At 53.1% G+C, this 458,668-nt stretch carries 433 protein-coding genes, 10 pseudogenes and 1 riboswitch (1 of these 444 cut by a window edge); of the genes and pseudogenes, 248 read left to right on the top strand and 195 right to left on the bottom strand.

Annotated features, from left to right (window positions below):
* The 3 genes from ACXI0A_RS23665 to ACXI0A_RS23655 all read left to right on the top strand — a co-directional run.
* Positions 1–859: the 3' portion of an ABC transporter permease subunit gene (locus ACXI0A_RS23665; RefSeq protein ID WP_476146711.1), read on the top strand. The gene continues 8 nt to the left of window position 1, outside the view; the window shows 859 of its 867 coding nt (coding positions 9–867); its start codon lies beyond the left edge, outside the window; its stop codon occupies positions 857–859.
* Positions 856–1,791 (top strand): ROK family protein, encoded by a 936-nt coding sequence (locus tag ACXI0A_RS23660; protein ID WP_476146713.1) that lies wholly within the window; start codon positions 856–858, stop codon positions 1,789–1,791. Before ACXI0A_RS23665 ends, ACXI0A_RS23660 begins: the two co-directional genes overlap by 4 nt.
* Before the next feature lie 251 nt (positions 1,792–2,042).
* Positions 2,043–3,278, top strand: coding sequence for an MFS transporter (locus ACXI0A_RS23655; protein ID WP_224932673.1), 1,236 nt, complete (start codon positions 2,043–2,045; stop codon positions 3,276–3,278).
* 297 nt (positions 3,279–3,575) lie between these two features.
* On the opposite strand, the gene ACXI0A_RS23650 is transcribed toward ACXI0A_RS23655, so the two are convergent.
* Positions 3,576–4,454 (bottom strand): LysR substrate-binding domain-containing protein, encoded by an 879-nt coding sequence (locus tag ACXI0A_RS23650; RefSeq protein WP_476146715.1) that lies wholly within the window; start codon positions 4,452–4,454, stop codon positions 3,576–3,578.
* 123 nt (positions 4,455–4,577) lie between these two features.
* Here ACXI0A_RS23650 and ACXI0A_RS23645 point away from each other — a divergent pair, with 123 nt between their 5' ends.
* Positions 4,578–5,303: a pirin family protein gene (locus tag ACXI0A_RS23645; RefSeq protein ID WP_476146717.1), complete on the top strand. Its 726-nt coding sequence runs from the start codon at positions 4,578–4,580 to the stop codon at positions 5,301–5,303.
* Between the two features lie 201 nt (positions 5,304–5,504).
* Here the strand turns inward: ACXI0A_RS23645 and iolG (ACXI0A_RS23640) are convergent, their stop codons facing one another.
* Positions 5,505–6,503 carry an inositol 2-dehydrogenase gene (iolG, locus tag ACXI0A_RS23640; protein WP_476146719.1) on the bottom strand — a complete coding sequence of 333 codons (999 nt, stop codon included), beginning with the start codon at positions 6,501–6,503 and terminating at the stop codon, positions 5,505–5,507.
* 239 nt (positions 6,504–6,742) lie between these two features.
* Here iolG (ACXI0A_RS23640) and ACXI0A_RS23635 point away from each other — a divergent pair, with 239 nt between their 5' ends.
* The 7 genes from ACXI0A_RS23635 to ACXI0A_RS23605 all read left to right on the top strand — a co-directional run bounded on the left by ACXI0A_RS23635 (position 6,743) and on the right by ACXI0A_RS23605 (position 14,471).
* Positions 6,743–7,765: a substrate-binding domain-containing protein gene (locus ACXI0A_RS23635; protein ID WP_476146721.1), complete on the top strand. Its 1,023-nt coding sequence runs from the start codon at positions 6,743–6,745 to the stop codon at positions 7,763–7,765.
* Between the two features lie 116 nt (positions 7,766–7,881).
* Positions 7,882–8,034 (top strand): hypothetical protein, encoded by a 153-nt coding sequence (locus ACXI0A_RS23630; protein ID WP_476146723.1) that lies wholly within the window; start codon positions 7,882–7,884, stop codon positions 8,032–8,034.
* Positions 8,035–8,300: 266 nt separating this feature from the next.
* A complete protein-coding gene (locus ACXI0A_RS23625; RefSeq protein ID WP_476146725.1) occupies positions 8,301–8,867 on the top strand; it encodes a sugar dehydrogenase complex small subunit in 567 nt (188 codons plus the stop codon).
* 29 nt (positions 8,868–8,896) lie between these two features.
* On the top strand, positions 8,897–10,552 hold the full coding sequence (locus ACXI0A_RS23620; RefSeq protein ID WP_476146727.1) for a GMC oxidoreductase: 1,656 nt from the start codon (positions 8,897–8,899) through the stop codon (positions 10,550–10,552).
* Positions 10,549–11,946: a c-type cytochrome gene (locus ACXI0A_RS23615; RefSeq protein WP_476146729.1), complete on the top strand. Its 1,398-nt coding sequence runs from the start codon at positions 10,549–10,551 to the stop codon at positions 11,944–11,946. Before ACXI0A_RS23620 ends, ACXI0A_RS23615 begins: the two co-directional genes overlap by 4 nt.
* 327 nt (positions 11,947–12,273) lie before the next feature.
* Entirely contained in the window at positions 12,274–13,584 is a 1,311-nt protein-coding gene (locus ACXI0A_RS23610; RefSeq protein WP_476146731.1) for an MFS transporter, read from the top strand.
* A 326-nt stretch (positions 13,585–13,910) separates the two neighbouring features.
* Complete coding sequence (locus tag ACXI0A_RS23605) at positions 13,911–14,471, top strand: hypothetical protein (protein WP_476146733.1); 561 nt, start codon at positions 13,911–13,913, stop codon at positions 14,469–14,471.
* A gap of 226 nt (positions 14,472–14,697) precedes the next feature.
* Here ACXI0A_RS23605 and ACXI0A_RS23600 read toward each other — a convergent pair whose 3' ends face one another.
* Positions 14,698–15,372 carry a GntR family transcriptional regulator gene (locus tag ACXI0A_RS23600; RefSeq protein ID WP_224932663.1) on the bottom strand — a complete coding sequence of 225 codons (675 nt, stop codon included), beginning with the start codon at positions 15,370–15,372 and terminating at the stop codon, positions 14,698–14,700.
* A 114-nt stretch (positions 15,373–15,486) separates the two neighbouring features.
* On the opposite strand from ACXI0A_RS23600, the gene ACXI0A_RS23595 reads away from it, so the two are divergent.
* The 9 genes and pseudogenes from ACXI0A_RS23595 to ACXI0A_RS23555 form a co-directional block, all read left to right on the top strand.
* A complete protein-coding gene (locus tag ACXI0A_RS23595) occupies positions 15,487–16,167 on the top strand; it encodes a DUF2848 family protein (RefSeq protein ID WP_476146735.1) in 681 nt (226 codons plus the stop codon).
* An 11-nt stretch (positions 16,168–16,178) separates the two neighbouring features.
* The gene (locus ACXI0A_RS23590; protein ID WP_476146737.1) at positions 16,179–17,522 is read left to right on the top strand and encodes an amidase; all 1,344 of its coding nucleotides are present in this window, start codon (positions 16,179–16,181) and stop codon (positions 17,520–17,522) included.
* Positions 17,522–18,157 (top strand): hypothetical protein, encoded by a 636-nt coding sequence (locus ACXI0A_RS23585; protein WP_476146739.1) that lies wholly within the window; start codon positions 17,522–17,524, stop codon positions 18,155–18,157. Before ACXI0A_RS23590 ends, ACXI0A_RS23585 begins: the two co-directional genes overlap by 1 nt.
* Positions 18,150–19,463 (top strand): MFS transporter, encoded by a 1,314-nt coding sequence (locus ACXI0A_RS23580; protein ID WP_476146741.1) that lies wholly within the window; start codon positions 18,150–18,152, stop codon positions 19,461–19,463. The genes ACXI0A_RS23585 and ACXI0A_RS23580 overlap by 8 nt, the downstream gene beginning before the upstream one ends.
* A gap of 233 nt (positions 19,464–19,696) precedes the next feature.
* Positions 19,697–20,221, top strand: a pseudogene (locus ACXI0A_RS23575) (malonate decarboxylase subunit alpha); the annotation flags it as partial.
* Positions 20,220–20,324 (top strand): annotated as a pseudogene (locus ACXI0A_RS23570) (malonate decarboxylase subunit alpha); the annotation flags it as partial. The pseudogenes ACXI0A_RS23575 and ACXI0A_RS23570, both read left to right, overlap by 2 nt.
* Positions 20,319–20,714 (top strand): annotated as a pseudogene (locus ACXI0A_RS23565) (triphosphoribosyl-dephospho-CoA synthase); the annotation flags it as partial. The pseudogenes ACXI0A_RS23570 and ACXI0A_RS23565, both read left to right, overlap by 6 nt.
* A gap of 111 nt (positions 20,715–20,825) precedes the next feature.
* Complete coding sequence (locus ACXI0A_RS23560) at positions 20,826–21,947, top strand: RNA-guided endonuclease InsQ/TnpB family protein (protein WP_224932658.1); 1,122 nt, start codon at positions 20,826–20,828, stop codon at positions 21,945–21,947.
* A 105-nt stretch (positions 21,948–22,052) separates the two neighbouring features.
* Positions 22,053–22,189 (top strand): annotated as a pseudogene (locus tag ACXI0A_RS23555) (AEC family transporter); the annotation flags it as partial.
* A 49-nt stretch (positions 22,190–22,238) separates the two neighbouring features.
* On the opposite strand, the gene ACXI0A_RS23550 reads toward ACXI0A_RS23555, so the two are convergent.
* From ACXI0A_RS23550 to ACXI0A_RS23525, 6 genes are all read right to left on the bottom strand, one after another.
* Positions 22,239–23,612 carry a Fic family protein gene (locus tag ACXI0A_RS23550; protein ID WP_476146743.1) on the bottom strand — a complete coding sequence of 458 codons (1,374 nt, stop codon included), beginning with the start codon at positions 23,610–23,612 and terminating at the stop codon, positions 22,239–22,241.
* Between the two features lie 256 nt (positions 23,613–23,868).
* Positions 23,869–24,714 (bottom strand): iron chelate uptake ABC transporter family permease subunit, encoded by an 846-nt coding sequence (locus ACXI0A_RS23545; protein WP_476146745.1) that lies wholly within the window; start codon positions 24,712–24,714, stop codon positions 23,869–23,871.
* Positions 24,707–25,570, bottom strand: a complete 864-nt coding sequence (sitC, locus tag ACXI0A_RS23540; protein WP_476146747.1) for an iron/manganese ABC transporter permease subunit SitC — start codon at positions 25,568–25,570, stop codon at positions 24,707–24,709. The genes ACXI0A_RS23545 and sitC overlap by 8 nt, the downstream gene beginning before the upstream one ends.
* The gene (locus ACXI0A_RS23535) at positions 25,554–26,339 is read right to left on the bottom strand and encodes a manganese/iron ABC transporter ATP-binding protein (protein WP_476146749.1); all 786 of its coding nucleotides are present in this window, start codon (positions 26,337–26,339) and stop codon (positions 25,554–25,556) included. The genes sitC and ACXI0A_RS23535 overlap by 17 nt, the downstream gene beginning before the upstream one ends.
* Positions 26,336–27,205 (bottom strand): metal ABC transporter solute-binding protein, Zn/Mn family, encoded by an 870-nt coding sequence (locus ACXI0A_RS23530; protein ID WP_476147150.1) that lies wholly within the window; start codon positions 27,203–27,205, stop codon positions 26,336–26,338. The genes ACXI0A_RS23535 and ACXI0A_RS23530 overlap by 4 nt, the downstream gene beginning before the upstream one ends.
* A 276-nt stretch (positions 27,206–27,481) precedes the next feature.
* A complete protein-coding gene (locus ACXI0A_RS23525; RefSeq protein ID WP_034830445.1) occupies positions 27,482–27,919 on the bottom strand; it encodes a 6,7-dimethyl-8-ribityllumazine synthase in 438 nt (145 codons plus the stop codon).
* Between the two features lie 177 nt (positions 27,920–28,096).
* Positions 28,097–28,216, top strand: a riboswitch (TPP riboswitch).
* 115 nt (positions 28,217–28,331) lie between these two features.
* On the opposite strand from ACXI0A_RS23525, the gene ACXI0A_RS23520 reads away from it, so the two are divergent.
* The 8 genes from ACXI0A_RS23520 (at position 28,332) to fepB (ending at position 34,802) form a co-directional block, all read left to right on the top strand.
* Positions 28,332–29,276: an FAD-dependent oxidoreductase gene (locus ACXI0A_RS23520; RefSeq protein ID WP_476146751.1), complete on the top strand. Its 945-nt coding sequence runs from the start codon at positions 28,332–28,334 to the stop codon at positions 29,274–29,276.
* The gene (gene thiS / locus ACXI0A_RS23515; RefSeq protein ID WP_476146753.1) at positions 29,260–29,457 is read left to right on the top strand and encodes a sulfur carrier protein ThiS; all 198 of its coding nucleotides are present in this window, start codon (positions 29,260–29,262) and stop codon (positions 29,455–29,457) included. Before ACXI0A_RS23520 ends, thiS begins: the two co-directional genes overlap by 17 nt.
* Before the next feature lie 3 nt (positions 29,458–29,460).
* Positions 29,461–30,219 (top strand): thiazole synthase, encoded by a 759-nt coding sequence (locus tag ACXI0A_RS23510; RefSeq protein WP_100703131.1) that lies wholly within the window; start codon positions 29,461–29,463, stop codon positions 30,217–30,219.
* A gap of 9 nt (positions 30,220–30,228) precedes the next feature.
* A complete protein-coding gene (locus tag ACXI0A_RS23505; RefSeq protein ID WP_476146755.1) occupies positions 30,229–31,194 on the top strand; it encodes a ThiF family adenylyltransferase in 966 nt (321 codons plus the stop codon).
* Complete coding sequence (locus ACXI0A_RS23500) at positions 31,191–31,904, top strand: ATP-binding cassette domain-containing protein (RefSeq protein ID WP_476146757.1); 714 nt, start codon at positions 31,191–31,193, stop codon at positions 31,902–31,904. The genes ACXI0A_RS23505 and ACXI0A_RS23500 overlap by 4 nt, the downstream gene beginning before the upstream one ends.
* Positions 31,888–32,622 carry an ABC transporter permease subunit gene (locus ACXI0A_RS23495; protein ID WP_476146759.1) on the top strand — a complete coding sequence of 245 codons (735 nt, stop codon included), beginning with the start codon at positions 31,888–31,890 and terminating at the stop codon, positions 32,620–32,622. The genes ACXI0A_RS23500 and ACXI0A_RS23495 overlap by 17 nt, the downstream gene beginning before the upstream one ends.
* Positions 32,623–32,631: 9 nt before the next feature.
* A complete protein-coding gene (locus ACXI0A_RS23490; protein WP_476146761.1) occupies positions 32,632–33,567 on the top strand; it encodes an ABC transporter substrate-binding protein in 936 nt (311 codons plus the stop codon).
* Positions 33,568–33,839: 272 nt separating this feature from the next.
* Complete coding sequence (gene fepB, locus ACXI0A_RS23485) at positions 33,840–34,802, top strand: Fe2+-enterobactin ABC transporter substrate-binding protein (protein WP_476146763.1); 963 nt, start codon at positions 33,840–33,842, stop codon at positions 34,800–34,802.
* Between the two features lie 43 nt (positions 34,803–34,845).
* Here the strand turns inward: fepB and entS are convergent, their stop codons facing one another.
* The 4 genes from entS to fes form a co-directional block, all read right to left on the bottom strand.
* Complete coding sequence (gene entS, locus ACXI0A_RS23480; protein ID WP_476146765.1) at positions 34,846–36,102, bottom strand: enterobactin transporter EntS; 1,257 nt, start codon at positions 36,100–36,102, stop codon at positions 34,846–34,848.
* 70 nt (positions 36,103–36,172) lie between these two features.
* Positions 36,173–44,557, bottom strand: coding sequence for an amino acid adenylation domain-containing protein (locus ACXI0A_RS23475; protein WP_476146767.1), 8,385 nt, complete (start codon positions 44,555–44,557; stop codon positions 36,173–36,175).
* A gap of 54 nt (positions 44,558–44,611) precedes the next feature.
* Positions 44,612–44,833: an MbtH family protein gene (locus tag ACXI0A_RS23470; RefSeq protein ID WP_034830344.1), complete on the bottom strand. Its 222-nt coding sequence runs from the start codon at positions 44,831–44,833 to the stop codon at positions 44,612–44,614.
* The gene (gene fes / locus ACXI0A_RS23465; protein ID WP_476146769.1) at positions 44,826–46,181 is read right to left on the bottom strand and encodes an enterochelin esterase; all 1,356 of its coding nucleotides are present in this window, start codon (positions 46,179–46,181) and stop codon (positions 44,826–44,828) included. Before fes ends, ACXI0A_RS23470 begins: the two co-directional genes overlap by 8 nt.
* 276 nt (positions 46,182–46,457) lie before the next feature.
* Here fes and ACXI0A_RS23460 point away from each other — a divergent pair, with 276 nt between their 5' ends.
* Positions 46,458–48,644: a TonB-dependent siderophore receptor gene (locus tag ACXI0A_RS23460; protein WP_476146771.1), complete on the top strand. Its 2,187-nt coding sequence runs from the start codon at positions 46,458–46,460 to the stop codon at positions 48,642–48,644.
* Between the two features lie 186 nt (positions 48,645–48,830).
* On the top strand, positions 48,831–49,289 hold the full coding sequence (locus tag ACXI0A_RS23455) for a hypothetical protein (RefSeq protein WP_224932639.1): 459 nt from the start codon (positions 48,831–48,833) through the stop codon (positions 49,287–49,289).
* 41 nt (positions 49,290–49,330) lie between these two features.
* Here the strand turns inward: ACXI0A_RS23455 and ACXI0A_RS23450 are convergent, their stop codons facing one another.
* Both ACXI0A_RS23450 and ACXI0A_RS23445 read right to left on the bottom strand, forming a co-directional pair.
* Entirely contained in the window at positions 49,331–49,960 is a 630-nt protein-coding gene (locus ACXI0A_RS23450; protein ID WP_476146773.1) for a LysE family transporter, read from the bottom strand.
* Positions 49,961–50,035: 75 nt separating this feature from the next.
* On the bottom strand, positions 50,036–50,785 hold the full coding sequence (locus ACXI0A_RS23445; protein WP_476146775.1) for a DUF1275 family protein: 750 nt from the start codon (positions 50,783–50,785) through the stop codon (positions 50,036–50,038).
* Between the two features lie 218 nt (positions 50,786–51,003).
* On the opposite strand from ACXI0A_RS23445, the gene ACXI0A_RS23440 reads away from it, so the two are divergent.
* The 3 genes and pseudogenes from ACXI0A_RS23440 to ACXI0A_RS23430 all read left to right on the top strand — a co-directional run.
* Positions 51,004–51,906, top strand: a complete 903-nt coding sequence (locus ACXI0A_RS23440) for a lipid kinase (protein ID WP_476146777.1) — start codon at positions 51,004–51,006, stop codon at positions 51,904–51,906.
* 290 nt (positions 51,907–52,196) lie between these two features.
* On the top strand, positions 52,197–54,098 hold the full coding sequence (locus ACXI0A_RS23435) for an SGNH hydrolase domain-containing protein (RefSeq protein ID WP_476146778.1): 1,902 nt from the start codon (positions 52,197–52,199) through the stop codon (positions 54,096–54,098).
* Positions 54,098–54,249 (top strand): annotated as a pseudogene (locus ACXI0A_RS23430) (helix-turn-helix domain-containing protein); the annotation flags it as partial. The gene ACXI0A_RS23435 and the pseudogene ACXI0A_RS23430, both read left to right, overlap by 1 nt.
* On the opposite strand, the gene ACXI0A_RS23425 reads toward ACXI0A_RS23430, so the two are convergent.
* Genes ACXI0A_RS23425 through ACXI0A_RS23415 form a run of 3 tightly spaced genes read right to left on the bottom strand, consistent with a single transcriptional unit; the run spans position 54,246 to position 55,854 of the window.
* Complete coding sequence (locus ACXI0A_RS23425) at positions 54,246–54,863, bottom strand: methyltransferase domain-containing protein (protein ID WP_476146780.1); 618 nt, start codon at positions 54,861–54,863, stop codon at positions 54,246–54,248. The pseudogene ACXI0A_RS23430 and the gene ACXI0A_RS23425 sit on opposite strands and share 4 nt — an antisense overlap.
* Positions 54,864–54,909: 46 nt before the next feature.
* Positions 54,910–55,251 (bottom strand): cupin domain-containing protein, encoded by a 342-nt coding sequence (locus ACXI0A_RS23420; protein WP_476146782.1) that lies wholly within the window; start codon positions 55,249–55,251, stop codon positions 54,910–54,912.
* Positions 55,252–55,263: 12 nt separating this feature from the next.
* Complete coding sequence (locus tag ACXI0A_RS23415; protein ID WP_476146784.1) at positions 55,264–55,854, bottom strand: hypothetical protein; 591 nt, start codon at positions 55,852–55,854, stop codon at positions 55,264–55,266.
* Between the two features lie 245 nt (positions 55,855–56,099).
* On the opposite strand from ACXI0A_RS23415, the gene ACXI0A_RS23410 reads away from it, so the two are divergent.
* A complete protein-coding gene (locus tag ACXI0A_RS23410; RefSeq protein ID WP_224932631.1) occupies positions 56,100–56,288 on the top strand; it encodes a hypothetical protein in 189 nt (62 codons plus the stop codon).
* Positions 56,289–56,355: 67 nt separating this feature from the next.
* On the opposite strand, the gene ACXI0A_RS23405 is transcribed toward ACXI0A_RS23410, so the two are convergent.
* Positions 56,356–57,255, bottom strand: coding sequence for a LysR substrate-binding domain-containing protein (locus ACXI0A_RS23405; protein WP_476146786.1), 900 nt, complete (start codon positions 57,253–57,255; stop codon positions 56,356–56,358).
* Between the two features lie 152 nt (positions 57,256–57,407).
* Between ACXI0A_RS23405 and ACXI0A_RS23400 the strand changes: the two genes are divergently transcribed.
* Positions 57,408–58,727: an LLM class flavin-dependent oxidoreductase gene (locus ACXI0A_RS23400; protein WP_166932654.1), complete on the top strand. Its 1,320-nt coding sequence runs from the start codon at positions 57,408–57,410 to the stop codon at positions 58,725–58,727.
* A gap of 228 nt (positions 58,728–58,955) precedes the next feature.
* Positions 58,956–59,393, top strand: coding sequence for a GNAT family N-acetyltransferase (locus tag ACXI0A_RS23395; RefSeq protein ID WP_476146788.1), 438 nt, complete (start codon positions 58,956–58,958; stop codon positions 59,391–59,393).
* A 250-nt stretch (positions 59,394–59,643) separates the two neighbouring features.
* Here ACXI0A_RS23395 and ACXI0A_RS23390 read toward each other — a convergent pair whose 3' ends face one another.
* From ACXI0A_RS23390 to ACXI0A_RS23360, 7 genes are all read right to left on the bottom strand, one after another.
* Positions 59,644–59,853 (bottom strand): YdgH/BhsA/McbA-like domain containing protein, encoded by a 210-nt coding sequence (locus ACXI0A_RS23390; RefSeq protein ID WP_476146789.1) that lies wholly within the window; start codon positions 59,851–59,853, stop codon positions 59,644–59,646.
* A gap of 245 nt (positions 59,854–60,098) precedes the next feature.
* Positions 60,099–61,553 (bottom strand): YncE family protein, encoded by a 1,455-nt coding sequence (locus tag ACXI0A_RS23385; RefSeq protein ID WP_476146791.1) that lies wholly within the window; start codon positions 61,551–61,553, stop codon positions 60,099–60,101.
* A 51-nt stretch (positions 61,554–61,604) separates the two neighbouring features.
* Positions 61,605–62,012, bottom strand: coding sequence for a DUF305 domain-containing protein (locus ACXI0A_RS23380; RefSeq protein WP_476146793.1), 408 nt, complete (start codon positions 62,010–62,012; stop codon positions 61,605–61,607).
* Positions 62,013–62,119: 107 nt separating this feature from the next.
* Positions 62,120–62,947 (bottom strand): alpha/beta fold hydrolase, encoded by an 828-nt coding sequence (locus tag ACXI0A_RS23375; protein ID WP_476146795.1) that lies wholly within the window; start codon positions 62,945–62,947, stop codon positions 62,120–62,122.
* Between the two features lie 190 nt (positions 62,948–63,137).
* Complete coding sequence (locus ACXI0A_RS23370; protein WP_476146797.1) at positions 63,138–63,887, bottom strand: SDR family oxidoreductase; 750 nt, start codon at positions 63,885–63,887, stop codon at positions 63,138–63,140.
* A gap of 176 nt (positions 63,888–64,063) precedes the next feature.
* Positions 64,064–64,519 (bottom strand): nuclear transport factor 2-like protein, encoded by a 456-nt coding sequence (locus ACXI0A_RS23365; protein WP_436360018.1) that lies wholly within the window; start codon positions 64,517–64,519, stop codon positions 64,064–64,066.
* Between the two features lie 14 nt (positions 64,520–64,533).
* Positions 64,534–65,088: a VOC family protein gene (locus ACXI0A_RS23360; RefSeq protein ID WP_476146799.1), complete on the bottom strand. Its 555-nt coding sequence runs from the start codon at positions 65,086–65,088 to the stop codon at positions 64,534–64,536.
* Positions 65,089–65,217: 129 nt separating this feature from the next.
* On the opposite strand from ACXI0A_RS23360, the gene ACXI0A_RS23355 reads away from it, so the two are divergent.
* The 4 genes from ACXI0A_RS23355 (at position 65,218) to ACXI0A_RS23340 (ending at position 68,757) form a co-directional block, all read left to right on the top strand.
* Positions 65,218–66,135 (top strand): LysR substrate-binding domain-containing protein, encoded by a 918-nt coding sequence (locus tag ACXI0A_RS23355; RefSeq protein WP_476146800.1) that lies wholly within the window; start codon positions 65,218–65,220, stop codon positions 66,133–66,135.
* A 129-nt stretch (positions 66,136–66,264) separates the two neighbouring features.
* Complete coding sequence (locus ACXI0A_RS23350; RefSeq protein WP_476146801.1) at positions 66,265–66,669, top strand: nuclear transport factor 2 family protein; 405 nt, start codon at positions 66,265–66,267, stop codon at positions 66,667–66,669.
* Positions 66,670–66,708: 39 nt separating this feature from the next.
* Positions 66,709–67,101 (top strand): antibiotic biosynthesis monooxygenase, encoded by a 393-nt coding sequence (locus ACXI0A_RS23345; protein WP_476146802.1) that lies wholly within the window; start codon positions 66,709–66,711, stop codon positions 67,099–67,101.
* Positions 67,102–67,314: 213 nt separating this feature from the next.
* Complete coding sequence (locus ACXI0A_RS23340; protein ID WP_476146804.1) at positions 67,315–68,757, top strand: IS1182 family transposase; 1,443 nt, start codon at positions 67,315–67,317, stop codon at positions 68,755–68,757.
* 245 nt (positions 68,758–69,002) lie between these two features.
* Here the strand turns inward: ACXI0A_RS23340 and ACXI0A_RS23335 are convergent, their stop codons facing one another.
* The 5 genes from ACXI0A_RS23335 to ACXI0A_RS23315 form a co-directional block, all read right to left on the bottom strand.
* Entirely contained in the window at positions 69,003–69,389 is a 387-nt protein-coding gene (locus tag ACXI0A_RS23335) for a VOC family protein (protein WP_476146806.1), read from the bottom strand.
* A 153-nt stretch (positions 69,390–69,542) separates the two neighbouring features.
* On the bottom strand, positions 69,543–70,421 hold the full coding sequence (locus ACXI0A_RS23330; protein WP_476146807.1) for an AEC family transporter: 879 nt from the start codon (positions 70,419–70,421) through the stop codon (positions 69,543–69,545).
* Positions 70,422–70,524: 103 nt separating this feature from the next.
* Positions 70,525–70,713, bottom strand: a complete 189-nt coding sequence (locus ACXI0A_RS23325; protein WP_097118832.1) for a YjfB family protein — start codon at positions 70,711–70,713, stop codon at positions 70,525–70,527.
* A gap of 150 nt (positions 70,714–70,863) precedes the next feature.
* Positions 70,864–71,814, bottom strand: coding sequence for an aliphatic sulfonate ABC transporter substrate-binding protein (locus ACXI0A_RS23320; protein ID WP_200574735.1), 951 nt, complete (start codon positions 71,812–71,814; stop codon positions 70,864–70,866).
* A 98-nt stretch (positions 71,815–71,912) separates the two neighbouring features.
* On the bottom strand, positions 71,913–72,818 hold the full coding sequence (locus tag ACXI0A_RS23315; protein ID WP_476146810.1) for a LysR substrate-binding domain-containing protein: 906 nt from the start codon (positions 72,816–72,818) through the stop codon (positions 71,913–71,915).
* A 143-nt stretch (positions 72,819–72,961) separates the two neighbouring features.
* Here ACXI0A_RS23315 and ACXI0A_RS23310 point away from each other — a divergent pair, with 143 nt between their 5' ends.
* Both ACXI0A_RS23310 and nfsB read left to right on the top strand, forming a co-directional pair.
* The gene (locus ACXI0A_RS23310; RefSeq protein ID WP_476146811.1) at positions 72,962–73,963 is read left to right on the top strand and encodes a zinc-binding alcohol dehydrogenase family protein; all 1,002 of its coding nucleotides are present in this window, start codon (positions 72,962–72,964) and stop codon (positions 73,961–73,963) included.
* Positions 73,964–74,050: 87 nt separating this feature from the next.
* Positions 74,051–74,704, top strand: a complete 654-nt coding sequence (gene nfsB, locus ACXI0A_RS23305; protein ID WP_476146813.1) for an oxygen-insensitive NAD(P)H nitroreductase — start codon at positions 74,051–74,053, stop codon at positions 74,702–74,704.
* A 63-nt stretch (positions 74,705–74,767) separates the two neighbouring features.
* Here nfsB and ACXI0A_RS23300 read toward each other — a convergent pair whose 3' ends face one another.
* From ACXI0A_RS23300 to ACXI0A_RS23290, 3 genes are read right to left on the bottom strand one after another with little or no spacing between them, the layout of a single operon-like run.
* Entirely contained in the window at positions 74,768–76,147 is a 1,380-nt protein-coding gene (locus ACXI0A_RS23300; RefSeq protein WP_476146814.1) for a heavy metal sensor histidine kinase, read from the bottom strand.
* Positions 76,144–76,818 (bottom strand): heavy metal response regulator transcription factor, encoded by a 675-nt coding sequence (locus tag ACXI0A_RS23295; RefSeq protein WP_476146815.1) that lies wholly within the window; start codon positions 76,816–76,818, stop codon positions 76,144–76,146. Before ACXI0A_RS23295 ends, ACXI0A_RS23300 begins: the two co-directional genes overlap by 4 nt.
* 26 nt (positions 76,819–76,844) lie before the next feature.
* Positions 76,845–77,606, bottom strand: coding sequence for an alpha/beta fold hydrolase (locus tag ACXI0A_RS23290; RefSeq protein WP_476146817.1), 762 nt, complete (start codon positions 77,604–77,606; stop codon positions 76,845–76,847).
* 251 nt (positions 77,607–77,857) lie between these two features.
* On the opposite strand from ACXI0A_RS23290, the gene ACXI0A_RS23285 reads away from it, so the two are divergent.
* From ACXI0A_RS23285 to ACXI0A_RS23250, 8 genes are all read left to right on the top strand, one after another.
* Positions 77,858–78,838 (top strand): TIM barrel protein, encoded by a 981-nt coding sequence (locus ACXI0A_RS23285; RefSeq protein ID WP_058960295.1) that lies wholly within the window; start codon positions 77,858–77,860, stop codon positions 78,836–78,838.
* Positions 78,839–78,888: 50 nt separating this feature from the next.
* On the top strand, positions 78,889–79,929 hold the full coding sequence (locus ACXI0A_RS23280; RefSeq protein WP_097118840.1) for a sugar ABC transporter substrate-binding protein: 1,041 nt from the start codon (positions 78,889–78,891) through the stop codon (positions 79,927–79,929).
* 16 nt (positions 79,930–79,945) lie between these two features.
* Positions 79,946–81,448 carry an ATP-binding cassette domain-containing protein gene (locus tag ACXI0A_RS23275; RefSeq protein ID WP_476146820.1) on the top strand — a complete coding sequence of 501 codons (1,503 nt, stop codon included), beginning with the start codon at positions 79,946–79,948 and terminating at the stop codon, positions 81,446–81,448.
* 90 nt (positions 81,449–81,538) lie between these two features.
* Entirely contained in the window at positions 81,539–82,510 is a 972-nt protein-coding gene (locus ACXI0A_RS23270; RefSeq protein WP_476146821.1) for an ABC transporter permease subunit, read from the top strand.
* The gene (locus ACXI0A_RS23265) at positions 82,510–83,367 is read left to right on the top strand and encodes a MurR/RpiR family transcriptional regulator (RefSeq protein ID WP_476146823.1); all 858 of its coding nucleotides are present in this window, start codon (positions 82,510–82,512) and stop codon (positions 83,365–83,367) included. Before ACXI0A_RS23270 ends, ACXI0A_RS23265 begins: the two co-directional genes overlap by 1 nt.
* 2 nt (positions 83,368–83,369) lie before the next feature.
* Positions 83,370–84,233, top strand: a complete 864-nt coding sequence (locus ACXI0A_RS23260; protein ID WP_476146825.1) for a PfkB family carbohydrate kinase — start codon at positions 83,370–83,372, stop codon at positions 84,231–84,233.
* 181 nt (positions 84,234–84,414) lie between these two features.
* Entirely contained in the window at positions 84,415–85,185 is a 771-nt protein-coding gene (locus ACXI0A_RS23255; RefSeq protein WP_476146827.1) for a transporter substrate-binding domain-containing protein, read from the top strand.
* A 24-nt stretch (positions 85,186–85,209) separates the two neighbouring features.
* A complete protein-coding gene (locus ACXI0A_RS23250; protein WP_476146829.1) occupies positions 85,210–86,298 on the top strand; it encodes a DUF2817 domain-containing protein in 1,089 nt (362 codons plus the stop codon).
* Here ACXI0A_RS23250 and ACXI0A_RS23245 read toward each other — a convergent pair.
* Complete coding sequence (locus tag ACXI0A_RS23245; protein ID WP_476146831.1) at positions 86,283–87,053, bottom strand: HalD/BesD family halogenase; 771 nt, start codon at positions 87,051–87,053, stop codon at positions 86,283–86,285. The two genes, ACXI0A_RS23250 and ACXI0A_RS23245, sit on opposite strands and share 16 nt — an antisense overlap.
* Before the next feature lie 98 nt (positions 87,054–87,151).
* On the opposite strand from ACXI0A_RS23245, the gene ACXI0A_RS23240 reads away from it, so the two are divergent.
* From ACXI0A_RS23240 to ACXI0A_RS23225, 4 genes are all read left to right on the top strand, one after another.
* Positions 87,152–88,051 (top strand): LysR substrate-binding domain-containing protein, encoded by a 900-nt coding sequence (locus ACXI0A_RS23240; RefSeq protein WP_476146833.1) that lies wholly within the window; start codon positions 87,152–87,154, stop codon positions 88,049–88,051.
* 102 nt (positions 88,052–88,153) lie between these two features.
* Positions 88,154–89,440 carry an SLC13 family permease gene (locus ACXI0A_RS23235; protein ID WP_476147151.1) on the top strand — a complete coding sequence of 429 codons (1,287 nt, stop codon included), beginning with the start codon at positions 88,154–88,156 and terminating at the stop codon, positions 89,438–89,440.
* Between the two features lie 35 nt (positions 89,441–89,475).
* On the top strand, positions 89,476–90,333 hold the full coding sequence (locus tag ACXI0A_RS23230; RefSeq protein ID WP_224932613.1) for an AraC family transcriptional regulator: 858 nt from the start codon (positions 89,476–89,478) through the stop codon (positions 90,331–90,333).
* A gap of 34 nt (positions 90,334–90,367) precedes the next feature.
* The gene (locus ACXI0A_RS23225; RefSeq protein ID WP_200574757.1) at positions 90,368–90,775 is read left to right on the top strand and encodes a DUF2000 family protein; all 408 of its coding nucleotides are present in this window, start codon (positions 90,368–90,370) and stop codon (positions 90,773–90,775) included.
* A 35-nt stretch (positions 90,776–90,810) separates the two neighbouring features.
* On the opposite strand, the gene ACXI0A_RS23220 is transcribed toward ACXI0A_RS23225, so the two are convergent.
* On the bottom strand, positions 90,811–92,145 hold the full coding sequence (locus ACXI0A_RS23220; protein WP_476146836.1) for an amidase family protein: 1,335 nt from the start codon (positions 92,143–92,145) through the stop codon (positions 90,811–90,813).
* A gap of 4 nt (positions 92,146–92,149) precedes the next feature.
* The gene (locus ACXI0A_RS23215) at positions 92,150–92,971 is read right to left on the bottom strand and encodes an MBL fold metallo-hydrolase (RefSeq protein ID WP_476146838.1); all 822 of its coding nucleotides are present in this window, start codon (positions 92,969–92,971) and stop codon (positions 92,150–92,152) included.
* Between the two features lie 102 nt (positions 92,972–93,073).
* Here ACXI0A_RS23215 and ACXI0A_RS23210 point away from each other — a divergent pair, with 102 nt between their 5' ends.
* Complete coding sequence (locus ACXI0A_RS23210) at positions 93,074–93,997, top strand: LysR substrate-binding domain-containing protein (protein WP_476146840.1); 924 nt, start codon at positions 93,074–93,076, stop codon at positions 93,995–93,997.
* 125 nt (positions 93,998–94,122) lie between these two features.
* On the opposite strand, the gene ACXI0A_RS23205 is transcribed toward ACXI0A_RS23210, so the two are convergent.
* On the bottom strand, positions 94,123–94,803 hold the full coding sequence (locus tag ACXI0A_RS23205) for an SDR family NAD(P)-dependent oxidoreductase (protein WP_476147152.1): 681 nt from the start codon (positions 94,801–94,803) through the stop codon (positions 94,123–94,125).
* Between the two features lie 132 nt (positions 94,804–94,935).
* Between ACXI0A_RS23205 and ACXI0A_RS23200 the strand changes: the two genes are divergently transcribed.
* Positions 94,936–95,856 carry a LysR substrate-binding domain-containing protein gene (locus ACXI0A_RS23200; RefSeq protein ID WP_476146842.1) on the top strand — a complete coding sequence of 307 codons (921 nt, stop codon included), beginning with the start codon at positions 94,936–94,938 and terminating at the stop codon, positions 95,854–95,856.
* Here ACXI0A_RS23200 and ACXI0A_RS23195 read toward each other — a convergent pair.
* Together ACXI0A_RS23195 and ACXI0A_RS23190 are read right to left on the bottom strand one after the other, a co-directional pair.
* Positions 95,831–97,114, bottom strand: coding sequence for a histidine-type phosphatase (locus tag ACXI0A_RS23195; protein WP_476146844.1), 1,284 nt, complete (start codon positions 97,112–97,114; stop codon positions 95,831–95,833). The two genes, ACXI0A_RS23200 and ACXI0A_RS23195, sit on opposite strands and share 26 nt — an antisense overlap.
* A 60-nt stretch (positions 97,115–97,174) precedes the next feature.
* Entirely contained in the window at positions 97,175–98,209 is a 1,035-nt protein-coding gene (locus ACXI0A_RS23190; RefSeq protein WP_476146846.1) for a substrate-binding domain-containing protein, read from the bottom strand.
* A gap of 215 nt (positions 98,210–98,424) precedes the next feature.
* Here ACXI0A_RS23190 and ACXI0A_RS23185 point away from each other — a divergent pair, with 215 nt between their 5' ends.
* The 5 genes from ACXI0A_RS23185 (at position 98,425) to ACXI0A_RS23165 (ending at position 104,624) form a co-directional block, all read left to right on the top strand.
* The gene (locus ACXI0A_RS23185) at positions 98,425–99,453 is read left to right on the top strand and encodes an extracellular solute-binding protein (RefSeq protein ID WP_476146847.1); all 1,029 of its coding nucleotides are present in this window, start codon (positions 98,425–98,427) and stop codon (positions 99,451–99,453) included.
* Between the two features lie 118 nt (positions 99,454–99,571).
* Positions 99,572–101,794: an ABC transporter permease subunit gene (locus ACXI0A_RS23180; protein WP_476146849.1), complete on the top strand. Its 2,223-nt coding sequence runs from the start codon at positions 99,572–99,574 to the stop codon at positions 101,792–101,794.
* Entirely contained in the window at positions 101,791–102,852 is a 1,062-nt protein-coding gene (locus tag ACXI0A_RS23175) for an ATP-binding cassette domain-containing protein (protein ID WP_476146850.1), read from the top strand. The genes ACXI0A_RS23180 and ACXI0A_RS23175 overlap by 4 nt, the downstream gene beginning before the upstream one ends.
* 14 nt (positions 102,853–102,866) lie before the next feature.
* Positions 102,867–103,667, top strand: coding sequence for an inositol monophosphatase family protein (locus tag ACXI0A_RS23170; protein ID WP_224932601.1), 801 nt, complete (start codon positions 102,867–102,869; stop codon positions 103,665–103,667).
* Between the two features lie 156 nt (positions 103,668–103,823).
* Positions 103,824–104,624, top strand: a complete 801-nt coding sequence (locus ACXI0A_RS23165) for a helix-turn-helix domain-containing protein (protein WP_476146852.1) — start codon at positions 103,824–103,826, stop codon at positions 104,622–104,624.
* Here ACXI0A_RS23165 and ACXI0A_RS23160 read toward each other — a convergent pair.
* Positions 104,595–105,233, bottom strand: a complete 639-nt coding sequence (locus tag ACXI0A_RS23160) for a LysE family transporter (RefSeq protein ID WP_476146854.1) — start codon at positions 105,231–105,233, stop codon at positions 104,595–104,597. The genes ACXI0A_RS23165 and ACXI0A_RS23160 overlap by 30 nt on opposite strands.
* Before the next feature lie 196 nt (positions 105,234–105,429).
* On the opposite strand from ACXI0A_RS23160, the gene ACXI0A_RS23155 reads away from it, so the two are divergent.
* From ACXI0A_RS23155 to ACXI0A_RS23120, 8 genes are all read left to right on the top strand, one after another.
* Complete coding sequence (locus tag ACXI0A_RS23155) at positions 105,430–106,287, top strand: SIS domain-containing protein (protein WP_476146856.1); 858 nt, start codon at positions 105,430–105,432, stop codon at positions 106,285–106,287.
* A gap of 128 nt (positions 106,288–106,415) precedes the next feature.
* The gene (locus ACXI0A_RS23150; protein ID WP_476146858.1) at positions 106,416–107,744 is read left to right on the top strand and encodes an aspartate aminotransferase family protein; all 1,329 of its coding nucleotides are present in this window, start codon (positions 106,416–106,418) and stop codon (positions 107,742–107,744) included.
* A complete protein-coding gene (locus ACXI0A_RS23145) occupies positions 107,741–108,295 on the top strand; it encodes a carboxymuconolactone decarboxylase family protein (RefSeq protein WP_476146860.1) in 555 nt (184 codons plus the stop codon). The genes ACXI0A_RS23150 and ACXI0A_RS23145 overlap by 4 nt, the downstream gene beginning before the upstream one ends.
* 128 nt (positions 108,296–108,423) lie before the next feature.
* On the top strand, positions 108,424–109,176 hold the full coding sequence (gene glnH / locus ACXI0A_RS23140; protein ID WP_476146861.1) for a glutamine ABC transporter substrate-binding protein GlnH: 753 nt from the start codon (positions 108,424–108,426) through the stop codon (positions 109,174–109,176).
* 51 nt (positions 109,177–109,227) lie between these two features.
* Entirely contained in the window at positions 109,228–109,884 is a 657-nt protein-coding gene (glnP, locus tag ACXI0A_RS23135) for a glutamine ABC transporter permease GlnP (protein ID WP_476146863.1), read from the top strand.
* A gap of 2 nt (positions 109,885–109,886) precedes the next feature.
* The gene (glnQ, locus tag ACXI0A_RS23130) at positions 109,887–110,609 is read left to right on the top strand and encodes a glutamine ABC transporter ATP-binding protein GlnQ (RefSeq protein WP_476147153.1); all 723 of its coding nucleotides are present in this window, start codon (positions 109,887–109,889) and stop codon (positions 110,607–110,609) included.
* A gap of 21 nt (positions 110,610–110,630) precedes the next feature.
* Entirely contained in the window at positions 110,631–111,650 is a 1,020-nt protein-coding gene (locus tag ACXI0A_RS23125) for a C45 family autoproteolytic acyltransferase/hydolase (RefSeq protein ID WP_476146865.1), read from the top strand.
* A gap of 195 nt (positions 111,651–111,845) precedes the next feature.
* Complete coding sequence (locus tag ACXI0A_RS23120; RefSeq protein ID WP_476146867.1) at positions 111,846–112,955, top strand: beta-propeller fold lactonase family protein; 1,110 nt, start codon at positions 111,846–111,848, stop codon at positions 112,953–112,955.
* Positions 112,956–112,996: 41 nt separating this feature from the next.
* Here ACXI0A_RS23120 and ACXI0A_RS23115 read toward each other — a convergent pair whose 3' ends face one another.
* The gene (locus ACXI0A_RS23115; RefSeq protein ID WP_476146869.1) at positions 112,997–113,896 is read right to left on the bottom strand and encodes an alpha/beta hydrolase-fold protein; all 900 of its coding nucleotides are present in this window, start codon (positions 113,894–113,896) and stop codon (positions 112,997–112,999) included.
* 88 nt (positions 113,897–113,984) lie between these two features.
* Positions 113,985–116,276 (bottom strand): FepA family TonB-dependent siderophore receptor, encoded by a 2,292-nt coding sequence (locus tag ACXI0A_RS23110; RefSeq protein WP_476146871.1) that lies wholly within the window; start codon positions 116,274–116,276, stop codon positions 113,985–113,987.
* Positions 116,277–116,544: 268 nt separating this feature from the next.
* On the opposite strand from ACXI0A_RS23110, the gene ACXI0A_RS23105 reads away from it, so the two are divergent.
* The 7 genes from ACXI0A_RS23105 (at position 116,545) to ACXI0A_RS23075 (ending at position 124,632) form a co-directional block, all read left to right on the top strand.
* Positions 116,545–117,966 (top strand): hypothetical protein, encoded by a 1,422-nt coding sequence (locus ACXI0A_RS23105; RefSeq protein ID WP_479485299.1) that lies wholly within the window; start codon positions 116,545–116,547, stop codon positions 117,964–117,966.
* Positions 117,967–118,298: 332 nt separating this feature from the next.
* Positions 118,299–119,504: an SfnB family sulfur acquisition oxidoreductase gene (locus tag ACXI0A_RS23100; RefSeq protein WP_476146873.1), complete on the top strand. Its 1,206-nt coding sequence runs from the start codon at positions 118,299–118,301 to the stop codon at positions 119,502–119,504.
* Positions 119,505–119,513: 9 nt separating this feature from the next.
* Positions 119,514–120,716 carry an SfnB family sulfur acquisition oxidoreductase gene (locus ACXI0A_RS23095; RefSeq protein ID WP_479485298.1) on the top strand — a complete coding sequence of 401 codons (1,203 nt, stop codon included), beginning with the start codon at positions 119,514–119,516 and terminating at the stop codon, positions 120,714–120,716.
* Positions 120,713–122,074, top strand: coding sequence for an NtaA/DmoA family FMN-dependent monooxygenase (locus tag ACXI0A_RS23090; RefSeq protein WP_476146877.1), 1,362 nt, complete (start codon positions 120,713–120,715; stop codon positions 122,072–122,074). The genes ACXI0A_RS23095 and ACXI0A_RS23090 overlap by 4 nt, the downstream gene beginning before the upstream one ends.
* Positions 122,075–122,094: 20 nt before the next feature.
* Positions 122,095–122,895 carry a MetQ/NlpA family ABC transporter substrate-binding protein gene (locus tag ACXI0A_RS23085; RefSeq protein WP_476146879.1) on the top strand — a complete coding sequence of 267 codons (801 nt, stop codon included), beginning with the start codon at positions 122,095–122,097 and terminating at the stop codon, positions 122,893–122,895.
* A gap of 2 nt (positions 122,896–122,897) precedes the next feature.
* Positions 122,898–123,998 carry an ATP-binding cassette domain-containing protein gene (locus ACXI0A_RS23080; protein WP_476146881.1) on the top strand — a complete coding sequence of 367 codons (1,101 nt, stop codon included), beginning with the start codon at positions 122,898–122,900 and terminating at the stop codon, positions 123,996–123,998.
* The gene (locus ACXI0A_RS23075; protein ID WP_476146883.1) at positions 123,982–124,632 is read left to right on the top strand and encodes a methionine ABC transporter permease MetI; all 651 of its coding nucleotides are present in this window, start codon (positions 123,982–123,984) and stop codon (positions 124,630–124,632) included. Before ACXI0A_RS23080 ends, ACXI0A_RS23075 begins: the two co-directional genes overlap by 17 nt.
* 236 nt (positions 124,633–124,868) lie before the next feature.
* On the opposite strand, the gene ACXI0A_RS23070 is transcribed toward ACXI0A_RS23075, so the two are convergent.
* Complete coding sequence (locus ACXI0A_RS23070) at positions 124,869–125,771, bottom strand: LysR substrate-binding domain-containing protein (protein WP_476146885.1); 903 nt, start codon at positions 125,769–125,771, stop codon at positions 124,869–124,871.
* A 100-nt stretch (positions 125,772–125,871) separates the two neighbouring features.
* On the opposite strand from ACXI0A_RS23070, the gene ACXI0A_RS23065 reads away from it, so the two are divergent.
* Entirely contained in the window at positions 125,872–126,939 is a 1,068-nt protein-coding gene (locus ACXI0A_RS23065) for an NAD-dependent epimerase/dehydratase family protein (protein WP_476146887.1), read from the top strand.
* 109 nt (positions 126,940–127,048) lie between these two features.
* Here ACXI0A_RS23065 and ACXI0A_RS23060 read toward each other — a convergent pair whose 3' ends face one another.
* Positions 127,049–127,420 (bottom strand): hypothetical protein, encoded by a 372-nt coding sequence (locus ACXI0A_RS23060; protein ID WP_224932570.1) that lies wholly within the window; start codon positions 127,418–127,420, stop codon positions 127,049–127,051.
* A 138-nt stretch (positions 127,421–127,558) separates the two neighbouring features.
* Between ACXI0A_RS23060 and ACXI0A_RS23055 the strand changes: the two genes are divergently transcribed.
* A complete protein-coding gene (locus tag ACXI0A_RS23055) occupies positions 127,559–127,909 on the top strand; it encodes a TonB family protein (protein ID WP_224932569.1) in 351 nt (116 codons plus the stop codon).
* Positions 127,910–128,035: 126 nt separating this feature from the next.
* On the opposite strand, the gene ACXI0A_RS23050 is transcribed toward ACXI0A_RS23055, so the two are convergent.
* A complete protein-coding gene (locus ACXI0A_RS23050; protein WP_476146890.1) occupies positions 128,036–128,767 on the bottom strand; it encodes an SDR family oxidoreductase in 732 nt (243 codons plus the stop codon).
* Positions 128,768–128,867: 100 nt separating this feature from the next.
* Between ACXI0A_RS23050 and ACXI0A_RS23045 the strand changes: the two genes are divergently transcribed.
* Entirely contained in the window at positions 128,868–129,263 is a 396-nt protein-coding gene (locus tag ACXI0A_RS23045; RefSeq protein WP_476146892.1) for a winged helix-turn-helix transcriptional regulator, read from the top strand.
* 114 nt (positions 129,264–129,377) lie between these two features.
* On the opposite strand, the gene ACXI0A_RS23040 is transcribed toward ACXI0A_RS23045, so the two are convergent.
* Genes ACXI0A_RS23040 through ACXI0A_RS23025 form a run of 4 tightly spaced genes read right to left on the bottom strand, consistent with a single transcriptional unit; the run spans position 129,378 to position 132,386 of the window.
* Entirely contained in the window at positions 129,378–130,007 is a 630-nt protein-coding gene (locus tag ACXI0A_RS23040) for an NrsF family protein (protein WP_476146894.1), read from the bottom strand.
* Positions 130,000–130,551, bottom strand: a complete 552-nt coding sequence (locus tag ACXI0A_RS23035) for a sigma-70 family RNA polymerase sigma factor (protein ID WP_476146896.1) — start codon at positions 130,549–130,551, stop codon at positions 130,000–130,002. Before ACXI0A_RS23035 ends, ACXI0A_RS23040 begins: the two co-directional genes overlap by 8 nt.
* Positions 130,552–130,568: 17 nt before the next feature.
* Positions 130,569–131,798: a protein-disulfide reductase DsbD family protein gene (locus ACXI0A_RS23030; protein WP_224932564.1), complete on the bottom strand. Its 1,230-nt coding sequence runs from the start codon at positions 131,796–131,798 to the stop codon at positions 130,569–130,571.
* Between the two features lie 15 nt (positions 131,799–131,813).
* On the bottom strand, positions 131,814–132,386 hold the full coding sequence (locus ACXI0A_RS23025) for a peroxiredoxin (protein WP_224932563.1): 573 nt from the start codon (positions 132,384–132,386) through the stop codon (positions 131,814–131,816).
* A 144-nt stretch (positions 132,387–132,530) separates the two neighbouring features.
* Between ACXI0A_RS23025 and ACXI0A_RS23020 the strand changes: the two genes are divergently transcribed.
* The 4 genes from ACXI0A_RS23020 to ACXI0A_RS23005 all read left to right on the top strand — a co-directional run bounded on the left by ACXI0A_RS23020 (position 132,531) and on the right by ACXI0A_RS23005 (position 136,499).
* Positions 132,531–133,073 (top strand): chorismate mutase, encoded by a 543-nt coding sequence (locus ACXI0A_RS23020; protein WP_224932562.1) that lies wholly within the window; start codon positions 132,531–132,533, stop codon positions 133,071–133,073.
* A gap of 257 nt (positions 133,074–133,330) precedes the next feature.
* Complete coding sequence (gene accB, locus ACXI0A_RS23015; protein WP_476146899.1) at positions 133,331–133,798, top strand: acetyl-CoA carboxylase biotin carboxyl carrier protein; 468 nt, start codon at positions 133,331–133,333, stop codon at positions 133,796–133,798.
* Between the two features lie 11 nt (positions 133,799–133,809).
* A complete protein-coding gene (accC, locus tag ACXI0A_RS23010) occupies positions 133,810–135,156 on the top strand; it encodes an acetyl-CoA carboxylase biotin carboxylase subunit (protein ID WP_476146901.1) in 1,347 nt (448 codons plus the stop codon).
* Positions 135,157–135,227: 71 nt separating this feature from the next.
* The gene (locus ACXI0A_RS23005) at positions 135,228–136,499 is read left to right on the top strand and encodes a Glu/Leu/Phe/Val dehydrogenase dimerization domain-containing protein (RefSeq protein ID WP_476146903.1); all 1,272 of its coding nucleotides are present in this window, start codon (positions 135,228–135,230) and stop codon (positions 136,497–136,499) included.
* A gap of 159 nt (positions 136,500–136,658) precedes the next feature.
* On the opposite strand, the gene ACXI0A_RS23000 is transcribed toward ACXI0A_RS23005, so the two are convergent.
* Together ACXI0A_RS23000 and ACXI0A_RS22995 are read right to left on the bottom strand one after the other, a co-directional pair.
* Positions 136,659–137,123, bottom strand: coding sequence for an SRPBCC domain-containing protein (locus tag ACXI0A_RS23000; protein ID WP_476147154.1), 465 nt, complete (start codon positions 137,121–137,123; stop codon positions 136,659–136,661).
* Positions 137,124–137,183: 60 nt separating this feature from the next.
* Positions 137,184–137,849, bottom strand: coding sequence for a TetR family transcriptional regulator (locus ACXI0A_RS22995; protein ID WP_476146905.1), 666 nt, complete (start codon positions 137,847–137,849; stop codon positions 137,184–137,186).
* A gap of 79 nt (positions 137,850–137,928) precedes the next feature.
* Between ACXI0A_RS22995 and ACXI0A_RS22990 the strand changes: the two genes are divergently transcribed.
* A complete protein-coding gene (locus ACXI0A_RS22990; RefSeq protein ID WP_476146907.1) occupies positions 137,929–139,446 on the top strand; it encodes a DHA2 family efflux MFS transporter permease subunit in 1,518 nt (505 codons plus the stop codon).
* Between the two features lie 263 nt (positions 139,447–139,709).
* A complete protein-coding gene (locus ACXI0A_RS22985) occupies positions 139,710–140,261 on the top strand; it encodes an NlpC/P60 family protein (protein WP_476146909.1) in 552 nt (183 codons plus the stop codon).
* 40 nt (positions 140,262–140,301) lie between these two features.
* Here ACXI0A_RS22985 and fhuE read toward each other — a convergent pair whose 3' ends face one another.
* On the bottom strand, positions 140,302–142,479 hold the full coding sequence (gene fhuE / locus ACXI0A_RS22980) for a ferric-rhodotorulic acid/ferric-coprogen receptor FhuE (RefSeq protein ID WP_476146911.1): 2,178 nt from the start codon (positions 142,477–142,479) through the stop codon (positions 140,302–140,304).
* Between the two features lie 447 nt (positions 142,480–142,926).
* Between fhuE and ACXI0A_RS22975 the strand changes: the two genes are divergently transcribed.
* The gene (locus ACXI0A_RS22975; RefSeq protein ID WP_224933031.1) at positions 142,927–144,018 is read left to right on the top strand and encodes a YncE family protein; all 1,092 of its coding nucleotides are present in this window, start codon (positions 142,927–142,929) and stop codon (positions 144,016–144,018) included.
* Positions 144,019–144,078: 60 nt separating this feature from the next.
* Here the strand turns inward: ACXI0A_RS22975 and ACXI0A_RS22970 are convergent, their stop codons facing one another.
* A complete protein-coding gene (locus ACXI0A_RS22970; protein WP_476146913.1) occupies positions 144,079–144,948 on the bottom strand; it encodes a helix-turn-helix domain-containing protein in 870 nt (289 codons plus the stop codon).
* A gap of 765 nt (positions 144,949–145,713) precedes the next feature.
* Here ACXI0A_RS22970 and ACXI0A_RS22965 point away from each other — a divergent pair.
* From ACXI0A_RS22965 to ACXI0A_RS22900, 14 genes are all read left to right on the top strand, one after another.
* On the top strand, positions 145,714–147,123 hold the full coding sequence (locus ACXI0A_RS22965) for a sugar porter family MFS transporter (RefSeq protein WP_476146915.1): 1,410 nt from the start codon (positions 145,714–145,716) through the stop codon (positions 147,121–147,123).
* 15 nt (positions 147,124–147,138) lie between these two features.
* Positions 147,139–148,149, top strand: coding sequence for a Gfo/Idh/MocA family oxidoreductase (locus tag ACXI0A_RS22960; protein ID WP_476146917.1), 1,011 nt, complete (start codon positions 147,139–147,141; stop codon positions 148,147–148,149).
* 35 nt (positions 148,150–148,184) lie between these two features.
* Entirely contained in the window at positions 148,185–148,613 is a 429-nt protein-coding gene (locus ACXI0A_RS22955) for a PTS sugar transporter subunit IIA (RefSeq protein WP_476146919.1), read from the top strand.
* 28 nt (positions 148,614–148,641) lie between these two features.
* Complete coding sequence (locus ACXI0A_RS22950; RefSeq protein ID WP_476146921.1) at positions 148,642–149,583, top strand: TIM barrel protein; 942 nt, start codon at positions 148,642–148,644, stop codon at positions 149,581–149,583.
* Between the two features lie 363 nt (positions 149,584–149,946).
* Positions 149,947–150,486, top strand: coding sequence for a sorbitol dehydrogenase family protein (locus tag ACXI0A_RS22945; protein WP_224933037.1), 540 nt, complete (start codon positions 149,947–149,949; stop codon positions 150,484–150,486).
* A 20-nt stretch (positions 150,487–150,506) separates the two neighbouring features.
* Complete coding sequence (locus tag ACXI0A_RS22940; RefSeq protein ID WP_476146923.1) at positions 150,507–152,135, top strand: GMC oxidoreductase; 1,629 nt, start codon at positions 150,507–150,509, stop codon at positions 152,133–152,135.
* Between the two features lie 2 nt (positions 152,136–152,137).
* A complete protein-coding gene (locus ACXI0A_RS22935) occupies positions 152,138–153,517 on the top strand; it encodes a c-type cytochrome (protein ID WP_476146925.1) in 1,380 nt (459 codons plus the stop codon).
* A gap of 56 nt (positions 153,518–153,573) precedes the next feature.
* Positions 153,574–154,074 (top strand): sugar dehydrogenase complex small subunit, encoded by a 501-nt coding sequence (locus ACXI0A_RS22930; RefSeq protein WP_476146927.1) that lies wholly within the window; start codon positions 153,574–153,576, stop codon positions 154,072–154,074.
* 20 nt (positions 154,075–154,094) lie between these two features.
* Entirely contained in the window at positions 154,095–155,699 is a 1,605-nt protein-coding gene (locus ACXI0A_RS22925) for an FAD-dependent oxidoreductase (RefSeq protein ID WP_476146928.1), read from the top strand.
* The gene (locus tag ACXI0A_RS22920; RefSeq protein ID WP_476146930.1) at positions 155,692–157,020 is read left to right on the top strand and encodes a c-type cytochrome; all 1,329 of its coding nucleotides are present in this window, start codon (positions 155,692–155,694) and stop codon (positions 157,018–157,020) included. Before ACXI0A_RS22925 ends, ACXI0A_RS22920 begins: the two co-directional genes overlap by 8 nt.
* Before the next feature lie 70 nt (positions 157,021–157,090).
* Positions 157,091–157,984 carry a dihydrodipicolinate synthase family protein gene (locus ACXI0A_RS22915; protein ID WP_476146932.1) on the top strand — a complete coding sequence of 298 codons (894 nt, stop codon included), beginning with the start codon at positions 157,091–157,093 and terminating at the stop codon, positions 157,982–157,984.
* A gap of 127 nt (positions 157,985–158,111) precedes the next feature.
* A complete protein-coding gene (locus tag ACXI0A_RS22910) occupies positions 158,112–158,327 on the top strand; it encodes a YdgH/BhsA/McbA-like domain containing protein (RefSeq protein WP_160867480.1) in 216 nt (71 codons plus the stop codon).
* A 92-nt stretch (positions 158,328–158,419) separates the two neighbouring features.
* Positions 158,420–158,572, top strand: a complete 153-nt coding sequence (locus ACXI0A_RS22905) for a hypothetical protein (protein ID WP_224933044.1) — start codon at positions 158,420–158,422, stop codon at positions 158,570–158,572.
* Positions 158,573–158,680: 108 nt separating this feature from the next.
* Positions 158,681–158,896 carry a YdgH/BhsA/McbA-like domain containing protein gene (locus ACXI0A_RS22900; protein ID WP_034829897.1) on the top strand — a complete coding sequence of 72 codons (216 nt, stop codon included), beginning with the start codon at positions 158,681–158,683 and terminating at the stop codon, positions 158,894–158,896.
* Between the two features lie 58 nt (positions 158,897–158,954).
* On the opposite strand, the gene ACXI0A_RS22895 is transcribed toward ACXI0A_RS22900, so the two are convergent.
* Positions 158,955–159,704, bottom strand: coding sequence for an IclR family transcriptional regulator domain-containing protein (locus ACXI0A_RS22895; RefSeq protein ID WP_476146935.1), 750 nt, complete (start codon positions 159,702–159,704; stop codon positions 158,955–158,957).
* Between the two features lie 134 nt (positions 159,705–159,838).
* Between ACXI0A_RS22895 and ACXI0A_RS22890 the strand changes: the two genes are divergently transcribed.
* The 3 genes from ACXI0A_RS22890 (at position 159,839) to ACXI0A_RS22880 (ending at position 161,921) form a co-directional block, all read left to right on the top strand.
* Positions 159,839–160,969, top strand: coding sequence for an MFS transporter (locus ACXI0A_RS22890; RefSeq protein WP_476146936.1), 1,131 nt, complete (start codon positions 159,839–159,841; stop codon positions 160,967–160,969).
* Between the two features lie 86 nt (positions 160,970–161,055).
* Positions 161,056–161,367, top strand: coding sequence for a cupin domain-containing protein (locus tag ACXI0A_RS22885; protein ID WP_224933047.1), 312 nt, complete (start codon positions 161,056–161,058; stop codon positions 161,365–161,367).
* A 338-nt stretch (positions 161,368–161,705) separates the two neighbouring features.
* Entirely contained in the window at positions 161,706–161,921 is a 216-nt protein-coding gene (locus ACXI0A_RS22880; protein WP_034829885.1) for a YdgH/BhsA/McbA-like domain containing protein, read from the top strand.
* A gap of 72 nt (positions 161,922–161,993) precedes the next feature.
* Here the strand turns inward: ACXI0A_RS22880 and ACXI0A_RS22875 are convergent, their stop codons facing one another.
* Both ACXI0A_RS22875 and ACXI0A_RS22870 read right to left on the bottom strand, forming a co-directional pair.
* Positions 161,994–162,683 carry an N-acetylmannosamine-6-phosphate 2-epimerase gene (locus ACXI0A_RS22875; protein ID WP_224933048.1) on the bottom strand — a complete coding sequence of 230 codons (690 nt, stop codon included), beginning with the start codon at positions 162,681–162,683 and terminating at the stop codon, positions 161,994–161,996.
* A complete protein-coding gene (locus tag ACXI0A_RS22870; RefSeq protein ID WP_476146938.1) occupies positions 162,680–164,236 on the bottom strand; it encodes a PTS transporter subunit EIIC in 1,557 nt (518 codons plus the stop codon). The genes ACXI0A_RS22875 and ACXI0A_RS22870 overlap by 4 nt, the downstream gene beginning before the upstream one ends.
* A gap of 174 nt (positions 164,237–164,410) precedes the next feature.
* Between ACXI0A_RS22870 and ACXI0A_RS22865 the strand changes: the two genes are divergently transcribed.
* Entirely contained in the window at positions 164,411–165,238 is an 828-nt protein-coding gene (locus ACXI0A_RS22865; RefSeq protein WP_476146940.1) for an SIS domain-containing protein, read from the top strand.
* A 76-nt stretch (positions 165,239–165,314) separates the two neighbouring features.
* On the opposite strand, the gene ACXI0A_RS22860 is transcribed toward ACXI0A_RS22865, so the two are convergent.
* Together ACXI0A_RS22860 and ACXI0A_RS22855 are read right to left on the bottom strand one after the other, a co-directional pair.
* Positions 165,315–167,249 (bottom strand): MacB family efflux pump subunit, encoded by a 1,935-nt coding sequence (locus tag ACXI0A_RS22860; RefSeq protein WP_476146941.1) that lies wholly within the window; start codon positions 167,247–167,249, stop codon positions 165,315–165,317.
* Entirely contained in the window at positions 167,246–168,421 is a 1,176-nt protein-coding gene (locus ACXI0A_RS22855; protein ID WP_476146943.1) for an efflux RND transporter periplasmic adaptor subunit, read from the bottom strand. The genes ACXI0A_RS22860 and ACXI0A_RS22855 overlap by 4 nt, the downstream gene beginning before the upstream one ends.
* 172 nt (positions 168,422–168,593) lie before the next feature.
* Here ACXI0A_RS22855 and ACXI0A_RS22850 point away from each other — a divergent pair, with 172 nt between their 5' ends.
* The 4 genes from ACXI0A_RS22850 (at position 168,594) to ACXI0A_RS22835 (ending at position 171,073) form a co-directional block, all read left to right on the top strand.
* Entirely contained in the window at positions 168,594–169,190 is a 597-nt protein-coding gene (locus ACXI0A_RS22850) for a cytochrome b/b6 domain-containing protein (protein ID WP_476146944.1), read from the top strand.
* A gap of 3 nt (positions 169,191–169,193) precedes the next feature.
* Entirely contained in the window at positions 169,194–169,730 is a 537-nt protein-coding gene (locus ACXI0A_RS22845; RefSeq protein ID WP_476147155.1) for a tetratricopeptide repeat protein, read from the top strand.
* A gap of 75 nt (positions 169,731–169,805) precedes the next feature.
* Positions 169,806–170,273 carry a sigma-70 family RNA polymerase sigma factor gene (locus ACXI0A_RS22840; RefSeq protein ID WP_476147156.1) on the top strand — a complete coding sequence of 156 codons (468 nt, stop codon included), beginning with the start codon at positions 169,806–169,808 and terminating at the stop codon, positions 170,271–170,273.
* Positions 170,270–171,073 carry an anti-sigma factor family protein gene (locus ACXI0A_RS22835; RefSeq protein WP_476146945.1) on the top strand — a complete coding sequence of 268 codons (804 nt, stop codon included), beginning with the start codon at positions 170,270–170,272 and terminating at the stop codon, positions 171,071–171,073. Before ACXI0A_RS22840 ends, ACXI0A_RS22835 begins: the two co-directional genes overlap by 4 nt.
* Before the next feature lie 89 nt (positions 171,074–171,162).
* Here the strand turns inward: ACXI0A_RS22835 and ACXI0A_RS22830 are convergent, their stop codons facing one another.
* From ACXI0A_RS22830 to ACXI0A_RS22815, 4 genes are all read right to left on the bottom strand, one after another.
* Positions 171,163–172,878 carry an ATP-binding cassette domain-containing protein gene (locus ACXI0A_RS22830; protein WP_476146947.1) on the bottom strand — a complete coding sequence of 572 codons (1,716 nt, stop codon included), beginning with the start codon at positions 172,876–172,878 and terminating at the stop codon, positions 171,163–171,165.
* Between the two features lie 431 nt (positions 172,879–173,309).
* Positions 173,310–173,858: a hypothetical protein gene (locus tag ACXI0A_RS22825; RefSeq protein WP_476146949.1), complete on the bottom strand. Its 549-nt coding sequence runs from the start codon at positions 173,856–173,858 to the stop codon at positions 173,310–173,312.
* 452 nt (positions 173,859–174,310) lie between these two features.
* Positions 174,311–174,838: an outer membrane lipoprotein Blc gene (gene blc, locus ACXI0A_RS22820; protein WP_476146950.1), complete on the bottom strand. Its 528-nt coding sequence runs from the start codon at positions 174,836–174,838 to the stop codon at positions 174,311–174,313.
* A 100-nt stretch (positions 174,839–174,938) separates the two neighbouring features.
* Positions 174,939–175,622, bottom strand: a complete 684-nt coding sequence (locus ACXI0A_RS22815; protein ID WP_476146952.1) for a RipA family octameric membrane protein — start codon at positions 175,620–175,622, stop codon at positions 174,939–174,941.
* A gap of 178 nt (positions 175,623–175,800) precedes the next feature.
* Between ACXI0A_RS22815 and ACXI0A_RS22810 the strand changes: the two genes are divergently transcribed.
* On the top strand, positions 175,801–176,154 hold the full coding sequence (locus ACXI0A_RS22810) for a DUF1428 domain-containing protein (protein ID WP_224933061.1): 354 nt from the start codon (positions 175,801–175,803) through the stop codon (positions 176,152–176,154).
* Between the two features lie 46 nt (positions 176,155–176,200).
* Here the strand turns inward: ACXI0A_RS22810 and ACXI0A_RS22805 are convergent, their stop codons facing one another.
* Complete coding sequence (locus ACXI0A_RS22805) at positions 176,201–176,590, bottom strand: VOC family protein (RefSeq protein WP_224933062.1); 390 nt, start codon at positions 176,588–176,590, stop codon at positions 176,201–176,203.
* Positions 176,591–176,734: 144 nt separating this feature from the next.
* Between ACXI0A_RS22805 and ACXI0A_RS22800 the strand changes: the two genes are divergently transcribed.
* Together ACXI0A_RS22800 and ACXI0A_RS22795 are read left to right on the top strand one after the other, a co-directional pair.
* The gene (locus tag ACXI0A_RS22800) at positions 176,735–177,376 is read left to right on the top strand and encodes a LysE family transporter (RefSeq protein ID WP_476146955.1); all 642 of its coding nucleotides are present in this window, start codon (positions 176,735–176,737) and stop codon (positions 177,374–177,376) included.
* Positions 177,377–177,494: 118 nt separating this feature from the next.
* Positions 177,495–178,358 (top strand): substrate-binding domain-containing protein, encoded by an 864-nt coding sequence (locus ACXI0A_RS22795; protein WP_476146957.1) that lies wholly within the window; start codon positions 177,495–177,497, stop codon positions 178,356–178,358.
* 35 nt (positions 178,359–178,393) lie between these two features.
* Here the strand turns inward: ACXI0A_RS22795 and ACXI0A_RS22790 are convergent, their stop codons facing one another.
* Entirely contained in the window at positions 178,394–178,936 is a 543-nt protein-coding gene (locus ACXI0A_RS22790; protein WP_476146959.1) for a YbhB/YbcL family Raf kinase inhibitor-like protein, read from the bottom strand.
* 195 nt (positions 178,937–179,131) lie between these two features.
* On the opposite strand from ACXI0A_RS22790, the gene ACXI0A_RS22785 reads away from it, so the two are divergent.
* A complete protein-coding gene (locus ACXI0A_RS22785) occupies positions 179,132–180,004 on the top strand; it encodes a LysR substrate-binding domain-containing protein (protein WP_476146961.1) in 873 nt (290 codons plus the stop codon).
* On the opposite strand, the gene ACXI0A_RS22780 is transcribed toward ACXI0A_RS22785, so the two are convergent.
* Positions 180,005–180,181 carry a DUF1289 domain-containing protein gene (locus tag ACXI0A_RS22780; protein ID WP_476146963.1) on the bottom strand — a complete coding sequence of 59 codons (177 nt, stop codon included), beginning with the start codon at positions 180,179–180,181 and terminating at the stop codon, positions 180,005–180,007.
* A 12-nt stretch (positions 180,182–180,193) separates the two neighbouring features.
* Positions 180,194–181,192: a nickel/cobalt efflux transporter gene (locus tag ACXI0A_RS22775; protein ID WP_476146965.1), complete on the bottom strand. Its 999-nt coding sequence runs from the start codon at positions 181,190–181,192 to the stop codon at positions 180,194–180,196.
* Positions 181,193–181,307: 115 nt separating this feature from the next.
* Here ACXI0A_RS22775 and ACXI0A_RS22770 point away from each other — a divergent pair, with 115 nt between their 5' ends.
* Both ACXI0A_RS22770 and ACXI0A_RS22765 read left to right on the top strand, forming a co-directional pair.
* Positions 181,308–181,583, top strand: coding sequence for a metal-sensing transcriptional repressor (locus ACXI0A_RS22770; protein ID WP_476146967.1), 276 nt, complete (start codon positions 181,308–181,310; stop codon positions 181,581–181,583).
* 9 nt (positions 181,584–181,592) lie between these two features.
* Positions 181,593–181,943: a DUF3147 family protein gene (locus ACXI0A_RS22765; protein ID WP_476146969.1), complete on the top strand. Its 351-nt coding sequence runs from the start codon at positions 181,593–181,595 to the stop codon at positions 181,941–181,943.
* A gap of 202 nt (positions 181,944–182,145) precedes the next feature.
* On the opposite strand, the gene ACXI0A_RS22760 is transcribed toward ACXI0A_RS22765, so the two are convergent.
* The 3 genes from ACXI0A_RS22760 to ycgZ form a co-directional block, all read right to left on the bottom strand.
* Positions 182,146–182,682, bottom strand: a complete 537-nt coding sequence (locus ACXI0A_RS22760; protein ID WP_476146971.1) for an isochorismatase family protein — start codon at positions 182,680–182,682, stop codon at positions 182,146–182,148.
* A 375-nt stretch (positions 182,683–183,057) separates the two neighbouring features.
* The gene (locus ACXI0A_RS22755) at positions 183,058–183,348 is read right to left on the bottom strand and encodes a hypothetical protein (RefSeq protein ID WP_476146973.1); all 291 of its coding nucleotides are present in this window, start codon (positions 183,346–183,348) and stop codon (positions 183,058–183,060) included.
* Positions 183,349–183,472: 124 nt separating this feature from the next.
* Complete coding sequence (gene ycgZ, locus ACXI0A_RS22750; protein WP_224933074.1) at positions 183,473–183,718, bottom strand: regulatory protein YcgZ; 246 nt, start codon at positions 183,716–183,718, stop codon at positions 183,473–183,475.
* 280 nt (positions 183,719–183,998) lie between these two features.
* Between ycgZ and ACXI0A_RS22745 the strand changes: the two genes are divergently transcribed.
* The gene (locus tag ACXI0A_RS22745; RefSeq protein ID WP_224933075.1) at positions 183,999–184,382 is read left to right on the top strand and encodes a type II toxin-antitoxin system RelE/ParE family toxin; all 384 of its coding nucleotides are present in this window, start codon (positions 183,999–184,001) and stop codon (positions 184,380–184,382) included.
* Positions 184,375–184,701 carry a helix-turn-helix domain-containing protein gene (locus ACXI0A_RS22740; RefSeq protein ID WP_476146976.1) on the top strand — a complete coding sequence of 109 codons (327 nt, stop codon included), beginning with the start codon at positions 184,375–184,377 and terminating at the stop codon, positions 184,699–184,701. The genes ACXI0A_RS22745 and ACXI0A_RS22740 overlap by 8 nt, the downstream gene beginning before the upstream one ends.
* A 91-nt stretch (positions 184,702–184,792) precedes the next feature.
* On the opposite strand, the gene ACXI0A_RS22735 is transcribed toward ACXI0A_RS22740, so the two are convergent.
* Entirely contained in the window at positions 184,793–185,629 is an 837-nt protein-coding gene (locus tag ACXI0A_RS22735) for an oxidoreductase (RefSeq protein WP_476146978.1), read from the bottom strand.
* Between the two features lie 108 nt (positions 185,630–185,737).
* Here ACXI0A_RS22735 and ACXI0A_RS22730 point away from each other — a divergent pair, with 108 nt between their 5' ends.
* Positions 185,738–186,676 carry an AraC family transcriptional regulator gene (locus ACXI0A_RS22730; RefSeq protein WP_479485297.1) on the top strand — a complete coding sequence of 313 codons (939 nt, stop codon included), beginning with the start codon at positions 185,738–185,740 and terminating at the stop codon, positions 186,674–186,676.
* Between the two features lie 3 nt (positions 186,677–186,679).
* On the opposite strand, the gene ACXI0A_RS22725 is transcribed toward ACXI0A_RS22730, so the two are convergent.
* A complete protein-coding gene (locus ACXI0A_RS22725; RefSeq protein WP_476146982.1) occupies positions 186,680–187,261 on the bottom strand; it encodes a helix-turn-helix domain-containing protein in 582 nt (193 codons plus the stop codon).
* A gap of 55 nt (positions 187,262–187,316) precedes the next feature.
* Between ACXI0A_RS22725 and ACXI0A_RS22720 the strand changes: the two genes are divergently transcribed.
* From ACXI0A_RS22720 to ACXI0A_RS22705, 4 genes are all read left to right on the top strand, one after another.
* Complete coding sequence (locus ACXI0A_RS22720; protein WP_476146984.1) at positions 187,317–187,823, top strand: GNAT family N-acetyltransferase; 507 nt, start codon at positions 187,317–187,319, stop codon at positions 187,821–187,823.
* Positions 187,824–187,975: 152 nt separating this feature from the next.
* Positions 187,976–189,172 (top strand): FAD-dependent oxidoreductase, encoded by a 1,197-nt coding sequence (locus ACXI0A_RS22715; protein ID WP_476146985.1) that lies wholly within the window; start codon positions 187,976–187,978, stop codon positions 189,170–189,172.
* 124 nt (positions 189,173–189,296) lie between these two features.
* On the top strand, positions 189,297–190,460 hold the full coding sequence (locus ACXI0A_RS22710; RefSeq protein ID WP_476146987.1) for an MFS transporter: 1,164 nt from the start codon (positions 189,297–189,299) through the stop codon (positions 190,458–190,460).
* Between the two features lie 58 nt (positions 190,461–190,518).
* Positions 190,519–191,403: a LysR substrate-binding domain-containing protein gene (locus ACXI0A_RS22705; RefSeq protein WP_476146989.1), complete on the top strand. Its 885-nt coding sequence runs from the start codon at positions 190,519–190,521 to the stop codon at positions 191,401–191,403.
* Positions 191,404–191,464: 61 nt separating this feature from the next.
* On the opposite strand, the gene ACXI0A_RS22700 is transcribed toward ACXI0A_RS22705, so the two are convergent.
* On the bottom strand, positions 191,465–191,926 hold the full coding sequence (locus ACXI0A_RS22700; protein ID WP_476146991.1) for a YlaC family protein: 462 nt from the start codon (positions 191,924–191,926) through the stop codon (positions 191,465–191,467).
* A gap of 113 nt (positions 191,927–192,039) precedes the next feature.
* Between ACXI0A_RS22700 and ACXI0A_RS22695 the strand changes: the two genes are divergently transcribed.
* Positions 192,040–192,582, top strand: a complete 543-nt coding sequence (locus ACXI0A_RS22695; RefSeq protein ID WP_476146993.1) for a DUF924 family protein — start codon at positions 192,040–192,042, stop codon at positions 192,580–192,582.
* A gap of 222 nt (positions 192,583–192,804) precedes the next feature.
* Here the strand turns inward: ACXI0A_RS22695 and ACXI0A_RS22690 are convergent, their stop codons facing one another.
* From ACXI0A_RS22690 to ACXI0A_RS22675, 4 genes are all read right to left on the bottom strand, one after another.
* On the bottom strand, positions 192,805–193,518 hold the full coding sequence (locus ACXI0A_RS22690) for a metalloregulator ArsR/SmtB family transcription factor (protein ID WP_476146995.1): 714 nt from the start codon (positions 193,516–193,518) through the stop codon (positions 192,805–192,807).
* The gene (locus tag ACXI0A_RS22685; protein WP_224933085.1) at positions 193,494–193,889 is read right to left on the bottom strand and encodes an amino acid-binding protein; all 396 of its coding nucleotides are present in this window, start codon (positions 193,887–193,889) and stop codon (positions 193,494–193,496) included. Before ACXI0A_RS22685 ends, ACXI0A_RS22690 begins: the two co-directional genes overlap by 25 nt.
* Positions 193,882–194,199 (bottom strand): antibiotic biosynthesis monooxygenase, encoded by a 318-nt coding sequence (locus tag ACXI0A_RS22680; protein ID WP_476146998.1) that lies wholly within the window; start codon positions 194,197–194,199, stop codon positions 193,882–193,884. Before ACXI0A_RS22680 ends, ACXI0A_RS22685 begins: the two co-directional genes overlap by 8 nt.
* A 107-nt stretch (positions 194,200–194,306) precedes the next feature.
* Positions 194,307–194,948, bottom strand: a complete 642-nt coding sequence (locus tag ACXI0A_RS22675) for an HD domain-containing protein (RefSeq protein WP_476146999.1) — start codon at positions 194,946–194,948, stop codon at positions 194,307–194,309.
* 74 nt (positions 194,949–195,022) lie between these two features.
* Between ACXI0A_RS22675 and ACXI0A_RS22670 the strand changes: the two genes are divergently transcribed.
* Positions 195,023–196,018 carry a helix-turn-helix domain-containing protein gene (locus tag ACXI0A_RS22670; RefSeq protein WP_476147000.1) on the top strand — a complete coding sequence of 332 codons (996 nt, stop codon included), beginning with the start codon at positions 195,023–195,025 and terminating at the stop codon, positions 196,016–196,018.
* 32 nt (positions 196,019–196,050) lie between these two features.
* On the opposite strand, the gene ACXI0A_RS22665 is transcribed toward ACXI0A_RS22670, so the two are convergent.
* Positions 196,051–197,511, bottom strand: coding sequence for a UbiD family decarboxylase (locus tag ACXI0A_RS22665; protein WP_476147002.1), 1,461 nt, complete (start codon positions 197,509–197,511; stop codon positions 196,051–196,053).
* 10 nt (positions 197,512–197,521) lie between these two features.
* Positions 197,522–198,094, bottom strand: coding sequence for a non-oxidative hydroxyarylic acid decarboxylases subunit B (locus tag ACXI0A_RS22660; RefSeq protein ID WP_160867521.1), 573 nt, complete (start codon positions 198,092–198,094; stop codon positions 197,522–197,524).
* Positions 198,095–198,180: 86 nt separating this feature from the next.
* Between ACXI0A_RS22660 and ACXI0A_RS22655 the strand changes: the two genes are divergently transcribed.
* Positions 198,181–198,645: a MarR family transcriptional regulator gene (locus tag ACXI0A_RS22655; protein WP_476147004.1), complete on the top strand. Its 465-nt coding sequence runs from the start codon at positions 198,181–198,183 to the stop codon at positions 198,643–198,645.
* Between the two features lies 1 nt (position 198,646).
* Positions 198,647–199,675 (top strand): helix-turn-helix domain-containing protein, encoded by a 1,029-nt coding sequence (locus ACXI0A_RS22650; RefSeq protein ID WP_476147006.1) that lies wholly within the window; start codon positions 198,647–198,649, stop codon positions 199,673–199,675.
* Between the two features lie 23 nt (positions 199,676–199,698).
* Here ACXI0A_RS22650 and ACXI0A_RS22645 read toward each other — a convergent pair whose 3' ends face one another.
* Together ACXI0A_RS22645 and yddG are read right to left on the bottom strand one after the other, a co-directional pair.
* Positions 199,699–201,075 carry an MFS transporter gene (locus ACXI0A_RS22645; RefSeq protein ID WP_476147008.1) on the bottom strand — a complete coding sequence of 459 codons (1,377 nt, stop codon included), beginning with the start codon at positions 201,073–201,075 and terminating at the stop codon, positions 199,699–199,701.
* Between the two features lie 294 nt (positions 201,076–201,369).
* The gene (gene yddG, locus ACXI0A_RS22640; RefSeq protein ID WP_476147010.1) at positions 201,370–202,284 is read right to left on the bottom strand and encodes an aromatic amino acid DMT transporter YddG; all 915 of its coding nucleotides are present in this window, start codon (positions 202,282–202,284) and stop codon (positions 201,370–201,372) included.
* A gap of 383 nt (positions 202,285–202,667) precedes the next feature.
* Here yddG and ACXI0A_RS22635 point away from each other — a divergent pair, with 383 nt between their 5' ends.
* From ACXI0A_RS22635 to ACXI0A_RS22625, 3 genes are all read left to right on the top strand, one after another.
* Positions 202,668–203,567 carry a dihydrodipicolinate synthase family protein gene (locus tag ACXI0A_RS22635; protein WP_476147157.1) on the top strand — a complete coding sequence of 300 codons (900 nt, stop codon included), beginning with the start codon at positions 202,668–202,670 and terminating at the stop codon, positions 203,565–203,567.
* A 9-nt stretch (positions 203,568–203,576) separates the two neighbouring features.
* Positions 203,577–205,073, top strand: a complete 1,497-nt coding sequence (locus tag ACXI0A_RS22630) for an aldehyde dehydrogenase family protein (RefSeq protein ID WP_476147012.1) — start codon at positions 203,577–203,579, stop codon at positions 205,071–205,073.
* A 203-nt stretch (positions 205,074–205,276) separates the two neighbouring features.
* Positions 205,277–205,999: an FCD domain-containing protein gene (locus ACXI0A_RS22625; protein ID WP_476147014.1), complete on the top strand. Its 723-nt coding sequence runs from the start codon at positions 205,277–205,279 to the stop codon at positions 205,997–205,999.
* An 80-nt stretch (positions 206,000–206,079) separates the two neighbouring features.
* Here the strand turns inward: ACXI0A_RS22625 and ACXI0A_RS22620 are convergent, their stop codons facing one another.
* Both ACXI0A_RS22620 and ACXI0A_RS22615 read right to left on the bottom strand, forming a co-directional pair.
* Complete coding sequence (locus tag ACXI0A_RS22620; RefSeq protein ID WP_476147016.1) at positions 206,080–206,325, bottom strand: DUF2543 family protein; 246 nt, start codon at positions 206,323–206,325, stop codon at positions 206,080–206,082.
* 14 nt (positions 206,326–206,339) lie between these two features.
* The gene (locus ACXI0A_RS22615; RefSeq protein ID WP_476147018.1) at positions 206,340–206,822 is read right to left on the bottom strand and encodes a cold shock domain-containing protein; all 483 of its coding nucleotides are present in this window, start codon (positions 206,820–206,822) and stop codon (positions 206,340–206,342) included.
* A 202-nt stretch (positions 206,823–207,024) separates the two neighbouring features.
* Between ACXI0A_RS22615 and ACXI0A_RS22610 the strand changes: the two genes are divergently transcribed.
* On the top strand, positions 207,025–207,723 hold the full coding sequence (locus tag ACXI0A_RS22610) for a pseudouridine synthase (protein WP_476147020.1): 699 nt from the start codon (positions 207,025–207,027) through the stop codon (positions 207,721–207,723).
* 15 nt (positions 207,724–207,738) lie between these two features.
* Here the strand turns inward: ACXI0A_RS22610 and ACXI0A_RS22605 are convergent, their stop codons facing one another.
* The 5 genes and pseudogenes from ACXI0A_RS22605 to ACXI0A_RS22585 form a co-directional block, all read right to left on the bottom strand.
* Positions 207,739–208,278, bottom strand: coding sequence for a DUF2058 family protein (locus ACXI0A_RS22605; RefSeq protein ID WP_476147022.1), 540 nt, complete (start codon positions 208,276–208,278; stop codon positions 207,739–207,741).
* Positions 208,279–208,372: 94 nt separating this feature from the next.
* Positions 208,373–208,723, bottom strand: a complete 351-nt coding sequence (locus ACXI0A_RS22600; RefSeq protein ID WP_224933100.1) for a DUF1304 domain-containing protein — start codon at positions 208,721–208,723, stop codon at positions 208,373–208,375.
* A gap of 59 nt (positions 208,724–208,782) precedes the next feature.
* Positions 208,783–209,052 carry a hypothetical protein gene (locus ACXI0A_RS22595; protein WP_476147024.1) on the bottom strand — a complete coding sequence of 90 codons (270 nt, stop codon included), beginning with the start codon at positions 209,050–209,052 and terminating at the stop codon, positions 208,783–208,785.
* 64 nt (positions 209,053–209,116) lie between these two features.
* A pseudogene (locus ACXI0A_RS22590) lies at positions 209,117–209,543 on the bottom strand (GNAT family N-acetyltransferase).
* A 122-nt stretch (positions 209,544–209,665) separates the two neighbouring features.
* Entirely contained in the window at positions 209,666–210,877 is a 1,212-nt protein-coding gene (locus ACXI0A_RS22585; RefSeq protein WP_476147028.1) for an MFS transporter, read from the bottom strand.
* Positions 210,878–210,969: 92 nt separating this feature from the next.
* Between ACXI0A_RS22585 and ACXI0A_RS22580 the strand changes: the two genes are divergently transcribed.
* Together ACXI0A_RS22580 and yajD are read left to right on the top strand one after the other, a co-directional pair.
* Positions 210,970–211,863 (top strand): LysR substrate-binding domain-containing protein, encoded by an 894-nt coding sequence (locus tag ACXI0A_RS22580; RefSeq protein ID WP_476147029.1) that lies wholly within the window; start codon positions 210,970–210,972, stop codon positions 211,861–211,863.
* Positions 211,864–211,960: 97 nt separating this feature from the next.
* Positions 211,961–212,308 (top strand): HNH nuclease YajD, encoded by a 348-nt coding sequence (gene yajD / locus ACXI0A_RS22575; RefSeq protein ID WP_034824111.1) that lies wholly within the window; start codon positions 211,961–211,963, stop codon positions 212,306–212,308.
* Positions 212,309–212,371: 63 nt separating this feature from the next.
* Here the strand turns inward: yajD and ACXI0A_RS22570 are convergent, their stop codons facing one another.
* Positions 212,372–213,043: a DUF3313 family protein gene (locus ACXI0A_RS22570; protein ID WP_476147032.1), complete on the bottom strand. Its 672-nt coding sequence runs from the start codon at positions 213,041–213,043 to the stop codon at positions 212,372–212,374.
* A 172-nt stretch (positions 213,044–213,215) separates the two neighbouring features.
* On the opposite strand from ACXI0A_RS22570, the gene ACXI0A_RS22565 reads away from it, so the two are divergent.
* Entirely contained in the window at positions 213,216–213,437 is a 222-nt protein-coding gene (locus ACXI0A_RS22565; RefSeq protein WP_476147034.1) for a hypothetical protein, read from the top strand.
* Here the strand turns inward: ACXI0A_RS22565 and ACXI0A_RS22560 are convergent.
* The gene (locus tag ACXI0A_RS22560; protein WP_476147036.1) at positions 213,425–214,045 is read right to left on the bottom strand and encodes a TetR family transcriptional regulator; all 621 of its coding nucleotides are present in this window, start codon (positions 214,043–214,045) and stop codon (positions 213,425–213,427) included. The genes ACXI0A_RS22565 and ACXI0A_RS22560 overlap by 13 nt on opposite strands.
* Before the next feature lie 463 nt (positions 214,046–214,508).
* On the opposite strand from ACXI0A_RS22560, the gene ACXI0A_RS22555 reads away from it, so the two are divergent.
* On the top strand, positions 214,509–215,828 hold the full coding sequence (locus ACXI0A_RS22555) for an FAD-dependent oxidoreductase (protein ID WP_476147038.1): 1,320 nt from the start codon (positions 214,509–214,511) through the stop codon (positions 215,826–215,828).
* Positions 215,829–215,875: 47 nt separating this feature from the next.
* Here the strand turns inward: ACXI0A_RS22555 and ACXI0A_RS22550 are convergent, their stop codons facing one another.
* A complete protein-coding gene (locus tag ACXI0A_RS22550; RefSeq protein ID WP_476147040.1) occupies positions 215,876–216,727 on the bottom strand; it encodes a Vmh family MBL fold metallo-hydrolase in 852 nt (283 codons plus the stop codon).
* Between the two features lie 120 nt (positions 216,728–216,847).
* On the opposite strand from ACXI0A_RS22550, the pseudogene ACXI0A_RS22545 reads away from it, so the two are divergent.
* A pseudogene (locus ACXI0A_RS22545) lies at positions 216,848–217,725 on the top strand (LysR family transcriptional regulator).
* 108 nt (positions 217,726–217,833) lie between these two features.
* Positions 217,834–218,985 (top strand): CocE/NonD family hydrolase, encoded by a 1,152-nt coding sequence (locus ACXI0A_RS22540; protein ID WP_476147042.1) that lies wholly within the window; start codon positions 217,834–217,836, stop codon positions 218,983–218,985.
* Positions 218,986–218,989: 4 nt separating this feature from the next.
* On the opposite strand, the gene ACXI0A_RS22535 is transcribed toward ACXI0A_RS22540, so the two are convergent.
* Positions 218,990–219,964, bottom strand: a complete 975-nt coding sequence (locus ACXI0A_RS22535; protein ID WP_476147044.1) for an AEC family transporter — start codon at positions 219,962–219,964, stop codon at positions 218,990–218,992.
* A gap of 91 nt (positions 219,965–220,055) precedes the next feature.
* Here ACXI0A_RS22535 and ACXI0A_RS22530 point away from each other — a divergent pair, with 91 nt between their 5' ends.
* Positions 220,056–220,943, top strand: coding sequence for a LysR substrate-binding domain-containing protein (locus ACXI0A_RS22530; RefSeq protein ID WP_224933114.1), 888 nt, complete (start codon positions 220,056–220,058; stop codon positions 220,941–220,943).
* Positions 220,944–221,259: 316 nt separating this feature from the next.
* A complete protein-coding gene (locus ACXI0A_RS22525; RefSeq protein WP_476147046.1) occupies positions 221,260–222,597 on the top strand; it encodes a hypothetical protein in 1,338 nt (445 codons plus the stop codon).
* Between the two features lie 17 nt (positions 222,598–222,614).
* Here the strand turns inward: ACXI0A_RS22525 and ACXI0A_RS22520 are convergent, their stop codons facing one another.
* Complete coding sequence (locus ACXI0A_RS22520) at positions 222,615–223,328, bottom strand: substrate-binding domain-containing protein (RefSeq protein ID WP_476147047.1); 714 nt, start codon at positions 223,326–223,328, stop codon at positions 222,615–222,617.
* The gene (locus ACXI0A_RS22515; protein ID WP_476147048.1) at positions 223,297–224,367 is read right to left on the bottom strand and encodes an ABC transporter substrate-binding protein; all 1,071 of its coding nucleotides are present in this window, start codon (positions 224,365–224,367) and stop codon (positions 223,297–223,299) included. The genes ACXI0A_RS22520 and ACXI0A_RS22515 overlap by 32 nt, the downstream gene beginning before the upstream one ends.
* A gap of 221 nt (positions 224,368–224,588) precedes the next feature.
* On the opposite strand from ACXI0A_RS22515, the gene leuE reads away from it, so the two are divergent.
* A complete protein-coding gene (leuE, locus tag ACXI0A_RS22510) occupies positions 224,589–225,227 on the top strand; it encodes a leucine efflux protein LeuE (protein WP_476147049.1) in 639 nt (212 codons plus the stop codon).
* Between the two features lie 84 nt (positions 225,228–225,311).
* Here the strand turns inward: leuE and ACXI0A_RS22505 are convergent, their stop codons facing one another.
* A complete protein-coding gene (locus tag ACXI0A_RS22505) occupies positions 225,312–226,148 on the bottom strand; it encodes an undecaprenyl-diphosphate phosphatase (RefSeq protein ID WP_476147050.1) in 837 nt (278 codons plus the stop codon).
* 439 nt (positions 226,149–226,587) lie between these two features.
* Between ACXI0A_RS22505 and ACXI0A_RS22500 the strand changes: the two genes are divergently transcribed.
* The 3 genes from ACXI0A_RS22500 to biuH are packed head-to-tail and all read left to right on the top strand — an operon-like array spanning position 226,588 to position 230,039.
* Positions 226,588–228,036: an amidase family protein gene (locus ACXI0A_RS22500; protein ID WP_476147051.1), complete on the top strand. Its 1,449-nt coding sequence runs from the start codon at positions 226,588–226,590 to the stop codon at positions 228,034–228,036.
* Entirely contained in the window at positions 228,029–229,339 is a 1,311-nt protein-coding gene (locus tag ACXI0A_RS22495; RefSeq protein WP_476147052.1) for a cytosine permease, read from the top strand. Before ACXI0A_RS22500 ends, ACXI0A_RS22495 begins: the two co-directional genes overlap by 8 nt.
* Positions 229,332–230,039, top strand: coding sequence for a biuret amidohydrolase (gene biuH, locus ACXI0A_RS22490; protein ID WP_476147053.1), 708 nt, complete (start codon positions 229,332–229,334; stop codon positions 230,037–230,039). The genes ACXI0A_RS22495 and biuH overlap by 8 nt, the downstream gene beginning before the upstream one ends.
* Here biuH and ACXI0A_RS22485 read toward each other — a convergent pair.
* Positions 230,028–230,930, bottom strand: a complete 903-nt coding sequence (locus ACXI0A_RS22485; protein ID WP_476147054.1) for a prolyl oligopeptidase family serine peptidase — start codon at positions 230,928–230,930, stop codon at positions 230,028–230,030. The two genes, biuH and ACXI0A_RS22485, sit on opposite strands and share 12 nt — an antisense overlap.
* A 99-nt stretch (positions 230,931–231,029) precedes the next feature.
* Positions 231,030–232,361, bottom strand: coding sequence for an omega-aminotransferase AptA (aptA, locus tag ACXI0A_RS22480; RefSeq protein WP_476147055.1), 1,332 nt, complete (start codon positions 232,359–232,361; stop codon positions 231,030–231,032).
* 98 nt (positions 232,362–232,459) lie between these two features.
* On the opposite strand from aptA, the gene ACXI0A_RS22475 reads away from it, so the two are divergent.
* Complete coding sequence (locus ACXI0A_RS22475; RefSeq protein ID WP_476147056.1) at positions 232,460–233,359, top strand: LysR substrate-binding domain-containing protein; 900 nt, start codon at positions 232,460–232,462, stop codon at positions 233,357–233,359.
* Positions 233,360–233,560: 201 nt separating this feature from the next.
* On the opposite strand, the gene ACXI0A_RS22470 is transcribed toward ACXI0A_RS22475, so the two are convergent.
* Entirely contained in the window at positions 233,561–234,589 is a 1,029-nt protein-coding gene (locus tag ACXI0A_RS22470) for a zinc-binding dehydrogenase (protein WP_476147057.1), read from the bottom strand.
* A 56-nt stretch (positions 234,590–234,645) separates the two neighbouring features.
* Between ACXI0A_RS22470 and ACXI0A_RS22465 the strand changes: the two genes are divergently transcribed.
* The gene (locus tag ACXI0A_RS22465; protein WP_476147058.1) at positions 234,646–235,254 is read left to right on the top strand and encodes a TetR family transcriptional regulator; all 609 of its coding nucleotides are present in this window, start codon (positions 234,646–234,648) and stop codon (positions 235,252–235,254) included.
* Positions 235,255–235,299: 45 nt separating this feature from the next.
* Here the strand turns inward: ACXI0A_RS22465 and betA are convergent, their stop codons facing one another.
* From betA to betI, 3 genes are read right to left on the bottom strand one after another with little or no spacing between them, the layout of a single operon-like run.
* On the bottom strand, positions 235,300–236,979 hold the full coding sequence (gene betA, locus ACXI0A_RS22460) for a choline dehydrogenase (protein WP_224933134.1): 1,680 nt from the start codon (positions 236,977–236,979) through the stop codon (positions 235,300–235,302).
* Positions 236,980–237,005: 26 nt separating this feature from the next.
* On the bottom strand, positions 237,006–238,478 hold the full coding sequence (gene betB, locus ACXI0A_RS22455; protein ID WP_476147059.1) for a betaine-aldehyde dehydrogenase: 1,473 nt from the start codon (positions 238,476–238,478) through the stop codon (positions 237,006–237,008).
* A gap of 13 nt (positions 238,479–238,491) precedes the next feature.
* Positions 238,492–239,088, bottom strand: a complete 597-nt coding sequence (gene betI, locus ACXI0A_RS22450) for a transcriptional regulator BetI (protein WP_476147060.1) — start codon at positions 239,086–239,088, stop codon at positions 238,492–238,494.
* A gap of 255 nt (positions 239,089–239,343) precedes the next feature.
* Here betI and ACXI0A_RS22445 point away from each other — a divergent pair, with 255 nt between their 5' ends.
* Positions 239,344–241,374: a choline BCCT transporter BetT gene (locus ACXI0A_RS22445; RefSeq protein WP_476147061.1), complete on the top strand. Its 2,031-nt coding sequence runs from the start codon at positions 239,344–239,346 to the stop codon at positions 241,372–241,374.
* Between the two features lie 87 nt (positions 241,375–241,461).
* Positions 241,462–242,436 carry a UV DNA damage repair endonuclease UvsE gene (uvsE, locus tag ACXI0A_RS22440; RefSeq protein WP_476147062.1) on the top strand — a complete coding sequence of 325 codons (975 nt, stop codon included), beginning with the start codon at positions 241,462–241,464 and terminating at the stop codon, positions 242,434–242,436.
* Here uvsE and yfiB read toward each other — a convergent pair.
* The 5 genes from yfiB to ascF all read right to left on the bottom strand — a co-directional run bounded on the left by yfiB (position 242,423) and on the right by ascF (position 247,778).
* Entirely contained in the window at positions 242,423–242,896 is a 474-nt protein-coding gene (yfiB, locus tag ACXI0A_RS22435; protein ID WP_476147063.1) for an outer membrane lipoprotein YfiB, read from the bottom strand. The two genes, uvsE and yfiB, sit on opposite strands and share 14 nt — an antisense overlap.
* A complete protein-coding gene (gene dgcN / locus ACXI0A_RS22430) occupies positions 242,893–244,107 on the bottom strand; it encodes a diguanylate cyclase DgcN/YfiN (protein WP_224933140.1) in 1,215 nt (404 codons plus the stop codon). The genes yfiB and dgcN overlap by 4 nt, the downstream gene beginning before the upstream one ends.
* Position 244,108: 1 nt before the next feature.
* On the bottom strand, positions 244,109–244,693 hold the full coding sequence (gene yfiR, locus ACXI0A_RS22425) for a regulatory sequestration protein YfiR (protein WP_476147064.1): 585 nt from the start codon (positions 244,691–244,693) through the stop codon (positions 244,109–244,111).
* A gap of 195 nt (positions 244,694–244,888) precedes the next feature.
* Positions 244,889–246,322: a 6-phospho-beta-glucosidase gene (locus ACXI0A_RS22420; protein ID WP_476147065.1), complete on the bottom strand. Its 1,434-nt coding sequence runs from the start codon at positions 246,320–246,322 to the stop codon at positions 244,889–244,891.
* Positions 246,323–246,338: 16 nt separating this feature from the next.
* Positions 246,339–247,778, bottom strand: a complete 1,440-nt coding sequence (gene ascF / locus ACXI0A_RS22415) for a PTS cellobiose/arbutin/salicin transporter subunit IIBC (protein WP_476147066.1) — start codon at positions 247,776–247,778, stop codon at positions 246,339–246,341.
* 255 nt (positions 247,779–248,033) lie between these two features.
* On the opposite strand from ascF, the gene ACXI0A_RS22410 reads away from it, so the two are divergent.
* From ACXI0A_RS22410 to ACXI0A_RS22395, 4 genes are all read left to right on the top strand, one after another.
* The gene (locus tag ACXI0A_RS22410; RefSeq protein WP_224933144.1) at positions 248,034–249,047 is read left to right on the top strand and encodes a LacI family DNA-binding transcriptional regulator; all 1,014 of its coding nucleotides are present in this window, start codon (positions 248,034–248,036) and stop codon (positions 249,045–249,047) included.
* A 129-nt stretch (positions 249,048–249,176) separates the two neighbouring features.
* On the top strand, positions 249,177–251,291 hold the full coding sequence (locus ACXI0A_RS22405; RefSeq protein WP_476147067.1) for a TonB-dependent siderophore receptor: 2,115 nt from the start codon (positions 249,177–249,179) through the stop codon (positions 251,289–251,291).
* Between the two features lie 11 nt (positions 251,292–251,302).
* Entirely contained in the window at positions 251,303–252,310 is a 1,008-nt protein-coding gene (locus ACXI0A_RS22400) for an ABC transporter substrate-binding protein (RefSeq protein ID WP_476147068.1), read from the top strand.
* A gap of 334 nt (positions 252,311–252,644) precedes the next feature.
* Positions 252,645–253,703, top strand: a complete 1,059-nt coding sequence (locus ACXI0A_RS22395) for an acyltransferase family protein (RefSeq protein ID WP_476147069.1) — start codon at positions 252,645–252,647, stop codon at positions 253,701–253,703.
* Between the two features lie 41 nt (positions 253,704–253,744).
* On the opposite strand, the gene ACXI0A_RS22390 is transcribed toward ACXI0A_RS22395, so the two are convergent.
* The gene (locus tag ACXI0A_RS22390; RefSeq protein ID WP_476147070.1) at positions 253,745–254,068 is read right to left on the bottom strand and encodes an AzlD domain-containing protein; all 324 of its coding nucleotides are present in this window, start codon (positions 254,066–254,068) and stop codon (positions 253,745–253,747) included.
* 1 nt (position 254,069) lies between these two features.
* On the bottom strand, positions 254,070–254,810 hold the full coding sequence (locus tag ACXI0A_RS22385; protein ID WP_476147071.1) for an AzlC family ABC transporter permease: 741 nt from the start codon (positions 254,808–254,810) through the stop codon (positions 254,070–254,072).
* Positions 254,811–254,914: 104 nt separating this feature from the next.
* Between ACXI0A_RS22385 and ACXI0A_RS22380 the strand changes: the two genes are divergently transcribed.
* The 23 genes from ACXI0A_RS22380 to ACXI0A_RS22270 all read left to right on the top strand — a co-directional run bounded on the left by ACXI0A_RS22380 (position 254,915) and on the right by ACXI0A_RS22270 (position 279,122).
* On the top strand, positions 254,915–255,748 hold the full coding sequence (locus tag ACXI0A_RS22380) for a helix-turn-helix transcriptional regulator (protein ID WP_224933149.1): 834 nt from the start codon (positions 254,915–254,917) through the stop codon (positions 255,746–255,748).
* Positions 255,749–255,766: 18 nt separating this feature from the next.
* Positions 255,767–256,819: a helix-turn-helix domain-containing protein gene (locus tag ACXI0A_RS22375; protein ID WP_476147072.1), complete on the top strand. Its 1,053-nt coding sequence runs from the start codon at positions 255,767–255,769 to the stop codon at positions 256,817–256,819.
* 296 nt (positions 256,820–257,115) lie between these two features.
* Entirely contained in the window at positions 257,116–258,417 is a 1,302-nt protein-coding gene (gene glyA / locus ACXI0A_RS22370; protein WP_476147073.1) for a serine hydroxymethyltransferase, read from the top strand.
* Between the two features lie 41 nt (positions 258,418–258,458).
* The gene (locus tag ACXI0A_RS22365; RefSeq protein ID WP_224933151.1) at positions 258,459–259,709 is read left to right on the top strand and encodes a sarcosine oxidase subunit beta family protein; all 1,251 of its coding nucleotides are present in this window, start codon (positions 258,459–258,461) and stop codon (positions 259,707–259,709) included.
* A gap of 23 nt (positions 259,710–259,732) precedes the next feature.
* Positions 259,733–260,101: a sarcosine oxidase subunit delta family protein gene (locus ACXI0A_RS22360; protein ID WP_476147074.1), complete on the top strand. Its 369-nt coding sequence runs from the start codon at positions 259,733–259,735 to the stop codon at positions 260,099–260,101.
* A complete protein-coding gene (locus ACXI0A_RS22355; protein ID WP_476147075.1) occupies positions 260,098–263,136 on the top strand; it encodes a sarcosine oxidase subunit alpha family protein in 3,039 nt (1,012 codons plus the stop codon). Before ACXI0A_RS22360 ends, ACXI0A_RS22355 begins: the two co-directional genes overlap by 4 nt.
* Complete coding sequence (locus ACXI0A_RS22350; protein WP_476147076.1) at positions 263,129–263,767, top strand: sarcosine oxidase subunit gamma family protein; 639 nt, start codon at positions 263,129–263,131, stop codon at positions 263,765–263,767. The genes ACXI0A_RS22355 and ACXI0A_RS22350 overlap by 8 nt, the downstream gene beginning before the upstream one ends.
* An 81-nt stretch (positions 263,768–263,848) precedes the next feature.
* Positions 263,849–264,715, top strand: a complete 867-nt coding sequence (gene purU, locus ACXI0A_RS22345) for a formyltetrahydrofolate deformylase (protein ID WP_476147077.1) — start codon at positions 263,849–263,851, stop codon at positions 264,713–264,715.
* Between the two features lie 12 nt (positions 264,716–264,727).
* Positions 264,728–265,762, top strand: a complete 1,035-nt coding sequence (locus ACXI0A_RS22340; protein ID WP_476147078.1) for a helix-turn-helix domain-containing protein — start codon at positions 264,728–264,730, stop codon at positions 265,760–265,762.
* 336 nt (positions 265,763–266,098) lie between these two features.
* On the top strand, positions 266,099–266,341 hold the full coding sequence (locus tag ACXI0A_RS22335; RefSeq protein WP_476147079.1) for a hypothetical protein: 243 nt from the start codon (positions 266,099–266,101) through the stop codon (positions 266,339–266,341).
* Between the two features lie 188 nt (positions 266,342–266,529).
* On the top strand, positions 266,530–267,576 hold the full coding sequence (locus ACXI0A_RS22330) for a nitronate monooxygenase (protein WP_476147080.1): 1,047 nt from the start codon (positions 266,530–266,532) through the stop codon (positions 267,574–267,576).
* 389 nt (positions 267,577–267,965) lie between these two features.
* A complete protein-coding gene (locus tag ACXI0A_RS22325) occupies positions 267,966–269,483 on the top strand; it encodes a PRD domain-containing protein (RefSeq protein ID WP_476147081.1) in 1,518 nt (505 codons plus the stop codon).
* Entirely contained in the window at positions 269,467–269,946 is a 480-nt protein-coding gene (locus ACXI0A_RS22320; RefSeq protein ID WP_476147082.1) for a fructose PTS transporter subunit IIA, read from the top strand. The genes ACXI0A_RS22325 and ACXI0A_RS22320 overlap by 17 nt, the downstream gene beginning before the upstream one ends.
* A gap of 23 nt (positions 269,947–269,969) precedes the next feature.
* Positions 269,970–271,424 carry a fructose-specific PTS transporter subunit EIIC gene (locus ACXI0A_RS22315; protein WP_476147083.1) on the top strand — a complete coding sequence of 485 codons (1,455 nt, stop codon included), beginning with the start codon at positions 269,970–269,972 and terminating at the stop codon, positions 271,422–271,424.
* Entirely contained in the window at positions 271,387–272,247 is an 861-nt protein-coding gene (locus tag ACXI0A_RS22310) for a ketose-bisphosphate aldolase (RefSeq protein WP_058961368.1), read from the top strand. Before ACXI0A_RS22315 ends, ACXI0A_RS22310 begins: the two co-directional genes overlap by 38 nt.
* Positions 272,248–272,469: 222 nt before the next feature.
* Positions 272,470–272,904: a Rid family hydrolase gene (locus ACXI0A_RS22305; protein ID WP_476147084.1), complete on the top strand. Its 435-nt coding sequence runs from the start codon at positions 272,470–272,472 to the stop codon at positions 272,902–272,904.
* Between the two features lie 2 nt (positions 272,905–272,906).
* Positions 272,907–273,581, top strand: coding sequence for a DUF1028 domain-containing protein (locus tag ACXI0A_RS22300; RefSeq protein ID WP_476147085.1), 675 nt, complete (start codon positions 272,907–272,909; stop codon positions 273,579–273,581).
* Positions 273,582–273,595: 14 nt separating this feature from the next.
* The gene (gene argE / locus ACXI0A_RS22295) at positions 273,596–274,747 is read left to right on the top strand and encodes an acetylornithine deacetylase (protein ID WP_476147086.1); all 1,152 of its coding nucleotides are present in this window, start codon (positions 273,596–273,598) and stop codon (positions 274,745–274,747) included.
* 228 nt (positions 274,748–274,975) lie between these two features.
* A complete protein-coding gene (locus ACXI0A_RS22290; protein WP_476147087.1) occupies positions 274,976–276,124 on the top strand; it encodes a polyamine ABC transporter ATP-binding protein in 1,149 nt (382 codons plus the stop codon).
* Between the two features lie 3 nt (positions 276,125–276,127).
* On the top strand, positions 276,128–277,123 hold the full coding sequence (locus tag ACXI0A_RS22285; RefSeq protein ID WP_476147088.1) for a zinc-binding dehydrogenase: 996 nt from the start codon (positions 276,128–276,130) through the stop codon (positions 277,121–277,123).
* Positions 277,120–277,734: a glutathione S-transferase N-terminal domain-containing protein gene (locus tag ACXI0A_RS22280; RefSeq protein WP_476147089.1), complete on the top strand. Its 615-nt coding sequence runs from the start codon at positions 277,120–277,122 to the stop codon at positions 277,732–277,734. Before ACXI0A_RS22285 ends, ACXI0A_RS22280 begins: the two co-directional genes overlap by 4 nt.
* A 12-nt stretch (positions 277,735–277,746) precedes the next feature.
* Complete coding sequence (locus ACXI0A_RS22275; protein ID WP_476147090.1) at positions 277,747–278,196, top strand: type II 3-dehydroquinate dehydratase; 450 nt, start codon at positions 277,747–277,749, stop codon at positions 278,194–278,196.
* Positions 278,193–279,122 carry an NAD(P)-dependent oxidoreductase gene (locus ACXI0A_RS22270; RefSeq protein ID WP_476147091.1) on the top strand — a complete coding sequence of 310 codons (930 nt, stop codon included), beginning with the start codon at positions 278,193–278,195 and terminating at the stop codon, positions 279,120–279,122. The genes ACXI0A_RS22275 and ACXI0A_RS22270 overlap by 4 nt, the downstream gene beginning before the upstream one ends.
* 5 nt (positions 279,123–279,127) lie before the next feature.
* On the opposite strand, the gene ACXI0A_RS22265 is transcribed toward ACXI0A_RS22270, so the two are convergent.
* Positions 279,128–280,090 carry a LysR substrate-binding domain-containing protein gene (locus ACXI0A_RS22265; protein ID WP_476147092.1) on the bottom strand — a complete coding sequence of 321 codons (963 nt, stop codon included), beginning with the start codon at positions 280,088–280,090 and terminating at the stop codon, positions 279,128–279,130.
* A 344-nt stretch (positions 280,091–280,434) separates the two neighbouring features.
* On the opposite strand from ACXI0A_RS22265, the gene ACXI0A_RS22260 reads away from it, so the two are divergent.
* The 5 genes from ACXI0A_RS22260 (at position 280,435) to ACXI0A_RS22240 (ending at position 285,797) form a co-directional block, all read left to right on the top strand.
* Positions 280,435–281,466 carry an extracellular solute-binding protein gene (locus ACXI0A_RS22260; protein ID WP_476147093.1) on the top strand — a complete coding sequence of 344 codons (1,032 nt, stop codon included), beginning with the start codon at positions 280,435–280,437 and terminating at the stop codon, positions 281,464–281,466.
* Between the two features lie 64 nt (positions 281,467–281,530).
* A complete protein-coding gene (locus ACXI0A_RS22255; protein WP_476147094.1) occupies positions 281,531–282,385 on the top strand; it encodes an ABC transporter permease subunit in 855 nt (284 codons plus the stop codon).
* Position 282,386: 1 nt separating this feature from the next.
* Positions 282,387–283,205 (top strand): ABC transporter permease, encoded by an 819-nt coding sequence (locus tag ACXI0A_RS22250; RefSeq protein ID WP_479485296.1) that lies wholly within the window; start codon positions 282,387–282,389, stop codon positions 283,203–283,205.
* Positions 283,206–283,328: 123 nt separating this feature from the next.
* Entirely contained in the window at positions 283,329–284,579 is a 1,251-nt protein-coding gene (locus ACXI0A_RS22245; protein WP_476147096.1) for an NAD(P)-binding domain-containing protein, read from the top strand.
* 78 nt (positions 284,580–284,657) lie between these two features.
* Positions 284,658–285,797: an L-lactate dehydrogenase gene (locus ACXI0A_RS22240; protein ID WP_476147097.1), complete on the top strand. Its 1,140-nt coding sequence runs from the start codon at positions 284,658–284,660 to the stop codon at positions 285,795–285,797.
* Between the two features lie 45 nt (positions 285,798–285,842).
* On the opposite strand, the gene ACXI0A_RS22235 is transcribed toward ACXI0A_RS22240, so the two are convergent.
* The 7 genes from ACXI0A_RS22235 to ACXI0A_RS22205 form a co-directional block, all read right to left on the bottom strand.
* Positions 285,843–286,562 carry a dienelactone hydrolase family protein gene (locus ACXI0A_RS22235; RefSeq protein ID WP_476147098.1) on the bottom strand — a complete coding sequence of 240 codons (720 nt, stop codon included), beginning with the start codon at positions 286,560–286,562 and terminating at the stop codon, positions 285,843–285,845.
* 128 nt (positions 286,563–286,690) lie between these two features.
* Positions 286,691–287,905, bottom strand: a complete 1,215-nt coding sequence (locus tag ACXI0A_RS22230) for a Bcr/CflA family efflux MFS transporter (RefSeq protein ID WP_476147099.1) — start codon at positions 287,903–287,905, stop codon at positions 286,691–286,693.
* A gap of 217 nt (positions 287,906–288,122) precedes the next feature.
* On the bottom strand, positions 288,123–288,812 hold the full coding sequence (locus tag ACXI0A_RS22225) for a DJ-1/PfpI family protein (RefSeq protein ID WP_476147100.1): 690 nt from the start codon (positions 288,810–288,812) through the stop codon (positions 288,123–288,125).
* On the bottom strand, positions 288,809–289,102 hold the full coding sequence (locus ACXI0A_RS22220; RefSeq protein WP_224933165.1) for a hypothetical protein: 294 nt from the start codon (positions 289,100–289,102) through the stop codon (positions 288,809–288,811). Before ACXI0A_RS22220 ends, ACXI0A_RS22225 begins: the two co-directional genes overlap by 4 nt.
* Before the next feature lie 130 nt (positions 289,103–289,232).
* Entirely contained in the window at positions 289,233–290,879 is a 1,647-nt protein-coding gene (gene mqo / locus ACXI0A_RS22215) for a malate dehydrogenase (quinone) (RefSeq protein WP_224933166.1), read from the bottom strand.
* Positions 290,880–291,185: 306 nt separating this feature from the next.
* Positions 291,186–292,574: an APC family permease gene (locus ACXI0A_RS22210; RefSeq protein ID WP_476147101.1), complete on the bottom strand. Its 1,389-nt coding sequence runs from the start codon at positions 292,572–292,574 to the stop codon at positions 291,186–291,188.
* 149 nt (positions 292,575–292,723) lie between these two features.
* Entirely contained in the window at positions 292,724–293,554 is an 831-nt protein-coding gene (locus ACXI0A_RS22205) for a helix-turn-helix domain-containing protein (protein ID WP_476147102.1), read from the bottom strand.
* 231 nt (positions 293,555–293,785) lie between these two features.
* Between ACXI0A_RS22205 and ACXI0A_RS22200 the strand changes: the two genes are divergently transcribed.
* The 7 genes from ACXI0A_RS22200 to ACXI0A_RS22170 all read left to right on the top strand — a co-directional run bounded on the left by ACXI0A_RS22200 (position 293,786) and on the right by ACXI0A_RS22170 (position 300,783).
* The gene (locus ACXI0A_RS22200) at positions 293,786–294,925 is read left to right on the top strand and encodes a tyramine oxidase subunit B (protein WP_476147103.1); all 1,140 of its coding nucleotides are present in this window, start codon (positions 293,786–293,788) and stop codon (positions 294,923–294,925) included.
* Between the two features lie 25 nt (positions 294,926–294,950).
* Positions 294,951–295,373 (top strand): RidA family protein, encoded by a 423-nt coding sequence (locus tag ACXI0A_RS22195; protein ID WP_224933170.1) that lies wholly within the window; start codon positions 294,951–294,953, stop codon positions 295,371–295,373.
* Positions 295,374–295,389: 16 nt separating this feature from the next.
* A complete protein-coding gene (locus tag ACXI0A_RS22190) occupies positions 295,390–296,685 on the top strand; it encodes an FAD-dependent oxidoreductase (RefSeq protein ID WP_476147104.1) in 1,296 nt (431 codons plus the stop codon).
* A gap of 147 nt (positions 296,686–296,832) precedes the next feature.
* Complete coding sequence (gene leuC, locus ACXI0A_RS22185; protein WP_476147105.1) at positions 296,833–298,254, top strand: 3-isopropylmalate dehydratase large subunit; 1,422 nt, start codon at positions 296,833–296,835, stop codon at positions 298,252–298,254.
* Position 298,255: 1 nt separating this feature from the next.
* A complete protein-coding gene (gene leuD, locus ACXI0A_RS22180; RefSeq protein WP_224933173.1) occupies positions 298,256–298,882 on the top strand; it encodes a 3-isopropylmalate dehydratase small subunit in 627 nt (208 codons plus the stop codon).
* On the top strand, positions 298,879–299,793 hold the full coding sequence (locus ACXI0A_RS22175; RefSeq protein WP_476147106.1) for an alpha/beta fold hydrolase: 915 nt from the start codon (positions 298,879–298,881) through the stop codon (positions 299,791–299,793). Before leuD ends, ACXI0A_RS22175 begins: the two co-directional genes overlap by 4 nt.
* A 30-nt stretch (positions 299,794–299,823) precedes the next feature.
* Positions 299,824–300,783: a LysR substrate-binding domain-containing protein gene (locus ACXI0A_RS22170; RefSeq protein WP_476147107.1), complete on the top strand. Its 960-nt coding sequence runs from the start codon at positions 299,824–299,826 to the stop codon at positions 300,781–300,783.
* A gap of 26 nt (positions 300,784–300,809) precedes the next feature.
* Here ACXI0A_RS22170 and ACXI0A_RS22165 read toward each other — a convergent pair whose 3' ends face one another.
* Positions 300,810–301,115, bottom strand: coding sequence for a YdgH/BhsA/McbA family protein (locus ACXI0A_RS22165; protein ID WP_034823979.1), 306 nt, complete (start codon positions 301,113–301,115; stop codon positions 300,810–300,812).
* A gap of 278 nt (positions 301,116–301,393) precedes the next feature.
* Positions 301,394–303,262 (bottom strand): low affinity potassium transporter Kup, encoded by a 1,869-nt coding sequence (gene kup, locus ACXI0A_RS22160; protein ID WP_476147108.1) that lies wholly within the window; start codon positions 303,260–303,262, stop codon positions 301,394–301,396.
* Positions 303,263–303,616: 354 nt separating this feature from the next.
* Between kup and ACXI0A_RS22155 the strand changes: the two genes are divergently transcribed.
* Complete coding sequence (locus ACXI0A_RS22155) at positions 303,617–304,726, top strand: SDR family oxidoreductase (RefSeq protein ID WP_476147109.1); 1,110 nt, start codon at positions 303,617–303,619, stop codon at positions 304,724–304,726.
* Between the two features lie 46 nt (positions 304,727–304,772).
* Here ACXI0A_RS22155 and ACXI0A_RS22150 read toward each other — a convergent pair whose 3' ends face one another.
* Positions 304,773–305,573: a MetQ/NlpA family ABC transporter substrate-binding protein gene (locus ACXI0A_RS22150; RefSeq protein ID WP_160833866.1), complete on the bottom strand. Its 801-nt coding sequence runs from the start codon at positions 305,571–305,573 to the stop codon at positions 304,773–304,775.
* 403 nt (positions 305,574–305,976) lie between these two features.
* Here ACXI0A_RS22150 and ACXI0A_RS22145 point away from each other — a divergent pair, with 403 nt between their 5' ends.
* A complete protein-coding gene (locus tag ACXI0A_RS22145) occupies positions 305,977–306,183 on the top strand; it encodes a hypothetical protein (RefSeq protein WP_476147110.1) in 207 nt (68 codons plus the stop codon).
* A gap of 19 nt (positions 306,184–306,202) precedes the next feature.
* Here the strand turns inward: ACXI0A_RS22145 and ACXI0A_RS22140 are convergent, their stop codons facing one another.
* Positions 306,203–306,775, bottom strand: coding sequence for a TetR/AcrR family transcriptional regulator (locus ACXI0A_RS22140; RefSeq protein WP_224933179.1), 573 nt, complete (start codon positions 306,773–306,775; stop codon positions 306,203–306,205).
* Between the two features lie 90 nt (positions 306,776–306,865).
* On the opposite strand from ACXI0A_RS22140, the gene ACXI0A_RS22135 reads away from it, so the two are divergent.
* Positions 306,866–307,762: an ABC transporter six-transmembrane domain-containing protein gene (locus ACXI0A_RS22135; protein ID WP_476147111.1), complete on the top strand. Its 897-nt coding sequence runs from the start codon at positions 306,866–306,868 to the stop codon at positions 307,760–307,762.
* On the opposite strand, the gene ACXI0A_RS22130 is transcribed toward ACXI0A_RS22135, so the two are convergent.
* Positions 307,763–308,551 (bottom strand): MBL fold metallo-hydrolase, encoded by a 789-nt coding sequence (locus ACXI0A_RS22130; RefSeq protein ID WP_476147112.1) that lies wholly within the window; start codon positions 308,549–308,551, stop codon positions 307,763–307,765.
* A gap of 170 nt (positions 308,552–308,721) precedes the next feature.
* The gene (locus ACXI0A_RS22125) at positions 308,722–309,054 is read right to left on the bottom strand and encodes a gamma-glutamylcyclotransferase (RefSeq protein ID WP_476147113.1); all 333 of its coding nucleotides are present in this window, start codon (positions 309,052–309,054) and stop codon (positions 308,722–308,724) included.
* A gap of 157 nt (positions 309,055–309,211) precedes the next feature.
* Between ACXI0A_RS22125 and ACXI0A_RS22120 the strand changes: the two genes are divergently transcribed.
* On the top strand, positions 309,212–310,231 hold the full coding sequence (locus tag ACXI0A_RS22120) for an MBL fold metallo-hydrolase (protein ID WP_476147114.1): 1,020 nt from the start codon (positions 309,212–309,214) through the stop codon (positions 310,229–310,231).
* Positions 310,232–310,310: 79 nt separating this feature from the next.
* Here ACXI0A_RS22120 and ACXI0A_RS22115 read toward each other — a convergent pair whose 3' ends face one another.
* From ACXI0A_RS22115 to ACXI0A_RS22065, 11 genes are all read right to left on the bottom strand, one after another.
* Positions 310,311–310,859, bottom strand: coding sequence for a sigma-70 family RNA polymerase sigma factor (locus ACXI0A_RS22115; RefSeq protein ID WP_476147115.1), 549 nt, complete (start codon positions 310,857–310,859; stop codon positions 310,311–310,313).
* Between the two features lie 5 nt (positions 310,860–310,864).
* Positions 310,865–311,299 carry a hypothetical protein gene (locus ACXI0A_RS22110; protein WP_476147116.1) on the bottom strand — a complete coding sequence of 145 codons (435 nt, stop codon included), beginning with the start codon at positions 311,297–311,299 and terminating at the stop codon, positions 310,865–310,867.
* Between the two features lie 240 nt (positions 311,300–311,539).
* Positions 311,540–312,826 carry an MmgE/PrpD family protein gene (locus tag ACXI0A_RS22105; protein ID WP_476147117.1) on the bottom strand — a complete coding sequence of 429 codons (1,287 nt, stop codon included), beginning with the start codon at positions 312,824–312,826 and terminating at the stop codon, positions 311,540–311,542.
* 2 nt (positions 312,827–312,828) lie between these two features.
* Positions 312,829–313,746, bottom strand: a complete 918-nt coding sequence (locus ACXI0A_RS22100; RefSeq protein ID WP_476147118.1) for a serine hydrolase — start codon at positions 313,744–313,746, stop codon at positions 312,829–312,831.
* A 35-nt stretch (positions 313,747–313,781) separates the two neighbouring features.
* Entirely contained in the window at positions 313,782–314,546 is a 765-nt protein-coding gene (locus ACXI0A_RS22095) for an ABC transporter ATP-binding protein (RefSeq protein ID WP_224933188.1), read from the bottom strand.
* Positions 314,543–315,406 carry an ATP-binding cassette domain-containing protein gene (locus tag ACXI0A_RS22090; RefSeq protein ID WP_476147119.1) on the bottom strand — a complete coding sequence of 288 codons (864 nt, stop codon included), beginning with the start codon at positions 315,404–315,406 and terminating at the stop codon, positions 314,543–314,545. The genes ACXI0A_RS22095 and ACXI0A_RS22090 overlap by 4 nt, the downstream gene beginning before the upstream one ends.
* Entirely contained in the window at positions 315,399–316,334 is a 936-nt protein-coding gene (locus ACXI0A_RS22085) for an ABC transporter permease (RefSeq protein WP_224933190.1), read from the bottom strand. Before ACXI0A_RS22085 ends, ACXI0A_RS22090 begins: the two co-directional genes overlap by 8 nt.
* Positions 316,331–317,401, bottom strand: coding sequence for an ABC transporter permease subunit (locus ACXI0A_RS22080; protein ID WP_476147120.1), 1,071 nt, complete (start codon positions 317,399–317,401; stop codon positions 316,331–316,333). The genes ACXI0A_RS22085 and ACXI0A_RS22080 overlap by 4 nt, the downstream gene beginning before the upstream one ends.
* A 12-nt stretch (positions 317,402–317,413) precedes the next feature.
* The gene (locus ACXI0A_RS22075; RefSeq protein ID WP_476147121.1) at positions 317,414–319,006 is read right to left on the bottom strand and encodes an ABC transporter substrate-binding protein; all 1,593 of its coding nucleotides are present in this window, start codon (positions 319,004–319,006) and stop codon (positions 317,414–317,416) included.
* Positions 319,007–319,023: 17 nt separating this feature from the next.
* Positions 319,024–320,451, bottom strand: coding sequence for an amidohydrolase (locus ACXI0A_RS22070; RefSeq protein WP_476147122.1), 1,428 nt, complete (start codon positions 320,449–320,451; stop codon positions 319,024–319,026).
* Between the two features lie 120 nt (positions 320,452–320,571).
* Complete coding sequence (locus ACXI0A_RS22065; protein WP_224933194.1) at positions 320,572–321,486, bottom strand: LysR family transcriptional regulator; 915 nt, start codon at positions 321,484–321,486, stop codon at positions 320,572–320,574.
* A gap of 269 nt (positions 321,487–321,755) precedes the next feature.
* On the opposite strand from ACXI0A_RS22065, the gene ACXI0A_RS22060 reads away from it, so the two are divergent.
* Positions 321,756–322,328, top strand: coding sequence for a flavin reductase (locus tag ACXI0A_RS22060; RefSeq protein WP_476147123.1), 573 nt, complete (start codon positions 321,756–321,758; stop codon positions 322,326–322,328).
* A gap of 15 nt (positions 322,329–322,343) precedes the next feature.
* Here ACXI0A_RS22060 and ACXI0A_RS22055 read toward each other — a convergent pair whose 3' ends face one another.
* Both ACXI0A_RS22055 and ACXI0A_RS22050 read right to left on the bottom strand, forming a co-directional pair.
* Entirely contained in the window at positions 322,344–322,787 is a 444-nt protein-coding gene (locus ACXI0A_RS22055) for a DUF4174 domain-containing protein (RefSeq protein ID WP_224933196.1), read from the bottom strand.
* Between the two features lie 229 nt (positions 322,788–323,016).
* A pseudogene (locus tag ACXI0A_RS22050) lies at positions 323,017–323,316 on the bottom strand (helix-turn-helix domain-containing protein); the annotation flags it as partial.
* A 112-nt stretch (positions 323,317–323,428) separates the two neighbouring features.
* Between ACXI0A_RS22050 and ACXI0A_RS22045 the strand changes: the two are divergent.
* Positions 323,429–324,961 (top strand): IS3 family transposase, encoded by a 1,533-nt coding sequence (locus ACXI0A_RS22045; protein WP_346303632.1) that lies wholly within the window; start codon positions 323,429–323,431, stop codon positions 324,959–324,961.
* A gap of 272 nt (positions 324,962–325,233) precedes the next feature.
* On the opposite strand, the pseudogene ACXI0A_RS22040 reads toward ACXI0A_RS22045, so the two are convergent.
* Positions 325,234–325,494: pseudogene (locus ACXI0A_RS22040) on the bottom strand (helix-turn-helix domain-containing protein); the annotation flags it as partial.
* A gap of 459 nt (positions 325,495–325,953) precedes the next feature.
* Here ACXI0A_RS22040 and ACXI0A_RS22035 point away from each other — a divergent pair.
* Positions 325,954–327,438, top strand: a complete 1,485-nt coding sequence (locus ACXI0A_RS22035; RefSeq protein ID WP_476145849.1) for a diguanylate cyclase domain-containing protein — start codon at positions 325,954–325,956, stop codon at positions 327,436–327,438.
* A gap of 20 nt (positions 327,439–327,458) precedes the next feature.
* Here ACXI0A_RS22035 and ACXI0A_RS22030 read toward each other — a convergent pair whose 3' ends face one another.
* A complete protein-coding gene (locus ACXI0A_RS22030) occupies positions 327,459–328,853 on the bottom strand; it encodes a M24 family metallopeptidase (RefSeq protein WP_476145851.1) in 1,395 nt (464 codons plus the stop codon).
* Positions 328,854–329,159: 306 nt separating this feature from the next.
* Here ACXI0A_RS22030 and ACXI0A_RS22025 point away from each other — a divergent pair, with 306 nt between their 5' ends.
* The 10 genes from ACXI0A_RS22025 to fecE all read left to right on the top strand — a co-directional run bounded on the left by ACXI0A_RS22025 (position 329,160) and on the right by fecE (position 340,335).
* On the top strand, positions 329,160–330,152 hold the full coding sequence (locus tag ACXI0A_RS22025; RefSeq protein ID WP_476145853.1) for a TIM barrel protein: 993 nt from the start codon (positions 329,160–329,162) through the stop codon (positions 330,150–330,152).
* A 415-nt stretch (positions 330,153–330,567) separates the two neighbouring features.
* On the top strand, positions 330,568–331,215 hold the full coding sequence (locus ACXI0A_RS22020; RefSeq protein WP_224933206.1) for an N-acyl amino acid synthase FeeM domain-containing protein: 648 nt from the start codon (positions 330,568–330,570) through the stop codon (positions 331,213–331,215).
* A 378-nt stretch (positions 331,216–331,593) separates the two neighbouring features.
* The gene (locus tag ACXI0A_RS22015; RefSeq protein ID WP_476145856.1) at positions 331,594–332,517 is read left to right on the top strand and encodes a substrate-binding domain-containing protein; all 924 of its coding nucleotides are present in this window, start codon (positions 331,594–331,596) and stop codon (positions 332,515–332,517) included.
* A gap of 221 nt (positions 332,518–332,738) precedes the next feature.
* Positions 332,739–333,260 (top strand): ferric citrate uptake sigma factor FecI, encoded by a 522-nt coding sequence (gene fecI, locus ACXI0A_RS22010; RefSeq protein ID WP_476147124.1) that lies wholly within the window; start codon positions 332,739–332,741, stop codon positions 333,258–333,260.
* Positions 333,261–333,263: 3 nt separating this feature from the next.
* Complete coding sequence (fecR, locus tag ACXI0A_RS22005) at positions 333,264–334,211, top strand: ferric citrate uptake sigma factor regulator FecR (protein ID WP_476145858.1); 948 nt, start codon at positions 333,264–333,266, stop codon at positions 334,209–334,211.
* Between the two features lie 98 nt (positions 334,212–334,309).
* On the top strand, positions 334,310–336,670 hold the full coding sequence (gene fecA / locus ACXI0A_RS22000) for a TonB-dependent Fe(3+) dicitrate receptor FecA (RefSeq protein WP_476145860.1): 2,361 nt from the start codon (positions 334,310–334,312) through the stop codon (positions 336,668–336,670).
* Between the two features lie 64 nt (positions 336,671–336,734).
* Positions 336,735–337,622, top strand: a complete 888-nt coding sequence (locus tag ACXI0A_RS21995; RefSeq protein ID WP_476145862.1) for a Fe(3+) dicitrate ABC transporter substrate-binding protein — start codon at positions 336,735–336,737, stop codon at positions 337,620–337,622.
* On the top strand, positions 337,619–338,608 hold the full coding sequence (gene fecC, locus ACXI0A_RS21990; protein WP_476145864.1) for an iron-dicitrate ABC transporter permease FecC: 990 nt from the start codon (positions 337,619–337,621) through the stop codon (positions 338,606–338,608). The genes ACXI0A_RS21995 and fecC overlap by 4 nt, the downstream gene beginning before the upstream one ends.
* Positions 338,605–339,561, top strand: a complete 957-nt coding sequence (gene fecD / locus ACXI0A_RS21985; RefSeq protein ID WP_476147125.1) for a Fe(3+) dicitrate ABC transporter permease subunit FecD — start codon at positions 338,605–338,607, stop codon at positions 339,559–339,561. The genes fecC and fecD overlap by 4 nt, the downstream gene beginning before the upstream one ends.
* Positions 339,562–340,335 (top strand): Fe(3+) dicitrate ABC transporter ATP-binding protein FecE, encoded by a 774-nt coding sequence (fecE, locus tag ACXI0A_RS21980; protein ID WP_476145865.1) that lies wholly within the window; start codon positions 339,562–339,564, stop codon positions 340,333–340,335.
* Position 340,336: 1 nt separating this feature from the next.
* Here the strand turns inward: fecE and ACXI0A_RS21975 are convergent, their stop codons facing one another.
* The 3 genes from ACXI0A_RS21975 to ACXI0A_RS21965 all read right to left on the bottom strand — a co-directional run bounded on the left by ACXI0A_RS21975 (position 340,337) and on the right by ACXI0A_RS21965 (position 342,679).
* Complete coding sequence (locus ACXI0A_RS21975) at positions 340,337–341,575, bottom strand: aromatic amino acid transporter (protein WP_476145867.1); 1,239 nt, start codon at positions 341,573–341,575, stop codon at positions 340,337–340,339.
* A 273-nt stretch (positions 341,576–341,848) separates the two neighbouring features.
* Positions 341,849–342,475: a hypothetical protein gene (locus ACXI0A_RS21970; protein WP_476145869.1), complete on the bottom strand. Its 627-nt coding sequence runs from the start codon at positions 342,473–342,475 to the stop codon at positions 341,849–341,851.
* Between the two features lie 9 nt (positions 342,476–342,484).
* Positions 342,485–342,679 carry a hypothetical protein gene (locus ACXI0A_RS21965; RefSeq protein ID WP_034830156.1) on the bottom strand — a complete coding sequence of 65 codons (195 nt, stop codon included), beginning with the start codon at positions 342,677–342,679 and terminating at the stop codon, positions 342,485–342,487.
* Positions 342,680–342,750: 71 nt separating this feature from the next.
* Here ACXI0A_RS21965 and ACXI0A_RS21960 point away from each other — a divergent pair, with 71 nt between their 5' ends.
* The gene (locus ACXI0A_RS21960) at positions 342,751–342,978 is read left to right on the top strand and encodes a hypothetical protein (RefSeq protein ID WP_476145871.1); all 228 of its coding nucleotides are present in this window, start codon (positions 342,751–342,753) and stop codon (positions 342,976–342,978) included.
* Here ACXI0A_RS21960 and iolG (ACXI0A_RS21955) read toward each other — a convergent pair.
* From iolG (ACXI0A_RS21955) to ACXI0A_RS21940, 4 genes are all read right to left on the bottom strand, one after another.
* Positions 342,972–343,982 carry a bifunctional inositol 2-dehydrogenase/D-chiro-inositol 1-dehydrogenase gene (gene iolG / locus ACXI0A_RS21955; protein ID WP_476145873.1) on the bottom strand — a complete coding sequence of 337 codons (1,011 nt, stop codon included), beginning with the start codon at positions 343,980–343,982 and terminating at the stop codon, positions 342,972–342,974. The two genes, ACXI0A_RS21960 and iolG (ACXI0A_RS21955), sit on opposite strands and share 7 nt — an antisense overlap.
* A gap of 33 nt (positions 343,983–344,015) precedes the next feature.
* Positions 344,016–344,837 carry a TIM barrel protein gene (locus ACXI0A_RS21950; RefSeq protein WP_476145875.1) on the bottom strand — a complete coding sequence of 274 codons (822 nt, stop codon included), beginning with the start codon at positions 344,835–344,837 and terminating at the stop codon, positions 344,016–344,018.
* A 146-nt stretch (positions 344,838–344,983) separates the two neighbouring features.
* Positions 344,984–346,429, bottom strand: a complete 1,446-nt coding sequence (locus tag ACXI0A_RS21945; protein WP_224933216.1) for a sugar porter family MFS transporter — start codon at positions 346,427–346,429, stop codon at positions 344,984–344,986.
* Between the two features lie 321 nt (positions 346,430–346,750).
* Complete coding sequence (locus ACXI0A_RS21940; protein ID WP_476145877.1) at positions 346,751–352,300, bottom strand: autotransporter outer membrane beta-barrel domain-containing protein; 5,550 nt, start codon at positions 352,298–352,300, stop codon at positions 346,751–346,753.
* 576 nt (positions 352,301–352,876) lie between these two features.
* Here ACXI0A_RS21940 and ACXI0A_RS21935 point away from each other — a divergent pair.
* Complete coding sequence (locus ACXI0A_RS21935; protein ID WP_224933218.1) at positions 352,877–354,220, top strand: MFS transporter; 1,344 nt, start codon at positions 352,877–352,879, stop codon at positions 354,218–354,220.
* A 136-nt stretch (positions 354,221–354,356) separates the two neighbouring features.
* Positions 354,357–355,514: an alpha-hydroxy-acid oxidizing protein gene (locus ACXI0A_RS21930; RefSeq protein WP_476145880.1), complete on the top strand. Its 1,158-nt coding sequence runs from the start codon at positions 354,357–354,359 to the stop codon at positions 355,512–355,514.
* Between the two features lie 218 nt (positions 355,515–355,732).
* On the opposite strand, the gene arnF is transcribed toward ACXI0A_RS21930, so the two are convergent.
* From arnF to arnB, 7 genes are read right to left on the bottom strand one after another with little or no spacing between them, the layout of a single operon-like run.
* Positions 355,733–356,101 (bottom strand): 4-amino-4-deoxy-L-arabinose-phosphoundecaprenol flippase subunit ArnF, encoded by a 369-nt coding sequence (gene arnF, locus ACXI0A_RS21925; protein WP_224933220.1) that lies wholly within the window; start codon positions 356,099–356,101, stop codon positions 355,733–355,735.
* The gene (gene arnE / locus ACXI0A_RS21920; RefSeq protein ID WP_224933221.1) at positions 356,098–356,430 is read right to left on the bottom strand and encodes a 4-amino-4-deoxy-L-arabinose-phosphoundecaprenol flippase subunit ArnE; all 333 of its coding nucleotides are present in this window, start codon (positions 356,428–356,430) and stop codon (positions 356,098–356,100) included. The genes arnF and arnE overlap by 4 nt, the downstream gene beginning before the upstream one ends.
* A complete protein-coding gene (arnT, locus tag ACXI0A_RS21915; RefSeq protein WP_476145882.1) occupies positions 356,427–358,088 on the bottom strand; it encodes a lipid IV(A) 4-amino-4-deoxy-L-arabinosyltransferase in 1,662 nt (553 codons plus the stop codon). The genes arnE and arnT overlap by 4 nt, the downstream gene beginning before the upstream one ends.
* A 31-nt stretch (positions 358,089–358,119) precedes the next feature.
* Positions 358,120–359,004, bottom strand: coding sequence for a 4-deoxy-4-formamido-L-arabinose-phosphoundecaprenol deformylase (gene arnD, locus ACXI0A_RS21910; RefSeq protein ID WP_224933223.1), 885 nt, complete (start codon positions 359,002–359,004; stop codon positions 358,120–358,122).
* Positions 359,001–360,980, bottom strand: coding sequence for a bifunctional UDP-4-amino-4-deoxy-L-arabinose formyltransferase/UDP-glucuronic acid oxidase ArnA (gene arnA, locus ACXI0A_RS21905; protein ID WP_476145885.1), 1,980 nt, complete (start codon positions 360,978–360,980; stop codon positions 359,001–359,003). The genes arnD and arnA overlap by 4 nt, the downstream gene beginning before the upstream one ends.
* A complete protein-coding gene (gene arnC / locus ACXI0A_RS21900) occupies positions 360,977–361,963 on the bottom strand; it encodes an undecaprenyl-phosphate 4-deoxy-4-formamido-L-arabinose transferase (RefSeq protein WP_476145887.1) in 987 nt (328 codons plus the stop codon). Before arnC ends, arnA begins: the two co-directional genes overlap by 4 nt.
* Positions 361,964–361,968: 5 nt before the next feature.
* Positions 361,969–363,105, bottom strand: a complete 1,137-nt coding sequence (arnB, locus tag ACXI0A_RS21895; protein WP_476145889.1) for a UDP-4-amino-4-deoxy-L-arabinose aminotransferase — start codon at positions 363,103–363,105, stop codon at positions 361,969–361,971.
* A 516-nt stretch (positions 363,106–363,621) separates the two neighbouring features.
* On the opposite strand from arnB, the gene ACXI0A_RS21890 reads away from it, so the two are divergent.
* Positions 363,622–363,837 carry a hypothetical protein gene (locus ACXI0A_RS21890; protein WP_476145891.1) on the top strand — a complete coding sequence of 72 codons (216 nt, stop codon included), beginning with the start codon at positions 363,622–363,624 and terminating at the stop codon, positions 363,835–363,837.
* Between the two features lie 16 nt (positions 363,838–363,853).
* Here the strand turns inward: ACXI0A_RS21890 and ACXI0A_RS21885 are convergent, their stop codons facing one another.
* Positions 363,854–364,999 carry a phytanoyl-CoA dioxygenase family protein gene (locus tag ACXI0A_RS21885; RefSeq protein WP_476145893.1) on the bottom strand — a complete coding sequence of 382 codons (1,146 nt, stop codon included), beginning with the start codon at positions 364,997–364,999 and terminating at the stop codon, positions 363,854–363,856.
* A 151-nt stretch (positions 365,000–365,150) separates the two neighbouring features.
* Here ACXI0A_RS21885 and ACXI0A_RS21880 point away from each other — a divergent pair, with 151 nt between their 5' ends.
* The 4 genes from ACXI0A_RS21880 (at position 365,151) to ACXI0A_RS21865 (ending at position 370,130) form a co-directional block, all read left to right on the top strand.
* Positions 365,151–366,167: a substrate-binding domain-containing protein gene (locus ACXI0A_RS21880; RefSeq protein WP_476145895.1), complete on the top strand. Its 1,017-nt coding sequence runs from the start codon at positions 365,151–365,153 to the stop codon at positions 366,165–366,167.
* Between the two features lie 121 nt (positions 366,168–366,288).
* A complete protein-coding gene (locus ACXI0A_RS21875) occupies positions 366,289–367,053 on the top strand; it encodes a prepilin peptidase (protein ID WP_479485295.1) in 765 nt (254 codons plus the stop codon).
* Between the two features lie 215 nt (positions 367,054–367,268).
* Entirely contained in the window at positions 367,269–368,651 is a 1,383-nt protein-coding gene (locus tag ACXI0A_RS21870; RefSeq protein ID WP_476147126.1) for a diaminobutyrate--2-oxoglutarate transaminase, read from the top strand.
* A gap of 12 nt (positions 368,652–368,663) precedes the next feature.
* On the top strand, positions 368,664–370,130 hold the full coding sequence (locus tag ACXI0A_RS21865; protein ID WP_476145899.1) for a pyridoxal-dependent decarboxylase: 1,467 nt from the start codon (positions 368,664–368,666) through the stop codon (positions 370,128–370,130).
* 126 nt (positions 370,131–370,256) lie between these two features.
* Here the strand turns inward: ACXI0A_RS21865 and ACXI0A_RS21860 are convergent, their stop codons facing one another.
* Positions 370,257–370,649, bottom strand: coding sequence for a RidA family protein (locus tag ACXI0A_RS21860; RefSeq protein WP_224933232.1), 393 nt, complete (start codon positions 370,647–370,649; stop codon positions 370,257–370,259).
* A 130-nt stretch (positions 370,650–370,779) separates the two neighbouring features.
* Between ACXI0A_RS21860 and ACXI0A_RS21855 the strand changes: the two genes are divergently transcribed.
* Complete coding sequence (locus ACXI0A_RS21855) at positions 370,780–371,388, top strand: TetR family transcriptional regulator (RefSeq protein ID WP_476145901.1); 609 nt, start codon at positions 370,780–370,782, stop codon at positions 371,386–371,388.
* Here the strand turns inward: ACXI0A_RS21855 and ACXI0A_RS21850 are convergent.
* Positions 371,363–372,280 (bottom strand): LysR substrate-binding domain-containing protein, encoded by a 918-nt coding sequence (locus tag ACXI0A_RS21850; protein WP_476145903.1) that lies wholly within the window; start codon positions 372,278–372,280, stop codon positions 371,363–371,365. The two genes, ACXI0A_RS21855 and ACXI0A_RS21850, sit on opposite strands and share 26 nt — an antisense overlap.
* Before the next feature lie 97 nt (positions 372,281–372,377).
* On the opposite strand from ACXI0A_RS21850, the gene ACXI0A_RS21845 reads away from it, so the two are divergent.
* The gene (locus ACXI0A_RS21845) at positions 372,378–373,235 is read left to right on the top strand and encodes an oxidoreductase (protein ID WP_476145905.1); all 858 of its coding nucleotides are present in this window, start codon (positions 372,378–372,380) and stop codon (positions 373,233–373,235) included.
* A 55-nt stretch (positions 373,236–373,290) separates the two neighbouring features.
* On the opposite strand, the gene pdxR is transcribed toward ACXI0A_RS21845, so the two are convergent.
* The gene (pdxR, locus tag ACXI0A_RS21840; protein WP_476145907.1) at positions 373,291–374,784 is read right to left on the bottom strand and encodes a MocR-like pyridoxine biosynthesis transcription factor PdxR; all 1,494 of its coding nucleotides are present in this window, start codon (positions 374,782–374,784) and stop codon (positions 373,291–373,293) included.
* Between the two features lie 109 nt (positions 374,785–374,893).
* Between pdxR and gabT the strand changes: the two genes are divergently transcribed.
* The gene (gene gabT / locus ACXI0A_RS21835) at positions 374,894–376,156 is read left to right on the top strand and encodes a 4-aminobutyrate--2-oxoglutarate transaminase (RefSeq protein ID WP_476145909.1); all 1,263 of its coding nucleotides are present in this window, start codon (positions 374,894–374,896) and stop codon (positions 376,154–376,156) included.
* A gap of 96 nt (positions 376,157–376,252) precedes the next feature.
* Entirely contained in the window at positions 376,253–377,647 is a 1,395-nt protein-coding gene (gabP, locus tag ACXI0A_RS21830) for a GABA permease (RefSeq protein WP_224933238.1), read from the top strand.
* 35 nt (positions 377,648–377,682) lie between these two features.
* On the opposite strand, the gene ACXI0A_RS21825 is transcribed toward gabP, so the two are convergent.
* Positions 377,683–378,009, bottom strand: coding sequence for a hypothetical protein (locus ACXI0A_RS21825; protein WP_224933239.1), 327 nt, complete (start codon positions 378,007–378,009; stop codon positions 377,683–377,685).
* 138 nt (positions 378,010–378,147) lie between these two features.
* Between ACXI0A_RS21825 and ACXI0A_RS21820 the strand changes: the two genes are divergently transcribed.
* A complete protein-coding gene (locus tag ACXI0A_RS21820) occupies positions 378,148–379,488 on the top strand; it encodes a family 10 glycosylhydrolase (RefSeq protein ID WP_476145912.1) in 1,341 nt (446 codons plus the stop codon).
* A gap of 126 nt (positions 379,489–379,614) precedes the next feature.
* Here ACXI0A_RS21820 and ACXI0A_RS21815 read toward each other — a convergent pair whose 3' ends face one another.
* Complete coding sequence (locus ACXI0A_RS21815; RefSeq protein ID WP_476145914.1) at positions 379,615–381,477, bottom strand: hypothetical protein; 1,863 nt, start codon at positions 381,475–381,477, stop codon at positions 379,615–379,617.
* Between the two features lie 342 nt (positions 381,478–381,819).
* Positions 381,820–383,790 (bottom strand): autotransporter domain-containing protein, encoded by a 1,971-nt coding sequence (locus ACXI0A_RS21810; RefSeq protein ID WP_476147127.1) that lies wholly within the window; start codon positions 383,788–383,790, stop codon positions 381,820–381,822.
* Between the two features lie 451 nt (positions 383,791–384,241).
* Here ACXI0A_RS21810 and ACXI0A_RS21805 point away from each other — a divergent pair, with 451 nt between their 5' ends.
* Both ACXI0A_RS21805 and ACXI0A_RS21800 read left to right on the top strand, forming a co-directional pair.
* Positions 384,242–385,555, top strand: coding sequence for an MFS transporter (locus tag ACXI0A_RS21805; RefSeq protein ID WP_476145916.1), 1,314 nt, complete (start codon positions 384,242–384,244; stop codon positions 385,553–385,555).
* Between the two features lie 246 nt (positions 385,556–385,801).
* Complete coding sequence (locus ACXI0A_RS21800) at positions 385,802–387,088, top strand: methyl-accepting chemotaxis protein (RefSeq protein ID WP_476145918.1); 1,287 nt, start codon at positions 385,802–385,804, stop codon at positions 387,086–387,088.
* Positions 387,089–387,191: 103 nt separating this feature from the next.
* Here ACXI0A_RS21800 and ACXI0A_RS21795 read toward each other — a convergent pair whose 3' ends face one another.
* Genes ACXI0A_RS21795 through ACXI0A_RS21785 form a run of 3 tightly spaced genes read right to left on the bottom strand, consistent with a single transcriptional unit; the run spans position 387,192 to position 389,945 of the window.
* A complete protein-coding gene (locus tag ACXI0A_RS21795; RefSeq protein ID WP_476145920.1) occupies positions 387,192–388,520 on the bottom strand; it encodes an FAD-dependent oxidoreductase in 1,329 nt (442 codons plus the stop codon).
* An 18-nt stretch (positions 388,521–388,538) separates the two neighbouring features.
* Positions 388,539–389,144: a cupin domain-containing protein gene (locus ACXI0A_RS21790; RefSeq protein WP_224933253.1), complete on the bottom strand. Its 606-nt coding sequence runs from the start codon at positions 389,142–389,144 to the stop codon at positions 388,539–388,541.
* Between the two features lie 51 nt (positions 389,145–389,195).
* Complete coding sequence (locus ACXI0A_RS21785; RefSeq protein WP_224933254.1) at positions 389,196–389,945, bottom strand: ABC transporter substrate-binding protein; 750 nt, start codon at positions 389,943–389,945, stop codon at positions 389,196–389,198.
* A 290-nt stretch (positions 389,946–390,235) separates the two neighbouring features.
* Here ACXI0A_RS21785 and ACXI0A_RS21780 point away from each other — a divergent pair, with 290 nt between their 5' ends.
* The 4 genes from ACXI0A_RS21780 (at position 390,236) to ACXI0A_RS21765 (ending at position 394,028) form a co-directional block, all read left to right on the top strand.
* Complete coding sequence (locus ACXI0A_RS21780) at positions 390,236–390,886, top strand: ABC transporter permease subunit (RefSeq protein WP_476145923.1); 651 nt, start codon at positions 390,236–390,238, stop codon at positions 390,884–390,886.
* A gap of 1 nt (position 390,887) precedes the next feature.
* On the top strand, positions 390,888–391,655 hold the full coding sequence (locus tag ACXI0A_RS21775; RefSeq protein ID WP_476145925.1) for an ATP-binding cassette domain-containing protein: 768 nt from the start codon (positions 390,888–390,890) through the stop codon (positions 391,653–391,655).
* 176 nt (positions 391,656–391,831) lie between these two features.
* Positions 391,832–392,188 (top strand): cupin domain-containing protein, encoded by a 357-nt coding sequence (locus ACXI0A_RS21770; RefSeq protein WP_476145927.1) that lies wholly within the window; start codon positions 391,832–391,834, stop codon positions 392,186–392,188.
* A 430-nt stretch (positions 392,189–392,618) separates the two neighbouring features.
* Positions 392,619–394,028 (top strand): FAD-dependent oxidoreductase, encoded by a 1,410-nt coding sequence (locus ACXI0A_RS21765; RefSeq protein WP_476145929.1) that lies wholly within the window; start codon positions 392,619–392,621, stop codon positions 394,026–394,028.
* Between the two features lie 178 nt (positions 394,029–394,206).
* Here ACXI0A_RS21765 and ACXI0A_RS21760 read toward each other — a convergent pair whose 3' ends face one another.
* Positions 394,207–395,334 carry an acyltransferase family protein gene (locus ACXI0A_RS21760; RefSeq protein ID WP_476145931.1) on the bottom strand — a complete coding sequence of 376 codons (1,128 nt, stop codon included), beginning with the start codon at positions 395,332–395,334 and terminating at the stop codon, positions 394,207–394,209.
* 615 nt (positions 395,335–395,949) lie between these two features.
* Here ACXI0A_RS21760 and ACXI0A_RS21755 point away from each other — a divergent pair.
* Positions 395,950–396,750, top strand: a complete 801-nt coding sequence (locus ACXI0A_RS21755; RefSeq protein ID WP_476145933.1) for an SGNH/GDSL hydrolase family protein — start codon at positions 395,950–395,952, stop codon at positions 396,748–396,750.
* A gap of 106 nt (positions 396,751–396,856) precedes the next feature.
* Here the strand turns inward: ACXI0A_RS21755 and ACXI0A_RS21750 are convergent, their stop codons facing one another.
* Positions 396,857–397,324 (bottom strand): Lrp/AsnC ligand binding domain-containing protein, encoded by a 468-nt coding sequence (locus tag ACXI0A_RS21750; protein WP_476145935.1) that lies wholly within the window; start codon positions 397,322–397,324, stop codon positions 396,857–396,859.
* Positions 397,325–397,484: 160 nt separating this feature from the next.
* Here ACXI0A_RS21750 and ACXI0A_RS21745 point away from each other — a divergent pair, with 160 nt between their 5' ends.
* The gene (locus ACXI0A_RS21745) at positions 397,485–397,907 is read left to right on the top strand and encodes a DUF2000 family protein (protein ID WP_476145937.1); all 423 of its coding nucleotides are present in this window, start codon (positions 397,485–397,487) and stop codon (positions 397,905–397,907) included.
* Here ACXI0A_RS21745 and ACXI0A_RS21740 read toward each other — a convergent pair.
* A complete protein-coding gene (locus ACXI0A_RS21740) occupies positions 397,904–398,809 on the bottom strand; it encodes a cupin domain-containing protein (RefSeq protein ID WP_476145939.1) in 906 nt (301 codons plus the stop codon). The genes ACXI0A_RS21745 and ACXI0A_RS21740 overlap by 4 nt on opposite strands.
* A gap of 96 nt (positions 398,810–398,905) precedes the next feature.
* Between ACXI0A_RS21740 and ACXI0A_RS21735 the strand changes: the two genes are divergently transcribed.
* Positions 398,906–399,652: an SDR family NAD(P)-dependent oxidoreductase gene (locus ACXI0A_RS21735; protein ID WP_476145941.1), complete on the top strand. Its 747-nt coding sequence runs from the start codon at positions 398,906–398,908 to the stop codon at positions 399,650–399,652.
* 86 nt (positions 399,653–399,738) lie between these two features.
* On the top strand, positions 399,739–400,203 hold the full coding sequence (locus tag ACXI0A_RS21730; protein ID WP_476145943.1) for a GNAT family N-acetyltransferase: 465 nt from the start codon (positions 399,739–399,741) through the stop codon (positions 400,201–400,203).
* On the opposite strand, the gene ACXI0A_RS21725 is transcribed toward ACXI0A_RS21730, so the two are convergent.
* The 3 genes from ACXI0A_RS21725 to ACXI0A_RS21715 form a co-directional block, all read right to left on the bottom strand.
* Positions 400,175–400,618, bottom strand: a complete 444-nt coding sequence (locus tag ACXI0A_RS21725; RefSeq protein WP_476145945.1) for an NUDIX domain-containing protein — start codon at positions 400,616–400,618, stop codon at positions 400,175–400,177. The two genes, ACXI0A_RS21730 and ACXI0A_RS21725, sit on opposite strands and share 29 nt — an antisense overlap.
* A gap of 45 nt (positions 400,619–400,663) precedes the next feature.
* Positions 400,664–401,170, bottom strand: coding sequence for a DUF1543 domain-containing protein (locus tag ACXI0A_RS21720; protein ID WP_476145947.1), 507 nt, complete (start codon positions 401,168–401,170; stop codon positions 400,664–400,666).
* A gap of 87 nt (positions 401,171–401,257) precedes the next feature.
* On the bottom strand, positions 401,258–402,415 hold the full coding sequence (locus ACXI0A_RS21715) for an MFS transporter (RefSeq protein WP_476145948.1): 1,158 nt from the start codon (positions 402,413–402,415) through the stop codon (positions 401,258–401,260).
* A gap of 98 nt (positions 402,416–402,513) precedes the next feature.
* On the opposite strand from ACXI0A_RS21715, the gene ACXI0A_RS21710 reads away from it, so the two are divergent.
* Both ACXI0A_RS21710 and cybB read left to right on the top strand, forming a co-directional pair.
* On the top strand, positions 402,514–403,008 hold the full coding sequence (locus tag ACXI0A_RS21710; RefSeq protein ID WP_476145950.1) for a MarR family transcriptional regulator: 495 nt from the start codon (positions 402,514–402,516) through the stop codon (positions 403,006–403,008).
* A 92-nt stretch (positions 403,009–403,100) separates the two neighbouring features.
* On the top strand, positions 403,101–403,640 hold the full coding sequence (gene cybB, locus ACXI0A_RS21705; protein ID WP_476147128.1) for a cytochrome b561: 540 nt from the start codon (positions 403,101–403,103) through the stop codon (positions 403,638–403,640).
* Here cybB and ACXI0A_RS21700 read toward each other — a convergent pair.
* Complete coding sequence (locus ACXI0A_RS21700; RefSeq protein ID WP_476145951.1) at positions 403,637–404,479, bottom strand: helix-turn-helix domain-containing protein; 843 nt, start codon at positions 404,477–404,479, stop codon at positions 403,637–403,639. The two genes, cybB and ACXI0A_RS21700, sit on opposite strands and share 4 nt — an antisense overlap.
* Before the next feature lie 109 nt (positions 404,480–404,588).
* Here ACXI0A_RS21700 and ACXI0A_RS21695 point away from each other — a divergent pair, with 109 nt between their 5' ends.
* The gene (locus tag ACXI0A_RS21695) at positions 404,589–405,587 is read left to right on the top strand and encodes a methyltransferase domain-containing protein (RefSeq protein ID WP_476145952.1); all 999 of its coding nucleotides are present in this window, start codon (positions 404,589–404,591) and stop codon (positions 405,585–405,587) included.
* Here ACXI0A_RS21695 and ACXI0A_RS21690 read toward each other — a convergent pair.
* The 8 genes from ACXI0A_RS21690 to ACXI0A_RS21655 all read right to left on the bottom strand — a co-directional run bounded on the left by ACXI0A_RS21690 (position 405,571) and on the right by ACXI0A_RS21655 (position 413,334).
* Complete coding sequence (locus ACXI0A_RS21690; protein WP_476145954.1) at positions 405,571–405,924, bottom strand: MmcQ/YjbR family DNA-binding protein; 354 nt, start codon at positions 405,922–405,924, stop codon at positions 405,571–405,573. The two genes, ACXI0A_RS21695 and ACXI0A_RS21690, sit on opposite strands and share 17 nt — an antisense overlap.
* Before the next feature lie 109 nt (positions 405,925–406,033).
* On the bottom strand, positions 406,034–407,974 hold the full coding sequence (locus ACXI0A_RS21685; RefSeq protein WP_476145955.1) for a methyl-accepting chemotaxis protein: 1,941 nt from the start codon (positions 407,972–407,974) through the stop codon (positions 406,034–406,036).
* Between the two features lie 242 nt (positions 407,975–408,216).
* Positions 408,217–408,684 (bottom strand): heme-binding protein, encoded by a 468-nt coding sequence (locus ACXI0A_RS21680; RefSeq protein WP_476145957.1) that lies wholly within the window; start codon positions 408,682–408,684, stop codon positions 408,217–408,219.
* Positions 408,685–408,749: 65 nt separating this feature from the next.
* On the bottom strand, positions 408,750–410,147 hold the full coding sequence (locus tag ACXI0A_RS21675) for a c-type cytochrome (protein WP_476145959.1): 1,398 nt from the start codon (positions 410,145–410,147) through the stop codon (positions 408,750–408,752).
* Complete coding sequence (locus ACXI0A_RS21670; protein WP_476145961.1) at positions 410,147–411,739, bottom strand: FAD-dependent oxidoreductase; 1,593 nt, start codon at positions 411,737–411,739, stop codon at positions 410,147–410,149. Before ACXI0A_RS21670 ends, ACXI0A_RS21675 begins: the two co-directional genes overlap by 1 nt.
* A gap of 21 nt (positions 411,740–411,760) precedes the next feature.
* Positions 411,761–412,417 (bottom strand): sugar dehydrogenase complex small subunit, encoded by a 657-nt coding sequence (locus ACXI0A_RS21665; protein WP_476145963.1) that lies wholly within the window; start codon positions 412,415–412,417, stop codon positions 411,761–411,763.
* Positions 412,418–412,419: 2 nt separating this feature from the next.
* A complete protein-coding gene (locus tag ACXI0A_RS21660; RefSeq protein ID WP_476145965.1) occupies positions 412,420–412,896 on the bottom strand; it encodes a heme-binding protein in 477 nt (158 codons plus the stop codon).
* Between the two features lie 39 nt (positions 412,897–412,935).
* Positions 412,936–413,334, bottom strand: a complete 399-nt coding sequence (locus tag ACXI0A_RS21655; protein WP_476145967.1) for a DoxX family membrane protein — start codon at positions 413,332–413,334, stop codon at positions 412,936–412,938.
* A gap of 479 nt (positions 413,335–413,813) precedes the next feature.
* Here ACXI0A_RS21655 and ACXI0A_RS21650 point away from each other — a divergent pair, with 479 nt between their 5' ends.
* From ACXI0A_RS21650 to ACXI0A_RS21640, 3 genes are all read left to right on the top strand, one after another.
* Complete coding sequence (locus tag ACXI0A_RS21650) at positions 413,814–414,791, top strand: NAD(P)-dependent oxidoreductase (protein WP_476145969.1); 978 nt, start codon at positions 413,814–413,816, stop codon at positions 414,789–414,791.
* Positions 414,792–414,794: 3 nt separating this feature from the next.
* Positions 414,795–415,487 (top strand): RraA family protein, encoded by a 693-nt coding sequence (locus tag ACXI0A_RS21645; RefSeq protein ID WP_224933283.1) that lies wholly within the window; start codon positions 414,795–414,797, stop codon positions 415,485–415,487.
* An 87-nt stretch (positions 415,488–415,574) separates the two neighbouring features.
* Positions 415,575–417,035 carry an MFS transporter gene (locus ACXI0A_RS21640; RefSeq protein ID WP_476145971.1) on the top strand — a complete coding sequence of 487 codons (1,461 nt, stop codon included), beginning with the start codon at positions 415,575–415,577 and terminating at the stop codon, positions 417,033–417,035.
* Positions 417,036–417,116: 81 nt separating this feature from the next.
* Here ACXI0A_RS21640 and ACXI0A_RS21635 read toward each other — a convergent pair whose 3' ends face one another.
* Positions 417,117–419,579 (bottom strand): membrane-bound PQQ-dependent dehydrogenase, glucose/quinate/shikimate family, encoded by a 2,463-nt coding sequence (locus ACXI0A_RS21635; RefSeq protein ID WP_476145973.1) that lies wholly within the window; start codon positions 419,577–419,579, stop codon positions 417,117–417,119.
* A 729-nt stretch (positions 419,580–420,308) separates the two neighbouring features.
* Between ACXI0A_RS21635 and ACXI0A_RS21630 the strand changes: the two genes are divergently transcribed.
* Positions 420,309–421,415, top strand: coding sequence for a DUF4172 domain-containing protein (locus tag ACXI0A_RS21630; protein WP_476145975.1), 1,107 nt, complete (start codon positions 420,309–420,311; stop codon positions 421,413–421,415).
* Between the two features lie 75 nt (positions 421,416–421,490).
* On the opposite strand, the gene ACXI0A_RS21625 is transcribed toward ACXI0A_RS21630, so the two are convergent.
* From ACXI0A_RS21625 to ACXI0A_RS21615, 3 genes are all read right to left on the bottom strand, one after another.
* Positions 421,491–421,883, bottom strand: a complete 393-nt coding sequence (locus ACXI0A_RS21625) for a YebG family protein (protein ID WP_476145977.1) — start codon at positions 421,881–421,883, stop codon at positions 421,491–421,493.
* A 72-nt stretch (positions 421,884–421,955) separates the two neighbouring features.
* The gene (locus ACXI0A_RS21620) at positions 421,956–422,750 is read right to left on the bottom strand and encodes an SIR2 family protein (RefSeq protein WP_034829783.1); all 795 of its coding nucleotides are present in this window, start codon (positions 422,748–422,750) and stop codon (positions 421,956–421,958) included.
* Positions 422,747–423,307 carry a non-canonical purine NTP pyrophosphatase gene (locus tag ACXI0A_RS21615; protein WP_476145980.1) on the bottom strand — a complete coding sequence of 187 codons (561 nt, stop codon included), beginning with the start codon at positions 423,305–423,307 and terminating at the stop codon, positions 422,747–422,749. The genes ACXI0A_RS21620 and ACXI0A_RS21615 overlap by 4 nt, the downstream gene beginning before the upstream one ends.
* A gap of 440 nt (positions 423,308–423,747) precedes the next feature.
* Between ACXI0A_RS21615 and ACXI0A_RS21610 the strand changes: the two genes are divergently transcribed.
* Positions 423,748–425,079, top strand: coding sequence for an EAL domain-containing protein (locus ACXI0A_RS21610; RefSeq protein ID WP_476145982.1), 1,332 nt, complete (start codon positions 423,748–423,750; stop codon positions 425,077–425,079).
* Between the two features lie 45 nt (positions 425,080–425,124).
* On the opposite strand, the gene ACXI0A_RS21605 is transcribed toward ACXI0A_RS21610, so the two are convergent.
* The 12 genes from ACXI0A_RS21605 to ACXI0A_RS21550 form a co-directional block, all read right to left on the bottom strand.
* Entirely contained in the window at positions 425,125–425,328 is a 204-nt protein-coding gene (locus tag ACXI0A_RS21605; RefSeq protein ID WP_476145984.1) for a hypothetical protein, read from the bottom strand.
* Between the two features lie 46 nt (positions 425,329–425,374).
* Entirely contained in the window at positions 425,375–426,280 is a 906-nt protein-coding gene (locus ACXI0A_RS21600; protein ID WP_476145985.1) for a transporter substrate-binding domain-containing protein, read from the bottom strand.
* Positions 426,280–427,074 (bottom strand): ATP-binding cassette domain-containing protein, encoded by a 795-nt coding sequence (locus tag ACXI0A_RS21595; protein ID WP_476145987.1) that lies wholly within the window; start codon positions 427,072–427,074, stop codon positions 426,280–426,282. The genes ACXI0A_RS21600 and ACXI0A_RS21595 overlap by 1 nt, the downstream gene beginning before the upstream one ends.
* Positions 427,058–427,978 carry an ABC transporter permease subunit gene (locus ACXI0A_RS21590; protein ID WP_476145988.1) on the bottom strand — a complete coding sequence of 307 codons (921 nt, stop codon included), beginning with the start codon at positions 427,976–427,978 and terminating at the stop codon, positions 427,058–427,060. The genes ACXI0A_RS21595 and ACXI0A_RS21590 overlap by 17 nt, the downstream gene beginning before the upstream one ends.
* Before the next feature lie 9 nt (positions 427,979–427,987).
* A complete protein-coding gene (locus ACXI0A_RS21585) occupies positions 427,988–428,500 on the bottom strand; it encodes a GNAT family N-acetyltransferase (RefSeq protein ID WP_476145990.1) in 513 nt (170 codons plus the stop codon).
* 9 nt (positions 428,501–428,509) lie between these two features.
* A complete protein-coding gene (locus ACXI0A_RS21580) occupies positions 428,510–429,442 on the bottom strand; it encodes an ABC transporter substrate-binding protein (protein ID WP_224933295.1) in 933 nt (310 codons plus the stop codon).
* 19 nt (positions 429,443–429,461) lie between these two features.
* Entirely contained in the window at positions 429,462–430,775 is a 1,314-nt protein-coding gene (locus ACXI0A_RS21575) for an NtaA/DmoA family FMN-dependent monooxygenase (RefSeq protein WP_476145992.1), read from the bottom strand.
* 81 nt (positions 430,776–430,856) lie between these two features.
* A complete protein-coding gene (locus tag ACXI0A_RS21570; protein WP_476145994.1) occupies positions 430,857–431,993 on the bottom strand; it encodes an amidohydrolase in 1,137 nt (378 codons plus the stop codon).
* A gap of 13 nt (positions 431,994–432,006) precedes the next feature.
* Positions 432,007–433,002 (bottom strand): MsnO8 family LLM class oxidoreductase, encoded by a 996-nt coding sequence (locus tag ACXI0A_RS21565; RefSeq protein WP_476145996.1) that lies wholly within the window; start codon positions 433,000–433,002, stop codon positions 432,007–432,009.
* A 316-nt stretch (positions 433,003–433,318) separates the two neighbouring features.
* The gene (locus ACXI0A_RS21560) at positions 433,319–434,062 is read right to left on the bottom strand and encodes a carboxymuconolactone decarboxylase family protein (RefSeq protein ID WP_476145997.1); all 744 of its coding nucleotides are present in this window, start codon (positions 434,060–434,062) and stop codon (positions 433,319–433,321) included.
* Between the two features lie 10 nt (positions 434,063–434,072).
* The gene (locus tag ACXI0A_RS21555; protein ID WP_476145999.1) at positions 434,073–434,552 is read right to left on the bottom strand and encodes a (R)-mandelonitrile lyase; all 480 of its coding nucleotides are present in this window, start codon (positions 434,550–434,552) and stop codon (positions 434,073–434,075) included.
* Between the two features lie 159 nt (positions 434,553–434,711).
* Positions 434,712–435,605, bottom strand: coding sequence for a LysR substrate-binding domain-containing protein (locus ACXI0A_RS21550; protein WP_476146001.1), 894 nt, complete (start codon positions 435,603–435,605; stop codon positions 434,712–434,714).
* A 255-nt stretch (positions 435,606–435,860) separates the two neighbouring features.
* Here ACXI0A_RS21550 and ACXI0A_RS21545 point away from each other — a divergent pair, with 255 nt between their 5' ends.
* From ACXI0A_RS21545 to ACXI0A_RS21500, 10 genes are all read left to right on the top strand, one after another.
* On the top strand, positions 435,861–436,712 hold the full coding sequence (locus ACXI0A_RS21545) for an aldo/keto reductase (protein WP_476146003.1): 852 nt from the start codon (positions 435,861–435,863) through the stop codon (positions 436,710–436,712).
* Between the two features lie 31 nt (positions 436,713–436,743).
* Positions 436,744–437,733: an aldo/keto reductase gene (locus ACXI0A_RS21540; protein WP_476146005.1), complete on the top strand. Its 990-nt coding sequence runs from the start codon at positions 436,744–436,746 to the stop codon at positions 437,731–437,733.
* Positions 437,734–438,346: 613 nt separating this feature from the next.
* Positions 438,347–439,969, top strand: a complete 1,623-nt coding sequence (locus ACXI0A_RS21535; protein WP_476146007.1) for a TIGR04028 family ABC transporter substrate-binding protein — start codon at positions 438,347–438,349, stop codon at positions 439,967–439,969.
* 12 nt (positions 439,970–439,981) lie between these two features.
* Positions 439,982–440,926, top strand: a complete 945-nt coding sequence (locus tag ACXI0A_RS21530) for an ABC transporter permease subunit (RefSeq protein ID WP_476147129.1) — start codon at positions 439,982–439,984, stop codon at positions 440,924–440,926.
* Entirely contained in the window at positions 440,923–441,780 is an 858-nt protein-coding gene (locus ACXI0A_RS21525; protein WP_476146009.1) for an ABC transporter permease subunit, read from the top strand. The genes ACXI0A_RS21530 and ACXI0A_RS21525 overlap by 4 nt, the downstream gene beginning before the upstream one ends.
* On the top strand, positions 441,777–443,387 hold the full coding sequence (locus ACXI0A_RS21520; RefSeq protein ID WP_476146011.1) for a dipeptide ABC transporter ATP-binding protein: 1,611 nt from the start codon (positions 441,777–441,779) through the stop codon (positions 443,385–443,387). Before ACXI0A_RS21525 ends, ACXI0A_RS21520 begins: the two co-directional genes overlap by 4 nt.
* Complete coding sequence (locus ACXI0A_RS21515; protein WP_476146013.1) at positions 443,384–444,388, top strand: putative FMN-dependent luciferase-like monooxygenase; 1,005 nt, start codon at positions 443,384–443,386, stop codon at positions 444,386–444,388. Before ACXI0A_RS21520 ends, ACXI0A_RS21515 begins: the two co-directional genes overlap by 4 nt.
* A gap of 12 nt (positions 444,389–444,400) precedes the next feature.
* Positions 444,401–445,504, top strand: coding sequence for an alkylhydroperoxidase domain protein (locus tag ACXI0A_RS21510; protein ID WP_476147130.1), 1,104 nt, complete (start codon positions 444,401–444,403; stop codon positions 445,502–445,504).
* Positions 445,505–445,506: 2 nt separating this feature from the next.
* Positions 445,507–445,878 carry a peptidase dimerization domain-containing protein gene (locus ACXI0A_RS21505; RefSeq protein ID WP_476146015.1) on the top strand — a complete coding sequence of 124 codons (372 nt, stop codon included), beginning with the start codon at positions 445,507–445,509 and terminating at the stop codon, positions 445,876–445,878.
* Positions 445,879–445,901: 23 nt separating this feature from the next.
* On the top strand, positions 445,902–446,750 hold the full coding sequence (locus ACXI0A_RS21500; protein ID WP_476146017.1) for a VOC family protein: 849 nt from the start codon (positions 445,902–445,904) through the stop codon (positions 446,748–446,750).
* A gap of 43 nt (positions 446,751–446,793) precedes the next feature.
* Here the strand turns inward: ACXI0A_RS21500 and fetB are convergent, their stop codons facing one another.
* The 3 genes from fetB to ACXI0A_RS21485 are packed head-to-tail and all read right to left on the bottom strand — an operon-like array spanning position 446,794 to position 449,146.
* Entirely contained in the window at positions 446,794–447,561 is a 768-nt protein-coding gene (gene fetB / locus ACXI0A_RS21495) for an iron efflux ABC transporter permease subunit FetB (RefSeq protein ID WP_476146019.1), read from the bottom strand.
* Complete coding sequence (fetA, locus tag ACXI0A_RS21490; protein WP_476146021.1) at positions 447,548–448,216, bottom strand: iron efflux ABC transporter ATP-binding subunit FetA; 669 nt, start codon at positions 448,214–448,216, stop codon at positions 447,548–447,550. The genes fetB and fetA overlap by 14 nt, the downstream gene beginning before the upstream one ends.
* An 18-nt stretch (positions 448,217–448,234) precedes the next feature.
* Complete coding sequence (locus ACXI0A_RS21485) at positions 448,235–449,146, bottom strand: SIS domain-containing protein (protein ID WP_476146023.1); 912 nt, start codon at positions 449,144–449,146, stop codon at positions 448,235–448,237.
* A 510-nt stretch (positions 449,147–449,656) separates the two neighbouring features.
* Here ACXI0A_RS21485 and ACXI0A_RS21480 point away from each other — a divergent pair.
* The 6 genes and pseudogenes from ACXI0A_RS21480 to ACXI0A_RS21455 form a co-directional block, all read left to right on the top strand.
* Complete coding sequence (locus ACXI0A_RS21480; protein ID WP_476146025.1) at positions 449,657–451,780, top strand: TonB-dependent siderophore receptor; 2,124 nt, start codon at positions 449,657–449,659, stop codon at positions 451,778–451,780.
* Between the two features lie 47 nt (positions 451,781–451,827).
* Positions 451,828–452,919, top strand: a complete 1,092-nt coding sequence (locus tag ACXI0A_RS21475) for an ABC transporter substrate-binding protein (RefSeq protein WP_476146027.1) — start codon at positions 451,828–451,830, stop codon at positions 452,917–452,919.
* Between the two features lie 336 nt (positions 452,920–453,255).
* Entirely contained in the window at positions 453,256–454,392 is a 1,137-nt protein-coding gene (locus tag ACXI0A_RS21470) for an efflux RND transporter periplasmic adaptor subunit (RefSeq protein WP_476146029.1), read from the top strand.
* Positions 454,389–457,472, top strand: coding sequence for an efflux RND transporter permease subunit (locus ACXI0A_RS21465; protein ID WP_476146031.1), 3,084 nt, complete (start codon positions 454,389–454,391; stop codon positions 457,470–457,472). The genes ACXI0A_RS21470 and ACXI0A_RS21465 overlap by 4 nt, the downstream gene beginning before the upstream one ends.
* The gene (locus ACXI0A_RS21460) at positions 457,469–458,173 is read left to right on the top strand and encodes a heavy metal response regulator transcription factor (RefSeq protein ID WP_476146033.1); all 705 of its coding nucleotides are present in this window, start codon (positions 457,469–457,471) and stop codon (positions 458,171–458,173) included. The genes ACXI0A_RS21465 and ACXI0A_RS21460 overlap by 4 nt, the downstream gene beginning before the upstream one ends.
* A pseudogene (locus tag ACXI0A_RS21455) lies at positions 458,157–458,668 on the top strand (heavy metal sensor histidine kinase); the annotation flags it as partial. The gene ACXI0A_RS21460 and the pseudogene ACXI0A_RS21455, both read left to right, overlap by 17 nt.

Below are 458,668 nucleotides of genomic sequence, written 5' to 3'. Positions count from 1 at the left end.
CCTCGATACCTCTTTGCTGCCCACCCGATCGCGTGGTCGCCAATTCCTGCGTATGTTACAGAACAATCCGTCGATAGCGATTGGCGGTGGGTTGGTGCTGCTGGTGTTGCTGGCCGCGGTGTTAGCGCCGCTGTTAACCCATTGGGATCCGATTGAGCAGGATCTGCTGAACACCTTGCAGGCTCCCTCTGCTGCGCACTGGTTTGGCACGGATGACTATGGCCGCGACATCTTCGCCCGCGTGATTTATGGCGCGCGCATCACGTTGTTCGAAGTCTGCCTGAGCGTGGCGATTTCGATGGTGATTGGCATTCCGCTCGGCATTATCTCCGGTCTGGCGGGGCGTAAAATCGATGCGCTGATCATGTGGGTGATGGATATTATTTTCGCCTTCCCAGGTATCGTGCTGGCGATTTTGATTGTTAGCGTGCTGGGCGAAGGGCTGGCCAATATGCTGATCGCGATTTCGCTGTTCTCGATTCCGGTGTATGCGCGCCTGAGTCGTAACCTGACGCTCGGCCTGAAGAACATGGAGTACATCGAAGCGGCGCATATGCTGGGCGTGCGCTATCCGCGCATCATCACCCATTACATTCTGCGCAACTCGATTGGGCCGCTGATTGTGCAATCGACGCTGACGGCGGGCGCAGTGGTGCTGTCGGCGGCCAGCTTGTCGTTTCTCGGCTTGGGCGTGCAACCGCCGATGCCGGAGTGGGGCACCATGATGAGTGATGGGCGCAACTTCCTTGGGCTGAATATTTACGTGTCGCTGTTTCCTGGACTGGCGATTTTGATTACTGTGCTCGGCTTTAATGTGCTGGGCGACGGCCTGCGTGATGTGATGGATAAACGTCTATGAGTACAACACCGGCAGTGATCTGCCTCGATCTGGGCGGTTCGTTCGTTAAGCTGGGTGTGATGGATGCGCAGCAGCAGCTGACCATCCTCGATCAGCAAACCATCCCGGCCGACAGCTGGCCAGATTTTACCGCGCTGATCGGGCGCATGATTGAACATCATCAGCAGCACTACAACATCGATTCACCGCTGGCGATCTCCACTGCAGGCATTGTGTCCCCGGATACCGGCGAGATGTTTGCCAGCAACATCCCGGCCTTTCATCAACGCAATCTCAGCCAGGCGCTGGGTGCGTTACTGCAACGTAAAGTGATCGTGCATAACGATGCCGACTGTTTCACCTTCGCGGAAGCGCAGGCAGGCGTGGGCAAAGGGCATAAGGTGGTGTTTGGCGCGATTCTTGGTTCCGGCGTTGGCGGCGGTTTGGTCGCGGATGGGCGGATTATTACCGGACAGAATGGCCTGACCGGCGAGTGGGGTCATGGTCCGATTACGCTCACGGAAGTGGATATTGAGGGCGAAACTATTCGCTTGCCGCGCCAGTCTTGCCCCTGTGGGCAGAAAGGCTGTCTCGATAGTTACGGTGGTGCGCGCGGGCTGGAAAATTTACATCGCACCTTGCATAGCGTTAATGCGAGCAGCATCGGCATTATCGCCGGCTGGCAACAGCAGGAAGTGCAAGCTAACCGTACCGTACAGGTGTGGTTACAACTGGTGAGTCAGCCGCTGGCTTACACCATCAATATCACTGGTGCATCACTGGTGGCGGTGGGGGGAGGGTTGGCTTCGGTGACACCGTTGATGGGAGCATTGAATGAGGAAGTACAGCGTTATGTGCTGCGCAGTACTCAGCATCCATTGGTGGTGCCCGGCGCGTTTGCGCATAACGGCGGAATGATCGGCGCGGCGTTGCTGGCGCGTCAGGCTGCATAAAGAAAATGCACATACTGCAGCGATGCCAGTAAAAATGCCTGACGATAACGGCGCAAAGCCTTGATACTTTGCGCTGGGATGGGCGCTAAGCAGTTATCCCAATATTAATTAGCAGCCACATAATTCTCCGCCATCGAAATTTCATCTAAATCAGTTATCATGTGCAGCTAAATCCTTTCAGTCTCAACGATGGTGGCCTTCAATGCCGCCACGATTGTGATTGGATTCTTCACCTGCGTTACTGGAAAACCATGTCATCTGCACAACCTCAACTTAATCAGCTGCCGGAACAGGCTTCGCTGCCGCGCGCCAGTGTGCTGAAAGCGCTGTTTGCGCTCGGCACCGGTGGCTTTGCCATTGGTACCGGCGAATTCGTCATTATGGGCCTGCTGCCCGATGCCGCCACCGGCCTCAATGTTTCCATCCCCACGGCAGGCCACCTGATCAGTATTTACGCGCTCGGTGTGGTGATTGGCGCGCCGCTGTTGGCTGTGCTCGGTGCGCGTGCCTCACGTCGAAATTTCCTGATGACGCTGATGGGCCTGTTTGCCGCGGGTAACCTGTTTAGCTCGATTGCACCAGGTTACTACTCGATGCTGCTGGCACGTTTCCTCGCTGGTTTCCCGCATGGTACGTTCTTCGGGGTCGCTGCACTGGTCGCCGCTGGATTGGTGGAGCGCAGAAAACGCGCCCAGGCAGTTTCGATGGTGCTGTTTGGTCTGACGATTGCCAACCTGCTCGGCGTGCCTGCGGTCACCGCTATTGGGCAAGTGTTTGGCTGGCGTGAAGCCTTCGCCATTGTTGGCGTATTAGCGCTGTTGACCATGGTACTGGTGGGGATGTGGGTGCCGAACGTAGCCGGTGATAAAACCGCCAGTCCACTGCGCGAACTCTCGGCGCTGACGCGCAAGCAGGTGTTGCTAACGCTGGCGATTGGCGCGGTCGGCAGCGGTGGCTTGTTCTCGGTGTTCAGCTACGTCAAACCTACGTTAACCGAACTGGCGCAGATGCCGGTCAGTTGGATTCCGGCGGTGCTGGCGCTGTTCGGTCTCGGCATGATCATCGGCAACGTGGTGGGTGGGCGTCTGGCGGATCGCGGGCTGGAGAAAACCATTCGCATCGTGCTGATCTGGTCTGTGCTGGTGCTGAGCGCCTTTGTGTTTACCGCGCACTATGCGTTTGCCGGTTCGCTCAATGTGATGCTGGTGGGTACCATGGTGGCGCTGGCGAGCGTGCTGCAAATCCGTTTAATGGATGTGGCTGGCGATGCGCAAACCATGGCGGCGGCGTTGAATCACTCAGCCTTTAACCTGGCGAATGCGCTCGGTGCGTGGCTGGGTGGCGTGACTATTTCTGCCGGGCTTGGCTGGCAGTCCACTGGCTGGGTCGGTGCGATTCTGGCGGTGTTTGGATTGCTGATCCACGCTATTGCGGTGCGCGATGCACGGAGAAAGTCGATTACGTTTGCGCATGAGGGCGGGGTTTAACGGCCCGTCTATGTAGGCTTGAACGTGGGCCCGTAGCAACTCTGCGGCTACCGGGCCGTCCTCGCGCCGCTGACGCGGTGCCATCGGCTTCCACGTCGTGCCGACGGATCGTTCGGGTAAGGCCGTCCTGGCCAACCCGAACTGACAGTCGCATCCATGCGACTGTCTCCTGGCCCAACGTAAAAGCCTCTGCGCTGCGGATAGCCCGGCAGCCGCAGAGGTGCTTCGGCCATAGCAGGGTGCCCTTTTTAACAACACTTGCTTGTGCTTCTCAGCAGGTTAGGATTTTAAGTTGCGTCATCCTGCCAACTTTTCCTGCAAAAACGCCATAAACACCCGATTCACTTCGCTGCGCTGTCGATGCTGCGGGTACAGCGCATTCAGATTGAGCGAAGCCGGTTGCCAGTCGTCCAGTACCGTCATCAAATCACCTCTGGCTAAGGCCGGTGCCACGATAAATTCCGGCAGCAGAATCAATCCTAATCCGGCCACCGCGGCATCACGCAGCATCTCACCGTTATTACTCACCATCGGGCCTTGCACCGCTATCACCTTGCGCTGCTCACCGTTAAACAGTTCCCAGCCGGTCTGGCTTTCACGCCCGTAACGCAGGCAAGCGTGATGGAGCAAATCCTCCGGTTCACGCGGTGCGCCCGCGCCCTGAATGTAGGATGGACTGCCACAGATCACGCGGCGAAATACGCCCAGACGTTTGGCGATCAGGCTGGAATCGGGCAGGGTGCCAATACGGATTGCCATATCAAAGCCTTCACCGACCATATCGACATAGCGGTCCGCCAACTCCACCTGGAACTGCAATCCGGGATGCTGACTGAGAAACTCGGCGATATACGGCGACAAATGGCTGATGCCAAACGACATCGGCACGCTCAAGCGGAAGCTGCCCTGCAACACCTGTTGCCGGCCAGATACCGCCTGCTGGGCTTCCTGCACATCATCAAGAATACGTTGCGCATGTTGGGCGAAGAGCTGGCCGTTATCCGTCACCGACAGTTTGCGCGTGTTGCGATTTAGCAGACGCGCACCGAGTGATTCCTCCAGCGCGGCAATACGGCGGCTGACGTATTGCTTCGACAGCATCAACTGTTCGGCGGCGGCGGTAAAGTTACCGGCTTTAATTACGGCCACATAAATACGAAGATCTTCTATCTGCATATTGTCCACTTTTCGGTGACAGTCATTGTCAGGTTAGGGCATTGTTGGGCAAATTAGTTTACGTATACTTGTCCTCATTCGGAAGGGAAAACGTCCTTCCACCGCACATTTGAGGAGCAAACCATGATTGAACAACGTCTGTCAGAACAACGCGGAGTGGGTGACCACGGTTGGCTGAACTCACACCACACCTTCTCTTTCGCCAGTTACTGGGATCCCAAACAGACTGGTTTTTCTGATCTGCTAGTGATTAACGATGACCGTGTCGCGCCAGGGCGTGGTTTTGGTGCCCATCCGCACAACAATATGGAGATCATCTCCTATGTGCTGGACGGTGCGCTGGAGCATAAAGATTCGATGGGCACGGGTTCAGTAATCGTCCCCGGTGATGTGCAGTTGATGAGCGCGGGCAGCGGTGTGACGCACAGCGAGTTCAACCACTCGAAGAGCGATAACGTTCACTTCCTGCAAATCTGGATTGTACCGGGCGAGCGCAACACTCAGCCGGGTTATCAGCAGATTTCCGTGGCAGAGAGCGAAAAACGCGGGCAGCTGCGTTTGATTATCTCGCCGGAAGGGGATAACGGTTCGCTGAGCGTGCGTCAGGATATCCGCATCTATGCCGGTTTCTTTGATGGCGCAGAGCAGCAGACTTTCGCGCTGGATGCCGATCGTTACGCTTACATTCATGTGGCACGCGGCAGCATCGAAGTGAATGGTGTGATGTTCAAGGAAGGTGACGGTGCGCGTGTGCGTAATGAAACCGCGCTGCAGTTCAGCAATGGCAATGATGCAGAAGTGTTGCTGTTTGACCTGCGTCCGCTGGAAGTGAATCATCCTCAGCGTTAAATCAGGTCAGGGCGTCTTAACGGACACCCTGAAACATATGCGTTTTGGTTGCTTAACGATGCCATGAATGAGCAACACAATGCTGCCTATGTCGCGCTCTGACCGGTTTACTTAAGCTTAAGTGAGCTTTCAATCAAGCTTCCATCTTTATGGGTAGTTGTTGAAGGGACGAACCAGGGTTCGCCCCTCATCAGCACCGCCTTACAGCAACGACTGCGGCGATACCGGTTTGCCGGTTTTCAGTGACTCCAGTGCTGCATCCGCCAGTAACAATGCCTGCAATCCATCATTACCGCTCGGATATTGACCTTCGCCTTTTGCCAGCGCGGCGATAAAGGTCGCCAGTTCACTACGATACGCATCGGCATAACGCTGCAGGAAGAAGTGCTGCGGCTTCTGCGCCATCACGCCATTTGCCACGGATTTCACCAGCTGAGATTCCAGCTGATTCGTCACCTGCAACATCCCTTCGCTGCCGTGCACTTCAACACGCTGATCGTAGCCGTAGCTGGCACGACGGCTGTTGGTGATCACCGCCATCTTGCCGCTGGCACAGGTCAGCGTGACGACGGCGGTATCGACATCGCCCAGCGCTTTAATCTCAGGATCAACTAATGCCGCCGCACTGGCGTATACCGTCACCGGCTCTTCATTTAATAACCAGCGCGCCATATCGAAATCATGAATCGTCATATCACGAAACAGGCCACCTGAGACTTTAACGTACTCGGCAGGCGGGGCGCCCGGATCACGTGAGCTGATGGTCACCAACTCGGTTTCACCAATCTCGCCATCACGCAGACACGCTTGCAAATGCGCCATGCTCGGATCAAAGCGGCGATTAAAACCAATCATCAGCGGCACGCCGGCTTCACGCACCGTGGCTAAACAGCTCTGCACCCGCTCAAGACTCAAATCCACTGGCTTCTCACAGAAGATGGCTTTTTTGGTACGCGCGGTGGCTTCAATCAAATCCGCGTGAGTGTTGGTGGCGCTGCAAATCGCCACCAGATCAATCGAACTGTCCGCCAGAATGGTGTCGAGATCCGCCACTTTAGCACCGTATTTCTCGGCAAGCGCATTGGCAGCAGGTGCGTAGACATCCATTACATATGCCAGGCGACACTGCGGATGCGCGGCGATATTTCCGGCGTGAATCTGTCCAATACGGCCAGCACCTAAGAGAGCAACATTGAGCATTTTTTTATTTCCTATGAGGGCGACAGGTGATGGCGCTATTAAGCGTATTGGTGAAGTTTTAAGTCAAAGCAAAGCCTGAAACGGATGCTGAAAAGATGATTGTGATCACATGAAAATTTGAGGTGAATAACATCAAAATGCAGCTAATTCACTTGATTCAGAGAGTTATAACGATTTGATTATTAGCCTCTTCTCAAGCTACTGTTTCATCCATGAGGTGAAGGACATCAGGAAAGATTATGACGCTGCAGAACTGGAAATCGCCATCAATTAAAGACATTGCGCTGGAAGCGGGCGTGAGTCCTGCCACCGTTGACCGCGTGCTTAATGGTCGGGAAGGCGTGCGCGAAGTGACGCGTAAGAAAGTCGAAACTGCGATGGCGCGATTAGGGCTGAGTGGCACAGAAGACCCTCGTGGAACGGCAAAACGTATCGCGATTGTGTGTGAGTCCGGCACCAGCTTTGTTGCTCAACTTGAGTTGCATGCACGCGCGGTAATGCGTGAGCGTCCACAGCTACACATCACACTGGATACTTTGCCGAGTGCGCAATTCAACGCGGATCGCTTTAGCAAGCTGATTGAACGCCGCGCCAGTGAAGCCAGCGGCATTATTTTGGTGTGTCGTGATGATGTGAAGATCAATCGTGTGGTGAAAACCGCCATTGATGATGGCGTGCAGGTGATTTGCCTCACCAGCGACCTGCCCAATTCACGGCGTACCGCATATGTCGGTATCGATCAAACCGCCTCCGGCGCGACGGCGGGCTGGTTTATGGGGCGAATGCTGCCACCGCAACAGCCGGGCAACATCCTGCTGATTTGCAGTTCGACCTATCGCACGCAAGAGGAGCGCGAAATCGGCTTTCGTCGCGTGCTGCGCGAATCTTTCCCGTGGCTGACGATCCGTGACCGCGTCAATATCAACGACGAAGCAGAAACCGCCTGGCACAGCGTGAAAAAGTGGCTGGAAGAGGGCAAACCGCTGGCCGGAATTTACAACACGGCGGGCGGCAACGAAGGCGTGGCAAAAGCGCTGGAGGCATTTGGTGTGCAGGATAAAGTGATCTTCACCGGACATGAGTTGAGTGAATCGAGTCGCCTGCTACTGGAAAAAGGCACGATGGATATGGTGCTGGGACATGATATGCGGCGCGAGATCGAGCAATGTCTGACGATATTTGAACAGCCGCTGAGTGAGCGCTCGCCGGAGGATGTGAAAACGCCATTGCTGATTTTTCACCGATACTCCTATTTCTCATAGTGATAAGGCAATAATGATGATTACCAGCCACATCTGTCTTTTGAGAAAATGAAGTGCTGATAAGATGAATCACTGACATCTCAAACATTCAAGTCTTCACTAAAACAGGAGGGGGGATGGGAATATTGACTATTACAGGTTGTTTACCCAATCAAAAAAAATCTGCTGCTAAGAAACAGGCTGAAGAACGCCTTGTGCATATCATTGAGGGTACAGAAGCAACACAGGTTCCAATGACAATCCAGGTTAAAAAAAAATTTAATCGGTAAGCGACGCAATATTCAGGATGCACTTGCTATGCCCAGTGTTGCTGAAATTGACTTTGATCCTCAGTGATTGAATAAAATTTACCCATTTTCTATCCACCCTCGCAACTATCCTAAACCCAACAATTTTTGACCTAAATTATCATTTAGAGCTAAATCCACACCCTTTAATGGGATTTCGTTCAAATCCTGATAACAGTTTTGCAACGAAATCGTTAGGATAGCGCCGTTTGGCTTTCTCCTCTTTTGTCTCAGCATCAGGTAACCCCATGAAACGACATTTTGCACCCGAAACCGTTTCTGTAATCAAAAATGGAACCGGTTCCACTCGCAGGGAGTTCCTGCTTGCCACACTCGGATTAACCGTTACTGGCGCGGTCGCAGCCCTGCCTGGGCGGGCGTTTGCGGCCAGCGTGATTCACGCCAGCGACGCAGTGAAACAGTTTGTTCGCATCTCGCAGGCAATCACCGAGCATAAGCATCTGGATGTAGCACTTGCCGCCCGCTTTTACGAGGTTCTGTCGCAGCGTGACGCGCAATTTGTGGCACGTGTTGCGCAACTCGATGCGCTGATAACGCCACAAATCACCGCCCAGGATTTCCTGGCTAAAGCCAGCAGCGCCGGGCTGCATGATTTCCTCTATCAAATCGTCACAGCCTGGTACACCGGCACGGTCGGGGATGACTACCACGGCACGCTGGTGGCTTACAAACAGGCGCTGATGTACCAGACGGTTAGCGATGGTTTGGTGGTGCCGACGTACTGCGGCAACGGCCCAATTTGGTGGACGGCTCCGGTGCCGGATGAGCACGACGGTCATCTCGAACAGCTGTAATTTCCGATAACTAAAACGATGAAAAAATCATGAAAAAACCAACTTTTACTGCGCAGGGTGATGCCTCCGCAGACATTGTGATTGTGGGCTCAGGTGTGGTCGGTGGATTGATGGCGAACGAACTCGTCAGTCAGGGCTACTCGGTGCTGGTACTGGAAGCAGGTTTACGTATTGATCGCGCACAGGCGGTGGAAAACTGGCGCAATATGCCGTTTGCCAATCGCGCAGGTTCAGATTTTCAGGGGCTGTATCCGCAGTCCAAATTTGCGCCCGCGCCGCTCTACTTCCCGCCGAACAACTATGTCAATGTCACGGGTCCTAACGCATCCAGCTTCCAACAGGGTTATCTGCGCACGGTCGGCGGCACCACCTGGCACTGGGCGGCATCGTGCTGGCGTCATCACCCGAGCGATTTTGTAATGGAATCAAAATACGGTGTGGGACGTGACTGGCCAATCAGCTATGACGAGCTGGAGCCGTGGTATTGCCGTGCCGAAAACGAGATTGGCGTGGCGGGGCCGAACGATCCGCATATGCAGTCGCCGGTCGAACGCAGCCAACCGTATCCGATGGATATGGTGCCGTTTGCTCACGGGGATAATTACTTCGCCAGCGTGGTGAATCCGCACGGTTACAACCTGGTGCCGATCCCCCAGGGGCGCAGCACGCGTCCGTGGGAGGGGCGTCCTACCTGTTGTGGCAACAACAACTGCCAACCGATCTGCCCAATTGGCGCGATGTATAACGGTATCCACCACATCGAACGCGCCGAGCGTAATGGCGCAGTGGTGCTGGCCGAAGCGGTGGTTTACAAAATCGATACCGACGGCAATAACCGCATCACCGCCGTGCACTGGAAAGATGCCTCTGGCGCCTCGCACAAAGCCAGCGGTAAAGCCTTCGCACTGGCCTGTAACGGCATTGAAACCCCGCGCTTGCTGCTGCTGGCGGCTAATGGGGGCAATCCGAACGGCATCGCTAACGGTTCCGATATGGTCGGCCGTAACATGATGGATCACTCCGGTTTCCACTGCTCGTTCCTTACCGAAGAACCGGTGTGGCTGGGACGCGGACCGGCGCAGAGCAGCTGTATGGTGGGCTATCGTGATGGCGAGTTCCGTCGTGATTATTCGGCCAACAAAATGATTTTAAACAATATCTCGCGCGTAGTGGCAGCCACACAACAGGCGCTGAAAAAGGGGCTGGTCGGCAAAGCGCTGGATGAGGAGATTCGTTATCGCTCAGTGCACAGCGTCGATATCTCCATCAGCCTCGAACCGTTACCGGATCCGGAAAACCGTCTCACCCTGAGCAAAACCCGCAAAGATCCACACGGACTGGCATGCCCGGATATCTATTACGACGTGGGCGATTACGTGCGTAAGGGCGCGGAAGTGTCGCATGAGCAGTTGGAGAAAATCGGTAAGCTGTTCAACGGCAAAGAGTTCGCTATCAGCAAAGGCCTGAACGCCAATAATCACATTATGGGTGGCGTGATCATGGGCAAAAGCGGCAAAGATGCGGTAGTGGATGGCAACTGCCGTGCCTTTGATCATGAAAACCTGTGGTTGCCGGGCGGTGGCGCGATCCCTTCCGCCAGCGTGGTCAACAGTACGCTGACCATGGCGGCGCTCGGTCTGAAAGCGGCACATGACATCAGCCTGCGCATGAAGGAGTTCGCATGAAAACGCTGCTTGCAGGTAGCCTATTCGCGCTGATGGCTTTTGGCGCGCAGGCGGAAACGTTGGATGTGAATTTGCTGCGACAAGGTGAACAGGTTGCCACGGCGTCTGACTGCCAGGCGTGCCACACTGCGCCAGGCAGCAAAACCGCCTACAGCGGCGGCTACGGTATCGCCTCACCGATGGGCACTATTTACGCCACTAACATCACGCCCGACAGCAGCGGCATCGGCAACTATAGCGAAGCGCAGTTCTCAGAGGCAGTGCGTCACGGCGTACGTGCGGACGGCGCGCAGCTTTATCCGGCGATGCCTTATACCTCCTACAGCATGATGACCGATGCCGATCTGCACGCGCTTTATTACTACATGATGCATGGCGTGAAAGCGCAAGCGCAGCACAATCCGCAGACCGATTTACCGTTCCCGTTCAACATGCGTTTCAGCATGCGGTTCTGGAACATGATGTTCGCCAACGACAAGATGTGGCAGAACGATGGCAGCAAAAGCGCGGAGTGGAATCGCGGTAACTATCTGGTGAACGGACTGGCACACTGTAATACCTGCCATACGCCGCGCGGATTTATGATGCAGGAGCAGCAGGGTCGTCCACTGGCGGGCGGACCGCTGGGCAGTTGGTATGCGCCAAACATCACCTCGGATGAGGTGAGTGGTATTGGTGGCTGGAGCGATGACGAGTTGGTGCAATACCTGAAAACCGGCCGCGCGCCCGGCAAGAATCAGGCGGCAGGCGGTATGGCGGAAGCGGTTGAGCACAGCCTGCAGTATCTGCCGGACAGCGATCTGCACGCTATCGCCACCTATCTGAAAGGCACCGCGCCGATTCGCGATGAAGGTGACACCGTACCCGCATTCAGTTACGGCGCGCCTTATGATGTGGAAAACAGCATACGTGGGCGCAATCCTAATAACGCCAACCACTCACTGGATAACGGTGCCGTGTTATTCAGCGGCAACTGCGCCAGCTGTCACCAGCCGGATGGCGCAGGCAGTGCCAATCAGGCTTATCCATCGCTGTTCCACAACACGGCAACAGGACTGCATAATCCGAACAACCTGATCTCCGCCATTTTGTTTGGTGTGCAGCGCGACACGGCTGACCATCAGGTGTTGATGCCGGGCTTCAGTTCGCCGTCGTATGTCGACAAGCTGAATGACCAGCAGGTCGCGGATATCAGCAACTTCGTGTTAGCGCATTACGGTAATGCCGCGGTCACCGTGACTGCGGGTGATGTGGCGTGGGTGAGAAAGGGCGGTCATCCACCGCTGTTGGCGCGTCTGCAACCCATGATGCTGCCGGGCATCATTGGCGCGATCATTGTGCTACTGGCGGGGATTGCCGTGTGGCGCATCATGCGCCGTAAGCGCGCAGACTGATTTCAGGTGCGCATGGATGCGCACACTACAAACTGCACCCACCTCCGCAAGGTCGCCTCATATGGCGACCTTGTTGCATGGCATGTTACGGCATCAGGTTACACCCGCTATTTTAGTCACCAGTCCTAATGAATCATCCCGGTTAAAATCCCTATGGCCCCGCTTAATGGCTCCATAACCCGTAAAATGTGCCTCTCCGATCACGCCGTAAGTAACACAGTTTCTTAACATTCATCCCAGTGATTAGGATCGCAATAATTATTACCAAACTCTCTTTAATAAGAAGCCATAGAGCTTACGCATGGTTGCGCAAAGAGAGAGGGCGTTATGCACGAGAAAATCCCCGGAACACGTTGGTATCGCGTTATTGCCCCGATTTTAATTACCTGCATCATCTCGTTTATGGATCGCGTAAACATCAGTTTCGCGCTGCCGGGCGGCATGGATCAGGACCTGGCGATCACCAGTCAGATGGCCGGTATGGTCAGTGGCATCTTCTTCATTGGTTATCTGTTCTTACAGGTGCCGGGCGGGCGCATCGCGGTGAATGGCAGCGGTAAACGTTTTATCGCCTGGTCGCTGATCGCCTGGATGGTGGTGTCAATTGCCACTGGCTTCGTCACTAATCACTACCAACTGCTGGCACTGCGCTTTGTGCTGGGTATCTCCGAAGGCGGCATGCTGCCAGTGGTACTTACCATGGTCAGCAACTGGTTCCCGGAAAAAGAACTTGGACGTGCCAACGCCTTCGTGATGATGTTTGCGCCGCTGGGCGGCATGTTTACCGCACCGATCTCTGGCTACATTATCAACGTGCTCGACTGGCGCTGGCTGTTCATTATCGAAGGTTTGCTTTCTGCGGCGGTGCTGCTGGTATGGTGGCTGGTGATTGCCGATCGTCCGGAAGAGGCGCGCTGGCTACCCGCGCGTGAAAAAGAGTATTTGTTGCGCGAACTGGCGCGCGATCGTGCGGTACAACATCGCGCGGCACCGGTCAGCAAAGCGCCACTGAAAGCGGTATTCCGCAATTCGGGGTTGATGAAGCTAGTGGCACTGAACTTCTTCTATCAGACGGGCGATTACGGCTACACGCTGTGGCTGCCGAGCATCCTGAAAAATCTCACCGGCACGAATATGGCAGGGGTCGGCTTATTAGCGGCACTGCCGTTTGTTGCCACTATTTTTGGTATCTATGCCATCTCCTGGCTTAGCGATCGCACCGGCAAGCGTCGTCTGTGGGTGATGGTCTCGCTGTTTTGCTTCGCCGCCGCCTTGCTGGCTTCAGTGGTGCTTCACAGCAATATCGTCGCATCCTATATCGCTCTGGTGGTGTGCGGATTCTTCCTGAAGGCGGCGACCAGCCCGTTCTGGTCGATTCCCGGCCGCATTGCTGCACCTGAAGTGGCGGGCAGTGCGCGTGGCGTGATTAACGGACTCGGCAATCTGGGCGGATTCTGTGGGCCGTATCTGGTCGGTATTATGACGATGTTATACGGGCAGAATGTGGCGGTGTGTTGGCTGGCAGGTTCGCTGGTGGTGGCGGGGATTATTACGGCACTGCTGCCGCGCAACTGCGATATTAATCCGTCAGCCCCGCGTGAATCAGGGACGGATGACCGGTTGATGAGTGTGAAGTGAAAGGGTGCGCTGCCACGGGCAGCGCAACTCTGGCTCCCGTAAACAACATTATAGAGTGGCACATAAAGTTCATTCACACTGGCGTACCAAACTCACTGCATTCAAATTTATCGAAGTTTCGCCCCCTTAAAACCCCAATTATTTGAATATTGAAACGCTAAATGACTTGTATCATTGGTGGTGAGTAAGTATTTCGCAAAGAACTCGCAAGCAAAATGAAATAACCCTGCGCGGCATGATATGAAAGGTGTATGATTTTTTTGAGACTTAAGTCCAATGTAAATCAGAAAAAACCTAATTAATTGCAACATTGCGTGGGTATTCGCATGCCACTTACTAACGCCAGGGTACTTAATCTGGGAACGACGTCGCTCGTGCTGTATTCAGATTGCCAATTTACCGTAGCCGGTATTTCAGCCCTGATGCGTGAGAGATTTCCACAGCAACCCACCGACAGTACCATTATTATCGTCAATGCCTGTTCCATGTCCTTAGAAGCAAGAATAAGTGATGTGTTTGCGTTGCGAAAAAGACACGGTGAAAACGCCTATATTTTCGTCCTTACTCAGGACAGAGACAACTATGAGGTGTATTCACGAATTCATTTCGTTTCATTAAGGTCAGCGGCTGATGCACTCTTGTGCTACGTCATGAGCGCGGTAATTTTGCATGAAAATCGGCCCGTCAGATTATCGTTGCAGAGCTTGCAAATCATCTATATGAAATCGTTAGGCGTGGATATCGCCGACATTGCGACGCTAATGAACAGAAGTTACTCAACAATAAAGAACAACTTTTCCTATTGCAAAAGGCGCCTGCATATTCGGAGTTCATTCTCTGAGCGTGCGCTGATCTATATCGCTAAAGGGATTGTCTGTAAGCAATAATAAGGCTGGTCATGTCACAACTGGTTTTGGTTTTTATATTATGCATCGTGTTGGCATTTTCGATTTACGCCATAGTTCGTGGTAAAAAGAAAAAGCGCTTTTACAGCAGAAAAATTTCAAGTCGCCGTTAGGATCATCAGTAAACATTTCATCGCCCAGTCGCCGCAATCCGGTTGCTGGGTTACTCGCAAAATATAAGCGGCAGGGTGGAAAACTGCGGGAGACATCAGGTCGAAAGTAGGGCGCGTTTAAACGAGAAAATATGAGCACGGGCCGCATCGGCCGCGCGTTGCTTATCCCCAGACTCCAGCGCCTCAATAATCTCATCATGTTCCGCAATCACTTCATCCATATGGACAACGTTAGACAGCGTTGTCGCCCAGAAGCGCTGTGCCTGCGCATGGATCACGCTAAGAATATCTGAAAGCCGACTGTTTCCGGCGATATCGGCCAACGCCTGGTGAAACTCACGATCCAGCAGCATCATCTGTTCACGACTGCGTGACTTGCTCGCCTGAGCGATTTGCTGGTTCAGTTCGCGTAGCTGTTGAAGGTGTGAATCGATCACTTTCTGGCTGGCCAACTCGACGCACAGGGTTTCGTTGACCAGTCGCACCTCAATTAATTCAAGCGCATCATCAATCGACAGGGGGGCCACCATCACGCCTTTACGCGGGATAATCTGCAACAACCCTTCAGTGGCCAGCCGATGAATCGCTTGATTGATCGGCGTTCGGCCCATGGCCAAATCATCCATCACCTGCGCGGTATTTAAATATTCCCCCGGCTTGTAGCGCAGGGTGATGAGCTTGTGCCTGAACGCCAGATAAGCCTGTTCATTCAAAGAAAGACTTTTTTCCCTGCTGGCTGGGTTCACATTTTCAGTAACTGACTCACTCATCACGACGTTCCTTTTTTTGCCTATGAGACATATTACACAAAAATCTGGCATGAAAATCGCTAGTTTGAAATCACAGTGAAATTTCACAGTGATTTTTCAAATGGAGATCATCACATGCACCTTCAGTTCACAACAGGCGATGAAGCCGCTACCACGCTCGATGTCGAAGTTTCCCATTTTATTATCGCGGGTTGGGCCGGACGTGATGCGGATGCGGTGTTGCACCATATCAGGGAGCTGGAGGCGCTAGGCGTGCCCGCTCCCGGTGCAGTGCCGCTGTTTTATCGCGTCGCGACCAATCAACTGAGCCAGCAGCCACTGCTTGAGGTGGTCGGCAATGAAACCTCAGGTGAAGCAGAACCCTTCGTGTTCTTTCATCGCGGCGAGTGGTGGGTGTCGCTGACTTCTGATCACACCGACCGTTATCTGGAAACCTTCAGCGTCGCCCTCTCCAAACAGGCCTGTATCAAACCGGTTGCCAGCAAAGCCTGGCGCATGAGTGAAGTGGTTGAACATTGGGATGTGCTGGAACTCACCTCGTGGATTAAAGAGCAGGGCGAATGGGTGGTTTATCAGCAGGGCGCACTGGCCTCGTTACTCACGCCGCAAGATCTGCTGGCGCGCTATCTGAACGGCAACACCGCACAAGAAGGATTGGCGATGTCCTGCGGCACGCTGGGTGCGATTGGCGGTATTCGACCTTCCAGCGAATTTCGCATGGCGCTGCACGACCCGCGCCTGAATCGCACGCTTGAACACGCTTACTGCACTGGCGCGTTGCCAGTGGTCGCTTAAGGAGCATGCTCATGACCACACTCTGGGAAGTTAGTCAGCAGCTTCAGGCAGGAAATGCGTCTCCTGAAGTTTTCACTGAATCGGCATTGCACGCGGCGCAGGATCCGGCAAAGGAAGGGGAACTGGTTTTCACCACACGCTATGCCGCACAGGCTACGCAGCAAGCCATCGCGGCAGGCGAGCGCTGGAGAACCCAACAGCCTCTAAGTGTCATTGATGGGCTACCCGTCAGTATCAAAGACCTGTTTGATGTGCAAGGCGAGCCCACCACGGCGGGCTCACATTTGCTGCTAAATGCAAAACCGGCGACAGCGAATGCCAGCGTGGTCGATCGCTTACATCAAGCAGGCGCCGCGATTGTGGGTAAAACCAATATGACGGAGTTCGCCTTCTCTGGGTTGGGCATCAATCCGCATTACGGCACCCCAGCCAATCCATGGCAGCGCGCAGAAAAACGCATTCCAGGCGGTTCTTCCTCAGGTGCAGCCGTTGCCGTAGTAGACGGCATGTGTCTTGGCGCCATTGGCACTGACACGGGTGGTTCGGTGCGTATTCCTGCTGCGCTGTGCGGCTTGACTGGCTTTAAACCCACCGCGAATCGCATCAATCAGGTGGGTACGTTACCGCTCTCTGCCTCACTCGACAGTATCGGTGTGATTGCCCATGACGTGCGCAGCTGCTGGCTGCTGGATAGCGTCATCGCTGAACAGCCGCTTGAACTCCAGCAGGTGGAGTTGCGCAATGCTCGTTTCGCCATTCCGCAGACCCGCGTGCTGGATGGACTCGACGAAGACGTTGCGCAGGCCTGGAAAAATGCCATCGAAGCACTGGAACAGGCCGGTGCCACCCTGGTTGCACTACCGCTTGAAGAGTTGGATGAGTTGAACAGCATGAATGCGCGTGGCGGTATTACCGCATACGAGGCATGGCAATGGCATCAACAAACCGCACTGGCGCAACCCGAAGCTTACGATCCTCAAGTGTTGGTGCGTGTGCAACGCGGCAGTTTGCTGACGGAACAAGATGCCAATGAACTTCATCAACAGCTCAAGGCGTGGCAGCTGCGAGTCAATAGCATACTGGCCGACTTTGACGCCTTACTGATGCCTACCGTTCCACGTATCGCGCCGACCATCGCTTCACTGGAAGATGCGCAGCAGTACATGGAAGTCAACGCGCTGATGCTGCGTAACACCAGCGTAATCAACATGCTGGACGGCTGTGCGCTCTCTTTACCCTGCCATCAAACCGGTTGTGCACCGGTTGGCCTAAGCCTTGCTTCTGTTCATGGTGATGACGCCCGCTTAATCAGCTGGTCGCTCGCCGTGGAAACTGCCCTTAACTGGAGATCCTGATGATGACTCAACCCCACGGCATGCTGTTTGTTGCTACCAACATTGGCGCTGAAGACGAAGCAGACTTCAACCAATGGTATGACCATGAACATGTAGAGGAGCGCGTCGCGATCGCTGGCTTCCTGAGCGGAACGCGCTATCAGGCAATCAATGCCGAGCGCAAATATCTTGGCTTATACGAAACCGAGGAGCTGGAGGCTTTCACCAGCGCGGATTATCACGCGGCCTTTACGCGCCAGACCGAATGGTCAGTGAAAAATCTGCAAAAGATGGTGAACCCAATGCGTCGGGTCAACGCGGTCACCCATCAACATGGCAAAGGAACGGGCAACCATCTGGCGGTGGTGACGTTGAAAGCGCTGGATGCTGAGGTGTTAACCGCCTGGCAGCAGCAGATCGGCCTCACACCGGGTTATATCGCTTCTAGTCTGCTGACTCCGGATGTCGCACTCAGTTCTCCGTTGCCGATGGAGAGTAAAGAACAGCGTCAGATGCTACCCATGCTACTGATTCACTGTAGTGACGCATCAAGCTGTGACCAACTGGCTTCACACGCGGCGGAATGTATGACCGGCGATGTTCAACGCTATGCCTTTAGCTGGCAGTTAACTAAACAGGAGTTGGCACATGGCTAACACAGACTCTTCTTTGCAGCAGACGGTGCGTGACAAGCGCACTTCGTCAAAAACCGGGCGTCTGGCTGCCGCCAGCTCTATCGGCACCGCGCTAGAGTGGTATGACTTCACGGTCTACAACATCATGGCGGCCCTGGTATTTAACCATGTGTTCTTCCCCAGCTTCGATCCGCTGGTCGGCACTATTCTGGCATTTTCAACCTATGCAGTGGGCTACATTTCACGACCGCTGGGTGGTTTTGTATTTGGACATTTGGGGGATGTCGCAGGGCGCAAAGCTGTGTTGATCATCACGCTGGTGATCATGGGCGTCACCACTGCCTTGATGGGTTTGCTGCCCGGCTATGCGGTGTGGGGCATCTGGAGTCCGGTGTTGTTGGTCGCGCTGCGTTTTGTGCAGGGAATTGCGCTGGGCGGTGAATGGGCGGGTGCCGTTTTACTGTCGATGGAGCACGGCGATGCCGACAAGCGAGGCCGTAATGCCTCCTTTGCGCAGGTTGGGCCTTCCTGCGGCACATTGATTGGCACCGGTTTTATCACGATGGTGACGGTGATGATGAGCGCCGATCAGTTCCAGGCATGGGGCTGGCGCATTCCGTTCCTGCTGAGTCTGCTGCTGGTCATATTTGGGTTGTGGTTACGCCGTGGCGTGGAAGAAACACCCACCTTTGTCGCGATGCAGGCTGCGGAAAAAACTACGCATACGCCACTGAAAGAAGTGTTCGTCAAATATCCTAAGCAGCTGCTGATTGCGGGTGGTTCGCGTATCGGTTCCGATGTGCTGTACGCGCTGGTGGTGGTGTTTACCCTGACTTACGTCACCACCGTATTACAGCTGCCACGTCCGCTGGCTTTAATGGCTACGATGTTAGGCGCAATAGGGAACGCGATCACCGTCCCAATGTTTGGTGCGCTGTCGGATAAGTGGGGACGACGTCCGGTTTACATCACTGGCGCAGTGTTAGCGATCATCTGGTCGTTCGCGTTCTTCGTGTTATTAGACAGCACGCAGCCGGTGCTGATTGTGCTGGCGGTGATAGGGGGTCTGCTGATTCACGCAATCATGTATGGGCCACAGGCCGCATTCGTTACTGAGCAGTTCCCCAGCCACGTTCGTTATGCCGGGTCGTCACTGGCTTACACGCTTGCAGGTATTGTCGGGGGCGGTTTCGCGCCGTTGATCATCACTACGCTGTTTAAAGAGACGGGAAGCACTTTGTGGGTTTCGCTTTATGTCACGCTGGCGCTGCTGTTCACGCTGTTTGCCTTGTGGAAGGCAAAAGAGACGGCGCATAAGCCGCTATAATCAGACTTAATTTAGGTTTAGTCTCGATATGCGCTGGGCATCTTTTATAGGTGCCCATTTTTTTGCCCACAATTTACCCCTTGAAACGTTGACCAACCGCAAATTTCTAGCAGCCTAATCATTACTCTCAGGCTAACGATCCCACCCTCAGGTTGATTGATGCCATCACCGCTTAAGACCACACTTTCCTGCGTTGACGTAATCAAGCGATTCGCTCATTCAGGAGGTTAGTCATGTCATCAGGACAACAAACGGCGCGGGTGTGGAATAAGCGCCGTACCGAGAAACAACGGCGGCAGGCGTCGTTGCCGGTGCAGGGCAAAGTATTACCCACCGATCAAATGGTCGAGATGCTGGAAAAATTAATCTCGCCGGGCGACCGGGTCGTGCTGGAAGGGAACAACCAAAAACAGGCAGATTTCCTTTCGCGCATGCTGGCCGAGGTCAATCCGCAAAAAGTGCACCATCTTCATATGATCATGCCGAGCGTGGGCCGCAGTGAACACCTCGACATTTTCGAAAAGGGCATCGCTCGTAAGCTCGACTTCTCCTTCTCCGGCACGCAAAGTCTGCGCATTTCGCAGCTGCTGGAAGACGATCAGCTGGAAATCGGTGCGATTCACACTTACATTGAGCTCTATTCCCGTCTGTTCGTCGATCTCGCGCCCAATGTTGCGCTGATCGCCGGTTTCAAAGCCGACCGCAAGGGCAATCTCTATACCGGGGCGAGTACCGAAGACACGCCAGCATTAGTGGATGGTGGAAACCTTCCAGGCAGGCGTGAAACCGACCTTCGTAGAGAAACTCGATGCCATTGAAGTGGCAAAAAATTCCGGAATGCCGCTGGCGCCGGTGATGATATATGGTGATGACGTGACGCATGTGCTGACTGAAGAGAGTATTGCCTATCTCTCTCAGCACGCCACCGATTGCCTGATCAAAGAAGTGAACCTGATGCCGACCTTTTATGCGCTGGCGCAACAGTGCTGGCAGCGTCCAGTGGATATCGCACTGCGCGAAACCGTGGGCCGCCTTGGTCGCGAAGGTGAGCGTCAAATGATGGCTACCACCGACGGGGTGAATACCCATCGTGGCGCGATCAGGGCATTGGGTTTACTGGTCAGCGCGGCGGCGATGCAGGGCGGTGAAGCAAGCAGCGATCAACTTTGCACTCGTGCTGCGGAACTGGCCCGCTTGCCGGACCACCATGCCCCGAAAACCTTCAGTAAAGGGCTGTACGCCGTGAAACAGGTGATTTATTAATTTGCGCGTAAGACCTCACCCAATCGGGCGGGGATATAAGCGCGGTAACTGAGTAACATTTCTTGATCCTCTTACATAATTCGCCGTAATATGTAAGGAATGAAACGCGCATATAAATACAGATTCTACCCTACACCCGATCAGATTGAGCTTTTGTCTCAAACGTTTGGGTGTGTGCGTTTTGTCTATAACAGCATCTTGCGCTGGCGCACTGACGCATACTATGACCGCCAGGAAAAGATCGGCTACACGCAAGCCAGCGCACGACTAACCGCTCTCAAAAAAGAGCCAGATTTTGCATGGCTCAATGACGTTTCCAGCGTTCCATTGCAGCAAGCGCTACGCCACCAACAAGCCGCCTTTTCTAACTTCTTTGCAGGTCGGGCGAAATATCCCACCTTCAGAAGCAAGCGTCATAAACAGGCGGCTACGCTGACCGATGCAGCGTTTAAATATCGTGATGGCAAGTTGTTTATGGCAAAGAGCAAAGCGCCTTTAGACGTGCGCTGGAGTCGCCCTTTGCCGTCCGTGCCGTCTACCGTCACCGTGTCCAAAGATTCAGCTGGGCGCTATTTTGTATCGTGCCTCTGCGAGTTTGAACCTGTATCACTGCCGATCACCGCTAAAACGGTCGGCATTGATGTTGGTTTAACAGATTTGTTCGTCACCGATACCGGATTCAAAACAGGCAATCCCCGCCACACCGCTAAATATGCGAAGCGCCTCGCGCTGCTACAGCGTCGATTGAGCAGGAAGAAAAAAGGCTCAAAGAATCGCGCCAAAGCACGTGCAAAAGTCTCCCGCATCCACGCGAAAATTGCTGATTGCCGTATGGATAACCTGCACAAGCTATCCCGCAAACTCATAAACGATAACCAAGTTGTTTGCGTCGAATCCCTGAAAGTGAAAAATATGATCCGCAATCCCAAACTATCCAAAGCGATAGCAGATGCAAGCTGGGGCGAATTTGTTCGCCAGCTTGAATATAAGGGCCAATGGTCGGGGCGATCCGTGGTCGCAATTGACCCGTTTTTCCCGTCCTCAAAACGCTGTAGCAGTTGCGGCTATACCCTGACAAAAATGGCGCTTAACGTTAGGTCATGGATTTGCCCTGAATGTGAGGCTAACCATGACCGTGACGTAAACGCGGCGAAGAATATAAAAGCGGTCGGGCTGACCGCGTTAGCCCACGGAGCGACTGTAAAGCCTAAAGCCGCTTAATGTGGTTTAGGTAGGTTGCGTTGAAGTGGGAATCCTCGCCCTTTAGAGCGGGGAGCAGTCAAGACTTACGTGATTCTGCATGCTCTGGCTCCGAGCTTCATTATCATGTTGCTCGGATTCTGGGCCGGCAAAGCCAAAATGGTTGATAACAAGAATGTCTCTTTACTCAATATTTTGTGATGGATTTTTCACTGCCCGCCGCGTTGTTCAGCGCCACGGTGCAAACGTCGTGGAGCGGGTTAGCCAATAACGGGCGTGAACGCAGTCTGTCGGTTTCACTTAAAATAATTGCTAGCTTGGCCGCACCTGACGGATCCACTGCTCCGTTAGCGATATTGATAGACGATACCTGGCACAATTTAACGTACTCAATATGCGCAGTTCATTCTGCAAAAGCTGCATGAATCGCTCTCTGTCTTCAGGAACAAGATCAATCATCTGTATCGCAGACTCAATATTCTTACCCTCTGCAACGATTAAGCGAATAGTCGTGTTTAAATCTTCCCGGTGACGAAGTCTAAATGGATCTGGAACGCACATGGCTTCCAGTGTGACGGCATAGCGTTTGATTGATCGACGATATAAATGTTCGAACAACTCAACGGCTAAAGTCACGTCACGTTTTTCATAGATTCCCATCATCGCGTATGCATAGCTTGTTACATCAGCATCAAGAAAGGAGAGTGGAGCGCTGTTGTAGATCATAAGCGGAATATTTGCGGCCAGCCTGCTGGTTCTTTTATTTCCGTCTTCAAAGGGTTGCAAATAAGCGATATTGACCCACAGGAAAAAGGCTGACTCCACAGGATTATTAATCAGCCGTCCTTTTTTGATAATAATGTCGAACATTTCTTGTAACAGGAACGGTGCCTGTAGTGGAGTGTAGGTTGTTCCCGAAATATTCACTATTTTGCGTCTGATCGCTCCCAACTCGTCAGGATTTGACAGTAAATCGTGCATCAACAAAGCATGCAGGTTACTGATTACCGGCCCCGTTAATCCTGATTCCGGGACTGCATCGACCAAAAACTCTATTGCCTGTTTATGGTTAAGCAGCATGACGGCATCTAAATCATTTAATGCCTCGCCACTTTTGAACAGTTCTTCGGTGGCCAGCAATGAATATCTGTTTCCCTCAAGTTGAGAAGATGACCAGGACAAATCAATGAGCAATTGCTCCAGAACTTTTCGCGCGTATGTCCCAGCGGGCTGTTGCCCTGCCATTTTTCCTTCATTCATCAAGGCCAAGGCTAGCGTTTGGGGCAGGAGGAATGTTTCGTTCGGAATATAATTGTCCACGAAGCTACGGTCATACCCGGAAATATCTCTTACTGACAGAGGTAAGTTTAAATGTTGAAGCAATGACTGAGCTGAAGTAAGGGAAGAGGAATGATATTCAGGGGTCTTATCCGTCACCGATGAACCGGATTGGGGCAGTTTGTTCAAGGGTGCCAGCGCGGTATACCGAGTCCCTCGTCCTACGCCATGCCTGATAATTTTGCTTTGCCCAAGCAAAATTTCGATATGACGTTTGATCGTTGAACGGCCCACACCAAGCCGACCTGCGAGATCACCGGAACTGAGCGAAGATTCGGCACTTGCGATAGTTGAGAGAATTCGGTGTTGTAGGTCTGAAAGATCATCTGGGGAGGTTGGCTGGATCAAAATCGTATGCCTCTGGGATTAGCTTAAAATCCATAAATCAGAAACCTATCTGGCCCGTGCTTTGCACTCGTTGAAGGCTTAAGACCAGATAAATTTGTGGCCCATATTGAACGTTAATGGCCCAAGATATCGATATTTATGGCCCACCCTAAACATTTACGGCCCATTATAAATAGTTTTCAGCCCATTTCACTCATTATCGGCCCAATTGATTAAATTTATGGCCCAACCTTAAGATTTGCGGCCCGGAATCACTTTATTTGATATCCGCAAAGCCGTGACGATTCGCTCTATCGCGCCAGCTCACACCCACAAACGTCACCACAAACAGCAGGCTATACAGCACCACAATGGTCGGTCCCGGCGCGCTATCAAGGAAGAACGAGGCATACACGCCGCACAATCCGGTCAATGTGGCAATCAGCACCGCCAGCAGCATCACCGTTAAAAACCGCCGCGCCAGCAACAGCGCAATTGCTCCCGGGGCGATCAGCATGGCGATCGACAAAATCACTCCCACCGATTTCAGTGCGGCAACGATGGTTAGCGCAATCAAACACAGCAGCCCGTAATGCATCAGATTTGCATTGATACCGCAGGCGCGCGCCTGTTGGGGGTCAAAGGCATGCAGCAACAGATCGCGCCATTTCACACTCAACACCAGAACTACCAGCAGCGCAATGGCGGCGGTTTGCGCGATATCCGCCCAGCCAATACCGAGCATATCGCCGAACAAAATATGATCGAGATGGACTTCCGGTTTTAGCTTGAGATAGAGCACCAGCCCGGCACCGAACATCCCCGAAAACACAATGCCCATCACCGTATCAGGTTTGATGCGGCTGTTCTGGCTGATAAAACCGGTGGCGAGTGCGCACAGCATGCCCGCGATAAAAGCGCCGATCGCAAAGGGAAAACCGATCCACCACGCCAGCACCACGCCGGGAAACACCGCGTGACTCATGGCATCGCCGAGCAGTGACCAGCCTTTTAACACTAAAAATGCGGACAGCATCGCGCACGGCAGTGACAAAATCAGCGTTATAATCAGCGCCATATTCATAAATTCGAAATCGAAAGGGCTCAGCAATATTTCACTCATTGACGTTGATCTCCTGTGCCAGACGAGCGCGTCGCCGCGCGGCCAGCACGCCATGTTTAGGCGCAAACACAAACGCCAACAGGAACACCAGAGTTTGCGCCACTACAATCACGCCGCCGGTCGCACCATCAAGGAAATAGCTGCTCCACGCGCCGAGGAAACTGGTGATGCTGCCGATAGCCACGGCAATCATCAACAAACGCGGGAAGCGGTCGGTGAGCAGATAAGCTGTGGCACCCGGCGTCACCACCAGACAAATCACCATAAAGGCACCGACGGTTTGCAACGCGGCGACGGTGGAGGCGGCGAGTAGGGTAAAGAACAGGATCTTCAAGCCGGTGGTATTCAGTCCTAGCGCGCGCGCGTGGCTTTCGTCGAAGAACGTCACCATCAAATCTTTCCACTTCAGCAGCAACAACGTCAGTGTCACCACGCCGATGGTGCCGAGCTGCCAGATATCGGCGGGCGCCACCGCGAGGATGTTGCCGAGCACGATGGTTTGAATATTGACCGACGTCGGATTGAGCGACACCAGAAAGAGCCCAATGCCGAAGAAGGAGGAGAAGATCAGTCCGATGATCGCGTCCTCTTTCAGGCGTGTGCGCTGGTTGAGAAACAGCATGCTGCCCGCCGCCAGTCCGCCGGAGAGAAAGGCACCAAGTGAGAAGGGCAACCCCAGCATGTACGCGCCAGCCACACCCGGCACTATCGAATGTGACAGAGCATCACCAATCAGCGACCAGCCTTTCAGCATCAGAAAGCAGGAAAGAAACGCGCAAATCGCCCCGACCAGCGCGGCGATCCACATCGCATTCAGCATGTATTGATAGCCAAATGGCTCAATAATCCACGACATGATCCGCCCCCGGCCGTGCGGCAATCTTTTGCAGCAACGCGGCATTGCGCTGCTGTACCTCACCGTCAAAGGTGCGTGCCAGATTGGCGGCGGTGAAGGTGTCGCGCAGTAAGCCGCTCGCCAGCACGGTGTTTTTGACCAGCACGCAGCGGTCGCAAAAATCAGGGATGGTGTTGAGATCGTGCGTGGAGACCAGCATGGTACGGCCCTCATCACGCAACTCCTGCAACAGGGTGATGATCGCCGCTTCAGTTTTGACATCGACGCCGGTAAAGGGCTCATCCAGCAGGATGATTTGCCCACTCTGCGCCAGCGCCCGTGCGAGGAAGACACGTTTTTTCTGCCCGCCGGAGAGTTCGCCAATCTGACGATGGCGGTAATCACTCATCCCGACGCGTGCCAGCGCCTCATCCACGCTGCGTTTATCTTCGGCTCGCGGGATACGCAGCATATTCATGTAGCCGTAGCGGCCCATCATCACGACATCTTCCACCAGCACCGGGAAGCTCCAGTCCACTTCTTCCGACTGCGGCACATAGGAGACGATATTGTGTTTTAGCGCGCGCTTAGCGGGCATCTCCGCCAGCGTGACCAGACCGGTTGAGAGTGGCACAAAACCCATAATGGCCTTAAACAGCGTCGATTTTCCCGAGCCGTTGACGCCCACCAGCGCGGCGATGCTGCCCGCTGGCACGGAGAAAGATGCCTGACGCAGCGCAGTGTGACCGTTGCGGTAGGTGACGCTAACATCCTGCACGTTTAGGGTCATTTTTGGCTCCCGGCGGTGATGCCTTTTACCACGGTGTCTGTGGTCACTCGAAGGAGGTCAAGGTAGGTCGGAACTGGCCCATCGCTATTGCTGAGAGAGTCAACATACAGCACGCCGCCGTAGTGAATACCCGCTTCACGCGCGACCTGTTGGGCCGGTTTGGCGGAGATGGTGCTTTCGCTAAAGATGGTCGGAATGTTTTGAGTTCTGACCGCATCGATCACTTTGCGCACCTGTTGCGGCGTGCCCTGCTGATCGGCATTGATCGGCCACAGATAAAGTTCTTTCAGACCTAAATCACGCGCCAGATAGGAAAACGCGCCCTCACTGGTCACCAGCCAGCGCTGGTTTTCAGGCAATTTTTCGATCCCGGCGCGCATCGGTGCCAGAGTCTGCTGGATTTGCGCTTTATAGCGATCGGCATTGGCCTGGTAAACGGCGGCATTGGCGGGATCGTATTTTTGCAGTGCTTTGCGGATGTTATCGACGTAAATCAGCGCATTGTCTGGTGACATCCAGGCATGCGGGTTGGGTTTACCGTTGTAAGGGCCTTCGGTGATGCCTAAGGGTTCAATGCCTTCGGTCACCGTGACTTCAGGCACGCCTTTCAAGCGCTGGTAAAAGCGGCTAAACCACTGCTCCAGATTAAAACCGTTTACCAGGATCAGATCGGCGCCCTGTGCGCGACGGATATCGCCTGGGGTAGGTTGGTATTCGTGGATCTCTGCGCCGGGCTTGGTAATAGACGTCACTTCGGCGGCATCACCCGCGACGTTTTTTGCCATGTCTGCGATCACCGTGAAAGTGGTGACCACTTTGAGTTTGTCGGCAGCAAATGCCGAAGTGCTCATCGCGAGCGTAAGCATCACAACCGATACAACGTGCCTGGTCAACATAGTCATCCCCTGAGAAGTATAGCCTGTGCTATACATTATAGTGAATGCTATGAATGTGAAGTGTTTTTGTACACCTTTTGCTGTTTACGACAAAAATTTACGTAAGTTGAAGTTGCAGAGGAGAGCAGTGAAAGTGGCTTATGCGATTTTCGAAATAGCGTAGAACATATTGTTCTTAAGGGCAGGGAGGTATTATTGAGAGCAAGAACACTTCACTGCGAATAATGAAGTGTTCCTGAGAGAGAATTAATCGATCGACAAATTATGAATGGCCAGCGCAGCACGCGCGGCTTCTTTGCCTTTCTTAATAAAGTGTTCGGTATAGAAGTTTTCCAGCACATCGACCGGCTGGAAATTGTGTGGCGTCAGCGAAACGGAGAACACCGGAACATTGGTGGTCAGCTGAACGTTCATCAGGCCATCAACGACTGCTGCAGCAACGAAATCGTGGCGATAGATACCGCCATCCACCACCAGCGCAGCCGCAACGATCGCGTCGTATTTGCCGGTTTCCGCTAGGCGTTTTGCCAGCAGCGGCATTTCAAATGCGCCCGGCACTTCCAGCACTTTTAATTCCGCTTCAACATTCTGTGCTTTTAATTCTTGCTCAAAACCCACCAAAGCATTGTGCACGATCTCTTTGTGCCAACCGGCTTTAATAAAGGCAATTCTAATATTTTTCATAATGAGTCCAACATCACCTGTAATTTCTTTGCGCTTGAAAAGTAGCAATAATGCCTTTGTATACCATATGTTACGTTTTCGATCCAGAACGTGCACGTAGCGATAAATGCTATGCGATGACGTGACGGCTGTCTTCGGCAATCCGTGCTTGACGGCGACCTGCACCTGCAATACAAATAGACGCGTCGGGGGAGTCTCGCCAAAGAGACTGAGAGGCTAAAAGCGCAATGCGCGGCTTAGCGACCCTTTGAACCTGACCCAGTTGATACTGGCGTAGGAAGACTGACAGCACCGCTCCGGTGTTGTCTGGCGCAGAGGATCGCTCGCGCCCTTTCCCTCCTCCTGTATCTGCGGGTCTCAGTCAACACTGAGAGGCCGATGTGAATTCCCTTTATATCCTGGATAACCTGCTGTGAGTCGCTGGACAGTATTAGGCTGCGGCGTGGCAGGCCTCTGCGTGGCAACGCTGCTGGCTGAACGCGGCGAAGACGTCGACGTCATTGGCGACGATTCCCGCCAGCCCGCCTCCTGGTTTGCTGGCGGCATGCTCGCACCCTGGTGCGAATCTGAAAGTGCACCCCAGGAAGTGATCTCTCTCGGGCAACACGCCGCTGGTTGGTGGCAACAGCGCGTCAGCAGCGTGGCGCATCAGGGAACGCTGGTGGTGGCGCCACCGCGCGACAGCCAGGAACTGACTCGCTTCGCACGCATGACCGAACAGCACCAATGGGTCGATCCCGGTGACATTGAACCGTTGCTGGCCGGGCGTTTTGCGCGCGGCCTGTTTTTTGCCGGGGAAGCACATCTTGACCCGCGCCTGGCGCTCACCGAAATGCGCGAAAAGCTGTTACAGCGCGGCGTGCGTTTTGATGCAAAACAACCTTCGGGGCGGGTGATTGATTGCCGTGGCATGCATGCCAAAACCGATCTTCCGCGTCTGCGGGCGGTGCGTGGTGAAATGGTGATTCTGCACAGCGATGAGGTGCAGTTCTCGCGTCCAATTCGCCTGCTGCATCCGCGCTTTCCGTGCTATCTGGTGCCGCGCCGTAACGGCCATTTCATGCTCGGTGCCACCATGGTGGAAAGTGACGATGCCAGCCCGATTAGCGCGCGCGCCATGATGGAACTGCTCAGCGCGGCTTACGCCATCCATCCTGCCCTTGCCGAAGCCCGCGTGGTGGAAAGCGGCAGCGGTTTACGTCCTGCCTATCCGGCCAACCTGCCGGAAATCCACTATCAAAACGACACCTTCTATCTTAATGGCATGTATCGCCACGGTTTTCTGCTGGCGCCAATGATGGCAGAACAGTTGATGCAGCGCCTTTTCGGGGAACAATCCTATGAACATTCAGCTTAACGGCCGAGCGATCCGCACCGAGGCCAGCACGCTCAGCGAATTGCTGATCGAACAGCAAATTGATGCCGCCTGCGTCGCCAGCGCTTTCAACGGCAACTTTGTGCCCAAAAGTCAGTACAGCAGCCAGCGACTCGAAGAGGGCTGCCAGCTGGAAGTCTTGTCCCCGATGCAGGGAGGTTGAACCATGTTTTACGATTTCGCTCCCCAGTCACGTTTTCTACTCGGCACCGCGGGCTATCCGTCACCGGCGATTCTGCAACAGGCGATTGCCGCCTCCGGCACGGACATCATCACCGTCAGTTTGCGTCGTGAAGGCGCGGCGGGTGCGGCTTTTCGCGAACTGCTGACCGGTCTGGACATTCGCGTGCTGCCGAATACCGCGGGTTGTCACACGGTGAAAGAAGCGGTGACCACCGCGCAGATGGCACGTGAGCTGTTCAATACCTCGTGGATCAAACTAGAAGTAATCGGTCATGCCGACACGCTCCAGCCGGATCCTTTTGCGCTGGTTGAAGCGGCACGCATCCTGTGTGCGGACGGTTTTCAGGTCTTCCCGTACACCACCGAAGATTTGATCGTCGGTGAGAAGCTGCTGGAAGCCGGTTGCGAACTGCTGATGCCGTGGGGCGCACCCATCGGTTCCGGGCAGGGTCTGCGCAATATCGAAGGATTGCGCGCGATGCGGGCGTGGTTCAGCGATATCCCGCTGATTATTGATGCCGGTATCGGTGCGCCATCGCAGGCCGCGCAGGCGATGGAAATGGGCTTCGATGGCATCCTGCTCAATACTGCCGTGGCGAAAGCCGGCGATCCGGTTGGCATGGCGAACGGTTTCCGTCTGGCGATAGAAGCGGGACAGGCCGCACGCAGTGCCGGATTGATGGAGAAGCGCGATATGGCGGCGGCTTCTACACCGATCTTTGGTCTGGCGAGTCTGAGTTAAGGAGCCACCATGGATCGCTATCAACGGCAGATGATGCTGCCGGAAATCGGCACAGCAGGTCAGCAAAAACTAACGGATGCGCGCGTATTAGTGGTGGGGGCGGGCGGATTGGGTGCCACGTTGTTGCCGCAATTGGTTGGCGCAGGCGTCGGTTTTATCCGCCTGTGTGACGACGATGAAGTGGCCCTGCACAACCTTCATCGCCAGACGCTATTTACGATGCAGGACATCGGTCACAGCAAGGCAGCACGGGCGCAACAGGCGCTGTTGCATCGTAATCCCGAGGTGCAGATAGAGGTGGTGCCACGGGCTATTGGCGCCAGCGATCTGCCGCACCTTCTCACGGATATCGATCTGGTGGTCGATGCCGCTGATAACTTCGCGGTGACCTATCAACTTTCCGACGCCTGTCTGGCAGCGCAGATTCCCTTGATCAGTGCCTCGGTGTTGGGTCGCCAGGGCTACGTCGGTGGCTTCTGCGGCATCGCGCCCAGCTATCGGGCGCTGTTTCCGCGCTTACCCACCTCAGCAGCCAACTGCAACACCGCGGGCGTAATGGGGCCGGCGGTGGCCACGCTGGGCGCAATGCAGGCACAGATGGCGTTAAGCGTGCTGCTGAGCCTGCAGCCTTCGCCACTGGGCAGCGTCATCAACTGTGACTTCATTAACTGGCATATTCGCGCGTTCCGTTTCGACGGCGCAGAAGAACCTGAGAACATCGTGCCCTTTATCGATGAGCCACTACTGACAGCCGACGATTGCATTGTCGAATTACGCGGTGAGGAAGAAGCGCCCGTCAGCGTAGCGAACAACGTCGAACGTATTCTGCCGCAGGCGATAGCCGATTGGCAGCCGCCGCAAGATCGGCGCATCGTGCTGGTGTGTGCCAGTGGAATTCGCGCGGCGCAGGCAGCCTCGGTGCTAACAGAACGAGGATTTACCCGACTGGCGATGCTGGCGGCACGACGACCATGACTCCGATCTGTTTTAAGGACATCACCTTTAGCTGGGGCGAACAGGCGCTGTGCCAGCAATTCAATCTGCAACTGCGCGGCGGTAAAACCACTGTGCTGCTAGGCCGCAGCGGCATTGGGAAAAGCACCTTATTGCTGCTGGTGGCGGGGTTGTTGCAGCCGCAACAGGGCGAAATTAGCGGCTTACCGGGCAAAGTGGCGTGGATGGGGCAACAGGATCTGTTGTATCCCTGGCTGACGGTGTTGGAAAACGTGATGCTTGCGGCGCGTCTCAACGGTGAAAAACCCGATCGCTCGCGCGCAATGTCGCTACTGGAGCAGGTGAAGCTAGGTGAGGTGGCGCAAGCCTCACCGGATAAACTTTCCGGCGGGATGCGTCAGCGTGTGGCACTGGCACGTACGCTGTATGCCCAACGCGAAGTCGTGCTGATGGATGAGCCTTTCGCCACGCTGGATGTGATGACTAAACTCAGCCTGCAAACCCTGACCGCCACGCTTCTTAAGGGCAAAACGGTGCTGCTGGTTACGCACGATCCGCTGGAAGCCTGTCGTATGGCCGACGACATCGTGCTGTTACACGACCAGCCGTTGACGGTTGAAGCCTGGCCAGTCCCTGTTGGTGACGCCCCTCGATCCCTTGACGATCCCGGCCTGTTACAGGCTCAGGGCGAACTCTTCTCACGACTGAATCAAGATGAAAAAACTGTTTAGCGCGATCTATCTGATCGCAGTGCTGCTGGGCGGCTGGCTGCTGGCGCGGCACCACGGCGTGCCTGACTTTTTATTACCTTCGCCGCTGGCGGTGATGGAAGCACTATGGCTGCATCGCCAGCTATTAGCGCATCACGCGCTGTATACACTGGCAGAGATTGTACTGGCGCTGCTGCTGGGCGTCGGGACGGGCGTCATTCTGGCGGTGCTGATGGCAGGCAGCCAGACTTTGCGCCGCGTGCTGTTTCCGCTGGTGACCGCCAGTCAGGCGATCCCTGTGTTTGCGCTGGCACCGCTGCTGGTGCTGTGGCTGGGTTTTGGCATCGCCTCCAAAGTGGTGGTCGCAGCGTTAATTGTCTTCTTCCCGCTGTGCCTGTCGTTGTTCGATGGCCTATGCCGCACGCCCTCCGGCTGGCTGGAGCTGGCGGGTACACTTAATCCTTCACGTGCGCGGGTTTTCTGGCACGTGCGCTGGCCGGCTGCGCTACCGCAATTCTTTTCCGGCTTGCAGATGGCGGTGGTGCTGGCTCCGATTGGGGTGGTGATTGGCGAATGGGTGGGTGCCAGCGAAGGGCTGGGCTATCTGATGATGCAATCCAACGCCCGGCTGGAAACCGCCACCAGCTTTGCTGCTTTATTGCTGTTATTGATGCTGGCTCTGCTGCTGTCCGGCGGCGTCACATTGCTGCGTAAAAAATTCCTCTGGCACTCAACATAAGGACGTCCCTTGAACACCCTACGTACCGCGATTACCGCATTGCTGCTGCTGGCGACCACCAGCGCGCACGCCGAACAGAAGGTTCGCCTGCTGCTCGACTGGTTTGTGAACCCCAACCATGCAGCTATTTTTGCCGCGCAGTACAGCGGCGCTTTCAAGAAAGAAGGGCTGGATGTCGAGATGATAGCCCCCGCCGATTCGGCGTCGGTGCCGCTGCTGCTGGCGGCGGGTAAGGCCGATCTGGCGATCAGTTATCAGCCACAGCTTTACACGCTGGTGGAAAAAGACATTCCGGTGATCCGCGTCGGCACGCTGATTGGTCAGCCGCTGAATACGTTGACTACCGTGTCCAGCGATATCCATTCACTCAAAGATTTAGCGGGAAAAACGCTGGGCTATGCGGTGCCAGGATCGGAAGATGTGGCAATCCGCAATATGCTGAAATCGCAGGGTGTGGATATCAATTCGGTGAAATTAATCAGCCTGAACATGGATTCGACTTCAGCGCTGCTGACGCACAAAATCGATGGCGCGATGACCATTTTCCGCAACTACGAGCTAATCGATCTGCAGGATAAGGGCGCGAAACCGGTGGTGTTCAAACCCGAAGATTATGGGGTGCCCGCTTATGATGAGCTGATCCTTCTGGCGAACAATAAGTCCGCCGCCCAGGACAAGCGTATACCGGCATTCTTACGCGGCCTGGACGCGGGTGTAGTGTGGCTGCGTGCGCATCCGGAAGAAGCCTGGAAGGCGTTTATTAAGCAGTATCCTGAGCTGAACACCAAACTCAATCATCAGGCATGGGAAGCGACATTACCGCTGTTTGATGGGCACAGCGCGACCTTTGATAAAGCACGGTATCAGGCGTTTGGTGAATATATGAAAGCCAACGGGCTGATCAAGGATGTGGCGCCGATGACGCGCTACTCGCTGGAGCAATAATCGTTTGCGGGCTGGTTAATTAGCTGGCCCGCAACACTCTGTGCATTACTCATCTCTGATCTCTCATGTTGCATGCTTCAACCTGCAGAACGCAACAACTAGCCCATTCGGCATGAGCACTCAATCTTCATCCTCACTCCAGCATCAATTTTCACCAATCACCAATCACTTCTCGCCACTCGTCATCAACTCCTCGCCACCAAATCCCCTTGCATCAAATCTTCATTTTGATAATGATATCCATTCTCAATTATCAAGTGATGGATAACCTGATGCGTTTGCCCGTTCTGGCGTTACTGCTTTGCCTCTGCTCCCTGTTCAACGATGCGGCCGCCTCTGCTGAAGATTCAGTCAGCTGGCCTCGCACCATACCCACACCGCAAGGCCCGTTCACCTTACAGCAGCCACCGCAGCGCATTGTCTCTACCAGCGTGACGTTGAGCGGCACCTTACTGGCGATTAACGCGCCGCTGATTGGTTCTGGCGCCACCAGTCGTAACAGCAGCGTGTCCGATGCCCAGGGCTTCTTTACCCAGTGGGGGGATGTCGCCAAAGCCCGTCACGTCAAGCCGCTGTATGTCAGCCAGCCGAACGCGGAAGCGATTGCCGCCGAAGCACCCGATCTGATCGTTATCGCGGCGACCGGCGGCGATTCCGCGCTGAAACTCTACGATCAGCTGAAAACCATCGCGCCCGTGCTGGTGGTTGATTACGGTGATAAGAGCTGGCAGGCGCTGGCGTTGCAGTTGGGTCACATCACCGGTCACGAAGCGGAGGCGAAACAGGCAATCGCGCAGTTTGACCAACGCGTCGAGACACTGCGCAGCAGAATTACCCTGCCGCCGCAGCCGACCTCTGCGATTGTTTATTACGAAGATGGGCGCGGCATGAATGTGTGGACGCCGGCTTCGGCGCAGGGAGAGTTACTGAAAGCGTTGGGCTTTACGCTGGCGATGCCGCCTGCCAGCCTGCAGGGCAGTACCAGCATGGGCAAACGCAACGACATCATTCAACTTAACGGCGAAACGATGGTGGATGGCGTCACCGGAAATACGCTGTTGCTGTTTGCCGCCGATGAAAAAACGGTACCGCAGGTGGCGAAGAATCCTTTCCTCGCACATCTACCCGCCGTGCAACATCACGACATTTTTGCCATGGGTAACGACACCTTCCGCCTCGATTACTACAGTGCCAGCAATATGCTCAGCAGTATCGAACGGCAGTTCGCACCCTAATCGGCAGCAACATGCTCAGCAGTATCGAACGGCAGTTCGCACACTAGGCGGCAGCTTGCTCAGCGGCTGGTGGTTCATGATTCATCTGAGCCGAGCGCAAACCGCGTGCGGCCAGCGCGACCAGCAGCAGTAAACCCGCCGCTACGCCGCCGAACCACAGCACACTGTTGAGCGCGGTCAGCACGCGTGCTAATGCGCCCAACCCCAGCGCACCCAGCGAATCGCCGCTCACGTCCTGCGCGGCGCCCAGGCTGTTGACCCGGCCCAGCAGGGCATCCGGCGTGTGGTGCTGAATCAGAATGAACTGCAGCAGAGAAGCGATGGCATTGCTGTAGCCATAAGCCACCAATGCCAGCAACGCCGGGATCAGTTGGCTATACAGCCCCAAAGAAGCGATACAGCCAAAGGCGGCCAGCGCGCTAATCAACAACACCAGACCAGGCCGTGACAGCTGACGCACCCATCCGCTGGTGAACGCCCCGATCATCGCACCCAGCGGCACGGCGGAGTACATTAACCCGAGCGCAGAGGCATCAACCTGCCACGCTTGCGCCAGCGCCGGAAACAGGATGCGCACCGCACCCACCATACTCAGCAGCAAACCGACCAGTACGGCGGCACCTACCACATTATGTCGGCAGACAAATTGAATGCCGCTGGCGAGCGCGCGCAAAGGGTGTTCAGGTTCCTGCTGTTCCGGTTTCATCGCGGGCAGCCGCACCAGCGGGATCAGCGTCGCTAACGTGCCGATGGCCGCCACGGCAAACGCCCAGCCGACACCCGCCGCCACGATGATCATGCCGCCCAGCGCCGGAGACAAAATCGCCCCCAGCCGCACGGTTAACATGCTTAGCGCACCAGCTTCCGCCAGATGCTCGCGTCCCACAATTAACGGAATCACCGCCATCAGCGCTGTCATGCCCAACGCACCAAAAAATCCATCCCAGAACGCGAGGAAATAGAGTGCCCACAGTGAGGGGACAGGGCTAAATGCGTTCAGGCTCAGCAGCACAAAACCGATGCCGCAGGTGCCGCGTGCAAACAGGATCAGTTTGCGGCGATCGTATCGGTCCGCCAGCACTCCGCCGAGCAGCAGGCCAATAAACATACCGACACCATCCAGCATCACGGCGACGCCGACCTGTAAGGTCGAGCCGGTCATGGCCTGAATCTGGATCGGTACGCCGACTGCCAGCATGCCAAGCGCAAATACGGATAGCATGCGCGCGCAGAAGATGGCGCGAAACGCAGCGTTGTTTTTCAGCAGGCTGAAATCAAGAAAAATTGAAGGCTTAGCCATAAATATCCATTGTTAAAACGAGCAGGGGCGCACATCAGTGCGCCCACATTAAGTGGCCAAAGGCCGGGTGTTATGAGCGAGTCTCAGATAACAAACGATTGATCAGCGGACCCAGCGCTTTCAGCGAGGTGGCAGACAAAATGTCAGCGTGCTCGCACTCCAGCGGCCAGATTTCCAGATCTGAGACAAACGGTTTCCAGGTCGCAGGCACATCCATGCCGGCAGGCAGGGTTTTCTCTGCCATAAACAGCGTGGCTTTGCCGGCGTAACGCGGCGTGCGCGCTTCCGCCAGCCGGGCAACCGCGTCCTTGTAGTTGGCGACGATGGTGCTAAACATCGCGGCTTTCTCTGCTCGCAATAGCGGATCGCGCTCATCTTCAGTAGCAGCCATAAACTCGGCCTGCTCGCGTGCCACTTCCTGTTCAGCCTCCTCAGCATCTGGTGTGCGCCAGTCCTGACCTTCGGCTGGGTAGGTATCCAGCAGACCGAGGAAGGCCACGGTTTCGCCACTGGCCTGCAGACGCGCCGCAATGCCTTGTGCCAGCGTGCCGCCCAACGAGTAGCCCAACAGGAAGTAAGGTCCGTGCGGCTGTTGTTCACGAATCACGGCCAGATGTCGATCGCACATGGCTTCGACGCTGGCACAGTCCGCGATAACACCCGCCGGGCGCGGCGATTGCAGCCCCACAATCGGGAAATCACCGTCGATATAGTGCAGCAGGGCGCTGTACTGCCAGGCGAAACCCGATGCCGGATGGATGCAGAACAGTGTCGGGCCCTGACCGGCACGCAGTGGCAGCAGCTCCCCGTTGCCGCTGCTATCACTGACATTACCCGCCAGCAGCGCCGCCAGTTTCTCCACGCTGCGAGCGGCGATGATCTGTCCGACACTTACCGGCTTTGGCACACGACGGCGCATTTCTGCCGCCAGTCGCATCGCCAGCAGTGAATGACCGCCCAGTGCAAAGAAATCATCGTCGGCATACACCTGCTCACAACCGAGTAACTGCTGGAACAGATCTGCCAGCACCCGTTCATGAGGTCTTTCCGGCAGGCGACCAGGCTGCGCGCTGCGTTGCGGCATCGGCAGCGCTTTGCGATCCAGTTTGCCATTGGCGCTGAGGGGCAAATCGTCGAGCAGCAGATAGCTCACCGGTTGCATATGTGCGGGCAGGCGAGTGCTCAACTGCTGTTTTATCTGCTCGATATCCAGTGCCACGCCAGGCTGTGCCACCAGCCAGCCCAGCAGCTGGCGGTTATCGACGCCCGCCGCAGCCTGTTGTGTCAGGTTGCGAGCGGCCACGACCGCCTGTGCCACGCCCGGCAAAGCCACCAGCGCCTGCTCAATTTCACCTGGTTCAATGCGCTGCCCGCGCATCTTCAGCTGATCGTCGCTGCGGCCTAAATACTCCACGGCGCCATCCTCGCGCCAGCAGGCAATGTCACCGGTGCGATACATGCGTTCACCATCGGCAAACGGGGCGGCAATAAAGCGTTGCGCGGTAAGATCGGCGCGATGCAGATAGCCATCCGCCAGCTGGATGCCGCTGAGATAGAGATCGCCTGGCACGCCAACCGGCACCGGGCGCAGCAGGTTATCGAGGATATGCAGTTGGGTGTTCCATACCGGGCGGCCAATCGGCACGCCGGGGCCATTCAGGCCTTCGAGCGCGTTACCGCTGGCCGGTTGCCAGGTGACATCCACGGCGGCCTCGGTGGGGCCGTACAGATTATGCAGCGGAGCCGCGATCACCTGTTGATAGCTGCGAGTCAGATCGCAGGCCAGCGCTTCTCCGCTGCAAAATACGCGGCGCAGTGAGGGGCAGGCGCGATCGGTTGGTGCATTGATATGCCCGACAAAGGCGGCCAGCATCGACGGAACGAAGTGCAGGGTCGTGACCTGATACTCATCGATCAACTGCCACAGCGTCTGTGGATCGCGATGGGCATCCGGCGGTGCCATCATCAGCTGCGCGCCGGTCATCAACGGCCAGAAGAACTCCCACACCGAAACATCAAAGCTGCACGGGGTTTTCTGTAATACCACGTCGTCACTACGCAATGGATAGCTGGCCTGCATCCAGCGCAAGCGGTTAACGATGGCGCGTTGATTGACCACCACGCCTTTCGGCTTGCCCGTGGAACCTGAAGTGTAAAGCACATAAGCCGGGCGCTGCGCGTCGGGTTTGGGCAATGTATGACGCGCCTCACTCTGCGTACTGGCAAGGTGATCGAACATCATCAAGGTGCCAAAGCCAGCAAAACGATTTTCCAGCGCCGACTCGGTGATCACCACCCACGGCCGTGCATCGTCCACCATGTAAGCCAGACGCTCATCGGGATAGCCAATATCCAACGGCAACCAGGCTGCACCCGCCTGCAAGATAGCGGTAAGCGCGATACTCAGACGAACCGAACGTGGCAAGGCAACGGCAACGATATCGCCTGGCATCACACCGGCTTCAATCAGGCGATCGGCCAGCAATGTGGCCTGACGCTGCATTTCGCGGTAGCTAAGCTGATGCTCAACATCACACAGCGCCAGCGCATCCGGCTTGCGTGCTGCCTGCTGGGCGATGGCCTGTTGCAGGGTTTCATTCTCCAGCTGCACGCCAGTGTTATTCACCCACTCCAGCAACGATTGCTCGGCGAGGGTTTGTAAACGCCACTGCGTTAACGGCAGATCCGGTGTGGTCACCATCTGCTGTAACAGCAGCAACAGGCGTTCAGCCAGCCGATCCGCATCGGTGACGCAGGCGCGATATTCCATTAACAGCGTCAGCTGTTCACCCGGCAGCACTAACAGCGTCAACGGATAATGGGTATAACCACGGTTGTGAATCGCGTCGCAGTGCACCTGTGCGTTGGTGTCGAGTAATGTCTGATTATCAGGGTAGTTCTCCACCACCAGCAGGGTATCAAATAGCGTACCCGCACCGGCCAGCTGTTGGATTTCTGCCAGCCCGAGGCAATCCTGTTCAATCAGCTGGATCTGCTGATTTTGATGTGTGGTTAACTGTTCCAGCAACGGGCGCTGAGTATCAAACCGCACGCGCACCGGCAGCGTATTACTGAACAGACCGACATGTTGGTCAATCCCTTCAATCTGTCCGAAACGGCCGGAAACCGGTGCGCCAAACACCACGTCCTGCTGACCGCTGGCAATCGACAGCATCATGCCCCACAGGCCCTGCATCACGGTGTTGAGGGTCAACCCGCGTGCGCGGCACAGCGCATAGAGTTCGCGCTCCAGCGTGGCATCCAGCGTGATGCGTTTCTCCTGAACGCCACTGTCGACGGCATTGGGATACAGCAGCGTGGGTCGCACGTCGCGCAGGCATTCTTGCCATTGCTGGCGTGCCTGATGCGCATCTCGCAGGCTGAGCTGGCGCACGATGTCGGCATAGTGGGTGCGTTGGGCGGTCAGAGGCTGCTGACGTAACGCCTTCAGCAAATCGTTCAGAATGACCGGCGTTGACCAACCATCCACCACCAGATGATGTGCATTGAGCAGCAGCGTCCAGCGTGCTTCATGGCGATGCGGGATCAGCGTGGCCTGCAACATCACAGGCTGCTGGAACAGATCCTGTGCCAGCGCCTGATATTCAGCGGCTTCAATATCCTCGACTTCCCGCACCTGCAGCGGCCAATGCAGCTCGCCTTCCGGTAGTAACTGCAACGGCTGCAGGCTGAGTTCGGTATCAAATTTCGCGGCTAACTGCGGATGACGTTGCAATACCTGATTCAGCGCCTGCTGCACCGAGGCCACCGACACATCGCCGCTCAGGGTTAAACGTGTCAGTGAGTTATAGCTGCCTTGCGCACCAGTGGTCTGCGCGTGGAACAGCAATCCTTTCTGCAACGGCAGCAGTGGCAGCACATGGCTAAAGGCACCGTGGCGCGCGCGCAGCTGTTGCAGCACCGCATCATCGACACCTTCAAGATTGATCTCCGCTGCCACCAGCGTGTTGGCGGCGTGTTGTGGCTGCTGCTCCGCGAACTGACAAAGCTGCTGTGCACCCAGAGCGATTGCCTGATGCAGTTGCTGAATCTGATCGGCGTGTAAAACGCCCTCCGCCCAGCTCCAGTTCAGCGCCAGCTGCTGGTCATCAACAAACACGTTGAGTTCCAATGTGTGCTGGATCGGCATCGCATCGTCCTGAATCACCGCAAAAGTGTCGCGGAACTGCTGCGCCGTGCGCTGAGGCTGCCAGTGACCAGCGGATTGGGTAAAGCGGCCAAGATAGTTGAACAGCACTTGTGGCGCATGGTCGGCGGCCAGTTTTGCCAGCGTAATGCCGCGGTGGGCATCCAGCCAGCGCAGTTGGCCGTAACCGATACCGCGATCCGGCACGGCACGCAGCGCGGACTTCACCGCGCGCACGCTGTCATTCAGGGTAGCCGCATCGGGCAGGGCGACCAGCAGAGGGAACTCCGCTGTCAACCAGCCGACAGTCCGCGCCAGATCCTGATGATCGTGCAACTCGGCACGGCCATGGGATTCCAGCGTCACGCGTTGTAATACGCTGCCGTTCATACTGCGCAGCGCCAGCGATAGCAGGGTGAGCAGTAACTCTTCGCTGGTGGCGCGGAACTGCTGTGGCAGGGTATTCAGCAAGGCTGAGCTGGTGGCCGCATCCAGCAGGGTGCGCTGATGTAAGGCACGTTCGTTACCGGTTAAGGCACGCTCACCCAGCGCAGGCAGCGGCTGTTCTAGCATGCGTTGCCAGAATGGCATTTCGCTGGCACGTGACGCCAGGTTGGCCAGCAGCGTAGCGGACCAGTCATGCAGCGAAGTCTCTTCGGCGGGCAAGGTGATCGGCGCACCGCTTAGCAGTGCATCACCGGCCTGTTGCAGTTCATCCAGCAACACGCGCCATGACACGCCATCCACCACCAGATGGTGCAGCGTTAACACCAGACCGCAGCTTGCACCCTGAGTTTGAAGCAGGCTTGCCTTTAGCAACAATCCTGCTGCCGGATCGAGACGTGCTGCATCATCACGGAAAGCCTGATCTGCGTCGAGGTCACGCGCTTGCACTTCGACAACACGACAACGCGCAGGGCGTGCAGGCAGCGCTTCACCCACCACCAACTGCGCATTACGCGTGAAGGCGTTAAGGGCTGGATGCGCGCTGACGAGTTGCTCAATCAGCTGTTCCAACTGCGAAAGTTGCAGCTCAGGCGGCACCGATAGCAGCACGCCGTGGGCGAAGCGTGCGTTGATACCCGCCTGCGCATGGAACCAGTGCAGAATCGGCAGACCGCCAATCGCGCCCTGTTGCGACACGCGAGCATGTTGAGTGTGCTGTGCCAGCGGGGCGAGATCTTGCGCCATGCGCGCGGCGGTGCGTTCGGCAAAAATATCACGCGGGCGCAGCAGATAGCCCGCACGACGGGCGGCAGTGCTCAGCCCCATTGCCGAGATGCTGTCACCGCCGAGTGAGAAGAAGTCATCTTCTGCGCCGACGCTCTCCAGCCCGAGTAAGCTGGCCATTGCCTGGCAAATCAACGTTTCCTGCGGTGTGCGCGCCGCGCGGCTTTGCGGTTGCTGTGCCTGCTGAGGTTTCGGCAGCGCCTGGCGATCGATTTTGCCATTCACATTCAGTGGCAGATCATCCAGCACCATCAGCACGGCCGGCAACATGTAGTCCGGCAACTGGGTGCCGAGCTGTGCCAGTAAGCGGGCGCTGATCAAGGGATCGTTGCGCAGGGCGTCATCCTGTACCGAACAGTAACCAATCAAACGGTGAGTGGCACCCATCACTTCGGCAATCACCACTGCGGTACTCACCTCGGGCAGCGCCACCAGCGCGTTTTCAATTTCACCGAGTTCGACGCGGAAACCGCGCACTTTGATCTGGTGATCCACGCGTCCGATAAATGCCAGTTGACCATCATGACGCCAGCGCATCACATCGCCGCTGCGATACATCACCTCGCCTTCGCGGAAGGGGTTAGCCACAAAGCGGGCGGCCGTCAGATCCGGGCGGCGCAGATAGCCGCGCGCGATGCCGGTTCCTGAGATGTAGAGTTCTCCGGTGCAGCCAATCGGCACCGGACGCAGCTGGCTGTCGAGCAGATAAACCTGGCTGTTGCCCACCGGACGGCCAATCACCGGCTGCGGTGAAGCCAGCACGCTGGCGCCAAGGGTATCGATGGTGTACTCAGACGGGCCGTAATAGTTGTGAATTTCCATCTGCTGCTGTTGCTGCATCAGTTTCCACAGCGTTGGCGTGGCGGCTTCACCGCCAATCATGACAAACGCAGGGCGGTGGTTTTCCGCCTCCAGCAATCCGCTGTCGATCATCTGGGAGAAAAATGACGGCGTGATGTCCAGCAGATCGACCGGCACTGCGTTCATCTGCTGAATCAAACCCCAGGCATCGCGGCGCAGTTCTTCATCGAAGATATTCAGCTCGCAGCCCATCAGCATGCAAAACAGCGGTTCCCATGAAGAGTCGAACGAGAATGATGCAGTGTGACCGGCGCGCATGCGGCGTGGACTGCTGGCGTGGAAACGGTCAATCGCCGGTCCAAATAGATGCTCGCGATGTGACAGGAAAAGATTCAACAGTCCCTGGTGCGTGCTCATCACCCCCTTTGGTCGGCCGGTTGAACCGGAGGTGTAGATCATATAAGCCAGATCCTCACCGCACAGCAGGGTGCTCGGTACGCTGGTCGGCTGTGCCGCCAGTTCGCTCTCCAGCTGATCGATGCACAGTGCGGGAAGTGTCGGCATCTGCGCCAGTGTCGTTGAATGAGTCAGCAATAGCGCGGGTTGCGCATCGTCGCACATCAGTGCCAGACGTTCGCGCGGATAGTCGAGATCCAGCGGCATGTAGGCCGCGCCGCTCGCCAGCACGCCAAAGATGGCGACCAGCGAATCCACCGAGCGCGGAATACCAATCGCCACCACGTCGTCCGCTCTCAAGCCACGCGCAATCAGCACGTGCGCCAGTTGCATGGCGCGAACGGTCAGTTGGCGATAGGTCAGTGACTGTGTGCCGCAGACCACCGCCGTCAGGTCTGGGCTTTGTGCCGTGCGTTGCAGCAGCATATCCACGATAGTGGCCGCGCCCGCTGGCGGGGTAAATTCCGGGCCAGTAGACCAGCGCTGTAAATCAGCCTGTTCGTCAGGAGCAATGATCGCCAGCGTATCCAGAGTGGCTTCGGGTTGTGCAGCGAACTGCGCGAGCAGATGACGAATACGGTCGGCGTGACGCTGTAACATTTGCGTATCGTAGCGCGCAGGGTTAGCCACCAGCGTTAACTGCAATGTGCCATCACGGAAGCCCACTTCAAACTCGATATCGTCGACCGGGCCCATGGCTAAGGTGTGGGTCGCCGCCGGAATGCCATCGAATTGCAGATCATCATGGTAGACCTTGACGTTAATCACCGGCCCGTAAAGTTGTTGATTGCTGCCGACCAAACCCAAATCGCGACGGAGTTGCTCGGCTTCATAGCGCTGGTGACGGCGTGCTTTGCGGATTTCCGCCTGCACCTGCTGCACCAGCGCGGTTAAATCGGTGTGATGAGGGATATTGAAGATCAGCGGCAGCACATTAACCACCGGCCCTAACGCCGTCAGTGCCGCCGAGCCCATGCGGCGCATAAACGGAAAGCCAATCGATAAGCGCGAAGTGTCGCTAATGCGTGCCAGATAGGCCACCAGCAGAGCACTGACGATATCGCCTTCGCTGCAATCCTGGAACGCAGCGTGCTGGCACAATGTTGCCAACTCGGGTAGCGCTACGTAGCAGCTGATTGGGCGTTCGTCGGCACCCGGTACGCTTTCACTGGAGAGCGTTAAGGTTTCGGGCAGTTCAGCCGCATAGGTTTGCCAATGGCTGGCGGAACGGGAAAACGCCGGGGAATCCTGCCATTGCTGATACTCATCGATCACCTCGCTAAACGACGTGAAGGGTGAAGGTGAGGGTTCCTCACCACGGCACAGTTCGGCATAGATAGCTGCCACCCGTTGCGTCAGCGCTTCGAAACTAAAGCCATCAACCAGCAGATGGTGATAACGCTGATACCACCACCAGCTGCCATCACCCACGCACATTAATACATGTCGATACAGCGGCTTATCACCGTCAGCGGCCAGTTCGGCGCGCAGATCGGCCTGCATGAGTTTATGCGCCTGACCGGTGGCGTCCGCGCGCTGGCTGAAGTCATGCCACTCCGGCAGCACCAGTGCCTGCGCATCAAACCACTGCGCGGGATGACCGTTTTCATCAAGGCCAAAGCGTGCCTGCACGGTGTCGGCTTCTGCCATGGTCTGGCGGATGGCGCTGTCCAACGCAGCGCGGTTAATGTCGCCGTGCAGCACGCTGTAGTGCGCCACGGTAAATTGATTGCGCTGCTGCGCAATAGCGTCAGCGATCCAGATGCCGGGCTGAGCCGCCACCAAAGGATACGCAGGTGAATGCGTGATTAACGATGCCAAAGGAATGTTCCCGTCTAAAAAAATCGAAAAAAGAAAAAGTTAAAAACTGAAAATTTAATGTGCGCTGGACGACGTCTGTTGCGTCGCTGGTCGCATGTCCTGCCAGTGTGTTTCGATGTACTCAATCGCTGCGGCACGGGGCAGCGGTCCCGCCACGTTTTGCCAGCCCGCCGGCACCTGAGCAAATGCCGGCCACAGGCTGTACTGCTGACGCGCATTGATCAGCACCAGAAAATCGAGCGCGTCGTTATCAAACGGATTTTGTTGTTCAGACATGGTGGTTACCTTTTGAGGTTGGGTCAGAGAGAAGATCGGCCAGCAGCCAGCGGCAGCCGTCGATCAAGCCGCCGCGCCAGCACAGCGCGTCGTGCCCTCCGGCGTAGCAGCGGAAATACAGTTCGTGTCCGGCGGCTTCCAGCGCGGGACGTATTTGTTGATTCACGAAAAGCATGTCCTGCTCGCGATCGCCGACTTCCTGAAAAATCTTCAGCTTGCCGACGGGCAGGGCGTTGTCCTGCAGACGCTGCAACAACAGACCCGGAGCGTGCTGTTCACGGTTGGCGTAATCGCGGATGTATTGCAGGTGCGGCCACCAGAACGAGCCGGATTGTGTGAGGATGCGGCCAAAACGCTGTGGCCAGTGCAGTCCGGCATAGAGCGCGGCGAGGCCTCCGTAGCTTTGGCCTGCCACTAGCGTGCGGCTGGCATCGTTGCTGAACGCAGCATGCTGGCGAGCCAGCGGCAACAGTTCCTGTTGTACCGCCTGCCAGAAGGTTTCGTTGCAGGGCAGTTCGACCTCGCGATGCTGGCTATCGATCACGTCGATAAACAACCAGCAGGCAGGCGGCAGTTCACCTGCATCGGTGACCTGATCGAGGGCGCTGAAAATCGGTTGTCCGTACACCCAGTTTTGCCCATCCAGGAGAATCGCCAGCGGGCGCTGATCCGGTTGCGCGGTATTTCCAGTGGTGTAAAGCCAGACGTTACGCGTGACGTTGAGCAGATCGCTGTGCCACTGCAAGGTTTGCAGTCCATCCGGCCAGGTTTCCGCTAAACCGGCATCCAGCTGTTGCCAGGCGGATTGATCGGGCGCGTCTGGCATATGCGCATTACTCAGCGCAAAGCGGCGGCTGCTCAGAAACGGGGGTGAAGGATTCAGCATGTCGGGGATCGCCAGCGGCATCAGCGATATCCACCACTTTCGTTGCAGCACCCGGCAGGTTTCGTCACTGCCGCAGAACAGCGGGGGCAGGTGCTCATCCGTCACCGGAATCAGGCTGTAGCTGCCGCGCCAGTCAGACTCGATCTGCGTCGACCAATGCCAGACATCGCTATTGCCCACGCGAACAAGGGATTCGGGAGCCTGGCTGTGATGGTCAGTAACGCCGTTTATATCGACATAAACTTTTTTAGTAGCAGATAGCTCGGAACGGCCTTCGGGATCTCGCCAGAAGAAATGCATACGGGTTTCTCCACCCGGCTGATGTTCAATCACTGGTGTACCCGCCGTTTGCAGCTGTTCCCACCAGCGATGGCTGCCGAAATCGTGCTGATGCAACCACTGGGTAACTGTTCCAGCGGGCAACCAGATTGGCGTCATTTGTTCTGCGTCGCTGAGAAACATTCTGCAACCTCTCTCCACATTTTCTTCAAAGACTTTACATTAATAAACGTAATGCAAATGCTATTGATAACGATTTACATTTGCAATACTATTTTTGCGCCGAATTAATCCCCTATTTTTCAGATGATTATTCTGAGATGGATGTTTAACGGGGATTCAGGGCCGCGTTTTGCAAGAGGAAGTTATATTTCAATCCGTTACAGCTTTCGCCGTTGGGTGGAGGGGAGTGGACGGATTATTTCATCGACAAGGCAGTTTGAAATAGAGATGGCAACTATGTCCGTTAAAGCAAAAAATTTAGCAATACCTGCTGTGGCACTTCCGTTCAGATTCTCCCGTCTTCACCTTTCACTGGCCTCAATTCTGCTGGTGGCACCTGCTACCTTCAGCGTGGCGGCAGAAGAGACCATCACCGTGAATGCGGATACGCGTGAAAGCGTGACGTCTCCGCTGCAAGGCTATGTGGCGAAAGAGAGTGCTGCGGGGACCAAAACCTCAACGCCACTGCGTAAAACTCCGCAATCGATTTCGGTGATTACGCGTCAGCAGATGGACGATCAGGCTGCACCGTCGGTAGCAGATGCTCTGAGCTACACCAGCGGCGTGCTGACCAACTATCGTGGTAACTCAAACCGTAACGATGAGATCATCGCGCGTGGTTTCCGCTATGCACCGAAATTCCTCGATGGATTGAGCTATGGCTTATCCGGCCAGGCTGGCGCGGCGGGGCAGATCGATCCGTGGTTGCTGGAGCGTGTGGAGATGATTCATGGCCCTGCATCGGTGTTGTATGGCCAGGTGAACCCCGGCGGCATCATCGCGATGACCAGCAAGCGCCCAACCGCGCAGAGCATTCATAAAGTTCAGCTCAGCACCGGTAATCAGCATCTGGGCGAAGCGGCGTTTGATTTCGGCGGCAAACTGAATGACGACAACACGCTGTTTTATCGTCTCAACGGCATCGCCAGCACCAGACATGAGTTCGTGAAAGATAACAAGCAGCAGCGCATGGCGATTGCTCCAGCGCTAACCTGGCTGCCAAACGCGGACACCAGTTTCACCCTGCTGACCATGTATCAGAACGAGCCAAAGGCTGGATATCGTAACTTCCTGCCAGCTAACGGCACGCTGTTTAACACCAGCGCGGGCTACATTCCTTACGATTTCAACGTCAGCGACCCGAGCTTTAACGAAGCGAAACGCGAGCAGACCTCGGTTGGCTACATCTTTGAGCACAACTTCAACGACAACATCAGCTTCACGCAGAATATGCGTTACAGCAACATGGATGAGTCGTACAAATATCTGGTCTATACCTTTGATGCCGATAACGATCACTCTATCAACCGTCGTCCGCAGCATGACAAAATCAAGTCCAAAGAACTGGGCATTGATAACCAGGTGAAAGCGACATTCGATACGGGTAACGTTGCGCATACCGTATTGGGTGGGCTGGATTACAAATGGAGCGATGTCGATAACAAACTGTGGCGCGACAGCGGTGACCAATACATCCTCGATTGGGCGAATCCGACCAGCGTGACGATCAATGAGAGCGATCTGGCGTTGAACACCAGTACGCGCAAAAAGCTCGATCAGGTTGGCGTGTATTTGCAGGATCAGCTGGAATGGAATCAATGGAATCTGCTGCTGTCGGGTCGCCAGGACTGGTCAGAAGTGCGCACGCAGGACCGCATTGAGAACACCACCACCCAGCAAAATGACAGCAAGTTCACCGGCCGTGCCGGTCTGTTGTATGCCTTTGATAACGGCCTATCGCCGTATGTCAGCTACAGTACCTCGTTCGAACCGAACCTGAGCACCGGTGCGCCAGGCAGCGATCCATTCGCACCAACCACCGGCGAGCAGACGGAAATCGGTATCAAATATCAGCCAGTGGGTTGGGATGCGGTGTTCACCGTTTCCGCGTTTGATATCACGCAGAAAAACATCACCTCTTACAACAGCGAACTGGGTTACAACGAGCAGATCGGTAAGGTGAAGTCCAAAGGTATTGAGACGGAAGCGCACGCGCAAATCACCCCTGAAATTAAGGTGATGGCGGCTTATACCTTTACCGATGCGGAAACCAAAGAGAGCAACACCGCGGCGCAGGTCGGTAAAACGCCTTCCAGCATTCCGCGTCATGCCGCATCTGCCTGGGGTAGCTACAGCTTCCTCGATGGTGCGCTAAACGGTCTGACGCTCGGCAGCGGTGTACGTTACACCGGCACAGCCTGGGCGGATTCCATTGGTCAGGACAAGGTTCCGCACTACACGCTTTATGACGTGATGGCGAAATATGAGCTGGGCGAAGCGGCTAACTCACTGCGTGGCACCACGCTGCAGTTGAACGTGAACAACGTGGCCGACAAGCACTATGTTGCCTCATGCAGCAACACCAGCGCGTGCTTCTACGGCAGCGGTCGTTCGATTGTGGCCTCTGTCAGCTACAGCTGGTAATCGCGAGAAGGTAGGGCGTCCCTTACGGGCGCCCTGATTTTAGCCATTTGCATTCCGTGCTGCTTTCCCCCAGATGAAACACCTGGAGACAGGTTTTCGGAAAATACTGGAATTCTGTGACTGTCATCACTCCGCGAGGCACGCTAAAATAAACACTTCTCATTCAGAAAAAGGTCTTTCGTCACGATGTTTTCGCGTTTCACTCTAGCCGCTTTGACGGCCGCATTAATGCTAACCGGCTGCGCACGCCATGCCGCTGACAGCAACGCTACCGCGCAAGCTGAAGCGCCTGCCGCTGCCCCCATCGAGAATGACAACATTCCTTCCCAGTTCGATAGCGGTCCGACCGTGATCAACGTATCTCACCAGATCACGCGCACCGATGACGGTTCTTCCGTATACCTTACGGTAGATGGTCAGGATGCCGGTCTGCTGCAGAAAGGTGAGAATAAAGAGATTCGCGTTGCTGAAGGTAAACACCAAATCGGTGGTTACGTGCAGACGCTGTTTGGTTTTGGCAAGGTGACCATCTCATCGGTAGATGTGACTACCGACACCAAAGGCCCGAAAAACGTGGTCTATTCGGTGACGCGTCAGAAGCCGACCTTTAGCGAAACTCAGGCCGCCGCGCCAAACAACTCCTGATGAGTTAAGCGGTGCTGCTGGGTCGTCAGCACCGCTCACGGTTAACTGCGGCTGAACACCAGTTTTAATCCCGCAACGGCGAAGCAGCAGGCCAGTAGCGCATCCAGCCCACGGCGGATACGGCGATAAAATGCTGCCATCACCGCCGTGGAGAACAGCAGCGCATAGCCGCAAAACACCAGCACGCATATCGTGGCACAACCCGCGATGATCATCGGCAAGGTTGAGGCTGCAGCATCCGGTTTCAAAGCCACCGACATAATCGCCACCCAGGTCAGAATCGCCTTGGGATTACCGACGTGCATCAAAATACCCTGACGAAACAGCCTGGCAAAGGCGACTTTATCGCCGCTGGCGCTGAATTCATTCGCATCGGGACGGCGTAAGGCGGATTTGCCTGCCTTAAAGGCCAACCACAACAGATATAAACCACCGCCTATCTTCAGCACGATCAACAGCTGAGCAAAGGTTGCCAGCACGGTTAACACGCCACAGGCCGCCAGCAGCGCCCACATCATCGAACCGCTGATCACACCACTTGCCAGCGCCAGTGCGGCACCGCGCCCTTTCTTCATTGCCGTGCCCATAATCGCCATATTGCTCGGGCCAGGGCTGGCGGTGGCAACAAAATAGGTGGTGTAGATCAGAATCAATTCGTGTGAAAGCGCCATGTCGTCCTCTGCGATGAGATTGTCCTGCTTTTGTTATATCGCCTGCATCGCAGAATGACTACTGCTGATTCTGTATTAAGAAGGGATCGCTTTGGCGTAGCTGCGACTTTTCACTTTATAAAGCGTGAAAACAATCGAAAGCGAGGCAATCACTACCAGAATTAATCCTGGGCCAATCAGCGATCCGAAGCCTAACGCATTGAAGATCAGCAGGCCGACAATGCCACCGGTAAGGAAGGAGAAAATGGTCACCAGATGGGTGTTCAGTTGCTGCTTAAAAGCACGAATGTTTTTGGAAGGATCGCGACGCAATAACGCAACAAATACCGAACCGATTGAAATGCCTGCATCCGTCAGCGTGCCGGTAATATGGGTAGAACGAACGCGACCGTTGGAAAGTTGCGTCGAGGTGGAGTTATGTACACCCATTAAGAAGGCCAATAGCAGCAATATTTCCCCGTTATTATTCGATGAGAAATAATAGATTTCGAACAACGAGGTCATAATTAACAGCACGCCTTCCACCAGTAAAATGCAGCTAAATATGGTGCGCAGCCCATTAATCACCCCAAGCACCACTGAAATCCTTGCCACCACCGCGCCGGTGACAAAGGCACCAATCATGGCGATAAATACCTTGAGGTTACGGATATCCAGCTCATTCAAATCGCTGGATATTTGCGCGATATTGCCGGACATATGTGAGGGGAAAAAGCCAAAAGCAGCTAACGCCATGGCATTCAATAATCCTGCTGATGTGGCAAGGCACAGGGCGAGATTACGATCTTCAACGTGTGTTCTGGTTCGCTTCAGTTTTATCAGCATAATTCACCCTTGCTCATGGAGAGTATTGTGATAACGCAATGCGTCAAATCTGGTGTTCGCCAGTGAATAAGTGAAGCACAAAAATCTTAAGGGGATCTTAATAACTTTCAGATATAGATAAATCCTATTATGGGTGTAAAGATATCTAAGGAAGATTGCCAGTTGCGTTATCTCTGGTTACTTTCGCCTGATGCATTTAATTTCAGGGAAATATCGAGATGACCAATCCTGGTGCTCAACCTGAGCAGCGGCGCGCGCTCCTGCTGGTCAATCGTCGGGCACGCCGTGGTGCGCAGTGGGCGGATCTGGCTCATCAGCAATTATCGGCAGCAGGCTATTTCCTGATTACCCCGCACGAAGATGATGAACGCAGTTACAGTGAATTGATTCTGGCGCATCAGCATCAAGTGGATGTGGTGATTGTCGGCGGCGGCGATGGCACGCTGAATGCGGCGGCACCGGGGCTGATGCAATCCCGCTTGCCGCTGGGCATTTTACCGCTCGGCACGGCCAATGACTTTGCCCGTACGTTAGGCATTCCTTTTAATCTGGAGGCAGCGATCAACATCATCGTCGCAGGACACACGCGGCGTATCGATCTGGGTGAAGTCAACGGCCATCTGTTTCTGAACGTGTCCAGCGTTGGGTTTTCTGCCAGCCTGGCATGCAATCTCACCGCAGCAGCCAAGAAAAATTGGGGCACAGCGGGTTATGCGCTTGCTGCTTTACGCCTGCTGCGGCAAAGCCGTCCGTTCAGCGCCATGCTGCATTATGATGGCCAGCAGGAAGCAATTAAAACGGTGCAATTTTCGGTGGGCAACGGCCGCTTTTACGGCGGTGGGATGACGATAGAGAAGGACGCAGCACCCGATGATGGTCGTCTGGATGCGTATAGCCTGGAAGTGCGTCACTGGTGGCAAATTCTGGTGCTGTTTCCCTCGCTGCGTCGTGGTACGCATGGTCGCTGGGGCAACGTGCGTACGCTGAGCGGCACCCAATTTAGCCTGCACACCCGGCGTCCGCATGACATTAATGCGGATGGGGAAATTATTGGCCGCACGCCTGCACATTATCGTTTAATCGAAGGTGCAATTGCGGTATTAGCACCAGGTAAACCTTAATGGCTCACTATTTCTGAACGTTAATATCGGCTGATGAGAGTGTGACACTATTCTGAATATCCTGATCTCATTTCATTTAAGTTAATAATGATTTCGTAAAGCTGTTCGTGTTTAGGCGTCTGACAACATGATGATTATTCGAGGGGGAATTAAATGGCCTTAAGATAAATCATCGGGTGTACAGTTCCATTTCTTTTGTCATGGAGATGAAATTACAGAGATTTCATCGATTGCTGCGTCTTATCACAATCTTTACATTATCCTGAAAACCTCTTTCAGGGATTATCCCCATGACTTTCCGCTCTGACATTAACGGGCTGCGTGCCTATGCGGTTATGTTAGTCCTCCTCTATCACTTTGGTTTTAACCAAGTGAGTGGAGGGTTCCTCGGTGTTGATGTGTTCTTTGTTATTTCTGGTTATTTAATGACGGGAATTATTCTGTCGCGACTTAATTATCAGAAATTTTCACTGATGGCTTTCTATGCCGCGCGCTGCAGGCGAACTATCCCGCCATTAATGGTGTTGTGCGCAATATTAATGTTGATGGGTTATTTCCTGATGCCGCCAGACGAGTATCAACGCATGGCTGAGCATGCGGTCTCCAGCCTCAGCTTTATATCCAATGTGGTCTATTTCAAACAGGGCGGTTATTTTGATACCGGATCGGTATATAAATGGCTGCTGCACACCTGGTCATTAAGCGTTGAGTGGCAGTTTTATTTATTATTGCCTCTGGCGTTAATGTTCACCGCGCGTTTCCTGCGCAAACAGTTTGCCTGGACGATGGGAGTTGCCGCGCTGCTGTCGTTTGGATTAGTACTGGTGATGGTCGCCACTGATTATCATCTCACCGCGACTTATTATTTGTTGCCCACCCGCGCATGGGAAATGCTGGTTGGCGGATTAGTGTATCTGGCACCTAAAACCCGACTGAGCGGGCAGGGTTGGGTTCCGCCAGTTAGTATTTTGTCACTGATATTATGCGCGTTAATATTTGATGAGAACATCGCCTGGCCCGGTATTATGACGCTGATACCCGTCTTATTCACCGCGCTGATTCTTCACGCGGCAGTGCAGAACAGTCGGTGGTTAAATCATCGCGTCGTGCAGCACATCGGCAAAACGTCTTACTCGATCTATTTATGGCATTGGCCTTTGTGGGTGTTCTGGCATCTGGCGGACTGGCCCATCACGATCGTCAGCCAGATGTTGTTAATTCTGCTGTCTCTGGCCGCAGGTTGGATTTCTTACGTCTGGGTCGAGAATTCGCAAGGTTGGTTTAGCCGAAAAACCTATATCGCGCTTGGGCAGTCCTCGGTGGTGATGTTGTTCGGGGTGACGATTGTGGCAAAGGCGGGAATCCCTTCACGCGCGCCCGCTGTGGTGGCCTCGATTGAACACTATTCTCAGCAACGCTTTGCAATGGCCAAAAATTGCTTTGTGCTCAGCGGCATGACCTCACCACAGTGCGTTTTTGGCAGTGCCAGCAAGGTAAACCTGGTGGTGTTGGGTGATAGCCACGCCGCCGCCATGTTGTCTTCGATTGTGGCAAGCGCCCGGCCAAATGATGGTTTGGTATTTATAGCGCAATCAGGCTGCCCCTCAGTGCCGGATATTCAACGCAGCGCCAGCCCTGATTGCGGTGGCTTTGTGAAGGCGGCGATGGCCGACATCGAACGCAAATACCCCAACGCATCGGTATTGATCATCAATCGCATGTCGTTTTATCTGCACGGTGAGTATGGAAGCGGCAGCGGCACGCCATCTTATACCTTCAGGCAGGATGGCAGTTCCCTCGCCGCCTATCAGCAGCATTTTGGCGCGGCGGTGAAACAGCTCGCCAGCCATCATCGTGTATTCATCATGACGCCGGTGCCGGAATTCGGTTATGACGTGATTTATCGCATGTCACGCGATGCGATGCGCGGCAAAGTGCTGACCATTCAGCAATCTCGTGCCGAGTATCAATCACGTCATCAGGATGCATTGGCGATGCTCAACAAGATCGCGGCGCTTTCACCTAACGTCACCTTGCTGGATGCCGCACAGGGATTGTGTGATAGCCGTTTCTGCTATGGCGCGAGAGAAAATGTGCCGCTGTATCGAGACGACAACCACCTTTCGGAAGTGGGAAACAAAAGTCTTAGCGGAGTGTTTGCAGGGATGTGGGGGATGATTGAGGGGCGGTGATGGGTATCGCCCAACCGTCAGTTGCAGCAATTGAAGCGCGTGGTGAAGACCTAAAATTGCCACCTTAAAGCGTTATGTTGAGGCGCTGGGCGGGCAATTAACGATTGGCGTGAATATGCCTGGCGGCCAGCACGTGGATTTCGCGCTTTAAGCAGTTTTGTTTTTCTGAGCCAACCACACCGTTCTGCCACCGCAAGTGGCATCTTCGGTGATCTGATTAACCACGTTGAAACCGTTATCCGACAGCAGTTGGCGGAACTCCTCTTGAGCCAGACTGGCATGATAGAGCGGACGGTCAAGAAAAGTGCCCATCGCCTCACCATCATCGGGGCCGCTGGTGAACATTAAGCCAGCGCCGACCTTGGCATGTCGAGCAAAGCGCGGAAACATCGCGCGTTGGTGGTCGCGCGTCAGGTGGAAGAAGCTGTCCCATGCGATGATGCCGTTAAAAGTCTTCTCAAGTGCCAGCGTGCGCATATCGGCAATTTGCCATTGCGCCTGTGGGAACCTTTCCCGACAGCGGGCGATCATCGGCTCGGAAGCATCCACACCCGTGACCTTAAATTGCTTCTGCAAAAAGTACTCAGCAATTGGAATACCTGCGCCGCAGCCTACATCCAGGATCTCACCGCCAGCAGGAATCAGATCCAGAAAACGCGCCAACCAATGCTGCTCGATAAAATGCTTAGTCCGATGGTTATCCCAGACTTCTGCACCTTCCCGATACAGGTCAATGATATGTTCAGCTTCTTTCTCGTGATTCATGATTTGGCTTCATGTGAGGTGCAAGGGGAATCATAGTTGAAATTCATCATGCTGAAAGATCGGTACGATCACCTCGTGGCGTTGGATGGGAGATAACAAGAAATTCAACGGAAGTTGCACTGTCGTTTCTGGCCTGATGCTTTGCACCTGGGGCGATTTCCAGTCCCTGCTGAGCCTCGATGTCGTGTTTTTCACCTTCCAGTTCCATCGTCAGGACGCCCTGCAGAACGAAAAAGAATTGTCGGGAGATGGAGTGAAAGTGACGGGTTTCACGTGTGCCGGGAGGCATTTTCTCATGAATAATCAGCATGTCCTGACGATTGACCAAATACCAACCGTCGCAGTTATCACCCCAGACATAATGTTCAGCATTTTCTTTAGAAATCATCCTGCTTCCTTTTTATGGTTTATTTTCCAACTCATGCTTAACGGAGTTCAACATTCTGCGCCGAATCAAACCACTTCCTGCTCTGATCGCCAGCCAGTAAGCCGCCATCTTCAAATGAGTGGCTTTATCCGGACAGTGGATGAACGTTTCGGTAATGAGCTCGGATTGGCTGTGGTTGAGTAGATTAACTTGATAGCGCAGCAATAGCTTTGCAGCACCCGGCCGCGCGGATTGCTGATACTCTTCTGCGTCAGATATCTTTTCTAAACCAAAGTCGGCGCGCCAAAACTCGCCTCTTAACCCATAGCAAAGTTCTAAAGCAGAGGCGTGAAGAAGCGTGAAAGTTTGCAGACCGAATTGATCATCCTGGGTTTCAGGGGCCTTTCTTTGCAGTTTCTGCGGCAACTGTCGTATCGACATTAATGCCCGGATCACCGAATCCTGTTCAATATCAAATGCCTTGATAAGCGGCATGATCTTTTCAGGGCTGGTGGTTTGGATTACAGCGCTGTGTTTTTCGTGGAACTGGAAATCAGGCAGGTAGGGCGGAACGTCACTCCAATTAGACAGCATTTTCTTTGACACAAAACCCAGTGAAATCATCCTTAACCTCGTTTTGGGGTGTTAATGCAGAGCCCGTTGCATGCGGCATATGTTTATTAACATAATCAGGTTGTCTGCGAAATTAAAGGATGGAATGCTCACTCGAAGGGGAAGGGGGCTGTATAGCGGGTCATCCTATGGATGAAAATGCGTCCGGTGGCGCATTTTTTTGCGACTAAAGAACCAACCAGAGATATCCTGCACTGAACAAAAATTACCCACTGAACTTTCGGAGAAGAAAATCCATGAAAAGCACAACTGCAAAGTCCTATAAAAAAGCGAACGAGATGTTGAAAAGTGGTGAATTCAGGGAAGTTGTGCTGGATTTCAATATCAGTGCCGATGAGTTTTTTGAACTTGCGGATCGCTGGGCAGAACGAGGAGCCAAAATCAAAAAAGAGGATGGTTCGTTTGTTATCAAGTTAGCTAAATGATTGCCATCAAAGGCTAAAAATCGCGATGTACGCACCGCCGGAAGAGGCGGAATCCACGGGGAGCAGGTCATAAGGCCTCAATAACTACAGACAGGCGCTTCATCACGTGATGAGCTGCCCGGGATAGCTGCCTTGTAGAGTTAATGCATAAACCCAGAATCAGAGGACGCAGCGGCCTGTTCTTTAGAGGAATAAAATGTAGACGTCCCGCTCTGACATCTTCCATTACGTCGAGCCAGCACAGCACACTCACGCCGGCTCCTCCCGCAATGAGCGCTTTAATCAGGCGAATATCATTGCAGGAGATTGCTGACTCGGGCAGTTGACGCGCATGGGCGTAAATTGATCGAACACGTTCGTGAACGACCAGTGATTTGCCTGGAAGAATATGCTTTTCTTCATTCAGGTCAGACAGGGAAAGCGCCACATTATCCTTAAACCTGTGCTGAGGCGGCAGAACAATACCCATCTCGATCTCTGCAAAGGCGAACACTTCAAGTCCGACAACGCTTTCCGGGTCGAGTATCAGTCCAAAATCAATTTCGGAATCCCGCACCTGCTGTGTGACTACCGCACTGCTTTCAACATTTAGCTGGAGATCCAGCCAGCTATGCTCTTGAGCAATTGCAGAAATCTCTTCACAGAGTTGCCCCTCCGTCAAAGCCTGAACCAGCCCAATACTGACCTTGCCGCGCTTGAGCCCCTTAATCTCATCAAATCGTTGTTTTGTCACGTTAAAGTCACGTTGCCAGCGGAGTAGGTCGGTGTAGAGAAGTTCACCTGCCGTTGTCATACGCATGCCACCCGGCAGTCGCTCAAACAAAGGTATACCCAGATCTTCTTCCGCCTGGAGGATCTGTCGATTAATGGCTGACGCGGAAACGTGCAGCCTTTCCGCTGCTTTTCGAAGACTTCCATGGCGCGCAACCTCCATAAAGTAGGCTGCAAAGCGGGAAAACGGACTCATGGCGACCCTGTATAGTTTTATGCGACAGGTACGTGCATTTATGCTGATGGATTAGTACACCTTAAATTACCCATACTGTCATGGCAATGCACAGGCTAATCATCCAGGCGATGAGATCGCGCTTTCGCACAGTATTAATAAGAGGTGAATTTATGACACAGAAGAAGCTTCATTTAGCCTTGTTCCTATTCCCGGGATATCACCTCGGAGCCTGGAGATTGCCGGACGCCATTCCTGAAATAGATCTGGACATCGACCATCTGGTGCACGCTGCACAACTTGCAGAAGCTGCAAAACTGGATGCCATCTTTTTCGAAGACCAGGCCGCCGTGCGTCGTAGTAATGACATCCTGGCGGGTGACAAATACGGTGCGGCTAACCCCCGTTCAATCCACTTTGACCCTACGATGGTGCTACCGCTTCTCGCAGCCCATACCTCACGATTGGGTCTGGCTGCCACAGCCACGACGACATTTAACGAACCGTTCAACATTGCGCGTCGGTTCTCAACTCTCGATTTTATTAGCAAGGGGCGCGCGGGATGGAATTTAGTCACTTCGTTTAACGAAGATGAAGCGCAAAACTATGGCCTGGATGCCCATGTGGGTCACGCAGACCGCTATGGAAGGGCGGAAGAGTTCGTCGACGTTGTTAACGGCCTCTGGGAGTCATGGGATGAGGATGCTATCACGCGGGATAAGCAGAGCGGTGTTTACTTCGATGTTGATAAAATGCATTTTCTACAGCACCAGGGCACGCATTTTAAGGTTCGTGGTCCACTTCCGATGGGGCGCAGCCCACAAGGGCGACCTGTTATTTTTCAGGCCGGTGCATCAGAGCCCGGCCGGGCGCTGGCGGCACGGACGGCTGATGTGGTATTTACACTGCAATCCACCATCGAAGGCGGGCGCGCATTTCGTGATGACATTCGTCGGCGCGCTCAGGAATTCGGACGCTCACCCGATTCAATCAAAATCCTGGTGGGGCTTACTCCCATCATTGCCGAAACAGACCAGAAGGCCAGAGAACTGGCCGACCAAATGTTAGCCCTAATTCCAGATGACATTGCCCTAAGCAATCTGAAACCACTGGCGGGTGGGGTCGATTTTCGCCAGTTTGACCTTAATGAACTTGTACCAGAGCTGCCTGAATCAAACGCGGGAAAATCGCACCGGGACGCGATTATGGCTATTTCCCGTGATAAAAATCTCTCTGTCCTTGAAACTGCCCGCTACTTCGCGGAAGGCAGTTATCTTAAAGCCATCGGTTCCCCGGCCACGGTTGCCGATCAGATGCAAGCCTGGCTTGATGCCGATGCCTGTGATGGATTCCTTGCCGTGCCCACTCATTTCCCAACCGGAGTAGAGGCATTAACTGGACTTCTAGTGCCGGAACTGCAACGACGAGGCATCTTTCGTACCGAATATGAAGGAACCCATCTGCGGGACCACCTCGGGCTGACTAAATATTGATTGATAACAGAGGGTAAAATGATAACAGTGCTGACCTGCTCCCCACGTATTCACACTAAATGCTGTTAGCAATGTCCGCATAGCTAGGGCTGTTATGGATGTCTGCTCTGTGCCAAGAGCGGAAGTTGATCATGCGGCTTAAACGCAAACCATAAACGACAAACCTCTTGTGATTGCACCTAATGGCTGTATATTTAAACAGCACTTTAATCTATAAGGACATTTTAAATGAATGGCATTTTTGAAGGGATAAATTTAGAGATCTGCGCAAATCCTAACGCTGAGCAATTGATCCCGATTGAAGAAGGTCTCAACAATTTCAATGATTTAATGACGGGAATGAGTGATCGCCTGCCATTATCTGTATTATTAAAATCAAAGACTAACGGTGAAGTTCTAGGGGGAATGCAGGGGCGTTCTTCGTTGGGTCTACTTTTTATAGATCTCTTCTATCTACCACCGGAGTTTCGGAGTAAGGGGATTGGTACAGAAATCCTCTCACACTTCGAGGATGAAGGAAGAAGAAGGGGCTGTACTGCAGCATTCTTATACACAATTAACTTTCAGGCCCCTGAGTTCTACAAAAAGCACGGTTGGGAAGAATTTGGACGTATAGACTGCAAACCCGAAGGAACAAGCCGTATTTTTATGAAAAAGTCTTTATAAAAGATCTGCTTTTCGCTCATAGCAGCCCTCTAAGCCCTGCGCTTAGGGTCACTCTAGTACCACGTTTTTGATTAAGCGAATAAACCTTAGATCAGTTAAATTTCTTAGCCATTACCGTTTCTGTATTGCCTGCAGCAATAAACCAGTCAGACAAATTTGAACGGCAGCGCCCTTCATCCGGCTATTATTGCCTTCCGCCCAAAAACCAAAGGCCGCTTTCGCGGCCCTTAATCACCCATTAAACGCTGACTTATTTGGTCAACTCAGCAGAGATATACGCACCATTATTGAGGCGTGCACTTGTGATTTTGTATGAAGCACCCGCCTGATGTGCCTGAGCAGCAATCTGCGCTTCTGCAGCGTCCAGAGTTGAGGCTGAAGCGGTTACGTTCTGAGCAAAGCTACCGAATGAAACAACTGAAAGTGCGATAACTGCAACGAAAGTTTTGATGTTTTTCATGGTCTGTTCCTCAATGATTTATTTAGTTTTAAGGCTATCTTCCTCGATGGATTTATCATGCGCTCACGAAGCCGGGTTTAATAGCAAAGAGATTCATCGAAAACATTCAAAAAATATGAATGAAATTTAGAGGCGTTTTTGCCGTATTAATCCATAAAAAAACCCACCATTAAGGCGGGTGAGAGTGAACCACAATTTTAGTCATGCAGACGCGTAGTGACGGGATTGACCACACCCGTTAGGTATTAGCGCGTCTGAACCTGGACGACGCTCCCCTGGTGACTGCCATCGCTTTTGGCAATCACAAGGTAGCGACGTTCATCCGCGTGTCGGGCATCTACGATCTGCCGTATCGGGCCAACCGCGTTAACAATGGCCGCACCAGCAGGGTTAGTCATAAAGCGCGTCAAGGGTTCCAGTTCGCCGCTGCCGTCGGCTCGCGATGACAATGCCAGCAGGTAAGGTTGTTTGGGTTCTAAACCCGTCGCCGACGCCTGCAGAACCTGGGTTATCCCTTGTTCAAACAGTGAAACCGTTGTCATCGCCTGCGCATTTTCGGCAGCACCCACGCTTTTCAACTGGAGATGCACTGCCTGGCCGGCGATCCCCAGAGGCTGCAAGCCCTGCATGCCATCACCTTGCGGCACAGCACCTGGCACATAAGCAACCGCTTGCGGTGCCTGCCCAATAGGGATGGTAGCTACCACCTTATAAGTCGCCGTATCAATCGCTGCGAGCGCATCGGCATTCTCCAGACCAACGTAAATACGTTTCCCGTCACCAGATGGCCACAGCCCGTGCGGGAGATTTCCGACCGGGATAGAGGCCACCAGTGAGAAGTCATCAGTGCGGTAGACGTTGACTCGGTTCAGACCACCGACCGTGACCCATGCAAAACTGCCTTTCGCGTTTTCGACGATGTTGACGTGATTGGTGATGGGGCCGGTATCCAACGTTTCAATAATGTTGAAAGGCGGTCTTGCGTTAAAGACCTGGACTTTCCCCGTGTCCTTAAGGGTAAACCACACCTGTTTGCCATCGGGCGTTGCCGCAATGTTCGGGCAGAACGGGCTGGCCTGTTTCACCGATCCAACAATTTTGTGCGTCCTGACGTCAACCACCACGGTCTCCGGGTTAAACGAAGAGCAGACGTAACCGTACTGTCCGTCAGGGGAAAAGATCTGCATGCCTGGACCGCCAGGCACTTTAATACGCGTCTTCTCTTCACCGCTACTGGCATCAAGTACCGAAACGTAGTCCTCGCCACGGACCGTCACCCACACTTCTTTTCCATCTGGCGTAAAGAACGCCTCGTGCGGAGAACGTCCCACGTAGGTGATATGCCTGACGGTGTTCGTCGCAGTATCGATAAAGCTCACTGAGTTTGAGCCAATTGAGACTACAACCAGCGTTTTACGATCCGGTGAAAATCCCATGCCGTGTACCAACACCTGGCCTCTGTACAAAGGGCTGAGGTTTGCTGGCTGGGGATCGCCCAATCGGATAACGCCGAGCAGCTTATTACTGGCTGGATCGGTGACGGAGACGGTATTCGAGAACTGTTCCGCGGCATACACACGGTCATGGTGGCTGAGGGGAATCTCGGCGGCTGCAGCACCAAAGGGAGTCTGGCCTGCCATCGCGGGCAAAGCAGAGAGCGCGACAGCGACAGCAAGTCCGGTCCTTAATAACGTTTTCATTGCATCATCCTGTTCAGTGGGGTCTGTCAAAAGGAAAATCGGTGTGATTTATCAGGGCGTCATACCCTTTACTGGCGCAATCTGGTCGGGAGCCGCCTGCGCGGGAGGCAGCGGTTTATTCAGTGCCTGATACATGGCAGTGATCTCCTGCTGCTGAGTAACAATAATTTCCTGCGCGATACGGCGAAGCTGCGGATTGGAGCCGTAGCGAAGTTCGGCGATGGCCATGTCTATCGCGCCCTGATGGTGCGGGGCCATCATCGCCACGAAATCATCATCAATGTTGCCAGATGGCTTGACCTCCATGGCTGCCATCATCCTGTCCATCGCTGTTTGATTGTCCTGGATGAATGCGGATTCAGCAGTGCCAGACTGATGTGCGTGATCCTGTGCTTCAACATCCGCCATAAATAACAGCCCCAACAGGGAAGGAATTAACTGATAAAACTTCATACGCATGCGTGCCTTTATTCCAAAAAATGAAAAGGAAAATGCGGCGTGAGGGTAAAAACAAATTAAATAGCGCGACCACCTCATAATTAAATGAGGTGGCTGGCTCGGATGACCTAAGACTGAATAAATTCCAGCAGATCCTGATTAAGCTGATCCTGATGGGTTGCCGCCAGACCGTGAGACGCACCGGGATAAATTTTCAGCTCGGCATGCGGGATAATCTCAGCAGATAACAGCCCAGAGTGACCGATCGGGACAATCTGATCATCATCGCCATGAATGACCAATGCTGGCACGGCGATTTTTCTCAGGTCTTCGGTGTAATCCACTTCCGAGAACTCTCTGATACAGGCGTACTGACCGACAATTGAACCGGCCATGCCCTGATTCCAGAAGCTCAGGCGCAGGCCTTCGTTGATCTCTACCCCTTCGCGATTCATCCCGTAGAAAGGGATAGCGAGGTTGAGATAAAAGTCCGAACGGTTATCAAAGACACCTTTGCGGATGCCATCGAACACCGCCATATCGGTGCCTTCAGGCCACTCAGCCGATGAAATCATGATGGGCGGAACCGCGCCAACCAGCACCACTTTTGCTACGCGAGCTTCGCCATGGCGCCCGATGTAATGCGCCACTTCACCGCCACCGGTCGAGTGCCCAACCAGCACCGCATTTTTTACATCCAGCTCATTCAGCAGCACGGCGAGGTCGTCGGCGTAGGTGTCCATTTCATTGCCGTAAGATGGCTGGTCGGAGCGACCATGACCGCGACGGTCAAGCGCTATCACACGATACCCTTGCTGCAACAGGAAAAGCATCTGCCCATCCCAGGCATCTGAACTCAATGGCCAGCCGTGAGAGAAAATAACCGGTTGTGCATTTTTGTCACCCCAGTCTTTATAAAAAAGACGAGTGGTATCAGGTGTGGTAATAAAGCTCATTTTTTGTTTCTCCGTTGATGATGTGCAGGTTATTCCTGGCCTGACGTCATAACCGAATGAATAAATATCGTCTTCTACAACGACATTTATTCATCGTTCTGATATGCATGGCGCAAGGCTATCCACCGACAAAATAAATAATCATGTCGCCGTTTTTATAAATAATTAAGAGGGTCTGTCTGGTAATGAATTAAATCTGCGCTAAGCCACCGTCTACATATATTTCCGCAGCGTTAATAAAGCTCGCATCATCAGACGCCAGGAATGCCACGGTTTTACCGATCTCTTCCGGTTCTCCCAAACGACCTAGAGGTACGCCGGCGGCGAGTGCATCAAACAAACCCTGGCGGTGCTCTTCCGGCACAAGACCTCCCAGACCTGGGGTACGGATAGGACCCGGGCTAACCACATTGACGCGGATGCCACGTTCCTTCAGGTCAAGCGCCCAGGAGCGTGCCAGATTACGCACGGCGGCTTTGCTGGCGCTGTAGACGCTGAAGCTGGCGGTACCTTTCGCCGCAGCAGTCGAACCGGTAAGAATGACGGAGGCACCGTTGGTCAACAGCGGAAGCGCCTTCTGTACGGTGAACAGCACGCCACGTACGTTGGTGCCGAAAATACGGTCAAAATGCTCTTCAGTGATGGCGCCGAGCGGCATCATGTCACCGCCACCGGCATTCGCGAACAGCACATCAAGCTTCCCTGATTCACCCGCAATGGTGGAAAACACCGTATCGAGATCGGCCAGAACAGAGGCATCTGCGCGGATACCTGTCGCTGACGGCCCGATGAGGGCTACTGCCGCATCAAGTTCTTCCTGACGGCGGCCGGTGATGTAGACTTTCGCCCCCTGCTCCGCCAGCTCCTGCGCTGAGGCCAGACCAATACCTGAGCTGCCGCCCGTGACTAACGCGATTTTGCCTGAAAGTTTTTTACTCATGGTGAAACTCCTTAATCAAGTTATGAATTAGCTTTTGAAGTCATCGGGTTACAGTGAAGGTCAGACTGCTGAGTTCGGTTAGCACTGTAACGTCATTGATAAGTGCGAAAAAATGCACGAATCCAGAAAACACTTTCCACGTGGGTGGATAATCAAAAAATCGTTAAAGAGCTGCGTTACTTATTGAGAAATACCCGAGCGCTCGACAACTTGCCCTCACTGACCGTAAAGACATCTTCTCCCCGCACCAGATACGGATTGTCTTTTGGACCATAACCCCAGGTCACACGGGCAATGCCGTGATTCCACTCGACAGCTGCCGGGGTAAAGATAAAGCCCGGATGCTGTGACTGAACTCTGCTGATGGCGGCATTCACGCGGTCCGCCCCTGCGTTCAGTCCGTCATAATCGGCAACGAAAAAATCTGATGAGTAAACAGCCGCAAACGCTTTCTCTCGTTCAACAGCATCGGTGTTATTCCAGATAGCAAAGTGGCGATCGATGAGCTGCTGCAAGCCTGCGGGTGCTATCTGAGCCGTCGTGATGTTCATGGTTGTGTTCTCCGCTAATACGTTATGTGACCCGGCCAGCAATGCCGCCAGCAGCAGGGATTGGGTGAATACCTTTTTCATGTTTGTGTCCTCTGTCAGTTTGCTGCTTTCGCTTTGCCTACCAGCTCAATCTGCGAGCCCCATGGCGTCAGGAAATAAAACCACTGAGTGCCGTCGGCGTTGGTTACCGGCTCATTCAGGGTTTTCAGTCCGGCTTTTTGAATCGCCTTAAAACTGGCGGGCACATCATGCGTTCTCAGTGCGATATGCGTTGCCGCGTCATCATCTTGGTGAGGACGTGAATGGCCGATTTGCGCACCGCTGTACTGGAACAGTTCGACCCCGGTGCCATCAGGCAGACGCATCATGACAAAACGCTTGAGGTCACTGGACTGATGCCAGTTAAACGCGGCTTTCCACGCATCCGGGATAGCGCCGGGGGTAATGTCTGATTCAATCTTGGCGCCAAAAGTGGTCTGGAAAAACGCGATGGCCTTAGCCAGGTCAGGGATGTTGATACCGGCGTGGTCAACGCCTGAGATGGTGACCAGCGGTGCAGCGTCAGCGCTGAAAGCCGGAGCAGAGAGGCTGGCAGCGCCTAGCAGCAGAGAAGAAGCAAACAGCGTTGAAGCGATACGTTGAGTTTTCATGTCTTATATTCCTGTGATAAGTGAATCAGCTCATTGACGACAGCGGTTGTTGTCGCGATGGAATAAGCATATCGACGTGCGACGACTTTCAAAATAGAATGATTTGAAACTCATCATTGCAGATTTGAAATGAACAGATTCCCCGATTTCGAAGGACTCGCGATGTTTGCGAAAGTGGCAGAGGAAGGTTCTTTTGCGGCAGCAGCCAGAGTGATGGGCGTTTCCGTGCCCACCGTGTCGCGTGCAGTTGCTCGTCTGGAAGAGCGGCTGGGCGGCCGGCTGTTTAACCGGACGTCTCGCCAACTGGCGTTAACGGAGTTTGGTCAAAGCATGGCGGCGAAGGCGTCAGAGATGTATCGCCAGGCAGAAGAAGTGGAAAGCGAAGCCCATGAACTGTCGGTTCAGCCGCGAGGACAGGTGCGCTTAGCGGTGCCCATGTCGTTTGGCTTACGCTGGGTAGCCCCTTTGATGCCAGAACTTATCCGCCAGTTCCCGGAGCTGAGTGTCGATCTGCATCTGTCCGATGCATCGGTCGATCTGATCGCCGAAGGCTTTGATGCCGCGTTACGTATTGCCGCATTGCCGGACTCTTCGCTCGTAGCGCGCAGGCTCTGTGCCGTGACGCAATTTCTGGTGGCCTCACCGGCGTATCTCGCTGAGCAGGGTGTGCCGCAGCATCCACGTGAACTCTCTTCCCGGCAGTGCTTCAGTTATGCCTATCGTGCCAAAAGCCAGGTATGGCGCTTCACGCATGAATCCGGCGCGCAGGAAGATATTGTTCCGAGCGGACCGCTGCGTGTGACCAACTCTGATGCACTGCTGCCACCTCTGCTGGCGGGCCTCGGGATTGCGGAACTGCCAGAATTTATGGCCGCGGAGTATCTGAAAGATGGCCGTCTGATACATCTGCTGGATGAGTGGTCAATGACACAAGGCGGGCTCTATTTTGTTACCCCCACTTCGCGCAGTCGGCCGTTGAAGGTTAAGGTGCTGTCAGACTTCTTTGCCAGACATCTCAGTGAACCTGAATGGCGCTGGCCTAAATAACCCTCTTCATCTTTTCATTTATGAAATGATGGCTTTCATTCTTTGCTGTTTTGATTGCTCCTGAGTTTTATTATTGTTGCTCCACACCGCCGGCAGTCGTCCGGCACTGAAAACAGGAGCACTCTTATCATGAAAACTGCCGTTCAATTACTCCAGAACTACCTGGACAGTATCCAGGATCCTAAAGCCGCCGCGGCGCTTTTTGCCGCAGATGGCGTGCTGGAACTGCCCTATCTGCAAACGCTTGACCTGCCGCACAGAGTGCAGGGGCCGGCTGAAATCGAACGCTTCATCGCCGGATTGCTGGTGAAAATCCCGGATTTCCGCTTCCGCAATATCCAGTTCTTTATCGATACCCCAACACAGGCCTTTGGCGAATACAGCGTGGAAGCCGAACTGGCGGGCACCGATCGCGTATATAAGCAGACTTATGCCGGAAGATTGGTGGCTGAAGAGGGAAAAATCAAACTGCTGCGGGAGTCGCTGGATACCCTCGCCGCATGGCGTGCATTCAGTGGCGAGCAGTCCGCCTGAAGCGGTTTTTACATTCGATAAAATAACTGGAGATAAAAAATGAGTATCAATACAGCTGACACACGCATTTCTTCTGCGGGCGATCATGACAAAACCCAACCAACCGAAATCATTGTCAGCGCTTACTATCGCGTACATCCAGATGACCGCCAAACCTTCATTGATGTTGTCAGACCGGAAATGCAGGCTGCGCAACAGCTGCCCGGCTGTGTGTTTTATGCATTTTCTCAAGACCTCATGAATCCAGATGCTTTTCATCTGTCAGAGGGCTGGGCGGACATTGAAGCCTATGAGCGACACGAACATTCAGAGACATTCCTGAAAGCGCTGGCGACCGTGGTGAAACATGTCCGCATCCTTAATCGTGAGGGTATTCGTTACGACGTGGCGAAACAGCATATTGATGACCCGCGAGGCAAGGTGTCGGCCTGATTGCCAGAATTGAGTTTGCCGGTGAGACATTGCTTAGCATCAATCGGAACAAGTGCGAATGTCTGCTGTTCGCTCAGGCTGTGTGAAAACTCCTGATCACCTTTTGGTCTAAGCGACGGTTTCATATGATTAACCATTCTTGATAAACCCATGCGATGGACTGACTTTTTCATTAAAATTAAAAACATACATATGAATAATCCGGATACCTACATGGCCAATCACATTCAAGGACAAGGCAGGCTTCAGGTGACATTGCTCCCTGATGCACTGGATGATTTTGTTACTGAAGATAACCCCGTCAGAGTGGTTGATATCTTTGTTGATGGACTAAAGCTCGATTCTCTTGGTTTCAGAAGAGTTGATGCAAAGCGAACCGGACGGCCCGGATATCACCCTGCCACCCTACTGAAGTTGTACATTTACGGATATCTCAACCGAATTCAGTCCTCCCGTAGACTGGAAAAAGAGGCCCATCGGAACGTTGAACTGATGTGGTTACTTGAACGATTAACGCCTGATTTCAAAACCATTGCAGACTTCAGAAAAGATAACGGTGAAGGTATCAGGAATGCCTGTCGGGCCTTTATTGGCCTGTGTCGGCAAATGCAAATGTTCACTGATGTCGTTGTAGCCATCGACGGTAGCAAATTTAAAGCAGTTAACAGCAAACCCAATAACTTCACATCCCAGAAAGCCAAAGACCATATTGAGCGCGTTGAGCAAAGTATTACTTATTATTTAAATAAGCTGGATGAAGCCGACAAGAATGCTGAGCCCGATGCAAACGCAAAGTTAACAGCCACTAAACTGGCCTGGCTAAAAAAGCGTTTACGTGAGCTTCAGGAGATCCAACAAGCCGTCGCACAACAGCCAGATAAACAACTCTCTTTAACCGACCCTGACTCCCGGTTGATGAAAACAAATAATATGAATCGGCAAGTTTGCTACAACGTTCAGACAGCTGTGGATACGAAGAACCATTTGATTGTTGCGCATGAAGTCACCAACACAACAGATAACGGGCAACTTGGTTTAGTAGCAACACTGGCTCAGAAAGCTGTTGGCCGGAAGGACATAACAGCACTTGCCGACAAAGGGTATTACAGTCGCAGCGATATTAAAACGGTTCTGGATAGCGGAGCCGTGGCGTTAGTGCCAAAAGGAGATACCTCTGGCGCTGAACGTAAGGGGCTCTATAATCGCTCAATGTTCAGATATTGCAGGGAAAAAGATGTTTATGTATGCCCAATGGGCAATGAGCTTCAGAATCGATTTACCTCAATAGAGGACGGACTGGAGCAACAGTTGTACTTTAACAATATTGCCTGTCGCGATTGCAGTCAGCGCTCCAGGTGCACTACATCGAAACGCGAACCAAGGCGTATACGGCGTTGGGTTCATGAAGCTGAAATGGAAGAAATGCATGCGAGGCTTGAGTCATTTCCTCAGGCGGTAGTCATGCGAAAGCAAACGGTAGAACATCCGTTTGGGACAATTAAAATGTGGATGGGTGCAACGCACTTTCTGATGCGGAATTTTAAAAATGTCAGTACGGAAATGAGTCTACATATATTGGCTTATAACCTGAAAAGGATGATATCGATATGGGGTACTACAGGATTGATATTTCATCTTAAGGAACAATACGGCTAACGGTTCCGTCCGTTTTATCCTCCAGTAACAAATATCAGGCTCTTTCCCGCAATAAATACTTCTGACACACCCGAATAAAATCACAGATTACCTCGTCAACTTAAACAGCTTTCTCAAAACACAGATGAGAAATATTGTTAGGCTACTTAAAGCTATAAGTTTTCACACAGCCTGCGCTCAAAGCGGCCCCCCAGCCATCGGTATCCATCACTCAAAAATCCCGCCCCCAACATCAACAATCACCCTCACTCAATAAACTGGCTAAAACGCAAAAGATAGCCATCCGGATCCTGCACGAGGAACTCTCTCTGGCAAGCTGTGGTTTCTCCAATCTGATAAGTGTTTTCACGCAAATCCCGATACAGCGGCACGCCATGTTTCCTCACCCGCGCCAGCACACACGCAATATCATCCACCTCAATCTGGAAATTCACGCCGCGCCCGAGTGGTTTGACAAGTTCTGAGGTATTCCAGCCTTCGGCGTGATACTGCTCAAGCATCAACTGTGCTTCGCCGAGGTTGATGTAAGCAAATTCGGGATCGCTTCGTCTGACCATAACCTGAAACCCCAATACTTCAGTATAAAAATGCAGTGAGGCAGTGAAGTCCGTTACGGTCAGTTCGGGCACCATTCGGTTCCAGTAGGGTTCATGCTTAACGGTCATTGCTTATGTCCTTTTAAATAGCACCACCCAAATCTGATGGTGCTTAACCGGCTCGCTAATATCGCAATAGATGATGTGCGAGTGACGATGAGCGTAGCGCTAACTCGCTCAAATATCTCTTCAACCCCATATCCCTAACGCTCTGCCACCCAAAATAGCAGCTGAATAGATCGCTATCGCCACGATACTGATACAAGTCCCACATGAAATCGCCCGCGCTGAATTTCCTGTGCCCTGATAATGCGTCTCCAGCACGATAATATTGGCTGCGGGGGGAAGCAGACAGAGGAGATATAGCGTTGCCGGATTGTGCGTAATAAGTGGCGCGTTGAACTGATTGGCTATCATCAACAGCAAAGAAACCAGCACAGCGAAAACCACTGAGCGCGTGAAAAACGGGCGCAATTCCAGTCGAAAATCACGCATCAATATTGTTGTCTTTGAAAGCCAGATGCCCAATACGGCCATGCCAAGAAAACTCATCATGAATTTAGCAATTTGATACAGGCTATCGAAGTATTGAGCCACCTGATCACTCAGTGGAATCAATGCCGCGCCGATCATCAGTGCGATGACGGGCGGGGTGCGCATCAACGTGATTGGATTAAATTTCTTGCCGGAGAGCATGCCTGCGCCCAGCGAGTTTCCGACAATTGAGCTGCCGACATAGGCGGCAATAATAATGGTCGCAGCATCATTGCCGAATAACACGCTGGCCACGGGGAGACCCAGCCAGCCGATATTGAGATAGCTGAAACAGAGGTTTTTTATTGGGTCAGCAAAAACATAGCGGCCTGCCAGCAATAGCAACATCATGCATATCGCGGTGGCGATAATAATGGTGCTCATGCTGTGAAAGCGGGTTGATATATTAAAGATGATCACGATGGGAATAGCGATGCGCGTCAATATCCATGACGCAGCCGTTTTGCAATCCCAGTCGGTTTTACCCAGCAACCATCCGGCAAACAGATAGATAAGCGGAAAGAAAATCGTCACGAAACGTCCCTGATTAGCGCGTCGACCACTCCCTGAAGTAGGGAGTGGTTAAAAATACACGCTAACAGAGGTCGTTCAGTAAGTGCAACGATGCAACGTGAGCTTATGCGGTGGTATTGATGTTGCGGCCAACAGCGGGATTCGCTGGCAGTTGCGGAATGGAATCAAGAATTCCTGCTGCCATTGACTGCTGATTATCGAGGGTCTTTTTCAGTACCAGGGTGCTCACTTTACTGCTGAGGTCCATATTATCCAGACCGATAGCCAGTGAAGTAATCTGTGATACATCCATCTTGCTCTCCTTTAAAACGACTAATGGGGGGCGGAAACGGCTTTGAGAAAGCCTGATACGTCTATCGGCATTTGCAGGCAAAGCTTCAATGCGATCAGCGGACATGCCCGATGTTAACCTGCTTAATCAGCTCATTCTCTGGCAGGGCGATTATTTCGCCTGCGGCTGCCAGGTGCCCACATCCTGCGCATCAATCGCTTTCGGCAGCAGCTTCGCCTGATAAAACGCATCTGCAATCTTCTGCTGCTCAGCCAGATCGCTCTTGTTCACTGGCTCGATCTGATAGCTGCGTTGCTGGTTCGCTTGTTCCACCGTGGCCAATGGCAAATTACCCCACAGCGGAGAGAGAATCTTTGCTGCATCCGTTGGATGTGCTTTCAACCATTGTGCTTCCTGATCCAGTGTCTTATACACAATCCCCAACACCTCAGGATGCTTCTGCGCATAAGGCGTCGATACCAGATAGTAGCGCTGATAACTGGCGAGACCTTTGCCGCTCACCAGCACGCGCGTGTGCTGCTCCACTTTCGAACTGGTGACAAAGGGTTCCCATGTTACCCATGCATCAACGCTGCCGTGTTCCAGCGCGGCACGCCCATCGGCAGGTGTCAGCCACGCGGGCGTGACATCGCTGAATTTCAGTCCCGCCTTCTGTAACGCGGCGATCAGCAGATAATGGCTGCCTGCCGCTTTGGTAACGGCAATCTTTTTTCCCTTTAAATCCTGCAGAGATTTGATGCTAGAGTTGGCGGGCACCAGAATGGCCTGAGCTTCTGGAGAGGGCGTTTCGCGCGCGTAATACGTGAGGTCGGCGCCAGCCGCTTGCGCGAACACCGGAACGGTATCGGCCACGTCAGCAGAAAGGTCAACGTTGTTCAGATTCAGCGCTTCCAGCAGTGGCAAACCGCTGGTGAACTCGTGCCATGTCACTTTAATGCCACGGTCGGCGAGCGCCTTATCCAAATCGCCGCGCTGCTTTATCAGCGTCAGCAAGGTGGAGGATTTCTGATAGCCAATGCGAAGTGTCTCTTCGGCGTTGGCGCTGGCAAGCAGTGAGGAGAAAAGCAGTGAAGCGAGTATTGTCTTTGTGATGTTGCGCATGTGAGTCCCTGAAGGTGTTATCAATTTTCAAAATGATAAAGCCGCTCACGAGGCAATCAAAACCGCAAGTTCGCATAAGCTCTGCACATTTACAGCTATCACAGTTGCGCGGTAATTGCCCGCAGATGCTCCCGTAACACACTATGCAGCGCCCGGATCGCGGGAGAGAACTGCTTGCGATGTGGGCAGATTAAATGCAGGGGCGTGCTTTCGCCGGGAATCTCAGGCAGCACCCGTTCCAGGCGGCGCTGCTGAATATCCTCACAGACATCAATCCACGATTTATACGCGATGCCCATGCCATCAATAGCCCAACGGCGCGCCACTTCGGCGTCATCACACAGCAGGCGACTTTTCACCGTGATTTGTCGGCGCATACCTTCCTGCGGGAACGTCCACTTGTCATAGACGTGGCCGCCCATCACAAACGGCAGGCAGTGATGTTGCGCTAAATCTTCCAGTTGTTGCGGGCGACCGTGTTGATCGAGATAAGCTGGCGACGCCACCATGATGCGGCGATTGTCCTCGGCGAGCGGCAATGCCACGTAACTGCTGTCTTCAAGTTTGCCGTAACGAATGGCGATATCTACCGGATCGCGAAACACATCACTGATTTGATCGGATAACGATAAACGAACCGATAAGGCAGGGTGTTCACAGCAGAAGTCGGTGATCAGTGGCAAGAGGATATTGCGACCAATATCGGAAGGCATCGCGATTTTAAGCTCACCGCTCAGTGCGTCTTCGTGACTTTGCAGGCTATCGGCACCGGCGTGCATCAGAGCCAGCATCTCCTGCGCGTACGGCAGATACTTTTCCCCTTCGGCGGTCAAGCGCAGGCTACGTGTGGATCGCGCAAACAGGCGACGATCCAGTTCTCGCTCCAGTCGCTGAATGGCGGCGCTCACTTGGCCCGGCAGCAAATTTACTTCACGGGCCGCGCGGGAAAAGCTGCCCAGTGCTGCCGATCGCACGAATAGCGTGACATCTTCCAGTCGGATCATTTTCATACTCATCGTCAAAACGCGCAGGGATTTTCACTCTAAGAGTGAAAGTGTTGTTGTGCAATCGGCATTTTTCCTCAGCGTGCAGGCCGCTATGCTGAATCCAGCTGACCTAACACCCTGATGAATTGAGGAACTGCCTGATGAAAGCCATCGTTTATAGCCAAAACGGTTTACCGATTTCCGATGAAAATGCGTTGTACGAACTGGATGTCGCCAAACCGCAGCCGGGCGCACGCGATCTGCTGGTGAAGATTCACGCGATTGCCGTGAACCCGGTGGATACCAAAGTGCGTAACGGTGCGCCAACCGATAAACCGCGCATTCTGGGTTGGGATGCGGTCGGCGTGGTAGAAGCGGTGGGCGAAGACGTCACGCTGTTCCAGCCGGGCGATGAAGTGTTTTACGCCGGCGATATCACTCGCGCTGGCAGTTATGCCGAATATGGGCTGGTGGATGAACGCATTGCCGGACATAAACCCCGCACCCTGAATGATGCCGATGCTGCTGCGTTGCCGCTAACATCACTCACCGCCTGGGAACTGCTGTTTGACCGTCTTGAGGTGCAGGCAGAAGACAATGCGGCGTTATTGATTATTGGTGCAGGGGGCGGTGTGGGTTCGATCCTGACGCAGCTGGCGCGTAAGTTGACCAACCTCACGGTGATTGGTACCGCATCGCGCCCTGAAACCGCGGATTGGGTGCGTTCACTGGGTGCACATCATGTGGTTAATCACCAGCAGCCGTTAGGCGAACAGCTGGCGGCCATAGGCCATCCGCAGGTGCGCTATGTGGCTTCATTGACTCACACCGACAGCTATTACACCCAGCTTATCGATGTGCTTGCTCCACAGGGCAAGCTGGCACTGATCGACGATCCTGAAACGCTGGATGTGGTGCCGCTGAAACGTAAGGCTATCTCGCTGCACTGGGAGCTGATGTTTACCCGTTCACTGTTCCAGACCCGCGATATGCAGCGTCAGCACGACATATTAGAACGCGTGAGTCAGCTGATTGATGACCAGACGCTGCAAACCACGGCGGGCGAACATCACGGCACTATCAATGCGGCCAATCTGCGCAAAGCCCATGCGCTGATCGAAAGCGTTCGCGCCCGCGGCAAAATCGTGCTCAGTGGCTTTTAACCCTTTGAAACACAATTCGTTAACCGCCATGTAAGCGCGGCGGTTAAGGTAACGGCACTTTTAAAATAATCGATTCAGGAGATTGCCATGACACTTAATGACGCAGTGGCTCGTCGCCACACCGTTAAAGCCTTCGCCAGTGGTAAAAGCTTGCCGCAGGAAGAGATCGAAACACTGCTGAACGTGCTGCGTAACAGCCCGTCATCCGTCAACTCTCAGCCGTGGCATTTTGTGGTGGCTTCCACGCCAGAGGGTCGTGAGCAGATCGCGCAATCCACTACTGGCGCGTTTGTTTATAACGGCCCGAAAGTGCTGAATGCTTCCCATGTGATCGCATTGTGCATGCGCACCGATCTGGATGACGCGCATCTGCAAAATGTACTGGCGCGGGAAGAGCAGGATGGTCGTTTTGCCAAACCAGAAGGCAAAGCCGGTCAGGATAAGAGTCGCCGTGGCTATGTTGATATGCACCGTTATGAGCAGCGTGATATCCCGCAGTGGATGGAAAAACAGGTTTACCTAGCGCTCGGTGGTCTGTTGTTAGGTGCCGCGATGTTAGGGATTGATGCGACGCCGATGGAAGGTTTTGATCAGCGTGCGCTGGATCAGGCGTTGGGCCTGCGTGAGAAAGGCTTTACCAGCGTGGTACTGGTGTCGCTGGGCTATCGCAGTGACGAAGATTTCAACGCGGCGTTACCAAAATCACGTTTGCCGCGTGAAGAGATTTTCACCTTTATATAAGCGGTTGCGGCGCAATTTTTTGCGTGGTTTTACCCCGCGCGATGAGTCGCGCCGCGACACGTTTTAACGCGGAAACAGCAAACTAAAGCGGTTCACTCCGTTCTCACTGCTTACCGCACAGCTGCCGTGATGCAAACGCATGATGCTGCGCACAATCGATAATCCCAGTCCGCTACTGCTTTGATGTCGCGATGCATCGGCGCGCCAGAAGCGATCAAACATGCGTGACTGCTGTTCAGCACTCAACGCCGCGCCTTGATTCTCCACCACCAACTCAATTCCCTGATCGTGCACCGCACTTAACACTCGAATGGTCGATTCACGCTCGCCATAGCGCAACGCATTCGCCATCAGATTCGCCAGTGCACGTTGCAGCAGCAGCGGATCGGCGCGTAATTCTCCCTGCATGCGCATCTCCAACTGCATGGCGTGCTCATCGGCCATGCCATCAAAATAGTCCTGCAATTTCTCGCCCAGTTGGGCCAAATCGATGGTTTGCCAATCCATCGCCTGGCTGGCGTCTTCTGCTTTGGCGAGGAACAGCATGTTATCGATCATCTTCGCCAGACGCTCCAGCTCCTCGTAGTTCGAGCCCAGCAACCCCTGATAATCGCCCACGCTGCGCGGCTGGCTCAACGCCACTTCGGTCTGACCGATTAAGGTGCCAATCGGCGTGCGCAGGTCGTGCGCCATATCGGCAGAAACCTGGCTGAGTTGTTGATAGCCCATTTCCAGGCGACTGAGCATCTGATTAAAGGCAGCGACCAGCGGTTGCAGTTCTGTCGGGGCATCGCTGAACTGGATACGATGCGATAAACGCCGCACGTCTATGGCATCAGTTTCCGCTGCCAGCCGGCGCAATGGCGATAAGGCGCGACGAATCAGCCAGATGCTGAGTGCCGCCACCAGCAGCGCTGCCAGTGCAGTCGATACAATAATCTCATCGCGATAGCTGTTCAGCGTTTGGGTACGATCGCTCATCAGGCGGCCGGTGATGATCTCAATTTGCCCATTACCATCACGCGTCGGCGCTAAGGCGGCAGCGGAGATAAAGGGCGTCCCATCCTGCGCCTGCTGATGATGCACAGAGGCCAGACTCAGTGGCTGATCTGCTGCCACCGGCGTGATGTCGGGCATCGGTCGTGCGCCGGGATTGACGACAATCAGCGGCGGCTGGCCGGGAAATCGCAGCACCAGCAAAGACTCCGTGTTGCCCAGCATATTGGCGAACAGACGTGGTTTCTGCTGGATCAGCGTGATGGCGTCTTCATCGCGCAGCAGCGTACGAATCTGATCGATGCGCGTCAGTAAAGCCGCGTCATCACGCACACCAATCTGTTTCGCCAGAGACTGATACAAGGCAAAGCCGCTCAGGGCAAAGATCACAATCACCGCGGTGCTGAGCAGTAGTGATAAGCGAGTGGCAAGCGAGAGTTTTTTCATGTTTCAGCTTCGCAGCGATATCCGACGCCGTGCACGGTATGAATCAGCGGCTGGGCAAAGGGGCCATCTATCTTCTGGCGCAGGCGTTTTACTGCCACGTCGACCACGTTGGTATCGCTATCAAAATTCATGTCCCACACGCGTGAGGCGATCACCGTGCGCGTCAGCACCTCGCCGGGATGCAGCATAAACAGATGCAGCAGGTTGAACTCTTTATTGGTGAGATCGATGCGTTGCCCCGCGCGCTCCACCCGACGTTTAAGGATATCGAGTTGCAGGTCGGCGAGGGTCAGCACATCGGGAAGTTTTTGCTGGCCGCCACGCCGCAACTGCGTACGAACGCGCGCCAGCAGTTCTGCGAACGAGAAGGGCTTCACCAGATAATCATCCGCGCCCAGTTCCAGCCCTTTGATGCGATCTTCCAACGTGCCCTTAGCCGTGAGGAAAATTACCGGTGTCTGGATCTGTTTATCCAACGCGGCCATCACCTCCCAGCCGCTCATGCCGGGCATCATTACGTCGAGTAAGATCAGATCGTAATGATGCTCCTGCGCATAGAACAAACCGTCTTGCCCGTTCCCGGCCACATCCACGATAAATCCCGCTTCGGTTAATCCTTTGCGCATGTAATCGCGCGCTTTGGCTTCATCTTCAATCACCAAAATTTTCATGCGCATCTCCGGGCGGGACAAGTGGATTAGGGCTGCGCCTGCTGAGCGGCCTGTTCAATCAGTTTCGCCACATCATCAGGATGAGATTCATACACCGAGTGGCTGGCGCCGGCGACTTCAACCGTATGGCTGTGCGCGCGTTTGGCGTACATCCGCTCCAGATCAGGGTTAATGATTTTGTCAGCTTTCGCCACCATGTACCAGCTAGGCTTGGTCTTCCACGCCGGGTCTGGAATGTTGGCGGTGAACACGGCGGCATTGGTTGGCATCTGCGCGTGGGCTTCGAAATCCGCCTGCCCAGCCGGTAAATCGGCGGCGAAATCGCTGTGGTAATTTTCTGGCGCAATGGTCAGATAGCCATCAGTCGATTTGGCAAACGGATGCGCGCTGTTCGGGAATTTCTTGCCATTAATCGCTTCGGTTTCGCCGTTATCCAGCGCGTGCGCCGCGATATACACCAGTCCCACCACTTTGTTGTCATTTCCCGCTTCGGTGATGATGGCGCCGCCATAGCTGTGACCGACCAGAATCACCGGTCCGTTCTGCTGATCGATGATGCGGCGTGTCGCCGTAACATCTTCCGGGAAACCAGTCAGCGGTTCCTGCACCAGCGTCACTTTATAGCCATCGTGCGTCAGGCGGTCATACACCGGACGCCAGCCTGCACCACCCACAAAAGCTCCGTGGACTAACACAATATTCTTCACCGGCTGCGCTTGGGCGTGTGCCGCGCCGCCAGCCATCGCCAATAAAATGCCTGCTGCAAAAGTCAGTTTTTTCATTTTCATGATCGTGCTCCAGATAAGGAAGGTTCGGGCACAGGATATGGAAACGGCGCTGACAGCAGGGTGAGCGAGTTATGACAAAAGAATGACAGGGGGCCGCGCGCTGATCGATCGCAGGATTTCGTGAACAGCCTCGCAAATTGAAGCGATGCCGTCTTGCTAAACAAATTGGCTTGTGTAATTTATGCCATAACTTCACAAATAATCGTGAAGAAGGAAAGTACATTACAACTCGCACTGAAGGATCCTTCCTCATGTCAGAATTAAAGTTTGCCACACGTTTGAACTCTTTCGCCTCCGGGGCGCACTTATACTGGCCAGATCTCCAGGGAAAACCTTCTGTATTACAGATGATTGCGCGCGCCGGTAAGGTAAATGGCCTGACGCATCTCGATCTAAACTATCCGCAGCACATGACCAGTGACATTCCCACCATGCGTCAGGCAATTGCCGATGCAGGCCTGGCGGTCAACGGCATGCAGATGCGCTGGGATGCTCCCCAATTCAAAATTGGCGCCTTTACTAACCCTGACGCCAAAATTCGTCGTGAAGCTATCGAACTGACCAAGCGCGGAATTGATGCGGGCCGCGAGTTTGGTTCACGCCTGATGACCTTGTGGATGGGCCAGGACGGTTTCGATTATTGCTTCCAGGCCGACTATAAAAAGATGTGGGAAGACGCCGTCAGCGCGGTGCGTGAAGTGGCTGAATATGCGCCGGAAATTGACGTCAGCATTGAATACAAACCGAATGAACCGCGCGCTTACAGCATCTTCCCAAATGCCACCACCTGCTTGCTGGCCGTGGAAGAAGCCGGATGCGCCAACCTCGGCATCACGCTGGATTTCGCCCACGTGCTGTTTGCCAATGAAGTGCCTGCGTTTGCCGCAGCCATGGTGGCCCGTCGTTCACGCTTGTTGGGACTGGACCTGAATGATGGCTGGGGCAAACGCGATGATGGCTTGATGGCGGGCTCAGTGAATCCGCGCGCCACGCTGGAGTTCCTGTGGCAGATGCAGCGCGATGGCTATCAGGGCGCTTATTACTTCGACACCTTCCCGGATGCCAGCGGCCTCGACCCGATCCGTGAAGCGGAAATCAATATTGTGACTGTGAAGCGTCTGCTGAAGTTGAGCGAAAAACTCAATAATAACCCAGCACTGGAAGAAGCGATTAGCCGTCAGGATGCGGTGGCCTCACAGCAGATTGTGAATGACATCATGCTTGCACAATAAGCAAGCGCATAACCCTGCACCTCAAATAAAACGATAAAAAGGCTACCACCATGAAAAAGCTCTTACTCTCTGTACTGACCTCCGCACTGCTGTGTTCCAGCGTGCACGCTGCTACTTTAGCGCCGCTGAAATCTGACTCCGAGCCTGACCGCACGGACTGGACGCAGCTGGAAAGCAAATACGGCCCGATGCCCAAAGTCGACAGCAAGCTGAAAATTGGCGGCGTGTCGAAAACGCTGACCAATGAGTACTGGCGTTCACTCGGCGAGGGTTATCAGAACGTGGCGAAGAAGTATGGTTTCACCGTCGCTTACCAGGCCGCCGCCAATGAAGATGATCAAATGGGCCAGTTGTCCATCGCGGAAACCCTGATTGCGCAGGGCTTTAATGGTTTACTGGTGTCACCTCAGACCGATATCAACCTTGAGCCAGCATTGGAAAGCGCCAGCAGCAAAGGCATTCCCGTGGTGAACGTCAACGATGCGGTGGTGCCAAGTGCCCAGTACTACGTCGGTAACGTGCAGAAAGACAACGGCGTGCGCGTCGCCAAATGGTTTATTCAGCACTATCCGCAGGGCGGCAAAGTGGCGGTGATTGAAGGCCAGCCGGGCGTGTACGCTGCGGGTCAGCGCACTGCCGGTTTTAAAGAGACGCTGCAGGCGAATGGCAAATTCAACATTGTCGCCAGCGTGCCGGCTAACTGGAGCCGCGAGCAGGCCTTTAACGCCGCATCGACCATTCTGCAGCAACATCCGGATCTGATTGGTTTCTACGCCAACAACGACACCATGGCGCTTGGCGTGGTGGAAGCGGTGCGTTCGCTGAATAAAGCCAAACAAACCGCAGTATTTGGTACCGATGGTATTTCTGACGCCTATGCTTCGATTAAGCGTGGTGAACTGACCGGCACAGTCGATAGCTTCCCGATTCTGACCGGAGAAGTGGCGATGGAAGTGATGCTGCGTCTGGTGAACGGTCAGAAACTGTCGCGCGTGATTGCCACGCCACAGGCGCTGATCACCAAAGAGAATGCGGATGCCTTCTCCACCAAAGACAACGACAAATTGCGCCAGTTGCTGGCACAGCAGTAATACAGGCGGAGAGCGTATGGAACAGTATCGCTTAATGATGCGCGGCATCAATAAAACCTACGGTAGCGCCATCGCGCTGCAGGATGTGGACTTTATGGTGCGGCCGGGCGAAGTGCACGCGCTGATCGGTGAGAATGGGGCTGGCAAATCCACGCTGCTGAACATTCTCTCTGGCGTGCGCCCGGCGGATAGCGGTGACATCCACGTTAACGGCGAGTCAGTGCAGATGAAAAATCCGCTCAGTGCGCGCCATGCGGGCATCGCGATGATTCATCAGGAGTTGCAGCATGTTCCTGAGCTCTCCGTCGCCCAGAATATGTTTCTGGGTCGCCCAATGACCACCCTCAACGGTTTGATTGTTGATAAACGCGCTCAGCTGGCACGCGCCACGCATATCCTGAAGCAGCTTGATCCCAGCATTAATCCCGCTGAACCGATCAAGAACCTCAAGGTATCGCAACAGCAGATTGTGGAAATTGCGCGTGCACTGCTGGATGAGGCGAAAATCATCGCCATGGATGAACCGACATCCAGCCTGACGCCGCGTGAGTTTGAGCGTCTGGCGGAGCTGATCGCAGATTTGAAATCCACAGGTGTTTCATTGATTTATGTGTCGCACAAGATGAATGAAATCTTCCAGGTCTGCGATCGCGCCACCATCATGCGCGATGGTCGTCAGGTCGGGGTAGTGAATATCTGCGATGAGACTGAAGAGAGCATCGTCGCGAAAATGGTGGGGCGCAAAATCGATAAACAGGCACATCAATCCTGGGCCACCGATCGCGAAGTGCTAAAGGTTGAGAATGTGACGCGCGGTACGGAGATAAAACCGGCCAGTTTCAGCGTCTGCGCCGGGGAGGTGCTGGGCGTGGCGGGTCTGGTCGGCGCAGGCCGCACCGAATTGCTCAAACTGATTGCCGGTATCGATAAACGTAGCGCGGGTGAAGTGCGCGTGAATGGTCAGTCAGTACGCAATCACAACGTCAGCGCGGCGATTCGTGCAGGTATTGGTCTGGTGCCGGAAGATCGTAAGAAAGAGGGCATCATCAAAGCGCGTGCGGTGAAAGTGAACATGGCGCTGCCGTCGATGCGCAACTTCACGCTTGCGGGCGTTATTCGTAAAGTGAAACTGGACGCGGTGGCGCAACAGGTGATGTCCGACTTAAAACTGCGTCCGCTGAATATCGAAAAACCGATTGGCACCTTGAGTGGCGGTAATCAGCAGAAAGTGATTATTGGCCGCTGGGTAGCTGCGGATGCTGAAGTGTTTTTATTTGATGAGCCAACCCGGGGAATTGATATCGGGGCCAAAGCTGAAATATATAACCTGATTGAAAAACTGGCCCAGCAAGGTAAAGCGATTGTCGTGGTGTCGTCAGAAATGACCGAGATATTACGTGTATCCGACCGCGTCTTAGTGATGCGGGAAGGCAAAATTACGCGTGAATTAACCGGTGAAGATATTACCGAAGAGAACATCGCACGCTTTGCTATTAACGACATTAAAGAAGCTGTCTAAACCCGTCATACTTCAAGTTGCAGGTGCGTTGGCTGCATCTTGAATTATTTAGGGTTGAACACTCAATCTGCACTCTATATAGGCACAATTATGATGACGCAAACAAACACACAGCCAGCGGCTGAGCCGTCGGCGAAATTTAAACTCAATCTGCGCGATGCCGGTACCTTAATCGGGCTGTTAATTATCGTGGTGACATTTTCATTCCTGTCGCCGGTATTTTTTACCGTGCCAAACCTGCTGAATATTTTACAGCAATCTTCCATCAATGCGCTGATCGCACTGGGGATGACGCTGGTGATTATTTCCGGCGGTATTGATTTATCAGTTGGGCCGACCGCTGCACTCTCTGCGGTATTGGGCGCCACTCTGATGGTGTCAGGTGTGCCGGTTCCGGTGGCGATTCTGGCCACGCTGGGTATCGGTGCGTTATGCGGCGTATTCAGCGGGATGCTGGTGGCCTATGCAGGACTGCAACCGTTTATCGTCACGTTGGGTGGCCTTTCGCTGTTCCGCGCCATTGCGCTGATCTATACCGGCGGTAATCCGGTGTTTGGCATCCCGATGGAGTTTCGCAGCATAATTAACAGCGATGTGTTCGGTATTCCAACCCCGATCATCATTGTTGCAGTGATTGCGCTGGTGCTGTGGCTGGTGATGAATAAAACCCCGCTGGGCGAATATATTCTGGCGGTGGGCGGCAATGAGGAAGCGGCGCGCGTCGCGGGTGTACCGGTAAAGCGCACCAAAGTGACGGTGTTCATTATCTCTGGCACCTTAGCGTCACTGGCATCGCTGATTCTGATTGGGCGCTTAGGCGCAGCAGAACCGACTATCGGTAATTTGTGGGAGTTAGATGCGATTGCGGCCGCGGCGATTGGCGGTGCTTCACTGATGGGCGGCAAAGGCAGTATCGTCGGCACTATTATTGGCGCCATCATTCTCGGTGCACTACGTAATGGCTTGACTCTGCTGAATATTCAGGCCTTTTATCAATTGCTTGCCACAGGCCTAATCATTATCATAGCGATGTTGATTGACCGGGCGACAAGAGGCAGGTAATGAAGCAAGATCCGCGAGCCATTGGCGCTCAAATTCGTATGCGATTACCACAGCTGACGCCGCTGGAGCGGCGTGTTGCCGAAGCCATCATCGCCAGAACGGACATTAGTGAACAAACTTCGCTGCAAGAAATTGCCGAAGAGAATAATGTTTCCCAGGCGATGATTGTGAAAATTACTAAAAAGCTCAACTTCACAGGCTTTCGTAATTTTCGCACCGGACTGATTTATTATAATCAATCTGAAGTGGCAGGCTTGCACGCGGAAATTGAGCCGGACGACTCGTCGGAACAATTACTGGCCAAAGTATTCAGAACCTCGATTCAGGCAATTGAAGAGTCACTATCGATTCTGGATATTTCTGAGTTTAATCGTGCTGCCGATATTTTATTTAAAGCGCGCCATATCGATCTTTATGCGGTGGGCGGTTCAGCCACCGTGGCGCGGGATTTATCGCACAAGCTGCTGAAGATCGGGATTAAGTCCACGCCTTATGATGATGCACATATTATGCTGATGTCAGCGGCAGTGTTATCCGATGATGATGTGGTGATTGCTATCAGTCATTCGGGTGCAACGCGGGCAGTAAACGATCCCATTAAACTGGCAGCACGAAATGGTGCAAAGATTATTGCTATTACTAATTATGCCGAGTCGCCTATTGCGCGCAATGCGCATGTGGTATTGACATCAACCTCTCAGGGATCGCATCTGCTTGGGGAAAATGCGGCGGCACGTATCGCGCAATTAAATATTCTCGATGCGCTGTTTGTGGCAATCGCCAAAAAAGATTTAAAGCTGGCGGAAAAGAATCTGATGAAAACCCAGCGTGCGGTTCAGGATCTGCGGGACTTTTAGTCATGAACAAAATTATTGTCGCCGGTAGCCTGCATTACGACATTATGCTGGCGGCCCACCATCGTCCGGAAAAGGGCGAAACCGTGATGGGCAGCGGCTGTAGCTATAAATTTGGTGGTAAAGGCGGCAACCAGGCGGTGGCCGCTGCCCGCGCAGGTGCTGCGGTGCGTTTTATAGGCGCGGTAGGGGCTGATGCGCAGGGTGAATTCCTGCTCACAGCGCTGCGTAATGCCGGCGTTAATACTGATGCGGTGGCAGTTCTGCCGGATATGCCGTCGGGAATGAGCGTGGCGATCAGTGATGCCGAAGGCGATTACGGTGCCGTGGTGGTGTCCAACGCGAATCTCCATATCGATGTGGCTACGCTGCCTGACTCGCTGTGGCAGGATGCTGGCTTGCTGGTGTTGCAAAACGAAGTGCCCGCCAGCGTGAACTTGCAACTGGCGCAGCAGGCCCGGCAGAAGGGGATTGCGGTCTGTATCAATGCCGCACCGGCGCGCGAGATTGAATCCGCGCTCGCCACCTGCATAGATCTGCTGATCGTGAATGCAGTTGAAGCGCGCGATATGTGCCAAATCGAAGTGACGGATTTGGCCTCTGCAGAGCGAGCGGCACAAAAGCTGGCGGAAGATTTCGCGCAGGTGATTGTGACAGCGGGTGAGCACGGTCTGGCGGTGTGTCAGTCGGGTGAACCGGTGCAGAGTTTGCCCGCGATTCCGGTGAAGCTGATCAGCACTCACGGCGCAGGCGACTGTTTTGTCGGTGTACTGAGTCAGGCGCTGGTGTCCGGTTGCTTGCTGCCTGAGGCGGCGGACAAAGCGAATCAGGCTGCCGCAGAGCATGTTTCTCGTCCTGCCATCGCGTAACAACCCACCTCACATTTCCGGCATTAAGATTCTCTTACTGCCGGAGATAAAATCGCTTAACTCCTTCTGTTTAATAAGAATTCCCTCTGCGTCAAATCCATTTTTTTAGTGGTGGTAATGTTTCCGCCATGTTATTAACTCTCCATGCCGTCGTGAATTTACCTGCCTGCTGGAGCTAACAATGAAAAAGAGTTTGTCCTTCGCGTTACTGCTGTCACTTGGCGCCTTCAGCACCCTGTCGTTTGCTGAGCAGACGTTGCGCTTTGGTGTCGATCCGACCTTCCCCCCGTTTGAATCTAAAGCCAGCGATGGCTCGCTCAAAGGATTTGATATCGATTTGGGCAACGCCATTTGTGCCCAGGCAAAAGTAAAATGCCAGTGGGTGCAGATCGGCTTTGATGGCAGCATTCCGGCACTGCAGGCGAAGAAGTTTGATGCGATTCTGTCGGCGATGTCGATGACAGAAAAACGCCGTGAGCAGGTGGATTTCAGCAACATGCTGTATATCACCCCAAGTGCGCTATTGACGCCGAAGAGCAGCACCCTGACCGAAGATATCAGCACGCTGCGTGGTAAGAACATCGGCGTGGCGCAGGGCACCATTCAGGAAACCTACGCCAAAGCAAAATGGGCGACGCAGGGCGTGAATATTGTGTCTTACCCGAATCAGATGGAGATCTATCCTGACCTGGTCGCAGGACGTCTCGATGGCACACTGGCAAATGCGGTGTCAGCGGATCAGGGTTTCCTGAACACCCCGGAAGGCAAAGATTACGTCATCAAAGCAACGCTGGTGGATAAAGAGCTGCTGGGCAATGGCGTGGGAATCGGTCTGCGCAAAGGGGATATCGTGCATCTGAAGCTGATTAATGATGCGCTGGCCGAACTGCACAACAACGGCACTTACGATCAGTTAGCGAAGAAATATTTCAAGTTTAAGGTCTATCCGTAAGCGCCATTATTTACAGGAAACAGCATGTCTGAATTGCCGCATTACCCGTCCCAACGTGCCCGTTTCCTCGCGGCAGTCGAGCGCCAACACGGCGCTCTGACTTCTTATCCGCATCCGCTGTCGGGCCCACAAGGTGAAACGCTTTACACCGATGTCGCCGTAATTGGCGATCCCGCCGCCAGCAAACTGATGATGATCATCTCTGGCACGCACGGAGTGGAAGGCTATTATGGTTCGGACAGTCAGATTGAGTGGCTTAATCGCTTTAGTCTCACTGCCTTGCCCGATGACACCGCGATTGTGTTGCTGCACCTGTTGAATCCCTGGGGCGCGGCACATTTACGACGCGTCAACGAAGACAACATCGATCTTAACCGCAACTTCATCGACTTTACGCAGCCAGCCCCCGCCAACCCTGATTACCCGTCATGGCACGGCATCTACCATGGCGAGCGGACACAAGCTGATGAGCTATTAGCTGAAACCCTTAACGGCGCAGGTTGGCTGGCGGTGAAACGGGTGGTGGAAGCCGGGCAATACCAATTCGCGGACGGCTTCTTCTACGGTGGACAGCAGCCGAGCTGGTCTTATCGCACCATGCAAACCATCATCGCTGACCATTTGTCGCAGGCAAAAACCATCCTGAGCTTCGATCTGCATACGGGAGCCGGTGCCTGGGGCCATCCGATGTTGCTCTCGATTGCTGAACAACAATTCGCTGCGCATCAGTGGGGAAAATCTCTGTATGGCGAGTGGTTAACGTTACTGTTTACCGGTGCAGGCCGTGACAGTGTCACCGGAGTGACCGCGACCGCAACCGGCTATCTGTCGCAGTTCCTGCTGGAATCACTGCCGCAGACGCAGATCTTGCCGCTGGTGGTGGAGTGCGGAACGTATCCCGGCGAAGAGATGCATCGTCGCGTGCGTGAAGATCATTGGCTGCATCTGCAGGGTGAACCGGCCAGTGAATCAGGGCGCGCCTTAAAGCATGAGCTGGTGGAAGGTTTTTGGCCAGCAGACCGCGACTGGCGCGATCTGGTGGCTTTTCGTACCCAGCAGATTTTTGTGCGTGGCTGGCAGGGTTTGTTAAACGTCAATCATAACCGACCATAAAAGGTCATGCGCGCCGTTTCCGACAGGGCGATGCCGGGCTGCGTGTTGTACGCCAGCACCGCCAGCATACGCGTGACGTCACCTTCAGTTGGCGTCACACGGTGCATTGAGTTGCGACCACGGAACAGCACTAAGTCACCCGCTTCAATCGCCAATGCATCGACCGGTTGGCGTTGATCCAATACCGCCGCCACGCCGTCAAAATTCATCTCTCCCGCATCGGCATCGCGCAAATCCTTCACATACTGGAATACGCCGCCCGCGCGGGGTTTCTGCACCAGTAGGGTGATGGCAAAGGAGGAGTTATCGAAGTGCCAGCCGAGTTCCTGTCCATCGGGCGCGTAATGCAGGTTGATGGATGAAAGCGGGTCGGCGTAGGGATAGAGCGCGGTTTCGCCCAGCACGTCGCACAGAAAACTTTTAAACAGTTCGTCGTTATACAGTTGGCGCAGCGGCGATTCGGCGGCAATCACGTCGTCGGTAATACAGCCTTTGGTACTGATCACATCGCGATTGCGCGGATGATCAGCGTCGAACGCCTCGTCTTTTTTCATCAGATAGACGTTATGTTTGCTGAGGGTGTGATAGGCCAGATGGCGCTGAGCATTTCCTTCGGCAATGATGTTTTGCAACGCGTCGGGTTGTAAAAACTGACGCAGGACCAGCGCGCCATGCTGGTTGAGCTGTTCACGGCATTCACGTCGCCAGTCGGCGTCGGCCAGTGGATGCAAATCGAAACGAATCAGTGCAGTCATAGCAGCAGTTCTCATTGTGACAGGTGTGTAATGACTGTAACTCACTGATATGTTAGTGCGTAACGATATAAATTTAATGCCCTGCTAAGGAAACCTTAATGCCCGCACAGTCACCGCGTTTACCGAAAATCAGCGTTATCCAGTCATTTAAGGTGGCGGCGGAGTTGGGCAGTCTGGCAAAGGCCGCCGCGCAACTGGCGCTGACGCCTGCTGCGGTGAGCCAACAAATTCGCCAGCTAGAGGAACAGTTGGGCAGCGCGCTGTTTGTGCGTACGCAAAGTGGCGTAATGCTGACTGAAACCGGCAAAGAGTATCTGCGCTATGTGACGGAAGCCTTTGATATTCTGCATCTCGGGCAGCAAAACCTGCGTCATGTGGCGACGATGCCCAAGCTAACGCTTTATTCACTGCCCGCGCTGGCCTCGAAGTGGCTGCTGCCCCACATTGCGCAGTGGCGCGTTCACTGTCCTGATATTGATTTATCGCTGCACGGCACGCATGCACAGGTGGATTTCAATGCTACCCCAGCGGACTTTGTCATTTGCTTTGGTGAGGATCGCTATCCTCAGCTTGATAAGCAGCGGCTGTTTTTGGACGAAGTGGTGCCGGTGGCGAGTCCCGCGCTGCTCAAGCAATTTCCGCTGGAAAGCGTGTTGCAGCAGGCTCCGTTGATTCATCTCGACTGGGGTAACGAAGGGCGTTTTTTGCCCGACTGGCGCAGCTGGTATCAGGCGAAAGGGATGGCGGAACCTGCGCCACAACCCGCGTTAAGCTTCAATCTGACCTCTTTGGCGATAGATGCTGCTGTGGCAGGAGCGGGTTTGTTGTTGGGGCAGAAAAGACTGATTGCTGCTGAGCTGGCGCGAGGGGATTTGGTTATGGTTGATGTGTTAAGCTTGCCGTTAAGTAAACCCTATTTTCTTGCCTGGCCGCAGCGTTCGCGCAGCCAGCCGGGCAGCGAAGCGTTAATTAGCTGGCTCGGACAGCTGGCAATTTAACAAACTGTTAACTGACTCAGCATTGCGCATCGTGGATTGCACTATGCTTATCCGCTTTGTGCGACGGTTAGTAGACAGGGAGTTCGGTCAGTGACTTCAGATATGCATTTCTGGCTTACCACGTTGGTGATAGCCATCACCATTTTGCTATGGGCAAGCGCGCGATTGCCGGAATACCTTACCGCGCTGCTGTTTTTTGCCGCCGCCACGCTGCTGAACATCGCCCCCACCAGCACCATCTTCAGCGGATTTGCCTCTTCAGCCTTCTGGCTGGTATTGAGCGGTTTTGTGCTCGGCGCGGCGATCCGCAAAGTCGGGCTTGCACAACGCTGGGCTAACTATCTGGTGGTGCCTCTCAGTCAGAGCTGGCCGCGCATGGTCGTTGGCACCCTGGTGCTGACCTATCTGCTGGCATTGGTGATGCCTTCCAATATGGGGCGCATCGCTTTACTGATGCCTGTAGTACTGGCTATGGGGGAACGGGCCGGTATCAAGGCCGGGAGTCGCGGCAGTATTGGTCTGGCGCTGGCGGTGGGGTTTGGCACTTTCCAGCTCTCCGCCAGTATCTTACCGGCTAATGTGCCCAACTTGGTGCTCAGCGGCGCAGCCGAAAACGCCTATCAAATCCATCTTCAGTGGCTGCCCTGGTGGCTGCTGCATATGCCGGTGGTGGGGATCGGCAAGGGAATGATACTCGCTGCCGCTATTCTGTACCTGTTCCGCGCGCAACCTCAGCCCGTGCGCCATCGCGATCAACTTGAGCCACTCAGTCGCAGCGAATGGCGGTTGATGGGGCTGTTAGCCATTACCCTGTTGCTGTGGATGACCGACAGCCTGCACGGCTTACCTGCCGCATGGGTCGGGCTGGCGGCGGCGTGTATTTGTCTGCTGCCGCGCATTGGCTTTCTCTCGGGGGATGATTTCGCCAGCGGGGTTAATTTCCGCACCTGTATTTATATCGCGGGCATTCTTGGCGTGGCCACGGTGGTGGTGGATTCTGGGCTGGGTCGTCTGATCGCTAATCTACTTCTGAGCGTTCTGCCACTGCAGGATCATGCTTCGTTCGGCAATTTCGCGGTGCTTAACGCGCTGGCCTCACTGCTTAACTTTGTGCTGACCGCCAACGGCGTGCCGGCGATGGTGACGCCGATCGCGCAAGAGCTAGCCAATGCATCCGGCTTTTCATTGATGAGCGTGGTGATGATGCAGGTATTTGCCTATGCGACGCCGTTACTGCCTTATCAGGCCTCGCCAGTGGTAGTAGCGATGGGACTGGGCAACGTGCCTGCCAAAGCAGGACTGCAGCTGTGTGTGCTGGTATTTATCTTCAGCGTACTGCTGCTGTTACCACTGGATTATCTCTGGTTCAGGCTGCTAGGCTATGCCTGACTTTCCCTTACAACCCCTGCACTGAGATCGCCGTTATGTCAGCCAATAATGATTGGGTCGATTTTCGTCGCGATGACGAAACCGGTATCGAAAGCGTCAACGCGCATTTTCGCGGACACGCCTACGATCCGCACGATCACGATGAATTACTGGTGGGCGTGACGCAGCAGGGCTTACAGCGTTTTAATTGTCATCGTGCATTGCACACCAGCACGCCGGGCCGCGCCATTTTGATTGAGCCGGGCGCGGTGCATGACGGCCACGCGCCCAACGAAGAGGGTTTCACCTATACCATGCTCTATCTGCCGCAGCGTTGGGTGGCAGAGATGATGCAGCGACGCGGTCTGGGCGATGTCTCCAACATTGAAGGGGCGTTTCGCCACACGCTAAATGATGATGCGCTGTTGGCCAGTGCCATCCAGCAGGCGTGGTTTTCAGTGCATCACAGTGAAGGGCGGCTGGCACGCGATCAGAGCCTTGATCATCTGATGACGATGCTTTCCCGCCATCTTGAAACCAAACCCAATGCGCAAACAGGCGCAGCGATGCAACACATGCAGCTATTACGCGACTACCTGCACGATTTTATGGCGCAGGATGTCGGGCTGGATGAACTGTCACGTCTGGCGGGCATCGATCGTTTTAAGCTGACGCGCCAGTTTAAACAGGCGTTTGGCCAGTCACCGCATGCGTATCTGGTGCGCCTGAGATTGCGCAGCGCACGTGTGCTGCTGGCGCAGGGCATTGAGCCGGTGCAGGTTGCCGCGCAAGTCGGATTTGCCGATCAAAGTCACCTCGGGCGCTGGTTCCAGCGGGCCTATCGCATGACTCCCGCCTCTTATCAAAGGCAGTGCACAAACGTTCTATATGCCACCCCCGCAACTCTAAGATGATGGTGTTTTAGACCTCATCGGAGAGTAGTTGCAGATGTTTGATACCAAAATCGCCCTGATTGTTCGTGATGACTTAGCCACCTGGCAGCGCCTGAATGTAGTGGCCTTTCTCGCCACCGGCATTGCCTCTGCCGCACCTGACATGATGGGCGAACCCTACGTGGATGCGAAAGGGCGGCAATACGGCAATATGGCGGGCCAGCCGATGCTGGTGTTTGCCGGCGATGTGGCGGGATTACAGCGGGCACATCGCCAGGGTGTGGAGCGGGAATTGACGGTGATCCCGTATGTGGAGGCAATGTTCTCCACCGGACATGATGCCGCCAACCGCGAGGTGTTTATGGCCGAAGATGCCGACAACCTGAACCTGGTCGGCATCGCGATTCGTGGGCCAAAGAAAGCGGTGGATAAGGCGATTAAAGGGCTGTCTCTGCACGGATAAACGCGGTCGCCAACTGTGGCGACGCTTTTATTACTTTAGCGACTGCGCAGCTCGATGACTTCAGCCGCGCGCAACAGCAAATCTTCCCGACCACGCAGCGCCAGCAATTCGACACCAATCGGTAATCCCTCATCGCTCAAGCCAGCGGGAATCGAAATCGCTGGCGCGCCAGTCACCGCTGAAACCAGCGCATTGCTGCCTTCCTGCATCTCGCCGTGTTTGACTGGCGCGCGGCGCACCACCGGGTAAGCCAGCAGGTTTATGTTGTGCTGGTCGAACATCGCCACCAACTGCTGGTAAAGGTCATGTTGGCGCTGCTGCACCTGTGCATAACCCTCGCTATCAGTGCCCGGATGCACCGCACGCGTTTTAAATACGGTTTCGAGCTGAGGATGATAAAGCCCGGACGCAGCAATATCCGGCAGGGTATGGAACTGTGCCTGAGGTTTATCGGCTAAGTACTTCGCCAGCGCTTCAGCAAATTCATAGCCGATGATATTGGCATCCGCGGCTAACGCCTCTAACTCAGGCCAGCTCAGCGTTTCTGGCGTGAATCCGGCGACGGCGGCCTGTACCGACTGGTTAATCTCATCTTCATCGGCGGCGAATCCTTCCTGCCAGATGCCAACCCGCAACGCTTCTCCCTCAGTAGTAAATTTCTTGCCGCTGAGCACTTCGCTGGCAATGCGCAGGTCGGCCGCGCTGCGCACCAGCGGGCCGGGAATATCCTGCGTTGGTGATAGCGGCACAATACCGGCTGTGCTAAGCGCACCGCGCGTCATGCGTAAGCCAAACAGGCCATTAAACGCGGCGGGAATACGCACCGAACCGGCGGTGTCACTGCCGATAGCCAGTGGCACATAACCGGCGGCAACGGCAACTGCGGAGCCGCTGCTCGATCCGCCCGGAGAACGTCCTTCCCGCCAGGCATTGTGGGTGAAGCCCGTTAGCGAGGAGGCGCCGGTAATGCCCGCCGCCAGTTCATGCATCGCGGTTTTACCGATAAGAACCGCGCCCTGGTGGCGCAGTATGGTGACCAGCGGGGCATCGGTTTGGGCGATGACGTCACGCAACATCACCGAACCCGCGCTGGTGGGCCAGCCTCGTACTTCAATATTGTCTTTAATCAGCACCGGGATGCCGTCCAACTGACCCAACGCCTCACCACGTTGACGGCGTGTATCACTCAGTTCTGCTGCCGCACGCGCTTCATCCGCAAACAGCCAGGTGATGGCGTTGTAGCGCGGCTGGTCTGCCTCGCTTATGCGTTGCAGTGCATAGTCGGTCAGCTGGCGTGCAGTGACGTCACCGTGTTGGAGTGCCTGCCGTAAGTCGCTCAGCGACGCGGTGAGATAGTTAGCGTATTGCATCCGGTCAATCCTCAAGTGGACTCCATTGCCCATCAGGCGCAACACGGCCCAAAGAGCTGCTATGAAAATGGGAACTGAACCAGATTGCCTGATGTTGCTGGCACCAGTCTATAACGCGTTGACGTGATGCCGTGGCGAGCGGGAGATCTTCACAGAACAGCGAGTTCCAGTGCGGGTGCTGAAATTGCACTGGATGGTGCATCACATCGCCCGGGAAAATCGCATATTCACCCTGGCTTTCCAGCACAATCGACGCATGATCGATGCTGTGACCCGGCGTGGAAATATAGCGCAGCACGCCGGCAAACAGCGGGGAATCCTGCACTTCGATGGTCTGCAACTGGCCGCGCTCGATCAGTGGCAGAATACTGTCGCGATAAAGTTCCTGGCTGGCGGGATCGTCCTGACAGTGCTGCAATTCAATCGCTGAGCAGATATAACGCGCATTGGGGAACATCGGCTGCCACTGGCCGTCAACCCAGTGGGTGTTCCAGCCAACGTGATCGGTATGGATGTGCGTCATTAATATCAGCGTCACTTCCGCCGGGTTAACGCCCGACTGTGCCAGATTGTCGGCGTAAGGCGTATTCAGCTGATGAAATAAAGGTTTGTTATCGCGATGACGACCATTGCCGGTTGCGGTATCAATCAGGATGGTGTGCTCGGCGGTGCGCACCAGCCAACTGTGAATCGAGACCTCTGCAGGTTGTTCGGCAAAGGCGTTACTCATTTCGGTGCGATGTGCTTTAAACAATGCACCGAAAGGAAAGGTTGCGCGCTGTTCAGTGATTTTTTTAACCTGGCACTCGCCTACCTGAATGTTCATGCTGTGCTCCACTTGATAGAGGACGCGTTCAATAGCGTCCGTGACAGTAAGTTGAAAGTCACTATACTGAGGCGCTTAACATTATTTAAATCGATTAAAATCATGAACAGCATCAATGAAAATGATTTCTCACGTATCGATCTCAATCTGCTGGTTGTGTTGATGGTGATGTACGAGGTGCGCAGCGTTACGCAGGCCGCCAATCGCCTTTACCTCGGCCAGCCAGCGGTGAGTGCCGCCCTGAAAAGGCTGCGTGAGATGTTCGATGATGTGCTGTTTGTCCGCACGTCACAGGGCATGACGCCGACCCCGCGTGCTGAGAAATTAGTGCAGCAGTTCGCACCGCTAATACAGGATCTGCACCGGGTGATCTTCACGCCCGCTGCATTTGATCCCCAGCGTGATAACCGCAGTTTTCGCATCGGCATGAGTGATTGGCTGGAGCAGTGGCTGATGGCTGATTTGTTATCAGAACTGGCCAATGACGCGCCCGGCGTGGATATTCATGTCGTGGCCGCCGATCCCTGGCAGGCGATTCCGTTGATGGAGCAGCAGCAGGCGGATGTGGTGATCACCGTCGGGAATGAAATTAGCCGTGACTTAACCCGCGAGAAAATCGGTCCGGCGGGTTTCCGCACCTTATGGAGCGACAAACAAATCGCGCTGAAACGGCTGACGCTGGCGCAGTTTGTGCGTCATCAGCATGCGCTGGTGTCCTATCGCGCCGCCAGTGAAAGTGCCCTTGACCATGCTTTGCAGCGCCTGGGCCAATCCAGACGTGTTCGCTATGTCACGCCGCATTTTTCCAGCTTACCTTTGCTGCTACAGCAGATGCCGCTGTTCGCCACAGTACCTCAAGGGCTGGCGCCTGCGTGGTGCCAACGCTATGGCTTAAATGCTGCACCGGTGCCGGTTGAGATGCCGGATTATGAGCTGAGCTTGCTGTGGCATAACGCGCAGCAAGACGACCCGGCAAATCGCTGGCTGCGGGAAATTTTGCGCAGTCTGCTGCAGCGGAAGATATAGTCTGGCGTTCAGAATTCAGGCTTCAGGCTTCAGGCTTCAAGCTTCAAGCTTCAGACTTCAGACTTCAGACTTCAGACTTCAGACTTCAAACTTCAGACTTCAGCGTTCGGCGCATCCCTTTGACTTCACCACGGCACGACGCGGCCCAGGTAATCGAGGTAATGCAGCCCGGTTCGACCTGCGTAGGTCTCCATGGTGTTGAGCAGATTAGGAATACTTTCGTCGATGGTCAGGCGAGCTTCCGGCCCGCCCATATCGGTCTGCACCCAGCCCGGCGCCATTAACAGCAAGGTACGCGCATCCTGATGGCGTGCGGCAAAGCTGCGCATAAACATATTCAGCGCTGCTTTGCTGCCACGATACACCTCGTAGTTGCCGTTAGTGTTGTTGGTGATACTGCCCTGGCCGGATGACATCACTGCAATCGTGCCGCTGGCGCTGACCCGATCTTTAAAGGCCTCGATCACGCGCAACGGGCTGAGCGCATTGGTCACCATCACACGGGTGAACTCCTCGGTTGAAACGTCGGCAATGGTTTCCCGATCGTCATTTTTCACCCCCGCATTGACGAACAGCATGTCAAACTCCGTGTCTGCCAGGCGTTGATGCAGGGCGCGAACCTGCTCGGTTTCAGTAATATCCACCGTTTCCACCGTCAGCTGTTGCGGATAGCGCGCAGCCAGTTGCGTGAGTTTATCGATGGATTGCGCCCGTCCAGTCGCCACAACCTGATAGCCTCGTTGCAGCATGTTCTCTGCCAGTGCGAATCCCAACCCGCGTGATGCGCCAATCAATAATGTTTTCATCATGTGTTCCTCAGTTGAGTGGATGGGAAAAGTCTAGCGCGGAGTGAGGGGAGGCGGAACACGCAGCCTATGCAGTGATAACCTGCATCAAACGCCTTGTTATGCTGCGTGACATCCAGCAGGATACTGATCATGAACACAACCGATCTGAATTTACTCACCGCACTCGACGCGCTGCTCACTACCGGCAGCGTGGTGGGCGCGGCACGCCAGCTCAACCTGAGCGAATCAGCGATGAGTCGCACGCTGGGCCGACTACGCAATGTGACGGGCGATGCGTTGTTAGTGCGAGCCGGACGGCAAATGGTGCTGACCCCTTATGCGGAAGCGATGCGTGAACGGACGCACCGCACGCTGCGAGAAGCGCACGCCGTGCTCAGCCCTGATGCGGAAATCCTCGATTTGGCTCAGCTGGATCGCTGTTTTACATTGCGCACCAATGAAGGCTTTGTCGAAGCGTTCGGAAGCGCGCTGATTGCTGCGATGAGCGCACAGGCGCCCAATGTCGAGCTGGTCTTCGTGGCGAAACCGGAAAAAAGTGACCGCGAGTTACGTGAAGGCAGTATTGATTTAGAGATTGGCGTGCTCGGCAATATGGGGCCAGAAATCCGCTTGCAGGCGTTGTTTCGTGACCGTTTTGTCGGCGTGGTGCGCGCGGGACATCCTTTAACACAGCAGATGGATATCACCCAACTGGCCCGATTTGGCCACATTGTCGCGTCCCGTCGCGCAGAGCGGGGTGGACCGATCCATGACGCCATTGAGCAAGCCGGATTGCAGCGCAAGGTGGTGGCCGTGGTGCCCGCTTTCTCCGTTGCCGTGGCGTTGGTGGTCGATTCGGATTGGGTGGCGCTGGTGCCCCGTTCGCTGGTTGCACATCACCCATTGATTGCTCACAGCCAGGCGTTGGCGATGGTCAAGTTGCCCTTTGCGACGCCAGAAATGACCGTGTCACAAATGTGGCATCCTCGACTGGAGAATGATGCCGCGCATCGTTGGCTGCGCGGCGTGGTGAAACAGGTGTGCGCTATTGAGCGTAACTCACCGGCGTAATGGCGGTAGGGTCAAGTTGCTGACCGAATTCCGCTAACGTGGATGCCATCGGACACAGTGTGCCCACCTCGGTGACCCGACAGTCAGGCGCTCGCCACTCTTCACGCAGCAGCGGATGCACTTGATCGACGGACTGCAGCTGACGCAGGTCGTCGAGGCTTTGTGCCTGGAAGTAAACGTGCAGCCATCGCTCGCCACTCTGCTTATCGCGCCAGCGTTCAAACACCAGGCTGCTGCCGGGCGGAATGTTCCCGCGCGTGTAGCCCGGTAAAGTCCAGGTGAAGCCCATCAGAGTCCTCACCATCGCGATATTGGTGTCATGCGCAACAAACAGCAGCCAGCGGGCATCCGGTACGGCATCCGAAACAGGGCTGACACCCTGTTTAACACCCTGAATCATCTCATTCAGCAGAATGGAACCCCGCTTTTTCGCGGTGTAAAGCACATCGTTGCTGAGATCGTAATTGGCGGTTAACAGCGGCAGAACGGCGGTGATTTGCGCGGAGTGGGTGATGTTGCCCCACGCCAGTTGATCCGCCGGCAGGTTTTCATTCCAGCCCAGGCGCAACGTCTCCACCATGCTGGCCAGAACGCTCAGTCCCTGAACATATGTTTGACCGCCTTTGCTCTGTTTTATCTGCCACGGCTTTTCGAAGAACGTGCAATCGGTGCCAGGCTGACACACCGCATTTTTCAAAGCCTGAACCGCCGGTTGCAACGCCTGCTGACGTGCGGGCAGATCGCCAGTTACGGCAGTCACGGCGGCAAATTGTTGTGCGGGATCCGTGTTGGTGGCTGGGAACGCTTCGGTCTGGAACAGGGGGTCATCCTCACCCGCCACGCGATGAACCGTGACGCCACAGCCTGGAAATGCGCCGTCCACCAGCGCCTGTGCGGTGGCGCGGGTGCGTTGCAATGGGCTGGCGCGAACATACACCTCCTGCATCTGTGGACAGCCTGAGGTCAGCAATCCGAGCTGGCGATAATGATCGCCTTCCCAGCGGCCCTTGTTTACTACGGCAGCGTAGCCGTGCCCGGTCAACTCACCATCGTGCGTGGTCCAGGTTGTCCAGGATCGCTGGGTCGCCGCTTCAATCTCTTTACGGTTGCCGGGCGTGGGAGGGCGAATACCATGTCGGCTTAATTCCACGACCTTTTCCAGCTGATACTGCGCTTCTGCGTGTGCCGGTGAGGCGCTTAACCACATCGAACAGGCAATCAACAAGCCTGCGGAAATCTGATTTCTGGGAAGGTTCATCGTGATCCTTATACAAAAATATTGCGCTCATGCTGAACAAGGTCAGATAGCATGCTGGGCTCATGCGCCACGCACGGATCCACGCCACACCACATTGGCCTGGTACATCAAGCTGTCATGCTGTTGCTCGGTTTGCGGGGGCAGGTAGGTTTCATCGGACTCAGTCTGGATCAGCCAGTTCACGGCATCACGCGCAAACTGCTCAACCGGTTGGGTAAAGGTGGTGAGGTTATAAGAAGACCAGCCTGCCTGCGCGATATTGTCATAGCCAATCAGGCACAGATCTTCCGGCACGCGCAGGGCAAAGCGGTGGCGCGCTTCGTCCATAAATCCACAGGCAACCAGATCGGTCACGCAGAAGACGGCGTCTGGGCGTTGATGCTGAGTGAGCAGTCGATGTGCCAGAATTTGCCCACTTTCATACGAGGTGGTGCCAAATCGCTCCACTGTTACGCTCATCCCTACGCGCTGCGCTTCGGCGATAAATGCCGCTTCGCGCTTCATCAGGCTGGGTGTGCCTGCCAGGGAATTGGCAAAGGCGAGGTGTTGACAGCCAGCACGCTGAAAGGCCATGACCGCCGTGGCAGCGGCACGCTGTGCATCCAGATTGATGCTGAGGGAACCGGGCAGCGCTTCATCGCGGTTAATCAAAATGATGCGCTGACCATGCTGATAACACTGGCGAGTGATGGTGCGATCCGGCATGCCGGAAAGGATGATCGAGGCATCCGCGCGGAAGTTGATCGCCTGCTGTAAGGCGGCTGACACGCTGTTGTCGGAACGATCAGTATTGATCAGCATGGCAATTTTTCCCGCTTCCTGCAGACACTGCGTCAGCCAGCGCACCAGGCTGGCACGATAGGGCGTGGCGATTTCCGAAACAACCAAGCACACAATCCCACTGCGATTTCGCACCAGGCCACGCGCCAGATGATTGACGTGATAGCCCAATTCCTGTGCGGCTTTCATCACCCGGGCTCGCATGGCAGAGGACACGCTGGCACCCGGTGTAAATACGCGTGATACCGCGGAACGCGATACGCCAGCGCGCTCAGCCACATCCTGGGCACTCACCACGGTTTTATCACTCAGCATGCTCAACTCCTGTTCAGATATCGGTTGAAAAAGAGTCTGCCTCAATTTGCAAAGCTGTGCAAACTGTTGGGGAGCTGATTTGTTGCATTTTTGTGACATGGCCTATCAATTGCGCAGCAAGCTAATTGACAGCTGTTTTTTTGTTCATTACTACTTTGCACAGATGTGCAAAAAGGTGCCAGTGAAGCACCACCCTACAATCCAAGGAGAACACCATGCGAGCCACCTCAATCGCCGTCGCACTTTCACTCTCTTGTACTGCACTGCCTTTTGCTGCCTCTGCGGCGGGCAATCTCAACATGGTTTGCTCCGCTGATGTGGTGGTGTGCGAGCATATGACGCGCATCTTCAGCCAGAGCCATCCGGATATCAAAGTCAGTATGGTGCGCTTGTCAGCGGGGGAAGCTTATGCGCGTTTGCGCAGTGAAGCGCGTAATCCACGTACCGACATCTGGTGGGCCGGAACCGGCGATCCGCATATGCAGGCGGCTGACGAAGGGTTGACTCAGGTGTATAAATCGCCACTGCTCGACCAGCAGCAGGATTGGGCGCAAAAACAAGCCGAGAACTCGGGCTATCGCACGGTGGGAATTTACGCGGGCGCACTGGGCTGGGGCTATAACACCAAACTGTTGGCCGATAAAAAGCTGAAAGAACCCCTCTGCTGGAAGGATTTGCTGGATCCCGGTTTTAAGGGGGAAATCCAAATCGCCAACCCGAACTCATCCGGTACCGCCTACAACACGCTGGCCACGCTGGTGCAAATCATGGGAGAGGAGCAGGCCTTCGATTACCTGAAAAAACTTAATGCCAACGTCTCGCAATACACCAAGTCCGGCTCCGCGCCAGTGAAAGCTGCCGCGCGAGGCGAAACCACCGTCGGTATCGTGTTTATGCATGATGCTGTTGCGATGCAGGTGGATGGCTTCCCGATCAAAACCGTCGCGCCGTGTGAAGGCACGGGCTATGAGATTGGCTCAATGTCGATTGTGAAAGGGGCGCGCAACCTGGCCAATGCCAAAGTCTGGTACGACTGGGCGCTCAGTGAAGAAGCGCAGTCGCACATGAAGGAAGCGAAATCCTTCCAGCTGCCGTCAAATCGCAACGCAGAAATCTCGGAATACGCCCCGCGCTTCGAGAACATCAAACTGATCGATTACGACTTCAAAACCTATGGCGACTCCGCCAAGCGCAAAGCGTTGCTCAGCCGCTGGGATAAAGAGATTGGTGCCAGCGCACAGTGATGCTCTGACAGCGTAAAAGCGCGCCACATTCCGTGAGGGCCTATCCTCCCCGTGGCGTCTTTCAACACATCATTCCACTGCGAGCCGGAGAGTGCGTCTCTCCCTCTTGAGGTGTTTCATGAATGCAAATAATCGTCGGCTTACCGGCGCACTGTTGATAGGCCTGGCGGCTCTACTCGTACTGCCGTGGTACAGCCTGGAAGCCGGCTTTTTCGATGGCGGTTGGCTGCTTAATCTGTGGGGCGATCCTGCTAATGCACCCGCCTTGTGGCAGGTCAGCACGCATCCATGGCTGGCGATTGCGCTGACCTTGTTCGCGCTGTGTGCCGCGTGCGGATTGCTTCCACCTGGCGCGCGCAGCCGCCTGATGCTGTTATTTAGCGTGCTGGGTGTGGTTTTTCTGGTGATTGAGGGCCATGCCATCGGCTACAGCGGCTGGAGTTGGCTGTGGCTGGAAAATCGCTTCGGGGCACTGGAGCAGGGCCAACCGGCGATGGGCGCGGGTGCACTGCTGTTACTGACCACCTTTCTGCTGCTGTTTTCCTTTGCGCTGGCCGAGCGGGGCGTGCTGAAAGGCGATGCCTTTGTGGTGGCGTCGTTGGTGTTACTGACCGCGCTGGTCAGCATTTTTGTGCTTTATCCGGTGATGAGCATGTTTGTGGTCTCGGTGCAGGACGTTGATGGCAGTTTTAAACCCGACGGACTGATCAGCAATATTCAGGATCCTTCAATCTGGAGTCTGGCCTGTTTAAAAGGAGGGAGTTGCGGTACAGCCTGGCGCACGCTGTGGCTGGCGCTGATGACCGCCTCCGGTTCTACGTTGCTGGGGCTGGCCTTTGCGCTGGCCGCCACGCGCACGCCGCTGCCCTGCAAAAAAGCGCTGCGCATGCTGACCATCTTACCGATTATCACGCCGCCGTTTGTGATTGGCCTGGCGCTGATTCTGCTGTTTGGCCGCTCAGGCGTGGTCACGGAATATCTGGCGGCGCTGTTTGGCATCGAACCTGGCCGCTGGCTGTATGGTTTAACCGGCATCTGGATCGCGCAGGTGCTGTCTTTCACGCCTATCGCATTTCTGGTGTTAATTGGCGTGGTCGAGGGGGTGAGCCCTTCACTGGAAGAGGCCTCGCAAACCCTGCGCGCCAACCGCTGGCGCACCTTCAGCCGTATTTCTTTGCCATTAATGGCGCCCGGCCTGGCCAATGCTTTCCTGATCAGTTTCATCGAAAGCATGGCTGATTTTGGTAACCCAATGGTGCTGGGCGGCAGTCATGGCGTGCTCTCCACCGAAATCTTCTTCTCGGTGGTGGGGGCGCAGAATGATTCCAGTCGGGCAGCGGTGCTGGCGATGATTTTACTCAGCTTCACCCTGGCGGCATTTGTGCTGCAGCGCTGGTGGCTGGGCGGCAAAAACTTCGCCACCGTCACCGGTAAGGGCGACGGCGGCAAACATGGTCAATTACCACGGGCATTGCGCTTCGGTGTATACGGGATGGTGATTCCGTGGGGGCTGTTCACGCTGGTGATCTACGGGATGATTGTCGTTGGTGGGTTTGTGCAGTCATGGGGGCTGAATGACACACTTACCGTCGAGCATTACGTGCGGGCTTTCCGTGTCAGCGTCAGTGACGGGCATCTGCTGTGGACGGGCGTGGCATGGAACTCGTTCTGGACCACGCTTGAGATTGCGCTGATTGCCGCGCCGCTCACCGCGATTGTCGGTTTACTTACCGCCTGGCTGATTGTGCGGCAGAAGTTTGCCGGCCGTCAGACCTTTGAATTCCTGCTGATGCTGAGTTTCGCTATTCCTGGCACGGTGATCGGCGTGAGTTATGTGATGGCCTACAACCTGCCGCCACTGGAGATTACCGGCACGGCTTTGATTCTGGTTGCCTGCTTTGTGTTTCGTAATATGCCGGTGGGGGTGCGCGGGGGTATTGCGGCTATGAGTCAGCTGGATAAAAGTCTCGATGAAGCCTCACTGACGCTGGGTGCCAACAGTTTCCGCACGCTACGAAAAGTGGTGCTGCCGTTACTCAAACCGGCGATCAGCGCCGCATTGGTGTACGCCTTCGTCCGCGCCATCACCTCGATTAGCGCCGTCATCTTCCTCGTCAGTGCGCAATACAACATGGCGACCTCCTACATTGTCGGGCTGGTCGAAAACGGTGAGTACGGCGTGGCGATTGCTTACTCCACCATACTGATTGTGGTGATGTTGCTGATCATTGGCGTGTTTCAGTGGCTGGTGGGTGAGCGAAAACTGCGTCGCGTTGCCCGCCCCGTGGATATCGCCGTGCCGTCGACTTCAACTTCGTTAACCCAGGAGAGAACCGTATGACCAATATTAATGCGGGTTCCGTGGTATTTGAGCATGTCACTAAACGTTTTGCGGGCTTCAACGCCTTACCGGATCTGTCGCTGACGGTTGAACCCGGCACGCTGGTCACGCTGCTGGGCCCTTCCGGTTGCGGCAAGACCACCACGCTGCGCTTACTGGCGGGGCTGGAGCATCCTATCTCCGGACGTATTCTGATTGGTGGCAAAGATGTGACGCATTTGCCTGCCAACGAGCGCGATGTGGCAATGGTGTTCCAATCTTACGCGCTGTTTCCTCATATGAGCGCGATCGACAACATCATGTATGGTCTTCAGTCATCGGGAATGAATAAGCGGGAAGCGCAAGACCGGGCGCGTGAAGGATTGAAACTGGTGGGCCTGGAAAATCAGGGGCAGCGATTGCCGTCAGAGCTGTCGGGCGGCCAGCAACAGCGTATCGCCGTGGCGCGTGCGCTGGTGCTGGAACCGCAAGTGCTGCTGCTGGACGAACCTTTATCCAATCTCGATGAACGTCTTCGTCGCCGCGTGCGTACAGATATTCGTGAGCTACAACAACGACTTGGCTTTACGGCAGTGTATGTCACGCACGATCAGGAAGAAGCCCTTGCGGTGTCTGATAAAATTATTGTCATGAAAGAGGGTGATATTGCCCAGCAGGGCGCACCTGAAAGCCTGTACCACTCCCCGAATTCGGTGTTCATCGCTGATTTTATGGGGGAAGCCAACATTCTGCCGTGCGAAGTCGAACAGGTAGAAGGCAACGATGCGCTGGTGCGGCTGGGAAATCAGCGCTATCGCGTGCGCGGCAACGGCCTGCCGACCGGCTCAGCGCAACTGTCGGTGCGACCGCAGTTTATTACCCTGCGTAGCGATGGCGTTGGCGCATTACAAGGTGAAGTGACCCACAGCACCTGGCTGGGGGATCACATCGAATATGAAGTGGCCACGGCGCTGGGTTCTCTGTTTATTGTTGATGCGCAGATGGAACAGCACTTGCCGCTGGCTTCTGCCGTGACGATTGATTTCAAACCTCAGGGATTAGCCCTGATTGCCGGATAATTTAAGGACAGATAATGAGTGACACCGTAAATGAAGCACTGCTATCACGTTTAATTCTGGCAGAAAAAGTGGCACGCGCAGGGGGCGAGAAGGCGCTGGAGTATTTCCATCATCGCGACACGCTGGTGGTGGAGACCAAATATGATCTGCAGGATGTGGTGTCGCGCGCTGACCGCGAAGTCGAGCAGATGATCGATCAGCAGATTCGCGCTCAGTTTGCCGATGACGGTTTTCTGGGTGAAGAGTACGGATTGCAGGAAGGCACATCAGGGTACACCTGGGTAGTGGATCCTATTGATGGCACCAGCCCGTTCCTCAATGGCATGCCTAACTGGTGCGTTTCGGTTGCGGTGCTGCATGACGGCGTGCCGGTGATTGGCGTGATTTTTGCCCCCACTTATCAGGAGTGCTACGTGGCGGCGCTGGGACAAGGCGCGACCTTAAATGGTCGCCGCTTGCAGGTCGATCCGAGCCGCACGCTACAAAACCATGTCACTGGCTTCGGTGCTAACAGCCATGTCAGCCCTGCTGAGGTGGGCAAGATTCTGGCCTCCCTGCTGGAAGCCGGCGGCAACTTCATCCGCATCGGCTCTGGCGCATTGATGCTGGCATGGGTAGCCGCTGGTCGGGTGGTGGGCTACTACGAACCCTATATGCACGCATGGGATTGCCTGGCCGGTTATTGCCTGGTGAAAGAGGCGGGCGGTTGGTATCACCCGTTCAATACTGAAGGTGAACGTTTACTTAAAGGCGCTCAGGTGCTGGCGGTGGCGCCTGGGGCTGAGGCTGATTTGAAAAGGGTTGCGGGAATTTAAACTCTGTCATATTTGCTGAGAGCTGTTGCCGCTGCGGCACTCTCGGCAAACGCTTTAAAACTGCACTGAAGCAATAAGCCCTCACACCCGAACAGCATTGCAATTCAAACCTGTCGATGCTGTTATAACCCATCGCCATATTTACCGGGTTATCGCGTGTCACTCTCCTCATCTGATTGGTTCAACCGTAACGGGATTGAATGTTCGCGCGTTAACGCGAGCGGCAGCCGCTTTCCGCGTCATCTGCATGATGAATATGTGATTTGTGCCAATCTCAGCGGGCGGGAAGAGATTTGGCTCGATGGTAAGGTGTCTGACGTTTTTGCCGGGCAGGTGACGATTTATAACCCTGGCGCGATTCAGTCCTCCTTGTTCAGCAATGATCCAGTGAGTTTTATTAGCATCCATCTGCCGCAGGCGATCCTAACCGAAATGTTTGGCAGCACCGCTGCGCCAGCTTTGCGCGAAGGGGTGTTCCATGACGCGCGGTTGTTTAAAGCGATCACTGAATTCGACCAGGCCGCGCGCGCAGGAGATGAGTTACTGCTGGAACAACAGTTGCTGTGGCTGTGTGGTGAACTCCTCGACGACCAGGAGAGCGCGCATCAGGGGGAAGTGCAGATTATCGAGCAGGTGAAGCAGTTTCTGGGTGAACACTTGCACGAGAAACCGCAACTGGATGCGCTGGCGCAACGCGCCGGGCTAAGTAAATATCATCTGGTGCGTCGTTTTACCCAGCTCACCGGGCTGCCGCCGCTGCAATATCACATGCAACTGCGGCTGCAACAGGCGCGGGAACTGTTGCGCCGTCGGGTACATCCGCAGGAAGCTGCACTGCAACTGGGTTTTTACGATCAGAGCCACTTCATTAACGCCTTTCGCAAAGTGATGGGTACCACGCCACACCATTACGCCCAGCAAATTGCCTCAGCCCAGCACAAACTCCCGATAGCCTGACACCATCACATAAGCGGCGAAATAGCAGAAGATCAGTGCTGAGGCGAGATACGAATATTTCAGCAGGCGCTGCCCTAACAGCTTACCGCCCATGCTACCCACCAGGCACAACACGCAGGTCCAGACCACTCCCGCGATAAAGAACCCGCCAAGGAAAGAGGAGGTGGCATTCACGCTGCCATGCCCCATGCGAGCAATCAGTGCACCGCCCACGCTGGCAAACCACAAAATCGCCGTGGGAGATGACATCGCCAGCACCACGCCACGGCTGAATTCGCGCAGTAACGAACGATAAGGCTGTTGCTCCGCTGAGGGTAATGCCGCGTCTTTGCGCAGTGCAGCGATCAACATTTTCCCCGCGAACCACAGCAGTAATAATCCACCGCCGATCCACAACACCCAGCGAACTGCCGTAAACTGCAAAACCACCGCCATGCCTGCCAGCGCCAGCAGCGCATAAATCAGGTCGCCAATGCAGGTGCCAATCCCTAACCAAAAGCCATGAAAATAGCCGCGCTGCATCGCGAGGGTAATCATGGCGATATTGGCCAGCCCAATATCAAGGCACAGCGATAAACTCAGCAGAAAACCATTTGAAAACTGCAGCATAGCAACGAGCCTGTCCTTATTATTTTCCGTGGGCGGGATTAAACCACGGCACGGATCAAACTGTATTGGAAAGAATTGCGCCTCAGCGCCCAATGCACCACGGCAATGGCTCCAGGATGAATCGTCTCTCCGTCTGGTTTTCTCGCCGTCGCAATTATGTTTATATGCATCCATCTGCCATCAACGACCAAACGCCATGAATCTTCGGGAAAAAATTGTCGGCCAGTTCAGTGAGCTGTCGCCGGAACTGCAGCGCGCGGCTGAGTTCTCTCTGCAAAATGCCAATCAGCTGGTGGTGCAATCGATGCGCGCGTTTGCCGTTGAAGCCGGTGTCAAACCCGCCACCCTGCTGCGTCTGGCGCAACGTTTGGGCTACAACGGCTGGGGCGAACTGAAAGATGCCTTCATTGATGATATTGGCCTGCGCAATGATACATACGTATCCAAAGCCGAGAAACTGATCGCCAAAGGGACTCAGCCACAACTGTATGATGAGGTGTTTAGCGCGCATCAGGCCAATCTGGCCTTTACGCAAAACGAAAATCAGCTGGAAATGGAGCAGGCTGTGACCCTGCTCGATGCGGCTGATAACGTGTATATCTGCGGCTTTCGCGCCAGTTTTCCCATCGCCTGGTCACTGTTTTATGTTTACCGACTCTTCAATCGTCAGGTCTCGTTGATTGATGGCCTGGCCAGCAATATCGAAGTATTTACCCGCGAACTCACCGCGCAGGACTGTGTACTGCTGACCAGCTTTGCGCCTTATTCCCGCGAGTCACTGGATGTGCAGCACGCCGCACAACAGGCAGGCGCGAAGATCATCGCGATTACCGATTCACCGGTTTCTCCGCTGGCGCAAGCCGCCGATTGCACTTTGTTGTTCTCCATCGACAGCCCGTCATTCTTCCCTTCAGTGGTCTCTGGCATGGGGCTGGCCGAGTGTTTGCTGGCGATGCTGGTGGCGCGCCATGGGCGGGATGCCGTGAGTAAAATCGAAAATGCTGAACGCTATCTGATTGAATCAGGGGCGTATGTGGTGCCCGGCAAATCCTGAGTAATGATTCATTTGCATCCGTCATAAGAAAATAGAATGCATGTGAATCATTATTGCATTGACGTGATCCAAATGAATCCTGCAAGATGCGCTTAATCACCGCAGCGTATTCAGGAGCAGGACCCAGTATGAGCCACATTATTCACCGCAGTTTGCGCAGCACGCCCGCCGTGGCCGCTCGCGCCGAAGGGGCGTACATCTTCGATAAACAAGGAAAGCAGTATCTTGACGCCTGCGGTGGCGCCGCCGTTTCCTGCTTAGGGCATGCGCATCCCGATGTGTTGGCCGCGATGCATCGTCAAATCGACCAACTGGCTTACGCTCATACTAGCTTCTTCACCAGTGACACCGTTGAACAACTTGCCGAGCACCTGACGCGCACTGCGCCTGGCGATCTCAACTACGCCTATTTCGTTTCCGGCGGTTCTGAAGCCGTGGAAACCGCGCTGAAATTAGCGCGTCAGTATTTCGTTGAAATCGGCCAGCCGTCACGTACCAAATTTATAGCGCGTAAGCAGAGCTATCACGGCAACACGCTGGGGGCGCTGGCCGTTGGCGGCAATGAGTGGCGTCGTCGCCAGTTTGCGCCATTACTGATTGACGTGATTCGCGTCTCTGCCTGTAACGAATATCGCGATCGTCGTGCTGATGAGACGCAGCAGCAATACACCACGCGTCTGCTCAACGAACTGGAACAGGCAATCATTGATGCTGGCCCGGAAACCATTATTGGCTTCTGCGCTGAAACGGTTGTGGGGGCTACGACTGGCGCTACCCCGCCAACGCCGGGCTACTTAAAAGGCGTGCGTGCGCTGTGCGATAAATACGGCATCCTGTATATCGCCGATGAGGTGATGTGCGGTATGGGCCGCACCGGGACGCTACACGCGTTTGAACAAGATGACGTGGTGCCGGATCTGGTCACCATCGCCAAAGGGTTGGGCGGCGGTTATCAGCCTATCGGCGCGGTACTGGCCAGTGAAAAGATCGTTGCAGCACTGCAATCGGGCAGTGGTCTGTTCCAGCACGGGCATACTTACATTTGCCACGCTACGGCAGCTTCTGCCGCACTGGCGGTGCAGCAGGTAATTGAACGCGATAACCTTCTCGATGCGGTGAAGCAGCAGGGCGCTTACCTGCAAAATGCGTTGCGTGAAGTGCTGGGCGTATTACCCCATGTGGGTGACACACGTGGACGCGGCCTATTCGCGGGTGTGGAGCTGGTGCGCGATATAGAGAGCAAAACCCCGTTTGATCCTGCGCTGAAACTGCATGCGGCGATCAAAGCCAACTGTATGTCACGCGGCTTAATGGTCTATCCGATGGGTGGCACCATTGACGGGCAGTATGGCGATCACATCCTGATTGCGCCGCCGTTTATCATCACCCCGAGCCAACTGGACTTTGTGGTGGATACGCTGGCCACTGTTATTCGCGAAGAGACCGGTAAATTATGATCAATCGTTTGCCGCCGCTGGCGGAGCACGAGTGGGACGAGCAGCAGCGTCCACTGGCAGAAGAGATCATAAACGGGCCACGTGGTGCGCTGCTTCCACCCTTTGAACCACTGCTGCGCAGCCCGGAGTTGATGGCACATGCACAGCGCATGGGAGAGTATCTGCGTTATCGCAGCGCGCTCGGTCAGCGTTTATCGGAACTGGCGATTCTCATGACGGCTCGTCACTGGTCGCAGCCGGTGGAGTGGGCGATTCATGCGCCCATCGCGCGAGACAAGGGCATATCCGCTGCTGCCGTACAGGCCATTAATGAAAATCGTCTGCCTGATGATTTGCTGGCAGATGAGTGGGTGATTTACCACTTTTGCCAGCAACTGCATCAACAGCAAAAAGTCTCTGACGCCACCTGGCAACAAGCCATCGATTTATGGGGCGAAAAAGGTGTAGTGGATTTGATTGGTATTAATGGTTATTACAGCTTCCTCTCGATGATCATGAACGGCGCACAGACGCCGGTGCCCGAAACACGGGATTATATTATCCCGGCATAAGCCGTCGTTTTATCAGGGCGTGATCGGATGCGCCCTGAATATCAAATGGATTTATCTTCTTACTCCCGCCGAAATATTTCGCTGGGTGACATTCATCGCATACTATTTCACTGACGCTGAGGGTTATTATGTCTGCATTATTCTCGAAATTAAAAGTTACGTTAGCATTGGTTGCTTGTTCAGCCAGTTTTGTTGCAGCAGCGCAAGATAAATTAACCGTCGGTGTGGATACCGCATTTGTTCCGTTTGAATTTAAACAAGGTGATAAATACGTCGGCTTTGATATCGATTTATGGGATGCCATTGCTAAGAAAATGCATGTCAGCTATGAATTACGTCCAATGGATTTTGGCGGCTTAATTCCGGGTCTGCAATCCCGTAATCTGGATGTTGCGATGGCGGGCATTACTATTACTGATGCGCGTAAACAAGTTGTCGATTTCAGTGAAGGGTATTATGACGCCGATTTATTGATGGCGGTAAAAAGCTCAGATAATTCCATCACTAAATTCAGCGATTTGTCTGGCAAGAAAGTGGGCCTGAAGCAAGGTACAGCAGCGGCCAGCTTTATGAAAAGCAAATATAAAGCGGACTATGTTGAATTTCCCAATATCGATAACGCGTATCTCGACCTGCAAGCCGGTAATCTGGATGCCGTGGTGCATGACTCACCTAACGTACTCTATTACGTGAAAACGGCGGGCGACGGCAAAGTGAAATCCACGGGTGAAACTGACAGCATTTTGCCACAGCAGTATGGCTTCGCTATGCAGAAGAACAGCAGCCTAACGCCTAAAATTAACGCCGCGCTAGAAGCACTGCGCGCCGATGGTACTTACAGCAAGATCTACGTGAAGTGGTTTGCCAAACAGCCTAAATAATCCCGCCAGGCCGGTGCACACCGGCCTCGTTTCGCTTTTACGGGTTGAAAGATGAATTTCGAAAGTAAATATATTTGGGAGTCCCTCCCGCTGCTGTTACAGGGATTACAGTTAACGCTGATTATTTCGCTATCAGGCTTAGTGGGTGGTTTTATTATTGGTTTGCTGGCGGGCACCTGTCGTGCATTAGGCGGTAAAATATCAAAAACACTTTCACTGGTGTTTGTTGAATTAATCCGTGGTACGCCAATTATGGTGCAGGTGATGTTTATCTATTTTGCGCTGCCGATGGTGTTACCGATTCGTATCGACCCGGTGACCGCTGCAATCGTAACTATTGTGATTAACTCTGGCGCCTATATTGCGGAGATTACGCGCGGTGCGATTCTTTCCATTAATAAAGGTTTCAAAGAAGCCAGTCTGGCAATGGGGTTATCACAGCGCAGTACCGTATTACACGTTATTATGCCGCTGGCGCTACGTCGTATGATCCCCGCGTTAGGCAATCAGTGGATTATCAGTATCAAAGACACATCGCTGTTTATTGTGATTGGCGTAGCGGAATTAACTCGCCAGGGCCAAGAGATTATTGCCGGTAACTTCCGCGCATTGGAAGTCTGGACGGCGGTGGCGATGATTTATCTGCTGGTGACGTTATGCCTGAGTTTCCTGCTGAAGCAACTGGAGAAAAGGATTCATATTTTATGAGCATGGTTGAATTTAGCGCGGTGTCGAAGAGTTTCGGCACCACTCAGGTACTGCACGACATCAATTTAAAGATTGAAAGCGGTGAAGTGGTGGTGATTATTGGGCCATCGGGATCGGGCAAATCGACGCTGCTACGCTGCATCAATAAACTCGAAGAGATCTCCTCCGGTACACTGCTGGTGGCAGGCATGCATATCACCGATCCGCACGCCAATGAGTGCGATATTCGCCGCGAGGCGGGGATGGTGTTTCAGCAATTTCACTTGTTCCCGCATCTCACCGCACTGGAAAACGTGATGTTTGGTCCGATTCGCGTGCGTAAGCAGAGCAAAGCCGCGGCACGTGAACAAGCCATGGCACTGCTTGATCGTGTGGGTTTGCGGGAGCGCGCCAATCACTATCCTTCTGAACTCTCTGGCGGCCAACAGCAGCGAGTGGCGATTGCACGTGCACTGGCTGTTAAACCAAAAATGATGCTGTTTGATGAGCCAACCTCAGCTCTCGACCCAGAATTGCGCCACGAAGTTTTGAAAGTGATGCAATCACTGGCTGAAGAGGGCATGACGATGGTGATCGTGACACATGAAATCGGCTTTGCTCGTGATGTGGCCTCACGTCTGATCTTTATTGATGGCGGCACCATTGCCGAAGACGGTTCACCTGATATGCTGCTGACGGCCAGCGACAATCCGCGTCTGAAAGAATTCTTGCAACACGTATCCTGAATAGAAGTGAACGATAACAATATGAAAAAACTCGCAATCAGTGGTTCTGCTTTTGAAATCGGCCAGCAACTGGGTGAATTTGGCCGTGAAGCATGGCATCAAAAGCTGACGCTCACCGCACTCTGGCAGACGGTGACAGCCATGAAAGACGCCGAACAAACGTTGACCATGCGCGCGTTGGTCCAGGCACACTATCCGCTGATCTGGCAAGAGCTGGAAGGGCTGGCTGAGGGTTTGCAGGCACCGATTGATGAGGTGTTTGCCTGGAACTGCCGTGGCGATCTGGTGCGTTCAACCTCGGATGGATGTACCACCGTCGCGGGTCAAAGTGCTGATGGCGTGTTAACGATTGCGCACAACGAAGATGGTTTTCCTCAATTACGCAATGACTGTGCCATCGTTAGCATCAGCCCAGAACATGGCCTGGCCTTTACCAGCTTTGCTTATCCGGGTTCGATTTGCGGTCATACGATTGCCGTCAATGAGAAGGGCGTGGTGAATACGGTGAATAATATTCGTGCGCTGTATCGCCCTGAAGGCATGCCACGCCAGATTCTGGCCCGCGCCGCGCTAAATGCGGCCACGCTGGACGAGGCCATCGCGATTCTGACTGCATCACCGCGCGCCGGATCGTTCCACCACACGCTGGGACAGATGGGCGATAGCCGTTTGTTTAGCGTGGAAGCAACGGGTTCGGGTTGCTCCGTAACGCAACTGACCGAAGTGTTCGCTCATGCCAATCACCTGATTCACCCGCAGCTTGATGACGTTGAACAGGTCGTTACCGCCAGCTCCGGCTCACGCCAGCAGCGTTTAATTGAATGGCTGGAGATGCAAACGCAACTGGATGGCGATACTGCAAAAGCGATTCTCTCTGACCAGCATGATGCCGTGCTGCCCATTTATCGCCTCTCGCCGAACGATCCGGATGAAGAGAATACCCTGGCAACGGCGGTATTTACGCTGCATGCCAAACAGGTTGACTGGCAAATATTTACTTTGAACCGAGAAGATCCAGAATTTAAAGGCACGATTTCCTAAAAACTAATCTGCTATATTGTGAACCCGGTCACCCTGGCCGGGCGCTATTCAATTTAATCCCACTATAGTCGTTAAACATTCCGATTATGGTGGGGTACTAAAATGAATAGAAATAAAAAAGCCGTGATCAGCGGTTTAGCAGCAAACATAACCATGGCATTATCCGTAGCTGTTTTTACACTGGCGGGGAGCGCTATGGCAAATGCCGCGGAACATCATCAAACAGCACTAGTGGGCACCTGGACATCGATTCCCGATGCACCCTTAGAGCAAAAACCTGACCATCCAAGCGAAGGTTTATATCGTCTTAAGGTGAATGCTGACGGTACCTTAACGCCACTTGATGTGATCAAAATGAAAAGCCCGTCATGGATTGTAAAATCCCACGATGGCCGTTTTGCGTACACCACCAATGAAGAAAATGCCGGGTCTGTCACCGCACTGTCCGTTGATAAAAACGGACAGGTGAAGGTACTGAATGTGGTGGATAGCCACGGGGAGCAGCCGACGCACGCCACCATCAGCCCGGACGGAAAATTCCTGTTTGTGGCTAACTACTCGGTGGCGAAAGGCGGCGCGGGCGTGTCGGTGTTACCGATTCATCACGACGGTAAACTGGGTGAGCAGGTGCAGCACTTTGCTTTTGACCATGGTACGGGCGCGGTGAAAGGGCGTCAGGATGGCGGTCATGCACACTCGACCACCTTTACCCACGACGGCAAGTATCTGTACGCGGCCGATCTGGGCGGTGACAAGCTGCATGCCTATCGTTATCACGCCAGCAAAGCACAGCCACTGGAAGCGGATAGCGCGCGCGACGTGACCTTTACCGCGGGTTCTGGCCCGCGTCATATGGTGTTTTCACCGGATGGAAAACATGCGTATGTCACGACAGAAATGGCCGGTGAGATCGCGGTATTTGCGGTGAAAGACGATCGTCTCGATCGCAGTGCCACCGTGAAACTGAACAGTGAAAACAACAGCGCGGAATACCGTAGCGGCGGCGGAATTATTCTCAGTCCAAACGGTAAATATGTGATTGCAGCGAATCGCGGTTCGGATAATAAGCTGCTGGTGTTTAAAATTGAGGCGGATGGTCAATTAGGCAAGCCGGTAAGCTATAAAGCCAACGGCATTGAACCGCGAGCATTCTCATTTGATGCCAGCGGGAAATATCTCTATGTGACTAACGTGTTCACCAACAATATTTCCCTTTTCCATTTCGATGAGAACAGCGGTGAGCTGAAAGCGGCGGGCGATGCAGCAAAAGTATCCACGCCCACGGATATAAAGTTCTTTAATTAAGCCATTCAGTGGGCGCACCCAGATGCGCCCACTTCACAACGCTATTTTACCTGCGACATTTCCAGCAGCGCCTCTTCCATTGATGCACCAAACATTTGTCCGTGGGAAAGTCCCGGATAAAGTTGATAGCGCGCAGCCGCGCCGTTCTCCGCCATAACTTTGAGCGTGGTGCGCACTGCGCGCAATACTTCAGGTTCCGCCGTGTTGCTGTCGCTGCGGCGGTCGCCATTGCCTTCCATCAGGGTGATCTGCTTATCACTGGGTTTACGGTTCTGCATCTCACTCAACAGAGAGTTGAATCCCTGGCCGACCGATGGACTGGCAGCGAAATAGCGCGTAAACAGCTGAGAGGAGAGATAGCTGTCGAGCACAAACAATCCGCCGTAGGAGTGCCCCCACAGCGCGCGTTGTTGTTGATTAATATGCAAACCTTTCCACGCTGCGGGGACGATACGCTGCTCAAGCAAAGTGCGGAATGCGATGCTACCGCCGCCCTTGCGACCGCGGCTAAAGGTGTATCCTGCCTCGCCATGCTCTTTGTCAGGCGGGGTGTAATCGAAGGTGCGTGCGTTCACCTCAAACGGCAGGGTGGTTTGATACCCGACCACCACTAAGACCGGAGGGTTCCCCGCTGACATTTTTTGCAGCAGAGGATCGGTCAGTTTGTCCATCACCGCGTTTCCATCCAGCATCGTGATCATCGGGTAGCCAGATGGCGGAGGCGCTTTATCTGGCACAACAGTCCAAACTTTGTAATGCCGCTGGCCATCTGCCGAGTCATATTCGCTGATGGAGAAGTGGTAATAAGCGGAGCCTTTGTCGGCGATATTCGGGCCGAGTGGCGTCATATTGGGGCGCGCAACAACGCTGGTGGTCACGCTGCCAAGCAACAATAGCAGAAGGCTAAGGGGACGGTTTATCGCTGAAAATCTATAAAGCATTGAAATTCCGATACTCTGGTTGATGGGGGCGCATCATGATGCACCCTAAAATAGAGCGGCCATCGGATCCGATAGCCGCTGATTCACATCAGAAATGCATCCCCAGTTCCATATAGTAGGTGCGTCCTGATTCGTTGTAAGTGTTTGCGCCCGCGCCCCAAAGATAGGCGCCGGTGGTGGCATTGCCCGTGCTCTGCGCATTACCTTCGCGGAAGTGGCGTTTATCAAACAGATTATCGATACCGGCGGTGACATCCAGATACTTCGTCACGTTATAAGTCGCACTCATGCCAACCAGTGCGTACGGAGCAACCTGCCGCGTTTCGCTGCCCGATGTCGCTTCCCCTTTATAGTTCAGCTTCTTCGGTTTCTGACGACCATACCAGGTTAGCGTGCCCTGCACCGAGAGATCGTTGGTGGCCTGCCAGTCCAGCGTTGAGTTAATGGTGTACTTCGGAATGATCGACAGATAATCGCCGGTGGTTTTATTCTCGTTATCAATGATGTAGGTGAAATTATTGTTCATCTTCACCGAGTCAGTGATCGGGAAGTTCAGCGTGCCCTCCAGCCCCTGAACCACGGCTTTCGGCACGTTCTCCCACTTGTACACATCCGACGTGCCGTTGTTATAAACCGGACTGTAGCCACCTTCGATTTTGTCGTGATAGTCATTGCGATACCAGGTCAGTCCGGCCTGAATATCATCATGATGATATTCAATACCAATCTCTTTGTTGACGCTGGTTTCAGCTTTTAAGTCACTATTACCCTGCAAATAGCAGTAACTGGAACTGGCATAGCACCCCTGGCCTTTACTGAACAGCAGATAGTTGGGGTTGGTTTGATAAAGATTCGGGGCTTTCCAGGCGCGTGCGATGCCTAACTTCAGCGTGAAGTCGTCACCCAGATCCTGCGAGAGATTGAGCGCGGGGCTCCAGTTGCTGCCGCTGATGCTTTGATGATTGAAGCGGATGCCGGGCGTCAGGCGGGTTGAGTCGGTGAGTTCAATGTTATCTTCGGCATACACACCATAAATATCCGCCGAGCTATACAGGCTGCGTCCATCGCTGGTGATGCCGTTGACCGTGCCACCAGCCGTGGTGGTTTCGATATTTGACGCGGGATCTTTCATCGCCTGATGATTGAATTCTGCACCGAGCGTCAGTGTCTGATTCACCCATGCTTCCAGCGGAATATTCATCTCAGAATGCAGATTAGTGTCATACAGTGAGATGGTGGAAAAACCTTCATTCGATGAGCTGAAAATCCCGGCGATACCTCCCGACAGGCCTTCATTGAGGCGGGTATTGCGCGTTTTCTCAAACTGCACGTAGTTATTGGTAGTGACACCGTTATCCCACGCGCCGGTGTATTTCAAACTCAATGTCTGGCGATAGAGCACATTGGTCTCTTTGCCGTAATACTTCTGCACCAGCGCATTAGTATTGGTGTTTTGCGTGTCTCCGGCGTACAAATTGCCCTGACGGCTAAAGCCGGCATCCAGTTCCAAAGCCTGGCGCGGCATAAATTCCCAGCGCAGGGCAGAGTGGATATCTTTGTTTATCGAACCTTCACGGCCCGAAGGATAACTGCCTGCATAAGAACCAATACGCGGTGTGGTATGGCTCTCGTTAATGTCCTGCGCGTCAGCCTGGGTTTTGCTCCAGTTACCGTACAGGCGCAGGGTGAGATTATCGGCCAGTGCGCCGCTCAGGCTGGCATTGTAGCGCTTAGTGGCGCCTTCATCTTTGTGTTCCGGCGCATTGAAGTAGGTATTGAAATTGCCATGCCATTCGTCAGTGGTGGGCTTGGTGATGATATTCACTACACCCCCCATCGCACCATTACCGTAGAGTGCCGCCGCCGGACCGCGAATCACTTCAATGCGGTCGATCATTTCGGGTGGCACCCAGTTGGTATCACCGCGCGTATCACGCTCATCGCTCCAGCCGTAGCGCACCGAGTTGCGACTGCTGACCGGCATGCCATCGATCAGAATCAGGGTGTTTTCCGGGCCCATACCACGAATGTCGATTTGACGGTTATTGCCGCGCTGGCCGCTATTGGAATTGCCGGTGAGATTGACGCCGGGCTGAGTACGGATGATTTCGGCCACATCGCGCTGGATAGGGTGCTTTTTGATGGCTTCGCTGTCGATGGTGGAGACGCCTGGCGCCTGAAGAGTCTGTTCTCTGGCTGTCACCACCAGGGTATTTTCCGTACTGCTTTTCTTATCGGAAATTGCCAGTGGTTTCTGCTGTGGGTTTTCTGCGGTTTGGCTGTCTTTTATCGTGTTGTCATCGGCCTGAACAGCTGGAATCTGTAATGCTGCTGCAATAACGATACTGAGCAGCGAGCGAGCATAAATATGCTTCTCCATGATATTCAACCACTTCCTTGTAAGAGTAAAAAAGAGAAAACACCTTATTGAGAATGATTCTTAATTTCAATGGTGGCGTGGGTTTTCGATACGATCTAGCGCAATCGCTGTAAATCCCGGAATAATTTTCAAAGTTGAATGCTCTTAATAATGCAAAGTTCTTATCAATTGCGATGCTGACTATCCTTGTCGGCAGATCCAAATCGGTAAAGAAATCTTCATGCTTGCCGATAACCTTCAGGAATAGTTCACAAGAAGGATTATTTTGATGCTAAACGGGATTGGCAACAGCGTGTTACGCAACCTGATTTCTGCGGGTTCAAGCGTAAATATCACAGCAAACAGCAGGGCAGCACAAAGTCACTTGCAGGCAGAAGCGTCTACCAAAGTGACCTTCAGTGAGGCAAGTAAAGAAATAGCGGCTATCTATAAAATTGTGCCAGCACAAGTGCAGAGCAGTGGCACGATCAGCAGCAATTTGCAGGCGCAACTCAATGCGGCGGCCCAATCGGGTGGCGTTGGCATGAGCGGTATCGGCAGCAGTTTACTCAAGGGTCTGATGCAAAATGGTGACAATGTCACGTTAAGCGTACCCGCAACCTCCGCAGCCAATGTCACCAGTAGTAGCCAGAGTGCGGTGGCACTCACCCTGACCACACAATCGGGTATTGAGGTGAGTCTGCAAATGACGCGCCAGCAGGGCGGATTGGTGGTGGAGCTGAATACCAGTGGCGGTAAACTCAACAGTGATGAAGCCGCTGCCATCAGCCAACTCTCCGACGGCTTGCAAAAAGCATTGGACGGTTTTGACGCAGGGACGACGCAATTAGATATCAGCGACCTGATGAAGTTTGATACCTCGCAGCTGAAAAGCGTCGATTTGAAGACCGATCTGCGCAATGGCGACAACGTGACGCAGTCCCTCAACCTTCACGCGGATGATAACGAGCGCTGGCTCGGTTTTCACAACGGTGATGTCAGTATCAAGCTCGATACGGATGTATCCAGGCTGACTCAGGCAGGCAGCGCCGAACAGCAGGCCGCCGCACTCGATCAGTGGTCTGCCAAATTTGATCAGGCGGCTGCGCGTGGGCACGGCGATCGTGACATGCTGTCGTTGTTCAAATCCAGCTTCCGGGCGCTAAATACTACAGAAGGACAGGCAAGCCATAGCGTGAATACCCAGCGAGTGATCTCCATTGATGCTAATGCCGCGAAGAACGGTGCCATTAGCGGATTGGCTGATTTCTCCGCCAGCTATCAGCAGACGCCACGTTCTGATAATCCTTATAAGCCCGAGGAGCAGGATACTTTCTCATTAGACGTTGCGCAGCAAACCCGCTCGCAGCAGCATACTGATACTCAGGATTTGACACAGGATACGCTGTTTAAACTCAAGGCCAGTTTCCACACCGCACTCGATTCTGACGGGGCAGCGAAACTGACCGCACTTAAGTCATCACAGAATTACCGTTTCCATCTGATTGACGATGAAGAGCGCAGTCAGACCCTGGTTTCGCAGAACAAAAAGGGTGAGCTGGCAGCGCAGACCACGCAGCAGCTCACTCAGCATGAGACGGTGAAAAGCTATCAACAAGCCAAGCTTATCGATAGCGTGGAGATCCCACACAGCGAGAAAAAAGTCTCTTCACAGAATTACGCCCGCGCACTGTTTGAGCCCGAAAATTAATTACGATGCCCAGTGCCGTCATTTCGGTACCGGGCATTTTATTTTTGTTAATGCGTTTTTTAACCATCATTAGTGTTAATTGCTATTAAGACTTTCCCCGGCTTTTAATTTCGACAGGCATGTCGCTCCCCGCGTATTGCTTATTATCTCAAGGCTTGATGATGGTATATCTGATTAGTGGCAACGGATTGCCAGATATAGCATAACTCACGCTATTTACTTGTTTTATCTCCCCTGATTAATATCCCGTTCAATTCTTTATTCATTCATGACTTGCTGCTCACTAAAGAGCGGGTTTGTTGTTCACTGCGCGGTAAAAAGTGAAATAAAACATGACGCAAAACAGTGATTCCTTAACGCCACGCGCTGCGGTGATAACCACAGATGCAGAGGCCATCGCTGCAGCACAACATCTGGCAGAGCAGGCGTTGAGCGGCGCGGTAGAACGCGACCAGCAGCGTATTTATCCGCGGGAGCTGCTTGATCAGTTCACCCAACTGGGGCTCGGCAGTATTAGCGTGCCGCGCGAGTTCGGCGGTGGCGGATTGTCGTTTCAAACCTTGGCGGAAGTCTTTCGAGTGATCTCGGCCAGCGATCCTTCGCTGGGACAGATTCCGCAAAATCACTTTGGCCTAATTCAATTCATTCTTGGCGAAGGCAGCACTGCACAGCAGCAGTTTTTACTGAGCGAAGTGGTGCAGGGTAAACGTCTGGGTAATGGTGGGCCGGAGAAAAACACCCAACATACGCGGGATGTGCAGGCAAGACTCGTGACAACGTCACAAGGTTTGCAGCTGACGGGCGAAAAGTTCTATTCGACTGGCGCACTGTTTGCGGACGTCCTTGCCACTACCGCCATTCATGGTGAGCAGCCAGTGATGGCGTTTATTCCGCTGCCCGCTGAGGGGGTGGAAATTATTGATGACTGGTCAGGTATCGGACAGCGCACCACCGCCAGCGGTACGGTGAAACTGCAGCAGGTCACGGTGGAGGCAGCGCTGACCATGCCGCTGCCTGCAGCCGAAAAACCCACGCTGCGCGGTGCGGTATCTCAGCTGATTCAGGCAGCCATCGATGCCGGGATCGCGCAGGGTGCGCTGGATGAGGCGCTGGCGTTTGTGCGCAGCAGTTCCCGTCCGTGGATCGATGCGGGAGTCAGTCGTAATGCCGACGACCCCTATATTCTCGCCGACGTCGGGCGCATCAGCACCGAGCTGAGTGCAGCCAATGCCCTGTTGGCCCGCGCCGCCCGCGTGATTGATAGCATTGATCAGCAATCACTCACCCCTGAAAACTGCGCACGCGCCTCGATTGCGGTGGCAGAAGCCAAAGTGCTTACCACCGAGATTGCGCTGCGCGCCAGCGAGAAACTGCTGGAATGGGGCGGCAGCCGCGCCACGCTGCTGCGTCATGGCCTCGATCGCCACTGGCGTAATGCGCGCACCCATACGCTGCACGATCCTGTTCGCTGGAAGCATCACGCCATCGGAAACTATTACCTCAACGACGTGCTGCCTGCGCGTCATGCCTGGATTTAAGGAGTCATCATGACGCAGGTTTCCGCCAAACAGCGCGCGCAGCGCATCAGCAGTGCAGCACAAGCGCTGGATATTGCGTACACCCTCGCTGAGCGCTTCCGCAACGGTGCGGCTCAGCGCGATCACCAGCGCGAGTTACCGCATGCAGAACTGCAGCGCTATTTTCAGTCGGGTCTCGGTGCCATCACCGTGCCGCGCGAACATGGCGGCATCGCCATATCTACCGCCGAACTGGCTGAGATCTTCGTGATTCTCAGTGCAGTAGATGGCTCAATCGGCCAGGTGCCGCAAAATCACTTTTATGCGCTGGAAGTGTTGCGTGTTAACGGCAGTGAAGCGCAGCAGCAGCGGCTTTACGCCGAAGTATCAGCCGGGGTGCATCTGGGTAATGCCTTAGCCGAGTTCAGTTCGCCCGCCGCCCATCAACGATCCACCGCTATCACGCAGCATGCCGAAGGTTTACGCCTCAACGGCGATAAGTTTTATGCCACGGGGGCGCTGTTCGCCGATCGTATTCCCACTTTAGCGCTGGCCGATGACGGTAAAGAGCAGTTGGTGTTTGTCCCGCGCCAGCAGCCTGGTGTGACGGTGATTGATGACTGGAGCGGCTTTGGTCAGCGCACCACCGGCAGCGGCAGCGTGCAGTTCCGCGAGGTGGCGATTGCCGCAGAAGATGTGGTGCCGTTCCAGACCGCGTTTGAAAGACCGACCACTGTTGGCCCGTTCGCGCAGATTATGCATGCCGCAGTGGATCAGGGTATCGCGCGTGAGGCGTTTAACGACCTGCTGAGCTTTGTGCGTGAACGTGCGCGGCCGTGGCCGGACAGCGGCGTGACAAAGGCCAGCGAGGATCCGCTCACGCTGGATCGCATTGGCCGACTGGCGGCACGACTGAGTGCCGGTGATGCATTGCTGGCTGTCGCTGGAGAGGCGGTAGACGCTGCGCAGCGTGAAGCAACGGCGCAAAACGTTGCGCGTGCCTCAATAGAAGTGGCGAAAGCGCGCGCCTGGACCACCGAAGTGTCGCTGGAAGCCGGCAATCTGCTGTTTGAGTTAGGAGGATCGCGCGCCAGTTTGCGAGAGCATCATTTCGATCGTCACTGGCGCAATGCGCGGACCCACACGCTACATGATCCTGTGCGCTGGAAATATCCGGCAATTGGCAACTATCTGCTCAACGATGTGCTGCCGCCGCGCCGGGGGACAATATGAGTCAGCAACAGATTCTGCTCAACGCATTCAATATGAACTGCGTGGGGCATATCCATCACGGGATGTGGACGCATCCAGACGATCGTTCGGTGGATTTTAATTCGCTGGCGTATTGGCTGGATCTGGCACGTCTGCTGGAACGCGGCCTGTTTGACAGCCTGTTTATCGCTGACATTCTCGGTGTCTACGATGTTTATCAAGATGGCATTGGCTTGACCGCCAGCGAGTCGATCCAGTTGCCAGTCAACGATCCCTTGATGCTGATTTCCGGCATGGCGAGCGTGACGCAACATCTCGGCTTTGGCGTCACCGCTAACCTTAGCTATGAAGCGCCGTATCCGTTTGCTCGCCGTTTCTCGACGCTCGACCATCTCACCCAGGGACGCATTGGCTGGAATATTGTCACCGGCTATCTCGACAGCGCCGCACGCGCCATGGGCCAGAAGCAACTTCAGGATCATGACCGTCGCTATGATCAGGCCGATGAGTTTCTCGATGTGGCTTATCAATTGTGGGAAGGCAGCTGGCAGGATGATGCATTGCAAGCGAACAAAGCCAAACGGCTGTACGCCGATGCCAGCAAGATCCATGCAATCAACCATCAAGGCGAGTTCTATCAGGTGCAGGGTTATCACCTGAGCAGCCCCTCACCGCAACGCACACCGCTGCTGTTTCAGGCGGGTTCATCGACGCGCGGGGTGGCGTTTGCCGCACGCCATGCTGAGTGCTCATTTGTGAATGCGGCCTCACCGGCGGCGATGCGCGAGCAATCCACACGTTTACGTCAGGCGGCGGTGGCGGCAGGACGACATGCTGACGATCTGCGCATTTTTATGGGTGTCAGCGTGATTGTCGCGCCCACTGAACGCGAAGCGCAGGAAAAGCATCGCAGCTACCTCGAATATGCCAGCCCTGAAGCGGGTATTGCACACTTCTCAAGTTCGATTGGCTTGGATCTGGCGGCGTTTGGTCTGGATGAACCTATCCAAAGCGGCGACACGCGCGCCATTGAATCGGTGAGTAAGGCGTTCAGCGGCTGGACGCGCCGTCGATTGCTGGAGCAGCACGCCATGGGCAGCCGTTATCCGCTGATTGTCGGCAACCCTTCACAGGTGGCGGATGCGTTGATTCAGTGGATCGACGAAGGCGACATCGATGGCTTTAACCTGACGCGCATCCTTAATCCGCAAAGCTACCGCGATTTTATCGATCTGGTGGTGCCGGAGTTGCAACAGCGCGGCCGCTATAAAACCGCCTATCAGCCTGGCAGCTTACGGCAAAAAATATTCCAGCAGCAGGACCGTTTGCCTGATCGCCACCCGGCGGCGCGCTGGCGGCATGCCAATAACATTCGTTAATTTAACCTCAGGGATTTGATATGAAGATTTCACAGGTACTGGCGCTCAGCGCCTCGATTTTGACCTTCGGTGCATTTGCCGCCAATGATTACAGCGGCCCGCTGAAAGTGGGTACCACAGCAGCCTTCGCGCCACCGCTTGAAACCGCCGTGGCCGAAGCCAAAAAACAGGGGCTTGAGGTGCAGCTGGTGGAGTTCACAGACTGGACCGCACCCAATGTCAGCGTGGAGAACGGCGACATTGATGTGAACCTGTTCCAGCACAAACCTTTCCTTGAAAACGCGAATCAGCAGGGTGGTTTCCACCTGGTGCCCTATGCACCGGCCATCATCAATAACATTGGTCTTTATTCGAAAAAACACACGGGCATTGATCAGATCCCTGACGGCGGTACGGTAGCGATTGCCAACGATCCCATCAATGGCGCACGCGGGCTGCTGCTGCTGCAGAAAGCGCAGCTGATCACTCTCAAGCCGGGTGCCGGCCTGAAATCCACCGTGGATGATATTGCCAGCAATCCGAAACATCTGAAGATCATCGAAGTCGAAGCGGTACAGCTGTCGCGCGCTCTGGATGAAGTCGATCTGGCGCAGGGCTATCCGCACTATCTGCGTTTATCGAAAACCATCGATCCCAACAATGCGCTGCTGTTTGATGGCCTCGAACATCCAGAGTATGTGATTCAGTTCGTGGTGCGCGAAGGCCATCAGGACGATCCGCGCCTGAAAAAGTTTGTCGATATCTACCAGCACTCTCCGGTGGTTCGCGCCAAACTGGATGATTTTTACGGCAAGCTGTATCAGCCGGGCTGGAGCCAGTAAGGATGGTGAGCCTGACGATTCCCGGCGAACGTGATGCGCTGCTGACGCCCACCGTGGATGCGCCCGGCAAGGTGCACGTGCAGATCCGTGCGCTGAGCAAACGTTATGCCGGACAGACGCAGGAGGCGCTGAAGGAGATCGATTTGCAGGTTAAGCGCGGTGAGATCTTTGGCATTATCGGCCGCAGCGGCGCGGGGAAATCCACACTGATCCGCTGCCTCAACCGTCTTGAGAAGCCCACTCAGGGAACGGTGGTGATTGATGGTATCGACCTCAGCAGTTTAACCGACCGTGACCTGGTGGCGTGGCGTCGTCGCACCGGGATGATCTTCCAGCACTTTAATCTGTTGTCGGCGAAAACCGTTCGGGAAAACATTGAGTTGCCGTTGAAAGTGGCGGGCGTGCCCGCGCAACAACGGCGGCAGAAGGTGGATGAACTGCTGGCGCTGGTGGGGCTGGAGACGCGCCAAAACGCATGGCCTGCACAACTTTCTGGCGGACAGAAACAGCGTGTCGGCATTGCGCGCGCGTTGGTGCACGACCCTGAGTTGTTACTGTGTGACGAAGCGACCTCGGCACTCGATCCTGAAACCACGCGTTCGATTCTGGCGCTGTTGAAAAAAATCAATCAACAGCGGCACATCACCATTGTGCTGATCACCCATGAAATGGATGTGGTGCACGATCTCTGTCACCAGGTGGCAGTGATCGAGCAGGGTGAAATCATTGAGCGCGGTCCGGTGTGGCAGGTCTACAGCGATCCGCTACAGGAGACCACGCGGCAGTTACTCAACCCGCAGTTTGCGGCGTTGCCCGAAGCACTGCAACCGCTACTGACGCCGACGCGCCAGCAGCCTGATTCACGTTTACTGGTGCGATTACGCTACAGCGGTCAGGGCGCGCAGCCCGATCTGGCGGCGATCAGCGCACGCGTGCCGGGTACGTTAACGCTGATTTATAGCGCGGTCGAGTGGGTTGAGCGTAAGCCCACCGGGCAATTGCTGTTGCTGCTGGATGCCCACCATGATGCGGCGCAGGTGTATGACTTGCTGACAGACTCAGCGGATCAACTGGAGGTAACAGGTTATGTCACTGAGTCTTGATCGTTTATGGATCGGGCTGCTGGATACGCTGCTGATGGTCGGCGTGTCATCACTCTTAGCACTGGCGATTGGCTTGCCGATGGCGGTGATTTTAGTGGTAACGGGTCGCGGCGATCTGTTTCCCAGCCCGCTGTTGAATCGTGTATTGGGATGGGTAGTAAATCTGTTCCGATCGATCCCCTTTTTGATCCTGATGGTGGCATTAATCCCATTTACCCACTGGATTGTGGGCACCACCTATGGCGTATGGGCGGCAGTGGTTCCCTTGACCTTAGCAGCGACGCCCTTTTTTGCGCGCATCGCCGAAGTGAGTCTGCGTGAGGTGGACAAAGGACTGACCGAAGCGGCGCAGGCGATGGGTTTTCATCGCTGGCATATTGTCTGGCATGTGCTGTTGCCAGAAGCGCGCCCCGGCACTGTGAGTGGCTTTACCATCACGCTGGTGACGATGATCAATGCTTCCGCCATGGCCGGTGCCATTGGCGCGGGCGGATTGGGTGATCTCGCCTATCGCTACGGCTATCAGCGCTTTGATATGCAGGTGATGCTGACGGTGATTGTGGTGCTGGTGGCATTGGTGACGGTGCTGCAATTTTTTGGTGACCGGCTGTCGCGGCGGTTGAATCACCGCTGAGCCGTTGAATCTCAGCTCATCTATGAACGAGGGACAGTACATTGCGTCGCGCTAAATGTTTCCATAACGGTTGCGACGCTACGAATCATACACGCCATCATCAGCGCCGCCGCAAAATTTGCCCATCATTCTCGCGCGGATGCGAAACGTGCACTTAGCGATGGCCGTCCTGCAAACATGCAGGTGGTTATGATTTGTAGACCTTCGTGGTGTGGGCGGCCTTCAGGCCGCCCACCTCAGCGAATCTGTAATTCTGCCAGCGCCGTTAATAGCGCATCGACTTTAGGTAACAACTGCTTACGGCGCGGCCAGATCAGCGTCAGCGCCAATCCATCGGGTTGTTGCTCCGGCAAGATGATCTCCAGTTCACCGCGCGCCAGCGGCTCGCGCACCAACCACGAGGGCATCTGCGCCACGCCCAATCCGCCACACAGCGCCTGAACTTGCGCATCCACGTCGCCCAATGCCATCCGGTGTGGCACATTGCGCCAGTGCGGATGCCCATCGGCAGTAGTAAACAACCAGGGCTTACTGCTGCCATCCACACGTTCGTACATAATTGCCTGATGCTGCAACAGCTCGCTTTCGTTGCGAGGACGACCTGCGCGGGCTAAATATTCTGGCGCAGCGCAAAACACCATGCGCTCGCGGCCCATCTGTCGGCAGCCTAGCGATGCGGGTACATCCGGCGAACCGCCAATGCGCACCGCGACATCGATCCCCTCATCAAACAAATCGATAAAACGATCCGAGAAGGTGAGGTTGAGTTCCAACTCGGGATGTTGCTGACAAAACGGAATCAGCAGCGGCATCACTTCGAGGCGGCCATAAGTATTTGGCACCGCAACACGCAATCTGCCCGAAGGAATGCTGCGCTGTGCCGCCAGCACCGCTTCAGCTTCGGCTAGCTCCTCCATGATGCGCAGACAGGTTTGATAGTAGGCGTTACCGGCATCGGTGAGCTTCAGGCTGCGTGTGGTGCGTTCCAGCAAACGTGAACCGAGACGGGTTTCTAATCGCGTCACGCTTTTACTTACGGCTGAACCGGTCAGGTGCAAACGTTCCGCCGCGGCTGCAAAACTGCCACTCTCGACGCTGGCTACAAAGGGAACAATGTCTTTCAGGCGCTGATCGTGCATCTATTCATGAACCCAGGTTGTGAATGATGTGAATTAAAGCCAGAGATAGGAATTCAATTCTCTATTAGGCTAATGATTACTGAAACCGAGGAGAATTGAAATGCAAAAGCAGGCGTTAATTGTCGGCATCAGCGGCGTCATTGGACGTGCGCTGGCGGAAAAACTGCAAAGTGAAGGATGGCAGGTGACTGGATTATCCCGTGGACGCGGCGCGATCCCTGAAGGTTGCCGTAGTTTGACCGCAGATCTTACCGATGCTAATGCGGTCAGCGTCGCACTGTCACAAGAGAAGCCTGATGCGGTGTTCTTTAGCGTCTGGTCTCGTCAGGAGAACGAAAAAGAGAATATTCGCGTTAACGGCGGCATGGTACGCAACGTGATTGAGGCGCTCGGCGAGCGCCTCAAGGGTTCGCATGTGGCGCTGGTCACGGGTCTGAAGCACTATCTGGGCCCGTTTGAGGCATATGGCAAAGGCGCGGTACCGGTGACGCCATTCCGCGAAGAGCAGGGACGCCAGCCGGTCGATAACTTCTACTATGCGCAGGAAGATGAAATCTTTGCCGGTGCCGGGAAATATGGTTATCGCTGGAGCGTGCATCGCCCGCACACCATCATCGGTTATGCGCTGGGCAATGCCATGAACATGGGTCAGACGCTGGCGGTGTATGCCACGCTGTGTCGTGAGCAGGGCTGGCCGTTTATCTTCCCCGGCTCGCCGGAGCAGTGGAACGGTATCGCTGATGTGACGGACGCCGGTTTGCTGGCGGAGCAGTTATTGTGGGCAGCGACGGCGGACGAAGCAGCCAATCAGGACTTTAACGCGGTCAACGGCGATGTGTTCCGCTGGAACTGGTTGTGGCCACGTCTGGCCGCGTACTTTGGCGTTGAGGCCGCCGCGTTTCCTGCGCAGATGATGCCATTAGAAGGGCGCATGCAGGAAGCCGCAGACGCATGGCGTGAAATTGCCGCGCGCGAACAGCTGCGTGAGGCGGATATCAATAAGCTGGCTTCGTGGTGGCACACCGATGCGGATCTGGGGCGTCCAATGGAAGCGTTCACCGACATGAGCAAAAGCCGCAAAGCGGGTTTCACCGGATATCGTTCAACGCTGGATTCGTTTACTGGGCTGTTTGATCGGCTGAAGGCGGAGAAGGTGATTCCGCAATAACTTTTGTTATCGACATCTGCTTCGGGGTGCGCGTCATAGCGCACCTTCGTCCTAAAACTAACTCTAAAATGTTCGGGCTCAGATATCCAACCTGAGGTATTTGGGACCTTCAACGTAATGATTCTTGATTATCTTCAAGCTCCCGTATTTTACGCATAACGGGTCGGACGTCGTTACTCATAAATTCCATCGTAGTGAGAAACACCATGCGTTGCTTATCAAAATTTTTTCGATAAAACATAAAGCGCAGACCGGGAGCACAGACCAGTAATTCAACACCTTCGTTCATAAGCGTTTCAATATTCGACTCTGTGGTGTCGCGGGTGAAGCGCCAGTTCAATTGGCGTTTATCGATCGCCTTCTGCACTGCGGCGATATATTTATCTTCGCGAAAATAGGCAAACAATCCACCACCTATTCCGAATCCCGGTGTTCTGAACAATGTTGGACTGGGCATGTAGATAAATACGATGTTTTTCATCGACGATTAATCCTTAATCTTGATGGGTGAACATGGTAGCAGAAGCCTAATGAAGGTTTCTTTACGCAAAACTGGCGCTATCTTGTTGATATGAAGGGATGATAACATGAGAATGATTATCAACAACAGGAGGTTGTTATGTTCAAGGTACTGCCCATCATTCTCACTCTGGCATTAGCAGGTTGCACCACTCCATCCGCCAATAAAGCACATCCCAAAGCCCTGCGAATGGATAAGCCTGATTACCCTTTTTATGCTGCAAAGAATCATATCGAAGGAAAGGTGCAATTTTTTTATGATGTCGATGCGCAAGGTAAGGTCAGTGAAATGCGCATTGTTCAATCCACACCTGACCATCTGTTTGATGACGCGGTTATAAGAGCTGTCAACAAGTGGCGATTTGAAAAAGGCCATCCCGCTAAAAATATTCCAATGAATGTGGTGATGCGCGTGAGTCCTCCGCCCAATATAAGTGATTCGATGTTGTGATGGGCTAAGCGGTCTTCGCAATAATTCAGAGTGCTTAAGGTGTGGTGAGCAAAGCATTCTTTTCGAACACTGACTATCTCTGAATTTAGTGACAGCCATCTTGCGATGGCTGTTTAAATGTCGTTTCTAAACCTGCGTCAACCCACCATCAACGCAGATCTCAGCGCCCGCGATATAACTGCTCTCATCACTGGCGAGGAACAACGCGGCATTGGCCACCTCTTCCGGTTTTGCCATTCTGCCGAGGGGTATGGCGCTGGTGAGCCCTTTTCGTACCTGTTCTGAAGCCGCCCCCATCATTTCGGTATCCACAGGGCCGGGTGCGACCACATTGACGCGAATACCGCGAGGGGCGAGTTCACGGGTCCACGTGCGGGCAAATGAACGCAGAGCGGCTTTGCTGGCAGAGTAAACACCATAACCTTCCGTGCCAATCACATCCGCAATCGAGCCAATCAACACCACGCTCGCGCCCGGTTTGAGCAGGGGCAGCGCAGCTTGTAAGGCAAAGAGCGGCGAGCGCACGTTAAGTCCGAAAATCTGCTCGTAGTGAGACTCACTGATCTCGTCTAACCGGGCGTATTCCGACATGCCCGCATTGATCACCAACACATCCAAATGGCCTGAGGTGTTTTTGATGCTGTCCATAATACCGACCAGCTCTTCGTTCTGACTGACATCGGCGCGTAACGGCTTCGCGATGCCGGATATCTTGCGGCTGGCAATGGCTAATTCTTCCTCACGACGAGAGGTGAACCAGGTGGTTGCTCCTTCGCTGGCGAAACGCTGGCTGATCGCCAAACCGATACCTTTTGCGCCGCCCAGTACCACGGCAACTTTGTTTTCTAATCTGCTCATCTGCAATGCTCCTTTAAGAGTGGAACCCAGATGATATAAAAACTATACTTGATATCAATTACGCACTTAGTTTATATCAGATATATACGGGTATATCGCCATGAATGAGAATACTGACAAGCCATTGATTGACATCGGTAAAACTCGACCTGTTTTGGAAAATATTACCAATAAGTGGTCAATATTAATTCTCACCGTACTCTGTACACAGCCCTCAAGGTTCAATGAGATTCGCCGCAGACTGGATGGGATTACGCATAAAGCACTGGCGGATGCGCTCAAACGTCTGGAGCGCAATGGTCTGGTGAACCGTAAAGTGCTCCCGACTGCGCCGGTGAGCGTGGAATACAGCATCACACCTTTAGCGCAGACACTGCAGCAGCCTTTTATGGCGTTGGCGAGTTGGGCGATGGAGTACGGTTCTGAGATGGAACAGGCTCAAGCCGCTTACGACCTCACAAAACTTGAAGCGAACAAGTTAGTGGAAGAGGTTTAAGGATTGGCTTTTTATTTTAGGAAATTGGAGAGATTGGCAGCGCATTAGTTTATTTACGATGCGCTGCCGTTTAATTCTGTATTAACGCTTATTAGAGAGTATCCCTTTATTGCCTTAACCCAACTTCACCCAGCGGCGACCTAATAGCACAGTCATCACCACAATCACCGCAATGGCGGCGAGATGCATCACGAAATCCATAGGATGCAGATGTACCGGATGGCAAAACGCCAGCAGGGTGACTGCCATGCAGGAGATGCCTAGTCCGGCCATCGCCAGGCTGCGAACCGGATGAAGTGCGCGTGTCTTCCGTAAACTGGCAATCATCAGGGCCATCATCGGTGTGCTGACCACTAGCAGGAAGGTAAAGCAACGGGTGCTGTCGTTATCGTGTGCTTCTGCGATCGCGTGAGGAATGCTGCTCAGGCTCAATCCCAGCCACAGTAAACCAATCGGTAGAAGGGCTTTCCAGCTGATGCTCCGGCGCCCGGCAATACTCATATTGAATGCGCTACGGATGGCCAGCAGCCCGAGGATAAACGCCAGCGCCAGCTGAATGAGCGCGCGCATCGCACCGGGTTGCGACCAATCGGTTAGTGTACGCTGCACCAGAAAACTGGCGGCGATGCCGCAGGGCAGCGCCAGTAGCAGCCACATTAATACACGCCAATAAGTCGGCCGCGTTGGTTGAACGGGCTGCATATCGCGGCCGAGTTTTTCAATTAACAGGTCATGATTATTCATGGTGTGCTCCAAAGCGACGCAAATTGCTCAGCGCGCGATGCAGCAGGGATTTCACCGCTGCCACACTTAAATTGTTATGTTCTGCCGCTTCCGTCAGGCTCATTTCGCGCAGATGAACATGTTCGACAATCTCGCGCTGGCGCGAGGGAAGCTGGCGCAGATAGCCAGCCAGTTCCTCTTGTGTATCCAGCGGTGGGGCCTCTGGCGCAATAGCAGCTTCAGTTAGCGTTTCTTCATGGACTTCCCATTGCTGATGGCGTCCGCGTCGTCGCAGGGCATCTACGGCGCGAGCGGAGATGATGGCCATCAGCCAGGGTAAGAACGGGTAGGCAGGATCATAGGTGTGACGCACCCGATGCACGGTTAACAGCACATCCTGAATCACATCTTCCACTAATGCCTGGTCGGTGAGTTGTTTGCGTATTTGCCCGCGTATCACCGGCACTAGCGCTTTGAGCAGTCGGGTGTAGGCGAGCTGATCGCCCGCCTGCGCCTGTTCCATTAGCGCGGGCCAACTTTCGCGCGCGCTATCACTTGCTTGCATAATCCGCCTTGAAACTATTACGCCTTGGTGCTGGCCGCTTGCAGCGCATTCACCACAATGCTCGGTGTCAGCACTTGCGGTAGCACTTTTGGCGGTCCGCCATCGGCGGGGTAAACCAGATACATCGGCAGTCCGCCCTGACCAAACTCGCTCATGGCGTCATCGACGTCGGGATTAAACTTGGTGGAGTCCGCCACCATATACAACGTACCGGTTTTTGTCAGCGCATCTTTAACGGCCTGCGTCGACAGTGAGGTTTTTTCATTCACCTGACAGGTAATACACCATGAGGCGGTGAAATCGACAAAGATGGCTTTACCATGTCCGCGCTGAGAGGCAACGGCTTGCGGTGTCCACTTCTCTTTGGTGAGCTGACTTGCCACCTGGTCGCCTGCCAGCGCTGCGCCCGGTTGAATTAACTGCGGCAGGGGGGCCAGCACGGCGATAACCAATACGGCGGTCACGGCGAACAGAACTTTATGGCCTTTACCGGCAAAGCGGCGATGTTGCGCCATCCCATATAGCCAGCCCGCGAATGCCACCACCACAGAAGCTGCTAATAGTGTAGCCAATGCCGCGCTGCCTGCCTGTTGTGCGAGCACCCATACCAGCCAGGCGTAAGCGCCAAACATCGGGAAGGCTAAACCGCGCTTCAGTACATCCATCCATGCGCCTGGACGAGGCAGGAATCTCGCCAGCTGAGGGAACAGGGAAACCAGCGTGAAGGGTGCCGCAAAGCCGATCGCCAGGGCAAAGAAGATCACCAGTGCCACAGCAGGCGGTTGCACCAACGCATATCCAATCGCGCTTGCCATAAAGGGTGCTGCGCAAGGCGTTGCGACAAGGATCGCCAATACACCGGTCAGCGCAGAACGTAAGAATGCGCCGCGATTGATTTCCACCGCTCCGACGCGCTGAACAGACAAGCCCACTTCAAACACGCCGAGCAGATTGAGCGCAGCGGCAAGGATCACCAGTGACAGCAGCGCAATCACCAAAGGGGACTGTAACTGGAATCCCCAGCCCACGGCGGCACCGCCTGCACGCGCGGCCAGCAGAATACCTGCGAGCGCCATCATGGTAACGATCACGCCCAGTAAGAAGCCTAAACCTTCACGACGCGCGTTGGCGGCATTGTCAGTGTGGCGCAACAGGCCGAGCGCTTTCAGGGAGATGACCGGAAAGACGCAGGGCATTAAGTTAAGAATGATGCCGCCAATAAAGGCGGCCAGCATGGCGGTTAACATCGCTGGCCTCTTTGCTTAGTTAGTTTGCGGATGTGCGGCGTCGTACTGCTTCACGGCGGCGAGGGCTTTCTCGATGTGCGTATCCGGGTTTCTATCAGTGTAACTCAGCAGGATGTCGCCATTAGGCGCAATCACATAAGAGGTGCGATCGGAAAGGGTTTTGCCTTTCATCTGCATGGTGGTCTGATACTGCGCGGCAATTTTTGCACCTGGGTCAGCGGCGACGGCGAATTTGTCACGGCATTCCAGTTTAGAGAAATCGCTCACCTGATCGGTATTGCCTGCAGTCACACCAATAACTGTGGCGTGCATTTTGGTGAAGTTGTCGGTGGCTTCGGCGAAGTCATGCGCTTCAATCGTACAGCCTGCGCTAAACGCTGCCGGGAAGAAGTAAAGCACCACTGGCCCTTTTTGCAGCGCTTTTTGCAGCGAGAAGGTCAATGGTTTACCGGCTAATGCACCTTGCAGTTCGAAATTCGGTGCTTTTGCGCCAACCGGCAGCGCGGCGCTGGCGTTAAAAGCGGTGGCAGAGAGGCCCAATGCGGCGGTGATGCTCAGAGTACAAACGAGGGTTTTGAACGATTTCATTATCTGCTCCTGCGATGTAAGGGAGGTCCGGTTTTAGTGACTCAATACATCAGTTCGCTGGAGGGGGCAGAAAGGTTTCGGTGCCAGGAAAAAAAAGTTAAATTAGCGGCGCAATGTGACTCATGGAAAAAGAGGCTAAGAGAAATGAATCGGAATTATTTCAGTAAAATCATTTTGTTAATGGGGTTATCTTGCTCGGCTACCGCGCTGGCGGCCCCGGCGATAAACAGTGATGTCGCTTCACTGATCAACCAGCGTCTGTCTTATATGAAGGATGTGGCGGGGTATAAAGCCGCCAATCATCTTGCGATTGAAGATCTGCCGCAAGAAGACAAGGTTTTGGCCAGCGCTGTGCAGCAAGCCGAAAAACTGGGCTTAGCGGGCGAGTCTGTGAAACCCTTTGTGCAGGCTCAGATGGATGCAGCCAAAGCGATTCAATATCGCTATCGCGCAGATTGGCTCTCCACGCCCGAGCAGGGATGGCAGCCTTTGCCGCTGGATCAGGTCAGAACCAAAATTAATGTGCTGAGCGCCAGCATACTGAGCGGTATCCGTGCGCAGTTAGCGCAGGGCAAACCCTTCACCGATAAAGCCGCCTTTCTGCACACGCTTGATCAAGCGAATCTGGAACAGGGTGATAAAACGCGGCTGTGGGAAGCCCTGCAGAAAATTAGTCTGAATAAGTAGTGGTTATTTATAAGGCGGGGCGTATTAAGATTACGCCTCCTTCTTCTGTCGTTCACCTTACAGACTGCAATATTATCCACGATATCCCCACCTGGGGATAAAGCACCCACTATCCCCAGGTGGGGATAAAATTCAGATGGCCAACGATCCCTTCCGCCACTTTTTCCTTATAACACCAACTGAACTCCCTATGTCCTGCTGGAGAATCCCCTCTGCTATAACTGCTGCGAGTTGATAACGCGCAGGAAAAGTTTGTCATGGATATTCGTAAAATTAAGAAACTGATCGAACTGGTTGAAGAGTCCGGCATCTCCGAGCTGGAAATCTCTGAAGGCGAAGAGTCAGTTCGTATCAGCCGTTCACCTGCAAACGCCGGCTACCCGATGATGCAGCAGGCTTACGCTGCACCAATGATGCAGCAGCCAGGCCTGGCGACTGCGGTCGCACCTGTTGCTGCGGCGCCGGTTGAAGCGGCTAAGCCAGAAATCACTGGCCACATCGTGCGTTCTCCGATGGTCGGAACTTTCTATCGCACCCCGAGCCCGGACGCGAAAGCCTTTATCGAAGTCGGCCAGAAAGTGAACGCCGGCGACACCCTGTGCATCGTTGAAGCGATGAAAATGATGAACCAGATCGAAGCCGACAAATCCGGCGTTGTGAAGGCGATCCTGGTGGAAAGCGGCCAACCGGTTGAATTTGACGAGCCGCTCGTCGTCATCGAATAACGAGGCGAAGCATGCTGGATAAAATTGTTATTGCTAACCGTGGTGAGATCGCGCTGCGCATTCTGCGTGCCTGTAAAGAGCTGGGCATCAAGACTGTCGCCGTTCACTCCACCGCGGACCGCGACCTGAAGCACGTGCTGCTGGCGGACGAAACCGTCTGTATCGGCCCGGCGCAGTCGGTCAAAAGCTACCTGAACATCCCGGCCCTGATCTCCGCCGCCGAAATCACCGGCGCCGTGGCGATCCACCCGGGCTACGGCTTCCTCTCCGAGAACGCCGATTTTGCCGAGCAGGTTGAGCGCTCTGGTTTTATCTTCATCGGCCCGAAAGCTGACACCATCCGCCTGATGGGCGACAAAGTGTCGGCGATCACCGCCATGAAGAAAACCGGCGTACCGACCGTGCCAGGTTCTGATGGCTCGCTGACTGAAGACATGGATAAAAACCGTGCCATCGCCAAGCGCATCGGTTATCCGGTGATCATCAAAGCCTCCGGCGGCGGCGGCGGTCGTGGTATGCGTGTGGTGCGCAATGAAAAGGATCTTGAGCAGTCCATCGGCATGACGAAAGCGGAAGCCAAAGCGGCTTTCAACAACGACATGGTCTACATGGAGAAATTCCTCGAGAACCCGCGTCACATCGAGATTCAGGTGATGGCCGACGGCCAGGGCAACGCGATCTATCTGGCGGAACGTGACTGCTCAATGCAGCGTCGCCACCAGAAAGTCGTTGAAGAAGCACCCGCGCCAGGCATCACGCCGGAACTGCGTCGCTTTATCGGCGAACGCTGCGCGAAAGCCTGTATCGATATCGGCTACCGCGGTGCGGGTACGTTCGAGTTCCTGTACGAAAACGGTGAGTTCTACTTCATCGAGATGAACACCCGTATTCAGGTGGAGCATCCGGTGACCGAGATGATCACCGGCGTGGATCTGATCAAAGAGCAGCTGCGCATTGCTGCCGGTCAGCCGCTGTCGATCAAACAGGAAGACGTGATGGTACGCGGTCATGCGGTAGAGTGTCGTATCAACGCCGAAGATCCGAACACCTTCCTGCCGAGCCCGGGCAAGATCACCCGTTTCCACGCGCCAGGCGGTTTTGGCGTGCGCTGGGAATCGCACATCTATGCCGGCTACACCGTGCCACCGTACTACGACTCGATGATCGGCAAGCTGATCACCTACGGTGACACTCGTGAAGTGGCTATCGCGCGCATGAAAAATGCGCTGGCGGAACTGATCATCGACGGCATCAAGACCAACGTCGAGCTGCAGATGAAAATCATGTCCGACGAAAACTTCCAGCAGGGTGGCACCAACATCCACTATCTGGAGAAAAAACTCGGCCTGCACGACTGAATCAATCCTCTCGCCGCCATTTTGCCGTGGGCGGCGTTTTCCTATCCTGACAGTAAAATCTGGAGGTCAGTTTGTCTGAACTTTCCTATGTGACGGGTGACCGTCACTCAGCCTGGTCAACTTATCTGACGCAGGTCGAACGCGTGTTGCCTCTGCTGGGCGATTTGAGTCGCTGGGCCGATACCTTAACGCATCCAAAACGGGCATTAATCGTTGATATTCCGCTGGAAATGGATGATGGCACGGTGCGTCATTTTGAGGGCTATCGCGTGCAGCACAACTTATCGCGCGGGCCGGGTAAGGGCGGGGTGCGTTTTCATCCTGATGTGACATTGCAGGAAGTGATGGCGCTCTCCGCGTGGATGACGGTGAAGTGCGCTGCGCTGAACCTGCCGTTTGGCGGAGCGAAAGGCGGCGTGCGTGTCGATCCCACTACCTTGTCCCATAAGGAGCTGGAGCGTTTAACGCGGCGCTATACCAGCGAAATCGGCAATATGATTGGCCCACAGCAGGATATTCCTGCGCCTGACGTCGGCACTAACGCGCAGGTGATGGCGTGGATGATGGATACCTGGTCGATGAACGTCGGCGCCACGACGACAGGCGTCGTCACCGGCAAACCGGTGCATTTGGGCGGCTCGCTGGGACGCGTTAAGGCTACGGGGCGCGGCGTGTTTGTTACTGGCTGCCGTGCGGCAGAGAAACTGGGGATTGAAGTCGCGAGCAGTCGCGTGGCGGTACAGGGCTTTGGCAATGTTGGCAGCGTCAGCGCCGAGCTGTTCCATGCGCTGGGGGCGAAAGTGGTGGCGGTTCAGGATCACAAAGGCACACTCTATCTGTCCAGCGGACTGGATATTCCAGCGTTACAGGTGTGGCAACAAGCTCACGGCACCATCGCTGGCTTCCCCGGCGCTGACCACATTGCGGATGAACATTTCTGGACACAGCCTTACGACATTCTGGTGCCTGCCGCGCTGGAGGGACAGATCACGGCTGAACGCGCCAACCAGCTTCAATGTCGCCTGATTATTGAGGGCGCAAACGGTCCTACGCTGCCGGAAGCCGATGATATCTTGCAGCAACGCGGCATTGCTGTGGTGCCAGATGTGATTGCGAATGCGGGCGGTGTTACGGTGAGCTATTTCGAATGGGTGCAGGACTTCTCCAGCTTCTTCTGGAGCGAGGAGGAGATCAATCAACGGCTGGAAAGCATTATGAAGCACGCAATTGAAGCCGTGTGGCAGAAAGCCGATGCGCTCAGCGTGACGCTGCGTACGGCAGCTTATGCTGTTGCCTGCGAGCGAATTCTGCTGGCCAGGAAGGATCGCGGGTTGTATCCGTAATGAGAAATCCTGGATGGCTTTAAATACGAAATGGCGGCTTCAAAGCCGCCATTTTTTATCGATAATGGTATTTGAACTGATAGAAAAGGCCTAATTCCACCTGGTCATCATTCGGCAGACCCAGTCTGTTGTCATCATCAAGGAAACCGCAGGTGCCCATTAAAGCATCTTGGCATAGGCTTCTAGTTGGTCGGCAACCATTCCCCAGCCATTGTGAAAGCCCATTTTTTCATGTTCTGCGCGCGCATCAGCGTTGCGATGCCTGGCAATCGCAACGTACCGAGTCGCATGTGGATTGAGCGGTTCAAGCAGCAATATTGCGGTCATAAAAGGATGTTCAGCGGGTTTCCATCCCTCAGTATAGGTGTCGGTAAACACCAGCTTCCGACCCGGTATCAGCTCCAGAAATACCCCTTCGTTGCGCACTTCATTCCCCTCCACCTCAAAAACCGTATTGAACCGACCACCAGGATGCAGATCGATATCGCAACTGAGTAACTTGTGCGGCTTAGGCACAAAAAAATGCTTGAGATGTTCAGGTGTGGTCCAGCAGCGCCAAATGACATCGGCGGGCACTTGCAAGGTGCGCTCAAGCTGTAAATCGGTCTCGGCATCCAGAATCATCATCTTTTCCTGCTCGATAAATGTCAGTTTCAACAGTGTAGTTGCGAGGCAGAAAACGGGTTAACTGACCGGGCGGATACCCTGACAGAACAAGCTAAGCGTGTGCTGTACGATAATCTCCGTATCAAACTCCGGCTCATTGGCAAAGCGTGTGAAGGGCATCAGAATCATGCTCAGGATGGATGTCATCAGCAAATCGGGATTCAACGCCGCATTCAATAAACCCTGTTGTTGCCAGCGCACAATCAACGCCCTGACTTTGTCACGCCCCGCATGACCATAACGTTCTTTGATGTGCTGACCTAAGCCGTGTGAACCGCTGGTCACTTCTTGCATCCATAAGGGGGCGAACCAGTCGTTGGTCAGAACGATATCCGCGATTTCACGAATGAACCCACTGAATGTAGTGACAGGGTCACCTATATCTTCATCGAAATGCGCTTCCAGACGCTGACGCATCGGTAGAAATCGCTCCTCAACTACCACATCCAGCAGCGACTCACGTGACTGAAAATAGTAATTCAGCATCGCCGGACTGACGCCCGCCTGGCGTGCTATGGCATTGAGTGAGGTTTCTGCAATACCGTTTTTAGCATACAGCGCTAAGGTGATATCCAGCAGGTGCTCACGCTGTTGCGCGTTAATGGCCCCGCCACGCGGTCGACCCGGACGGCGAGGTTGGGTGTGAGTTGTCTTATCAGCAGCAGGGACTTTTTGTGCGGTCATCTTTACGCGTTCGCTTGTTTCGTGTCAGACTGTGGACAATATTAATTGTGTATTTAATTAATTTCAATTGGTGTCTGATATGAAACCTGAAACATACGCGCCGCAATCAGGCAGCGGGGAAGAGAGTCCACCTTCCGTCCGTTTGCTGATGGGCGCACTGATGCTGGTGATGCTGCTCTCTGCACTCGACCAGACCATCGTCTCTACCGCGTTGCCCACCATTGTGGGTGAGCTGGGCGGCCTTGATCGCCTGTCGTGGATCGTGACGGCCTATATGCTCGCGTCCACCATCGTGGTGCCGCTGTACGGTAAATTTGGTGACCTGTTTGGCCGTAAAACGGTGCTGCAAATCTCCGTTGTTCTGTTCCTGATTGGCTCCGCACTGTGTGGGCTGGCGCAAAATATGGAGCAACTGATATTCACCCGCGCCCTGCAAGGTCTGGGCGGCGGGGGGCTGATGGTGGTCAGCATGGCAGCGGTGGCGGATATCATCCCGCCTGCCGATCGTGGCAAATACCAGGGGCTGTTTGGTGGGGTATTTGGATTGGCGACGGTGGTTGGCCCGTTACTCGGCGGCTTTATCGTGCAGCACGCCTCCTGGCGCTGGATTTTTTATATCAATCTACCGTTGGGCTTGTTTGCACTGGTGATTATCAACGCCGTGTTTAAGGCGGACAACAAACGTAAACCGCATGAGATTGATTATCCTGGTGCTGTTTGCCTGTGCCTGGCGCTGGTGGGAATTACCCTGTTTACCAGCGAAGGCGGCACGCTGCGCGCGTGGAGCGATCCCGTGCTGTGGTGCATTCTGGCTTTTGGTTTGGTAGGTGTGATTGGCTTTATTTATGAAGAGCGGCGCGCGTGGGAACCGATTATTCCGTTGGATCTGTTCCGCAATCGCAGCTTTTCGCTCTCCAGTTTGATGGCCTTTATTGTCGGGATGTCGCTGTTTGGCAGCGTGACTTTCCTGCCGCTCTATTTGCAGGTGGTGAAAGGCTCAACCCCGACCGAAGCCGGGTTGCAGTTGCTACCACTGATGGGCGGATTGCTGGTGACCTCGATTGTTAGCGGACGCATTATTAGCCGCACCGGTCGCTATCGTCTGTTCCCGATTGGCGGAACCTTGTTGGCGACGATCGGAATGGCTTTAATGACCACGCTGACGCTTAACTCTCCGCTGTGGCAGATTTATCTCTACGCCTGCGTGCTCGGTATGGGCATGGGTATGGTAATGCAGGTGTTAGTGCTGGCGGTGCAGAACAGTGTGACACCGGACCGTATTGGCGTCGCGACCTCTTCCGTCACGTTGTTCCGTTCGGTTGGCGGTTCAATAGGAGTGGCATTATTCGGTGCGATGTTTAGCCATGTATTGAAGTCGGGTTTGACTGAGCTGGTCGACAAGGGCGATAAATTACCCGCCACGCTGGATCCTAACGCCGTACACCATTTGCCTTATGATGTGCAGCACGCTTATTTGCAGGTATTTAGCGAAGCGGTGCATGCGGCATTTCAGATGGCTGCGGTGGTCATGGCAGTGGCATTTATTCTGTCGTTGTTCCTGCCGGAGTCGCCATTACGCAGTAAAGCCAAACAATAAACATTAACCCGCATCCCACCATCGTCTGATTGATGCCGATGGTAGGATGAAATAGCAGCAGAGTCGGGCGAAGAAATAACCTTCATCACGTAAATTGGCGAAAGAATAGTTAATTTTTATCTCAAATACATGATGTTACCTTTCCGTAAACTTAGGTAAAAAAGAAGAGGATTAAAAGAATTCAGCGGCCAGCTATTTATTTTTGCAACTTTTCTACGGTATAAATCTCTAACCACTGTCTCCCTCAGCGAAAACGTCATCTCATGATCAACTCTGCGGCCAGCAAAATCTTCGCCTGCCTGTTTTTTATTACCCTGGCAGGTTGCTCTTCCAAAACTTCTCATGCCCCTACGGAAGAGAGCGTCGATGCTTCAACCGATGGTGGTAAGCAACCCGATTTGATTCCGGTGATCGCGGCATTACACGATCAGATGCACTCATGGGAAGGGACCAAATACCAGTGGGGTGGCACGCAATTAAACGGGGTGGATTGCTCCGGCTTCGTCTGGCGCACCTTAAAAGATCGTTTCAATATTCCGATGGATCGTGTCACGACGCGTGAGTTAATTGCCATGGGGCAGCCAGTCGATAAGGCGCATTTGCAACCCGGTGATTTAGTGTTCTTTCGCATCAAACGCGAGTTACACGTTGGCTTTTATGACACCGATCATCAATTTCTCCACGCATCGGTTAGTCAGGGTGTGATGCGTTCATCGCTGAATAATCCATACTGGAAATCAGTATATTTGGAAGCGCGGCGGTTACCGCGTGAACAAAATTCGCAGATTAGTTTTAACTATAAAAATAAAGCCTGATGCAGAAAGAATCCCCGGCCTGAAGCCGGGGATTTTTATATCAGAACTGATATGACACGCTAACCGAGAAGTTGCGCGGCTCACCGTAAACATAGTTGTTCATATAGGTGTAGTATTCGCGGTCGAATAAGTTATCGACGTTAGCCTGCACGGCAACTTGTTTGGTGACCTGATAACGGGCAAACAGGTTAGCCAGTGGGTAGCTGCCCTGATAGACGCGTTGCGTACCGCCATCTGGGGAGCTGACATCCTCAAACACGCGGTTCTGCCAGTTAATGCCGCCGCCAATCGTCAGGTCAGGCAGCATGGGGACGTTGTAACGGGTAAACAGCTTGAACTGGGTTTGCGGTTGGTCAGAGTTGTAACGGCCATCCGAATCACGAGCGACGTAGCGCGTCGCACCAAAGGTTAGTTGCAGGTTATCGGTGAGCGCACCATTCAGTTCGAACTCGGCCCCTTTACTCCGTGCGCCTTTAGTGGCGGTGTAGGCCTGCTCGCTGCTGTTATTAACGTAGACGCCATCTTGTGCTGTCCCGACGTTTTCCTGTTGAATACGGAATACCGCAAAGGTCGCGGTCAGACGACCGTCATACCATGCCGATTTTAACCCCGTTTCGTAGCTTTTTCCGGTAACTGGAGAAAGGTAGTGGCCTGAGCTATCGCGATAGGTTTGAGGCTGGAAAATCGACGTATAGCTGGCATACGCAGACCAGGTATCATTGATGTCATACACCAGACCGGCGTACGGCGTGGTGTTGTGTTGGGTCATATCACCACTGCTACCGTTGGTGCTCCATTCGGTGTAGCGAGCACCAATAATCAGTGATAGCGGATCGGCTAATGAAATACGCGCTGCAGTGTAAGCAGACTTCTGGCGAATGACGTCATTCGCGTTAAGATACCAACCTTGCCACTGCGGCTCAGCAAGATTGCCATTCCAGTTGTTATTAAATGGCCCCATATCAGCGGCAGTAATATCATACTCATCAAGGTCAGTGACGCCATCCTGACTGTAGGTTTGGTTATGCTGACGGCTGTAACTCAGGCCTGCCATCAACTGGTGCTGGCGGCCTAATAACTCAAACGGGCCGCTGGCGTAACCATCAACGGAGGTTAGCTCACGTTTACCGCGGTCCAGGCTGCCGTAGCCGGTTACGCCTTCGCCGGTACTCTCGTCAGGGAATGCGCTGTACAGGTTAAGCAACTTATCGCTAAAGGTATTTTTGGCATGGGTACCATTCACATGGAAGCTCCAGCCGTTATCGAAGTTATGCACCAGATCGGCGTAAACCTTCTGTATTTCGGTGTGATAGTAAGTCCAATCGGCGGCGGAGTTCAGGCTGCGGTTGTAGTGCGTAAGAGAACCGTTGCTGTAGAAATCCGGTAAGCCACCCCAGGTAGGATCGCGCGTATCGGCCTTCTCGTAGTCATAACCTAACGAAAGGGTGGTGTTATCGGTGATATCCGCATCGACCACGCCATAAAGGAACTTCTTGTTTTTATGATAGCGATCGAGCCAACTGTCCTGGTCCTGATACCCCGTCACCACGCGTCCGCGTAGCGAACCTTCACTGTTCAACGGCCCGGCGATATCAGCGACATAACGTTGTTTGTTCCAACTGCCATAGCTGGCGCTGACCGAGCCAGTAAAATCTTTACTGTCGGCGTGTTTACGCACCATATTGACCGAAGCGGAAGGGCTGCCAGCCCCAGTCATCAGGCCCGTCGCGCCACGTACCACCTCAATACGATCGTAAATGGCGGTATCAGATGCCGCGTCACCGTAGTTCCAGTTATCACCCGTAGAAGTAGGGATACCATCAAAGGTGAAGTTAGTGATTTTAAAGCCGCGTGAATAGTATTCAGAACGTTCAGAATCCACCAAATTGCTGGTGATACCAGTGGTGTTATTCAATACGTCGGTGACGGTTTGTAGCTGCTGATCCTGCATACGCTGCTGCGTCACCACGCTCACTGATTGCGGCACATCACGTGGCGTCAGCAGCAGTTTTGTACCCGCTCGGGTGGTTTTGACCGCATAGTCCTGCTTTTCAGTCTCATCGCTGCTGTCGCTGCTGGTGGCATTGACCACCAGATCCTGCGGAGTCGTATCGGCAGCCTGCGCCAAAGTGGGGTTGAGAAGGGCGTGTACTGCCATCGCCAACAATGAAACGCTAAACGTTTTGCGGATGCCTGATTCCCTGCCGTTCGAAGACATAATAGTTTCCGTGATAAATGATTGTTATATGAAGCCATTACGCTTCGGTTGTTATGCTGGCGCTCATCTACCCCCACCCAAAAGGGCAGAGCAAACGAAGATTCGATATAATTACGAACGCCAATGATAATCATTTGCTTTATAGAATCTCGCAAGGATTCAATTTGAAGTGTAATAATGTGTAAACATGATTTAATTCAGTCACCTGGAGGGATTTATAACCTGATAGTTGCTGGTGTTTTCACTTTTATTCGGCAAGATTTGGCACGTTTTTAATATCCTGAAGTGTCAAATCAGGCGGCGAATTGAGTTAACAGTGTGGAATTAGCACATAAATCTACGTGAATATTTGCTTACGCTAAGTTAATGCGTATGATTCTCATTCTTCTTATATTTTCCGCCCACCTCAATGTGGTCGGAGCCGTTGATCCATTGATGGAGTTCAGCATGAAATCGTTGTTTAGCCCGCGTAAAGCCACTGTTGCCATGGCGATCGCCGCAGCCTTTAGCCTGACTGCTTGCCAGGCACCTGCCAAAAAAGCCGAAGCGCCAGCCGCTGAAACCGTGAAACCGGTTGATACCGCAGTGTTGAAACGCGACCTGGGCGATGGTCTGTATGAAATGGCCTACTCTCCAGCGTCGAAAGCGCTGTTTGTTGCCAGTGCGCAGGCATTCAAAGATGTGAACGGCGGCGTGATCTATCGCCTCGATCCAGCAACCTTAGCGACCAAAGGTGAGACCCACACCGATCTGAAAAACTTCGGTACCGCTATCGATGAGCAGGGCAGTGTGTTCTACACCACCAACTCCCTGGATGGTGCCATCTCTAAAGTTGACGCGCAGAGTGGCAAAGTGCTGCAGCGTTTGGTGTTCCCGGGCAAAATCAGCAAAGAAGGTTACCCGGCTGGTGCACGTGAAGTGTTGTGGCACGGCAATGAACTGTATGTCGGTCGTGTGGCCGATCCAGGTTACATCTCCGTGGTGGATACCAAGACCTTCAAGCTGAAGACTGAGATTAAGAACGCTGGCAAATGGGTGACGGGTATTATTTATTCTCCGGTGACTGAGCGCATTTATGCGGCCAACGGATCTGGCGAGATCCTGGTGATCAATCCACGCACCCACAAAATCGAGAAGCGCTGGACTGCAGGTGACGGTAAAGAGTATCTGTTCCTGAATATGGCAGAAGATCCAGCTACCGGCCGTCTGTTTGTCACTGACGATTCTAAAGGCAAAGCCACCCTGGTCTTTGATGAGCGCACCGGTAAAGTGATCAAGCGCATCGAAGGCGACTCTCTGGGCATTAAATTCGACGCCAAGCGTAATGAACTCTTCATTAGCCAGCGCGAATCGAAGAAAGTGCTGCAGTTGGATGCCACCACTTATGCAGTGAAAAACAGCTGGTCGTTTGAGCAGAATCCAAATAGCCTGCTGATCGGACCGGATAACAACACCCTGTACGTGACCCTGAAGGCGGAGTTCAATAAAGACTCGTCTACCAAAGGCACCGATGGTATTGCCCGTATTACACTGAAGTAAGAGTGCAGCGTTAATGAATGCCCTCGCAAGAGGGCATTTTGCGTTCAGAAGGACGAAAACTTAACGATTGATTTGTCCGGTCAGCCAGAATTTTTTATAACGAGCTGGCGGAATGCCGACAAGATTATGAAAGATGCGATGGAAGTTGTTGACGTTATCATAACCCACTGCGTTTGCCACTTCGGTGACACCCAGACTGGTACTCAATAATAAATTCTGCGCTTCACCAATCCGACGGCGAGTTTGATACTGTTTGGGTGAATAACCAGAATAGTCTTTAAAAACGTGTGCGAGATAAAACTGATTCATATTCAAGGCTGCAGTAATCGAACTCAACGCAATATCTTCTTTATAGTGATTATCAATATAATCTTTGATGCGCTGACCTAAGAGCATGCTATTGCTCTCTTGCTCTTGTTTGTTCTCGATCCAAATATTTCGGCACAGTAGCAGTAAAACACTGAGCAAATGATCGCCAATTTCTGCACTATAAACACGTTTGCTGTTAACGTGCGCCCACATCTGATCGAACAACTGGCAAACCTCATTATAAAACTCACCAGCAGGCATTACGGCGGGCTGTGCACGGGTGGTGAGAACGTTAACAGGCAAGCCATCAACCTTTAATTGTTCGACGCCGCAGCTGAATATCAATAAATCTTCTGTCGCATCCGGGCTTTCATCGTGTAACACATTGGCGTTGAAAAGGAGGATGTCGCCTTTCTTAACGCTATAACCACGCCCATCAATGTTATAAATGCCACTGCCCGAGCGAATAAACATCACTTCGAAGCGGTCATCATGTTTATGCATGACGCGTGGAATGGCTTCTTCCTGACCTTCTGCTCTGCACATAAACGCCAGACGAGGACGTAAACTGGTATCGAATCCACGGGCGGAAGGGTGTTCGTTCAGGCAGAAGGTAATCATGATTGCTCCTATTGGTATGCCGCTATTCTTACATGAGTTCAGGATCTCGTAATCATCAATTTTGCTTTTTAAGAATGTGTAATGTATTGATAATTATATGATTAACTATTTTTGGGAAAGTTAAAGTCTCGATTTTTGTTATTGAAGGCTTACCAGTAAAACTAAATTAGATCTCCATCACACTTTTGAAGTGGGTGGCGGTTTGTTACGACGGAAAAAATACAGCATTTTTATGAAGAGAAAAAACGATGTGCTTATGGTTATTAGGGTTAATTTGTTGAGCTTTTCATAAATGTCATCAAAATTGCTTTTGCCGCCTGGCAATAAATAATGAGTTTAATCTCTGATTAATTGAAGCGCTCACCTTAAATGCCCGTATGACGGGAATTTTGATGTCATCAAGATAACCCGTAAATACCTGTCTGAATCACATGTTTTAAGCTATCTCCATTCTTGCTATGTCAATGCGTAATGGTAGTGTTGTGAGTGTTGTCACTGGTTTTTATGATTCTTGCTTTAAATATTTGATCCTGCGCACGCTGTGAAATCATGCAACAGAGCACCGCTAGTTTTTGGAATTCACCTTGTTATAACGTTGTTGCAACGATAAGGGGACTTACAGCGTGTTCAGCGTTGTCAGAAAATAATAAATCTCATTTTTGCATTAAATAAATGTTTTGATTCAGGCTGCGTAAAACGCATTAGCTATCACTGACCCATAATACGGCTTGCAACGGTGTTACCTTACAACCAGATGGAACAGCTATGTATAATAAAACTAACCTGCAAAACCCTCAGCGCATGCGGTTAATCACTATCGTTTCAACGATAGGTGGTTTGTGCTTCGGTTACGATACCGGTGTTATTTCCGGTGCGCTGATCTTCATGAAGTATGATTTGAATCTGACGCCAACACAGGAAGGCTTTATCACCTCATTCCTGTTATTTGGTGCGGCACTGGGGTCGCTCTTTGGTGGTTATTTATCGGATAAACAGGGAAGGCGTAAAAATCTTTTATGGGTCGCGGCGATCTTTATGTTAGGCGCACTGGGCACCGCTTTTGCCTGGGATGTGCCATCCATGATTGTGGCCCGTTTTATTTTGGGATTAGCAGTGGGTTGCGCCTCGGTTACGGTTCCCATTTATATTTCCGAGCTAGCCCGCGCCGATCAACGTGAAAGATTGGTCACGGTAAACGAATTAATGATCGTGACCGGGCAATTCCTGGCGTACTCCGTCAATGCCGCGATTGTGAACTTGTATCCGGAGATGCAGCATAACTGGCGCATTATGCTGGCGATTCCCGCATTGCCAGGCGCAATTCTGTGGATGGGTATGCTGATGATGCCCGAATCCCCGCGTTTCTTTATTCGTCGGGGGGAAACGGATAAAGCCGTGAAGGTGCTTAAAACGTTGCGTCTGCCAGAAGAGGTGGACCGCGAAGTGAAGGAGATTCAGCAGATCGTTAAGGCGGATCAGGTGAAATTTAACCTGTTCGCAGAACTGCAAAACCGGTGGGTCATTCAACTGGTGCTGATTGGTTTAATGATCGTGCTGGCAACGCGTGTGACCGGGGTCAATACCATCATGTATTACGCGCCAACGGTGTTGAAAGCCACCGGACTGGGTGACGCAGCAGCGGTAACCGGCGCGGTGGCCAATGGGATTATATCCGTACTAGCTACGCTGCTGGGGATGGCGCTGATTGGTAAACATTCACGTCGTAGAATGTTCTTCACGGGCCAGGCGGGCGTGACCGTCAGTCTGGTGTTGATTGGCCTGGCGTTCAAATTCTTCTTCCACACTGAAACCGTCAACGGCATCGATACGCTGCATGCCAACTTTGCTAATGCACCCTACGTTATTCTCGGCTTAATGCTGGTATTTCTGGTGTTTATGCAGGGCTGGATTGCCCCGGTATTCTGGCTGATGTTAGCAGAGATTTATCCGTTGAGAATGCGCGGCGTGGGCATGGGCTTCGCGGTATTTGGTCTGTGGATATTCGACTTTATTATCCAATCTATCTTCCCCTATTTGCTGAGCCATTACGGTGGCGGCATGACCTTCGGTTTCTTCGGTGCCACCAACGTTGTCATGCTTATCCTGCTGGTGAAATATCTGCCGGAAACACGTGGCCTGACCTTAGAACAGATTGAAAAGAAATTCCGCTTTTAACCTGAGGATATATTAATGACTGTCAAAATCGGTTTGATTGGTCTGGGCATGATTGGCCGAGACCATCTGAAACGCTTCAACAATGTTATTTCCGGCGCGCAGGTCACTGCAGTTTGCGATATTAACCACGCCGCAGCGGATGCGGTTGCCAGTGAGTTTGGTGCTACCGCTTTTTATGATGCGGAAGAGATGATTCATTCTGAATTAGTCGACGCGGTATTTATCTGCTCAATCGGCCCGGTACATAAAGCACAAATTCTGGCGGCATTTAACGCGGGTAAACCGGTGTTTTGCGAAAAACCGCTCACGCCAACAGCCGATGAATCAAAAGAAATTATCGATGCAGAAGTGAAGGCCGGCAAGCGTCTATTGCAATTGGGCTTTATGCGCCGGTTCGATCCCGGTTATCAGGCGCTGAAGCAGTCAATTGATGGCGGCGAACTCGGCGATATTATGCTGATTCACTGCGCGCACCGTAACCCTTCCGTGCCTGAGAGCTATACGTTGGAGATGGCCGTCAATGATTCTGCCACTCACGAAATCGACATCATTCGCTACTTGCTGAATGAGAACATTACCTCGGTACGCGTGGACAAACCGCGTAAGAAAACCAGCCGCGCACTGCCTCACTTGCAGGATCCCTTAATCGTGATCTTCGAAACCGAATCTGGCGTGCGGATTGATGATGAGCTGTTCGTTAACTGTCATTACGGCTATGACATTCGCTGTGAAGTGATTGGTGAGAATGCCATTGCTGCCCTGACAGAACAGCAGTTTATCAGCACGCGTTCGCTCAACGGCAATGCCCATCACATCGCGCAATCCTGTATGGAACGTTTCGCGACCGCTTACGACCGTGAAGTGCAGCACTTCGTTGATAGCGTGCGTGACGGGCGCGAAATGAGCGGTCCTTCCTCCTGGGATGGTTACGTGGTGGCGCTGGTCTGTGATGCGGGTCTGGCTTCACTGCAAGATGGCGAAAAACATCAGGTGGTGATCCCAGAACAACCGACGCTTTATCGTTAATAGCCGGACGTCTCGCGATACGTGAGGAGTTAAATATGTTGAAACTGACGGATGATGCGCTGCATTTGCAATGTCGGGCAGCCAATAAAAATGAAGCAATTGAGATTGCCGCGACTGCATTAGAACAGGCGGGTTATGTCAAACCCGGTTTTTTACACGGTATGTTAGCGCGTGAAAAAAGCGTCTCCACCTATATTGGCGCGGGCATTGCTTTTCCACATTGCGCAAAAGAGAACCTCGACCTGGTGATTAAAACCGGTGTTCAGGTTTTCCAGTTTCCCCATGGTGTGAGTTGGGGAGCGGGGAAGGTGGTATTTATCGTGGTGGCGGTGGCCGCAACTGAAAATGAACATATCTCGGTGCTGGCGAATATTGCCGATCTATTAGGTGATGAAGTGAAAACCACCTTATTAGCCAGCGCAAAAACCAAACAAGAATTTATTGAACACTTCGAGAAAGCGTAATTAACGCTCCAGATAAAAGGATTAAATAATGAAACTCGCATTATGCACTGACGTTCTGGCGGATTTACCCTTCGCGGCGATGCTGGATAAAGTCAAAGGTTACGGTATTGATGGCGTTGAAATGACGGCGGGCGGATGGTCTCCGTGCCCGCACGTCGATACAGAGGCGTTGTTGTCATCACCGGAAAAACTGGAGAAGTTCAAGCAGGAGTTGGCGGAACGTGAGATGCGCATCGTCGCGCTTAACTGCTCGGGCAACCCGCTGGCGCCGGGCGAACTGGGTGAGACGCACACTAAAAGCAGTTATCGTGCGGTAGAACTGGCGGGCAAGCTGGGTGTGAAGAAGATTGTGATGATGAGTGGCCTGCCGGGTGGAGGCCCAGAAGATCGCGTGCCGAACTGGATCACTTCCACCATCTCGTGGCCAGATTATATGCCGGGGGTGATCGACTATCAGTGGAACGACGTAGCAATTCCATGGTGGAAAAAGTTCGTCCAGCACGCTAAACAGCATGGTGTTGAGCAAATCGCCATCGAAGAGTTCCCGTGCCAGTTGGTGTACAACCCGTCCACGCTGTTGCGCTTGCGTCACGAAGTGGATGAGATGATTGGCATGAACCTCGATCCCTCACACCTGATTGCCATGGGCGCCGATCCAATTGCTGCGGCACGTAAGCTGGAAGGGGCGGTGTTCCACGTACACGGTAAAGACGCCCGTATCGAGCGCGGGCTGGCAGATATCGATGGGTTGATGGAGTACCAGCCGGTGACCAACACCAAAACGCGGACCTGGAACTATGTCGCGGTGGGATGCGGACAAGACCTGAAGTGGTGGAAAGAGTTCTTCTCTGTACTGCGTATGACGGGCTACAACGGTGATGTGTCGCTGGAGATGGAGGACCTCACCATGAGTGTGGAAGCCGGTTTGCAGACTTCGATCGATGCGCTGAACGCAACGCTGAGTCAGTAGATTTTATCAAATTAAGGCCGCTATCTCATAAAGAGGGCGGCTTTTTTAAGCTCGCTCTTTCAGCCCAACCCTGTCTCAATCGCATTTTGTTAAAGATTTACTGCGACTTACATCACTCAAAATGATTACATCATCGTTTCCCCTGCCCAATCCCACTCATTTTTGATTCGAAAACATCATTACGTATGGATTTTGTTTAGGATCTATTTATTATATTAAAAACCCGTGTGTTTCTAAGGTATCTGATTAACGTTGCGTTGCGTGATTGTTAATCTTCGGGTGTTTTAAGATATATCAAACAATTAGATTTTTTTCCTCCGTGTGACGGGGGATTTTGAGCGTGTCACTAACCAGGGATACACCATGAGTACTTCGCAAGACCTGCCACTCGGCGAGGTCCAGTTGTCACGTCGGAGAGTGTTACTTTCCGGCGCAGTGATCGTGGCAGGCGGCCTGATCACCTCAGCGCTTCCGCGATTGGCGTTTGCAGACTCGTCGAAAAATTTCATTCCTTTCATGCAGATATCACGTCTTCTGGTCAACCATAAACTGGATGATGCGGTCGGGCAGCGCATGCTGGCGCTGTTAGAACTTGAACAACCCGACTTGATGGCAAATCTCAATCATCTGCTGGCGATTGCCAAAGCCAATAAGGCGCAGATTGTGGAAGATTTCTTCCCAGCGATTCCGCAAGGCGACTTGCAGGCGTTGGCGCACAAAATCATTTTTGGTTGGTACACCGGCTGTCTCGAACCGAAACGCTCGGCAAAAGCTTTTGCTTTTGAACAAGCGCTGACCTGGCACACCACGATGGATACCATCACGATCCCGTCTTACGGCATCAGTGGGCCAAATAACTGGCAGCGCGCTAACACACCGGTTCTTCCCGTACCGCAATTCTGACCACTAAAAGAAGACAAAACATGGCAGCTCCTTCTCAGTCACCTGTGGTGATCGTTGGCACCGGCGTGGTCGGTGTGGTGATCGCTGAGCAACTGCTTGATGCCGGTATTCCGGTGTTGATGCTGGAAGCCGGACCGCGCGTATCGCGTGCCGAAATCGTAGAAAATTATCGCAACCTGCCGCTGGCAGCTAAAGGCAACCCGATCGAGTGCTATCCGTCACGCGAGTGGGCGCCGCACCCGGAACCGGCGGGTCCCGGCAAAGGCTATTTGCAATTGAGCGGCGAAGACTCTTATGCGCAAAGCTACGTGCGCTATGCCGGCGGTTCAACCTGGCACTGGGCCGGTACCTGCTGGCGTTTAACCCCAGCGGATATGCAGCTGCATTCGCGTTATGGCGTGGGGCGTGACTGGGCGTTTGATTACGCGACGCTGGAACCTTACTACGCGCGCGCAGAATACAAACTGGGCATTTGCGGACCAGACGATCCGGCTCTGCAATGGCCGCCGCTGCGTTCAAAGCCTTATCCGATGCCTGCGCTGCCGTTTGGTCCAGGTGAAGCCCGCTTTACCGAAGTGGTACGCGAAAAACTGGGGCTGCACAACATCCCGACTGCACAGGCGCGCAACAGCGGCATGTCCTACGACGATCGTCCAGCCTGCTGCGCCAATAACAACTGCGTACCAGTGTGTCCGGTGGGCGCGAAATATGATGGTGCAACCGCGCTTTCTCGCCTTGAAGCCAAAGGCGCCACCATCCTCGATAACGCGGTGGTGTGGCGTATCGAAACCAACGCCAGCAACCAGATCGAAGCGGTGCATTACTACGACCAGCACAAGCAAACGCATCGCGTCAGCGGCAAGTTGTTCATCATTGCCTGTAACGGGCTAGAGACGCCGAAACTGCTGCTGATGTCAGCTGACTCGCGCAACCCTAACGGGATTGCTAACAGCTCCGATCAGGTCGGCCGCAACATGATGGACCATCCACAAATCACCATGACCGTCACGCTGGATGAACCCTATTGGGCGGGTGTCGGGCCGGTGGTGAACAGCGGCATTATGGAAACTTCGCAGGGTGATTTCCGTTCTGAACACGCTGGCGCGTACTTCCGCTTCAACAACTTTGCGCGTAACCGCTTCGTCACCTTTGGTGCACTGGAAAAAGGGCTGGTGGGCAAAGCGCTGGATGAAGAGATCCGCCGTATGACCGCCTGCACTGCCGATATCGTCCTGGCGCATGAGATTCTGCCCGATGCTAATAACCGTCTGACGCTGAGTGACAAGAAGGATTGGCTGGGTCTGCCAAAACCTGCCATTCACTACAATGTCGGCGACTACGTGCGTCGCTCGTACCAGAATTACTCCAAACCGATTGCGGATAAGATTGCAGAAGCAATGGGCGCCATCGATAAGAAGTTCTCGAAACAATATAACCAGAGCAAGCACATCATGGGCGGCACCATTATGGGTAACGATCCGGCCAACTCGGTGGTGGATAACGAGTGCCGTACCCACGATCATCGCAACCTGTTCCTGCCGGGCGGGGGAGCCATGGCGAGTACCGCGTGTGGCAACAGCACCTTAACCATGGTGGCGCTGGCATTCAAAGCGGCGGATGCCATCGTTAAACAGGCTCAGGAGGCGTAATCATGTTGAAGCTAAAACAGATCGCGCTGGTTCTGGCACTGGCGAGCGGAGCGGCACATGCGGCGGACGATGCGTTAGTAAAGAAGGGCGAATATCTGGCAGTAGCCTCGGACTGCACTGCCTGTCACACCGCTGAGCACGGTAAACCTTTTGCCGGCGGCAAGGCGATTGAGTCTCCGGTGGGTGAAATCATCGCCACCAACATCACACCGTCGAAAGTCGCAGGCATTGGCAACTACAGTGAGCAGCAGTTTGCTGATGCACTTCGCAAAGGTGTGCGTGCCGATGGCGCCAATATTTATCCGGCGATGCCCTACACCGCTTATGCCACATTAACCGATGAAGATGTGCACGCGCTTTACGCCTACTTCATGTCGGGCGTGCAGCCAATGGATCGAACCACTGAAGAGACGCATCTGCCATTCCCACTGAATCTGCGATTTTCGATGATGTTCTGGAACGCGCTGTTCCTGAAAGCGCCGGGATACACAGCGGACACGACAAAATCTGACAGCTGGAATCGCGGTCGTTATCTGGTGGATGGCGCAGCGCACTGTAGCACTTGCCATACGCCACGCGGATTCCTGATGCAGGAGAAAGAGGGTGATGCCTTCACCGGTGCGCAGGTCGGCCCGTGGTTCGCGCCGAATATCACCGCCAACGCGGTGAGTGGTATTGGCCAGTGGTCGCAGCAGGATCTGATCACCTACCTGAAAACCGGCCGTCTGGCGGGGAAAGCGCAGGCCGCTGGCAGCATGGCAGAGGCGATTACCCACAGCTTCCAGCACTTATCCGATGCCGATCTGTCAGCGATTGCCGAATACATGGGCAGCGTGACGGATAAAGATGCGCCTGCGAGCGGTGCATCGCGCTTCGAACAGGGTAAAGCGGCTGAAAATCTGGTGGCGTTTCGTGGTGATGCGTTCAGCGCGCCCACCAGCGATGAAGGTGCTCGCCTGTTCTCCGGCAACTGCGCGTCGTGTCACGGCAGCAGCGGTCAGGGAACCAAAGACGCGTTTTATCCCAGCCTGTTCCACAACAGTGCTACTGCGGAACGCAATCCGTCGAACCTGATTGCCACCATTCTTTACGGTGTGCAGCGTCATACCGCCGAGGGTGACGTGTTTATGCCGCCGTTTGGTTCGCAGCCGAACGCACTGAATCAGCTCGATGATCAGCAAGTCGCCACACTGTCGAACTGGATCTTGCATCACTACGGCAATGTTGAAGCGACCGTCTCACCGGAGCAAGTGGCGGAGATCCGTCGTGGCGGTCCTTCATCTCCGCTGGTAATGCTGGCGCAGGTCGGTGTGGGCGTCGGTGCGTTGGTAGTGATTGCACTGCTGGTGTGGTGGCTGATGCGCCGCAGACATAAAAAATAGATTCGATTTTATTCTGTCGCCTGTGATGGCAGGCGACGTTTTTACTGGAAGACACTATGAAGCACTACTCACGCCGCCGCGTGTTGAAGATGGTCGGGCTGGTCACGATTGCCACCGCCGCAGGCCAGCTTTACTCATTGCCGCGCCTCAACGCTGCACAATCAACCGCCCCCACGGCGGGTCTTGACGATTTTATGCAGGTTTCCCAGCTGTTGACGCAACAGGAATCCCTGAACGCCACCGTTGGGCGTGCATTGCTATTGGCTTTGAGCCAGACGCAGAAAGATTTTCTTCCTGCACTGGCACAGTTGAAAACGCTACTGCAAAACCAGCCGGAACTGCTGCAGCAGGATCACCTGACGTTTGCCACGGATGCGGACAGCGAAAAGCTGGCCAAAGCGATGCTTGGCGGTTGGTACAACGGCGTGGTCGGCAAGGGCAATCACGCGCTGTATGTCACCTACGTGAATACCCTCGCCAATCTGCTGGTGGATGACAAATTAGTGCCGCCGAGCTTCTCCTACGGCAAATGTGGTAGCTGGGCGCAACAGCCCTGATTCAGAAGAGTAATGTCGTTATGAAAAACAATAATTCCGCCGACGTAGTGGTGATTGGCGCGGGCGTTAATGGCTCGCTGCTGGCAACCCGTCTGGCAAAAGCAGGTAAATCAGTACTGTTACTGGAGTCCGGCCCGAAAGTTGGACGCGATCAACTGGTTGAGCGTTTCCGTGCGTCTGCATTCAAATCTGACTTTATGTCGCCGTATCCGTTCTCGCCCAAGGCGCCGCATCCGCGCTATACGCCAGAGCCGAATGATTACCTGCATCAGGCCGGGCCGCATCCGTTTGCTGCGCAGTACATCCGTATGTTTGGTGGTACCAGCTGGCACTGGGCGGCGCAGTTATGGCGCTTTGTTCCCAACGACTTCCGTCAGCACAGCCAGTATGGCATCGGCAAAGATTGGCCAATCGGTTATGACGACTTGGAAGAGTATTACTATCAGGCAGAAGTGATCGCGGGCGTGGGCGGATCGCCGGACAATGGCTCGCCGCGCAGCAAACCTTACCCGATGGAACGCGTCCCCGCCTCCTGGCTTCAGCAGCGCGTGACAGCTCGCCTTGCGCCTGACTTCACCGTGCTGGATGACAGTACCGGCCGCAACAGCCACAGTTACGATGGTCGCCCTGCCTGCTGCGGTAACAACAACTGCATGCCGCTCTGCCCAATCGACGCCCAGTATCACGGCGGGATTGCTGCACAGCAGGCTGAAAACAGCGGTGTTAAAGTGATCACCGAAGCGGTGGTGTATCAGCTGGAGCATGATGCCAAAGGCAATATTGTGGCAGCAAATTACTATGACTGGAACAAAGTCAGCCATCGTGTCACGGCTGAAACCTTTGTGCTGGCCGCCAACGCGATTGAAACCCCGAAACTGTTGCTGATGTCTGTCAGCGATAAATTCCCGAACGGTATCGCCAACGCGCACAATCATGTCGGTCGTAATCTGTGCGATCACCCGGCGATTGGCGTGACGTTTGATGTCGATGAAGAGATTTGGCCAGGACGTGGGCCGGTGAGTCCTTGCTCGATTGGTCAATTCCGTGACGGTGATTTCCGCAGCGAACATTCACCGTTCCGTATTGATATCTCTAACGCCTCACAGGTTGCCTCAGTGACCAAAGAAGCTTTAGCGGAAGGGCTGTTTGGCAAGAAGTTGCAGGATGCGATTCGCTTCCGTGCCGCGCGCCGCCTCAGCATCAAAAATGCGCTGGAGCAGTTACCCGATCCTAACAACCGCGTGACCTTGAGCAGCAACAAAGATGAGCTGGGTTTACCGACGCCATCGCTGTATTGGGATGTGAACGATTACGTCGTTAAAGGCACCGCGAAAACCCGTGAATGCTATGACGCGATTGCGACCAAACTCGGCGCAACCAACATCAAGCACAGCAAGAGCGGTAAGTTTTCCAACCGCCAGCACATCACCGGCACGCTCTCAATGGGACTTGATCCGGCGACCAGCGTCACCGATGCCTGGGGACGCGCGCATGATCATCAAAACCTGTTTATGGTCGGCACCGGCGTGATGCCCACCGTCGGTACCTGTAACGTGACGCTGACCGCCATGGCGCTGGCATTACGCACCGCGGACAAAATCCTGCAGGAGACGCAACATGGCTAAGCACTGGAAAGCCCTGCTTGCCGCAGGCACTTTGGCGTTAGCGGTTTCACAGGCGCAGGCCGAGGATCAGCAGCTGATCAAACGTGGCGAGTATCTGGCCATTGCCGGCGACTGCGGCGCGTGCCATACCGAAGCGGGCAAAGCGCCGTTCAGCGGTGGTCATGCGATTGCCAGCCCGCTAGGGACCATCTTCAGTACTAATATCACGCCATCCAAAGCAGCGGGCATCGGTCATTACACTGAGCAGCAGTTTGCGGATGCATTGCGTAAGGGCGTGCGTGGTGATGGTAGCCAACTCTACCCGGCGATGCCTTACACCGCTTATGCGAAGTTAACCGATGAAGATGTCGCTGCTTTGTATGCTTACTTTATGCAGGGCGTGCAACCGGTGGATGTGCAGCCAGAGAAGACTGCGCTGCCATTCCCGTTCAGTCTGCGTTTCAGTATGGCGGCGTGGAACCTGTTGTTCCTCGACAGCAAGCCGTTCCAGCCTGATGCCCAACAGTCGGACGAGTGGAATCGCGGCGCCTATCTGGTGCAGGGGTTAACCCACTGCAGCACTTGCCACACGCCGCGTAATTTCCTGATGGCAGAGCAGCAGGATAAGAGCCTGCAGGGCGCATCACTCGGCACCTGGTTTGCGCCTGATATCACGGCGGCAACGCTGCAGGGTAAACCGCATTGGACGCGTGACATGCTGGCGCAGTATCTGGCGACAGGTCATGCCAGCAATGGCGCCACAGCGGGCGGTCCGATGCTGGAAGCTATCGATAAAAGCTTCTCACGCATGACGCCAGAAGATCGTCAGGCTATCGCGACGTATCTGCTGCCTCAGGACAGTATTGCAGCCGAACCAACGCCGACGAATCACTGGACGCGAGTCCGGGGCGACGACACGCCACAGGCTGCGGTCAGCGAGGGCGAGCAGATCTATCGCAACAACTGCGCCTCCTGCCATAACCTGACAGGTGAAGGGCTGAACGGTTTGCCAGCATTGCAGCATCATCCGGTGCTGAATAAGCCCAACGCCGATAACGTGGCGATGGCGGTATTGGATGGGGTGTGGCCAGAGCACGACCAGGGAATGATTGGCTTTGCCGGTGAGCTGAATGATCATCAGGTAGCTGCTGTCACAAACTATGTGATGCAGGATATCGGTCACAGCAAGGTGCAAATCACTGAGGAGCGCGTGAAATCGTTGCGCGCAGGCGGTGACGCGTCACCCTTGATGCTGGTGTCGCGGATTGGTATGGCAGCGGCAGGTATCATTGTCGTACTCGGCCTGATTTGGTTGAGATGTAGAAGAAAGGCCAAACGCTAACCGCTTTGTCCTATGACAAATAGTCAGCTGTTGTTAAGATGCGTTTTACGTTATCTAACAGGAGCTGGCTATGTTTTCAGGTCTTAGTGCGTTCCCACTGACCCCCGTTAATGCGACAGGCATCGACGAACAATCCTTTCTAAAGATCCTCGCGCGATTGATCACTGCTAAGGTCGATTCGCTGGGCGTGCTGGGTTCAACCGGCAGCTACGCTTACTTCACTCGAGAGCAACGCAAGCGCGTGGCGACACTGGCCGTCCAGCATGCAGACGGCATTCCAGTCATGGTCAGCATTGGCGCAATCAGCACTGATGAAGTATTGCGGCTGGCCGATGATGCGCAGCAGGCGGGCGTCAGCGCGCTATTATTGCCAGCTGTCTCTTACCAAAAGCTCACCGAAGAAGAGGTGTATAATTTTTATGCCGAGGTGGCTCAGCACGTCTCGGTGCCCATCTGCGTCTATGACAACCCCGGCACCACGCACACATCATTTTCCGATGCCCTCTACGCACGGATCGCCGCGCTTTCCAACATAGCTTCGATCAAAATCCCGGGTGTTCCTGACCAAATATCGGCGGCTACGCAGCGGGTGAGCGCACTGCGAGCGCAGTTGCCTAAACACATTAGTATCGGCGTCAGCGGCGATGCATCTGCGGGTAACGGTCTGGTGGCCGGATGTGACGTCTGGTATTCCGTGTGCGGCGGATTGTTTCCCAACACGGCATTAGCGCTCACCCAAGACGCTCAGGCAGGGGATTTCAATGCAGTAGCTGAGCAGTCTCTACGGTTAGCACCGCTTTGGGCGCTGTTCCACCAGCATGGCGGCAGCATCCGAGTGATGGCGGCGGCGGCGGCACTCCTCGGCCTGGCGGACGAGAATAATTTGCCACGCCCGCTGCGTGCATTATCCCGTGAAGAGCAGCGTGAAGTGCGACAAGTGATTGAATCATTGGATCTGTCTTAATAAAGTTAACTATTAGTGCGATCATAATGATCGCACTAATAGTTAAGATGGATATAGTTTACTTGGTTATTATCACTTCCATCGAAGGCACACAGCCTTCTCATCAGATAAACCAAGGAATATGACCATGAAAACTATCAAAGCAATGTCAATCGCCGCTGTTGCCGCTCTTTCACTGATGTCTGCTGCAAGCTTTGCTCAAACAGTATCAGCCACTTCACTGACTCTGGACGGTGCGGAAGCGAAAATCGCTGCTCAGGCACATCAGCAGAACGCACAATATAAAATCATTGAAGCCAGCGACGGTAATGTCGTGCACATGACCGCTGAGCTGTACAAATAATTAACGGATGGTTGCACATGGAAGTGCCGGAGCAGGCCGCCTTACGGGGCGGCCTTTTTCGTTGAAAAGCGAAGTGCAGTGGAGACAGCATCATGAAACAGAATCATGACCAGATTGACCAGCAAGCCAGTGCGTTTGTTGAAGCGCTGCGCTCGCAGCGTCATGCGCATATGCCAGTGATGCGTTTCCATCAGTGGCCGCAATTTATCTCAACCGTGCGCACTTTGCTCGCGAACAATAATTAGCTCGATCATCATTACCGCACTAATAGTTAATATAGAAATGATAACTAGAGTTATCATTGTTTCATCGAAGGCACACAGCCTTCTTAAACAACCCAAAGGAATATGACCATGAAAACCATTAAAACACTGACCATCGCCGCTGCTGCCGCTCTTTCACTGATGTCTGCTGCCAGCTTTGCACAGAGCATTTCTGTAGAGTCTTCAACTCTTGACGGTGCAGAAGCAAAAGTAGCCGCAGTGGCACAGGAGCAGGGCGCACAGTACAAAATCACTGAAGCAAACACCAACAACCGTGTGCACATGACTGCAGAACTGTACAAATAAGTTCAGTTTCCGCTTCAGCGTTAAGGCCGCCTTCGGGCGGCTTTGCTGTTTATATCACTCAGCGCGCCACCAGCGTTTCAATTTCTGCTTTCGCCTGCATCAGCGCGGCCAGCAGTTGGGGAAATTGCTCATCAAAACGCATTGCTGGCACCGCTAAGGCCAGTGCATAACGCTCACCCGGCCCGGTGTGGAGTGCAACACTCACACCACAAACGCCGCGCGCATGCTCTTCCCGATCAATCGCATAACCTTGCTGGCGAATTGACGCAATCGCTTTTAATAAAGGCTGACGATCCTTCAATGTCTGCAAGGTGCGCACTTCGTTCAGCTGTGGCAGCAACGTTCTCAAAAGCTCTTCAGGCTGCTCAGCCAATAGGGCTTTACCATGTGCGGCGCAGTGGGAAGGAAAGGCGGTGCTGATGGGCGATACCACACGCAGCTCCTGATCCGAAGCATATTGGCTAACCAGTACCGTGTGGCTACCACGCCAGACACATAAATCTACCGTTTCGCGGGTGCGGCGGCCCAGCGTCTCCATCGCTGGTTGCGCCAGCGCAATAATATCGGTGTGCGCCGAGGCGGCGAGCCTGGCGAGTGCGGGCCCCAGTTTAATGCCCTCGCTGTCCTGGATCAGCAACTGCTGCGCAATGAGAGAGGTCACCAATCGATGAACCGTCGTTCGCGGTAACGCAGTCGATTTCGCCAGTTCGGACATTGATAATCCAGCGGGGCGATTTTCCAGTGCGCGCAAAAGGGTGGCGGCACGTGCAATCACCTGTGAACCGTTAGCTTCAGTATCTGCGACCATTATTCATCCGTTTCATCAATTTCCCGCGCGCCACTCTATCACGTTACCCGCTAGTAATTGACATCACGCGCGATTACCTAAACACTAATGTCCGATATGTGGATAATAAACCCATTATTCGGATAGGTGTATTCATGACTGTATTAAAGCCTGCAGCGGCAATGACATTATTGGCGGTGAGTTGCCTGACCATCATGGTGGGCTGCGTTATCGTGCCGGGATTGAGTGAGATTGCTGCGCAATTAGGCGTTTCACATCTGGCTAATTGGCTGGTAACGCTGCCAGCATTCGGCGTGGTGGTGGCAGGGCCCTTTGCCGGCCGAGCGATAGATCGTTACGGCGCGTACCCCATGCTCCTTGTGGGCCTTTTCTTTTATGGCGGTTTGGGCGTGGCGGGTGCCTGGCTGCCCGGTGCACCCCTGCAAATCTTTGATCGTGTCCTATTAGGCTGTTTTACCGCCGTGGTGATGTCGGCAGGGACCAGTTTAATTGCCACTTTTTATCAGGCTGAAGCACGACTAAAAATGATGGCGCGCCAGGGTATGGCTATCGAACTCGGTGGCGTGGTGTTTTTGTTTATTGGCGGGATTCTCGCTTCTTTAAGTTGGCGCTATCCCTATGCTCTCTATCTGTTCTCCTGGTTGCTGATCGCGCTGGTGGTCATTTTTATTCCGCGACCGCAACTACAAATCGCCACTGGCGTCATTGATGAAGGCGCAACCAACAGTAATCAGGCATTGAGGCCAGTGCTGCTGGCAGCTATTTGCTCCATGATGTGTTTCTTTACCGCCATCATCATGCTGCCTCAGCGCTTTGCCGCGTTGGGCGTGGATGCCGCTCATATCGGGTATTTTCTGTCATTCGTTTCGCTGGTGGCCGTGTTGGCTGCAGCGTTGATGCCGCATGTGGCACTGCAGTTTGGTCCTTATCCAACGCTGATCATGGCTTTCGTTTGTTATATGTTGGCGCACCTGGAGTTTGCTGCTGCACCGGACATGCTGCTGTGCCTGCCGGGCGGCATCCTGTTAGGCATGGGTTTTGGTCTGTCGGTGCCACTGGTCAATCATATGACGGTTGAAACCAGCCAACCACATGAGCGCGGACGACAACTGGCGCGCTTATCGATGGCAATCTTTGCCGGGCAATTCCTCGCGGCCTTTATGGCTTATATTCCCGGCCAGGTGGCGATGACCTTTATAGCCGCGGCCATTCTGGCCGTGATGAATATTATTGCGTTGCGTAAGTTTGCTGTGGTGAGGGGGTAACCTGGCCGAAAAGGGTCGATGCATGTCCTCATATGCCTGGCGCTTCCCGTTAAAATAGAGCGCAATCTCACTCGTTTAGGTCGCGTATGAAAACCATCATCAGCAAAAACTTTACTCCTGCCAAAGCATGGGACGCTGTCGATATTGCCAACTTCGACGGCACCAGCGTCAGACTCCACTGGACCGATAAATCCTATCGCTGGCATATCAACGACGGCGAAGAGGTGTTCGTGGTATTGGACGGTACAGTCGAAATGCATTACCGCGAGCAAGGTGAAATTAAAAAAGTGATGTTAAATGTGGGGGATATTTTCTTTGCCAGCGTGGGGACAGAGCATGTTGCCCATCCGCAGGGAGCGGCGCGGGTGCTGGTGATAGAAAAAGACGATTCGGTGTGACATCTCGTCCTCTGCAATCCAAAACAATCCAGCAGCCAAAAGCCAAAGCCTCCAAGTTTATGACGATATGCTTACACCGTACGAAAAATAGCCACCTCGAGTCAGATAGCATGGTGGGCGGAGTGCAGAGATTTATCCACAGGTTAACGCGTCGTCTTTTCACCTGAAATGTGGATAACATCATGATCATTATAGCGGTTAGTGTAACAGTAACTCGGGTCATGATTAGCTGGATCATCATGATCGCACTAATAGTTAATATGGTAATGGTAACTTAGGGTATTATTGTTTCCATCGAAGGCACACAGCCTTCTTAAACAACCCAAAGGAATATGACCATGAAAACCATTAAAACACTGACCATCGCCGCTGCTGCCGCTCTTTCACTGATGTCTGCAGCAAGCTTTGCACAGAGCATTTCTGTCGAGTCTTCAACTCTGGACGGTGCAGAAGCGAAAGTTGCCGCTGTTGCTCAGCAGCAGGGCGCACAGTACAAAATCACTGAAGCAAACACCAATAACCGTGTGCACATGACTGCAGAACTGTACAAATAAGTTCGAAATCAGCTTCAGCGTTAAGGCCGCCTCCGGGCGGCTTTGCTGTTTTTATTACCCAAGCAAAACGTCTTAGCTAATTGCGCTGACGAAACGCTGCGTTATTTGCTGAGGCCGGGTAATCGCGCCACCGACGACTACCGCATGCGCACCCAGTTTTAAACATTGCGCTGCCATCTCAGGTGTTTCCACATTACCTTCTGCAATCACCGGCGCCTTCACTGAAGCTAAAACTGTACGCAGGAAGTGAAAATCATTTGCCGCCAGGTACGCTCCGCGCGTTTCCGATGTATAGCCATGCAGCGTAGTGCCCACGCAGTCGAAGCCCAGTTCATCAGCCTGCAACGCTTCATCGACAGTCGCGATATCTGCCATAAGTAATAATTGCGGATAGCGTTGACGTATTGCCTTCACAAGTTGAGGTAACTGCAGATCGCCAGGCCGTTGATGCTGAGTGGCATCCAGCGCGATCATTGCCGGATTCGCCTCCATCAATTCATCCACCTCTTTTAGCGTGGCGGTGATATATACATCACTGCCTGGATAATCGCGTTTGATGATAGCGATGATCGGTAAATCCACGGTTTGCATAATCTGCTGTACATCGACCAGACTGTTGGCGCGGATCGCCGCCGCGCCTCCTTGCATCGCGGCGAGTGCCATGCGCGACATAATGTAAGGGCTGTGCAGGGGTTCATCTTCCAGTGCCTGACAGGACACCACCAGTTTTCCCTGAATCTGATCCAGCATGTTTGCTTTCATAGCGCGAGTAACTCCTCAACTTCATTTTTGATAATGGTGACGTGCGGGCCGTAGATCACCTGCACGCCTTTACCGCGTTGGATCACCGCGCGGGCGCCCGTGGCCTTCAATGCAGCTTCATTAAGTTTAGAACTGTCGTTCAACGTGATACGTAAACGCGTGGCGCAGCAGTCAAGTTCGGCAATATTGTCTTTGCCACCCAGCGCTTCAATCACCTGCAAAGGGCGTTCGCCTGCGGCAATCGGCAGTGTATCGATGCTGATATCTTCACGGCCCGGCGTTTTAAAATTGAAACGAGTAATCAGCAAGCGGAAGGTGAAGTAATAGAGCAGGAACCATGGCATACCGACCAACGGCACATACATCCAATGCGTTTTCGCTTCGCCCTGCAAAACACCAAACAGAATGAAATCGATCAAGCCGCCGGAGAAGGTTTGCCCAATAGTGATGTGTAAAATGTGGGCGATCATAAAGGCCAGGCCATCGAACAGCGCGTGGATCACATACAACACCGGTGCCACAAACAGGAACGAGAACTCAATCGGTTCGGTGATCCCGGTCAGGAATGAGGTGAGAGCAGCGGATAACAACAAACCCGCCACACGTTTGCGGTTCTCGGGTTTGGTGGTGTGATACATCGCAAGGCAGGCACCGAGCAGTCCGAACATCATGGTGATGAAACGGCCCGACATAAAACGCGCGGTACCGAGGTAAAACTGCTGGGTGTTGGGATCGGCCAACTGAGCAAAGAAGATGCGCTGAGTGCCTTCAACCAGATGCCCATTCACCATCTCACTGCCGCCTAATGCGGTGGTCCAGAACGGCAGGTAGAAGATGTGATGCAGACCGAAGGGGCCAAGCATGCGCAATACGAAGCCGTAAATGAAGGTGCCAAAGTAGCCTGTGGCGTCGACTAACCCGCCCATGCCAAAAATCAGTTTCTGGAAGTGCGGCCAGACGATGGTCATTGCCGCGCCAACGATAATCGCCACGAACGAGCTAATAATCGGGACGAAACGCGAGCCACCGAAGAAGCCAAGAAATTGTGGTAGGGCAATTTTGTTATAGCGATTGTGCAGCAACGCGGTGACCAGCCCAATCACCACACCACCGAACACGCCGGTTTCCAGCGTTTGAATGCCTAGCGCCATTCCTTGACCCACGGCGCTCAGATTGCTACTGGCCAGCACGCCGGTCAGCGTCAAGAGTGCATTGATGGTGGCATTCATCACCAGATAGGCGAGCAGAGATGCCAGGCCAGCCGTGCCCTTGTCGCTTTTAGCCAGTCCTACCGCCACGCCCACCGCAAACAGCACCGCAAGGTTGGCGAAGACCACCGAACCTGCGCTGGCCATGATGGTGAACACACCTTGTAGCCAGGCGATATCCAGAAACGGATAGGCCTTAACGGTGTTGGGATTGGATAACGCGCCGCCAATGCCCAGTAGCAAACCGGCGGCAGGCAATACCGCGATCGGCAACATAAAGGATTTTCCGAAACGCTGCGCTCTTTCAAACCAGCCTCCTGAAGAGGCCCCACTGAACATTGACATAAATTTTTATCCCCGAAGTGTTGTTGTGGTAAAAATTATTACCACAATCTACCTCATCGAATGAAAATTACTACCATTAGTGTGATAGCTTTCACTTATAATCAATTCTGCTGGCACAAACCCAGGCCTTTACGCACACTAAGCGCCATCAATTTTGGCTAATGGAGAGGTGTCATGACGGACAATGGAAATATTTTGCTGCATCTGAAGCAGGGCTTGCCGGGCTACAGTCCCGCGCTGCAAAAGTTGGGCGACTTCATCCTGACTGAACCGCAGCGAGTGCTGTATCTCACCATTACCGAGTTGGCGAAAGAAACGGACACCAGCGAAGCCAGTGTGACGCGCTTATGCCGTAACCTGAGCTGCAAAGGCTATACCGAATTTAAGATGGCGCTGGCGATGGATGTGCAGAAGAGTCAGCCAGCACAGGCGGCGAGTGGCGATCCGGTTGATGCGCTGGTGGAAGAGTCGGTGCAGGCGCTGCGTGACACCGGAAAATTTATTGATCGGGATGTTTTACAGCAGGCGGGCGCGGCGCTGCATCAGGCACGATTCATCCAAATCTATGGCGTGGCTGCCAGCGCGATAACCGGTGAATATTTGCATTATCGCCTGCTGCGGCTGGGTAAATCCGCGCAACTGTTTGGCGATATGCATCGCGCGGCCATGAATGCTTCGACATTAGGAGAGGGCGATTTGGTTATTGCTATCTCTGCTTCCGGTTCGACCAAAGATTTGATGCATGTGGTCAACGTAGCGAAGAAGCGCAAAGCGCAGCTGCTGATGTTAAGTAACACGCTGCGCAGTCCGATGGGCAATCTGGCGGATATGCTGCTGGTGGCGGCGCGACCGGAAGGTCCGCTTAATGCCGGAACGCTCAGTGGTAAAGTTGGGGCGATGTTGCTGGTGGAGGCATTAATGGGGGAACTGATGACGCATGATGCGCATTACGCCACAGCCAGTCAGCAAACGGCCAGTGCGACATTGCCGATGCTGATCTAACCGTTCTGTAAGTCGCTCTCAATTCCAACATGACGTGAAAATCGGTGCGCCGCTACGCGCACCCGAGAAAACAAATTTACTCACTCGCCAGCGCGGCGACCGGATCCATACGTGCAGCTTTGCGCGCGGGCAGATAGCCAAAAATCATGCCGATGATGGTGGAGCAGGCAAAGGCAGCACCCGCCGACTCCCACGAGTAGATGGCGGTTAATACACCGCCCGCCATCAGGCTAATCAGCGGACCGATCACCAATGAAAGCGCCACGCCAAGCGAGCCGCCCACCAGACAAACCAGCACGGCTTCGATCATAAACTGCTGCATGATATCGCCTCGTCGCGCCCCCACGGCCATGCGCACGCCAATCTCATGCGTTCGTTCAGTCACCGACACCAGCATGATATTCATCACGCCGATACTGCCAATCATCAAGGCAATCGACGCCACCATCAAAATCAACAGGGTCAAGGTGGCGGCAGCTCCCTCAATCGCCTTGCGATATTTATCGCGGTTAAACATCAGGAAGTCTTTGGTGCCGTGACGCGCAGTCAGTAACTGCGTCAGCGATTCCACCGCCGGACCGCTAACCACATCATCTTTAAGCTTGACGCTGATACTGGTCAGGGCCGTTTGCCCACTGATGCGGTACATCATGGTGCTCCACGGCAGCCATACGCTCAGGCGATTGGGCGAAATACCGTTATCTTCATGCGCCACTCCAATCACGCGCACCGGCACAGAACCTAAAACGATCATTTTGCCGATGGGATTTTCATGCGCGGCGAACAACTTATTACGCGTGTTGGTATCGATGATGATCTCTTGCCGGGCATGGCGTTCATCACTGAAGTTACTGCCTTCGGTGAGTTTGATACCCTGGATCTCGAAGTAATCTTTACCCACACCGGAGACAGAGGCTTTCGATGAGTTGGAGAGATAGCGTATCGGCTGGGTCGATAGCAATTCAGGGCTGACTTTGTCGACAAACTGTTGACGAGCAATCACATCAGCATCGGCCATCACCAGTGTCAGAATCGGGTGCGCGTCATCCTCGGCAAAATCACTGCCAGCGTAAATCGAGACGACATTGGTACCCAGCCCGGAGATGCTCTCCAACGTTTTTTCTCGTGCGCCTTGCCCGAGTGCCACCACGGTCACTACGGCGGCGATACCAAAAATGATGCCGGTCATGGTCAGTGCGGTACGCAAGCGGTGGGTGTTCATGGCATTCAGCGCCATGCGCATCGATTCGCGCAGGCGATCAACTAATCCCCGCAGCTTGCTCTGGCTTTTGCGCGCCATCGGCTGATAGCGCGCTCGCGTTTCATTCGTTTTTGGCCCACTGTCGGCAAAAATTTCTCCGTCCTGGATTTCGATAATACGGTCAGCGTGCTGCGCCACTTTCATATCGTGCGTCACGATAATCACCGTGTGGCCTTCCCGATTTAAATCATGAAGGATGCGTAACACTTCTTCGCCCGAATGGGAATCCAGCGCGCCCGTGGGTTCATCGGCAAGAATAATTTCAGCGCCATTGATCAATGCACGCGCAATACTCACACGCTGCTGCTGACCACCGGAAAGTTCGCCCGGTTTATGGTGTTCACGGCCTTTCAGTCCCAATCGCTCCAGCAATTGAGCGGCCCGTTCCCGGCGCGACTGTCCCTGGAAATTGGCATAAATTGCCGGAATCTCGACGTTGCTTAGTGCGGTGAGGTCCGGCATCAAGTGGTAGCGTTGAAAAATAAAGCCAATATGTTCGCGACGGACTTTCGCCAGCGCATCCGGTGAAAGTGAAGCGGTATTCTGCCCGGCAATAAAATAGTGACCACTGTCGGCGGCATCCAAACAACCGAGAATATTCAGCAGTGTGGATTTGCCCGATCCGGAAGGGCCAATGATCGCCACCATTTCGCCACTGGCAATCTGCAAGTTGATGTCTTTCAGCACATGCAGAGATTCTGAACCGTTAACATAGCTGCGCTGAATGTTTTTCAGTTCGATCAGGCTCACATCACCACCTTGTCCGCGCCAACAGCCTGGGTCGCGAGAATCACTTTCTCACCGGCTTGTAAACCGCTGAGTACCTGAATATCGACGCTGTCTGAGATCCCAGTGGTGATAATGCGTTTCTCAGGCTGATTCTGCTTATCAGCCACTTCCACATAGGTTTTACCTTCGGAATCTTTTTTCGTTGCTTGTACCGGAATCAGCAGGGCATCTTTTGCCGTGTCGCGCAGTAAGTTCACCTGCGCGGTCATGGAGATGCGCAGGACATTATCCGGGTTGGGGACATCCAGCAGGGCATTATAATAAATCGCGGCGTTGGTGCTGCTGGAAGGCGTGCTCTCGCTGTTGCCCATTAGGGCATCATCTTTCATCACCGATTCCGGTGCCAGTTCAATGCTGCGCAACGTGGCGTTGTAGCGTTTATCGGGATTGGCAAAGGTGGTGAACCACGCCTGCTGACCGGGTTGAATATTGGTGATATCCGCTTCGGAAATCTGCACCTTAATGGTCATAGTGCCGAGCTGAGCCAGCTTAGCGATGGTCGGCGCACTTTGCGCGGCATTAACCGTCTGGCCCTGTTTGGTGACGATAGCGATCACCGTGCCATCCATCGGCGCCATGATGCGGGTATAGCTGAGATCGAGCTGTTTCTTGTCCACCTCAATCTGCGCCTGAATCACGCGCGCTTTTTGTGCCGTTAACTCTGCCCGCGCGGTGCTCCACGCCTCAGCCGCTTCATCAAAATCCTGACGCGAGACCAAATTGGCTTTAATCATTTGCTGCAGACGTTTGAACTGCGCATCCTGCCGGACCAACGTCGCTTCGCGTGTCTCCAGATCGGCTTGCGCGACGCTCAACGCGGCCTGCGCATTACGTAAATCACTGCGCTGTGGCTGATCGTCAATTTCAGCGATCAGCTCGCCCTTACTGACGTTATCACCGGCTTTGATATAGAGCTTTTTTACCTGACCTGACACCTGCGCACCGACGTTGACGCGCTCGATAGCGTCCATCTTGCCGGTTGCAGCGATGACGTTTTCAATGTTGCCTTGACGCACAACGGCAGTGACCAGTGGATTCGGTTTTGGTCGTGTGCTGCTGTAGGCCCAGACCAGAATAATGATCGCCAAAATAACGATCGCGACGAAAAGCCGCTTTTTAGAGGTATTCAACATAAGCATCCCTTTAATGAAGCGAGAATAGTAATCACTAAATGCAACAAACAGGAGAAAATTCGTCAGGATTCTTGCATTAAATCGGGCGCGTTGAGAAAAAAATGAAAATTTTCCGAATAGAAATCGTCGTTGAGTTGTTTACCCCTAAACCACTCACGCTTTGGGAAATGCTATGTCCGCTCCGACCCGCCAAAATTCACGTCAACGCTATGACGCATTCAGCATGACGCTGCACTGGATCACCGCGTTTAGCGTCATTTTTTTGTTTGCCTCTGCGCATATTTGGGAACAACTGGAAAAAGGCACACCGCTGCGCAAGGGATTACAGGCGTGGCATATCTCTTTTGGCATTTTGCTGGCATTAGTCATGATTGTGCGACCGTTGTGGCGTGTTTATAGCCAACGTCAGTCACACCTGGCCGTGGCGCCCGCTGAGAGCAGTACGCTGATGCGAATCATTGCTCATGCGGTGCATGGGTTGTTGTACCTGCTGTTGTTGACTCAGGTTGCACTGGGTTTTCTGTTTCGCTGGTCGCAGCAGGAGCCGTTTAACTTTTTTGGCCTGTTCGATATTCCCACCTTTATTCATGTCGATACCGCACTGCGTCACACGCTGGCGGGATTACACAATAACGTTGCCTGGGCGCTGATTAGCCTGGCAGGCGCGCATGCGCTGGCGGCGTTAATCCATCACTACGTTCTGCGTGACAACGTGCTGCGCCGTATGCTGCCGTTGCGCGATTCGATGCCACTCCGCGAGGATAAATGAATGATGAAGATGATGACTCAGGTTCGCTGGTTTGCCGTGCTGGTATTGCTGATGGCGTTACATGCACCGGTAGCATTCGCCATGGGCGATGACGACAGCGACAAGAAAACCCCGGACTGTCCGAAAGGGCAGGTTTATGACAGCAAGACTAAATCCTGCATGTCGGAAAAAACCAGCATGCTGAGCGATGAGGACAAGACCAATTACGCCTACCACCTGGCTAAAAAGGGCGAGTACCAGGCTGCGCTGACGTTACTGGACACGCTGCACAATCAGAACACCAAAGAGGCATGGAACTATCGCGGTTACGCCACGCGTAAACTGGGCCGCACCGACGAAGGGATGAGTTACTATCAGAAATCGATCGCGCTGGATCCCAAATATGCCAAAGTGCGTGAATATTTAGGTGAAGCCTGGATGATCAAAGGCCGTCCCGATCTGGCTAAAGAGCAGCTCACTATTATCAAATCGCTATGCGGTGTGAATTGTGAAGAGTATCAGGATTTACATGCGGCCATTAATGGTCATCCGGAGTCCTGATGAGCCCGGTTGACGGAGGACGTAAACATTACCAGCACTGAAGTCCGTCAACATCTGGCGGCACATCTGACGCGTATGTGGCGTTATGCGATGGTGTTATCGCGCAACAAAGATGTGGCCGAAGAACTGGTGCAATCCACCTGTGTGCGGGCGCTGGAACGCAGCGCCCAATACACGCCTGGCACACGCATCGATCGCTGGCTGTTTACCGCGCTGCGCTCAGTGTGGATTAACGAACTGCGCGCCCAGCGAGTCCGCATGGGGCAGGGATTCGTGGAGAGTGATGAATTGCTCGCTCCCGATCATCAGCAACACAATGAACAGCGCATGCAGTACGCCAAAGTGATGCAGCGTGTCGGGCAGTTGCCAGAGGCGCAGCGCAACGCGGTATTTTTAGTTTATGTCGAGGGCTTCACCTATCAGGAAGCCGCCGACACGCTGGCCGTACCGATTGGAACCATCATGAGCCGCCTCGCTGCGGCACGCACCACTTTAGCCAGCGCAGTGACAGCGCGGCCTGCGGTAAAGGAGAAACGCTTGTGAATGCACCACGATTTACCTCGCCCTATGCCGATGAAGCTATCGTTGCCTGGCTGGATGGCGAAATGCGCGTGGAGGATGCGCAGGCGTTTGAAACCGAATTAAAGCGCAGTGAAACCCTGTCAGCACGGACAGCTGAGCTGATGAAAAGTAACCAACCCTTTGCGGATGCGTTCGCGCCAATGTTGGATGACGCACCGCTGGAACGTATGGAGTCACGGCTGTCGTATCTGCTCGAAAACACGCCGCCCGCGCCGATAAAAGCTGCTGCACAGGTTAGCCGTCGTGCATTGATCGCTGCCTCAGTGAGTTTTCTGCTGGTGGGCAGCGGGATTGGGTTTTGGGCCAGGCCCGTAGCGAAAGCCGAACAGGGCGAAAGTGAGCGTATTCGGGAGCTGGAAGCACAATACATGTCGCTCTACAGTCCTGAGACCCTGGCGGATGTCGACAGCTCCCCACAGGTGTTAGCGCGTTCATTACAACGCACGGCGCGCGACCTCGATCTGCGCCTGACGGCAGAGCAATTGACGCTACCTGAAGCAAGTTTGAAAAGCGTGCGTATGCTGCGCTATGACGATTCGCTAATCACTCAAATCGCCTGGAATCACAGCAGTTACGGTCCGATGGCGCTGTGTATTTCGCGGGAAGATCATGCTCAGCAAAGTGAATTAGCGCAGGAGAAGCGCCACGGAATGAACCTGGTGTGGTGGCATCGCGGTGGATACCAGTATGTATTGATTGGACGCAATCCGGCAAATCAGTTAAAGAGAGCGGCGCAGGTGTTGAACGCCGCTCTGGTGTAGATGTGCAAGGCGACATTTCAGCCGCCACCGATTATGCCCCTACGACACTGCATCAAAACATCGTAGGGGTCTTTTCATCGGCAGAACGCTTACGAGATCCCCAGCAGTTGTTTCAACTGCGCAATCTCGTCGCGCCATTGTGTCTGCAGCGTCGGTTTTTGATGCTTAGGCTTTCGCATCATATCTTCATCCAGCTTGCTTTCTAAATCGCACAAGGCCAACAGTAGTGCCTCCTCGTCGATATGCGATTCGGCCGCCACGGGCTTCACGCTGGCGACAGGCTTTTCTGACGGTTGTTCGGCCCCCATTAGTTCAATGACTTGTGCAAACTCATGCCATTCGCTCAGTTGCTGATCCTGTATCAGCCAAAAGCGATTGCAACTGCTGGCAATCAAATTGCGATCGTGCGATACCAATAGCACCGCGCCCTCAAACTGATTGAGTGCTTCCGCCAACTCCTCTTTGCCGACCATATCGAGATGGTTAGTGGGCTCATCCAGTAGCAAGATCGAGTAGCGCGCCAATGTCAGCCCAACAAACAGCAGACGTGAGCGTTCACCGCCACTCAACGAGCCAACCAATTGCTGATGGCGCAGATAGGGGAATCCAGCGCCTATCAGAGCCATCTTTCGCTGGTCGTCACTCAGTGGTGCGAAATGCGCCAGTGCCTCGTTTAAAGTCTCGTTGTCCTGCAACTGCGAGAGGCTTTGATCGTAGTAACCAAGCCTTGCGCGCGGGTGAAACAGTGTGGTGGCTTCACGTTGGTATTCCAGCCAGAGTTGACGCAGCAGTGATGATTTTCCACTGCCGTTGCGACCAACGATCGCGATGCGGTCGCCGCTTTTGACCTGAAGGTTGGGTAATGTAAATAACGCAGGGGCGTTGTCAGCAGGTCGGATGCTCAGCTCAGGCAGGGCCAGAACGCGATCGGCATCCAACGCTTCCCCCTGCAGTTTGAGTCGCCACAGGCTACCGTCGGTCAAGGTGGTTTGCGCCTCCTTCAACCAATTGGCGCGCTTTTCCATCTGTTGCGCTTTACGTGACAACCCTTCGTTGTCGTAGGTGCGTCCCCAAATCGCCAGTCGTTTGGCGCTCTTTTCAACGCGATCAATCTCATTCTGCTCTGCCTGGAAACGTTGTGCATCGGTTTCATCCTGCTGTGCCAGCGCTTGCCGTGCTGCAGAGCAGGGCAGACGGAAGAATTGCAGGGTTTGATCGCGCAGTATCCAGCTACAGTTGGTGACCTGGTCCAGCAAGGTACTGTCATGTGACACCAGCACAAAGCTGCCTTTCCAACCTATCAGGAACTGCTCGAGCCAGAGCAACGTTGGAAGATCCAGATGGTTACTGGGTTCATCCAGTAACAGCAGATCGGGCTGAAGGATCAGCGCACGCGCCAGCAATAGCCGCATGTGTTGACCGCCACTCAACGTGGCTGCCGTTTGGGTCTGCTGTTCAGCATCGAACCCCAACGAAGAAAGCAATGCTTCTGCGCGCCAGGCATCACTGATCTGTTGCTGCTCTGGCAGACGTGCAATAACACCGGAAAGCAGCGTGTCTTGCTGGAGTTGAGAGGGAAGATGCTGCTCAATTCGCGCCAGAAGACAGTGATTGGCTAAGGTAACGCTGCCCTGGCTGCTTTCAAGTTCTCCGCTCAGGATTTTCAGCAGGGTGCTTTTCCCCGTCCCGTTGTCACCCAACAGGCCAATGCGATCGCCTTTTTTCAGGCTGAAATGGATGTCGTGAAATAGTGTACCGAAGGCGTTATCAAAGCCGACAGCGTGTGCGGAAAGTAATGTGCTCATGTGCTTACTCATAAGTTGCAGGCGTGCGAACGCCCGACGTCAAAAACTGCTGACGACAACCCGGTAAGCCGGAGGAAGGGATGAAATGTAGTTAACTTCGCTCAGGCGGATTATCGCAGCACGAATGCAGAGATAGCTGAGCGCGGCCAATTACTATAAAAGTGTGAGTAAATAAACAATTCACACGATGGCATAGTAATCCTCCTTATTTATCAGTAGTGAGTAGGGTGGGTTGATGATAGTCACCTGGACTGGCATTATCCACAGAATATTCGAGATGTTGTGAAGCCACAGGCAATGCTCGATCACAACGATATGATGCGGGGAACGCTACGGCCCCAGTTGTAGACCCTTAAGCAACCTTTCTGGATTGTTACTGAAAATGTTGACTGGCTTGAAAAGTCAGCACTTTAAATTAAAGAGTTCAGTGTTTATCTGAAGCTCCATTGAATGGTGATGACAAATACTGAAGGGATAATAATCCCCGATTCAATGCCGAAGTAGGGTGTGAAATTATATTGAAAGCCATGATAAATATAGGGTGAGAACCCTATTCCGGTGGCTTTTTTGAAGTCATGGTAGGAACCGTGATCGCCACAATCCTTAAATGCATCGAAAAAAAACTCACCGGTGTAGCCGTAAATACCCTTAAAAGTCCAGCCATTATCCCAGGTTTTCCAGTCTTTTCTGACGCCTAAAGCAAGGCAGCGATCGTCAAAGCTATTTTTCATGGTGCCTATCAGCACGCTATAAGTAGAGTCTTCGGACAACTTTCTTTCAACAGAGAAGAAGTTATTTTCAAAGTTTTCAGTATATTGTCCATGATTATCCGTCAGGTGATAAACAAAGGATCCTGTATTAATTGAATAAAGGTTAACCTCGCTCGCGGAACAGCAGAGCGAAAGTAGCGCGGATAGAACCAGAAAACCCCATAATAATTTTAAGCTTATTCCAGGGTATCCTCCTGTTATTTCATTCATTTTTCCCTCACTACTTGCAATGAGATAATGAAAAAAAAGTTAACAGCGGCCTGATGCGTTGACTCAACGTATTGATAGATAAATAAGAAAGGCTGGCGATTTTGCTATTTAATTAAATGGTGCTTGATGCGCATAAAAATTCAGACGATGAGGTATTTTAGCAGGTTTTTTGAGAGGGCAAGACTGCAGGGGTAAATGCAATTAATGCATAGAAGGTCATATGCTTAATATATAAGGACTTAATTCAATCATTCAGTTGCTGAAATTACGAGGTTTGTCTCGTTTGTCGAATAAGGATTAAGCAGTGAGGCTTTGTAAGACAGTAAGTGCTTAGGAGTGCGCTAATTCACTGTTGTACACACCAACACTGCAGCATAACCAGTATCTAAGCCTGGTTATGCTGAACAAAGCAGTGATGGGAGATTAAATTTACGTTGTCCCTGAGTGCACTTTTAACCCTGATCCACCCAGATGAGCTTATCAACATTAAACCCAAGTCTTTGAGCGATTGCCAGATACTGCTTTTTCACCTGTTCCGGAATTTTAGGCTCTCGCGACAAAATCCATAAATAACCGCGATTTGGACCACTCACCAACGCATATTGGTAATCATCATCCAATGCAATCACGTTATAGCCGCCATAGAACGGGCCAAAGAAGGAGACTTTGAGCGCTGCGGTATTTGATTTACCGGTAAAATAAGCTTTGCCCTCGCTCTCACTCCACTCCTTTTCAACCGGATCATATCCACGATTCAGCACGGTTATGCCGCCATCGTTGCGAGGAGTGTAAGTGGCGGTGACATGATCTTTGCCGCGCTCAAAGCGATGATCCAGACGGGCAATTTCGTACCATTTGCCCAAATAGCGGTTGGCATCAAAAGGGCTGATGGGCGTGACACCTTTCGGTGGCGTCGGGGATTTACAGGCAACGAGCGTTAACGATAACGCGGCGAGTGCGGCGATTGGCCATAATTTCATTACTGCTCCTTAATCGATCCTGATCCGTATCAAAGGATATGTCAGCATGATTATAGGCAATAAAAAACAAGGCGGCCCTCAGGCCACCTGATGCATGGCGTTATTTCTTCTCTTTCTCTTCATCAGCGGGGAGCAGCGGCTCATCAATGGCGATAGATGTGCCTGATTTCAGCAACTGAATATCGAGAATCACGTAGGTCATGGTGGTGATGAACAAGGAAATTACGCTACCTATCACGCCACTGGTGGTGAAGGTAAAGTAGTTGTACATCACCACCCAGGTCACACAAATGAACAGGGCAAGCGCAACGTTAATGGACGACTGTGAATAGTTGGTGGTGCGAGCCCCCATCTCATTGATTTGCTTGTAGAGATTGGTGCCAGCATATTTTTCCAGCACAAATATGCCCTGATCCCAACTGCGCAGGCGACGTGCGCTACTGCGGGTGAAGAACAGAAATAACAATGAAACAAACAAACCGGAAAACGCGATCAGCACGGGAACAGCTTCCAACGCATACACCAAACTTTTGTGGCTGGGTGCTTGTGCGGTGAGATCCAGCGTCAGCGACGCGCCCAAAACGGCATAGAGGAAAATAAACAGCGCTAAAAATACCGCATTGCGTTTCCAGTCGAGTTCCGCTTCGTGATTTTTCTGTTGGCGAGCGATGTCGAGGGCTTGTTGCAAACGCGTGTCGCTGGATTGGGTATCCACCTGCTCTATCTCTTCACCGAGCAAACGGTGAATGAATGGCTGATCGGCCGATTCAATGGTAATGCGCATAACTATCCTGATGGCGTAACTATCGAGGTGCACAGTGTAACGCAATTTCAGCCTCAGGCAGGAATCTGCGAGACAACACGCAGTTTGAGCACTGCAGTTGCTCACAATTTGCACATCATTTGTACACTTTACTCTGCGGTCAGTGTCGGCCGTGTACAGCACGACGGAGGAATAGCCTATGTCGTACGTAGATGGTTTTGTCGTTGCGGTTCCGGAAGTCAATAAAGAGGATTACCGTGCTATGGCGGCCAAAGCGGCGCCGCTGTTTAAAGAGTTTGGGGCAACACGCATTGTGGAGTGCTGGGCAGATGACGTGCCCGAAGGCAAGCTCACGGATTTTTATATGTCGGTAAAAGCGGAAGAGGGTGAAACGGTGGTATTCAGCTGGATTGAATATCCCTCACGCGAAGTGCGTGATGCGGCCAATCAGAAAATGATGTCCGATCCGCGAATGAAAGAGATGGGCGAAAACATGCCTTTTGATGGTAAAAGGATGATTTACGGCGGCTTCTCTGTATTACTGGAAGAGTAAAAGCCAAAGGGCGCTTAGGCGCCCTGATCACGCTTAAACCGTTAATTTAGGGCCATTGCTGACACTGAATAACGGTGCGATAGCCATCATGATCCTCGTAAGTATGTCCTTGTTGTTCCCAATAAGGATTAAAAGAAGTCACCTGTTTGAATCCGCTTGCGGCCATCTGTTGGCAAATCTGCAGCCATTTTTCCTGAACCGGTTGATACATAACTAATAAGTCTTCTGGCGTGGGCCGTGGGATGATCGGATGTTCTATGCATTCAGTAAATTCAAGATGCCAGGCCAGCCCCACACCGCCTAACATGACGCCATTGAATCCCTGGTGGCCTTCAAACGAACCAAGAATATTCAGACGCAAACCCTGACTATACATATCCCGGCTCAACGCCAAATTTGAAACCGGGCGCGCCACACGAAGTGTTATTGATGTCACCGTTTATCCTCGAAGTTAAATGTAATGCCTGTGATAAACTGTAGCGGGTCAAAATTACGTTTGGCGCAATACGTGCTCAATATTAGAAATGGATATCTGACGTCATCACGATACAATCAAATCCCACATCGACAAGGAGTTAATATGCTGGATATCATCCATTTTCCCCTGTTCCTCATTTCGGTATTCCTGCTGTGTATCACGCCGGGTCCGGACCTCGCGTATGTTGTCGGGCAAAGCATGGCCAACGGACGCCGAAGCGGCGTGATATCGGCGAGTGGTGTGGCGCTAGGAAGCTGTACTCATGCATTGGCCAGTGCAATAGGCTTAACGGCGTTAATCACCGCCTCGCCGATGTTATTTACAGTGATTAAATATATCGGGGCTGCTTATCTTATTTATTTAGGCAGCAAGATGGTGTGGGAAACTTTCATCACCAAATCGCAGGAAAGCAGCTCTCAGGTTCAGGTTCCGCGTACTAATACATGTAATCTATTATTACGAGGTTTTATTACGTCCATCACTAATCCAAAGGTACTGCTGTTTTTCATTTCTTTCTTCCCGCAATTCGTGGTGGTCGATGGTGATTATCATGCGAGTTCATTCCTGGTATTGGGACTGACCTATGCAGTGATTGGACTGATCACTGATGTGATGTTTGCCCTGCTGGCGGGCGGTGCTGCGAGTGCGGTATCTCGCAATGTCACGCTGCAAAAGCTGTTAGATCGTATCGTCGGTGTGACCTTCATTGGCCTGGGGATTCGCCTCGCCATGACCCGACGTTAAAAATCAGAATGGGCAGCAAGTCTGATGATTGGCGATAGCGGGTTATTCGGGTAACGTGAGATGTCTTACGTTACCTACAAAATAATGACCGCACGCTAAGTTGCAGGAGAGCCCGTTCATGGCAGTAAATCCCAATATCATCGGTATCGTCAGCGATGAATTCACCAACCCTAATACCGTCACGGTGCTGAATGAAATGACGCGCCAGTTAAATGCGCGTGGTTTAGTGACGCTGTTATTGAATGTTGATTCACCAGAAAGCTATCAACGGACGTTGCATAATGCCGCATCTTTCCCGCTGGCGGGGCTGGTGTTTCTGACCTCCCTTTTTGACGATGAGTTAAAGACCGCAGCAGAAATATTGCCCCATGTGGCGACGGTGCATTTGAGCCAAAGTCGTGAAGGCCGCGCCAATGTAGTGTTAGCAGACGGATTCGATGCGGGCGCCGAGATGGGCTTGCTGTTGTTATCTCAAGGGCATCAGCGCTTTGGCTTTATGCACACCCAGGAGCAGGCCGAACCCGCGCGTCAAATGGCAGGACTGGTTTCCAGCCTTGAGGCGGAACACAAAGCGCTGAACATTCAGCTGGCGGCAGGGGCTAACGATCGCGAATTGGCCTATCAGGCAATGATGACCTATCTGAAGAAGACACGTGCTGCGGAACGGATTAACGCCTTGTTCTGTGAGAGTGATGTGCTCGCGTTTGGCGCATTGCAGGCCGTGCGCGATTTTGGGCAGGGTGCACACGTGGCAGTCGTCGGCTTTGACGATGTAGATGAAGCGCGCGCCTCCACCTGGCATCTCACCACTTGGGCTCAGCGTCGTGATTTGCTGGTCAACGAAGCACTGAATCGCTTACTTGAAAAACTTGTGGATACTGGCAACGACTGGCAGCAGGGTGAGTTGCAGGTGCGCCACTCCCATCACGGTAAATATGTGCCGGGTGAAATGTCGCAGTGTGGTTGTGCGATTCGTCACTGATTCAGCGGGGTCGCCAGGCCGGCGACCCGCTTCAATCAATTGCCTAAGCGTCCCACCAGGCTTGCGGAACCCAGTGCGTGGCCTCTCATTTTTGCGACTAACTCAGTGTGGCTCAATCCTGCAGGCAAGCTGCCTTTTGCAAGATCGGTTGCCACCAGCACAAAGTTATAGTGGTGATAACCCGCGCCAGCGGGTGGGCAAGGACCATAATAGCTTTGGGTGCCAGGCGTGTTGGTGCCATAACTGAAATCTCCGCCTTTACTTAATTCACCCTGCAGGAATGCTTTGCGGGTGGCATCAATGTTGTATGCCAGCATATGTGTCACCCCTAAGCCTTTGGCGCCAGCCGGATCGGTAAGCAGAAGCACATAACTTTGAGTGCCTGCGGGCGGATTGGACCAGTTGAGAGCGGGCGAGATGTTTTCGCCGCTACAAGACAGGTTGTGCTTATCGTTGCCACCCAATGCTTTCTTCATCACGCCGTTATCGGCAAAGTCAGCCGATTTCAGCGAGAACTCCGCCGCATGGGCTAACAGCGGCAGGCTGCTTAAACAGAGTACGGTGATTAACTTCTTCATTGTTGCTCCTCATCAGGGGTGGGTTGTGCGTGCAACGTGGTAAAAGCACAACAGCTTGAATCCATCACGGTGACCAATCAATAAATGGTATTAGAGTTATTGTTAGGTTAAACCTAACAACATTTTTATTGCTGAAATTACCGCTTCAGGTAATGATCGGTATGTTCATTAGGCAAAGTAACAAGGAGATGAAACGTGGAATTGCGGCACCTGCGTTATTTTCTGGAACTGGCAAAAACGTTGCATTATGGCGTAGCGGCAGAGAATCTGAATATTTCTACACCGACGCTATCAGTGCAGATTAATCAATTAGAGGAAGAATTAGGGGCGCCGTTATTTTATCGAACTCAACGCAAGGTAGAACTGACGCAGATTGGAGAAATTTTCCAGCAGGAAGCACGCGAAACTTTACAACATGCGGAACAGGCCAAAGCCCGCGTGCGAAGTGCCGCGCGCGGTGAACGCGGCTATATCCGCGTGGGCTATGTTGCATCAGCGCTGTTGTCGGGCATTTTAACGCGATTATTAACGCGCTTTAGCGCCAGCGCGCCGGATATTTCAATCAATGCACGTGAATCAGTGATGGATACACTGGCCACTCAGGTCAGTGAACGCACCATCGATGTTGCCTTCGTGCGCGGTCCTGTGCCGTTGCCTGCCGATGTTGGATATATAGAAGTCGAACAGGATCATTTCGCGTTGGCGTTGCCAGATAATCACCCGCTGGTTGCGCAAGACCAACCCATCGAACCCGCGCAACTTAAAGGAGAGACTTTTATTTTGCCCGAACAGGCTTCTGGCACCGTGACCTTTGCCCAGCGCGGTGGTTTTATTCTGAGCCGCAGTTGGTCGGCGGGCAGTTTAAATGAAGTGCTGGCGAATGTTGCATTAGGTAACGGTGTTGCGGTTATACCGGCTATCCTGGTGACTCAACTAAAATTGCCGGGTATCACTTATCGCGAAATACCCGGTGCCGTTATTCCTTCATCGATCTGGTTCTTATATCGCAAACGTGAACGTACACCCGCAGTGAATAAGCTGGTGCGCATGATTGAACGACACGCCTGACTATTTTATTTGTAACGTCGCAACGCGATCTTTCAATGCACGCTCAATCGCCTTGCGGTGATAAGGTGACATTTTACGCCACTCCTGCGCCTCTTTACGTGTGCGTCCACAGGCACGACACCAGCCGTTTTTCCCTTCAAAAATACATACATCGATACAAGGCGATTTCACTGACATAGAAAATATTCCTTACTGGGAAAGGCCGCTATAGCCGTGGAACATCATATAGACACCCACGATGGCAATGAGGGCACTAGAGAAGTAGGGCGCTCGGCGCGCGATATCGGCGAAACCTTTCCAGCGTCGGGTGACATGGCGAACGCTTAGTGCAGCGCCAACGCCAACGGTAACCAGCGTAAGCGCCAGGCCGATGCTGAAACACACCACCAGTACCGCACCCAGGCTGAACTGTTTCACCTGCAGGCAAAGAAGGAGAACCGTGATCGCTGCGGGGCAGGGAATCAGCCCTCCTGTCAGGCCGAAGAGAAGAATCTGCAGGTTGCTAACTTCACGGCCGTCAAAGCGTAGGCGGATATCCTCTGCGTGCGCGCGCTCGTGTGCATCCTGGTATTCTTGAGAACCTTCAGCAAACCCGGCTAATTCGGGATGATGCTCATGCTGATGACTGTGTTCATGGTGATGCCCGTGCTCATGATGATGGCTGTGTACATGGTGATGCTCATGACGCCCGTGCTCATGATGATGGTTTTGTTCATGGTGATGTTCTTGCTCATAGTGATGTTCATGCTCATGATGCCCTTGCTCATGGTGATGTTCATGATGCCCGTGCTCATGATGATGCTGAGATCCGTGCTGGTGATCGTGGTGCTGGTGCCACGCTTGCGCCTCAGACCAGGTACGCCAGAACATCCAGACGGCTGTTGCAATGATAATGACGCCAGAAACCAGCTGCAGCCAGGGCTCGGCAGCTTCGGCGGTAAACTGCCGACTGATATACATCCCACCCATCGCAATCAACCATACGACCGCCGTATGTGACAAGGTAGCAGCGAGACCCAATATCACCGCCTGGCGAACACTACCTCGAATGGCGACGATAAATGCCGCCATCATCGTCTTAGAGTGACCCGGCTCCAGGCCATGCAAAGCGCCAAGCAAGATGGCGCTGGGGATAAACAGCAACGCGTTAGACGTGCCCTGGCTCAGCAGGGCAGCGAAATCATTCATGGAAGGCATCCCGTGTCGTGATAAGTTGAAAGCGGCATTGCAGTGCCGTAAAATCTAAAAATTCAAAGAAAATATACTATACCCCAGTATATATTAAGATCAACAGGAGCCGAGAATGGGCCATACACTCAAGCATCAGAAGAGTCTGCTTACGCGCGTCAGGCGCATAAAAGGACAGGCCGCTTCATTAGAGAAAGCCCTGGAATCAGGCGAAGAGTGCCTCAAGGTGTTACAGCAGGTGGCGGCGGTACGCGGCGCAGTGAACGGCCTGATGGCTGAGCTGCTGGAAGGACATATCAAAGAGCACCTGATGAATGACGCTGCTACCGAAGCAGAACGCAGTCAGGATTTGGAAGAGATCGTTAACGTAATCCGTTCGTATTTGAAGTAGGAGCTCACCATGCTGTGGTTAATCGTGAAATATGCCATCACGGCGGGCATGGTGGTGTTGATCTCTGAGGTGGCGAAACGCAGCGATCGTCTGGGAGGACTGATTGCGGCGCTACCGCTGGTCACCGTATTAGTACTGATCTGGATGAAACTGGAAGGCCAAAGTCAGGCCAAGATCGCCAGCCATGCCTGGTATACCTTTTGGTACGTGGTGCCAACCTTGCCAATGTTTGTCGCTTTCCCATTTCTTTATCAGCGCTGGGGGTTTTGGCCTACGTTGGTGGCGAGTTGTGTATTAACCATATTGCTGTTTTTTCTTTGGGCAACGCTGCTGAAGCGATTTGGCATCGAACTGATGTAGCTTCAAACTTCATCCCGCAGGCGAAAATGCGCTTTGATGCTTTCACTGAGCCAGCGATGCTCAGGGTCGCGATCAAGACGAGGATGGCATGCTTGCACAATTTCAAGGCGTTAGTAGGGCGGTTCTTCTCATACTGCGCCCGCTTTTTCTCTGCGGACGCACGTTATTGCGTATAGGGCGCGTTACTCACCGCGCCCGGTATTCAAAACTCAGCGTCAGCCGTCGTCGCCAGTTGAACAAACGGCCCGGATAATGTGTGGTTGTGATGCGCAATGATCTGGGAAGCGCTAATCAGCCCATTATCTGTCGTGCTGTGTGCATCGCTTATTAACGTGACCTGAAAGCCTAAATCCGCTGCCGCGCGACAGGTGGTATCCACGCAATATTCTGTTTTCATGCCACAAATCACCAGTTCTTCAATACCGGCTTGTTGTAGCGACGTCAGTAGCGTGGTGTCTCGGAGGCAGTTTGGGTAGCGCTTCACAAACACATCATCCGACTCGGCATCTATCGCCAGCTGTGGAATAAGCTCTGTGAGTGGACTGCTCTCAGCAAGGGGTGAACCTTCTGGCCCGGTATGACGTGCGGCGAAAATGGGGGCTTTCTTGTCGCGCGCTCGGCTAATCAAGATATTGATATTGGCGAGCAATTTCTCAGCGCCAAACGGTTGTTGGGGCGCATAAAACAGACCGTGCTGCATATCGACAATCAATAATGCTTTTTTACCTGGGGATGGCATGCTGTGTCTCCTTTCACTGAGTGATGAACGGAGACTATCCCCGTCCATTGGTTGACGGGGCGAGGATTCTGTACGCTTACGTTTTCGCTACAGATGTACCCAAGCCGCCGCCGAATGCGGTGATGGTTGTGCCTGTAGTCAACGTAATGATCCGGGGCATGATAGGTTCGCGACAGAATAAGTAAGAAGACTGAAGTTATCACAACATCACACAGAATCCTTGCTTATTTATCTTTCGGATGTAAAACGGCTACAGCATCGCGTTTTACAATCTCAAGAGTACATTTTGCAGCAAAAAAATGGCTGCGATTAATTATCATCGCAGCCATCAATGAAGTACGTTTAACAAGTGGAATGCGGCAGATGTAGCCGGTTTTAATGCTGTGTGTCTTTGCCCGTATTGTCACGATGACGAAAAATGTGCGTGACGTTATTGGTGTCTTTGAGCGCCACGCTTTCCTGACGGGAAGATTGCATGTTGTTCATTACTTCTGCCATGGCGCGTCTTAAAGCTTTTTGGCGGCTAGCATCAGGTTCTATCGATGCCATTAGACGTAACTTATCGAGCAAGGAGCTATTGGAAACAGGCCCCTTATTTTGCAAAAGTTGTAACACGGCATCGCCCATGACAATGTCCGCCAATCTTTCATCTTCACTTCTGTTCATACACGTTCTCTGGTTACCGCAACAAACCTGCGACAGGTAACAAAGTGGATTCAGTCTAACGTGGAACAACTATGAGGCGGAAGCCACTTTGTCCGATGCCAGGTCAGTGCGCAAGTTCTCAGGATTACCGTTCGGTGGTAAACATCAGGCCAATTAATTGCTGGTAGTGCAGTTCTTCTTCTGAACTATTGGCCTGTTCCAATCGGCAAATTAGTTTAGTACAGATCGTTTTACGACTCAGCGAACGCCCGGAACGCAGTATTTCGCCGACGATCAGCCCTAAGGTTTCCTGCTGAGAAGGCAGGGAGGCTTCATTGAAATAACGAGTAATTGCAGACGACGCTGATGAAGGGTTTCTGTCCTGACGCATGGTTCCATCCTCCAGGTTAACTAATGAGCACAAAGCCCAGTAAAGTTATACAAAGTTGAGCAGGTTGTACAGGAATATGGCGAAACATCAGGATGGGTTTTGTGCAAAAAGTGCTAGTGCATTAATTACATATGCTTATGTAAAGCCCTTTTCTAGGAGCACTCAAAGTTGATGTCTGGGCCAATAAGATAGAGATTGAGTTAACCTATGATACTTGGTATCATAGAGATTGCATGTGTGGACAAGGATCGTCCTATTCGAATCACAGTCAGGAGACGCCATGGCAATTTATGTTTTAAAACCATTCGACAGAAATACCAAAGCTGATGGGATTGACGATGCAAAGCTATGCATTGCAGCGCTAGAAGTTATCGCGGGCCGATATGAAGCAAATTTAGGCGGTGGGGTATATAAGAAACGCATCCCCTTAGCCAAAGGTAAAAGTAGTGGTGCCAGAGCTGTCATTGCTTTCAAAATTGATAAGCACCTCTTCTTTGTAAATGGGTATGCTAAGTCAGCAGTCAAAAGTACAATACGAGAAATGACAGAAACCGAACTGCTACTTTATAAGCAAGTTGCCAAAGAGTTATTCAACCTCACCACTGAACAAGCAAGACGAGCTATAAGGGCGGGGAAAATGCGAGAGGTGCAGTGTGATGGTTAATCACCTTAAAGATCTTCAGGAAATCGCGCGTGATTTCAATGAAATTGGCGTTATCTCTGATGATCTTAAAGAAAAAATCGACTCAAGGGTAAGATTGCGCGAGTTGCGAGCGGCACTTCCTGTTCTGCCTATGATGTCGGGCCAAGCTATTAAAGAATTGCGTGAGCGCTTGGACTTGAGTCAAGCAATGCTGGCGGCTTGCGTTGGAATGTCAGTCGCCACGATTATCAAATGGGAACGAGAAGAAAAAAAGCCGAACGGCGCGGCGCTGCGTTTGCTCAATATTATTGATCGTAAAGGTTTAAGTGTTCTTCAGTGATACCAAAGCCCCTAAATTGGGGCTTTAAATTCATTATTTATTGTTAGAGCCCGCCAATGTTCTAATTATTATTACATTCCTGAAAAGGTCACTAATCACCATCTGTTGAACGTGTCAGCGTTTCCCACGCGTCGATCTCTGCACTCATCGCAGCAAGTTTATCCTGCACCAACTTCAATGCATCGCTACCCAGCAGCAAATGCGCAGGAGGGTTATCACTCTCAATGACCCTCAGCATCGCGCGCGCCGCTTTCTGTGGATCGCCTAACTGCTTGCCACTTTTTTCTTCACGCGCCTGACGAATGGGGTCGAAGAGTGCGTCATAATCACTGATGCTGCGTGAACTGCGCACCATGGAACGGCCTGCCCAGTCAGTGCGGAATGAACCTGGGGCAACAGCCGTCACATGAATATTAAATCCCGTTAGCTCTTTGCTAAGAGTTTCAGAAATCCCTTCCAGTGCAAACTTACTGCCGCAGTAGTAGCTTATGCCTGGCATGGTGATATACCCGCCCATCGAGGTGATATTGATAATATGCCCACGACGGCGTTGGCGCATGAAGGGCACTACGGCTTTGGTCATCGCCACAGCGCCAAATACGTTGACGTCAAACTGTCGGCGCATCTCCTCCAGCGAGGACTCCTCCATAATCCCTTCGTGTCCGTAACCCGCGTTATTGACCAAAACATCGATCGGGCCCTGCTTAGCTTCAATGTCGACAATAAGATCATCAATAGCAGCGAAATGAGTGACATCGAGTTCAAACGCCAGTGCATTTTGCGGATGGAGTTGTTCAAATGCCAATTTGGCTTCAACATTTCGCACCGTCCCGATCACGCGATAGCCTTTTTCCAGGGCTTCCAGCGCCAGCGCGCGACCGAAACCACTGCTAACACCGGTAATCAAAAGCGTTTTAGAGGTGAGCATCGTTTTTCTCCCTACGTGAATGATGCATGCATAATATTCTCTGGAGGTTCGCGCTATAAGGCCGTATCTTCTGCTTTTATTGCCTAATCTTATGAGTGAGAGGAAGTAGTGGTTGATTCAGAGGTGCAACGACGCACGGTAGAATTGCTCAAAAAGCTCGCGCCACATGAGGGTTACAATCTGAACGAACTCTCAGAAGTGCGCATTTTGCGTTCTGATCGACCATTAGCGCGCACGCCGGTGCTTTACGATCCCGGCATTGTGATTGTCTGTCAGGGCACTAAGCGCGGTTTCTTCGGCGATCAAGTCTACTTGTACGATGAGCAGCATTATCTGGCGGTTTCTGTGCCGGTCCCTTTCACCATGGAAACCGCTGCCAGCGCAGAACACCCGTTGCTGGCAATCTACATGCACCTTGATTTCAGTCTGGCGACAGCATTGTTATTGGAATTAGAGCAGCAACAGATTCCTTTCTCGGCCAAAGCGGCGCAGAGCATGATGTCGAGTCCTATGGATCAGCCGCTGCGTGATTCAGTCTTGCGCTTCCTGACCGCTCTCAGCCATCCACTCGATGCACAGATCCTTGGTCCAGCACTGGTACGTGAACTCTATTACCGTGTGTTGACGGGTGCACAAGGTCAGGCATTGCGTGCGGCGCTGACATTACAGGGGCAATTCGGCAAAGTGGGGAAAGCGTTGCGGCATATTCATGCCTGCTATGCCCAGTCGCTCAATCTTGCGCAGTTGGCGGGTGAAGCAGGCATGAGCGTGCCGACCTTCAGTGCGCATTTCAAAACCATCACGCAGCAGTCACCGATGCAATACGTGAAATCGGTACGCTTGTATCAGGCGCGAATGCTAATGGTGCGTCAGGAGATGACTGCGGCCTCGGCGAGCCTTGCGGTGGGTTATGAAAGCGCATCGCAGTTTAACCGGGAATTTAAACGTCTTTTCGGGCTGCCGCCTGCGGAGGAGATCAAACGCATGCAGCGCAATTTCGCGGTGCCACCTGCACAACAGGCTTCTGCGTTCGTCTCTTCGCATTAGGGCTCACACAGTGGTTTTAAGCACCATTACCGCATAACAACAAATGTCATCAGTCGCATTGGTAAACACGCAATCCGTTGGGTCGCCCAATTCCAGGCAATCACCGACGTTCATTTCAAATAGATTGTCGCCCTCCTGAAAGCGCAAAGTGCCTTCCAGCACCCAGATCAACTGACGACGTGAAAGGTAGGAAATCGCTGGCATTGGCACGTCAGTGTGTGGAGGGAGTTCTACACTCACGACATCTAACGGGATATCGCCAGGCGAAACATGGCGGCGAATGTAGCCCGTTTCCGGATCCTGCCACACTGGTTGGTGTGAATGGCGCAGCAACGTCCCGGGTTGCACTTCCGTGAGGGCGATGAGCTGCGACATGCTCATTGAAAACGAGCCGGCGAGGCGAGCCAGTGACGTCGCAGTCGGGCTGCTCTCACCCCGTTCTATTTTATGGATCATCGCCCGTGAAACACCAGACTGTTCTGCCAGGTCGGTTAACGACCAGCCTCGCTTCTCCCGTTCGATCTTAATGTTCTGACCAATGCGTGCATTGATGTCATCTTCTTTACTGGACAATTCATCTAACATAATAGATAACTACAATAATAAACGAATCATCCACTATAGTGACGGAGAGGACATCATGCAAATTCGTGAGGCACAAGAGAGAGACGCATCAGCGATCGCAGAGATTTATAACGATGCGGTAATCAATACGACCGCCATCTGGAATGAAAACACTGTGGACACAGCCAATCGCATTCAGTGGATAGCTTCCCGTCAGGCTGCAGGATTTCCGGTGCTGGTTGCAGTCGAGAACCAAATCGTGATCGGTTATGCCTCATACGGCGATTGGCGTCCCTGGGACGGATATCGGCATACCGTTGAACATTCGGTGTATGTGCACAAAAACGGGCGCGGAAAAGGGGTTGGCGGCATGCTCATGGCCGCCTTGATCGAGCGGGCGCGCGTGCATGGTAAACATATGATGATTGCCGGAATTGAGTCGGAGAATAGCGCTTCAATCGCACTGCACAAGAAGCTGGGATTCAGTGATGGCGGCAGATTAAGTCAGGTAGGCTGCAAATTTGGCAGATGGCTCGATCTGACTTTTTTGCAGCTCCAACTGGATGTTAGGCCTCAGCCTTAACATAGCGCCTCTAATAAACTTAGTTTGAAAAGTGTGGCTTATCTGGAATAAATGCACTGGCAGTTTCTGCGGCATTTATTCCCACTACAGCTTCAATACGATGCTATATAAATGATAACTATTATCATTGATTGTTTTGTACTGAGGGCAGAATGCAACCAACAGAACTCACCGCCGACTGCTGTATCGTTGGCGGCGGACCCGCAGGATTAATGCTGGGTTACTTACTGACGCGAGCAGGGTTACGCGTCGTCGTGATTGAAAAACATCCCGACTTCCTGCGTGATTTTCGTGGCGATACCATTCATCCCTCTACGCTGGAGATCATGCGTCAGCTCGGCTTGCTGGATGAGTTGCTGACCCTACCGCATCAACGCGCAGAAAAATTACAGGCAGAAGTGGCCGGGCAGGAAATCACAATGGCGGACTTCTCACGCTTGCCGGTACAGTGCCGCTTTATCGCCTTTATGCCGCAATGGGATTTTCTTAATTTCCTCGCCAGAAAAGCCGCCGCCTTCCCTGGATTTACGCTGCTGCAATCCACAGCCTTTGAAGATTTGATCTATATAGACGATACCATCGCGGGGGTAAAAACGTTACAGGGTAACGAATCTTTAACCATTAACACTTCACTGGTGATTGGCGCGGATGGCCGAAACTCACAGGTGCGTGCCAAAGCCGGACTGCAAAGCAAAAGCTTTGGCTCTTCACGTGATGTGCTGTGGTTCCGTCTCGACAAACAGCCAATCGATCCCGAATGGGGCATGGGCCATAAGGGGCCGAAGCAGAATTTTATTGTGATTGACCGTGGTGACTATTGGCAGTGTGGGTACACCATTCACAAGGGGCAGTTCGAGGCGATGAAGCTGGCGGGTCTGGATACCCTAAAACGTGCAATGGCAGAAGTCGCACCATTTAGCGCTGAGCGTATGGATGAACTCGACAGTTGGGACAAACTCAAGCTGCTATCCATCCGCATCGACCGCTTGGATCAGTGGATGAAACCCGGCGTATTGTGCATCGGTGATGCTGCCCATGCGATGTCACCTATAGGCGGGGTTGGCGTTAATCTGGCAATTCAGGATGCGGTAGCCGCAGCGAATTTCCTCACGCAGCCGTTAAAAAAAGGACAAGTTACGTTGCGCGACCTGCAGAAAGTTCAGCAGCGCAGACAGTTTCCCACCGTCGCCACACAATTCCTGCAAATCAAAATGAGCAGTAATAAGCGTAAGCGCACCACGCCGAGTAAAGTGCCGCAGATGATCAGCCGTTTTCCTTTTCTGCGGCACCTGTTTGGTCGCTTGATTGGATTGGGTTTTCGAACTGAACGCCCAAGATTTCTCAATTAGAAAATGTGGCTTTCAAATTGAGAAAGCCTGCTTCCATTTATCCCAGCGTATCCAACGCCAACAATAGATTCACAGCCGCAGACAGCAGTGGGTTGTCTGCTAACCCTTTTAATAGGATGTGAATATGCCAGTTGCTCTCTTTGCACTGACGGTTGGCGCTTTTGCCATATGCACTTCAGAATTTGTTATTGTTGGCATGCTGCTCAACATCAGCCATGACTTGTCTATCAGTGTCGCTTCAGCAGGGATGTTGGTCACAGCTTACGCCTTGGGCGTAGTAATTGGCGCGCCGTTGCTGACACCCTTGATGGTCCGATTTAAACGTAAAAATGCGTTGGTCATATTGATGTTGCTATATGTGGCGGGGAATTTTGCCTGCGCCATCGCAACCAGTTATCAATATTTGCTGTTCGCTCGCGTGATTGCTGCGTTAGCACATGCGTCATTTTTTGGTTTGGGTGCGGTCGTTGCCACGCAACTGGTACCCAAAGAGAAGCAGGCCAGCGCTATCGCTGCAATGTTTCTTGGGGCAACGTTAGCCAACGTTTTCGGCACGCCTCTCGGCACTCTAATTGGTGATCACTTTGGTTGGCGCATTACTTTTGTCGCCTGTTCTGCCCTGGGTTTATTCGGTGCCCTGGCTATCGCTCTTCTGGTGCCCGATATCAAAAGTGAGCAGCCTAAACATCTGGCTAATGAATTCCGCATGCTGCTCCAACCCCAGGCGTTGAAAGCCATGCTGATCACGGTTATTGGGTTTGGTGGTATTTTCACGGCGTTAACCTATATCGGACCGCTGCTGACTCAGGTGACGGGATTCCCTGAAAGTGCAGTTTCATGGCTTCTACTGCTCTTTGGTGTGGGAATGGTGCTGGGAAATCCATTAGGAGGGCGTCTGACAGATTTTAGTTTGCGCCTGGGTATTCTGGTGACATTACTCATTCTTCTGGCGGTATTGATTGCGCTGGGCATGTTAGCCGATTTCAAAGCAGTGACTGCGCTATTGGTTTTTCTGTTTGGTGCGGCAATGTTTTCTGCGATCACTCCCTTACAAGTCCAGGCGATGCATGCCACTCAGGATGCGTCGGTTCTAGGTTCTTCTTTTAATATCGCGGCATTTAATCTTGGCAATGCAGGTGGCGCATGGCTTGGCAGTTTTGCGTTGGATCAGGGTGCCAGGGTGGCACAACTTCCATTAATTGCAGCCGCTGTAACGACAGTGGGACTCCTTATTGCCTTGTTCACTCGTGCTGGTGTGGTAGCAAAAAACTCGAGTGAAGCACATTGACTTAACCAATCAATGATCGAAGGATCATTGACTGGAATTAAGGGAGAGGACGTAGCAGATGGATCTACTTAAGAGCATGGCGGTTTTCATTGAAGTGGTGGATCAGGGCAGTATGACTGCCGCGGCAGTCAGGTTTGAACTGACACCACAAATGATGGGGATGCATATCAAAGGCCTTGAACAACAATTCGGCACCAAATTTCTTCACCGAACCACGCGCCAACTGGTGCTGACCGAGGCGGGTAAATTGTTTTATCAACACTGCCAGCAAGTGTTGGGCTTAATCGGTGAAACACGACAGGTGATTAATCAGTTGCACGTTGAGGTCAAAGGGTTGTTGCGCCTCTCTGCACCTGCCACTTTCGGTTCGCGGATCATTGCGCCATCGCTGGGTGTTTTTCGTCAGCTGCATCCTGGTGTTGAGGTCGACCTATTTCTCACCGATTCGGTGATGGATTTGCAGGCTGATGAAGTGGAAGTGGCGATTCGGATCGGTCGTCTGCAGGATTTGTCGCTGGTGGCTCGTCCACTAGGACGTTATCGCATGGTGATTGCTGCTTCACCGGATTATTTGAATGCGCAGGGTATACCGCTGCATCCGGAAGAGTTGGTTAACCATCAATGTCTGGGCTTCAGGCTAAAACAGTCGCAACGGCATTGGCACTTCCAGCGTGGTGAGGAAAAGGTAAGCGTACGCGTTGATGACTGCATTAGTATCAACAACGGCGAAGCATTAAGGCAGGCGGCATTGGCGGGAGCGGGCGTCATAATGCAGCCAGAAGTGTTATTGCAGCAGGAGTTTGCTCAAGGAACTCTAATACAACTGCTGACAGATTTCACCATCCCAAATCGGCCAATTAATATGGTCTATCGTCAGGATCGATTTGCCAGCGCGAAATTAAAGGCCATTATCGATTTTGGCCTCAAGCACTGGCGGACGTAATTAAAGTTAATCTCCGCAAGAAGCCTCTTCACTCTTACTGAGTGGATGTACAAAGCAAGGCTTAATGTCTTAAGCGATAAATATCCGCAAAATACAAATATCCTTTCTTGGCTCGCATATCGACCAGTCGAGTTTTCTCACTTTCCGTCAGTACCGTGCCTGACAGCAACTCATCGACAAACGCATCGCGTACATGTACTTCCATATACCAGTCGCCGGTATAGCAATTCTTCCATGCACCTTTATCGATATCCTTCGCTTTGTACGAGGGATTGACGTGGAAGAAGAAAAAGAAATTACACACAGCAAAAATCAGGATACAGACCACATACTCGATGGTGCCGAAAGAGTCGGAGTACATCAGCAGCGCCATGGTAAGAGCAAACAGGATCCACATCAGGCCAAACAAACCAGGGTAATTTTTGATAAACGAGATATCAAAGTAGGGACGGTCGTTGCGCTTTTCCTCTACATTGATTCTGTCCAGTTCAGTTTGCAGTCGATCATCCAGTTGATTACTCATGCTCTCACCTTAAGGGTTTCTGTGTCCGTATTGTTCGCGCGAGTCTATCAGATAACTCTCACGATTTTAGCCTAACCTTGATAGTTATCAGGGGATTTATTACGGGGAAAAAGATGGAGTACGAAAATGTATTGAGGTTCTGGTTCGACGCTAAGCATGAAGACTCCTGGTTCAAAAAGAATCGGGGGTTTGATGATGAAATACATCGTCGCTTTTATACCTGCTGGGAGGCTGCAACGCGTGGTGAATTATCGATGTGGCGTGAAGGTATTCGGGGGAGATTGGCAGAAATCATCGTACTTGATCAGTTTTCCCGCAATTTGCATCGGGAAAGTGATCTTGCCTGGCGGCAGGATGGCATGGCGCTACTGTTAGCGCAGGAAGCGGTGAAAACACCGGAATACACGACGCTCAGTCTGGATGAAAAAGGCTTTATGCTGATGCCGTGGATGCATGCCGAATCACGAGTTGTCCATCAGCAGGCCACAGAACTATTCGCTGAATTGAAGGGAACGTCTTACTACCAGAGTGAACAGGAACATCGCCAAATCATTGAACTATTCGGTCGCTATCCTCATCGTAACCAAAGACTTAATCGTCCTTCAAGCCCGGAAGAACAGGCGTTTCTGAATAAGCAGCAACATGCTTTTTATTGACTGAGGAGAGGCTCTGCCTTCCGGATGCGTTAACGTGGACAAAAAAATGCCCGCTAAGCGGGCCGGTTCATTCAACCAAGGAAAAAATTCTCGTAGGCAACGCATTGCGGTGTTGCGTCACTATATTAGCAACGATGCGCATTCAGTACAGAAAATGTTCGATGATTTAATTTTGCTGATTTGATAAAGGTTATATTTGTGACGGGAGTGTTATTTTGATGTTTACAACTGCACACCAAAGCAGCGTAGAAGGGCCAGTTTCCCGGCTGGCGTGATATTTATCTCCCGATAGCCCTCAACGCGTTTCAACCATTGCTTATCAATTAGCAGGCTAAGCAAAGCGGCTCCTACTGCGCCGCCAAGATGCATGCGACGTTCACTCCAATCGAGGCACGCACAGCAAGGTTTACGTTTGCTGCTTAGGTTTAGTTGCATACCCATTTTCTCCAATTGCAGCTGACCGTTGTGAGTCAGGGCACTTCCATTGGCCTCAATCCACTTTTCCGTCATCATAAACTGGTAAATCTGCACAGCGAGATCACCTGCCAGGTGATCGTAACAGGTTCGGGCATATCGCAAATGGCTTGGCGTGGTGGAAACGGGAGTAGACAGGGGCCGCATCGACACCCCCATTAAGGTTTCCAGCAGATGTGCGATTTCGCTATTGGCCAGGCGAAAATAGCGATGACGCCCTTGTGACAAGCAGGTCACAAGGCGTGCATCCAACAGTTTGCTTAAATGCCCACTGGTTGTCGAAGCGGCGATATCCGCAACGCCACTCAATTCTGTGGCTGTCCACGCGCGACCATCCATCAGCGCACACAAAATGCTGACCCGAGAAGGGTCAGCGAGTGCGCTGGCGACGGCAGACATTGCCTTTTGTAATTCATGTTCTGACGCTTCATCAGCAATTAACGGGCTGTTCCGGGCTGCCATGCGATGGTTACCTCTGCCGCCCGATCATTGTTATCGGTGATCAGGATGAGCTGGTTGTTGTGGTCACTGTACTGCAGCAGAATGTTAACGCCATTGCGCGCAAGAGTGTCAGCAATTTCGCCAAGTTGACCAGGACGGTCCTGTTTTAATTTACGGATTAATGTCGGTTCAACGGCAACCACATGGAATCCTGCAGCCTGTAGAACCTGTCTGGCTTGTTCACCTTGCTCGACCAAAAAATGGGCATGACTCTGCTCACCCATACTAAATACTCCGCCTCCTTCAAGGCCCACGCCATTATTGCCCAACGTTGAGCCTAAAGCTGCCAGAGCACCGGGAACATTATCGAGTATCACATGAACATCAAACATGCTGTCTTGCCTCATGTGCGTATTCGCGTGTCACAGTGGCGATACGGATTTGATAATAAGAGAACAACCCAGCGCGGCCCTCATTCTGGGCTTGCTGGTGCTGCAAATTTTTTTTCCATGTCAGCACCGCCTCCTCGTGTTCCCAGTAGGAGAGTGAAAGGATTTTCCCCGCCTCACTCAAGCTGGAAAAACGCTCAACCGAAATGAAACCAGGCAGCTCAGAAAGCTGAGATTTCAGCTGTAGAGCGAGTTCGAGGTAGCGAGCTTGATGCTCGGGTTGGGTACGCGCTTCAAATAAGACGGCAATCATAGTACTGCTCCATCAGTGAAAGATGGCAGCAGTGTATCGGGCCCGAATAATGATACTTCGGCACCCAACGAAATATGGCGCATCCTACCCGCGATGCACCATTTACATTACCCAATCCAACGTGATTGACGGATCACGCTGCAAAAATTGAGTGGCGTGAAGTCCGCTTGTTTATCCGCAATCACATCGGCTTTCACATTGCCGAAGGTGGTATCCGGTTTGTGTTTTATACCGTCATAGAAGGCCTGAATAATCTCTTCTTTGAACTGCGCCGGACGGGGATGCTGTTGCACCACCGCCTCACGCTCGGCGTCAGGGAACTGATCGTAATTGATTCCCAATACGTCCATTTCTACGCCGGCCGTGACTAACGCGATTTCGGGTGCCATAAACTGTGGGATACCCGGCGTGGTGTGCAGGGCAATCGCCGTCCAGACTTTATCGATATCAGCCTGTTCCACTCCATAATGTTGTAAGAAATCGCGTGCGGCATTCGCGCCATCGACCTCAAAACGCTTGTCGCTACTGCAGTGTTCATGTGTCAGGCCGACATCATGAAACATGCAGCCTACATAAAGCAGTTCCGTATCTACTTTGAGATTGAGTCGTTGGCCCGCCAGCGCGCCCCAGTAAAAGACACGACTGGAATGATGAAACAGCAGGTCGGATTCGGTATCACGTACAAATTGAGTCGCGTCGCGCGCCATTTGGCTGTCAGGAATTTTGATGCCATTAATTTCAAATTTCATGGGTGTTCTCCAGGTACAGTTAAGTTGAAATCAGCTTAACGCGAGCGCACAATGTCTTGAATTGATGTTTTGCGATGAAAGAAGACATTGCGATTAATGCAGACGGTCAAATCAACATGAATCACCTCATCACTATTCTGGCTGTACCGGGCACCCAACTGTTAGATGTCTCAGGGCCTTTAGACGTGTTCGCCGAAGCGAATCGGATACTGGATCGCGCGGTGTATCAATTGCGCGTCATGTCGCTGGATTCCGCGACCGTTCAGTGCTCTTCGGGTGTGCGATTAATGGCGGATGTCATGCTCTCAGATCCCCATCAGCCCAACACTTTCCTGATAGCCGGGGCGCCAGATGCGATGGCGTTGCAATTGTCGACGAGTCAAATCGATCACATCAGGCAACGCTGTCTGGGCAGCCACCGTTACGGTTCGGTGTGCACGGGTTCGCTGCTTCTGGCACAAACCGGATTATTGCAGGGGAAGAAGGTCACCACGCACTGGGCGTGTGCGGCGACACTGGCCGCTCTGATTCCAGATGCACAAGTCGAAGCCGATGCACTTTACGTCGCCGATGGAAAATTGCGCACTGCAGCAGGCGTCACTGCCGGGCTGGATATGGCGCTGCGTCTGGTCGAGGAGGATCTGGGACGTGAACTGGCTCAGGATATTGCCGCCAATCTGGTGATGTTCTTCCAGCGGCCAGTCACACAGGGGCATTTTGCGCGCAAACGACAGGTGGCGCTGGCCGGACGCAGTGCGTTTCAGGAGATGCAGCGCTGGGCACTGGCGAATCTGGCGCAGGTTAATTCGCTGGACGATCTCGCCGCGCATATGCAAATCAGCACACGTCATCTGGCACGCTTGTTTCGTCAGGAAATGGATATCCAGGCTGGCAGTTGGCTGGAGAATGCCCGTATCGAACAGGCACGCAGTTTGCTGGAGGCGGGTGTAATGCCTCTGAAGGCGATACCTGCAGCCTGTGGTTATCAAAGTGCCGATGTGCTGCGACGTGCTTTTGCAAAAATCACCGGGATGACGCCTTCAACCTATCGCAAAATGTTCACGCATTAGCGGCGCGATGTGCGCGCCGCAGATGGGTTCGCTTATTCTGGCCAGTTATCCAGAATGCGCTGACGTACTTCCTCCGGATAACCCTGCGCGAATGACGCATGCAGATGGCGTTTGGTCTGTAAGGTATCAAACACCACTTTCGCCCCTTTACCGGCAACGTACTCGGCCTCGTCATAGCACTGCGGCAAGCGGATCACTCGCTGGTCATCAAAAACGGCACGACGTCCGACCGGATGCACGCGCGTAGACAGTGCCCAAACGACTTCCCGCAGGTTGGTCGGATCGAAGTCGTCATCTACGACGTAGACTTTCGGGATAAACACCATCGCATCAGTTTTAAACAGCACTTCACCAATACGTTGAGTTAACTCCTCACTGCTAACACCCGGCAGCAGCTCGCGCCAGTTTTCTGGCATCACCACCAGCAACCAATGCACGGTGGAGTCTTCCGGAATCCAGGTTGTTTTGATCGGCAGCTCCGCTTCTCGCAGATAAGTCAGTGCATCTGCCGCTAAGCCCATCGCCCATAGCGTGTGCGATTCATCGGTGGGGCGACCGGTGATCGACATCGGCCAGATCGGGTCGTCGCGATGAGTGATGGTTTCAACGTGGAACGTGGGCTGAGCCGATGAACCTTCGCCGAGATAGCCGCCGTACTCGCCGTATGGGCCTTCCTGACAATCGCGTTCAATCGAGACATGCCCCTCAATCACTATTTCAGCCGTAGCCGGCACATCAAGATCAAGACTGATGGCTTTCACTACCGGTACCGCTTCACCCGCTAATGTGCCAATGTAATCCGCTTCATCCGCGTTGGCTGGGATGGGAATACCTGAGACACAAGAGATAGCCGGAGCAGGACCCTGCACCAGGGCATAGGGCATCGGTTCACCGCGTGCTACCCACTGCGTCCAGATCTGACCAATGTGCTGGCTTGGCACAATCAGGCCAACCATGCGCTTGCCATCCACCTTCATCACGCGGGCAATCGACCAGTTGACCCATTTTCCATCCGGGGTTTTCACAATCAGCGTGCCCCAGGTGTTGGCGTACCGACCGCCGTCCTTGTCGTGAGCGAAGGGGATAGGGAAATGGTCAAGATTCGCCGCATCGCCACGTAAAATATTCTGCTGGCACTCTGCCTGAGCCGACTCAACGCGGACGGGTGGAATGCCAGGCTTAAAGCGTGCTGCGGATAAGGCTTCGATAATCTCCGGACCGCTGGATTCCGGCACCAGTCCCAGAGACATGGCTACACGTGCGTAGGGCATGTCACTGCGTGAGGACAAGGCTGCTGGCGCACCAAACAGACGAAAGCCCGGTGCGACACCCGCGACATTGTGAAACAGCGGTGCAGGAGACTGGATTTCATAGCTGCGGCGCGTGATAGCGCTCGGCTCAAAATCGCCATCCACTTCGCGGTGTACGTGCATGATGTCGCCCATTTCATCGAGGGCAGTGATAAAGCTGCGTAAATCGCCGTAATATTTCATCAGGCTCTCCTTAAGCCAGGGTAGAACGTGGACCGGTCCAGCGATGGGTAATGTCGTTATCCAGGCCGAACTGATCAAGAATGCGAGAAACGGTGTGGTTAATGATGTCGTCAACGGATTGCGGGTTGTTGTAGAAGGCAGGCATTGGCGGCAGCATCAATGCGCCAGCGCGCGTCAGCGCCAGCATGTTTTCCAGATGAATGGCGTTGAGCGGCGCTTCACGAGGCACCAGCACCAGCTTGCGTTGCTCCTTGAGCGTCACGTCAGCAGCGCGTGTGATGAGGCCGTCGCCGTAACCACTGCGAATCCCGGCCAGGGTTTTCATGCTGCACGGCACCACGATCATGCCATCCACGCGAAAAGATCCGCTTGAGATGGCAGCAGCCTGATCGTGTTCGCTGTAAGTCCTGGTCGCGAGGGCAGCGACCTCCTGTACACTGTAAGGTGTTTCCATTTGGATGGTGGCGCGCGCCCATTTGGAGATGACTAAATGGGTTTCGACTTCAAGTTCACGCAACGCAGACAGCACGCGCACGCCGATTGCCGCGCCTGTTGCGCCAGTCATCCCGATAACAAGCTTCATATGTATCCTGATTTATCGTATAGTTTAAGTTCAAACTGTTTGTGTTCGAACTATATGTTTGACGATTTGAGGAGTCAAGTGCACCGATGTCACAAAATCCTGACTTAATCCTTGCCGCCCCCTTGTGGCCGCACGGCGATTGTTCGTTAATGCACCTTGTACGTCGTGCTGGACAGCACTCGACTTTTTGCTGGTCGCAGTGTGTGGAGACTGGCCTTTCAGCCGTGCAATACGCGATTCTGGTGGTACTGGCCGAGGAGTCATCCTGTGATCAGCAAACGCTGGGTCAGCGTGCCGGATTTGATAAAGCCACTGGAACCTATGTGATTGACCGCATGAGTAAAAGCGGTTTACTGAATGTGGTGACAGACGTGAACAATCGCCGTCGAAAATTGGTATCAATGACCGCAGAAGGGGAAGTGATGCTGAATCGTATGATTGAGCAGGCAAAAAGCGCAGAGAAGATGATCACCGCAGGCCTCGACAGCCAGGATATCGCCGATCTGAAGCGCTTATTAAGTAAACTGGGTGGATTGCAGGAACCTGAATAACATGCCGCAAACAGCTTTCGCCGAGCAACCTGGCGAACCGAAACCGGATCTCACCATCGGCTTTTTGCTGATGAAAAGTTTTACCTTGGCCTCCGTTGCGGGGCTGGTGGAGTCACTGCGTTTTGCGGCAGACGAATCGTTTACCAGTCGCCAGATTTTTTGCCGCTGGGAGTGGATGACCTGTGATAATCAGCCAGTTACGGCCAGTTGCGGATTGCCGGTTTCGCCGACAGCCGAGCTCGATTTTACTAAACGCTGGGATTATTTTGTTGTGGCGGGAGGATTGCTGGAAGAAACCCGCCAGTCGCCGCCGTGGCTGTTACAGGCGCTACGCGACTTGCATGCACGTAACATTCCGATCATTACGCTGTGCAGCGGTGCCTTTGTTGCTGGCAACGCGGGCCTGCTGGATGGACGCCATTGCGCGATCCACTTCACCACGCGTGATGAATTCCGTCTGCGATTCCCGAAAGCGATTCCGGTCATCGATAAAACCTATATCAAAGATGGCGGCATCATTTCCTGCCCCGGCGGCACGGCGATCGATCTCGCTGCCGATCTGATCCGCCAGCATTGTGGGCTGGTGCGCTCACAGAAAGTATTGAAATATCTGCTGGTGGAGGAGCCTGCTGCGCCAGTTAAAAAGACACTGCAAAAGAACACGCTCAACGAGCCGGATGTGTACGAAAATGAACTGGTGAATAAGGTGATTGAGTTTATGAAACATCACCTCGATTCGCCGGTTCCGCTGGCCGATGTGGCTGATTTTGCCGGGGTGACTTTCCGTCAGCTCAATTTGATTTTCACTAAATGCACCGGTTACTCGGCGGCGGTTTACTGGCGACGTATGCGGCTGGAGCAGGCGCGCAAGCTGATGGCGGATTCCAGCAACAGCATTAATGCCATCGCTACCGCAACGGGGTTTGCCGATGCTTCACATTTGATTGCCTGGTTCCGCAAGCAGTACGGCGAAACGCCCAGCTCGTTTCGTAAACGGCGGCGCGTAGTGGAGAGATTGGTTAAAGAGTAGGGGCCGAAATGGCCCCTTTTTCGTTAGTGTGAATGCTTAGAAAGCTTGCCAGAAACGGATGGCGCTGGGCTTTCTTCATCCAGCGATGCCGCATCATCCAGATTGCGCGAAGCGGTTTCCGGTGCCAGGAACCACGACACGATCAGGCCGATAAACGTAATGCCCGCAGCAATATACATGGTGGAGCCAATGCCGATAGTTTGCAGTGAAATTGGCACCAGATAAGTCCCGACCGCCGCGCCGATACGTGACATCGATGTGCCGATACCGACGGCTCCGGCGCGAATTTCAGTTGGGAATATTTCATTAGGATAGACCAGTTGCAGCACCTGAGCGCCGCCGATAAACAGGGCGTAAGCACCAAACATCAGCAGGATGATCATCGAAGGGCCATCACGCAAGGCACCCAGCAACAACAGTGCCAGACCAGACCACAAGAAACTGTGCAGCAGCAGTTTGCGGCGTCCCAGTGAGTTCACCAAACGCGTGCCGATAATGCATCCCACCACGAACAACAGGGTAATGGCGATAGAACCATAGGATGCCCAGTCACCACTCAGATGCAGCGCCTGCAAAACTTTAGGTGCAAAGGCGTAGACGGCGAACACAGGGATGACCGAGCAGGTCCAGAAAATGGTCACGAAAGCCATGCGTTTGCCATAGCCAGAATGCAGCAGGCTACCAAATGACAGATGATTGTTTTCAGGCTGTGCGGGCAGGTTCTTTAAACTGAAGCTGGCACCATAAACGCGACGAATAATTGCTTCGGCTTCCTGATGCCGCCCTTTGCTGATCAGCCATCGCGGTGATTCAGGCGTGCCCATGCGCACCAGCATCAGCAGGGCACCGATGACAGCCGTACTCGCCAGCGTATAGCGCCAGGCCTCCGCACCCCCGAAATTCAACAGGGCTTCACCCACCAGATACGCCGTGGCTGCTCCAGCAAACCACAGAATAGTTAACGTGGCGAGGCAAGGGCCGCGCGACTTCTTCGGCATAAACTCGACTAAAAAGGCCGTGGCAACAGGATATTCAATACCTACAGCGATGCCCGTGAGAAAGCGCAGGGCAAATAGCGTTTCTCCGCTTTGTACCCAAAACTGCGCCAGTGAACAGAGAATAAAGAGGGTGGGACCAACGAAGTAGATCATGCGGCGGCCAAGGCGATCGGTCAAAACGCCGCCCATAAAGCCGCCAAAGAAAATCCCGATGAGGGCGGAAGCCGCAATGAGACCTTCCCATAATGGGCTGAGACCCAAGGCCGGCGACACTTTCGTCATGGCTATACCAATAATACTCAGCACATAGCCATCGACGAAAGAGCCGCCGCCTGAGCGCACCGTCAATAAGCGGTGGAAGCGGCTGATAGGGACATCTTCAACAGACATGTTATTTGACATGTTTTACTCCTGTTTCTTTTCGGCGTGATTGAGCTTAACTACGCCAATGCGACTGAATTAAGCACAATCTGCGATGGGTGCTTAACATCATCAGGACGCCAGATAAATATAAACCTGTAGCGGTGATAAAAGTGTTATTCAGAACAGAAATTAACAACGAGGTGATTGAATGGCGCTAATGGAATTGTTTCATATATCATTTCCTCCGGTGCAGGATAGTCGGATAAATACAATTGATGGCCTTATAATTTTAATGTGGCTTTTTTGCGGGAGGCGATAACGCCTCCCGAAGCATTATTCAGAAATCTTACTGCTAACACTTTTGGTGACGACGGTGCGTGTTGACCACCAGCAGACTAATGACCCCAGGCTTACCATCGCCGTGCCTTGCCAAAACGCGAGGGTAAGGTGCGAGTTGAGAATAAAGGCCGCTAAAATTGACGAAATGATCGGGATAAAGTAAGAAGCGGCGGCTAACACCGTCACATTACCATGCAGAATGCCGACGTTCCACGCCGCGTAACCGAATCCCATCGCCATCGCCGCCAGCGCCAGTGAGATCCACGTATTGAAAGAGGGGGCAAATTCGGCTTGGGGCGAAATAAGGTATTTAAACCATAACGTTAATGCCGTTAAAATAAAGAACAGCGTAATGCCGTTATTACCGTTGGCAATTCTTTTTGTGACCACACAATAAATGGCCCAAATGATGGCGCCGGTGAAAGCCAGACCATAGCTTAACGGGTTTTCCATTATATTGTTCGTCATCTCACTGACCGAAAACCCTTGATCGCCACCCAACACGCGACAAATTCCTGCCACGGCTAAAATCACGCCCGGAATAATCAGTGGGCTAACTTTCTGTCTGTTAACAATCACCGCCAGTACAATAGTCATACTTGGCCACAGATAATTCACCATCCCCACTTCAATCGCCTGCCGTCCGCTATGGGTAAACCCGAGCGAAAGCGACAGGCAGAGTTCATAGCAGACAAACAGCACGCTACCGATAATCACGTAGCGGCGGGGGAATTTTTTCAGGTTGGGAAATCCCACGCTGAACAGCAGCAGTATCGCACTGCAGCTGTAGATCAACGCCGCTCCAGCGATCGGGCCAAAGCCTTCGCTGACACTTTTGATTAATCCAACAATCGCGCTCCATAACAGGATGGCAATTAAACCTATGAGCGTCGCTTTCTTCTGGGGCATCACCCGCTACCTCTTCTGCACAATGTTCACCTGAAATGCCGGTGCAAGCTTACCTGTTAAATTCAGGTTAAAACCAGCTTAAAACTATGCCGCTTGACGCACAGTGTAAATACGTCAGGGGAGACGATAGTCATGGAATGTGATCGTTATCTGAATTCATTTAGAAAATTATTACGTCACTAAAAATAATTTAACTCATTGATAAATAATGAACATAAGTTAATTGTTGGTAGGAATGTTCCATCTGATAGTATTTCCTTTGTATTTTTCACGTATACAAAAAACTTATCCCGATTGACCTCTCTCCATGCGATATGCAAATTGTTAACAAACGCAACCACACGGCGTTGCATTTGGTCCTGAATTCACCTGGAGATTTCGTGATGACATTTGAAGGTATCTATACCCCGGCAATTACCCCTTACGCAGCAGACGGCAGCATCGATTTCGCAGCGTTCGCTAACGTCCTCGAATCGCTGATTGAAGCGCGCGTGCACGGCATCATTATCGGTGGTTCAACCGGTGAGTATTATGCACAAAGCGCAGAAGAGCGTCTGTCTCTGGTTGAACATGCACGTAAAGTGATTGGCAATCGTCTGCCACTGATTGTTGGTACCGGCGCTATACGCACAGAAGACGCGGTGGCTTTCGCTACCCATGCTCGTAACCATAAAGCCGATGCCATTCTGGTAACCTCACCGCCGTATGCGCTGCCGACCGAGCTGGAAAACGCCCATCATGCGCTGACCGTCGACAAAGCCGCTCAGTTGCCGATCATGCTGTACAACTATCCGGGACGTATGGGCATTTCTATGGGCGAGACTTACTTCCGCGAAGTGAGCCGTTCGAAAAACGTCGTGGCGATCAAAGAGAGTTCAGGTGATTTCAACAATCTGCACCTGCTGGCGTGTCAATTCCCGAATATTGCACTGTCTTGTGGTTGGGACGATCAGGCGCTGGAGTTCTTCGCCTGGGGCGCGCGTAGCTGGGTATGTGCCGGTTCTAACTTCATTCCACGCGAGCACGTCGCGCTGTACAACGCGTGCGTAGTGGAAAAAGATTTCGATAAAGGACGTAAGATCATGGCCGCGATGATGCCGCTGATGAACTTCCTGGATGGCGGAAAATTTGTCCAGTCCATTAAGTACGGTTCAGAACTTGCAGGATTGAAAGCAGGCCCGGTGCGTGCACCACTGCAGGGACTTGAAGAAGATGAGAAAGCGCAGTTGCAGGCTGTGATCGACGGTGTAAAACGCAATGTGGCTGCTGTTGCAGTGCTTTAAGGAGTGCGCATGAAACAGGTACAAACGCTGAGTGATGTGGTGAACGTGGCGCGGGAACTGCGGTTCCCGGATCAGGCGTTCATTAGCGGACGTTTTACTGCGGCGGTTTCCGGCAAAACACTGGAAACCACCAATCCTGCGACGGGCGAGATTTTGACGCATATCGCAGCATGCGATAGCGCTGATGTGAACCTGGCAGTGCAGGGCGCACGCAGCGCCTTTGAAGCCGGCAGCTGGAGCCAGCTTCATCCCGGCGAGCGCAAAGCCGTACTACTCAAGCTGGCTGATTTGCTGGAAAACGAAGTCACGCAACTTGCTGTTATGGAAAGCCTCGACAGCGGCAAACCGGTTAGCGAATGCCTGGCAGTCGACGTGCCAGAGACGATTCACGTGATTCGCTGGCATGCGGAAGCCATTGATAAGCTCTACGATCAGACCGCGCCAACCGGCAACGGTGCGATGGCGATGATCGTTCGCGAGCCGATTGGTGTGGTGGGCTGTGTGCTGCCATGGAATTTCCCACTGCTTATGCTGGCGTGGAAAATCGGTCCTGCACTGGCTGCGGGTTGCTCGGTGATTGTAAAACCCGCTGAGCAAACCTCCCTGACGGCATTGCGCGTGGCGGAGCTCGCGCATGAAGCGGGTATTCCGGCTGGCGTGCTCAACATTGTCACCGGTACCGGCAAAGAAGTGGGCGAGCCTATTGGCCTGCACCCAGACATCGATATGGTAAGCTTCACCGGTTCAACCGCAACGGGACGTCGCTTCCTGCACTATTCAGCCGAATCGAATCTGAAGAAGATCGTGCTGGAATGCGGCGGGAAAAACCCGGCGCTGGTGTTCGATGATGCCGAGGATCTGGCCAGCGTTGCCGCCAATGTGTTGAATGGCGCATTCTGGAATATGGGCGAAAACTGCTCGGCAACCTCGCGACTGCTGGTGCAGGAAGGGGTGAAGGATAAATTGCTGGCGCAGATCGCTGAGCAGATCGGTGAATGGCGCATGGGCAACCCGCTGGATCCAGAGAATCGCCTTGGCACCATGATCACCACTGAGCATTTCTGCAAGGTCAGTGATTATTTGAAGACCGCGCGCAAAGAAGGATTACGTATCATTCAGGGCGGATTCACCGATCGCGGTATTTACGTGCAGCCGACCATTGTGGATGGCGTGACGCCGAAAAGCGCACTGTTCCGCGAGGAGATCTTCGGGCCGGTGCTGTGTGTCACCACCTTCAAAACCGAAGCTGAAGCCATCGCGCTGGCGAACGACACCGATTACGGCCTGGCAGCCTCGGTTTACACCGGTAAGCTGAGCCGCGCAATTCGTGTTTCACGTGCAGTACGCGCGGGAACCGTGACGGTGAACTGCTTTGGTGAAGGTGATGCGACCACGCCATTTGGTGGCTATAAACAGTCTGGTTTTGGTGGCCGCGATAAATCGGTGTACGCGCTCGATCAGTACACCGAACTGAAAACCATCTGGATTGATGTGCCTGCTGAGTAAGCTTAATACCCGCCATGGATGGCGGGTATATCCTGAAAATAGGATAATTTCCTGCAATTGATGTCTCGGTTTTTTCTTCTGTAACTCCTTGTAATCCAATCATTCCCTATTTTGTGATCCACCGCAGAATGCACGAAATATCCCATAATTATTTTTGCTGTATACACACTTTTTCTGTAGGTTAAGCAGGAATCACGTGCGGAATGTCATCACAGGAGGTCACATTGAGATCGGGAAAAGCAGCGTTATACGAAGATTTAAAGCGCCTAATTTTGACCATGGAACTGGACCCAGACGAACTGCTGGATGAAGCCAGCCTGACGGGACAATACGGTTTATCCCGCACCCCTGTGCGTGAAGTGTTCCAGCGTCTGGCTGGAGAAGGCTACCTGGAAATCGTCGAAAAACGCGGCGTGCGCGTCATCCCGATGAGCCATTCCACACTGCGCAATTTCTTCCTTGTTGCGCCGATGATCTACGCCGCTACCGGTCGACTGGCGGTACAAAATTTTAAACCTTCTCAACTGAAATCGCTGAAAGAGACGCAAAAGCGCTTCCGTAAAGCGGTGCAAACGCGAGATGCCGAAGCGCTGGCACTGGAGAACAATCGTTTCCACGAAATCATGGGCGAGATGGCGGGTAATCCTTATCTGCAACCTAGCCTGGGGCGCTTACTGATCGACCACTGCCGCATTGGCCACACCTTCTTCCGTCCGCAAAATGAAGATATGGAACGTCGCCTTCAGTTAGCCGCCGAACACCACGATGCCTTTATCAGCGGGATTGAAGCGCGAGATGAGCAGAAGGTAGTGGATTTGGTGTTCGAGCACTGGGAGCTGTCGCGCGAAAATATGGAAATCTTTATCGCGCCGCAGGGGTTAAAAGCGGACGATTTAGTGCAGTCACCGGAAGGGGATAAGCTGTAATTCCAGGGTTGTGGATTTTACACGATAAGGCGGCCTGATGGCCGCCTTGAAATGCGTAGAGTATCAATAAATAATAGGGCTTACTCGTTGCCCCACTCATTCAAGAAGTTAGCAATCTCATCGATACGCAGTGCTTGAATACCCGCTTCACGGGCCATCTCTTGCTGCGACTCTTCGCTGATCTCTTCATTATTAGTCAGACGAGTCAACAACAACTGGAAGTAGTGTGCCAGCGCATCGAGTTCTGCTTCGTTGACATCATGTTCCGATTCAGACACGTACTCTTCGGCGATGTCATAATATTTCAGTGGAATTTCGTTATTCATTATTGGCTCCCAATTTAAACTTTGAGCATTTTCACTGCGGCATCAATGTCGATTTCATCTTCGGTAAAGATCAGCGTCGTACCCTGGAAGGTGGTCACCGCCAGTTTTTTCACGGAACGCATTTCATCCGGCATCACGTCAGTCTTGGGTTTAATGTTGTTCATCAGAATGCCCACCGACAGAACGGTGTTTTCTTTATCAATGCGGGTATCAACCGGCTCTTCTTCACTGTAAACCACGAAGGATTTAATCGACGTGAGCTTCAGACGCTCACCGGCGATAAAGATGTATTTGCTGTCCGGTATCACTTTCACTGAAAAGGCCGATAAACCTTTGTTATTGGTGGTCGGTTCGAACGTCACTGCCGCATCTTTTTTAATCAGATCAGGGTTGGCGACCTTAATCACATGGAAATAACGGTTGTCTCCGTTTTCATCTTTAATAAATCCAAAACCTTTGTCTTCAAACCAGGTTGTGATCGTTCCGTTCATCGCCATTACCGCCTACTTAATCGTTAATCTAATCAGTTTTTTGCAGCGCGCAGTGTAAAGCACATTGCCTGCGCAGACTACGCCTTTGCTGTAAGTCTGGACGATAAATTTCTGCTGTGCGAGCGAGAGGCCGGGAGAAGAGTGCAAAATTCGTCAGCCTGATAAAAATTGGGTATCATCCGCATCCACTTTCCAGCCCGGCAGTCTGATGACCACGATTATCGATAACTTTGTTGCTCCACCTTGTTCCGAAGAGATCTCAATCCTCTATCAGGATGAGCATCTGGTGTTAATCGATAAACCCAGCGGTCTGCTCAGCCTCTCAGGAAAGAACCCACAAAATCTTGATTCCGTGCATCACCGGTTGGTGAAGTTGTTCCCCGGCTGCACGCTGGTGCATCGCCTTGATTTCGGTACGTCTGGATTGATGGTGGTGGCGCGCAATAAAGCGATCAACGCCATGCTGTGCCAGCAGTTCAGCCAACGCACCGTGACTAAAATTTACACTGCATTGCTGTGCGGACATCTGCACGACGACGAAGGGATGATCGACGCGGCGATAGCAAAAGACCCGGCATTGTTTCCGTTGATGTCGATTTGTGCCGAGACGGGGAAGCCTGCGCGTTCGCGCTATCAGGTATTAGAGCGCTTAACTCGTGAAGGGGATGATGGTGCGTTGTTGCCGGTCACACGTGTGCAGCTCATGCCAGAAACGGGTCGCACGCATCAATTGCGTATTCACTGCCAGCAATTGGGCCACCCGATTCTCGGATGTGATCTCTATGGCGGGTTATTGCAGCCGGGCACGGAAAAGACTCCCCGGCTGATGCTGCACGCCAGTGAATTGCATTTTGTTCATCCCATCAGCGGGGAGAGCATCACTGCGCGACATACCAGCCCGTTTTGACACGGGCGGTATTGATTACCACATTAAGTCATCAGGTACTTTGAAGTCCGCGTATGGATCGTCTTCATCCTGCTCTTCCTGACTTAATGCACTGTTCAATACAATGCTATCTGCATCACGCTGGGCAATTTTATCAGCCACGCTGGCGGGAATAATCGCGTATTTGCTTTCGCCATTGCTATCCACAGCCAGGCGTGCAATCGCCAGACGGCCATTGATCAACTGTGTTTGTGTGGCTTTATCCACGGCAATTTTTTTAATTAAATTGTTATCGGTGAAGTTGAAATCAATCGTCCCTTTAGCATCGGTGATAGCATTCATTTCGATCAGTTGCTTAACCTGTGCTTTGTACTCTTTGGACAAAGTGGCTTGCTTCTGCTGCTCGCTTAATTGTTTATCACGCTCAATTTGCGCTTTTTTATTCTCTTCAACGGCTTCGCGGGCCTCACGTGCCTGTACGCGAGACTTCTTGGCAGTGCGCTGCACTTTGGCCATTTTCTTGGTGGAAACTAATCCAGCTTTGAGCATCTGCTCTTGTAAGGTGAGTTTTGTCATCTTCGTCTCTAAAATCCGTTAAAACCTGGCCGGATTATACCTGTAATGCGTAGGCTGATCACGGCGAGGTTTGAGATTCGGATGAATTGGGGTATCACCGCAGGAGTAATGCCAGCAACGCAATCAGTGCCGGAAGGGCTTGCACGTAGAGAATTTTCCGGCTGGCGGTCATCGCTCCGAAGATTCCGGCAATCAACACGCAGGTGAGGAAGAACAGAGTGACAGGTACGCCGTTTTCGCCCAGCCATAACCCCCAGAGTAAACCCGCAGCCAGAAAACCGTTATAAAGGCCTTGATTGGCGGCGAGTACACGGGTTTCGCGCGCAAAGTTTTCACTGAGCTTAAAGGCTTTACGACCTGTATTCGTCTCCCACAGAAACATCTCCAGCACCAGAATGTAGATATGAATCACGGCGACGAGAGCAACAAGGATATTGGCTAACACGGGATTCCTTAGTTAAGCGTTTTCTAAAGGTTTGGAGAGTTAAGCCTGATTAACGCTGGTTATTTTTTCCGGAAAAAAAGACTAGCGATAGCGGTTAAAATCCCAATGAGCGGCATCGTTATTGCCCCTGCCCGAAAGTTGTGTTGGTCTATGCGTTTTTCTTTAAGGATGTCATTAAAACGTGAAAGTGCTGCCTTTTCATCGGCCGCGCTGACTTCTTCAAACTGTTTTTCGAATCCCTGACGGGTTAACAGAGTAGCTCCTTTAATGTCTGACTTTCGCAGCGCCACGATCTGATTTCCTTTTTTATAAAAACAATATTCAGGCATTCGATATTCCTTATCAAAAGAGGTAACAGCAACTTATCAGCAGTCGCGAATGTGTACCAAGCTTCTAAAGCGTTTTTTTCATGAAAATGCGACTTGCGCCTTCCGGTAGGCAGGCAATGCGGCCAAACTCCTCCCAGCCGTGTTTTTTATAAAACTCAGGAGCCTGAAAACTGATGGTATAGAGAAAAGCTGAAATGCAGCCTCGATTTCTGCCTTCTTCTTCAGCATGTGTAAGAAGTTTTTCTCCTAAACCTTTCGACCTCAGTTCTGAGGGTAAATAAACAAGGTCGATAAACAGTATCCCAAAGATAGGTACGACCGAGCATTCCTCCCAAGACCTCTTGCGTTTCATTGCAACGTATTACCACTGATAGCGGCAAATGGTCATTGTAACCTGTCATATCCGTATTAAATGCCGTCAGCCCAGCATCAATGGGTTGTAAATGTTCTGGCTCGATAACGGCGGATACTTCAACTGATAAATTTTCCATATATCACCTGATAAGTCAGTCTAAATGCCTTTTAATTTGATGGTCTGGACCGAACAAGAAAAAAGAAACGGTCAGGTCCTTGCGGTAAAGTTTTCTTCCAGAAGCAAAGATTCCCAGTTCAGTTATCTTACCGACTCTTTTAACCTTATGACCAGAACAACGCTTGCCAGGATGATACCCGATGCAACCAGAACCATCTCTTTCAAGCCCACAGCGGATAACAACATGCCACCGACCAGCGCACCCGTTCCAATAGCTGCATTGAAAATCGCAACATAGATTGCTGACGCAGGTTGCGTAGCATCAGCGGCACTGCGTAGTAGCCAGGTTTGTAGTCCTACGAAAACAATGGCGATACCTGCACCCCAAATGGCGAGTAAAGCGCCAGTCATTGTGACGGGTAGTGATGCGATAAAAGGCATGCCCAGCACGGACATTGAGAGCGAAGATAATATCAGTGAGCCGATGATGAGTTTTTTAAGATGTAGGTCAATTAGTTTACCCGCGACGATATTGCCGCCCAATCCCGACAGGCCTGAAACCAGTAGCAGCAGGGAAACAGAGGTTGACGGCACGCTCAGCTCTTTTGTTAGTAAAGGCTCAAGATAAGTAAAAGCGGCGAAGTGGGCTGTGATGATGCAAGCTGTAGCAGCATAGAGTGATAGTAAAATTGGATTTTTGACAATACGGTAATAAATACTGACGGATAGGGTGCCAGGTGCTTTCAAGCCAGGAAGCGTCCATAACAGGGCGCAAGCTGTCGCGAGAGAAAGCATTGAAATGGCCATAAATGCTGTTCTCCAACCAAATATGTCGGCAATCAAACTCGATAATGGCACCCCCAGTACGCTGGCTGCAGAAACACCGCCAAAAACCACAGACGTTGCTAGCCCCAGCTTTTCAACAGGGACGAGTTGAGCGGCTACTGTTCCGATTAACGCCCAGAACGCCCCATGTGCCAGTGCACCGACCATGCGAGCACTCATAAAGGTGTTCATCGAAGTAGCATGAGTCGCCGCCATGCAGGAAATCGCCAGAATGAGCATCAGCCCCACCAGCAGGCCTTTCCGGGAAATTGTCGTGGGTATTGCCCCGGATAACAGGGCTGCCACAGCAGCAACCCAGCCATAAGCCATTACCACCCGGCCAGTACCTGCTTCGGTCTGATGAAGATCGGCTGCCAGTGAACTCAGCATGCCAACCGGCGCAAGCTCACTGGTGACGATGGAAAATGCGCTTACGCCTAATGCTATAACGGCAAACCATGTGCGCGTTGACGTTGAATTTTGAGTCAGTGCAGTGTTGGTCGTGGAACTGAATTTTCGTGATTGCATATTTATCTCCTGTGTTGAGCTGCAGTATCATCTTCTCTAAATCGATAAAAAAGACACGAAAGCGGAGAGCCGTTTTCCATAAATGGAAAATCATGAAAACTGAGTTCAACTGGGATGACGCAAGAATTTTTCTGGCTATAGCACGTGCGGGTACGTTAAGCGGTGCGGCTAATGCAATGAACATGGGCATAGCAACGGTGTCGAGAAGACTGGATAGACTCGAACAGACTTTGGCTATGCCGCTGTTCAGCCGACATCAGAATGGGTATCGACTTACCGATGATGGTGAAGCCATGTTGGAAAGAGCAGAGGCTTTGGAACATGCCGTCATTGCATTTGGCGAAACGGCTAAACTTCAGGGGAGCGTTTCGGGGCTCGTCAGGTTGGCGACATCAGATAATCTGGCCACACATTTTATCCTGCCTTCGCTACCTGTATTGCTAAAAACTCATGCGGATCTTCGGATAGAGGTGCTAAGCGGCATTCAATCTCTCAATCTGCATCGCCGTGATGCCGATTTGGCCATCAGAATGGTTAAACCTGATGCAGGAAATTTAACTTTAAAGCGTATCGGTACAGTAGGATTTGGCGTGTACGGTTCTCAGCCTTATCTCGATGCAATAAGCGTTAAGGGCGTTGGCTTTTCGCTTAGTGATGCGCAGTATGTAGGTTGGTCTGAATCTCATCAGCAGCTACCTGCGGCAAAGTGGATCAGCCGAACACTTCGAGGAAGGCCTTGTAAAATTGAAGCCAATACGCTGGTTGCGCAGGTTGCTTCGGTTTCCGCTGGCCTGGGTTTAGGCGTTTTACCGCATTTTATGGCGCGCCAGAAGGGGCTTAAATGTATCGATTTGGACATCGACGTCGATCAAGGTTTATGGCTAGTGATGCATACCGATTTAGCGGGTTCCAGACGTGTCAGAGCAGTCGCTGATCATCTAATCGCACTGTTCGAGGTTAATCAGCATTCACTGCAGCAGCCCTGAAATAGCACGGCGAAATCAGCACACGCCTGGCGAAGGTTTTGCGCTATATTGGCAGCACTAATACCCGAATATCTCTGCGAAACAGGTAACATTGGCAATGGCACTAATCCCGAAAAACTATGCACGGCTGGAAAGCGGCTACCGTGAGAAAGCATTAAAAATTTATCCATGGGTTTGTGGACGCTGCTCACGTGAATTTGTTTACTCCAACCTGCGTGAACTCACCGTGCATCATATCGATCACGATCATACTAACAACCCGGAAGATGGCAGTAACTGGGAGTTATTGTGTCTCTTTTGTCACGACCATGAGCACTCTAAGTACACCGAAGCTGACATGTACGGCACCCGAGTGGTGGCCGGGGAAGATGCACAGAACGATGTAGAAGCAGCAACCTATAATCCCTTTGCGGATTTAAAATCGATGTTAAATAAGAAGAAATAATCGGCACTGATCATTGATGCTGCCAGCATGCCGAACAGAGGCTGGCAGCCTTTACCGTTTGATTTACTGGCGTAACTTCTCTAAAAGTTGCTCAGCCCCTTTATCAATTCCTGTCTCTGCAGCACTAAGTGAACCAAAAGTCGCACCCACATTCATAGCGTTGGGATATTGTTCCGCAACGTACGCCAGTAAGAGTTCATTTGATCCCGCATCTTTCACCTCCACGGCGAAATTAACGTATCCACTCATCAAGCCACGTCCTCCACGTACCGACTGAACGATATTGTAAGGGCCGCCGGCTAAATCAAACTTTGTGAATGTGCCAATCACTTGCGGCGTGGTATCGGCGCCGGTCAGCGTCAGTTTCAATTTGAGCGCAGGAGCCGCCCCGGCAGGGGGATCGGTGATGAATTTCTCCGCTAGCACGTCCTCAAATTTCTTACGCATATATTCAGCCAGTTGACGACGTTCATCCACAGACAAGTCATTGAATTGCGCATCATTGCCGCAGTAAATGTCGACCGGTTCAATGCTGATGCTGCGATATTTACTCCAGTCCACGGGAGCGGCATAACGGAAGGGAATGCGATCGCTGTCGTCAGAGGTATTAGGCGACATGCGTGATGCTGACGCGATACCAGCATATTTCACCGGGCTGGTAGATGAACAACTGACAGCGGTAAAAGCGGCCGCTAATACAAGGCTACGACACAACGGGCTGAACAAACGATTCATGTTGAAGCTCTCCGATAGAAGTTATAAATGAACTGTACGGTTTAGTTAATATCAGTTAGCATAAATCTGTCAAGAAGAGGTTTCAGGGTGTGACATCGTGATTCGGGGGCTGAGAGGTGAGTGCAAGACGTTCGTTAGTGTCGAGTGAAAGGTTTACCGGAGACCTGGTGGAATGATGGCCGGATTAGCGGCAATAGTATTTTTACTCATCCGCGCCATCCGCAATTTAGGCGAGATACTTCATCTCTGGCAATTAGGTATAAAACGAGGCGGGTTTTATGCCGTCAGGGTTTGGGGAGCGCGCCGCAAACCCTTATTGATGCTGCTGGTGATCGACACCATTGTGGTAGTGGCGCTTATTTTCATTCTGTCAGCCAGAATTCAGATGTTGTGACCAGCACCTCTGAGGAACAACGAAACGGCGTTTTGCACCATGCTCGTCACCTCACTTTTGGTATAATTCGGCAACGTTCGCTGAAGGAATAATTCATCGACTTCGGCTTTTACCAATGCTGAAAATTGTTTAGCGCGTAAGGATGGGCTGCCGCCGATCAATTCCCCGCTGGCGATGTGACGCTCCATTACCGCCGTCAGGGCGTTCATACTCTCACGCACACCGGATTCATGAAAAAGCGCGCCGATATCGGAATGGCCCGCTTCACCGACCACCATTCTGTACAACTGCAGAGCCTTCCAATCTGAGGTAAGCGCTCCCAGCATACCTTCACCAAAACGCTGTAACTTCTCAGTTAACCGCAAGGATTGAGTTTCCTGACTATGAAGTTCATCAGCTGCACGCATCAGAAAATTAGTACTAAAACATCTTACAACCGCTTCGAACAGGCTCTCTTTAGACGTGAAATAGTTATAAAGTGTCGCTTTCGAGCAACCGGCCTGCTTTGCAACGCTATCCATTGAAGCTCGCTCATATCCTTGTTTCAGGAACACGGCTGAAGCGGCGTTAATAATGTCAGTTCTTTTTTGTTCGGTTAGCGTGCGCATCACTCTCTCCTCAGTTGGCAATGAATATTAACAAAACCGGGTGGTTCATTAAAGGAGCAGTCATGGGCTTATCCGCAGATTAGTGGCTTTACTTTCTACATTATGACCATTCTGGAGCTGGGCCCTAAAGGCTGTTTGCCAATTATTCGACAGTGACTTTTGGTAGCCAGCGTTGTGTTATCAGTGCCTCTTCATACCACTTCCATTCTGAAAATTCGCAGTCGATAAAATCTGCGATTTTCTGCACCAGATTTCCTCCCATTTTTGCGATCCATAACACAATCGTATCGTGATCATATTGACAACATTTCATGAGATTCAGTAAAACTTTATACATCAGGTATACATGATAAATACTTGTGAAATGCACTAAATACTTACGCTTTACACCGCTAAAAAACCCTACGTTGTACGGGCAATCCGCCAGTACAAAAAATGAAAAACGTGTATTGGAGTAACGGAATTGCAAAAGATCACCTCACTGCCTGCTGATGATTCGATGCCGGGTTGGTTTCATACCAGTGCAGCACGTACCCCGCGTCCGGCGCATATTGGCCAGAAAAAAGTACGCTTCGCGATTGTGGGTGCTGGCTTAACAGGCCTGGCAGCAGCACGACAACTGGCGCTGAATTTTCCCAACGATGAAGTGGTGCTGATTGAGGCGCAGGAGGTGGGATATGGTTCGGCAGGGCGTAACGCTGGTTTTGCCATCGATGTACCCCATGATATCGGCGCGAAGGATTACATTGGTGACGTCACCATTGCGAATAAAGTCCTGAAGCTGAATACATTAGGGCAAAACTATCTGCGTCAGATTGTGCAGGAACACGGCATTGAATGTCAGATGACCGAATCCGGTAAATATCAGGCATCGGTAGGTGAGCAGGGCACGGCGATTCTTGAAGCCTACCGTAGCGGATTGGCAAAGATCGGGCGCGAATCCGAAATGATCTCGGGTAAAGATCTGCCGGATCACATTGGCACTTCTTATTACAAGCAGGCGCTGTTTATTCCCGGCACCATCTTGTTGCAACCTTCTGCATTGGTTAAAGGTCTGGCGGATAATCTGCCCGCGAATGTCACGCTTTACGAATACACGCCGATTACGTCGATTGATTATGGTGACAAAGTGACGTTGGTGCATGACAAAGGCAGCATCACCGCTGATACGTTGATCCTGGCTAATAACGGATTTGCATCGCACTTTGGTTTCCTGCAGCGCCGCTTGTTGCCGACTTTCCTTTACGGCAGCCTCTCACGTCCGTTGACTGAAGATGAACAAGCGCGTTTAGGTGGCAAAGCGGTGTGGGGGGTGATTCCGGCGCATCCGTTTGGCAGCACTATTCGTCGTACGGTGGATAATCGTATTCTGGTGCGCAACAGTTTCAGTTTCCATCCGGATGGACGACCACGCGAGAAATACCTTAAGCAGTATCTGGAAAACCATCGCAAATCATTTGAACGTCGTTTCCCGATGCTGCCGCAGGTGGATTTTGAATACACATGGAGCGGGGCGATTTGCCTGTCGGAAAACCATGAAGGCTTTTTTGGCAAGCTGGCACCGAATGTTTATGGTGCGTTGTGCTGCAACGGATTGGGCATTACGCGCGGGACAGCCACCGGCAAATTGATTGCGGATATGATCGCAGGTGAGAAAAACGAACTGATCGATTTCCTCACCCAATCACCTGGCCCGAATCTCACGCCATCCGAGCCTTTCCTGTCGATTGGTGTTAACTCGGTGCTGAAGTGGGGCCAATATCGAGCAGGGATGGAAGTATAAGAAGGAAAAAGCCGCCAGTAATAATGGCGGCTTTTTCCCTTAATCGCTTACCACTTCATCTCGCCAGTATTCACTTTCGCACTCAGTTCCAGTGAACTTTCATCCGGCAGATTCGGATAGGCTTTTTTCATCGACTCAATCACCTCCGCTGAACCCTTATGTTGCTGGAGTGCCTTTTCAAAGGTCTGCAGATAATTAAGGGTAAAGGTCACCGCGCTATCGCCTGCCGGGCGGGTGCCAATATAGTGTCCAGGAATCACTACTTTCGGTTTAAGCTGCTGAACTTCCCTTAGTACGCTGCGCCACTGCTCACGGCTGGCTGGCGTTTGGGTATCTGCAGTCCAGACGTGGATGCCAGCAGCGATGGCGGTTCCGCCCAGCACGGCTTTGTTGGCTGGGATCCACAGATAGGCGGATTTATCATCCGCATGGCGCAGTTCAATACGTTCGCCATCCACGCTAAACGAAGTCTGATGGGTGATCTGCGGTACATAAAGTTGGGTAGGCGCGCCGCCCGGCATTTTCGGGCCCCAATACGCTAACTTGGCGGCTTTGGTGGCTTCGATATGTTCAACCACCGTCGGTGCTGCGACAATTTTCACCTGAGGGAAGGCTTTGACGATGGGCTCCAGGCCAAAGTAGAAATCAGGATCGCCCGAGGTAATCACGATCTGCGTGAGTTTTTTACCGCTGGCTTTAATCATCTTCACCAGTTTCTCGCCGTCTTTCGGGCTGAACTGTGCATCGACCAGCAGCGCTTCGTGTGGCCCGGTAATCAGCGTTGACGATACCGGAAACACCCCTTGCTCTTGTGGATTGTAAACTGCCAATTGCAATGGGGCAGCAAACGCCGGGCTGCCTGCCAGTGCGAGCACCAACGTCAGTGACTTCATCTTCATCTCATTTTCCTTTCAGTGCCAACATGGCCGGTAAGCGCACCATTGTAAGGATTTTGTCGTCTGCTAGAATTCCCGCAAATAGAGATGGTCAGTTTCATAAAACGATCAGATGGAGAGTGGATGGACAGAGTGACAGCGGCATCGGTATTTAATCGCATCTGTGAACTTGGCAGCCTGAGTGCCGCAGCGCGGGCGCTGGATATCTCCCGGCCGATGGTGAGCCGTTTTCTGGATGAAATGGAGAAATGGGCAGGTGCACGTTTGCTGCACCGTTCATCCCGTCGTCTGACCATCACCCCGGCCGGGGAAAAAGTGCTGGAAAAACCCGCATGCTGGCACGTCTGGCCGATGAGATCACCGGGCAGGGTGAACCTGGAGAACCGCAGGGCACATTGCGCGTCGCCTGCGCCCACTCCACCGCGACCCATATTCTGGGGCCGATGATCACGGCATTTCTGGCGCGCTATCCACTGCTGCGCATTGAGTTAGAAATCAACAATCAGCCGGTCAGCCTGGTAGGCGAGCGCATCGATGTAGCGGTAAGAATCACTGACAATCCTGAACCGGGCGCGATTGCCCGTCGTCTTGGCGAATGTGTTTCAGTGGTATGCGCAGCACCCGATTATTTGCGTAAACATGGTATCCCTGAAACGCCGCAGGATCTGAGCCAGCATAATTGCCTGCACTACAGCCGCTTTGCCGGGCAGAGTTGGCAATTTAACGATGCCAACGGCGATGCGCTGACTACAGCCGTAAGCGGCAATTTCAGCGCTGGCATCTCATCAGTGTTGTGCGATGCCGCCATCGCCGGATGTGGCCTTGCCATGGTGCCAGAGATGGAGGCGCGGGCCGGGATAGCAAACGGTCAGTTGCAATGTGTACTGCCAGACTTTACGCCGAAAACTCTCAGTATTTATGGTTTGTATATGTCGCGCGAACGCCAACCCGCCGCGCTGCGACTGTTTCTTGATGCGGTGCAGCAACAGCTGGCTTCATAAGATATGGGGTTGGATCTCAAGCAGGCCGTTGTATAGTTTTTAACTCCAGATTAGGTGATAGTATCTCCCGGTAAACATCATCTAACGTTAATAATGGAGTATTAACTGATGCGCCACTGGGCTACTTACTTTGTTCTCACCTTTGGTTTGATGGGAGGCAGTCACTTTGGCGTGGCAGCACAGACAGCCGGCGCTACGCAACTCGCGGGATTGATACGTGAGCCGCTCGCATTAACCGTAACCTTGCCGAACGGGCAACACGCGGTGTTGGATGCGTATGTTACACGACCCGACATACCCGGTGTATTTCCCATCGCGCTGATCACCCACGGCACCGATGGCACCGAGCAAAGCGATCGTCAGCATCTCACGCCGAACCGTTTCTCAGCCGCCGCCATCACCTTTGCCCGACACGGTTATGCCGCCGTGGTGGTGATGCGTCAGGGCTATGGCCTTTCGACTGGCCGTAACGATTATCAAGGGAACAGCTGTGCTCAGCCGCAACATGCACTGGCAGGTGAGATGGCACGAAACGATATCCTTGCAGCACTGACGGCGATTCGGGAACAGACCTGGGCAGCAAAACATCAAGCGGTGCTGGTAGGCCAATCATCTGGCGGATTCAGCGTGCTCGCCGCCAGTGCCCTGAATCCGCCCGGCGTACAGGCTATTATCGCTTTTTCAGGTGGACGAGGCGCCATGGGTGAAGGCCAGGTTTGTGATAAAACCTCACTGCTGGCGGCGCTAAAATCCTATGGTCAAACTGCACGCATCACAACACTCTGGCTGTACTCCGCTAATGATCAGTCGTTTTCACCCCAGCTTGGCGAGGAGATGTTCAAGGCTTACCGTCACGCAGACGTTAAGGGGAAGCTGGTCACTCTGCCGGCCTTCGGTAACGATGGACACGATTTACTGATTTCTGCACCAGAGGAATCCTGGTGGCGCAGCGTCTCGTCGTTTCTTAGCCAGCAACATTTGCCGAGCCATGAAGTGGTGCCTCTTCCTGAAGCCGAGCTTGCTGCACCGGGAGGATTAACGTCCTCAGGTCAACAGGCTTTCAAACACTACCGGTCAGATCTCGGCTATGAGAAAGCGTTCGCCACCAACGGCGAAGGTGTGTGGGGCAGCGCGCGCTGGGCTCGCACCCAGCAGGATGCGAACCAGGAAGCGCTGGCGTACTGCGAGCAGTATCGAGAGAAGGGTGAGGCGGCGTGCACAGTTTACGCCGCTGGAGATCAACGCCCAACGACGAACTAACGCGCTAAGCGACGGGCGTGACCTGCATAAAGTGCATGATCGCCACCAGTGTGACGATCGACAGCACCGTGGAGATGAGGATTGCGCCAGAAGTGATTTGCGCATCGCGCCGATAATACTCTGCCAGCATAAAGGGACCGGTGCCGGTGGGCAGTGCCGCCAGCAGAATCGCCATGTTGGTGAGATCCTGCGGCAGATGGAACAGCCAGACGGCTAAGATCCAGGTCAGCAGCGGCTGCATCACCAGCTTGGCCACCACCACCAGGCCCACCGTGGTGAAACTCATTTTCGCTGCGGTGGGCAATTCGCTGGCTTTGGCTTTTTGCCGACTGGCAAGAAACACCCCCAAACACACCAGCGCGCATGGGCTGGCCGCTCCGCCTAGCAGTTTCAGGAAGGTTTCAACGCTGCCTGGCATCGTCAAACCTGCGCTGGAGCACGCCGCGCCCAACAGCGGCGAGATAATCAGTGGGTTCTTCAGAATGGCGCGCAGTACCTTAATCGCCAGTCGATGAAACTCGCGCTCGCTTTGCAAACCTATCTCGATCATCGCGATGGCAATTGCAAACAGGATACAAGCCACCACAATGGTCGCAGTGGTGGTGGGGATCAGGCTGCTTTTACCAAAAATCAGTAACAACAACGGGAAACCCAGATAACCGGTGTTGGGATAGGCGGCGGCAACGCCATCGACGCTGGCATCGGCAGTCGATTTTCCTTTGATTTTTTGACAGGCAAACACGATAACGAAAGAGGCGGCGCAGGAGAGGGCAAATGCCCAGAAGAATCCCGGTTGATAAATGGTGTGCCACGGCGTGTGTGCCATGATGTCAAACAGCAGCGCGGGCAGCGCCAGCCAAACCACAAATTTATTCAGTTCCGTCGCCGAAGTCGGTCCTAATACACCCAGCATGCGGCAAGCGTATCCCGCCACAATTAAGCCGAAAACCGGCAAAAGAATCAGAAACGTCGCTATCATAGTGTCCTCCCAGTAAGCTGGAGGACTCTATTGACTTTATTGATGCAGATCCAATAGCAAATTTGACCGGGATTGATACGGAAAATGAATCATGCTCGATGTTAAACCCCTGCGTTATTTTATCGCGCTGGCAGAAGTTAAAAATTTCCACCGCGCCGCTGAGCGCTTGCATTTGTCACAGCCTTCCCTGAGTCGTCATATTGCGGCATTGGAAAAAGCGGTGGGAACACAGTTGGTGGAGCGCAATACGCGCCAGTTAATGTTAACGCCCGCCGGTGAGAGCTTTTACCGGGATGCGCGCAAGATACTCGAAACGCTACAGCAAGCGCAGCAGCTGGCACGTGACACCGCCGCGGGTAAATCGGGCTCATTGCGCGTGGGCTTCACCATGTATTCTGCACACAGCGTGATCCCTGAGTATGTACGGCTGATACGCCATCATTTCCCTAATATTGCTCTGGAGTTGGAAGAGGCGGTGACTGAAGATTTGCCGGATAAAGTGCTGGCCGGTGAAGTCGATTTAGCGGTGCTGGTGGAGGGGAGTGCGCGCGTGGGCATGCAAACCTTAACCGTGTTAACCGAGCCTTTATGTGTGGCGATGTCGCGCACGCATCCCAAAGCGAAAAGTCGAAAATTGCTGATCGAAGATCTGCGTGACGATCCTTTTGTGATGACCTCCGCCAGCGCCGGGAGCCGGTTAACCGCGGTAATTATGGATTACTGTCGTGCGCATGGGTTTGAACCCATGGTCAGTCTGCAGGTTCGTCTGCAACACACCATGCTCAGCCTGGTGAATGATGCCAGCTATGTGGCGCTGGTGCCTTCGTCGGTTCAACAACTGAAAATGGATGGCATTGTCTTCAAACCGCTGGCGGATGCGCCGCAGGTCAATCTTGCCGTTGCCTGGAGCAGCGACAACCGCAATCCCTGCCTTAACAGTTTTATAGAACTACTAATTCAGCGACATGCACCAGTGTGAAACCTACGCCAGCCGCATAATCTTCTGCGGCGTAATAACTACCTATATTTAAATCAATTAGTTAACGTTGCACGATCCCGCGAGACAGTAGCAGTTTCAGCCTGAAATCGCCACAAATACACTATTGGGCTGTTCAAAAAATGAGCCAATATTTACTTTATCATTAAGCCAATTTTAATCTTCGCCACGTAGAGTGCCCTCACAGTCACAACCATCAGTAAACGAAGTCAGAATTGCTGAGGCCTGACAGAACTCCTGTTATTTGCCCGCGTCTATAGACCGTGCTGAGCTGTGTGTTATCCGCTGGAGAGTACCTTTGCTGCGACTATTATTTCTGTTGATGGGTGGACCGGCATTAAGAGCGGGTTGGCCTTACCTGACCGGGCTAGGCCTGCTATGTGCTGGCGCGAGTGCCGGGATCCTGATGGATCTGTTGCAACATGGAAGTCTATCGTTTCCCTTGCATGTGTTGGGAGTATTCCTGGTCGTCGAAGGGTTGGCAGAAGTGATGAGTGCAATCTACTCACCTGCCGGCATTGCCTGGCCACCTTTAATGAAATCAGCTGGACTGATGCTGTTCGGCGTGTTGGTGTTCATTGCACCGCATGACAGCAGCATCAGCTTCTCACTAGGTTTTGCCTTGATTTTTCTACTGGATGGCGGTTTCCGTGTTATTTCATGCAGCTTGATGCGCTGTCGGAGATGGACGCGAAAATTTAGCCTCGGATGCGCGGAAATCCTGTTCAGCATTCTGATTGCCACCCATTGGCCGCTGGCTCCGCATGTGATCGTGCCGCTGTGTTTTGCTCTTTTGCTGGCGGGATGGGGCATCAATCTTTTGTTTATGGGAGCGCAAATTCATGCGTTGCCAGAGAACACCAGTGTGACCGCACTCCCTCTCTTCACCCGCAAAGGTTTACGAGCGCCGCATGGGCTGAATTATGAACATCCGCCGCTACAAGCCGGGCATGCTAACGTGCCGCTGAATGTTTACATCTGGACCCCTCTGGGATCCGGTGATGTCGCTGGACGACGTCCATGGTTTGACCGTTGGGTGGCAGCGATTGACCATCGCGGTGAAGTATCAACCGGCCATACATCGTTAGAGATGGGTGATGAACTCTATATCAGCCTCTACCCGGTTGATGATGTTTCACGCAGCTTGCGCGGTTTCCTGCAAACGCTGCGCGCGAAAGAGGAGTTTGACGTTGAGGGTTGTTTACTGCCATCGCTGGAAAATGAAATCAAAAGATGGTGTCGACCTGACAAACGTTTGGTTCTCACGCATTACAACCAGGCCGCATTGCGCAATTACTGGCGCGCGAATGCAACCGATACCCGCTATAACCTCACGTCACGCAACTGTTCGACCAGCGTGATGCAGGCGCTGGACGTTGCCACTGAGGGCTTGTTGGGTGAACACGGCTTAAAAGGCCTTTGGGTCATCCTTAACCCCGATTTTTGGTTATTGAGTCTGGTACGCAGCCGGGCAGAAGGTATGACGTGGACGCCAGGACTAGTGATGGATTACTGCATATTGTTGCGCCGGGTGCTGGAGACTCAACAGCGAACCAGCCGCTATCGTAAAATCATCAACCGTCTCAGAGTTGAATTAGTGGGCGCACGATTGGCCGTGCGCGGTTTGTTACGTTGAGCGCTTTTGAACAGCGTTCAGGCAAAACCATGCTGTTGCAGAATGGCCCTGGCTTCCGTTGTACTGAGAAAGGCGGCAAGGGGATTAGCAGAGTGGGTGAAAGTCGCCCATCCATATTCCGCCTGAATGTTGAACGGTTGCGGGATGCTAACTACCTGCAAATGCGGATGATGTATTAGACGTGGAGCATAGCTGGCATATCCAATGAAGAGATCTGCGTGCTGGTGGTCGATTAACCATTGTGCTGCCAGTTGGCCCGAGGGAACCGCCAGGCTATTAATGCCGCCCACCAGCTGACGCGCTTTCTGTTTCAGTCGTTCACCCCGGCCCGGGTAAACCTGTTCGATGTTATCAAAAAGCTGCCAGGTGTAATCGCCGGAAGGGTCACTTAACGGCGTTGATGTTGCCAGCAGCAGATCGTCACGTTGTAAAAGTGAAAGCCAGGTATCGATTTTTGTGACAACGTCACGCCTGGCAGTCAAACATAAACTGTTAGCGGTAAATTTGCCTGTGTGCAGTGCCAGACCGCGCTGTAACAGTGCGGCCGGGTGCAGAAGATTGGCGGATGCAAATAGATCGCAGCGTTCACCTTGTTCAATCTTCTGCCGCAGCAAGCCAGCAGGGCCAAAGTGGGTGTCGGTCGTCAGGCCAGACTGGTGATGAAAGGCTGTCATCAGATCCGGCCAGACACCGCGCAGACTACCGGCTGCCAGAATGTGGAGCGTTGTCATGATAGGCGGTCCGATAAAAATGCTGATACCAGCGATCAGCCTGTTGCTGCATATCAATATCGCGGAATTTTTCCGGATATAGTTTCTTCGCCATCCAGAGCTCGCCTAAGCCGATAGCTTCAGGCATCGGATAACCCCAGGCTTTGGCATATTCCGGCATCAGCCAGACCCGATGATGCTTCACCGCGTCAATCGTGCGCCAGCGTGGATCTTGTTGGATCTCATCTACCACCTGTGGATAGCGATCCTGGACAAAAATCACCTGAGGGTTCCACGCCACAACTTGCTCCATGCTGACCTGCTTGAAACCCTGAACGGTCGATGCCGCGACGTTGTAGGCGCCCGCGTGCGACATCATCAATCCGGTGTATTTGCCAGAACCATAAGTGGTGAGATCCGGATTGGCCATGTAAGCGCGAACACGCTGTTGCTCAGTTAACCCCTGCAGACGATCGCTCACCAGTTTACGCCCGGCAAAGGCCGCGGCAATCAGCTCTTTGGCCTGTTGCTGCTTATTCACCACCTCACCAATCAAGGTAATACTTTCTTTGATGCCGAGATCGTAAGCTTGATTCTCATTCTGCATGCTGGGGTTAATCTTGCCTTGTTCCCCTGGATCGTCATGGCGTAAGGAAATAGCCAATACCGGAATGCCCAGCGCTGAAATCTGGTCAATCATCTCTTTTGGCGCGTAGTTGGTGACAAAAACTACCTGCGGATGCAGCGCCACCAATTTTTCTAAATCTACATGGGTAAGATCGCCCAGCATGGCTTTCTGTGTCAGTTCAGGCACCAGCTGCGCGTAGCCATCACCCAACTGTTGCTTCCAGTTCGCGAGGATGCCGACGATCTTATCGGTCGCATTGAGTTGCACCAGCAGGTTCAGTGTTTGGTGCTGAAGCACCACCACACGATCGACCTGATCGGGAATCGTCACCTGGCGGCCTATCTGGTCGGTCACCACACGGCTGGCGAAGGTGTTTAAAGAGGTAAAGGTGAGTAAGCCCGCCAGAATCAGGCGGTTAATCGTTGTGTTCATGAGTTATCCCTGCAGCGTAACGCAACGGATTATATAGCGCTAACGAGCAAGCGCCTATGACTGTTTCAGTGATGCGCAGTCGCCGGAGGACATGGCACAGCGTCATCTGCTACTATATCGGCCCAATTGCAGCGCGATCCGCTGCACATATTCACCTGTCAATTTTAAAAACAAACGTCATCGGGCGAATCAACCTGCATGGCGCTGGAGTAATGGTTGTTATGTTGCACGATGTAGGAATTATTAATGTCTGGACGTTTCTGGCGGGTGCGCTGGTAATTATTCTGCTGCCTGGTCCAAACAGTTTGTACGTATTGCGCACCGGGATGGGCCGTGGCGTAAAAGCGGCTTCTAAAGCGATAGCAGGGGTGATGATGGGCGACCTGATTCTCATCTTCCTTGCCTGGGCCGGCGTCGCGACGCTGATTCGCACCAGTCCGCATATTTTTATGGTGGTGAAGTATCTTGGCGCGATGTTCCTGCTCTATTTAGGCGTAAAGATCATTCTGGGTGCATTGCGCAAACGTGAAGGTAACCAGCCCGCTGAAGCCGTTAAAATAGAAAACTATTTCCTGCGCGCACTGCTGCTGGGCGTGACCAATCCTAAAGCCATACTGTTCTACGTCTCCTTTTTCATTCAGTTTATTGATCCGGCGGTCACTCATACTGCGCCTGCCTTCGCGGTACTGGGCTCGATGATCCAACTGATCAGCCTGAGCTATTATCTGATTTTGCTGGTGGCTGGTAGCGTGATGGTTCGCTTCCTGAAAAACCGCACTCGACTGGTAAAAATCGGGAATATGCTCACGGGCATGTTGTTCTTTGGTTTTGCTGTGCGCTTAATGAGTGCACAAAGTTAATTTACTCTCTGCGCTAATATCCAGGAAACAGCAGGAAAACCTGCTGTTTCCGTTTTCGGGTAGCATTTAGACAGCCATGATGTCTTAACCCAACCAACCAATCAGCGCCGCAGCGCATAGGCAATAGCCGCCAAACAGATGCCAGCGGTCATGCTCCAGCCAGCGGGAGAGCCAGCGAAGAGCCAGAAGACCGGCGACAAAACTCAGTAGCATGCCCACCAGACTGGGCAGCAACACGCCGCTGCTCACCGCGACCGTGCCAGCAGAGCCTGAACTGAAAGCGCGCAACCCTTCTTTGACGATCACCGCTGGTGTCAACACCACGGCTAAAGCGAAGCTAAATTCTTCCGCACGCTGGCGAGCTACGCCCAATGAAAGGCCGGTAGAAATCGTGGCGCCTGAACGAGAAAAACCGCGAAACGGCAGGCACAAACCCTGAACGAATCCAATGCCAGCGGCGCTCAAGGGTGAAAGTTCGCCGCGATCTTTTTCTTTCAGGCGTGATGAGAAGATAATTAATAATCCTGCGGCGGCAAGGCCACTGGCGATTATTTTACTATTACTGAATAAGGATTCTATTTCGAAAGTATCGGCGTTAGCAGCGAAGAAATATTTAATCAGTTTCATTAACGCCAAACCCACCACGCCGGTAACAGCTGTAGCGAGAATAATTAAAAATACATTTTTCTTAAATGCACGGCCTGAACTGAAATAGGTCTCCCGCCAGTTATTCCAGAAGTAAACAATCACCGCGAACATTGTGCCAGTGTGCAGCATCACCAACAACAGCGTCATGTCAGGGGCTGCCGGGTCAAGGCCCAATAACTTTTCGGTCATAATAACGTGTGCAGAGCTGGAAACCGGCAGCAATTCCGCCAGCCCCTGAATTACGGCCAGAATGGATACGTCGAAATAATTCACCCGTTCGCCCTCAGATAAAAGAATGGAAAATGAAACTTTGTTTAACCTCGCTCACCCTGACACATTTCTCATTTTATCCGTGATAAGTATTATCCTATTCGTAATGTCGTTTATGAAATGTTTACCGAACTAAAATGCGAATAATAGGCAGGTTACAACTTCATGACGCGGCGCTAAATTTTTCGACGCTACTTTGCCTTACGCCGAGGCTTTGAATGATGTTGATAAACGGCCATGTCAGAGATGACCAAAATGGCGCAACGCTGCGCTATTTTTGTGCTTGATGCGGAAAAGAATGCATTAGAAAGAAACATAAGTATTCGATCTTGTATCCAAGCCCGTATCCCTTCAGGAATTATCGCCAGGCAGCCATTTTATAACGCCTTGTGGCACGCAAACTGCATTAATCCCGTTCAGTGACCAAATCGGGAGAGTAACCATGTTTGAAGCTTTACTGGATGGCGATGCGACGGCATTGGCTGAGCTGGTGCGCAATGGCGAGGTGTCTGCACGTGAATTGACGCAGGCCGCGCTGGATCGCATGGAAAAACGCGAGCCGCTGATTCAGGCATTCTGCACTGCCACGCCCGAGTTGGCGTTACAGCAGGCAGCCGCGGTGGATGCGAAACGTGCACGCGGTGAAGCGCTGGGTGCTTTCGCGGGTGTACCACTGGCCGTTAAGGATCTCATCTGCACCTCGGGGGTGAAAACCACCTCGGGTTCCGCTGCCTACGCTGACTTCATTCCCGAAGATGACGACATTACCGTCGAGCGGCTGCTGGCTGCCGATGCGGTACTGCTGGGCAAAACCACCGCGCCTGAGTTTGGTTACAGCGGCGTGGGACACAATCCTCTGTTTCCTTCACCACGTAATCCCTGGGATTTGAGCAAAACGCCCGGCGGCTCCAGTGCTGGATCGGGCGCAGCACTCGCCGCTCGCCTCTGCCCGATTGCCCTGGGCAGTGACGGCGGCGGATCGGTGCGTATTCCAGCGGCGCACTGTGGCGTTTATGGATTCAAAGCGTCAATGGGGCGGGTGCCGTTATGGCCCGGCTGCCGCGACGAACGTTATCCCGGTGTATCCAGCTGGGAATCGCTTGAGCACATTGGTCCCATGACACGCACGGTGCGAGACAGTGCACTCATGATGTCAGTGATGGCGGGGCCAGATATGCGCGATCGGCACTCCATTCCCTGCAGCGACGTTGACTGGATTTCCTCTCTGGAAAAACCCTTAAACGGGCTACGCATTGCGTTTAGTGCCGATTTTGGCTATATCGCCGTCGATGAAGAGGTGCGTGACGTTGTCACTAAGGCCGCACGACATTTCGCCCGTGAATTGGGGGCGGAACTGGAAGAAGTTGATCCAGGAATTGCCGATGAAGGCGCTACCTTTGCCGCGCTGGTGGCCTTTGAAAGCGACCTCACAGGCATGCGTCAGATGCAGAGCGACCTGGGTTCACGCATGTCGCCACATCTTAGCGCCATGCTGCAACGCGAGTGGCGCGCTGAAAACTTTACCGATGCCAATACCGCACGCAAGAAGATCTGCAATCAGCTATGGCGCTTTATGCAGCACTACGACTTGCTACTGACGCCAACGCTAGCGGTGCCACCGTTCCCGCTCAACATGCAGGGGCCGGAAATCATTGATGGGCGCATGGTACGCAGCGATCACTGGTTGTCATTCTGTTATCCATTCAATTTCACTGGCCAACCTGCGGCCTCAATCCCTGCGGGTTTCACCGCTAGTGGCTTGCCGATTGGTCTGCAAATCGTGGGTCGTCACCTGGACGATGGCCTGGTGCTGGCGGCAAGTGCCGCTTTTGAGCGCATCCAACCGTGGAATCACCTTTATCCCGCCTCAATCGGAGTAGCCCATGAGTAAAAAATCATCCCCTGCGCTGGAGCAGGAATTTGAACACGAGCCGGTTCCTCTGAGTCACCGTCACTCTACGCGCTCGGTATCAGCAGTCTGGTTCGGCTTCCCGATGATCCTCACCAACGCGCTGTTTGGCGGCATTATTACCTGGCATTTGGGTTTCTGGCCTGCGCTGATTGCCATCCTGTTGGGCAATCTGGTGCTGTTCGCTTACGTAGGCGCACTTAGCTGGTTGGCGGGTAATACCGGAATGAATTTCGCACTGCAGGCTAAGCGCACCTTTGGTACGAAAGGCTATATCCTGGTTTCCGGTTTCCTCTCGACGGTGGTGATTGGCTGGTATGCGTTTCAAACGGGATTAACCGGTACGGTGATTAACCAAACCTTTGGCTGGAACGCACTTGTGGTGACCGCCATTGCCATGGTGCTTTACACCGGCGTTACCTTCCTCGGCGTTCGTGCGTTGTCGATTCTGGGCATGATTGCCGCACCGCTGTTTGTGGTGCTCGGTTTGGTCGCGTTGTGGCTGATTGGACAGGACCATGATTTCAGCACCATCACCCAGTTCAAGGGCAGTGCCAGTGCAGTCGGCGCTATGAGCATGGGAACGGCAGTGACCATGGTGGTGGCGGGATTCGCTGATTCGGGCACCATGACAGCGGATTTCACCCGCTGGTCTAAGGACGGTAAATCAGCGGTGATCGCCGCGTTTTCCGCCTTTCCAATGGCAAATGTGATCTCTTATCTGTTTGGTGTAGTGATTGTGGCGGTGGGCGCGGCGGTTGATCCGGTCAACAATGGCGGCAATTTCCTGCCAATGCTGATGAACCACGGCGCATTACTCTCCATCATCGCTTTCTTGTTTGTTTTCATTAATCTCGGCTCTGTATGCACCCATTGTTTGTACAACGGTGCCGTTGGCTTTAGCCATCTGTTCAGCAGCAAGATGCGTGTCTGGACATTGATTCTCGGGGCGATCGGCGGAGCGCTGGCACTGGCGGGCGTCTGGTCCTACTTCCTCGAATGGTTAAGTTTGCTCGGCATTGTGGTACCGCCGTTTGGTGCGGTCATGATCGTTGATTTGATCTTCATGGCTAAAATCAGCGAGCAACGCAAAACCCGTCGCCTGCGCGGTAGCGCTTTTGCCGCCTGGGCGATTGGCAGCTTGTGTGCGGTGGTTGCCCACATTGAATTCCCGCAGTTTGGTGAAGCGGTGATTGGCCTGGTAACGGCTGCTGCCAGTTACACTTTGATTGTCAAACTTAAACGTGAAAACGCAGCGAGCCTGATGGAGCAGAAAAATGCCTGAGTTTACTTTTGATTCAACGCCTTATCCCTGGCCTTTTGATGGACATTGCTCGCCTGCCGATACTGCGCTGGTCATCATCGATATGCAGACCGATTTTTGTGGCAAGGGCGGCTACGTCGATAGCATGGGTTATGATATTGCACTGACTCGCGCCCCAATTGCGCCTCTGCAGCGCGTGCTGGCACGCATGCGGGAATTGGGTTTCCCGATCATCCATACGCGCGAAGGTCATCGTCCTGACCTGAGTGATCTACCCGCCAACAAACGCTGGCGCTCCAAACGGATGCAGGCGGAAATCGGTGCGCCCGGTCCCTGTGGTCGCATTCTGGTGCGCGGTGAGCCGGGCTGGGAAATTATCCCGGAACTGGCACCACTGGCGGGTGAAACCATTATCGATAAGCCCGGAAAAGGCTCTTTTTATGCAACCGATCTTGAACTGATCCTGCGCAGTCGGGGGATCCGTAATCTGATCATCTCGGGTATCACCACCGATGTTTGTGTTCATACCACGCTGCGTGAAGCCAACGATCGCGGATTTGAGTGTCTGGTGCTGTCCGACTGCTGCGCCGCGACTGAGCTAAAACACCACGAAGCGGCACTAAGCATGATTCATATGCAGGGCGGTATTTTTGGTGCGGTGGCCAGTTCGGAGACGTTGCTGGCGGGCCTGGCTCAACCTTCCGCAGCGTTAAGCATTTAACCATTGCAGGTAATGTCCCGGCCACTCCGTGGTTTGTGTGCCGGGCTTACCCAATCCAAAGCCGTGACCGCCGCTGGGATAACGATGCATTTCTACCGGCACATGCTGTTGCTTACAGGCAGCAGCCATGATCAAGGTGTTGTGCGGATCGGAAACAGGATCATCCTCGGCCTGAACCAGGAAAAACGGCGGTGATTGCGGGTTAACGTACGATTGAACCGACCAGGCGGTATCCGCGCTGATCGATGCGTCTTTCCCCACCAACACTTTATGCGTGGAGGTGTGCGTGTAAGGCGGCTCTAACGTGATAATCGGATAGATCAGCGCGGCACGATCGGCTGTCGCGGGGAGGTTATCCAACGCATCGCTGGCCTGATAGGCATGAAAATCTGCGCGGTTCGCCGCCATTCCCAGCAGGTGCCCGCCTGCCGAAAAGCCTAATACGCTGACATTGTTCCCACGGTGGCGCACGATACGTAATGCACGCTGTGCATCCTGAAGTGAAACCAACGCGCCATCTTTCCAGCCTTCCTGTGGCAGGCGATAACTCAGCACATAAGCGGTATAGCCTTGCGCCGACAGCCACGCGGCAGCGGGCCAGGCTTCTTTGCCCATTTCAATGCGCGTATAGCCGCCGCCAGCGGCAATGAGCACGGCGCGTCCCTTCGGTTGAAGCGGTTTGAATACAGTAAGGGTTGGCATGGCAATATTGCGCTGTGCCCCCTTGGCGCTGAACGCCATCGCCCCTAAAGGCCCGCCGCCGCCAGGCGGTTGTTTCGGCCACAAGGGCAACACTTGCGCGGGATTTGGCGCGGCAGCGGCCAAACTAATGCCGCTGCGTGCGACTAAGGGTGAGAGAAGTAAACCGGTAAGAAAGTGGCGACGGAGCATGGCCGATCCAGACTGAATCCAAAAAGGGTATTGAATCAGAAGAATCGGCAGAGAGTATGAAGAAGATGTTGTTAAGTATGACCAATCACCTCATTTTCCTCACGCTATGTGATGTAACGTCTCACCTACAGCGTCAAACAAGCGATCCAACTCGGCAGGCTGTGTATTGAACATCGGGCCAAACTGCAATGTATCGGCGCCGAATCGCACATAAAAACCGTCTTTCCACAGTGCCATACCCGCTTCAAATGGACGAAGAGTGGCATCGCCGTCACGTTGCGCTAGTTGGATGGCACCCACCAGGCCGCAGTTGCGGATATCAATGACGTTCGGGCAATCACGCAGCGCATGCAATGCATGGGCAAAATGCGGTGCCAGCTCGGCGGATTGCGCAATCAGCGCGTCATTCTCCAGTAACTCCAGCGTGGCCAGTCCCGCTGCGCACGCCACCGGATGGGCAGAGTAGGTGTAGCCGTGAGCAAATTCCACCGCATGTTCTGGCAGTTTTTGCGCCATAAAGGTGCTATAGATTTCACTGCTGGCGACCACGCCACCGAGTGGCACCGCGCCATTGGTGATCTGCTTGGCGAAATTCAGGATATCGGGTGTGACGCCAAAGTACTCAGCGCCGCTCCAGCGGCCCATGCGGCCAAATCCGGTGATCACCTCATCAAAAATCAGCAAGATATCGTGTTGTGTGCAGATTTCGCGCAGGCGTTGCAGATAGCCTACCGGCGGGATGATGGCGCCCGCCGAACCAGAAAGAGGCTCGACAATCAAGGCGGCGATGTTGGAAGCATCATGCAGCTCAATCAGTTTCAGCATCTCATTGGCTAATGCCACACCGCCGGTTTCGGCCTGTCCAGAAGTGAAGGGCAGATCGGATTGCAGCGTATGCGGAATATGGTCAACGTCCATAAACTGACCGAACATTTTGCGGTTACCGCCAATGCCACCAAGGCTGGTTCCGGCGATATTCACGCCGTGGTAACCACGCGCGCGCCCGATAAATTTGGTTTTCGCTGGCTGGCCTTTGATGCGCCAGTAAGCGCGTGCCATTTTTACCGCCGTGTCAGCTGATTCCGATCCAGAACCGGTAAAGAACACATGGTTCAGATCACCCGGCATATGCTGAGCAATCTTATCTGCCAGCTGAAATGACAGCGGATGCCCGTACTGGAAGCCGGGTGAATAATCGAGTGTGCCCAGCTGTTTCGCCACCGCCTGCTGGATTTCACTGCGGCAGTGACCAGCACCACAGGTCCACAGCCCGGAAAGGCTATCAAAAATCTGTCGTCCTTTATCATCGGTCAGCCAGCGGCCCTGGGCGCCAACAATAAGACGTGGATCGCGCTGGAAGTTGCGGTTAGCAGTAAACGGCATCCAGTGCGCGTGCAGATTGAGATCGGTAGTGTTAACAGCATCAGACATGATGTTTCTCCAGACGGGTGTATGAAGAGTTTGCATTTAATGGTTAGTTAAGTTAAATCCCTATTAATTCATCTTCAGTTATTGATTTACTCACCTATATGAAAAGCAAATCGCTCGCGCAGGTCACTGACTTTGATCTCAAATTATTGCGCCTGTTCAAAACCGTTAATGAGAGCGGCAGCTTCTCTGCGGCAGAAAGTTTGTTAGGGATGACGCGCTCGGCCATTAGCCTGCACATGGGCGATCTGGAGAAGCGGCTAGGCATGCGATTGTGTCAACGCGGGCGCGCGGGTTTTGCCTTGACCGATGAAGGGCGGGAGATCCTGCGTCATAGCGACAGTATGATGGCGGCAATCGAGCAATTTCGCCTGCAGGTCAACCAGATGCACAAGCAGCTGCGCGGTGATCTGAACATCGGCATCATCAATAATCTGGTGACCCAGCCGCGCATGAAAATCACCCATGCGCTGGAGAAACTGCATGGGATAGGTCCCGACATCAGGCTGAATATCAGCATGATGACGGCCGCAGAGATTGAAAGAGGGCTGATGGATGGTCGATTGCACGTTGGTGCGCTGCCAGTCACCGCGCCGATTTCTGGTCTGGATTACAGGCCATTGTATGACGAGCGGTCGCAGCTTTACTGCAGCGACACCCACGCGCTGTTTTCCCTCAAGCCTGACGATGAGCAACTGAGAGGGTGCGATGCCATCGCGCCCGCTTTTCGCATGACGGCAGAGGCCATTGCCATGCATCAGAAACTCAACTGCAGCGCCACAGCAACCGACCGCGAAGGCATTGCCTTTTTGATCCTGACCGGACGCTTTATTGGTTTTTTGCCTGACCACTATGCCGCTCAGTGGGTGGAGAAAAAGGCAATGCGCGCCATCGCACCGGAACGCTTTCACTTCACCAGTAAAATCGCTGTTGTCACGCGCAAAGGGCGCAGCCAGAATGCGATACTTGAACGCTTCCTGCAGGCGATTGAGTGGGAATGATTTTTACCGCAATGCGTTAAGTTAATGCGTTACTAGTTACAACATACCTTTGATTTATACTAATGCACTAACGCCGGCTATCGTGCCTCATTGGTTAAACAGGGAAGAATAAGGGATCGTCTGGATGTGCTTAACCCAAAATGCTGGACTTTAAACCGACATAATTGGATTGACGTCCCTTTAACTTGTTTTACCCTTCTTTTACAGCGCCACTATCACCACGCCACGCGCTTTGCCGGAACAGGCATCAGCCAACGCCTGTGGTGCAGAATCTAATCCCTGATAGGTGCTGCTAGCAAAATGCAGATCCTGCCAGCCGGGATTTGTCAGTTGCTGCAGCCACTCGCCAAACGCCTCAGGATGTTCATCAGCGCTATAGCCCTTAAGCGTGACGCCTTTGACAATCAGATCAAAACCATCAATCTCAACCGGCGCGATTTTGCTGGAATGGCTGGTTGCCAATTCAGCGGAAAGGGCACCCAGCAGCACATAGCGTGCGTGCTCGCGAGCCTGTGAAACGGCTGCGGCTAATTGTTCACCGCCCACAATATCGACCAACACGTCGATTCCATCAGGTGCAGCGTGACGCAACTGCTCAGCGATAGAACCCTTGCCGCGTTCGATAGTGGCGTCATAACCAAGCTGCTGGCGCATCCATGCGGCTTTTTCGGCAGAGCCGGTGCTGCCGATAATGTGCGTTGCGCCTAATCTACGTGCAATTTGCCCGGCCATCGAACCGATTGCACCTGCGCCGCTGGAAACAAATACCGTATCGCCATCGTGCACGGAAATTCCACGCGTGAGTGCCGCATAGGCTGTCCAGCCGTGACCGAGCCAGGCGGCAGGGTTCAGTAAAGTTTTGCCCAAAAGTACGCACTGTTGCTGTTCAACCCACGTGAACTCTCGCCAGCCGTAAGGGTGCATAACCAAATCACCGACGCTCAGATCGCTGCCTGCTGGCGCACTCATGACTTCGCCGATTGCCGCATCGGCCAGCGTGTCACCTATCTGCAATGGGGGAAATGGAATGCCTTTAACCACTTCGGCTTCCACGCTCATCATCAATCGGGTGGAGATAGAAACGCGAAACCAGTGATTTTTGACCAGCACTTGATTGCCTGGTGGCTGGATCAGAGTGGTCTCTACCACATTAAAATTATCTCGAGTGGGCATACCATGGCTGCGCTGTGCAAGACGAATCTCCCTGCTGCGAATATTTTCAGGTAACATCACGGTTTTCCTCCATATGTGAGTGAATACTCGTATTATCGGGCGGAGGGTCCTCAATGAATACTCGTGTTACTGACGCATCGAGATCGATGCGCAAAGCGCCACGCCAGCGGCGTTCGCAGGTGATGGTGGATGTGATATTGCAGGCGGCGGCTCGCGTCCTGGCAAAGAGCGGTTGGGCAAAATTCAACACCAATGAGGTCGCGCGAATTGCGGGCGTCAGTATTGGTTCGTTGTACCAATATTTTCCCAACAAACTGGCGTTGGCTGAGGCGATTCGCCAGCAGCATCTGGCAGCAATTTTGCAGGTCCTTGCTGGCGCAGTCATCGAAGAGGATTCACTCGCGCTGCGAATTGAACGCTTGATTGAGGGCATCATTGCGGCGCATTTGATTAACCCCAGCTTACATCGTGTGTTGCTGGATGAAGTGCCGCTTTCTGAGCGCAGCGCTCATGAAGAGTTTGAGCAGCAGTACGCGGATTTTTACCGACAGTTTGTCGTTACAACGTTGAGCAGGGATTCAGCACGCGTCACGGTAGTCGCTGTGGTGCTCGCTTCAGCCGTTGAGGGGGTGGTGCATGATGCCGCAAGACGTGACCAGTTGGGATCAGATGACATTAAACTTGAGTTAAAGAGGCTGATTATGGCTTATCTGCAAAGTTAGCCAAATAAGAGCAGGGTGACGAGATGCCACCCTGATATCAAACGGTTAAGCGCGCTTCGGCTCGCCACGAACCGGCAGATCGCCAGCGACGAAGTAATCTGCTTCGCTGCGCGGCAACGGTTGACGACCACGAATGTTATCCGCGATCTTTTCACCGATCATGATAGTGGTGGCATTAAGATTGCCGGTGATGATCAGCGGCATAATTGATGCATCTACCACGCGTAACGCCTGCAATCCATGCACACGGCCTTCGCCATCGACCACGGCCATGTCATCACTGCCCATTTTGCACGTACCACACGGGTGATAGGCGGTTTCCGCATGGTTGCGCACAAATTCATCCAGCTGCTCATCGGTCTGGCATTCGAGGCCCGGACTGATTTCTTTGCCGCGATACTTATCCAGCGCAGGCTGATTGATGATTTGACGCGTGATACGAATCGCGTCGCGGAACTCATGCCAGTCCTGTTCATGCGCCATGTAGTTGAACAAAATGGCCGGATCACGACGCGGATCGCGTGACTTAATCTGCACGTGCCCACGGCTCGGTGAACGCATTGAACCCACGTGACACTGGAAACCGTGCGCTTCAACCGCATTGGAACCGTTGTAGTTAATCGCTACTGGCAGGAAGTGGTACTGAATGTTCGGCCAGGTAAACTCTTCGCGGCTGCGGATAAAGCCACCGCCTTCAAAATGGTTGCTGGCACCGACGCCGGTGCCGTTGAACAGCCACTCCGCGCCGATCTTCGGCTGGTTCCACCATTTCAATGACGGATAGAGTGAAACCGGCTCTTTGCACTCGTACTGCAGGTACATTTCGAGGTGATCCTGCAGGTTTTCGCCCACGCCAGGCAAATCATGCACCACCGGAATATCAAACTTGTTCAATAGCGCCGCAGAGCCCACGCCCGAACGCTGCAGAATTTGTGGCGAAGCGATGGCTCCAGCGCACAGCAATACTTCTCGGCGCGCATGCACCTGATGCGAGGTATTGCTCGAGCCTTGCAGATATTGCACGCCCACCGCGCGCTTGCCTTCGAACAGAATCCGATCGGTGGTCGCGTGCGTCACAATTTTGAGGTTCGGACGTACCTTGGCGGTATCGAGATAGCCACGCGCCGTACTGGAACGGCGACCTTTCGGCGTAACGAAACGGTCCATCGGTCCAAAGCCTTCCTGCTGATAGCCGTTCAGATCTTCCGTGCGCGGATAACCAGCCTCAACACCGGCTTCAATCATCGCGGCAAACAGCGGATTGTTATCCGGCTTACAGGTAGTGATGCTTACCGGGCCTTCGCCGCCGTGGTAATCATTGGCACCGATATCACGCGTTTCAGATTTACGATAGTAGGGCAGGCAGTTCAGATAGCTCCAGCTTTCCAGACCTGGCTGCTGCGCCCAGTTATCGAGATCCATGGCGTTACCGCGGATATAACACATACCGTTGATCAGCGATGAACCACCCAGACCTTTACCGCGTCCGCACTCCATGCGGCGGTTATTCATATGTGGTTCCGGCTCGGTTTCATACGCCCAGTTATAGCGTTTGCCCTGCAACGGATAAGCCAGCGCGGCTGGCATCTGTGTACGGAAATCGAAGCGGTAGTCAGGGCCACCCGCTTCTAAAAGCAGCACATTCACGCTGCTATCTTCGGTCAGTCTTGTTGCCAAAACGTTCCCTGCGGATCCGGCTCCGATAATGATGTAATCAAATTCCATTAGTCGCTCCTCAGGTTAAAGCTGAATTAAAATACGGACTGGAAACGGGATAACTCGACCTGCACCGACTTCACCTGGGTGTAGTTTTGTAAGGTCATCAGGCCATTCTCTCGGCCAATACCAGAGTGCTTGTAGCCGCCCACCGGCATTTCGGCGGCAGATTCGCCCCAGGTGTTGATCCAGCAGATACCCGCTTCAATCTGGTGAATCACGCGGTGCGCGCGGTTCAGATCCTGCGTCACCACGCCCGCAGCCAGACCGAAATCGGTGGCATTGGCGCGACGCACCACTTCTTCTTCGCTCTCGTAAGTCAGAATCGACATCACCGGCCCGAAGATCTCTTCACGCACGATGGTCATCTCATCGCGACAGTCGGTGAACACGGTCGGTTCAACCCAGGCACCGTTATCGAAATCGGCACCGCTCAGGCGTTTGCCGCCACAAAGCAGGCGTGCACCTTCGCTGATACCGGATTCGATATAGCGCATCACGTTATCACGATGCGGGAAGCTCACCAGCGGACCGAAATTGGTGTCGGGATCGTTGAGATCACCCGCTTTGATGCGTGCAACACGCTCAGCGATTTTCGCTTCAAAGGTCGCCTGGAATTTGGCAGGGATAAACACGCGCGTGCCGTTGGTGCACACCTGGCCTGAGCTGTAGAAGTTGGCCATCATGGCGATATCTGCCGCCAGATCGAGGTCAGCGTCATCAAAGATGATCAGCGGTGATTTGCCGCCCAGTTCCATGGTGACTTCTTTCAGGGTGGATCCTGCGGCATTCGCCATCACTTTTTTGCCGCTGGCCACGCCACCGGTGAAGGAGACTTTATCGATGCCTGGGTGATCGGTTAGCAGTTGGCCGGTAACAGCGCCGCGCCCATTCAGCACATTGAACACGCCGGCAGGCACACCCGCTTCGGTGTAGATCTCGGCCAGTTTTAGTGCAGTCAAAGGGGTGACTTCGCTGGGTTTGAAGATCATCGCATTCCCCGCCGCAAGGGCAGGTGCGGATTTCCACAGCGCGATCTGAATCGGGTAGTTCCATGCGCCGATACCGGCGACTACGCCGAGCGGTTCACGACGGGTATAAACAAACGCGGTGTCGCGCAGCGGGATCTGCTGACCTTCCAGGGTAGGAATCAAGCCTGCGTAGTACTCCAGTACGTCAGCACCGGTCACGATGTCCACGTACTGGGTTTCACTCAGCGGTTTACCGGTGTCGAGGGTTTCCAGGGCGGCTAATTCATCATTACGCTCGCGCAGGATATCCACGGCACGACGCAAGATGCGTGAACGCTCCATGGCGGTCATCGCGGCCCAGACTTTCTGGCCTTTTTGCGCGGCAGCGACCGCACGATCAACATCGGCCTGTTCTGCTTCATGCACGTCGGCCAGCACTTCGCCATTGGCCGGATTGATGGTCTGGAAAGTATTGCCTGCGCTTGCTGCAACAAACTGACCATCGATATAAAGCTGCTGTTCTGTGAATCGGGACATGATTCCTCCTTCCTCAGTGATTCAGTGCGCCAGCGAGTTGCTGACGAATAAATTGGGTGGTGAGCGTTTTGGCCACATCCAGATTGAAGGGTTTGCCGCTTAAGGCGGCGCGAAGCCAAAGTCCATCAATCAGTGATGCCAAACCGTGCGCCGCTAAGCGTGCTTGTTCACGCGGTAGCTCGCGACGAAACTCGGCAGCCAGTGTCGAAAACAAACGACGGCTGCTGACGCGCTCTAAACGACCGAGCTGCGGCTGATGCATGCTGCTGGCCCAAAAATCCAGCCAGGCTTTCATTGCCGCGCTGTGCACCTGGGTATCATCAAAGTTGCCTTCCACAATCGCCAGCAAGCGCGCTTCGGTCGCGGCACCCGCTAACGGTTTTAATCTTGATGACACTGCATCCCGCAATTGGCGCGTGATGTCGCGCATCGTTGCTTCCAGCAAACCGTTTTTGTCTTTGAAGTAGTGGCTGATGATGCCGGTTGAGACGCCAGCCCGGCGCGCAATCTGCGCAATGGTAGCGTCGTTGATACCCACTTCGTTGATGGTATCGAGGGTTGCATCAATCAGCTGCCGACGACGAATCGGCTGCATTCCCACCTTTGGCATGACTCCAGCTCCACCACAATGTCAGGGCACCATTAAAACTTTTTTTGATTGCACGTTCAATATAAAAAAGAAATTTGTTAGGATGCTGTGCTTCGATTGTTACAAAACAGCAGCGGTGAACCGGGCTATGCGGCGCATCGCTAGTGAAAAACACTAATTGGAGGGGAGTGCAGGGAGAACCAACAACGACAAGGCCTGATTAACGGGTCACGCTAATCCATTGAGTCATTACAGGAAATTAACCAGAGGTCATCGATGATTAATCCACCTGCCAGTGAAAAAGACAGAATCAATCCTGTGGTGTTCTTCACCTCAGCCGGACTGATTCTGACATTTTCACTTGTCACTATTTTTTACAGCGAGCTGGCTGCGAGCTTGATTCAGACTGCGGTTAACTGGGTTACCGCTACGTTTGGCTGGTACTACATGCTGGCCGCGACGCTGTATATCGTGTTCGTTATCTACATGGCCTGCTCGCGCTACGGCGCCATCAAGCTCGGGCCTGAACAATCCAAACCGGAGTTCAGCTTATTAAGCTGGTCAGCGATGCTGTTTGCCGCCGGTATCGGTATCGACCTGATGTTCTTCTCTGTGGCCGAACCCGTAACGCAATACATGCAACCGCCGGAAGGTGCCGGACAAACCATGGAAGCCGCGCGTCAGGCGATGGTCTGGACGCTGTTCCACTACGGCGTCACCGGTTGGTCGATGTATGCGCTGATGGGCATTGCGCTCGGCTACTTCAGCTACCGCTACAATCTGCCGCTCACCATTCGCTCCGCGCTGTACCCGATTTTCGGCAAACGCATTAATGGCCCGATTGGTCATACCGTGGATATCGCCGCGGTGATTGGCACCATCTTTGGTATCGCCACTACGCTGGGGATTGGTGTGGTGCAGCTCAACTACGGCCTGAATGTGTTGTTTGATGTCCCGGAAGGCTTCACCGCACAGGCGGCGTTAATTGTGCTGTCGGTGATTATCGCCACCATCTCCGTGACCTCCGGCGTGGATAAAGGCATCCGTATTCTGTCAGAGCTGAATGTGGCGCTGGCGCTGGGATTGATTCTGTTTGTGCTGTTTATGGGCAAAACCGACTTCCTGCTGAACGCGTTGGTGCTCAACGTTGGTGATTACATCAACCGCTTTATGGGCATGACGCTGAACACCTTTGCATTTGACCAGCCTAGAGAGTGGATGAACAGCTGGACGCTCTTCTTCTGGGCATGGTGGGTCGCCTGGTCGCCGTTTGTCGGCTTGTTCCTGGCGCGTATTTCACGTGGTCGTACTATCCGTGAGTTTGTCCTCGGTACGCTGATTATTCCGTTCACCTTTACTCTGTTATGGCTGTCGGTATTTGGTAACGCGGCGCTGTATGAAATCATTCACGGTGATGCTGGCTTTGCTCAGGAAGTGATGGCGCATGCGGAACGTGGCTTCTACAGCCTGCTGGCGCAGTATCCTGCGTTCAAGTTCAGCGCCTCGGTCGCGACCATTACCGGTATGTTGTTCTACGTCACCTCAGCGGATTCCGGGTCACTGGTATTGGGTAACTTCACTTCGAAGCTGAAAGACATTAACAGCGATGCGCCAAACTGGCTGCGTATCTTCTGGTCGATCGCGATTGGTGTCTTAACCATGGGAATGCTGATGACCAACGGCATCTCTGCGCTACAGAACGCCACAGTGATTATGGGTCTGCCATTCAGCTTTGTGATCTTCTTTGTGATGGCGGGATTGTATAAATCACTGAAGGTGGAAGACCACCGTCGTGCCAGCGCCAATCGCGATACTGCGCCGTACATTCCGGCCAGCAACGATCGCCTGAGCTGGAAGAAGCGCCTGTCACGTCTGATGAATTATCCAGGCACGCGTTACACTCAGCAGATGATGGAGAACGTGCTGTACCCGGCGATGCAGGATGTGGCTAAAGAGCTGGAACTGAGAGGCGGACGTGTGTCGCTGGAAAGCGTCGAGCCGGAAGAAGGGCATCCGTTAGGCTATCTGGATTTGCGTGTGCTGCTGGGTGAAGAGCAGGACTTCGTTTACCAGATTTGGCCGCAGCAGTACTCGGTGCCGGGCTTTACCTATCGTGCGCGCAGCGGTAAATCGACTTATTATCGTCTGGAGACATTCCTGCTGGAAGGCAGCCAGGGCAACGATTTGATGGATTACAACAAGGAGCAGGTGATCATCGATATTCTCGATCAGTACGAACGTCACCTGAACTTTATCCATCTGCATCGTGAAGCGCCAGGCAGCAATATGACCTTCCCAAGCGTGTAAGCCTACGGACAGCGGCACCCCCTGCCGCTGTCCGTGCACTTTCCCTGGAGCAAGCTACACTTTCAGCCTGCTCTAAGGGAGACTGAAATGAAATTGGGTTTTGCGTGTAAGTACTTCGATGCACAGGCTAAGCAGCCGTTTCCGTTTAAAATCACCACGCGTACGCGTTTTCTGAGTCTTGAACGCGAGGAACAAACGCGTTTGCTGGCGCAACTGGCAACCAACAACCTCGAAAACCAAATCCTCACGCTGCAACAACTGGCGAAACTGCCGGATGAGATGCGCATGATGCGTATTGGCAGCGATCTGTTGCCGCTGTATACCGTGCCTGATGCCACCGCCATCTACACCGAATTAATGCCCGACTTACAACCGCTGCTTGCCAGGTGTGGCGAAATCGCGCGCGCAAACAACATCCGCCTCTCATTCCATCCCGGACAATACTCGGTACTCGCTTCGGATAATGAAGGCGTGGTGGATAGGGCAATTGAGGACGTGGAGTACCATACGCTGTGCGCGGTATTAATGGGCTATGGTCGCCAGTTTCAGGATTTCAAAATCAACATCCATATGAATGGCAAGAAGGGCATTGATGGCTTCCGCGCGGCGTTTCAGCGTCTCTCTCCTGAGGCGCGAAATATGCTGACGGTTGAAAATGATGAAATCTCTTGTTCGCTGGATGACGTACTGCAGGCGCGCGATCTCTGTCCGGTGGTATTGGATATTCACCATCACTGGGTGAAAGAGAATCAATTTATCCAAGCGGATGATACGCGTATTGCGTTAATTATCGAATCATGGCGCGGTGTGCGACCGGTATTACATTATTCGATTGCTCAGGAAGGTTTAATCCCAGAACACGGCTTCCCGGATCAGCACGATTTAACGGTACCGAAAACCAAACTGCGTGCACATTCTGACTACTACTTTAATCAGGATTTAAATGACTGGGCGCTGTCATTCAAAGACTTCGATATTATGTGCGAAGTGAAAATGAAGAATCTGGCGGTCGAGCGCTTATACCGTTATGCGCTCGACCAGGGTGCGATTAAGGCGAGGTAATCACAATTGCGACGCGGCGATTCTGGGCGCGGCCCTGTGCACTGTTATTACTGGCGATAGGGGCGGTCATGCCCATACCGCGGGTGATAATGTTGGCGCGTGGAACACCCGCGCCTGACGCCCATTGTGTTGCCACGGCATCAGCACGTTTCAGTGACAGCTGCTGGTTATAATCTGCCTTGCCGTAATTATCTGTATGACCGTCAACGCGGACATGCTGAATACCAGTGGCTGAGAGGTTTTTCGCCATATTAGCGATGTTGGATTTACTGGCCGCGGTGAGTTCGGACTCATTCACCCCAAACAGGATTTTGTCGGATAAACCCAATCCCCATCCTTCCATGTTTTCGGTAAAGCCCGCGCTTTGCATCGCCGCAATCTGTGCGGCGGTGAAACGACCTTTTGACTGACATCCCGCGCAAACCAGAATACACAGCAGTAGAAAGAGTTTAATTTTCATACTCGTACCTTACTTATCCCTTTGTTTTTGTACATATGCATATCCGCACGTTCCAGAATCGATTGCACCGTATCGCCATGCTGTGACCAGGCGTAACCAATGGTGACGGAAGTGGTAATCGGTGTGCCTTCGGCAATCATGATCTTCTGCGCAATCGCTTCTCTGATTTCTTCAGTGAGTTGCAGCAACTGTTTTTCACTGGCGCGGCTGGTAATCAACATCGCAAACTCATCACCGCCGAGGCGCGCGACCATATCCTGTTTGTAGGCCAGCGCAACAAGGCGGGAACCGATGGCTTTCAGCACTTCATCTCCCGCCGCATGGCCCCAGTTATCATTGATGCTCTTGAACCGATCGCCATCCAGGAACAGCAACACAAAGCGTTCCTGAGCGAATTGGCCATCAAGCAATCGGGTTAACTGCGTAACAAAGGCGGCGCGGTTGGCCAGCCCGGTTAGCGGGTCTTCTAAAGCCTTCGCCGCTAATGAACGGTTATCGCGCAGTAGCGAAGCTTGTAGCGACTGCATCTCGGCTAACAACGAGTTGAGATCGTCCGAAAACAGCTGAAACTCTTTGGTCGGGCTTTCGGGAATACGTAACGAAAAATCACCCGAGCTGATGACGTAATGAATCGAGCTGGTGATATTGCGCAGCGTCTGCAAAATCCCCCGATGCAAGAATGCGCTCAGCATAAATGCGACGATTAACACGCACAGCATACCGCTGGATAAAATCATCACGGAGTAGCGGATAAAATCCGTCGCGCCTTTCACCGTACCCGCCAGCGTCAAACTGCCAACGACATTTTCCGCGTGATTGATGTTCACACTCAGCGGGCGCGCGTAAATCCATTCGCGTAAAAAGTTCTCATACCAGCCATCCTGCTGCTGTTGATCTTGCCAGTTAACCAGCACCGTTTGATCGTCAGTCACCAGTTTCGCCGAGGCAAACATGCCTTCATTGCCCAACATGGCAATTTTTTTGTGGGCGTCATAGCTGTCTTCAAATACGGTGGCGGCGGTCAGGCTGTTGCTCAGCGTCGCAGCAATCAGCTCCAGATTGCGCTTCTCATAACGTTTGATGAAAAGTAACGAGGTGGACGTCAGCAGCAGCCAGCACAGCAACAAAATAACAGCGGAATTGATGATGCTGATTTTGCGCAACCTGATGCGGATAGATGATTTTTCATTTTTTATTTTTTCAAATTTCATCTTATTGGCTTCCTTTGCGCGACAGCAATAACACATCCGGGCTCACGCGAACGCCACTGCGAGCCAGTGAATCGAGGTTTACGGCAAACATCGGATGATCGGCATTAAAAATAAGACAGAAAGCGGCTCCGATGGCGCAATCGGTATTATTTTCGGCCAAAGAGAGAACGGCGTGGCCTTTCTCCAGACTGAGCAGTTCGGTCTGCTGCTGGGGTGACTGATCACCAAAATAGAGGGCATCACAACGATTGCTGGCTAACTCAGTTTCACTCTCGAGATAGACCACACTAAAGGGCAGCGCTGTAGCGGTGGTGCTGGCAGGAAAATTGACGTGGCGCGCTGAATTAAATACACACAACTGTGGGGCGTCGTGCAACGCCGGCCAGCGGGTGAAACTAATGATGCCGCTAACAATACGATTGGCTTTGTCATCTTTCGATGCGGGGTTTTGCGCCGCCGATGCGGAAAGAGAAAGCGGCAGGATTAATAATGCCAGTGCAATGATGCAGGTCAGTGCTGCTTTAAGCTGAGCCAAAAGCAGAAATAAAACTTCACAAGGGTGAAGACGAGGTTCAAAACGTAACATGCCGCCATTCCGCTGGGTTCAACGCGGAAATAGTACCATCGGCATTTATAAAAGAGTACAGATGTTCAATAACCTAAAAGGCTGACTTTTAACTCCAGCAGGATAATCAGATCCAATCATTAATAGAGTGTTCGGCTTGGTATTCGAATAAACATGCCGGGCGAACTGACATCGCCCGGCAGTGAATCGCAAAGATTATTCACTTAAATCGCGGCCATTGCTGGCAATCACTTTTTTATACCACCAGAAAGATTTTTTGCGGGTACGCGCCAGTGAGCCATTGCCCTGATCATCACGATCGACGTAAACAAAGCCGTAGCGCTTACTCATCTCGCCGGTTGAAGCGGCGACCAGATCAATGCATCCCCATGTGGTGTAACCGATCACCGGGATGCCATCGGCTATCGCTTCGCCCATCGCCTGAATGTGCTGCTTCAGGTAGCTAATACGGTAATCGTCCTGGATCTCGCCGTTGGCATCGATTTCATCACGCGCGCCCAGGCCGTTTTCCACCAAAAATAGCGGCTTTTGGTAGCGGTCATACATCATGTTCATGGTGATGCGCAGGCCTAAGGGATCGATGCCCCAGCCCCAGGCGCTACTGGGAATGTGCGGGTTGGTCAGCGATTTCACCACGTTCGCAGCGCTGCTGTTTTTCTCGTTCATATCGGCCGAGGCACAGCGCGACGCGTAATAGCTGAAGGAAACGAAATCCACCGTGTGACGCAGGAGTTCTGCATCACCGTCCTGCCACTGGATCTCAATGCCTTTCTCGCGGAACACGCGAGCAGCGTAAGAGGGATAAGCACCGCGCGCCTGCACATCAATAAAGAACAGGTTCTCGCGATCTTTCTCCAGCGCGGCCCAGACATCTTCAGGGTTACATGACCACGGATAAAAATTGCCGCCCGCCAGCATGCAGCCGACCTGGTTTTCGGGGTCAATCTCGTGTGCAATTTTCGTCACCAGCGCACTGGCGACCAGTTCATGATGAGCCGCCTGATATTTAACCTGCTCTGGATTATCTTCTGGTCCGAAGACCAGACCGGCACCTGAGAACGGGCTGTGCAGCAGAATGTTGATCTCGTTAAACGTCAGCCAATATTTCACCAGCCCGTTGAAAGCTTCAAAGCAGGTGCGGGCATAGCGGGCGAAGAGTTCAATCATCTTGCGATTGCGCCAGGAGCCGTACTCGGTGACCAAATGCATCGGCACGTCAAAATGGCATAACGTCACCAGTGGCGTGATGCCATATTTCTGGCACTCTTCGAACAGGCTGCGATAAAAGGCAATACCTTCAGGGTTCGGTGTGAGTTCATCGCCTTTTGGATAAATGCGGCTCCAGGCAATGGATGTACGAAACACGGTGAAGCCCATTTCCGCCATCAAGGCGATGTCATCTTTATAACGACGATAAAAATCGATGGCATCGTGGCTCGGATAGTACTCATCGTCACGCAGGGCAAAGCGCGGTTCCAGCCCGAGTTTGACCGGCATACGATGTTCGCCATGCGGGATCATATCCACCGTGGTTAAGCCTTTACCGCCCGCCAGATAGCTCCCCTCTGACTGATTGGCGGCTAATGCGCCGCCCCATAAAAATCCCTCTGGAAATGTCACTTCAGACATAAAAAACCTCAGTTAATCAATTCACATTGACGGCTTTAGCGGCATCCACAACCGGTTTAGGCTGTGCTGTTTCACTCACCGGAATATCTTCAAAGCCAAGAATCAGCGTCAGAACAAATGAAAGCACCACCGACAACACCATCACGCCACCGACCCACACAATGCTCATCGGATTGGCGGGATCAAAGAACTGCACACTGGTGAACAAGCCGGGTGAGGCCATGGAGTGGCTGGCGAGTCCGCCGATGCCGGCCACTGCGCCACAGATAAATCCGCTAATCAGGCTGGCTATCAGCGGTCGTTTAAGGCGCACTGCAACGCCATACAAAGCGGGTTCCGAAATTCCGGCCACAATCGCTGAGGCGGCTGCGGCAAACGCGGTCTGACGCAGTTCCGGATTTTTGGTTTTAAAGGCCACGGCCAGCGATGAGCCACCGAGGGACAGATTGGCGCCGATTTCAGACGGCATCACCATGCCTTCTTTGCCGGTTTCTGCGATGGTCTGAATGATGGTCGGGGTGAACACGCGATGCATGCCGGTCATCACCAGAAGTGGCCACAACGCGCCCATGATCGCCACGGATAACCAACCCAGATAGCCATGAATGGTGTAAACCAGCGCTGAAATGCCGCTACCAATCCAGATGCCGAGCGGACCAATCAGCACAATGGCAATCGGTGCGGCAATCAGCACAATCAGCATCGGTTTGAGGAAGTTTTTGGTGACCGCAGGCGTAAAGCGATCAACCCAAAATTCGATGTGCGACAGGATCCACGTCATCACCAGTGCCGGGATCACGGTGTAAGTGTATTTCACCGCCGTCACCGGGATGTAGGCAAACTCCACAGCCTGGCCTTGTGCCGCTTTGGCCATCAAATCAATAAAGTTGGGATGCACCAGTACGCCGGCAATCGCAATCGCCAATGACATATTGGTTTTGAATTTCAGTGCCGCCGAGGCAGCCACCATCACCGGCAGGAAGAAAAAGGCACCGTCACCGATCACATTCAGGATCACTAGCGTAGACGAACCTTTCGCCAGCACGCCGCTCATCTCCAGCACCATTGCCAGTAGTTTCACCATCGATCCACCGATGATCGCCGGGATCAAGGGCGACATGGTGCCTACCAGCGCATCAAGAATCCCCGCACCAATACTGCGCAGGGTGATTTTACGTTTCACCGGGGCGCTGTTGTCGCCATTGGGGGTACCGAGTTTAAGCACCTCCTGATACGCGAGGTTGACGTTATTGCCAATGATCACCTGGCATTGGGTATCGGTATGCACCACGCCCATCACGCCCGGAATCGCTTTCAGCGTGGCGTTATCGATCAGGGCAGCGTCCCGGAGTACGAAGCGCAGGCGCGTCATGCAGTGGGTAACGGCTTCGATATTGGTTAATCCGCCGAGCGAAGCCACAATGGCGCGTGAAACGTCAGCATAATTTTTAGCCATGGATTGTAGGTCTCTGATTTTTATTGAGTAGGGGTACGTTTGCTCGCATATCTATTGCGAGTCATGAGAAACCGGTTTCACAAAATCATGAATATGAAGTTAAGGCCAATCAAGAGATTTAAATTTTGATATTTAAAAATGTGATGTTGATCGATAGTGAAGTGAAGGGCCGGCAAACAGCACCGTGAAAAAAATCTCCGCATAATTCGCGACTTAGGTACACTTCAGCGATACAGGCGTAAATCAGAGTGAAATATGGCAACCATAGTTGAGGTGGCGAAGGTCGCAGGCGTATCTAAAGCCACGGTTTCCCGTGTGCTGTCCGGCAACGGTTATGTCAGCGAAGAGAAGCGTGAATTGGTATTTAAGGCCATCGCGGAAACCGGCTTTCGTCCCAATTTACTGGCGCGCAATCTGGCAACCAAGTCGAGCCAGACCATTGGCCTGGTGATCACCAACACCCTCTATTCCGGCAGCTACTTTACCGAACTCATGCAGCATTCGGCCCGACTGATGGAACAGCAGGGACGACAACTGCTGTTGGTGGATGGCAAACACAGCGCGGAAGAAGAACGCGCCGCGATCCAATTTCTGCTCGATTTGCGCTGTGACGGCGTCATCATCTATCCGCGCTTTCTCACCATCGAAGAAATGGATGCGATCATTGATCAGCACTCGCATCCGATTCTGGTGATCAACCGTCGTTTACGGCAACACGACAGCTACTGTATTTACGCCGATCAGCAACGCACCAGCGCCGACGCCGTTGAAGCGTTAATCAAACTGGGCCATCGCGACATTGCCTTTATCACCGGTTCGCTCGATTCACCCACCGGCCGTGAGCGCCTGGCGGGTTATCAATCGGCGCTGGAAAAACACCAGATTCCACTGCAGCAAGCGTTAGTTATGGAAGGGAAGTGGCAGGCGCAAAACGGCGTGGCGGCGGTGGAAACATTGATAAATCAGGGCAGTCATTTCAGTGCGCTGGTGGCCAGTAATGACGATATGGCGGTGGGGGCATTAAAAGCGCTGGCAGCACACAGCATTGCGGTTCCCGCTCAGGTCTCCGTTCTGGGGTTTGATGATATTCCGCTGGCGCCCTTTACCGTTCCCTCGCTCTCCAGCGTGAAAATGCCGGTGACCGAGATGATTCAGGAAACGTTAGAGCGGCTGATCTCGATGCTCGACGGAGGCGAAATGCGCAATCGCCAGCGCTTCTCGGGTGAAGTGATAATGCGAGAATCGATTGGTTCAGGCCCCTTCGCCTGATCAAAAACGATGACGGATCAGTAATATAACGCTGATAAACAATAGGTTGACGAATTTTATCGATATATAATCGAAAATATAGCGCTAGCTTAACGCGCGCATCCTTTCGTTAGTCATCCTGGAATTGTCATGTTTATCAAACGTATTACCCTGGTGAAAACAGGTATCACCAGCGCCTTGTTATTGTCCGCCGTTCCGCTGTATGCCACATCTGAGCAACCGACCATTGCGGTGACTGCCTCGCCGAATCAAACCCCTGCGGAAACGGATAAAAAAGCAACACTGGGTAATCTCGGTAAACAGGAAGTGCGCAACACGCCCTGGTCGGTGCAAACGGTGTCACCTGAGTTGATGAAGCGCCAGCAGTTCAAAAGCGTCAGCGATTTGTACCGCTATATGCCATCAGTGCAGGGCGATGGTGCGCGCCCGCAAACGCGGGGTATGCAAGGGAGTGTGGTGCAGAACAGCATGATCGATGGGCTGAATGTGGTGTCGACCACCGACTACGCCGCCGAACAGTTTGATCATATTGAGGTGCTGAATGGTCTTGCCGGATCCTTATATGGCCCGGCCAATCCGGCAGGTCTGTTCAATTTCGTTAGCAAACGCGCCAGTGACACACCGCAGCATTCTATTACCCTGGGCGCGGGGACCGGATTAACTCATCAGCTTGCCGGTGATTTCAGCGGACCGCTGGATAGCAATGACCGTCTGCGTTATCGCCTTAATTTCCTCGATGATGAGGGCGATGGCTATGTGAAAGGCAGTAAAGTTCGCCGCCAGCTGTTTAGCCTGGCACTTGATGCCAATCTGACCGACCAAACGGTGCTGGAAACCAACTTCAGCTATTACCATTTCTACGACAAAGGGCTGCCGGGGAAATTTGCGCTTGGCAAGGGGTTATCATTCCCCTCTGCGCCCGATCCGAAAACGGCGCATCTGGGGCAATCTTATGCGGGTGATGACAACCACACGCTGACCGCTGGCCTGCATCTCAAACATGATTTCGACGGAAACTGGCAGGGTGAAATCGGTGTTCTACGCCAGATTGCCGACCGTGAATCCACGGCGGTGACCAACACCTTTACCGACAGCCGCGGCAATTACACCACAACCACCTCTTCTGCCACCGCCAGCCGCTTTACGATTAATAGCTACATGGCGAATTTGAATGGAGAAGTGGATACCGGCTGGATTCATCATCAAGTCTCAACCGGGCTGCGCGGTTTTGTCTGGAAGAATTACAATCCTCGCAACGGTGCTTCCTCGATCCTGGGCAGCGCTTCGCTGGATGATCCCCAGGCGTTCGCCGAGCCGGATTACCCGGATTTTACCGATCGCTACCATTCCGCCACTGCCAGCCAGCATGCATTCTTGCTCAGCGATAATCTGCAGTTTTCCCCGCAATGGAGCCTGTTACTGGCGGGCAGTGAGAGCCTGCTCAGCTCCTCCAACTACAGCAAAACAGGCAGTCGCAGCAGCAACTCTGCTAACCGCGGATTCAGCGGTTCCGCCAGCCTGATGTATAAGCCGGTTGATCCCCTGACGTTGTATGTCACCTATGCTGACAGCCTGCAACAAGGGGACACCGCACCGGCCACGGCCAATAATGCCGGTGCGATTCTGGCGCCGTATCGCAGCCGTCAGGTGGAAGTGGGCAGCAAGCTGGCAGTGAATAAACTGCTGCTGACCGCCGCGCTGTTCCAGATTAAACGCCCGTTTGCGTATACCAACGCCAGCGGTGATTACGCCATTGATGGCGAACAGCGTAACCGTGGGCTGGAACTGATGGCGGATGGTGACCTCACCGATCGTCTGCATCTGTTTGGCGGCATGACGTGGTTAGATCCGCGCCTGCTGGACACCGCCAGTACGCAAACCGATGACAAGCAGATTGTTGGGCTGCCGCGCTACACCGCCAGCCTGTTTGCCGCTTACGATTTACCGATGATTAGCGGTACCGATATTCATGGTGGCATCCACTATGTTGGTCGTCGCACTACCGACAATCAGAATGACGGTTGGGTGAGCAGCTATACCACGCTGGATGCCGGAGCCGCCTATAAGACCCGCATGTTTGATACCGCCACCACGTTCCGTCTTGATGTCACGAACCTGACCAACCGCCATTACTGGACCAATATCGTGCCAGGCGGTTTAAACGGATACAGCGGTGCAGGCTATGCCAGCGCTTCCCTCGGTGCGCCGCGTATGGTGCAGGTCTCCATGCAACTTAACTTCTAAGGATGCAAACGATGAGCAAAATGTGGCGTCGGCTATTACCGATGTTGATGATGAGTACACTGGCTTCAGCCCAAACGGTGATCGATGACACTGGCAATCATGTCGAAATCAGCAAACCGGCGATGCATATTGCTGACGCCTGGTTTGCGCATCACTCGTTGTTGATGACGTTGGGCGCGGGGGATCGCATCGTGGCGACGGTGAATCATCCTGCCGATCGTCCGTGGATGTTTAAAGTTCAGCCATCCCTGAATCAGGCGTTGCAGGCGAAGGGTAAAACCTTCGCCAGTGAAGCACTGGTAGTGCGCAACGTTGACGCCATCTTCGTGCCAGCGAATGATCCTGATGCAGAATCGTATCGACTGGCGGGTATCCCGGTTCTGGCAATGAACTTCGATGATTTTGCTTCCATGAAGCGTTCACTGATCACGACGGCGCAAGTGGTGGGTACGCCAGAGGCGGCGAGGCGAGCAGAAGCTTATAACCGCTACCTCGAGCAGCACATTGCTGATATCAGCGGGAAAACGGCGGCTCTAAGTGAGGCACAGCGACCACGGGTGTTGCACATCCAGTCGCTGCATCCACTGAAAGTCGATGGGCGCGATACACTGATTGATACCTGGATTAATCTTGCCGGTGGTCGAAATGTCGCTGCAGGCATTGTCGGCAATATGAAGCCCATCTCGCCTGAAGAAGTGATTCGCTGGAATCCTGATGTGATTATTATCGGTGCGGGCGCCGGATCGCTGGCAGATTCCGAGTTTAAGACGTTGTTTGGCAGCGTAAAAGCCGTTCAGCAACATCGTGTGTGGCAGAACCCGGCAGGGGTGTTCCCGTGGGATCGTTACGGCACCGAGGTCGCGTTACAGATTCAATGGGCCGCAAAGCAGTTGCATCCGGCGTTGTTCCCTCAGCTTGATTTGGTGAGCGCTACGCAGGCGTTTTACCGACAGTTTTATGACTATTCACTGACGGCGGGTGAGGCGCAGCGAATTTTACAGGCGCTGCCGCCGGAGTAAATCGCATTTTTTTATAATGTCATTTTCAATTGATTAACGCCACTGTTGAAATGCCATGAATAAACCCGTTAACGCTCAACTTATGGCGGGTTTTTTCATTAGCCAATTTAAGAGTTTTTAAAAAAATTGAGGTGTCATGCGCACTGGTTTATATAGGGGGCTTTATGTGCTCCATACTGGATTGGTAAGTCCAGTGAAAAGTAACACTTGATAATTTATACATTAACAAAATGCGTATTAAGAAATATTTTAATCAGACTAAGTCTTATTGTGAGTAAAGAACTGTCAGTGCTAAGTTGAATTTACACATCCGGACATCTTTCCTGAGGGAATTATGCACGCACGCATCAAGCATCTTGACGGAATGCGCGGTTTAGCCATCTTAATGGTGATTGCTTACCACGCCTATGCACGTTGGCCAGAACTCTTGTCCTATGCAAACCTCACACAACATATTCCAGTTTTTTCTTTCGGTTGGCTTGGCGTAGAGTTATTTTTCATGATCTCCGGCTTTGTCATATTTATGACGCTGGATAAGTCAGAGAGCTATATCAGCTTCCTGAAAAAACGCTGGCTGCGACTGTTTCCGGCGATGTTGATTGCCAGCTTACTACTCTTTGCTTTGGGTGGTTTTTTCCCGGAGTGGTCGGCTATGACACCCTATGTCAGGAATCTGCTGCCTGGACTGATCTTCACCAACCCTGAAACGCTGACGCAAATAACTGGTATTGAATTTAAATCGATGGCGGGTTCTTTTTGGTCGCTGTACGTTGAAGCGGTATTCTATCTGATTATTGGTGCCATCTATTTTACCCTGGGACGGAAGTATTGCCTGCCGGGCTTGCTGGTGCCCATGTTACTGCTATCCGCCTCCTCAGTATTAAAATCTTTAGGTCATCCCATTTTTATTGATGTTATTTCGAAGTTTGGATTTATTCACTACGCCTGGTTTATGGTGGGTTGCCTGGTGTATGAAAGAATGCATGGCCGTGATAAAGCACTACATTATGCGATTGTGGCTTTTGCGATGCTGATTAATTTCAGCTATTACGTCAAGAATGCCGGGGTGATGACGGTGATCCCGCTGCTAATAGTGATGTTGTTCTTTATTGCCAGTTTTTATTCAAAACAGCTGGAGCGTCTGTTATCACTTCGATTCTTCACCGCGATAGGTTTTGCCAGCTATGCGTTTTATCTGATTCACGAAAACCTCATGATTGCCATGCTGATTAAACTTAACGTGCATATCAAAAGTGAGATGACCATGTTGCTCATGCCAATAGTGGTCGCCACCGGGCTGTATTATCTGGCCTGGTTCATCACTAAATACCTCGAACCGGCGTTGAGAAATATGTTGAAGGGCAAGCGGACACCGGCACCAGAGGTGGGGTAATAAAATGGGTGCGGTGTGAACCCCGCACCCATTGCTTATGGCTACAAACCAAACCCGTAACGCAGCGCAGTATACGCCACCATGCTTGCAAGGACGGTGGCGAACAGGCCGCGCGTGACGATGCCGGTGATCGCCGCAATCAGCGCCGCCAGTAACGATAAACTCAAGCCTGAAGCGGTTAACGCCGGTTTTTCGATCAACTCGGCTGTGACAATGGCCGCCATAATGCCCGCCGGGATAAAGCTCAGCCACTGTTGCGCCAGCGGGGCGAGTCGGAAGCGGGAAAGCAGCAAAATCGGGCCAACGCGCATCACCGCTGTGATCAGTGCGGCAACCACAATGGTCATCAGGACATTACGTTCCATGTTATTTCCCCTCCTTGTATTTCATGCGTAACAGCAGCGTGGCCAGACTTGCGGCCATCGAGGCGGCGATGATCACCACCACGCTGAGATCGAGATGTCCCGCAGAGAAAAAGGTCACCAGCACCGCCACTACAATCGCCAGCGTCTCCAGCCATTTGCGGCGGCTGGCAAACCACGTCATTAAAATCAGCCCGATAAACATCGATACCAGACTAAAACTCAATCCGGCCATTAGCGATTCAGGGACGGCAGAGGCGGCATAAGCGCCAATCACACAGGCAATAATCCAGTTCAGCCATGCGGGCAGGTTGAGACCAAACATCCAGGCGAAAGCAATTTTGCCATGCTGGCTGCCGTGCTGGACCGCGACGCCGAAGGTTTCATCGGTGAGCAGCAGGCCGCTGACGACTTTCTGCCAGCCGCTTTGGCCGCGGAAGAACACGCTAATCGCTGAACTCATCAGCAAATAGCGCAGGTTCACCAGCATCACGCTCAGCACCACCGAAGTCATTTCCGCGCCTGCTGCCCACAGCGAATAAAATAAGAACTGCGCTGAACCGGTGTAAAGCAACGTCGCCAGCAGCGCCGTTTGCAGCACGGAGAAACCGGCCAGCGTACCAATGGCTCCGGCAGCAAAACCGATGCTCAGATAACCGGGCACGGTAGGTAAACAGGCGATAAAACCCGCGCGAAAACTCAGTGGATCGCTGTGTTTCGGCAGGGTGTGACTATTCAACGACATGACAATTTTCCAAAACCTTCTCAACAGATGCACCATTTTTAAGCCACGATGCTCAAGGCTATAGTAAAATCCTGCTCCCGGAGTACATCAGCGAAGGAATTGTGATGCAGGAAAAACGTGATGACATCAAATTGTGGCGTGACGGCGCTATGCACGGCGGTATGGAAATCCTGCGCGCACGCTGCTACGAGCACAGTTATCCGCCACACTTCCATGACGAATTCGTGATCGCGGCGTTTGCCCGAGGGGCACAACGTACCCGCATTTGCCGTCAACAGGGCATTGCCGCCGCAGGTACGGTGATGGTGATTTTGCCGGGAGAAGTGCACACCGGTGAAGCGGTCCAACGTGATGAAGGCTGGGACTACTGCGCGTTTTACCCTTCTGCCGCACTGGTCAATGAGATTGCGGAGTCACAGATCGGCGGCAAAGGCGAACTCAATTTTGGTGCGGAAGGGATGCGTTATGATCCGCAGCTGGCGCAGCAGATGCTTCAGGCTTCCGCCGTGATGCAGCAAAGTCCTGACGCAGTGGAAAAAGAGTGTGCGCTGTTTCAGGTGCTGAGCACGCTAATCCGTCAACACGGCGAACGCACGATAAAAGGGGGCGAGCGGCACGCTTTACGCGCCGATATTCGGCAAGCGATCGATTTTCTGCATAGCGATTATCACCAGCCACTGTCGGTCAATGAAATCGCCGCCGTCGCCGGGTTAAGCGAATACCATTTTATGCGCACCTTCCAGAAGCTTACCGGCTTATCGGTACATCAATACCTCACGCAAATTCGCCTGATGCGGGCAAAACGACTGCTGTCGAGTGGCTTCGATGCCGCGCACACCGCCAGTGAAGTGGGCTTCTTCGATCAAAGCCACTTCATCAAGAAATTTCGCGCCCATTTTGGCATTACGCCGGGTGCATTTGCGGCGGCATCGCAGTGATGGAAAGAGGATCTTGCCATGAATTCCCGTAACAAACCCAATGAACAGGCGACGCCGTTTTCGGTCGGTTTCGTCCTGCTGAACCGCTTTACGCTGCTGCCGTTCGCCGCATTTGTTGACTGCCTGCGCCTCGCCGCCGACGAAGGCGATCGCAGCCGTCAGTTGCGCTGTAGCTGGACATTTATGTCCAGCTCAGGCAGTGAAGCCACCTCAAGCTGTGGTGCAGTGATTTCACCCTGTGAAGCCCTGAAGAATCCGGAACATTTTGACTACATCGTGGTGATTGGCGGGGTGCAGGATGAGAAGGACAAAACCGACCATCGCGCGCTGGATTACATTCGCCTCGCCGCGCAGTTTGGCACGCCATTGGTCGGCTTATGCACCGGTGTCTTTGCATTGATTCAGGCTGGCGTCATGAAGGGAAAACAGTGTTGCGTGAGCTGGTATCACCATGGTGATTTACAGCGGCGTTTTCCCGATATCACGCCGGTTGCGGATCGCATCTTTGTCGATGAAGGCAAACTGATCACCTGTGCGGGTGGGGTGGCGGCGGCAGATGTTGCCGCGCACCTGATTGAACGCCATCTGGGCCGCGCATGGGCGATAAAAAGTCTGCATATCATGCTGATTGATGAAGCGCGCACCACGCATCATCCGCAGCCGCAGCCGGTGATCTTCGAAAAAATAAAAGATCGCATGGTGCGAAGTGCCGTTGATGTGATCTCCCAACATATGGGCGAGGTGATTTCGGTTGAGCAACTCGCTCAGCGCCTCAATACCTCACGACGCAATATTGAGCGTAAATTCAAAGATGAGCTGGGTGTCAGTCCGCAACGTTTCGCGCGGGATTTACGATTGCGCTACGGTTTATGGCTACTGCTGTACAGCGCGAAGACAGTGACAGAAATTGGCGAGCGCTGTGGCTTCTCCGATACCGCGCATTTTTCCCGTCATTTCCGCGATGCCTTTGGTTATCCTCCCAGCCTGGCACGCAAGCAGGCGGCATTGCGCGATCAGCAGCATGTCGATCCATTCTTTATTCATATTGATAGCGCGATTGAAGGGCGTTGATTTTAACGCCTTCGCTTTATTCTTGTTGGAACATCCAATTATTACCCATTGATTTTAAACAATATTTAATCCCGCACTGCTCAATCATCCCTGCTCAGACATCACATTTTCTTATTTAATCGTGATGCACCTCAAACAATACAAATCACCTTCAAAAATTAACTCATTGATAAATAAGAGTTGTCGCGATTTTGTCATATTAAATGTCGCAAACGTTCAAGCTTGCACCCGGCGATATTCAGTAGTGTGAAAACGTACTGAATTTGGCCACCAATCCTGATGATGAGGGTGTAGCAATGAATGCAAACGATTTGAACAGTGCCGATCCACAGCTGTTTGCCGCCGTAGTGGGTGAGCTGGTCCGACAGGAAACACATATCGAATTAATCGCCTCAGAAAATTATGCCAGCTCCCAGGTGATGTCCCTGCAGGGCAGCCAGCTGACTAACAAATATGCTGAAGGCTATCCGGGAAAACGCTATTACGGTGGCTGCGAACATGTCGACACCATCGAACGTTTAGCCATTGAGCGTGCCTGCCTGCTGTTTGGTGCAGATTACGCCAACGTGCAGCCTCATTCAGGTGCTCAGGCGAACGCCGCGGTGTTTATGGCGTTGATCAAACCCGGAGACACCATTCTGGGCATGAGCCTGGCGCACGGCGGTCACTTAACCCATGGCGCCGCGCCGAATGTCTCCGGTAAGCACTACAACGCCGTGCAATACGGTTTGAATGCCGAAACCGGTGAGATTGATTATCAGGAAGTGGAACGCCTGGCAAAGGAGCATCAGCCGAAACTGATTGTGGCCGGTTTCTCCGCCTATTCACGCATTGTCGACTGGAAACGCTTCCGCGAAATCGCCGATAGCGTCGGTGCCTGGCTGATGGTGGATATGGCGCACGTGGCGGGTCTGGTGGCCGCGCGCTGTTATCCCAACCCGTTACCGCATGCACATGTGGTGACCACCACCACCCACAAGACCCTGCGCGGCCCGCGCGGTGGCCTGATTCTTTCGGCGAACGGTGATGAAGCACTGTACAAGAAGCTTAACTCCGCCGTGTTCCCCGGCCAGCAAGGTGGCCCGCTGATGCATGTGATTGCCGCCAAAGCGATGGCCTTCCGTGAGGCGATGGAGCAGGACTTCATTCACTACCAGGCCAAGGTGATCGATAACGCCAAAACCATGGCGAAAGTGTTCATCAAACGCGGTTACGACGTGGTGTCTGGCGGCACCGATAACCATCTGTTCCTGATCTCGCTCATCGGTCAGGAAATTACGGGTAAAGAAGCCGATGCCGCGCTGGGTCGCGCGCATATCACCGTGAACAAGAACTCCGTGCCCAACGATCCGCAAAGCCCGTTTGTCACCTCGGGTTTACGCATCGGCACGCCTGCGGTGACCACGCGCGGCTTTGGCGAAAAAGAGTGCGAAACCCTGGCGGGCTGGATTTGCGACATCCTCGATGTGCTGGCGCTGAAACAAAATAGCGACAACATCGAAGCCTGGGTGCGTTTCAACGTTTCAGAGCTGTGTGCCAGACATCCGGTGTATGGCGAGCATTCACCACAGGCTATCGCCAAAAAAGCCATTGCCTGACCATTTTTCCCGGCTCAGGCCGGGAGTTTTAGGAGACGAGTATGCAACGTTTTTCTGGTTTCGGGCTGATTAGCCACGGACTGAGTTATCACGAAAACTGGCAGCGCATGTGGCGCAATCCCACGCCGAAGAAGTCCTACGACGTCATCATCATCGGCGGGGGTGGACATGGCCTGGGTACGGCTTATTACCTGGCGAAAGAGTTTGGTATCCGTAACGTCGCTGTGATCGAAAAAGGCTGGCTGGGCGGCGGTAACACCGCGCGTAACACCACCATCGTGCGCTCAAACTATTTGTGGGATGAAGCCGCCGCACTGTTTGAACACTCTGTGAAACTGTGGGAAGGGCTGACGCAGGAGCTGAACTACAACGTGATGTTTTCGCAGCGTGGCGTACTGAATCTGGGGCACACCCTGCAGGACATGCGTGATATCCAGCGCCGCGTCAACGCCAACCGCCTGAATGGCATTGACGGTGAAGTGCTGGATGCACGCGGCGTGTTGGATCTTGAACCGCTGCTGGATTGCTCTGCCCGCGCACGTTTTCCAATCATGGGCGCTTCATGGCAACCGCGCGGCGGTGTGGCGCGCCATGATGCGGTGGCATGGGGCTTTGCTCGCGGCGCAGACGCGCATGGTGTGGATATCCTGCAACAAACCGAAGTGACCGGCCTGATGATCCGCGATGGCCAGATTTACGGCGTGCACACCAATCGCGGTGATATCGAAGCGAAGACGGTGGGCTGCGTGGTGGCGGGTAACTCGGGCGTGCTGGCTAATATGGCCGGTATCAAACTGCCGCTGGAGTCACATCCGTTGCAGGCGCTGGTCTCCGAGCCACTCAAGCCAGTAGTGAATACAGTTGTGATGTCTAACCACGTACACGGCTACATCAGCCAGTCCGATAAAGGCGATCTGGTGATTGGTGCGGGCATTGATGGTTACACTGGTTACGGCCAGCGCGGCAGCTATCCGATTATCGAACACACCCTGCAGGCAATTGTTGAGATGTTCCCGGCCTTCTCGCGCGTACGCATGAACCGCCAGTGGGGCGGCATTGTGGATACCACGCCAGATGCCAGCCCGATCATCTCGAAAACCAAGGTGAACGGCCTATATTTCAACTGCGGCTGGGGCACCGGCGGCTTCAAAGCGACACCGGGATCGGCACACGTGTTTGCCGCCAGTCTGGCTAAACGTGAGATGCATCCTCTGGCGGCGCCGTTCTCTATTGACCGTTTCCACACCGGCGCTCTGGTGGATGAGCACGGCGCTGCGGCCGTTGCGCACTGATTATTGTTCGGGAGAAAGACAACATGTTTCATATTTATTGTCCGTGGTGCCAGGAGCATCGCGAAGAAGAAGAGTTTCATGCTAAAGGCCCGGCACATCTGGCGCGCCCGAAAGATCCGGAAGCCTGCAGTGACGAAGAGTGGGGCGATTATTTGTTCTTCCGTGATAATCCACGCGGCGTGCATCATGAACTCTGGGTGCACGCGGTGGGCTGCCGTAAATTCTTCAATATCACGCGCAATACGGTGACCTACGAGATTCTGGAAACCTACAAAATTGGTGAGCTGCCAGGCAAAAGTGTGCAGGCGGAAGTGGTGACCTTACCGGTGCGCCAGGAAGCACGAGAAGCGGCCAATGAGAATGTGAAAGTGCAGGCCGGAGGCGCATCATGAGCCAGGTTAATCGCCTCAAACAGGGCGGTCGTATCGATCGCAGCCGCAAAATCAACTTCACCTTCAATGGTAAAACGCTGGAAGGTTTTGTCGGCGACACCCTGGCATCAGCCCTGATTGCCAATGGCATTGATGTGGTCAATCGCAGCTTCAAATACTCCCGACCACGCGGCATTGTTGCGGCTGGTGCGGAAGAGCCGAACGCCGTCGTACAGCTCGGTGGCGCAGAGCAGGAACAGATTCCCAACGTGCGTGCCACTCAGCAAGCACTCTATCAGGGTCTGGAAGCCGCCAGCACCAACGGCTGGCCCAACGTCGACCGCGATTTGATGGGCGTGGTAGGAAAGATCGGTGGGCGCTTTATGCCGCCAGGTTTTTACTACAAAACCTTCAAACAGCCGGCATCAATGTGGAAAACCTACGAAAAATACATTCGTAAAGGTGCCGGTCTGGGTCGTAGCCCAACCGTCGCCGATCCCGATATTTATGATCACTTCAATCAGCACTGCGATGTGCTGGTGATTGGCGCTGGCCCAGCCGGACTCGCTGCGGCGCTGGCCGCAGGACGCAGTGGCGTCCGTGTGATTTTGGTGGATGAGCAGGAAGAGATGGGCGGCAGCCTGCTCGACAGCCGCGAAATCATTGATGAGAAAGGCGCTGCGCTGTGGGCACGCGATGTCCTGCAAACCTTGCAGGCGCTGGACAATGTGCAGCTGCTGGCAAAAACCACCGCCAACGGCTATCACGACCATAACTTTGTCACGCTACTTGAGCGTCGCACCGATCACTTGTCGATCACCGCGCCAGCCATCAAGGGGCACAAACAGGCGCGTCAACGTATGCACCGGGTGCGTGCCGGACGGGTAGTACTGGCCACCGGCGCGCATGAGCGTCCATTGGTGTACAGCGGCAACGATATTCCCGGTAACTATCTGGCGGGTGCGGTTTCCACTTATATCCATCGCTACGGCGTCGTGCCGGGCAACAAACTGGTGGTCTCCACCAGCAATGATGACGGCTACCGCGCAGCCCTGGACTGGCTGGAGAGCGGGCGTGAAGTGGTGGCAATTGCCGATGCGCGCCCGAGTCCGGACGGCGAGTTAGTCAAACAGGCGCGCCTCAAAGGCATAACCATCATGACCGGCAGCGCGGTGATTGAGGCGCAGGGCGCAACGCGCGTGCGCAGTGTCGATATTGCCCGCATCAATAGTGAAAGCTTTGTGGTGGTCGGTAGCGCCACGCGTCTGGTGTGCGACACCGTAGCAAGCTCTGGCGGCTACAGTCCGGTCATCCATCTCGCATCCCATACCGGCGGGCGTCCTCAGTGGCGCGACGATATTCTCGGTTTTGTGGCGCCGCAGGTGAAAGGGATGATGGTAGTGGGAGGCGCGCAGGGCATCTATAGCTTGCCTGACGTGCTCAGCAGCGGTTTCGAGGCGGGCAAACGTGCCGCTGAAGAGACCGGAGGCACACCTCAGCCGATGGCGCTACCGCAAACACGGGCGCGTCGCGATGGTCCGGCGCTGGCGCTGTATCAGGTGCCACACCTCAAAACCACCATGCGTGCACCGAAACAATTTGTCGATTTGCAGAACGACGTAACGGCCGCCTCAATTGAACTGGCTACACGTGAAGGCTTTGAATCGATTGAACATATCAAACGTTACACTGTCATGGGGTTCGGCACCGATCAGGGCAAACTGGGCAATATCAATGGACTGGCGATTGCGGCGCGCGTATTGAATCGCAGCATTCCTGAAGTCGGCACCACCATGTTCCGCCCTAACTACACGCCTGTAGCCTTTGGCGCGGTCACCGGACGCCACTGCAACGAGCTGTTCCAGCCGGAACGCTATACCGCGCTGCATCAATGGCACGTGGAAAATGGCGCGATGTTCGAGGATGTCGGGCAGTGGAAGCGCCCATGGTACTTCCCGCAGCGCGTCAATGGCCAACTGGAAACAATGCATCAGGCGGTAGTGCGTGAATGTCGCGCAGTGCGAGAAAGCGTCGGCGTACTCGATGCCTCAACCCTCGGCAAAATCGACATTCAGGGGCCGGATGCGCGTGAATTCCTCGAACGCGTCTACACCAACAAGTGGGCCAAACTGCCGGTGGGCCGTGTGCGCTATGGCCTGATGTGCCGCGATGATGGCATGGTGTTTGATGACGGTACCACCAGCTGCCTCGGCCAGAATCACTTCCTGATGACCACCAGCACCGGCAATGCCGCTACCGTACTGGAGTGGCTGGAACTCTGGCATCAAACCGAATGGCCGGAACTGCAGGTTTACTTCAATTCGGTCACCGATCACTGGGCCACCATCACTGTTACCGGACCGAAAGCCCGCGAACTGCTGGCGGAATTCAGTAATATCGATTTGGCGCGTGACAGCTTTAAATTTATGGACTGGCGTGAAGGCAAGGTGGCGGATGTTCCGGCCCGCGTGTTCCGCATCTCGTTCACCGGCGAACTGGCGTATGAAATCAACGTGCAAGCCAACTATGCATTGCATGTCTGGCAGGTACTGTTCGCGCACGGCAAGAAATACAACCTCACCCCTTATGGGACGGAAACCATGCACGTGTTGCGTGCGGAAAAGGGGTTCATCATTGGCGGTCAGGACACCGACGGTTCGATGACACCGCACGATCTCGGCATGGAGTGGTGTGTGGGCAACGACAAACCGTTCTCGTGGATCGGCAAACGATCGCACACGCGATCCGATGTAATGCGCGAGGATCGTAAACAGCTGGTGGGGCTGTTACCGAAAGATCCCAAAGTGGTACTGGAAGAGGGGGCGCAGGTGGTGTTCGATCCGCAGCACGCGATCCCCGTGCCGATGTATGGCCACGTCACCTCCAGTTACTACAGTCCGACGCTGGACAGCGGCTTTGCCATGGCCGTGGTGACACGCGGACATCACCGCATGGGTGAAACCGTCTGGCTTGCCAGTTCAGATGGTCAATTCACAGAAGCCAAAATTGTTAGCTCCGTCTTTATCGATCCTAAAGGAGAGCGCCAGAATGTCTGAGACCCTCACTGCCAACCTCTTTAATACACATCCCGCGACGCCGCTGGTGGGCGAATCTCCGTTGGTGTGGAGCTATATCAAAACGGGTGTTCCCACGGTAGCGGGCGCCTCTGATATCACACTGCGCGAGCGCGCGGACCTCGGTCATCTGACGCTGCGCGGATCGGCAATCGAGCTGGATAAGGCGCTGCGCGCCGTGTTGCATCTCTCTTTGCCCGCTCAGCCCTTATCCCTGACGCAAGCTGGAGAATATAGCGCTCAATGGATGTCACCGGATGAGTGGCTGCTGATTGTGCCGCAGGGTGAAGAGTATGCGATTGAGCAGCAGTTACGTGCTGCGCTGGGCGATGCACATTACGCAATTGTGAACATTGGCGGCGGCCAAACCTTGCTGGAGCTGCGTGGTGATCAGGCAGGCAATCTGCTGAAAAAATCGGTGGTGTATGACGTTCACCCGCAAAACTTCCCGGCAGGCAAAGGTGTGATGACCTGTTTTGCCACTGTTACGGTGATCCTGCGTCGCCCAACGGAAGATCGCTGGGAGCTGGTGGTGCGCCGCAGTTTTGCGGATTACAGCTATCGCTGGCTGCTGGATGCCGGCGCGGAATATGGCATTACCGTGCTGTCCTGATAGGACATCGTCGCCAATTTGACGCGGTGGCCTGAGGGTCACCGCCATTCGGCTCAGTTGCCAATGATGTGAGGGTCTTTTATGAGTCGTAGCAATGCCAACTGGATTTTGACCGCGCAATGCCCGAGTAAACTCGGCAGCGTGGACGTGGTAACGCGCTTTCTTAAAGAACAGCGTTGTTACATCAATGAGCAGCACAGTTTTGATGACAAATGTGCGCAGCGATTTTTCATTCGTACCGTGTTCGAACCGCAGACAGAAAGCTTTGATACAGCGGCATTTCGTGATGAATTCAGCACGCGCGCGGCTGACTTTGACATGTCGTTCGAACTCACCGAACCTGGCTATAAAGTGCCGGTGGTGATCATGGTGTCGAAAACCGATCACTGTCTCAACGATCTGTTATATCGCCATCGCGCCGGTAAGCTGGCCATCGATATCAAAGCGGTGATCTCCAACCATCCGCTGCTGGAGCCCATCGTGGCCTGGCATGGTTTGCCTTACCACTATTTCCCTGTCTCGGCGGCGAATCGTGCGGAACAGGAGCAACAAATCTGGCAGGTGGTGCAGGAGACGGGGGCGGAACTGGTGGTGCTGGCGCGTTACATGCAGGTGATGTCGGGGGAGATGTGTCAGAAGCTGTCGGGTCGTGCAATCAATATCCATCACTCCTTGTTACCCGGATTCAAAGGGGCCAAACCTTATCATCAGGCCTATGACAAGGGCGTGAAGCTGGTGGGGGCTACTGCGCACTTCATCAATGAAGATCTCGATGAAGGGCCGATCATCAGCCAAAAAGTCGAGGTCGTCAGTCATGCAGATTACGCCGACGATCTGGTGGACAAAGGGCGCGATATCGAGCGCTTAACGCTGGCTCATGCGGTCTCGTGTTATGCCGAGCGCAGAGTGTTCCTGTATGAAAATCGCACCGTGGTGTTCTCACGGTAAGGTGCGGTGGAGATGGACAATTATCCGAATCCGACCACTGACGAACAGGCATTGCCGCTGCGGCCTGACATTCGCATCGGCTTTGTGCTGATCAACAAATTCACGCTGCACTGTGTGTCTGAACTGATCGAACCCATCCGCTTTGCGGCGGATGTGTCTTTCCTCAGCCGCCAGATTTTCTGTCAGTGGGAGTGGATGAGCTGCGACAATCAGCCCGTGACATCCAGCTGCGGCTTGCAGATTACCCCGACTGCGTCTTTTAACCTGGACGATCAGTGGGATTACGTGGTGTTCGCCGGTGGCCTGCTTGATGAGACGCGCGATTCGCCAGCGTGGCTGCTGGAGGCGATGCGATCGTTACAGGCGCGACGTATTCCCATCATTACCTTGTGCAGCGCGACTTTTATGGCCGCTCAGGCAGGTTTGCTGGAAGGTAAGAAGTGTGCGATTCACTTTACGACGCGCGATGAATTTCGCCAGCGCTTCCCTTCGGTGACGCCGGTAATCGATCAAACCTACCTGAGTGACGGTGGGGTAATTTCCTGCCCGGTCGGTACCGCTCGCGACCTGGCAATGGATATCATCCTGCAGCACTGTGGTGAGTTGCGGGCGAAGAAAGTGCAGAAGTACCTGCTGATGGAGGAGAGTAAAAAGCGGCAAGTTACCACAGCACGTTCCAGCATGGGTGGGGAGCTAAAAAACTATGATGACGAGTTGGTAAAGCGCACCGTTGTGTATATGCAGCAGCACCTGGCCTCTCCTGAACCGTTGCAAACCCTGACGCATGCCATGCAGATCAACCTTCGTCAGCTGAACCAGGCATTTTTACACAGCACCGGTGATACCGCGGCCGTACACTGGCGCAAAATGCGGCTGGAGCATGCGCGCAAATTAATGACCAGCAGTAATGTGAGTATTAATAGTGTCGCGAAATCATGCGGTTTTTCTGATGCTTCCCATCTTATTTCCTGGTTCCGTAAACAGTATGGTGAAACGCCCGCCGATTACCGTAAACGACGGCGTGATGTCGAACGATTAATACAGTGACGACCGCGCTGTTTATAGGTAAGGCCCACTCGCTAATAGAGCGCGGTGGGCTTTATTATTTGCATGACTCAACCTGATAACACTGATTAGAAAACGCCGGGTTGGATATAAGGAAAAGCATCAATTCTGTCCCATTTCACAAAAATAAGAAAAGGATATGAATGAATTGTTAATGAATTATGGATATGATTTTATTGGCTTTTTGTCAGGGTGGCGTGATTAATATTCTATTAAAGTGAGTTTTTATATTATTTCCACTTTGGCGTCAGGTTGACCCACATCGAGTGCTGATGCAATTATTCCATTACGAATTCACGGATATAATGTGAGGCTGAAATGAAAGGGTCAACCTGTAATCTGATAGCACGCACGGCACTCCCACATAAAGCGTATGGAAGGCATCGCGCGCGCGGAAGTGTGAAGAAAATTGATGTGATATTCTGCGCGGTGAGTAATGGCATAATTGAGAATTCCTACATCAAACCGGGTAAAACTCTGTTGCGTCTCGGCAAGGCACTGTGGAACTTAATTGCCGCGCCCAATGCAAAAGATGAAGAAAAGCGTAAGTTCAATTACTAACTCTTCAGAGGGCGCAACTTGCCCTCTCTGTTTTACCCCCTGCAATTTCCCTTCTTTTTCTCGTCCGGCTTCCCATTCCACGTTGCATGCTGTGCTGTTGAGATTCCTGGTCCAAACTTTGAGTTGATTTCTGTGCCGCAGAAGGGGACTTTATGTTCGCCGAACTGCAAAATCAAAGGAATAGCAACATGACGAACGCTTTGTGTCAGGCGCTTCAGCTGCAATACCCGCTTATTCAGGCCCCGATGGCGGGCGTCTCCACCCCCGAAATGGCCGCCGCCGTCACCAATGCCGGTGCGCTCGGTTCAATCGGTGTGGGGGCATCCACACCCGAACAGGCAGCGGTGATGATCACGAAAACTCAGGCACTCACACGTGGCCCCATCAACGTTAATCTCTTCTGCCATGCACCGGCTGAACGCCACGTTGAGCGCGAGCAGGCGTGGATCAATCGCTTTGCGCCGTTGTTTGCCCGTTATGAAGCCGAGTTACCTGCTGCACTTACCGAGATTTATCAAACCTTCCTGAATAACGATGCGATGCTCAACGTGATTGAGCAGGCGTTGCCAGCAGCGGTGAGCTTTCATTTTGGTATCCCTTCCTCGGCAGCGATTCAACGACTCAAAGCGCGGGGGATCGTGTTGCTGGCCACCGCGACCAGTGTGGCAGAAGCGATGACCATCGCGCGCAGCGGCATCGATTTCATCGTGGCGCAGGGGATTGAAGCAGGCGGGCATCGAGGACATTTTGATCCTAAGGGTTTCGACCATCAAATGTCGACCTTCACGCTGGTGCAGGCGATTCGTCAGCAAACTGCGCATCCAGTGATTGCGGCGGGTGGCATCATGGATGGCGCGGGTATCGCAGCTATGTTGCAATTGGGCGCAACCGGTGTGCAGTTGGGCACTGCCTTTGTGTTATGCCCCGAATCGGCGGCAAACGCGGCTTATCGCGAGGCAATGAAGCAGGCCAGTGCAACCGGCACCGAACTTACCGCTGCGATTTCTGGCCGCCAGGCGCGCTGTTTACGCAATGATTTCTGCGATTTTAGCCGTGACTTCGCCGCCAGTGACGTGCCGGATTATCCGTTGACCTATTCGCTGGGCAAAGCGCTGGCTGCTGCCGCTACAGCGAAACAGCACCACGGCTTCGGCGCGCAGTGGGCTGGGCAGGGTGCAGCATTGGCGCGTGAAATGCCTGCGGGTGATCTGGTCGGGGCATTAATGCGTGCATAGCCAGCTTATAGTTTCTCTATCTGACCGCGAAAAGGCGGTCAGATTTGCGAAAATCCTCTGAACTGTATCGTTAAAGATTTTAATGTCACGCTGGTTCAGCGGGTTGTGAGGTGTAGCGCTTAAACGAGGCATTGCCAGTTTTAATGTCACATTTTTAAAACTTAGATAAGCTTTCAAGCCACCAATTTTCTCAAATTGATAACCCTGTCATTATTAACACGTCATCAGAAAAGCCTGATCTCGCCGACATCTCTCTTTTAAGGGGAACACCCACGGAAAGAAATTTAAGTGTTCAATGATATGTCCACAATCTGTCCATCATTTAGTATTTAAGCCGCGATTGAAACCTTTTATAACGCTATTTATGGAATAGCGCAGGGTCTTCAATAATGACAACACTGAACAAGAGACAAAGCGGAATTATCGATTATCTCGTGGCTGAAAACGATTGGATAGCCGCAAATCGTGTTGCGGAATCTTTTGCGATCTCGGTGAGCACTTTACGCCGTGATATTGATGTGATCAATACGTCTCTTGGTGATCAGAATAGCCACATTAAAAGCAAGCCAGGCCTGGGGCTGCGTTATGATGGCGGTTCACCTTTTAATCGTGGTCAAGTCAGTGTTACAGGAGTAAAGGGTGAGATTTTTTCCACCAAGCGTTTAGTCGGCATTGCGACCGATTTATTAACGCAGTCGCCTCAGCCGATTTCCATCAGTGCGTTGGCCGAAAAATATTATGTGAGTCGCTCTTCCATTGTCGAAGACCTGAAGAAAGTAGAGCTTTGGGTGGCTGGGTTTGCTTTGACAATGGTGAAAGACCACTCCGGCACGCATCTCTGCGGTGACGATCTGAATATACGGATGGCGTTAAAAGAGATTATTACTAATAGTGTGTTCAGCCACTATCAAATGGTAGATAGCCGGATTGACCGTTTTTCTCGCACAAAATTAGTGGATCAATTTGGGAAAGTTAATGTCGAAAATTGTACCTCTTTAATTGGCTCTATCGAAAGTGAACTCTCAATAGCCATCAGTGAACCTTACTACACTAATTTATTCTCTCATCTGTTGGTGACTATTCAGCGCGTCTCTGGCTTAGCGGAGCAACCCACGATCACAAGCTTTCATCGACACAGTTGCAAAGAGTGGATGATCGCAGAGAAAGCCGTGGCATGGCTGGAACAAGAGTACAATTTGCGCCTGCCAGAAATCGAAGTCAGTTATATCTATCAATATATTATTTCATCCGGCCATCATGTATTGAGGGCTGATGCAGCAAGTGCTTTACCGCAACAGGGTGAAGCGGATGAATACGCTTGCAGATTTATCGCCGTCTGCTCGCAGGAACTCGGTCTCAACCTTAGCCTGGACACAAAACTACGCCGTGATTTGGCTCAGCATATTAAGCCGATGCTCAACCGTCTCGAGTATGGCATCGCTATTCATAATCCTCTATTAGAGGACATTAAATCGGAGTTTGGCCGCGCGTTTGAATCTGTCAGATATGCCACGGAAAAACTGAGCGTTAAGTATGACTATCCGACCACTTCTGACGATGAAGTCGCTTACCTCACGCTCTATATTCAGACTGCGTTAGAGAAATTCAGTGCCTGTAAGAATATCATCATTGTTTGTTCCAGCGGCGTTGGCACATCTCAGCTATTGGCCAGCCGTATTAATCGTGCATTCCCTGAGTGGGAAATCGTCGACATTGTGCCTGGAAGCCAGTTGAGTGCCACATTAGGCATAAAAAACTGCGATCTCATTGTATCAACCATCAAATTAGAAGACGTTGAGTTGCCGATTGCCTATGTCTCAGCGCTGTTTTCGAAAAAAGATATTGCAAGAGTTTCTGAAAAGATAATTTCCGCAGAAAATATAAAGGAGAATGATGATGCTCGATAAAGTGGTAGTCTCAGATATTCTTAGCCGCTCCTGCGTTGTTACCGATTTAGTGGCAGGCAATAAGGTAGAGGTGATCGAGTATCTGTCACAATTGCTACTTGCAGAGAATATTATTAGCGATAAATCCCTCTTTATTCGCGATGTATTGGCACGTGAAGAACTTGGCCCAACCGGCTTTGATAATCAGGTTGCCATCCCCCACGGTAAGTCGTCAGCCGTGCGCGAAACGCGTATGGCGGTGGCCCAGCTCCGGCACCCTGTAGATTGGGAAACAGAAGATGACGTTGCCGTCCGCCTGGTTATTCTGTTTGCCGTCAGAAACGCGGACAGCGGTATCGGGCATATTAAAGTATTAGCCAGTGTGTCAGTCGCACTCGGTGATGATGAAATTGTTGAGCAACTTATGCAGGCGGAGAGTAATGAAGCGTTGTACCGCTTAATTGTCAACAATACCGGATTATAAACTTTCCTATCGGGAGTTTTATCATGAGACTCATTGCGATTACCGCCTGTCCAACAGGCGTAGCACACACCTATATCGCCGAAGCGAATCTTAAAAAGAGCGCGGCTAAAATGGGTATAGATATTTTAGTGGAAACCCATGGGGCAGTGGAGAGTGAATACCATTTCACTGACGATGATATTAATAATGCCGACGCAGTACTGATCGCGGCGGATAAAATAATTGATACCGGAAGGTTTAAAGGAAAACGTATATTCAAAGTTCCGGTGGCACGTGCAGCAAAGGATGCCACTGGCTTGTTGAATAATATTCTGAACGGTGCACTAAAACCCGAATTAGCCGGTGAGACCTCCTCAGTCAGGATTGATGATGCACCCAATTTCTCTGGTGGAAAGTCATTAGCCTCTCAACTTTATATCCATCTGATCACTGGCGTGAATCTGATGATCCCGTTTGTGGTGGCTGGCGGGATTTTAATTGCACTCAGTTTCTCATTCGGCATCACGGCCGCTACGCCGGGTGATGCGAATTTCAGCCCCATCGCCAAAATGTTATCCGATGTCGGAGGCGGCGCGGCTTTCGCGCTAATGCTGCCGATATTGTCCCTCGGGATCAGCAAATCCATCAGCGGTAACCTCGGTATTGTTTCTGGCGCGGTAGGCGGCATGTTAGCGGTGCATACCGGCGCTGGTTTTTTAGGTGCCTTGTTTGCAGGGTTTCTCGCCGGGTATACCACGCTTTTTGTCGTAAAATATATTCAACTGCCTAAAGCCTTAGCCGGGCTCAAACCCATTCTGATCGTTCCATTATTGACGGTGCTACTGACCGGAGCATTGATGATTCTGGTTATTGGTCAGCCTATCAAATTGTTGCTAGAGGCATTGACCACCTTCTTGCAAACCATGGGGAATATGAATGCTGCGGTAATGGGCTTAATGATTGGCATTATGGTGGCATTTGATATGGGTGGGCCGTTAAATAAAACCGTCTGTATGTTTGCCATCGGATTAATGTCGACAGGAATCTATGAACCGATTGCGGCCTGTATGGCTGCGGGCATGGTACCTCCGATCGGTATTGCACTGGCGACCACGTTATTCAAACGTAAATTTACGGCGCAAGAGCGTGAAACCGGAAAAGTCACCTATGTATTAGGGCTCTCATTTATCACCGAAGGCGCTATTCCCTACGCAGTTTCTGACCCACTGCGCGTTATTCCCGCCATCTGTGCAGGTTCTGGTTTAGCCGGTGCACTTTCTATGGGGCTTGGCTGTGCTTCTCGCGCACCACACGGCGGGGTGTTCGTACTGTTTATTCCTAATGTAATTACACATGTACTCGCTTATATCTTCGCGATTGCTGCTGGGGCTTTGTTCACTGCAGTAATCCTACGTGTCATTAAAAAAGACGTTAATCAGACCCTGACTGAAGGAGTGAAAGATGTTAATCAACATGAAGAATCTTTTGAGCGTGGCTAAAAATAATAAGTTTGGCGTGGGGGCCTTTAATATCGCTTCAGCAGAATTCGCGCGCCTGGTGATTGAAGTAGCAGAGGAGTTACGTTCACCAGTAATTCTTGAAGTGCATCCGGTTGAGCATGATTTTTGCGGTGATGCCTTTATTGTTTATTTACGCGAACTAGCCGCTAAAGCCAGCGTGCCGGTGGTTATTCATCAGGATCATGGTCAGTCACTGGAACACAATATCAAAGCCATTCAGACCGGTTATACCTCGGTGATGATTGATGCCTCTTTGCTTGCGTTTGAAGACAACATCGCCTTGACGCGAAAAATGACGGAAATAGCGCATGCAGCAGGGGTTTCAGTCGAAGCGGAGTTGGGCACCATCGGCGTTGCTGAAGGCAGTTCGGAAGGAGGGCACAGTGAGATCCTTTATACCGATCCTGACCAGGCAGCACGGTTCGTTAAAGAAACCGGCGTCGATACACTGGCAGTGGCGATTGGAACCTCACATGGCCTTTATCCTGTTGGCAAACAGCCGAAACTGGATATCCCACGACTCAAAGAGATCGCTGCACGCGTGGATATTCCGCTGGTATTACATGGCGGGTCAGGCAATAAAGACAGTGAAGTGGCAGAAGCTATTCAGCACGGTGTAGGGAAAATCAATATCTCCAGCGACATGAAGAAAGCGTTCTTTGTTGCGCTCGAAGATGAGATTAAACGTGGCAGTCATGAACCGAGTGAATTGTTCCTTAAACCGATGGCAGCAGCGAGAGAAGTTGTCGCTCACAAGATGCGTTTATTCTCTTCGGCGGGTAAAGCAGAACTCTATGCCTGAGCCAGGTTAGTCAGTGAAGGATGATGCATCACCCTTCACTCTATTCACTATGGCCGTAGCGAAAGGTACGGCCCCCTCAAATTATCGATGGCAGATGCCTGCCTGCAGGACGTAATAGACGGGTTAGGATTTACTTAACCAACACCTCGGTTAATGCTGTTTTCTCTGCCACGCATCGCGAGGTATATCTTGCGGGACATCCATTCATCTCCGCAGGCAGACATGAGCACACATACACGCATCCGCAAATTCAACACCAAAGAAACTTACCCTAATCAAAACCTCGACAACGATCTTTGCCAGGCTGTGCGTGCCGGCAATACCGTTTACGTACGCGGTCAGATTGGCACTGACTTCGAGGGCAATCTGATTGGACTTGGCGATCCGGCTGCACAGGCCGATCAGGCGATGAAGAACGTCAAGCAGTTGCTGGAAGAGGCGGGCAGCGACCTGTCACACATCGTCAAAACCACCACCTATATTATTGACCCGCGCTATCGTGAGCCGGTTTATCAGGTTGTGGGCAAATGGCTGAAGGGTGTGTATCCGATCTCTACCGGGCTGGTGATTTCAGGGCTGGGTCAGCCGCAGTGGCTAATGGAAATTGATGTGATCGCGGTTATCCCGGACGACTGGCAGCCACAAACAGGAGCCTGATCATGACGTTATCGATTGTAGGACGCTGTGCCGAGACCGGTCAGATGGGTATCGCCATTAGTTCATCCAGTATTGCCGTCGGCGCGCGCTGCCCTTGGTTACGCACCCAGGTGGGCGCCGTTTCCACTCAGAACATCACCTTACCGGCGCTGGGCCCGCGCATTCTTGACCAGCTGCAGCAGGGACAATCTGCTCAGGCCGCCTTAGCCGCCGGGCTGGCATCTGACGACTATCACCACTATCGTCAGGTCACCGTGCTGGCGGCTGATGGGCAAAGTGCCTGCTTCAGCGGAGAAAAAACCTTGGGAGTGAACCACGCGCTGAGTGGCATAGATTGCGTGGCGGCAGGAAATTTACTCGCCAATCCCGAGGTGATCGTCGCGATGGTTGACGCCTTTGAGCAGAGCGAGGGGCACCTCGCCGATCGCCTGATCTGTGCCATGCAGGCGGGGATGACGGCGGGAGGAGAGGCCGGACCGGTGCATTCAGCCGCGCTGTCAATAGTGGCTGAACCTGTCTGGCCTATCGTTGATCTGCGCATTGACTGGACGGAGGGCGAGCCTATCGATGAACTAAACACGTTGTGGCAGGCTTATCAGCCTCAGATGCAGGATTACGTGATTCGCGCATTGGATCCCACTAAAGCCCCCAGCTATGGCGTACCCGGCGACGAGTGATTCAAGGAGCTTCTATGGTGACCAGCCGTACAATACTCGCGCAATTGGTGGCCTTTGATACCACCAGCCGCGAATCCAATCTGGCGCTGATCGACTTTGTCTGGCGCTATCTGACCGATCTTGGTGTGAACTGCGAACTGATTCATAACGCTGAGCGCAGTAAAGCTAATCTGTATGCCAGGCTCGGTCCCGCTGGCAAGGGCGGCGTGATGCTCTCAGGGCACAGCGATGTGGTGCCTGTGGATGGGCAAGCATGGAGCGTTCCGCCTTTTGCGCTGACCGAGCGTGAGGGCAAGCTCTATGGGCGCGGCACCGCGGATATGAAAGGCTTTATCGCCTGCATGCTGGCTGCCGTGCCGCATTTCCTGGCACAACCTCTGACTCAGCCGCTGCATCTGGCGATTTCATATGACGAAGAAGTGGGTTGCCTCGGCGTCAGAACCCTGCTGGATGCTTTAGCGCAGCGCCCGGAAAAGCCGGACTTTTGCCTCATCGGCGAACCCACAGAGCTGCAACCGGTATTGGGCCATAAAGGCAAACTGGGCATGCGATGTGAAGTGCAGGGCGCGGCGTGCCACTCTGCTTATGCACCGCAAGGCGTGAATGCTATCGAGTACGCGGCGAAATTGATTCATCGACTAACCGAGATGGGTGATCGACTGGCTGCTGCGGAAAATCAGGATGCGCGTTTTGATCCGCCTTATACCACCGTGCAAACCGGCGTGATTCAGGGCGGGCGGGCGCTGAATATTGTGCCTGCAGAATGTAGTTTTGATTTTGAAGTTCGCACCTTACCCACAGATGATGCGCAACAGGTAGCAGACGAACTGCAGCGTTACGCACAGCGCGACCTGTTGCCCCGTATGCAGGCCGTAAATCGCGACACGTCGATTCGTTTCACTCCTATCAGCGGCTATCCCGGTTTATATACTGACGCGGAGAGTCCCGCAGCGCGCTTGATTGCACACCTGACCGGTTCAGACCGCTTTAGCACGGTGGCGTTTGGCACCGAGGGCGGATTATTCCATCAGGCTGGCATCCCAAGTGCGATATGCGGTCCTGGCAGTATGGCGCAAGGGCACAAGCCCGATGAGTTTATCAGCCTGGAACAACTGACCGCCTGCGATGCCATGTTGCGGCGGTTGGCGGAGTGGATGTGTCTTTAAAGTGACATTGTCACTCATTGTGCTTGCTTATTGAGCCGCACCCTTCAGTTATTTCGTCCCTGTTTTCATCAATTACTCCTGGCTGAAGGGCGCGGTTATCAGGCCGCGCGCAGCCGATTTACCTGCTTTAACTTTTCCAAACACCAGCTTCAGGAAGCACTAACCGCATGATGCGCGCATTCACCGTATGCTGGTGGCAAGCAAAATTAGCCCGTTTCTGGAGAGTCCATGGTCAGTGCAGAAGTCACCCCGTTCCCGCAGCCCGACGTGCTGCATCCTGTAGCCAATAAAGCCAACGTTGCCGTGCAACTGGATGGCGTACTTAAACGCTTTGGCGATGCCATTGCGCTACACAAAATTTCACTAACCATCGAAGAAGGTGAGTTTATTACGCTGCTCGGCCCATCAGGCTGCGGCAAAACCACGCTGCTGAACCTGATGGCAGGCTTCGCCGAAGCAGATGGCGGTGAGATCTTTATTGATGGCGATCTGGTCACCGAGATTCCCCCTTATCAGCGTGAAATCGGTATCGTCTTCCAGAATTACGCGCTGTTCCCGCATATGACCGTCGAGAAGAATGTCGGTTATGGTTTGCGTATGCGCGGTGTGCCCAAAGCGGAAATCGCTGAGCGCGTGGAACAAGCATTAGCGCTGGTTAAACTGGCGGGCTACGGTCAGCGCAAGCCGCGTGAACTCTCTGGCGGACAGCAACAGCGTGTTGCCCTCGCGCGTGCGTTGGTGATTCGCCCGAAAGTTCTGCTGCTGGATGAACCCTTCTCCGCACTCGATAAAAACCTGCGTTTATCCATGCAGGTCGAGTTGAAAGCGATTCAGCGCAAACTCGGCGTCACCACGGTGTTTGTTACCCACGATCAGGGCGAAGCACTGAGCATGAGCGATCGCGTGGTGGTAATGTCCGCAGGTCACGTGCGCCAGATTGGTACGCCGGATGACATCTATCGCCGGCCGCAGGATCCTTTTGTCGCGGGATTTGTCGGCGATGTGAATATCTTGCCAGGCCATTACGCTGGCCGCGACAGCACCGCCGTTATAGAGCTAGGTGGCAATAAACTGCGTCTTCCTGCAGAACGTGTAAATGCCCATGTGGGCGAGCGCCTTGATGTCTACATGCGTCCAGAAAACCTGCAACTGGCACCGCTGAGCCCGCACTCCCTGTTCAGTGCCACGGTGATCACCCATGTTTTCCAGGGCGATCATGTGGATGTGCATCTTGATGCGCCGGCGCTGGGCAGCGCGACGTTATTTGCGCGCCAGTCCGGACTCGATTCCCTGACGCGCTGGCCAGTGGGCAGTGTGGTGGGCGTGAGCGTTGATGATGAAGGCGTTTGTGCGTTTAGCGCGGCGAAGCAAGGATAATCGATGTTACCTGAAATGATGAACGCCGTGATAGCACGCCAGCCTGGCGGTCCAGAAGTGTTGGCATCGGTTAGCCGTCCTGTGCCGCAACCGGCGGCTGGAGAAGTGTTGATTCGCGTCAGCTGTGCCGGCGTTAATCGCCCGGATATTATGCAGCGTAACGGTATGCCGCTACCGCCAGGCACCACCGATATTCTCGGGCTGGAGGTCTCAGGCATCGTGGTCGCACTCGGCGCGGGTGTCGAATACCCGGCGATTGGGAGCGCCGTGATGTCGTTACTCAACGGTGGCGGATACGCCGACTATGGTGTCGCGCGTGCCGAACTTTGCCTGAGCGTTCCGGATAGCTTGCCGTTGGATCAGGCAGCTGGCGTGCCGGAAGCCGCGTTTACCGTCTGGCACAACCTGTTCGAGCTCGGCCGTCTGCAGCCGGGTGAAACCGTATTGATCCATGGCGCAGCCAGCGGAGTTGGAACATTTGCGATTCAATGCGCTCAGGCTTGCGGTGCGCAGGTATTCGCCACCGCTGGTGGTGCCGACAAAATTGCCGCGCTGCAGCAACTCGGTGTCTGCCGTGCCATTGACCGACATCACGAAGACTTTGTTTCCGTCATTGAGGATGAAACCCAAAGCCGCGGCGTGGATGTGGTGCTGGATAATGTGGGTGGCGACTACGTGGCGCGGAACCTGAGCGTTCTGGCACCAGGCGGACGTCACGTAAGTTTGTCGTTTATGCAGGGGGCGACAATTGAACTCGACTTACAACTGGTGATGCGCAAAGGGTTAAGCCTGACGTCATCCACTTTGCGTCCCAAAAGCGCTGCAGAGAAAGCACGGCTGGCGCAAAACATCAGCAAACATCTGCTGCCACTGATAGCGAGCGGAAAAATTTCCCCGGTCATCCATCAGACACTTCCGCTGGCACAGGCTGCCGACGCCCATCGCATTCTTGAAGCCAACGCCAACATCGGCAAAGTGCTATTAAAGGTGGCGCCATGATGCAGCTCTTTTACGCCAGCACCTCGGCGTATGTTCGCAAAGTGTTGGTCTGTGCACAGGTGTTGGGTTTAGCCGACGCCATCGAGTGGCTGGATTCGGCGGCACATCCTATCGAAAGAGATGAAAGGATCACGGCGTTTAATCCTCTGGCGAAAGTGCCAGCATTGCGAACCCATCATGGATTGTGTCTGTATGACAGCCGCGTCATTTGTGAATATCTGAACACGCTGTCACAAGGTACGCTGTTCCCCACATCAGGGGATGCGCGCTGGCAAAGCCTGACGCGACAGGCATTAGGTGATGGCTTAATCGATGCCGCTTTATTGGCACGCTACGAATTTAGCGCACGTCCGGAAGAGAAACAGTGGCAGAACTGGGCCGACGCGCAGTTGAAAAAAGTCTCAGCCGCTCTGGCAGAAATCGAACGACAGGTTTCGCAATTCAGCCATCAGCCTGATGATATTGGTCTGATTGCGATTGGCTGTGCACTAGGCTATCTCGATTTTCGTTTCGCGACGCTTAACTGGCGTGATAGCTATCCGCTGACTGCCGCATGGTTCGCCCGTTTTGATGACCATCCGGCAATGGCCGCAACGCGTCCGCACGTTTAACCAGGAGTTTTCATGTCACCGCAAATCTATTTTCTGAATGGACCCAATGCCAATTTGTATGGCCTGGATAAAAACGGCACCTACGGAAGCGAAAGTTTTGTCAGCATCGGTGAACGTTGCCAGCGCCGCGCAGAATCACATGGCGTGGTATTGCAGTTTCGTCAAAGTAACCATGAGGGGGTGCTGGTTGACTGGATTCAGGAAGCGCGACAAAACGGCGCCGGGCTGATTATCAATGCAGCCGGGTTGACCTACAGCTCAGTGCCGATCCTGGATGCATTGCTGATGTTTGATGGCCCGATCATCGAAGCGCACATGAGTAACATCTGGAAGCGTGAGCCGTTCCGCCATCACTCCATGGTGTCCAAAGCGGCAACTGGTGTGATAGCTGGACTCGGCGTGTTGGGCTACGAACTGGCCATTGATGCGGTGGTCACGCTAATTAAGGCGGATGTGGCATGACAACCCTGGTGTTTTACAGCGAGTTTGACAGTTTCTCCGAGTGGTCAGCACTGCTGGCCCCACATCTTCCCGGTGTAACAATTTGCCGAGCAGAGGAGGTTCAGGACGCAAACGATGTGCATTTCGCGCTGGCGTGGAAACCGCCGCACGGTTTTTTTGCCCCGTACCGCAATCTTAAGCTATTGGTGAACCTCGGGGCGGGTGTCGATTCGCTGGTGGGGCGCGACGATCTGCCGGATATTCCGATTATCCGCCTGTCCGATCCTGATATGGCCAGAATGATGGCCGGCTATGTGCTGTTTGCGGTGTTGCGCTATGCACGCGATATTCCGGCATTTGAGCGGGCACAACGCGAGGGGCGCTGGCACTACCTTCATCCTCGGGTGCCATCAAGCGTACGGGTTGGCGTGATGGGTTTGGGAGAGTTAGGGGCTTTTGCGGCGCAGGAATTAGCACGGCAGGGGTTTACTGTACGCGGCTGGTCACGCTCGCAAAAAACCATTGCTGGTATTGAATGCAGCAACGGGCTGGCATCGCTGGATGATTTCCTCAGTCAAAGCGACATTTTGGTCGTGATGTTGCCATTAACGCCGAGTACCACCGGTTTGCTCAGCCAACAACGGCTGGCGCAACTGCCAAAGGGGGCGGCCTTTATCAATGTCTCACGCGGCGCCATTGTTGATCAGGCTGCGCTGACCTACGCGCTGCAATCGGGAGATATCGCCGAAGCCACACTGGATGTGTTTGACCGCGAACCGTTGCCGCCGGAAGATCCGCTGTGGCGTATGGAGAATGTGTTAATTACCCCCCATCTGGCCTCTGTCGCCATTCCCGCCAGCGCAGCGTTACAGGTTGCTGAAAATATTCAGCGCGCCGCGTGCGGGGAAGCGGTATCCAATCAGGTGTTCCCGGAACGCGGATATTAAGCGGTTCAGGCCACACGCACCACTTGCGGATCGAAATAGCTCGGTGCTGCCATGCCCGGAATGTATTGATCGGAGATGAACATCTGGCAACGCTCGGCAAAGGCGTTTACCACCATGGATTGCTGAGTGTTGGCCATGGTGGCATAGCCGAGTTGCATCGGTTTGTTCACGCCCGCCAGGCGCACGCGGATCAGACGTTTGCCATCCTGTGACAAGTGCGCTTTCGGGCGCACGTTGGCGATGCCAAATCCTACGCCGTTCGCCACCATGGCGCGCACCACTTCCATATTGCTCGAACGCATCACCACATTCGGCGCCACACCCGCTTCACTGAACAGGCCGAGGAAATATTCGCGGCTCCATGGCATATCCAGCAACACCATCGGCATCGTCGCCAGGTCCTGAATGGTCACTGCCGATTGTGTCGCCAATGGATGATGCTCGCCCACCATCACGTACGGTGGTAACTGCGCCAGGGATTTAAACGCCACGTCATTGGCGGGCACTAAATCATAGGTGAGGGCGATGTCGATATCCGCCGAACGTAATTGCTTCAGCATTTGCTCGTGGTTGCCTTCGACCAGGCTAATCCGTACGCCAGGGAACGCGCGACCAAAGCCAAACACCAGTTCCGGTGTCAGCATCGGTGCCAGCGTGTCCAGACAACCCACGCGCAAAGGGCCGCGCACGTTGTTCAGTGATTCAGAGGCGATGGTATAGAGGTTGGTCATCTGATCGAGAATCAGTTTGGCCTCTTTCAATACCTGATGACCAATGGCGGTCAGGGAGACGCCCTGCGCATGGTGACGCACAAACAGCTGCACCCCCAGCTCAGATTCGATATGTGTAATGGCTGCGGAAATCGACGGTGATGAAACGTGGATACGTTCCGAGGCACCAATAATGCTTCCGGCCTCACCGGATGCGACAAAGTATTCCAGCTGACGCTGGGTGATGCGACTGAGCATGCAGATTCTCCTGGGATCGCCGACGCGATCGTGTCGCGCCAGTCATTCTAATAGTCCCGATGACCCTGCATAAATCATGCCAGAGGCCGGTTAACAGCATAATCGCCTGACCGCTCCGTCACGCCCATTCGCTTCTGCCTCATCACTGGTTAAGAAAATCCGTTGTAAAGCAGCGTCATTTTTAGCCTCAGAAATTCTGATGCAAGGGCGAGGAAAAGGCTGTTTTACCGAATCACCTCGCAACGGCATTATCCCAGCAACACCAGAAGAGTCCGATAGCACTGTTTTGGTGCATCGCGTTTCACCTTGCTGTTACAGCCATTTCATTCATTGGGGACGAGAATATGTTGCGTAAGATTTGTGCCTTAACGTTGCTGACGACGAGTGTATTAACTGCAGGTAATGCAATGGCCGCCGACAAGCTGATTGTCAGCACCTGGGGCGGCAGCTTTAAAGACCTGATTGATGAAACCATCGCCAAAGAGTTCACCAAAGAAACCGGCGTCGAGGTGCAGTTTGTCACCGGCGGCACCATTGACCGTTTGAACAAAGCCAAGCTGGCAGGTGGCACACCGGAGACGGATGTGACCTTTACCACCGCGCACGTCGGCTATCTGTATGCCAATAGCGGCCTGTTTGAAAAGCTCGATATGAGCAAAATTCCTAACGCGGTGAATCTGGTTGAGCAGGCGAAGGTCAGCCCGTATCACCTCGGCGTGTGGGGCTATGTGTACACCATTGGTTATCGCCCTGATCTGGTACCGAAAGGTGAAACCTTCACCAGCTGGAATGACCTGTGGAAACCAGAGCTGAAAGGCACGCTGGCCCTGCCAGATTGGGACCCAAGCCATATTATTGCCGTTTCCGCCAAACTCTCAGGGGCTGATGCCGCACATTGGCAGCAGGGCGAGGCGAAGATGAAAGCTCTGATCCCGAACATCAAATCCTTCTATACCGATGACGCTAATAGCCAGCAGCTGATCTCCACCGGTGAAACGCCTGTGCAGGTCATGCTGTCGATGAATGCCTACAGCATGATGGCCGAAGGGGTGAACATCAAACTGGCGATACCGAAAGAAGGTGCCATTTTGGGTGTGGACACCGTGGGTATCAACAAAGGCACCAAACATGCCGATCTGGCCTACAAGTTCATGAATATCGCGCTGAAACCAGAAATTCAGGAGCAGGTGGCGAAGATCTATCGTGGCAGCCCAACGGTGACCAACGCGCATATCGATCCAGAACTGGCGAAATTGCCGGGCATGTTGACCACGCCAGCGCAGTGGAATGCCACCATCAACACCGACCCACAACTGCGTGCCGAGAAAACGGCCGAATGGCGTCAGTGGTTCTCTGAAAACATCATGTCTCATTGATTCGTTCATCACGGGCGGCCACCAGCCGCCCACAAGCAACACTTTTATTCAGGCAGCAACGTCTATGACGAGAAAACCGACATTCTTACCCTGGTTCATTATTCCCGCCACACTGACTGCACTCGGACTGGTTGTGGCCATGTTCGCGGTGATGCAGTTTAGCGTGCGGGCTTATATTCCCGGTTCGCTCGACGTGGGCGGATTTACCCTGGCAAACTTTAACGCACTGCTGAAAAGCATTTACGCCGATGCTTTTATTAACACGGTGATGTTGAGTGCCAAAACCGCCATCTTTGGCTTGTTGATGAGTTACCCACTGGCCTATGCGCTGGTGCGCACTCGCACCACCTGGATCAAGTCGACGATTCTGATTATCGCGATTACGCCGCTGTTTCTCGGTGAAGTGGTGCGTACTTACTCGTGGATTATCGTGCTGGGAAACAGTGGCTTCCTGAATAGCCTGCTGCTGGCGCTCGGTGTCATCTCAAAACCGATACAGTTTATGTTCACCCAGAGCGGTGTGGTTGTGGCTTTGGTGCACGTTACTATGCCGATCATGGTGTTGATGCTGGCCACGGCGCTGTCACATATCAACCCTGACTATGAAAAAGCGGCAACCAGTCTCGGTGCCGGACCCGTTCGTACCTTATTAACGGTGACGATCCCATTATCAATCCCAGGAATAGTGGCCAGTCTGACCACGGCATTTGCCTGGACCTTCAGTGCCTTCGCCACGCCTCAGTTGATTGGTGGCGGACGTGTGAGCACTGTAGCAACCATGGTTTATCAGCTTGGTTTCTCGTCAATGAACTTCCCGTTTGCCGCCGCGCTGAGTATTGCCGGATTGATTCTGACCATCCTGCTGCTGATGGCATTGAAACGCCTGACCCGCTTCCTGCACGTTATGGGAGAACATTAATATGACCCGTTCGATGAACGATAAACTGGTGACGCTGGCCGGACGTTTGCTGGTAGCCGCCATCCTTATTTTTGTCATGCTGCCCACCATCGTGGTGTTTATCTCTTCGTTCAGTAGCACTGCGGTACTGTTCTTCCCGCCAAAAGGCTGGTCGCTGCGTTGGTTCGAGCGTGCGGTGAATTATGATGATTTTCGTCACGGCTTTTATTCCGGACTGATCGTCACCGCATGGGCATCCTCGCTGGCGGTGATCATCGGTGCAACGCTGGCGATTGCCATTGAGCGCTATTCCTTTCCATGTAAGCGCGTGCTGGAAGGTATTTTACTGTCGCCACTGTTTATCCCGCATTTCACTATCGGTTTAGGCCTGCTGATGCTGGTGTCACAGCTGGGCCTCGGGCGCGGTTATCCGCTGGTGATTTTCTGCCACATTGTGCTGGTACTGCCGTTTGTATTGCGCAGCGTCTACGTTTCGCTCAAGAACCTCGAACAGCGTATTGAAATGGCGGCAGCCAGTCTGGGTGCTTCGCCACTGCGGGTCGTGTGGACCATTACGGTGCCGTTGATTTTACCGGGCCTGTTTGGCGGCTGGATGTTTGCTGCGATTCTCTCTTTTAATGAATTTACAGCGTCGCTGTTTATTACCACCCAGGCAACACAGACCTTGCCGGTTGCCATGTACAACTATGTGCGTGAATTTGCTGATCCAACGCTGGCAGCGTTATCAGTGATTTATATTACGGTAACGGCTGCCATGCTGATTATTGCGAATAAGTTCCTGGGCCTCGGGAAGGTATTAAATGTTGAATCCCGCCACTAATTGTTAACAAGGCGCTTAGGTTTTACCTAAGCGCTGAATTAAGAAAGCTTGCTTAGCGTTAACGCGAACAATGATTACGATGGTTTATAAATCATCGTGTTCATATCTATTTAGGGGTTTCACATGTCAGTAGAAAAAATTAATACCGTAATTGTCGGTGCAGGTCAGGCGGGCATTGCAATGAGTGAACATCTTTCATTGATGGGTGTCCCGCATATTGTATTTGAGCGCAACCGTATTGCAGAGCGCTGGCGTTCGGAGCGCTGGGATTCACTGGTAGCCAATGGCCCTGCCTGGCACGATCGTTTTCCTTCAATGAAATTCGATAATATTTCTCAGGAAGCTTTCCCTCCTAAAGAGCGCATGGCTCAATATTTCGAAGATTATGCCAAAATGCTCAATGCGCCGGTACGCACTGGTGTTGAAGTGCATCAGGTTGAACGTCTGCCGGGACGTAGTGGCTTTAAAGTGCTGACCTCTATTGGAGAATTTGAAGCGGATAATGTGGTGGCGGCAACAGGCCCGTTCCAGAAGCCTTCATTCCCGCAAATCGTGCCGGACAGTGCCAACCTGCATCAGATTCATTCCTCTTCCTATAAGAACCCGCAGCAGTTGCCAGAAGGCGGCGTGCTGGTGGTGGGCGCGGGCGCGTCAGGCTCACAAATCGCTGAAGAGCTGGGTAAAACGGGCCGCAAAGTCTATCTGTCGGTCGGCGAACATTATCGCCCACCACGCTCTTATCGTGACCGTGACTACTGCTGGTGGCTGGGGGCTTTAGGCTTGTGGGATGAAGTGAAAATCAAGCCCAAAAAACAGCACGTTGCCTTTGCCGTGAGTGGCTATGAAGGCGGTAAAACGGTTGATTTTCGTCGTCTGGCTCATATGGGCATTACCCTGGTCGGGATCACGCAGCAATGGGATAACGGCGTGTTGAGCTTTGCTGATGGGCTGGCTGAGAATATTGCCGAAGGCGATAAAGCTTATTTCGACGTACTACGAGATGCCGATGCTTATATCGAGCGTAACGGTCTGGATCTGCCGCTGGAGCCACAGGCCTGGGAGTTATTGTCCGACCCAGACTGCCTGATCAATCCTTTAACACTATTAAACCTGGCCGAGGCCGGTATCACCTCTATTATCTGGGCAACAGGTTTTAAATTTGATTTTAGCTGGTTGCAGGCGGATGCGTTTGATGAAAAAGGTGTGCCTTTCCATAAACGTGGTATTTCTGCGGAGCGCGGCATTTATTTCCTTGGCTTACCGAATCTGGTAAATCGTGCCTCCTCCTTTATTTATGGCGTATGGCATGATGCTAAATATATTGCCGATCATATCGTGCTGCAAAATGCCTATACCGACTACGAGAAATCGTAAGTTATCTGTGTGTGTATTTGCGTGATCGCAGGCGGCTAAATGTTATCTTGTTTAGCCGCTTTTTTATCAGGTGGAAAAGTGACCATTACCTGTATTGAAGAATTACGGCAACTGGCGCGTAAACGCGTGCCAAAGATGTTTTATGACTATGTCGATGCAGGTTCCTGGACGGAATATAGCTATCGCGCCAACGAAGCTGATTTACGCCGCATCGAATTTCGTCAGCGTGTCGCGGTTGATATTGCTGAGCGCAGTACGGCAAGCCGAATGATTGGGCACGATGTCGCTATGCCGGTTGCGATTGCCCCGACTGGGCTCACCGGCATGATCCATCCCGATGGCGAAATACATGCAGCACGCGCAGCAAAAAAATTCGGCATTCCTTTCACGCTCTCTTCCATGAGCATCTGTTCGCTGGAGACCGTGTCGCAGGCCACAAAGGGACATCCTTTTTGGTTCCAGCTCTATGTATTGCGCGACCGGACGTTCGTGGCAAATCTGATCGATCGTGCCAAAGCGGCCAACTGCAGCGCGTTGGTGGTGACCATGGACTTACAGGTATTTGGTCAGCGCCATAAAGACATCAAGAATGGCCTTTCTACGCCGCCAAAAATGACGCTGCGCAATGTGCTCAATATCGCCAGTAAACCGCGCTGGTGTTGGCAGATGTTGAATACCAAACATCGTAATTTTGGCAATATCATCGGGCATGTAAGCGGTGTGGATAACATTGACTCGATGGTGGAGTGGACGGCACAACAGTATGACCCACGCCTTTCCTGGCAAGATATCGAATGGATTAAGCGGCACTGGGGCGGCAAGTTGATTGTGAAGGGCATAATGGATGTCGCCGACGCGCAACTGGCGGTCGAAGCGGGGGCCGATGCGTTGATTGTTTCCAACCATGGTGGGCGTCAGCTGGACGGCGTGTCTTCGTCTATTACGTTGCTGCCGGAAATTGTGGCTTCGGTTGGCGATCGGATTGAAGTGCATTTTGATGGCGGCATTCGTTCCGGGCAGGATGTATTAAAAGCGATAGCGTTAGGCGCCAAAGGCACCTATATCGGACGCAGTATGCTGTATGGATTGGGGGCGATGGGTGAAGCTGGGGTGACCACAGCGCTGAACATTATCCGTAATGAGTTTGATCTGTCGATGGCGTTTTGCGGCAAAACCAGTGTGGCGGCCGTTGATAGCGGGATTTTACGCGGGCGCTAAAGGGCGGGAAAATATCGGGAGGCCATTTGGCCTCCCGCCGCGTCATTAAAACACTTCATCCAGCAATTGATACAGGCGTTTGAAAGCACGCTGAGTGACTTCCGGGTGATACTGTGACACACCAGCGTTGTCGGCTTTAGGATCGGTGAATGAGTGCACCGCACCCGCAAAGCTCACCAACTGCCAGTCAACGCCCTTGCTGTTCATCTCATTCGCGAAGGCGGCTAACTGCTCGCGCGGCACCAGGGGATCGGCCGCGCCGTCCAGCACCAGCAGTGAAGCCTGAATCGTATGACTGTCATAAGCGCCTTGGGTATCCAGCGTACCATGGAAAGAGGCGGCCGCTTTGATATCCGCGCCGCTGCGTGCCAGTTCTAGCGCGCAATGGCCGCCGAAGCAGAAACCGATAGCCGCAACGTGATCCGCGTTGACGGGGGCTATGGTTTGGGTGCGCAACGCGCTGAGGGCTGCCTGCATGCGCGCCACTTCGGCTGGTGTGTCTTTCACTGCCATCATCATCGCGCCTGCTTCTTCGCCGTTGGTTGGGCGTTGACCCTGACCGTACAGGTCAGCCACCAGCACCACATAGCCGTGGGCGGCAATGGCTTTGGCTTGTTCAGCTGCATCAGCGGTGGCACCCATCCAGTTGGGAGCAATAAGAATCCCCGGTTGAGCATGGTTATTATCAGCCTGATAAACTAAATAACCTTCAAATGTATCGTTATCCACGGTGTAAGAAAGGAATGAAGACTGGATATTGCTCATTAATTAAGCTCGCTTGTTTTTATTAGCAGATGAAGCCACGACGTTACCGACTATTTTAAATTTAGCAATTGCATGCTGAACTCACCGCACCAAATGTTTAATGCCATATTTAATGTTTCACCGTAGCATTAAATTTCTGCCATTTTGGGCTGAGATTTCCCACCGCCAAGAGTGCTGAGAAAACTGAGCAGGGTGAATACTGTCATAATGCTCACCATGATCCATGGCGTGCCGTTGTTAAGTCCGGCCAGCAGCAGTGAGGAAACAATTCCGCTGCCGTATTGCAATGAACCGATAAGCGCAGAGGCAGAACCCGTGGCATTCGGCACGGCATCCAGCGCAGCCGCGGTGGCAGAAGCCGCAATAATCCCGTTCATCGAGAAAAAGATAAAAATACAGATGACCAATCCCGCCAACGCAGCCGGATGCGTTTTCAGTACAAAACACATCACTAATGTCATCAGCGCGGCGATAAAAGAGGCGGATTTCAGCAGCGTCTCAAGCCGTACCTTTTGCACTAAACGTTTATTGACGGTGCTGACCGTCACCAGTCCAAGGATATTAATGGCGAACAGCCAACCATAATATTGCGGATCTATACCGAAATAGCTGATATACACCGCAGGCGATCCAACAATAAAGGCGTAAGCGGCAACGTAGTAAAAAGTGACGCATAAGGTAAAACGCATAAATTTTGTATTTTGCAGCAACGCGCGATAATTATGCATTATTTGCAGTGGTGACGCCTTTACCCTTTTTTCTGCCGGCAGTGTTTCAGGAAGCCAGAGCAGTGAAACGAACATCAATGCGCCGACTACCGCCAGAAACCAGAAAATCACCGGCCATTGGGAGTAACGAATGATTTGCCCGCCCATTAATGGCCCCGCGATAGGCGCAATCGCCATGACAATGATCAGCGTCGACAGCATCTGCGCAGCACGCGTGCGGGTGAAAAGGTCGCGGATCATCGCACGCGCCAGCATCGGGCCGGTGCAGGCGCCAGCGGCCTGAATGATGCGCCAGAAGACAATCTGAGTCATGTCGCTGGAGAGTGCGCATCCCGCAGAACCGACAGCAAAGATATTCATGCCTATATACAGCGGTGCTTTTCGGCCGAGTTGATCGCTAATCGGGCCCCAGATTAACTGTGCGATGGCAAAGCCAATCAGGAATCCGGTGACCGTCAGTTCCGAATCGCCGTGTAACGCGGCTGACATCGCGGGCATGGCAGGAAGATAAATGTCGGTTGAGAGCGAGGTGAATGCCATCAGCGCGCTAAGAATAATAATAAAGGTGATGCCGGTTTTCATATCCGGAGGATGCGTTGCAGTTTTGATATCCATAGTGTCTTTTTATAAGGAAAGGAAAGGACCTGTGCGGTGCCAGGGCTTGAATACAGTGATGGAAAAGGGGTTGCGGAGTAGCTTAACAAAGGCGGAAGGGATTGATTAGGTGCGCCAGTCTACTAGCACCTATGAGAAAATTTCATTAATGGGGTGGTTAACAAGAAGGAGGCACATCACCGCCAGAGCAGTGATGCGCTTCAACGCGATTACGCGATTACGGCTGTTGTGCTGCCAGTTGCAGCAGCAGTGCTTTGGCAACATCTTCTGAGCTGGCCGGATTTTGCCCGGTGATCAAATTACCGTCTTCTACGACAAACGGCGCCCAGTCCGTGCCTTTTTGATAATGCGCGCCCAGTTTGATGAACTCATCCTCAATCAGGAAAGGCACCACGTCGGTGAGTTCAACGGCCGCTTCTTCGCTATTGGTGAAACCAGTGATCTGCTTACCCTGAATTAACGGAGCACCGCTCGCAGCTTTCACATGACGCAACGCGCCCGGTGCATGGCAGACAAAACCAATCGGTTTACCGGCACGATCGAAAGATTCAATCAACTGGATGGAGTCTGCTGACTCCGCCAGATCCCACAGTGGACCGTGGCCGCCAGGGTAAAAGACGGTATCGAAATCTTGCTGATCGATGCCTGCCAGCTTCACGGTATTGGCCAGCGCCTGTTGTGCCGCCGCATCAGATTTGAAGCGTGCGGTCATTGCAGTCTGGAATTCAGGTAAATCACTCTTTGGATCCAGTGGCGGTTGTCCGCCAGCCGGAGAAGCCAACACCACTTCGGCGCCAGCATCTTTAAACACGAAGTAGGGTGCGGCAAACTCTTCCAGCCAGAATCCGGTTTTTTTGCCGGTGTTACCCAACTCATCATGTGATGTCAGAACCATCAAAATCTTCATTGTCTGTCCTCGATTCTTGCTTCACAGCGCTCTGCGCTAACCTTACTGAATTGTCTTCTTTCACGCAGGTAGAAACCTTGTATCTCCAATGCTTCTACCTTGGTCAAAATGCCTTTTTTCTTAAGATTAACCAGAAGTTGTTCGATCATATCAAGTTCAACTATGTCTTCGGTCACGCAAGTGATGGCTACAGCCATACGACTAATACCATCTTGTTGAGTAGTCACCCGGTGAACCTCGGCCAGTTCGCATACCTTATTAGCAACACTTAATGATGCAGATTTAGCCATGTCTTTGCCTCATTTTATGAAAGTTAATTTTAGCACGCTAAAGATTGCTGTCTGCCCTGCGTCATTGCCTTATTAAAAGCAAAAAAAAAGCCGGACATTGTCCGGCTTTCTTCAATAACACGAGGGAAAATTACAGCGCCATATCCTGCTTAGCGGATTCTGCGCGAGGCTTAGCCTGCGTAGGAGCAACTGACTGGTCACCCATGTTGATCACCGGTGGTTTGGTCAACTGCAGCGTAGCTGCGGTGTTGTCCCAGACCTGCTGAGTCAGCGCAGTGTTGCCGTTCAGTTTCTGACCGAAGCTTGGGATGATGCCGCGGATCTTCTCTTGCCATTCAGGAGAAGCGAACTGCTCCGGGAACAACTTCTTCATCACGTCGAGGGTTATTGGTGCAGCAGTAGAAGCACCTGGTGATGCACCCAACAGAGCAGCAATGGTTTTCTGCTGATCGGTCACGATTTCAGTACCGAGTTTCAGCACGCCGCCTTTATCCGCATCTTTCTTGATGATCTGAACGCGTTGACCCGCCTGGATCAGTTTCCAGTCTTCTTTACGTGCGTTCGGGTAGTACTCTTTCAGCGCGGCAAAACGATCGTCGTCGTTCAGCATCACCTGACCAATCAGGTATTTCACCAGGTCAAAGTTATCAATACCGACGTGAGTCATTGGCATGATGTTGCTGGTGGTGGTGGCGCTTAACAGATCGAACAGTGAGCCGTTTTTCAGGTACTTGGTAGAGAAGGTCGCGAACGGTCCAAACAGCACCACGCGCTTACCGTCCAGATTACGGGCATCGATGTGTGGAACAGACATCGGTGGCGCACCGACTGAAGCCTGGCCGTACACTTTTTCCAGGTGACGGCTGGTCACTTCTGGATTTTCGGTCATCAGGAACGAGCCACCTACCGGGAAGCCGCCGTAGTTATCCGCTTCAGGAATACCGGTTTTCTGCAGTAGTTTGATTGCCGCGCCGCCTGCACCGATAAACACATATTTCGCGTCAACCGAACGGTTCTCACCGCTCTTCACATCTTTGATGGTGACATGCCATGAGTTATCGCTGTTGCGTTTGAAATCAGTGACTTCTGAAGACGTTTCTAATTTGAAGTTCTGGTCTTTCTTCAGGCTACCAATCAACTGACGGGTGATTTCACCGTAGTTAACGTCAGTACCTACTGGCGTCCAGGTGGCTGCCACCTTTTGATTGGCATCGCGACCTTCCATCACCAGCGGAGCCCACTGCTCAATCTGCTTGTGATCGGTTGAGAATTTCATACCCTGGAACAGGGTGGTTTTCTGCAGTGCATCGTAACGCTTAGTCAGATACTCAACGTTTTTATCGCCCCAGACAAAGCTCATGTGCGGCGTAGAGTTGATGAATGAACGCGGGTCATGCATCACACCACGCTGAACCTGTGAGGTCCAGAACTGACGGGAAATCATGAAGGACTCGTTGATTTCCAGCGCCTTGCTCACGTCGATTGAACCGTCTGCACGCTCTGGCGTGTAGTTCAGTTCCATATTCGCAGAGTGACCGGTACCGGCGTTGTTCCAGCCGTTAGAGGATTCCAGCGCCACGCCATCCAGACGCTCAACCATCAGCTGTTTCCAGCCTGGTTGCAGTTCCTGTAGCCAGGTTCCCAGTGAGGCGCTCATGACGCCGCCGCCAATCAACAGCACATCGGTTTTTTCTGGTGCGTTTTCAGCGTGGACCACTGAAGAAACAAGCAGCGCTGCCAGCGAAAGGGCAGACACGATTTTTTTAGAGTGAGTCATTCTGATCCTGATCTTTGTACTTTGCAGGTGAACGTTAAATTTTCGGTTTGCAAATTAAAAGATTGTTACGAAAAGATTAACTTGTTTTTAGTTAATAAAGTATTGGTGTTAATTACTTAACTTACATAAAACCAATGTGGTGGGAATTTAAGCAATAAATGCGAAAGGTAGGGAGATATATCCGTGGGTACTGCGCGGTTATTCTTTATAGCGAGCCTCGCGACTTAGGTCAAATAAAACACCTTAGCGATGGGTGTTTTATTCACATCATCAATAGGTGCGCATTTCTGCGCACCATAGCAATGACTAAGCGCGCACCTTAAAATTGCGTTTAAGCGACATGCCGTATCCCATCAATGCGCAGCCAGCAATGAACCAGGGAATCATCTTAACCACGCTGGAATCGCTGCCGCTTAAGGATTGCAGATTGTTGACCACCAAAATAATTGTCACGCTCATGCACACCATTGACAGCAACGGTGCCCAGAATACGGTGAATTGATTTTCGTTATTGTCCATCCGACGGAAGAACAGCACCACGGCAGCGGAGACGCCCAGTTGTAAAATCAAAATACACAGTGTGGCGACGGCAGAACCAATGGCGAAGATGTGCACCATCGGGTCAAGACCCGCGCTGCCCATACCTGCCAGCAGCATCAGCATGATCACGCTGTGAACGTGACTGGCGTTGTGCGGCGTGCCGTTGGTGGGATGGGTTTTACACAACTCTTTCCAGATCAAACCATCGCGGCTAATGCTGAACAAATAACGTGAAATATTGTTATGAAACGCCAGCGCCGCCGCAAATAAACTGGTGATGAGCAATACCGACATGGTTTCGACGGCCCACTGCCCAACATATTGCCGTGTAATGTTAAACACGAAGTTACCGGGATCTTTGCTGGCAATCGCAACAATCTGATCAAAACCGTATGCCTGCACCAGTGACCAACTGGTGAAACAGAAAAATGCCGTGATCAGCAACAGGGCGCATACCGTGGCACGCGGCACAGTTTTGTGTGGGTCACGGCACTCCTCCGCATATATGGCGGTGGATTCAAAACCGATGAACGCCGCGATGGTGAAAATAAAGGCGATGCCGAGGTTGCCCTGCATAAACACCGACGGCTCAAACGATTGGAAGCTGTATGGACCGACTTTTTTGATCAATAGCATCACGTCGGTGAGTAACACAATGGCCACTTCCGCCAGCATTAATATACCGAGTAATTTGCCACCGACCTCGACACGGTTGATGCTCAATACCCAACACACCAGCACAAATAGCATGCTCAATGCCCACCAGGGAATATGGGCAGAAAAGTGTTCTTCAATAAACAGCTGCGTAAAGAATCCCAGCATCGCCACGATGGCAATCTGGATGGAGATATACGCCATCAGCGCTAAAACTGACGCGGAGGCGCCCCAGTTTTCACCCATCCCTTTAGAGATATAGGTATAAAAGGCTCCCGCATTATTCACATGGCGGCTCATGGCAATAAAGCCCACGGCGAATAACATCAAAATAATGCACGAGAGAATATAAAACACCGGGATGCCACCGCCGTTGCCAGAAATAATCGCCACCGGCAAGCCGCCCACCACGCCTGTCAGCGGCGAGGCTGCCGCAACGACAAAAAAGACCAGAGAAAACAAACCCAACGTATTTTTGCGTAAGCCGGAATCCGTATTCATCGCCAAAGCCCTCAACCGCTAAGAGAAAGTTCTCAGGCAATCTTTGCCGCCTGAGGCAGGTAACATAGCGGCATCATTTCTCAGCTGAGTATCTGACGGATAGAAAAAATCGGACAGCGTCACAGTGCAACGCTGCACTCTTTTAGTGCTCAGTGGAAACGCAAACGATGGAAATAGGCATCATGTGAAATACGGCGCTGATAATCACAGGGCGTGGTGCTAACAAATTTTTTAAACTCGCGTAGAAAGTGCGACTGATCGCTAAATCCAAGATCAAAAGCAAGGTCGCTAAACGACATTTCCTGCTGCAGATGAATGCTGCCCAGCGCCGACTGGCAGCGCAAAATACGGCTGAAAGCCTTGGGAGACATCCCCGTGTCCTGGCGAAACTGGCGTTGAATGGTGCGGCAGGTGTAGCCGGTCAGCGCTTCCAGTTGATCAACGCGAATGTTGCCTTTCTGCTGGCGCATGGTGTGGATGATCAATGAGGTTACGGCGGAAGCTTTGCGCACCAGGCGCGGCGTGAAACAAGCGTTGAACAAGGCAATCTGCTGCGAAAAATCGCGCGTCTGCACGATCTGTTCAAAGGCTAGTCGCGCATCCGGCACCACATCGAGGAAATTGAACTCGCGATCGGGAATCTCTTCTGCCATCACATCGAGGAAATCAGGAATGATGCCTGGCGCGAAGCGCACACCAAAATAGTGATGATTATGCTGCATATCGGCACCGCGCGCTTCCAGCGTGGTGCCACACACGCGTGCAGCAGGGCGCTGCGCATCACAATCAAACACAATATCCACGCAGCCGTCGGGAATTGCCAGCGTCATGTTGGCACTCTGCGCCACATCAAAACTGTAGAAATGGGAGATAGCCGGATTGTCTGAAGCAATCAGAGAGTAATGCTGCGCAGCATTTAGCACAAACCACGGCTGCTCGGGCTGAAATCCATTGTGGCGATATAAAGGTAATTGTGTCATGGCGGGCTCCGCTGCGGGCTATTTACCTTTTGAATGATGCAAGTGCTGTGCCACGCCGAGTATTCCTCATGTCGCAAATATTCAATACAGCAGGACAATCAACAGGCTATTTCTATTTCACGCAGCGAAGACCATCGACACCTAAGACGGTTTTAGCCAGTGAAATCGCTATTTATGGCAGTGCTCGCTACAGCGGGAAATAGACCAAAAGACTGATTGAAGAGGCGACTAATGAGTGATTCAACCCGGATTGATTTTATTTACCTGTCGGAGCAAGACATGATTCGTGCGGGCGTGACCGATATGGCCGCCTGTGTCGATACCATGGAAGAGATGTTTGGCCTGTTGTATCACGGCGACTATCGCATGGCCGGATCCAATAATGACTCACACGGCGCAATGGTGACGTTCCCGGAAGATTCGCCGTTCCCGACGATGCCAAAACCCACTGCCGATCGCCGCATGATGGCGATGCCTGCCTACCTTGGCGGCAATTTCGGCACCGCTGGGGTTAAGTGGTATGGCTCCAACATCGCCAACCGCGAGAAAGGGCTGCCACGCTCGATTCTAATGTTCACCCTCAATGATGCGGACACCGGCGCACCGCTGGCGCATATGTCAGCCAATCTGCTGTCGGCTTATCGCACAGGTGCGGTACCGGGCGTCGGCGCACGTCATCTGGCACGTAAGGATTCCCGGGTGATCGGTCTGCTTGGACCGGGCGTGATGGGAAAAACCGCGGTGGCGGCATTTATTGCTGTGTGCCCGCAGATTGACACCATCAAAGTCAAAGGACGCGGTCAGCGCAGCCTCGATAACTTCCTCACCTGGGTGCAGGAGACCTACCCGCAAATTAAGCAGGTGGAGATTGTCGATACGCTGGAAGCGGTGGTACGCGACAGTGACATTGTCACTTATTGCAGCTCGGGTGAAGTCGGTGATCCCACCACTTATCCGCTGGTGAAACGTGAATGGGTGAAGCCGGGCGCCTTCCTCGCCATGCCCGCGCTGTGCAATATCGATGAAGGCATGGAACAACCCGATGTGCGCAAGGTGCTGGATAACACCGGTCTGTATCACGCCTGGTTTGATGAGGTGCCCAAGCCCGCGCATCACTGCGTGCCGATTATCGGTGTGCGTTTTATGGATATGGTCGCTGAAGGGCAGCTGCAGGCGGAGCAGCTGGAGGATATCGGCAAGATCGTCGCCGGCGAGGCGCCGGGCCGCCAAAACGATAGCGAAATCATCATCATGTCTGTCGGTGGTATGCCGGTGGAAGATGTGGCCTGGGGCACGGTGCTGTATCGCAACGCACTGGAAAAAGGCATCGGCGTCAAACTTAACCTGTGGGAATCACCGGTTTTAAGCTAATTCATTTATTAATTGAGAAAACATCATGACCAACATCATTAAAGTAAAAACCGGTTCGAAATTTGAAGAGCAGGCGAGTTATTCGCGCATCGTGGCCGTGGATAACTGGATTTATGTCTCCAACACCGCCGGTCGCAACCCACAGACCAAAGAAATTCCCGAAGACCTGCGCGAGCAGACTTTGCAGGTGTTTGCCAATATCGAAGCCGCGCTGGCAGCCATTGATGCCTCGTTACAGGATGTGGTGTGCTCGCGCGTGTTTATTCAGGATCCGGCGGATGTACCTGCGGTGATGGCCATCATTGGTGAGAAGTTCCGCGGAGTTAATCCCGCCTCGACAGTCACTTGCCCGCCGCTGGGATCGACCGTTTATAAAGTTGAACTGGAAGTCACGGCCTATCGCGGTGCCGGTAACGCTCAGGTTCAGGAAATTACCGTAGCCCTTTAAGGGCGGGAGATGCGCTATGGCACCTGTTATTTCTCCGGTTACGCCTTCGCAAACGTTGCCGGATGCCACCACGGTGGTAATTATTGGCGGCGGGATTGTAGGGCTGACCGCTGCACTGACGCTGGCGGAGCGCAATATTCCAGTCGTGGTGTTGGAAAAAGGGCGAATTGCGGGCGAACAGTCTTCTCGCAATCTCGGCTGGATCCGTAAAACCAGTCGTGCGCTGGAGGATATCCCGCTGGCGCAGGCCGCTGACCGCCTGTGGGCGGGGATGGCCGCGCGGGTTGGCAGCGATGTAGGCTATCGTCAGGCTGGCATTATGTTTGTGGCACGCAACGAGCAACAGATGGCCCTGCATGAAAAATGGTTAAGCGGGGTCAGCGCCGCTGGTCTGGATACGCGCTTGCTAAGCCACGCGCAAATTGCAGCGCAGGTGCCAGGCGGCGCGGAGAAATGGGCGGGCGGGATTTACACCGCTTCTGACGGGCGGGCAGAACCGACGCTAGCCGCCAGCGCGATAGCGAATGCCGCCATCGCCAGGGGGGCGATTATCATGGATCACTGTGCGGTGCGTGGACTGGTCACCAGCAGCGGTAAGGTAAGTGGCGTAATGACTGAGCGCGGTGAGATACGTTGTGACCAGGTGTTGCTGGCGGCAGGTGCCTGGTCGCGTCGTTTCCTTGGTAATCACAGTATTAGTCTGCCAACGCTGCCGCTGATTTGCTCGGTGATGCGCACCAAACCGCTGGAAGGCCCGGCCAATATCGCCGTGGGCGCCCCTGATTTTTCATTCCGAAAACACCAGGACGGTGGCTTTATCATCACTCAACGCGGTGCGCTGGATGCGCCAATAACGCTTGATCATCTATTGATCGGCACACGTTATATGCCTCAGCTGCGTCAGGCGCGAGACAACCTGCGTATTTCATTGGGCAAATACTTTGTGAAGGATATTGCGCTGGCCCGTCGCTGGCGCAGCGATCGGCGTTCACCCTTTGAGCAGGTCCGCACGCTGGATCCTCTTGCCAATCCAGCACTGAACCAGGAAGCGATGCGCAATCTGCGCGCAGCGTGGCCGGTGTTCCAGCAGGCAGAGATGGCAGAGTCATGGGCTGGCGTGATAGATGTTACACCGGATTCGAATCCGGTGATCGGTCCTGTCGCCTCGATGCCGGGGCTGACGCTGGCCACTGGTTTTTCCGGTCATGGTTTTGGGACATCACCCGCGGCCGGACAGCTAGCCGCAGATTTGATGACCGGGCATACGCCGCTTATCGATCCCGCCCCTTATCGCTTCGAGCGTTTGCAGTAGCGTCATACCCTTAAGGGCGGCATTGAGGTCGCCCATACAACACATTTCATAAACCATCACTTCACGTACTGTGTTCATTGTCTGAACCACAACTGTATTACCTTAGAGTCTCTAATGACTTGTTAATACTTTTATGTGGGCAATCGCATGGCTAGCAAAACACTGTATGAAAAACTGATCGAACAGCATGTGGTACGTCAGTTAGACGATGAAGGGCATGTGCTGCTCTATATTGATCGGTCAATACTCAACGAATACACCAGTCCGCAGGCGTTTAGCGGACTACGGGAGCATCAACGTCCGGTGCGTCATCCGGCAACCATTCTGCTCAATGTCGATCACGTTAATCCTACGCGTCCTGAGCGTGATGACGCGATGACCGATGCAGGCGGGCAGCTGCAGGTGGATTACTTCCGTCAAAATTCCGCGCATTTTGGTATCGAACTGTTTGATGTCATGGACCCGCGCCAAGGCATCGAACATGTGGTCGCGCATGAGCAAGGGCTGGTCATGCCCGGTATGGTGATCGCCGCCGGTGACAGCCACACCACCACCTATGGCGCATTTGGCGCGTTGGGTTTCGGCATCGGAACGTCAGAAATTGAACATCTGCTCGCCACGCAAACCCTGATTTATCGCACGCTAAAAACAATGCGAGTCACGGTGACGGGAGAACTGCCTTACGGCTGTTCGGCGAAAGACATCATTCTGGCGCTGATTGAAGATATCGGCGCATCAGGAGCAACTGGTTATGCCATCGAGTTTGACGGCCCTGCGATTGACGCGCTGAGTATGGAAGGGCGCATGACGCTGTGCAATATGGCTGTCGAAGCCGGTGCACGCGGAGCGATTATCGCGCCAGATGAAAAGGTATTCGCCTACATCCAGGGCAAACCGCAAATGCCAACAGGCGTAGTGTGGGAACAGGCAAAGGGCGAATGGAAGACTTTGCGCAGTGATACCGGGGCTAAATTCGACCGTGCGATTGAGCTGGATTGCAGCGATCTCGAACCTAAAGTGACCTGGGGCATCAGCCCGGATCAAACTTGTGCTATCGGGGATAGCGTACCCGATCCTCAGCAGGAACCCGATTTGATCAAACAGCAGGCCATGCAAGCTGCACTGAAATACATGGGGCTGGAACCTGGTATGCGCTTGTCTGACATCGCCATCACTCATGCCTTTATTGGCTCCTGCACCAACGGCAGAATCGAAGATTTGCGCGCCGCCGCCGCGGTGATTGGCGACCGTAAAATAGCCCGACACGTGCGCGGGATTATCGTGCCGGGTTCTACGCAGGTGCGCCTGCAGGCGGAATCTGAAGGCTTAGCAGGTATTTTCATTAATGCAGGATTTGAGTGGCGGCAGTCGGGGTGTTCCATGTGTCTGGCGATGAATGAAGATGTGCTTGAACCCGGTGACCGCTGTGCTTCAGGCACCAACCGCAATTTCGCCGGCCGTCAGGGTGCGGGCGCGCGCACTCATTTAATGAGTCCGGCGATGGTCGCCGCCGCTGCGGTGGCCGGTCATCTGGTGGATGTACGTAACTTCAAGACAGCAGAGGTTTAACATGGACGCCTTTAACAGCATCACCGGACGCATTGCCCATTTGCCGGCCGCCAACATTGATACTGATGTGATCATGCCAAAACAGTTTCTGAAGGGCATCGATCGCCAGGGATTAGATCGCGGAGTGTTCTTTGACCTGCGATTTTTACCCGACGGTAGCGCGAACCCCGCGTTTATCCTCAATCAGCCTGCGGGAAAAAATGCGGCATTCTTGCTGGTGGGACCCAACTTTGGCTGTGGCTCCAGCCGCGAACATGCGGTGTGGGGACTGAATCAGCTGGGCATCCGCGCCATCATCGGCACCAGCTTTGCCGGCATCTTCGACGATAACTGCCAGCGCAACGGCGTATTGACGCTGACGCTGAGTGAAGAAGCCTATCAGCAGCTCAGCGTGGCCACCGCTGATGCTGAGCACAATTCGATTACGGTTTCGCTGGAAGATAAGACCATCGCCTGCAACCAGCAGGTGTTTCATTTTGAGGTGAGCGCGCTCAAACGTGAGATGTTAATGGGCGGCGGCAGTGCGGTTGACTGGACGCTACAATACGAGTCTGACATTGCGCAGTTTGAACATCGGCACTTTGCGCAGCGCCCCTGGCTGCAGCGGGTTAAAGGACAAACAGCATGACTGGGATTAAGGATTGCGGCGCATCGCCGTTTATCGAGGGTTTTGCCTTAAAAGAAGTGACACTGGCCAACGGTATTACGCTGCGCGTGGCGATGGGCGGCGAAGGTACGCCACTGCTGATGTTGCACGGTCATCCACAAAACCATCTGGCGTGGCGTAAAATCGCTCCGCAACTGGCAGAGAAGTATCAGGTGATCCTGCCCGATCTGCGCGGCTACGGCGACAGCGATAAACCCGCCAGCGATGAACGACATTTGGCCTATTCTAAACGCGCCATGGCCGATGATATTAGCCTGTTGATTGATGCGCTGGGATTGTCGCGCGTCGCGTTTGTCGGGCACGATCGCGGTGCGCGGGTGGGACATCGTCTGGCGCTCGACCATCCGGAACAAGTGGCCTGCTGCACTTTCGTCGATATTGCCCCGACTGCCACCATGTATGCACAGACCAACAAAGACTTTGCCACGCGCTATTTCTGGTGGTTCTTCCTGATTCAGCCTTATCCACTGCCCGAGACGATGATCGGCCAGGATCCGGCTTTCTTTCTGCGGAAACATATTGAGGGTCAGCTCAAAACACCGGGTGCAACTTCAGAAGCAGTGTTCAATGATTATCTGCGTTGTTACCAGCAGCCCGAGATGATCCATGCCGTCTGTGAAGATTATCGCGCGGCCGCCACGGTGGATTTAGAGCACGATGCACAAGATAGCGACAAACGCATCGTTTGCCCGCTGCAGTTGCTGTGGGGGGAAAAGGGCACGGTCGGCCAACTGTACGATGTGGTTGCCACCTGGCAGGACAAAGCCAACAATGTGCAGGGCAATGCGCTGCCTTGTGGACATTCTCCCCAGGAAGAGGTCCCGGAGGTGTTTTTAACGCAGCTTCAGGGCTTTCTCGATTCTGTGTTATAACCGCTCGATGTTGGCTAACCGCGTGTTGATATGAAGCTTTTGCTTGCCGGAAAAAACGTGCAGAAACCGCTGCAGGGCTGGCCCTCTGTCGAAGATCTCTATGTATTTATCAGTGTGGCGCGCCATGGCGGCTTTGGTCGTGCTGCCGTGGAGTTGGGCCAGTCTCCCTCGTATATCAGTAAACGTATTGCCATTCTTGAGAAGCAACTCGATACGCGGCTATTTTTTCGCACCAACCGCGTGATGCGACTCACGCCAGAAGGTGAGAAAGCGCTGGAAGGCGCGTTGCAAGTGGTGCAGGAGATGGATACGTTTCTGAGCAATTTTCAGCAATGGCGCGGTGAATTGAGCGGAGAGTTGACCGTCGGCTGTTCACTGGGTTTTGGTCAGGCCTACCTTTCTGATGCCATTTCGGCGTTTATTTCTCAGCATCCGTCTTTAAATATCAAACTTATTCTGAGCGATCGAGAGATTGATCTGATGCAGTCCGGTACCGATGTGGATATTCAGGTTGGCGATAATCTGAATCACTCTTATATCGCGCGTAAACTGGCCGCAAATCGACGTGTTCTTTGCGCATCCTCTGAATATTTAGCCCGTTCAGGTGCCGTCAATTCACTGGATGACTTAATTGATCACAGCTGCCTTATTATCAATGAAAAGAACAATTCATTTGGCAATTGGGCGCTGACTGACGGTGAGCAACAGGTATTGTGCCGCCTTAACAGCCATTATTCGTCAAACAGTGGCAAAGTCATTTTGAACTGGGCGTTGAAGTCACACGGTATTGCGCTGCGCTCAGCGTGGGATGTAGCGCCTTATCTTGAAACCGGCGAGTTGGTCCATGTTTTACCTCAGTGGTACCAGCAGGCGAATATCTGGGCGGTGTATACGCAACGGACATCTGAATCGCCGCGCATAAAAGTGTTTATCGATTTTCTCGCTGAGTACTTTGCAGAAAAAAGCCTGTCACGGGAGTGGCAGGCTTAAATGCAACAGCGAAGGGGTGGTTAACATTAGCCGTACGCCACTTTGCTATTGATGTGGTACAGGGTTGCGGTAGCCGCCATCACATGCTGACCATCGTGGCCCGGCTCATGGGATTCAACATCGGTAATGTGATAACCCACGGCACCTGCTGCCAGCGTTTTTTTCACAATCGCATCGGTCAGCTCTTCCATTGAGGTGGCCCAGCTAACGGAAGTGAAGCCCACAGGATGAATAGATGATAATTCACGATGGGTTAAATCAGCGCGAACCAAAACCGGTTGAACATTTTGCGGTGTGAAAATTGAGATAACGTCATTAATAAGTTCTTTCATGGTCTTACTCCTCAAAAAACTACTGAGCCGATTTCAAAGCTACGCGTTTTATTGTTGATAGTCTGTTTATTGATTCCGGCAGTTGCGCACGGCGGGTAATCGGTGCCGGTAGGCTTAATAAACACCTTTTGAGGTTATGCGTTTTAGCTAAAATTGCTAATTAGTTGTTAAGAAAAGTTCAGCCACAACTCCGTTAAACTTTCGGGAATATTCTTTCATCTGGTTACATTTGTCGCAGCACAATTAACGCAATGGAGCGTAATTTACGCCCCATTTTGTTAAAACTCGCGCTGACCGCCTAACTCGATAACCCGATTGGGTGGAATATTAAATTGCTCATGCGCACGCAGCGCATTGCGTTGGCAGAAGTGAAAGATGCCGCCTTTTATTCTTGCCAGTCCGCGGCGTTTTTTCATCACCAGGGTGTCGTGCGAGGTAAAGAATGACGCTTCATTGACTGTACAGCCAAAACCTTCAAGCCCGCACAGGTGCAAAACTTCCGCCATCGAAGGCACCTCTCGCCAGCCGTATGCTGCCGTTACCTGCCAAAAGGACGGCGAAAGTTGGGTAATGGTGAGGCGCTTCTGATTATGCACACGCGGGGTATCCGTGGTGCGGATGTTTAGCAACACCACGCGTTTATGCAGCACCCGGTTATGCTTGAGGTTATGTAGCAGCGCCTGCGGGATCTCAAATTCTTTGCGCGCCAGGAAGATGGCGGTACCCGGTACGCGACTCGGCGGGTTGGTTTCCAGTGATTTAACCAGCGCCTGCAGACTTTCCGGATCGTTATTCAATTTCTTGATTAACCGATTACGCTCGGTGCTCCAGATCAGCATCAATCCCATCATGGTCAGCGCCATCAGTACCGGTACCCAACCGCCTGACAGCAGTTTCATCAGGTTGGCTGCAAACAACGGCACATCGATGGTCAGCATACACAGCAGGAATATCACCGCCAGCGGCAGTGGCCATTTCCAGTTACGCAGCGCTACCACGCCGGCCAGACAGGCGGTGATCACCATGGTGCCGGTCACCACAATACCGTAAGCGGAGGAGAGGGCGGACGACTGACGGAACGCCAGCACAATCACCGTTACCGCCACAAACAGCAGCCAGTTCACCACCGGAATGTAGATCTGGCCAGACTCAGTATGAGAGGTGAACACAATGCGCATGGGTGGCAGAAAACCCTGACGTATCGCCTGATGCGTCAGCGTATAGACGCCGGTGATCACCGACTGCGCCGCGATCACCGTGGCGAGCGTTGACAGCACAATCAGTGGAATCTGTCCCCAACCCGGTGCGAGATTAAAGAATGGGTTGTTGACCGCCTTTGCATCCGCAATCACCAGCGCCCCCTGGCCGAAGTAATTCAGTACCAGTGCTGGCATGGCAATCACCAGCCACGCCAGGCGAATCGGCGCTTTGCCGAGATGCCCCATATCCGCATACAGCGCTTCAGCACCGGTGACGGCCAGCACCACCATGCCCATCGCGGCAAAGGCGAGAGCTTCATGTGTCAGTAAAAAGGTCAGAGCATAGCTGGGATTAAGCGCCTGCAATACTGTGGGATTGAGTGCGATGCCGCGAATGCCCAGTAAGCCAATCGAAACAAACCAGATAAACATCACCGGCCCAAACACCTTACTGACTTTTTCCGTTCCGTGTTTTTGAATGATGAACAACAGGGAAAGGATCAGCACGGCCAGCGGCACCACATATTTGTCGAGATGCGGAGAAACCACTTCAATACCTTCAATGGCGGAGAGCACTGAAATCGCCGGCGTGATGATGCCATCACCGTAAAAGAATGCGCCACCCGTCAAACCAGCCAGGATGATGATGTGGCCAATCTTCGGACCGACATTACGGCGAGCCAGCGACATCAGCGTCAAAATACCGCCTTCACCATCGTGGTCGGCGCGCATCACAAAGCAGACGTATTTCAGGGTAACAATCAGGGTTAACGCCCAGAAAATCAGTGACAGAAAACCCATCACAGCGGTGGTTGAGATCGAGCCATCTGGCAGGATCGACAGGCACTCTTTCAGGGTGTAAAGCGGACTGGTACCGATATCACCAAACACGATCCCTGCGGCAGCCAACATGCCAGCAGGCAGAGATTGTTTCTCGGTCTGACTCATATTTTTCCTGTTTCTTATCAGCGTGGAACGGCGATGGCTGTGTCTATGACGGCGAACATACCTGTTTACTCGAACGGTTAATAGCGGGTGGTGGTTTTGTGACCTGCATTTTTACGCCTGGCAGCGAAATTTTTACGACATTTTTATATGGCGGCTGTTTTTTAATCTCAGAATAGTCGAAAGGTGAGAAATAAAATGACGGATGGTTATCAGAGATAAACGAAAGCTAACTGAACCGCTTTTGCTTCACACCGCGCAGATCGCATTTATCCGCCATTTATCTTCGCTGGCATACATTCGAAGCCACGCTCAATGGACCGTTTTCGTCCAGAAACCAACTGATAGCTAAATACTATGAATACGATTTTAATTACTGGCGCGACCGGATTTTTAGGTGGAGCAGTAGCGGTTAACTTATTGAAGAAAAGCGAGAATAATCGACTGTTACTGCTGGTGCGCGGTGATTCACCCGCCGAAGGACTGAGTCGGTTGCAATCCAATCTGGCTAAATTTGGCGTGGCTCAAGATCTGTTGGCATTACTGACCACAGACAACATTCTTATCGGCGATCTCGCGGAGCCAGAGCAGTTTACTGCCGACCCGCGTCTGGATAGCGTGACGCATGTTCTCAACTGTGCGGCTGTGGCTTCGTTTGGGGCGAATCCTTACATCTGGAAAGTTAATGTTGAAGGGACATTCTCCTTCGCCAGTCGTATAAATCAGGTCAGAGGCCTTAAGCGTTTTATTCATGTCGGTACGGCAATGTCGTGTGCGCCGGAAGCTAACACGCTGGTAACCGAGAGCAAACTGAATACGTTGCGCGATCAACACATCGTTGAGTACACGTGGAGCAAAGCCACGGTGGAGAAGATGATGAGTGAGATGTTGCCCGAATTGCCGCTGGTTATTGCGCGCCCCTCTATTGTTGTGGGCCATTCCGATCATGGCTGCACGCCCTCGCCGAGCATTTTCTGGGTGTTCCGCATGGCACTGACATTGGGTAAGTTTATGTGTGAGCTGGACGACCGTATTGATGTGGTGCCCGTTGATTACTGCGCGGATGCGCTGGAGCTGCTTCTCACCGCTGAAAACGTCGATAAAAGCATTATTCATATCTCAGCCGGACTCAACAGCAGCGTCACTTTTGCAGAGATTGATAAGGCGATAGCCAAAGCCTCAGGCAATGTGCCCGTGGGCGAAAGTTATCAGAAAGTGAATTATCGCGAACTGGCTGAAAGTAAGAAAAACTTCGCGTCACTGTTTGGGCCTTGTAATGAGCGTATTGTGTTGCGCGCCATGAATCTTTATGGCCATTTCTCCAAACTTAACGTGGTGTTCAGCAATGAGAAGTTGCTGGAGTTGGGTATGCCGCCATCCTCGAAATTTACGGATTACCTGCACCGTTGCGTGGCCTCAACCCAGGATTCAACCATCGCTGAATTAATGGCGGTAGATTTTAAATAATAAATAGCCGCGCAACATACCTGTTGCGCGGCTATTCAAACGGCGATTACCAACCTTTGATAATGTCACCTTTGTAAATCTCGTTCGCTTTATCCAGCACTTCCTGCGACTGGAAAGCCTCTTTCAGCTTCTGCACATTTGCGCTGTCTTTGTTATCTTCACGCGCCACAATGGCATTCACATACGGCGACGCTTTGCCTTCCATAAACATGCCATCCTTCGACGCGGAGAGGTTAACCAGCGCGGCAAAGTTGTTATTGATGATGGAGATATAGACTTGCGGATCGTCGAGTGTGCGGGCCAGTTGCGGTGTATCCACTTCAACGATTTTAAGCTTCTTCGGATTATCAGTGATATCCAGCGTGGTCGGCAGCAGGCCGGCTTCAGGTTTCACCTTGATCAGGCCCTGAGCTTGTAACAGCAGCAGGCTGCGGCCAAGGGTGGTTGCTTCGTTGGAGATGGTGATGGTCGCGCCATCTGGCAGTGCATCCAGTGCTTTAATCTTGCGAGAATAGCCGGCAATCGGGAACACAAAGGTGTTGGTGACAACCGCGAACTTATAGCCACGCTCTTTAGACTGCATTTCCAGATAAGGCAGGCTCTGGAAGGCATTGGCGTCAACATCCTTATTGAACAGGGCTTCGTTCGGCTGAACATAATCGTTAAAGGCTACCACATCGACATCCAGATGATATTTATCATGGGCGACCTGTTTAACCGTCTGCCACAGCGCTTCGTCAGGGCCGGTGTTAATGGCGACTTTGATGGCGTTGTCTTTATTGTTGTCGCAGGCGCTGAGCAGTGAAACTGCGGCGGCGAGAAGGGTGGTAACGAGTAATTTGTTCATAGCACGGGTCCCTGATTAACGTAGGAGACGGACTATAATATACGTCTGGACGTCTGTACATCCATGCGCAGTGCGTTCGCTGTAAATTTGTTCAGTACAATAAACAGTCGATGCATAGCAAATAGTAATTAATATCGGTGAATGACATTGTGCATTGCTGATATATCCACCATGAAACCATTTAGAAATTCCACAGTTTTTCGTTTTTCCTGTGGTGTGTATTGCACTTTGTGGGGCTGAGATCGATCTCATTTATCAGAGAATCTGCGGGTTTATCGAAGGTTGACGGCCATTCATCATCGGATTTTTTGCAGATTGTAATATTAATATAACTGCATTGTGCATCAAGAGACTTACAAGATAATCTGTTGCTGCAGATTATCTTGTTATAGATCGGGAGAAGATGATGGAGTCTGTTAAAGCGTTAGATATGGAGCAGTTAAACTCGTTTTTGAGAAGCGGTAAGCATCCTTCAGTTATTATTGGCTTCAATTTAACCAGTGATGCGTTCTTCAGTATGGCGGCATACTGGCGCGAACGTGGCGTCAAGATTGAAAAACACGATCAGTATTTTGTCGCCAAATCGGACAGTTCAGTCACCACGTCCTGAAACTAAAAATTGTCACAATTCAAAGCGCGAGTTTAATAAAGGCATGCAGATCGTTAATTGCCTGTTCCCGCGCTTCAGCTCCCTGTAACACTATCAATAAATCAGCATAGCCGTTCAGCATAGCACTGAGCTGCCGCGCAACCTGTTCTGCATCAGCCTGACGAAAAACACCTGCATTTATCCCATCACGTATGATGTCGGTCATCAGCGCATGCCATTGCTTTGTCACCTGAGTGGCGAGTTCTGCATAGTCGACTTCCGTGGTGGCTTTACGCCAAAGTGAGCTATAAAGCTGCCATACCGCATCCGGTTCCAGCGGCAGATAATCGGCAATGAAGGCTTCCAGTCTTTCATGAAAGGGCAACAGGCCAATTTGCTGCGTAAATTCCTGAAGATCTTTTTGTGCGAAGCGCGAGCACGCTTCCAGACTCAATGACGCCCAGCCTGAAAAATAGTGATAGATGTGACTACGTGATAACCCTAACTGCGTCGTCAATTCGCGGGTTTTCACATTCTCCAAACCTTTTTCAATAAACAGTGCCACCGCTGTATCCAGGATCTTGTCGCGCAATTCCGCTGTTGTCTCTTTCATCACCACCACCGTTGACTTTGAGCAAGTGCTCAAATACACTTTTGCCACTTTTGAGCAACCGCTCAAAAGTATCAATTTGAACGTAATCTAATGCAAATCATACCTGAAAATATACAAAGTGGGGCCTCACGCAGCGCCCTTAATACACTGAAAGTGCTGGCGAAACGTAATAAGAAAAAATTACTGCTAACACTGATGCTGGTGATCGCTGAAAACGTGGTTTACCTGCTTTATCCGTTGCTGGCGGGTTTCGCGATCAACGCTATCATGCATGGCAACGCACTACATGGCCTGTTCTATGCCGGGTTAGTGTTGATCATGTGGTTGATTGGCGCAGCTCGTCGCACCATGGATACCCGTACTTTTGCACGCATTTATGCCGGGCTCGCGGTGCCGGTGATCCTTGCTCAGCGTGAAGAGGCGCATAGCCATTCGGCTATTGCGGCAAGGGTGACGCTTTCACGCCAGTTTGTGGATTTCTTTGAAACGCATCTTCCGATGTTGATCACTTCCGCGGCTTCGATGTGTGGGGCCGTGGTGATGCTGCTGACCATTGAACCCTGGGCAGGATTGGCGTGTTTTGCCATATTGCTGCTGTTTGCGGGATTCTTGCCAGGTTACACCCGCAAAAATGAATCGCTTATCGGGCGGATGAACGATCGACTGGAGCGGGAAGTGGGTTTTGTCAGTACTGCAGGCGAACAGAAACTCAATCGTCATTATCACTTTCTGGCGCAGGTGCGGATTCGCTTGTCTGACCGCGAAGCGATTGGTTATTTGTCGATTGGTATTGCTTCCGCACTGTTGTTTGGTGTCACCATCAGTGTGATGGCGTTAAAAGGCGGCATGAGCGCAGGCCATATTTATTCGGTCATGACCTATTTATGGATGTTTGCCATGAGCCTCGATGATGGCCCGTCCTTACTGGAAAAGTATTCCCAGTTGAAAGAAATCGGCAAACGGGTGAATACCGGGCTGGTCGGTTAATTATTGCAGGCAGCGGATATAGCGTTCTGCTGCCTGTCTGACAATGAATTGTGCATTCTGAGTGATTTCCCGACCTGAAAATGCACCATAAATCTGCGAGAAGGCGACCTTATCAAGTCGATGAATGAGGGTAGTCACCGACGCTGCTGAAAGTGGCAACATGTTGGGATAACTCCACATAAATGACACGGTGTTTGCACCGGGTGCCACTTGCACAACATCGCCGCTCAATAATATTCCATCATGTTGCGCCCAGTGCAGCACACAGCCTCCGCTAAAATGTCCTCCCAAGCGTAATAAAGTGACATCGGGCAGTAAATCCCATTCGTCACCCTGCCAAAGTTGAATGTGAGGACTCTGGCGCATAATCCACTGCTGGTCATCCGCGTGCAAATAGATTGGCGCTTCAAATGCCGCAGCCCAGTCTTGCATGGTGCTGTAGTAATGAGGATGAGAAATGGCGATGGCATGCAGACCGCCCAGCGCACGTATTAATGATTCCGTGGCGCTATCCAGATTTGCAATGCAGTCCCACAGAATATTCCCATGCGCGGTTTGCAGTAAAAAAGCACGTTGGTTGATGGCAAAATTCGGCACGGTTTGTACGCTGAATAATTCTTTTTGATGTTGCTGCCATTTATTCTGGTGTGTGGCCCGCAGAGCCGAGAATGACAGCCAGCGCTGTCCACTGACAGGCACAAACTGCCGCTCATCTTCGCAAATTTTGCAATGTGTGATGCCTGGATCATCTTCATAAGAAGTACTGCAGGCGGTGCAGAGTTTGCTCATTTGAATGCTCCTTGATGCGGTTTACATTCATTTTAGCCTGGCTTATTAAGTGCGAGCGTGTTGCAACCAATACCGCAGAGAATACCTATGCCGCAGTAGCCTGATGTATTCTCCTCTCACAAAGTATCATGGGCGTTGCGCTTGCTTAGGCTGGAAAAGAGCAGGGTAGATTAGGCCTGTGGCGGCTGTAACTGATAAATCCACGCTGTGATTTTCTCTCCTTCGGGGGTAGTGACTTCAACATCCACACGATCATAACCTTCCTCGAACTCATCCAGCATTGGCCAATGCGATTTCAGATGCTCTGAGAAGAAGAGTGAGCCCGTAACAACACCCGCATTGTTATCCAGTACAATACCAGGAAAATCTGCAGCTGCTCCCCAACCGCGTTCATAAAAGACACCGTTGACCGTCCCACTCAGCCACTGTCCGCCAATACTTTCCAGGATATGTGCATTCGAGTGACCCGGTTGTAAGGTGCCGTATACAAATAAAGGTTTCATTTTCCCTCGTAAAATCAAACAAAAGAGAGACTTTAGCGCTCAGGAAATGAAATGTCATCTTAAGCATGAGTTTCATAACCAAACCGCCAGTTATGCCATATAGGATTCACCAAAAACCGTTATTCTGAACCACCGCATTCGTCCAGGTAATAGATCAATGTTGAATTGTTCAAGCGTCTCCCGCAGTGCCATCAAGGGTTATCCGCAATCCGCTCAATTTGATGGTAAGCGCTTTGCCAATGTTGCTCCCCGGCAGTCGTTGAAATTCAGCGAATATTTGAAGATGTTTTGGGATTTAGCGTTTAATAAGCCTAAAGAAACCGTTCCTCAGCAGCCGTTACCCGTGGAGCCTATCACGTCCGCGGCACTTGCCCAGGCAGCCGATAACAGTGTGTTTCGACTGGGTCATTCATCGCTGCTGCTCAAATTGAAAGGCAAGTATTGGCTTACCGACCCGGTATTTAACTTACGTGCTTCTCCGTTCCAGTGGCTGGGGCCTAAACGTTTTCAGCCTGCGCCAATTGAGCTGATCGATTTACCGCCTATTGAAGGGATTATTTTATCGCACGACCATTACGACCATCTGGATTACCAGACAATCATGGAGTTGAAGGATCGCGTGCGCTATTTCCTTACTCCATTGGGTGTCGGCGATTTACTGGCAAAGTGGGGAGTGGCTGAGGAGAAGATCACCCAACTTGATTGGTGGCAGTCCACGGATGTAGGCGAAATTCATTTTGTCGCCACGCCGTCGCAGCACTTTTCAGGCCGCGGTCTGTTTGATGGTAATAAACGTTTGTGGTGTTCATGGAGCATCATCACAGATGAATTTCGATTCTTCTTTGGCGGGGACTCCGGTTATTTCCCCGGTTTCAAAGAAATTGGTAATAAGTACGGCCCATTTGATGTTGCCTGCCTTGAGAATGGGGCTTATGACAGCCGCTGGGCGGATATCCATATGTTGCCAACTGACACCATCCGGGCGTTTCAGGATTTGAAGGGAAAATGGTTAATGCCCATTCATAACGCGGCCTTCGACCTCGCTTTCCATCACTGGAATGATCCCCTAAAACAAATAGCTGCGCTGGCGCATGAGCAGAAAATTAAATTGTCCCTGCCAGTGATCGGGCAAGGGGTAAATATTCTGCAACCAAGGGAAGAAGCGGTCTGGTGGTAACGGGAATGTAGGCTGCTATTTACTGTGAAGTAGCAGCCATCCTGTTTACCTTTTAGACTGAAAAACGCAATAAATAGCATTACTCAGCAGTAAGCTCATCATAAAGATTGCGTAATCGCGTGCGCAGAGAGAGCACCGCTTTGTGTTTGCGTGATAACAAAGCCTGGACACTGGTGCCACTCTCTTCAGCCAGTTCGTTGTAGCTGTAACCCAGCAATTCGGTTTTTTCGAACACCTCGCGCTGAGCGGACGGCAGTTCGGCTAAGGCTTCCTCCAGCTCTTCCCATAGCAGCGCTTTGAGATACTCATCTTCCGGCGTTTCCGGCACGCCAAATAAGGTTTCAGCCAGCTCATCTTCTGGAAAATCCGCTTCCTCATCGTTGTTCAAGAGATCGGTTAGCGGTAGTTCACGCTTTTTTCGTGCCCGATCGGTCATTTCATTGCGCGCGGCACGGAATAACCAGGCCGCGACATTTTCTACCGGTTGCTCGACCTGCATGAGCTTGTAGGTCACTTCCTGCAGGATATCGTCAGCATCTTCACGTACCGACGTGCGGCCGCGGATAAATGCGCTTAATTTTGACCGACAGGCGCTCAACGCGGACATCAGCAGTGAATCCTGCGCCATGGCGTTTACTCTGCGTCTGGCGATTTAGCGGGTGCTTCGCCTGAAGGTGAGCGCGCATCATCGCGGCGGCCATGCCAGTCACAGCGATCGCGGCGTCCACGGTGCGAACGTTCACGGCGGTGTTGCATAAACTCTTCGCGCTGCTCTGGAGTCATCTGCATCCAGCGTTCGTGCATACGACGACGCGCCATGCCGAACATGCCGGGGCGGAAACCTAAACCACCAAACAGGATGCGGCACAATACCAGCAGCCCAAGCGCCTGCCAGAAGCCAATCGCCTTCACGCCGATAATGGCAGGCAGCACGGCATTCCACAGCGACATCACCAGCAGCCCGAGCGCCGCGATAATCACCACGCCGATCAACAGCGGCTTAATCATGCGATGGCCACCAAAATGGTGGTCACGGCGGTGTTGTCTGCGCATATCGAAATCTCTCATTGTTGTTATTCCTCATTACAGTAGCCGATATTGGCTCGTACTGAGGTAGACGAATGAGCGATGTGAATATTGCTAAAAAAAAGAAAATATTTTCAGAAGCGATGAATTGAGGGGGGCCAGGCGTGGTTCCGAGCCATTTCGGGCTTCTGATTCATCGGTGCACCCTCTACATTATCTTTGATTAAGGAACTGGGGCATTCGACAATATTTGCGCGCAAACCCCCTCACTGTTTTTGATAATTAGACCATCAGCTGACGTATAAACGTTAACTCAGATTGCTGCGCTAATCCTTTCAGGTGTTGATAAAGTGAATCTGCATTGGGCAGTGACGCACAGCAATCGTAGAATTTTTCCCGCCGATCTTCAGCGCTGAAAGGCTCATCCAGCGCGCCTCTCGCTCGTAATCTCGACTGGACAATTTCCCGCCCCTCTTTTAAACGCAACGTGACGATATGCGGTAAGTTTCTGTCCTCTGACTCCTGTTCTGCGGTCCAGGGGGAGAGGGTAATCATCGCTAACAACTGCGCATCAGCCTGTTGTTTTACGCTGGCGGCAGTAAAATCCTGCACGCTCAGCGTGCCATTCTTCAGCATCATGGCAACGCAATACTGCATTGAGAAGCGGGCTTGCATTTCATCCTGCGGCTGGTAATAGGCGAGGTTGCGCCAGTTCGCGATCCCCACCTGGCAGTGCACGCTTTCAATGTCGTCAATCTTCAACGTTTGCTGTTGCTGGATATCGGCAATCGCATCAAGAATGCGGTGGGTAGACCCACAGCACGGGTATTTTTTAGGCATCACCCCAATATGCTCAATCACGTGCGGCTCAGCGCCAGGCAGTGAAGGTTGGCTTAACTGTCCGGCATAAAGTTCAGCAAAACCTTGTGCGCACTCAATAATATCCAGACGACCTTGCATACCGGTTTGCGCCAGCGTGGCAGCCTCCACGGCATTGCGCGCCGCCATTCCGGCATGAAACGGTTTCAACGGCGTGCCAAACTGGCCTTTTACGCCACTGGCCATACTTACCGCAATGCTCAACGTCCGGGCAATCCCTGCGGCATCCAGACCGAGCAGGGCAGCAACACCTGCCGCGCTGCCAATGCATCCCACGGTGGAAGTACCATGCCAGCCAGCAGTGTAGTGCTGATAGCCAATGGCTTCGCCAATAAAGGCTTGTGCCTGCAGACCAATTAAATAAGCGCGTATCAACGATGCGCCATCGCTGTTGTGTGCCACCGCCAGCAGCGCCGGCACCAGCACGGCCGAAGCATGACTCATGCCCGGTGCAAAGTTGTCGTCAAAGTCGATAGCGTGGGCGGCAGTGGCGTTGAACAACGCATCGAGCGCCTGACTACGGGGTATCTGTGGCCATGCCTGCTGCACCGCCTTCGTAGAAAAGTCGTAACGACCTGCCACCATGCAACCCAGCGTATCGGTGATGGCGTCAATCGCCAGCTCACGGGCACGAGGAGAAAAGGTCGGTGGAGTGGCACACCACTGTGCCAGAGACTCAATCAGCGTCATGATTATGCCTCCCTGTCCAATGCGGTAAATAGCGTGCGTAACAGCGACCCAATCTGGAAGCGGTTCACCTCTTGTCCCGGCGTGCGGGTATCAACACGATGCACGATCACCATATTTTGTTGCGGCATCACAAGGCAGAAGTGACCTCCTGCGCCGCGCGCTGAGTAGCTGCCCGTTGACAGAATCACCTCTGGCCAGGCCACGCCATCGCGCGTGACCCACCACATATAGCCGTAACCTCCACGATCGCCCGCATGAGATACAGGCAAGGTGCTGGTACGTACCCAATGTTGCGGGATGATTTGTCGATCTCCCCAGCGCCCTTGTTGCAGAAAGAGCTGGCCGAATCTCAGCAGGTCGCGGCTTGAGAGCGTAAAGGGATAGGCCGGATAATCAGAAAAGCCTCCGGGTTCTAACCAACTATCCTGATCAACGCGATAATCCTGCATCCCCAGCGGGTCGGCAATCCGCTGCGCAAACGCCTGGTTAATGGCTTCGCCTGTCAGCTGCCGATAGGCACTGCCCAGCACATTAAAATCCCAGTTGCTGTAGCACCAGTTTTCGCCCGGCGCATGCAGATGGCGCGGAGGCTTAATGCGCTGCATCCAGGCCGTTTCATAGTTTGCAGGATGATAAATGCCAGAACGAGCGGTCAGCAGATCGTAAAGCGTGGCCTGTTTCTCATCGGCGCTCAGCTCATCGCGGTCATCTATCCCCAATGCCTGCAACGTTAAAGAGAGATCGAAGCGGCCTTCCTCCACTGCGCAGCCGATTAGCGCGCTGAGAAAGCTTTTACGCATCGAGTGGCAGGGATAACGCTGTGCTTCATCGCCGTAGCTGTAGAGGATTTCTTCACCCCGCACCACCAGCAGTACCGCGGTGGCCTGATCTTCAAGTTGTTGCTGAAGCAATTCAAACATGGCAAAGCCTCATTGTTTTAGGTTGGAGCAGACGTTCACGCTTCACTCGCCGCCAGGAACTCGCGGGTGTAGATTTCACGAGCTGCGCCCTGCCGCACGCTGTCCGCGCTGAGTTCTTCCAACAACTTGCCGTGATGCATAATGCCGATGCGGCGGCACAGATGTGTCACGACGGCCAAATCATGCGTCACCATCAAATAGGTGAGGCTACGCTGCCGCTGCATGCTGCTAAGTAAATTCAGGATTTCCGCCTGGACTGAGACGTCCAGTGCCGAAGTTGGCTCATCCAGTAACAGCACCGAAGGCTCCAGAATCAGTGCACGCGCAATGGCCACACGCTGCCGTTGACCACCGGAAAGCTGATGGGGATAGCGATATCGAAAGGCATCGGAAAGTCCGACCGCGTGCAGCACATCGCTGATGCGCGTTTCATGACGGTCCATGGCATGTAACTTCAACGGTTCGCGCAGGCTGGCCCAGACCATTTTTCGCGGATGGAGTGAGGCGTAAGGATCCTGAAAAACCATCTGCACCTGCCGATAAAAGGCTTTATCTCGCTGCGGCTGCTGTTCACGATTGTTGAACAGAATATGGCCCTGATAATCGTGATTAAGGCCAGCCAGCGCGCGCAAAATAGTGGACTTTCCACAGCCCGATTCACCAATCAGACCGTAGCACTCACCTTGTGCCAGCGTCAGGCTAACGTTATCGACCACCTGGCGCTGATGCGATCCCTGACCGAATGCAATACTGACATCCACCATTTCAATGCTACGTTGCGAGGTTGGAATGGGATTCATAATGCGACTCCATCACGAAAACAGGGACCATTAAGCCAGCTGGCATCACGCGTTGGCACGCGTAGCGTATCAAGCGGATGATGCAGGCGTGGCTGACTGGCAAGTAATGCCTGCGTGTAAGGATGCTGAGCCTGCTCCAGACGATCTGCACGGATCTCTTCGACGATGCGCCCGGCGTACATCACCAGCACGCGATCGCAGAAGCGAGAGACCAGATTGAGATCATGACTGATAAACAGCAGGCCAGTCTGACGGCGCTCAAGCTGTTCATTCAGGATGCTCAGTACCTGCTGGCGTACCGTCACGTCGAGTGCGGAGGTCGGTTCGTCGGCGATGATTAAATCCGGTTCGGGGATCAGCATCATTGCGATCATTACGCGCTGGCCCATACCGCCAGAAATCTCGTGGGGATAGAGGCGTGCCACTTTCCCCACGTCGCGAATATGCACCGATTCAAGCATCGCTAACGCGCGCGCTCTGGCTTCACTTTTGCTGACACGCCGATGCAGCCTGAAGGCTTCCGCCACCTGATCGCCAATGCGCATCAACGGATTGAGAGAAAAGCGGGGATCCTGCAGGATCATCGAAATACGATTTCCACGAATCTGCCGCATCTGCTTTTCGTTGCTGTTGAGCAGATCGATATCATCGAATTGCATCTGATCGGCGGTGACGCGGCCGATTTTGGGTGTCAGTTGCAACAATGCGCGGCAGGTCTGCGATTTTCCCGAACCGGACTCACCAACAATCGCCACTTTCTCTCGTCCTATATGGAAAGAGACGTCACGTACCGCGCGGTGTTCCCCGTGCGCGCTGCGAAACACGATGTTGAGTTTTTTCACCTGAAGCAGATTATTCATGGCGGATATCCATTACGTCGCGCAGGCCATCACCTAACAGGTTGAAGGCAAGGCTGGTGAACAAAATCGCTAATCCGGGAATGGCCGCGATCCAACCATTGTTCAGCATGAACTCGCGGCCGGAAGCCAGCATCGCACCCCATTCCGGGCTGGGTGCCTGTGCACCAAGACCAAGGAAACCCAGTCCGGCAGCGGTAAGGATAATCGCCGCCATGTTCAGCGTGACGCGTACCACCACAGAAGGCAGGCACATGGGGATGATGTGTCGCACAATAATGTGCCAGGCGGAGGCCCCTTGTAAGCGTACCGCTGCGATGTAATCCATCTTTCGGATCGCCAGGGTTTCGGCACGCGCGAGGCGGGCAATCGGTGGCCAGGCGGAGAGAGAAATCGCGATAATCGCATTCTCGATACCCGGCCCTAATGCCGCGACAAACGCCAGCGCCAGAATCAAACTGGGGAAGGCAAGGAAGATATCCACCAGACGCATTAACACCGTATCGACCCAACCGCCGAGATAGCCTGCACTGGTGCCGACCAGTAAGCCAATCGGTGTGATGATCAGCGCGGTCAAGCCAGCGATATACAGTGTGATTCGCGCGCCATACAGCAGACGGCTGTAAATATCCCGACCCAATTCGTCGGTGCCAAGCCAGTGTTCAGCAGAAAACGGTTGCAGACGGAAGGCGAGGTTTTGGGCATAGATATCGTGAGTGGCTAACCAGGGTGCAAACACTGCAGCGCCAGCAATAATCAACAGCACCAGCAAACCAAAGAGCGCTGAGTGATTAGCGCAGAAGCGTCGCCACTGAATCCATAGAAGTTGCATGTGCGCCTGAAAAGGTGACTGCGGCGCAGGGTCGCGCAGCCAGGCGCGTAAGCTACGCGAAGGGTTAACGCGCATCGATTTATTGACTGAATCGGTCATGCTTCCTCCTGACGCGTACGCGGATCGAACAGACGATAAAGCAAGTCGCACAGTAGATTGATGCCAACAAAAATCGCGCCAATCAGTAACGTGCAGCCCACTACTGCATTCATATCGCCAGCCAGCAAGGCGTTGGTCAGGTAGCGACCAAAGCCGGGCCAGGCGAACACGGTTTCGGTGAGTACTGCGCCTTCCAGCAGCCAGGCCCAGGAAAGGGCAACCACCGTCAACGTGGGCACAGCAATATTGCGGAATGCATGTACCCAAACGCAGCGCGCCCACGACATCCCCTTCACGCGAGCGGTAATGATGTATTCCTGCGACAACTGTTCGAGCATAAAGCTACGCGTCATACGGCTGATGTAAGCCAGTGCGCTCAAGCCAAGAATCGATGCAGGTAAAATGATGTGACCAAAAACGTTGCGGAACATTTCCCAGTTTCCGCTCAGCGCGCTGTCGACCAGCCAGAATCCCGTCACCGGATGTAAATCGAACTCGTAGATAAAATCGATGCGCCCTGGCCCGCCAATCCAGCCGAGCGTGGCGTAAAACAGCAGCAACCCCATTAAACCAAGCCAGAAATGCGGCGTGGAATAGCTGAGTAGTCCCACGAAGCGCATCAGATGATCAAACCAGGTATTGCGGTACATTGCCGCCAGCACGCCCGCCGGAATCCCAAAACCGACGCCGATGATTGCCGCTACAGTGGCCAGTTCCAGCGTAGCAGGGAAGACGCGCGCGATATCCAGCGCCACCGGATGGCTGGTGGTCAGGGCGATACCAAAATCGAGGTGCAGCAGTTGCCATACGTAATCGACAAACTGATGCCACAACGGTTGATCCAGCCCCAACTGATGGAACATCTTGTCGTAGGCTTCCTGACTGGCGTTATCCCCAATGATTGCGACCACCGGGTCGATAGGCAGTAAGCGGCCAATAAAGAAGGTCAATGCCGCCAATCCCAGTAACGTACAGGCAATCGAGATGAACCCACGAGCAAGGCGTCTTAGCAGACGCCAGCCAGCGGAAGGGGTGTTATGTGCAACGGGCATCATGACCTGTGACATCTGCCACCTCCGTTATTTGCTTGCGGCACCGTACCAAACGCGAAAACCGTTCCAGGTCCAGTGTTTGACCGTTGGGTTTATTCCCGCGGTGTTGTACATCTGGAACATGATCGCCATCGGCCCTTTTTGCATCTGCTCTTTCTGTAGATCGCCATACAGTGTGATGCGTTTGGCGTCATCCGGCTCTAACAGTGCGGTTTCCACTTTCTGATTCATCTGCGGATCGTAGTAAGCGGCACGCCAACTCGGGTACTGCGTAGCGCGCGCTTCTTTACGATTGTCCGGGTTATAAACCAGACGCGATGCATTGCCGTAGGCATCAGGGACCGAGGTTTGCCAGGCCATCATGGCGCTCTGGAATTCTCGTCCGCGTACCCGACTGAATAACTGTGCGTTAGCCATGCGTTCCAGATTGAGTTTCACGCCGATTTTGGCGGCATTCTGCTGTACGCTTTGCGCGATTGGCGCCGAATGCGGCAGGGTGCCAAACAACACCGCCGTGCTGAAACCATTGGGATAACCAGCTTCCGTCAGCAACTGTTTGGCTTTATCCAGATCGAGGTGGAAAGGCTGACCTTCTTTGGCATCCAAAGCTCCAAACGCGCCTTGTTGCACGAAACTGGCGCGCGGCACGCCGAGATAAGGCATCACGCTCTTCGCTAATCCGTCGTAATCGATCAGGTAGCGCATGGCGAGTCGCACTTTTTCGTTTTTGAAGATTGGGTCCCCGTTATTGAAGGTCCAGAAAAACAGCTGTGGCTTCAGGACTTTATCTACTTTAACTTTGCCGCCCTGATCCAGCGTTTTCAGATCGTCCGCCGAGAGATCGCGTGCGATATCCACATCGCCCTGCGTGACCAGCAGACGCTGAGTGCCGGTTTCTGCCACATGACGAATCAAAATGCGCTTCAGCACCGGCGCTTTGCCCCAGTAGTTCGGTGTAGCTTGCAGCACCACACCTTCGCCGGCATTCCAGCGCACCAGCTGATAAGGCCCAACACAGGCGGTATGAGTAGAAAGGTATTTGTGGCCGAGGTCGCCATCAACAGCCTGTTTTTCTACTTCTTTGCGATTAAGCAGGGAAGAAACGTTATTGGCGGCAATCGCCTGTAACACCAGATTGGTGGGATAAGCTTTATCGAAGCTCATCACCAGCGTTTTGTCATCGGGCGCGCTAATGCGCGTGTCGACGTTATCTTTATCAAAGCCATATTCTTTAATCGCGGCTGCATTGCCGTAGCCCAGTTTCACTACGCGTTGCATCGACCACGCCAGGTCGCCGGCGGTTGCGGCTGAGCCATCGGCGAATTTCAGGTTGTCCTGCAAATGAAAGGTGATGGTCTTGCGATCGGCAGAGACATCCCAACTTTTTGCCAATGCAGGATCGAGCTGCGTTTCATCGCTGACGCGAAAATCAACCAGGGTGTCACAGGTGTTTGAATAGATTTCACTGGTGACCACTTCACCAATCTGTGCCGGATCCCAGGTGCTGATGGCATCAATGTTCCACGCCATCACCAAAGAATCGGGGGGCGTTGCGGCCTGTACTGAGGCGCAACAGGTCGCTGCCAACGTCAATGCGGCAGTTAACATCTTGTTTTTCATAAATCTCTCCTGAGGCGTTACAGAGTATCCGGGCGTGGCTGAATCGGCGGTTTCACCTCAGCCGGAATAGGGCAGTGATACGGTTTTTCACTGACCTGCTCGAAATGGGCTTTCTTCATCTGCGCCATCAGTATTTTGTCGGTTAACACATCGACTGCCGTAGCGGCCATAACCTTAGCGACATGGCCCAGCGCTTTGTGTGCTGCTGGCATTTTTCCCTGCGCGGTAAGTTGCCATGAGTGGCCCGGGGTTCCGATGGCCATGGTAGGTACGTGCGCCTGCACGGTCGGGATTACCCAACTGACATCGCCGACATCGGTGGAGCCGATCATCACTTCACCGTGGGTATCAAGCGGGATGATGTAGTCGCTAAGGGGTTTGGTGTCGGTGGGTTTCACACCGGTTTTGCGATAGCAGTTATCGATCTCTTCCGGTGTTAGCGTGGCCTGGATTTCGGCTGCAAAGGCGAGGTCGGCATGGTCGAATGGCACCGGGCCCAATGCTTCCAGATTACGTTGCATCGCCTCTTCTAACGGACGATTGCCAAGTAGGTTGGACACAGCACTCATGATGCTGATATCCACTTCGGTATCGGTCATGATCGCGGCACCTTGCGCCACGCGCTTGACCCTTTCATTGAGTTCGAACATCGCGTGGACATCGCGCGAGCGGATAGCGTAACGCACTGTTGATTTTGCCTGTACCACGTTGGGCGCCACACCACCGGCATCAAGGAATGCGTAGTGGATGCGGGAATCTTGCGGCACGTGCTCGCGCAGGAACTGTACGCCAACGTTCATCAATTCAGCGGCATCCAGTGCACTGCGCCCGAGATGGGGAGAAGCGGCAGCATGCGATGAACGGCCACGGAAAGCGAAATCCATTCGGGTATTGGCCAGGGAGAGCGGTTTTGCCACTTCATGATGCGCGCTTGGATGCCAGGTGATGGCGACATCGACGCCATCAAATGCACCGGCACGCGCGATAAAGGATTTAGCGGCACCGCCTTCTTCTGCCGGACAGCCATAATAGCGAACTCGTCCCGGCGTGCCGCTCTCCTCAAGCCATGATTTTAAAGCAGTAGCTGCCAGCATGGCAGCAGATCCCAGCAAGTTGTGGCCGCAGCCGTGACCATGGCCATTACCCGGCAACGGAGAGTAACGCGCCACGCCAGCTTCCTGACTTAATCCAGGCAAGGCATCATATTCGCCGAGGAAAGCAATGATTGGGCCGCCTTCACCAGCTTCACCCATTACCGCAGTGGGAATGTCGGCCACGTTTTCTGTGACGCGGAACCCTTGCTGTTTAAGCATCGCGGTGTGCTCAGCCACTGAACGATACTCGGTATAGCAAATCTCCGGCATGCCCCAGACGCGATCGCTCAGGTCACAAAATACCCCTTGAAATTCTTCTACCCACTTCCAGACTAACGCTTTGTTTTCCATGATAGTCCCCAGCTTGGTTGGTCAGGTTTTCGTCTCTCTGAACCCCAGCATGGAGCAAATCATTAACGTAAGGCCAATGAGCAATTCACACTCCCCATTCCAAAACGACATAGTTTCGTGTCAGGCCGCATTGGCCGTCTCGCCAGCGCAGGCTCGTAACCACAGTTGTTCAGCCTGAGGATTGTGCAGAACCGGTTGGCGGTAGAGCCGAATTGCCAGCGACATATCCCAACTGCTGTCATCGGCGCGCACTAAACTGCCGCTGGCCAGTTCTTCATGCACCAGACTCAAAGGCAACCACGCCACGCCGCCACCGGCCAGGACCATGGCTTTGAGATTCACCGACATACCATTTTCATATACCGCTTCAAGAGGAAGCGGGCGTTTGCTGAGCATTTGCGCCAGTGCGTGAGCAAAAAAGGTATGTTGCCCATAACTTAACCACGGAATCGGGCCGCCATCCGCGCGCACCGGATAGAGTGGCTTGCCGCTGCTATCCGGGCGACACACGGCAATGGCACGCTCACGGCCCAGTTGCACCATGGGATACGCCGCCAGCTGATGTATCAGCGATACCGCATCATGCGCGTAAGTCAGCAGAAAATCGGTTTCACCACTGTGTAGGGTAGAGATGTGCTCAGCGAAGGTCGGCTTTTGGTTGCACAGGCGAATATAGCTGAGGTTAGGTTGCAGATTTAATCGCTGGATCCAGTCAGGAAAGAACGTCAGCGAAAGGGTATTTAGCATCGCAAAACGTAATACAGCAGTGCGCGAGCTATAGCGCTGGTGCAGATCATTACGCAGATGCGTCATGGAAAATACCGTTTCGCTGGCAGTTGCGAGGAAGGTTTGTCCTTCTGGGGTGAGCGTCACCGGATAAGTTTTACGATCAAACAACGGCACACCCAGCCACTCTTCCAGCTGCCGGATGCGCCGACTCAGCGCCGATTGCGTGATATGACGCTCATCGGCGGCGCGGGTGAAACTGTAACAGCGGGCAACACTGAGAAAATCTTCAAACCATTTCAATTCCATAGCACGGACCTCTTTGGATGAATGGGAAAGCAACGTCAGCGGTGGGAAACCTTTTGTTACACGCAAGAAACGCGCCAGGCTTAATTACAGCGGATAAGGCACCGATCTGTGCCAAATGAGCCATTACCCAGTACAAAACGCTTACGATAGGGCAATGGCTGCACTCGTGGGGTGCAGAAGGTATGCGCATATGATGGCTGGATGTTGGCAAAGTCGTTTTTACCAGGCGACAATAAGCGCCTTTAAAACTCATGCGATGAAATCAACCTATGAATACCCATATTGAATCTGTTGAGCTGGAAAAAGCCTATCGTCTTATCAACCATGGCCCAACCACACTGGTTTCCTCACGCCATGAAGGGGTTGATAATGTGATGTCCGCATCCTGGGTGTGTGGATTGGAGTTCAAACCGGCAAAGCTCACTTTGGTGCTGGATAAATCCACTTTCACGCGTAAGTTGATTGAACAAAGCCATAAATTCGTTATACATGTCCCAACTGTTAGTCAGGCGCAAATGGTTCATTATCTCGGTACGCATTCCCTTACGGATCAGTCAGATAAGCTGGCCGCATCTGGCGTTGAGTTATTCCAGTTACCTGAAAGTCCTCTCCCTTTAGTGGCAGGCTGCGCAGCATGGTTGTATTGCGAGTTGATTCCTATCGAACAAAATCAAATCGACCACGATCTGTTCATCGGTGAAATTAAGGGTGCATGGGCGGATAGCCAAGTATTTAAAGAAGGGCGCTGGTTATTTGAGGACGCACCAGAGGAAATGCGTAGTTTGCATTATATCGCTGGGAAACGTTTCTATAAAACGGGCTCACTGCTGGATGTCGAGTAAGCCGCGTTTAATGAATTAATCAAGCCTGGCCTGACGCATAGGCATTTTATCAATGGTCGACAGCAACACCTCGGTATCCAGAGGTGTTTGTTCACGTAGCTTCATTCCACCATCTTTTCCGACCAGCACCACTTCAAATCCTTTCGGATTAAGTTGCTTACGCAGAATGCCATTTTCCGTCGGTGAGGTGTCACTGAGTACGATGATATCGCGTTCGGCCAGTTCAGATTTCTGCTTCTCCAGCATCGCCATTTGAGCGACATAGGCAGGATCTGTTTTGGACGGAGCAAAGATCACGAGTGGGCGATGGTGCCAGCGATATTGTGAGAGGTCTGAGACCTTCGGCGATAAAGGCTGGAACAGAGGATCTTCAGCTGCATGAACGTTGTTAATGCTCATCATTAAAGCAATGGTTATCAGCAGCAGTGGCGTTTTTAGCAGTAAATTCGTCTTCGACATGATGGTTTCCCCGGCAGGTTAAAGAACGTGTATAACAAAGGTTAGCGGAACCGTGCGCATGCGTTGCTCACTTCACGTTTCTTTACCCACAGTGGTAAAAACGAAAACAATAAATGTCTTTTTGTGATGCTGATATCACCCGGAACTCGCGATTGCGAATGTCACATTTTGATGTTTGCGCGAGTACCGGGTTTGGTTCTGGAAGACTGGGTGAAGTAAGTCGCTTATCAATCCCGTGACGCTCCTGAAGTTTTTCTGCGGCAAGTGTGGGGCCGAAACCCACGTAATTTTCACGTAGCAGCGTCAGTATGCGGTGGCGCAGACTCTCACCGATGCGGCCGGGCTTTCCACGCCGTGCATCGGTAAGACCGGCTGCACCAGACTCGCGGTAGCGGTTCATCAGCCGCTGAACCTGACGGACGGTGAGTTCGAGAAGGCGCGCAGCTTCACGCTGCAGCAGAGTGTGGTCGTGAACGCGCTGAATGATGCCGAGCCGATATAGATCTTTATCTGTCATGGTCACCAACATAAAGTCTGCATCCTGAGCTAAGCCTGAGGAGATCTAAGGTTAGTTCAGGGACGACATCTGTGAATTGTTCCAGGGGGTGCGGACGATTTCCTGGATCTTCAGGAGATAATTCATGCACTCATATGAGGATCGTATCCGTGCTGTCGAGCTTTACTTCAGGTATGGCAAAAGGCTGACCGTTGTTGTCAGGGAGTTGGGCTATCCGTCCGTTAAACAGCTTGGCCGGTGGGTTCGGATTTTTGAGGAATACGGAGACTTACCCAGGGAATTAAAGCCCAGAAAACGCTATTCACACGCGCAGAAAGTCGCTGCGGTTGAGCATTACCTCACGCACGGCGGTTGCCTGGCCTATACGCGCCGCGCCATTGGCTTTCCCAGCAACGAAGTACTCAAGAGCTGGATCGAAGAGATTTATCCGGGACGGCGGCCCCTGATTATTCGCTCAAACACCAATAAATGCTTCAGTCAGGAAGAAAGAATTCAGGCTGTCCGCGAGCTCTGCACCCGACGCGGAACGGCACTTAAAGTTGCACAAAAGGTAGGTGTCAGCGTTCCGCTCCTGTACAAATGGAAGAAAGACCTGATCGACGATGAGGCTTATCAATCCATGCGTAAACGTAAATCAGCTCCACCGGATAAGCAGCAGGATGCACTGCTCGATGAAGTAAAGCAGCTTAAACAGCAGGTTCATCAGCTACAGCTTGAACGTGACATCCTGACAAAAGCGAATGAACTGATAAAAAAAGACATGGGCATCAGCGTCCTGACCCTGAAGAACAGGGAGAAAACCCAACTCGTTGATGCCCTTAAGGAAAGTTATCCCGTTGCTGAACTGCTAAGTGCTCTGCAGCTTGCACGAAGTTGCTATTTTTATCACAAAGCGAGCCTTCGTCTGCATGACAAGTACGCGGAAATACGCATAACCATAGCTAAGATCTTTGAGGGAAATTACCGCTGCTATGGTTACCGGCGTCTCCACGCGATGCTCCGTCAAAACAACACGCACATCTCAGAAAAGGTTGTCCGCAGGCTGATGGCTGAAGAGCAGCTGATAGTTAAGCGTGCAGGGCGGCGGCGATACAGCGCTTACTGCGGAGAAATCGGCCAGGCACCTGAAAATCTTCTCGCCAGAAACTTTCGCTCCTGCAGGCCAAATGAGAAGTGGCTGACCGATATTACTGAGTTCCAGCTTCCGGCCGGCAAGGTCTACCTGTCGCCAGTCATTGACTGTTTTGATGGCAAGGTGGTGAGCTGGACCATAGGAACACGGCCGGATGCAAAACTGGTGAATGCCATGCTGGATGATGCGATCGATACGCTCAGAGAACATGAAAGACCGGTGATACATAGCGACAGAGGCAGCCATTACCGGTGGCCGGGATGGCTGGATCGTATCAACACATCGGGTCTTATAAGGTCCATGTCGCGCAAAGGTTGCTCGTCGGATAATGCAGCGTGTGAAGGCTTCTTCGGGCGGGTCAAAAATGAAATGTACTACGGCAGAAGCTGGGCGGGCATAACGCTGGAAGATTTTATGTGCTTCCTGGACAGGTACATACGCTGGTATAACGAGAGCCGGATCAAAATATCATTAGGTGCAATGAGTCCGGTAAGTTACCGGCAGCATCTAGGGATCACAACATAACAGTCCAGGAAAACATCCGCATCTCCCCATACGACATTAGCGTTTTGGAGTAACAATCAAAGTGCGCATAATCATGATTATGTTAAATTAATCGAATTTGTTTGAAGGGGATCAGGCGTGGTAATGCACAATTACCCTGTGCGATACCAGTTAGACTGGCTTCTGTCCGTTTTGATTTCAACTACAAACAGCTACAAATAAATTTCGCTAAGCACCTTCCCTGCCGGTTATGCCGCGTTGGTGATGGCGTCGCTACGTGAATTCTGAGGTTATACGCGATTCTGCCGACCAATTGCCGGAGCTAAATCTTTTACCGTCAGTCCCATCTGGTCCATACGGAATTTGATAGCCTCAATCGGGTCAGGCGGCGCAATTGGGTAATGCTTTGACTCATAGTTTTCAATAAGCAGACACATTACTTCAAAGAGATCACTTTCAGGTGAGCCTAGCACGGGCTCATTATCAAACATAGGCTCCACGATGCGAAGCGCCTCTTTATAATCCTGCTCTGTTTTAATCGGTTTAATATTCATGTATGGGCTCCAGTGTAAATGTGTCGTGCCTCTGCAACACATTGATTTTTTTGTTTTTTTCTTTTAGTTCACACGGCTCCGCCGCTTCCCTTTTTTCTTTTTGCTGAGCCAGCTTTAAACTTGTTTCATAAGCCAGCCAGAACATCCTGTTGTCGTTAGCCGTGAGGCCTGGTTCACTCCTCCGGCTTCACCACCAGATCTGCGTGGATGAGCGATTACAGCAGGTTTAATTGGGCCTGATACTCAATATCCCGATGGCTCGATAAACCCATAGCCGCCAAAAAAGCGTGACGAACGTGTGAATGCATAAATTTTTCTTTACTCGGCTTATTACAGTTGCATGAATCCTGTAATATCTCATTCAGCCTACCTTTTCAGCATTCACAAAGAGTATCAATGCGTAAAAGTGTTCTCTCAGATAGCGCCCCTCGCCTGCTAAAGACCTCTCTCGGAAGAAGTATGGCCGTATTTCTGCTATCCATCAGTTTACTGGTGGTGGCGATTAATGCCTGGTCTCTTTGGCACTCCTGGCAGCAGCACCTTATAGAGAAAGAGGAAGATGCACGTAACCTTTCGCTCTCATTAGCGAAACAAGCCGAGGATGCCTTCTTACAGGTCGATATTACCCTCGCGGATGCCGTGAGGCAGCTGCGTCAAAACGGCAACAGCTTTGCGGCAACGCCACAGTTCTTACATCAAATAAAGGATCAGCAGAGCAAACTGCCGCAGCTTCATGGGTTGTTTGTTTACGATACCGAAGGACATTGGGTCGCTTCCTCTGGCAACTTCACGCCGACCAATGCCAGTAACGCCGATCGCGATTACTTTGTCTGGCATCGGACGCATCCCAGTCTTGATATTCACATCAGCCATGTGATTCGTAGTCGTTCAACCGGAGACCTGGTGATCCCTGTTTCGGTTCGTCTCAATGATAATGCGGGCAATTTTGCCGGCGTTGCTCTGGCTACGGTCAAAGTGGATTATTTCCGTCAGTACTACAGCTACTACACGCTCGGGGATAAAGATGCGCTGGGCTTGATTCTGTCGGATGCTACGGCTCTCTATATCCGGCCTTTCCCTGACACTTTCATTGGCAGAACCCTCTCCGCCAGCCCTTTGTTTAAAACCGAACTGAAATCGGCATCGAGCGGCAGTGCGACCTGGCGTTCAACGCTTGATGGTGTTGAACGTGTGTTCGGTTATGCACGACTGGAGCGCTATCCACTGATCGTGACGGCAGGATATGACCGCGACCGGATTCGTATGGAATGGATGGCGGCCAATCTGACCAATGTCTTGCTCAATGTTGTGCTGTTATTAACCATTACTGGCATGGGCGTCTTTGTATTACGCCAGGTGGGTACTAATGTGCGCAATCAAGTTGAACTCACCCATGTTCGTGATGAACTGACCACCATCAACCACACGCTGCAATCTTTAGCACTGGTAGATGGCTTAACTGGCCTGGCTAACCGTCGTCAGTTTGATGCTCTACTGGAGCAGGCGCTGCTTCGTTCAGAAAAGAATGACGAGCCGCTATCACTGGTGATGATCGATATCGATTACTTCAAGCGCTATAACGATACCTACGGTCACGTTGCCGGCGACGAGTGCCTGCAGGATGTGGGTTTGGCGTTAAAGGATAGCGTGCATTATCAGGGCGATATCGTGGCTCGCTATGGTGGAGAAGAGTTTGCGATTATCCTGCCCAACACCTCAGCTTATGATGCAAAGAAAGTGGCGGAGCGCGCGGTGAGATTCGTTGCAGAAACGGGCATTGCGCATGAAAGTTCGGATCTCCCCGCTGGCGTAGTGACCATCAGCGCCGGTTACAGCACGCTGACGTCAACAGGTAAAACCGGCGAAGCTGATCAGCTGAAGCAGGATGCCGATAAAGCGTTGTATCTGGCAAAGCGCGGCGGACGTAATCAAATTAAGCCCTGAGGCGCGCTGAACAGTGCACGCTATTTCTTAACGCTGAGAGACAGGGTTTTAGCCAGCAAAAACGGCCTTAAATACCCGACAGCATTGGATAACGGCAAGACATCGGCATTGAGTTCAATGCCGATTTCATCGCGCAGGTAATCACGTCGGGTCGTAATTCGCTGCCAGAGCTTCGGATACGTTTCGGCGATCGCGGCCTGAAGTGATGAATCGGCCAACGCCACGCACTCTTCTGCGCTGACACCGTTATAGCCCGGCACAGAAGGAATGATATCAATCTGCAGCATCATGCCACTTTTTAAATGTTCGTCGGAATTTGGGTAAATCGGCGAAGACATCCATTCTTCATCCCCCACCAGGTGGCCCGGATTCAGATGCCAGCCAAAACGGGCTTTAGGCAGCACATTTTCGATCAAGTCATAAAGCTCACCGCCGGACATACCAACACGGATATTTTCAAGCCAGGCTACCTGCGCGGAAAAGTAAGGCTTAGCGATTCTCTCCAGCCAATCCTTCTGTGCATCGGGCAGTTCGGAAGGATGAGCAATTACGAAGGCAGATCGGCTGGACAGGCCGCCTTTGAATCCCGTGGTCAGCGACAGAGGATCGCCCTGCTGCACCTTTTTGTATGTAGGATAAAGGTTCGCATGATCGAAGCGAACGCCCGTGGCAGCGATGGATACCACAGTGTTGTATTGACCTTCTGCAGCCAGAAGCGCGCCTAAATCAACTTCTCTCACACCCACTTCAACCGCGTCTAGCGCATCAATGATACAGTTGGATGCCAGATTGGCTCCATATTCATAATGTGCGATTTCATTGGCGTTATTGGTTACTCTTGCACCGCTATCTCCGCCAATGAACAAATGCGCCGCATTAAGCAATTCAGCCTCTTTGCTTAGCGTGCGTTGCACCGCGTCAACAATAAAATAAGGTACATCGAAATAGGCAGAACCATTGCCTGCGGTTGGGGTGAACATTTTCCATCCCACCATGCCAACTTTGCCTTTATCACTCAGACCGGCAGATGCCAGAAGGTCTTCAAGTTGTGTTTCGTGGTCCATGGGCTGATTAGGCAGTGAAAACAACGGGCAATGATACAACGTGACAGGCAGGCGTGAAAATCGCGCCAATTTGAGATTCTCATTCCCCAGAATGACGGCGCAATGCCCACTGGCATCAATAATCAGCAGCCCTTCTTCAAAGCGCGGGATGAAACCGGTTAAATATTCAAAATTCCCGCCATGTTCTTTGTCTGCATAAATCACCAGCGCATCAAAACCGGCCTTGTGCATCTCCCGCAAAACCTTATCTTTCCGTTCCAGCATGGTTTCGTCGGTGAGGAAAACAGGTTCAACCTGGATAAATTTTATCGGTGCTTTAGTCGGGCCAAGCTGGATTGACGGAGACTTCATGATGAATGACCTCAGGTTAACGTATTGAATGCTTCACTGACGTGCTTTGTATTGGCAGCAGGTTGCCAGATGTTTGAGCAAGTTAGCACCTGCGGATTTTAATTGTGCGCGGATAATGTCATGTGCGGTTCGTTGCCCACTTTAAGATTCGCAAATTTTGTGTGAGGCCACCCTCAATTTCTTCAATCAATGCTGGTTAAGCAAGAAGCTCAAGGCGCAGAATGGAATATATAACCGTTAGTGAATATATATTCAACCCATCATCGTAGCGCCTCGGATTACCCTAATCCCTAAGGAGAATGTCTTATGAGTGGTTACACCTACCCGAAATTTGGTGCCGGTTTATGGCATTTTGCTAACTACATTGATCGTTACGCCGTCGATGGATATGGTCCGGCGCTCAGCACGTTAGACCAGATCAAACTTGCTGGCAGTGTTGAAGACTTATCGTATGTTGATGTGCCCTATCCCTTCACTGAAGGCGTCACCGTTGCTCAGGTAAAAGAAGCATTAGCCGAGGCGGGTCTTAAAGCGATTGGCGTGACACCTGAAATCTATCTGCGCCGCTTTTCACGAGGTGCCTTTACGAATCCCGATCCAGCAGTACGTCAACAGGCTTTTGACTTGATGCATGAAGCGGCAACGGTCGTGCGTGAATTGGGCGCCAACTACGTGAAAATCTGGCCGGGGCAAGATGGCTGGGACTATCCCTTCCAGGTTGACCATAAAAACCTTTGGAAACTGGCAGTTGATGGCATGCGCGAATTGGCCAGTGCCAATCCTGATGTCAAATTTGCCATCGAATATAAACCGCGTGAACCACGCGTTAAAATGACCTGGGATTCCGCTGCACGCACCTTGCTGGGAATTGAAGATATTGGCCTCGATAACGTCGGTGTTTTACTGGACTTTGGCCATGCGTTATTTGCCGGGGAATCACCAGCAGACTCAGCCCAACTAATTATCGATCGTGGCAGACTGTTCGGCATGGACGTGAATGATAACTTACGCGGCTGGGATGACGATCTCGTGGTCGGCACGGTACACATGACAGAAATTTTTGAGTTCTTCTATGTGCTCAAAATCAATAACTGGGATGGCGTGTGGCAGCTGGATCAATTCCCCTTCCGTGAAGATCATGTTGAAGCCGCTAATCTATCAATTCGTTTCCTCAAGCATATCTACCGTGCGCTGGATAAACTTGATATTGCCGCCCTGCAAGCGGCACAGAGTGAACAAAACCCGCTCAAAGCGCAGAGAATCATTCAGAACGCGCTGTTAAGCAGTATTGAAGACTAATCCCGCCGGGCCCGGCAATTTTATTGCCGGGCAAGCTCATACCCTCCGATTCTCGCCATCGAGATTGATAAATACAACTCACCTGTAAACCTGCGAAAATATAGGGTTTCATCACACTTATAGCTTCAGACCGGGTTTTAACTGGCCCAACCCCACAAGATACATAAGTGGATCTAATTTTTCATCTCAAAGTAATTCCATTGTTCATTTTTGTTTATTATATTAGCGATACTTTAACGTGGATGGGTTGAGGTATACCGTGAATTTATCAAGGAAATCAGTTATTAGCAGCGCTATATCTGATGGCGTACTCAATAAGAGAACGCATAGAATATGTAAAATACTTAATGATATTGATGACAGGATCAGCATTGCGCCTGCCACTGGTTTCATAGAGTTTCTTAAGGGAATGGAAATGACTAACGGCGAATACCGCCGAACTGGAATAGTAAAAGACAGCCGTTCTATTTTTCTCTACAACGAAGGACTGCTTAATCCCAATAGCACCCTATTCCTGGCGCGCAAAGAACAAGATATCCTGGGCACCATCAGTGTGATAGGCCGCCATGAAAACCACATCCCCTGCGCCAGATTATTCCGTGAAGAACTCGATGCACTGCGGCTAGAACAACGCAAGGTCGTTGAGTTAGGCACCCTGTCTGTTAAACACCAATCGGAAAGTGAGAATCTGGTGTTTATGCTTTACCTTAAGATCATGATCTACACCATTTTCGTTGAGAAAGTGGATGATATTTTCATTCAGGTTAAGGCCAATGTTGCCTCATTTTACGTGCGTAATTTTTTGTTCAAGAAGGTAGGTAAAAGCAAGCTGCATCCGGATTACAGCAATCTTGAAGCTTCCCTGCTGCGTGTGGATGTGAAAAGTATTCGCGAAAAAATTTACGTACAGAAGTGTTATGGTTCAATGGGTTGGCTGCGCATCCTGAATGAGCTTGGGTTGCTAAAGCAATACAGGGTGATCGCTCACCAATGCCGGCAGTGCTCTCGATTCACGCCGGACAAACGCGATGCAGAGGTCTATCAATACCTCTGTAATCTTTAACTGCCCTTCGATATTTAGCCCTGCTTAAAAATATTCTCTATGCGCGCTTTTGCTGCTGGTTAACTTAATGCGGCTCAGTAGCTTCAAGGTGCGTATTTAAGAGCTCACAGCACTGTATGTTGTAACTGATGAGCATGAGGACAATGTTACAAACTTTGCACCCGGTAGCATTTCTAGGATTTTCTCTCCATTTATCCATTGGTTTTTGTGATCCGGGTGAAGGAATCGATTTTCACCACGTTGACTAATTTTCAACCTCCCCTGAAAGTAAAGAGGAGTGCTCAGGGCAACGGAAAAAATGCAGGATATGAAATATTATCAGGCATTGATTTGCACCCGGGTGCATAAAACCCCCTCCCACCCTACAGAGATATAAAAATGAATATAATCAAAGTAATAATCATCGCCTGTGGTTTACTAAGCGTATTTGCTGTTCAAGCTAAAACGTACATGGTGGGCGTTGCCCTGGCCAATCTGGATCTTAACTTCGTTTCGATCCTGCGCAGCCAAATGGAAACGCAGTTGAAGGAGAAAGGATTGAACAGCCAGTTTGCGGATGCCAAAGGTGATGTCTCACTGCAAATCCAACAGGTCGACGATTTTATCAATCAGGGTGCGGACGCCATTATCGTCAACCCGGTAGACACGCAAGGTGTCATGCCTGTGATTGCTGCGGCGAAGAAAGCCAATATTCCGCTGATATTCGTCAACCGTAAACCTGAAGTGACGTTGAGCGGTAAGATGGCTTACGTTGGCTCTGACTCTGCGTTGAGCGGAAAAATGGAGATTGAAGCGCTGGCAAAACGCATGAACAACCAGGGTAACATCGCCATCCTGATGGGGTCACTCTCCACCGAAGAAGCGCGTCAACGCACCAAAGCGGTCGAAGATTATGTCAGCGCCCATCCCGGTCTTAAAGTTATCCAAAAACAGACAGCCAACTGGCAGCGTAATGAAGCTGTCGATAAAACCCTTTCGTGGCTGCAAGATGGCAACACCATCAATGCAATAGTCGCAAACAACGATGAGATGGCAATTGGGGCGATTATGGCACTGGATCAGTTGAAGAAGAGCGATGTGTTAGTGGCAGGAATCGATGGCACACCGGATGGATTGCAGTTCATCAAGAACGGTAAAATGGCTGTCACCATCTTCCAGGATGCGAAAGGTCAGGCTATCGGCGCAGTCAATGTGGCAAGCGACATGCTAAACGGCAAGCAAACCGAAGCCTATAACTGGATACCCTATCAGACCGTGACGAAGGAAAATTATCAGGCCTTCACTGACAAGAATCAAAAGTGAAATGATGGCGGCCGACAGGGCCGCCAGTTACACAGATGCTGATGACACCCTGTTTGTTGGCGTGAAAGCTCCATGAGCCACCCCTGATCTTTATACCTTGCACGGAATTTCATCCACTTACTGAGGTAGTTTCGCAAGCAAAAAAAGCACCTCATCGATTGTAATGATAACTATTCGCAGTTAGTATCAGCTCAACTTTACCTTTGACACACTTTGACATCATGTTGCCCGCTGCCACTTCCTCTGCTGCGCCTTCGCTTGCGACATTCTATGCCGATAACCGCGGCTGGCTGACGCAATGGCTCACCGCAAAGCTGCGTTCCGCTTTTGATGCGGATGACGTCACGCAAGATACCTTCTTGCGCGTGATGAGCGGCAACAGCCTCTCCGAAGTGCGCGATGCCAAATCTTTCTTGTGTACTATTGCCAAACGCGTGATGGTCGATCGCTTTCGACGTCATGCGCTGGAAAAAGCTTATCTGGAGATCCTCAGCCATCTGCCGGAAGCGGTAACGCCCTCACCCGAGCTACAGCAAAGTCAGCTGGAAACACTGCAACTCGTGGATCAAATGCTGAACGGTCTGGGCAGCAAAGCACGTCAGGCATTTCTGCTGTCACAGCTGGATAACCTCACCTACGCCGAAATCGCACAGCAGCTTTCGGTGTCTGTCAGTTCAGTGAAAAAGTATATGGCAAAAGCCACCGAGCACTGCCTGCTGTTTCGCCTTGAGCACGGTTTCTGAATCATGTCATCGCTCACTACTGAACAACGTCAGGCGCTGCGTAATGCCTCACATTGGTATGCCGTGTTAAGCGGCGAACGTGTCAGCCCGCAGCAGGAAGAAAAGTGGCAGCAGTGGGTCGATGCTAATCATGAAAATCAGTGGGCATGGCAGCAGGTAGAGAATCTGCGCCAACAAATGCAGACCATGCCGGGCAGTGTTGCCAGCAAAGCGCTGCATGATTCTCAACTGACTCGACGCCACGTTTTAAAGTGCTTACTGCTCGCTGTAGGGGCTGGCGCGAGCTGGCAACTTTGGCAAAGTGATATTTCCACTGGCATCCGCGCTGACTATCACACCGCGAAAGGCGAAATTCGCCAGTTCCCATTGAATGATGGTAACTTGCTCACGCTGGATACCGCCTCCGCTGCCAATGTGCGTTATGACGATAACGAACGCCGAATTGATTTGCTGTTTGGCACCCTGGCGCTCACCAGTGGCAAGGATGTGCAGAAGCGCCCGCTTCGTGTTTATACCCCACAAGGACAACTCACCGCGCTGGGCACTGAATTTAGCGTGGAGCGGCAAGAACATCGAACCCTGCTGAGGGTGAACCAGCATGCCGTGGCAGTGCGATTGGCGCAGCAACCACATCAGCTCATGACCGTGCAGCAAGGTCAGATGATGAGTTTCACCGCGAACACCTTCGATGCCTTGCAACAAACTAGTGAAAAACTGGAATGGACACGCGGTTTGCTCAGTGTCAGCGATCGCCCGCTTGGCGAAGTCATCGCTCAGCTTGCGCGTTATCGTCAGGGCGTTTTGCGCTGTGATCCCCGAGTCGCTCAGCTGCGCGTCAGTGGTACCTATCCCCTGTTGCAAAGTGACGTCGCGCTCGATGCTTTACAAAAAACGCTGCCGGTTTCTTTACAACGCGTTACGCGCTATTGGGTCACAGTGAAGGCCCGATAAAAATTTTTAAAAAAATCTCTCCGGTGATTGTCCCTTTTCTGCCGCTCATACGACTTCTCTCTGAATACACCAAAACAATGATAATTTTTGGAGACGTTATGACGGTTTCACGTGCCTCTTCACTGCGCGCATTGTCAAAAGCCAGCCCGCTGGTGATGGCCATTCGCCTGAGTTTTTTACCTTTGGCTTTTTTCACACCAGGTATTGCGCAGGCGGCAGCGGCGACCACCGCGCATTACACCATTCCTGCGGGTCCTCTTGATGCCACATTGAATCAGTTTGCGGCCTCAGCGGGTATTACGCTGTCTCTGGATGCCGAGCTGACACGCGGAAAAAAGAGTCCCGGCTTGCAGGGCGACTATACGATTAATGAAGCTTTCACCCATCTACTGCAGGGCAGCGATCTACAGGCTAACGGTCTCGGCGCGAATGTATGGACCGTCAAACCGCTGAGTCGCGCCGCGGGAGAACCCAGTCTGACCGTAGTAGGTGACTGGTTAGCTGATGCGCGTGAATCTGACGTATTCGAACACGCCGGCGCACGCGATGTGATCCGTCGCGAGGATTTCGCCAAAAACGGTGCCGCCAGCATGCGCGAAGTACTTAACCGTATTCCGGGCGTCAATGCGCCGGAGAATAACGGCACCGGCAGCCACGATCTGGCAATGAACTTTGGTATCCGTGGCCTTAATCCTCGTCTCGCCAGCCGCTCAACCGTGTTGATGGATGGCATACCCGTGCCCTTCGCACCTTACGGACAGCCGCAACTCTCTCTGGCGCCAGTTTCGCTGGGGAATATGGATGCGATTGACGTGGTTCGTGGGGGCGGTGCCGTTCGTTACGGACCCCAAAGTGTCGGCGGCGTGGTCAACTTTGTGACGCGTGCCATCCCTGAGCATTTTGGTATTGAAGCCGGCGTTGAAGGCCAGCTCAGCCCCACCTCCTCACAAAATAACCCGAAGGAAACCCACAATCTTCTGGTTGGCGGAACGGCGGATAATGGTTTTGGCAGCGCGCTGCTTTATTCGGGCACTCGTGGCAGTGACTGGCGTGAACACAGCGCCACACGCATTGATGATGTGATGCTCAAAAGCCGCTATGCGCCTAACGAAATCCATACTTTCACCAGCCTGTTGCAATATTACGACGGTGAAGCGGATATGCCGGGCGGCCTGTCGCGTGCCGATTACGATGCCGATCGCTGGCAATCAACACGACCTTATGACCGGTTCTGGGGGCATCGTCAGTTGGCCAGCCTGGGTTATCAGTTCCAGCCCGATCAACAGCATAAATTCAATATTCTCGGTTTTTACACCCATACCTTACGCAGTGGCTATCTGGAACAAGGCACGCGTGTCACGCTCTCGCCGCGTGAATACTGGGTGCGCGGCATTGAGCCACGTTACAGCCAGAGCTTTAACCTGGGATCCTCAGCCCATGAAGTTGGTGTCGGTTATCGCTACGTCAGCGAATCTGGGCATGAGATGCGATATTACACGCCAACGGTGAGTGGTGAATTGCCCTCTACTGCCAGTCCTTACGATCGCGACACGCGTTCCGGTACTGAAGCGCACGCCTGGTATATTGATGACCGCATTGATATTGGCAACTGGACCATCACGCCAGGGATGCGTTTCGAGCACATCAGCTCCTATCAACGCAATGCGATTCGTGGCACTCAACAGGACGTCAGTTACAACGCGCCACTGCCTGCGATGAACGTACTTTATCATCTCACCGACAGCTGGAACCTTTACGCCAACACCGAAGGCTCCTTTGGCACGGTGCAATACAGCCAGATTGGTAAAGCGGTAGAGAGTGGCAGTGTCGAACCCGAGAAAGCACGCACCTGGGAAATCGGCACTCGCTATGATGACGGCGCACTGACGGCCGAAATGGGGCTGTTCCTGATCAACTTTAATAATCAGTACGATTCGAATCAGACTGACGATTCGGTGACCGCGCGCGGAAAAACCCGTCATACCGGCCTGGAATCACAGGTGCGTTATGACCTCTCTTCCCTGACGCCGACGCTGGAAAACGTGTCGGTCTATGCCAGCTACACCTACGTTAATGCCGAAATCCGTGAAAAAGGCGACACCTACGGCAATCAGGTACCGTTCTCACCGCGTCAGAAAGGCACGCTTGGCGTAGATTACAAACCAGGCAACTGGACGTTCAACCTCAACAGTGATTTCCAGTCGAGCCAGTTCGCTGACAACGCCAATACCGTGCAGGAGAGTGCCGATGGCAGCACCGGCCGCATTCCCGGCTTTATGCTGTGGGGCGCACGTGCCAATTATGATTTCGGCCCACAGATGGCCAACCTCAATCTGGCCGTTGGCGTGAAGAATATGTTCGACCAGGACTATTTCACCCGGTCCTATGACGATAACAACAAAGGCCTCTACGCCGGGCAACCGCGTACCTTCTATCTGCAGGGTTCACTGAAGTTCTGATAAGCCATTACAACCGGGCAGCCCTTAGACTTGCCCGGTTTTTTGCTTTTGTGGAGATCTCACTATGCAACAATTACTTCGCTGGCTGATGATCGGATGTTTTATCGCATCGGCTTTCAACGCGCACGCCGTCACGGTGCAGGATCAGCACGGGACTTTTACCATTGATAAGGTTCCTCAGCGCATTGTGGTACTGGAGCTATCCTTTGCCGATGCGCTCGCGGCGGTGGCCGTTAGCCCGGTGGGGATCGCTGATGACAATGATCCACAACGTCTGCTGCCAGAAGTCCGTCAGCAGCTGCAACCCTGGCAATCCGTCGGCCTGCGGGGACAGCCAAGTCTGGAAGCCATTAGCGCCTTACATCCCGACCTGATTATTGCTGACAGCAGCCGCCACACCGCGATTTATGCTGCACTGCAGCGCATCGCGCCGGTCTTATTGCTGCAGTCGCGTAATGAAACCTACGCGGAAAACCTGCAGTCTGCCGCGATCATTGGTGATGTGGTCGGCAAACATAGTGAAATGCAGCAGCGCCTGGCATTGCATCAGCAACGCATGCATGATGCCGCCGCAAAATTGCCGGCAAATACCCCGGTGCTGTTTGGTACTTCACGTGAAAACCAGTTTACCCTGCACTCTTCAGCCAGCTATACCGGCGGCGTGTTGATGGCGTTAGGTCTCCAGGTGCCACCGCCCATCAATCATGCGCCGATGACTGTGATCAGCCTGGAACAATTGCTGGCAATCAATCCCAGCTGGATATTAGTAGCGCACTATCGCGATGAAAGCGTCGTGAAAAAATGGCAGCAAGATCCGTTGTGGAGCCTGATTAATGCTGAACAGCAGCATCATGTCCGCGCAGTGGACAGCAACAGTTGGGCGCGCGCACGTGGATTGTTTGCTGCAGAAAAAATTGCCAGTGACGCTGTCACGTTATTTGCCGAACCATGAAGTCATCTTCCCGCTGGCTCATCAGCCTGCTGGCATTGGGCACCGCCTTTTGGTTCAGCTTAATCAGTTTTGCTGCACTGCCGATATCCGCTCAGGCGGCCTTACACGCGCTGCTGCCGGGAGATGCGCACAGCATAGCGGAGGCGCTGGTATTTAATCTGCGCCTGCCGCGAGCACTGGTGGCTATCTTGCTGGGAGCCAGTCTGGCGTTGGCCGGGGCACTGTTACAGGTGCTGACCCACAATCCGCTGGCCTCACCGGCTATTCTTGGCATTAACAGTGGTGCGGCTCTGGCGATTGCGCTGACGTCGGCCTTCAGCCCCATTGCGCTGGAAGGCTACCCGCTTTCGATCATCGCGGCTGCGGGTGGTGGGTTGAGTTGGCTCTGCGTCAGTGCAGCAGGACGAGGCAGCAACCAGCACGCCGACCGCCAGCGGTTAATCCTTACTGGCATCGCCCTTTCCGCATTCTGCATGGCGTTAACCCGGGTAACGCTGCTGCTGTCGGAAGATCACGCCTTTGGCATCCTTTACTGGCTGGCCGGCGGTATTTCTCATGCGCGATGGCAACAAGTTTGGCTGCTGCTGCCGTTTGTCGTTTTCCTGACGCCGCTAATTTTACTTCAGGCGCGCGCGCTCAATCTGCTGGGCATCGGTGATGAGGCCGCTCATGCGCTGGGAGTGAATCTGTATCGCCTGCGATTATTACTCAGCGTGGCACTGCTGCTACTGGTGGGCGCGTGTGTGAGTGTGGCTGGGCCGTTAGGCTTTATCGGGTTGTTGGTTCCTCATCTGGCACGCGCATGGGTCGGTCACGATTTACGTACCCTGCTACCGATGTCAATGCTACTCGGCGCACTGATTTTATTAGTGGCAGATATTGCCGCTCGCTGGCTGGCATGGCCTGGTGAAATACCGGCGGGTGTGGTGCTGGGATTGGTTGGCGCCCCCGGATTCGTATGGCTGGCGCGGAGACGGCCATCATGAGTGCGCGCCTGGTGTTCTGTTTACTGCTGGCGAGCACGATGATCGCCTCGCTGTTCAGTTTGAAACTCGGCGTGCAAGACATGAGCTGGGCACTATTCTGGCAATCATGGCATTCCGCTGGCGATGCGCACTATGCCGTGTTCGAATATCGTTTGCCGCGTCTGTTGCTGGCGATACTGGTGGGAGCCGCGCTGGCTGTTTCCGGTGTCCTTGTGCAGGGCATTATTCGCAATCCCCTGGCGTCACCGGACATTCTGGGCGTCAACCATGCCGCCAGCCTGACCACACTGTCAGCGCTGCTGCTCTTCCCTGCGTTGCCTGGTTTCTGGCTGCCTCTGCTTGCCTTTGGCGGCGGGTGTCTGGCGTTACTGATATTACGCCTGCTGGTCGATTTCTCGGCGCCTTTACGGCTGGCGGTGGTGGGAATCGCGCTAGCTGCTTGCTGGGCGAGTCTGACGGATTACCTGATGTTGTCGCGCCCCCAGGACGTCAACATGGCACTCCTGTGGTTGACCGGCAGCTTGTGGGGGCGCGACTGGTCGATGGTCACGCTGGCATTGCCTGTACCGCTGTTACTGCTCGCCAGCCTGCGTTTAACGCGCGATCTTGATCTGCTGGCTCTCGGCGATGAGCGCGCCGCCACCCTGGGCGTTGGCCTGGTGTCGGTTCAGCGCTGGGCTTTTGTGGTCGCAGTGGCGCTGGCGGCAATCAGCGTGGCGATCTGCGGGCCCATCGGCTTCATCAGCCTGGTGGTACCCCATGTGATGCGTCATTGGGTGGGTGGGCGTCATCGCCGCTTGCTGCCGCTAGCGGCTGTTGGCGGTGCACTACTGCTGGTTTTAGCCGATTTATTCGCACGCACCCTTGCACCCCCGATGGAACTGCCTGCTGGCGTGATTACGGCACTTCTGGGTGCTCCCTGCTTTTTCTGGTTACTGATTAGGATGCGCTAAATGCAACTTTCAACTCAGGATCTCTGTGTCGGTTATGGCAACAAACGCATCCTTCACCATCTTAATCTGACGCTCCCGGCAGGAAAGATTAGTGCGTTGCTCGGTCCCAACGGCTGTGGCAAATCGACGTTGCTGAAAAGTTTCGCCCGATTACTTACCCCGCAGCACGGCGAAATACGCATTGCACAGCAAGCGTTGCCGTCTCTGACCTCTCGCCAGCTGGCACGACGTCTGGCGTTGTTACCACAACAGCATTTGACGCCCGAAGGCATCAGCGTTGAAGAGTTAGTGGGTTATGGCCGTAGTCCGTGGCTGCCCTTTTGGGGCCGCTTGTCAGCCAATGATAAAGCACAGGTTCAGCGCGCAATGGCACGCATGGACATTTGCGATTTAAAGCATCAGCGTGTGACGGCACTTTCTGGTGGACAGCGCCAGCGGGTATTTCTCGCTATGCTACTGGCGCAGGATACGCCGCTGGTTTTACTCGATGAACCCACCACCTGGTTAGATATCAATCATCAGGTTGAATTAATGAAGTTAATGGGGGAACTCAAAGCACAGGGTAAAACCGTGATTACCGTGCTGCATGACCTCAACCAGGCCGGTCGCTATTGCGATCACCTGGTGTTATTGAAACAGGGGCAATTGGTGACACAGGGCACACCGACAGAAGTATTAACACCACCGGTATTACGTGAGGTTTTTCAGATCGAGGCCAGCGTGGTGGCCGATCCATTATGCGGCGCACCACTCTGTTTATTTCACGATGTCTGAATTAAGCGCTGCCAAAGGTGGGCAGCCAACCCAGCCAGCTCAGTGACCAGGCGAGGATATTCAGCACACCGAAAATCATCACCAGCACAATTGAGAGCGTGGAACGCGGCATCCCGGCAAAACGCTGTTGTGCCTTCCATGCCAGCATCGCCGGGATAAAAACAGCCCAAAGCGTAGCAAACAGCCCCGCAAAGCCAATCGCGGCGACAAAGCCATGCGGCCAGAGTAATGATGCGATTAACGGCGGCAGAAAGGTCAGACAGGCAGTTTTCAGACGTGCAACAGGCGAATTGCCCCAGCCTAAACGATCGGTGATGAAGTCAAACAGTCCGGCGGTGACGCCAAGAAAGGACGCAATCACAGCAAAATGCGAAAAAATGGACATCATTAATGCCAGGGCGCTGACATGCAGATGATTGCTCAGGGCCGCCATCAGCGCGGCGATATCGCCACCTTGTTGCACGATCGCGGGGAAGGCCGCGCGAGGTAGATTGCCCATGGTGCTGGTAATCCAGAACAAATAGAGTGCCAGCGACATCAGAGTACCTAACACTAGCGCTTGTGTGATATGTCGTTTGTTGCCGTCGTAGTAGCTTACCAATCCGGTGATATTGCCGTGATAGCCAAAAGACGCCAGACAAAACGGCAATACACCGAGGGCATAAGGCCAATAGCTTTCTCCCGTTGGTGCAGTGCTGATTAAGGAAGGCAGACTGACCTGAGTGAGTAAGCCACCGAATAGCAGGATCAGCAGCAGGATTTTCGCCAGGACACAGAAAGTCATTAAGCGGCTCACGCCGGTCGTGCCAAGCCACACCACGGCGGCAACGCAGAGCGTAAGCGCAATTTTCGCGCCTGCGGTGGAGAGCGGCAGCCCCGCCAGGTTCAGCGAGTGTTGATAAACCGGACCGCTGGCGGAGATGTAGGCATAAGTCAGGATACCTAATACAAATAAAATGCTCAGACCGTTAAGCACTGCCCAACCGTGACCCAATAAATCTTTAGTTAAGGTGTCGTAACCGGATCCCTGTGGATAGTGCAGGCTGGTGCGCATGAACAGCAAACCGGATAGCAACATCGCGCCCCACGTCACCAATAACAGCAGCAGCGCCCAGCCAAACCACGCACCGGCCATCACAATCGGCAATGTGAACATACCCGCGCCCACCACTGTGCCGCAGATAATCATCGCGCCCCACCAAACGGATGGCTGGCGACGGCTAAAGGTTAACTCCGTCATTTTTTAAATCCCTGCAGATATCAAAGGCGGCGATATTACACGGAAAGAGGCTTTAGGGTGAGGCAACGGCATCAGGTCGTGGTGCGGTGAGTGTCAGCTTAGGGTGACAGCGTCACTCGCTGGTGGCGTGTTCAGACTTGTTGTTGATGAATTCATCGAAACATTGGTAAGTGCTGGTATCAAATAACGAAATGGCTTCAACCTCATTCATTGGTATCACATGCCGGAAATGTTGCAGGTTCAATCCCTTTGAGTCCGCCGTAATCCCCTTCTTCAGATAGAGTTCGTAATAACGATGTTGTTCGTGATAATACAACGTGTCCTTATCCGGTAGCCACTGATGCAAGGGATGATTGAAAGGTGCTGGGTGAGACTGTGCTCTATACGGGGTGCGGCGACATAACCAATGTAGACCTTGCGTGATTTAAGCGTAACGAAAATCAACATGTCTTCATCAATAGCCTGAACCAGCAGGGATTCAATCGCATCCATGGCAGCCATTTCACGATAGGCGGCCTGACGGACGCGTTCGTCACGCAAGGATTTTTGTGCGGCATCACCTGCCCTCCAGGCGATAAAACATCCTGCACACAAAGAGAGAATGAAAAACAGTGGATATGAGAGAGCCGTTTTGTTCGTTAACCACGAATAGAAGTCTTTGATGCCATAGGTGGACACAAACAGATGGGGGATTGAAATAATGAGACTAACAATGAGTAAAAACAGGTAGATGAACAGAATCAGGCAAAATCCCTGAATGACAAACTTGCAGCCATGCATGGCAACATAAAAGTACGATGTCCAGCCATTAGTTCTGGCCTGACGTATGCGTGATTGATAATGATTTTCTGTAAACCAAAAGCCACAGACCAATACCACCATAATCACCAACGGACCCATCGTTAATCCTTAACGTTTCGCGGCCAATTCCTTCATGCGAGCCTGCATGGAATCGCGGACCTGCGGATTACTCATATTTAACCAGGCATTACCGTTCGCATCAGTGATAATTTTGCTGTCATTTGACTGCTCAATATCCTGCTGGTTGATTGATTGCATCAATCGCCCCGGCATGCTGAGAAAACGCTCCAGAAATTTTGGCATATGATCTCCTGACTTCACGAAGTTTAAACCGTCAACGGGCATCAACCGTTTCAACATGATGCCTACACAAAGTGAAAACTCAACCTTTCCTTAAATTTCGACATTTAAATGTGGGCAACATTCAATCTAAGTCTGAAAAAGTACCCCTTTTAGAAGGCAAAACAAGCCATCTCGCTTTAAATGAACTGAATATTTATACAGCACTGAGCGGTGAATCTCCAACGATAAATCAAGCACACTTGCTGACGCTGGCTACTGACAAGGGCGCACAAGGGGTGCGCCCTTGCATCCATCATTGATAAAACGCGGGGCGTGGAGGCATAGTAATCGGCACAATTTCACCGTTATTCTGTGCGGCAACACAAGCATCAGCGGCAACAGCAGCAGCATAGCCATCCCAGGCAGATGGGCCAGTCATGTTGTCAGACAACACATTGTTAATGAAATCCTGCAATTCCACATCATAGGCATCGATGAAGCGCTTTTTCCAGTCGGTCAGAATTCCCGTGGAGAGCTTAGCCGCACTGCGCGTCTGGATGGACATCGGCTCAGGCAAGCTGGCAATTCCGGTTTCACCCACCACTTCGCACTGGATGTCATAGCCGTAGGCGCAGTTGACGAAAATTTCGACGTCAATGCGTACGCCCTTCGCCGTTTCCAGCAGCACTATCTGTGGATCCTTTAGATGGGATGAGGCTTTACGAGTTTTACGCGGATAAATCACCTGAGCACTGACGTAATCGTCTTTTAATAACCAGCGCAGGACATCCAGCTCATGAATCAGCGTATCGGTTATCGCCATATCTGTGGTGTATGAATCGCCGACTTCCGGATTACGGTGCGCGCAGTGCAGCATCAAAGGTTCGCCAATTTCACCGCTATCAATCACGTTTTTCAATGCTCGATAACCACTATCATATGGACGCATAAAGCCAACCTGCACCCGTTTTTTACCCCCGGCGATTTCCGCTTCCACAATATTTATACAACCCTGCGCTGTCACCGCCAGCGGCTTTTCACAGAACACGGCTTTACCGGCTTTAATCGCTGCCAGCACAAATTCTTCGTGCGTTGGACCCCATGATGTCACCAGAATAGCCTGCACGTCCGGGGCATTGATCAGGTCATGTGCATTGTCATAGATCTCGGCTTTAAGCCCGAGATCGCTAATGATCTGTTCACAGTTCGGACGGTTGATATCATTCAGTGCAACTACGCGGGCATTTTGCAGTACCTGACTGCAACGACGAATGTGTTCGCGGCCGATTGCGCCAGTGCCGATTACACCAATATTGAGCGTCATGGTTTGTTCCTTCGATCTTCTGTACAAGTAAAATTAATGGTTCAGATAGTCAATGCTGGTACGAATTTCACGCGCGATATCCGCTTCGCTCCACGCATCCATCGCTGACGAGAAGGGTTCGAACGCGTAAACTCCGGTGTAACCCATCTCCTCCAGGCGCTGGACTTGCTGCTTCGATTGCAGCCGATCATCAGCACTGAGCATGATGCGTTCTTCATCGGTCAATACTGCGACTGGACGTGCATCTGTCACGCCCGACAGGTGCACCAACCCGATATTGTTGACGTCAATGCCTTTGGCGAAGTCTTGCTCTGCCCCTTCATACAAATGATGATGGAAGGTATCGAGTACGATTTTGAATGGCACACCCACCTGCTTAATCAGTTTTTGTGCCAGCGCCGCTGAACGCAGTGAACTCTGCGGAAAGCCCAACGGCTCCACCAGCCCTTCGATGCCATATTCGTCAAATAGCGGTGCGAGGGTTTGTAATGCCGCCACCGTTTGTTCGCTGGAGATAACCGTGCCGTCATTTAACGGACACAACACCAGCGCTTTCGCACCCGTTTCACGCGCGTCTTCTAATAAACTCCGCGTTTTTTCTAATACCTGATCGGATAATTGGTTAAATGGATAGACTGCGTTAATCGTTTCAATCGTGAGTGCGTGTTCAACGGCAAGCTTGCGAATTTCTTCGCCACCTAAACCATCCGTCACACTCCCACCCTTCATATCATTACGGATTTCAACTTTATTTAACCCCAGGTCTTTCACCAGGGTGAAAAACTGATTGATAGTTAAATTAGGTGCAATTTTACGGTTAACACAAAATCGGTCATTACTTATTTTATACGTCATGATATTTCCTGAAATAATTATCAGTTTTTTTAAATTCTTTTTTCTGCAGCGCTTAACTGATTTGATAGTAATTTATCTTTTTCATCTGTACTGCTTAAACGTTGAGTGATTTACATCAACGTTATGCAGATACAGAATCCTCACCGTTAAGGCTTACCGTCGTACAACGCAAAGAAGTAATGCTCGACCTGTTCGAGACTGCGGCCACGCGTTTCCGGGATGGTGCGCAGTACAAACATCGAGCCGCCAATACCAATGATTGCGAAGGTCAGGAAAGCACCAGCCAGACCAAAGGCAGCCAGCAATATCGGGAATGCCATTGAGATAGCAAAGTTGGCCATCCATAAAGCAAATACCGCGCCTCCCATGCAAATTCCACGCATTCGCGCGGGGAAGATCTCCGACAGCAGTAACCAGGTTACCGGAGAGAGTGCACCTTGCTGGAAGCACAGGAACATCAGCATGCCAGTCAATACCAAATAAGCGCGCAGCAGATTAACCTCTCCACCCGCCAGATATTCCGGCATGAAGAAGCACACGGCGGCAATAAAGAACAGGCACGCCGTGCAGCCCATTTGCCCTACCAACACCAGTGGCCGGCGGCCGATTTTGCCTATCATCCAAATGCCCACCAGGGTCATCAGCACGGAAATGACGCCGTTCGCTATGGTGGCAAACAGTGCGGCATCATTACTCAGCCCGGTCGCAGTCAGCATAGTTGGCGCGTAATACATAATGGTGTTAACGCCCGTCAACTGCTGGATGGCGGCAATACCAATCCCTAAAAGAAATACCTTACGCAGCCAGGGGGTGCGCAGATCGCGCAGTCGGCCTTTGCCTTTCTGACGGTTTTCCTCAATGGTCTCTTCAATTTCTTCCAACTCCCACTCAACATCTTCAGCCGCACGAGTCTTCTCCAGTACTCGCCTGGCTTCAGGGGTATTGCCTCGCATCACAAGCCAGCGTGGACTCTCCGGCATGAAAATCATACCCAGCCACAACATCACTGCGGGAACCGTAGAGAGTGCCAGCATCCAGCGCCACGTATGTTCACCACCCCAGATTTCATTGAAGGTCGCATTCGAGACATAGGCCAGCAGTTGACCCGATACAATCATCAACTCCTGCAGGGTCACCAGTTGGCCGCGTTTGTTGGCGGGCGCGATTTCAGCGATATAGACCGGCACGGTCGCCGCCGCACCGCCCACGGCGATACCGAGAAAAAGGCGTGACACAATCATCGACACCACATCCGGTGCAAAGGCGGAACCGACTGCGCCAAGGGCAAAAATAAATGCCAGTGAAATGATGATTTTGCGACGGCCCATGGCATCAGCAAAGTGCCCGGCAAGCAGAGCGCCGAACGCTGCACCAAACAGTAACGAGCTGGTGACCAGCCCGGTGGTAAAAGGGGTTAATTGCAGGTCACTGCGCATAAATAACAGCGCACCCGATACCACCCCGGTATCGTAGCCAAATAATAATCCGCCTAAGGTTGCCACCAGTGCAATAATCTTCACAAAGGGCTCAGTTCGCGTCACGCTATTTGGACCTGACGCGGTGTTGGTCGAGATATACAGTTCTTTTTCCATAACCTCTCCTGGTAAAATGCATTTGGAAATACAACAGAACAAAACAGAAAATGACGCTATCGGTATTTTTATTTCATGTTAATTTTTATTTGAAATTCATTTTTCGAAATGTGACATCAAGCATTCTGGCTGATTTATTTTGATGGTTAAACATCAAAAGGGAGCGTTAATTTAAAGAGAGAGAGGCGAAGAAGGATTCGAATAACCCTGGGTTGAGGTGGGCGATATTAATTAATGGCGGCGTGTATGTATTTAAACATTCGAGCGAGGAAATAAGAAAACCCTTACGCCAATGCCTATTGGCGTAAGGGGTGAATACAATCAGAATTGCCAGCGAACACCGCCGTTGTAGCGCCAACCTTTGGTGCCGTTACCATCAATTTCCTGGCGATAGTCCGCCTCGGCGTACAATGAGAGATTCCCTTTCAGCGCAGCCGTGCCACCGATGCCAACGTCCCACATCTGACCAAACTTCCCGCTGTCAAAACTGACGCTATCCGCGCTGCCGTTAATGCCCGCTCGCGTGGTCGCGGCCCCTCCCCAACCGCGCGTGTAATTGGTACGGATGTAAGGCGTGTATTGCTGCCCAGCTGCATCTTGCCAGCTGCGATCCAAACGCGCACCAATGCGACCAATGGTTTGATCGTAATCGCCCCAACTGACGCGGGTGTTATCTCGATCCACCAGATCATCCATGTTGAGCTGCAGGTACATTAATTGCGCCTGCGGTTCAAGGCGAATGCCGTTGCCCAGCTGCCATGGATAGCCCGTTTCCAGGGACGCGCCCCAGCCATTGCCTTTCAGTTTGCCCACCTCTTTCTGCCGCGCAATATCGGTATCGCCACGATGCCAGTCGAATGACAGCGCCCCATCAACATAGAAGCCACTTTCACGTAGCCAGGTGCCATAGAGCGACAAGGTGTCGCTATCGAAGCTGGTTGAACTGTAACCGTCCGCTGCATCGGGACGAATACGGGCATTACCGCGGGTATAGGCCACGCCGGCTCGCAAACTGTCGCTGGCGCCCTGCAGATGAATCAGATTGCCGCCCAGTTGCACCGCGCTGTAATCAAGATCGAAATCGTAGCCGTTTTGGCTCAGGCTGCGATCCGTCTTGTAAGTGAGGTTGGATCCAAGATAACGAATAAACATCTCGCCGCCGTTACCCGCGCTGCTGCCTGAATCCTGGCGCAATTCGCCCAATCGCTTATGCAGATCGTCCATCACCGCCATGTTGTAGTAGGCCAGCCCGACCGGCGCAGAAATATATGATGGCATCTGAGGCGTAAGTTGTGGACGCACCGCATTACCTGCCGCCTCGCTGACAAAGTTGCTCGCAAGACGAAAATCCTGACCGGTTCCGTTTGAACTGTTGTAAAGGCCATATTGATAAGGACCGGATGCGACATAGCCATTCGCCAGCACGAAGCTATTAGCACCAGCGTTGCCTGTCACCTGCGCCAGTGTAATACCTTGCTCCGGCGTAATAACCGCCAGGCGGTTCGCCACCGGGTTAACATCCAGCATTGTGGTGCCGCTGGTGTTGCCATTCACGCGCAGGCTGTCGCTTACACCATTGTCAATCTGCGTGTTCAGCTTCACATGACCGCCAGCTGAATTGAGATCCCCATCGATGGTCAGCGTGTTGCCCGGCACCCTACTGCCATTGGTCAAATCCAGCGTACCGGCATTATTCACCACCAGCGAACCGTCGGTTGCGCCACTCAGGAGTGGATTGACGCCATCACCCGCATACAACGTTGAACCTTCATCGATATTGATGGTGCTGTGCGCCAGTTTCAGATTATCGGTCAACGTCCACTGGGTGTTATTGAAGTTAATGGTGCTCCAGCCGCCGCCAAGGTTGGTCCCTTTACTCAAGTCATCGGCAGAGAATGACCCGCCGCGCGCATTGATGTCATTAAAATACAGCGTACTGCCTGCACCATTCTGCGTGGTGATGTGCCGGGTATTAGCCAAATCTACTTTTTCCACCAGCGCCTGGTTGGTGCCGTTCCCCATGGTCACGCTGCCATTCAGCGTACCGCCAGACACCTGCACGATGTCGTTACCGGCACCGGTATTCACATCCCCCACCACGCTACCTGACATCAGTGCAATCCGGTCGTTGGTCGCGCCGCCCGCCACCACCTCAATATCCGGGAAAGTCGCGCTGATTTGCCCCTGGTTGATAAACAATGTCTGTCCACCGCGCAGATCAATCACTGGTGACACTTTACTGTTTGAGACGATATTGCCCCGGTTAATCACCTCACTGGCCGTGTCAGTAACAATCGCCGATCCACCAGTAAAGTCATACACGCCGATAAAGCCTTCGTTGATCACTTTGCCGGTAGTATTGGCGCGTACACCGGTTGTGTTGGCACCCGAAAGGAAAATGTAATAATTGGGACCGAGGGTTAAATCGTTATGGGTGACAGAACCATCCTCATTGGCAAACAGATAGCCGATGCCCGGCGCGTTGGTCTGGCTGTTACTGCTGACATTGAGATAAACATGGTCGTCATAGCCGAACGAGGTTGCCGAGCGAATGCCATTACCGCCATTGACGTCCAGTCGCACATAATTCAGGGCGATATTGCTGGTTTCTGCACGATTATTAATAAGATTGCGGGCACCACTCAATACCACATGATCGGCGCTAAATCCGGAGGCACCGCTATCAATCAACACCGTGTCTGCGTCACCGCTGGACCAGATATTGCTGCTGTAGCTGTTGTACTGATCGCCTTGCCCATCACCAATAATGTTGAGCGAACCGCCATTGCCGACGCGAATGGCAGCCGTTCCTTCGGAATAGATTTGTCCGCTGCTTTGTCGATAAGTCGAGGAGCCTGATGAGGCATCCAGCGCCACCCCTTTATACGCGAAGATCGAACCACTGTTGATCAGCAGGCCGCCGTCCGTCAGTGCAACCGCGCGGCTATTATTGCCATTGACGGTGATGGTGCCCTGGTTATTGATATTGCCGTAGCTGCCAGCGCTGAATAACGAGATATTCTCAGCATCCGTCGTCAGATTGGCGCTGTTACTGATGCTACTTAAGCCTTCAAGCGCCTGATAACCGATTTGATTGGCAGCATGGAAGGTAATTTGACTGCCTTCACCAATCTCCACCTTACCGCCATTAGCCGCCTGTGCGCCTACCGCATGTTCACCGTACAAATTAATGGTGCCATTTTGGTATAAATAAGCTGCGTCACCATAAGCCACGCCACCCACGGAAGGCAGTGCCGCGCTGGCATTACCTGCGGAGACGTTGATCGTACCGTTGTTGGTTGCACTTGCGCCAACCGAGTAGGTGTAACCCTCGACGTAAAGCCCGCTACTGCCATTGGTAATCGACACCGAGCCATTATTGGTGGCATTACCGCCAAGCGATGCGATCCCGGTGGTGTTGCTGCCTTGCAGCGTGATATCACCGTTATTGATCAACTGTCCCTGGCTACTGGCAATAAAACCAACCTGCCGATCCTGCGAGCCATGGATGTCCGCATTGTTGGTCAGCAAGGTGTTGGTGTAAGGAAGCCTGGTGGAATTGGTAATTAAGCCGTTGAGGTCGGTACGATTGCCCTGTACCTGAGCCACGATGCTGTGTATGCCATTCATATTAATGGTCGTTGCCGCGTCGATTGTGCCCTGAGCCGCGCCCTCAATACGCAGGCCGATGCCATTTTCGCCGAGATTAAAGATCGCATTGCCGGTGCTGACCGTGGTGTTATCGCCACTGCCAAGAACGGCGGTGGAAAGGTTACCGTTTGAGTTTAGCGTCATGCCACTGCCATCAAATTTCGCGCCATCCTGCACACGAAATATTGATGCGTTATCGCCCGTTACGCCGTAGTGGCCATTCTCGGGCAGCAAGATCTTCGCGTTCGGGCCCATAGCGAGAAAGGTGATTTGATTAGCACCGCTGTTACCCGTAGGAACTGCCGCCTGCGCCACATTGACCGTGGCATTGCCTTCAGCGCGTATCCCAATCGCGCCCGCACCGTTTAAGGTGATCGGTCCGGTGATATCCGCCGAAGCGGCGCCGCTATCGATACCTTTCACCCATACTGCGGTGTTTCGTGTCCCTGCTGTGACATTTGCATTCCCGGCAATATTGATTGGGCCACTGGACCAGGCGTGCGCAAGGCCACCGTCATTCGCCGTCACCAACAGGCCGGTGCCGTTATCGCCATTAAGGTTAATCACCCCGGCGTTGCCCACCTGGCCGCCGCTGCCGGAATCCAACACTGCCAGACCCGTGCCGCGACCGTTGACATCAATCACGCCATTGTTACGGGTGACAGCATCCCCGCCGCCGCTGACGCTCATCGCCGCGCCACCTTGTACACCAGACCCCATAACGATGTGGCCGTTATTGATTGCACTGGAGTTATCCAATTGAAGGATACCGTTGGCGCTATTCAGCAGAATGTCAGAGGTCGCATCACCCGGATGATTTTGCGGCGTACGGCCAAGATAGATCGTGCCATTGTTGGTGAAGGTGCTCGCAGCACCACTCAGCGTCACCGCTGTAGCGCTGCCGTTGTCACCGACCAGATTGATAGTGCCGTTGTTCACACCAGCGCTGTTATCCAGCAGGACGGCTGATCCCGTGCTATTGATAATGCCGTTGTTGATAAAATGACTGTCGCTGGCGTTGACGGCTAATCCGTTTATGCCGAGCGTGCTGTTATCAATTCCAGTGCCATCGGCATTATTGAAGAAACCGCTATTGATCACACCGTTATTGATGCCGCTGCTGCCATTGGTTAAGACCAGCGCATCATTATCGGTGATTCCGCTGCCGGTACTGGCAAGCTTGCCGTTAATGGTTGCGGTGGCACCATTGTCCGCACGCATTGCTCCACCGTTGGCATTGGCCACCTCAAGGGTTTTCCCCGCCTCAACGGTAGCATGCGCATTGGCACCATCCGCGCTGAGTACCACGCGTTCCCCAATTGGCAGGAAGGCTTCATCCTCATCCGGAGTATTCACTCCCCACACCACCTGTCCGCTGCTGAGCGTTACCGCTTTATTAAACTCGTTGTTGTAGTCAGCGGAACTGATTTGGCCGTTTCGCAGTTGATCTATCAGCCAGTCGTTGTAACTTTGCAGGTCACCCAACGACGTCACGTTGAAGTCGGTAGTATCGCCATACAGGCTGGTCACACTGAATGCGCCGTTATAGGTCACCAGATTGTCCACATTCAGGCCCCAGCGCGACACGGCAGGAATCTGCGTCGCGGTGAAAGTAATGCGGTTATCCGAATCCCAGTTCATATTGCCTTTATTACTGGCGGTAAATAAGCGGCTCTGTTTTGCCGCCATCTCCCAGCCATTGGCTACCGTGCTGGCTCCCTCAGTGCCTAATTGTACGTTAATGGTGCCATTACTCACCGAGGCGACACGCGCATCAATGTACTGTTGATTGTTCACCTCTTCGAAATCGGTGACCAGGGTGCTGCTATCGACCGGAGCAAGATTGCTCAACGCGGCAGTGTTGTAAGTCTGAAAATTGCTGTAAGAGCGTTGATCTTCATTAGGCACGGAGATAGTGAAATCCTGCGCACCTAAACTCAGCCTCTCTTTGCCTAATAAGTTGTTATCTGTCACCAGCCTGCCTTGATCCTGCAACTCGCCAATGGAGACCTGCAGTTCGCCACTTTTACCCGGCGCGAATTGCGGCAAACCCGTTAGCGACTGGGTGCTGCCATTACACACGCAAAACACCCCTACTTTGTTATCATTTTTCGCAGGGTCAAAGGGTTGAATAACGGCGGCATTGATTTGCATCGCAGGAATAATAATGCCTTGTGCAGCCAGCAAGCTGATAACCAGCGGTTTTAATTTAAACAACATCCTTTCCTCCAGAGAGAAAATAATATTTATCGCGCGGCAGCCAGCGCCGTGCATGACGGTTCATTTAATAAACGTGAGAACAAGAATGGAGAACGTATTATGTCGAGTTATCTCACCATTTCGTAAAGAAAACGTCTAGCTGGAGTTAAGGTGAATGGAGGGGTTTAAGTCAAATTAAGAATTAACCCTTTAATATCAGAAAGTAATGCGGGATTGATTTGTAATTACCTCCTCATTTATATCAATGTGTTAGCTTCAGTTTAAAGTCCAGGCTTTACTGAAATTATTATGATTTATACATTCTCATTATTAATGATCTCAAAAAACGAAAAACATCCTTTCCAGTGAAATAGATCCAGTCTATTTTTTACTTTAACGTCATTAAGATTAATAAGCGCAGCGCTATCACGGGCCGAAAATAATAGAGACAAACTTGATGACGTGTCGATATTCGATGAGAGGTTTTAACGCGAGGATGTAAAATCGCGCCATCCTAAATCTGTGATCATTCGCGCAACAAACGAGAAAACATCCTTGTATGGTAGTCTAACATTATAAACCTGCAGGATTTTGGCTATGGCATCTTCTACCCTTACTCAGACCCAAACGGCACAGGGAAATCACACCTCACTCATCCGCCGTGTCGCCAGTGCTTCAGCGATTGGCACCGCCGCGGAATATTATGATTTCTTTGCCTATGGCACGGCTGCAGTGCTGTTTTTTGGCCACCTGTTTTTCCCCAGCCACGATCCTTTGATTAGCACCCTCGCCGCGTTTGCCACTTATGCTGTTGGCTTCCTCGCGCGGCCGATCGGCGGCATTGTGTTCGGCCATATCGGCGACAAAGTTGGGCGTAAAAAAGCATTGGTCGCCACAATTCTGATTGTCGGTCTCGGCACTTTCTGCATTGGCCTGCTGCCAACCTATGAAAAGATTGGCATCTGGGCGCCGGTGCTGCTGATCGCTATTCGCTTGCTGCAGGGTTTTGGCGTGGGCGGTGAACAAGCTGGCGCCGTGCTGATGACCGCCGAATATTCTCAGGCATCACGACGCGGTTTCTTTGCCAGTTGGGTACAAATAGGTGCGCCGGTGGGGTTCCTGCTGCCGCTGGCATTGTTTGCCATTCTCAATGCCACTCTGAGCGCGGATCAAATGATGGATTGGGGTTGGCGCGTGCCCTTCTTACTAAGCGCACTGCTGGTGATTGTGGGTCTGTTTATTCGTTTACGTATCGATGAATCACCGGTGTTCGCCGCTATTCGTGAAACCAAAGCGGCCGAATCACGTCCTTTAAAAGAAGTGTTACGCGGCAATCCGCGTCTGGTGGTCAATGGTGTGGCCGCTAAGTTAATCGAGGCCTGCGCCTTTGCCCTTTTCACGGTGATCATCCTTGCGTGGGGCAAAGCCAATAACCTCGACGCTGGCATACTGATGAACAGCATGATCGTAGCGGTGATTCTCGAGATATTTGCTATTCCGTTGATGGGTGCCTTATCCGATAGGATCGGCCGCAAACCGGTATACATGATGGGCGCGCTGCTGATTGTGATTTCCATCGTGCCGTTCTTTTATGCCTTATCGCAAAACAGCTACTGGCTGACGCAAATTGCGATGATTGTGGCGCTGACGCTCGGCCACAGCATGTGTTACGCCCCACAGGCGTCCTGGTTCCCGGAACTGTTCCCGACGCACATTCGCTGTAGCGGGATTGCGGTGATTTGGCAGGTGGGATCGTTAATTGGCAGTGGCGTACTCGGATTAGTGGCGGTGAAAATCCTGCAGGTGACCGAAGGGCACTGGTACGGGCTGGCACTGTATGTTGCGGTGCTGGGAGTCATTTCCGTGATTGGCCTGTTGCGCTTGCCCGAAACGGCACCGGGACGTCGCAATGGCGAATACCATACATGGGAGCAACACTAATTTTTTGATGGGCGCGCTGAGGTGCGCCCATATGCTTTATTCAGATAAACAATTCCACTTAAAGCATTTGATAGATCCCATCATTGCAATAGCATGACTTTTCACTCTTTTATTCTCTCAGCTGAATCGCTATCTCATGCGCAAATTGCATCAACGTTGTCTCTCATTAAATGACTTCGAGAAATATGCCCAAAAACGTCTGCCCCATCCGCTATTCGCCTATGTCTCCGGCGGTGTTGAGGACAACATTGCGCTACGTCACACTCAGCAATCCTATGCCAGCTATGGCCTGATACCGGAAAACATGGTGGATGTATCGCAGCGCAATACAGACGTTGAGCTGTTTGGCCATCGCTATGCTGCGCCAGTCGGTATTGCGCCGATGGGTATTTCCGCCATCACCGGTTTTCAGGGTGATATCGCCTTAGCGCGAGCGGCAGCCAGTAAAAACGTGCCCTTTATCATGAGCGGTTCATCTCTGATTCGGTTGGAAGACGTGGCCGCGGTCAATCCGGCGATGTGGTTTCAGGCCTATTTGCCTAAAACACTGGAAGAGATTGATGCATTAGTCGATCGCGTCAAGCGTGCGCACATTCCCATACTGGTGGTCACGGTGGATACTCCGGTCAAAGCCAACCGGGAGAACAATGTGCGGGCCGGATTTGCGACGCCTTTTCGCCCCAGTCTGGCATTGGCGTGGCAAGGCGTCACACATCCCCGCTGGCTTTACGGCACGTTGCTGAAAACCCTGCTCGCTACGGGCATGCCCTATTTCGAAAACAATAACGCAGTGCGCGGCGCACCGCTGTTTTCAAAAAATGCCGTGCGTGATTTCAGCGGGCGCAGCCATCTGACATGGCAGCATATCGAACATATTCGTCAGCGCTGGACGGGCACCATGGTGATAAAAGGCATTCTCAGTCGCAACGATGCATTACGTTGTAAATCCATCGGCATCGACGGCATTGTGGTTTCAAATCACGGTGGGCGTCAGTTGGATACGGTGATCCCGCCAATTTATGTCTTGCCCGAGATTGTCGCCGCAGCGGGGAATATGACGGTGATGATGGACAGCGGTATCCGGCGCGGAACCGATGTGATTAAAGCGATGGCGCTAGGAGCAAAGGCCTGCTTTGTCGGCCGGCCTTTTAACTATGCTTGCGCAGTCGGGGGGACTTCTGGTGTTGAACTGGCTATTGACCTGATCGTGAATGAAGTGAACCGCGATATGGGCATGCTGGGTACGCCATCGCTGGCATACCTTAATGAAAAGCATTTGCGCAGGATAAAGTGACAATGTCACATAGCCTTACCCACTGATGATGTGTTATGGCTGATGAGCTAATGTGCAATACGACTTTAGCGCCAATATACGTGAGTTAAAAACCGCTGAGCGTAAACAGCCTATGGCTGAGGGACGCAACAGCGGTTTGTTAGCCGAGAAAAAAATTGCGCAGCCGCTGGGTGTCCCGAGCGCTTCGGTTTTTGCACATGCGAATGAATAACCCGTAGCTATGGCTTACGCGGCAGCGAAACGCACAACAATCCGAAGACAATCAGTAAAACGCCAGCAAAACTGCTCCAGCGGAAAGCTTCACCAAACAAAGAAATGGCCGCCAGCCACACCAGCACATAGCTCAGGCTCAACAAAGGATAGAGCCTGTTTAGCGGCAAATGGCGCAGCGCCAGCATCCAGCACAGCATCGATAACGCATAAGCTCCCAGCCCAATACACAGCAGGAGCAGCGGCTGAAGATGCTGCCAGAATTGCGGGCTGAGTAACGCGGCTAATGGCGGGAAATCCAGCATCGCGGCACGCAGAACCAATTGCGCCAGTGACACCAGTAGCACGCTGCACAGCGCAAGAATCACCCCTTTCATAGGTGGCTCCCCATTAGCGCTACCCCGGCAACAATCGCCAGCGTGCCAAACCACTGTTGTAAGGTGTATGTCTCACGCCAGATCAACTTCGCCGCGAGGGCGACTAATACGAAGTTAAGACTTAGCATCGGATAGGCCACACTGACCGGCACCACCCGCAACACCAGCAGCCATAGCAACATCGCCACGCCGAGCAGAAAGATGCTCAGCGCGATCCACATAATGAGCCGTTTTTTACCGTGGCGCGTGCCCAGATACGCCGCCTGCTTTTGACAAAGCTGGGCGGCGCAGCTCAATAGACTAACCAAAAGAATGAGCAACAGATTCATGGCGTCGCGTTATAACCGTAATAGACCAGCCGGCCTTGACGATAGACATCATCCGGCGTTGGCATTGCAGGATCAGGTCCGTTCTCGCCCGAGTTGAGCATCATCACCACGGACACTTTGCCATGGCGACGATGTTCGCGCAGCCAGTCAGCAAATGCAGCACCATCGACATAGCGCGTTTGCGCATCGGGATAGCTGAGGCCGTATTGCAGTTCGCCCTTGGCATCGTAGAATGTGATATCACTGCGCTCTGTTTCCCATGCCACCGCAGCTGCGATGCCCGGATTGTCAGCCAGCAGATAGCGGCTGTCTGCCAGTTGATGATGCACCGCCCTTACAAAACTCTGTGGCTGTTTGGAATCACGAACTTTCTGCGGTATGGCAAAGCCCACCAGCAGCGCCAGGGCTAACGGGCAAAGCGCCGCCAGTTGCCAGCGACAGGCACCCGGTTTAAGACTGAACCATCCCATCATGCCCCAGCCTACAAAGGCCAGTACGCCACAGATTAAGGGCAGTATTTCATCATGGGTATAAACCGGCTTGTGCGCCAATCCCCATGGAGCAATGACCACCAACAGGACTACGGTTGTGATGGCGCCAAACAGCAGGTTGATCCAGCCATTAACTTTAAACACCTTCACTAACTGTGCAGAACCACTGTGAGCGTAATGCGCCATCAACAGCGCCAGCGGTGCAAAACACGGCATTATGTAGGTCGGCAACTTCCCTTTGGCGATGCTAAAGAACAGCAGCGGTAAGATCACCCAACTTAACAGGTAAACACTACCCGCATGTTGACTACGCTGGCGCCACGCACCCAGCAGTGAACCCGGCAGCAGCGCCAGCCACGGCAGACATCCTGCCAGCAACACCGGCAGGTAATACCAGAATGGCGCTTTGTGCTGCGCATCTTTCTCGGCGAAGCGTTGAATATGTTCGACCCAGAAGAAGTAATGCCAGAAATCCCCTTCCTGACGATAAATGGCCAGCGCCCACGGTGCACTGAGCAGTGCAGCGACGATGATTGTCAGTGGACCCCAGCGCAAAAGCTCACCGAAGCGTTTTTGCCAAATCGCCCAGGGCACTATTGCCAACACCGGCACCGCCAGCGCGAGAAAGCCCTTGGTCATAAAGCCCATCGCACAGGCTGCGCCCAGCAGGACATAGCCACACAGGCGCTGTTGCGTGGTGGAAGCTTGCGCTACCAGCCAATAACTGCACATCGCGGCGACCATCCATAACAGCAGGATCGGGTCGAGCACCGCATAAGTGCCAATGCCATACACCAGCAGCGAGGTGAGAAAAATGACGCTGCCCGTCAGGGCGATTTTCCGGCTGGCAAACATCTGATGACCGAGCCAGTAAATCAACACGGCACTGAGCGTGGTACAAAAAATTGAACCGGCGCGGACGCCAAAGTTGGTATGACCAAACAAGAGCTGGCCAATATTATTGACCCAATAACCCGCTATCGGTTTTTCGAAATAGCGCAAATCAAAGAAGTGCGGTACCACCCAATTGCCATTGACCAGCATTTCACGGCTGATTTCAGCATAGCGTGTCTCATCCGGCTGCCATAAGGCGCGGAATTCAATTGGGATAAGATAGTAGAGCGCGAAAAGCGCCAGCAGCAGCGCCGTTTTGGTGCCTGTACGCATCCGTGGTTCCTATAAAGTTTCCTGTTAACGTCTAGCTCTGGCAGCCAAGCCAGCCTTCACGTCCGGGTATATGCCCACGCACCAGATTGCCCTGTGGCAGCGTGCTGAGATCGTCCGGCAACAACTCGCTCAGAGGGCAAAAGTGTATGCCCTGTTGCTCAGCGCGGGTTAATAGCTCGCCAAATGCCTTAGAACCAATAATGCCTTCGACTTCAGCATGAATGGTGTACACCGGCGATCCTTCAGCTGCGAGCATCTGTTCAAGGATAAAATCGTTGTAGTCAGCAGCGCTAACCGACTGTCCCACTACTTCATCCCAGGTTGGCAACGTCACGGGGATTTGTACCGTGCCTAAGCTGCCATCACGCAGACGTGGCAAGAAAGGTCCGGTGCCGCGACAATCGCTGTTGTAGCTGAAGCCAAAGGTTTGCTTAGCTGCAACGACACGACCATCCGCACGCCATCCCGCAACGGCGGAACAAGTGACGCTGTCACCTATAATCGATTCCAGCGCGGCTTTACCGCGTGAAATCTGTTCCAGTAGTTTCTGTTCTGGCCATACGCCAGCCCAGGTTTGCCAGGCAAAGTGATCCCAGGCATGCAGACCGACCTCGTGATGGTCAGCCGTAGCACTGATGATCTCCTCCAGGCCACGACCAATCTCGCGTCCTGGCCAGGCCGTGCCAGCTAATAAAATATCCCAGCCGTAGAGAGAAGCTGCGCGTGAGCGCAGCATTTTCCATAAGAAGCGCGGTTTCATCAGGCGCCACAAGTGGCGCCCCATGTTATCCGGCCCTACGCTAAAGAAGAAACTGGCCTGCAACTGGTGCAGGCTAAACTGCTCTAGCAGCGCCGGAACGCCGAGTTTGGTTCCACGCCAGGTATCAACATCTACGCGCAAACCAATTTTCTTCATGGCTTATCCTGCAACTCAACGGTGCGCAGGAAGAAATCCAGCGTGTTATCGATCGTGGTATCCATCTCGATGGTCGGTGTCCAGTCAATCAGGCGACGTGCATTTTTGATCGACGGTTTACGATGTTCGACATCCTGATAACCTTTACCGTAATAGCTGCTGCTTTCTACTTCACGGAAACCTGCAAACGGCGGGAATTGGTCGCGCAGCGGATGACGTTCAAAGCTTGCCAGCAGACGCTCAGCCAGCTCTTTGATGCTCGCCTCGTTTTCCGGGTTACCGATGTTGACGATTTGACTGTCGCAGTTGTTGTTTTTGTTCTCGATAATGCGGAACAGCGCTTCGATACCATCGCGAATGTCAGTGAAGCAACGCTTCTGTGCGCCCCCGTCGATCAACTTGATCGGCGAACCTTCTACCAGGTTGAGGATCAGTTGGGTGATAGCACGAGAGCTACCAATACGCGCAGCGTTCAGGTTATCGAGACGCGGCCCCATCCAGTTAAATGGACGGAACAGCGTGAAACGCAGCCCTTCTTTTTCGCCGTACGCCCAGATCACACGGTCCAACAGTTGTTTGGACACGGAATAGATCCAGCGCTGTTTGTTGATCGGTCCCACCACCAGATTGGAGTGATCTTCATCGAAGTGCTTATCGGTGCACATGCCGTACACCTCCGATGTGGATGGGAAGATGATGCGTTTTTTGTATTTTACGCAATCGCGGATAATCTTGAGGTTCTCTTCAAAATCGAGTTCGAACACGCGCAGCGGGTTGCGGGTGTATTCAATTGGCGTAGCAATCGCCACCAGCGGCAACACCACATCACATTTTTTGATGTGATATTCGATCCATTCCGAGTGAATGCTGATATCACCCTCAACAAAGTGGAAGCGCGGCTGATCGAGGAAACGGCTGATGGCATCCGATCCAATATCCAGACCGTAAACTTCGAAGTTATCATCCTGCAGCAAGCGTTCGGTCAGGTGGTTACCGATAAATCCGTTTACACCCAGGATCAACACGCGCGTACGACGTTTAACGGCCGCAACCGGCTGAGAGTACAACAGTGCGCCCGGCACCATCCCCAGACTTTGTGCCAACTGGCTGCCGTTCATATAGACGCCGTTTTCACTTTGTCCGGTCACCACTTCCAGGGCGCCTTCACCGCAGGCAATCAGGAAAGGTTCAACGGAAATCACCGTGCCTGGCTTGGCTTTAGGCGCATCGGCATGTACGCGCCCTTTCCACACCACAAACTTCACGGTTCCGGCGAAAGCAAATGCACCCGGCCAAGGATCGGTGACCGCACGCACCAGATTATTGATTGACTGTGCAGACTGTTCCCACTTAATGCGACCGTCTTCTGGCGTGCGACGTCCCACCACTGTCGCCTGGCTATGATCTTGAGGCGTCGCCACAATCTCACCACGCTTCATCGCCGGCAATGCCTGCTCCAGTAGTTGTGAAGCACAGGTCGTCAGTTTGCGATGCAGAGTTATGGCGTTGTCTTGCTCATCAATGGCAACTCGTTGCTGTGCCACGATATCGCCCGCATCCGCGCGTTTCACCATGCGATGCAGAGTCACACCCGTTTCGGTCTCACCATTCACCAGTGCCCAGTTCAGCGGTGCGCGCCCACGATATTTAGGCAGCAGTGAACCGTGCAGGTTGAAAGCACCCAGACGGGCGCTGCTCAGGATGCTGTCGTTGAGCAGATTGCGATAATAGAAGGAGAAAATGTAATCCGGCGCCATAGTTTTAATACGATCCACCCACAGCGGATGGTTGGCATCTTCCGGCGCATACACCGGGATGCCTTGTTCAGCCGCCAGACGGGCGACCGAACCAAAGAAATGGTTCTCAGTGGCAGAATCAGCGTGGGTGAAAATCGCACTGATTTCAAAACCCGCATTTAACAGCGCAGTAATACCTGCACAGCCCATATCGTGATAGGCGAAGACGATAGTTTTCATTGCTCAATTTCCTGTACAGAGGAGACATCTTTCTGCGAGTTAATAACACGTTGGATGAAGTAGCGCGGACGAGCGCGTACGTCGTTGTAAATTCGGCCGATGTATTCGCCGAGTAAGCCCATGCCGATAAACTGCGCGCCGACAAAAATAAACAGCACCGCAAACAGCATGAACACCCCGTCCCCGGCCCAGTCGGCACCGAGGAACAAACGCAACACAATCAGCACCAGTGAGAAGGCAAAACCGGCCAGCGCAATCAGGCTGCCGACGATACTCAGCAGGCGCAGTGGCGTGGTGGTCAGGCAAGTCACCAGGTCGTACATCAGATTAATCAGCTTCATAAAGCTGTACTTCGAGTCACCAAACTCGCGCTCAGCATGGGCTACAGGCAGCTCAATCGTGCGGCGTGCAAAGGTGTTCGCAAGGATAGGAATAAAGGTGCTGCGCTCGTGACAGTTGAGCATGGCATCGACGATGTGACGGCGATAAGCACGCAACATACAGCCGTAGTCGCCCATGGCTTTACCGGTGACGCGTTGAATCAGCTGGTTGATGGTGCGTGAAGCGCGGCGACGGAACCAACTGTCCTGACGGTTTTGACGCACGGTGCCGACCACGTCATAACCTTGCTGAGCCGCTTTGACCAGATTGGGGATCTCTTCTGGCGGGTTCTGCAAATCGGCATCCAGTGTGATAATCAGGTCACCTGACACATGGTTAAAACCGGCCATGATTGCCGAGTGCTGACCATAGTTGCGGTTTAGCAATACGCCAACCACGTGGCTGCCCGGCATATCAGCGGCTTCGGCAATCATCTCACCTGAGCGGTCGCTACTGCCGTCATCCACCAGCAAGATTTCGTAATCCAGATTCAGCACAGCACAAGCCGCATCGGTGCGACGCACCAACTCTGGCAAGCTCTCCTCTTCGTTATAAACCGGGATCACCACGGAGACTTTACGAATGATTTGTTCTTCAAGCATGGCAATCAAACTCCAGCGATATGACGTAATGCGCCGATCACGCGGCTGACGTCTTCATCGCGCATATCAGGGAACAGCGGTATTGAGCAGATGCGATCGCTATTCCATTCCGTGTTTGGCAGGGAAAGTTGCGGATAACGTTCGCGGTAATATTTGTGGGTGTGCGCGGCACGGAAATGCAATCCAGTGCCAATGTCCTGCGCTTTCAGTGTTTCCATCAGCGCGTCACGGCTTAAACCGCAGGTGGCTTCATCAGCGCGGATGATAAACAGATGCCAGGCATGTTGATGCGACCATTCAGGTTGAGCGAGCGGTAAGAAAGGTGTATCCGCCAGCTCGGTCAGATAACGCCGCGCAATCTCCGCACGACGCGTATTAATGGCAGTCAGCTTGTTTAGCTGCACCAGCGCAATCGCTGCGCTGATATCAGGCAAGTTGTACTTGAAACCCGGCATGATCACTTCAGCCTGCGGTTTACGCCCGTGGGTATGGCGATCATAAGCATCCACACCCAAGCCATGGAATTTCAGGCTGCGCATACGATCGGCAACTTCAGCGTCGTCGGTGACGATCAAACCGCCCTCTGCACAGGTCATATTCTTAATGGCATGGAAGGAGAAAATGGCCGTACCTTGCTGGCCAACGTGCTGACCTTTGTAGTAACAACCTGCGGCATGTGCAGCATCTTCTATGACGGCAATGCCGTGGCGCTCGCCGATAGCGCGAATCGCATCAATATCCGCAGGTGCCCCGGCATAATGCACCGGAATAATGGCGCGGGTGCGAGGGGTAATCGCTGCTTCAATTTGCTCAGGGGTGACCATCAGCGTATCGCGATCAATATCAATCATTACCGGCGTTGCGCCGAGTAACGTAATGATGTTAATTGTCGACACCCACGTCAGTGAGGGGGTAATAACCTCATCACCGGGTTGAATATTTAACGCAAGAAGCGTGACGTGCATTCCAGCAGTCGCTGAGCTGACGGCAATCGCATGTTGATTACCGGTTAGCTGGCAAAAGGCTTGTTCCAGTTCCGCATTTTTAGGACCGGTGGTGATCCAGCCAGATTCAAATACTGCTTTTACCGCCGCTAACTCTTCCTCGCCCAACGACGGGCGCGAGAATGGAAGAAAAGTCATAAGTTTACCTTAACGTTTTACACTCAAAGTTGCCTGAAACAGGACCAATTGCAGTGTGCAGTGATTCAGTTCCCTAACAACATTCAGTAACTTGCTGTTTAAACGTAGATTAAGCGGTCCCAATTCGGTAGCACGAACTGTTAATTTTTTAATCTGGCGCAAAAAACTTAAGCACACCTGTCATATTGCCTCGTAGAACAAAATACGGAGGAAAACTTAACGGAACATTAAATGGCAGTAAGACAAGATGAGTTATTTCTTAAACGTTGATGATCGGTAGAGAAACCTGGCGGGTAATGTCCTCCTGAGAACAATATTCATCAATTTTTCATTAAAGATTCAAAATAGATTAATCAACGCAAGAGCGGAGGAAAGAGGATTAAAGAGTTTCTATTTAAATCAATGATAAACATAACGATAAAAAATTAACCTATACTGTTCTTAAGGTTAAATTAATATTCCAGCCTTACTCTATGTTGGGAAATCTAACGGCATATAAATGGAGGAGGATACGCAATGAATACTGGAGCCGACAGACTCGCTCAGGCAGCGCTGCGCCGCCACCATATCGGAGTGAAAACCAAGGGTTTGCGATTTCGTGGTGATTTGTATGTGTTTCGCTACAACGCAGGCCATTATGACGTGTTTCTCAATAATGAACCCGTGATGTCACTGGCCACCAGTAACGTGCAGGAAGCCATTCAAATGTTCAAACAGCAGTCCTCAGTCTGACTGCTGTTCTTAAAGGCTACGCTCGACGTTTTTCGGTATGTGCATCCAAAGCCGCTTCAAATTCCGCTGAACTCCAGCCCGCCTTAAGTGCTTCACTTACTAACTGCTGCTGCGTTTTAGGGACCATCCCGCCAACCGGTGGATCCGTGTCTAAATTGGTTGGGAATGAATAACCGCGCGCGGCAACCGCGATGGCAGCATGAAGTTCTGCTTCACTGAGGCGCGCCTCGCGCAACACCGGATAAACCCATTTAAGCAACTGCTCATGGTTAACCTCTTCCATTGGCACGCCGAAAGCAGAGGAGATCTGCAGCAAGTTCGCCGTTCGGACGTGATCCTTGGTGGTATTATTACCCGCAGCATGGAACAACGCCGGATTAAAGAACAATCCGTCCCCTTTCTTCAGCGGCAACTGTACGAAGTTATCGGCAAAATACTGGGCAAATTCTGGACGTCGATAAGCAATGTAGCCCATCTCATATTGATGTGACCAGGGCAGCAAACGAGTGGGACCCGAAGCCAATGGCATATCACTGTGCGCTACCGCACCTTGCAACGTCAGGTATTGCGACAGGACGTGCACGGGGATCGGAAACTCAGCCGCGAAAGCACTTTGCTGGAAACCAAGATGATAGTCGCGGTGCGCCTGTTGCGCTTCACCACCGGGGCGAACCTGGTTGACCTGAGAAGTCATGCTCCACGCCGGCCCCAGCCATGCCTGACAAATTAATCCCAACGTTGGGTTCGCATAGTAATCAACAAAGACCTGAGGATTCGCCTGTGCCAGTTTTTGCAGCGCATTCCAGATGCGTCCGTTATTGCCCGCTTTGGAGAAGTGATCGGCCTGAACTTTCGATTTCGCCTCTTCATGCATGATGGCTTCAAAGACTTGTGATGCCCGATCAACGCATGCCAGATCGGTGTACAGCCCACGAACCACAAAAACGCCGGGGCCGTAAGAGAGCGCTTTGTGCAACTCACTCAGCACGCCCTTTTTATCCATGACTGCCGCGTCTTCCAGCACGTCACGATCGTAAATCAGCACTTCAGAGATCACCTCACTGGCGAGCGGATAATCCTCAACATTAACGGACTGTGCACAGAATTCTTGTAAGTCTTCCAGCGCAGCCTGGTCTTCATTTACAAAATAATGTGATGTCATGATGACCTCATTGTTATGTCAGTTTACAGGGGATGTTCTTGTCGCTGTATTACAGGCAGTGATGGCCTTGCTCGACTTGATACCCCACAAACTAGCAGCTACATTACGTTAACAAAACATCAAAAACACCTCATAAACACCTCATAAATTCATGGGAAAATTTACCTTAAAGCAGATTGCGGCGCAGTCAGGATTGAGCCTGGCGACGATTGACCGCGCATTGCATCATCGCGGCCGAGTGCATCCACAAACCGAGCATCGTATTCAACAGGCGATTGCCGATCTTGAGTTGCTGCGGAAGACGGGACTGGCGCAAGGACGGACGTTGTATTTCGACATCATCATGCATACGCCGGATCGATTTAGTGAGTTAGTGCGTGAGGCATTCACCAGCCAAATCGCCAGTTTCGGGGCTTTTCGTCTACAACTGCGATTCCACTGCCATGAAAATATGACCGTTGAAGAGGTGGATGCACTGCTGAAAAAATGCGCATTAAACAGTCACGGCATTATTTTGAAAGCCATCAATGACGACCGCCTGATACCAACGCTGGAAAGCCTCAGTAAACAGCGTATTCCCATCGTCACCGTAGTGACCGATATGCCGGCCAGTTCCCGCCTGCGTTATATCGGTATGGATAACATCAGCGCAGGAAAAGCGGCGGCGTTCCTGATGTCAAAATGGTTGCGCAGCGATAAAGCACGCATCACCGCAGTTATCGGCAGTCAGGACTTTGTCGGCGAACAGGAGCGAATTGATGGTTTTATTGCGGGTATGGCGCAATTAGCGCCTCAGCATCAGGTCAAGCTCATTGCCGGAGGATTCGGTATCGATCAGAAAATGTACCAATGCGTACACTCTTTCCTGACACAGCAGCCTGATATTCAGGCTGTTTATACCGTAGGAGGTGGAAACGCCGGGATCCTGCGCGCCTTTGATGAACACAATATTCAAATCGACGCTTTTATTGGTCACGATCTCGATCGGGAAAATCGCGCGCTGATGCAAGCTGGACGAATCGATGCGTTGATCGACCATAGCTTACAGCAGGATGCGCAGCAGGCTTTCCGTGCCCTGCTCGAATTCCACGGTTTTTTACCTGAAACTGCACTGCCAGCGCCCTCTTCACGCATCAACATCATCACGCGTTTCAACATGTACAGTTGAATCGTTGAAACTGCTCTGAAATCGAACTGAAAACCGATGAAATGTCCGCTTAAAACTCGCTCACTTTTCCATTCGGGCGTAGCCTCTCTTGCCTCATGCAAGGGGATCGCCGAGGTTAATCATGGAGTGGATGTTGTGGATACTGATGTGGGTGTTGGGATCAAGCGTTGGCAGCTTCATTAACGTCGTGGTGTATCGACTCCCCAGACAATGGCAGCAACCGGAAGCGCGGATAAGTTTGTGGCGACCCGCTTCACACTGCCCAAAATGCAAACAGGCGCTGCGCTGGCGAGATTTGCTGCCCGTTATCAGCTGGCTGCTTTTACGAGGTAAATGTCGAGAATGTTACTCTGCAATCAGTGCACGTTACCTCGTGGTCGAATTTTTCAGCGCATCGGTCAGCCTCATCCTCGTCTTCTTCTTTCCTGTCGAGGGACATTTCGCCATCACACTCCTGCTGTTCTGGGCTCTACTAACCCTATCGCTGATCGATATTGACCATTATTTGTTGCCAGATGTGATCACCCTGCCATTGCTTTGGTTTGGGCTATTATTAAAGGCCGTCGGATGGCTACCGGGCTCACTCAATGATGCCGTGTTTGGCGTGGTGTCAGGTTACAGTGCACTTTGGTTAATCAGCCATTTATATCAATGTGTTAGTGGAAAATTGGCACTGGGTATGGGCGACGCAAAGTTAGTGGCAGCATTGGGTGCATGGCTGGGTTGGGCACTTTTGCCCTATGTGCTGATACTGGCTTGTGTGGGCGCAATTTGCGCACTATTTTTTGCCAAAATTTGCTGGCAACGTGACCTCTCTCAACCCCTTGCTTTCGGTCCCTGGATTGCTCTGGCGGGCATAAGTCTTTTTATTAACACGATTATTTAATAACCACTTCATCTGCTGGCGCTAAAATAGGCGGCCAATTAGTGGCCAACGCCCTGATTACTATATGAAAAGAATAAACAATTCTAAACAAAATTAATCATTGTGATGTAGGTCAAAAGGCTCTATATTGGCCGCGATTTTTAAACCACTGATACTTTTTTGTTCAACTAGTCAATCGGCCAGCCATCACGAGCCCCGGTTGAAGGAGAGATATGATGACGGATAAAGTCCGTATTGATAATTTTGGTGCCAACGCATTCAATGGAAACAACGACGCCTTCTTAGCCCGTCAGGCTGAGTTTGAATCAAACGTCAGGAGTTACCCGCGCAAGCTGCCTTTAGCGATAGCTAAAGCTAACGGCGTGTGGATTACAGATGTTGAGAATAAACAATATCTGGACTGTCTGGCTGGCGCAGGGACGCTGGCACTTGGTCACAACCATCCTGATGTTCTGCAGAGCATCCAAAATGTCATTACCAGCGGCTTGCCGTTACATACTCTTGATCTGACGACACCTCTGAAAGATCAATTCTCAGAATCTCTGCTCTCGCTGCTGCCTGGTCAGGGTAAAGAATATTGCCTGCAATTCACCGGCCCTTCTGGTGCGGATGCGGTTGAAGCAGCACTGAAGCTGGCGAAAAAAGTTACTGGCCGCACCAGCGTGATCAGCTTCTCTGGCGGCTACCATGGTATGACCCATGGCGCGCTGGCTGTTACCGGCAACCTCGGACCGAAAGAAGCCGTTAACGGTATGATGCCAGAAGTGCAGTTCATGCCTTACCCGCATCTGTATCGTTGCCCACTGGGTCTCGGTGGTGAAGCCGGTGTTAAAGCCCTGACTTACTACTTCGAAAACCTGATCAACGACGTGGAAAGCGGCGTACGCAAACCTGCGGCTGTTATCCTGGAAGCGGTTCAGGGTGAAGGCGGTGTGAACCCGGCTCCGGTCGAATGGTTGCAGCGCATCCGTAAAGTGACTCAGGAACACGGCATTCTGCTGATCCTTGATGAAGTCCAGGCTGGCTTTGCCCGTACCGGCAAATTCTTCGCCTTCGAACACGCTGGCATTCAGCCAGACATCATCGTGATGTCTAAAGCTGTTGGCGGCGGTCTGCCACTTGCTGTTCTGGGTATTAAAAAACAGTTCGACGCCTGGTCTCCTGGCCACCACACCGGTACCTTCCGTGGCAACCAGCTGGCAATGGCCACCGGTCTCGCCACTCTGAAAGTTCTGACCGAGCAGAACATCGCCGGCAAAGTGGCTGAACAAGGTGAATGGCTGAAAGCACAGCTGGCTGAGATGCAGAAACGCTTCCCGGTAATCGGTCACATTCGCGGCATGGGTATGATGATCGGTATCGAGATCGTTAAACCAAATGAAGCAGCTGACCATATGGGTAGCCTGCCTGCTGATGGCGAGCTTTCTGCGCTGCTGCAGAAGAAGTGCTTCGAAGCCGGTCTGATTCTGGAGCGTGGCGGTCGTCACGGTGCAGTACTGCGTCTGTTGCCGTCACTGCTGATCACCAACGAAGAGCTGGCGATTTTCCTGGATAAATTTGAGCAGGCGCTGATTGGCGCTGGCGTCAAACCTGTTTGATTGGAAGAGTAAATGTCTGAAGTAAACCCGATTCTGGCCGCCTCTGCACAGAGCATTGAGGCGTACCAGCAGGCGATTGCCCAAAGCAGCGCCGCGGTTGTGCAGTGGCTGCAACAGCCTGAGATGTATCAAGGCAAAAGTGTTGCCGAACTGCGCGAGCGTATCACGCTCGACTTCAATCCTAACGGCCTGGGTAACCAGGCCGCGATTGAACGCGCGATTGAGTATTTCCTGAAAGACAGCCTGTCAGTGCACCATCCACAATGTGTGGCGCACCTGCACTGCCCGAGCCTGGTGGTAAGCCAGGCCGCTGAAGTGCTGATAAACGCCACCAACCAGAGTATGGATTCGTGGGATCAGAGCCCTTCTGCCACCATCATTGAGGTCAAATTGATCGAATGGTTGCGTGCGCAAGTGGGTTACCCGGCGGGCGATGCTGGCGTATTCACCAGTGGTGGTACGCAGAGTAACCTGATGGGACTGATGCTGGCACGCGACGCCTTCTTCGCGCGTCAGGGTCACTCTGTTCAGCAGGATGGTATCACTGGCGATCTGCGTAAGATCAAAGTGCTGTGTTCTGAGAACGCGCACTTCTCTGTGCAGAAGAATATGGCGCTGCTGGGCCACGGCTATCAGTCAGTTGTACTGGTGAAATCTGATGAATTCGCCCGTATGGACGTGAATGACCTGAAAGCCAAGCTGGCTCAGGCTGATGCGAACGGTGACCAGATTCTGGCTATCGTGGCAACGGCCGGTACCACTGACGCTGGTGCTATCGACCCACTGCGTGAAATCGCGGGTATTGCTGCAGAGCGCAATATCTGGGTGCACGTTGACGCAGCCTGGGGCGGCGCACTGCTGCTGTCAGAGAAGTACCGTGACTACCTGGACGGCCTGGAATTAGTGGATTCCGTAACCCTGGACTTCCACAAGCAGTATTTCCAGACCATCAGCTGTGGCGCATTCCTGCTGAAAGACGAGCGTCACTACGAGCTGATGCGTTATCAGGCGGCTTACCTGAACTCTGAGTTCGATGAAGAAGCCGGTGTTCCTAACCTGGTATCAAAATCTCTGCAGACTACGCGTCGTTTTGATGCATTGAAACTGTGGATGGGTCTTGAAGCGCTGGGTCAGAAACAATACGCAGCGATCATCGATCACGGCGTGACGCTGGCACAGGAAGTGGCGAAGTTTGTGACTTCAGAACCACGCCTTGAGCTGGTGATGCAGCCACAGCTGGCAAGCGTACTGTTCCGCTACCGTCCAGAGCAACTGACCGATACCGCGCAGATTGCTCTGTTCAACCAGCGCATCGGCGATGCTCTGCTGGATTCAGGCCGCGCTAACGTTGGCGTGACTGAAAACCAGGGCGTTACCTGCCTGAAACTGACGCTGCTGAACCCAACCGTGACGCTGGAAGACATTAAAGTCTTGCTGGCGCTGGTTGAGAAGACTGCGAACCAGTTGCTGAACGCGTAATCTCGCTTGATGCGATAAAGCCGATAACTGGCAACGGTTATCGGCTTTTTTATTGCAGTCGATATTCTGCCCTTCCTAAGACGCCCCCGCTGATGCCCGGTGCACCTCCCTGTGCGGCTAGGCTGCTTACTGCGGAATACGCGCAATCACCTTAATTTCAAAATCAAACCCCGCCAGCCAATTGACACCTACGGCTGTCCAGTTTGGATAAGGCGGTTCACCGAAATGACGCAAACGCACTTCGTTCACAATTGCGAACTGGTTTTCAGGATCGGTATGAAAACTGGTGACATCCACCACATCATCCAGGGTGCATCCTGCCGCTTTTAAGACTGCCTGCAAATTCTCGAACGCAAGATTGACCTGGCGTGCAAAATCCGGTTCCGCTGAACCGTCTTCCCGGCTACCAACCTGCCCCGATACAAACAGCAGATCTCCCGAACGGATGGCCGCGGAATATTGATTGATTTCATACAGCGCCTGACGCCCTGCTGGAAAAATCGCGTCGCGTTTGCTCATAATGACTCTCCTGATGGAAAAAGGGGTGATAGCCGGTTAGCTAAGCCAGCAATCGCTTTAACATACGCTGCGTATGTATTACTATGGATAACATACGCAGCGTATGTCAATGCAATTTTAAGGAGTCTTTATGGCGGCCAAACGACGAGCAGATCATGTAGAAGAAACCCGCGCCAAATTAATTGAAGCCGCCAGACGGGCATTTGCGGAGAAAGGTTATAGCGCTGCATCAATGGATGATCTGACCGCTGAGGCAGGTCTTACGCGAGGCGCGCTGTATCATAATTTCGGCGACAAAAAGGGCTTATTGCAGGCTGTTATTGAGCAAATCGACGCTGAAATATTGGTACAAATGCGCGCAGCAGGTCAGCAATTTGAGTCGAAATGGCATGCATTTTTGGCAGAAGCCATCACCTATATTGAGATGTCGCTGGAACCTGAAGTACAACGAATTATGCTGTTGGATGGCCCGGCCGTTCTCGGTGATCCTTCACAATGGCCTAATCAAACCGCGTGTCTGCGCACCACCGCCGATATGCTGGAAAATCTGATTGCAGAAGGCACGGTGAAGCCGATGGATACCGAAGCGGCGGCGCATTTAGTCAATGGTGCCGCACTGAATGCCGCTCTGTGGATTGCCGCCTCCCGCGAACCGGTAGCCGCACTCCCACGGGCAGTTGAAGCCTTCCGCGTGTTGATGTCGGGTCTTCTGGTCAATCCACCCGCGGCGGCGCATTAAGTTCGCGCACATAATCAAGAAACACCTGCAGCGGTGCCGGGATCAAACGGCGATCGTTATAGTAAAGCCACAATCCTGAAAAACTCTGCCACCACTCGCTCAGTACCGGTTGCAGGCTGCCATTATCCAGCGCGGGTTTGATCCAATCTTCAAACAGGTACACCACCCCTGCGCCGGATACTGCAGCTGCGACGGTCAGATCCATGGCCGCGCCGATACTGCATATGAGCGGCCCCTTAGGCTGTAAACGCACCACCTCTTCGCCCTTCTCGAACTCCCAATCCGCAATCACGCCCGTGGCATAGCGGCCATACAAACAACGATGCTGTAGCAAATCACGTGGATGTTGTGGCGTGCCAAATTTCGCCAGATAGGCGGATGAAGCCGCTGCCGCAAAACGCTGCACGCGAGGCCCAATCGGTAAAGCCACCATATCCTGCTCCAGATGATTGTCGTAACGAATCCCGGCATCACAGCCGTCGCGGAAGATATCCTGCACATTGCTTTCCGCCACCACTTCCAACTGTATGTCAGGATATCGCGCCAGGAAGCCGGGCACGATAGATGGCAAAACCAGGCGGGCCGCGCTAACGGGCACATTGATTCGTAACGTGCCACCCGGCGTAGTGCGGAAATGATTGAGCGAATCGAGTGCCGCATCCACTTCATTCATTGCCGGCATTAAACGCGTCATTAACGCCCTGCCTGCTTCGGTGAGCGCAACGGTGCGCGTGGTGCGATTGAACAACCGCACGCCTAATTGCTCCTCGGCTCGCCTTACCGCATCGCTTAAGCGTGAAGGATTGCTACCGGTCATGCGCGCCGCTTCACGAAAGCCACCCGCTTTTGCCACCGCCACCACCGCATGCAGCAGTGCAATATCCAATGCCATTGTTCGCCCTTCCGTACACTGTGTCCCGATTTCACCGGATAGTTGCACAGCAGTCTGTCGATTACAATCTGTACACACATCGATGAAGGAGGTTTCCATGTCCCACAACGTAAAGACTTATACTTTGGGTGATCGTCAGGTTAAACGCCTCGGTTATGGCGCCATGCAGCTCGCCGGCAAAGGCGTGTTCGGCCCGCCAGCCGATGAAAATCGGGCATTACAAGTGCTACGTGATGCGGTGGCTGCTGGCGTCAATCATATCGATACCAGCGACTTTTATGGCCCGCACATTACTAACCAACTGATTAACAAAGCCCTGCATCCCTACTCCGACGACCTGGTGATCGTCACTAAAGTCGGCGCACGCCGTGATGCGAAAGGAGGCTGGTTGCCCGCTTTCTCGCCCGATGAGTTGACGCAGGCGGTAGAAGATAATCTGCGTCATCTTGGTCTGGAGGTGATGGAAGTCGTGAACCTGCGTTCGATGCTCGACGTGCACGCACCCGCAGAAGGCTCACTGGAACCGCAGGTCGAAGCGATGATCAAGCTTAAAGAGCGCGGCCTGGTCAAGCATATTGGTCTGAGCAACGTGACGGCCAAACAAGTGGAAGACGCGCAGAAAATGACGCCGATAGCCTGTGTGCAGAACCTCTACAATCTGGCGAATCGCCAGGACGAAGCGTTGGTCGATCAACTGGCAGCGCAAGGTATTCCATACGTGCCGTTCTTCCCGTTGGGCGGTTTCTCACCGCTGCAATCCGAACAGCTTACGGATGTGGCAAACGAGTTGAATGCCACCACGTTACAGGTCGCGCTAGCCTGGTTACTTCAGCGTTCACCCAACATTCTGTTGATTCCCGGCACTTCATCACCAGAACATCTCCAGCAGAATCTCGCCAGTGGCGATCTGGTGTTGAGTGCCGAAGTCGTGCAGCGTTTAAACAGTATCGATTAGTCCTGAATGACGCGGCCCTCGGGCCGCACATCACCATGATTGCAGGCGTACACGTCTACGAACGCGATAAAATCCCGCTCTCCACCAGACATGCCTTCAATACACCAAACGCATCCTGACACTGACGTTCATCCACGCACGCATAACCCAGCAGCAAGCCACGTCGCTCCTGCTGGTGCATGTAATATTGCGACAGCGGCCTGACCTTAACACCGCGGCGCAGCGCCAGTGCGGCAATCGCCACATCATCACATCCAGCCGGTAAATTAACCACCAGATGCAAGCCCGCCTCATGATTGACGCGCGGCATAAAATCAGCGCCAAGATAACGCTCAATCAGACCCGCTAAAAAGCGACGACGCTGGCTGTAGAGTTTGCGCATACGGCGGATATGCGCCATGTAATGCCCTTTCTGGATAAACTCCGCCAGCGCACGCTGTACCAGTAAATGCCCACCACGATAGAGTTCCGCCGCCGCCACGCGCAAAGGTTGCGCCAGGGCTTTCGGCACAACCAGATAACCGAGTCGCAACGCGGGATAAAGCGTTTTGCTGAACGTGCCCATGTAAATCACCGGCGCATCGGGCTCAAAGCCCTGCAGCGAGGGAAAAGGCTGGCCGGCAAAACGAAATTCACTGTCGTAATCATCCTCCACCAGCCAGGTTTTATGTTTGCTGGCCAAATCCAGCAACTGCTTACGTCTTTCAAGGCTAAGATGAACGCCAAGCGGATATTGGTGTGACGGTGTCACAAATATCACTTTTGGTCCCCGCGCTCGCGAAGGTAAATCAGGAATAATGCCCTGGTCATCGACCGGCATAGCCTGGATTTTCAGGCCGTTAATGCGCAACAGATTCCGCGTTCCCCAGTAGCCTGGCTCTTCAATCCACGCTGTATCACCAGGATCGCAAAGCACGCGCGTCACCAGATCAACCGCTTGATGGATGCCTTCCGTGATGATGATTTGATCCGCATCTGCCCGCACCGATCGGGCCACGCTGAGATAATCCGCCAGCGCCTGACGCAAATGCGGACAACCGCCATTACTGCTGTAAATCAACCGATCAATATCTGGCTCGCGATTCAATCGCGCCTGGATCTGACTAAAGAGTTTGTGCGGGAACTGCGTGACATCTGGCGCGCCGGGTACAAACGCGCCCCACTGATAAGGTGAGGCGTTGGCATGACCTAACAAGGATGCACCGCGTTTTGAAATCGCCGCCGTTTTCACGCTCAGCGGCAGCATCAGTTCATCACTGCGCGGGCTGTTCAAACACCCTTCGGGCAGCGTTTCGGCGATCCAGGTTCCGCTGCCGGTGCGTGCCGTGACATACCCTTGTGACATCAAATGTTCATAGACGTTGAGTACGGTATTTCGTGACACCGACAGCTCGCGCGCCATATCCCGCGTGGCCGGTAATCGCGTCGCGCGTGGAAAGATCCCCTCTGCAATCGCCGCCTGCATACACGCCAACAGACGCTGCTGCAACGTCCCTTCCGGCATAAACTGCAAACGCTCTAATACATGATCTGCGTACAAACTCCGCAATTGGCTCCATCCTTTTCTATAAAAGTGGCTCTGGCAACAAACCTTAGCGCAGGGATAAATAAGCGTGTTTGTCGTGATTTGTAAAGACGCTTATCGCTAAGGAAAGGTTATGGAAGGTAAAAACAGCCAGCTGCAACAACGTAAAGATGACGCACTCCCACGTGGCACCGGTAATCTCTGCCAGTGGTATGTCGATCAGGCAGAGAATGCCACGTTGCGTGATGTCGAAGGCAACAGCTGGATTGATTTCGCCGGGGGTATCGCGGTGCTCAACACCGGCCACCGTCATCCGCGCATTGTGAAGGCCATCGCGGAACAGTTAGAAAAATTCACCCATACCGCGTTCCAGGTGACGCCTTACGAGAGCTACGTCGGCCTGGCAGAGCGCATCAACAGCGTGGTGCCAATCGCCGGTAGAGCCAAAACCGCCTTTTTCTCAACCGGTGCAGAAGCGGTAGAGAATGCTGTCAAAGTTGCACGAGCCGCCACACGCCGTCACGGCATTATCACTTTCGGTAACGCGTTCCATGGCCGTACGTTTATGACGATGGCGATGACCGGCAAAGTGGCCCCGTATAAGCGTGACTTCGGCCCAATGCCCGCTTCCGTGTGGCACGCTCGTTATCCCAACAGCGTGACCGGCATCAGCGTTGAAGATGCTATGGCGAGCCTGCAAGACATCTTCACTCAGGACATCGCACCGCAAGACGTGGCAGCCATTGTGCTGGAGCCAGTACAAGGCGAAGGCGGTTTCCACATCGCCCCTGCAGAATTCCTCGTTCGCTTGCGCCAGCTGGCCGATCAACACGGCATTTTACTGATTGCCGACGAAGTGCAAACTGGCTTTGGTCGTACCGGCAAACTGTTTGCCATGGACCATTACACCGTCAAACCAGACTTGATCACCATGGCGAAAAGCCTGGCGGGCGGCATGCCGCTGTCAGCGGTGAGTGGTCGTGCAGAGATCATGGATGCGCCGGGTCCAGGTGGATTGGGTGGCACTTACGCCGGAAACCCAGTGGCGATTGCCGCCGCACATGCGGTGCTGGATATCATTGCTGAAGAACAACTGTGTGACCGCTCAGTGAAACTGGGTGCGCAACTGGTCGAATTCCTCAATGAGGCTCGTCGCAACTGCTCCGCGATCACCGATATTCGCGCATTAGGTTCAATGGTCGCGGTGGAATTTGCCGAAGCGCAAACCGCTCAGGCCATCCAGCAACAGGCGATGGCGCAAGGTTTACTGTTGTTGACCTGTGGTCCGCAGGGCAACGTGATTCGCTTCCTCTATCCACTCACCATTCCGGATGCGCAATTCAGCCAGGCGCTGGAGATTCTCAGCCACGTGCTGAGCGCGCACCAGGATTCGTAGGCCCTCAGTTTAGCCAGCCCGTATGCGGGCTGGTCATCCACCTGCTGCAGCCAGGCTGTGCCAAGTCACAGTCCGAGAGACAATCTGGAGAAAACAATGAGTTCACAGAATGCTGATGCGCTTGCGCAAGGCTTAAAGCCGCGTCATGTCCGAATGTTATCCATTGCTGGTGTGATTGGAGCCGGACTGTTTGTCGGTTCCGGTCACGCCATCGCCGAAGCTGGCCCCGCCGTGTTACTGGCCTACATCGCAGCAGGTGCGCTGGTGGTACTGATTATGCGCATGTTAGCGGAGATGGCCGTTGCCTCACCGGACTCCGGCTCCTTCTCCACCTACGCAGATAAGTCGCTGGGACGCTGGGCCGGATTTACCATTGGCTGGCTCTACTGGTGGTTCTGGGTATTGGTGATCCCGCTTGAAGCCAATGCCGCAGGCACGATATTGCACAGTTGGTTCCCGCAGATTGCCGTCTGGGAATATACCCTGGGGATCACCCTGTTCCTGACGATTAGCAACCTGTTCAGCGTCAAAAATTATGGTGAGTTCGAATTTTGGTTTGCTCTGCTAAAAGTGGTCGCCATTGTCGCCTTCCTGATTGTCGGCGGTCTGGCTATTTTTGGCCTGATGCCGGGTAGCAGCACGCAGGGCATTTCTCATCTCTATGACACGCACGGCTTTATGCCAAACGGTATCAGTGCCGTACTGGCCGCCATTCTGACCACCATGTTCTCCTTTATGGGCACGGAAATTGTCACTATCGCGGCAGCGGAATCCCGCGAGCCGAAAAAGCAGATTACTCAAGCGACCAACTCCGTGATCTGGCGTATTGCGCTGTTCTATCTGATGTCGATTTTCATTGTCATCGCGCTGGTGCCGTGGAATACCCCATCGCTAATGAAAGCCGGTTCCTATCAAACGGCCATGGAGATGATGAATATTCCTTACGCACGTCAGATCGTCGATGTGGTGGTGTTGATCGCGGTGTGCAGCTGTCTTAACTCTGCGCTCTATACTGCTTCACGCATGTTGTATTCACTTTCCCGTCGTCAGGATGCACCCGCCGCGGCATCAAAAACCACCCGTAGCGGCACACCCTGGGTGGCGGTGATCGCCTCTACTGCCGCTGCGTTCCTTGCGGTATTCGCCAACTATTTGGCACCGGCAGCGGTATTTGAATTCCTGCTGGCCAGTTCAGGTGCGATTGCACTACTGGTTTATCTGGTGATTGCGGCTTCGCATCTGGTATTACGTAAAAAGCGTGAGGCGCGGGGAGAGACGTTAAGCTATCGCATGTGGCTGTTCCCAGGCTTAACCTGGGCAACCATGGTGTTCATCGTGGGCGTGTTGATCTCGATGTTGTTTATGCCGGCGCATCGCTCTGAGATCATTGCTACCGGTTTACTCACGATGGCGGTGTTGATCACCAGCCGCATCGTGCATCGTAAGCGCGCCTTACGGGAACGCGAGGCGTTAGTGGCTGTACGTTCATAACGCCAAAGGATTTCGGGCAAGGATGCCCGGAAACCTTACTCATATTGCACGTCAATGCTGATCGACTCTTCCGGCACGTTAATCACCACCACGCACTTATTCCACACCGGCTTGCCTTCGGTCATATCATGCTCAACGAAGTAGTGTTGAAAATCTTTCAGCGCTTCAGTCAAATCGCCAATCGCCTGTGCATCCGGTTCAAACCAATCTGGCTCGCCTTTTTCATCCAGATAATCGAACTGGTATTCGCCGCCCTCGTCATCGGCAAACAGTTCAGCTTTTACGATCAGTTCGCGTGCACCTTGCGGTCCACAGCTGAAAACAATCATCGCGATGCGGCGGTAAAGATCTTCATATGTCATAGCAGTGTATTCCTGTTTTAAGTGAGTTCCCGCGCGCAGCGTTTGCCATAGATGGCATGACGACGTTACCGAGGGCTCTTATTGACTTTATAGCTGATGAGAAGAGAATGAGGCTCTTCGAACAGTAAATTGAAAGAAATGGAGTTTATCATAGCCTGTTCCGCGCGTTTCCCCCGTGTTGCCACCCTGAAAAAAACGGCCTCCTTATTGGCTGCTGCACTGCTATTGGCTAGCTGCAGTTCTGAACCACCTAAATCCCTGGTCACACCGTTTCCGACTGTGACGCCGAAACCGCATCCCGTTCAGCCGGTCGTTAACGCTGAGCCAGTGCGCGGGGTCTGGCTCACCACGGTGTCGCGTCTTGACTGGCCGCCCATTGCCTCGGTCAATGCCAGCCCGGCAAATCGCATCAGCCAACAGCAAAAGGCGCTGACCGATAAGCTGGATAAGCTCAAGAGTCTCGGCATTAATACCGTCTTCTTCCAGGTCAAACCCGATGGCACGGCGCTGTGGCGATCTAAAATATTGCCATGGTCCGACATGATGACCGGGAAGATCGGGGAAGATCCCGGTTACGATCCGCTGCAGTTTATGCTGGATGAAGCGCATAAGCGCGGCATCAAAGTGCATGCGTGGTTTAACCCTTATCGCGTCTCTACTAACGTGAAACCTTCCACCGTAACGGAACTCAACAACACACTTTCCCTGCATCCCGCCAGCGTATTCGTGCTGCACCGTGACTGGATCCGCACCGCAGGTGACCGTTTTGTGCTGGACCCCGGCATTCCTGATGCCCGTGACTGGATTACCAGCATTGTGGCGGAGGTGGTTGCAAATTACGATATCGATGGCGTGCAGTTTGATGACTATTTCTACGCGGAATCGCCCGGCTCAACGCTAAATGATAACGCTACTTTCCGCCAGTATGGTCAGGGATACGCCTCCAAAGCGGACTGGCGTCGCCACAATACTCAGCAGCTGATTGAGCAAGTGTCTCGCACCATCAAACAGCTAAAACCGAATGTCGAATTCGGTGTCAGCCCGGCCGGTGTATGGCGCAACATATCACACGATCCCGCGGGCTCAGACACACGCGGCGCAGCGGCCTACGATGAAGCTTACGCGGATACACGCAAATGGGTGCAGATGGGTTTGTTAGATTACATTGCACCGCAGATTTACTGGCCGTTTTCACGCCAGGCTGCACGTTATGATGTGCTCGCGAACTGGTGGGCCAATGTAGTCAAACCCACGCATACCCGTCTCTATATCGGTGTAGCGCTGTATAAAGTCGGTGAAACCTCCAAAATGGAGCCAGACTGGACCATCAATGGCGGCGTGCCGGAACTGAAAAAACAGCTCGACCTCAATGAATCTGTGCCACAAATCAACGGCACCATTCTGTTCCGCGAGAATTATCTCAACCAACCGCAAACGCAGCAGGCAGTGAATTATTTACGCAGTCGTTGGGGGAGTTAATCGCTCGTCCTTATTCTGGCTAACCTCAGGCGGCCTAATGGCCGCCGCTAGATATTGGGTTTCACACCCGCCAGTACCTCTTCGCTCTGCATCAATGCCAGCAATGAATATTGCTGGCTTAAGCACTCAGAATGGATCGGTTGCGCTGAGATATTCAATGGCCTGTTCTTTGCCATTTATCCACAACTTCACGAATCTGCGTGTACGCCATTTTCCTGGTTCATATTCCACCGGCTTTTCAAATACCGGCCCACTCAATAACAACTCTTTGTTATTGTTATAGCCAAAGCCTACCCTTTCATTGCCAATCCAGTGCTGTTCGAAAGCCACAACCGGAGCTCCATCGAACATTTGCGCATCAGCTTCAGAGCAAGCGGTATAACTTTTTCGGAAAATAAAACATAACCCTGCCCTGTAGCGGTCTTTGCCATTAGTTTCTACCTGGGCTGTTGCAAATCCCGTAAATTTGGCCAATTTGACGTAAAGCTTAGTGCGGGTTGCGCCGCCCTCAATGTGGACTTTGGTCACCGGGCAGGAACCTTCACCATACCAGCTGCCAATGGTATTGGCATTGTTGCGCGCCTGGAGATAAATATTTGCCACGCCTTCAGGGGTTCGTCCGGAATATTGGGTTTGGGTTTCACCCTGAGATAAGATTTGCGATGTGCCTACCACACGCACATGAATTTGCGTTCCTTCATCAGAGAAATTAAATTCGCCGATATAGAACCATTTCTCTTTATCACTACGATTATCCATATGATGCTGCGAGGTAATATAATCGTAGTTGAGCGACCCCTGAATCACCGCGCCCCAGTCTGATATTTCCATCACCCCACGATCGCCTTCTGATATTAATGACCAGGCAGTCAAACCTTCGGTACTGTAATCAAAACCGGCGCTCTCATTATGAATACTTTTCTGGATGATCAACGCACGGCAATAACCCAGTTTCAGTGGGTTTTTGGTCGACTCAATCGCCAGCCCTTCAAGCACCCATTGTCCATTGGTTAAATCACCCGCGTAATCAGAATGCTCGATCCAACCGTTGCGGATAAAGGATTGCGTGCAGCGCGGCAAATCCAGCACCGGTTTGGTGTAACCATATTGCAGATTGAAGTTCGATAACTCTATGGCAGTGGAATGATCCCAGGCACCCTGCTCTCGATCTGACCAGCGCGCATAGACGATACTTTCCTGGCATCCATAGGCGTAGAATTGGTCGATCTTGCAATCGAGTGTATCGATCAAATCCAGTGCTCGTCCGCCAAGGTAACGAAACTCCATGCTGCTCACGCGCAGAAACTGACCACCGGTAATGATGTTGGCAAAGAATCCAACGTTATTCAGCGCGGTGCCACCGTCGCCATTTCCCGCCATGCCGGATTTATAACTCATCCCCTTAACCACAATCCCCGAAATTTCGGTATAGCGCGCATTCACTTTAAAAAAATGGAGCTTTCGGGGCTGCGTAACCCAGTTGAATACTAATGTGGTTGTCGGGAAGTAGCCAAAATTGACATTAGCACCTGAAACTTTGAAACGATTAATCTCTTTATCAGAGATGTCGAAGGTGGACATGCTAAACACGCCGGCGGTAAAACGGATGCCGGCAGCAGGCAGCACACGCTGTGACCAGGCATACATGCGTTTGACGGCCGCAATACAATCCGTTTTACCATCAGCTATCGCACCAAAATCCAAAACGGTGACGGTGCTGTAATCCTGAATCACCCGCTTCCAGCGTTTTTTCCCTGCGGTGATAAAGACAATTCCACCATCGTCTGGACTGGTTGTATCGGTCGCGTCATACACAAACACCCCGCCGCCCATCTTGCTGCCTTTGGTGTACTCCAGTACCGAAGCGATTTCACCTCCGGATGTCGGTTCGGTAGCACGTAATTCATCAATGGTTTTCAACTGAACAACGGCACACGTTGTCGCATTTACGGCATTTAGTGGCGTGGTGTTATTGGACGCATTAACCATGGTGTACCCCTTAAATATTAAGAGAAAATAACTGCCCCATGCATTATAAGTAGCTGATAGTTAATGTGTTGATGCGTGCCAGTGTAATTAGAGGTGTTTTCTATCCCGCCGCTGAGCGGGATATACCAAGATAATGATTGCAGAAAGAAAGCGCAGCGGTATGACGGGATTTTACAGAATAATCGCAGGCACATTATTGCTTATCGCGGCCGCAAAAAATGACCGCCTGACGCAAGATTCCGAACGAATAACTTAAGCCAGTAACTGTTTCATTCACTTATTTATGAAGGTTAAGTGAAGTTAAAACGGTGCCAGCAAGCCAGGATTTGCTGGCACTCAATCTTAAAATGTGGCATTCACCCCGACGTTCCAGGTCACCTGATGGTAATCGCTGTTACTGGCAACGGTGGACACGCCAGCAAAGGCATTGACCGTATTGCCCAACGGCACATTGGCACCTACCGCCACGTCGAGCCAGTTCTTATCACCGGCTTCCACCGTCCGCTCAAACGAGGTTTGGGTGGATTTAAGACCCGCGCGTACCGTGGAGTCGGTATCACCAAACTGATGGTTATAAGTGACCTGTGCCCACGGATTGACCACCCACTGCCGGCTATCGATGCGCCAGCCAATTGAACCGATCTGCGAGTGCAGCGTTTGATCTGAGAAGCGCATCGAGGTGCTGGTATTGCCATTTTCCTGATAGCCGCCAACACGACCATAATCCAGTGCATAACTGGCAACCGGGCCGGTAGTGATGTGCGAACCCAACGGTAAATCCCAGCCGGTTTGCACGCGCATGCCCAGTAATTTCCCGCTGCTGCTGCCTTGTTCAGTCCGGCTAGCTGGGCCGATGTTTATGTTACGTTCGATACTGTCGAAATCGAGATCGGCATAGTGGAGATCGGCATTGATCCAGCCTTGATCGAACAGGGTGAGCTGACTGTAAAGCGCCACCAGATTACCGCGCAGCTTATAGTCATAGTTTGATGAGGGATCCATGCGCTGATTGCTGTTTGAGAACAGCAAACCGGTTTGCCAGTTATCGGTCAGCTGATAGCCAATACCCAACGTCAGATTGGTAGTGTTTGCATCACCATTGCTCCAGGTATCACCTTGATAATCGACGTGCTGTCCTGCATAACCGCCAAACACCATAAACTGGCCCACGCTGGCAGGTTGCTGACGCTGCTGTTGCAAATGACCATCCAGCGTATTGTGCATGTCGCGCGCCATCAGCAGCGTGGATTGCGACAGAGCCGCCACCTGCGCCGGCGCATCAAGGATTGACTGAATATAATCTGCCAGCATGGCGTGCACTGCAGGGCTGGGATGCAGGCGATCGGCAAACAGATAATCTTGTGCGCTGCTAAAGCCTGCATCAGAGGAGTGACATTCATCCGCTGAGGTGCCTACCGGACAGGCAATGCCAATGGTGTTAGTCAAACCATAACGCCCTGGATTGGCCACAACCTCACTAAACAGTCCCGCAATATCCACCCGAACAATATTGCCCTTAAGCGCCGCCAGTTGGGCTTCCTCCTGCTGGTTGTAGCCATCAGAGAGTGCGGTGACCTGAGTGCTCAGTGTTTGCCAGGCGTCGTAAAGCTGTTGAGCCAGCTCATCACGCACTGCGGGGATGCCCGATATTTGTCCGGCGGCCACAGTGAAGGCATCCTTCACGGCCTGTTGACGCGCGGCAACATCCGGTGTGGCGGCGTTATCAAGTGACTGAAAGGCCGCAACCATGGCGGAGGTTCCTAACGTACTCAACACGATCTGCACCATATAGGGCGTCAGTCCCAACTGCGGAACATTCGGCACGATTACCGCCCCTGCGCCTGCATCCAGCAACGTTTTGACCTGCGACGCCGCAGAGGCTGCACTATTGCCGATAGTTTCACGTGCAGTCAGTGGATTGGTTACCGCCGCGGCAATATCGTTCGCACCAATCCAATGAATATATAAGCCGTTGCTGTCAGCGCGCCCACCAGTAGATTGCAGATATGCCGCCAGCTGATCCTGCGTATTCAAATCAGGATCCAGTGCAGGTACTGCCACAGCACCACCTTGCGCATAGTTGCTGCCACCCAGAGTGGAAGGCTGTAGGTTTTCGCCCAGATGCGCAGCCAATATTTCATCGTACAGCGGATGCTGCGCGCCGTCGGCGGTAAATCGCCCGATATTGCCACCGTCGCTCAGGCTATCGCCAAACACCGTTAAGCTGTCCCACGCCTGAGCATAAGGTGTTGCCAGCAAGGCACTGAAGCTTGCCAGCGCGGCAAGGGAGAGTGCGGATTTACGTTTTTTCATCATCCACTCCGTGATGAGCCAGACAGAACAAGCCTGGCGATTCAAAGTTCAGTCTTGCGCAATAACATCGCAGCTACGCAAGCCAGCAAGGTCGCATTAAAGATGCAAAGAGAAGCGAAAGAGGTAACAAGGACGTTTTAGGTGTAGCCAGTCAGGGAAGGTAATACCAGTTTGCGCATAGAAGATTACGGCAGGCATTTTTAGGAATTTAACCTCGCTCACAGTATCGAGCTAAGAGTGAACATTAACCTTTCGACTCATTTTGTGATCTGCATTGTAGTACAATTCATTTTTACCGTACTACAATGATGCTGGTGTCGTTATTTGATCCTGCGCCAGTTTTTAGTCCTGCCAATAATAAAAATAATAATGACGTCTTATTTACCTGCATGCCTGGCGGGCAGTATTACTGCTGTCTGAAAAAGGCCAACCCGTTCACGAGGTCGCTATCATGAGCAACGATTTATATGCCTCCACCCTTAAACAATTAAATAGCAAAATTATTCCTTTTATTGTCATCTGCTATTTCGTTGCCAATCTCGATAAGACCAATATATCGATTGCCGCACTCCAGATGAATGCTGATCTTGGCCTCACCACCAGCATGTATGGCCTCGGCGTGGGGATGTTTTATATCTCATATATTCTGTTCGAAATTCCCAGCAATGTGATCATGACCAAGGTTGGTGCTCGACGCTGGATAGCCCGGATTATGATTACCTGGGGCATCGTCAGCACCGGTATGGCGTTTGTTCACACCGCCAATCAACTCTATGTGATGCGTTTTTTATTAGGGATGGCTGAGGCTGGTTTTGCACCAGGCATTATTTATTACATTGCCTGCTGGTTTCCTAAAAGCAATCGCGCACGGGCCATGTCTTTTTTCTACATGGGTTCGGTCAGCGCATCCATCATTGGTTTACCCGTCTCTGGTGCGATATTGAATATGCATGGCATCGCCGATATTGCTGGGTGGCGTTGGTTGTTTGCTCTTGAAGGTATTCCCGCGCTGATTCTTGGCTTTCTGGTGTTATGGCGCCTGCCCGATTCCCCGGAGCAGGCCCCATGGTTAAGCCCCCAACAAAAATCCTGGCTGCACCAGCGTCTGCAGCAAGACAACGCTGACGTAGAGATCGGTAAAAACCATTCCTGGTTGAGTGCCCTAAAAGATAAAACAGTGCTGCTGTTGAGTCTGGTGTGGTTTCTGCAGGCGTTTGGATCCATCGGCATCACACTGTTTATGCCGCTGATCATCAAAAGCATGGCTGCGGAGCAGAGCAATTTCGTAATCAGCCTGCTATCGGCGGTGCCTTTCGTCATGGCGTGCTTGTTTATGTATCTGAATGGCCGACACTCTGACCGTACACGTGAGCGCAGCTGGCATTTAGGCCTGCCGTTAATCCTCTCCGGACTGGCATTGGCGACGGCAATCTTCACCGCCAATCTCTGGGTCGCTTATCTACTTTTGGTCCTGACCGTGGGTTTCAATTTTGCGCTGACGCCGATTTTCTGGGCCGTGACCACGGAGAAACTGGCAGGCGTGGCCGCCGCTGCCTCCATCGCCTTTATCAATACGGTCGCCAACTTTGTCGGTTTAGGATTGCCGCCGTTACTGGGAAAACTCAAGGATATGACCCATAGTTATCATTCAGGTTTACTGGTGGTCGCGGTGGCACTGATTGCAGGCGGTGTGATTGGTATTATCGTCTCGCGACCGCCAAATGATCGGTTGAAAACCCTTGCTTATCCGCAGTCTGGCAAGTGAAACGCTTTTTCATGCATTTTAGTTAAATGTTCTGGAAAGCGCGCCGATAATTAAGATACTTTAATCAAAGCGGACCACAACCGGTCCGTTTATCTCAACATCAGGCAGCCATAACTCAATACCCCCGGCCTGCGTACGCGCAGAGAAACACATTCGTAAGATAAGTGTTCGGCTGTGGAAATTCAGCGGAGCGGCAAAAAGCTGCACGCATTATGTTCAATGACATAATATCGCCTGAGGTCACACATGTTTGGGGTGAAGAAATTCAGCCTTTCTCTGCCATTTTATAAAAGTGGCGATGTACTCAAAGATATCAATGCAATCAAGCAACATGTGGCATGGATTGAGTTTACGCCCAGCGGGGAAATCCTCAGTGCCAACCCACTCTTTCTCGATGTCACCGGCTACAGCCTGCATGAGATTCAGGGACAACATCACCGCATTTTCTGCAGCCCGACTTACAGCCAGTCATCAGAATACTTTGCTTTTTGGCAGACGCTGGCTTCCGGCGAATCCGTCACTGGAATCTTTGAGCGCTTTAATAAACAACGCCAACGTTTCTACCTGAGCGCAACGTACTTCCCGGTGAGCGATGATAAAGGCAAAGTCTACAAGGTCATTAAGGTCGCCAGCGATATCACCGCCCGCCATGAAGAACTGGAGCACAAAGAGGCGGTGATCACTGCGCTCGACCGCTCTATGGCGGTGATTGAATTCACCCCAGATGGTCATATTCTGACGGCCAATGCCAACTTCCTGACTCATATGGGATACGAGCTGAAAACCATTGTCGGTCAGCATCATCGCCTGTTTTGCTTCGATAACTTCTATCGTGAAAACCCGGAGTTCTGGCGCAAAATTGCTAAAGGGCAGCATTTCGTCGGTCGCTTTGAGCGTAAGACCGCTGGTGGCGAGAGCATCTGGCTCGAAGCGAGCTACAACCCGGTGTTTGATGCCGATGGCAAAGTGTACAAGGTGATTAAGATCGCTTCCGATATCACCGCCCGTGTCGAAGCAGCAAAACGTGTAGCCGATATCGCCCTCACCACTTCGGAACAAACCTCGCAAATTACCGATAACGCTAACGAAGTGCTGGATGAAACCATCCGCAACTCCGGTCTGGTGGCGGTGCAGGTCAATGCCGCCACCGATATTGGCACGCAGTTAAATGCCTCGGCGAAAAGCATCAATGAAGTGGTGGAAACCATCAACCTGATAGCTTCGCAAACCAATATCCTGGCATTAAATGCCGCGATTGAAGCCGCACGCGCCGGTGAAGCTGGGCGTGGATTTAGTGTGGTAGCGGACGAAGTGCGCCGCCTGGCGGCTTCCACCTCCAGCGCAACCAAAAAGATCACTCAGGTTGTGGAGCACAACGCCAGTTTGATTCATCAGATGGAGCAACAGTTGGGTGAAGTGAAGCAGTTTGTGGTGACCGAGCAGGAAAAAATCAGCGTGTTGTCACGCAGCCTGCGTGAGATCAACAGTGGCGTGCATGAGTTTGTGAACGTGATCCATCGACTGGATGTTTAGGTGATCACCCGTTAGCGATGAGGAGGCGGCCTGCAGCCGCCTTTCACTTTTTAAGCGAGCATGGCGTCACCGATGCCAAGATCGCTAACTATCCTTCAAGCTTTTACATCATTTGCGGTTCGCGAATCGCATTCCCTTTGGCGAAACGCGCCAGACTGTAAGGTTCAGCATCGGTGAACAGCGGCTGGTTATTCACCATCTGCGCGCAGAGTAATCCCGCTCCCGGGCCGATACCGAACCCATGACCACTAAAGCCAGAGGCAATAAATAGTCCGGGTACATCTGACATCTCATCAATAACAGGCACCAAATCTGGCGTGGTATCGATCCAGCCGCCCCACGCATGATCCACTTTGATCCCTTGAAGTTCGGGGTAAAACTGAATCAGCATCTGCATCGCTTCCTGCACAATCGAAGGATCGCCGGCGGGATCCAGCACCCTAATCTTTTCGAACGGTGATAATCCCTGATTCGACCAGGAACCCGCGGCTTCCGGGCCATTGAAGAACGAACCGTTGATACGCACCTTGAGTTTTTTCGCAATTTTGCTGCGATACATCGGATAAAACTTGGTGGCATAGCGGATATTTTGCGGAGCCAGATCGATCTGGCCACGTCCGGAAAGCGCCACGGTGTAACTGCCATCCTGACGACGGCGAATGCATAAACCGCCGATGCTAATACAGCCTTTGATGACTTCCGGTGCCGCTGTGGTTTTAAACGCCGTACCCAATATATTGGCGCTCGGCAGTTCAACACCGTACTGTTTGCAGAAGCGGGAACTCCATGCACCACCACAGCAGATCACCCGATTCGCTTTCACTAAGCCACGCTCGGTCCATACGCCGGTCACACGCCCGCCACTGATATCCAATCCACGCACCGCGCAGTTTTGATGTACCGAAGCACCCAAATTTTTTGCACCCGTGGCGATCGCCGGTGCGGCCATGGAAGGTTCAGCACGGGCATCAGTCGGTGACCAGACGCCGCCAACCCATTGGGCCTGCTCGCCAATGCGATCGCGCGTCTCTTTGCCCGTCAATAAATGGCTGACAAAACCAATTTGTTTCGCCTGCTTGCCCCAGGCTTCCCAGCGCGCCACATCCGCTTCACTCAATGTGCCGTAAGTGATTCCCTGGCGGCTGAAGCCAAGATCGAGTCCGATTTCCCCGCTCAACGCTTCCCAGCGCTGCAAACTGCGCATCGCCATCGGCAGCTCATACAGATCGCGGTTTTGCTGACGGACCCACCCCCAGTTGCGTCCCGACTGTTCGCCACCGATCACGCCTTTTTCAAACAGCGCCACGGAAACGCCCTGCTTTGCCAGTTCATAACTGACAGAAGTGCCGATAATCCCGCCGCCGATGACGATGACATCCACCGCACTGGGGAAGGTTTCACTGTCTGCTACGGTATTCACGTTGATGCGCATGATGTTCAATCCTGACCTTTATAAATGTTGCTCAGAGGAAATATGCATGATCCACAACACAGTGGCGTCACTGGACGTCGGGTTAAAAATGTTGTGCGGGAGATGGCTCTGGAATTGAAAACTGTCACCCTGCGACAAACACACAGTGTCACCGTCTATCTCCAGCGTCAGTTCACCCGCCATGACTAAACCTGCTTTTTCCCCCTTACCCATTAACATCTCAGCGGACTGCACGCCTGCCGGGATATTAATGAACATAAACTGTAAATCGTGGTCGCCCGAGGGAGAGAGCATCTGCTTTGAAATGCCCTGCTTACCGACGTTAAAGTGCGGGCGTTCGACTGCGCGTCGGACATAATGCTCAGCACCACGAGGGGGAGTTTCGGCTTCCTCCAGAAAAGCCGAAAGGGGAACTTTTAATACCAGACGCAGCTGCTCCAGCACGCGCACCGTGGGATTCGTCAGATTACGTTCGATCTGACTGATCGCGCCCGCGGAGACATTCGCCAGCAGCGCCAGTTCAGTAATCGTCATATTCCGCGCTTTGCGCACACGTTTTACGCGAGATCCGATATCCGCTTCCAGCGCGCCTGATTCCCCTTTGATACCCGGTGCTTTTTTCATCGGCTGAATTCCGTTAGCGTCCCTGTCAGCTGAGTTTAAAGGTGTCATGAATCAGGGCATGCCCCATTTGGTTTTAATCGTCTGCAAGGTGCCGTCATCTTTCATACTGGTTAACGCGCTGTTGATCTGCGCCATTAACGCATCGTTGCCTTTCTTCACGCCAAACGCCATTGGGGAAACAGTTTCAGGTTTATAGCCATCCACCACGTGCATGCCTTTTAAGCCACCCGCTTTTTCCTGCGCTTTTAATATCGGATAGTCGTTTAATCCCGCCGCAACGCGACCAAGCGATAAATCTCGCGTCATATCTGCCGGACTGTCATAGACCTTGACCTCTTTGGCGATACCGCTGGCCATCAGGCTCTGCGTGTAATCCGTACCGGCCATGGTTCCGACCACCTCCCCCTTAAGATCCTGCCAGGAGTTGAAGGTTTTTTTGTTGTCATCCCGCACGATTAAGCCGGCGCCAAAAGCGGTCACGGGCTGAGAGAAAGTAATACGTTTAGCGCGCTCTTCAGTGGGTGTCATTCCCGCCACAATCATGTCTATTTTGCCAGCAATAACTGATTGTATCAGCGTTGAAAAAGGGATTGCGCTGTATTGGATGTCCAAATGCTCACGTTTAGCCACTTCTGCGGCCACATCCGGCATAAAACCCTCAATCTTGCCCGTCTGCGTATTTAAGAAGGTGGTTGGGGCACTCGAAGGCGGTGAACCTGCGGTCAACACTGCGGCGCTGGCATTAAGACTTATCGCAGCCGTCAGGCTTAGGATCATTAACTGGGAACGAATGGCAGACATGACTCACTCCTGGATGCAATGAAAAGGATAACGCTCTTTTTCACTATAATGAAAATTGTCCACCTGCTGTCAATGTTTTATTTGATGAAAATGCGCTAACTCACAAATAAACAATAAAGCCTTTGATTTCACTGAATATCACACCTATAGCTTGTTCGTATGGGCGATATAAGTAAACGCTATCTCTAAATTATGGGTAATGATTGACAGAGATTTGCCAACAACGATATTCATTATAATGAAATAGTGACCTCACTTTTCCAGGTGACACAACGACGCAGGAGTACACGATGGACTGGAGCAACATCCACGTTTATCTGCCCTTTTTATTAAAAGGGGCTGAAATGACGATCTATATCACCATTTTGTCTCTGATTATCAGCACGCCATTAGGGTTAGTCTTAGCCGCAGCGAAGATGTGCCCGTGGAAAATTATTTCCTGGCCCATCGCCACCATTATTAACATTACGCGTGGCCTGCCGATGATTGTGGTGTTGTTTTATATCTACTTTGTCTTCCCGGATATTGGCATCACCCTCACCTCATTTCAGGCCAGTGTCATTGGTATAGCCTTTTGCTTTTCGACCTATATCGCTGAAATATTCCGAGCGGGCATCGAATCGGTGGATCGCGGGCAACTTGAAGCCGCGCGCTCGATGGGCATGAGTTATGGCAAAGCCATGCGCCGCGTGGTGCTGCCACAGGCGTTTCATGTTGCCTTGCCGCCGTTCAGCAATACGTTGGTGATGATGCTCAAGGACTCTGCACTGGCCTCAACCATCGCGGTCACTGAAATGACACGTCAGGGCCAACTTATTGCCGCCTCAACCTTTGATAACACCACGGTATACACGCTGGTGGCGCTGCTGTATCTGGTACTTTGCCTGCCGCTAATGGCACTCACTAAGAAGCTGGAAAAACGTCAGATAAAAGGGGCTTGAGATGATTGAAATTCATGAAGTACACAAAAAATTCGGCCCTATTGAGGTGCTGAAGGGCGTGAGTTTCAAGGTCAGCGAAGGCGAAGTGGTTTGCCTGATTGGCCCCTCGGGTTCAGGTAAATCGACCATACTGCGCTGCATCAACGGCCTTGAAACTTATGAAGGTGGCGATATCACCGTACTGGGCCAGCGCGTTAACAACGAGCACAAGAGCATTAACGATCTGCGCCGTCAGATTGGCATGGTATTCCAGCGCTTTAACCTCTTCCCGCATCGCAGCGTGCTGGAAAACGTGATGGAAGGTCCGATTCACGTCAACGGTGAACCCCGCAACGTGGCGGAAAAGCGCGCCAAAGATTTACTGGCGATGGTGGGTCTGGCCGAGAAAATCAACGCATGGCCGACCCAGTTATCCGGCGGTCAGCAACAGCGCGTGGCGATTGCCCGCACGCTGGCCCTGCAGCCCAAAGCGATTCTGTTTGATGAGCCCACTTCTGCGCTCGATCCCGAATTAGTGGGTGAAGTGCTGCAGGTTATGCGCAATCTCGCCCGTGAAGGGATGACCATGATCGTGGTAACGCATGAAATGCAGTTCGCCCGTGAGGTTGCCGATCGTGTCTGCTTCCTGCACAGCGGACAGATTGTGGAGCAAGGTCCTGCTGATAACCTCTTACTGCGACCGCAAGAAGCGCGCACGCAAGATTTCCTGCGCCGCGTGTTAGGGAATACCGTGGCGCAACCTTGTGCCTGTTGTCAGGCAGCCGGATAAGTAACGACAAAAGTTTCTGCCAAAGCCGCGCAAATAATCATGCAAATGTGTTATTTGCGCGGCGATAAGCATCCTCAGGTTTTACCGCAATCCCTTAATCTAAATTGAATTTTATCTCCAATGCATCTTGCCGTTGTGGCGGGTGCCGTTTGTCACCTATTACAGGAAAACCACTGATGAAAGTGCAGAAAATCGAACAGGCCGCCACAATTAAAGAGATGGAACCCTGGGGTAATGTTGAGGGCTTGCCGGGTAGCGAGAGCATTGCCTTGTCTGGCATCCAAAAAGTGATTCCGGGTAAAGAGGACATCGATACCGGTATTTTCGAGTGTGCAGTCGGTTCATATCGCCGCTCGGTTAAACAAGCTGAAATTATGCACTTCCTTAACGGCAGCGGCTCGTTTACGCCAGACGGTGAAGCGACCCTTAATTTCAAGCCGGGTGATTCTTTCTTTTTTGAAGCCAACACCGAAGGCACCTGGGTGATTGAAAGCACCATGCGTAAGCTTTACGTTATTTTCGATGCCAGTTAAGTTCAGTCAGGCGCATAACGAAGTGAATTAATCTCTTATTGATACATTCTCCCCTCAACTTCCATCTTTCGTAGAGCCAACTTTACCGCCTTCACAGCGGCGTTGGCTCTCTGCTTAATGCTCTCTTCTGACAGAAGATCCGTACGCCCCTCACTGCTGTGCCCCTTAAAGCTGAACAAGAAAAGCCCAATCACCCAAATCACATTTTTATCACCTACACAAAACAGGGTTGACATGGATTTTACAAATCGAAATAATCTGAATACATGATGTATACATGAAATATACTTAGAAACATAAGACACACATTTTTAAGCAATGCGTAACGTCGCTAACTGACCCGAATTCAGGCAGCGCAGGCAATTTTTAGAACATCTTATCTGCATCGAGGAGTCTTTTTTACATGGGTATTTCCAGAAGGAAATTGTTGGTGGGCACAGGAATCGGTGCCGGAGTCATTGCCGCGGGCGGTGGCGCAACGCTGCTGACGGACAATCTGCCGAACGATCCTGAGTCGTTACTGCGTATTGATGCGCTGCCTTCCGATGATCCAGCGCCGGGTTGGTTCCACACCAGTCAGAAGCGTATTCCTAAGCCCGCGCTGGTCGGTGATGCCAAAGCGCCATGGGTGGTGATCGGCGGCGGTTTTGCCGGTCTGGCGGCGGCGCGTCGTTTAGCGCTGAACTTCCCTAACGATCAGGTGATTCTGGTCGAGGCTCAGCAAGTTGGATTTGGTACGTCTGGACGTAATGCAGGCTTCCTGATCGACGTGCCGCACGACATCAGCGCACCGGATTATATCGGTGATAAAACTGTTGCCCGCAATATTCTCAATCTGAACCAGACCGGCCAGCGTATCCTGAAGGATCTGGTGGAAGAGCATAATATTACCGACGCGCATATGCGCCACTCCGGAAAGTATCAGGCGGCGGTTGAAGACAGCGGCATGGCGGTGCTGGATGCTTATCGTGGAGGACTTGAGGCTTTGGGTGAGAAGTGCAAAATCATCGAAGGCAGCGCGCTGAAAGATATTTTCGGCACCAGCTTCTATCGCAAAGCACTCTACACGCCGGGCACGATTCTGGTTCAGCCTTCAGGCCTGGTGAAAGGTCTGGCAGACAGCTTGCCGGAAAACGTCACGCTGTATGAAGACACCGCCATCACCGCGATTGAGTATGAACCGCAGATCGTCCTGCATCACGCCACCGGTCGCATCACTGCCGATAAGCTGATTCTGGGCAATAACGCCTTTGGTACCCATTTTGGTTTTGGTCCACGCACTATTTTCCCAATCTTCACTTACGGCAGCCTGACTCGTCCGCTGACCAAGTCCGAGCAGGACAGCATTGGGGGTGAGGATTTCTGGGGCATCATTCCAGCGGATCCGTTTGGCACCACGTCGCGTCGTACCCATGACAATCGCATCCTGATTCGTAACAGCTTCAGCTTCAACGAAGATGGACGCCACAAGCCGGGCTACACCGAGAAGTATCGCCAAACCCATCGCCAGTCCTTCGAACGTCGCTATCCAACCTTGAAAGATGTGCCTTTCGAGCACACCTGGGGCGGCGGTTTAGGTATGACGCGCAACGGTTCCAGCCTGTTTGGGGAACTGCGCAAGAATGTGTATGGCGCGCTGGGTTGTAATGGTCTCGGCACCGTACGCTGTACCGCCATGGGCACCATGCTGGCCGACTGGCTGGCCGGTAAACGCAACGATACGATTGATTACCTGCTGTCACTGCCGAAGCCAGAGTGGAATCCGCCGGATCCGTTCCTGACCATGGGCGTGAACTTCACGCTGCGCCGCGGCATGCATAACGCGGGGTTAGAGGCGTAATCGCTGATGACAGAGCGGCCAGATGGCCGCTCTCACAAATTCATAATCTATATGGATTGCCCTGAAGCAGAACCCGATTAGAGTGGAGCTAAATAATCCAGAGGCCATAGACTGAGTCGAGTGGAAATATATCCACCCGATCAGATAGATTAATGCTTACAGCGGCAATGATAAAACGTCACAGACGCGCCTCAATGGGAACAGGCATTTTCTTCGCTTTCGGTTTCAAACCGAAAAGCCATGATGCCAGTCGGGATCGCTTGATACACCAGTAGAACATTGCACTGACCACGATCCCTATTAAGCAATCCAGCAACACGTAGCTCACCGACAGATTCGCTGGCAACCAATCATCAATTAGCCATGCAGAAACCACCACCACCGGGTAGTGAAGCAAGTAGATGATCAGTGCAGAATCTACAATGGCGGTCAGTAGCCGATTCTCTTTAACCTGGATACGTTCGAAGGTAAACACCAGCCAGTAGGAGAGCATCACAGAAAGCACACTACCGACTAATACGGGCAGATATTTAAGGGCATTATCAACGTGATAATGCGCGACCACATAGAAACCAAACCAGACCAGCGCCATTAATGCACCGATAACCCAGCCATTCATTAGCTTACTGTTCGCATACCGTGAAATCTGTTCTCTATTAACATAGAGTGCATATCCTGCCGCGTAATAGACCAGAAAACGCGCAGTGATGGGCAGCAATTCGGCAAAATCACCGTGCTCTTTCACCAAAAACTTCAACATAAAGCCAACATTGCCTAATGCAATCAGCAGCGCCATCAAGACAGGCAGTGAAAGTCTGCCAAATTGTCGGGCTGACCAGTCATAGAATGCAATCGGAATCAGCAATGACATGATGGACAGGGAAATAAGAAACCACAGATGATGCATTACACCGTAGCTCTCTAAACACCCTTCCCACGTCAACATTTTATTATCAATCATTCCCCCAACCGCATACATAAGGGGGGGAATAAAGATATAGGCGGTTATCAGTGGAACCAACACACGCTTACGGCGATTGGTGATGAAAAATCGCTGGCCTTTGCGCAGTATGATCAAAGCTGAAAACATACCCGAGAGGAAGAAAAAGACTTCCATTCTGAAAGTATGAAACAGGCCAAGCAAAGCTGTAAATAACTCTGCCGGATCGCGATGCGCGGTGTAATACCAGCTATTTTCACCCGGTAAACTTCGTGAAGCATGAAGTAAGACACCCTCTATAATCAGACCAGCACGCAGCAGATCCAGCCCAATATTACGACTGGATAAAAATGAATGGGTTTTCACATCTCATACCTTTGAAATGAGTTATTAACTTAGATTTAATAGCGGTTGAATCCTAACACCGGTTAATTCTGATTACATGCTTTGCAATAGATATTAGGATTATCGCCATTGATTTCAAAAATCAATAAAATCACGACATTAATGGACGTGCCTGATTTATAAAATAAAAAATAATGGAGATTGAATGTATTTCTCGCTTGGCTTTGATTCACTAAAGCCTCTTAAGTTTCACATTTTCAATATGTTATCCACCATCTGCTCGAAAATTAAACTTTATGATGGCTGAAGGTTACCTCATGATTATATAAAAGTAACGTTAAGTTACTGTAAGCATCTGAGTTTTGAAAATAAGGCACCGTGCAAGCCAATGACTCCAAACCAAGCATAACATTATGATTAATAACAATTAGCTTAAAAAGTGAGATTCATTGATTAAGAATCCGCCTAATTTCATCCCGTCAGTATTGTTTTCAGATTGTTACCTTGCATGCATGCCTGCTAAAGTGCGAAAAAAAAGCGAACAAGCACGTTTTCCCGAGAATTCATTCATGCCCTGCATGGGTCGTAACGATGGGAAGAAGCTCACGCACTTACCTTTACAGGCAATGGAACCGCATGCTCAAACCTTATAAGGTCGTCAGCGCAATCATATTTTACGCTTTGGCACTCTACAATGTTGCAATAGCCAACACGCTTCCTGGCGGAACGCCTTTTATTATCGAAGCCTATGGCGGCTCCAGCACCCAGGGTGCAATGGCGGTGCGTGAAAATGGCAAAGTGCATGCGATTTTCATCAAAGATAACGAGATCGGCTTGTTAAACAATATGCTGACGGCAAAGTATGGTGAAGGGATCCAAATCACTAATAAAGGCGTATCTTCATCGCAGGCAATTGAGCTGCTCAATGCGAAATATTTCTACAAAAAAAATAAAACCTGGCGTGAAGAGATGAAAGCATCCCCGGCAAAAATCATCCTGTTAAACTTCGCGACTAATGATGCACGACATTTTCATTTTAACGATATCGCTGCAGATTACCGGGTCAGCCCACAAAGATATAATGAGGTAATGACTCAACTCATTAACATCGCGCGTGAAGAAGGCAAAGAGGTTGTTTTACAGGAGCCTCATCCTATTTGTGGTCGAGCGGAGAAATGGGGTATTGCACCATATGTCGCGCAACTTGATGCCTTATCACGCAGTCAGTCGGTGCCATTAGTTCGACAATACAAAAGAATTCTGGCAATAAAAGACTGGCAATCATTGCTGTCTCCCGATTGCATTCATCCTTCCAGGCAGCTTTATCGTATGAAGGCTGAAGAAACGTTTAACGTATTGGTCAATCACTTTGACAATCAACTAGCGGGGGCAGGTCAATCTGGCAGAAAAGATGTCGAGCAAACCGTTCAGCGCTAATTTTCTGCCATGCACATCACCGCGACAATCAATAACGCCAGCCTCGGGAAAAGCGCAAGACAGGGGGTTTCGCGTTTGCTTTATTACCTATTTGCCTATCAGCTGTTCATCGCGATTGTAAAGGCAACCCCGTCATCCCTTTCACTTCCTTCAACACAAACATACTCTGCATCTCTTTAATACCCGGCAGTCGCCGAATCACCGACATGGCAAATTCCGCATAAGCATCCATATCCGCCGACACCACCTGCAGTAGGAAGTCCGCATCGCCGCCAATGCTGTAGCAAGAGACCACATTTTCCAGCGCGGTGACTTCAGCTTCAAATTTACGCGCTTCAGCTTCGCTATGGCTGTCGATGGTGACACGCACAAACACCATCACATTAAGGCCAATCTTTCTACGATTGAGCACGGCGCGATAGCCCTGAATGACCTCATCCTCTTCCAGTTTGCGCACCTTGCGCCAGGTGGGCGATGCCGACAACCCAATCGCATCAGCAAGATCCTGATTCGTCACGCGCGCATCCTGCTGCAAATGTTCCAGTATTTGGATATCTGTCTTGCTCAAACTCATTACTGGTTAATCCTTTCTATTGATAGCGTTAAACAGGAAAATTCATCCTTAATTCATGCTTTTTTCAATGAACTCCGCAAGCACTTTTCTTACTGCCTGCCGCATAATTTTTTACCTCAGCCACCCTATCCTCATCTCTCAATCGCTTACGGAGTTTTAGATGCAATTCGATCCTCACCAACATCGCTGCACACTCATCATCGACAACCAGTTGCCAACCGGACTGGCTCTAAATGCAGCCAGCGTTATTGGTATCAGCTTTGGCAAGCTGATAGATAATATCGTCGGCCCGGATCTGCAGAGTGAGGATGGATTCAACTATCCCGGTGTGATTTATGCTCCTTTGCCAGTGCTGCTGGCGGAAGGTGGCTATCTACGTGAACTGCAACAGGCCAGCAACGCGGACTCTGAAATTTTCGCCATGCCGTTCAGTGCGCTGGCGCAGTCCTGCAAAACTTACGAGGAGTACGGAGAGCGTATCGCGACGGCCAGCAGTGACCATATTGAACTGGTCGCCATCGGCCTGATTGGCCCCAAAAAGAAAATTACTCGTCTGACAGGCAATCTTAAATTGTTCCGCTAACCCTCCTGCCCAGCAGCAAACCATGCGGGTGGTTGCCCCACATAACGGGTGAAGGCCACGCTAAACGCACTGGCGGAACGATAGCCGACGCGTTCGGCCACATCCGCCACCGCCATGTTTTTGCCGCGCAGCAAATTTTTGGCCAGCGCCATGCGCCAGGTGAGCAGATATTCCATCGGCGCCACGCCCACGGCTGCGCGGAAACGCACGAAGAAGGCCGAGCGGGATAAAGCGGAAGCTTTGGCTAACTGCGCCACGGTCCAGGGATGCGCAGGGTTGGCGTGAATGTCACGCATGGCCGCCGCCAGGCGTTCATCGATTAATCCGCGCATCACGCCAGGACAGGCATTGCAGACTGGCATTGAACGGAGTGCTTCAATCAGCAGCAACTCCAGCAAACGTTCCAATACCACATAACGCGCAGGGCGCTGCGCACGACACTCATCCATCACCAGTTGTACCAGCGTGGTCAGCCGCGACTCACCGCGAATATGAATAAATTGGGGTAGCAGCGAGACGATCAATCCCGCATCGGGCGCACCAAACTGGCAATAGCCAATCAGCGTTTGCACTTCGGCAGGCTGCTGCTGATCGCCAATCCAGAATTCACCGGGGCTAAGCATTTCGGGTAATGTTTCAGGCGCATCGTCTTCTGGTGGCTCGGCGCTGCTCATGCAGAACTCCCACGCCGCCGGGATCAGGATAAAATCGCCCTGCTCAAGCGGGATGGGTTCATGCCCTTTCATCTTCAACTGACTGCGTCCAGCCAGTACCAGGCAGTAAAACGGCTGTCCGGTTTCACTGCGATTGACGCGCCAGCGGCCATTAGCGCGTGCGCGTTTGGAAAAGGCCGCCTGAGGTTGCAGCAACGCCACTATCTCAGCAAGGGGATCGATCATCATGGACTCCTGCGAATGATATATGGACTTTGCATTGTAGTGAGTCCATCTCACTGACTCTATAGTGAGCATCTACCCAATGCAATGCAGGAGTGAAAGATGAAAACGATCCTTATCACCGGCTGTTCTTCCGGCTTTGGTCACGCCACCGCGCTCTATTTTCTTGAACGCGGCTGGAAGGTGATTGCTACCATGCGTCACCCTCGCCCGGAGCTGTTCCCGGCTTCGGACAATTTGCGTCTGTTGCCGCTCGACGTCTCTAATGCCGAAAGCATCAGTCAGGCAATCACTGACGCAGGCGAAATCGACGTGCTGGTGAATAACGCCGGTATTGGCGTACTGACGTCACTGGAGGGCATGCCGATGTCTACGGTACGTGAGGTGTTTGAGACTAACACGCTTGGCACCATCGCCATGACGCAGGCGGTGCTGCCTCAGTTCCGCGCCAAACGCGGCGGCACGGTGATCAACGTGACCTCCACCGTGACGATGAAATCCTTGCCTCTGCTGGCGGTGTATACCGGCAGCAAAGCCGCAGTGAATGCGTTCACTGAGTCGCTGGCACTGGAGCTACAGCCGTTTAACGTCACCGTGCGGCTGGTGTTGCCAGGAATGGCACCCACCACTGACTTCGGCAAAAACGCCATGCCGCGCATGGAACAAACCTTCCTCGAAGCCTATCACCCCATGTTGGATGGCATAATGGCGGGCATGCACCAACCGCAGCCCACCACCAAAGCCGAAGATGTCGCCGCCGCAATATGGCAAGCCGCAACGGATCCCAACGCACCGATGCGTATTCCTGCCGGGGAAGATGCAGTGGCGCTGGCAAACCAGACCGCGTAAGCATAAAAACCAGGCGAATAGCCTGGTTCATTATTGGGTTAGCGGTTATGTTATTTGACTCACCTATTAGCCTTTAAGAATGATGGATGCAGATTCACTGTCTGGCTCAGATGCCACATTTCTATGATGAAGTTACTGACATGCTGCATCGCGAATGGTCCAAGCTGCCTAACTGGCATGACCGCGATGTGATCCGCCAGCGGCTGCAATCACGCAATGCCGCTGATGCCCAAACAATGACGCTGTTTGCCTCTACTCGCGAAGGCGGGTTGATGGCCACCGCCAGCATCATTCATTACGAATTGAGTGATATCCCCGAGCGTGAATTTTGGCTGGGTGAAGTGATCACTGCTAGCGAACATCGCGGTAAAGGGTTGGCCAGTGCATTAGTGACCCGCCTGATTGCCGAAGCGCGAGCAAAATCGATCCCCGAACTTTGGCTGTATACACCTGATCAACAGGCCTTGTATCGCCGCTTTGGCTGGCAGGATGTTGAGCAACGCGATATCGCTAATGAAATGGTTACGGTGATGAAATTGGTCCTTCTGTAACCTGTGCGAGCTGTTGCAGTGCCGCGAGGCCATCACGAGCAATCCATGTGCGCAGCGGCGCGAACAGCGGCTGCGGCAAGGCTTCTGGTGCAAACCACTGCCAGCCTTCGCATTTATTGGGCTCCATCAACTGCGGTTCACCCTGAGGATGATGTGCCACCAGCAGCAAGGTGATGTAGTGCTTATTGGTCTCGGGGAAAACATCACTGGTGAATGCGCCGTTTTGCAATTCGGCCAGAGTTAATCCTGTTTCTTCGAGCACTTCACGTCGTGCACAGTCATCCGGCGATTCGCCAAATTCCAGATGTCCGCCAGGTGCTGACCAATCCCCTGCACCGTGGCTGCCTTTACGGCGGCCCAGCAGCAGTTTTCCTTCTCGGAAAATCAAAACGCCGACTCCGACCTGTGGTGACATAAAACTCCCTGTGTTTAGCGGGCGCCAACACTGGCGCCCAGACTTTTACTCGACACCAATCGGCTGATAACCCTGCCATTCTGGACGGAAGGGCTCGCCATCGCTGTCCGGTGTTAAATGAATATAGAGGTCACCAACCTTTTCCAGCAGCAGGCAATCATCCACATCTTTCAGATTATCTTTGTGCTGATGATCTGTTCCGGGCAACAGGTTAGCAAGTCCTTTGGCTTTCGCTTCCTTAACGTCTTTGGCAACGAAAAGATCAAAAGCATGCAACTCAGCCAAAGTGGAAGGATGGTACGCACCGGCATTCACAAAGAATAGTTTTTCACTGCCTGTTGTAGGCTTATCAGACAGAGACACTCGATAGCCATCAGCCCAGGTCACGCGCGCATAGCCATCGACATGGATTTTATCCGCATCACCAAACCAGGCTTCACGCAATGCAGGCCAGGCATCTTCGGGCTTTTCTGCAGCAACGAATTGAATATCATGCACTTCGATGTTGGATTTTCCGGCATTACCGCCTACGTAAAAGATAAATAGGTTCACGTGGTCATTTCCTTTTGATGGACATAGAAGAGTCTGGTGGGGGTTATAAAACAAGATATATATCGATTCAACCGTTTCATACCGTCATCATCCCTGCGTGAGGTGAGGTTTAAAACGCAATGCCATCACCATTAAAACCACCACCCCGACGCTCATGATGGCCCATGCCGTATCCAGCGAGTCGGCACGATCGCGGACGATGCCGGCCATCAAGGGCATCAGCGCGGCCAGCAAATAACCGCCGCCTTGCACAAAAGATAACAGTCCCGCCGCCTCTTCCGGAGAATGCGCATGGTCGAGCGTTACGATCAGTGAAAGCGGAAACAGCGCACCAATTCCCAATCCGAGCAGCACAGTGGATAACCAGGCCATCGTACCGCTCAGCCACATCAGGCTGATTAATCCCAGCAGCAGGGAGGTCAGCACCAGCAGCAGCGGAAGACGGCGGTCACGGAAGCGATGGATCAACCCGGACACGATAAATCCCGCCACTACTTCAGTTAACGTCAGCGCACCGAGCACATAGCCGCTTTGCTGCGGCGTCCAGCCATGCTGCATGTAAAACGGCGGCAACCAGGCCAGCACCAGCGTGTATGCACCCGTGCCAATCCCAAAAAAAACCATGAGTAACCAGGTACGGCCCGTTCGAGCAGTTTTAGTACGCTGAGCTTGAGCAGCAGGAACGCTGCCGCGCAACGTGATCAGCCACAGCAGTACCGCAACAATCGCGGGAACAACAGGTAGTGCGAGTGCCATGCCCAACCCCTGCGCATCCGCCAACGGCGCGGCGGTCGCGGCGGCAACAGCCGCACCGGCCATTATTCCGGTGGTGAACAGTGCCATTAACGTGCCTGCCTGTGCGGCAAAATGGCGTTTAATCAGTGCAGGCATCAAGGCCTGAATTAAGCCTATGCCGATACCCGCCACCAGCGCACTAGCAATCAGCACTTCGGCGGATGGGACGACGCCTCGCACCAGGCATGCTAACGCCAGGAGAATCAGACCTGCAGCGATGCCGCGAATCTCCCCGATAAAACGCAGTAACCAGGGCCCCGCCAGTGCCGAGATTCCCATCATCACGACCGGCAAGGTGGTGAGTAAACTGAGTTGCGTGGCGTTAAGGTGAGATTCGCGTTGCAGAAGCGGAAACAACGGCCCGATGGCGGCCATGATCGGTCGTAAATTCAGTGCGATGATGAAAACCAGTAAGGCAAACATGCCTAAAGCAGGTAAGGTACGATTCACTTTGCATCTCCATGTGCGTCAAAAGTATCTTAACGTTAAGATACTTTGCGATACTTCGATAGAGGGATGCGCACAAAGCAACAAATCCGAGGGGATAAATGAGCGATCACGTTGATTTTGTTATCGAGCAGTGGGCCAACGCGATGCCGGAATTAGACGCCTCATCCATGGCGATATTTGGCCGCATGCTGCGCATCATGAAACATCTGACCAAAGCGCGCGCGGATGCACTGGCCCCGTTTCATTTTCGCGATGGGGAATTTGATGTCCTCGCTACGCTGCGCCGTGCGGGTCCGCCCTATTGCCTGTCACCCACGCAGTTGTACAAATCGCTGCTGATTACTTCTGGCGCAATGACAAATCGGCTTAACCGCCTTGAGGAAGTCGGATCAATCCAGCGCGTAGCCGATCCTGACGATAAACGCAGCATGCTGGTGGCTTTAACCGAAGCCGGACGCGAAAAGATCGAGCAAGCCCTGCTGGTTCACACTCAGACCCAACGCGATCTGCTGGCAACGCTGAATGACGATCAGCAACAGCAGTTACAGGTATTGCTCAGTCTTTTAATGCAAACCACTGAAGCCCAGCGGTAGAAATTTCGTTGTGGGATGTGTCAAATTATGAATTAATTCAGCCTATTTTCCGCTATGTTAGCGCTTCTGCTACGCCTTTTACGGATTGAATGATGAGCACCAAATACGCCCCCTCGCAGATTTTTCTCCACTGGCTGACTTTTTTGCTGGTCGTCACGGCCTATTGCACCATGGAGTTTCGCGGCTTAGCGACGCGCGGATCCTGGCAGGGCTTTGCCATGATCATTGGTCATTTCAGCGCAGGGAGTTGTGTGCTGGTGCTGATGCTTTCACGTGTCATTCTGCGCTTTCGTCATCGAAGCCCGACGATTGTACCGAAACCGCCACACTGGCAAACCGGCCTCGCGCACCTGATGCATCTGGCGATCTATCTATTCTTTATCGTGCTGCCGATCCTTGGCATTTTGTCGCGCTTCTATATGGGCCGCACCTGGTGGATTTTCGGTATTCCGATGCCGGTGAGCGGCGATCCTGATCCTGATTTCGCTGACAGCATTGCGGACTGGCATGAAACACTTGCCCCTTACGGCTATTGGCTGATTGGTATCCATGCCGTCGCGGCCCTGGCGCATCATTACCTCTTTAAAGACAACACATTGCTGCGCATGATGCCATCGCGTCGTCCGCGTTAGTCCTGCTTTCTGCGCCCGGTAATCGCACTGGCCGGGCGCCCAAAATAGCGTTGAAACGCCACGCTGAAATTGCGCGGATGTTGATACCCCACCTGCCATGCTGCCTGCGCCACCTGAAATCCCTGATCCAGCAAGCGATGCGCGTGCTCCATGCGCATCTGCAACAGCATCGCACCCGGCGTGCAGTGAAAATGCTGCTGGAACCCTCTTTTCAACTGGTAGTCACTTAATCCTGCCGCCAGCGCCAGCGCACTCAGCGAGAAAGCATCAGCCAGATGATCGCGCATCCAGTCGCGTGCCTGTTCCAACCTTTCAACCATTTGAGGATGCAGCTTGTGCTGAGTCTCCGTGGGTTGAAGCTGATGGCGATGCAAAGCGAGCAGGCTGAGCGCCTGAATTTCCAGTAGCAACGGATCCTCGTGTAACTGGCTGAGTTGCGCAGCAGTGGCATGGCCGAAACGGCTAAAGAGGTGGCGCTTAAGCTGAGGCTGTAACAATCCTTCTGCAACCTGCTCACCAAAATAGTGGATTACACACGCGGCACTGAGTATCAGGCGCACTTGCTGCACCCGTTCGCCCGCGCGATACAGGCGCTCACCCTGGCTGGACTGAAAACTGGTGACGGTCAGATGCCCGGCGTTGAATGCAATCTCACGTCCGTTGCTTTCCCGAAAGCGGGATTCGCCCTGCAGACCAAAGGTCAGCACCAGCTGTGGCTGCTCGTTAATGGGTTGCGAAGATTCACAAAGCGTCTGAACGGGCCAGTAATCGGATTGCACCATGCGCATCTCTCGTGACAGTTGGTGCTGGCGCACACGCATTTCCCCCGGTTTTTGCATCCTTTCTCCTCACGCAGAGTTAAATCACCGTCTCGCAGACAAATGAGAATAAATTGCATTTGCGCGAAAGGCTAGTCTGATGTTCACGTTACCTGCTCAGGACATTTCCATGCATTCACCACTTCCTACCCTCGATCATCTGCTGGCTCAGCAGGCCCTTAACGGCGCTGTGACGTTGGCATTTGAACATCGCTTATTTGATTTTCTGGCGTTACCTGCCACGGCTGCGCAAGTCGCCCAACACTACGACTGGCAACCACAGCAGGCTTATCATCTGTTACGTCTGTTATGGAGTACGGAATTACTGTCGCATGAAGCTGACTGCTTTGTACTGGCGCCGAATGTACATACCTGGCTGTGTCACGGCAGTCGCCGCTATATTGGTGACGCCTGGCGCTATCGTCATCAGGTGTTACAGCAGTTTGCTCAACGTTTGCCACAACTGCTTAAGCTGGCCGAACCCGGCTGGCAGGATCCCTTGCAAATCGATACTGCCTGGGCGGATGCCGCCCTGCACCAAATTGCTCAGGAGCAGCGTGCGTTGAGCGCGGACACCGCCTGCGCTATCGCGGATACTTTGGCTGATTTTCAGCGTCCAGCTCTGCTACTGGATATGGGCGGCGGACCGGGATTGATTAGCATTGCATTAGCCCAACGCTTTCCACAGCTTTCAGCCATCGTGTTTGATTTGCCTCAAACCGCCACCGTCGCGCAGCGCAATATCGAAAAAGCGGGCCTGAGCGATCGTTGTTGCGCACTGACGACATTTCCTGAAGAGCGTCAGGTGGACATCATCTGGAGTTCATCGTTTCTATACTTTATGGCGGACAGACAGGCAACGTTGCGCGAGTGGTTTACGCGTCTAAAGCCTGGCGGATTGCTGATCAGCGCCCATGCTGAAGTTCCTCAGAACCAGGTGGAAGCACGCCAGGTGCTGCCCTTCTTCACCCCGCTAATGATGCGAGGTTACAACGTCACGGATGAAGGGGTGTTGTGTGATGAATTGCGACAGGCAGGTTTTGCTATTGAGCGCGTCCAGCGGATGCAACCGTTCCCCATGTCGCCGCTCGATGTCATCCTGGCGCGAAAACCTAAAACGTTAAGCTAAAGCTGTCATCCAGCAGGGCAATAATCTCGCTATCCGGCAAGCCGTTTTCCAGCGTCAGGCTAATCCAGTGCTCTTTGTTCATGTGATAAGCCGGATAAACGCCGTGCTGCTGGCGCAGGGAGCCGGTCAGTTCGGGACGGGTTTTGATATTCATCACCTGAACCACCGGGCCTGCGTCCAATCCGAGTTTATGGCTCTCCAGCGGAAACACCAACGCGAACCATTTACGGTGGCGCGGATGCCGTAGCACCGCGTATTCGCTGTGTTTTTTCCACGGATAGTCAGGTTCTATTTGGTAAGTTTGGCTGATGTGGTCGAACAGTTGCTGGCGATTCATGAGGGTTCCCGATGTGTGGAAGTCATTGTCGGCCATGAGCAAATAGCACAAGGCCGCGCCCTACGTTATAAGGCGCGGCCCGCTGTGACAAGGTCTTCAACTCAGATGATTAACTCAACTGAAAACGTCCCACCGTTTGCGCCAGTTGTGCGGCCTGATCTTCCAGCGAACTGGCCGCCGCCGACATCTGTTGTACCAGCGCGGCGTTCTGCTGCGTGGTGCCGTCCATTTCATTTACCGCGATGGTGACCTGACTGATACCACGTGCCTGCTCATCGGATGCCACCACAATTTCACCGATGATGGTGCGCACAGAGTTCACCGCCTGCGTCATCTCCTGCATGGTTTTCCCGGCGTCCTGCACCAGCTGAACACCACTGCCGACACGCTGGCTCGACTCCTCAATCAGCGCCGCAATCTCTTTCACGGCGTTAGCACTGCGCTGCGCCAGATTACGCACCTCCGAAGCCACCACCGCAAAGCCACGCCCCTGCTCACCGGCACGCGCGGCTTCGACTGCGGCATTAAGCGCCAGAATGTTGGTCTGGAAGGCGATGCTATTAATGATGGCAGTGATATCACCAATCTTCTTCGCACTGTCATCGATCTGCGCCATGGTCTGCACCACCTCACCCACCAGCGCTTCACCCCGACCGGCGATCTGAGTAGCGTTCTCCGTTAACTCCGTTGCCTGATGGGCATTGGTGGCGTTGTGTTTCACCGTGGCGGTGATCTGCTCCATGCTGGCGGCGGTTTGCTCCAGTGCGGCCGCCTGCTGTTCGGTGCGAGAGGCCAGATTGAGGTTGCCGCTGGCAATTTCACCGGCACCCTGACGAACAGAGGAACTGGCATCCTGAATTTGCCCGACAATCTCACGCAGCTGGTTTTGCATGGTATGCAGCGCATAGAACAGGCTGCTGTTATCGCGCCCTTTCAGTGTGATGACGTTATCCAGCTTGCCATCCGCCACTGCCAGGGCAATGGTCGCGGCTTCCAGCGGCTCGCCACCGATCGGCTTCAGCACTTTACGACTGAATAACAGGCCCAGCAGTGTACAGACGACCAGAATGCTGATGATCATCAGGATCACGGCGTTGACCAGTTGACGATGGGCCGCCGCCATCACTTTGCTCACTGGCGCAACCACGCCGAGATACCATTTCTGATCGCTGTTGCCGATCACGATGGGCTGCCAGGTGACCAGCGCATCTTCACCCAGCATCGCGTCATGCTGCTCTAGCACTGACGTGCTGTAATTGTGCGTGTCGCCCTTCCACGGCTTACTGGTCTGGTTTTTGTCCGGATAGGACACCACATTGCCCGCGCTGGACAGCAGCATGGCATAACCCGTGCCGTCCCATGGTTTGATTTTATTCACCTTCTCCTGGAGCGATGCCAGAGAAATATCTGAGGTCACAACGCCCCACAATTTCCCCTGACTGACAATCGGCGCAGCCACTGACGTTAACAGCGTGGGGACGCCGTTGTAGGCATAGCTATAAGGTTCAATTAATGTGTCTTTTTGACTTTTCTGCGGCAGCAGATAGTAATCGCCCTGACCCGGCGTGAAAATCGAGGTCAGCGGGTGCATTTTGAAACTGCCTGACTGATCGCGATCGACGAAGAAGGCATAACGGCCCTTCGGTGCAGCACCCGGCTGGCTGGCAAATTCGGCGTCCCGTCCGTCGAAGGCGTTTTCTTCAAAGACGACTGAAATCGACAGATAGTCGGGATTATCGCGCAGTGCTGACTCCATCACTTTGTCGGCGACTTTACGATCCAGGATCCCAGCGGCTGGCAGCGCTATGAGGCTGTGGCCGAGGTTATGCGCCACGTCTCGTGCATAGCTTAGCTCCTGCTGGATTTGCAGCGCCTGAGTTTGCGCAATCTGCTGCAGATAGTTTTCAGCCAGTGATTTTTGTTCGTTACTGGACTGCCAGCTCAACACGCCGATGGTGACTGCAAAGCCGAGGGTAATGGTTAAGGCACCCGTCAGCAGCATCTGCGTGCGGGTGCTCATTGTTTTCTTAGGTGATGCGTGTTTGGCCATTATGGCGCTCCTGGAGTTGACACTTTTTCGGTTAAAAATGAACCACTCCCTGTGCAACTACATCCCTTCTGAAGAGACTATCGGCGCGCGGTGCAGGAACTTGATGGGCGGGCAGGTCGGAGGAGAGCTTGATGAGATCGGGATTAGCTGGGTTTAGTGTTATACGGGCGCCCCTCAGGCCGCCCGCCGGTGCATCAGGGTGCACCTCGACATCATGAATATCCAGGTAACGACCAGTGTCGTTATTTAAAACTCTCGCTTGCTGCTTTTGCGATGGCGATCTCATTCGGGTTAGCAGAACCGCTGACGCCCACCGCACCAACGGTGTTGTTCTGCCACACCACCGGTGAACCGCCACCGAGCGGGATGACGCCCGGCAAGGTCGCAATCGCCGGTTCTTTACCGTTAGCGCGATCCATATATTTGTCTGTTGGCGTGCGATACAACGCGGCCGCACGACCTTTCAGAATCGAGGAGTCGATACAGCCGACGGGCGCATTGTCCATACGGTTAAACGCCAGCAGCTGGCCCGACTGATCCAATACCGCAATACAGACGTTGGCGTTCAGCGCGTGCGCTTTTTCCTGCGCGGCAGCGATCAGCTTCTGCGCATCAGATTGCGAAAGAATGGTTTGCGTCAGGGTGGCGTGCGCGGCAGCAGAACCAAACAGCGCGGCGCTCAACAGCGCAAGGGATAAAGCCTTTTTCATTGAAGTCACTCCTTAAAGGGTCATACCGTTATGAAAACGGGCGACGTCAACGCCGCCCGTAAAAGTTATTTCCGGCGGCGCAGGAAAAGGATCAGCGCCACCACCATCACCAGCAGCGCAACGACGCCACCAATGATGCTTAACGCATGCGCGTATCGCACCAGCCAGCTGCCGCTTTCGCCTTTCAGCGTTTGCTCAACATCAGCTGGCGTAATCGCATGCTGCGGGTTGCCGAAGTTGGTGGAGACGTAATCCGCTACTTTGGCCAGTTCGGCCTGACTAAACTGCGTGCGAAATTCCGGCATAAAGGCGTGATCGGTGCCGGTCTGGCGATCCACCCCTTCCGCAATCGTCATGATCAGGTTGGCGGGATCGTCCGACAGCACCGCAGAAGATCCCACCAGCGAGGGATAGAAACGCTGCGTATCGTGAGTTCCGCGTCCATCACTGGCGTGGCAGGTGGCACAGGCGCCGTTGTAAAGTTGCGCCCCGCTCATCGCGTCGCCAGAGACATAATCCGTGATCTCATTTTTCATGCCGGTTTCGATGGCCGACAGCGGTGTAGCCTGCGGTGCTACCGAAGGCACTTTACGATCCGCGCCGCCAATCGCAGGCACCTGCTTCAGGTAGTGCGCCATCGCTTCCAGATCGCTTTGCTGCATTTTCGAGAACGAGTTCTGCACCGCTGTGCCCATCTCACCCGCGGCAATCGCTTTACCGTGCAGCGCGCCGGTGCGCAGATAGGTGACAATCTCCGCTTCACTCCAGTCACCGATGCCCGCCTGTGCATCTGGCGTGATATTCGGTGCTGTCCAGCTACCAACCTTGCCGCCCGACAGGAAGCGATCGCCCTGTTCCGCCATCATGCCGTTTCGCGGGGTATGGCAGGTGGAACAGTGCGCCAGCGTGCGTACCAGATACTCGCCGCGTTCTGCACTGCCTGCGGCCGCATCGCTACCCGGCACTGCCTTGCTATCGAGGAACAGCAGATTCCACATCGCCATCACCGGTCGGAAAGAGAACGGGAACGGCAGATCGGTTTCAGGCGCCGGGTGATCGTCGGCTGGCACGCCGAGCATCAGATAGGAATAAAGCGCGTGGATATCTTCGTCTGACAGCCCGGCAAACGAGGTGTAAGGCATCGCGGGATAGAGGTAATGATTGCCCGGCGCCTTGCCTTTACGCATCACATCGGTGAAATCCGCCAGGCTATAGTTGCCGATCCCGGCGGTTTTCGAAGGCGTGATGTTGGATCCATAAATCATCCCCATCGGTGACTGAATCGCGTAACCGCCCGAGAAAGGTTTGCCGCTGTGCGGGTCGCGATGGCAGGCCGAGCAGTCACCGGCGGTGGCCAGATATTCACCCCGCTTGACCAGATCCGGCGAGGCATCCTGCGCCTGCACAGCACCGGCCAGCAGCAGACTGGCCGCGGCCAGATGCAACATTGGTTTGCGCATCATCAGATCTCCCTCGCGATGGTATCGGCCATGCGCAACGCCAGAGCGATGCCCGTCAACGTAGGGTTCACCGTGGCAGAGGTGGGCATCACGCCGGTGGTGGCGAGGAACAGATTGGGATGATCCCAGCTGCGGCAGTGCGCATCGACCACCGAATCACGCGGGTTATCGCCCATGATGGTGGTGCCCATGATGTGATACTGATTGCGCCAGCCGGTCGGAGCTTCAATCACTTCACCGTTAAAGGCCTGCAGGAAGTTAGCGAAGTCCTTGTACGCCTGGGGGCGCATACCACGCACGTAATCATCAAGATGGTAATTGACGTTGAGCATCGGCAGGCCAATCGAATCTTTGCGATCGTAATTTGGCGTCACGCGGTTAGTGGGACTTGGCAGCGTTTCACTCATGGTACTGATGTTCATGATGCGCGAGGCGCGGTCGCGAATAGCATCATCCAGCGCTTGCCCCATCATGCCCTGTTTCAGCAGCGGCACGGTGACATCGACATTGGGCACCAGGTTACGCAGTGAATAACGAATGGCCGAGTGCTGTGCGCGGCTGGCTTCATCACGGCGATTGGCAATAGTGCCGTGCTGCACGGATCCACGTCCGGTCCACAGCGGTTCATCAGCGAGGAACGTCAGGCTCAAACCGGTGTGATCCATCAGGTTACGACCGACCTGATCGGAACTGTTGGCCACATCATTCATCAGCAGCAGCTTTGGCGTTTCCAGCCCATGCGCGGCGATGATAAAAGTTTTGGCGGTGAGGCGCGTGTCTTTGCCATCGGGCTGACGATAATGCAGCGCGACGATCTTGTTACCCGCGCCTTTCTCCAGCTTCCAGGCCACGCATTCGGTCCGCAGCTGCACGCCCAGCGCAACGGCTTTATCGACGTGCATATCGCCGGAGTACATTGCGCCAATCGGGCAGATCGGTTCGCAGTTGTTGTTACCTGCGCAAGCCGGGCGGCCATCATAAGGGCGTGACACACGGGCGTGCGGCTCATGAATCACCTGATAACCCATCGGGCCCAGCTTTGACTGCATGCGCTGCACCATATAGGGTTTGGCTTCCGGCGGCAGCGGATACTCTGCTGAACGTGGTGGATAGTGACCGCGCCCTTGCCCACTTTGGTCTTCATCCGCGGTGCCAACGACGCCGACTTCGCGCTCGGCTTTGACATACCACGGCTCCAGCTCGCTGTACTCCATCGGCCAGTCACGGCCAACGCCGTAGACGCTTTTTAGCTTGAAGTCGTTGGGTAACAAGCGCCAGCAGGCAGATGCCCAGTGACGCGTACTGCCGCCCGCTACGCGTAAGTAACTGGTGACATACTCAAAATCTTCATCCCCTTTGGCATCGATATAACCTTCGGTGTAAGAGTTCGGTGCCCACGGCAGATTCGGATACGGCGCGCACCAGTTACGTTTACTGGCACCGTTTCGGTAGTTTTCCACCACTTTCCAGCGTGGAATATAAGGCCCTGCTTCCAGCATAATCACCGATTTGCCCGCTTTCGCCAGCTGATAAGCGGCGTTGGCGCCCAGCGCACCGGAGCCGACGATCACTACGTCGGCATCAAATTCACTCATGATGTACCTGCTCGATTCTTGTTATAGGTTGTTGTGCTGCGCCAGCATCGCCTCGGCTTCCACGAGGGTTTTGGCTTTGCCCTGCACCATCAGTAACCAGGGTGCGTCAGGCTGTTTAATCTGCTTTGCGGCGACGGGCGATTGATCGCCCCATTCGCGGATCAAGGTGGACATTGGTGGTGCGGTTACGCCCGGTGGCACTTCGGCCCAGTAATCACCGCCCGCTCGGGCATAGCTCGGGCGAATGGTGTGATCACGCGTCGGCTCATACATCAGCGCCGACAAGAAGGTGACGAAGTGCGCGTCATCCACCGCTTTGGTCGTAGACGGATGACCGGTATAGCCGAGATACCACGGCGAGATAATCGTCAGCGCGGTCTTCACATCCGCATTATCCAGCTGCGCGACGATCTGCTCACGATCTTCGCTGTGCAGCGCGTTGAGACGGGTCATCAGTCGCGCCAGTTGTGCCGGGAATTGCGAGTCCTGTTCACACAGCAGCGTCCATAACCGTTCGGTGATACCGATATCGAGGCCACGGCGTCCGGTTAACAGTTCACTGGCGCGCAGCAGCAGCGCCTGAGAGGCGTCAGCAGGTGCGGCCAACAATGGTTGCAACGGGATAGAAACGATGACCGGGGTGGCCATCATCAGTTGTAAAAAACGTCTCCTTTCCATGGCTAACCTGCTTTCAACGCCGACAGCGCGCCCTGCGCCGCTTCAGCATCCACGTTGCCGTCTGGCGTGCTGACACCAATGGCACCGACCACCACGCCGCTCACTTTCACCGGCTCACCGCCTGGCAGCGGCACCACTACCGGGTTACCCAGCATGCCAACATTTCCGGCAGCGATTTTCTGCTGGAAGCTGGAAGTGGGCACACCAAAAGCAGCCGCCGAGTGTGCTTTCTTCGGCGCGAGTTCGCTGTTTGCCAGCGTTGCTCCATCCAGACGCTCATAGGCGATCAGCTGACCAAAAGGATCGACCACCGCAATTGCGCCGCCGATGTGATGGCTACCAATAATCTGCTCGGCTTTTTCCACCAGCTGTTGCGCCTGGTGATGGGTTAATACAGCGACCTGGTTAACGGGTTCGGCGGCTTGCGCGGCGGCACAGAAAAGTCCGCCGCACAGCAGCAATGTCGGGAGTTTTTTCATGGGTGTTGTCCTGAATAATGAATCGTTTAGAGAGAAAAATCAGTGGCGTGCGAGACGTTGCTGAATCAGATGATCGAGGCTCCATTTACCGCCGCCGTTCAGATACAGCATCAGGAAACCGGCAGCGCAGGAGATATTTTTTAACCACACCATCAGGTGTGCGTGGCTGTATCCCTGATAGAACAGGAATCCCGCCAGAACCGAGAACACCGCCATGAAAATGGCCGTGAATCGCGTCAGAAAACCAAAGGCAATGGCCAGACCGCCGCCCACTTCCAGCAGAATCACCAGCGGCAGGAAAAAGGCGGGAACACCGTTGTCGGCCATGGTTTGCAGGTTGTCTGCGTAGTGCGTGATTTTGTCGAGACCGGAAGTGAAGAACAGGCCCACCGCCATGACGCGGCCGAGCACAGCGAAGAGATCTTTTGAGTGAGACATGATGTAACCGTTCTATTATCTAGTTGTTAATGAACCAAACGGTACACTCTATAACTTTAGTTACATTTATCATTTCGTGCGGCTAAAAAACGTTCGATGCATGAGTTGTGCAACTTTGCGGCGCACTTTGCTCAAAACAACGACGATAAAATAATTGATGAGTATCAGGGTGCTGAAGGATGTTTTTGAAGTGGATCACACTATTGATGTGGTCTTTAACCTGCTGATGTCTGGCTGCTGCGCTCCGCTAACTCTACGTTTTTAACGATTTTTTAAGTAAAAATCCTAAAGCGTAAAGCAGAACACAATCCCAGCAATGTGCGATCTGTTTGTTAACAAAATTCCAACGTTATGGCATATGACATTTCAACTTCCGTCTCAGGTCATTATTCCTGACAGGAATGAATTAATAACCTTCGCAGAATATTTTTTATCGGTTGTCGATGCCAGGATGACGTAAACCCTATCGGAGAACCGACATGACTTATCGCTTTCTCGTGACCACAACCAGCCTCGGCCAGGGAGGCCGTCAACTGCTCGCTGAAGCAGGCTGTGTGGTCGATTATCTTGATGACGCCAATGATGTTGCGGAAGTCGAACATCGTATGAGCAGCGTGGCGTATGACGCGGTGATCTCGCGCACCGTCGAATTGAACGCGAAAGCCATCAACGCCTGTCCGACGCTGAAAATCATCTGCAAACATGGTGTCGGCGTCACCAATATTGATGTAGCAGCCGCGACTGAACGCGGCATCCCGGTGCTGACCACGCCAGCCACCAATGCACAGTCCGTTGCGGAACTGACGCTGGCGCTGATGCTGAACTGCGCGCGCCGTCTGCCCTATTTTCAGCAGGAAGTCGCCGCCGGACGCTGGACCCGCAGCGGTGACGGTGAAGAGCTACAGGGCAAAACCCTGGGCCTGGTCGGCTTTGGTGAAATCGGCCGCCGCGTGGCGCGCTTTGCGCGAGTGATTGGGATGCAGGTCGCATTTTTCGATCCTGCCGCGCCAGCTGATGGCGACTTTGAAGGGGCGCAACGCTGTGATTCGCTCGACGATTTACTGCCACTGGCGGACGTGCTGAGTCTGCACTGCCCGGTCACACCCAAAACCCGCCTGATGATCAACGCGCAACGTCTGGCGCAGCTGCCTGCTCACGCCACGCTGATCAATACCGCTCGCGGTGAATTGATTGATGAAGAGGCGCTGGCTGTCGCGTTACAAAGTGGGCAACTGCGTGCCGCAGCGCTGGACACCGTGGCCATTGAGCCGCTGGCTGCCGATCATCCGTTCCGTGCGCTCAGCAACCTGATCGTCACCCCACATATTGGCGGTTCCACCCCGCAGGCATTGGATGCCGTTGCACAGAGCGCAGCACGTCAGTGTCTGGCTTTTCTCGATAACCAAAAGATCAACCCATCCGCCTGCGTCAATCCGCAGGTGTTAAACCGGAGTTAACCTATGACCATCCATAAAGACTGGCCGATTGGCTATTTCATTGGTGAGCGCGGCGCACAGATTGATGCGGGCGTGATTGATGCCTTCCGTGCCTTGCCGGTGCCGAACATTGGCGACTCCATGGGCCGCAGTGTCGGTGCGCTTGGCTTACAGGCCTATCACAATGATGCCAATTTGGTGTTGTGCGGCCCGGCGATCACCGTGAAAGTGCGACCTGGCGATAACCTGATGATCCATAAAGCCATCGAGATGGCACAGCCCGGCGATGTGATCGTGGTAGACGGCTCAGGCGATCTGACCCAGGCGTTAATTGGCGGCCTGATGCGCACCTCTGCGATCACCAAAAAGATTGCCGGTTTCGTGATTGATGGTGCCGTACGCGATCTGAATGAATGGGCAGAAGGCGGCATTGCCTGCTGGGCACGCGGCAACACCCTACGAGGTCCTTCCAAAGAAGGCCCAGGCGAAGTGAACACCACCGTGCACTGTGCCGGACTGGTGGTGTCGCCAGGCGATTTGATCGTGGCAGATGCGGACGGCGTGATTGCTATTGCACAGGATGAGCTGAGCGTACTGCTGCCTCGCGTACAGCAACATGCACAGCGTGAAGAAAAGATCCGCGCCAGCAACGTGGCAGGCAACAACGATCCTGAACGATTCAACGCCATTCTGCGTGCTAAAGGCTGCCCGGTTTAACGTTAACGCTGAATCACCTGTGTTATCGGGCGCGGCCATCCGGCCAGCCCTTAACAAACCATTATAAAAACAACGGAGTACCCTACCGTGCTGAAAAAAATTTCGCTGAGCGAGTCGATCCCCCCGCCGATGACCTGGCGTGAGAACTTCACACCAGAAGAAGGTAAAACTTTTGGTGCGCAGCTCTCTGCGCGTCTGGAACGCTTACCCGCCGCGCGCCCGTTGTGGCTGATTATTTTTGCGCTGGCGATGGGAGGTTGGTTTGAAGTTTATGATGTGTTCCTGACCGCCTATATCGGTCCCGGCATGGTACGTGAAGGGATTTTTTCTCACGGTAGCCATAACTTTTTCGATCCCCAAAGCCTCGGTGCGTTTGTCGCAGCCATGTTCCTTGGCGTTTTCCTCGGCACCTTGCTGATCGCCAATCTGGCCGACCGCATCGGGCGCAAAAAGGTGTTTATTATCGCGTTACTGGTGTACGCGGCGGCCAGCGGCATTATGGCGTTTCAGCACCATCCGTTTGCCGTGGTGTTCTGGCGCATCGTTTCTGGCATTGGCGTGGGTGCTGAGCTGGTGACTATTGACGCCTATGTTTCTGAATTTATCCCGGCGCGTTTGCGCGGACGATCCTATGCCTTTGTGCAGGCGATCCAGTACACCTCGATTCCGACCATCGCTTTCCTCTCATGGCAGCTGGTCCCGCAGGAAATTCTCGGTTTAAGCGGCTGGCGTTGGGTGGTGTTGTTTGGCTGCATTGGCGCGGTGCTTGTGTGGATCCTACGGATGGGCTTACCGGAAAGCCCGCGCTGGCTGGTTGAGCAAGGCCGTTACAAAGAAGCGGAAGACGTGGTACGCCGACTGGAAGCACGTGTGGCCAAATCCACCGGCGCGGCGCTGCCTGCCATTGAGAATCATTTGTTGCAACCCACTGAATCTAAACCCGCGGTAAAAAACGAAATGTGGCGCCCGCCGTATCGTCGTCGCACCATTATGCTGCTGGTATTCAACTTCTTTCAGTCGATTGGCTATTACGGATTTGCAAGCTGGATCCCGACACTGCTGGCAGCCAAAGGTGTGACCTTCACCCACAGCTTGCTCTATTCCTTCCTGATTGCCTTTGCCAGCCCGTTGGGGCCGCTGCTGGCAATGACCTTTGCCGATCGCATTGAGCGTAAGTGGCTGGTGAGTGGATCTGCACTGGCCATTGCCCTCGTCGGCACGGTATTTTCCTGGCAGTCGCAACCGGTGATGCTGGTGACGTTAGGACTGCTGCTGTCATTAGCCAGTACTTGTATGACTTTCTCTTACCGCGCCTATCAGGCAGAACTGTTCCCGACGCGTTTTCGCGCTAAAGCGATTGGATTGGTCTATTCGGTGAGTCGCATCAGCGGCATGCTGTCGGGCTTTACCATTGCCTGGGTGCTGAGTGAGATGGGAGTCAGTTCAGTGTTTGCCGTAATTTCCGGCGCGATGGCAATCGTGGTGTTTACCATTGGTGTGTTTGGTCCACGCACGCTGAATCGCCGTTTAGAAGAGGTGAACCCCTGAGGACGTGATAACCAAAGGGATATGATGACAAAGTGTTTATGACGGGATTAGGCAGCAGCCTAATCCCGTTTTTATCGGTGGTTATTTCTGTTCAGGCAATGCGTACGCCAGCACATAATCGCCCACCGGCGTCTCCATAAAGTGATGCCCTGCTGCGACAATCACCAGATACTCACGTCCATTTTGCGTGTAGATCATCGGATTAGCCTGGCCCCCAGCGGGCAGTTCCGTGCTCCACACTTCCTTGCCGGTTTTCATGTCGATGGCGCGAATTAAGTCATCGGTCGCGGCTGCGACAAAGATCAGCCCGCTGGATGTCACCACGGAACCGCCATTATTCGGCGTACCAATGTTAATCGGCAATCCGGTTGGCAGACCAAATGGGCCATTGCGACGTGCGGTGCCCAGTGGGCGATCCCAGATAGTGCGGCCATCACGCAGATCGATGGCACGGATACCACCATACGGCGGCTCTTTACACAGCATTCCGGTGTACGGCAAACGCCAGCCCGCATTCACGTTCACCGCGTAAGGCACGCCGATTTGCGGATCGCCTGCCCCTTCCGCATGGCCGGTATCGTGTGGGTTATACGGGATTTCATCGCGGGGCTTCCAGCCCATCGCATCGGCTTTGGCACGCGGCACCAGAATGTTGTAGTTCGGCATATCGTTGTAGTTAGCAATGATGATGCCGCGAGTCGGATCTACCGCCACACTGCCCCAGTCAGAACCGCCGTTATACCCCGGATACTCAATCGAATGACGATCGGCTTCCGGCGGCGTGTACTGCCCTTTATAACTGGCTTGTTGGAACTGAATACGGCATACCAGCTGATCCACTGGCGTTAAGCCCCACATATCCTGCGGTGTGAGATCTGGTTTGCTCAGGTGATGGAATAACGAATAAGGCTGGGTTGGCGAGCGTTGGTCTGGTTCTACGCCGCCACCGGGGACCGGACGTTCCTCCACACCAAACAGCGATTTACCGGTACGGCGATCCAGCACATAAATCTCACCCTGTTTGGTCGGCATGATAATCGCCGGCGTTTTACCGCCGTTTTTATCCGGATAATCCACCAGCGTGGGCTGAGAACCGGGATCGTAATCCCACACATCTTTATGCGCAGTCTGGAAAGTCCAGGCCGGTAAACCGGTATCGATGTTTAATGCCGTCAGTGAGACTGAATACTTGTTTTCTGCAGGTGAGCGCGTACCGCTCCAATAGTCACCTGAGGAGTTCCCGACCGGCAGATACACCAATCCTAACTTGTCGTCACCGGTAAACGAGGTCCATACATCGGGTGAACCGCGTTTATAGGCATTAGGCCCTTTCTTCGGTGTGGCGGTATCCGGGTCGGCAGCATCCCAGGCCCATTTCAGTGCGCCCGTGCGCACATCATAAGCTTTGATCACGCCCGGCGGGCCGAATGCGCGCTGTCCATCGATCGTCTGATGTCCCACCACCAACGTGTCGCGTATCACTACCGGCGCGGAGTTGATGGCCACATAGCCGTCATAGGTTTCCCCCATATCTTCCGCGAGATTGACCGTGCCCTGATTGCCGAAACTACGACACACTTCACCGGTTTTGGCATTCAACTCAATGATGCGGGCATCCAGCGTACCGAGAATGATGCGCTGCTGGCAGTCACTGTTATCACCGTTCGGTGCAACAGCCGCTTCCTGTCCAGTGGTTGCGTGGCTGTTGGTCTGGCTGTCATACCAGGTTAACCCACGACAGGCGGCTGTATAGGGAATGGATTTGTCGCTGACCTTCGGGTCAAAGTGCCACTTCTCTTTGCCAGTAGCGGCATCCAGCGCGAACACCATGTTGCGAGCGGTACAGGTGTACAGCGTATCGCCCACTTTGATCGGCGTGTTTTCACCACCCCAACGCGCTTTCGGTAAATCACCGGTACGGAATTGCCAGGCAAGCTTGAGGTCTTTCACGTTATCCGGGGTAATCTGGCTGGCATTGGCGAAGCGCTGAGACGCCAGGGAACCGCCGTAGGTATACCAGTCACCATTGTCTGGTGTGGAGGCTTTCCCGCTCCCTGTGTCCGCTATGTAATTGGCCGAACCCGCAGCGGGAACATCAGTGGCCGGCGTTTCATTGAGGGGTGCGAAAGGCAGCGCCGCGGCCACCACAAAGGCGACAATCAGCACCGCTGCCAGCCCGCGTGAAGCACCCCGACTGACGCGCGGCGCCAGATTTGGCAGCTGGAAGGCAAATAAAATGCCGAGAATCAGCATCAACGCGAAGCGCGGTACCCAGCGCCAGTAATCCAGCCCTGATTCCTGAATGGTCCAGATCAACGTGCCCACAAACACCAGCGCGAACCAGCCTGCGCCGCTGGTGCGCTTCATTAATATCAGTACAGCGGAGATGATTAGCCCTATACCCGCCAGCACGTAGTACCAGTTTCCGCCCAAAGCCACGAGCCAGCCCCCGCCTGCGGCCAGAATAATCCCCAGCAACAGCAGAATAAGAGCAAATAGTTTATTCCAGATCGAAAGTCTGGGTATTTGATTTGCGATGTTCAAAATAATGTCCTTTGCCATAAACGATTGCAGGATTGTGTATTTTTTAAACTTCGCGATTAACTTTAGAATATTTCGAAGGTTATGCCGGGATAATTGGCAAAGATGCGAAATAAGCGGCACTTTTTATCCGCTTATATTCCCTATAGCTTCTGTGATAAATCGTTTATCAGGACGCGAGTTAACACTTTTACCCTTCCCGATCATTTTTAGTCTGTGCATTTCCACGACAAAATCCTGCTGTTTTTGATCTGGCGCAAGATCGTCATCTCACCATCCTGTCAGCTTATTCGTTACAGGGCGCATGACGCCATATAACAAAAGGAACACATCATGACAGGTAAATTAGGCTTAACGGGATTGTTATTGGTATGGCTGGTGTATGTGGTATGGATGGTAAGCTATTACTCCGGAACATTTTCGCTCTTCACGCATTGATTGACTCTCTCCCACCTGCATCTCAGGTGACTTCACTCCTCCCTGATGGCGGCGCGATGGCCGCCATCAGGCCAATATTGTTCCACTGCCGCGAAATTTCAGCCTGAAATCGCCATAAACGTTGCCTCCTCAGAATGCTCAAATCCTTTTTCGCCGTGGTTAAACTGGTCTTTGAGCCGAATTAGCCGTATCATTCAACTCACTTAGTGAGCCGAATACATTCAATATATGGCTCAGATAATGAGCCATATAGTTAGATTGTTTGGCTCAGTAGCGATCGAGATGAGGCAAATTATGTGGATATGGCAACAACCTGAGTGGCCAAAATTTCGCTGGCAGGAGGATAAGCTTCTGCCGCGATTACGCTATCTACAGCAGCAGCGCGGTATGTTACTGGGTCGGGCAAGCATATCCGATAACACCGATACGCAAACGCTGAATACGCTACTCACCAACATCCTGTCTTCCTCCGCCATCGAAGATGAGCGCGTGAACGCAGAGTCGGTAAGGTCTTCTCTCGCGCGGCGTTTAGGTGTTTCGTTGGAGCAGCCTTATCCCGTTTCCGAACGCTCCGAAGGACTGGCCACTATGATGATGGATGCCATCACCCAGCGCGATGCGCCTCTCACGTTTGAGCGGTTATGTCTGTGGCATCAGTGGCTTTTTCCGGCGAGTGAATGGACGATAAAGCGCCTGAACGTGGGCACTTTACGGGGTGAAGAACCGATGCAGGTGGTGTCCGGGCGCATCGATCGTCCGACCGTGCATTTTGAAGCGCCACCGCGTGACGGGCTTGAACGGCAGATCGATCAGTTTATTCGCTGGTTTAATCAGAGCCAAAGCGAGGTTCAGCTCGACCCACTGCTGCGGGCCGCCCTTTGCCATCTGTGGTTTGTCACGCTGCATCCCTTCGATGATGGCAACGGCCGTATTACGCGTGCGCTGACTGATTTGGCACTGGCGCAAGCAGACAGCCAAAGCATTCGGTTATATGCCATGTCGTCATCAATTCTGACCCGGCGCGCGGATTATTATCGGATTTTACAAGAGACACAGCGCGGCGATATGGACATCACAGACTGGATGCTGTGGTTCCTCGACGTACTCAATGACAGCCTGGAAGAGGCGCTGGCAGCCGTGACACGAATACAGAACAAGGCGAAATTCTGGCTGATTCATCACAACGCGCAATTAAACGCCGATCAAAATCGCGTATTGAATCGCTTGCTGGATGGCGGTGAAAACGGGTTTGCTGAAGGTATCAGCGCTAGCCAATATCAAAAAGTGGCGAAGGTCAGTAAGGCTACGGCGACGCGTCATTTAACGGAATTGCTGGAGAAAGGTTGTCTGGAGAAATTGCCGGGGGGCGGGCGAAGCACACGTTATCAGATCAAGCTGTAGAGTTTCAGTAACGGTAACAGGAGCGACCTTCTGGCCGCTCCCAGCTCCAGCTCCAGCTCTAGCTCCAGCAAAGTCTCAGGCAGCTTTAACCGCGCGCACTTTCTTTTCTGGTTTAACCGTTTCCGCTTCCGCAGAGGCTTCAGATTCGGTAGACGTTTCAGTTTCGGTTGAGGCTTCAGGTTCGGCAGAGGCTTCAGCCTCAACTTCGGCTGTCGCTTCTTCCTTTACCGTGTCCGGTAATTTGCTGGTGCGGAGAATATGCTGTACCGCATCTTTTTGTTCAGCCAGTAACATGCCCAACGCTTCAGCCTGCTCCTCACCCAGTTCAGGCTGAAGCTGCTGCAGCCAGTCGGTAAAGGTGTCCGCCATATCGAGCATTTTGTCCCAGGCATCCGCGTCTTTTTTATTGGCAAACGTCATTTTCTCTTCACCCTTTCTGACAACAACATATTTGGTTTCGACTGCCATGATGCACCTCGGTTTACTGTATTTATATACAGTAAATTCTAAGCAAACTTTTGAGCAATCACTTTCTGCTCATCAAGCCAGTAATTCTTCCAGGAACGTCGCCAGCGCTTTGCGCGGATCGTCCTCTTCGGACACGATCATTTCGATGCCCCACTGCCCCAATACCTCTTTCGCCACCGGGTTGTTACGGTTGGTGAACAGGTAAGATTTAGGACGTGCGGTGGCAAGGCCGGTGCGGCCCCACATTTTCGTCAGGCGGTAGAATAACAGACGAATGTTAAAGTCACTGATGCTGTACCCGACAAACAACACCGAGTTGCCCATCACGTCATGCGTCAGTTTGATATCCAACGGCGAATCGAAATAGAGTCGTTCGAAGTAGCTGCTTTCGTCCAGCACGATAGAAGTATCATCGTCAAAATCGCCATGAAGTTTAATGATGTGGCGCTTGTCTTCAGTCAAAGACACCAGGTCTGCGGCATTGGCCACTTTGCTGTACGGCACATTATGCGCTTCATGCGCCATCTCCAGCCAGCGATCGTAATTGGTGGTATAGATGCGTGAAAAGTTGCCCTGAGTGATCATGGTGTGAATTTCAGAGCTGCGCACGTCAATATCCGGGCGATGCCACTCACGATCCATCCAGCTGCGTAATGGTCCGAGCGAACCTTTGCGTTGCTTGTAATACTCCGCCAGCGAAAGATGTGTGCCATAAGTATTAAAGATCTTCGGATCGTAACCCAGTTCTTTTGCCAGATGGGCAATCAGTTCATGCCACTCCGGCAAGCCAAGATTGCGTGATATACCCGCGCCCGCAAACAGGATCAGTTTGCCTGCATCATAGGCGCGTTTGAGTTCCGGTTTCATGCCAGTCCCCGTGAAGTTTTTAGAAAGGTGGCGAAACGATCCAGAGCCAGTCTGCGCATGGATATTTCGTTTTTGAATTCACCCATTTCAGCGAAAGTCTGCGAATACCCTTCGGGAATGAATACGCAGTCCCACTGAAACTCGCGCGGGCCGGCGGGAGCAGAGGCAATGGTGCCGCGCAGTTCCCCCTCAAACTGGTACATTTTACGGCCATCACAGTAACCCAGTACGGTTTTAGCTGTGACGTTGGGGCTATCCAGCCCGTTAACCAGTTTGGTAAAGCGTTCGGCGTTCAATCGGCTCCAGAAAATGCGCGTTAACCCGGCAGGTAAACCATTCAGCCCCTCCAGATACAGGCCAGTATGCTCAACAAACAGTGGACGACCGATAATGGAAAAGGCTTTGGTCAGTTTATCCCGCACCAATTCCACTTCGTTTTCGGTTTGAATCTCTTCGATACGGCGGGCGATGGGAATGACTTCAACGCCAACCGGCTCCAGGATGGTGCGCACTTCAGCAAGCTTTAGCTCATTGGCAGATAGAAAGCGTATTTTCATTGCAACCAGTCGTTTTAAAGTGGGTTTCACAATCGGGCCAGGCCAGGCTGAATACGTGTCCAGCGCTTGTTGTTTTTGCCTCTGGCACTGCAACTACCTTAAGGCACTGAGGTTTCATTCTAACGTGTGGACTTGCCATAGGGTAGGCACAATCGCGCTAAGCAGAAAATGCGCTGCGGCTTTCGCGATTTTTTAACCTGCCGCATACAAATGGGAATAATCGACTTAAGTCACCTCAATCAGCCAGTATAATCCGGGAAAGTGTCCGTTTCCCCTAACGTAGGTCAAATCACAATGCAGCTTGGGTGAGTGTAAATAACGTGAAAACAGTTATGACAGCCGTCACGCTTTTCCTTAATATACCTGACTGAAAACATTATATAATTATGACTAAAAACTGAGAAGTGCTAATGATCTCTTATTTCAGTTCAAGATATTCAATGATTCGCAACCTGCCATTTATATTGAAAGGTGACAGCCTGGAGAAAAAGCTTCGTTTAACCTTGTTGATTGCCGGGATATCAAGCATTCTTGCCGGGATTTATATGGCGCTGTTTAACTTCGCCAGTGGCCATGACGACATTGCCTGTTTGTACTGTGTTAGCACCGCTTTGGGTGGCTATATCAGCTTCGCAGCCTTTTGCAGTGGGTTGAAACGTAATCTCTACATCATTGTGCACGCACTGTTGCTCAGCATCATCTTATTATTGTTATTGGACAATTATCATGCGGCGGGTAAGCACTCCGAATACAACTATTTACTGGCGTTAACCGTAGGTTCAGCTCTGGTATTACGCCAACAGTCGGCTTACCTCAGTAAAGTCTTTCCCATCATATGCCTGACGATCTATCTGCTGTTTATTGTCACTGGAGTGACCTGGCAGAATAACGCTTTCCAAATGAATATTCCAGAAGAGTCAGGCTTCTATATTGTTAATTGCAGCGTCCCGATTATTGCGCTATTACTCACCGTATTCACTTCGCGTGGCGATTATTCTGAAACCGACTTAATCAAACGTGAACTCTCTAACGCCATCGAAAAAAATGAGTTAGATCTCTATTATCAACCCCAGGTCGATAACGAAAAAAAACTGATTGGCTTTGAAGCCTTGCTACGCTGGAAACATCCGGTCAAAGGCTTTATTTCGCCAGAAGTGTTCATTCCCGTTGCTGAAAAGAGTGGTTTAATTATTGAGATTGGTAAGTGGGTGATGGAACGCACGCTACAGCAGATGTCTGATTGGGATCGCATGTATAACCTGAGTAATCTGAAGTTTTCAATTAACATCAGCCCATTACAACTCATGCATCGGGATTTCACGCAAGACACACTGCTGACGCTTTCGCATCACAGAATCAGTCCGGAAAGATTAAAATTTGAAATCACGGAAACCACCTTTATCTACGATCAAAAAAGAATTGGTGATGTTATTTCGCACTTCAGTCAACTGGGCATTAAGTGGGCAATCGATGATTTTGGAGTGGGTTATTCATCGCTTAAATCGATCAGCGATTTCGCCATCGATGATATCAAAATCGATAAATCATTGATTATGCATATTTTTGAAAACGAGTCAGCTGCGATTGTGGTACATAAAACTATCGAACTGTCGCGTGAGATGGGGTTGAATGTGCTGGCTGAAGGTATCGAGAGCGAGGAGTACTTCGATTACCTGCGCGATAAGGGCTGTAATCTATTTCAGGGATATCACTTTGCCCGCCCGCTTCCTGCGGGAGATGCTGCACTGTGGATTCGTAAAGCCACAACCTAAGATACTTGTGCAATGGCGGCGACTGAACCGCCATTGTGCACAGGATTAAAATATCGCTTTAGCGATGGTTAACGCCAGTCCTAACGTGACGAATTGCATTGAAACCATCCATTTGGTTTGTTTGTTCAGCGCTTTAGTCGCATAATTTTCCTTTATCGATTCAACATAACCTTTTACTTCACGGACTTCGGACCGCACTTCCGCTATTTCTAATTTAACCTCAACGATTGCAGTCCTGACTCCAGCCATACAACAATCAAGGTGTGAGTTTTCTCTCAATTAATAAAAATATCCCCTACTGATAAACAATCCCAGGCGGATTGACCTGTGACGCCTCTACGCCCTCTTCCTGTTCTCCCCAACGCGCCAGCACCTGTTGATATTGCCCGCTGGTTATCGCCCCATTGATCGCCTGCTGCAGAGCTACATCCAGACCGTTGCCTTTTTTGGTGGTCACTGCAACCCAGGCGCGAAAAGGTCCGTGCCCGACAATTTTGGTTTGTCCGCGTGACGCCACTTTCCAGGCTGCCATCGCTTGCGGACCAAATGAAGCATCCGCGCGCCCGGAGAGCAACGCCAGCGTCGCTGAGGCATCATCGTTGAGATAAATCGGCTGAACCGGTGCCAACCCTTGCGCGCGGTTTTTCGCATCCCAACTCAGCAAAATTTTCTCCTGGTTAGTGCCAGAACCGACAATGATGCGTTTACCCGCCACATCCTCACGCCCTTTAATAGCGGTGATCGCACTGTCCGCTTTAACAGCAAACGCATGGTTATCCGCCCGGTAAGTGGCGAAATCGAACTTCTTCTTACGCTCTTCCGTCACGGCGATATTAAACATCGCCACATCATAACGTCCGGCGGTAAGACCCAGCGGCCAGTCTTCCCAGGCGGCAGGCACCAGTTTGAGTTTTAAGCCCAAACTGTCGGCCAACAGACGGGCAAAATCAGGATCGCTGCCAATCAGCGTTTTATTGTCTGATGCCCACAAACCAATCGGCGGTGAATTCGATGCCGTTGTCGCCACCGTCAAATAGCCCGGCGTGACAAAATGGAAACCGGCCGGGATTTTGGCAATCGCCTGCGGGTTAGCCGGAATGTTGATCGGCGTTTCGTTGTTTTTGGCATCCAGTGGTTCTGCTGCCAACAGCGGCGAGCTGAATAACCACGCGGCCAGCGCGCTGAAGATGATTCTTTCCATCACAGCACTCGCGCCAAAAATCGCTTCGTACGTTCGTGGCGAGGTTGATTCAGCACCTGGTGCGTGCTGCCCTGCTCGACAATGCGGCCATCAACCATAAACACCACCTGATCCGCCACTTCGCGCGCAAAACCAATCTCGTGCGTCACGATCACCAGCGTGGTGCCAGATCGTGCCAGCTTCTTAATCACGTCCAGCACCTCACCCACCAACTCGGGATCGAGCGCCGATGTCGGTTCATCGAACAGCATCACACGCGGATTCAGCATCAATGCACGCGCAATGGCGATGCGCTGCTGCTGTCCCCCCGAAAGATGGCGCGGCCAGGCATCCGCTTTATGGCGCAATCCCACAATATCCAGCAACTCTCCTGCACGCTCAATCGCCTCGCGTCGAGACAATTGACGATGGGCAATCGGTGCCTCGATCAGGTTGTCCAGCACCGTCAGATGCGGGAACAAATTGAAGTTCTGAAACACATAACCAACGTTGATGCGCTGGCGCAAAATCGCCTTCTCTTTCAGCTCATACAACTTGTCACCTCGACGTTGATAACCGATGTAATCACCGTCGATTTGAATAAAACCTTCGTCTACGCGCTCAAGATGATTAATGGTGCGCAGCAGCGTGGATTTCCCTGAGCCCGACGGGCCAAGAATCACCGTCACCGAGCCGGGTTCCAGCTCCAGCGACACGTCATCCAGCGCTTTGTGTTTACCAAACGACTTACTGACGCCGGTGATGCTGATGGCGCCGCAGGTATGCAGATTGCGATAATCAATGGCTTCGGACATGGGAAAGCTCCTCATTGGCGGTAGCAGAGCGGTTGCGCCATTGACGCCAGCGCGAGGGTTGCGGTTCACGCGTCACGCTGCGGGCCAGCCAACGTTCCACGCTGTGCTGCAGCAGGGACAATACGGTGGTGATAATCAGATACCAGGCCGCACCCACCATTAACAGCGGGATCACCTGCTGCGTGCGGTTGTAGATCATCTGGATGGTGTAAAACAGTTCCGGCATCGCCAGCACGTACACCATTGAAGTACCTTTGGCGAGGCTGATGATTTCGTTAAAGGTGGTGGGAATAATGGCGCGTAAAGCTTGCGGCAGAATGATGCGGAAGGTCCGACGGGTTGAAGATAATCCCAGTGCCGACGCCGCTTCAAACTGGCCGTGGTCGACGCCCAAAAAGCCGCCGCGAATAATCTCCGCACTGTAGGCGCTCTGCACCAGCGTCAAACCAATCACCGCTGCCGGAAACTGCCCCAGCACATTAATGGTCTGGAAATGCCCCCATGACAGCGCCGTGAAAGGTACGCCGAGCGACAGCGTGTCGTACAGATAGGAGAAGTTATACAGAATGATCAGCACCACAATCAGCGGCAGCGAGCGGAAGAGCCAGATGTAGCCAAACGCCAGCGTGCTCAATAACCATGATGAAGAGAGTCGTGCCAGCGCCAGCAGGCCGCCAAAAATCAGGCTTAGAACTGTACCGAACAAGGTCAGCAACAGCGTTTGCCCCAGCCCCGTGAGGATCACGGGGTCAAAGAACCAGCGGGCAAACACGCTCCATTCCCAGCGGGGATTAAAGGCTACGGAATCAACCACGCTGGCCAGTATAAACAGCGCGACAAACGCCCCGATGATCCGCCCCGGATAGCGTGCAGGGACCACGGTTAAGTGTTGTTGCTTACTCATCTCAACTCCTTAACTGGCTTGCGCCACACTGTGCACATCAATCACCTTGAGGAAGCGTAAACGCCCGTCATGAGGTGGCTGGCTGTAGATTTCCATATCTTCCAGCAGCGCAAACTGTGGCTGATAGCCATGGCCGATATACAGCTGAACGGCTTCCGGCTGACGAAATCCGGTGGTCAGGAACACACGCTGATAACCCGCGCGTAAGGCACGGCGCTCAAGCTCTTGCAAAATCAGCAGCGCCAGTCCCTGACGGCGCAGATCGCCGCGCGTCCAGATGCGCTTAAACTCGGCGGTCACCGCGTCATAGGGCTTATAGGCGCCCATGGCGATGATCTCACCGTCACGCTCCAGCACGATAAACAGCCCGCGCGGCGGCAAGTACCATTCGGTTAGCTCGACTTCATTGGCACTTTTGAAGAAGTCGCCGTAACGCGCGGCATATTCACCAAACAGGCCGGTGATGATGGGTTTTAACTCCTCGGCCTCAGGATGCACTTCACGAAAAAATTGCTGGCTCATGCTGCCTCCTTAATCGCCGAGTCCGGCCGGGTTGATTTCAGACTGATCCAGACGTTCCACACCTTCCCCCCAGCGGTTCAGTACTTTGTCGTAATCACCGTTCTTGATCACGCCATTGAGTGCCGTGTTGATCGGCTGCACTAACCCATTATCTTTTTTCACCGTCACCGCGATGTGTGCGGCTTTCGGCCATCCACCATCCACGCTGCCCACCAGCTTGGTTTGATGGGTTAACGCGGCTTTCCACGCGCCAATCACATTCGGCCCGAAATAGGCATCCGCGCGGCCCGCCTGCAGTGCCAGCGTTTGCGCAGCATCATCTTTGGTATAAACCGGTGTAAAAGGCTTCAATCCTTTAGCTTGATTTTCTTTATCCCACGCCAGCAGGATCGCCTCCTGATTGGTGCCGGAACCCACAATGATGCGCAGCCCGGCGATGTCTTCAGCTTTGTTCAAGGACTTAATCTGGCTGCTGGATTTCACGTAGAAACCCAGGGAATCTTTGCGATAGGTGGCGAAGTCGAAGCGCTCTTTACGCTCTTTGGTCACGGTGACATTGGTAATCGCCGCGTCATATTTGCCGGAAGCCACGCCGAGCGGCCAGTCTTCCCAGGAGGTCGGAACCACATTGAGTTTCAATCCCAGGCTGTCGGCCACAAGACGCGCGATGTCTACTTCGCTGCCGAGCAAGGTTTTGTTGTCATCGCTGAACACCGTCAACGGCGGCGAGTTCAGCGCGGCCACCGCCACGGTAAATGAGCCCGGCACGGCAAACTTATGTCCGGCAGGAATTTGCGCCACCGCAGCCGGATTCTCCGCGGTGTTCACCGGCGTTTTATTGGCTTCGATACTGATCTGCTGACCGTTCACCGCCACTTCTTCAGCTAAAGCTGCACTGCTTAAACTCAGCAACATCAGCGCAATAAGGGATTTCTTCTGCATAGCGTGTTTTCTCTTTAATTTATTGTTGTGTGAACTGATTAACGGGATCTTTCAGACCGAAACTGGCACGCAGCGTGGTGCCGGGGTATTCGCTGCGGGTCAGGCCGCGCGATTGCAAGATGGGGATGACGCGATCGACAAAGCGCTCGAAGGTATCCGGCGTACCGCCCTGAATGATGAAGCCGTCAGTCGCTTCCGTTTCAAACCACAGCTGTAAGCCGTCCGCCACCTCTTCTGGCGTGCCAAAGAACAGCGGGCGCGGCGTAGCCGCTTCCAGCGCGGCCTGACGCAGCGTATGGCCGTGCTCGATTGCCTTGCGTTTGATTTCATCGGTGGTGCTACGGAAGCTGTTTTGGCCGATATCGCCGATGTTCGGGAAAGGCTCATCAAGCGGGTATTGTGAGAAGTCATGGTGATCGAAGAAGCGACCGAGATAGTTCAATGCATCTTTGATGGAAACCAGTGCGGCGGTAGTTTGGTACTGGCGCTCAACGTCTTCCGCATCGTCGCCGACAATGACGCCAACGCCCTGGAAGATATGCAGATCCTGCGGCTCACGTCCGTTTGCCACCAGCTGCTGTTTCACATCTTTATAGAAAGCCTGCGCCTCTTCGCGCGTCGGCTGATGGGTAAAAATGGCATCGGCGTGACGGGCTGCCAGCTTTTTACCATCTTCTGATGCACCCGCCTGAAACACGATCGGGCGTCCTTGCGGCGTGCGTTCGATGTTCAGTGGTCCCTGCACCTGGAAGAAATCACCGTGGTGATTAAGGGTATGAAGTTTGGTCGCATCGAAGAACTGACCGCTCTCTTTGTTTCGCACAAAAGCATCGCTTTCCCACGAATCCCACAGCCCTTTCACCACCTGCAAATACTCGTCCGCGATGCGATAGCGCAGCGCGTGCTCCGGGTGCTGCTGGCGCGAAAAGTTCTTTGCCGATCCTTCTAAAGGCGAGGTCACCACGTTCCAGCCCGCGCGTCCGCCGCTAAGGTGATCGAGACTGGCAAACTGGCGAGCAACGGTGAAGGGTTCGCTGTACGAGGTGGAGACCGTACCGACCAAACCCAGATGCTCAGTCACTCCCGCCAACGCTGACAGCAGCGTCAGCGGCTCGAAGCGATTGAGAAAATGAGGGATCGATTTTTCATTGATAAACAACCCATCGGCGACAAACAGAAAGTCCAGCTTGCCGGCTTCCGCTTTGCGCGCGATGTGCTTCGCATAGTCAAAATTGATGCTGGCATTAGCCTGCGCCGCCGGATGACGCCAGGCGGACATATTGCCGGATGCGCCATGCAGAATGGTGCCGAGTCGCAGTTGTCTTGCAGTCATAGTGTTCTCTCTTTTCCATGGCATAGCCTGACGGCGACCGTTTCGTCGCCATACAGAGCGGAGGATATTGGGTAAGGTGTGCTAACTCAGAACGGCGTCACGACATCGTGCATTGAGGTGCTGCAAGGCCTGCTGCGCCAGTTGGGTGAAGTAGTGCGCGGCTGGGGCGATCAGTGCTTCGTCTGGATTGAAGCCGCCGTGATGCAAACCAAATTCGCTGGCGCTGCCAATGCTGACAAACGCGCCAGGAATCTGCTGCAGGTAATAAGCAAAATCTTCGCCGCCGAGGTGCAGTTCTGCGGTGTGCACGCGATACCCCACCTGCTGTGCAATCTCGCTGGCAAACTGCGCCCAACGTGCATCGTTTTCTAACACCGGCGGTCCCGGATGCCAGCTGAACGTCGCGATGGCACCGTTCGCCGAAGCAATGTGCTCGACAATCTGTCGCGCGCGCTGTTCCAGTTGCGCCCGCACCTGCTTGTCATGGGTGCGCACCGTGCCGCCAAACTCAGCTTCACCTGGTAAAGTCTTGCCGGATTGACCGGCATCAATGCGGGTCACGCTCAACACCAGGCTATCCAGCGTGTTAAAACTGCGGCTGGTCAGTGATTGCAGTGCCTGAATGATTTGACTGGCCACGAGGATGGCGTCCACGCCCTGTTCAGGGCTGGCGACGCGCACCACAAACTTGTCGGCATTGGCGTAAAACGCCCCACCGCGCGTGGCGAAGGCACCCGTCGGTAAGCCTGGCTCGTTGTGCATACCAAAGATCGCCTGCACATCCTGCAGCACGCCAGCATGGATAAACTTGCGCGCCCCAGTGGCATTCTCTTCGGCTGGCTGGAACAGAATACGGATGCGTCCCGGCAGCTGCTCTTCCAGCGCATGGAGTTGCAATGCCGTACCCAGCATCACCGCGCTGTGCACGTCATGGCCGCAGGCGTGCATGACCCCCGCATTACGCGAACGGTAGGCGAGGCCGGTGGCTTCATGAATCGGCAGGGCATCAATATCCGCTCGCAACGCGATCAGCGTTTCACCCTGACCCACTTCCACAACCAGACCGGTTTCCAGAGGATAATCGAGCAACCGCAAGCCGGCGTCTTGTAGCCAGCGGCGTAAACGCGCCGTGGTTTCTACCTCATATCCTGACAGCTCAGGCCAGCTGTGGAGCTCGCGTCGCCAGTCAATCAGTTGCTGTTCGCTTGTGTGAGTCATGGTTATCTCCAGATTACGCCGCAACCAGTCGATGCGTTGCCAGCAGTTCGAGAGATTTCACTCGCGCCTGCTCCTCAGCAATCGGGGTATCAATCACGAACTCTTCAATGCCAAAATTGTGGTGCAAAGCATCCAGTTTGGCGTGTACCTGAGCAGCAGTGCCTTTCAGCAACGATGGCGTGCGCGGCTCAATGACATAATCGGTATAACCGCCCTGACGCACGTAGCGTTCAGCTTGCTCAACGCTGCCCACGTTGACGCTTGGGCCATCTTTCACACTGACGTGATAGACGCGCAAATTATCCACCAGCAAATCAGCTTCAGCCGGTGAATCGGCGACCACCACCTGCACGGCCACCAGCGCCTGCTTGCCGTTGCTGTATTGGCGATAGCTGTTCAAAACCTGCTCCATCAACAGCGGATCGCCGTTGTGATGTGCCGCAAACACCAGCTGCCAGCCGAGTTCTGCTGCCAGCCGGGCACTTTGCTCGCTGGCTCCCAGCAGGAATCGGTTTGCCGGACGTGGCGGCTGCGGCGTGGCCCGCAGGATCTCTTCATCGCCCACCGGCGGAACATCCAGCCAGCTATCCAGCAGTGAAAGCTGTTCAGCAAAGCTGCCTTTCTCATCCTGATGAATGCCCTGCTGCAAGGCGCGGGTGGAGAGCGGTAAACCGCCAGGCGCTTTACCCACACCGAGATCGATACGGCCAGGCGCGAGCGAGGCTAACAGGTTGAAGTTTTCGGCGACTTTATAAGGACTGTAGTGTTGCAACATCACACCACCGGACCCGACGCGAATGTACTGGGTCTGGCCAATGATCCAGGCGATCAGCAGTTCAGGAGAGGGACTCGCCAGGCGGTCAGTGTTGTGATGTTCCGCCAGCCAGAAACGGTGATAGCCCCAGGCTTCAGCCTGCTGCGCCAGCTGTAATGTGCGATGCAGGGCATGCGAAGCGCTCTCTCCATCGGCAATCGGCGATTTATCTAACAAGCTCAGTCGATATGACATACGCCAAATCCTTTTCCTCAATGATGATGGCGAGCAGTGTGTGATGGCGGCGGGTAATGGGTAAAACATATTATTGTCGTATGCATTTTTAATTAATGCATATCAGGGATGAGCGAAAAATTAAGGGGTAAATAAATGATGTAAAACAGAAGGTTGAACGCCAATCTGCGATGTCGATGATGATTGGTCAGGCGTAATAAACTAATCGGGAAAGGTTTGCAATATTGGATATAAGCCTGAGGGAATACACTCTTCGTTATTATATTAAGCAACAAAATGCACCGGAATAAATACCGGTGCGTTTTGAAGGGATTTATTATTTTATCTGTGCCAACGCCGCTTCAATTCGCTGAGCGACCGCTTCTTCACCCTGAGCGTTAAACACCTCCTGGAGTTCGGCAAGTTGTGATTTTTCGAAGCCGACATTCATGCTGATGCGCAGATGCGACTGCAGTTGCGACTCGACACCGCTCATTCCGGCTAATGCGCCCACGGTGGCTAATTCACGGCTTTTCCAGTCGAGATTGTCGCGCGCGAAAATGTCGCCAAACAAATGTGCTTTGAGGAACTGATCGATAGCCGGGGCGAATTCAAACAGCGCCCCTTTCACCGGACTGCCGACCAGCGCCGTCTGATTGCGCGTACCGGCGGCGAGCATGTTTTCTGGCGTTGGAACCGGCCCGGCCTCGTTGCCTGGCTGATCATTTTTGCCCTGTAAGCGGCGGGCATCCGTCACTTTCATCAATTCTCCCAGCGCGTTGAGGCTGCGAGGGAAACCCGCATAGGCATAAAGTTGTACCAGCACCTCACGGCACTGGCTGAGGGTCAGGCCCGCATCCAATCCCTGATTCAGCGCGTCATTCAGTTTGGCCATATTGCCTGTCGCGGCATGGGCCGCGATCACCACGATATTTTTCTGTGGCAGGGTCAATGGATGTGTCTGTTTTTGCAGTAGCGTGGCGTATTTTTTCTGTTCTGGCTCGGAAGGATTCTCAGCCAGACTCACTGATGAGGCAAGTGCGGCGCACATCATTAACGAGGCATTGATGCTTTTCATCATCTTTTACTCCTTACAGAGAGGCCTGAGATTCGTATTGCTCATCGCTGACTTTCTCCAGCCATTCAACTACCTTGCCGTTTTCAGCTTCAGCGATAGCGATGTGAGACATGCTGTTTTCCGGTGCGGCACCGTGCCAATGTTTGACGCCTGCCGGGATCCACACAACATCGCCCGGACGAATATCACGTGCTTCACCGCCCCACTCCTGCACACGCCCCAGACCTGCGGTCACAATCAGCGTTTGCCCCAGCGGATGGGTATGCCATGCCGTGCGGGCGGAGGGTTCAAAGGTCACCGTTGCACCGCCAATACGTGCGGGTTCGCTTCCCTGAAACGGCGCATCAATACGCACCGTACCGGTGAAATACTCTGAGTTGCCTTTTACAGAAGGTTTTTCACCACTTTGCCAGACAGTGATCATCGATGTGTTCTCCTTTGCAGAAACAGCTGAGACAGATAACGCCAGTATGAGGGCAACAGCCATTCTCATTATGTGGGCTCCGTGCTTCAGGTTCGGGTGATGACCGCTCTGGAACGGGCGGCCACATTGATTGCAGCTAAAAGTGTAGAACCATGAGGATTGATTGATAAGGTCGTTAAATCAGGATGGGTTTATGAACAAAACTCACTAATGGGCGTAATGCTTTGACTAGCCCTGATAGCGCACGGCGTCGATCAGCTTTGAAAACGCTGCCGTATGCTGTTTGCGGCTAGGATAATACAAATAGTAACCACTAAAGGGTTCACACCAGTCGATCAATACACACTGTAACAAACCTTCATCGATATATTTCCGTACGGAATCTTCAGGCGCATACAAAATCCCCATCCCGCTCAGTGCCGCTTCAATGCGGGAACTGAGGTTATTGAAAATAAGCTGACCTTCCACTTTGACGCGAATCTCTTTTTTATCTTTGGTGAACTCCCAGTTATACAATCCACCCAATGTCGGCAAGCGCATATTGATACAGTTGTGATGCTGCAACTCATACGGTGTATCAGGAATACCGTGATTTCTAAAATACTCAGGCGTAGCAACCACCAGCATTCTCCAGTCAGGGCCGATGCGCACCGCCACCATATCCTTTTCCACCTGCTCGCCTAATCTCACCCCCGCATCAAAACGCCCACTCACAATATCGGTCAGCGTGTTATCAACAGAGAGTTCAATGTTCACGTCAGGATATTCCTGAAGATACGGCTTAATTAATGGCCAAAGCGTGGAGTGCAGCGCATGTTCACCGGCGGTAATCCGGATATTGCCCGAGGTCCGCGTCTGGTGTTCGGTCAAAGCTACCAGCGCTTTTTCAATATCTGACATCAAGGGCGCGATATTCTGGATAAGCTGTTCACCGGCTTCCGTGGGTGCCACACTACGGGTGGTGCGCGTCAACAGCCGCGTCTTAAGCCGCTCTTCCAGGCCGCGCATAGCATGGCTTAGCGCGGATTGAGAGACACCCAATTTGGCGGCGGCACGGGTAAAACTGCGTTCTCGCGCGACCATCACCAGATACACCAGATCGCTGAAATTTTCTCTTAGCATCGCCTACTCACTTCTCCGTTCAGGTCCACTGAAACTATCACAAACACACTGCAACTTTAGCGCTGTCTCATCTCACGCAAGTCAACGCAGGCCCTCAATTTTACGCGTATGACTCTATAGCATCCGACTAACGGATTTGTTCACTTTACGATGCATTATTAATGAGCCTGACTAATAAACCCTAGCTGATTACAGGGTCTAATCAAATCAATCTTCTGGCGTTATGCTTTCCTAAATTCACAAAAGGGTTATTTCATGCAGACAGTAAAACTTAATAACGGTCTCGATATGCCTTTGCTGGGCTTCGGTGTGTTTCAGATGACGGATGCCACCGAGTGCGAACGCGCAGTGATTGATGCTATCGAAACCGGCTATCGCCTGATCGACACTGCGGCCTCTTATCAAAACGAAACGCAGGTTGGTGATGCGCTAAAGCAAAGCGGTGTTGCGCGCGACGAGTTGTTTGTGACCACCAAATTGTGGCTACAAGATACAAATTATGAAGGCGCAAAAGCACAGTTTGAACGCTCTTTGAATCGACTGCAGATTGATTATGTCGATCTTTATCTGATCCACCAACCGTACGGCGATGTCCATGGCGCGTGGCGTGCAATGGAAGAGCTGTACGAAGCGGGAAAAATTAAAGCCATTGGCGTCAGCAACTTCCAGCCCGATCGCCTGGCCGATCTCATCGCCTTTAACAAGGTTGTGCCTGCCGTGAATCAGATTGAAGTGAATCCCTTTCAGCAGCAGCTGCATGCGGTGCCATGGATGAAGAGCCGAAACATCCAGCCAGAAGCATGGGCACCTTTTGCCGAAGGTAAAAACGGTTTGTTCCAGCATCCGGTTCTGGCTGCGATAGGTGAAAAGCATGGCAAAAGTGTGGGCCAGGTGGTGTTGCGTTGGATCTTCCAGCGTGGCGTAGTATCTCTCGCAAAATCAGTGCGCAAGGCGCGTATGGCAGAAAATATTAACGTGCTCGATTTCGAATTAAGCAGCGATGAAATGGGCCGTATTACCGCGCTGGATACCGCAACCAGCGCCTTCTTCTCGCATCGCGATCCGGCCATGGTGGAGTGGCTGACTGGCCGTAAGCTCGATGTCTAATCCCTTGCTTCCAAACTTACAGGAGTGACCAATGCAAACACGATATCTTGGAAACACTAAGCTCGAAGTCTCTGCGATTGGCCTGGGGTGTATGGGCCTGAGTCATGGCTACGGCCCTGCGGTCAGCAAGCAGCATGCCATTGAACTGATCCGCAGCGCCTACGAAAAGGGCGTGACGTTTTTTGATACGGCGGAAGTTTATGGTCCTTACCTCAATGAAGAAGTAGTGGGCGAAGCGCTAGCCCCGTATCGCGATAAAGTCGTGATTGCCACCAAGTTTGGCTTCACCTTTGGCGATGATAATAAGCAGCAGAATCTCAACAGCCGACCGGATCATATTCGCCAGGCCATTGAAGGCTCACTAAAACGCCTGAAAACCGATGTGATTGACCTGTATTATCAGCATCGGGTTGATCCTGAGGTGCCTGTTGAAGATGTCGCGGGCACGATTAAAGATCTGATTGCGGAAGGGAAAGTAAAACACTTTGGTCTTTCTGAAGCAGGTCCAGAGACCATCAAACGTGCGCATGCCGTGCAACCGGTGACCGCGTTACAAAGCGAATACTCGATGTGGTGGCGTGAGCCGGAAGAAAAAATCCTGCCTTTGCTTGAAGAACTAGGCATTGGTTTTGTGCCCTTCTCTCCGCTCGGTAAAGGTTTTCTTACCGGCACCATCGATGCACAAATGACATTTGGTGAAGATGACTTCCGCAGCAAAGTGCCACGATTTGCGGCCGAAGCCAGGGAAGCCAACCTGCAACTGGTGACGTTGGTGCAAAATATCGCGACCGAAAATGGCGTAACGCCTGCACAAATTGCGCTTGCCTGGTTACTGGCGCAAAAACCGTGGATCGTGCCTATTCCCGGTACGACGAAATTGCATCGGTTGGAAGAAAATTTAGGGGCGTCGCAAATAGCGTTAAACACGCATGAAATACAAAAAATCACCACTGCTCTTCAGGCTATCGATGTGGTTGGCGAGCGTTATCCGGAATCCCTTAGAGCGCGGGTAGGTAGATAAATTACGGGGTGAACCTGGTTTCATTCCGTAATTTTTTCAAGTTGAGGTCAGATTATCGTTGGTGTACTGCATGGTTTTACCAGACATCAACTTCTGCTGCCCTCAACTCTTACTCAATGTGTAAGTAAACACCCGGCCATTTTTAGTTTGCACGGTAAGCGTCTTGCCTGCGGTGGTATCCAGCGTGCGGGCCTCGCTGTACTTCCACATCATAAGACGCTGCCCTTCCGGATAAGGGGATTCAGAGTCAGGCGGTCCAAACATATTTATCAACTCGGCTCTGGTGGTTTTACCGGTCTGTATTTTCTGAATGTTCGCGGTATCGAAATTATGCCCGACGGAACTTGAGCACGCTGACAGCATAAACATTAAGCCCGGGATCAAATATGCTCTCATTAAACTACCCTCAAAATGTCAGCCATAAATATAAAACCTCTACATTATAGAGAGTTAACGCCACGTTTGAGCGGTGAAGAATCTTAATTATTTCCCACAAGTCTATTCATTTTATTTTTTTCGCAAAAGCTTAGTGCAATTCCTTGGTTCTCCTCGCGAGTGCGGCATTTGATGATGAAATCCGCCCGACGGGCTATTGAATCATAAGGAATTCACCATGAGTAAGCATTTTCACTTGCAGGCACTGAGCTTAGCCCTGCTAACAGGGATTTTTAGCGCGCACGCAGCGGATACGCCGGTCAAAGGCGGCACGCTGGTGTATCTTGAGCAGCAACCCCATACCAACCTCTATCCCCCGGCCGGTGGTTTCTACCCCAACGGCGGTATTCTCAACCAGATCACCGATAAGCTGACGTGGCAGAATCCAAAGACGCTACAGGTTGAACCCTGGGTAGCGGAAAGCTGGAGCAGCAACGCCGATAAAACCGAATATACCTTTAAAATTCGACCGGGCGTCACCTTCTCCGATGGCACGCCGCTCGATGCCAACGCGGTTGCCAAAAACTTTGATACCTACGGCCTCGGCAATAAAGCCCTGCGCTTGCCGATTTCGGAAGTGATTAATAATTACGATCACAGCGAAGTTGTCGATCCGCTGACGGTGAAGTTCTATTTCAAAAAACCATCTCCGGGATTTTTACAGGGCACCGCGACCATCGGTTCCGGATTAGTCTCTCTTAGCACCTTGCAGCGAAGCTTCGACCAGCTGGGAGACGCCCGCCATATTATTGGCTCCGGTCCGTTTGTCGTCAGTGATGAGAAACTCGGACGCGAAGTCGATCTTACCGCGCGTAAAGATTATCAGTGGGGCCCAAAGAATATCGCTCAGCAAGGTCCGGCCAATCTCGATGGCATCAAAATTATCGTCACGCCGGAAGACAGCGTGCGCATTGGCGCGTTGCTGGCGGGCCAGGCGGACTTTATCCGTCAGGTACAGGCCTATGACGAAAAACAGGCACAGCAGCAAAACTTCCCGATATATGCAGCCCCCACACGCGGAATCAATGACAGCATCAGCTTCCGCCCCGATAACTCGCTGGTGAGTGATGTGATTGTGCGACAGGCGTTGCTGCATGCGACAAACGCCCAACAAGTGGTAAAAACACTCTTCTCGCCAAACTATCCGCAAGCCACCTCGGTCATTGCCAACTCAGCGGCAGGTTACGTCAACCTGTCCGACAAGCTTAAGTATGATCCTGCTTTGGCAAAGCAGTTGCTTGATAAAGCTGGCTGGCAAGTCGGCAGTGACGGTATCCGCGAGAAAGACGGCAAGAAGCTTGCACTGACAATCTATGAATCACTGCCACAGCCTCAAAACAAAGAAGTGCTGCAACTGGTGGCACAGCAGTGGCGTCAGGTCGGGGTAGCGCTGGCAGTCAAAGCCGGTGATGCGGGCAGCCGTACGCTAGACAATCTCGATCCCCTGAAAACACCATTGACGGTCTCGGAAGTGGGTCGTGCCGATCCGGATGTGATCAAAAGCCAGTTCTACCCCACTAACCGTGATGCGCTGCTGCAAAAAGGCGGCTCCAGCGACAAGGTGCAAAACTTCCGCGACGACAAGCTGAATGCACTGCTGGTGGATATCTCGGCGGAAGTGGATCCGGCTAAACGTCTGGCTCTGACTGGTGATGTCCAACGCTATCTGCTCGATCAGGCTTACGTGATCCCAATCTTCGAAGAGCCGCAGGTGTTCGCAGGTGCTCCCTGGTTCAAAGGCGTAAGCTTTGAAGCCGTGGGTCGTCCTTCGTTCTACGGCGCGTGGCTGGAAAAACACTAAGGCAGGCTGATGATGCAACGTTCTCTGCTGCGAAGAGTGGGTCAAAGTGTGCTGGTGTTATGGGCCGCGTTTACCCTGTCGTTCTTGCTGCTGCAGGTGCTTCCGGGCGATGCGGTACTGATTAAATTTCAGAACCCGGATCTGGGTTTAAGCCCGGATCAGATCGCGGAGATGCGGCTGGCTTATGGCGCGGATAACCCCCTTTGGCAGCAATATTTCCATACGCTGCTGGCGATGCTGCACGGTGATTTTGGCTATTCGGTACAGGCTGGCGTGTCAGTGAGCGATCTGTTGATCAGCAACCTGCCCGCCACCCTGCAGCTGGCCGTGCTGGGTTTTGCGCTGGCCACGCTGCTAGCCTTTGCGCTGGCGGCGTTATCTCGCTTGCCCACGCTGCGCATGTTGCGTTCGTTGCTGCAATCCGTTCCTGCGCTGTTTATCTCGCTGCCGACATTTTGGCTCGGCATCGCGTTAATTCAGCTGTTCTCCTTCCAGTTGCGCTGGATACCGGTGATCAACCCATCGCCATTGCAGGGTTTAATCCTGCCGGTGATCACGGTGGCGATCCCGATCTCCGCGCCGCTGGCACAAATCCTGTTGCGCAGTATTGACCAGATTTCAACGCAGCCGTTTGTGGCGGTGGCGCGAGCCAAAGGCGCCAGCGAAAGTCGGGTTCTTTGGCGACACGTGATGCGCAATGCGCTGTTACCGGTACTCAACGTGGCTGGTCTGCTGCTGGGCGAGTTGATCGCTGGCGCACTAATTACCGAAACCGTATTTGGTCTCAGCGGCATCGGTCAACTAACTCAGCAGGCAGTCAATAATCAGGATGTCGCTGTATTACAGGCGGTGGTGATGATCTCTGCGCTGGCCTTTGTCCTGATCAATCTGCTGGTCGATGTGCTGATGCCACTGTTCGATCCCCGTTTGCAACCTATCGCCGGAGGAAGCCGATGAGCCTCGTCGATTACGCCACCGCCCGCCAACGCGGTGCCACTCCACGTACCCAACGCAGCTGGCAGATTCAGCCCGGACTCTGGCTGGCCTGGGCGGTGATGCTGCTGGCCTTGCTGGCCGCGTTCGCGCCGGGTTTATTCACCCATTACAGCCCAACGCAAGGATTGCCCGGCGCGCAACGTTTAGCGCCGCAATCCGCGTATTGGCTCGGGACCGATCAGCTCGGCCGCGATCTGTTTACCCGAATTGTTTACGGTGCTTCACAGTCACTGGCCGCCGCCTTTGCCGCGGTGGCGATGGGACTGATTGGCGGCACAACGCTGGGCGTTTTGGCGGGCGCTGTGGGCGGGCGCACGGAAAACACCCTGATGCGCCTTGTCGATGTGCTGCTTTCTATTCCCTCATTGCTGCTGTCACTCAGCGTGCTGATTCTGCTGGGATTTGGCACAGTGCATGCCGCGCTGGCCGTGGGGATTGCCTCCATCGCCAGTTTTGCCCGGCTGGCGCGTGGTGAAGTGGTGCGTGTGCGCCGCAGCGAGTATGTCGAAGCGGCTTACGGCAGCGGCGGCAGTTTTTGGCAGGTGCTGTGGCGCCACATCTTACCCAACTCGCTGACGGCGGTGATTGCCTTCGCCGCGCTGCAGTTTGGTCAGGCGATTCTGGCGCTTTCCACGCTGAGTTTCCTGGGCTATGGCACACCGCCACCTACACCGGAATGGGGATTACTGATTGCCGAAGGGCGTAACTACCTGGCCACCGCCTGGTGGCTCACCACCTTCCCCGGCATCGTGGTGGTGGCCGTGGTGCTGGCGGCGAATCGGATTAGCCAACAGATCGCCGGAGGTCATGCATGAGTGCATTACTCGCAATAGAAAACCTTTCCCTCAGCTATCAACAGCGCGGGCAGTGGCGTGAAGTGGTTCACAACGTGAGCTTCAGCTTGCAGGCAGGTGAAATGGTGGCATTAGTCGGCGAGTCCGGCTCCGGGAAAACCACCACCGCACAAGCGATTATTGGCCTGATGGCCGAAAATGGTCGCCGTGACAGCGGCAAGATCGTGTTAAACGGCACCGACATTGCCGACTGGTCGGCTAAACGCATGGACAGCCTGCGCGGCGTCAGTATCAGCCTGGTGCCGCAGGATCCCGGCAACTCACTCAACCCGGTGAAAACCATCGGCGATCAGGTGGGTGAGATGCTGCAACTGCACCTGAAAATCAGCAAGTCTGAGCGCCAGCAGCGCGTGCTGGAACTGCTGGAAAAAGTCGGATTGAGCCATCCGCAACAGCGACTGACGCAGTATCCGCATCAACTTTCTGGCGGCATGAAGCAGCGGGTATTGATTGCGATCGCCCTCGCCTTGCGCCCGCAAATTATCATCGCGGATGAGCCCACCAGCGCACTGGATGTCACGGTGCAGAAACGCATTCTGGATCTGCTGGATGTACTGCGCCGTGAATCGGGCACCGCTGTGCTGTTTGTTACGCACGATCTGGCGCTGGCGGCAGAACGCGCCGATCGGCTGCTGGTATTCCGTCACGGCGAGATTCAGGAACAGGGTCCAGCCGCTCAGGTGTTTAACGCACCGCAACATCCTTACACGCGCCAGCTGCTACAGGATGCTTCGCCGGGCAACACTGTGCTGGCGATTTCACCTGAAGCAAAGTTTTCAACACCGGCGATCCAGCTTTCAGCCATCAACAAGCAGTTCTCACTCGGTAAACAGCAGCATTTACAGGTCGCCAGAGAGGTCAGCCTGACGGTGGCTCGCGGCACTACGCACGCGCTGGTCGGTGAATCCGGTTCCGGTAAAACCACGCTGGCACGCATTCTGCTGGGATTTGAACAAGCCGACAGCGGACGCATTGTGATCGACGGCATTGATGCCAGTGCACTGCACGGCGAAGCGCTTCGTCAGCTCCGACGCAAAATCCAGTTCGTGTATCAGAATCCGTTTGCATCACTGGATCCGCGCCAGACGCTGTTTGCCATTATCGAAGAACCGCTGCGCAACTTCGAAAAACTCAGTGCCGATGTTCGTCGTCAGCGGGTTGAAGCTGTGGCTCAGCGAGTGGCACTGCCGCTGGAATTGCTCACACGTAAACCGCGCGAACTCTCTGGGGGTCAACGCCAGCGCGTGGCGATTGCGCGCGCACTAATTCTGCAACCGGCGATACTGGTGCTGGATGAAGCCACCTCGGCACTGGATGTCACCGTACAGGCGCAAATCCTGCAGTTGTTGCAACAGCTGCAACAGGAGCTGGGGCTGACCTATCTGTTTATCACCCACGACCTCGCCACCGTGCGCCGCATTGCGCACAGTGTAACCGTACTGAGAGCGGGCGAAGTGGTCGAACAAGGTGACACCGTCACATTATTTAACGCACCTCAGCATACTTACACCCGTGCACTGATTGACGCCATCCCCGCTATCCGTCCGCTGATTAAGGAGTCCGCATGACGCGTAAACGCATTGGCTTTTTCACCCGCCTGCTGGATGAGGTATCGGCGCAAGAGCGCTATCGGCTCGCCACCGAACAGATTCAGCACGCCGAACGCTTGGGTTTCGACAGCGCCTGGATCGCTCAGCATCATTTTCATGAGAAAGAAGGCGGATTACCTGCGCCGCTGGTTTTCCTCGCTCACGTCGCCGCGCACACCCGCACGATTCGTCTTGGCACTGGCATTATTACGCTGGCGATGGAAAACGCGCTGCGCGTGGCAGAGGATGCCGCCGTATTGGATCTGCTCAGCAACCAGCGGCTGGAGGTCGGATTAGGATCGGGCGGCACGAAAACCTCTTTCCTGCCCTTTGGCTTAACCATCGACCAGCGCGCCAGCGTATTTGCCGATCAGCTGCACACGCTGCTGAGCGCCTGGCGCGGCGATACACTGGCCCATCCGGATAATCATCTCTACCCGCCAGCGCCGACATTGGCACAGCGCGTGTGGATCGCCACATTCTCGGTTGAGGGTGCCGCGCGAGCCGGCGCCGCAGGCCATGGCTTGATGTTGTCACGTACGCAGCCGCGTCCGCCAGGCCAGCCTGATTTGCCGCTGGAGGCGATACAAAATCCGATGATCGATGCCTATCTGAACGCGCTACCGGACGATATTGCCCCGCGCATACTCGCCTCGCGCACCGCGTTTGTTGCTGATTCGAATGACTATGCGCGTCGTCTCGCGGAGCCAGGATTGCAGCGTCAGGCTGAGCAGTTTCAGGCTGCTGGCCACGTTATCACCGGCCATACGCTGGAAAGCCATGCGCGCCAACTTGATGCGCACTTTGGCGATGCGCCTGCAGTGTTAGCGTCATTGCGCGCCGACTCCACCTTGCAACGTGTCACCGATATCACCTTCCAGGTGCACTCGATCGATCCGCCACACGCCGACATTCTTCGTTCCATTGAATTGATCGCTGACCATATCGCCCCTGAGCTACGCGCTCAGGAACAGGCTTAACAGGAGAATATGATGTCTCAACCCGTTGATTTACTGGCCGCCCTGGCGGATATCGACCCCGCATCGGAACTCGCGTTAGCACGTAACGAGCGCCACGCTGCCACTCAGCACACGCAAGGGAGCTATGAGGTGCTGTTTGGTGAAGATGATGCAGATCTCCCTCTACAATGGCGGTTTGCCTTAGCCGCGCAGGTCGCCGACTGGCACGGCGCCACCCGTTTACAGGCGCATTATCAGCAGCAGGTGACGAATAAGGCACATGACGCGCGTTTCGCGGCCGGTCACGCCTTTGCCGAACTGCTCAGCCTGCACCCAGTGGATGCAGCCCCCAAACACCTTCAAAACCTGCAAAGCGCTGGCTGGACGCCGCGTGGCATCGTCACCCTCGCACAGTTAATCGCCTTTGTGAGCTTCCAGAGTCGTTTACTGACCGGCTTACGCCTGCTCAATGGCGAGCAGAGTGATACACAAGCGCACGCCGTAGCAGGCAAGTGGCACGATGTCCCGTTGACGTTGAGCGGTCAAACCGCCCTTACCGCCTTTACCCAACAGGAATTGGGCTGGGAACCCTGGCTGGCAGCTAAACCGCTCAATGAATTCACGGCCGATGAACAGGCTACGCTGAAGAAAAACGGCCACAGCGACTCCGATTATTTCCGCCTGCTGGCACGTCATCTGCCGCTGCTGGAACAGCGCACGCTGACCGATAAAGGCATCTTTTACACCGCTGGCGGATTGCCGCGTGCCGAACGTGAACTGGCGGCCACGGTGGTCAGTAAAGTGAATGGCTGCATCTTCTGCGCCTCAGTCCATGCGCGTAAAGCCAGCCAGTTATCGAAAGACGATGCGGCAGTACAAAAGCTGCTGAACGTTGCGCCGGGCGCAGAGTTGGCACACGGCCAGTCACCACGCTGGGCCGCGATTATTGACCTGGTCGCCACGCTCTCCATCACTCCTGCTGCCGCTAGCCTGCAGCAGGTGCAGACATTACGCGATCAGGGCTTAAGTACGCTGGAACTGCTTGATGCGATCCAGTCCGCCGCTTTCTTTGCCTGGGCAAACCGTTTGATGTTGACGCTGGGCGAGCCCTTTTTACCTGAACAAGCACAAGGATGACCATGACCGGGCAAACCCATTCCACGCAGCGTTTTCACATCACCCTGACCGGAAAAGGCGCGCATGCCGCGCGCCCGCATGAGGGCATCGATGTGATTGTGATCGGTAGCCATATCATTTCCGCGCTCTATGCACTGCCGGTCCGACATCGACAATGGGATCTTGGCATTACGCGCATCACTGCTGGTAACAGCTGGAATGTGCTGCCTCAGACGGCAGAAATCGAGGGCATCGTGCGCAGTCAGGATCAGCATACCGATACGCAAATCACCACCCTGATTGCCGGCATTGCCGCCGGTTTTGGCGCGGAAACGCACGTCAACTGGCAGCCACTGTCAGCATCCGAACCGGACGCGCCAGCATGGGCGCGGTGACCATGAGAGCAAGGAGGAAAGCGATGGCGATTTCAGTACCGATTCCCCGTCTGGATCACGTAGTGATCAACGTGGCCGATCAGTTAGATGATGCCAGTGCGCTGTTTCGCCGGTTGGGGTTTCAGCTCACCGAACGCGGCCATCATTCGCTCGGATCCAGTAACCATCTGGCCGTGTTTGGTGATAACTATCTTGAGCTGCTCGGCTTCGAGCCGGGGCGCGCCAGTTTACGTCAGGATGTGTGGCAGTCACCCACTGGCCTGAGCGGGTTGGTGTGGAAGACCGACGATGTCGATGCGGTATGGCGTTATCTTGAGAGCCAGGACATTGATGGCGCTCTGCCCGCCAGTTTTTTCCGTCCGGTACAGTTACCCGATGGCAATGAGGATCAGGCACGTTTCCGCACGGTGCAGTTACGACCAGCGCTGGTGCCGAATGGGCGCAGTTTCTTTTGCCAGCACGAGACCCCACATGCGGTGTGGCAGGATGTATGGCGTCAGCATCCCAACGGCGTGACCGATATTGTCGAATTTGTGGTGGTGGCGCAGGATCCCGCGGCGGCGGCACAACCTTACAGTCGGCTGTTTGGGGCGAATGCGCTCACCGCCTGCCAGGAAGGTGCCTTCGTATTAAAAGCGGGCGTGGCAACCGTGCGCTTCGCGGCTGCCGGATATGTCACACAGCGTTTCGCCGGATTACCACCTGATTACAACGGCAGTGCACGCATGGCGGCGTTAAGCTTGCGTAGCACTGATCTGCGCAAGGTAAAAGCCAGCTTATTGCTGGGCGATATCCCGTTCCAGGAAGAGGAATCCGCCCTAATCGTCAGCGCTGAAGCTGCCTTTGGCGTGGCGCTGCGGTTTCAGCAGTGATCCTCAAAAACAAGGGCGGCCCTGAGGGCCGTGCCCTGCCCGATTAGTTACCGATCTTCAGCTGTGCACGCGCGGTATAGAAACGACGATAAGATAAATACGCCGCGATAATGGTTGATAGGCTGGCGGTACCCATCAGCATAAAGGTCACCATAATCTGGTATTTGATCGCTTTCACCGGATCAATACCGGCGAAAATCAATCCTGACATCATGCCGGGAAGACTCACCAGTCCCACTGTTTTTGCCGCATCAACCGTGGGGATCATCGCCGCGCGAATACTGTCGCGAATCAACCGACCCGAGGCCACTTTTATCGAGGCGCCCAGGCTCAGCATCTCTAAAATCTTCTGCCGGTTATCACTAAACCGTTGATTAAGATTGCTGTAGCACAAGCCCACTGCCACCATGGCGTTGCCCGCGATCATGCCGGAGATGGGGATCACCTGCATCGGGATAAACTCAATAGCGCCACTCAACAGCAAAATGGTGAGGGTGAGCGCCGTGCCGGTGGTGATCGCCACGAAAGAGATCGCCAGCGCGTGGTCGATATTGCGGCTGCGTTTACGCGCGTTCAGTGCCGCATTCACGCAGATAAAAAGCACCATCAGGATAGTCAGCCAACGGTTGTTGAGGTCAAAGATCGACTTCAGCACATAACCCACAATCACTAACTGCACGATGGCGCGGCACACGCTCCAGATGATGTCCTTGCTCATGCCGAGCTTCTCTTTCTGGCTGATGATTAGTGCGATTACCACCAGCATCAGCGACAGCAGCAGTGAGCTATCGGTAATATTATGCTGACTCATGCGACTCTCCTCTTTCCGGTGCCGTTAATCGCAGCACTTTCTCAGCATGCTGGATCTCATCGGGATCGTGACTGATCAACACCACCGCCAACTGTTGCTCCTGCACCCGCTGCTGAATCAGCTGTTGGATCACTCGTTTGTTCTCTTCGTCCAGTGCGCTCGTCACTTCATCTAACAGCAAAACTTTGGGCAGGAATTGCAGGTTTCGCAGTAAACCCACACGCTGTTTCTCTCCCCCTGACAGCTGATCCACCTGTTTTTCCAGCATCTCCGCCTCCAGATGCACGCTCTCTAAAGACGCAATCAGCGCTTCGCGTGAAGGCTTCTGCTGACGGATTTGCCACGGCAGCGCCAGATTGTCATACACCGTCTCGCCAAACAGCTGTGGCGTTTGAAAGCAGTACGACACCTGCTGGCGATATTGCTCAGCTTTCACCGTGGTAATATCGCGGTTTTCAAAGCGAATCTGCCCGCCAATGGGTGCCAGCAGCGAGGCCATAATTTTTAACAGCGTGCTTTTACCACTGCCGGAAGGCCCGGTCAGCAGCAGAAAATCACCGGCATGGAGTTGCAGTGAAACGGGTGCCAGTAAGGTTCGCCCTTGCATGGCATAAGTGATCCCCTGCACATCAAGCAGAGGAAAATCGCTGGTCATGATTGCTTCCAAATTAGGTCAGGACTTGTTGGTTTTGCGCGCACCGGGGCGCGTCAATGCGTTACTGATCTCATACAGTTTGCTCATGCTTTCCATGGTGGCAACCGGCGTGGTAGCCGCCAACCCCAGCACCAAAATCTCCAGACAGATCATCGGTGTCGCATGTACCGGCATTTTCTCCGCGTCGCGACTGCGGGGGATCTCAATGGTGACGTCAGCACGTTGAGCAAAGATACTGTCGGGCGCGCCGGTGAGCACGATGATTTTCATCCCCAGCCGCTGCGATTCGGCGAGCGTCACCAGCCCTTCGGGGTGCGCGCTACTTTGTACCAGCATGATCAACACATCGGCATGACGCATCTCGGCAATTTGTTCGCTGAGGGCAATGCCGGTGCGATTTAAGACATACGAAGATGTGCCGTTGCGTTTGAACAGTCGGGCCGTGTAATCGGCCAGTATTGCAGATGCGCCAATGCCGAAAATAGCGACGCGATCTGCCTGCTGCAGCAGATCGATCGCCTGCTGGATCGCCTGACGGTTGGCGCTGGAAGCAAGCATATCGCAGCTGATGCGATAACTATCCAGCACGAAATCAACGCTGCCTTTGGCATCCTGTGACAGGGCATTGACCGTGGAGGCCACGCGTGCCGGCGAGCGCTGTGTGACGCCCAGGAACTCCGCCATCACAATCTTCAAGTCGCGGAAGCCGGAGAAACCTAATGCCTGAATGGCACGGATCACCGTGGCATCTGAGGTTTGGGTATCGATGGCAATGCCAAGCGCGGTTTTATCCAATACCACACTCCGGTGCTGATGGATGTAATTCGCCACTTTGAACAGGCGCGGCGTGAGCTGATGTTTAGCGGCGTGAAAACGCTCACCGTAGAGATCGTAGGGCCGTTTGCTGGTTTTTGGCACAGAATCAGTCACGGAAAAACACCTTATTAATAAGTAAGTTACGCTACCCAACGTGACCATCACAACGTCATGCTGCGCGAGAGTAATTCAGAACAGGTCACGAAGCAAAGCGTGAATGCTCCCTTCCCCCTCACTACAGAGGCAGAAGTAAACGTATTATTCCGATGAAAATTAAGAATACCTTAATTTAATTAAAATAAGTTTACCGCTTCAATGCATTAACTTCACTGCAGAATGGGAAGTGATTGCCGCTAAAATGTAGTCAAATAAAAAACCGATCAATGAAACTACATTCACTACTACATTTGCAGAATAATTATATATAAAACAGAGCATTTAAAAACTACACGTTAGCTACAGTTGCATGAACCCGTTGTTTTATGCAGCAAAAATCCGCAGATAAATAATAAAAAAAATACGTCAATGCGATGAAAAATCGACGATTTCTGGTTGTAAATAGAAATCAATCTCATTACCATCCAGCCTTCTCAATATTTCCCTCTTTTGATGCGGATTTAAATAATGAAGTATCTTTGCTTAATTTCACCAGCGGTTAAATATACGCTCTCTGGCTCACAGGTATTATTGGCTTCAACGCTGCTCTACAGCTATTCCGCCAGCGCCGCCGACTCCACGTTAACCGTGACCGCCGCGCCCGCCTCTTCCACCAGCAGCTACAACCAGGATGATGCCGCCGCCACACTGCGTACCAACACGCCACGTAATGAAACAGCGCAGTCGATCAGCGTGGTGACGCCGCAGGTGATGAAGGACTATCAGGTCACCAGCCTGAATGATGCAGTGAAGTTCGTCAGTGGTGTCACCCAGGGCAATACTCTGGGCGGTACTGAAGATGGCTTTGTAAAGCGCGGTTTCGGTTCCAACACTGACGGTTCAATCTTTATCGATGGCGTGCGCAGTAACCAGGGTCTGACCATGGATTCCAGCATCGATCATGTTGAAGTGCTGAAGGGATCATCGTCGCTGCTGTTCGGCATTCTTAATCCCGGCGGCATCATTAATCTGGTCAGTAAAAAGCCGCAATACGAATGGAACACCCACGTCAGCGGTGAATCCAGCAGCTATGGAGGTGGCACTGGCATGGTGGATATCACCGGGCCGCTCGGCAACGGCTTTGCTTTCCGCATGGTGGCAGAGCGTCAGCGCGAAGACTATTGGCGCAATTTTGGCGTTAACGAGCACACCTTGCTGGCGCCGTCATTGAGCTGGTATGGCGACCGTGCGTCATTCAACGTCAGCTACGTTGAATACAAATACGATGTGCCTTACGACCGTGGCACCGCGTTTATTGGCGGTAAACCGGTGGATATTCCCTATAACCGTCGTCTGGATGACAGTGCTAATCATGCCTGGGGCAAAAACAAACGCCTGAATGTCACCTACGGTTACAACCTGAATGACATCTGGGATACGCATCTTAACTATGGCTGGATGCAGCGTCGTTACGACAGTAATGAAGTGCGCGCCACCGCCATCAACACCACCACCGGTATCGTCTCGCGCCGCGCTGATGCCAACCGTGGTTTCAACCACCAGACCGAATATGTCTCCTGGGATGTCAGCGGTTCACCCACTATTGCGGGCATGCAGCACGACCTGTTAGTGGGTGTCGATTATGAGCAGAATGAAACCTACAAAGCGCGATCCTATCGCGGCACCGTTTCACGCAGCTTCAATATGTACGATCCGGTGTACGGCGAAGAGCCGATCGTCAGCGACAGCACCTATAACGATGCGCTGAGCAATCTGCGCACCAATCTCTATAGCCGTTCAGTGTTTGCCAAAGACAGCATCCATCTGACGGATAAATGGATCGCGGTATTAGGTGGTCGTTTCCAGCGCTATACCCAAACCTCCAGCAACGGCTTTATCGATCCAGAGAGCACGCTGAACGATCGCGGTAATGCCTTCCTGCCGCAGCTTGGCGTGGTGTACAAAGTGTTGCCGGACGTCTCGCTGTACGGCAGTTTCAGCAAATCCTTTACGCCATCCACCCAAACTGATGATGACGGCAATGTGGCGTCCACCGAGAAAGGCACAACGTGGGAAGTGGGTTCAAAATGGCAGGTTGCGCCCAATCTGGCCGCCACGCTGGCGCTGTATCGTATTGATGAAGAGGACATGTCGATTTTCATCAACGGCGTGACGCGCAACATTCCGAAAGCACGCTCCACCGGTGCGGAACTGGAGGTCAACGGGGAGTTCGCACCTGACTGGAATTTGATCGCCAACTACAGCTACGACAAAACCGAGATTGTTTCCGACAACGTCAATCCTGACAACGTCGGCAACCGTCTGGTGAATGCGCCGACCAATATGGGCAGCCTGTATCTCAGCCACACCCTGCGCTTTTCGTGGCTGCCGGGTGAACTGCGCCTTGGCGGCGGTGGACGCTATGTCGGTACCCGTGCTGGCGATCCGGAAAACAGCTTCGTGATGCCTGCCTATACCGTGGCCGATGCGTTTATTGCCTGGGACAGCCAGTTGATCGGTAAACACACCCAGCTAAAGCTCAACGTGAAGAACCTGTTTAACCGAGAATACTACGAATCCAGCGCCGGTAATCTGCGCGTGATTGAAGGTGAACCGCGCGTCATGTACTTACAGGCCGCTGTCGACTTCTAATTTGTTGCGCTCCGCCTTGCACGGCGGAGCCCACTGTGAGCAACGCGATGAAAAGAGTGCTACTGACTTTACTGCTGTTATTGCCACTGGCGGTGCAGAGTAAAACCCTGACGGATAGCCTGCAACGCCAGGTGAACGTTCCGGACAATCCACAGCGGATTGTGATTGGCGAAAGCCGGATGATCTATACCCTCGCGCTGGTGGAAGACGGCAACCCGGCGAAACGGGTGGTCGGCTGGCCCGCTGATCTGCGCAATCTTGATAAACAAACCTGGGATCGTTACGTCAAATCATTCCCGGAGATTGGCAAGATTACCCAGATTGGCAACTCCAACTTCTCGCAACTTAACGCAGAGAAGATTATCGCCCTGCAGCCGGACTTGGTGATCCTGCCGGTGTATGCCCGGACTCCGCCTAATAACTCGCAGTTTATGCTGCAGCTACAGGCAGCGAATATCCCGGTGCTGTTTCTCGATTTCCGCGTAAATCCTCTCGCCAATACCGTTACCAGCCTGCGCACACTCGGTGCGGCACTCAATGATGAAGCCAAAAGTGAACGCTTTATTGCGTTCTATCAGCAGCATATGCAGCGCATTCGCGATCGCTTAGCCAACTGGCACGGTACACGGCCGAAAGTAATGTTGCAGTTACATCTGGGTAAGAAAGCGGAATGCTGCACCACGGTCGCCCATGGCAATCTGGCGGATTTGATCGCCTTCGCCGGTGGCGACAACATTGCCGCCGGTCGTTTCCCCGCCGTGTTTGGTCAGCTCAATCCGGAAGCGGTGATTGCTGCTAATCCCGACATCTATATCGCCACCGGTTCTTCTGGCCCGGAAGAAGCCAGCGCGCTGCAACTCGGCCCATTGGTGAATGCGGAACAAGCCAAAACCACCTTCCTGCGTGCCTTAGCACAGGACACCACGGTGTCAGCCCTGCCCGCCGTGCAGCAGCAACGTGCCGCGGCGTTCTGGCAAAATTTCTATATGAGTCCCTGGCACCTGCTGGCCGCCGAGTTTTTCGCCAAAACTTTCCACCCACAACTGTTCCACGATCTCTCTCCCGACGAGACACTACGCGAGATGAACCAGCAGTTCCTGCCGATTCCAGAAACCGGCACCTACTGGACCCACAATTGATTTTTATGGGGCAGCTAACTGAAGCGCAACAGTCCTAAGGTTGAATTAATCTTGGTTCGCGAAAATAGCCTCATGACCACGAGGATATTTTTATGAAATCGATGTTTGTCCGTCCCGCCAGCGAATATATGGCGCTGGCGCTGAGCCTGTTTGCCGTTGTGAGTTTTCTGACCATCTGGTTCACCCACTAAAACGCCACGCAGTGGCGTTTTTCTTTTGGTAACCCACTGACGAAGCTGCACATCTGAAGATGACAAATTTGTCATCTGCCTCTTTCCATTCTGTTCGGTGGCCTTCGATAAACTTGTGAAAAATTACTCTGCTCGTCGAGGCACCATGGCTTTTCAATCTAAACACTCTCTTCTGCTGATGGTCGGTTTGATCATCGCCGGGAGCGGCTGGTACTTCTGGCCGAAACAGCAGGCCGATGCGGCCGTCAAACCCGCCCACGCCCCCGTGCTGGTGAGCATGATCAGTGCCACGGTGAAACCGCTGCCGATTACGCTGGCAACACAGGGCCATGTGGTGCCACTCAATCAGGTCGATATTCAGGCACAGTTGACCGGCACGGTGAAAAGCGTCGATTTCCACGAAGGCGATTTTGTAAAAGCCGGACAGCTGCTGTTTACCCTCGATGATGCCAGCCAGCAGGCGGCTTACGATCGCGCAGTGGCCGCCGCAGGAGAATCCAAAGCGCTGCTGGTAAAGGCGCAGAACGATCTGCAACGCGGCCGCCTGTTAAAAGCGAAAAACTACATTTCTCTGTCTGACTGGGACACGCTGCAAAGTAACGTTCAGCAATATCAGGCCCAGTTGAAAGCGGCGCAGCAGGATGTGCAGACCGCGCAGGTCAACCTCGGCTATACGCACATTACTGCGCCGGCTGCCGGTAAAACCGGGGCGCTGAATGTGCATCCCGGCAGCCTGGTGCAGCCCGGCAGTACCTTGCCTCTGGTATCGCTCATTCAGTTCGACCCGATTGGTGTCGCGTTTACCCTACCTGAGAACGATCTAAAGCCCGTGCTGGCCGCGCAAACCCAGGGCGCCGTCACGGTGTGGGTTGAGGACGCCAGCGGTAAGCCAACGCCAGGCACCCTCGACTTTATCGATAACAGCGTCAGCACCACCAGCGGTACCATTACGCTTAAAGCGCACTTCGATAACCATCAGCATCTGCTGTGGCCGGGTCTTTACCAAAACGTCAAAGTGGATGCGGGCGTCACGCCCGATGCCGTGGTGTTGCCGCCGCAGGCAGTACAAAACGGCCCCGATGGTCATTTCGTCTATGTGATTGATGGACACAATCAGGCGCAAGCACAGACCATTACACTGCTACGCGTGCAGCAGTCGCTGGCGGTGATCAATGGACTCGCGCAGGGCACTAAAGTGGTGAATGAAGGTGCGAATAACTTACGCCCGGGCATGACGGTGCAAATCGCCAGCAACATTGATAAGGCGGTAATGCAGCCATGACCTTCTCTGAACGCTGTTTGCAGCGGCCGATTGCAGTGCTGTTGTTTTGGATCGCCATCATGGTGGCGGGTGCAGTGTGCTGGCAGCATTTGCCGGTGGCTGCCCTGCCCACGTTTGATACGCCCACCATCAAAGTGAACGCCTCCCTGTCAGGCGCCAGCCCGGAAACCATGGCCTCCTCGGTGGCCACCCCGCTGGAGAAGAATCTGGCGACCATTCCAGGCGTGGCGATGATGACCTCGACCAACCTTGAGGGCGCCACCACCATCGTGCTGGAGTTCGATCCCTCGGTGAATATCGATTCAGCCTCGGTTGATGTTCAAGCCGCGCTGTATCAGTCACTGAAAAAGCTGCCTTCGCAGATGACCACGCCGCCCACCTTCCGCAAAGTGAATCCTGCGGATGCGCCGATTGCACAGATCAGTCTGGATTCGCCCTCCATGACGCTCTCCGATCTCAACCGTTACTCGGACGATCTTATCTCGCCGTCGCTGTCGATGATCAAGGGCGTGGCAGAAGTCACGGTAATTGGTCAGAAGCGCTATGCCGTGCGCGTGGAAGTCGATCCCGCCAAACTCGCCGCCACCAACATGACGCTGGAAGAGTTGCACACCGCGCTGAAAGCAGCCAATGACAACTCCCCAGTGGGTGAGCTGGATGGCAAACGTCAGATGATGATGTTGCAGACCAGCGGTGACCTGCGCAATGCCAGCGACTTCAGCCAGGTGGTGGTGGCAACGCGCAATGGCCAGCCGGTCAGACTCTCGGATATTGCCAGCGTGCAGGACAGCATCGAAAACACCCTGAGCCACAGTGCGGTGAATAATCACACCGCCATCGTGCTGAGTGTGACACGCCAGCCGGGGGCTAACCTGGTGGCGACGCTCGACACCATCAAGCAGCTGTTACCAAAATTACAGCAGCAGATGCCCGCTTCGGTGCACATGCAGTTGCTCAATGACCGTTCGATCTCGGTGCGCAACGCCATTCATGACGTCAATCTCACCCTGCTGCTCACCATTGCGCTGGTGATCATGGTGATCCTGCTGTTCCTGCGCCATGTGCGCGCCACAATCATTCCCGCTTTGAGCGTGCCGATTTCGTTGCTGGGTGCGTTTGGCCTGATGTACGCCTTTGGCTTGAGTCTCGATAACATTTCCTTGATGGGTTTGACCATCGCCGTCGGGCTGGTGGTGGATGATGCGATTGTGGTGCTGGAAAATATCATGCGCTACATCGAACAGGGTGAAGATCCTAAAAAGGCGGCGCTGAAAGGCGTCAGGGAAGTCGGCTTTACCGTGATTTCCATCTCGCTGTCGCTGGTGGCGGTGTTTATTCCTATCTTCTTTATGCCCGGCACCATGGGGCTGCTGTTCCATGAATTTGCCTGGGTGGTGTCACTGGCGATTCTGGTCTCCGCTGCCGCCTCACTCACCATCATCCCGCTGCTGGTGCCGATGCTGATGCGTCATGATGCCCATCACGCCAGGCCGGAACCGGCATGGAGCCAGCTGTTTGAGCGCTGGTTTGAGAATTTACGTCAACACTATGCGCGTGGCTTGAATTGGGCAGTGGATCACCGCGCGGTCACGCTTTCAGTCGCGGTGTTAACCGTGGCGCTCACCGCCTGGCTTTATACCAGTGCCCCCAAAGGTTTCTTCCCACAGGAAGATATCGGACAGGTCACAGCAAATATCGATACGCCACAGGATATGTCCTACGACGCGCGCAAAGAAGTGGCCTTCCAGTTGGGTAATACGCTGTTAAAGGACGGCGCGGTTGAGACATTGGTGACGAAAGTGGATCACGACACCACTCAGCTCAACATTACGCTGAAGGACGCCAGCCAGCGCCCGGCCATGGCGCAAGTGTTGCAGCAGATGCGGGCTGAAACCCATTACATGCCAGGTATTCAGGTGTTCTTCAGTCCGGTGCAGAACTTTAAGGTCGGTGGCCGTGCGGCAAAAAGTACTTATCAGTACACGCTGCAATCGGTGAGCAGCAGCAGCGGCTTAAGCCTTAACGACTACACTAATCAACTAATGGCGGAGATGAACAAGAGCGGCGTGTTTGTCGGTGTCAACAGTGATGCCCAGCTCAACGGCTTACAGGCGCAGCTCACCATTGACCGTAACAAAGCCTCACTACTGGGCGTCGATCTCGACCAGATCCGCAGCAATTTGTACGCCGCGTTCGGCACGTTGCAGGCTTCCACCATCTATGCACCGGAAGACAGCTATGAGGTGATCATGGAAGTGCAGCAGCCGTTCCGTCAGAACGAGAGTGACCTGTCACAGATCTATGTTCGTTCTGCCTCGGGCGATCTGTTGCCGCTGTCGACCTTCACGCATATCAGCCGTGTGCAGGGCGTGACCGCCGTGAATCATCAGGGACAGTTGCCGGCCATCACCATTTCCTTTGACCTCGCGCCAGGCAAATCTCTGTCCGATGCCACACAAGCCATCAGTCAGGCGGAAAGCGCCATCAACCTGCCCGCCACGGTGTTTGGTAACTATGCTGGTCAAGCGGCGCTGTATCAGCAGTCGCAGAGTAGCCAGGTGTGGTTGATTGTGCTGGCGCTGGCGGTGATCTATGTGATTCTCGGCATGCTGTACGAGAGCTGGATCCATCCGATTACCATTTTGCTCGGCCTGCCCTCTGCGGCCGTTGGCGCGCTGCTGTCGCTCAGGCTGATGGGATTGGATCTGACCTTTATCGCGATGATCGGCATCTTACTGCTGATCGGTATCGTGAAGAAAAACGCCATCATGATGATCGATTTTGCCTTGTCGGCACAGCGTGAACAGGGGTTGAGCGCGCATGACGCCATTATTCAAGCCTGCCTGCAGCGCTTCCGCCCGATCATGATGACCACCCTGTGCGCCATCATGGGTGCGCTGCCGATTGCCTGCGGCTGGGGTGCTGGCGCTGAGTTACGCCAGCCGATGGGCGTGGCCGTGGTCGGTGGCCTGGTGTTTTCACAATTCATCACCCTGTTTATCACGCCGGTACTGTATCTGCTGTTTGACCGCACCGGCGCGCGTCTGGATGCGCTGACCCACGCGACGGAGGAAGCATGAGACTGTTATTGGTAGAAGATCAGCAGATGGCGGCGGATTACATCGCCAAAGGCCTGCGCGAGAATGACTTTGTGGTAGATGTCGCCGCCAACGGCATTGACGGTCTGCACCTATTACTTACTCACGATTACGACCTGGCAATTCTCGATGTGATGTTGCCCGGCATCAACGGCTGGAAACTGCTGGAGATGGCGCGCCAGGCCGATCGCGCTACCCCGGTCATGTTTCTGACTGCGCGAGATGATATTGAAGATCGCGTTAAAGGGCTGGAGCTGGGCGCGGAAGATTATCTGATCAAGCCCTTCTCTTTCAGTGAACTGCTGGCACGCGCGCGGGTGATCCTGCGCCGTCAGACGCCCAGTGCGGTGTTGAGCAGTGATGAATCCCAGTTACAGATTGGCGGCCTGGTGCTGGACTTTGTGAAGCACAAGGTTTCACGCGAAGGCAACCGCATCGAACTGACGCAGAAAGAGTTTCTGCTGCTAAGCCTGTTGATGCGCCGCAGCGGTGAAGTGTTGTCGCGTACGGTGATCGCCGAGCAGGTGTGGGACATGAATTTCGACCCTGAAACCAACGTGATTGACGTGGCGATCCGCCGTCTGCGCGGCAAAATTGATGATAACTATGCGGTAAAACTGCTGCACACCATTCGGGGTGCCGGTTATGTCCTGGAAGAAAAAGAGCATGCTGATACCCCGTAACGTCCCGATCACCGTTCGTCTCACCCTGTTCTTCTCACTGGCGATGGCGATTGTCCTGTACAGCGTCTCCGGCCTGCTTTATCAAACGTTACGCGACCAGCTCAACAGCAAAGATGTCAACGAACTGCGCAGCACGCTGCAGTTTCAGAAAGAGATTGCCAGCACCATTAGCGAACGTCAGGGTCCGCAGGAGCAGTGGCAGAAGGAGTTGTTTGAATTTATCGCAGAGCAGGATCGTTTGTCACTGCGCATAATCAGTCCGGATGGCAAGGTCTGGTCTCAATCGAAAAATATGCGGGTGCCACAATCCGCCTATCCTGCTCCGACCAAAGATTTTAACTACCAGAGTTGGAAGCACCATGACGGTGAGCAGCACGAGAAGTACCTTATTACCGCCACCACTTTCCCGCTCAAGGACAAAGAGATGTGGCTGGTGCAGGCCGCACTCAACGTCTCACGCAATAATGAAATCATCGAAAATTACTGGGCGCGCAT

The organism is Pantoea sp. C1E2 (assembly GCF_056491465.1).
This window is presented reverse-complemented; position numbering and strand designations above follow the sequence as displayed.

Bases quoted from the DNA above. Each gene is read 5' to 3' on its own strand.
- ACXI0A_RS23660 (WP_476146713.1), top strand. From the start codon at position 856: ATGAGTACAACACCGGCAGTGATCTGCCTCGATCTGGGCGGTTCGTTC.
- ACXI0A_RS23655 (WP_224932673.1), top strand. From the start codon at position 2,043: ATGTCATCTGCACAACCTCAACTTAATCAGCTGCCGGAACAGGCTTCG.
- ACXI0A_RS23650 (WP_476146715.1), bottom strand. From the start codon at position 4,454: ATGCAGATAGAAGATCTTCGTATTTATGTGGCCGTAATTAAAGCCGGT.
- ACXI0A_RS23645 (WP_476146717.1), top strand. From the start codon at position 4,578: ATGATTGAACAACGTCTGTCAGAACAACGCGGAGTGGGTGACCACGGT.
- iolG (WP_476146719.1), bottom strand. From the start codon at position 6,503: ATGCTCAATGTTGCTCTCTTAGGTGCTGGCCGTATTGGACAGATTCAC.
- ACXI0A_RS23635 (WP_476146721.1), top strand. From the start codon at position 6,743: ATGACGCTGCAGAACTGGAAATCGCCATCAATTAAAGACATTGCGCTG.
- ACXI0A_RS23630 (WP_476146723.1), top strand. From the start codon at position 7,882: ATGGGAATATTGACTATTACAGGTTGTTTACCCAATCAAAAAAAATCT.
- ACXI0A_RS23625 (WP_476146725.1), top strand. From the start codon at position 8,301: ATGAAACGACATTTTGCACCCGAAACCGTTTCTGTAATCAAAAATGGA.
- ACXI0A_RS23620 (WP_476146727.1), top strand. From the start codon at position 8,897: ATGAAAAAACCAACTTTTACTGCGCAGGGTGATGCCTCCGCAGACATT.
- ACXI0A_RS23615 (WP_476146729.1), top strand. From the start codon at position 10,549: ATGAAAACGCTGCTTGCAGGTAGCCTATTCGCGCTGATGGCTTTTGGC.
- ACXI0A_RS23610 (WP_476146731.1), top strand. From the start codon at position 12,274: ATGCACGAGAAAATCCCCGGAACACGTTGGTATCGCGTTATTGCCCCG.
- ACXI0A_RS23605 (WP_476146733.1), top strand. From the start codon at position 13,911: ATGCCACTTACTAACGCCAGGGTACTTAATCTGGGAACGACGTCGCTC.
- ACXI0A_RS23600 (WP_224932663.1), bottom strand. From the start codon at position 15,372: ATGAGTGAGTCAGTTACTGAAAATGTGAACCCAGCCAGCAGGGAAAAA.
- ACXI0A_RS23595 (WP_476146735.1), top strand. From the start codon at position 15,487: ATGCACCTTCAGTTCACAACAGGCGATGAAGCCGCTACCACGCTCGAT.
- ACXI0A_RS23590 (WP_476146737.1), top strand. From the start codon at position 16,179: ATGACCACACTCTGGGAAGTTAGTCAGCAGCTTCAGGCAGGAAATGCG.
- ACXI0A_RS23585 (WP_476146739.1), top strand. From the start codon at position 17,522: ATGATGACTCAACCCCACGGCATGCTGTTTGTTGCTACCAACATTGGC.
- ACXI0A_RS23580 (WP_476146741.1), top strand. From the start codon at position 18,150: ATGGCTAACACAGACTCTTCTTTGCAGCAGACGGTGCGTGACAAGCGC.
- ACXI0A_RS23560 (WP_224932658.1), top strand. From the start codon at position 20,826: ATGAAACGCGCATATAAATACAGATTCTACCCTACACCCGATCAGATT.
- ACXI0A_RS23545 (WP_476146745.1), bottom strand. From the start codon at position 24,714: ATGAGTGAAATATTGCTGAGCCCTTTCGATTTCGAATTTATGAATATG.
- sitC (WP_476146747.1), bottom strand. From the start codon at position 25,570: ATGTCGTGGATTATTGAGCCATTTGGCTATCAATACATGCTGAATGCG.
- ACXI0A_RS23535 (WP_476146749.1), bottom strand. From the start codon at position 26,339: ATGACCCTAAACGTGCAGGATGTTAGCGTCACCTACCGCAACGGTCAC.
- ACXI0A_RS23530 (WP_476147150.1), bottom strand. From the start codon at position 27,205: ATGCTTACGCTCGCGATGAGCACTTCGGCATTTGCTGCCGACAAACTC.
- ACXI0A_RS23525 (WP_034830445.1), bottom strand. From the start codon at position 27,919: ATGAAAAATATTAGAATTGCCTTTATTAAAGCCGGTTGGCACAAAGAG.
- thiS (WP_476146753.1), top strand. From the start codon at position 29,260: ATGAACATTCAGCTTAACGGCCGAGCGATCCGCACCGAGGCCAGCACG.
- ACXI0A_RS23510 (WP_100703131.1), top strand. From the start codon at position 29,461: ATGTTTTACGATTTCGCTCCCCAGTCACGTTTTCTACTCGGCACCGCG.
- ACXI0A_RS23505 (WP_476146755.1), top strand. From the start codon at position 30,229: ATGGATCGCTATCAACGGCAGATGATGCTGCCGGAAATCGGCACAGCA.
- ACXI0A_RS23500 (WP_476146757.1), top strand. From the start codon at position 31,191: ATGACTCCGATCTGTTTTAAGGACATCACCTTTAGCTGGGGCGAACAG.
- ACXI0A_RS23495 (WP_476146759.1), top strand. From the start codon at position 31,888: ATGAAAAAACTGTTTAGCGCGATCTATCTGATCGCAGTGCTGCTGGGC.
- fepB (WP_476146763.1), top strand. From the start codon at position 33,840: ATGCGTTTGCCCGTTCTGGCGTTACTGCTTTGCCTCTGCTCCCTGTTC.
- entS (WP_476146765.1), bottom strand. From the start codon at position 36,102: ATGGCTAAGCCTTCAATTTTTCTTGATTTCAGCCTGCTGAAAAACAAC.
- ACXI0A_RS23470 (WP_034830344.1), bottom strand. From the start codon at position 44,833: ATGTCTGAACAACAAAATCCGTTTGATAACGACGCGCTCGATTTTCTG.
- fes (WP_476146769.1), bottom strand. From the start codon at position 46,181: ATGTTTCTCAGCGACGCAGAACAAATGACGCCAATCTGGTTGCCCGCT.
- ACXI0A_RS23460 (WP_476146771.1), top strand. From the start codon at position 46,458: ATGTCCGTTAAAGCAAAAAATTTAGCAATACCTGCTGTGGCACTTCCG.
- ACXI0A_RS23455 (WP_224932639.1), top strand. From the start codon at position 48,831: ATGTTTTCGCGTTTCACTCTAGCCGCTTTGACGGCCGCATTAATGCTA.
- ACXI0A_RS23450 (WP_476146773.1), bottom strand. From the start codon at position 49,960: ATGGCGCTTTCACACGAATTGATTCTGATCTACACCACCTATTTTGTT.
- ACXI0A_RS23445 (WP_476146775.1), bottom strand. From the start codon at position 50,785: ATGCTGATAAAACTGAAGCGAACCAGAACACACGTTGAAGATCGTAAT.
- ACXI0A_RS23440 (WP_476146777.1), top strand. From the start codon at position 51,004: ATGACCAATCCTGGTGCTCAACCTGAGCAGCGGCGCGCGCTCCTGCTG.
- ACXI0A_RS23435 (WP_476146778.1), top strand. From the start codon at position 52,197: ATGACTTTCCGCTCTGACATTAACGGGCTGCGTGCCTATGCGGTTATG.
- ACXI0A_RS23425 (WP_476146780.1), bottom strand. From the start codon at position 54,863: ATGAATCACGAGAAAGAAGCTGAACATATCATTGACCTGTATCGGGAA.
- ACXI0A_RS23420 (WP_476146782.1), bottom strand. From the start codon at position 55,251: ATGATTTCTAAAGAAAATGCTGAACATTATGTCTGGGGTGATAACTGC.
- ACXI0A_RS23415 (WP_476146784.1), bottom strand. From the start codon at position 55,854: ATGATTTCACTGGGTTTTGTGTCAAAGAAAATGCTGTCTAATTGGAGT.
- ACXI0A_RS23410 (WP_224932631.1), top strand. From the start codon at position 56,100: ATGAAAAGCACAACTGCAAAGTCCTATAAAAAAGCGAACGAGATGTTG.
- ACXI0A_RS23405 (WP_476146786.1), bottom strand. From the start codon at position 57,255: ATGAGTCCGTTTTCCCGCTTTGCAGCCTACTTTATGGAGGTTGCGCGC.
- ACXI0A_RS23400 (WP_166932654.1), top strand. From the start codon at position 57,408: ATGACACAGAAGAAGCTTCATTTAGCCTTGTTCCTATTCCCGGGATAT.
- ACXI0A_RS23395 (WP_476146788.1), top strand. From the start codon at position 58,956: ATGAATGGCATTTTTGAAGGGATAAATTTAGAGATCTGCGCAAATCCT.
- ACXI0A_RS23390 (WP_476146789.1), bottom strand. From the start codon at position 59,853: ATGAAAAACATCAAAACTTTCGTTGCAGTTATCGCACTTTCAGTTGTT.
- ACXI0A_RS23385 (WP_476146791.1), bottom strand. From the start codon at position 61,553: ATGAAAACGTTATTAAGGACCGGACTTGCTGTCGCTGTCGCGCTCTCT.
- ACXI0A_RS23380 (WP_476146793.1), bottom strand. From the start codon at position 62,012: ATGCGTATGAAGTTTTATCAGTTAATTCCTTCCCTGTTGGGGCTGTTA.
- ACXI0A_RS23375 (WP_476146795.1), bottom strand. From the start codon at position 62,947: ATGAGCTTTATTACCACACCTGATACCACTCGTCTTTTTTATAAAGAC.
- ACXI0A_RS23370 (WP_476146797.1), bottom strand. From the start codon at position 63,887: ATGAGTAAAAAACTTTCAGGCAAAATCGCGTTAGTCACGGGCGGCAGC.
- ACXI0A_RS23365 (WP_436360018.1), bottom strand. From the start codon at position 64,519: ATGAAAAAGGTATTCACCCAATCCCTGCTGCTGGCGGCATTGCTGGCC.
- ACXI0A_RS23360 (WP_476146799.1), bottom strand. From the start codon at position 65,088: ATGAAAACTCAACGTATCGCTTCAACGCTGTTTGCTTCTTCTCTGCTG.
- ACXI0A_RS23355 (WP_476146800.1), top strand. From the start codon at position 65,218: ATGAACAGATTCCCCGATTTCGAAGGACTCGCGATGTTTGCGAAAGTG.
- ACXI0A_RS23350 (WP_476146801.1), top strand. From the start codon at position 66,265: ATGAAAACTGCCGTTCAATTACTCCAGAACTACCTGGACAGTATCCAG.
- ACXI0A_RS23345 (WP_476146802.1), top strand. From the start codon at position 66,709: ATGAGTATCAATACAGCTGACACACGCATTTCTTCTGCGGGCGATCAT.
- ACXI0A_RS23340 (WP_476146804.1), top strand. From the start codon at position 67,315: ATGGCCAATCACATTCAAGGACAAGGCAGGCTTCAGGTGACATTGCTC.
- ACXI0A_RS23335 (WP_476146806.1), bottom strand. From the start codon at position 69,389: ATGGTGCCCGAACTGACCGTAACGGACTTCACTGCCTCACTGCATTTT.
- ACXI0A_RS23325 (WP_097118832.1), bottom strand. From the start codon at position 70,713: ATGGATGTATCACAGATTACTTCACTGGCTATCGGTCTGGATAATATG.
- ACXI0A_RS23320 (WP_200574735.1), bottom strand. From the start codon at position 71,814: ATGCGCAACATCACAAAGACAATACTCGCTTCACTGCTTTTCTCCTCA.
- ACXI0A_RS23315 (WP_476146810.1), bottom strand. From the start codon at position 72,818: ATGATCCGACTGGAAGATGTCACGCTATTCGTGCGATCGGCAGCACTG.
- ACXI0A_RS23310 (WP_476146811.1), top strand. From the start codon at position 72,962: ATGAAAGCCATCGTTTATAGCCAAAACGGTTTACCGATTTCCGATGAA.
- nfsB (WP_476146813.1), top strand. From the start codon at position 74,051: ATGACACTTAATGACGCAGTGGCTCGTCGCCACACCGTTAAAGCCTTC.
- ACXI0A_RS23300 (WP_476146814.1), bottom strand. From the start codon at position 76,147: ATGAAAAAACTCTCGCTTGCCACTCGCTTATCACTACTGCTCAGCACC.
- ACXI0A_RS23295 (WP_476146815.1), bottom strand. From the start codon at position 76,818: ATGAAAATTTTGGTGATTGAAGATGAAGCCAAAGCGCGCGATTACATG.
- ACXI0A_RS23290 (WP_476146817.1), bottom strand. From the start codon at position 77,606: ATGAAAATGAAAAAACTGACTTTTGCAGCAGGCATTTTATTGGCGATG.
- ACXI0A_RS23285 (WP_058960295.1), top strand. From the start codon at position 77,858: ATGTCAGAATTAAAGTTTGCCACACGTTTGAACTCTTTCGCCTCCGGG.
- ACXI0A_RS23280 (WP_097118840.1), top strand. From the start codon at position 78,889: ATGAAAAAGCTCTTACTCTCTGTACTGACCTCCGCACTGCTGTGTTCC.
- ACXI0A_RS23275 (WP_476146820.1), top strand. From the start codon at position 79,946: ATGGAACAGTATCGCTTAATGATGCGCGGCATCAATAAAACCTACGGT.
- ACXI0A_RS23270 (WP_476146821.1), top strand. From the start codon at position 81,539: ATGATGACGCAAACAAACACACAGCCAGCGGCTGAGCCGTCGGCGAAA.
- ACXI0A_RS23265 (WP_476146823.1), top strand. From the start codon at position 82,510: ATGAAGCAAGATCCGCGAGCCATTGGCGCTCAAATTCGTATGCGATTA.
- ACXI0A_RS23260 (WP_476146825.1), top strand. From the start codon at position 83,370: ATGAACAAAATTATTGTCGCCGGTAGCCTGCATTACGACATTATGCTG.
- ACXI0A_RS23255 (WP_476146827.1), top strand. From the start codon at position 84,415: ATGAAAAAGAGTTTGTCCTTCGCGTTACTGCTGTCACTTGGCGCCTTC.
- ACXI0A_RS23250 (WP_476146829.1), top strand. From the start codon at position 85,210: ATGTCTGAATTGCCGCATTACCCGTCCCAACGTGCCCGTTTCCTCGCG.
- ACXI0A_RS23245 (WP_476146831.1), bottom strand. From the start codon at position 87,053: ATGACTGCACTGATTCGTTTCGATTTGCATCCACTGGCCGACGCCGAC.
- ACXI0A_RS23240 (WP_476146833.1), top strand. From the start codon at position 87,152: ATGCCCGCACAGTCACCGCGTTTACCGAAAATCAGCGTTATCCAGTCA.
- ACXI0A_RS23235 (WP_476147151.1), top strand. From the start codon at position 88,154: ATGCATTTCTGGCTTACCACGTTGGTGATAGCCATCACCATTTTGCTA.
- ACXI0A_RS23230 (WP_224932613.1), top strand. From the start codon at position 89,476: ATGTCAGCCAATAATGATTGGGTCGATTTTCGTCGCGATGACGAAACC.
- ACXI0A_RS23225 (WP_200574757.1), top strand. From the start codon at position 90,368: ATGTTTGATACCAAAATCGCCCTGATTGTTCGTGATGACTTAGCCACC.
- ACXI0A_RS23220 (WP_476146836.1), bottom strand. From the start codon at position 92,145: ATGCAATACGCTAACTATCTCACCGCGTCGCTGAGCGACTTACGGCAG.
- ACXI0A_RS23215 (WP_476146838.1), bottom strand. From the start codon at position 92,971: ATGAACATTCAGGTAGGCGAGTGCCAGGTTAAAAAAATCACTGAACAG.
- ACXI0A_RS23210 (WP_476146840.1), top strand. From the start codon at position 93,074: ATGAACAGCATCAATGAAAATGATTTCTCACGTATCGATCTCAATCTG.
- ACXI0A_RS23205 (WP_476147152.1), bottom strand. From the start codon at position 94,803: ATGAAAACATTATTGATTGGCGCATCACGCGGGTTGGGATTCGCACTG.
- ACXI0A_RS23200 (WP_476146842.1), top strand. From the start codon at position 94,936: ATGAACACAACCGATCTGAATTTACTCACCGCACTCGACGCGCTGCTC.
- ACXI0A_RS23195 (WP_476146844.1), bottom strand. From the start codon at position 97,114: ATGAACCTTCCCAGAAATCAGATTTCCGCAGGCTTGTTGATTGCCTGT.
- ACXI0A_RS23190 (WP_476146846.1), bottom strand. From the start codon at position 98,209: ATGCTGAGTGATAAAACCGTGGTGAGTGCCCAGGATGTGGCTGAGCGC.
- ACXI0A_RS23185 (WP_476146847.1), top strand. From the start codon at position 98,425: ATGCGAGCCACCTCAATCGCCGTCGCACTTTCACTCTCTTGTACTGCA.
- ACXI0A_RS23180 (WP_476146849.1), top strand. From the start codon at position 99,572: ATGAATGCAAATAATCGTCGGCTTACCGGCGCACTGTTGATAGGCCTG.
- ACXI0A_RS23175 (WP_476146850.1), top strand. From the start codon at position 101,791: ATGACCAATATTAATGCGGGTTCCGTGGTATTTGAGCATGTCACTAAA.
- ACXI0A_RS23170 (WP_224932601.1), top strand. From the start codon at position 102,867: ATGAGTGACACCGTAAATGAAGCACTGCTATCACGTTTAATTCTGGCA.
- ACXI0A_RS23160 (WP_476146854.1), bottom strand. From the start codon at position 105,233: ATGCTGCAGTTTTCAAATGGTTTTCTGCTGAGTTTATCGCTGTGCCTT.
- ACXI0A_RS23155 (WP_476146856.1), top strand. From the start codon at position 105,430: ATGAATCTTCGGGAAAAAATTGTCGGCCAGTTCAGTGAGCTGTCGCCG.
- ACXI0A_RS23150 (WP_476146858.1), top strand. From the start codon at position 106,416: ATGAGCCACATTATTCACCGCAGTTTGCGCAGCACGCCCGCCGTGGCC.
- ACXI0A_RS23145 (WP_476146860.1), top strand. From the start codon at position 107,741: ATGATCAATCGTTTGCCGCCGCTGGCGGAGCACGAGTGGGACGAGCAG.
- glnH (WP_476146861.1), top strand. From the start codon at position 108,424: ATGTCTGCATTATTCTCGAAATTAAAAGTTACGTTAGCATTGGTTGCT.
- glnP (WP_476146863.1), top strand. From the start codon at position 109,228: ATGAATTTCGAAAGTAAATATATTTGGGAGTCCCTCCCGCTGCTGTTA.
- glnQ (WP_476147153.1), top strand. From the start codon at position 109,887: ATGGTTGAATTTAGCGCGGTGTCGAAGAGTTTCGGCACCACTCAGGTA.
- ACXI0A_RS23125 (WP_476146865.1), top strand. From the start codon at position 110,631: ATGAAAAAACTCGCAATCAGTGGTTCTGCTTTTGAAATCGGCCAGCAA.
- ACXI0A_RS23120 (WP_476146867.1), top strand. From the start codon at position 111,846: ATGGCAAATGCCGCGGAACATCATCAAACAGCACTAGTGGGCACCTGG.
- ACXI0A_RS23115 (WP_476146869.1), bottom strand. From the start codon at position 113,896: ATGCTTTATAGATTTTCAGCGATAAACCGTCCCCTTAGCCTTCTGCTA.
- ACXI0A_RS23110 (WP_476146871.1), bottom strand. From the start codon at position 116,276: ATGGAGAAGCATATTTATGCTCGCTCGCTGCTCAGTATCGTTATTGCA.
- ACXI0A_RS23105 (WP_479485299.1), top strand. From the start codon at position 116,545: ATGCTAAACGGGATTGGCAACAGCGTGTTACGCAACCTGATTTCTGCG.
- ACXI0A_RS23100 (WP_476146873.1), top strand. From the start codon at position 118,299: ATGACGCAAAACAGTGATTCCTTAACGCCACGCGCTGCGGTGATAACC.
- ACXI0A_RS23095 (WP_479485298.1), top strand. From the start codon at position 119,514: ATGACGCAGGTTTCCGCCAAACAGCGCGCGCAGCGCATCAGCAGTGCA.
- ACXI0A_RS23090 (WP_476146877.1), top strand. From the start codon at position 120,713: ATGAGTCAGCAACAGATTCTGCTCAACGCATTCAATATGAACTGCGTG.
- ACXI0A_RS23085 (WP_476146879.1), top strand. From the start codon at position 122,095: ATGAAGATTTCACAGGTACTGGCGCTCAGCGCCTCGATTTTGACCTTC.
- ACXI0A_RS23080 (WP_476146881.1), top strand. From the start codon at position 122,898: ATGGTGAGCCTGACGATTCCCGGCGAACGTGATGCGCTGCTGACGCCC.
- ACXI0A_RS23075 (WP_476146883.1), top strand. From the start codon at position 123,982: ATGTCACTGAGTCTTGATCGTTTATGGATCGGGCTGCTGGATACGCTG.
- ACXI0A_RS23070 (WP_476146885.1), bottom strand. From the start codon at position 125,771: ATGCACGATCAGCGCCTGAAAGACATTGTTCCCTTTGTAGCCAGCGTC.
- ACXI0A_RS23065 (WP_476146887.1), top strand. From the start codon at position 125,872: ATGCAAAAGCAGGCGTTAATTGTCGGCATCAGCGGCGTCATTGGACGT.
- ACXI0A_RS23060 (WP_224932570.1), bottom strand. From the start codon at position 127,420: ATGAAAAACATCGTATTTATCTACATGCCCAGTCCAACATTGTTCAGA.
- ACXI0A_RS23055 (WP_224932569.1), top strand. From the start codon at position 127,559: ATGTTCAAGGTACTGCCCATCATTCTCACTCTGGCATTAGCAGGTTGC.
- ACXI0A_RS23050 (WP_476146890.1), bottom strand. From the start codon at position 128,767: ATGAGCAGATTAGAAAACAAAGTTGCCGTGGTACTGGGCGGCGCAAAA.
- ACXI0A_RS23045 (WP_476146892.1), top strand. From the start codon at position 128,868: ATGAATGAGAATACTGACAAGCCATTGATTGACATCGGTAAAACTCGA.
- ACXI0A_RS23040 (WP_476146894.1), bottom strand. From the start codon at position 130,007: ATGAATAATCATGACCTGTTAATTGAAAAACTCGGCCGCGATATGCAG.
- ACXI0A_RS23035 (WP_476146896.1), bottom strand. From the start codon at position 130,551: ATGCAAGCAAGTGATAGCGCGCGCGAAAGTTGGCCCGCGCTAATGGAA.
- ACXI0A_RS23030 (WP_224932564.1), bottom strand. From the start codon at position 131,798: ATGTTAACCGCCATGCTGGCCGCCTTTATTGGCGGCATCATTCTTAAC.
- ACXI0A_RS23025 (WP_224932563.1), bottom strand. From the start codon at position 132,386: ATGAAATCGTTCAAAACCCTCGTTTGTACTCTGAGCATCACCGCCGCA.
- ACXI0A_RS23020 (WP_224932562.1), top strand. From the start codon at position 132,531: ATGAATCGGAATTATTTCAGTAAAATCATTTTGTTAATGGGGTTATCT.
- accB (WP_476146899.1), top strand. From the start codon at position 133,331: ATGGATATTCGTAAAATTAAGAAACTGATCGAACTGGTTGAAGAGTCC.
- accC (WP_476146901.1), top strand. From the start codon at position 133,810: ATGCTGGATAAAATTGTTATTGCTAACCGTGGTGAGATCGCGCTGCGC.
- ACXI0A_RS23000 (WP_476147154.1), bottom strand. From the start codon at position 137,123: ATGATTCTGGATGCCGAGACCGATTTACAGCTTGAGCGCACCTTGCAA.
- ACXI0A_RS22995 (WP_476146905.1), bottom strand. From the start codon at position 137,849: ATGACCGCACAAAAAGTCCCTGCTGCTGATAAGACAACTCACACCCAA.
- ACXI0A_RS22990 (WP_476146907.1), top strand. From the start codon at position 137,929: ATGAAACCTGAAACATACGCGCCGCAATCAGGCAGCGGGGAAGAGAGT.
- ACXI0A_RS22985 (WP_476146909.1), top strand. From the start codon at position 139,710: ATGATCAACTCTGCGGCCAGCAAAATCTTCGCCTGCCTGTTTTTTATT.
- fhuE (WP_476146911.1), bottom strand. From the start codon at position 142,479: ATGTCTTCGAACGGCAGGGAATCAGGCATCCGCAAAACGTTTAGCGTT.
- ACXI0A_RS22975 (WP_224933031.1), top strand. From the start codon at position 142,927: ATGAAATCGTTGTTTAGCCCGCGTAAAGCCACTGTTGCCATGGCGATC.
- ACXI0A_RS22970 (WP_476146913.1), bottom strand. From the start codon at position 144,948: ATGATTACCTTCTGCCTGAACGAACACCCTTCCGCCCGTGGATTCGAT.
- ACXI0A_RS22965 (WP_476146915.1), top strand. From the start codon at position 145,714: ATGTATAATAAAACTAACCTGCAAAACCCTCAGCGCATGCGGTTAATC.
- ACXI0A_RS22960 (WP_476146917.1), top strand. From the start codon at position 147,139: ATGACTGTCAAAATCGGTTTGATTGGTCTGGGCATGATTGGCCGAGAC.
- ACXI0A_RS22955 (WP_476146919.1), top strand. From the start codon at position 148,185: ATGTTGAAACTGACGGATGATGCGCTGCATTTGCAATGTCGGGCAGCC.
- ACXI0A_RS22950 (WP_476146921.1), top strand. From the start codon at position 148,642: ATGAAACTCGCATTATGCACTGACGTTCTGGCGGATTTACCCTTCGCG.
- ACXI0A_RS22945 (WP_224933037.1), top strand. From the start codon at position 149,947: ATGAGTACTTCGCAAGACCTGCCACTCGGCGAGGTCCAGTTGTCACGT.
- ACXI0A_RS22940 (WP_476146923.1), top strand. From the start codon at position 150,507: ATGGCAGCTCCTTCTCAGTCACCTGTGGTGATCGTTGGCACCGGCGTG.
- ACXI0A_RS22935 (WP_476146925.1), top strand. From the start codon at position 152,138: ATGTTGAAGCTAAAACAGATCGCGCTGGTTCTGGCACTGGCGAGCGGA.
- ACXI0A_RS22930 (WP_476146927.1), top strand. From the start codon at position 153,574: ATGAAGCACTACTCACGCCGCCGCGTGTTGAAGATGGTCGGGCTGGTC.
- ACXI0A_RS22925 (WP_476146928.1), top strand. From the start codon at position 154,095: ATGAAAAACAATAATTCCGCCGACGTAGTGGTGATTGGCGCGGGCGTT.
- ACXI0A_RS22920 (WP_476146930.1), top strand. From the start codon at position 155,692: ATGGCTAAGCACTGGAAAGCCCTGCTTGCCGCAGGCACTTTGGCGTTA.
- ACXI0A_RS22915 (WP_476146932.1), top strand. From the start codon at position 157,091: ATGTTTTCAGGTCTTAGTGCGTTCCCACTGACCCCCGTTAATGCGACA.
- ACXI0A_RS22910 (WP_160867480.1), top strand. From the start codon at position 158,112: ATGAAAACTATCAAAGCAATGTCAATCGCCGCTGTTGCCGCTCTTTCA.
- ACXI0A_RS22905 (WP_224933044.1), top strand. From the start codon at position 158,420: ATGAAACAGAATCATGACCAGATTGACCAGCAAGCCAGTGCGTTTGTT.
- ACXI0A_RS22900 (WP_034829897.1), top strand. From the start codon at position 158,681: ATGAAAACCATTAAAACACTGACCATCGCCGCTGCTGCCGCTCTTTCA.
- ACXI0A_RS22895 (WP_476146935.1), bottom strand. From the start codon at position 159,704: ATGGTCGCAGATACTGAAGCTAACGGTTCACAGGTGATTGCACGTGCC.
- ACXI0A_RS22890 (WP_476146936.1), top strand. From the start codon at position 159,839: ATGACTGTATTAAAGCCTGCAGCGGCAATGACATTATTGGCGGTGAGT.
- ACXI0A_RS22885 (WP_224933047.1), top strand. From the start codon at position 161,056: ATGAAAACCATCATCAGCAAAAACTTTACTCCTGCCAAAGCATGGGAC.
- ACXI0A_RS22880 (WP_034829885.1), top strand. From the start codon at position 161,706: ATGAAAACCATTAAAACACTGACCATCGCCGCTGCTGCCGCTCTTTCA.
- ACXI0A_RS22875 (WP_224933048.1), bottom strand. From the start codon at position 162,683: ATGAAAGCAAACATGCTGGATCAGATTCAGGGAAAACTGGTGGTGTCC.
- ACXI0A_RS22870 (WP_476146938.1), bottom strand. From the start codon at position 164,236: ATGTCAATGTTCAGTGGGGCCTCTTCAGGAGGCTGGTTTGAAAGAGCG.
- ACXI0A_RS22865 (WP_476146940.1), top strand. From the start codon at position 164,411: ATGACGGACAATGGAAATATTTTGCTGCATCTGAAGCAGGGCTTGCCG.
- ACXI0A_RS22855 (WP_476146943.1), bottom strand. From the start codon at position 168,421: ATGTTGAATACCTCTAAAAAGCGGCTTTTCGTCGCGATCGTTATTTTG.
- ACXI0A_RS22850 (WP_476146944.1), top strand. From the start codon at position 168,594: ATGTCCGCTCCGACCCGCCAAAATTCACGTCAACGCTATGACGCATTC.
- ACXI0A_RS22845 (WP_476147155.1), top strand. From the start codon at position 169,194: ATGAAGATGATGACTCAGGTTCGCTGGTTTGCCGTGCTGGTATTGCTG.
- ACXI0A_RS22840 (WP_476147156.1), top strand. From the start codon at position 169,806: ATGTGGCGTTATGCGATGGTGTTATCGCGCAACAAAGATGTGGCCGAA.
- ACXI0A_RS22830 (WP_476146947.1), bottom strand. From the start codon at position 172,878: ATGAGCACATTACTTTCCGCACACGCTGTCGGCTTTGATAACGCCTTC.
- ACXI0A_RS22825 (WP_476146949.1), bottom strand. From the start codon at position 173,858: ATGAATGAAATAACAGGAGGATACCCTGGAATAAGCTTAAAATTATTA.
- blc (WP_476146950.1), bottom strand. From the start codon at position 174,838: ATGAAATTATGGCCAATCGCCGCACTCGCCGCGTTATCGTTAACGCTC.
- ACXI0A_RS22815 (WP_476146952.1), bottom strand. From the start codon at position 175,622: ATGCGCATTACCATTGAATCGGCCGATCAGCCATTCATTCACCGTTTG.
- ACXI0A_RS22810 (WP_224933061.1), top strand. From the start codon at position 175,801: ATGTCGTACGTAGATGGTTTTGTCGTTGCGGTTCCGGAAGTCAATAAA.
- ACXI0A_RS22800 (WP_476146955.1), top strand. From the start codon at position 176,735: ATGCTGGATATCATCCATTTTCCCCTGTTCCTCATTTCGGTATTCCTG.
- ACXI0A_RS22795 (WP_476146957.1), top strand. From the start codon at position 177,495: ATGGCAGTAAATCCCAATATCATCGGTATCGTCAGCGATGAATTCACC.
- ACXI0A_RS22790 (WP_476146959.1), bottom strand. From the start codon at position 178,936: ATGAAGAAGTTAATCACCGTACTCTGTTTAAGCAGCCTGCCGCTGTTA.
- ACXI0A_RS22780 (WP_476146963.1), bottom strand. From the start codon at position 180,181: ATGTCAGTGAAATCGCCTTGTATCGATGTATGTATTTTTGAAGGGAAA.
- ACXI0A_RS22775 (WP_476146965.1), bottom strand. From the start codon at position 181,192: ATGAATGATTTCGCTGCCCTGCTGAGCCAGGGCACGTCTAACGCGTTG.
- ACXI0A_RS22770 (WP_476146967.1), top strand. From the start codon at position 181,308: ATGGGCCATACACTCAAGCATCAGAAGAGTCTGCTTACGCGCGTCAGG.
- ACXI0A_RS22765 (WP_476146969.1), top strand. From the start codon at position 181,593: ATGCTGTGGTTAATCGTGAAATATGCCATCACGGCGGGCATGGTGGTG.
- ACXI0A_RS22760 (WP_476146971.1), bottom strand. From the start codon at position 182,682: ATGCCATCCCCAGGTAAAAAAGCATTATTGATTGTCGATATGCAGCAC.
- ACXI0A_RS22755 (WP_476146973.1), bottom strand. From the start codon at position 183,348: ATGAACAGAAGTGAAGATGAAAGATTGGCGGACATTGTCATGGGCGAT.
- ycgZ (WP_224933074.1), bottom strand. From the start codon at position 183,718: ATGCGTCAGGACAGAAACCCTTCATCAGCGTCGTCTGCAATTACTCGT.
- ACXI0A_RS22745 (WP_224933075.1), top strand. From the start codon at position 183,999: ATGGCAATTTATGTTTTAAAACCATTCGACAGAAATACCAAAGCTGAT.
- ACXI0A_RS22740 (WP_476146976.1), top strand. From the start codon at position 184,375: ATGGTTAATCACCTTAAAGATCTTCAGGAAATCGCGCGTGATTTCAAT.
- ACXI0A_RS22735 (WP_476146978.1), bottom strand. From the start codon at position 185,629: ATGCTCACCTCTAAAACGCTTTTGATTACCGGTGTTAGCAGTGGTTTC.
- ACXI0A_RS22725 (WP_476146982.1), bottom strand. From the start codon at position 187,261: ATGTTAGATGAATTGTCCAGTAAAGAAGATGACATCAATGCACGCATT.
- ACXI0A_RS22720 (WP_476146984.1), top strand. From the start codon at position 187,317: ATGCAAATTCGTGAGGCACAAGAGAGAGACGCATCAGCGATCGCAGAG.
- ACXI0A_RS22715 (WP_476146985.1), top strand. From the start codon at position 187,976: ATGCAACCAACAGAACTCACCGCCGACTGCTGTATCGTTGGCGGCGGA.
- ACXI0A_RS22710 (WP_476146987.1), top strand. From the start codon at position 189,297: ATGCCAGTTGCTCTCTTTGCACTGACGGTTGGCGCTTTTGCCATATGC.
- ACXI0A_RS22705 (WP_476146989.1), top strand. From the start codon at position 190,519: ATGGATCTACTTAAGAGCATGGCGGTTTTCATTGAAGTGGTGGATCAG.
- ACXI0A_RS22700 (WP_476146991.1), bottom strand. From the start codon at position 191,926: ATGAGTAATCAACTGGATGATCGACTGCAAACTGAACTGGACAGAATC.
- ACXI0A_RS22695 (WP_476146993.1), top strand. From the start codon at position 192,040: ATGGAGTACGAAAATGTATTGAGGTTCTGGTTCGACGCTAAGCATGAA.
- ACXI0A_RS22690 (WP_476146995.1), bottom strand. From the start codon at position 193,518: ATGGCAGCCCGGAACAGCCCGTTAATTGCTGATGAAGCGTCAGAACAT.
- ACXI0A_RS22685 (WP_224933085.1), bottom strand. From the start codon at position 193,889: ATGTTTGATGTTCATGTGATACTCGATAATGTTCCCGGTGCTCTGGCA.
- ACXI0A_RS22680 (WP_476146998.1), bottom strand. From the start codon at position 194,199: ATGATTGCCGTCTTATTTGAAGCGCGTACCCAACCCGAGCATCAAGCT.
- ACXI0A_RS22675 (WP_476146999.1), bottom strand. From the start codon at position 194,948: ATGAAATTTGAAATTAATGGCATCAAAATTCCTGACAGCCAAATGGCG.
- ACXI0A_RS22670 (WP_476147000.1), top strand. From the start codon at position 195,023: ATGAAAGAAGACATTGCGATTAATGCAGACGGTCAAATCAACATGAAT.
- ACXI0A_RS22665 (WP_476147002.1), bottom strand. From the start codon at position 197,511: ATGAAATATTACGGCGATTTACGCAGCTTTATCACTGCCCTCGATGAA.
- ACXI0A_RS22660 (WP_160867521.1), bottom strand. From the start codon at position 198,094: ATGAAGCTTGTTATCGGGATGACTGGCGCAACAGGCGCGGCAATCGGC.
- ACXI0A_RS22655 (WP_476147004.1), top strand. From the start codon at position 198,181: ATGTCACAAAATCCTGACTTAATCCTTGCCGCCCCCTTGTGGCCGCAC.
- ACXI0A_RS22650 (WP_476147006.1), top strand. From the start codon at position 198,647: ATGCCGCAAACAGCTTTCGCCGAGCAACCTGGCGAACCGAAACCGGAT.
- ACXI0A_RS22645 (WP_476147008.1), bottom strand. From the start codon at position 201,075: ATGTCAAATAACATGTCTGTTGAAGATGTCCCTATCAGCCGCTTCCAC.
- yddG (WP_476147010.1), bottom strand. From the start codon at position 202,284: ATGCCCCAGAAGAAAGCGACGCTCATAGGTTTAATTGCCATCCTGTTA.
- ACXI0A_RS22635 (WP_476147157.1), top strand. From the start codon at position 202,668: ATGACATTTGAAGGTATCTATACCCCGGCAATTACCCCTTACGCAGCA.
- ACXI0A_RS22630 (WP_476147012.1), top strand. From the start codon at position 203,577: ATGAAACAGGTACAAACGCTGAGTGATGTGGTGAACGTGGCGCGGGAA.
- ACXI0A_RS22625 (WP_476147014.1), top strand. From the start codon at position 205,277: ATGTCATCACAGGAGGTCACATTGAGATCGGGAAAAGCAGCGTTATAC.
- ACXI0A_RS22620 (WP_476147016.1), bottom strand. From the start codon at position 206,325: ATGAATAACGAAATTCCACTGAAATATTATGACATCGCCGAAGAGTAC.
- ACXI0A_RS22615 (WP_476147018.1), bottom strand. From the start codon at position 206,822: ATGGCGATGAACGGAACGATCACAACCTGGTTTGAAGACAAAGGTTTT.
- ACXI0A_RS22610 (WP_476147020.1), top strand. From the start codon at position 207,025: ATGACCACGATTATCGATAACTTTGTTGCTCCACCTTGTTCCGAAGAG.
- ACXI0A_RS22605 (WP_476147022.1), bottom strand. From the start codon at position 208,278: ATGACAAAACTCACCTTACAAGAGCAGATGCTCAAAGCTGGATTAGTT.
- ACXI0A_RS22595 (WP_476147024.1), bottom strand. From the start codon at position 209,052: ATGCCTGAATATTGTTTTTATAAAAAAGGAAATCAGATCGTGGCGCTG.
- ACXI0A_RS22585 (WP_476147028.1), bottom strand. From the start codon at position 210,877: ATGCAATCACGAAAATTCAGTTCCACGACCAACACTGCACTGACTCAA.
- ACXI0A_RS22580 (WP_476147029.1), top strand. From the start codon at position 210,970: ATGAAAACTGAGTTCAACTGGGATGACGCAAGAATTTTTCTGGCTATA.
- yajD (WP_034824111.1), top strand. From the start codon at position 211,961: ATGGCACTAATCCCGAAAAACTATGCACGGCTGGAAAGCGGCTACCGT.
- ACXI0A_RS22570 (WP_476147032.1), bottom strand. From the start codon at position 213,043: ATGAATCGTTTGTTCAGCCCGTTGTGTCGTAGCCTTGTATTAGCGGCC.
- ACXI0A_RS22565 (WP_476147034.1), top strand. From the start codon at position 213,216: ATGATGGCCGGATTAGCGGCAATAGTATTTTTACTCATCCGCGCCATC.
- ACXI0A_RS22560 (WP_476147036.1), bottom strand. From the start codon at position 214,045: ATGCGCACGCTAACCGAACAAAAAAGAACTGACATTATTAACGCCGCT.
- ACXI0A_RS22550 (WP_476147040.1), bottom strand. From the start codon at position 216,727: ATGAAGATGAAGTCACTGACGTTGGTGCTCGCACTGGCAGGCAGCCCG.
- ACXI0A_RS22540 (WP_476147042.1), top strand. From the start codon at position 217,834: ATGCGCCACTGGGCTACTTACTTTGTTCTCACCTTTGGTTTGATGGGA.
- ACXI0A_RS22535 (WP_476147044.1), bottom strand. From the start codon at position 219,964: ATGATAGCGACGTTTCTGATTCTTTTGCCGGTTTTCGGCTTAATTGTG.
- ACXI0A_RS22530 (WP_224933114.1), top strand. From the start codon at position 220,056: ATGCTCGATGTTAAACCCCTGCGTTATTTTATCGCGCTGGCAGAAGTT.
- ACXI0A_RS22520 (WP_476147047.1), bottom strand. From the start codon at position 223,328: ATGACAACGCTCCACATTCTGGCAGCCGGTAGTCTGCGCGGTGTCTGG.
- ACXI0A_RS22515 (WP_476147048.1), bottom strand. From the start codon at position 224,367: ATGAACACAACGATTAACCGCCTGATTCTGGCGGGCTTACTCACCTTT.
- leuE (WP_476147049.1), top strand. From the start codon at position 224,589: ATGTTGCACGATGTAGGAATTATTAATGTCTGGACGTTTCTGGCGGGT.
- ACXI0A_RS22500 (WP_476147051.1), top strand. From the start codon at position 226,588: ATGTTTGAAGCTTTACTGGATGGCGATGCGACGGCATTGGCTGAGCTG.
- ACXI0A_RS22495 (WP_476147052.1), top strand. From the start codon at position 228,029: ATGAGTAAAAAATCATCCCCTGCGCTGGAGCAGGAATTTGAACACGAG.
- biuH (WP_476147053.1), top strand. From the start codon at position 229,332: ATGCCTGAGTTTACTTTTGATTCAACGCCTTATCCCTGGCCTTTTGAT.
- ACXI0A_RS22485 (WP_476147054.1), bottom strand. From the start codon at position 230,930: ATGCTCCGTCGCCACTTTCTTACCGGTTTACTTCTCTCACCCTTAGTC.
- aptA (WP_476147055.1), bottom strand. From the start codon at position 232,361: ATGTCTGATGCTGTTAACACTACCGATCTCAATCTGCACGCGCACTGG.
- ACXI0A_RS22475 (WP_476147056.1), top strand. From the start codon at position 232,460: ATGAAAAGCAAATCGCTCGCGCAGGTCACTGACTTTGATCTCAAATTA.
- ACXI0A_RS22470 (WP_476147057.1), bottom strand. From the start codon at position 234,589: ATGTTACCTGAAAATATTCGCAGCAGGGAGATTCGTCTTGCACAGCGC.
- ACXI0A_RS22465 (WP_476147058.1), top strand. From the start codon at position 234,646: ATGAATACTCGTGTTACTGACGCATCGAGATCGATGCGCAAAGCGCCA.
- betA (WP_224933134.1), bottom strand. From the start codon at position 236,979: ATGGAATTTGATTACATCATTATCGGAGCCGGATCCGCAGGGAACGTT.
- betB (WP_476147059.1), bottom strand. From the start codon at position 238,478: ATGTCCCGATTCACAGAACAGCAGCTTTATATCGATGGTCAGTTTGTT.
- betI (WP_476147060.1), bottom strand. From the start codon at position 239,088: ATGCCAAAGGTGGGAATGCAGCCGATTCGTCGTCGGCAGCTGATTGAT.
- ACXI0A_RS22445 (WP_476147061.1), top strand. From the start codon at position 239,344: ATGATTAATCCACCTGCCAGTGAAAAAGACAGAATCAATCCTGTGGTG.
- uvsE (WP_476147062.1), top strand. From the start codon at position 241,462: ATGAAATTGGGTTTTGCGTGTAAGTACTTCGATGCACAGGCTAAGCAG.
- yfiB (WP_476147063.1), bottom strand. From the start codon at position 242,896: ATGAAAATTAAACTCTTTCTACTGCTGTGTATTCTGGTTTGCGCGGGA.
- dgcN (WP_224933140.1), bottom strand. From the start codon at position 244,107: ATGAAATTTGAAAAAATAAAAAATGAAAAATCATCTATCCGCATCAGG.
- yfiR (WP_476147064.1), bottom strand. From the start codon at position 244,693: ATGTTACGTTTTGAACCTCGTCTTCACCCTTGTGAAGTTTTATTTCTG.
- ACXI0A_RS22420 (WP_476147065.1), bottom strand. From the start codon at position 246,322: ATGTCTGAAGTGACATTTCCAGAGGGATTTTTATGGGGCGGCGCATTA.
- ascF (WP_476147066.1), bottom strand. From the start codon at position 247,778: ATGGCTAAAAATTATGCTGACGTTTCACGCGCCATTGTGGCTTCGCTC.
- ACXI0A_RS22410 (WP_224933144.1), top strand. From the start codon at position 248,034: ATGGCAACCATAGTTGAGGTGGCGAAGGTCGCAGGCGTATCTAAAGCC.
- ACXI0A_RS22405 (WP_476147067.1), top strand. From the start codon at position 249,177: ATGTTTATCAAACGTATTACCCTGGTGAAAACAGGTATCACCAGCGCC.
- ACXI0A_RS22400 (WP_476147068.1), top strand. From the start codon at position 251,303: ATGAGCAAAATGTGGCGTCGGCTATTACCGATGTTGATGATGAGTACA.
- ACXI0A_RS22395 (WP_476147069.1), top strand. From the start codon at position 252,645: ATGCACGCACGCATCAAGCATCTTGACGGAATGCGCGGTTTAGCCATC.
- ACXI0A_RS22390 (WP_476147070.1), bottom strand. From the start codon at position 254,068: ATGGAACGTAATGTCCTGATGACCATTGTGGTTGCCGCACTGATCACA.
- ACXI0A_RS22385 (WP_476147071.1), bottom strand. From the start codon at position 254,810: ATGTCGTTGAATAGTCACACCCTGCCGAAACACAGCGATCCACTGAGT.
- ACXI0A_RS22380 (WP_224933149.1), top strand. From the start codon at position 254,915: ATGCAGGAAAAACGTGATGACATCAAATTGTGGCGTGACGGCGCTATG.
- ACXI0A_RS22375 (WP_476147072.1), top strand. From the start codon at position 255,767: ATGAATTCCCGTAACAAACCCAATGAACAGGCGACGCCGTTTTCGGTC.
- glyA (WP_476147073.1), top strand. From the start codon at position 257,116: ATGAATGCAAACGATTTGAACAGTGCCGATCCACAGCTGTTTGCCGCC.
- ACXI0A_RS22365 (WP_224933151.1), top strand. From the start codon at position 258,459: ATGCAACGTTTTTCTGGTTTCGGGCTGATTAGCCACGGACTGAGTTAT.
- ACXI0A_RS22360 (WP_476147074.1), top strand. From the start codon at position 259,733: ATGTTTCATATTTATTGTCCGTGGTGCCAGGAGCATCGCGAAGAAGAA.
- ACXI0A_RS22355 (WP_476147075.1), top strand. From the start codon at position 260,098: ATGAGCCAGGTTAATCGCCTCAAACAGGGCGGTCGTATCGATCGCAGC.
- ACXI0A_RS22350 (WP_476147076.1), top strand. From the start codon at position 263,129: ATGTCTGAGACCCTCACTGCCAACCTCTTTAATACACATCCCGCGACG.
- purU (WP_476147077.1), top strand. From the start codon at position 263,849: ATGAGTCGTAGCAATGCCAACTGGATTTTGACCGCGCAATGCCCGAGT.
- ACXI0A_RS22340 (WP_476147078.1), top strand. From the start codon at position 264,728: ATGGACAATTATCCGAATCCGACCACTGACGAACAGGCATTGCCGCTG.
- ACXI0A_RS22335 (WP_476147079.1), top strand. From the start codon at position 266,099: ATGAAAGGGTCAACCTGTAATCTGATAGCACGCACGGCACTCCCACAT.
- ACXI0A_RS22330 (WP_476147080.1), top strand. From the start codon at position 266,530: ATGACGAACGCTTTGTGTCAGGCGCTTCAGCTGCAATACCCGCTTATT.
- ACXI0A_RS22325 (WP_476147081.1), top strand. From the start codon at position 267,966: ATGACAACACTGAACAAGAGACAAAGCGGAATTATCGATTATCTCGTG.
- ACXI0A_RS22320 (WP_476147082.1), top strand. From the start codon at position 269,467: ATGATGATGCTCGATAAAGTGGTAGTCTCAGATATTCTTAGCCGCTCC.
- ACXI0A_RS22315 (WP_476147083.1), top strand. From the start codon at position 269,970: ATGAGACTCATTGCGATTACCGCCTGTCCAACAGGCGTAGCACACACC.
- ACXI0A_RS22310 (WP_058961368.1), top strand. From the start codon at position 271,387: ATGTTAATCAACATGAAGAATCTTTTGAGCGTGGCTAAAAATAATAAG.
- ACXI0A_RS22305 (WP_476147084.1), top strand. From the start codon at position 272,470: ATGAGCACACATACACGCATCCGCAAATTCAACACCAAAGAAACTTAC.
- ACXI0A_RS22300 (WP_476147085.1), top strand. From the start codon at position 272,907: ATGACGTTATCGATTGTAGGACGCTGTGCCGAGACCGGTCAGATGGGT.
- argE (WP_476147086.1), top strand. From the start codon at position 273,596: ATGGTGACCAGCCGTACAATACTCGCGCAATTGGTGGCCTTTGATACC.
- ACXI0A_RS22290 (WP_476147087.1), top strand. From the start codon at position 274,976: ATGGTCAGTGCAGAAGTCACCCCGTTCCCGCAGCCCGACGTGCTGCAT.
- ACXI0A_RS22285 (WP_476147088.1), top strand. From the start codon at position 276,128: ATGTTACCTGAAATGATGAACGCCGTGATAGCACGCCAGCCTGGCGGT.
- ACXI0A_RS22280 (WP_476147089.1), top strand. From the start codon at position 277,120: ATGATGCAGCTCTTTTACGCCAGCACCTCGGCGTATGTTCGCAAAGTG.
- ACXI0A_RS22275 (WP_476147090.1), top strand. From the start codon at position 277,747: ATGTCACCGCAAATCTATTTTCTGAATGGACCCAATGCCAATTTGTAT.
- ACXI0A_RS22270 (WP_476147091.1), top strand. From the start codon at position 278,193: ATGACAACCCTGGTGTTTTACAGCGAGTTTGACAGTTTCTCCGAGTGG.
- ACXI0A_RS22265 (WP_476147092.1), bottom strand. From the start codon at position 280,090: ATGCTCAGTCGCATCACCCAGCGTCAGCTGGAATACTTTGTCGCATCC.
- ACXI0A_RS22260 (WP_476147093.1), top strand. From the start codon at position 280,435: ATGTTGCGTAAGATTTGTGCCTTAACGTTGCTGACGACGAGTGTATTA.
- ACXI0A_RS22255 (WP_476147094.1), top strand. From the start codon at position 281,531: ATGACGAGAAAACCGACATTCTTACCCTGGTTCATTATTCCCGCCACA.
- ACXI0A_RS22250 (WP_479485296.1), top strand. From the start codon at position 282,387: ATGACCCGTTCGATGAACGATAAACTGGTGACGCTGGCCGGACGTTTG.
- ACXI0A_RS22245 (WP_476147096.1), top strand. From the start codon at position 283,329: ATGTCAGTAGAAAAAATTAATACCGTAATTGTCGGTGCAGGTCAGGCG.
- ACXI0A_RS22235 (WP_476147098.1), bottom strand. From the start codon at position 286,562: ATGAGCAATATCCAGTCTTCATTCCTTTCTTACACCGTGGATAACGAT.
- ACXI0A_RS22230 (WP_476147099.1), bottom strand. From the start codon at position 287,905: ATGGATATCAAAACTGCAACGCATCCTCCGGATATGAAAACCGGCATC.
- ACXI0A_RS22225 (WP_476147100.1), bottom strand. From the start codon at position 288,812: ATGAAGATTTTGATGGTTCTGACATCACATGATGAGTTGGGTAACACC.
- ACXI0A_RS22220 (WP_224933165.1), bottom strand. From the start codon at position 289,102: ATGGCTAAATCTGCATCATTAAGTGTTGCTAATAAGGTATGCGAACTG.
- mqo (WP_224933166.1), bottom strand. From the start codon at position 290,879: ATGACTCACTCTAAAAAAATCGTGTCTGCCCTTTCGCTGGCAGCGCTG.
- ACXI0A_RS22210 (WP_476147101.1), bottom strand. From the start codon at position 292,574: ATGAATACGGATTCCGGCTTACGCAAAAATACGTTGGGTTTGTTTTCT.
- ACXI0A_RS22205 (WP_476147102.1), bottom strand. From the start codon at position 293,554: ATGACACAATTACCTTTATATCGCCACAATGGATTTCAGCCCGAGCAG.
- ACXI0A_RS22200 (WP_476147103.1), top strand. From the start codon at position 293,786: ATGAGTGATTCAACCCGGATTGATTTTATTTACCTGTCGGAGCAAGAC.
- ACXI0A_RS22195 (WP_224933170.1), top strand. From the start codon at position 294,951: ATGACCAACATCATTAAAGTAAAAACCGGTTCGAAATTTGAAGAGCAG.
- ACXI0A_RS22190 (WP_476147104.1), top strand. From the start codon at position 295,390: ATGGCACCTGTTATTTCTCCGGTTACGCCTTCGCAAACGTTGCCGGAT.
- leuC (WP_476147105.1), top strand. From the start codon at position 296,833: ATGGCTAGCAAAACACTGTATGAAAAACTGATCGAACAGCATGTGGTA.
- leuD (WP_224933173.1), top strand. From the start codon at position 298,256: ATGGACGCCTTTAACAGCATCACCGGACGCATTGCCCATTTGCCGGCC.
- ACXI0A_RS22175 (WP_476147106.1), top strand. From the start codon at position 298,879: ATGACTGGGATTAAGGATTGCGGCGCATCGCCGTTTATCGAGGGTTTT.
- ACXI0A_RS22170 (WP_476147107.1), top strand. From the start codon at position 299,824: ATGAAGCTTTTGCTTGCCGGAAAAAACGTGCAGAAACCGCTGCAGGGC.
- ACXI0A_RS22165 (WP_034823979.1), bottom strand. From the start codon at position 301,115: ATGAAAGAACTTATTAATGACGTTATCTCAATTTTCACACCGCAAAAT.
- kup (WP_476147108.1), bottom strand. From the start codon at position 303,262: ATGAGTCAGACCGAGAAACAATCTCTGCCTGCTGGCATGTTGGCTGCC.
- ACXI0A_RS22155 (WP_476147109.1), top strand. From the start codon at position 303,617: ATGAATACGATTTTAATTACTGGCGCGACCGGATTTTTAGGTGGAGCA.
- ACXI0A_RS22150 (WP_160833866.1), bottom strand. From the start codon at position 305,573: ATGAACAAATTACTCGTTACCACCCTTCTCGCCGCCGCAGTTTCACTG.
- ACXI0A_RS22145 (WP_476147110.1), top strand. From the start codon at position 305,977: ATGATGGAGTCTGTTAAAGCGTTAGATATGGAGCAGTTAAACTCGTTT.
- ACXI0A_RS22140 (WP_224933179.1), bottom strand. From the start codon at position 306,775: ATGAAAGAGACAACAGCGGAATTGCGCGACAAGATCCTGGATACAGCG.
- ACXI0A_RS22135 (WP_476147111.1), top strand. From the start codon at position 306,866: ATGCAAATCATACCTGAAAATATACAAAGTGGGGCCTCACGCAGCGCC.
- ACXI0A_RS22130 (WP_476147112.1), bottom strand. From the start codon at position 308,551: ATGAGCAAACTCTGCACCGCCTGCAGTACTTCTTATGAAGATGATCCA.
- ACXI0A_RS22125 (WP_476147113.1), bottom strand. From the start codon at position 309,054: ATGAAACCTTTATTTGTATACGGCACCTTACAACCGGGTCACTCGAAT.
- ACXI0A_RS22120 (WP_476147114.1), top strand. From the start codon at position 309,212: ATGTTGAATTGTTCAAGCGTCTCCCGCAGTGCCATCAAGGGTTATCCG.
- ACXI0A_RS22115 (WP_476147115.1), bottom strand. From the start codon at position 310,859: ATGGCGCAGGATTCACTGCTGATGTCCGCGTTGAGCGCCTGTCGGTCA.
- ACXI0A_RS22110 (WP_476147116.1), bottom strand. From the start codon at position 311,299: ATGAGAGATTTCGATATGCGCAGACAACACCGCCGTGACCACCATTTT.
- ACXI0A_RS22105 (WP_476147117.1), bottom strand. From the start codon at position 312,826: ATGACGCTGATTGAGTCTCTGGCACAGTGGTGTGCCACTCCACCGACC.
- ACXI0A_RS22100 (WP_476147118.1), bottom strand. From the start codon at position 313,746: ATGTTTGAATTGCTTCAGCAACAACTTGAAGATCAGGCCACCGCGGTA.
- ACXI0A_RS22095 (WP_224933188.1), bottom strand. From the start codon at position 314,546: ATGAATCCCATTCCAACCTCGCAACGTAGCATTGAAATGGTGGATGTC.
- ACXI0A_RS22090 (WP_476147119.1), bottom strand. From the start codon at position 315,406: ATGAATAATCTGCTTCAGGTGAAAAAACTCAACATCGTGTTTCGCAGC.
- ACXI0A_RS22085 (WP_224933190.1), bottom strand. From the start codon at position 316,334: ATGACCGATTCAGTCAATAAATCGATGCGCGTTAACCCTTCGCGTAGC.
- ACXI0A_RS22080 (WP_476147120.1), bottom strand. From the start codon at position 317,401: ATGTCACAGGTCATGATGCCCGTTGCACATAACACCCCTTCCGCTGGC.
- ACXI0A_RS22075 (WP_476147121.1), bottom strand. From the start codon at position 319,006: ATGAAAAACAAGATGTTAACTGCCGCATTGACGTTGGCAGCGACCTGT.
- ACXI0A_RS22070 (WP_476147122.1), bottom strand. From the start codon at position 320,451: ATGGAAAACAAAGCGTTAGTCTGGAAGTGGGTAGAAGAATTTCAAGGG.
- ACXI0A_RS22065 (WP_224933194.1), bottom strand. From the start codon at position 321,486: ATGGAATTGAAATGGTTTGAAGATTTTCTCAGTGTTGCCCGCTGTTAC.
- ACXI0A_RS22060 (WP_476147123.1), top strand. From the start codon at position 321,756: ATGAATACCCATATTGAATCTGTTGAGCTGGAAAAAGCCTATCGTCTT.
- ACXI0A_RS22055 (WP_224933196.1), bottom strand. From the start codon at position 322,787: ATGTCGAAGACGAATTTACTGCTAAAAACGCCACTGCTGCTGATAACC.
- ACXI0A_RS22045 (WP_346303632.1), top strand. From the start codon at position 323,429: ATGCACTCATATGAGGATCGTATCCGTGCTGTCGAGCTTTACTTCAGG.
- ACXI0A_RS22035 (WP_476145849.1), top strand. From the start codon at position 325,954: ATGGCCGTATTTCTGCTATCCATCAGTTTACTGGTGGTGGCGATTAAT.
- ACXI0A_RS22030 (WP_476145851.1), bottom strand. From the start codon at position 328,853: ATGAAGTCTCCGTCAATCCAGCTTGGCCCGACTAAAGCACCGATAAAA.
- ACXI0A_RS22025 (WP_476145853.1), top strand. From the start codon at position 329,160: ATGAGTGGTTACACCTACCCGAAATTTGGTGCCGGTTTATGGCATTTT.
- ACXI0A_RS22020 (WP_224933206.1), top strand. From the start codon at position 330,568: ATGACTAACGGCGAATACCGCCGAACTGGAATAGTAAAAGACAGCCGT.
- ACXI0A_RS22015 (WP_476145856.1), top strand. From the start codon at position 331,594: ATGAATATAATCAAAGTAATAATCATCGCCTGTGGTTTACTAAGCGTA.
- fecI (WP_476147124.1), top strand. From the start codon at position 332,739: ATGTTGCCCGCTGCCACTTCCTCTGCTGCGCCTTCGCTTGCGACATTC.
- fecR (WP_476145858.1), top strand. From the start codon at position 333,264: ATGTCATCGCTCACTACTGAACAACGTCAGGCGCTGCGTAATGCCTCA.
- fecA (WP_476145860.1), top strand. From the start codon at position 334,310: ATGACGGTTTCACGTGCCTCTTCACTGCGCGCATTGTCAAAAGCCAGC.
- ACXI0A_RS21995 (WP_476145862.1), top strand. From the start codon at position 336,735: ATGCAACAATTACTTCGCTGGCTGATGATCGGATGTTTTATCGCATCG.
- fecC (WP_476145864.1), top strand. From the start codon at position 337,619: ATGAAGTCATCTTCCCGCTGGCTCATCAGCCTGCTGGCATTGGGCACC.
- fecD (WP_476147125.1), top strand. From the start codon at position 338,605: ATGAGTGCGCGCCTGGTGTTCTGTTTACTGCTGGCGAGCACGATGATC.
- fecE (WP_476145865.1), top strand. From the start codon at position 339,562: ATGCAACTTTCAACTCAGGATCTCTGTGTCGGTTATGGCAACAAACGC.
- ACXI0A_RS21975 (WP_476145867.1), bottom strand. From the start codon at position 341,575: ATGACGGAGTTAACCTTTAGCCGTCGCCAGCCATCCGTTTGGTGGGGC.
- ACXI0A_RS21970 (WP_476145869.1), bottom strand. From the start codon at position 342,475: ATGGGTCCGTTGGTGATTATGGTGGTATTGGTCTGTGGCTTTTGGTTT.
- ACXI0A_RS21965 (WP_034830156.1), bottom strand. From the start codon at position 342,679: ATGCCAAAATTTCTGGAGCGTTTTCTCAGCATGCCGGGGCGATTGATG.
- iolG (WP_476145873.1), bottom strand. From the start codon at position 343,982: ATGACGCTCAATATTGGTGTAATCGGCACTGGCGCAATCGGCCGCGAA.
- ACXI0A_RS21950 (WP_476145875.1), bottom strand. From the start codon at position 344,837: ATGACGTATAAAATAAGTAATGACCGATTTTGTGTTAACCGTAAAATT.
- ACXI0A_RS21945 (WP_224933216.1), bottom strand. From the start codon at position 346,429: ATGGAAAAAGAACTGTATATCTCGACCAACACCGCGTCAGGTCCAAAT.
- ACXI0A_RS21940 (WP_476145877.1), bottom strand. From the start codon at position 352,300: ATGTTGTTTAAATTAAAACCGCTGGTTATCAGCTTGCTGGCTGCACAA.
- ACXI0A_RS21935 (WP_224933218.1), top strand. From the start codon at position 352,877: ATGGCATCTTCTACCCTTACTCAGACCCAAACGGCACAGGGAAATCAC.
- ACXI0A_RS21930 (WP_476145880.1), top strand. From the start codon at position 354,357: ATGCGCAAATTGCATCAACGTTGTCTCTCATTAAATGACTTCGAGAAA.
- arnF (WP_224933220.1), bottom strand. From the start codon at position 356,101: ATGAAAGGGGTGATTCTTGCGCTGTGCAGCGTGCTACTGGTGTCACTG.
- arnE (WP_224933221.1), bottom strand. From the start codon at position 356,430: ATGAATCTGTTGCTCATTCTTTTGGTTAGTCTATTGAGCTGCGCCGCC.
- arnT (WP_476145882.1), bottom strand. From the start codon at position 358,088: ATGCGTACAGGCACCAAAACGGCGCTGCTGCTGGCGCTTTTCGCGCTC.
- arnD (WP_224933223.1), bottom strand. From the start codon at position 359,004: ATGAAGAAAATTGGTTTGCGCGTAGATGTTGATACCTGGCGTGGAACC.
- arnA (WP_476145885.1), bottom strand. From the start codon at position 360,980: ATGAAAACTATCGTCTTCGCCTATCACGATATGGGCTGTGCAGGTATT.
- arnC (WP_476145887.1), bottom strand. From the start codon at position 361,963: ATGCTTGAAGAACAAATCATTCGTAAAGTCTCCGTGGTGATCCCGGTT.
- arnB (WP_476145889.1), bottom strand. From the start codon at position 363,105: ATGACTTTTCTTCCATTCTCGCGCCCGTCGTTGGGCGAGGAAGAGTTA.
- ACXI0A_RS21890 (WP_476145891.1), top strand. From the start codon at position 363,622: ATGAATACTGGAGCCGACAGACTCGCTCAGGCAGCGCTGCGCCGCCAC.
- ACXI0A_RS21885 (WP_476145893.1), bottom strand. From the start codon at position 364,999: ATGACATCACATTATTTTGTAAATGAAGACCAGGCTGCGCTGGAAGAC.
- ACXI0A_RS21880 (WP_476145895.1), top strand. From the start codon at position 365,151: ATGGGAAAATTTACCTTAAAGCAGATTGCGGCGCAGTCAGGATTGAGC.
- ACXI0A_RS21875 (WP_479485295.1), top strand. From the start codon at position 366,289: ATGGAGTGGATGTTGTGGATACTGATGTGGGTGTTGGGATCAAGCGTT.
- ACXI0A_RS21870 (WP_476147126.1), top strand. From the start codon at position 367,269: ATGACGGATAAAGTCCGTATTGATAATTTTGGTGCCAACGCATTCAAT.
- ACXI0A_RS21865 (WP_476145899.1), top strand. From the start codon at position 368,664: ATGTCTGAAGTAAACCCGATTCTGGCCGCCTCTGCACAGAGCATTGAG.
- ACXI0A_RS21860 (WP_224933232.1), bottom strand. From the start codon at position 370,649: ATGAGCAAACGCGACGCGATTTTTCCAGCAGGGCGTCAGGCGCTGTAT.
- ACXI0A_RS21855 (WP_476145901.1), top strand. From the start codon at position 370,780: ATGGCGGCCAAACGACGAGCAGATCATGTAGAAGAAACCCGCGCCAAA.
- ACXI0A_RS21850 (WP_476145903.1), bottom strand. From the start codon at position 372,280: ATGGCATTGGATATTGCACTGCTGCATGCGGTGGTGGCGGTGGCAAAA.
- ACXI0A_RS21845 (WP_476145905.1), top strand. From the start codon at position 372,378: ATGTCCCACAACGTAAAGACTTATACTTTGGGTGATCGTCAGGTTAAA.
- gabT (WP_476145909.1), top strand. From the start codon at position 374,894: ATGGAAGGTAAAAACAGCCAGCTGCAACAACGTAAAGATGACGCACTC.
- gabP (WP_224933238.1), top strand. From the start codon at position 376,253: ATGAGTTCACAGAATGCTGATGCGCTTGCGCAAGGCTTAAAGCCGCGT.
- ACXI0A_RS21825 (WP_224933239.1), bottom strand. From the start codon at position 378,009: ATGACATATGAAGATCTTTACCGCCGCATCGCGATGATTGTTTTCAGC.
- ACXI0A_RS21820 (WP_476145912.1), top strand. From the start codon at position 378,148: ATGGAGTTTATCATAGCCTGTTCCGCGCGTTTCCCCCGTGTTGCCACC.
- ACXI0A_RS21815 (WP_476145914.1), bottom strand. From the start codon at position 381,477: ATGGTTAATGCGTCCAATAACACCACGCCACTAAATGCCGTAAATGCG.
- ACXI0A_RS21810 (WP_476147127.1), bottom strand. From the start codon at position 383,790: ATGAAAAAACGTAAATCCGCACTCTCCCTTGCCGCGCTGGCAAGCTTC.
- ACXI0A_RS21805 (WP_476145916.1), top strand. From the start codon at position 384,242: ATGAGCAACGATTTATATGCCTCCACCCTTAAACAATTAAATAGCAAA.
- ACXI0A_RS21800 (WP_476145918.1), top strand. From the start codon at position 385,802: ATGTTTGGGGTGAAGAAATTCAGCCTTTCTCTGCCATTTTATAAAAGT.
- ACXI0A_RS21795 (WP_476145920.1), bottom strand. From the start codon at position 388,520: ATGCGCATCAACGTGAATACCGTAGCAGACAGTGAAACCTTCCCCAGT.
- ACXI0A_RS21790 (WP_224933253.1), bottom strand. From the start codon at position 389,144: ATGAAAAAAGCACCGGGTATCAAAGGGGAATCAGGCGCGCTGGAAGCG.
- ACXI0A_RS21785 (WP_224933254.1), bottom strand. From the start codon at position 389,945: ATGTCTGCCATTCGTTCCCAGTTAATGATCCTAAGCCTGACGGCTGCG.
- ACXI0A_RS21780 (WP_476145923.1), top strand. From the start codon at position 390,236: ATGGACTGGAGCAACATCCACGTTTATCTGCCCTTTTTATTAAAAGGG.
- ACXI0A_RS21775 (WP_476145925.1), top strand. From the start codon at position 390,888: ATGATTGAAATTCATGAAGTACACAAAAAATTCGGCCCTATTGAGGTG.
- ACXI0A_RS21770 (WP_476145927.1), top strand. From the start codon at position 391,832: ATGAAAGTGCAGAAAATCGAACAGGCCGCCACAATTAAAGAGATGGAA.
- ACXI0A_RS21755 (WP_476145933.1), top strand. From the start codon at position 395,950: ATGCTCAAACCTTATAAGGTCGTCAGCGCAATCATATTTTACGCTTTG.
- ACXI0A_RS21750 (WP_476145935.1), bottom strand. From the start codon at position 397,324: ATGAGTTTGAGCAAGACAGATATCCAAATACTGGAACATTTGCAGCAG.
- ACXI0A_RS21745 (WP_476145937.1), top strand. From the start codon at position 397,485: ATGCAATTCGATCCTCACCAACATCGCTGCACACTCATCATCGACAAC.
- ACXI0A_RS21740 (WP_476145939.1), bottom strand. From the start codon at position 398,809: ATGATGATCGATCCCCTTGCTGAGATAGTGGCGTTGCTGCAACCTCAG.
- ACXI0A_RS21735 (WP_476145941.1), top strand. From the start codon at position 398,906: ATGAAAACGATCCTTATCACCGGCTGTTCTTCCGGCTTTGGTCACGCC.
- ACXI0A_RS21730 (WP_476145943.1), top strand. From the start codon at position 399,739: ATGCAGATTCACTGTCTGGCTCAGATGCCACATTTCTATGATGAAGTT.
- ACXI0A_RS21725 (WP_476145945.1), bottom strand. From the start codon at position 400,618: ATGTCACCACAGGTCGGAGTCGGCGTTTTGATTTTCCGAGAAGGAAAA.
- ACXI0A_RS21710 (WP_476145950.1), top strand. From the start codon at position 402,514: ATGAGCGATCACGTTGATTTTGTTATCGAGCAGTGGGCCAACGCGATG.
- cybB (WP_476147128.1), top strand. From the start codon at position 403,101: ATGAGCACCAAATACGCCCCCTCGCAGATTTTTCTCCACTGGCTGACT.
- ACXI0A_RS21700 (WP_476145951.1), bottom strand. From the start codon at position 404,479: ATGCAAAAACCGGGGGAAATGCGTGTGCGCCAGCACCAACTGTCACGA.
- ACXI0A_RS21695 (WP_476145952.1), top strand. From the start codon at position 404,589: ATGCATTCACCACTTCCTACCCTCGATCATCTGCTGGCTCAGCAGGCC.
- ACXI0A_RS21690 (WP_476145954.1), bottom strand. From the start codon at position 405,924: ATGAATCGCCAGCAACTGTTCGACCACATCAGCCAAACTTACCAAATA.
- ACXI0A_RS21685 (WP_476145955.1), bottom strand. From the start codon at position 407,974: ATGGCCAAACACGCATCACCTAAGAAAACAATGAGCACCCGCACGCAG.
- ACXI0A_RS21680 (WP_476145957.1), bottom strand. From the start codon at position 408,684: ATGAAAAAGGCTTTATCCCTTGCGCTGTTGAGCGCCGCGCTGTTTGGT.
- ACXI0A_RS21675 (WP_476145959.1), bottom strand. From the start codon at position 410,147: ATGATGCGCAAACCAATGTTGCATCTGGCCGCGGCCAGTCTGCTGCTG.
- ACXI0A_RS21670 (WP_476145961.1), bottom strand. From the start codon at position 411,739: ATGAGTGAATTTGATGCCGACGTAGTGATCGTCGGCTCCGGTGCGCTG.
- ACXI0A_RS21665 (WP_476145963.1), bottom strand. From the start codon at position 412,417: ATGGAAAGGAGACGTTTTTTACAACTGATGATGGCCACCCCGGTCATC.
- ACXI0A_RS21660 (WP_476145965.1), bottom strand. From the start codon at position 412,896: ATGAAAAAACTCCCGACATTGCTGCTGTGCGGCGGACTTTTCTGTGCC.
- ACXI0A_RS21655 (WP_476145967.1), bottom strand. From the start codon at position 413,334: ATGTCTCACTCAAAAGATCTCTTCGCTGTGCTCGGCCGCGTCATGGCG.
- ACXI0A_RS21650 (WP_476145969.1), top strand. From the start codon at position 413,814: ATGACTTATCGCTTTCTCGTGACCACAACCAGCCTCGGCCAGGGAGGC.
- ACXI0A_RS21645 (WP_224933283.1), top strand. From the start codon at position 414,795: ATGACCATCCATAAAGACTGGCCGATTGGCTATTTCATTGGTGAGCGC.
- ACXI0A_RS21630 (WP_476145975.1), top strand. From the start codon at position 420,309: ATGTGGATATGGCAACAACCTGAGTGGCCAAAATTTCGCTGGCAGGAG.
- ACXI0A_RS21625 (WP_476145977.1), bottom strand. From the start codon at position 421,883: ATGGCAGTCGAAACCAAATATGTTGTTGTCAGAAAGGGTGAAGAGAAA.
- ACXI0A_RS21620 (WP_034829783.1), bottom strand. From the start codon at position 422,750: ATGAAACCGGAACTCAAACGCGCCTATGATGCAGGCAAACTGATCCTG.
- ACXI0A_RS21615 (WP_476145980.1), bottom strand. From the start codon at position 423,307: ATGAAAATACGCTTTCTATCTGCCAATGAGCTAAAGCTTGCTGAAGTG.
- ACXI0A_RS21610 (WP_476145982.1), top strand. From the start codon at position 423,748: ATGATTCGCAACCTGCCATTTATATTGAAAGGTGACAGCCTGGAGAAA.
- ACXI0A_RS21605 (WP_476145984.1), bottom strand. From the start codon at position 425,328: ATGGCTGGAGTCAGGACTGCAATCGTTGAGGTTAAATTAGAAATAGCG.
- ACXI0A_RS21600 (WP_476145985.1), bottom strand. From the start codon at position 426,280: ATGGAAAGAATCATCTTCAGCGCGCTGGCCGCGTGGTTATTCAGCTCG.
- ACXI0A_RS21595 (WP_476145987.1), bottom strand. From the start codon at position 427,074: ATGTCCGAAGCCATTGATTATCGCAATCTGCATACCTGCGGCGCCATC.
- ACXI0A_RS21590 (WP_476145988.1), bottom strand. From the start codon at position 427,978: ATGAGTAAGCAACAACACTTAACCGTGGTCCCTGCACGCTATCCGGGG.
- ACXI0A_RS21585 (WP_476145990.1), bottom strand. From the start codon at position 428,500: ATGAGCCAGCAATTTTTTCGTGAAGTGCATCCTGAGGCCGAGGAGTTA.
- ACXI0A_RS21580 (WP_224933295.1), bottom strand. From the start codon at position 429,442: ATGCAGAAGAAATCCCTTATTGCGCTGATGTTGCTGAGTTTAAGCAGT.
- ACXI0A_RS21575 (WP_476145992.1), bottom strand. From the start codon at position 430,775: ATGACTGCAAGACAACTGCGACTCGGCACCATTCTGCATGGCGCATCC.
- ACXI0A_RS21570 (WP_476145994.1), bottom strand. From the start codon at position 431,993: ATGACTCACACAAGCGAACAGCAACTGATTGACTGGCGACGCGAGCTC.
- ACXI0A_RS21565 (WP_476145996.1), bottom strand. From the start codon at position 433,002: ATGTCATATCGACTGAGCTTGTTAGATAAATCGCCGATTGCCGATGGA.
- ACXI0A_RS21560 (WP_476145997.1), bottom strand. From the start codon at position 434,062: ATGATGAAAAGCATCAATGCCTCGTTAATGATGTGCGCCGCACTTGCC.
- ACXI0A_RS21555 (WP_476145999.1), bottom strand. From the start codon at position 434,552: ATGAGAATGGCTGTTGCCCTCATACTGGCGTTATCTGTCTCAGCTGTT.
- ACXI0A_RS21550 (WP_476146001.1), bottom strand. From the start codon at position 435,605: ATGCTAAGAGAAAATTTCAGCGATCTGGTGTATCTGGTGATGGTCGCG.
- ACXI0A_RS21545 (WP_476146003.1), top strand. From the start codon at position 435,861: ATGCAGACAGTAAAACTTAATAACGGTCTCGATATGCCTTTGCTGGGC.
- ACXI0A_RS21540 (WP_476146005.1), top strand. From the start codon at position 436,744: ATGCAAACACGATATCTTGGAAACACTAAGCTCGAAGTCTCTGCGATT.
- ACXI0A_RS21535 (WP_476146007.1), top strand. From the start codon at position 438,347: ATGAGTAAGCATTTTCACTTGCAGGCACTGAGCTTAGCCCTGCTAACA.
- ACXI0A_RS21530 (WP_476147129.1), top strand. From the start codon at position 439,982: ATGCAACGTTCTCTGCTGCGAAGAGTGGGTCAAAGTGTGCTGGTGTTA.
- ACXI0A_RS21525 (WP_476146009.1), top strand. From the start codon at position 440,923: ATGAGCCTCGTCGATTACGCCACCGCCCGCCAACGCGGTGCCACTCCA.
- ACXI0A_RS21520 (WP_476146011.1), top strand. From the start codon at position 441,777: ATGAGTGCATTACTCGCAATAGAAAACCTTTCCCTCAGCTATCAACAG.
- ACXI0A_RS21515 (WP_476146013.1), top strand. From the start codon at position 443,384: ATGACGCGTAAACGCATTGGCTTTTTCACCCGCCTGCTGGATGAGGTA.
- ACXI0A_RS21510 (WP_476147130.1), top strand. From the start codon at position 444,401: ATGTCTCAACCCGTTGATTTACTGGCCGCCCTGGCGGATATCGACCCC.
- ACXI0A_RS21505 (WP_476146015.1), top strand. From the start codon at position 445,507: ATGACCGGGCAAACCCATTCCACGCAGCGTTTTCACATCACCCTGACC.
- ACXI0A_RS21500 (WP_476146017.1), top strand. From the start codon at position 445,902: ATGGCGATTTCAGTACCGATTCCCCGTCTGGATCACGTAGTGATCAAC.
- fetB (WP_476146019.1), bottom strand. From the start codon at position 447,561: ATGAGTCAGCATAATATTACCGATAGCTCACTGCTGCTGTCGCTGATG.
- fetA (WP_476146021.1), bottom strand. From the start codon at position 448,216: ATGACCAGCGATTTTCCTCTGCTTGATGTGCAGGGGATCACTTATGCC.
- ACXI0A_RS21480 (WP_476146025.1), top strand. From the start codon at position 449,657: ATGAAGTATCTTTGCTTAATTTCACCAGCGGTTAAATATACGCTCTCT.
- ACXI0A_RS21475 (WP_476146027.1), top strand. From the start codon at position 451,828: ATGAAAAGAGTGCTACTGACTTTACTGCTGTTATTGCCACTGGCGGTG.
- ACXI0A_RS21470 (WP_476146029.1), top strand. From the start codon at position 453,256: ATGGCTTTTCAATCTAAACACTCTCTTCTGCTGATGGTCGGTTTGATC.
- ACXI0A_RS21465 (WP_476146031.1), top strand. From the start codon at position 454,389: ATGACCTTCTCTGAACGCTGTTTGCAGCGGCCGATTGCAGTGCTGTTG.
- ACXI0A_RS21460 (WP_476146033.1), top strand. From the start codon at position 457,469: ATGAGACTGTTATTGGTAGAAGATCAGCAGATGGCGGCGGATTACATC.